The following is a 448535-nucleotide window of genomic DNA, read 5'->3' as shown; positions in this document are numbered from 1 at the left end:
GTCGCGTCATGGGCGTGCGCATGATGGTGATCTACGGCCTGCCGCTCGGGCTGCTCGCCGCCGGCAGCCTGATCGACCTGATCGGCTACACCGCGACCGGCACGCTGCTCGCCGCCGCCGGCTTCATCACCATGCTGGCGATCGCGCTGCACTGGCGCGCCGACCTTTGGCCGACCCACGCCCCGGCGAACGCGCGGTGAGGGGCGCGGCGCGATGCCGCGCCGCGGTCGCCGATGCGCCAAAAGGACGCGACAGCGCGGGCAAGCTGTCGTAGATCATTTTCCACGCTCCCATTCCAGCGCCAAGACCTTTCATACTTTAGTACCGTTATGCTCCGTCTTTTGACCCGCCTTGGACTGCGCTTCGACGACATCGTCGAGGAGCGCCGATTTGTCGACCAGTACGTGCGGGGCAATATCGGCTGGACGCAGGTCGCGATGCTGCTCGGCGCCTTCACCTATGCCGGATATGCGTTCTGGGATTGGGTGCTCTATCCCGAGGTCGTGGCGACCACGCTGGCAATCCGCGGCGGGGTCGCCGTGCTGGTCCTGCTGCCGCTCACTGCCTTGCTCGCGCTGCCCGCGATGAAGCCGTGGGCCGAGACGATCTTCCTCGTCTATTGCGTCATTCCAGGCTGCGTGCTGCCGAGCGTCTACCTCGTGCTGCCCTCGGGATTCACCTATGCGGCGCCGGGCATGATCATGGTGATCCTGTTCGTCTCGACCATGCTGCCGCTGCGGATCGGGCCGCTGGCGGTGTTCTGTCTCACGACATGGATTGCGCTGTGCACCGCTGAATCGCTCGGGCCTGCGTTGCCGCCGGGCTTGCGCTTCATCAATCATTCGCTCGTCATCAACGCCTATGCGCTGTCGCTCTACGCCGTCGCCGCCCGCGAGTTCCGCGCGCGCCAGCAGTTCCGGACGGCGCAGGCGCTGAAGCAGGAAAAGGAGCGCTCGGAAGCCTCGTTGCGCGATTTGCACGCGACGCAATCGCACCTCGTGCAGGCCGAGAAGCTGGCCTCGCTCGGGCAGCTCGTCGCCGGTGTCGCACACGAGGTCAGCACGCCGCTTGGTCTCGCGCTGACCACGTCAACCACCATGGAGGCGGACCTTCGCGCGATGAGCGAGGCGCTCAACGGCACCGCCGTCCGCCGCTCCGACCTGACGCGGGGCATTGCACGGATCGGGAACGGCCTTCGACTGACCTCGGAAAACCTGCATCGGGCATCCGAGATGGTGCACAGCTTCAAGCAGGTCGCCATCCATCACGCCGACGAGGAGCGTCACACGTTCGAGCTCGGCGGCTGGCTCTCTGATCTGATCTCAAAGCTCGGGCCGCTGCTGTCCCGTCAGGGATTGGTCGTCGAAGTCACGTGCCCGCAAGGCATCATCCTCAACAGCTATCCCGGCGCGCTGGCGCAGGTGATCAGCAACCTGGCGTTCAACGCGGCGGCGCACGCCTATCCCGACGGCGGCGGCGGACGCTTCACCATGACGGTGACGCAGCCGGATCAGGCGCTTGCCCGGATCGCCTGCGCCGACCAGGGTGTCGGCATCCGCGAGGATTTGCAGGCCCGCGTGTTCGATCCGTTCTTCACCACCGGGCGGGAGCGGGGCAATATCGGCCTCGGTTTGCACATCGCCTTCAACACCGTGGTGTCGTCGTTGAGCGGCCGGATCGCGCTGGAGAGCGAGCCGGGCCGCGGCACGCTGGTGTTGATCGAGATCCCCGTCTCGAGCTGAGCGGGCCGCTACCGCTTTCGATCCAGGAATCCCTGCAGCAGCCGCTGCGGCTCGCCGGTCTGGAACGATTTTCCGAACACGCCGACGCTGAGGTTCACCGACTCGGTCAGCGGCAGCTCTTCCCATTGCCGCAGCAGGTCCTTCTGGATCCGCAGCGCCTCGGGGCCGCATTCCAGCAGCGCCTTGACGGTGTGCTCGACGGCGTCGTCAAGGCCGCCGGGCTTTGCCACGGTGTCGACCAGGCCCCAGGCGAGCGCGGTTTGGGCGTCGATGTTCTCCGCGGTCATCATCAGCCAGCGGGCGCGGCCCCAGCCGATCAGGCGCGGCAGCAGCGCGGCGTGGATCACCGAGGGGATGCCGACGCGCACCTCGGGCATGCCGAACATCGCGTCATGCGCGGCGACGCGGACGTCGCAGGCGGCCGCCACCTCGAGGCCGCCGCCGAGGCACCAGCCGGGCAAGCGGGCGATCACCGGCGCCGGGAATTTGCGCACCGCCTCGCAGAGGTCGCGCAGCCGGCTGATGAATGCTTCAGCGGATTTTTGGTCGAGCGTCGCCATTTCCTTGATGTCGGCGCCGCCGATCATGCTGCGCTCGCTTTCGCCGGCGAGGATCACGACGCGGATGTCGCGGTCGGCGGCCAGGTGCTCAAAGCCTTCGCGCACGCCGTTGGTGACGGCTGAACTCACAATGTTCAGCTTGCCGGCGTTGCAGATCGTGAGGCGGAAGACGCCTCTGGAGTCGCGGTCGATGCCGCAGTGGGGATTGAGCATGTCCATGGAAAAAGTCCCGGCGCAGGAATGGATGCGCCATGTCCCGGACAAAGCGTGGCTCTGTCAAGGGACCGGCGCGGCGGTTGCGCCGAGGGATGCGGATCTATAGAATTATGTTCATCATATAAATGGAGCCGTCATGACCGCTGCCGAAAGCATCGACCTTCATTCGCCCGATCTAACGCGCACCCGCGTGGTGGAATGGCAGGCGCCGGGACCGGTGGCCAAGGCGGCGGCGCCGATGTCCGGGATCGAGGCGATGCGCGCGATCCGCGACGGCCGGTTGCCGCCGCCGCCGATGGCCAAACTGATCGGCTTCCGCATGGCGGTGGTCGAGGAGGGCCGCATCGTAATGGAACTCGAGCCGCATGAGAGCCTCGAGAACACCATCGGCCTGATGCACGGCGCGACCGCCGCGGCGCTGCTCGATACCTCGATGGGCTGCGCGATCTCGACCATGCTGCCGGCGGGGCAGACCTCGGTCACGCTCGATCTCAAGCTGACCTATCTGCGGCCGCTGTCGGCACGTTCGGGCACCATCAGCGCCGAAGGCAAGGTGATCAAGCTCGGCCGCCAGACCAGCTACACCGAGGGCTTCGTCCGCGACGGCAGGGGCAATCTTGCGGTGCACGCGACCGCGACATTCTCGATGCTCGGCGGGGAACCCAAAATGGCTGGCAAGGCGAAATAACTGCAGCATTCCGGCCGCAAATCTGCTATTATATGATTAGAAACATTCCATGAGACTGGCATGCGCTACTCGAAAGAACACAAGCAGGAGACCCACGCGCGGATCGTCAAGAAGGCCGCGACGCGGCTGCGCGAGCGGGGCGCCCACGGCATCGGCGTCGCCGACCTGATGAAGGACGCCGGCCTGACCCATGGCGGCTTCTACGCGCATTTCGATTCGCGCGAGGCGCTGGTGATCGAGGCCTTCAGCTACGCGATGGACCGCGCCATCGAGCGCTGGCGCAAGGTCGCCGCGGACACGCCGCCGGAGAAGCGGCTTTCAACCATCATCGACGGCTATCTTTCGGCGGTGCACCGCGACGATCCCGGCCAGGGCTGCGCGATCCCGGCGCTCGGCGCCGAGATCGCCCGCGAGAGCCCGAAGACCCGCAAGGCGTTCGCCCTCAAGCTCGACCAGATGATCGACATGATGGCCGACCAGATCCTCGACGTGCCGCGCAAGGCCGCCCGCAAGCAGGCGACGGCGACGCTGGCGACCATGATGGGCACCATCGTGATGTCGCGCATCGCCGGCAGCGGCGAAATGTCCGACGAGATCCTGTCGGCGGGCCGCGAGGCGGTGCTGGGCGCGCCGCGGCGGCCAAGGCGCCGGCGAAGAAGAAGGTGAATTAGCGCTTTAAGCGCCAACTGGCGCAGCGCGCCTGATACTCGATCCGTCACCCTGAGGAGCGCGCATCGCGCGCGTCTCGAAGGGTGGACGGCCACGAGCCGGGCCGTGCATTCTTCGAGACGCGCTACGCGCTCCTCAGGATGACGGGAATAAGCGGGTGTCCAGCTCACACCCCGCTGAACAGAGCGCGCTCGGCTTCCACGGTCTCGTAGATGTAATCCGCCACCGCGCGGATGCGGGCGAGGTCCTTGCTGTCGGCGTGCATCAAGAGCCAGAAGGTGCGGGAGATCCGCACCTCGTCCGGCAGCACCGGCTGCAATTCGGGGTGGGCGGTCGCCATGAAGTGCGGCAGCACTGCGATGCCGAAACCGGCGATGGTGGCGTTGAGCTGCGCGATCAGATTGGCGCTGCGGAATTTCGCGGAGATCTTTGGCGAGACCTGCGGCAGGTAGTCGAGCTCCGGCGTGAACAAAAGCTCCTCGATGTAGCCGACGAAGCGGTGCCGCGGCAGGTCGGCGCGCGCAATAATTGCCGGCGCCTGGGCGAGATAGGCGGGTGCGGCATAAAGCCCGAGTGTGTAGTCCAGGAGCTTGCGGCCGACGATGCGGCCTTCCTTCGGCATGGTCAGGCTGATCGCGATGTCGGCCTCGCGCTTGGAGAGCGAGAACAGCCGCGCGGTGGCGACGAGTTGCAGATCGAGATCGGGATACCGTTCGGCGAACTTGACCAGCCGCGAGGCCAGAAAGTGGCTGCCGAAGCCGTCGGGCGCGCCGATCCGCACCGTGCCGGTGAGATGGGCGCGCGAGCCGCCGACCGCCTCCTGGTTGGCGACGATGGTGGATTCCATCGCCTCCGCGCTGTCGGCGACGCGCTGGCCGGCCTCGGTCAGCAGATAGCCGGTCTTGCGGCGATCAAACAGTTTTGCGGAAAGGTGGCGCTCCAGCCGGTCGACACGGCGGATCACTGTGGCATGATCGACGCCGAGCTGCTTGGCGGCAGCCGAAACCGACCCGCCGCGCACGATGGCAAGCACGAAACGGAAGTCGTCCCAGTCGATTGTGCCGCCGCCTTGATCCAGCATTTCCGCACATCTATGGTGCAATTTATCGGACTTGAATCCCATAAAATGCAGGGTCAATAGGGTTTGTAAAGCGATCACGCCGCGAGGAGCGGCGATTCAGGTGCTTCAGGGAGGTTTTTCCATGCGCTCAATCGGACATTTCATCGGTGGCAAGGAGGTCAAGGGCACGTCGGGCCGCACGGCTGACGTCTTCGAGCCGATGACCGGCGAGGTCCAGGCCAAGGTGGCGCTGGCCTCCAAGGTCGAGCTCCGCGCCGCGGTCGAGAACGCCAAGGCCGCGCAGCCGGAATGGGCCGCCACCAACCCGCAGCGCCGCGCCCGCGTCATGATGCGGTTCCTCGAGCTGGTGCAGCGCGACTACGACAAGCTCGCCGAGCTGCTGGCGCGCGAGCACGGCAAGACCGTTCCCGACGCCAAGGGCGACATCCAGCGCGGCCTTGAGGTCGCCGAGTTTGCCTGCGGCATTCCGCATCTGATGAAGGGCGAGTACACCGAGGGCGCCGGCCCCGGCATCGACATCTATTCGATGCGCCAGCCGCTCGGCGTGGTCGCCGGCATCACGCCGTTCAACTTCCCGGCGATGATCCCGATGTGGAAGTTCGCGCCGGCGATCGCCTGCGGCAACGCCTTCATCCTGAAGCCGTCGGAGCGCGATCCCGGCGTGCCGATGGCGCTCGCCGAGCTGATGATCGAGGCGGGCCTGCCGGCCGGCATCCTCAACGTCGTCAACGGCGACAAGGAGGCGGTCGACGCCATCCTCGACGATCCCGATATCAAGGCGATCGGCTTCGTCGGCTCGACCCCGATCGCGCAGTATATCTACGAGCGCGCCGCGCAGACCGGCAAGCGCTGCCAGTGCTTCGGCGGCGCCAAGAACCACGCCATCGTGATGCCGGATGCCGACATGGACCAGACCGTCGATGCGCTGATCGGCGCCGGCTACGGCTCCGCCGGCGAGCGCTGCATGGCGGTGTCGGTCGCGGTGCCGGTCGGCAAGACCACCGCCGACCGCCTGATGGAGAAGCTGATCCCGCGCGTCGAGTCGCTCAAGATCGGCACCTCGGTCGATCCGTCGGCCGACTACGGCCCGCTGGTGACCCGCGAGGCGGTCGAGAAGGTCAAGAGCTACATCGACATCGGCATCAAGGAAGGCGCGACGCTCGCGGTCGACGGCCGCGGCTTCAAGATGCAGGGCTACGAGAAGGGCTTCTATCTCGGCGGTTCGCTGTTCGACAACGTCACCAAGGACATGCGGATCTACAAGGAAGAGATCTTCGGCCCGGTGCTCTCGGTGGTGCGCGCCCACGATTATCACGAGGCGCTGGCGCTGCCGTCCGACCATGACTACGGCAACGGTGTCGCGATCTTCACCCGCGACGGCGACGCCGCGCGCGACTTCGCCGCCAAGGTCAATGTCGGCATGGTCGGCATCAACGTGCCGATCCCGGTGCCGATCGCCTATTACACCTTCGGCGGCTGGAAGAAGTCCGGCTTCGGCGACCTCAACCAGCACGGTCCGGACTCGGTCCGCTTCTACACCAAGACCAAGACGGTGACCTCGCGTTGGCCGTCCGGCGTCAAGGAAGGCGCGGAGTTCTCGATCCCGACGATGAAGTAAACTCGTCCCGAGAGGCGAAGCATGCAGTTCGCTCTCAACGAGGACCAGATCGCGGTTCGCGACATGGCGCGGGCGTTTGCGGCGGAGAAGATCGCGCCGCACGCGCTCGAATGGGACGAGACAAAGCACTTTCCGGTGGACGTGATGCGCGAGGCCGCAGGCCTCGGCATCGGCGGCATCTATATCAGGGACGATGTCGGCGGCTCGGCGATGACGCGGTTCGACGCCGCGCTGATCTTCGAGGCGCTGGCGACGGGGTGCCCGACCACGTCGGCCTTCATCTCGATCCACAACATGGCGTCCTGGATGATCGATGCCTACGGCAACGACACCCAGCGCCAGACATGGCTCCCGAAGCTCTGCACCATGGAGCTGATCGCCAGCTACTGCCTGACCGAGCCGGGCGCCGGCTCCGACGCCGCTGCGCTGCGCACCCGCGCGGCGCGCGACGGCGATCATTACGTGCTCAACGGCCAGAAGCAGTTCATCTCCGGCGCCGGCAGCACCGACCTGCTGGTCGCGATGGTGCGCACCGGCGGCGAGGGTCCCGGCGGCGTCTCGACGCTGGTCGTCGACGGCAACACGCCTGGCGTGTCGTTCGGCAATAACGAGCGCAAGATGGGCTGGAATGCGCAGCCGACCCGCGCTGTCATGTTCGAGAACGCGCGCGTGCCGGTCGCGAACCGGCTCGGCGAGGAGGGCATCGGCTTCAAGATCGCGATGGCCGGGCTCGACGGCGGCCGTCTCAACATCGCGGCGTGCTCGCTCGGCGGCGCGCAGGCGGCGCTCGACAAGGCGCTGGCCTACATGAAGGACCGCAAGGCGTTCGGCAAGCGCCTCGACGAATTCCAGGCGCTGCAGTTCAAGATCGCCGACATGGCGACCGAACTGGAAGCCGCGCGCACCTTCCTGTGGCGCGCGGCCGCGGCGCTCGACCGCAAGGATCCGGACGCTTCCATGCTGTGCGCGATGGCCAAGCGGTTCGGCACCGACGTCGGCTTCGAGGTCGCCAACCAGGCGCTGCAACTGCATGGCGGCTACGGCTACCTCAGCGAATACGGCGTCGAGAAGATCGTGCGCGATCTGCGCGTGCACCAGATCCTCGAAGGCACCAATGAAATCATGCGGCTGATCGTGTCGCGCAAGTTGATCGAGGGCGCGCGATGAATGATGCGGCAGCGGCCGAGGGCGATCTGATCGCGCGCAAGGAAGGTTCTGCCGGCATCATCCGGCTGAACCGGCCGAAGGCGATCAATGCCGTCACGCTGGAGATGTTCCACGACATCGACAGGGCGCTCGACGTGTTCGAGGCCGATGGCGATGTCGCTGTCGTCGTGCTGGAAGGCGCCGGCGACCGCGGCCTGTGCGCCGGCGGCGATATCCGCGCGCTCTGGGAAAGCTCCAAGGTCAAGGGCGATCTCGGCAAGATCCTGTGGCGCGACGAATACATCCTCAACGCGCGGATCAAGAAATTCCCAAAACCCTATGTCGCCTTCATGGACGGCATCGTGATGGGCGGCGGCGTCGGGCTGTCTGCGCATAGCCGCCACCGCGTGGTGACGGAGCGGACGAAACTCGCGATGCCTGAGGTCGGGCTCGGCTTCTTCCCCGATGTCGGCGGCACCTATCTGCTGTCGCGTTCGCCCGGCGAGATAGGCACCTATTTTGGGCTGACCGGCACCACGATGAACGGTCCCGATGCGATCTACGCCAAATTCGCCGACGCCGTGGTGCCGAGCGCAAAGCTGCCGGCGCTGCGCGAGGCGCTGACCAAGGTTGCGCCGGGCACGGGTTCGGCCGAGATCGACCGGCTGATCGGAGGCTTTGCCACCGGCGAGAAATCCGGCCCTGTCGCCGCGATGCAGGCGAAAATCGACGGCTGGTTCGCGCGCGGCCGGATGGAGGACGTCGTCGCCGCGCTGACGGCCGACGGATCCGACATGGCACGGGACACGCTGAAGACGCTCGGCGAGAAGTCGCCGCGCGGCATGGTGGTGACGCTGAAACTGCTGCGGCTGGCGCGCGCGACCGCGACGCTGGAGGAGTGCCTGGTGCGCGAATATCGCGCCGCGCTCGAAGTGTTCGCGAGCGAGGATTTCCGCGAGGGCGTGCGCGCCGCCGTGATCGACAAGGATCGCAATCCGACATGGTCGCCGGCCCGGATCGAACAGGTGACGCCGGAGATGCTCGCGCCTTACTTCGCCGAGATCGGCGCCGACGAATTGAAATTTCCAGACAGCAAATAGAAACGTCGCAAGCGGAGGACTTCCCATGACAAACGTCGCATTCATTGGGCTCGGCAATATGGGCGGGCCGATGGCGGCCAATCTGGTCAAGGCCGGCCACAAGGTGACCGCGTTCGATCTGGTCGCAGCATCCCGCGATCAGGCCAAGAGCGACGGTGCCGCGATCGCCGAGAGCGGCGTCGGCGCGGTGAAGGGCGCCGATGTCGTCATCACCATGCTGCCGGCCGGCAAGCATGTGCTCGGCGTCTGGAACGAGGTGCTTCCGGCGATGGCCAAGGGCGCGCTGATCATCGACTGCTCGACCATCGACGTCGAAAGCGCCAAGCAGGCGCATGCGCTGGCCGCCAAGCACGGCATGGCCTCGGTCGATGCGCCGGTCTCCGGCGGCACCGGCGGCGCAAAGGGCGCGACGCTGACCTTCATGTGCGGCGGCGAGCCGAAGGCATTCGCGGCGGCCCAGCCGATGCTCGCCAACATGGGCAAGAAGATCGTGCATTGTGGCGCCGGCGGTGCAGGGCAGGCAGCCAAGATCTGCAACAACATGATCCTCGGTATTTCCATGATCGCGGTCGGCGAGGCTTTCGTGCTCGCCGAAAAGCTCGGCCTGTCACACCAGGCGCTGTTCGACGTCGCCTCGACCTCGTCGGGACAGTGCTGGTCGCTGACCACCTATTGCCCGGTTCCTGGCCCGGTGCCGACCTCGCCGGCCAACAACGACTACAAGCCGGGCTTTGCTTCCAACCTGATGGTCAAGGACCTGACCTTGGCGCAAGACGCCGCCAATGCCGCCGGCGCGGTCACGCCGCTCGGCAAGCACGCGCAGGAGATCTATAAGACCTTCGACGCGTCGGGCCACGGCGGGGTCGACTTTTCCGGAATTATCCAGCACGTTAGGGCTCTTGCCCCGAAGTAAATCGCCGTCATCCTGAGGTGAGCGGAGCGAGCCTCGAAGGATGGAAAGACGGTGTCTGTGGCCATCCTTCGAGACGCCGCGCTTCGCGCGGCTCCTCAGGATGACGTCAGAATACGTGGTGAAGCCGGATGACCACATTTCAGGACGCACGCGCCTTTCTGCTGAAACACCGCACCGACTACGATGCCGCGGTGAAGGGATTTCGCTGGCCGGATCCAGTGCCGTTCAACTGGGCGCTCGACTGGTTCGATGCCGAACTGGCTGATAATGCCGACAGCCGCGACCGGCCGGCGCTGTGGATCGTCGATGCCGCCAGCGGCAACGAGACCAAGCTTTCCTTCGCCGAGTTGTCGCGCCGCTCAAACCAGGTTGCGAACTTCCTGCGCGCGCAGGGGCTGAAGCGCGGCGATCATCTGTTGTTGCTGCTCGGCAATGTCGTGCCGCTGTGGGAGACCATGCTGGCCGCGATGAAGCTCGACGTCGTCGTGATCCCCGCGACCACGCTCTTGACCGCGGATGAATTGCGCGACCGGCTCGACCGCGGCAAGGCGAGGGCGGTGGTTGCCACGCAGGATCAGGTTGCGAAGTTCGCAGGCCTCGGCAGCGACAAGCTCGCCCGCATCGTGGTCGGCGCGACGCAGGCGCAGGACGGCTGGCTGTCGTTTGAGGATGCAGCCAAGCAGTCCGACGCATTCACGCCTGATGGCCCCACCAAGGCCGATGACCCGATGCTGCTCTATTTCACCTCGGGCACCACGGCAAAGCCGAAGCTGGTGCGGCACAGCCAGCGCAGCTACCCGGTCGGCCATCTCTCGACCATGTACTGGATCGGCCTGCAGCCCGGCGACATCCATCTCAACATCTCGTCGCCCGGCTGGGCCAAGCATGCCTGGAGCTGCTTCTTCGCGCCGTGGAATGCCGGCGCAACGATCTTTATCGCGAACCAGCCGCGCTTCGAGGCGAAAGGACTGCTCTCGATCATCGGCCGCTGCGGCGTCACCACGCTGTGCGCGCCGCCGACGGTGTGGCGGATGTTCATCCAGGAGGACCTCGCGAGCTTCAAGGTCTCGCTGCGCGAAGTCTGCGGCGCCGGCGAACCGCTTAATCCTGAGATCATCGACCAGGTCAAATCGGCCTGGGGGCTGACCATCCGCGACGGCTACGGCCAGACCGAAACCACCGCGCTGGCCGGCAACTCGCCGGGGCAGAAGGTCAAGGTCGGCTCGATGGGCCGGCCGCTGCCGGGCTATCGCGTCCAGGTCACCGACAATGACGGCCACGCCGCGAAGGAGGGCGAGGTGACCTTGCTGCTCGGCGACGATCGGCCGGCGGGCCTGATGCAGGGCTATCAGGGCGACGACGGCAAGCTCATCGGCACCGACGGCGAGATCTATCGCAGCGGCGACGTCGTGTTCACCGACGACGAGGGCTATCTCACCTTCGTCGGCCGCACCGACGACGTGTTCAAATCCTCCGACTACCGCATCTCGCCGTTCGAGCTGGAAAGCGTGCTGCTGGAGCATGACGCGGTGGCGGAAGCCGCCGTGGTGCCGAGCCCGGATCCGATCCGGCTCGCGGTTCCCAAGGCCTATGTACTGCTGGTATCAGGCGTCGAACGAACGCCGGAGACCGCGCTGTCGATCTTCAAACATTTGCACACGCGGCTCGCACCGTTTAAACGCATCCGCAAGCTCGAACTGGTCACCGAACTGCCGAAGACGATTTCTGGAAAAATCCGTCGCGTGCAGTTGCGCCGGCTCGAACATGACGATGTCAGAAGCGATGCGTTGCGCGGGGTCGAGTTCCGCGAGGAAGAATTTCCGGAGCTGCAGAAGGTGCGGACCTCCGGTTAGCAGAGGTTAGCCAATGAACGAAGTCTGGAAGAAGCCGCCGGTGTCGCTGGAAACCTACCAGGGCATGGTCGGCAAGGAGATCGGCGTGTCCTCGTGGCACCTGCTCGATCAGGGCCGCATCGACACCTATGCCGACGTGATCGAGGATCACCAGTTCATCCATGTCGATCCCGAGCGCGCCAGGAAGGAGACCGCCTTCGGCACCACGATCGCCCATGGCTTCCTCACGATGTCGCTGATGTCGATCATGTCCTACGAGGTGATGCCGGTGCTCGAGGGCACCGCGATGGGCGTCAATTACGGCTTCGACAAGCTGCGCTTCATCTCGCCGGTGCGCTCCGGAAAACGCGTTCGCGGCCGCTTTGTGCTGGCCGAAGCCACGCTGCGCAAGCCGAAGGAGTTGTTGTCGCGCACCAACGTCACGGTCGAGATCGAAGGCGAGGAAAAGCCCGCGCTGGTCGCCGACTGGCTCGGCCTGATCTATTTCAGCTGAGGGTCACAAGACGCGGTTGTGTTGCAACCGCGAAGGGGTGTGCCACCTCTCCCGCAAGCCAAGCGGGGGAGGTGAAGCGAGCCGTCCGATCGGTTTTTTATGCGGTGCGCTGCTCCGGCCTATGTAGCGCATTGACGGCTGTGTTCCCTGGTGTCCATGATGCCCGCTTTAGGCGGTGCGGTCCCGGGAGTGGCAGCCATGGTGCAAAACATCGTCGCCGGAATTGTCGTAGTCGCTTTGATTGTGATCGGTGCGATTAGCTACGCTCAAGAGCATCACGAGTGCTGGAGCGGGCATCTGCTCAAGAGCCTGAAACCCTGCGGGTCGATGACCCCTTCGGTCTAGCGCGCCCGGTGGCCGTGCCTCGCTGCCCCGGCCGGGCTTGACCCGGCCATCCATCGCTGCTCAAAAGTCCCCAACCTTTTCATGCCGCTCGAGCATGTACCCTCTCCCCTTGTGGGAGGGGGCGAAATCGAGCGGAGCGAGATGAAGCCGGGTGAGGGGTCTCTCTCCGCGTGCTCATCCGTGGAGGGAACCCCTCATCCGGCGCGCTCGCGCGCGCCACCTTCTCCCACAAGGGGAGCAGGGAAGTCAGAGCAGGAATGACAAGCATGGCAATCAGGTTTGACGGACGCGTCGCTATCGTCACCGGCGCGGGCAATGGTCTCGGACGGGCGCATGCGCTGGGACTCGCCAGCCGCGGCGCCAAGGTCGTGGTCAACGATTTCGGCGGCGCGCGCGACGGCACCGGCGGCTCGCTGTCGCCGGCCGAGACCGTGGTCGAGGAGATCCGGAAAGCCGGCGGCACCGCGATGGCCGACGGTGCCGACGTCTCGAATTTCGAGCAGGTCACCGCGATGGTCGAGCGCGCCACCAAGGAGTGGGGCAGCGTCGATCTGTTGTGCGCCAATGCCGGCATCCTGCGCGACAAGTCGTTCGCCAAGCTCGAGGTCGCCGACTGGGCCAAGGTGCTCGACGTGCATCTCACCGGCAGCTTCTACTGCTGCAAGGCGGTGTGGGCCGGCATGCGCGAGCGCAATTACGGCCGCATCGTGCTGACCACCTCGTCGTCCGGCCTGTTCGGCAATTTCGGCCAGGCCAATTACGGCGCGGCGAAGGCCGGTATGGTCGGCCTGATGAACGTGCTCGCCGAAGAGGGCCGCAAGAACAACATCAAGGTCAACACCATCTCGCCGACGGCTGCGACCCGCATGACCGAGGAACTGCTGCCGCCGCAGGCGCTGGCGCTGATGAAGCCGGAAGCGATCACGCCCGCGGTCGAATTCCTGCTGTCAGAGGACGCACCGACCCGCACCATCATGGGCGCCGGCGCCGGCTCGTTTGCCGTGATCCGCGTGCTGGAGACCGAAGGCGTCAACCTACCGCAGTCCGAATGGACGCCGGACGGCGTCGCCGCGCACTTCAATGCGATCAGCGACATGTCGACCGCGAAGGCGCTGCAGGGCGCGTTCGAGCAGACGCAGAAGTATGTCGCCCAGGCCGCTGCGCGGGCCGGGATCAAGCTCTGAGTATGACCGTCGCCGTCATCGGAGCCGGACCTGCCGGCCTGATGGCGGCGGAGGTGCTCGCGCAAGGTGGCGCACAGGTCACCGTCTACGACGCGATGCCGTCGGCCGGCCGCAAGTTCCTGATGGCCGGCCGTGGCGGGCTCAATCTCACCCACTCCGAGCCGCTGCCGGATTTCCTCGCGCGCTATCGCGAGGCGGTGCTGCGTCTGAAGGCTGCGGTCGAGGCATTTCCACCCGACGCGTTGCGCGCCTGGAGCGACGTGCTGGGGCAGCCGACTTTTGTCGGCAGCAGCGGCCGGGTGTTTCCAAAAGCGTTCAAGGCATCGCCATTGCTGCGCGCCTGGCTACGGCGGCTCGATGCCGCGGGCGTCGCGTTCGCACTCCGGCATCGCTGGGTTGGATGGGACGCGCGGGGGGGACTGCTGTTCGAGACGCAGGACGGCCAGCGCACAGTCAATGCCGATGCGACCGTGCTGGCACTCGGCGGCGCGAGCTGGCCCCGGCTCGGCTCCGACGGCGCCTGGGCGGATATCCTTGCCGCGAAGGGCATTGCGGTGACGCCGATCAAGCCAGCCAATTCCGGCTTCACGGTTGCGTGGTCGAATATCTTCCGCGACCGGTTCGAGGGCCAGCCGCTCAAGGGCGTCGACCTCACGATCGGTTCGCATACGATGCGCGGCGAGGCCATCGTCACCCGCTCCGGCATCGAAGGCGGCGCGATCTACGCATTGTCGGCGGAATTGCGCGAGGCGGTGCTCGCCAACGGCACGGCTATGCTCAGCGTGGCGTTGCGGCCCGATGTTGCGGGCGACGAACTGGTCGCGCGGCTGTCGGCGCCGAAGGGCAAGCAATCCTTTTCCAATTTCCTGCGCAAGGCCGCGCAGCTCTCACCGGTCGGCATCGGTTTGTTGCAGGAGGCGGCAGTCGCCTCCGGCCGGTCGCTGGCCGCGCTGCCGCCGGCCGAATTGGCCGAACTGATCAATGCGGTGCCGATCAAGGTGTCAGGCGTGGCGCCGATCGCACGCGCGATCTCGAGCGCCGGCGGGATCAGGTTCGACGAACTCGACGCGCATTTCATGCTGCGGCGGCTGCCCGGCGTCTTCGCGGCCGGCGAGATGCTCGATTGGGAAGCGCCGACCGGCGGCTATCTGTTGCAGGCGTCGTTTGCAACGGGCGTCGCCGCCGGGAAGGGTGTGTTGAATTGGCTTAATTCGCAGGATGGGTAGAGCGAAGCGAAACCCATCATGTCTCCTCGCGGAAACAAGTTGATGGGTTTCGCTGCGCTCTACCCATCCTGCGCGATGCCACTCACTCCGATCCCGTCTTCGTGGCGATGTCCGTGATCAGGCCGAGCACACCGAACGTCGCGGCCACTGCGCATACCGCGGTCCAGCCACCAAAGCTCCACGCCGCGGATGCCGCTGCCGCGCCGACCGCGCCGCCGATGAAGAACAGCGCCACGAACAGGCCGTTGATCCGGCCGCGCGCCTCGGGGCGCAGCAGGTTGACGGCGCGGCGGCCGAGCGTCTGGTCGGTGGTGATGCCGAGATCGAGCAGGATGGTGCCGAGGCTCAGCACGACCAGCGCCCCGATTCGGGATTCGATCACGCCGGCCCAAGCGCATAGCGCGAGCGATGCCGATATCAGCAGGTGCGAGCCGATCAGCATCGGCCGCGCCAGGCCGCGGTCGCCCCAGCGGCCGGCCAGCGGTGTCGCGACAGCGCCGGCGACGCCGATCAGTGCGAACAGCGCGATGCCCCCGGCGTCGAGCTGGAACGGCGCATCCGGCAGGCGCAGCGCCACGGCGGCCCAGAACGCGGTGAACGAGGCCATCACCAGCGCCGCGGTCCAGGACCGAACGCGCAGCACCGGCTCCTCGCGCAGCAGTTTTGGGAACGAACGCAGCAACGCGCCGTAGCTGACCTTCGCCGCCGGCTGCAGCGTCGGCAGCGTGCGCGCCAGTGCTGCGGCGAGCACCGTCATCAGCACCGCCGAGGTGACATAGTAGCCGCGCCAGTTCCAGCTGTCCGCGATCAGGCTCGCCATCGGCCGCGACAGCAGGATGCCGATCATCAGGCCGCTCATCACATCGCCGATCGCCTGTCCCCGGCGCTCCGGCGGCACCATCGATGCCACCAGCGGTACCACCATCTGGATCGCGGCGCACGACGCGCCGAGGACGAAGGTGGCGGCGAGCAGGATCAGCGGCGTCGGCGCCATCGCGGTGCCGATCGCCGCGACGATGGCGCAGGCCAGCGTCCGCAGGATCAGCCGCTTGTTCTCGACGAGGTCGACCAGCGGCACCAGCAGCAGCAGTCCGAGCGCGTAGCCGAGCAGGGTCAGCGTCGAGATCAGGCCGGCTTGCAGCGCGGTCATGCCGAGCGAGCGGCCCATCAGACCGACGAGGATTTGTGGCGCAAAGAGATTGGTGACGACGGTGCCGGTCGTGATGGCGCCGATCCAGATCAGGGGACGCACGGCGACGGTGCGCGCCGGGGAGAGTTTGGTGGCTTCGGAGATGGTCATGGGGCCTCGCGATGGAGTGGCGAGGCCCCCTTTAGGGGATCGGCATAATATGCTACAATTCAAATAAGATGATGAAGAATATGCGAGAATGTTTATGAACACCCATGACCTCGTCGCGTTCGTCGCCGTGGTGGAGACCGGATCGATCGTCGCGGCCTCGGCGCGGCTGAACCTGACCCAGCCCGGCGTGACGCGGCGGATCCAGAATCTCGAGGAGATGCTCGGCGCGCAGCTGCTCGACCGGCTCTCCAAGCCGCTGAAGCCGACTGCGGCCGGAATCGAGGCCTATGAGCAGGGCCGCCGGCTGCTGCGCATGCTCGACGACCTCAAGTCAGGCGTCGCCAATGACGGCGCGGTGCGCGGCGAGTTCAGGCTCGGCCTGACGCCGTTTCTGTCGGAGGCGGGGCTGACCGGTCCGCTCGACGCGGTGCGCGGCGAATTTCCGGCGCTGGCGGTGCGCGTCGTCTCGGGCTGGTCGCCCAACCACATGGAGCGGGTCAGCCGCAACGAGCTCGACGCGGCGGCGATCTGCCTTCCTGACGGCACCGCACCGCCCGACGATCTCGAGGCCTCCGATCTCGGCGCGCAGCCGGTGGTGTTCGTCGTCGCGCGCGACATGAAGACGCCGAAGTCAGTCGACCTCGAATGGCTGTCGCGGACCGGATGGGTGATCAACCAGGACGGCTGCGGCTTCCGCCAGACGTTGAAGCGCCATTTCGATGCGGCGCATCTGCCGTTCAACATCGCCGTCGAGGCGCTCGACAGCGAGCTGCGCCTGTCGCTGGTGGCGCGCGGGCTCGGCATCGGCCTCGTGACGCCGGTTGCGCTGAAGCGGAGCCCGATCCGCAGCCGGCTCAAGGCCGTGAAGATCGCGGATTTCAATCCCGCGGTGCGTGCCTGGATCGTGCATCGCCCGCCGGCCGGCCGCCTGGCGCGGCCGATCGAGGTGTTTCGCGCGGCGCTGGACCGCGAGCTGCAGGCGCTGATGCATGGGTAGCGAGGCTCCTGTGCTTCGCGACCTTTAGCCCGCCGCCGCCCTTCGAGGCTCGCTCCGCTCGCACCTCGGGGTGACGGCTCAGAGAGAGCGTGATCGGGCAGTCGAGAGAGCGTCATCCCCACGCAAAGGCTTCGCCTTTGTCGCTGGAGGTGCGAGCCGAGCGGCGCAATTGCGCTGCTCGGGGAGCCTCGAAGGATGCGCGGGCGCTAGCGCAGCTTGCCCCGCGCCGTCACCGGCAACGCACCGATGATCTCGTCGCCGCGCACCATCACGACCTCGTCCATCATGTTGACGACGACGCAGACATGATTGGGCACGACCCGCACCACGTCGCCGACATTGGGCCGCGTGTTGCTGCGGGACAGATCGAGAAAGCCGTGCTCCTCGGCGAAGCGCGCGATCCTGGCCTCGGGATGTTCGAGGATCAGGCCGTGGCCTTCGAGGCCGCCGGTGTCCGAGGTCAGCGTCTTGGAGCCGGCATCGAGGATGCCGCGCTCGGGGCCGGCGCGGCTGACGACGGTGGAATAGACGTGCAGCGCGCAATCGTCCCAGGTCGCGACGCCGGCCGCGACCTGCATGCGGTCGTTGTAGATGTAGGTGCCGAAGCGGTGCTCGGTGCCGCCCTTCAGCTTACCGAGGTTCTTCAGGTTCGGCGTGCCGCCGGTGGAGACGATTGTCGCATCGAGGCCGTAAGCGCGAACGCCGGCCAGCGCCTCGTCGTAGAATTTCTGCGCATCGGCCCAGCCGGTCTCGGTCGGGTACAGCATGAAGCCCGCGAAGGCGAGGCCCTTGGAGGCAGCGATCTCGCGCGCCAGCGCGATCGCCTCGGCCGGGGTCTCGACGCCGGCGCGCTTGCGGCCGGTGTCGCATTCGACCACAACCGTGAGCGGGCGGCCGGAGGCGGCTGCGGCCTTCGGCAGGTCGCCGACGACGACGGAATTGTCGGCGGCGACGGTGACGTTGGCCTTGCCTTGCAGCGCGCCGAGCCGCGCCATCTTCTCGTCACCGAGCAGATTGTAGCTGATCAGGATGTTGTCGATGCCGGCATCCGCCATGATCTCGGCCTCGCCGAGCTTCTGGCAGGTGACGCCTTTGGCGCCGGCCTTGATCTGCAGCTGCGCCAGCATCGGGTTCTTGTGCGTCTTGATGTGCGGACGGTTGGCGACGCCGGCCTCGTCGCAGGCCTTCTGGATGCGCGCGATGTTGCGCTCGACCCGGTCCATGTCGATCACGGCGCAGGGCGTGCCGTATTCCTTGGCGATCTTGGCGGCGAGGGGCGTGGTCATGGTCTGTCCTTCTTACCGATCCTACAAATTATGCCTGTTCGATCTCTTCGCGCAGCACTTCGAGCTCGAGCCAGCGGTCCTCGGCGGCGGCGAGCTCTTGCTGCGCCTTTGCGATCGCGGCCGAGGCAGCGTCGAATGTCTTGCGATCCTTTGTATAGAGATCGGGATCGTCGAGCAGCTTCTGCTGCTTGGCGATTTCGGCATGCAGCTTGTCGATGGTCTTCGGCAAGGTTTCCAGCGCGTGCTTCTCGTTGAAGCTCAGCCGGCGCCTCGGTGCTGCTTCGGGCGCCGCGGCCCTGGCTTCTGTCTTTTCTTCGGTCGGGGCTTCGGCCTTCACCGTCTCGCGCTTCACGTCGGCGCCGCGCTGCGCCAGCATGTCGGAGTAGCCGCCGGCATATTCGATCCAGCGTCCCTGGCCTTCGGGCACGATCACCGACGTCACCACGCGGTCGAGGAAGTCGCGGTCGTGGCTGATCAGGATCACCGTGCCCTCGTAGTCGCCGAGCATGTCCTCGAGCACGTCGAGGGTTTCGAGGTCGAGGTCGTTGGTCGGCTCGTCCAGGATCAAAAGGTTCGACGGCTTGGCGAGCGCGCGCGCCAGCATCAGGCGGCCGCGCTCGCCGCCGGAGAGCGCTTCCAGCGGCGTGCCGCGCTGCTCCTGCGCGAACAGGAAATCCTTCATGTAGCCGATCACGTGCTTCGACTTGTCGCCGACCATGACGTGATCGCCGCGGCCGCCGGTCAGCGCCTCGGCCAGCGTCAGCTTCGGGTCGAGGCTTTCGCGATGCTGGTCGAGGGTTGCCATCTCGATATTGGCCCCGAGCCGCACCGAACCGGAGTCGGGCGGATCGTTGCCGATCAGCAGATGCACCAGCGTGGTCTTGCCGGCGCCGTTGGGACCTACGATGCCGAGCCGGTCGCCGCGCTGGATCCGGGTCGAGAAGCCGTCGACGATCCTGCGCTCGCCATAGGCCTTGGTGATGTTCTTGGCCTCGATCACCAGGCGGCCGGATTTCTCGGCCTCGGCAGCGGCGAGCGTGGCATTGCCGGTGGCGCCGCGATAGTTGCGGCGCTGGTCGCGCAGCGCGAAGAGATTGCCGAGCCGCTTGACGTTGCGCTTGCGGCGGCCGGAGACGCCGTAGCGCAGCCAGTGCTCCTCGTTGACGATCTTGCGGTCGAGCTTGTGCTGCTCGCGCTCTTCCTCCGCCAGCACCTCGTCGCGCCACGCCTCGAAGGCGCCGAAGCCGCGCTCGATCTGCCGGATCTGGCCGCGGTCGAGCCAGGCGGTGGTGCGCGACAAATTGGTGAGGAAGCGGCGGTCGTGGCTGATCAGCACCAGCGCGCAGCGGCGGCTTTCCAATTCGCCCTCGAGCCATTCGATGGTCGGCAGGTCGAGATGGTTGGTCGGCTCGTCCAGCAGCAGGATATCGGGCGAGGGCGCCAGCACGCGGGCCAGCGCCGCGCGGCGCGCCTCACCGCCGGAGACATGCGCGGGATCTTCCTCGCCGCTGAGGCCGAGCTGCTGGAGCAGATAGCGCGCCTGGTAGTGGTCGTCGCCGGGGCCGAGCCCGGCCTCGACATAGGCCAGCGTCGTCTTGTGGTCGCCGAAATCCGGCTCCTGCGGCAGATAGCGGATGGTGGCGCCGGGCTGCACGAAGCGGCTGCCGGCATCGGGCTCGACCAGGCCGGCCGCGATGCGCAGCAGTGTCGACTTGCCGGAGCCGTTGCGGCCGATCAGGCAGACGCGTTCGCCCGCGGAGACCGACAGCTCGACGCCGGTGAGCAGCGGCGTGCCGCCGAAGGTCAGGCTGATGTCCTTGAGCTGGATGAGAGGAGGCGGAGCCATCGCGCTAACCCTGCTGGCTCGCCGGCGCCTGCTCGGCGCGGCGGCGCTGGATGCGGCGGATGGTCTGGTCGAGCGTCGACAGGAAGGTCGAGCGGTCGCGCGGCGAGTATGATTTCGGCCCGCCGGTGATCTCGCCCGACGAGCGCAGATCGGTCATCAGGTTGCGCACCGCGAGCGTCATGCCGATCGACTGTTCGGTGAACGGCTTGCCGTTCGGCGCGATCACGTCGGCGCCGGCCTTGACGCAGCGGCTCGCCAGCGGAATGTCCGCCGTGATCACGATGTCGCCCTCACGCGCGCGTTCCGCGATCCAGTCGTCGGCCGCATCCATGCCGGAACCGGCGGCGATGCGCTCGATCAGCGGATCCTGCGGCACGCGGATGAAATTGCCCGCGACCACGCTGACGGGCACGCCGTGCCGGATCGCGACGCGATAGATCTCGTCCTTCACCGGGCAGGCGTCGGCGTCGACATAGATGCGGGTGGGAGCAGGGGTTTCAGTCATCGATTCCAGGGTTGGCAGGCGCGGCCTGCGTGTACTCCATCGGGCGGAAAATTGCGAGCAAAACGAGAGGCTTGTCACGATGCCCGGTTCGACTACGATTGCCCGACAAAAACAACGGAAATAAGGGGAAACCCCATGGATTCGAAGACGGCTTCGCTGACCTACCGCGTCTCGGCCTACAACACGTCAAAGCTCTCGGAGAACAAGATCCACGACGACACGGTGGCGCGGAAGTTCGGCTTTTCCGGCGGGCTGGTGCCCGGCGTCGACGTGATGGCCTACATGATGCACCTGCCGGTCGAGAAATGGGGCCGCGATTTTCTCGCGCGCGGCCTGATCGAGGCGCGCTTCGTCAAGCCGGTCTATGACGGCGAGATCGCGGAATTGACCGGCCAGGAGACCGGCAACGGGCTCACGATCGAGCTCCACAGCCGCGGCGAGCTCTGCGCCACCGGCACCGCCTCGCTGCCGACTTCAGCGCCGAAATTCGTGCTCGACGACTACAAACAGGTTGCCGCGGTCGCCGAGCGCAAGCCGGTCAGCGCGTCGTCCTATGAAGAGGGCAAGTGGCTCGGCACCATCCCGCGCGACTGGTCCGGCGATGCCGCGAAGGAATATCTCGCCGACATCAGGGAGACCGACCCGATCTACCTGCGCGAAGGGCTCGGCCATCCCGGCCTGCTGCCGCGGGTGATGAACAAGGTCCTGGTCGACAATGCGATCCTCGGGCCCTGGATCCATGTCGGCACCCGCATGCAGCTGTTGTCGGCCGGCAAGATCGGCGACGAGCTGACCGCGCGCGCCAAGGTGACCGGCAATTACGACAAGAAGGGCCACCGCTTCGTCGAGCTCGACGCGCTGGTGCTCGGCAACGGTGTGCCGCTCGCGCATTGCTGGCACATCGCGATCACCCAGCCGCGCGAGCAGGCCGCGGCGTAGGTCGACGACGCTGCCGGCATTAACCGGGCAGTCCATCGACGCGCGCAACTGTCATCCCCCGCGAAAGCGGGGGATCCAGTACGCCGCGGCTCCTCGGTTCTATCGCTGACGTCTCTGGAATACTGGATCGCCCGCTTTCGCGGGCGATGACACCTGTGTTTGTGGTTACGGCAAGGCAGCCCCTACGCCGCCTTCGCCTTGGCGTCCTGGATCGCGCGCCAGACGCGTTCCGGCGTCAGCGGCATGTTGATGTGCTTGATGCCGTAGTCCGACAGCGCGTCGACCACGGCGTTGACGATGCAGACGAGGCTGCCGGCGCAGCCGGCTTCGCCGCAGCCCTTGGTGCCGAGCGGGTTGGATTTCGCCGGCGAGGGATGATCGCCGACCAGCATCGACGGCACGTCGCCGGCACGCGGCAGCGCGTAGTCCATGAACGAGCCGGTGATCGGCTGGCCGGAGGCGTCGTAGCTGACTTCCTCCATTAGCGCCTGGCCGATGCCCTGCGCGACGCCGCCGTGCAGCTGGCCGGCGACGATCATCGGATTGACCACGACGCCGAAATCATTGACCGCGGAGTAGCGCACGATCCGCGTCACGCCCGTGTCGGGATCGATCTCGACCTCGGCGACGTGGCAGCCGTTCGGGAACGTCGACGCCGTCTCCTTGGTGGCGTGATCGACGTCGAGCGTCTCCGGCGTGCCCTCGGGCATCTTGCCGGCGCGCATCCGCTCGGCGAGCTCCATGATGCCGATCGAGCGGTCGGTGCCGGCGATGGTGAAGCGGCCGGCGCCGAATTCGATGTCGGCCTCGGAGGCCTCCAGCATGTGCGCGGCGGCCTTCTTGCCCTTCTCGACCACGAGCGCGGAAGCCTCGACGATCGCCTGGCCAGTTGCGGTGATCGAGCGCGAGCCGCCGGTGCCGTTGCCGAAGCGGACGAGATCGCTGTCGCCCTGTTCGAGCGTGATCTTCTCGAAGGGCACCCCGAGCTGGTCGGACAGCACCTGCGCGAACGGGGTGGCGTGGCCCTGGCCGTAATCCAGCGTGCCGGTGGTGAGCTTCACCGAGCCGTCGGGCTCGAAGCTGATCTTGCCGAGCTCGCCAGACGGCGGCGCGGTGACCTCGAGATAGGAGCCGACGGCGATGCCGCGCAGCTTGCCGCTCTTTTTGCTCTCCTTCTTGCGTTTGGCGAAATTGTCGTAGTCGGAGATCTCCAGCGCCTTCTGGAACACGGCGGCGAAATCGCCGCTGTCATAGGTGACGCCGGAGGCCGCCGGGAAGGGCAGCTGCGACGGCTTGATGAAGTTGCGCTTGCGCAGCGTGAAGCGGTTGATGCCCATCTCGTCGGCGGCAGCATCGATCAGCCGCTCCATGTAGTAGTTGGCCTCCGGCCGGCCGGCGCCGCGATAGGCGCCCATCAGCGTGGTGTTGGTCAGGACCGTCTTGATGTCGACGCCGAGCAGCGGCGTGCGATAGACGCTGGCGAGGTTCTTGCCGGTGTTGAGCGACAGCGGGCCCGGCGCGACGCCGGTGATGTAGGCGCCGAGATTGCCGTAGCCGGACAGCCGCACCGCGAGGAACTTGCCGTCGGCATCGAGCGCGAGCTCGGCATGGATCAGCTGTGCGCGGCCCTGGCTGTCCGAGAGGAAGCTGGTCGAGCGCTCGTCCAGCCACTTCACCGGGCGGCCGAGCTCGCGCGCCGCATGCGCGATGCAGGTGTATTCGGGATAGTTGAGGTTCTTCATCCCGAACGAGCCGCCGACATTGCCGGTGAGGATGCGGACCTTGTCGGCGGGCACGTTGAGCAGGCGGGCCAGGATCGCCTTGTTGCCGGAGACGCCCTGGGTCGGCACCTGCAGCGTGAAGCGCTCGGTTTTCTTGTCGTAGTGGGCGAGGGCGACGCGCGGCTCCATCGAGACCACGGCGACGCGGGTGTTGACGATGTCGAGCTTGGTGACGTGCGCCGCGCCGGCGAACGCCGCCTCGATCTTGGCGGTGTCGCCATAATGATAGTCGAGCGCGACGTTATCGGGGATGTCGTCATAGAGCTGCGGTGCGCCGGGCTTGGCGGCTTCGGCCGCGTCCGTCACCGCCGGCAGCGGCTCGATATCGACCTCGACGGCCTCGGCGGCATCGCGCGCCTGCGCCGCGGTCTCCGCGACCACGAAGGCGACGGGATCGCCGACGAAGCGCACCTTGTCGGTCACCAGCGCCGGTCGGTTGGTCTGCTTGAGCGGCGAGCCGTCACGGTTCTTCAGCGGCAGGCCGCAGGTGAAGGGGTTGTAGCCGGCGGCCGCAAGGTCGGCGCCGGTCCAGACCCCGAGCACGCCCGGCATCGCCTTGGCGGCCGCGGTATCGATCCCCTTGATGAGTCCATGGGCATGCGAGGAGCGAACCATCCAGCAGTACGCCTGGCCGGGCAGCGAGAAATCGTCGGTGTATTTGCCCTTGCCGCGCACCAGGGTGTCGTCCTCCTTTCGTCGAACAGGCTGTCCGACACCGTATTTTTGCAGTGCGATAGCGTTTTCGAGGGAGGCAGGCGGCGTGTGATCTTGCATCGAAAATGACCTGAAATGCCCGGATTTGCTGGAGTTTGGGGGCGGTGAGGAGATAACGCACACCCCCCTTAACGACAACGCCCGATTGGGCATGGACCCAATGTGAACGGAGTTTGCGTAGGGCTTTGACGCTGCTAAAGTTTCCGTGAACGATAATTATTCGGCGGGCCTTCTGGTCCCGCGGAAAGACAGTTTTGATGAACGACCATGTGCGGCTTTGCGACGGCCCCCCGGCCAGCGAAGCCCCGCCAGGGTTGGTTGCGGCAGCGGCGGAAAGTGGCGTCTACGCCGCGCTCGACCTTGGCACCAACAATTGCCGGCTGTTGATCGCCTGTCCCACCGGCGACGGGTTCCGCGTGGTCGATTCCTTCTCGCGAATCATCCGGCTCGGCGAGGGCATCGCCGCCACCGGCTCGATCAGCGAGGCCGCGATCGAGCGCGCGATTGCCGCGCTCGCCATCTGCAGCGACAAGATCCGCTATCGCAAGGCGCGCCGGCTGCGGCTCATCGCCACCGAGGCCTGCCGCGCCGCTGGCAACGCCGAGAGCTTTCGCGCGCGGGTGGCGGCCGAGACCGGCATCAAGCTCGAGGTGATCGATCGCGAGACCGAGGCGACGCTCGCTGTGATCGGCTGCTCGCCGCTGCTCGATCCGAAGGGACGGGGCGCCATCCTGTTCGATATCGGCGGCGGCTCGACCGAGCTGGTGCGGATCGAGCGCGACCCCAACGCACCCGACGCGCCGCCACGCATCAAGGCGTGGATGTCGATCCCGCTCGGCGTCGTCACGCTGGCCGAACATTTCGGCGGCAAGAACGTCACCAGGGATCTGTATGCGCAGATGATCGATGAGGTCGCGCGGCACGTCGCGCCGTTCGCGGCCGAGCACGGCAAGAATCTGCGCGACATGCACATGCTCGGCACCTCGGGCACCGTGACCACGCTCGCCGGCGTGTTCCTCAACCTGTCGCGCTATGACCGTCGCCGCATCGACGGCATCTGGATGAACGATTGCGACGTTACCGCGACGATCCAGAGGCTGCTCGGCATGAGCTATGAAGCGCGCGTCAACAACAACTGCATCAGCGTCGAGCGCGCCGATCTGGTGCTCGCCGGCTGCGCGATCCTCGATGCGATCCGCAACGCGTTCCCGATGCCGCGGCTCCGCGTCGCCGATCGCGGCCTGCGCGAGGGCATGCTGGTCGAGATGATGCGCGAGGACGGCGCGCTGCGGGCGTGCTAGAGCTTCTCTTGCCTCGCCCCGCTAGCGGGGAGAGGCCGGATTGCATGTCAATGCAATCCGGGTGAGGGGGACTCTCCAGGAGCGCATCTCTCACCTTTATTGCGGAAACAGCCCGTCACCCCAACCCTCTCCTCGCAAGAGCGAGGCGAGGGAGCAGAGAAGCAGTATGGCGAAAGACACCACCGGGCGGCTGCACGTCACGGTCAAGAGCGGCGGCAAGCGCAAGCTGTCGTCAAAACTCTGGCTCGAGCGCCAGCTCAACGATCCCTATGTCGCCAAGGCCAAGGCGATGGGCTACCGCTCCCGCGCAGCGTTCAAGCTGCTCGAGATCGACGACAAATACCGCCTGCTCAAGCCGGGCATGACCGTGGTCGACCTTGGCGCGGCGCCCGGCGGCTGGAGCCAGATCGCGGCAAAACGCACAGGAGCAGCCGACGGCAAGGGCAAGGTGGTCGCGATCGATCTCTTGGAGATGGGCGAGATTCCCGGCGTCACCTTCGCGCAGCTCGACTTCCTCGACCATGACGCGCCGGAAAAACTGATCGCGATGATGGGCGGCCGCGCCGACATCGTGATGTCCGACATGGCTGCCAACACCACCGGCCATCGCAAGACCGATCAGCTGCGCATCATCGGCCTGGTCGAGACCGCCGCGCATTTCGCCGGCGAGGTGCTCAATCCCGGCGGCACGTTCCTGGCAAAAGTGTTCCAGAGCGGCGCCGACGCCGAGCTGGTGGCGCAGCTGAAGCGCGATTTCGCCACCGTCCGCCACGTCAAGCCGGCCGCCAGCCGGCAGGATTCGTCGGAGCGTTACGTGCTGGCGACGGGATTTCGCGGGCAGCAGCAGCCGTCATCGCGCGGGGAGTAGCGACGAAGCGATCCATGGCCCTGTATCGGCGGACGACTGGATTGCTTCGCTCCGCTCGCAACGACGAAGGAGCGCAGAAACCACATTTCAGCGCAACCGGCGGGAACCTTGGCGCGCGGCTGGAGTCGACTCCTTTGCTCCCGGCCAATGCCCCCCAAGCCCACCGGGAGAAAACCCCAACCGGGTTGGCGGCCTTGGTGCAGCGTCAGGTTTCGCGCACTGGGGCCGTTTCTTGCAGGACTGGAAAATCGGGCGACGCAAGCGCATATTTCCCAGCTGGCGACCATTGTTCAATGCAATTGCGGCGCCGAGTACAGACGCACCGAAGAGAAGTTCTTGGTGCCGCATACGGGTGATGCGATCTGCACGGTCTGCGGAGCAGCGCTGGAATCGTGGCTGGAAGCGACCCACGTTCCCACATACGAACTTATTGAACGTCCGGATCGAGGACAGCCAGGCGGAATGACCGGCCACCCCTGATGGCCTGGTCGTGACCTGACGGCGGCTCGCGGTGTACGCGCCTCGGGAACGGCTGGTTCGATCGACTAGCCGAGCCGCTGATCGCGCGCGTTCTGGGTGTCCTCGGTGGCGACCTTGACGGCTTCGGCGGCGGCGCGTTTCTCGGCGCCCTTGCGGCTCGAGATGTCGATCGCCTTGCGGCCGGCGATCTCGTTGCCGGCCTCAGCCGGCATCTGCCAGAAGAACCAGGCCGAGGCCGCCGAGATCAGCGACACCACGATGAAGGCCGGCGCGAACACGTCGGCGGAGAGCTCGGTCTGGTGATGCAGCGCCAGCGTGGTTTCGACCGAGAACGCGCCGACCGCGACGCCCGCGGACACCGCGAGCTGCTGGTTGACGCTGACGAGGGTGGTGGCCCGGCTCATTTGCGGCGCCTCGACCTCGGCATAGGCCACGGTGTTGATCGCGGTGAATTGCAGCGAGCGGAAGAAGCCGCCGACCACCAGGATCGTGAAGATCAGCATCAGCGGCGTCGAGATCGTGAACAGCGCGCAGGCGGCGAGGAAGGCCGAACTGACCACCGCGTTGACGGTCATCATGTTGCGGAAGCCGAAGGCGCGGATGATGCGCGCCGCCAGCGTCTTCATGCCCATGGCGCCGACCGCCGACGCAAAGGTGACGAGACCGGACTGGAACGGCGACAGGCCGAAGCCGACCTGCATCAACAGCGGCAGCAGAAACGGTAGCGCGCCGATGCCGAGCCGGAACATGAAGCCGCCGACGATCGACGCGCGCATGGTCGGCAGCCGCAGCAAGCCGAAATCGAGCACCGGCGAACCGGTCCGCCGCGCGTGGATGACGTAAAGCGTCATCGATACCGTGCCGACCCCGACCAGCGCGGCGACGATCGGCCACGGCAGCAAATTGAGCCCGGCCACCGACAGCCCGAAGGCGATGCCGGCGAGGCCGATACCGGCCAGCACCAGTCCCACGAGATCGAAGCGCTCGGGATCCTCGCTCTTGATCGGGTCGATGTATTTCAAAGCCAGGAAGATGCCGAGCAGCCCGATCGGGATGTTGATCAGGAAGATCCAGTGCCAGGAGAAATAGGTGGTGATGAAGCCGCCGAGCGGCGGCCCGATCACCGGGCCGATCAGCGCCGGGACCGTCACCCAGGCCATCGCGTTGACCAGCGCGCTCTTGTCGACCGAGCGCAGCAGCACCAGCCGCCCGACCGGGGTCATCATCGCCCCGCCGAGGCCCTGCAGGATGCGGGCGAACACGAAATCGGTCACCGAGGACGACAGTGCGCAGCCTATCGAGCCCAGCATGAACACGCCGACGGCGCCGGCAAACACGATGCGGGCGCCGAAGCGGTCCGCGGTCCAGCCGCTCGCCGGGATGAACACCGCGAGCGACAGCAGGTAGGAGGTGATCGCCAGCTTCAGCGTCAGCGGGCTGGTGCCGATATCGGCGGCGATCGCGGGCAGCGAGGTCGCGATCACCGTGGAGTCCATGTTCTCCATGAACAGGGCGGTGGCCACGATGAGCGGAATCAGGCGTTGTTTGTTCATCAAACAGGACAGCTGTGCTGAAAAAGGCGGGCGAGGGGGCCATATCATCCTGCCCAGGGCCACGCTATTGCGGAACCGGCCAAACGCCCTAAATCCTGCGTGACGCTGGTATGCATCCGCCCGTGTCAGAGCCTTTCCGTTCCGATAGGATCGGAACGGAGGCCCTGGATTGATGTTTTCACGCGTTTTCTTCAGGCGAACCGGTATCCACTTCGCTCGAAAACGCTCTGGAAGGTGTGCCGTGATCTACGTCCTTGCCGCTCTCCTGCCGCCGATCGGGCTGCTCCTGAACGGACAGCCGTTTTCGGCCATCTTCAATCTGGTCCTGATCGTGTTTTGCGCGGTTTTCGGGCTGTTTTTCCACGTGTTGCTGCTGGTGCCGTCGGCCCATGCCGTGATCGCGGTCCACATGAAGCGCGAGGACCGGCGCCATCGCGAAATGGTCGAGGCGATCCGCCGCCACGGCCCGCCGCCGGGCTACCGGGCACCCTGAACCGGCCCCTAAAAAGGCCTGTGCATGGCTGGCAAACGCTTTGATTCGTCATGCCGCCATGCTATCGACCAGCGTCAACCCCACCGATGGGCGCCGATTCGACGGTGACGCAGCAGCGTCGCCGCAGGCAGCGTTCATCCGTAAGTTTATCGCGGCTGCGGCCGCCGAAAGGAGTTGGCAATGGCCACGGGACTTCAGGCTATCCGCGAAGCCTTCACGTTCGACGATGTGCTGCTGAAGCCCGGTCTGTCGGACGTCCTTCCCTCGGAAGTCGATATCCGCTCGCGCGTCACCCGCGCGATCGCGCTCAACATCCCGATCATCGCGTCGGCGATGGACACCGTCACCGAGGCGCGCATGGCGATCGCGATGGCGCAAGCCGGCGGCCTCGGCGTCATCCACCGCAACTTCGATCCCGACGGTCAGGCCGCGCAGGTGCGGCAGGTCAAGAAGTTCGAATCCGGCATGGTGGTCAATCCGCTGACCATCGGCCCGGATGCCACGCTGGCCGACGCGCTGGCGCTGATGAAGGATCACGGCATCTCTGGCATCCCGGTGGTGACCGGCGCGGCCAAGAACGTGCCGGGCAAGCTGGTCGGCATCCTCACCAACCGCGACGTGCGCTTTGCCAGCGATCCCCGGCAGAAGGTCTCGGAGCTGATGACGCACGAGAACCTGGTCACGGTGCGCGAGGGCGTCAGCCAGGACGAGGCGAAGCGGATGCTGCACAAGCATCGCATCGAGAAGCTCTTGGTCGTTGACGATCAATATCGCTGCGTCGGCCTGATCACCGTCAAGGACATCGAGAAGGCGGTGGCGCATCCGCTCGCCTGCAAGGACGAGCACGGCCGGCTTCGCGTCGCCGCCGCCACCACGGTCGGCGAGACCGGCTATGAACGCACCGAGCGGCTGATCGATGCCGGCGTCGACGTCGTCGTGGTCGACACCGCGCACGGCCATTCGCGCCACGTGCTCAATGCCGTCAACCGCATCAAGCGGCTCTCCAACGCGGTGCAGGTGGTGGCCGGCAACGTCGCGACCGAGGGCGGCGCGCAGGCGCTGATCGATGCCGGCGCGGACTGCATCAAGGTCGGCATCGGCCCGGGCTCGATCTGCACCACGCGCATCGTCGCCGGCGTCGGCGTGCCGCAGCTCACCGCGATCATGGATGCGGTCGCGGCCGCGAAGAAGGCCGACGTGCCCGTGATCGCCGACGGCGGCATCAAATATTCCGGCGATCTCGCCAAGGCGCTCGCCGCCGGCGCCGACATCGCCATGGTCGGCTCGCTGCTCGCCGGCACCGACGAGACGCCCGGCGAAGTCTTCCTGTGGCAGGGCCGCTCCTACAAGGCCTATCGCGGCATGGGCTCGGTCGGCGCAATGGCGCGCGGCTCGGCCGACCGCTACTTCCAGCAGGACATCAAGGACACGCTGAAGCTCGTTCCTGAAGGCATCGAGGGCCAGGTGCCGTACAAGGGGCCGGTCGGCCACGTGATGCACCAGCTCGCCGGCGGCCTGCGCGCCGCGATGGGCTATGTCGGCGCCAAGGACATCAGGGATTTCCACGACAAGGCCGAGTTCGTCCGCATCACCGGCGCCGGCCTGCGCGAGAGCCACGTCCACGACGTGACCATCACGCGCGAATCCCCGAACTATCCGGGCGGGGTGTAAGCCCAAGCACCGTCATTCCGGGACGGTCCGAAGGACCGAACCCGGAGTCTCGGAATTTCGGGACGCCATCATCTGCTAGGCAAGCCAGCGCTTGCGTCGCTTGTAGTGCTTCACGTCGCGGTATGATTTTCGCTTCTCTCCGGCGACGCCAAGATAGAACTCCTTGACGTCCTCATTTGCGGCGAGTGCGTGCGCTTCGCCGTCCATCACCACGCGGCCATTTTCGAGGATGTAGCCGTGGCTTGCATATCTGAGCGCCATATTGGTGTTCTGCTCGGCGAGAAGAAACGACACGCCTTCCTTGGCGTTGAGATCCTTCACGATCTCGAAGATCTCTTCGACGATCTGCGGCGCGAGGCCCATCGATGGTTCGTCGAGCAGGATCATCTTCGGGCGCGACATCAGCGCGCGACCAATCACGCACATCTGCTGTTCGCCGCCGGACGTATAGCCGGCGGTGGAACTGCGTCGTTCCTTGAGACGCGGGAAATAAGCGTAGACCCGTTCAAGGTCCTGTGCGATCGCGAGCTTGCCGTCCGTCCGCGTAAAGGCGCCGGTCAGGATGTTCTCCTCGACTGTCAGATGAGGGAAAGCACGCCGCCCCTCCATCACCTGGATGCAGCCGCGTCGCACCACGTCGTTTGGCGACAGGGACTTCACCTCGACGCCGTTGAACAGGATCGAGCCCTTGGTGACCTCGCCGCGCTCTGCGTGCAGCAGATTGGAGACCGCCTTCAGCGTCGTCGTCTTGCCGGCGCCGTTGGCGCCGAGCAGCGCGACAATGCCGCCTCGCGGCACTTCCAGCGAGACGCCCTTCAACACGAGGATGACGTGATCGTAGACAACTTCGATGTTGTTGACCGATAAGATCAGAGCTGTCGCTTCCGTCGTAGCGGCGACGACCACCTTGGCGATTGACACGCGCAGACCTCCAAACTGTAGCAGGGGCCGTGATCCGGGAGCAGGCAAACCTGCGTCCCGGATCACTCACACGGTCTCAGGTTTCCTTTGCGCAGTCGCGCGGCTTGATCTTCTTCTCCGCGGCATACTTCGCAGACACATCGGTGACGAGCGGTTCGATGAGCGATTCGTCAGCCGTGGACCAGTCGGAGATCACTTTCCAGGCCTTGCCATCCCACTGCTGGACCCGCCCGTAGCGCGCGCCCTCGTGGTCGGAGCAGGAAATGCTGACCGGCTTCAACATCCCCTCAAAGCCGAGTTCCTTGATACGCGTATCGGTGAGGACGAGATTCTCAAGCCCCCAACGGACCTGCTCGCCCGTCAGCGGTTTCTTGCCGAACTTTTCCTGCGCCTTGCGGATCGCCTCAACGCCGAGCATGGCATTCACCATACCTCGGTTGTAGAGAACCTCGCCGATCTTGACGGGTTCTGTCGAACCCTTGCCCTTGGCGTAGATGTGCTTCTCTATGTCGGCATGCACGGGAAACTTGCCGGCGCCGTGCTGAAGCATCAGCGCCTTGTAGCCAGTGGCTTGATCGCCTGCCGGCGTCACGTCAGGCTCTGCGCCCGACCACCAAACGCCGATCATCTTGTCGCGCGGATAGGCGACGGCGGCCGCCTCCTTGATTGCCGTGCTGTTCATGACGCCCCAGCCCCAGACCAGGACATAGTCCGGCCGGTTCTGGCGGATCGCCAGCCATTGCGACTTCTGCTCGACGCCGGGATGCGTGACCGGGATCGGCGTGAACTCAAAGCCGTACTTCTGCGCCAGCACCTGCAGCATCGGAATCGGCTCCTTGCCATAGGGGCTGTCATGATACAGCAGCGAAATCTTCCTGCCTTTCAGCTTGTCGAAGCCGCCGAGTTCCTTGGCGACCTGCTGGATGGCGAGATCGGCCGCGGACCAGTAAGTGCCGAGCAACGGGAAATTATACGCGAACACCGCGCCGTTCTTGGAATCGGCCCGGCCGTACCCCATTGTGATGATCGGGATCTTGTCGGTCGCGGTCTTTTCGGTGAGTGCGAAGGTGATGCCGGTCGACAGTGGATTGATGAAGGCCGCGCCGGTTGGTCCTTTGCTTTTGAGACGCTCGTAACACTCCACTCCCTTGTCGGTCGCGTAGCCCGTCTCGCATTCCTCGGTCAGAATTTTGACGCCGTTGATGCCGCCGTCGCGTTCATTGATCAGGTTGTAATAGTCCACGACGCCGTTTGCGTAGGGCGCGCCGTTCACGGCGTATGGTCCGGTCCGGTACGATAAAATCGGGATGAACTGCTCGTTTTGCGCTGCGGCCGGTGTGCTAAACGCCGCGCCGGCCAAGGCGGTCGCCAGTATCAGTACACTGCGTGCTATACTTGCCATATTGATATCCTCCTCCTTGAAGTCCTTCTTTTTCCGTCCGTGGTGCTTCCTTCCTCTCCAGCGTCCGCCCGCGTTGCGATCGCTCCTTCAATATGGAAACGGCCAAAGCCTGAGCTTCTCCTTGCCGATCGATATCAGCCGGGCGAAGCCATGGGGTTCCTTGATGAGCAGATAGCAGATCAAGGATCCGAAGATGATGAACTGGAGGTGAGTGATCGCTTGCGTCGACAGTGGCAGGCCGAGCTTGGTCGGGATCACATTCAGCATGATTGGCACGATGAGGATGAACGCTGCTCCGATGAACGAACCCATGATCGAGCCGAGCCCGCCGATGATGACCATGAACAGAAGCTCAAGCGAGCGGTCGATCGAGAACGCAAGTGGCTCCCATGAACCGAGGTAGACGAACGCCCAGAGCGCACCCGCCACCCCGATGACGAACGAAGAGACCGCGAAAGCCGTGAGTTTTGCGTAGAGCGGCCTGATGCCGATCAGCTCGGCGGCGATATCCATGTCGCGGATCGCCATCCACTGCCTGCCGAGATTGCCGCGCACGAGATTTTTCGCCAACACCGCCATGACAGTCGCGAAGGTCAGGCAAAGCAGGTAACGCTCGACCGGCGTGCGTACGACCATGCCGAAGAAATCCAGTTCCGGCGCATTCACTGATCCCGACGGGGCGTAGTTGGTGAACCACGGGAGCCGCAGGAACGCCCAATCGAAGAAGAACTGCGCGGCGAGCGTTGCGACCGCCAGGTAGAGGCCCTTGATCCGCAGACTGGGAATGCCGAACAGGATTCCGGCACCCGCCGCCATGAATCCGCCAAGCAGAATGGATGCCAAGACGGGCAACGGTGGGATCGCGATCGCGAAGCCAAGCCAGGCAAGCGGGATATGAATGCCGGTCGCCAGCTTGTAGGCGGAATAGGCGCCGATGGCCATGAACGCGCCGCTGCCGAGCGAAATCTGGCCGCAATAGCCGACGAGAATGTTCGTCCCGATGGCCGCGAGCGCCAGGATGAGGAATGGCAGCAGGATGGCCCACAACAGATAATCGGTGCTGAACGGCCAGATCCGGAAGCTGGCCAACAGCGGCACGCCAATGAAGGCAATTCCGAGCAAGACGGCGAGGGCAATACGATCCTGCCGGATCGGGAAGATCGCCATATCCTCCGCATAGGTCGCCTTGAACTGGCCAGCTTCGCGATAGAGCACAACGACCTCCTTGCCTCAGACACGTTCGATGATGCGCTCGCCGAACAAACCCTGTGGCCGCAACAGCAGCACCGCCAACGCCAGCACGTAGGCAAACCAATATTCGATGCCGCCGCCGATGGATGGCCCGAGATACACCTCTGCGAGCTTCTCACCCGCACCGACAATGAGCCCGCCGACGATGGCTCCGGGAATGGAGGTAAGGCCGCCGATGATCAGCACCGGCAAAGCCTTCAGCGCGAGAAACGTGATGGAGAACTGAACGCCAAGCTTGGTCCCCCACACGGTCGCCGCGACCAGCGCAACGAGACCGGCAACGAGCCAGACCACGAACCAGATCCAGCTGATCGGAATTCCGACCGAATGGGCGGCCAAATGGTCGTCGGCCACGGCTCTGAGAGCGCGACCGGTCTTGGTACGCTGAAAGAAGACGGCGAGGCCGGCGACCAGGACGCCCGCGATCAATGCGCCCCAGACATCCAGCTTGTTGACCAGAATCCCGCCCGGGAACAGGCCTTCAAACAAGAACCAGGCGTCGGTCGGGAACAGCCGCAACGGGTAGACATCCGATCCGAAGATCATCTCCGCGGCGCCCTCGATGACGAATGTCACGCCGATCGTCGACATGAACAGCGTCAAGCCGTCCTGATTGACGAGAGGTCCGATCACGAACCGCTCGATGAGCCAGGCGGTTGCCGCCATGATCACGGCGGCAAAGCCGATAGCGAGGATGACCGCGACCCAAAGCGGAAGTCCGTTGGCGACCAGCAGATCGAGGGCGCGAACCAGCGCCAATCCCGCGAGCAATACCATGGCTCCCTGCGCGTAGTTGAATACGCCCGATGCCTTGAAGATCAGCACGAAGCCGAGGGCGACCAGCGAATAGAGCACGCCGGACATCAATCCGCCGATAAGGACCTCGAGAAACTGACCCAGTGCGATCATGGACGCACCTCAATGCGCGACGCCAAGATATGCGTCGATGACGGCTTGACTCTTCTTCACTTCATCAGGCGTGCCGTCGGCGATCTTTACGCCGTGATCAAGCACCGCTACGCGATCCGACAGATCCATGACCACGGCCATGTCGTGCTCGATCAGGGCGATGGTCGTGCCGTAATGATTGTTCACATCAACGATGAATCGCGACATGTCCTCCTTCTCCTCGACGTTCATGCCAGCCATCGGCTCGTCGAGGAGGAGTAGGTCGGGCTCCATCGCCAGAGCGCGACCGAGTTCGACACGCTTTTGCAAGCCGTATGGCAAGCGCCCAACCGGTACCTTGCGGATTGTCTCGATCTCCAGAAAGTCGATGATCTCCTCGACCTTACGCCGATGTTCGACCTCCTCTGCGAGAGCAGGGCCATAACGCAGCGCCTGCCACAACAGTCCCCGGCGGACCTTCAAGGTGCGGCCTGCCATGATGTTGTCGAGCGCGCTCATGCCCTTGAACAGGGCGACATTCTGAAAGGTGCGCGCGATGCCGCCGCGCGCCGCTTCGAAGGGCTGCATTTTGGACCGGGTGCTTCCCTTGAAGGTGATGGCGCCATGGTTGGGGTGATAGAAACCGTTGACGACGTTCAGCATTGAGGTTTTGCCGGCGCCGTTGGGGCCGATGATGGCGCGAATTTCGCCTTTTTTGACGTTGAACGAGACGTCCCGCAGCGCCCTGACGCCGCCGAAGGCCAGTGCCACGCCCTCGACCTGCAGCAGGATCTCGTTGGCGTTTGGCGCTCTCATGCCGCTCTTCCCAGCGATTCTGCCGGACCGACGATTTGCATGTCGCGAATCTTGACTCGTGCCGCGATCGTGCCTTTCCGGCCATCCTCGAACGTCACTTCCGTGGAAATGTCGGCGTCATGCGCTCCGTTGTAGAGTGCCGTGACCAACGACGCATAGCGTTCGGCAATGAAGCGGCGGCGCACTTTCTGCGTGCGGGTCAGCTCGCCGTCATCCGCGTCGAGCTCCTTGTGCAGAATGAGGAAGCGGCGAATCTGGGCGCCCGCAAGCACCGTTTCCCCGGCCAGGGAGCGGTTCACCGCGGCAACGTCTTTGGCGACCATGTCGTAGACCAGCGGATGCCCGGCAAGCTCCTGATAGGACCCGTAGGCGACGTTGTTGCGTTCCGCCCAATTCGCGACCGCGACCGGGTCGATGTTGAGCATGGCGCATACGAACTCTCTGGAGTCACCGAACGTGATCGCTTCCTTGATATTGGGATAGAACTTCAGCTTGTTCTCAAGGTACTTGGGACCAAACATCGTGCCGTCAGCCAATCGGCCGACGTCTTTCGCGCGATCGATGATCTTCAGATGCCCGGTTTTCTCGTCGAAGAAGCCCGCGTCGCCGGTCCTGACGTATCCATCGGACGTCATCGCTTCCGCGGTCTTTGCCTGATCCTTGAAATATCCGAGGAACATGCCGGGCGAGCGAAACTGCACTTCGCCTGATTCCGCGATGCGGATGTCGACGTTGGGCGCCGGCGGACCAACCGTATCCGGGTAGATCTCGCCATCGGGCTGACACGTTACATAGAGGAACGCTTCGGTCTGGCCGTAGAGCTGCTTCAGGTTCAGTCCGATCGCGCGGTAGAACGCGAACAGATCCGGACCGATAGCTTCGCCTCCGGTGTATGCGACGCGCACCTGAGACAGGCCGAGAACGTTCTTGAGAGGCTCGTAGACCAGCCAGCCTCCCAGCGCATAGAGCAATCGGCCTGACAGCGGCACCGGACGTCCCGTCAAGACTTGCTCGCCATACCGCCGCGCGACGTCCAGAAAGTAGCTGAACAATCGTCGCTTGATCGGCGCTGCGTCCTCCATCCGGACCATCAGCCGCGTCAGCATGGCCTCGAAACCGCGTGGCGGGGCCAGGTAGAAGGTTGGTCCTATCTCATGCCGATCCTGCTCGATTGTGTTGCTGCTCTCCGGGCACGCCATGCAGAATCCGGCCACCATGCCTTGCGCATAGCTGACGTAATGATCGCCCGCCCAAGCCAGCGGCAGATAGGCCAGCACCACGTCCTTGTCGGTCAACTTGTCGAACCGCGTGGTGTCGGTTGCAGCATCGATGCAGCCTCGCGCCGACAGCATGACGCCCTTGGGCGCGCCGGTCGTTCCCGAGGTGTAGAGGATGACAGCGATGTCCGAACCGTTGCCGGCCCGAATGGATTCATCGATCCGTTCGCCAAGCGCTGGGTCGGCTGCAAGCGCGGTGCGGCCGTCATTGATGATATCGCCGATTGCGATCAGTCGACCGCGATCGTAGCCGTCGATTCCGCGCGGTTCGTCGTAGATAATCCTGTTGAGTTGCGGCAGTCGGTCGGACACCGACAGGACCTTGTCGACCTGCTCCTGGTCCTGCGCTGCGACCACCGTCGCCTCGGCGTGAGCGAGAACAAAAGCAAGCTCATCAGCCACAGCATCGGAGTAGACCGGAACGGGGATTGCGCGCAGCGTCTGCGCTGCCATCATGGTCCAGTAAAGCTTGGGCCGATTGGAGCCGACTACCGCAATTGTCTCGCCCGGCCGCAAGCCAAGGCGATGCAAGCCGGCGGCGTAGCTACGTATGATCTCGGCAACCTCAGCCCAGGTCCAGCTCTGCCAGATGCCAAGATCCTTATGCCGGAACGCTGGCCGCGTGCCAAATTGTGCCGTGTTTCGCAGCAGCAATTTGGGAAACGTGTCATACGATCCGCCGCGGGCCATGTCGGTCTCGATCCAAAAACCGAAGCGTTGGTTCGCTCCTGTTATGGTGATGCCTGCTCCATTTTTGGGTAGCAGACATGCGAGTGCCGCATGGTGCGAGATTACAGCGAATCGCAAGTCCGACAAGTGCCAGATTGATAGGTCGCGTTTTTGCCGCGGGCGCGCGCGGCAGAAATAAGTCTGCCGGCTGCCAATTCGCCGAAGGTGAATTCGGCTGCCACCAGACCGACATTGCGGCGCGAGGACGCTGATCGGCTCTCAAGAGGTAACCCCAATGCTTCGGAGAGCCTCACGTCCATCGGACGGTCCCGCGAAGCCGACCGAAGTCCTGCGCCATTCAGGTTTCGAGGGCGACCGGAAACCGGTTGCCGATTTGCTGCGCGGCCGCCCTCGTTGCGACCCATGGAGGGCCGCCTGACCGCTTTGGCTCCGCCGTGCCGGATGGCGAGGTCGGATCAGCCGACTTGACTATGGCCGCTTCGTTTGCCGGTGGCGCGCCGTGACAAACTGCCGCCACCAGGGGCCCCTGCGAACCGCCGCGACATGACGGTATCGCGTTGGCGCCAATGTGCCTGGCATGACAGTCGTCATTTCAAACAACATTTCAAACAGTGCTGCGCGAAAGAGCAAATCCATCTCCCTTGCGGGAAGCTGGATTGCATGACTACGTGTCCGCCACGAACCAATCACCTCAAGAGGAAATCAACATGTCCCAAGGAAAGCGCATCGTCCTGGCTTCGCGCCCGCACGGCGAGCCCAAGTCGGCCAATTTCAGGCTCGAGGACTACACGCCGCCGACGCCGGGCGCGGGCGAAGTGCTGCTGCGCACCATCTGGCTGTCGCTCGATCCCTATATGCGCGGCCGCATGGCCGACGGTCCGTCCTATGCCGCGCCGGTGCCGGTCGGCGGCGTGATGGAAGGCGGTACGGTGAGCGAGGTGATCGCGTCCAACAATCCCGCCTTTGCCAAGGGCGATATTGTGCTGTCGCGCGCGGGCTGGCAGACGCACGTGCTGTCCGACGGCAAGGGCCTCGCCAAGATCGATCCGAAGATCGCGCCGATCTCGACCGCGGTCGGTGTGCTCGGCATGCCCGGCATGACCGCCTATACGGGACTGCTCGAAATCGGCAAGCCGCAGGCGGGCGAGACGGTGGTGGTGGCGGCCGCGTCCGGTGCAGTCGGCTCGGCGGTCGGCCAGATCGCCAAGATCAAGGGCGCGCGGGCGATCGGCATTGCCGGCGGCAAGGACAAGTGCGCCTACGTCAAGAACGAGCTCGGCTTCGACGAGTGCCTCGATCACCGCGATCCCAATCTCGCGGCGAAGCTGAAGGAAGCCTGCCCGAAGGGCATCGACGTCTATTTCGAGAATGTCGGCGGCGCGGTGTTCGACGCGGTGTTTCCGCTGCTCAACGCGTTCGCGCGCATCCCGGTCTGCGGCCTGATCGCGCATTACAACGACACCGAAGCGCACGCACCGAAATGGGCCGGCGCGATGATGCGCAACATCCTGACCAAGCGGCTGACCTTCCGCGGCTTCATCGTCAGCGACTTCGCCGCCATGCATGGCGACTTCCTCCGCGACATGTCGCAGTGGGTGCGTGACGGCAAGGTCAAGTACAAGGAGTTCGTGACCGAGGGCCTGGACAGCGCGCCGGAGGCCTTCATGGGACTGCTCAAGGGCGCCAATTTCGGCAAGCAGCTGGTCCGGGTCGGGCCGGACAAGGCCTGAGTTACAGGCCCCGGAAGCTCCCATTCCGCGCAACAAAGTATCAAAAGCGCCACAATGGCGGGGATTTGGGGGCCTTTTGGCCCCCATTTGCTTGACGGAGACCCGCAGCAGTTGATTCAATATGGCTATATTTCAGGTGTAGCCATGATTTTTGAACTTATTGTTTTCGGGGTCATTCTCCTCTCCGTCGGCTATTGGGCGACGATGTTCGTCATGGGCCGCCGCGACGACGTCTTGCATGGAAAATTCGTCGAGGAGCAGCCGGACACGGAGCCGGTCCGCTTCATGCCGCAGGTGCCTCGCGTGCGGCGCCCGCCGCCGGCGCCGCAGCCGAACAAGGACTCGCTGCAGGCGCTGCTCACCGTGATCAAGCGCGACCTGAACGACGCGGCGCGGAGCTGACGCGGTTCAGGCCGCCGTCTCTTTGCCGAGCAGCATGTCCAGGTCGACATCGACCTGGCCCTTCGCCCTGACGTGGCGGACCTCGAAACTGTCGGGCTGGAAGCGGTATTCGACGAGACCAACTTCCTTGATGCCGATCACCTCCTGCCGCGCGTCCGAGATGATGAAGCCCGCCGAGGGCGCCCAGATGTGTCTGACATGCTCGAACGTGTAGTCGCGGCGCTGGTGCACATGGCCGCTGCCGACCAGACGCCAATCGACCTTGCCGAGCATCTCGATCAGGCGGCGGCGCGCCGGCTGCGGGACGAAGCGGATCGCGGTCTCGGCGCGCTCGGCATCATAGGGCAGGTCGAGATAGAGCGGCTTGTGCAGGAACAGCGCGACCGGCCTGCCGACGGCCTTGTCGAGCGCGCCTGCGAGCCAGTCGAACTGCTCGACCTCGCTGTCGAGGCCGGTGTTCATGATCAGCGAATTCAGCCCGATGAAGCACCAGCCGGCAGCGTCGAAATGCCAGCGGTCCTCGCCGAGCACCGAGGTGAAGGCGCCGCGCGTCTCCTCGGTCGGCAGTTGTGAAGGCGTGGGGCCGACCGCGGTCGGATTGTCACCGATGTCGTGATTGCCCGGCAGATAGAGGCAATCGACCGGCAGCGCGTTGTGCAGCTCCTTGGCGAACGCGAGGTCGTCGCGGCTGGTCGGCCCGTCGAACGAGACGTCGCCGGAGTTGAGCACGAGATCGGGACGCGCAGCGTCGATGTGCTCGCTGACGCGATGAAAGTTGTCGATGAGCGGCTTGAAGCGGCGCGCGAGATGGGTGTCGGAGATTTGTGTCAGGCGAAATTGGGGCATGCATCGCTCCTTTCGGCCGGAGCATAGGTCGGCGCGAAGTCGGAACGATGACGATTTTGTCGTCTTGTTCGATGCCTCGTTTGAAGTCCTGTTTGATGTGATGTTTGGTTTTGCGCCTTTTTGGGCGGCCGCTGATCGCCAGTTGCCGCACCGACGCCGGCGAGCCCCGCCGTCACCATGCCGGGCACGTCGCTGCCCCGGGGCTGCGCTGTCGAGGATCGGGGTGATGATGCTGATCGCGTCATCCGTGAGGGGCTGAAACCGCTATTGGTCCTGGGAGTTGGTCATCCGGGCTCGGGTGATGTTTCAACGGGTTACCCAGGCGCCTTATTGGGCCGCTTCATTGGGCGCTCATTGTCTTGTGGGCGAGCGGCGGCTAAGAGGGCGGCAGGGCGCCCGCGGCTGAGGGAGATTTTTGATGTCGGTTCAAATGGTTCTGCTGCCGGTCTTCATCCAGATCGGGCTCGCCTTCGCGCTGTTGTTCGCCATGGCGACAACGCGTACAAGGGCGCTGACGAGCGGCGAGACCAAGATCGGAGACATCGCGCTGCGCGAGCCGAACTGGCCGGCCCAGGCCACCAAGTTCGGCAACTGCTTCGCCAACCAGTTCGAGCTGCCGATCCTGTTCTATGTCCTGATCGCGATTGCGCTGCCGCTGCGCCGTGCCGATCTGTTCATCGTGCTGATGTCCTGGGTGTTCGTGGTGACGCGGTTTGCCCATGCCAGCGTGTTCGTCACCTCCAACGACGTGCGGCCGCGCTCGCTCGCCTGGTTCGCCGGCGCGCTGGTGCTGGCGGCCATGTGGCTGTATTTCGCGCTCAGACTGCTGCTGCTGATCTGATGCGCCCAACCGAAAGAGATCAATGACCCCCGCTGCCCGGCTTTCCGCCGCGATCGAACTGATCGCCACCATCGACGCACAGCGCGTTCCCGCGGCGAAAGCGCTGAAGGAATGGGGCACCGCGCACCGTTATGCCGGCTCCGGCGATCGCGCCGCGATCTCCGGCCTGATCTGGGACGTGCTGCGCCGGCAATCCTCCGCGGCCTATTTGATGGATGACGCCAGCGCCCGGTCGCGCGTGCTCGGCATGCTCAAGCTCGAACGCGGCATGGATATCGCCACGATCCAGGCGCTGTGCGACGGCGGCCGGTTCGCGCCGGATCCGCTGACCGCGACCGAGGAGGCCGCATTGGCCTCGCGCTCGCTCAAGGAGGCGCCGGCGCATGTCGCGGGCGACTATCCGGACTGGCTCGACCCGCATCTGGCAAAGGTGTTCGGCGACGACCGCGCGGCGGAAGCGACCGCGATGGCGAGCCGCGCGCCGCTCGATCTGCGCGTCAACACGCTGCGCGGCAAGCGCGAGAAGGTGCTGCCGCGGCTGTCGCATCTCGGCGCCAGGGAAACGCCGTGGTCGCCGCTCGGCCTGCGCATCGAGCTCGGCGCCGACGCGCGCAATCCCGGCATCCATGCCGAGGAGGATTTCATCAAGGGCGCCATCGAGGTCCAGGACGAGGGCTCGCAGCTCGCCGCCTTGTTCTCGGCGGCCAAGCCGGGCGAGCAGGTGATCGATCTCTGCGCCGGCGCCGGCGGCAAGACGCTGGCGGTGGCGGCGATGATGCAAGGCAAGGGCCGGCTGATCGCGACCGACAGCGACAAGCGCCAGCTCGCGCCGATCCATGAGCGGCTGTCGCGCGCCGGCGTGCACAATTGCGACGTGCGCACGCCGCGCGGCGAGGAGGAGGTACTGTCCGACATCAAGGCGTCCGCCGACCTCGTGCTGATCGACGCGCCGTGCACCGGCACCGGGACCTGGCGCCGCAATCCCGACGCCAAATGGCGCATGCGCCCCGGCGCGCTCGAGGTGCGGCTGAAGGATCAGGCCGAGGTGCTGGAGCGCGCCGCGCCGCTGGTGAAGGGCGGCGGCCGGATCGCCTACATCACCTGCTCGGTGCTGGCGGAGGAGAACGGTGAGCAGGTCAGGGCCTTCACCGCGCGGCATCCGGAGTTCTCCGTGCAGCCGCCGGAGCAGACCGCAGCGGTGCTGTGGGACAAGGCCGAGGCGTTTGCCGAGGCCGCGCTGCTGTCGGCGGAAGGCCTGCTGATGACGCCGCGCCGCACCGGTACGGATGGGTTTTTCGTCAGCATCCTCAAGCGCCGAGCGTGACGCCGGCGCAACGCCCTGGCGTTGTCGCCGGCGCAACGGCGTCGCTGTTGTCGCCGGAGGTGTGCGCCGAGCGATGGGCCAGCAACGCTTGGCGAGCCTCGAAGGATGGGGATGGACGCGGGCCGTCGCCCTTCGAGACGCGCGCAAGCGCGCGCTCCTCAGGGTGACGGGACGGTGCAAACGCTCTGCGCCGCCGGCGTCCTGCTCACCACGATCACCCAGTACAGCAGCGCGCAGGCGCTGATCGCGGCGCCCAGGACGCACACGCCGGGCCAGCCGGCGGCCGCATAGGCCATCGTCGAGCTTATCGCGCCAAAACCCGTTCCGATCGAATAGAACACCATGTAGCCGCCGACCAGCCGGCTCGCCGCGTCAGGGCGCGCGGCGACGATCAGGCTCTGGTTGGTGACATGGATCGCCTGCACCGCGAAGTCGATCATCAGCACGCCGGCCACGACCAGCCATGGCGAGGTGTTGAGGCAGGCGATCGGCACCCAGCCGGCGAGCATCAAGAGCAACGACAAGCCGGTGGTGCGCTGCCCCCAGCCGCGGTCGGCGAGCTGGCCGGAATTGCGCGCCGCCAGCGCGCCGGCGAGGCCTGCGATCCCGAGCATCCCGATCGTGGTATGCGACAACGAGAGCGGGGGTGCCGCGAGCGGCAGCACGACCGAGCTCCAGAACACGCTGAAGCTCGCGAAGATCAAAAGCGCGAACACCGCGCGTTCGCGCAGGACCTGCTCCTCGACGAACAGCGTGACCGTCGAGCGCAGCAGCTTTGCGTAGGACGATCCGGCCATCGGCTGCGGTGCATGCCGCGGCAGCGCGCGTGCCAATAGCGCCGCCAGCACCAGCGTCAGCGCGGCCGAGGTGAGGTAGACCACGCGCCAGCCGCCGAGATCGGCCAGCGCGCCGGCGGCGAAACGTGCCAGCAGAATGCCTGAAACCACGCCGCTGGTGACGGTGCCGATGGTGCGGCCGCGATCGGCCGGCGCCGCCAGCGTCGCGGCGTAGGCGACCAGCACCTGGATCACGACGGCGAGCAGCCCGACCAGCACCATGCCGACAAGCAGCACCGCGGCGTTCGGCGCGGTGCCGACGATGGTGAGCGCGATCGCCGACAGCACGGTCTGGCCGACGATCAGCCTGCGGCGGTCCCAAAGGTCGCCAAGCGGCACGATCAGCATCAGGCCGAAGGCGTAGCCGACCTGGGTCAGCGTCACGACGCCGCCGATCACCGCCGGCGTGATGGAGAGATCCTGCGCCATGGTGTCGAGCAGCGGCTGCGCGAAATAGATGTTGGCGACGCTCAGCCCGCAGGCGGCGGCGAACAGCAGCACGACGGCGGGCGACAGAGCGCGAGCCGTGGTGTCGCCGGACTTGTCGTGCGTCTTGTGAACGGCCTCGGCCGGCCGGGCCTCAGCCATGGTCTGGTTCGTCATCTTGCCTCCGCTGCAATTCGCAATCTGGTCTCATCATGAGACCAGTTGCGCCGGACGCTGTCTAGTCCTATTTTAAGACCGGTTCGGAATCGTGATCGAGGGAGGCGGAGCGCGATGAAGCGGACCGCATTTGCAAAAGCGGAATGCCCGGTGGCGCGCGCGCTGGACGCGATCGGCGACTGGTGGTCGCTGCTGATCGTGCGCGACGCATTCGACGGCCTGCGCCGGTTCGGCGACTTCCAGAAGAATCTCGGCATTGCCAAGGGCATGCTGACGACGCGGCTGCGCACGCTGGTCGCAACAGGCGTGCTCGAGCAGGTCGCGGCCTCCGACGGCAGCGCCTATCAGGAATATGTGCTGACCAGGCGAGGCCACGATCTGTTCCCGATCGTGGTTGGTCTCAGGCAATGGGGCGAGGCGCATCTCTTTGCGCGCGGCGAGCCGCATTCGGTGCTGCTCGACCAGGCCGGGCAGGCGGTTGGGCAGCTCATGCTGCCGTCGAAGAGCGGCAAGCCGCTGAGCTGGGCGGACACCAAGGTGAGCAAGGTGGCGGCGCGTCGGCGGTGAGCGAAGGGCGGACTCTCTCCACGTCATTGCGAGGAGCGAAGCGACGAAGCAATCCATGTCTCGGCAAGCGGCGCGATGGATTGCTTCGCTACGCTCGCAATGACGGGGATGGAGCCGGGCCGTCGCCCTTCGAGACGCGCTACTCGCTCCTCCAGCGACAAAGGCGAAGCCTTTGCGCGGGGGTGACGGACGACGTGTATTCAATCCACAATAAACAGCGTCGCACCTGTCTTGGTCGACGAACGGTGCGCGGCGTCGCCGAAGTCGGAGACCTGGTAGCTCATGCCCGGCTTCAGCGTGAATTTGCGGCCGTCGCGCAGCTCGGTGTCGAGCTCGCCCGTGACGACGTAGAGCACATGGCCGCGATCGCACCAGTGATCGGCGAGGTAGCCGGGCGAATATTCCACCATCCGGACCCGCAGCTCGCCGATGTTGAGCGTGCGCCACAGCGCCTGTCCGGTCTCGCCGGGATGCACTGAAGGCTCGAGCTTGTTCCAGTCGGTGACGGTGAAGGGCAGGGTCGGGATTTTCATGCGCGTGGTTCCTGACGTCGCGTCTTTCGCTTCTGTATCCTATCCACCGGCGTCATCCTGAGGTGCGCGCCGGGCGGTGCGTCAGCAGCGCGCGGCGAGCCTCGAAGGATGGTTGGAGCCGGGCCGTCGCCCTTCGAGACGCGCGCAAGAGCGCGCTCCTCAGGGTGACGGATGACTGGATGCCGCAGCGCCTCATCCCACCAGATGGTTCGCCGAGCCCTGCCGGATCTTCCTCTCGGCATCCAGCCGCAGATACTCGCAGATCTTCTTGCCGCGTTCGTTCTGGTAGAACACGACGACGCTGTCGGGCGAGACATAGAGGTCGATCAGCTCGAAATGCAGCTCGGGCAATTTCGCCAGCGCCGCGCTCCAATAGGCGCGCAAGCTCGCCTTGCCGCGTACGGTGCCCGACGCGCCGAAGCCGAGCGGCGGGATCCGGTCCGAGGTCATCTCGGCATCCTCGGCATACATCGCCAGCACCCGCTCGAGGTCGCGCGCGTTCCAGGCGGCGATCCAGTCGCGGCCGAGCGCGGCAAGGCGGGACGGCTCGTGAAAATCCGGCATTGGTTTCCTCCATGTGGTTTATGGCCAAATTAGGTCAATAATACTGACCTATATGGATTTGTCCATGCCCAAAGAAGAATGTGGGCGCCCCTTCGAGCGCGGTTGCGGGGGCGGGCGCCGTCGCGTATCTGCTTGCCATGACAGCCCAGCACACAGCCCAAGACACAGTTCAAGAACCGTCGACGCCCTCCGTGGCCTCGGCGCATGACAAGATTCTGATTGTCGATTTCGGCAGCCAGGTGACGCAACTGATCGCCCGCCGCGTCCGCGAGATGGGCGTCTATTCCGAGATCGTGCCGTTCCAGAAGGCGGAGGCCGCCTTCAAGGAGATGAAGCCGAAGGCGGTGATCCTCTCCGGCGGTCCGGAATCGGTGCACGAGACCGGCTCGCCGCGCGCGCCGCAGCTGATCTTCGAGTCGGGCGTTCCCGTGCTCGGCATCTGCTATGGCCAGATGACCTTGGCGGCCCAACTCGGCGGCGAGGTCCAGGGCGGGCACCACCGCGAGTTCGGCCGTGCCGATGTCGAGGTGAAGACCGACAGCCAGCTGTTCGACGGCATCTGGGACCACGGCGAGAAGCACCAGGTGTGGATGAGCCATGGCGACCGCATCACCAAAATGCCGCCCGGCTTCTCCGTCGCCGGCACCTCGCCGAATGCGCCGTTCGCGATCATCCAGGATGAGAAGCGGAAGTATTACGGCCTGATGTTCCATCCCGAGGTGGTGCACACGCCGGATGGCGCCAAGCTGCTGCGCAATTTCGTGCGCAAGGTCGCGGGGCTGACCGGCGACTGGACCATGCGGGCGTTCCGCGAGGAGGCGATCGAGAAGATCCGCGCCCAGGTCGGCAAGGGCAAAGTGATCTGCGGCCTGTCCGGCGGCGTCGATTCCGCCGTCGCGGCGGTCTTGATCCACGAGGCGATCGGCGACCAGCTCACCTGCGTGTTCGTCGATCACGGCCTGCTGCGGCTCGACGAGGCCAAGACCGTCGTCGACCTGTTCCGCAACCACTACAACATCCCGCTGGTGCATGTGGACGCGTCGAAGGAGTTTCTGGGCGAGCTCGAGGGCGTCACCGATCCCGAGGTGAAGCGCAAGACCATCGGCCGTTTGTTCATCGACGTGTTCGAGGCGGAGGCCAAGAAGATCGGCGGCGCCGAGTTCCTGGCGCAGGGCACGCTCTATCCCGATGTGATCGAGAGCGTCTCCTTCACCGGCGGCCCGTCGGTGACCATCAAGTCGCACCACAATGTCGGCGGCCTGCCGGCACGGATGAACATGAAGCTGGTCGAGCCGCTGCGCGAGCTGTTCAAGGACGAGGTGCGCGTGCTCGGCCGCGAGCTCGGCCTGCCCGAGGTATTCGTCGGCCGCCACCCGTTCCCGGGCCCCGGCCTCGCCATCCGCTGCCCCGGCGACATCACCAAAGAAAAGCTCGACATCCTGCGCAACGCCGATGCGGTCTATATCGACCAGATCCGCAAGCACGGCCTCTATGATGCGATCTGGCAGGCCTTCGCGGTGCTGCTGCCGGTCAAGACCGTCGGCGTGATGGGCGACGGCCGCACCTACGAATACGTCGTCGGCCTGCGCGCCGTCACCTCGACCGACGGCATGACCGCGGACTTCTATCAGTTCGACATGAAGTTTCTGGCCGAGACCGCGACGCGCATCATCAACGAGGTGAAGGGCGTGAACCGGGTGGTGTACGACGTGACGTCGAAGCCGCCGGGGACGATTGAGTGGGAGTAGGCAACCCAGCAATTTGGATACGCAACGTCCGGAGAAGAAGCGCCTGCTACAACCAAGTCGGATGAACGAGAAATGCCGCCGGGTGATCAAGGCCGCAAGCTGCGAAGGACGCGATTGCTTCGTCAGATGAAGCAAAGCCATTTCGCTGAATTGATGGGTGTGAACCAAGCGACCGTGTCGCGCTGGGAGCGGGGAGTTCTCGATCTATCCGAAGCGCAGTGGGCTACGGCACAGCGGTTGTTCATGGGCCGATTCGAATCGGCTCAGGATGCCGGCCTGAAGCGTCTTGTCGAATCCTCCTCCCACAAGGTCCATCTGGTTTGCGACCTGACGCATCGCCTGCTTGCCGCATCAGCCTCTAGACAAGCCGAATGGCGAACCGACGTTTCCGAATTTCTCGGCAAATCGTTGCTGGTCTATGCATCTCCGGAAATCCTCGCGGCTGATACCACTCTCGATGATCTCGGCTGGTATGACGGACAAATCGGCTCGCTCGAGGTCGAGACCGGGCCGAATTTTGACGCGAACCTTGTGATCGCCCCAGGACGGCTGCTGTGGGAACGCATCACGCTTGCCGATGGAACTCCCGCACGGCTGGTCACCACCATCGCTTGAGGCGCAGTTGGAGCTCACCTTGGCGAGGTGATCCCGGCATATTTTATGCGTGGCCACTTTTCGCCAAAAGCTGCTAGCTCGGGGCCACACGCCAGGTGTGAGTTTTGGCATCGCACATCCGTTCGGATGCGCGGAAGCGCTGAAACGAACACAGCCAAGACCCGAGATCGCGTTCGATGAATCCCGTTCAGTCATTTGACATCCAGGCCGTTCCAAAGGCCGAGCTTCACGTGCATGTCGAGGGGACACTGGAGCCGGGCATGCTGCTCGATTTCGCCCGCCGCAACGATGTTGCGATCCCGTACCGGTCGATGGCGGATATCCTCGCCGCGTATCGCTTCTCTGATCTCCAGTCATTTCTGGAGGTCTACTGGGTCGGCCTGACCGTTCTCCGGACCGAGCGCGACTTTTATGAGCTGACGTTCGCATACCTGTCCCGCGCCAGAGAGGACGGTGTCGTTCATGCGGAAGTCTACATCACGCCGGCGGACCATACCGAGCGCGGAGTGCCGTTCGCGGCGGTCATGGATGGTATCAGCGCCGCCTATGCCGATGCACGATCGCAACTCGATATCACCGGAGGCATGATCCTCTGCGTTCGCCGGCATAAGCCTGTTGAAGAGGCTTTCGCCGCTATCGAGATGGCGAGTCCCTGGCGGGACAGGGTGATGGCCCTCGGGCTCGGCGGACCGGAAAAGTGCTATCCGCCGGGACAATTCGCCGAGGTCTTCGCCCGTGCCCGCGCGCTTGACTGGAAGGCGACGGCGCATGCTGGCGAAGAGGGACCGCCGCGCTATGTTACTGAGGCGATCGACAGGCTGCGCGTCGATCGCATTGATCATGGCGTCCAATGTGAGGCCGATCCGGCATTGATGCGACGCCTTGCCGACGAAGGGATACCGCTGACGGTGTGCCCGCTCTCGAATGTCGCGTTGAAGGTTTTTCCCGCTCTCGAACAGCACAATCTGCGCCGGCTCCTCCACGCCGGCCTCTGCGTCACGGTCAACTCAGACGACCCAGCGTATTTCGGCGGGCACGTGAACGAAAACTTCATCCGCGCGGCCGGTGCGCTGGGGCTGACCGCGGAGGAGCAATTGAGCCTGGCCGACAACAGCCTCAAGGCCGCGTTCATGGATGAAGACAGGCGTAAACGCGCACGGCGCGTCATCGCGGAGATGGGCAAGAGGGGCGGTGTACCGGTCAGTTGCAATGAGAGTTGACGTGACCGGTTCCGCACTCCGTGTCTGGCTCGCCGTCATCGTGCTCGGCGTTGCTTCCTTTACGATGGTCACGACCGAATTCGCGCCGATCGGGCTGTTGTCACAGATCGCGTTCGATCTGGGCCAAGACCAGGCCGCCGTCGGGCTCGCGGTAACGCTCTATGCCTGGATCGGCGCTGCGAGCGGCCTGTTGTCTGCCGTCCTGCTTCAGCGATGTCCCCGCAAGCCGTTGCTCGTCGTCCTGATGCTCGTGCTTTCCGCAACCAATCTGGCCGCGATGCACTCCCATAGTCTGGAAGCGCTGATGCTGGCGCGGGCGGTGGGCGCCGTCGTTCACGGCTTCTTCTGGGCCATGGCAGCGGCGATCGCCGCGCAGATCGCGCCGTTGGATCGTATGGGTGTTGCGACCGCGATCGTGTTCGGCGGAATTTCGATGGCAACGGTCATCGGCGTGCCGCTCGTCAACCTCATTGGACAGACCAGCGGGTGGCGCACGGCGTTTGGTGTGATCGGCGCGGTCGGATTATTCGCCTCCGGCCTGATGGCCGGCCTTCTTCCGCAAATTCAGGCGGGATCGCCGACCGGATGGAGAGCGCTGGCAGCGGTGTTGCGCAGGCGGGACCTGCGGAGAATCTATGCCGTAACGGCGTTCATGGCGGCAGCGAATTTCGCGGCATACACCTTCATCGAACCGTTCCTTGGGCAGATTCCGGATGTGCCGCCCGTCATGATCGGTGTGATGCTGTTCGGTTTCGGCGGAGCGGGATTCCTTGGCAACGTTCTGACCGGCTTTCTGATCGATCGCTTCATGAAATCCGTTATCACGTGGGGACTGCTTGCGCTCTCGGGAGCGCTGGTCGGCCTTGGATGGTTTGGCCCTCAACTGGAGATCTCTTTGGTCGTGGCCTTGCTCGTCATCTGGGGCACCGCGGTCGCAGCGTTGTTCGCGGGCCTCCAGACCTGGATCTTGCGCGCGGCCGGTAGCGCGGCCATGCCCGCGGCCGCGATCCATTCGGCCGTGATCAACTCGGCTATCGGTACAGGGGCCACCCTTGGCGCCCGGATCCTGAATGTCTCGGATGTATCCGGAGTGATGCTGGTGGCCGGCGAGATCGTCATCGTGCCGCTTCTGATCATGCTACTGCACGCGAGATCGCCGAAGCGTTCGGACGGCGTGGTGAGCTCCATTGGTTCGTAGCGTAATTCACTGCATCGTCGCTCGCGAGGGCAGATTACGCCCTGCTGACCGCCTTATGTGCGACCGGCATTGACCGCCAATTGAGCCAGGCCGCCGGGGACAATTGAGTGGGAGCGGGGCTTGAGCGAGCGTAAACCGGATGAGCGAAACGATATCCGGGGCACTTTCTGTCCGCGTGTCGTTGTGGCGTCCCGCATATCGCTGCGCTCATGCGGGTTACTCGCTGCCTGCGCAAATCAAATCTCGTTTCCCCGCCTGCGACAAATCACCCCGACGGGCAACTCACCAAAACCCTGTCAATCCTGCGATAAGAAAATATTCCGATTGGCGTTTGACCCAACTCAGATGTTCAATCTGCGCGTCTCACCCGACACGAGGGGCGGATCGCGATCGTCACGAACGTGGTGTGGGATGCGGTGGACGCTGAGTGCGCAGTTGACGAACGCGCATGAGGCGGACGGTGAAGTCGTGTGGTCCTGACGCCCTAGTGGTAGGTGTCTTCCGCGAGATGCGAAGCATCTTCGCGAAACGGTGACAAAAAAGCCCAGTCTCGCCGGGGAGAGCACGAAGTAAGCCGCACAACCATCGCGCAGGGAAGGCCGGATGTTTCCGGTTACACCTGTGGTCCTACCCCCGAGCTCTCTACCCATTGCTCGGGGCCCATGGGTGCGATCGGCACCCGGTCTTCCCTGCGCCCTCTGATCGAAGAGGGTGAAACCAAACAGCAAGGCTCGGACGATTTTCGTCGCGAGAACGCTTTGTCATATCTGACGCTGTTTGAAACCGTTGAACCGAACTGCGCGCTGTTCATCCGGCGCGGCCAGGGTGTCTCCCCACTGTTCGAACGGCGCCCGCGCGATCACTGCTCCTTCTTTAGCAGATCCTGGAAGATGAGCTGGCCCCAAAACGCGGCCGCGTGCGTGCACCGGTGAGCGTAGCCCGGATGAGCCAACGGGGCGCGCGAACGCGCGCCCGATGACGGGCTCCGCGATATCCGGGGCACTTCCTGTAGCGCGTCGCGTGGTGTCCCGCATATCGCTTCGCTCATGCGGGCTACTCGCTACCATGGCTTGGAACGATCGAGTGGGAGTAGGGCGTCCCCGCCTCGCCTCGATCTGACATTCGGGCGATCTATGCCGGCAGGAGACCCGCGGCGCGATAGCTGTCGATCATGGAGTCGTAGAGCGAAATATCGGCGCGGCTTCTGGCGATGAGCTGCGCGCCGGCGACGGCGGCGAAGATGGCGCGGGCCCGCTGCTCGCTCTTTCTCGAACTGACCAGGCCCGCCGCCACCAACAGCTTGCTCAGCCACGCCACGTTGACGTCGGCAAAGGTCTGGACCTCCTGCTTCACTGCGTCCGGCAGGTGGTCGACTTCCGCGGACATGAAGCTGCAGAGGCACATGCGATTGTTGTTCTCGAGCGCCTTGCGAAACACCTCGGGATATCGACGCAGGCAGCGGACAGGATCGGCCGTTTCCGCCAGCATCGCCTCGAGCTGGGCGGCGGTGTCTTCCCAATAGCGCCGCGCGACGGCGACGCCGAGATCGGCCTTGCTCGGGAAATGGTGATAGATGCTGGCGGCCTTGATCCCGACCTCGTCGGCAAGATCGCGGAAATTCAAGCCGATATAGCCGCGCGCCTGCGCGGTCCGCTTTGCTGCCGCCAGGATGGCCTCCCGAGAGCTCGAACTCACTTCGTCGCCTCACTGCTTCGTTATCTACCAAGTGACAGATAGGCGTTGACCGGCCGGATTTGAAGGCTAGTTTGACCCTACCAAGTGACAGGTAGACAGGAGTCATGATGAAGATTTACGATTGGCCAACTGGCCCATATCCGGCCCGCGTTCGCATCGCTTTGGCCGAGAAGAACCTGCGGTCGCAAGTGGAGTTCGTATTGGTCGATCTCTACAAGGGCGAGCACAAGAAGCCCGAATTCCTTGCCAAGAACTACTCCGGCACGCTGCCGGTGCTCGAACTCGACGACGGGACCTTCATTGGCGAGTGCACAGCCATCACCGAGTACCTGGACGCGCTCGATGGACCGCCGACGCTGACCGGCAGGACGCCGCGCGAAAAGGGCGTGATCCACATGATGAGCAAGCGCGCCGAACTGGAACTGCTCGACGCCATCAGCGTCTATTTCCACCACGCCACGCCGGGTCTCGGGCCTCATGTCGAGATCTATCAGAACCCCGAATGGGGATTCCGTCAGCGCGACAAGGCCCTCAGGGGGATGCACTACTTTGACGGCATTCTGAAAGGACAGCCGTTCGTCGCCGGCGACGCATTCACGATGGCCGATATCACCCTCATAGGCGGCTTGATCTTCGCGGGGCTGGTGAAGGTGCCGGTGCCGATGGAGTGCGAGGCTCTTCTGGCATGGTATGCAGCGATGCAGGCGCGTCCCAGCGTCAAGAACCGGATAACGATGTCCGAGCCGATCGAGGCATCTTGATCGAGATCGTAGTCTGCGAACGCCGCTCTCGTGAGACTTACGCGAGAGCGGATCGCCGAGATCGCAAGCGTAGCCCGGATGAGCGCAGCGACATCCGGGGTTTTCCGATCGGCGCTCCGCGTCTCGTCCCGCATGTCGCTCCGCTCATGCGGGCTACGGGTCGCAAATCCGTTACGGCTCCTTCTTGAACAAATCCTGGAAGATGAGCGGGCCCCAAGTGCGGCCGCGTGCGTGCACCAGCGCGCCACCCTCGTTGAACTTTCCCAGCTTGACGGGTGCGAACCCGAGTTGCTTCGCCAAAGCCGCCACGGGAGCGGTCGCGTCCTCGTCGTCACCAGCCAGAAAGACCACCCGGTGGCCGCCCTCGACGATCGGATCGGCGGCCAGCTTGGCCGCAACCAGGTGATTGAAGCCTTTGACGAGCTTGGCGCCGGTGAACGCCTTCGCGACGAAGGCGGAGGACAGCAGACCGTCCAGCTCTTCGGGGACTGGAAACGCGTTCATCGCGTCGATGACCGTCTTGCCTTTCCAGCTCGGCAGGGCCTTCGCGACCTCGCGATGCTCCCCGAACGGGACCGCCAGGATGATTGTGTCGGCCTCGAGTGCTTCCCGCAGCGACCTGGCGACGACCGCGGGTCCAATCGCCCGAGCCTGCGGCGCCAGCGCCTCGGGCGGCCGGCGGCTCGCGACGGCTACCTCGATGTTCTTACGGGCGAAGGCGTGGGCGAGGGCCTGGCCCACCTTACCGAATCCTACAATCGCATAGCTCATGATGCTTCTCCGATCCGTGTTGATATTGATTCCCCGGCCGCTCAGATCGCCGAGAAGCCGCCGTCGACAGACAACTCCACCCCGTTCACGAAGCTCGAATCGTCTGAAGCTAGAAACAGCGCGGCCGCCGCAATTTCCTCGGGACGCCCCATCTTTCCGCGCGGGATCAGGGATTCGAACATCCGCTTCGCCTCCTCGGTGAGAACGTGGTCCTGCATCGGTGTGGCGATCGGCCCCGGGCTCAACACGTTCACCCGGATATTCCTGCCCTTCAGTTCGTTGAGCCAGGTGCGTGCGAATGAGCGCAACGCCGCCTTGCTCGCCGCATACACGCCGTAACCAGGAAAGCCTTTCACCGACGCGACCGACCCGGTCATGAAGATCGAGCCGCCATCGCTGAACAGCGGCAACGCCTTCTGAACCGTAAACAGCGTGCCGCGCGTATTCAGGTCGAAGGTCGCATCGAAATGCCGCTCGGTAATCTCGCCGAGCGGGATGGCTTCGCCGATGCCGGCGCTTGCGTACAGGACGTCGATCTTGCCCTTTTGCCGCCTGACCGTATCGAACAGGCGGTCGAGGTCGTCGAGATTGGCCGCGTCGCCGCGCACGCCGGTCACGTTGCGGGCGATCAGCCTGACGGCCTCGTCGAGCGCTTCCTGCCTTCGGCCCGTGATGAAAACATAGGCGCCTTCTTCAACGAACCGCCGGGCGCTCGCCAGCGCCATGCCGCTCGATCCACCCGTGACGACTGCAACCTTACCCTCAAGCTTTCCCATGACTTCTCCTTTCGTCGTGTCGGACAGCGTCTCTGGTCCCATTTGCGAGATGGCCCCCGAGAACCTCGACGTAGCTCCGCCGGCGTCAGGCGTTGAGTGCGGAAGCGTGCACATCGGTGGTGCGAAATCGATCCGGCCGGACGACTGACGCCAGCCGCAACGATCGGTGTCCGCCGCTCGGAATTGGGCCGCGCTTGTCGGCATGGGCTATTCGGCTTGGGCTATGATGATCGCCCGTGCTACCCACATCCGAGATGCTGTCCGACGTATTGGACACGGGCTTTGGAAGGCGCACCCCAGCGGTGCCGGATTGCACCATGATCGACTGGGATGACGTTCGCTACTTTCTTGCCGTCGCGCGCGGAGGCTCGGTACGGGCTGCCGCCGAGCGCCTCGGAGTGAACCACTCGACCGTGCTGCGACGCGTCGCCCAACTGGAGGAACGGCTCGGGGCGCAGATGTTCGAGAGGCTGCCTTCGGGCTACCGCCTGACGGCTGCGGGGGAGGAGGTCCTCGAGCTCGCGGAACAGATGGAAGCGTCGTCGCACCAGCTGGAGACGCGCGTCTTCGGCCGCGACCAGGGCGTGCGCGGGCGTCTGCGGGTGACGCTGGCACCGCCCCTCGCGACACACCTGCTCATGCCGGACTTCGCCGATTTCGCGCGTCTGCATCCGGACATCGAAATGGAAATCATGTCGTCCGGCGAGCTGGCAAATCTGACCAACCGGGAGGCCGACGTCGCGATCCGCGTCGTCTACGACCGCAAGACCCTGCCGCTCAATCTTCACGGCCTGAAGGGACCGGAGCTGTTCGGAGGCATCTACATATCCCGCGATCGACTGGCCGCGTGGCGTGCGGGCGCGCCCGATCCCGTCAGGTGGATCGTCATAAGCATTCACGGAATCCCGGACTGGGCCCACGAGGGCGAGGTTCGCGCCGCCGAGGTTCCGTTCAGGGCCACAGATGCCGAGGCGCAGATCGTCGCGGTGCGGCAGGGGCTCGGCATGACGACGCTGCCGTGCTTCGTCGGAGATGCCGACCCTCTGCTCGTGAGGGTGCCGGGCACCGACCTGCACATGTACGGGACGCTCTGGCTTCTCACACAGGGGGAGACACGCAAGACGAAGCGCGTGCGGCTCTTCACCGAGTTCGTATCCCGCAGGCTCACCGCGTACGCGCCGCTTCTCGCGGGACTGTCCGTATCGCGCGACTGACGCGCGGGCAGGTCGCCGATGGCGCTTGCCGTACTCCGGTCGGAAGCCGAGCCGCGATTGCTCCAAGCGAAATCCCGGTCAACCCCTTGGGCCGCTGACGGTAGCGAGCGTAGCCCGGATGAGCGAAGCGATATCCGGGACATTGCCTATCAGCGAGTCGCGTGGTATCCCGCATATCGCTGCGCTCATGCGGGCTACTCGCTGTTTCAGCGTCGCGATGGCGCAGCGCGCCGGTCAAGCGGCGAGGAGGCCGCTCGACCGATTGATGCGCACCGATCAATATGGACCCGGCTCACAGGGGACGTTGTTGCCGGTCCAGGGCGCAGTGGCGAATGAACCGACGCGCGGCGCCGGAATGCAGGCGCGACCGTCGACATAGACGGGCTCGGTCGGCGCGGCGGCGCTCGCCTCCGCGACGTGGCGGGACACGGCGTGGGTTTCACGCGCCATTGCCGGCGACGCGATCATGGCAACCGCGATCAAAGCAGCCGACAGGAGTTTGACGTTCGTCATTGAGTTTCTCCGTTTTGTTTATGGGGCCAAGGAGTCTGGCCTCGTCGGATATTTGTGCGCAGCAACGGCGGACTTAAATGCAATCATCACTCACGCCGGCTCAACGCTGCGTGAGCAATGCGATCCTCGCCGTTGTGTCGCGCAATGCAGGCCATCACTGACAGGCTGGATGAACGAAGCGTAATCCATCACGTCCTCGCGTGATGATCGTGAGGGCGCGTTACGTCCGCCAAAATTTCGTCACGGCGCGAGCTCGGGTCGGACCTCGCCGAGCAGCGCCATGCCGCCGAGCCGGCCGAGTTCGTCCGAACATTTTGCGCTCTTGCCGTAGCAGCAGAAGGCGACCGTGACGCGCTCCGAAAGCGGTCCGATGCAGGGCAGGCCGCTGTCGCCGAAGGTGGTCATGCAAGGCACGACGCGGCGTTCCTCGAAAGCGAGGTCGCGAATGCGGTCTAGGATCTGTCCTTGAAGCCGATCGGCAACTTCAATCGATCCGCCCGAGCGGAACCAGTCCTTGATATCGGCCTCGCTGTCGAGCGGAAGATCGACCGGATCGCCGCCGAGCTTCAGCCAGGTCTGGCCGTCCGGATAGGAGATCGGCGGCAGGATGTAGGGATTGTCGCCCTTGGGCCCGAGACAACGCATCGACGGCATTTCGGCCAGACGTTGGGTCTCCGCCGCACCGAGCCGGAACAGCGCTGCGGTCCGCCCATAGACCGTAAAGCCCAGGGAGCGGCCGAGCAGCGATTGGGTGTGCCCGCCCGCCGCAACCAGAACACGCTCGGCCTCGATGCTGCCCGATCGCGTCCGGATCGTCACGCCGGAGCCGCTTTCCGAAATCCCCAGCGCGGGCTCGTCGATGATCCGGGTGCCGGCGCGCTCCGCCGCGATCGTCTGCGCGCGGACCAGGCGGCGCGGGCTGATGTATCCGGCATTGCGCGGCTCGAAGTAGCCCTGCATTCCCGCCGTCGATTTCAGAAACGGAAAGCGCTCCGCGAGCCCCGCATCGTGATAGGCTTCACACAGGATCCCGTCTTCGGCACAGATGCTGCCGATCGAGGCAACATCGGTGGTTTCGCTATTGCCAATGTGAAGCGCACCGGCTTCCCGGTAGAACTCCACGCCGCTCTCCGCTGAAATCTCGCCATAGCGCGAAATCGCAGCGCGGTTCGCTTGCCGCCAGAACGCCCCGGGATCGTAACTCCGCGTGATGCGGCCCTCGTCATAGTGGCTGCCGAAGACGCTGCCATGGCGCGAAAGATCCGCCGGCTCATCGGGCCCGATCAGCGCAACATCGTGGCCCATCTTGCTCAGATGCCGCGCAGCCGCCGACCCGATCAGGCCACGTCCGATCACCGCAAGTCTGATCGCTTGATTGGTGCTCACGAATAAGTCCTGCGCTCTGCCTGCATCGGCGGTGTGAAATCAACCATGTCATTTCCGATGCTCTGGCAGCAAGCATAATCCGGCTGAGCGCGCAGCAGGACTGGCGAAGCGTGATCCGCCACATCTTGAAGCCACGCGCGAGGCAGCGGGTTGCGCGGCGCTAACCCGCCCTGCGATATCAGCCAGACTTTTCGCGGCCGTCGGGACGTCGGCGCAAGCCCGCGTCTGATGACGCTGCTTTCCGCACGAACGTTCCACCGACCGAACTTGAAACAGACAGTCACGGCGATTTCACTCGCGCTGAACGACGTTATATGAGATGATGCAACCAAAGGTCAACATCGTGCATTGTCACGGGCAGGAGGGCGAAATGAGTGACCAGATGATCGATGCGACGACAAGTCCGGCACAGATCGTTCAGGAGGCGGCCAAGAAATATCTCGGCATCAGCAACGCACCTGGCTGCTGCATCGCGGTCTATGACGAAAAGTCGTTCGGCACCAAGGGCTACGTCTACCCCAAGGGACTGTCAGGCGTGGCCGGCTCTTCGCCCGCGCCGTTCAGTGTCACGACCGACACGGTGTTCGAGATCGGATCGGTGACCAAGGTGTTCACCAGCACATTGCTGGCGGTGGCGGTCAAGGCGGGTGGGCCTTCACTTGACGACACCATCGGCCCCTATCTGAACCTCTTCAGCGCGAAGGCGGTGGGCACGCCGGTGCTGGACGCCATCCAGCTCGTCCAATTCGCCACCCATACCTCCGGCATGCCGGAGCAGCCGGGGGACGGCTTGACTGGCTACAGCGAGCAGCTGTTTGCGGACGAGCCGCCTTCCAGTGAACTCATCAACTGGTGGAATCAATATGATACGCCGCCGCAGGGCTGCTGGCAGTATTCCAATATCGGTTTCGTGACGCTGGGCTTTGCGGTCACGCAGATGTTCGCGAAAGACAAGGGCCATAACTACAACGAAATTCTGGCCGAATACGTCACCGGTCCGCTCGGCATGAAGCAAACGGGAGCCGTCGTCAATTCATCATGGAAGATTGCGCAGGGATGTATCGGGCATTGGAGCAAGAGTGCTGAGCCGCGATACCAGATCGTTTTCGACCGCAACACGCCGACCGGCGGCACAGCCTTTGATCTGAAAACCACCGGCGACGATATGATCAGATTTCTCGCGGCGCAGATTGCGGCCCCGAACGGGGTGCTCGGGTCGCAAATCGCGCTCACGCAGCAGAACCAGGGGACATTCCCCGTTTGCGGGGAGAAGACCAGCGTCACCATGGGCCTCGCCTGGCAGATCACCACGGACACGCAGGGCCATACCGTTTTCACAAAGAACGGCGCTACGAGCAGGGGCGGATTCGAAGCGATCGTGATCGTCGTGCCGGAATTGCAATGCGGTGTCGCGGTGCTGAGCAACCAGTATTTCGATGCGTCGGGCGTGCACCCCGCGGGGATCGGACCCGGCCGCACCGCACTAGAGATTATTTCGCAGCTCCATCCAGGATTCGAGCTGACCGAACCGCTGTCAGAACACGATCCTTTCGACTAGCAAACCTTGCCTGGATGGGCGCAGCGATGTCAGGGGCTTTGCCATCTGCGCGAGGCCTGTCCCTGATGTCGCCAACCTCATCCGGGCAGTTGCTTCCCCGTGTTAACCGCCAGCTGCGCGGCGAAAGCACGCTGGTAAGCCGGCCGGGCTTCCCCGCGGGCGACATAGGCGGACAGGCTCGGAAATTCGTCGAGAATGCCCGATGCTCTCAGCCTGAGCAGCACCGACACCATCATCAGGTCGCCCGCACTGAACGCGCCGTCGAGCCAGTGGGCGTTGCCGAGGTGCGCGGACAGTTGCTTCAGCCGGTCGCGGATGCGATCCATGACCAACGGCAGGCGCTCTTTGATCCAGGGCTTGTCGCTCTCCAGAATCCTGGCGGTCATGAATTCGAGGATCGGCGGTTCCACCGTGTTGACCGCGGCAAACATCCAGGTGATTGCGCGGGCGCGGGCATTGGCATCGCCCGGCAGCAGGCCGGCATGACGTTCGGCGATATGCAGCACGATCGAGCCTGTCTCGAACAGCGCGAGATCACCTTCCTCATAGGTCGGAATCTGGCCGAAGGGATGCAGCGCCAGATGCGCCGGCTCCTTCATCGCCTGGAACGAAACAAGGCGAACCTCGTAGGGCTGGCCAGCTTCTTCCAGCGCCCAGCGAACGCGCGTATCGCGCGCCAGCCCCTTGCCGCCATCGGGCGACCGTTCGAAGGCGGTAATGATGGGGGTCATCGTTTGCTCCATGTCCTTGCGTCCCGAGGACGAGCGGGCCGCGCGCGCCCCGACAGCCGATCCCGGAATCTTTTGGCCAAACGTAGCCCGGATGAAGCGAAGCGAAATCCGGGACCGGTCCTGCCAAAGGCGAGAACCCCGGACTGTGCTGCGCTCCATCCGGGCTACAGGCTCGCGCATGCGCGTCACGCGGTCGAGACCACAAGCAGCGCAACACACTCAGCGTCGTCCCGGCGCAGGCCGACGGTGGTATTTGTGGAGGCGGTGTTGTGACAAATGCGGTTCCGCAGATATTTTTCATCAGCCTGCTGCCGCGATGTCGGCTGCCGCCTTCGCCAATCGTCCTTTGCGCGCAAACCGCGCAAACAAGGAGACTTGCAAATGACCGATCTCGTCACATGCCTCTGGTTCGATCAGGGAAAGGCGCGTGAAGCCGCGGAATTTTATGCCGCGACGTTTCCCGACAGCCATGTCGGCGCGGGCCATCAATCGCCGATACCGGGCATCGGGCAGGGCGAGGAGCTGACGGTCGAGTTCACCGTGCTCGGCCGGCGCTTCGTGGGGCTGAACGGAGGCTCCAACTACACGCCGAACGAGGCGGTCAGCTTCATGGTGCTCACCGACAGCCAGGAGGAGACCGACCGCTACTGGAATGTGGTCACTTCCAACGGCGGCAAGGAATTGCCGTGCGGCTGGTGCCGGGATCGCTGGGGCTTTGCCTGGCAGATCACGCCGCGGCGGCTGCTCGAACTCGTCAACAACGCCGACCGCGCCGTCGGCAAGCGCGCGATGGAGGCGATGATGACGATGAAGAACATCGACATCGCCGCGATCGAGCGCGCGGCGGCGGGGTAATCCGCGTGCCGGAATGACCTGGCCCGGGCTCGATAGTCGGGTGTCCGATCGAGCTGGTATATGCGGCGCGCGGCCCTTCGCGTTGCGGCGTGCGCTCGCCGCGACGGTCACCCCGGCGCAAACGCGGGATGTGCCTGGTGCTATCGCGTGATACGAAATTCACATTCGCAGCTCTGGAGCCAGCCCTGATGTCCGTCGCAGCCGCCGCCGCCAATCAACAGCAAAATCTCACCGCCGCCGAATCCGATCCGCGAACGCTTGGCTGGATGCAGGGCTTTCCGCCGCCGCAGGACCGGACCATCACCTTCCAGAACGGCTCGTTCCGCAGCTTCCCCGAATTGCGCTGGGCCTGGAGCAACATCCGCCAGCTGGTGCCGACCGTGAATGTCTGGCGCGGGGCAGGGCCGGCGTCGGTGCTGCCGCGCGAAGACCATGATATCGGCGCGTCGGCATCGGTGACGATGGACGGCCGTCCGATGACCTTCGCGCGCATGCTCGAGGAAACCTATGCCGACGGCATTGCCGTGCTGCACCGGGGCAAGCTGATCTACGAGCGCTATTTCGGCGCGTTGAAGCCGCACAAGCCGCACATCGCGATGTCGGTGACCAAATCGTTCACCGGCACGCTCGCCGGCATCCTGATCGCCGAGGGCAAGATCGATCCGCAGGCGCCGATCACCGATTACGTGCCGGAGCTGAAGGCAAGCGCGTTCGGCGATGCCCGCGTGCACGAGGCCATGGATATGACCACCGGCCTCAAATACACCGAGGTCTACACCGACAAGAATTCCGACGTGTGGGGGCTTCGGCGCGCCAACGGCATGGCGCCGATCGAGCCGGGCTATGAGGGCGCGACCAATATCTTCGATTTCCTCTGCGCGCAGCAGAAGCAGGGCGAGCACGGCAAGGCGTTCGCCTACAAGACCGTCAACACCGACGTGCTGGCCTGGATCTGCCGCCGTGCCAGCGGCATGACCTTGTCGGACCTGCTCTCCGAGCGGATCTGGGCGCCGATGGGTGCCGAGGAGGATGCGCATTATCACGTCGATCGCATCGGCACCGAAAGCGGCGGCGGCGGATTGTCGACGACGCTGCGCGACCTTGCCCGCTTCGGCGAGACGATCCGCAACCACGGCCGCTTCAACGGCCGCCAGATCGTGCCGTCTCAAGTGGTCGAGGACATCGCGCGCGGCGGCGATCCCGGGAAATTCAAGCCGGCTGGCTACATCACACTGCCGGGCGCCTCCTACCGCAATCAATGGTGGGTGACGCACAATGCGCACGGCGCCTTCATGGCACGCGGCGTATATGGCCAGGGCCTCTATATCGATCCGAAGGCCGAGATGGTGATCGCGCGCTACGCCTCGCACCCGGGTGCCGGCAACGCGGCCAACGACCCTGTGACGCTGCCGGCTTACATGGCGCTGGCCAAGGATTTGATGGCGGGAGGGTAGAACAAAGGCAGGTCGGTCCGCCCGCGCAAGACGCGTAGCCCGGATGAGCGCAGCGATATCCGGGGCCTTTCCGTCTGCTGATCGCGGCTTGTCCCGCATGTCGCTTCGCTCATGCGGGCTACGATCACGTCCGCGAGATTTTGTCGTATCGCTTGATCAGGCGCTCCCGCTTGATGCGGGACAACCGCCTGATCCAGAACATGCCGTCGAGCTGATCGATCTCGTGCTGATGGCACACCGCGCGCAGGCCGTCGGATTCCTCGGTCTGCATGTTGCCGTCGAGATCCTGATAGCGGATGCGGACCCGCGCATGGCGTTCGACCTCGTCATTGACCCCGGGCATCGAGACGCTGCCCTCCTTGTGCAGGATCATCTCGGGCGAGGTCTGGATGATCTCCGGATTGACATAGGTCCGCGGCCCCTCGCGGGCATCGAGCTCGAGCACCACGACGCGCAGGGATACGCCGATATGCGGCGCGGTGATGCCGATGCCCGGCGCCGCATGCATGGTCTCGAGCAGGTCCTGCGTCAGTTCGCGTAGCGCGTCGTCGAACATGGTCACCGGCTCGGCGGGCAGTGCAAGGCGCGGATCGGGATAGCGCACGATGGGGCGAATGGTCATGCCCGAGTCTTAGGCCAGTGCATCGCGCCGGACAACATGCCGATGCGGGCGCCGCATGCGGCGCGCCGTTCAGAGATGCTTTTCGAAGAACAGATCGGGATAGGGGTCGTCGTTGAAGCGCGGGATCTCGGTCCAGCCCGTCCTGCGATAGAGCTGGCCGGCTTCCGGCAGCGCGCTGTTGGTGTCGAGCCGCAACACCGCGATGCCGAGTTCGCGCGCGGCGCGTTCAGCCGCGTCCATCAGGCGGCGGCCGAGGCCGAGGCCGCGCGCGCCAGGTGCGACCCAGAGCCGCTTGATCTCGGCGAACCCGCTGCTGCTGCCCTTCAGCCCGACGCAGCCGATCGGCAGCCCGTCCGACATCGCCACGATGAAGCTGCCGCGTGGGCGCACCATGTCCTTGGCCTCGGGGTCGCGCGACAGCTTGACGTCAAAGCCCTTCTCGAACCGCCGCGCGAGCTCGGCGTAATATTCGCCGAGGCAATAGCGCGCCTCGTCGCTGCGCGGATCCATCTCGTCGAGGGCGGTGCCGTCGCGGCCGAGCGCCGAGGCGATCAGGTCCATCGCTGCCAGCAGCGCCTCGCGTTGGGTGTGGTGGGCGAGAAAGTCCTTGGCCTGCCGGTTGGAGATCGCCTCATAGGCGTTGAACTCGCGCTTGCCCGCCGCCGTCAGCCGTGCGATGCGGCGGCGCGCATCCTCGCCATGCGCCGTGGTCTCGATCAGTTCCTCGTCCTCGAGGCTGCGCAGCAGGCGGCTCATCAGGCCGGAATCGAGGCCGAGATAATCCCTGATCTCGCCGACATCGGCGCGGCCATGCCCGATCGCGTTCAGCACGCGCGCCGCGCCGAGCGGCCGGCCGCGCCCGAGGAACGAGGTGTCGAGCGCGCCGACCGCGGAGGTCACGGCACGGTTGAAGCGGCGGACGCGGGAAACGGGGTCGAGCATATATCTGACTTTAGTCAGATATCGTCGCCGCGTCAATCGGCCGGCGTTCCGGACCGAATGGAGCCCTGCCGCCTGGTGCAGATACCATGCGACAGGCGACGCACATCAGCCCGGGACGCAGCGGCGCGAAGTCGGCCGCTGCATCGTCTCGCGCCATTTCCGCGGTCACGCGGCGGCCATCCTGGCCTTGATCACTTGCGGATCGACGAAGCCGCCAAAGCCGACCGCGATCCGGTTCCAACCGTTGATGATGTTGATCAGCAGGGTCACCTTGACCTGCTCCTCCGGCGTGAAATGCCCCTTCAGCGTCTCGTAGGCCGCGACATGGGTATGCTGCTCGCAGATCCGCGTCAGGGCCTCGGTCCAGCCGAGCGCCGCGCGCTCGCGATCGGTGTAGCAGGGCGCTTCGCGCCAGGCCGACAGCAGGTAGATGCGCTGCTCGGTCTCACCCTCATCGCGGGCGAATGTCGTGTGCAAATTGATGCAATTGGCGCAGCCGTTGATCTGCGAGGCACGGATCTTCACGAGCTCGGCGAGCTTCGGCTCGAGGCTGGAGGCGATCGCGACCGACGCCTCGAACCAGATCTTCATGATCTTGGGCGCGGCGGCGAGGGGATCAAGTCTGACAGTCATGGTCGGTTTCCTTGCGTTAGTTGACGACATCATGACGAACGAGGAACGGCGAATGTGACATGCCGGGCCGATATTTTTATCTGCCGCGCAGGGGCTGCCATTGCAGGCAGCCGGCGATCAGGCGGATGGTCTCGTCGGCCAGCGTTCTGACCTTCTTGGCCGGAAGGCCGGTGGGCACGCGCGGTCATCCTGCGCGTTGTTGCGAGTGGAATGACGCGATGATCGCGATCATCCGCGGTGCTACTGGGGCGCGAGATCGCTCGCCGCTTGCCGGAGCTCTTGCAGCAGGTCTGTTTCCCATTGCGAAGGATCCGGCAGGGGTGACAGGCCGCGTTGCGATGGGCATCGGCCAGGTCTTCCTGTTTTCCGGCGGCACCGCCTGGGCGGTGATCCTCGCTGGACCGGCGCAGCGGGGCAGGGCGATGTCATGGGTCGGGCTGTTGTTCTTCGCCGGCATTTCGGCCGGTGCGCTGCTGGGAGGGCTTGCGGGAGACATCGCGCATCTCCTCACCACGCGGTTGCCGCCGCAGCTTCCTCTGGACAGCTTCCTGGTCGCGGCCGCCATCACGATGCTCGTGCCGCTCGGCGGGCTTCCGCTCGTGCTGATCGCGCAACGGAGCGCACCATCGCCGCACGGTGCGGCGACCGTGCCGCTGACGGCGATCCTCGGGGCAATCTGGCGACCGACGCTGGCCTTCGGCCTCGCCGTGATGAGCTACATCGGCACAACCAGCTTTGTCGTCCTCGCGTTCCTGCATCGCGGCTGGCAGGGCGGCTCGATCGCGCTGTTCGCATTCTTGGCGGCGTTTGCGCTGGCCCGACCCGTGTTCAGCGGCGTGTGCGATCGCGCCACGGGGCCGCGTCCGATACTGCTTGCGCTCGCGGCCCTGGCGGGCGGCATGCTGATCCTGGGCCTCGCCCCCGACGAGCAGACCGCCATTGCGGGTGTGATCGTCGCGGGCTGCGGCATGTCGATGACGTATCCGCTGCTGGCGCTTCCGGTGGTGCGCGCCGTTCCCGTAACGCAGATTGCGTCCGGCATCGGACTGTTCGATGCCGCCTACGATGTCGCGACGCTGATCACACCAGCCGCTGGCTGGCTTGATCGCTGCGACCGTCGGCTACTTCGCAGTGTTCCTGGTCCTCGCGGGCATTAGTCTGCTCGCCCGGCGGCTGCGGCATGGCGCCGTCGGCCAGCCGTTTGCACCCGCGAGCTGCGCGCCGACCGCGGAATGGTCTAGGCGCGCGCCAGCACCAGCACGTTGCCGGCAAGGATCGTGGCGGCGCCGGCGAGCACCGGCCAGCCCAGCGCAAGGTGCTCGAACAGCGCGGACAGCACCAGCGCGACGAGCGGCACCAGCGCGAGCGTATAGGCCGCGCGCCCGGGACCGAGCCGGCGCACCAGCTCGAAATAGAGCATGAAGGTGATGCAGGAGGCGGCAATCGCAAGATAGAGGAAGCTCGCCACGTAGGAGAGCGAGATGTCGGCGGCAAACGGCGTGCCGGTCGCGACGGCCCAGAGCGCGCTCGCGGCGGCGCCGACGAACGCCCCCCAGCCGAGCACCGAGACGACAGGCAGTCCGGCGCGCTGGTTGCGCGCACCGACCGTTGTCCCGGCGCCGGTTGCGATGGCCGCAGTGAGCGCCCAGGCGAAACCCGCAAGCGGCACGGCGCCGTGCGCGGCGGCGCCGGGCAGGAAGATGATCGCGAGGCCAAGGATGCCGCACAGCGCGCCCGATACGAAGCCGGAGGAGATCGGAACGCCGAGTGCGGCGCGCGCGATCACGGCCGCGAACAGCGACGATGTCGACAGGACGAGTGCCGCAAGCCCGCTCGGCATCCGTGCGGTCGCCTCATAAAAGGCGATGAAGGCAATGGCGAAGAACAGCAGGCCCTGCAACGCGACCGCCGGCCGGTCCTTTCGCGGGATCGCGAACGGCACGCCGCGCAGCCGGCCGTAGCCGAGCAGGATGACGCCCGCGAGCACCATGCGCAGCGCGACCGACCACGGCGCGGGCGTCGCGCCGGCCTGCATCGCCGTTGCCAGCGCGCCGCCGCCCCAGAGCAGCGCGGTCAGCACGAACAGGAGGACTGTCATGGCGTGCCGGCGTCATCGCGCAGTGCGCGCCAGCCGTCGGCATCGATCCGCGCGCTTTCTCCCTCAAGCCGGGCGAGGGCGGAATCGAGCGTGACGCGTTCGGTCTCTGACAGCCGCGCCAGCAACCGCGCCTCGATCGCGCTGCCGAGTGTGGCGATCCGGTTGAACGCGGCCCGGCCGCTGCGGGTAATGCTGACGGCGGCGAAGCGCCGGTCGGTCCTGCCCGAGCGCCGCACCGCGAAGCCGAGCTCGACGAGTTGGCCGATGCCGCGACTGACCGCAAACGGGTCGAGCGCGCAGGCGCGGCCGATCTCGGAGGCGTTAGCGGCGTCGCGCTCGGCGATGACGGCGAGGATGCGCCAGCCGGCCTGGCTCAATCCGAACGTCTCGCCGTAGAAGCGCTCGAGCGGTCGGGCGACCTGTGCCGCGACCACGAACAGTCGGTAGGGCAGCCAGGCACTGAGCTTCAGCCCATCGTCGGACGCAGGCGCGGTCTGTTTCATGGGGTGAGAGGTTCGCACAGATAATTGCAAAGTGCAAGCATATCGCAAAGACAGGTTGCGTGCCGGATCGCATGCGTGAAAATCCCGACACACTTGTCACTCCCGCTCACTGCTGCCGCGGCGCCAGATTGGGGCATGACCAACGGCGAACGGCGGGCGGCGATGGAACCGCGCTGGGGTCCCGGAGTTCGTCCAAATCGGAGATGGAGAGACCATCATGAATAAATCAGCTGAAAACGATCGCGGCGGACTGGCGGCGATGCAGACAGCGCCGGTGGTGTCGCGGGAGGCGTGGGAGGCGGCACGCCTGGAGATGCTGGTGAAGGAAAAGGCCCAGGTGCGGGCACGCGACGCGCTAGCGGCAGAGCGGCGGCGAATGCCCTGGATGGCGGTCGAGAAGCCGTATGTCTTCGAAGGACCGAACGGCAAGGCGACCTTGCTCGACCTGTTCGAGGGGCGCCGGCAGCTGATCGTCTACCGCGCCTTCTTCGAGCCCGGCGTGTTCGGCTGGCCGGATCACGGCTGCCGCGGCTGTTCGCTCGGCGCCGATCAGGTCAGTCATCTCTCCCATCTGAACCAGCGCGACACCACGCTCGCTTACGCTTCGCGCGCGCCGCAGGCCGACATCGCGCGTCTGAAGGCGCGGATGGAGTGGGACATGCCATGGTACACGATCACCGACAGTTTTGACGCCGACTTCGGCGTCGCCGAGTGGCACGGCCACAACGTGTTCATCCGCGACGGCGAGCGGATCTTCCGCACCTATCTCGTCAACAGCCGCGGCGACGAAGCGATGGGTACGGTGTGGAGCTATCTCGACATCACGCCGCTCGGTCGCCAGGAACTCTGGGAGGACTCGCCGAAGGGTTATCCGCAGGGCCCGACCTACAAATGGTGGAACTGGCACGACAATTACGACGCCGAGGCCACGCCGAACGCAAAATGGGCGGCGGTGACCGATGCCGGCGAGGCCGCGTTCCGCAAGATCGCGGAGCAGGAGCGCAAGGCGACGTAAGGGGTGGAGCAGGGCGAACGCGCGGCGTGCTCCGAGAGCTTCGGTTTTGATTGAATCAGAACCGAAGCTTTCGCTTCTTGTCTTGCCTGCTTTCCCGACGCGAACCGACGTCCGCTTCGCTCGACGCTCTAGCGGCCATTGTCCTTGGCCGAGAGCCCCTTCAGCGCCGACAAGGTCTGCCGCAGCCCCCGATCGAGGCGCTTGTCGCGGCGGATCACCACCGCGAGCCGGCGGTAGAGCTTTGGTGACAGCGACCGGACGATCAGGTCGCGCTGCTTGGTGCTGGCGGGAACGGCCATGCCGGGCAGCACCGCGCAGCCTAGCCCGGCGCGCACCATCTCCTTGATCGCCTCGACGCTGCCGAGCGACATCAGCGGCTTCAGCGACACGCCGCCGCGCGCCAGCCACTCGTCCGCGGTGCGCCGGGTGTTGCCGCCCGGCTCGAACAGCAGCACGGGCCTCGTCGCCAGCACTTCCGGGGTGATCCGCGCCGGCAGTTTCATGTCGCGGGGCGCGATCAGCACGAACTCGTCGTTCACGACTGGCGTGATCTCGAAGCTGCGCCCCGACACCGGCAGCGTGACAAGCGCGATGTCGATGGTGTTGTCCTCGACCGCCCGGGCGATCTCCGCGGTGTTGCCGGTCGTGACCGTGATCTCCAGCGAGGGCAGCGCGGCGCGCAGCTCCTTCAGGATCGGCGGCAGCAGGAAGATGCAGGCGGTCGCACCGGTGCCGAGGCGCACGCGGCCTGCCGTTCCGGTCGTCTGCTGTGCAACGGCGTCGACCGCCGATGCCACCGCCGCATTGATCTGATGCGCGTGCGAGAGCAGCGCGACGCCGGCGGCGGTCGGTCTGGCCTTGCGTCCGACCCGCTCGATCAAGGTCGCATTCAGGCTGCGCTCGAGCTGGCGCACCTGCAGGCTCACCGCGGGCTGCGTGAGTTGCAGCCGCTCGGCCGCCGCCGAGAAGCTGCCGCAGTCGATCACGACAGCGAAGCTTTCGAGATAATCGAGGTTGAGGTTCTTCATCAAAGTATCTCTTATGCCGCGCATAAGCTTTCAAAGCTTCACTTATATAACGCCGCGGCGCATAGTCCGGCAAGCGACGGCTTCGGCAGACCGGGAGCAGGCATTGTCCGGCCTCAAGTCCATTGGCGGTGTCATCGTCGAGTTGGGGCGCTATCTTGCGGTCTCGCCAGATTCGCGCATCCGCCGCCGGCAGGCGCTGCGCGAGCTCGACGATCGCCTGCTGGCGGATATCGGACTGTCGCGCAGCGATGTCGAGATGAGCCCGTGGTGCCTGCAGCATGCACCGACGCGCCGTCGAAGCACAGCCATGATGCCGCAACACGAGGGAAGGATGAGCGACAACGAAGATACCGTGATCCGCGACGCCACAGAGGTCGACATGGCGGAGGTGCAGCGCATCTACGCGCACCACGTGCTCAACGGGCTGGCGACCTTCGAGGAAGTGCCGCCGACACTCGACGAGATGCTCGGGCGCCGTGCCGCCGTGCTGGCCGCGGGGCTGCCGTATCTCGTGGCCGATATCGACGGACGAGTGGCTGGCTATTCCTACGCGACAGCGTACCGGCCGCGGCCGGCCTATCGCAACACCATTGAAGACTCGGTCTACGTGTCGGAAGCCCTGCGCGGCCGTCGCGTCGGGGCGGCGCTGCTGCGGGCGCTGATCGAACGGTCGGAGGCGGGACCCTGGCGGCAAATGATCGCCGTGATCGGTAACAGCGGCAACGCCGGATCGATCGCGCTGCACCGTCGCATGGGCTTCGAAATGGTCGGGACGCTGAGGTCGGTGGGCTTCAAGCTCGGGCAATGGGTCGACACCGTGCTGATGCAGCGGCCGCTCGGGCCGGGCGCTTCCACGCTGCCGTCAGACAAGGAAACGGCCCGGTGATCGCACGCCGGGTCGTGATTGCCCTCGGGCTGGCTCAACTGATCTCGTGGGGCGCGACCTACTATCTGATCGGCGGCTTCGGCGAGCAGATCGCCGCGGATCTTGGCTGGAGCCGCGACATCGTCTACGGCGGATTTGCCGCGGCGCTGTTGGTGATGGGGGTGGCGTCGCCCCTTGCGGGCAGGTGGGTGGACAGAAGCGGTGGCCGGCAGGTCATGGTCGCGGGCGCCGTCATCAACGCGCTCGGCTGCGCCGGTCTCGCGGTCTCGCACCAGATCGGTAGCTATTTCGTGTCCTGGATCGTTCTTGGCCTCGGCATGCGGCTGACGCTGTACGATGCCGCCTTCGCGGCGCTGGCCCGGATCGGCGGGCCGGAGGCGCGCCGCGCGATGTCCGGGATCACCTTGCTTGGTGGCTTGGCCGCCACCGTGTTCTGGCCGTTCGGCCATATGCTCTCGGACCATTTCGGCTGGCGCATCGCCGTGCTGACCTATGCCGGCATCGCGCTATTGACGATCCCGCTGCATCTGCTGATTCCGAACCAGCGATTTGCCGGCGCGCCGGGCTCTGCTGCGGCAGCATCAAGGCAACCGCGCGCGGTGGGGCGGCGGCAGCTTGCGGCGGCCAGCGGGCTCTATGCCGTGATCATGACCGGCGCGAACTTCCTGAACGCCGGCATGTCCGCGCACATGATCGCGGTGCTCACCGGCCTCGGGCTCACCATCACCGTTGCGGTGTGGATCGCAACGCTGCGGGGGATCGGACAATCCGCCGCGCGTCTCTGCGAAGTCCTGTTCGGCGGACGGATCGATCCGCTCGGGCTCAACCTGATGGCCTGCCTGATCATGCCGCTCTCCTTCGTCGCCGGCCTGTTCAGCGGATCAGCGCGGGAGATGGGGATCGCGTTCGCGCTGCTCTACGGCGCCTGCAACGGCATTCTGACCATCACCAGGGGAACGCTGCCGTTGATCCTGTTCGATCACCGCAGCTATGGTACGCTGGTCGGCCGGCTCATTGTCCCGAGCTTCATCCTGCCGGCGGGGGCGCCGCTGATCTATGCCATCGTGATCGACCGGTTCGGCGATGCGAGCGCGCTTTATCTCTCGATCGGGCTTGCCCTGATGACACTGCTTGCCGCCATCCTGCTCAAGCTGCTGTTTCCGCCGCCGCTCGCGGCCGCAAAGCAATAGCCGTGTCGGCGGTGTCGATCTCAACCCGCCGCCGGCTCGCGCGGCAGCCACAGCGACAGCCAGCCGCCGAGCGCCAGCAGCGCGACGTTGCAGCCGAGCGCGATCGTGAAGGCGTGCGCGTAATCGTCGGCCCGCGGATGCGGCCCGAGCAGGCTGTAGAAGACGCCGCCGATCACCGCGACGCCGAGCGCCGCGCCGATCTGGAAGGTCGAGATCATCATGCCCGATGCCAGCCCGGCATGGCGCGGATCGATGCTGCCGATCACGGCCTTGATCACCGAGGGCATCACGGTGCCGAAGCCGAGCCCGCCGCAGATCAGGCCGAATTCCAGGCTTTGCGGAAGCGCGCCGCCGACCGACAGCATCACGACACCGAAGCCTGTGACCTGGAGCGCAAAGCCCAGCGTCAGCGTGCGCGGACCGAGCCATTGCATCACCAGCGACGACACCAGCGAACTGACGAAGAAGCCGGCGGCAAAGGGCAGGGTGGCGAGGCCGGCTTCCAGCGGAGATTGGTGCAGGCCACTTTGCAGGTAGACCGCAAAGGTCAAATAGAACGACGACAGCATGTAGAAGGCCAGCGCCATCAGCAGCCCGATCACGAAATCGCTGTTGCGCAGCAGATGCAGCGCGACCAGCGGATCGCCGCCACGTGCTTCGAGGCGAGCCTCGAAGCGGACGAAGCCGGCGAGCATCAGAGGAGAGGCCAGCAGCATCGCGACGATCCAGACAGGCCAGCCGGATTCCCGGCCCTCGATCAGCGGATAGACCAGAAGGCCGAGCGTGAGCGACAGCAGAATGACGCCGCCGACGTCGAGCCGCTGCGCGTGCGCAGCGCGCGAGTCGGCGAGGTACAGCAGGCCGCCGACGAAGGCGGCGAGGCCGATCGGCAGGTTGATCAGGAAGATCGCCTGCCAGGCCAGTCCGAACGGATGCGCCGACACGAGCACGCCGCCCAGCAGCTGGCCGCAGATATTGGCAAGGCCGAAGGTCGCGCCATAGAAGCCGAGTGCGCGGCCCTGTTCGGCCGCCGGAAACAGCACGCGGATCGAGGCGAGCACCTGCGGCGCCATCACGGTGGCGGTGAGGCCCTGCAGGATCCGCCCGGCGACCAGCATGGCCGGTGACCACGCTATGCCGCACAGCACGGATGCGATCGTGAAGCCGGCGACGCCGGTCAGGAACATCTGCCGCCGCCCCAAGAGGTCGCCGAGCCGGCCGCCGGTGATCAGGAACACGGCGTAGGTCGCGGCATAGGCCGAGATCACGAACTGCACCTCGCTTGGGCTGGCGCCGAGATTGTCGCGAATGGCGGGGAGCGCGAGGTTGACGACATTGAAATCGAGGATCGGCAGGAAGGCGCCGGTGAGCAGCACCGGCAGCGCCAGCCATCGCCGCGGGTCGACCGTCGCCGGCCGCGCGGCGTGCAATTGCAACGTCTCGGTGGTCTCGCTCGTCACCTGCCGGCTCCCCTGCGTTTGCCGGCGCGGCACACGAGGTGCGCCCGTCGGCCGAACTTTTCGGAAAGATGGCCTGTTTGTCCGTGATAAGGTATTCGCCAACTCTGCCAATTGAGTTTGCAAAAATGAACAGCCCGCTTGACTGGAATGACCTTCGCCTTGTCCTCGCGGTCGCGCGGGAAGGCAGCCTCTCGGGGGCGGCGCGCCAGCTCGGCGTCACGCATTCCACCGTGTTTCGCCGCCTCGGCACGATCGAGGACGCGATCGGAACCCGCCTGTTCGAGCGCTTCCGCGACGGTTACGCGCCGACACCGGCCGGCGAGATCGCGGCGGCGTCGGCGGCCCGGCTCGAGGACGAAGTGCTTGCGCTCGAGCGCAAGCTGGCGGGACGGGACCTCAGGCCGTCGGGGCCGGTGCGGATCACGACGACGGACACGCTCGGCGCGGTGCTGATGCGGCATCTGCCGGCGATGCGCGCCGCGCATCCGGAGATCCAGCCGGAGATCATCATCTCGAATGCGATGGCGAACCTGACGCGCCGCGAGGCCGAGATCGCGATCCGCCCGACACCGGCACCATCCGAACTGCTGGTCGGGCGACGCGTTGCCGATATTGCCCATGCGGTCTACGGATCGCGCGCTTATCTCGCCCGCCGCAGTGACAGGGATCTGTCTGTGCACGACTGGATCGGGCTCGACGATGCGCTGGCGGGGACCGTCGTCGCCGGCTGGATGCGCGAGAACCTGCGTTCGGCGCGGATCACCTGCCGGGTCGACGCGCTTCCGGCGCTGCGCGATGCTGCGGCAGCGGGACTGGGGCTTGCCCTGCTGCCGTGCTATGTGGGCGATCTCGCGCCCACGCTGCGCCGCCTGACGCCGAAAGCCCTCGCGGAGCCGCGCTCGGCGCTGTGGCTATTGACCCATGACGATCTCAAGCGCACCGCGCGCATCCGCGCGACACTCGATTTTCTCGCCAACGCGCTCACCTCGGAGCGTGCGCTGTTCGAGGGAAAGCGTGCCGGAGGCACGCGCCGCTAGGCGGGCCGGCGCGCAGATCGCTCAGGAGCCGACAACTTCCGTGACGGTATGGATTTCCTCTGCCGCGCGGCTCGCAGGCATCCGATGGTGCTCGCGAAAGGCGCCAACGATCGTCTTCAGGACCGCGCGTGACTTTGCATCTGACAGCGCCGACAGCAGCATGATCTCGGACGGCGGTAGCGCAGGCAGGCCGAGCCGCCGGCTGACCTCGATCGTCCCGGCCGGGGCGAGCCGGCGGGAGAACACCGAAGTCGCGAGGCCTGCGGCGACCGCATCGGCGACGGCAAAGGACCCGCAGCCAAGGAGGCTTTCCGTCCACGGGATGCCCGCCGCCGCCAGCGCGCGCGTCGCGATGTTGAGCACGCCGCAGGACGGCGAGGAGGCGGCGAGCCGCAGTGGCTCGCCCGCGCGATGGACGAAGTCCGGCGTGGCGAACCAGCCATAGTGATCCGTCGCCAGCATCTCGCCGTCGCGGCGGTCGTCCTCGCGGCGGACGATGGCGGCGTCGATCTCGCCGCGATCGAAGGCATCGAGCAGGTCGCGGGAGTCCTCGAGCCGGACTTCGATGGTGAGCGTCGGGTCGTGCGCATGCAGCCGCGCCAGCAAGGTCGGGACCTCCGCGCCTCCGACATGGGTGGCGATGCCGAGCGAGAAGCGACGCGGACGCACCGGCGACAACGCCGCGATGGCGCGATCATGCGCGGCGAGCAATTCCTGCGCAGGGGCGAGGAAAGCCGCGCCCTGCGCCGACAGGCGCACCAGGCGCGGTGTCCGTTCGATCAGCCTGTGGCCGAGCTGGCGTTCCAGCCGCTTCAGCTTGACGCTGATCGCGCCCTGCGTGGTGCCGAGCGTTTCGGCGGCGCGGGTAAAGCTCTTGAGATCGGCGATGGTCACGAATGTCTTCACGGCGTCGACGTCGAGCGTGGTCATGTCAGTCATCCGGATTTGTTGTCTCTGAAATATCTAGTCATCCAATTCACCAATGCTCAAGCCATGACTAGCTTTGCGCTGTGAAGCGCTGCGGCCACCCGATTCCTGCCGCTGCTGCCTCAATACATCGTGAGTCGATCGACCGACGCTGCTGCCAGCACCCTGGCAACAGCGTGCGGTACTCCGTTGGCTTGCCACAACAAAAGGCTTGATCATGTCTACTGAACTGAGCCGCCGCGGCGCTGTCGTGCTGTCCGCCGTATGCCTTGCCTGCCTGATGTTCGGATTGGAGATTTCCAGCATCCCCGCGATCCTGCCGACGCTGGAGCGGGTGCTGCATGCCGACTTCAAGGCGCTGCAATGGATCATGAACGCCTACACGATCGCGGTCACCACGGTGCTGATGGCGATCGGGACGGTGGCGGACCGCTATGGACGCAAGCGCATCTTCCTGGTCGCGATCGCGGCGTTCGGCGTCACCTCGCTGATCTGCGGCGTCGCCTCGAGCGTGGAAATGCTGATTGTCGCCCGGTTCCTGCAGGGCCTGAGCGGCGGCGCGCTCCTGATCTGCCAGATCGCCGTGCTCTCGCACGAGTTCCAGGGCGGCCGGGTGCGCGCCGTCGCCTGGGGCTGGTGGGGCGTCATCTTCGGCATCGGTCTCGGCTTCGGCCCGATCATCGGCGGCGCCGTCGTCGCGGCGCTGAGCTGGGAGTGGGTGTTCCTCGTCCACGTGCTGTTCGCGGCCGTTGCGTTCGTGCTCACGATTGGCGGCGTGCATGAATCGAAGGATCCGAAGGCGAGCAGCCTCGACGTCGCCGGTATCGTGACGATGTCGCTCGCCGTGTTCTGCCTCGCCTTCTACATCACGCAGGGTCCGGATCTCGGCTTCGTCAGTCCGAAGGGGCTTGCGATCCTCGGCGTCTCCGCCGGGAGCTTCATCGCGTTCCTGGTTGCCGAGAAGATCAGCCGGCGGCCGATGTTCGACTTTTCAGTGTTTCGGATTCCAGCTTTCTCCGGCTCGATCGTCGGCTCGGCGGCGATGAACCTCAGCTACTGGCCGTTCATGATCTACCTGCCGATCTGGTTTCATGCCGGCCTCGGCTATGACAGCGTGTCCGCGGGTCTTGCGCTGCTTGCCTACACGCTGCCGACGCTGGTGATGCCGCCGTTCGCCGAACGCTTGTCGCTGCGCTATCAGCCGGGCCTGATCATTCCGGTGGGGCTGTTCACGATCGGCGCCGGATTCATGCTGATGAAATTCGGCAGCGCCGCCGCGCAGCCGGACTGGGTGACGATGCTGCCGGGCTGCCTGCTCGCCGGAATTGGTCTTGGCATCACCAACACTCCGGTCACCAACACGACGACCGGCTCGGTCTCGAGCGACCGCGCCGGCATGGCCTCGGGCATCGACATGAGCGCGCGAATGGTTTCGCTGTCAGTCAACATCGCGCTGATGGGCTTTATCCTGGCAAGCGGTGTGCTGGCGCATTTGAAGGCGGTGCTGCCCGCGCTGGACGGCGTGCAACTCCGGGCAATCGCCGAGCGGATCGCGGCCGGCGACATCGCATCCGCGCCGGAGCTGACCGGCCCGGTCGTGCATCAGGCACTGGCGAGCGGCTTCGGCTGGGTGATGCTCTATGGCGGCATCGGGGTGTGGATTATGGCCGCGCTCAGCTTCCTGATCTTCAACGCGCGGCCGGTGCGGCAGGCCGAGGCTCACGGCACGAAGTGAGCACGATGTCGCCGTGCCTGCCCAGACGCAGGGGCGGGCAGGCGGGATCGGTCACTTTACGAGGGTCAGCAGCGGCTTGTCCTTCTCGACGATGTAGGTCGCAAGCTCGCTGGCAGTGACGTCGCCGACATTCCTCGCCGCATGGACCGTGCCGGCGGGAATGAACAGCACGTCGCCGGCCTTCAGCCTCGCCGGCGGCCTGCCGTCGACGTCGTATTCGAGCGTGCCGGCGAGCACATAGATGATTTCTTCACCCGGATGCGTATGGCGGCCGAATGCCTTGCCCGGCGCGATGTCGACACGCACCTGCACGGCTTCACGCCCGGAGGTGCTGAGGTCGTGGCGCTGCAGGTCGGTTCGCGCGAAGCCGGCCGGCTGCTGCGCCTGTGCGCTCGGAATTGTCAGGAGGCTTGCGGTGAACAAGGCCGTCCTTGCGAGGAGGCGCGTCGCCTTCATCAGCTTGCTGGTCATCTTGAACTCCAGGATTTGCTTGCTGACCTTGTCCGATCGCGAGCCGGCAAGCGGCCGGCCCGCGTCGGAGATCGTCATGCGTTCGTTTCAGACGAGGGTGGTCGTGACGGCGATGTTGCCGTGAACCGCCTTGGAGTAGGGGCAGATGCCGTGCGCGGCTTCGATCAGCTCCTGCGCAATCTCGCGCTCGACGCCGGGGACGTGGACGTTGAGGCGGGCGCTCAGGAAGTAGTCGCTGCCGGCCTGGTTCAGATCGATCTCGGCGTCGACCTCGGGCTCGCTCGCGAGCTTGACCTTGCGCTGACCGGCGGCGAGCTGGATCGCGCCGATGTAGCAGGCCGACCAGGCGGCCGCGAACAGGTTTTCCGCGGCGGGGTGCGGCTGCGGCAGCTTGACGTCGAGAAAGCCGTCGCGCGAGCGGGCGGCGCCGTTCGGGCCGGCGGTGACGTGGGTCTTTCCGGTGACGAGAACCTGTGCATTGGCGGTCATGGCGAGCTCCTTTTGGATGAATGTAGATCGTATCCGATCTAATCGTGTACGCCTCGAAATAGGTCTCGGGCTTGATCGTGTCAAGCACTTCCGATTTAATCGGATACGATTTATATGCACCGGGACATCACAAACTCCGGAGACGCCCGTGACCCGCTCTTCCAAAGCCGAGACCAGAGGCCGAAAACTCTCGAATTTTCTGTGCTTTGCGGTCTATTCGGCCAATCTGGCCTTCGGCCGCGCCTACAAGCCGATCCTGGATGCGATCGGCCTGACCTACACCCAGTACATCGCCATGGTGGCGCTGTCGGAGGCGGACGAGCAGACCGTCAGCGCGCTCGGCGAGAAGCTGTTTCTGGAATCCAACACGCTGACTCCGATCCTTAAGAAGCTGGAGCAGAGCGGCTACATCAGCCGCGTCAGAGATCCCGCCGACGAGCGGCAGGTTCGCGTGAGCCTGACGCCGGCCGGCCGACGCCTGCTCGACAAGGACATCAATGTGTCCCTGGTCGAAGCCACCGGGCTCGGCGACGAATTTCCCGTCGTGCAGAAGACCGTTGCGAGGCTGCGCGACAATCTGCTGCGCAACACGCGCGCCGATCCGAAGAAGGGCTGATCCTGCCGGCCAAAGCGGCCGGGTGGCAGGGGCAAGCGCTTCTGAATCTTGCTCTAGCCGGACACGAGTTCAGGAAGCACGGATCGAGACGCGCTCGCCCCGCTTCGATCCGATCCGAGGTGCACGGGCCCTGGCAATTTGATGCGGACAAGAAGGCCGTGCGGCGTGTTGTCGTGCAGCGACAGCTCGCCGCCATGTCCGCACACCATGGCCTGCGCGATCGAAAGGCCAAGCCCGAAGCCGCTTGTCTCGTCCATGGTGCGGGCTTCGTCGCCGCGGACGAACGGCTTCAGCATTTCGGCCCGGCAGTGCTCTGGAATCCCCGGACCGTCGTCCGAGACATCGATCGTGACCTGATCGGCTGACGCGGTAAGCAGGATATCGACTTCGCTGCCGAACCTCAGGGCGTTCTCCACCAAATTGGTCACGGTGCGGCTGATCTCGCTCGGGCGGATCAGGAACGAAGCCCTGACCGGGCCCTGGTAGCGCACGACGTGACCGCAATCGGAGAATTGCTCGCAGATCGTCTGCAGCAGCGCGGCGACGTTCACGAGCGTCGGCTTCGCCGCGCTGCCGCCGCTCAGGAATGACAGCACGGATTCCAGCATGGCCTGCATCTGGTCGAGGTCATGCAGGGTCTCCGCGCGCTGGGCATCGTTTTCGATGTATTCGGACCTGAGCCGCAGCCGGGTGATCGGCGTGCGCAAGTCGTGACTGATGGCGGCGAGCATGCGCGTGCGGTCATTCATCAACGTGGTGATGCGTTCGCGCATGCGATTGAGCGCGACCGCTGCGGCCCGGATTTCCTCCGGGCCGGTCTCCGGCAGCGGCGCAGCGGCCTGGCTGATGCTGAAATTCTCGGCGGCGCGGGCAAACGCGGAGAGTGGCGCACTGAGCGCGCGGCCGGCCCACACGCCGAGCAGCGTGACGCTGACGAACAGGAACAGGAACGTGCTGACCCAGAACCCGCCGAAGAACGGCGGCATTTTCGTCGGGCCGATCGTCGCTTCGAACAGGGCTCCGTCCGGCAACCGAACCGCCGCCGGCGCGGTCTTCGAGGAAAACTCGTCGATATCGTCGACGCCAGGTACCTCGGACGAAGCATCGTCAGACGAGCCCAGATCTGCGTCGCGCAATGTGAGGTGCAGCCGGGGAAAGGCGCGATCGGCAGCGCGCAACAGCGTTGCGCGATCGGCCGCAGGGGCCTCGCTCAGAAGCCTGGCAACCAGCTGGAACTGATGGACCGGCCTGTCCGCAAACGATCTCGGCTTCTGGCTGACGAAATAGAGCCCGATCAGCGCATGGATAAGCACCAGCGAAAGCAGGATCAGCGCGGCGATCTGGCCACTGATCCGGTGGAAGCTGAAAAGCGCGGCGATCCTGCGGGTCCAGCTCATGCGTCCTCCACATGCGGCGTGAAGATGTAGCCGCCGGTGCGCACCGTCCGGATCACCGACGATCCTTCGCTCGTATCGAGCTTGCGGCGAAGCCGGCTGACCAGCACGTCGATGCTGCGCCCGAACGGACTGGCCGGCCGGCTGCGCGTCATGGTCAGGAGGCCATCCCGCGTCAGAATCCGGCCGGGACGCTCGCAGAACACCTGGAGCAGGTCGAACTCCGCGCTCGTCAACGGGACCTGGGCGCCGTCGGGATCGCGCAATTCGCGCAGGCGAAGATCGATGGTCCAGTCCTGGAAGCGCAGGCGCGCGGCGCTCTGGCCCGAGCGCCCGGCAAGGCCGGCCTGGGCCTGGCGGCGCAGCACGGCGTTGATCCGCGCCAGCAGCTCGCGCGGATTGAACGGCTTGGCGAGATAGTCATCCGCGCCCATCTCGAGCCCGAGGATCCGGTCGAGGTCCTCGCCCTTTGCCGTGAGCATGATGATCGGGATCGTCGAGTCGCCGCGCAGGCGGCGACACAGGGTCAGTCCATCCTCTCCGGGCAGCATCAGGTCGAGGACGACGAGATCGAGCGAATGCCCGGCAAGGTAACGATCCATTTCCCTGCCGTTCGAGGCGGTGGCCACCAGGCAGGATTGGTCGCGCAGGTAGCGGGCAATCAAGTCTCTGGTCTGCAGATCGTCTTCGACGATCAGGATCTTCGGAGTGTTTGCAAGCATGATCCGCGACTGGGTCCTCATCATAACGTCATCGGGCGCGTTCCAGCGCGCTCAGCCACCAATTGACCAGCATACGCGTCGCTTGTGGGCGGCATTGCGCCTTTTCGTAAGCATAGTGTTTCTGAACTGTAAGCGTCGCGCGCAGCCCGAACCAATCGGCGATGCCGGCCGCGTCGCGTCGCGCTAACAGTCCCAAACCACTGGAAATAATTCCGCAATCCTGCAGCCACACCGCAGCCATCACCATCCCGTCACAACGGGCTTCTTGTTCGCGAGGTGTGGAATGAAGACGTGGCGGAGCTTTGTCGCGGCGATCGTGCTGTCGGGCTTTTCGATCCCGGGGACGCCGGTGACGTGGCCATTGTTGGCTCCTGCGGCGGCCCGATCGGTTGATGCGATCACGGTCGAAGGCAACCGGAGGGTAGAGGCGGAGACCATCCGCTCCTATTTCAGGCCCGGGCCCGGCGGCCATCTCGATCAGGCTGCCGTCGACGACGGCCTCAAGGAGCTGGTCGGAACGGGGTTGTTCCAGGACGTCAAGATCAATCACGCGGGCGGCCGGATCGTCGTTTCGGTGATCGAGAATCCGGTGATCGACCGCGTCGCGTTCGAGGGCAACAAGAAGATCAAGGACGAGCAGCTCGCTGCCGAAATGCAGTCCAAGCCGCGGGGTACCCTGTCGCGGCCGATGGTGCAGTCGGATGCACTGCGGATCGCCGAGATCTATCGGCGCTCAGGCCGCTACGACGTGCACGTCACGCCGGAGATCATCGAACGCTCGAACAACCGCGTCGATCTCATCTTCACCGTCGACGAGGGAGCGAAGACCGGCATCAAGACCATCGAGTTCATGGGCAACAACAGTTTTTCGGCGGCGCGCCTGAAGGACGTAATCAAGACCCATGAGACGAACTTCCTGAGCTTTCTCGGCAATGCCGATATCTACGACCCGGATCGGGTCGAGGCCGACCGTGACCTGATCCGCCGCTTCTACCTGAAGCACGGCTACGCGGACGTCCAGGTCGTAGCTGCACTCGCCGAGTATGATCCGGAGCGCAAGGGCTTTCAGGTGACGTTCAAGATCGATGAGGGGCAGCAGTACCGCGTTGCGACGGTCAGTTTCCGCTCGAGTATAGCGGGCTTCGATCCGACGACGCTGCGTTCATTGTCGCGCGTCGGCGAAGGCTCGCTCTACAATGTCGAGGCGGTCGAGAAGTCGGTCGAGGACATGCAGATCGAAGCGTCGCGCCGCGGCTACGCCTTCGCGGTGATCCGTCCGGACGGTGCCCGGAATTTCGAGGCCCACACGGTGGGGATCGTGTTTCGCGTGGAGGAGGGGCCGCGCACCTATATCGAGCGGATCGACATTCGCGGCAACGGCCGCACCCGCGACTACGTGATCCGGCGCGAGTTCGATCTCTCCGAGGGCGATGCGTATAACCGCGCGCTGGTCGATCGCGCCGAGCGGCGGCTGAAGAATCTGGACTACTTCAAGACCGTCAAGATCACCACCGAGCCCGGATCAACGAGCGATCGCGTGGTGTTGGTCGTCGATCTGGAGGAAAAGTCGACCGGCGACTTCTCCGTCTCGGGCGGTTATTCCACGACGGACGGCGCGCTTGCCGAGGTCAGCATCTCCGAGCGAAATCTGCTCGGTCGTGGCCTGTTCGCCAAGGCAACGGTCAGCTACGGCCAGTACTCGCGCGGCCTGTCGCTGTCCTTTGTCGAGCCGTATTTGCTCGACTATCGCGTCGCGCTCGGGCTCGATGCGTATTACAAGGAGCAATTGCCGACGGACTACACGACCTATGGCGTGAAGACGATCGGGTTCTCGCCGCGGCTGGGCCTGGCCTTGCGCGAAGACCTGACCCTGCAGCTGCGCTATTCGCTCTATCAGCAGGAAATCTCGCTCGATAGCGCCTATGCGAACTGCAACAACAATCCGGCCAACCCGTCGCTCGCGTTCAATCCAACACCCGCCTACATCCAGAGTGTGCTCGGCGGTGTCGATCCCACGAACTCGGTCTCGTCAGGGCTTTATGGATATGGCTGCTACGGCGACGGCGAATCCACCTTGCCGGTGCGCAAGGAGCTCGCCGCAGGGGCGACCTGGACCTCGCAGATCGGCTACACGCTGACCTACAACACCCTCGACAACAACAAGAACCCGACCGACGGCCTGCTGATCGACTTCAAGCAGGATTTTGCCGGCGTCGGCGGCGACGTGACATATCTGAAGAGCGCGGTCGACGCGAAATACTACACGCCGCTGGTGTCCGACCTGATCGGACTGATCCACCTGCAGGGCGGCCTGCTCACCAAGGTCGGCGACAACGATCTGCGCATGCTGGACCATTTCCAGATGGGGCCGAATCTCGTGCGCGGCTTTGCCACCAACGGCATCGGCCCGCGCGACATCACCTATGCGAGCTTAGGCGCGGTCGGGGATGCGCTCGGCGGCACCAAATACTGGGGGGCGTCGATGGAGCTGCAGATGCCGTTCTGGTTCCTGCCCTCCGAGGTTGGGTTGAAGGGGGCTGTCTATGCGGACGCCGGCTCGCTCTGGGGTTATGAAGGCCCGACGTCGTGGGCCGCAACCGGCGAGGTGAATACGGCTGCTTGCAAATGCGGCCTCCAATACGACGATGGGAACGTGGTGCGAACCTCGGTCGGTGTCGGCCTGATCTGGGCCTCGCCGTTCGGCCCGCTGCGCTTCGATTACGCCGTGCCGATCACGAAGGGTAAATACGACATCGTGCAGGAGTTCCGGTTCGGAGGAGGCACGTCGTTCTGAGCCGACAGCCGGACTGCGTCGCGGGTGGCGGTAAGTTCCTGGCGTGACGCCTGCCATGCCGGCCTGCGGCTTGCGGTATCAGGCGAAGCGGGGCAGGCTGCATCGGTACAATTCCGATCCGAGGCAATCCATGTCACGCGTGTCAATCAAGACCAGGAACGACCTGCCGGCCGAGCTCAAGCCGCTGTGGGACAAGATGACCACCTATGGCGCGTTCGAGAACCAGGCCGGCGTCATGGCGCAGCGCCCGCCGATCTTCAAGCACATGTGGTCGCTGCTGGTCGATCTCGCCGACGAGGCGGTGGTCTCGAAGCGCCATCTCGAGCTCGCGCTGGTCACGGTCTCGCTGCTCAACAAGTGCGACTATTGCGTGTCGCACCATGCGCCCAAGCTCGCGGTCCAGGGCGTGTCGCAGGAGGGCGCCGAGCGGCTGCTCGACTATCAGGATCATCCCGAGCTCGATGCGCTCGACAAGCTCGTGGTCGAATATGCGATCGCCGTCACCAACAACTGGAACAAGACCCGCGACGAGATTTTCGCACGCCTGCGCGAACACTTCTCGGAACCGCAGATCGTCGAGCTGACCTGGCGGATCGCGCTCTGCGGCGCCTTCAACCGCTTCAACGACATCTTGCAGCTCGACGTCGAGCAGGGCGTCCCGCAGCGTGAGGCCGCGGAGTGACGGCCTGATCAGGCCGTCGATGTGAGGCAGCCGCCGAGCGTCGTGAGCACGAAATCGGCCCGCACGGATGGCGATAGCTTCGGCAAGCCGATGACGTCGTAGCCAAGCGCCGGAAGCGTCTCCATCAGACGCTGATATTCCGCCGTCGCTGCCTCGAAGCCGTGCCGACGCTCGGAATCGGTGACGTAGATTTCAGGCCACGGCGGCGTCACGAACACGCGCCGGTGGTAGCGATGTACGGAACAGATCTTGTGCAGCACCGGTTCGCCTGTCAACGCCTCAAGCGCCGACGCCGCGTCGATGAGGCCGCGATCGAAGAACACCCATCCCGAATGGGCCTTTGCCATCTCGATATCTTGCAGTGCGACGTCAACGGCGCGCCGCAGGAAGGGCGCCGGATCGACCCAGGGCAGGGCGTTGCCGCCGGATGCGAGCTCATCGGTGACGATGCGGCGGCCGGGCTCCTCGACGACCGGATAGCCGCGAGCGGCTAGTTCAGCAAGCAGCGTCGATTTTCCGCCGCCGGAGCAGCCGGAGATCAGGACGAAGCGGTCTTGCAAGAGGTGTCCTTTCATTGGTTAGGGCAAGGCGCGAGTCGGCATTCCGCGGATGCGGGTTGCCTAGCCAGAAGTCTTGGGGAAGGTGGCCCGGAGATGTCTCGACGGGCGCGGTGAGCATCGCCTCGATTGTGACGCAAGCACGGCGCGTTTGACGAATTCTTCAATATCCCGCGCCGATACTATCGAGCAAGCATGGTCCTGCTCGAAGGAATGACGCACATGGCATCACGCTCGATCATCTGCACGACGCTCGCGCTTCTGCTTTGCGGTGCGATGCTTCAGCCGGCGCGCGCCGCTGGACCCGGCGAACCGATCCGCGTCGGCGCGGTGCTGCCGTTTTCCGGCGGGGTCGAGCTCTACGGCCAGCAGGCGAAACTTGGGCTCGATCTCGCCGCCAGGGACATCAACGCGGCCGGCGGCATTCTCGGCCGGCCGGTCGAGGTGATCTATGCCGACGACAAGACGCGGCCGGAGGAGGCCGCTGAGGCGATGCGCTCGCTGGTCGAGAAGCAGGGCGTGTTTGCCGTTGTTGGTCCGATCACCTCGCGTAATCTGAATGCACTGATGCCGATTGCCGAGAGCTCGAAGACGCCGCTGTTCTATGCCACCAATTACGAGGGCGGCAAATGCAGCCGCTATCTGTTCTCGTTCGGCGCGGTGCCGAACCAGGAGCTCGGCCAGCTGCTGCCCTACATGACCCGGACGTTCGGCAACACCTACTTCCTGCTCGGCGCCGACCGGGTCTGGCCCCATCGGATGTTCGGCATCGCGCAGCCCCTGATCGAGAAGCTCGGCGGCAAGGTGGTCGCGACGAAATACACGCTGGGGACCGAGACCGACTTCTCACCGCTGATCAAGGAGATCGCGGCGAGCAAGGCCAAGGTGCTGCTGTTTGCGTTGAAGGGCGACGGGATGGATTTCATCCGGCAGGCCGACGAGGCCGGGCTGTTGAAGGACATCACCGTCGCGTTCCTCGGATTGTCGGAAGTCGACCTCGGCATCTTCCGCGGCAAGGGCCAGAACGTGGTGACCGTGGTGCCGGCAGTCGCGACGAGCGAGGATCCTGCCGTCAAGGCGTTCGTCGCGAAGGCCCGCGCCGCTGCAGGCGCCGGTGTCGCGGTGTCGAACTATGTGATGACGCACTACAACACGCTGATCGCGCTGAAGGCGGCGGCCGAGAAGGCCGGCAAGCTCGACAAGGAGGCGATCATCGACGCGATGGCGGGCCTCGCCATTCCGTCGCCGACCGGCCCTGTCACGCTCGGTCGGGATCATCACGCGGCGATGAGCATGTTCATTGTCAGGACGCAGGGTTTGGAACTCGTGCAGGTGCGACCACTCGGCGAGATCGCGCCGGAGCCGGGGTGCAGTCCAGCCGGCCGCTGACCAGGAGGAATATTCGGTAGCGACGCTCGAGGCCACCATGCTCGCAAAAAAGTGAGCTGGCGCGCGCGTTGGTTGTCGGTTCCAGTCCGGTCCGTTCGTCTTCCAGCCAGATCGAGCTGAATGGGAGTTCCGGAATGAGCAATTCGACCTATCGCTGGGTGATCGTCGCGGCCGGTGGCCTGCTCGGCTGCGTCGCGATCGGCGGCATGTTTTCGCTGCCGGTGTTCCTCCAGCCCATGGCGCGCGAGACCGGCTGGTCGGTGACCGGCATCTCCAGCGCGATGACGATCGGCTTCCTCGCGATGGCCTTCACCAGCATGATCTGGGGCACGCTGTCCGACCGTTTCGGGCCGCTGCCGGTGGTGCTGACCGGATCGGTCGTGCTGGCGGCGAGCCTCGCGCTGGCCAGCCAGGTGACGTCGCTGCTGGCCTTTCAGTTCGTGTTCGGCGCGCTGGTCGGCGCGGCCACGGCGGCGATCTTTGCCCCGATGATGGCCTGCGTCACCGGCTGGTTCGACACCCATCGAAGCCTCGCCGTCTCGCTGGTGTCGGCCGGCATGGGCATGGCGCCGATGACGATGTCGCCGCTCGCGGCCTGGCTGATCTCCCACCACGACTGGCGCACCGCGATGCTGATCGTCTCGGGCGTGGTCGGCGCGATCATGATTCCGGTCTCGTTCCTGGTGCGCCGCCCGCCGGCGCTGCAGGGCGACCACGCTGAAGCGGTCTCGGAGAACGGCGAGCCGCCGATGTCGCTGGCGCAGGCGCTGCGCTCGCCGCAATTCATCATCCTGATCGCGACCAATTTCTTCTGCTGCGCCACCCATTCGGGCCCGATCATCCATACCGTGAGTTACGCGGTCACCTGCGGCATTCCGATGGTCGCCGCGGTGACGATCTACAGCGTCGAAGGGCTCGCCGGCATGGGCGGCCGCATCGCCTTCGGTCTGCTCGGCGACCGTTTTGGCGCCAAGCGCGTGCTGGTGCTTGGCCTGCTGGCGCAGGCGTTCGGCGCGCTCGGCTACGTCTTCGTGCGCGAGCTTGCCGCATTCTACGCGGTCGCGGCGATCTTCGGCTTCATCTATGCCGGCACCATGCCGCTGTATTCCGTGCTGATCCGCGAGAATTTTCCGCTGCGGATGATGGGCACCGTGATCGGCGGCACCGCGATGGCCGGCAGCCTCGGCATGGCGACCGGGCCTTTGGCCGGCGGCCTGATCTACGACACCTTTGCGAGCTACACGTGGCTCTATGTCGGCTCCTGGGCGGTCGGCATCGGCGCGTTCCTGATCATGATGACCTTCCGCCCGATGCCGGCGGTGCGGCCCACCGCGGTGCCGGCGCCGGCGTGAAGTTTGAACTCCGTCATGCAGCGCGCCGCTCGGACAGACGAATTGGTCTTGCCGAGCGGTGGGCAAAGGGGCAACGTTATGGCGTCATTGCATCGGTCGGGCGTCCACGGCTGAATGCCATGATTGTTGGCACGACGCCAGGCGCATGAGAGCCCACTATGTACCGTGATCTCCAATGGTCCCCAGCCGAAAAGAAGATTGCGCGCAAGGCCTATGATTCGGCGGTGGAATGCGCGCTCGCCAAGGTGATGGTCGAATTCAAGAGCAGGGCCGTTGCGGCAGCGACGCCGTCGGAGATGTGGGAAGTTGGCGAGTATCTGCACCAGCAAAGGAGGGAGCTCGATGAGATGTTCGACTATCGATACTCACAGCTCCCGCTTGTCTTCGCACGGCTCATCCGAGAACAGCATCTCGACGAGGCGCTGCTCGCGGGTTTGTCGGACGAGAAGCGCCAGGTGATCCGCTCTATTCTTTCCCTAGCCGAAAGGTGATCGCAAATCGCTTCACGCGCGGCTGCGCTTCGGTCGCCGGATGGCACGCACCTTGTTGTTGGCGGAGCCGCTACCGCAGAAGAAGCGGTCGGCGCCGTCGGACTCGAGGCCAGAGACGAACACGCCCTGCGGCATCTCCAGCTTTTCCATGACTTCGCCAGTCTGCGGGTCAATGCGCCGCACGTCGCTTTCATCGCCTTCCCAGGTGCCGTGCCAGAGTTCGCCATCGACCCAGGAGACGCCGGTGACGAACCGGTTGCTTTCGATGGTGCGCAGAACCTTGCCGGTTTCCGGATCGATCTGAACGATGGTGCGATCGCGATACTGGCCGACCCACAGCGAGCCCTCCGCCCAGGCGAGGCCCGAGTCGCGGCCGCCGCCGGGCGAGGGGATGGTGGATATCACGCGCGCGCTCTGCGGCTCGATCTTCAGAATGCGGTCCTCGGCGATCTGGTAGAGGTGCTTGCCGTCGAAGGCGGTGCCGGCATGGGCCGCGATATCGAGGGTGCGGGTGGTGTTGCCGCTGTCGGGATCGAAGGCCACCAGGCGATCGCCGGCCGCGAACCAGACCTGCTCGCCGTCGAAGCTGACGCCGCCGACGTTCTCGACGCCGTCGAAGGGGCCGTATTCCCGGATGATCTCGGCCGTGGCCTTTTTCATGCTGCGCTCCTGTCGCCTGGAGCTTCGGTTCTGATTGAATCAGAATCGAGGCTCCAGATTTCCTGTTTTGACGCATTTTCTTCGCACGAAGCGATATCCGCTTCGCTCGAAAACGCTCCAATTGCGCCCCGATGCTAGCCGTTCGGCAGCGGGGCAGGGAGTAACAAGGTCGTCGTGAATCCCGGTACCGGCGGCGTCATCCAGCGCCGGGCGCGGGCACGGCCGACTGACTGCACCTTGCCGGTGGCGGCCAATGTGTCGAGCGCACGCTGCACGGTGCGCTGGCTCGCCCCCAGCGCGACCGACAGCGCGGAGCTCGACCAGGCCTCGCCGTCGGCGAGAAAGGCCAGCACCGCGGCATGCTCCTCCTCGACCGGCAGCGCCAAAACGCTCACCTCGCGCCGGCCATGCGGCTCCAGCACAAAGCCGTCCGGCGTGGCGCTGAGATCGGCCAGCGGCCGCAGCGCGCGGCGCAGCCGTCCGATCTCGACACGTAGCCGCGCACGGTGCGATTCATCGGCGTGCTTGCCGCGAAAGGCCCGCGCGATCAGCGCGCCGCGCGACACGTCCTGCGGCCACGCCTCGCCCAGCGCGCGCGCGAGCGCGAACAGCACCGGCCGCCGGGTCAGCGAGACCGTGGTGCTGATATCGCGCACGACATAGCGGCAGGCATCGACGACGAGCGCCTTCGACGCCATCAGGGCTTCGACCTCCTCGAGCAAGAGCGGCCGCTCGCTGCCGCGCGCGATCAGACGCGCCGCGGGTGTCGCGAGCAGGCGCGCGGTGCTTTCGACCTCGGCCGCGAGTTCGGCGATGCCGGCGCGGCGCGCGGCTTCCCTTGCGCGGGCCAGCGCTTCGCGTGCCGGCTTGGTCCGCAATCGCCGCATCGCGATTCCGGCGACCACCAGTTCATGGCCGACCCGCAGCGCCGGCGGGAACGGCGCCGGGTCGAGACCATCAAGCATGCGCTCGGCCGCATCGAGGCTCCCGATCAGCAGCAGGCGGCGAATTTCGAGATAGCCGGCATGGGCGGCATTGAGCGCATCGCCTCGCGCCGCGAGCGTTGCGCGTGCCGCGGCGAGGCTCTTCCCGGGAAAGGAAAGGTCGCGCGACACCAGCGCGATCTCGGCCTCCGCCACCACGCAGCGCGCCCGCGCGACGGCTTCGCGCGGGCCGAAGGCGCGGCCTGCGCGCCGCAGCAGCTCCTTGGCGCGGGCGAATTCGCCGAGCCGGGCCATCGCGATGCCGCGCAGCGCCAGCGCCGGCGCATCGTCACGCAGGGCCACCCGTTTCAGTGCGCCGAGGGGATCACCCGCCGCGAGCGCGCGCGCCGCAGCCGTAATCAGCGAGTCCATTCGAATCCCGACACACTTGTCACTCTCACCCTCCGAGGCCCGGTCCTAACCTAGCACATGACGACATGGATCATCTCCAGAGAGATCGAACGATGACCGAAATCGAAACACGCGAGGTCTGGTTGAGGGGCAGGTTTGGCGGACGGGGCCAGGCTTTGGCGCGCCTGCTGTCGCTGGCGGCGGCGCCGACCTTTGCCGTGATGGCGCTGATTGCCGCGATGGCGCCGGCCGACATGATCTGCGGCGCGATGCAGGGGCCGCTGTCATTGCAGGGCATGGTCCCGATGTACGCGCTGATGAGCGCATTTCATCTGGCGCCATGGCTGCGCCTGTTCAGATGACTGGCTCACCCCTCCGGCAAAGTGAAGACCGCGCATGGCCGCGCAATGCCGCGCAATTCATGACTGCCGAGCGCGACCAGCGGCGTCTCGGTCTCGGCGGCGAGGGCGCCCGAAACCAGCACGGTCTGCTCGAGCGGCTTGCAGAGCCCTTCGAGCCGGCTCACCAGATTGACCGCGGCGCCGATCGCGGTGAAGTCGAGGCGGTCGGCGGCGCCGATATTGCCCCAGTGCACCTCGCCGAGATGCAGCGCCGCGCCGAATGGCAGGGGCGGCAAGCCCTGCTTGCGTCGCTCTACGTCGAGATGCGCCATGCCGACGCGCGCCGCCGACACCGCGCGCAATGCCGCCTCGGATGCGTTGCGCGCGCTGGTCGTGACCGGAAAGATCGCGAGCAGGCCGTCGCCGATGAATTTCAGCACCTCGCCGCCGAAGGCGTGGATGGCGCCCGCGATGCGGTCGAACCAGGCATCGAGCGCCGCGATCACCTCGGCAGGCGGATGGCTTTCCGACAGCGCGGTGAAGCCGCGAAGGTCCGCAAACAGCAGTGCCGCCCGGATGGTTTCGCCGGTATTGCGCCGCAATGGCGATGCCAGCACGCGCGCCGCGCTGCGTCGGCCGAGATAAGCCTCCAGTGCCGCCGTCAGTGTCGCGCGTGCCGCGAGCGCGGCGAGCGGCGCAGCCATGAACCGCGCCGCCTCGCGCAATTGATCCGCCTCGGCAGGTGTGAAGGCGCGTGTCCCGATCCAGCCGAGGGTCGGGCCATCCGGCCGCGTTCCAATCGTGCCCTCGTGGATCGGGCCGGGCGCGAGGGTTCCGAGCCAGCGCCGGCCGGCGTCGCCGGACCCCACCATGTCGGGCATCGCAAACGGTTGTTCCGGCGCGAATCCGAGCGCTTCGATAACCTCGCCATTGTCGGCACGCCACAGCCAGGTTCGTCTTGCAATCAGGGGGTGCGGAACCTCGAGCGTCAGAGCGCCGCCGGCAAGCGGCAGGCCATCCGTGATAAGGTGGCTACCGAGGTCCGCCAACAACCGGTTGGCGCCCGCGGTCTCGGCGGCGGCGTCGACCAGCCAGCTCAGCGTCGATGACAATTGCATCACACCATCATGGGGTTGACGCACCGCCCTTGTCACGAATTATCCCTGAGCACCGACCGTCAATGGAGCATGGATCGATGACTGAAGCCTTCATCGTTCAACGCGAGATCCAGATCGCAGCCCCGGCTGCAACCGTGTTCGCCTTCCTGACCGATCCGCAGAAGATCGTGAGCTGGATGGGGCTCGAAGCCGCGACCGAGACGCATCCCGGGGGCCTCTACTTCCTCAAGGGGCTCGGCAGCGATCGCAGCCGCGCCGCGCGCGGTGCGTTCCGCGAGGTCGTGCCGGTGCATCGTCTCGCCTACAGCTTCGGCTGGGAGGGCAGCGAGGAAGTTCCGCCGGGATCGAGCCTGATCGAGATCGACCTGATGGAGCAGGACAACGGCACGCTGCTCCGCATGACCCATAGCGGCCTCCCGAACGCCGCGCAGTGCGAGAGCCATGACAAGGGTTGGGCGCACTATATGGGCCGGCTCTCGCTGGCGGCCGTCGGTCGGGATCCTGGTCCGGACCGCGGTCCGGCGTGAGGCAGCTAGGCCTTCTGCAGGAGTTTGTCGGCCACTATGTGTCACGGCCGACAACAAGGAAGGTGTGGAAGCAGGGCGGGCGCTGGTCGATGCCGTTTGGCCGACATATTCCGTCTGCTAATAGTGGATTGATCCGGGACCGCCGCTCCTGTGGAAACCGCAATCCGTGATGCCTGACGTTCCGAATCTTTCCGAGCGACTGAGACAGAAGGACTTTCTCGGTTTCTTCAGCCGGTCGGCCGTGGACAAGGCCCTTGTTTACCGTGCCCAGGGCCGCGTCTCGGAAGTGGAGATCAGTGAGGATCTCACCCGCGTGCATGCGCGGGTGAGTGGAACCGAACGCAAGCCTTATCGGGTCGATATCGTGCTGGAGTTTGACGGCGATCGACTGGTCGACGTTGACGGCGATTGCAGCTGTCCAATGGCCGTGAACTGCAAGCATGTTGCCGCGACGCTCTTTGAAGCCTTGCACCGGCGGGCACGTTCGGCCGGTACGCCAATGCTGGCGTCGCGAGGCGCCGCGGGAAATGGGCAGCTGCGACCTGACGCGGCGCTGCCCTACCAAATCACGGAATGGATCGAGACGGTCGGCCGGTCGGTGCGGGAATCAGACTATCCGCCCGATGTCACGCAGCGATTGCTCTACTATCTGCAGCCCGCGTTGTCGGCAGGCTGCGTTCCCTGCATGGACGTGTCGCTGGTATCCGTGAAAATCCTGAAGACAGGCGAGTTCGGCAGCAAGGTGTCGCAGCCATCTTTGGCCGATTTTTCGGTCGATCGCGCTCCGAAATATTATCTCGGCTCCGACATTGACGTCCTCGTCAGGCTGTCCAGCGAGTTTCGGTCCGGCTACACGCTGGGCCGACGCGCGTATTCGGCCGATGTCCTGAAACGGATCGTCGCGACGGGGCGGGCGTTCTGGCGTGATCACAGTGGCGTGGCGCTGCAATGGAGCGATGCGCGCGACGGTCGCATCGCGTGGCGTCAGGTCAGCAAGGACGGGATCGGTCCGCTGTTGACCGTTGAAGATGCAACGGCGCTCAACGCCGAGCCGCCGGTCTATGTCGACGCGGCTGCCGGATTGATCGGGCCGATCGGGTTGAATCTTCCGGAACGGCTGAGCTGCCGGCTTTTGTTGGCGCCTGCGATCCCGTATGCCCATGTCGCGCAAGTCGTGCAACATCTAGGCCAGAAATTGCCCGGCCTCGATCCTGGCTGGTTGCCGGAGCCTCCCGCCGCAGCGGTGAAGATCAACGTGGATCCGGAGCCGGTGCTTCGCCTCATGCTGGGGCGCAAGATGACCCATGGCTATTACTATGGCGGCGACCGTACGCCCGACCGCGTACCGGTGGCCCGCGTCAGCTTCCGATACGGCCCGGTCGAAATCGAACAGTCGGAATCCGCGCATCGCGTGGAGTCGTTCAGCGACGGAAGCATTCACGTCGTTACGCGACGCAAGGCCAAAGAGAAGGAGATGGCTGCACGACTGACCAGTCTCGGCCTGGTCGACGCGAGATCGGCTTTCCCCCTGCTCGATGCCGTGCATACGAAGGACCTGGCCTTCGCGCAGCCGGCGGAATGGCTCGACTTCCTCAACGTCGAGGCCGCCGGTTTGCAAGCGGCTGGTTTCGAGATCCGCATCGACGACGATTTCCCGTACCGCCTGGCGACGTCATCCGGGGTGTTCGATGCCGATTTCGAAAGCAGCGGCATCGACTGGTTCGAGCTAGCGCTCGGGATCGAGATTGATGGCGAACGCCGCGATCTTGCCCCGCTACTGGCCACGCTAATATCGCAACCCGGATTTGCGCCAGAGACGGTCAAGCGGCTCGCGGACGATGGCGGCAGCGTCTACCTGCCGCTGGCCGACGGCCGCTATCTGGCGATGGCGGCCGATCGCTTCCTTCCGCTTGTACTGGCGCTCCATAGCCTGGCCTTGCGCGAAGCCTTCGTTGATGCGTCAGGGAAGATCCGCCTCTCGCGCGCCCAGATCGTGCCGCTGTTCGGTCTCGAAGCCGATCATTTCGTCTTCAGGGGAGCGGAAAATCTTCGTCGTATGGCGGGACTGCTCAGTGCCCGCGGATTGCCTTGTCCCGTCCTGCCATCCGATTTCAACGCGGCCTTGAGACCCTACCAGACGCAAGGCGTGGCCTGGCTCGACCTGCTCAGGGAGAGCGGCCTGGGCGGCGTACTGGCCGACGACATGGGACTGGGCAAGACCGTTCAGATCCTGGCGTTGTTGGCGCTGGAGAAGGCGCGCGGTCATCTGACGGATCCCGCGATCGTCATCGCTCCCACAAGCCTGATGACCAACTGGTTCAACGAGGCGCGCAAGTTCACGCCAGGCTTAAGGGTTCTCGTTCTGCATGGTCCTGACCGCAGGCAGAGTTTCGAAGCGATCGCCGATCACGATCTGGTTCTTACGACCTATCCGCTGATCGCGCGCGACCACGAGGTGCTGCTCGCGCGCGAATGGCACGTCGCAGTGCTTGACGAGGCTCAGACCATCAAGAATTCCAACACGGCGACGACGCGTCGGCTCCAGGGCATCCGCGCGCGGCATCGCTTCTGCTTGACCGGCACGCCGATGGAGAATCATCTCGGCGAACTCTGGTCGATCATGAGCTTTGCCAATCCAGGGTATCTCGGCGATCGGGCGACGTTCGTGCGCGACTGGCGGACGCCGATCGAGAAGCGCGCTGACCTCGGACGCGCCCGGGTGCTGACGCACCGCATCAAGCCATTCTTGTTGCGGCGGACCAAGCAGGAGGTGGCCGCCGAGTTGCCGCCGAAAAGCGAGTTTACAGAGGGTGTCGTCCTCGAAGGCAGCCAGCGGGAGCTCTACGACGCCATCCGTCTGTCGATGTCGGAAAAGGTCCGCAAGGCGATCCGGGAACGCGGCCTGGCCAAGAGCCATATCGTCGTGCTCGAAGCCCTTCTCAGGATGCGTCAGGCCTGCTGCGATCCCGCGCTGCTGAACCTCGGCGACGGCGTCCAGCGTCCGTCGGCAAAACTCGATCGGCTGATGGAGATGGTCGAAGAACTCCTGAGCGAGAAGCGCAAGATCATCGTATTCTCGCAGTTTACCTCCATGCTGGCGCTGATCCGCAAGCGCTGCGACGCGCTCGCGATCCGGTACAGCGTGCTAACCGGTGAAACGAAGGACCGCAGGAGCGCGATCGACGGGTTTCAGAACGGTGCCAGCGACCTCTTCCTGATCAGCCTGAAGGCCGGCGGTGTCGGACTCAACCTGACGGCCGCGGATACCGTGATCATTTTCGATCCCTGGTGGAATCCCGCGGTCGAGGAGCAGGCCATCGATCGTGCTCATCGCATCGGTCAGGACAAGGCCGTTTTTGTCTATCGGCTGGTGGCTGCCGGTACGATCGAAGAGAAAATGGACGAACTCAAGGCCCGCAAGCGCGCGCTGGCCGACAGCATTTTCGATTCCCAAGGACGCATCGGCGCTGCGCTCACGGAAGAGGACGTGCAGGCACTGTTTGTGGATTGAACATTGCCTGGTCCAGATTTGGTGACGGCTTTTGCCGAACTGGCCGCGTCATGTCGGCCATTTCGAGCCGAGGATGATCGAGCAGAAGTTCACCCTGGCGTAGTTCATGTCCTTCAGCGCCAGCACGTCGGCCTTGACGTTGCCGAAGGTGGTCAGCGGCTTCCTGATGGTGCCGGCGGCGAAATGATCGATGATGTTCTCCTTGAAGTTCGCCTCGCGCGGATGGTGCGCGCAGACATGATCGCGGTGCTCGTGCGAGAAATCGTCGTAGGCGATGCCGAGCACGTCCATCTCGACGCCGGCGGTGACCAGCGCAATGGTCGGACGCATATGCTCGGGGACGCCAGGCGTGGTGTGCAGGGCGATTGAGGTCCAGACGTCCTCGATGTCGCGCTCCGGAACGCCATAGCCCTTGAGAAAGTCGCGCGCGGCGTTGGCGCCGTCGACCTCGAAGCGCAGATCGGGGCTCGCGTGAGCAGCGGTGAGGCCCATGTCATGAAACATGGCGCCGATATAGAGCAGCTCGGGATCGAATTTCAGCTTGCGGCGGTTGCCGGTCAGCGCGCCCCAGAAGAACACGCGGCGGCTGTGATTGTAGAGCAGGTCGTCCTCGGTATCGCGCACCAGCTGGGTGGCGGCGCGGGCCATCGCGCTGTCGGGTACGCGGATGCCGGCGATGATCTCGGTCATTTCAAGACGCTCCTCGATGTGGCAAGACGATGCCGTGGCGTGCGAACACGCGAGCCCGGCGCTCGTCTCTGCGGTGTGTGCGGATCGCCGGGTGGCGCGATCCGTGGCGTGCTTGTCGCCGTTTGGGCCCGGTCCCGCAACGATCGCGCGCCGCCGGATCGGGCCAACCAGACGTCGTTTCGCGCCAGCGGGCAGGGAGAAGGCATGGCGGTTCAGAGAGTCGCGATCGCGATTCACGAAGGGGTTCAGGCGCTCGATGTCGCGGGTCCCGTCGATGTGTTCGCGGAGACGAACGGCTTTGTGCCGGCGGGCGATGGCTATGAGACCGTGCTAGTCGGTGCCGGCTGCGAACCGCTCCGCGCGTCGAACGGCATGAAGATATCGGCCGATCTCAGCTTCGCCGAGGCACAGCAGAAGTTCGATATCCTGCTCGTGGCGGGCGGGCCGGCATTGCCCGACGCCGCGCCGGATCCCGAACTGACACAGTGGCTGCGTGGGGCGCCAGCGCGCGCCGAGCTCTATGGTTCGATCTGCACTGGCGCCTTCGCGCTCGGCCATGCCGGGCTGCTCGACGGCCACAAGGTGACGACGCATTGGCAGAACGCGCAGCTGCTGGCGGCGCGCTTTCCCGCGGCCGAGGTGATCTTCGACCGCATCTACATTCGCGACGGACATCTGATGACCTCAGCCGGCGTGACCGCAGGGATCGATCTCGGGCTCGCGCTGGTCGCCGAACGGCACGGGCCGCAGGTTGCGGTCGCGGTGGCCAAGCGGCTGGTCGTGGTGGCGCAGCGCCAGGGTGGGCAGTCGCAATTCAGTCCCTATCTCACCGCGCCGGTCGATGAGGATTCGCCGATTGCGCGCGCGCAGGCGCATGTCATGCAGCACGTCGGCGAGCGCCACACGCTGCAGTCGCTGGCGGAAGCCGTCGGCATGAGCGTGCGCAATTTCGGCCGCGCCTTTGCGCAGGAGACCGGAATCACGCCGCATGAATTCGTCGAGCGGGCGCGGGTCGACGCCGCGCGCCGGCTGCTCGAGGGCTCGGACCGGCCGCTGAAGGCGGTTGCGTTCGACTGCGGCTTCGGCTCGGCCGACCGGATGCGGATCGTGTTCAGCGAGCGGCTCGGCGTGTCGCCGGCGCAGTACCGCGCGAGTTTTCGCAAACTGTGATGCGGTTCATCAACCGGAGGCTGTATCGGGGATAGGATCGACGTCGCCGACGCCGGATCCTGCCACACATCTTCTCCCGAGAGGCCGCCATGGACGCGCTCACGCTCTTCATCATCCGTCATGCCGAGAAGCCGGGCGATTCCTGGCCGGGACCCGGTTTCACCGCGGATGGCGTCTCCGACACCGAGTCGCTTGTGCTCCGTGGGTGGGAGCGTGCGGGCGCGTGGACCGCGTTGTTCGGCACCGATCTCACCGGCGGTGACTATGCCAAGCCCGATGCAATCTATGCCGCGACACCGGGCACCACGGCCAATCAGCCGCCGTCGAGCCGTCCGGCCGAGACGATCTCGGCGCTTGCCGCACGGCGCGGCCTGACCCCGAACGAAAGCTTTGGCAAGGGCGATGAGCCGAGGCTGGTGCCTGCGGTGCTGGCGCTGAAGGGCGTCGTGCTGCTGTGCTGGGAGCACAAGGCGATCATCTCCGATATCCTTCCGCTGATCCCGGTCAGCAAGGGCACCCCGCCGACCAAATGGGAGGGCAGCCGGTTCGACGTCGTGCTGCGCTTCGACCGCGCCAAGGGCGACGACAAGTTCGCCTTCAAGGAGCTGTTTCCGAAATTGCTGTCGGGCGATTCCGACAAGCCGCTGGGTGGCTGAATAGCGTCGCAGCTTGGCCGATCAGTCGAGCCCGAGCGCCTTGCGCGACTTCCGCGTCAACTTTTCGACGATGAGCGCATGCGCCTGGTCGAGATAGGCCTTGAGCTCAGCGTCGGGCAGGGAGTCGTTCGCCATCAACTGCACCCATTTGGCGCGCGCCAGATACGGCGCCGGCCGCGCCAGGCCCTGCTCGATCAGCAGCTGATAGGCCATGTTCGAGGTCTTGAACATGAAGCCGCCGGTGCTCTCGATGTAGCCGCCGGCCAGCGCGAACATCTTGCCGCCGACCTTGAACACCGACGTGCCTTCCCATTGCACCACCTTGGTGGCGGCGGGCAGGCGCAGACAATGGGCTTCGAAGGTCTTGGGGCGCATGGATCGCAAGGCTGGAAGGCGTTCCAAGCCATAGGCCAGCCGCATGAAGGTCGACAAGCCCGGACTGAGCCCGGCCAGCCCTCGGCCAGCACCAGCCGCCGCTTCGTCCCCGACGTCTCACGAAAATGTGGGTTGTCGTCCTTCCATCTGTAGATATATCGTAAGATATATTTTCAGTAAGGGATGCGCAAATGAGACGATCGATGTTTCGCGACCGGGACGATGACGGCTTCCGGTTCGGGTTCTTCGCCATGGGCCGGCATGGCAGGGGCGGTCACCGCTTTGGCCGCGGCGGCCATGGCTTCTTCGGGCGGGGTGGCGGCGGTGATTTTCCGGGATCGCGGCGGCTCTCGTCGCAGGATCTGCAACTCGTGATCCTCGCGCTGCTCGGCGAGCAGCCGGCTCACGGCTACGAGCTGATCAAGCGGATCGAGGAGCGGTCGGACGGCTTCTACAGCCCGAGCCCGGGCGTGATCTATCCGGCGCTGACATTCCTCGAGGAGATTGGCCATGCCAGCGTCACCCAGGACGCGGCACGCAAGCTCTACAGCATCACCGAGCAGGGCAGGGCGTATCTCGGCGAGAACCGTACGACCGCGGATGCCATTCTCGAGGCGCTGTCGCGGATCGGCCGCCGCATGGAAGAGGTGCGCGAAGCCTTCGCCGGCGTGAGCGATCTCGATGGCGAAGCGTCCGACGAGGTGCACCGTGCCCGTCACGCGCTGAAGAGCGCGCTGCGCCAGAAGCGCGGCTGCGATGTCGCCGAGGCGCGGCGGATCGCAAAGATTCTGGACCGCGCGGCCGCTGAGATCCTGCAGCAATGACGCAGTCGCAAAGGAGCCCCTTCATGTACAACGCCGAACCGCACAGCGCGATCCGTGATGCCCGCGTCACCGCCGTCATCGAGCGCCTGCAGGCCACCCGCCGGGCGCCCGTGCGCGGCAACCCGATGCAGAGCGGCAGCCGCGACCCGCACGACTATGCCGAGCAGGGATTCTCGATCCACCCGGAGCAGGGCGAGCTGATCTATCTGTTGTGCCGCGGCCTGCGCGCCAAGCGCGTCGCCGAGTTCGCGACCTCGGTCGGAATGTCGACGCTCTATTTCGCCGCCGCGATACGCGACAATGGCGGCGGCACCGTGATCGGGTCGGAGATCGTGCCGGCCAAGGTCGCAGCGGCGAAGCGCAATCTTGCGGAGGCCGGCCTTGCCGACTACGCCGACATCCGCGAGGGCGATGCGCGCAAGACGCTGCGCGATCTCGGTGGTCCCGTCGACTTCATCCTGATCGACGGCTGGCCGGGCGACAAGGGGCCGACGCTGGCGCGCCAGGTGATCGAGATCGTCGCGCCGCAGCTTCGCGTCGGCGGCTATGTCATGAACGACAATGCCGAGGCGGATTTCCTGGAGTTCGTGCGCGATCCCAACAATGGCTTCGTGTCGATCACGCTGCCGCTCAAGGGTGGCACCGAGCTCTGCCTGAAGGTGGCGTAGCGGGGTTTTCACCTGCTTGCGTGATTGTGAGCCACAACCACAACACGCCATGCTGGATTTTGCCGGCGCTTCTTGCTCTGTTCGAGGAAAATCAGGAGCGAAGCGCCGCATGTCCGAAGTCCCGCCCAATCATCCGCTCGATCGCCCGATCTGGAGCGCGCTGACCACGAGACAACGCGCGCTGGCGGAAGGCGGCGCCGACGCGCGCCGCTTTCCGCTCGCGATCGCACCCTTCGCCGACATGGTCGACATGTCGCCAAAGAGCTTTGCCGCGCTCGGTGCGCTGCTGTCGGGACCTGAGATCGCGGTGCTGTTCACGCTCGATCCTGTCCCGGTGCCGCCGGAGTTCAAGGTGCTGCTGGCCGAAACCGGCGAGCAGATGATCGGCACGCCCGCTGACCATTCTGTGCCCGGCGTCGAGATCGTCACGCTCGGCGCTGCCGACGTTTCTGCAATGATGACGTTGACGGAGCTGACGAAGCCCGGACCGTTCAGTGCGCGGACGCATGAGCTCGGCAGCTTTTTCGGCATCCGCATCAATGGCGAACTGGTCGCGATGACCGGCGAACGGATGAAGCCGGGGAACTACACCGAGATGACCGCTGTCTGCGTGCATCCCGAGCATCGCGGCCGGGGCTATGCGCAGGCGCTGCTGTCGGCGGTCGCCCGCCAGATCGTGGCGCGCGGCGAAATTCCATTCCTGCACGTCTTCACCAGCAACGTCTCGGCGATCGCGCTTTATCGCCGCCAGGGCATGGAGATCCGCCGCCGGCTGCACATCACGGTGTTGCAGAAACAGGGATAGGGATGCGCGGCAAAGCGGGTTGAGGGAAATCCCTCATTCCTCATCGCCGATCTCGTGCTTACCTTTGCCGGATCGCAACACGATGAGAGAGGATATCTCAATGTCCGAGCAATCCCAGGACAAGCGTCCCGTACCCGATCCGGCGGAGAACAACGCTTTCTTTCCGTCGCCTTACTCGCTTGGGCAATTCACCTCGGCCAAGTCGGATCTCTCCGGCGCGGACTATCCCAACGCCTACAGGGGTGGCCGCTGGAAAATTCTGATGATCGCCGCGGACGAGCGCTATCTGCTGTTGCAGAACGGCACGATGTTCTCGACCGGCAACCATCCCGTCGAGACCTTGTTGCCGATGTATCACCTCGACAAGGCGGGCTTCGAATTTGACATCGCGACCGTGTCAGGCAATCGGGTCAAATTCGAGCTCTGGGCATTTCCGAAGGAGGACGACGCGGTCAAGAGCATCTACCAGAAGTATCTCGCCAGGCTGAAGCAGCCGCTGAAGCTCTCCGACGTGATCGAAAGCAAGCTCGGCAAGGATTCCGACTATATCGCGGTGTTCATTCCCGGCGGCCATGGTGCGCTGATCGGCTTGCCCGAAAGCACCGACGTGAAGGCCGCCCTGAAATGGGCGCTCGACAACGACAAGCACATCATCTCGCTTTGCCATGGCCCGGCGGCGCTGCTGGCGTCCGCGGTCGGCGAAGCCAAGGGCGACTATCCCTTCAAGGGCTACAAGATCTGCGCATTTCCCGACGCCATCGATCGGACCACGCCCGATATCGGCTACATGCCCGGCGCGCTGACCTGGGCTTTCGGCGAACAGTTGCAGGCGCTCGGCGTCGAGATCCTGAACAAGGACATCACCGGCAAGACCCATCAGGATCGCAAGCTGATCACCGGTGATAGCCCGTTCGCCGCCAACAATGTCGGCAAGGCGGCCGCAAAGGCTCTGCTCGATACGCTCGGCGAGCGCTGAGCGGTCGGCGGCTCAACCTCCGGGCGGCGCGAATCTCGCCGCGCCGCCGGCGGCGGGCCAATGTCGTGCGCCTTGCAGGCCGATCTCGCTTGAGGGAAAATCCTCAACGCGCTGGGCCGCGCGCGAACGGCCTTCCGCAAGACACGATGGCACCGCATGGACCGCTACATCGAAGCCGTGGTTGCGATCGAGGGCAGCGAGAGCTTGGCCGCGATCCAGGCGGCGGTGCGGTCTGCGAGCGTGCCGCTCGGCTACGACCGGTTCGTGATGTTCTCGGCATCGCCGGCACGAGAGGACCTGGTTGACCGGATCTACTGGGTCGAAGGCGACTGGTTCGGCACAGGCGTGACCGTCGATGCCGAAACCTATGTCCGGCATTGCCCGGTGACGCGCAATTTCCTCAATGTGGACGAGGCGTTTTTCTGGACCAAGGTGATGTCGGCGCGCGGCGAGAAGTACCGCGTGGTGCGCACGCCGCGCGGGCCCGGTTTCCATGGACTGCAGGTTCCCGTGTTCGGGCGCACCGGCCTTGAAGGCGCGATGAGCTTCGCCGGGACGCGGATCGATGCGTCGCCGCGGACCCGTGCGGCGCTGGCGATGATCGGCGCCGCGGCCTTCCGCGCCGCTCGCGGGCTGATGGAAGCGCACGAGCCGAACGGTGCGTCGAGCCTGTCGCCGCGCGAGCGCGAGGTGTTGCGCTGGATCTCCGCCGGACGACGCCAGGCCGACATCGCGGCATCGCTCGGCCTGTCCGAACGCACGGTCGAGAACCATTTGCGGCGCGCGCGGCTTCGGCTCGGCGTCGCCACGACAGCGCAAGCCATCCGGCTCGCGATCCGCAGCGGCGAGATCGAGGACTGAGGCGGTTGCGGACGGCCGCCACGGAGCCGGGCGGGCGATAGCTGAGCTCAGTGTTTCTTCGACGTCTTTGCCCTGATCTTCGCCGTATGCGTGCCCGCAGCGATCCGCGTCAATGCATCGGTAAATGCACGTGCCGCAGGTCCCAGCGGTTCATCGAGCCGGTGGGCGAGATAGGCCTCCATCGCAAGCGCGGCGTTGCGGCCGAGCGCGCCGGTTTCGACCCGCACCAGGCGGCGCTCCTTGAGGTCGCGCGCCACCTGCCAGAGCGGCAGCCGGCCCCAGCCGAGCCCGGCCAGGATCATGGCGTGCTTGGTGTCCTGATTGCTCACCCTGCAAATCTGCGGCGAGAGCACGCCGAAGCTGCGGCCCTCCGACAGCGGGGTCGGATCCGACAGCACGATCTGCAGATGATCGGCGAGATCAGCCACGCTCTTGCGGCCGCGGCGGCCGAGTGGATGGCCGGCGGAGGGGACGGCGACAATCTGCACCGCGCAGATCGCATCCAGCGCGAGGCGGGGATCGCGAAAATCCTCACCGACCGTGACCGCGAGCGCGCTGCGCCGTTCGGTCAAGCCGGTGATCGGACCGCCCATCGGTTCGACCGCGAGCCGCACGCTGATGGACGGATAGGCCGCCCGCATTTCCGTCAGCGCCGCGCCGACCGCGGCGATCGGAAACAGCGTATCGACGACGAGCGAGAGTTCCGATTCCACCCCGTCGCCCAGGCCGCGCGCCCGCGCCCGCATCGCGTCGACACGGAGCAGCAGGTCGCGCGCGTTGCCCAGCAGCGCCTTGCCCTCGGCCGTCAGCGCCGGGCGATGGCTGGAGCGGTCGAACAGCGTGAGCCCGAGCTCGGCCTCGAGGTTGGCGATGGCATGGCTGACCGCGGATTGCACCCGCGCCAGTTTGGTCGCGGCGGCGCGAAAGCTGCCGCTCTCGGCGATGGCGACAAAGGTGCGGATCTGGTCGAGCGTGAGGTTATCGAGCATGATCTATGAAATCGATCAATCGGATGCAAAACATATCACTCCTGTCGATGGTCGGGAAACGCTATCTCTGTGTCGTGAGCCGGGGGCGGAGTGGACGCATGACGATCGAGACGGCCGTGATGCAGCAGAGCGAGGCGAAGCGATGGGCCACGGTCGCGATCGTGATCGGTTGCGGGATCGGCGCGGCGCTGCAGGTCGGCAAGGTTCCGATTGCCGCCTCGATGCTGCAACAGAGCCTCGGCATCGACCTTGCCGCGGTCGGAACGATCGCCGGCATCTTTGCGGTCCTGGGGCTTGTCGGCAGCGTCCCGGCGGGCGTGGTGATTGCCGCGGTTGGCACGCGCAGGGTGCTGCTGTGCGGTCTCGCGGCGATCACGCTGGGGGCAGGCTCGGGCGCGCTCGCGCCACAGCTCGCGGTGCTGCTCGCATCGCGCCTGCTGGAGGGGCTCGGCTTCCTGCTGGTGATGGTCGCGGCTCCTGCACTTCTGGATCGTGTCGTCGATGTCAGCGCACGCGATGTCACCATGGCGGTGTGGAGCTGCGTGATGCCGTTCGGGATCGCGCTGGCGCTGGTCGCCGGCCCGATCTTCGATGGCTGGCGTACGATCTGGTGGGCCAGTGCTGCCTTTGCCGGTGTGCTGTTCATCCTTGCGAGCCTCATCGCGCCTGAAGTGGCATCGCGGACCGGTCCCGCGCGGGCCGGGCTGATGCAGGAAGCCACCGCGCTGGCGCGGCGCCGCACCCCGGCGCTTCTGATGGTGCTGTTTGCGCTCTACAGCCTGATGTTCTTTGCATTGTTCAGCTTCCTGCCGATCCTGCTGACCGAGCGGCTCGGCGTGTCCAGCCAAGGCGCCGGCGCGCTCAGTGCGTTGGCTGCGGCCGGCAATGTTGTCGGCAATCTTGCCGCCGGTCATCTGCTTGCGCGCGGCGTCAGCCGCAACCTGCTGATCGCCGTGGCGGCATTCGCGATGGGCGCGTCCGCGCTCGGAATCTTCCTGCCGGTGCTCGGCGGGTGGGGGGCATTCTGGCTGTGCCTTTTGTTCTCCGCGATCGGCGGCCTGATCCCGGCCACCTTGCTTGCAACCGCGCCCGCGGCAGCGCGATCGGCGGCGATGGTGCCTGTCATGATGGGCCTGTTGATGACGGGCAGCAATTTCGGCCAAGTCACCGGTCCGATCGCGGTCGGCGCTGTGGTCTCGGCATCGGGCTGGGGCGCGGCCTGCGTCATGGTGGTGGCCGCGGCGATCCTTGCCGGCCTCGCGGCATGGATGCTGGCGCGCTGCGATCACAAGCGCGTAAGCGAGGCGACGGACCCGGCTTGACGCCGCGCGCGCAGGGGCCGAAGGAGTGAAGGTCTCTCACGCCAACGACAACAGGAACCTTCATGACACGCGTGCGCTGTATCACCGAAATGGGCATGGGCGTCGACGTCCACGGCCGCGACGCCACCAAGGCCGCCAAGCGGGCCGTCTCGGACGCGATCCGCCATTCCAGCCTCGGCTTCTTCCGCATGCTCGGCAAGACCGCCAACGACATGTTCGTCGACGTCACGATCGCCGTGCCGAATCCCGAAGACGTCGATACCGCAGCGGTCGCGAAGGAATTGCCCTATGGCACCAAGACCGTGAAGGCGATCGCGGGCGGGCTCGAGATTCCGTCCGATCTCGGCAACGACCCGATCCTGATCGCGAACGCCGCCGTCATCGTCAGCTTCGACGACGGCAAGTGACGGAAGCGCGTCAGGCGACCGGCATGCGTGCGCTATTCGCCGCCTCTGAAATAGTCGGGCTTGCCGGTCGTCCACGTCTCGCCCCAATGCTGGCCGCCGCCGTCGACGGTCAGCGTCTCGCCGGTGATGAACTTGCCGGAGGGCGCGGCGAGGTAGACGGCGGCCTCCGCAATGTCCCAGGGCGTGCCCGGGCGCATCATCGGATTGGAGCGCGGATAGGCCGCGCGCGCCGCCTCGCTGTAAACGTTCCAGCCCTCGGTCTCGATCGCGCCGGGCGCGATGCAGTTGATGCGGACGTTCAGCGGCGCCCATTCGACCGCGAGCGCGCGCGACAGGCCGATCACACCGGAACGTGCCGCGATCGAGTGCGCAATGCCGTAGAGGCCGTGCGTCGTGACCACGACGATATTGACGATGCTGCCGGGATGCTTGCGGTCGCGCCAGCGCTGCGCCGCGGCCTGCATCATGTACCAGGTGCCGTTGAGGTTGGTGTTGATGACCGCATTCCAGCCCTTGATGGAGACGTCGATCGCGGGTTGCGGGAACTGGCCGCCGGCGCTGTTGACGAGATGATCGACACGGCCATGCTCGGTCCACAGCGCCTCGAACATCGCGTTGACTGCATCCGGATCCTTGATGTCGGCGACATGCGCGGACGCCTTGAGCCCGCGATGGACGAGATGATCGACCAGTGCGTCGAGCCTGTCGGCATTGCGGCCGGCGACCACGACATGCGCGCCGAGCCGGGCGAACAGCCATGCGATGGCGCGGCCGATGCCGCCGGCGCCGCCGGACACCACGACCACCTGACCGCCGAGCGCATCGGCCGCGAACACGGTCGGGTGCGTTGCGAGCTCGTCGTCGGAGAGGCCGAGCGTTGCGCCCGTTGTTGCGCCTGTCTGTTGATCGTCCATGGCCGGTTGCAGACCTTGCGGCTTTCACTGAGCTCCGTACATTAGCCGTCCAACAACAACCCTGCAAAGCAACAACCCTTGCAAAGAATGTCGACATGACCGACTTGTCTGCCTTTTCCATCACAAAGCGCTGGCCCGCCCGGCATCCGGACCGCCTGCAGCTCTATTCGCTGCCGACGCCGAACGGCGTGAAGGTCTCGATCATGCTCGAGGAGATCGGGCTGCCCTACGAGGTCCATCTCGTCGACTTCAACAAGGATGACCAGAAGACGCCGGAGTTCCTGTCGCTGAACCCGAACGGCAAGATCCCGGCGATCCTCGATCCCAACGGTCCGGGCGGCAAGCCGCTGCCGTTGTTCGAATCCGGCGCCATCCTGCAATATCTCGCCGACAAGACCGGCAAGCTGTTGCCGGCGGACGCGGCGCGCCGCTATCAGGCCATCCAGTGGGTGCATTTCCAGATGGGCGGCATCGGACCGATGTTCGGCCAGGTCGGGTTCTTCCACAAATTCGCCGGCAAGGATTACGAGGACAAGCGGCCGCTGCAGCGCTACGTCGCCGAGTCCAGGCGCCTGCTCGGCGTGATGGAGACGCATCTCGCCGGACGGCTGTGGTTCATGGACGATGAATACAGCATCGCCGACATCTCGATGCTCGGCTGGGTGCGCAATCTGACCGGCTTCTACGGCGCGCGCGAGCTCGTCGAATTCGACCAGTTCACGCAGGTCGCCGCCTGGCTGGAGCGCGGTCTCAAGCGGCCGGCGGTGGAGCGCGGATTGAATATTCCGAAGCGTCCCTAACGCGCCGACTTCAGCAGCTCATAGACGACGGGATTGTCGGCACAGGCGGCAAAGCCGCACTCGAGCAGGGTGGAGAGCACATTCAGTGCCGTCAGCCCGATCACCAGCCACACCGCGCCCTGCGCGCACCTGCCGGGCGAGCTGCCCGGCGCCGCGCGGTGCTCGAACTGGCGGTCGAACAGCAGCATCGCCGCGAGCAGCAGGATCGCGGCGACGAAGCCGATCAGCGCCCACGTATAATAGTGATAGCCGAGCAGCGCCGAGCCGTAACCGGCATCGCCGGGGAGGATGTGCAGCAGCACCTGCCGGGTCGAGACCGTCGCGCCGAGGACGGCCGTCAGCAGCGACAACGCATAATGACTCGGCCGCGGCCCGAAGCGGATATTGAGGATCGGCCCGATCGCCAGCAGGGCGAACAGGAGGCGCTGCAACAGACAGAGCGGGCAGGGCAGCTCGTGGAGCAGCAGCTGCGCGGCAAAGGCGGCGGCCAGCACCAACGCCAGCCCATAGAGCGCGACGGCATTGAGGGTGACGGCCTGCGTGTCGTTCATGGCCGGCCTCAGAACGACAAGGTGAGACGGTCGGTAGCGTGGTGCAGCAAGGTCGCGACGCAGGCGATCAGGATCACCGCGAACAGGCCGATCGCGACGGGGCGCGGGCCACGCCAGGCCACCAGCATGGCGATGGTGATGGCGAGAAACAATGCCGTGAAGTCCATTCCCAGCCTCCCGATGCGATCCGCACGCAGTCTATGACAGATTCGTGTGCGCTCGCGACGGCGCGAAGCGGCATTGTCGCTTGCGCGCGGCTCCGCCAAGATGGCATCACCAGTTGAGTTCATCCTAGCCGGGGCGCCTCATGACTACAGCCGCGATCAAGCCCGTTGCCCGTCCCCATCATCAGCCCTGGTACAAGATCCTCTACGTCCAGGTGCTGATCGCGATCGTGGCTGGTGTCCTGATCGGATATTTCTATCCGAATCTCGGCAAGGAATTGAAGCCGCTGGGCGACGGCTTCATCGCGCTGATCAAGATGATGATCGCGCCGGTCATCTTCTGCACCGTGGTGCACGGCATCTCCTCGATGGGCGATCTCAAGCGCGTCGGCCGGGTCGGGTTGAAGACGCTGATCTATTTCGAGGCGGTGTCGACGGTGGCGCTTGCGGTCGGTCTTCTGGTCGGCGAGCTGCTGCAGCCCGGCCACGGCTTCAATATCGATCCTTCCACGATCGATCCGAAATCGGTCTCCAACTACGTCACGCAGGCCAAGGAGCAGGGCATCGTCGCCCATCTGATGGCGATCATTCCGGACAGCTATCTCGGTGCGGTCGCGCGCGGCGACCTGTTGCAGGTGCTGCTGATCTCGATCCTCTCGGGCTTCGCCATCGCTCTCATGGGCAAGGTCGGCGAGCCGATTGCTTCCGCGATCGACATGGCCGCCAAGATGTTCTTCGGCATCATCCGGATCATCGTCCGCGCCGCGCCGCTCGGCGCATTCGGCGCGATGGCCTTCACGGTCGGCGCCTACGGCCTCGGCTCGCTGCTGAATCTGGCGGCGCTGATCGCGACCTTCTATCTCACCAGCATCCTGTTCGTGCTGATCGTGCTGGGCGCCATCGCACGGCTCGCCGGCTTCTCGATCATCCGCTTCATCGCCTATATCAAGGACGAGCTCCTGATCGTGCTCGGCACGTCGTCGTCTGAGACGGTGCTGCCGCAGATGATCCAGAAGATGGAGCATCTCGGCGCCTCGCGCTCGGTGGTCGGCCTCGTGGTGCCGACCGGCTACAGCTTCAATCTCGACGGCACCAACATCTACATGACGCTGGCGACGCTGTTCCTGGCGCAGGCCACCAACACGCATCTGACGATCTGGCAGGAGCTCGGCATTCTGGGCATTGCCATGATCACCTCGAAGGGCGCCTCCGGCGTCACCGGCGCGGGCTTCATCACGCTGGCCGCGACGCTGTCGATCGTGCCCGACATTCCGATCCAGTCGATCGCGATCTTGGTCGGCATCGACAAGTTCATGAGCGAGTGCCGCGCGCTCACCAACCTGATCGGCAACGGCGTCGCCTGCGTCGTGATCAGTCTGTCGGAAGGCGAGCTCGACAAGCAGGCGCTGCACGAGACGATGGCGCATCCGCTCGAGCTCGGCGAGGCGCTGGAGCCGGGCGGCTCCGGCTAGAGCAATATGAAGTGATGGGGCCGTCGCAGGGGGCGCCGCCAAAATATCGAAAACAACCCCATGCAAAGGAGCCGGCGGCGGCCGGCGTTCGACCAGGCAACTTGACATGTCGGGCAACTCAGGGGTATTCTTCTAATATTCCGAAATTGCGCAGAGGGCCGCTCCAAGGCATTTCGCACATATGCGCGAAGCCTTGAGCGCATGATGCGCATCGCTGGTCCGTTGGCGACGGGCTTGGCTCTGCGAGTTAGGTCATCCAGCCCAATCCAGGAGCGCTCAACCATGCTCACCGTCTATGGCGAAGGTCGCGGCTTCCGTGTTGTCTGGCTGCTCGAGGAATTGGGATTGGCCTATCGGCTGCGCCCGGTCGATCTGCTCGCAGCCGAGAAGGATCGCGATTTCCTCGCAATCAACCCCGCCGGCTTCATTCCCGCGCTGCAGGACGGCGAGACGATCATGGTCGAATCGATTGCGATCCTCGAGTACCTGCTCGCCCGCCACGGCTCGGGTTCGCTTGCCGTCGCCCCTGACGATCCCGCCTTCGCTTCCTATCTGCAGTTTCTCCACTTGGGCGAGGCCGGGCTCGCCGGGCCGATGAACGCCGTCATTGTCGGTCGCCAACTGGCACCCGAAGCCGAGCGAGATGCCCAGGTTACCTGCTGGGCTCTCGAGACCTTCGAAAGCCGGCTGGGGTTGGTTATCCGCCGCCTCGCGGATTGCCCCTATGTCGCCGGCGACCGATTCACTGCTGCCGATATCTCGGTGAGCTACGCCCTCCTGCTCGGCATGCGAACCGGCAACTACGTCCCCGGTTTGACCGAGCGGGACTATCTCGCCCGCACGACGGCACGCGCTGCCTACGTCCGAGCGATGGAAAGCTGCAAGGCCACCAAGGCTTGGGCGGCGAGGTCACCGGGATTGTAGTGCTCGAACTGAGTCTCGACGTTCTTTCCGACGTTAAGGTGATGGAGTTCGCGCCAACTGCAATGCAGCCTCAACGCCGCCATCCAAGATCTTCTGCGCTTCGTTAGCGTCGGGCACGGCCCGCGCAAACTGCAGGGTGCCCACCATGAGCCCGAAGATGGCGGTTGCGCGCCGTTGTTTTTCTACAGAATCTGTGCCGGGAAGTAGCGCGGCCAAAGTGGCAATGTAGCTTCGCAGCGCTTTCTCGTAATCTTGCCTGATGGACAGGGGCTGGCGCGCGATTTCCGGAAGCAACGCCGCGGAGGGGCAACCGTCCGCAGGGGCTTCGAGGTGAGCGCGGTTCAGGTATCCACGAACTGCGCTTTCAAGGTCGAGGCCCTTGAGCTGATCTTCATCAAGGCGATGCTGCTGACCGTCCAGTGCCAGTGCCAGCGCCTCGCGAACAAGCACCCGCTTGGACTCGAAGTGCGGCGAGAAAGCCCCTTTGGTCAGGCCAGCCTCGCCCATAATCGCCGTAATTCCTGTCGCGGAGATGCCGTCCCGGCGCATGCACTTCGATGCCACATCGACAATGTGCCGTCTTGTCGACAACTTGTGACCTTTCTCGAAACGCATCTTCTGCCAACTCCATCAATGTCCCGCAGCCAGCACGGCTCAGAGCGCTAGGTCGCGGTCGACGCGGTACCCAAAACGCGTTCGATCTTACGAGCGAGGACCAAAAGCGTCCGGTCGCTACCTACCGAAGCGTCAAGTTCAAGGCCAAGCGGCAGCCCAGCGCGAGAGCGGCCAACGGGAAGACTGATACCCGGCAGCCCCACGCTGCTCGCCGACACGGTGTGGTTCGCCAAGGCGAGGTAGCTGACGTCCTGTCCCGCAACACGGACGGTCGCCTGCTCTTCGATCAAGGGCGCGGGGCATGGTGTGGTCGGTTGCAGAATGATCTGCGCTCCTTCAGCGACGAACGCCTTGTCGAGACGGCGCCGGATTTCAGGCCGGCTCACGTTGAGCGCAGTCTGATAGGCCTCAGCTGAGACAGCGCCCGCACCGCCCGGCAGGACGATGTGCCCCCATGCTTGCCGAAGTTGGGGCTTAAGCCCGTCGTAGATCGCCTCGAACGTGGTCGGAACGTCGTGACGACGAAGGAAATCCGAGATCGCACCCATCGTCTCGTGCGCGAAGATGCCCCATGTCGCGGTTTGGATGAGGGCGTTGAAATCGTCACCAAGGTCGACCTCAATAACCTCGGCGCCTGCGTCCCGTAGCTGCCGAACCGCCTCGCGGAACCGGATCTCGACCTCCGAGTCCACCAGATGGAGGAATTGTCGAGGCGCGAAGGCCAGTCGAACTCCCCTCAGATCGTTGCCGTCGTCGGAGAACTCGGCCGTTTGTTCACCCGTCACGACCTGATCCAGCAAGATGCAGTCCTCGACGCTTCGGGCGAATGCACCCGTCGTGTCGAGCGTGTGGGAGATCGGAGCAACGCCGTTGCGTGGCCAACGTCCGGTCGTTGGCTTGAATCCCACGACCCCACAAAAGGATGCGGGCACCCGGATCGACCCGACGGTGTCACCGCCCAACGACGCGGGAACAAGGTTTGCAGCCACCGATGCGGCGGAGCCGCTCGAGGAGCCGCCCGCAACGCGATCTCGTGCGTGCGGATTCTTCACTTGGCCGTAACGTTCGTTGTGACCGGTCAAGCCGTAAGACATCTCGACGAGGTTGTTCTTCCCGAAGACCAGGGCACCCGCACCCTTGATGGCGCGGACAGCGTCCGCATCTTCGCGCGGCACGAAGCGAGCAAGGCTATCGAGACCCAGGCTCGTAGGCAGCCCCTTCGTCAAATAACTGTCTTTCACCCCAAGCGGCACACCCAGTAGCAGAGCCGCCGATCCGGCGGCTCGTGCCTTGTCCGCGTCCCTCGCGGCCGCCAACACGGCCGTCTCGTCGATGGTGATGAAGGCGTTGAGCTCGGCAAGCGTTCGGGCGCGAAGCAGCAGCGCCGCAGTGTACGCTTCGGACGTGATATGGCCTGCACGAATGGCTACCGCAGCCGCTGCGAGCCCCAGCGAGGAAGGATCCAAGAATTCTCGCGGTTCGCTACGACCTGAAATGGTGCTGGTGTCGCCCATGGAGTCCTCGCAAGGAGCCTGTTTGCGGCATTCCGCAGCCGCTCAACAGCGGCTCAGCTCGATGCCATTACGGTCATAATATTAAATTACGATCGTAATTCAATAAGGGCGTCTACTTGTTCTGGACACATGAGCGTGAGGTGTTGACGCGGTGGTGAGCCGTCAATCATCGGAAGAAGACGTCTGCTTTGGGTCAAACTGACAGAACTCAAGGTCAGTATAATGCGTCCGCGTCCGGGCACATCGCGACCGTCCCCCTTCGGCGCTGACCATCACGCCGAAGCCGCCAGGCACGTCGTGCGACGTACCGGGTGAATGAACGTCGCGTCCTTCGAGCGGCGTCAGTCCGGGACACCGGCCGCCTTCAGCGTCTCACGATAGGTCGCGGACATCGATTGCACCGGAAACGGGACCCGCGACAGGAAGCCGGAGATCGTGAACTCCGGGTCGATCTTGAGCAGCTCGCGCGCGATCTGGGCCGCGCGTGCGTTGTCGCCGGTCTTGACCAGCGCCACGATCAGGACGCGCAGCGCCACCGCGAAGCGGCGGTTCTGCGCCAGCGCCTTGTCGGCCCACATCACCGCCTCGGCAAAATTCCGGTCGAGCACCGCGCAGATCGCCAGCGCCGCGGCGGCAAACCAGCCGCGCGGGTCGCGCGGGTTCAGCCGTTGCGCGCGCTCGATCATGGCGCGGCCGGCTTTCTGATTGCCGCGCATCGCCTCGATCCAGCCGCCGAGCACGAGCGCCATCGCCGAGTTCGGGTTGATCGCAAGCGAACGCTCGAACAGGTCGCGCGCGGGCTCGATCTCGTCGGCCATGTTCCAGATCGCGAACGCCGCCATCCACAACACCTGCGGGTCACCGGGCGCGAGCTCGACCGCGCGCCAGGCCTGCGCGACCGCGCGTTCGCGGTAGGCGTCGTTCGGCTTCAGCCAGCCCTGGACATGGCGCATCGCATGACAATAGGCGGAGGCCGCCAGCGCCGGTGCATAAGCGGGGTCGAGCGCCAGCGCCTGGTCGAGGCAATCGAGCGCCGCTTCCATGCTCTCGGGCGTGAACTCGTATCGCAGGCTATAGGCGCGCAGCAGCAGATCGTAGGCGTCGAGCCTGTCGGGCGGCGTGGCCCGCACCCGCTCGGCTTCCGCAACGAGCAGGGTCGGCTCGATCGCGCCGACCACGTTCTCGGTGATGCGGTCCTGCAGGTCGAACACATCAGTCGCGGCGCCATCGAACCGGTCGGCCCACAGATGCGCGCCGGAGACGGCGTCGATCAGCTGCCCGGTGATCCGCAGCCGATCGCCGCCGCGGCGGACGCTGCCTTCGAGAACATAGCCGACGCCGAGATCGCGGCCGACCTGGCGGATGTCGACCGCCTTGCCCTTGTAGGTGAAGGCGGAGTTGCGCGCGATCACCGTAAGCCGGCTGCAACGCGCGAGCGCGGTGGTGATGTCCTCGGCGATGCCGTCGGCGAAATAATCCTGCTCGGGGTCGCCGCTCATATTGGTGAAGGGCAGCACCGCGATCGACGGGCCTTCGCTCGGCCGTGGCGGGCCGGCATTGTCTGCAACCGGGCGATCGTGCGCGGTGTCCTCCCTGACATCGCCGACAAAGCGGAGGCCTTTGCGGGGCAGGGTGCGGATCAGCCGCTGCTCCTCGCCATTGTCGCCGATCGCGGTCCGCGCGGCGTTGATCCGGCTGCTCAGTGTCGCTTCCGAGACGATCCGGCCGTGCCAGACGGCGGCCAGCACCTCGTCGCGGCTGACCACCCGATCGCGGGCGCGGATCAGGAACTCGATGAGGTCGAAGACCTGCGGCTCGACGGCCACCAGAGCATCGCCACGGCGCAGCTCACGGCGTTCGGAATCGAGCGTCAAGTCGTTGAAATGGTAAGTCAAATCGAAGAGTCCGGCGGCCGGCGGCTGAATCGGTGGCGGAACCTAGCACAGGCCGCCCGGAGCAAAAATCACGACGGCCTGAAGGACAAATCCACGTCCTCTGAAAGCGGACGGGGGCGGTCTCTGCAATATTCGATCCCGACACCAGATGCAGGAGATCGCCATGTCCCAATCCATCAATCAGCAACGCCGCCGCTTCCTCGGCATCGCCGGCGGGATCCTTGCCGCTTCCAGGCTCGGCGTCATCGGCTCGGCTCAGGCCCAGTCCAAGCCGGCGCTGCCTGCGATCAAGGCCGGCGCCCACACCTCGATCGGTCCCGGCAAGCAGATCAATGCCGGCGTGCTTGATACCGGTTATGTCGAGATGGGTCCTGCGTCCGGTCCCGCGGTGATCCTGCTGCACGGCTGGCCCTACGACATCCACAGCTATGCCGACGTCGCGCCGGCGCTGGCCGAGGCCGGCTACCGCGTGATCGTGCCGCATCTGCGCGGCTACGGCACGACGCGCTTCCTCTCCAGCGACACCATGCGCAGCGGCCAGCCGGTCGCGGTCGCCGCCGACATCATCGCGCTGATGGATGCTTTGAAGATCGAGAAGGCTGTGCTCGGTGGCTATGATTGGGGCGCGCGCACCGCCAACATCATGGCGGTGCTCTGGCCCGAGCGCTGCAAGGCGATGGTGTCGGTGAGCGGCTATCTGATCGGCAGCCAGGCGGCCGGCAAGATGCCGCTGCCGCCGAAGGCCGAGCTGCAATGGTGGTACCAGTTTTATTTCGCGACCGAGCGCGGCCGTGAGGGCTATGCCAAGAACCGGCACGACTTCAACAAGCTGATCTGGCAGCTCGCCTCGCCGCAGTGGAAGTTCGACGACGCCACCTACGACCGCAGCGCGGCTGCGTTCGAGAATCCCGACCACGTCGACATCGTGATCCACAATTATCGCTGGCGGCTCGGGCTCGCCGAGGGCGAGGCGAAGTACGACGCGTTCGAGAAGACGCTGGCTCAGGCGCCGGTCATCGCGATCCCGACCATCACGATGGAGGGCGATGCCAACGGCGCGCCGCATCCCGAGCCCGCGGCCTATGCCAAGAAGTTCTCCGGCCATTATGAGCATCGGCTCCTGACCGGCGGCATCGGCCACAATCTGCCGCAGGAAGCGCCGCAGGCCTTCGTCCAGGCCATCATCGACGTCAGCAAGGTCTGAGACGGAGCGGATCGAGGATCATGAGCCAGGTTGTGAAATGGGCAGCTGCCGCGATCGCGGCAGCCTGCATCAGTGCGTCATTGCCGTTCGCCGTCGGAAAGGCCGACGATGCGGCACCGGCATCGCCGATCTTCGGCGTGAAAATCCCTGACGGCTATCGCGACTGGAAACTGATCGCGGTCGGCGAGGAGACCGGGCTGAATGAGCTTCGCAGCGTGCTCGGCAACGCGACCGCCGTGAAGGCCTATCAGGACGGCGCCGCGCGCTTCCCCGACGGCACCGTGCTGGTCAAGCTCGCCTGGAAGCGCAAGCCGGTTGCAGGCCTCGACGGCGCCTTCATCACGGGGCCGGCGACCACCGTCCAGGTCATGGTCAAGGACTCCGCCAGATATGCCTCGACCGGAGGCTGGGGTTTTGGCCGCTTCGTCGACGGCAAGCCGGTCGACGCCGCCCAGCACGAGACGTGTTTCGCCTGTCATGAGGCACACGCCAGCGATCACGATTTCGTCTTTACGCATTACGCGCATTGAGTGCGATCAACCGCCCTCATCGTCGTCCTGGCGAAAGCCAGGACCCATTACCCCAAATCTCAGTCATTGCGCGACGCTGGGGCCGCGATCCCATTCACAATCAACTGCGGTGGTTATGGGTCCTGGCTTTCGCCAGGACGACGGCGGTGTTTCTGACGAGCGCCATGCACCGATCACGGAGATGCCGCGGCGTACTGGGTCCCCCGGTCGAGCCGGGGGACGACACCGAGCATGGCACTACGCCTTCTTCACGTCCTTGCGGCGCGGTCTGATCTGGCGTTGCCGTTGCAGTGAGGCTAGTTTCCCCGCCGCAATCGCATGCGGGGAACGGCTTTGACCATCACCATCTATGGCATCAAGAACTGCGACACCATGAGGAAGGCGCGGGCCTGGCTCGACGATCACGGCGTCGCCTACGACTTCCACGACTACAAGACCGCCGGGATCGCCAAGGACAAGCTCAAGCAGTGGAGCGACGAGGTTGGCTGGGAGACGCTGCTCAACCGCGCCGGCACGACCTTCAAGAAGCTGCCCGATGCCGACAAGGAGGGGTTGAACGAGCGCAAGGCGCTGGCGCTGATGGCCGAGCAGCCGTCGATGATCAAGCGTCCGGTGCTCGATCTCGGGGGCAAGCGCGTCGTCGGCTTCAAGCCGGATATCTATGCCAAGGAAGTGCCGGCAAAGGCGGGCAAGAAGGGCTGATGCTTTCTGCAAAACTGATGAGACGCTGATCATGGACTTCGATAAAGCGGCAGCGCTTGCAATCGCTTGGGTGGATATCCTTTGCGAGGGAGCGGCGCGCATTGTGCGTGAGGCCACAATCGCGAAACCATATGGCTGGATATTCTTCTACCAATCCAAAGAATTCCTCGATGATGGCAACCCCTTAGCCCAGCTCGCCGGGAATGCTCCGATCATCGTGAACAGAAGCACGTGTGAATTGCGCGTAACGGGAACGGCAAAGCCGCTTGAACACTATTTGGCTGAGTACGAGAAGACGCTCCCGCCAACCGCACTTCAACGAACGCCGCAGCTTCCAACTTGGTAAGCACATCCATTGCCGCGGTTACAAATGGGCGGTCGGTGTCGCGGCGCGCCGGACATCAGCGAGCGTCTATGCGTGTGTGTCCTGGAACTAGATCAACTCGACTGAATCATGGCCCAGGGGACGATCCACCGGCACGAACCTGCGGTCGATCACGGCACGCTCCGTGACCACCGGAGCCGACTTCGCAGCCACCCCCATCAGGTTGTGCAGCCGGAAGCCGCCCTCGATGCTGATCGCCTTGTAGGAGCCGACGATGTGCTCGACGGCATCGCCACGTCCGAACGGCAAGAGCAGCCGTTCATAGGAAACCTCCTTGCCCTCGGCGTCGGTGACCTCCGCAACCGTGTAGGTCGGGCGCTTGCGCGCCAGGCAGGCACGATAGGACAGGACGACCCCCGCGTAGCGCTCCGGGCCGATCGCGTCATCGAGATAACGGTTGGTGCGCAGCTGCGGTTCGACGTGCTCGTTGCCATAGACTGTCGTCAGCCTCGCGCCTTGCTGCGTAATCAGGAAACGCGCGGCCTCGCCACTGCCGACCACGTCAAAGCCCATCATGTCGGCGCGCTCGTCGGCGCTGCCCTCGGTATGGAAGTCGCACAACGGGGGAAGCGCGTCCGGCATGTGCAGCGCGCGCAGCCAGGCGTTCAGCAGCACCCGCTGCGTGATCGACTTGACCACCGATGGATCGGCACTTCTGAATTGCATCGGCTAGCCGAATTCAGGCACATCCCCGAACGGGATGCGGCCAGGGACAAGTTCATCGATCTGCGGGATGGTTTGGCTGCGGGCATAAAGTCGCAGCCACGTGCCGAGGACATCACGTTGCGGGATCGACTTGACGACCGAAGAACTGGCGCGCTCGAAATGCAAGGCTCTAGCCATTCATCATGCAATGGCCGGAGCTTCGCCGAGGCGCGGAAATATTCTATGAAAGTGGGAGTCCGGAGCAAAACACCGTTAACGACCGCTTTCCCGAGGCGTAAAGCGCGCCGAAATGCCATTCGACTAAGGATCAACCGGAACCGGTCACGCGGATGCCGCACTGCACAGCTTTCCACCTTGCGTAACCGCCGCAGATGACGGCATATTCCGGCCCGGAGGCGACGGGCCCCGGACGGTTTCCAAGACGGATCGGACGCCTGTCGGACACGAAAAAAGCTGGCCACGCAGGCGAGGGGCCTCGCAGCGATGGCGTATGGGGGAATCTATTTGGCCGATGAGTTCATCCTCGAAACCAGCGGATTGACCAAGGAATTCGCGGGTTTCTTTGCCGTTCGCGACGTCGCGTTGAAAGTGCGTCGGGGCAGTATCCATGCGTTGATCGGGCCGAACGGCGCCGGCAAGACGACCTGTTTCAATCTGCTGACCAAATTCCTGAAGCCGTCGGCAGGCCAGATTCGCTACAAGGGCCACGACATCACCGCGATGCCGCCGGCCGACGTGGCGCGCCTCGGGCTGGTCCGTTCGTTTCAGATTTCGGCGGTATTTCCGCATCTGACCGCGCTCGAGAACGTTCGCGTGGCGCTGCAGCGGCAGCACGGTTCGTCGTTCGATTTCTGGCGTTCGAAAAGCGTGCTCGACCGCTTCAATCCGCGCGCCCATGAGCTCCTGAACGACGTCGGTTTGAGCGAATTCGCCAACACGCCGGCGGTCGAGATGCCGTACGGCCGCAAGCGCGCACTTGAAATTGCAACGACGCTCGCGCTCGACCCCGAGATGATGCTGCTCGACGAGCCGATGGCCGGCATGGGCCACGAGGACATCGACAAGATCGCGGCGCTGATCAAGCGGATCTCCGCGAAATACACCATCCTGATGGTCGAACATAACCTCTCGGTGGTGGCCAACCTCTCCGACATCATCACCGTGCTGACGCGCGGGCAGGTGCTGGCGGAGGGCAACTACGCCGACCTCTCCAAGGACGAGCGCGTGAAGGAAGCCTATCTGGGAGCGGGTCATGGCTGAGGCAAAACTGGCGGAGAAGCCCGTGGCTGCGGCCGGCGCCGACGTGCTGACGGTCAAGGATCTGCAGGCCTGGTACGGCGAATCCCACATCCTTCACGGCATCAATTTCAACGTGAAGGCCGGCGAGGTGGTGACGCTGCTCGGCCGCAACGGCGCCGGCAAGACCACCACGTTGAAGTCGGTGATGGGCGTGATCGGCAAGCGCTCCGGCTCGATCCGCTTCGACAATCAGGAAATCATCCGCGCCACCTCGGACAGGATCGCGCGGCTCGGCATCGCATTCTGTCCCGAGGAGCGCGGCATTTTCGCCAGCCTCGACGTGCGCGAGAACCTGCTGCTGCCGCCGGTGGTGCGCCCGGGCGGCCTGCCGCTCGACCAGATCTTCACGCTGTTTCCCAACCTGAAGGAGCGCCTCACCAGCCAGGGCACCAAGCTCTCGGGCGGCGAGCAGCAGATGCTGGCGATTGCGCGCATCCTGCGGACCGGCGCGCGCTTCCTGATGCTGGACGAGCCGACCGAAGGGTTGGCGCCGGTCATCATTCAGCAGATCGGGCACACCATTGCGCGCCTGAAGTCGCAGGGATTCACCATACTGTTGGTCGAACAGAATTTCCGTTTCGCCTCGACCGTTGCGGACCGCTACTACATTGTCGAGCACGGCAAGGTGATCGACGGCTTCGCCAATTCCGAGCTGTCGGCCAACATGGACAAGCTCCATACCTATCTCGGCGTCTGATATCGCCAGAACCAGAAAATTTAAGACGAGGGAATACGACATGAAGAACAAGATTTCGGCGCTCCTGCTCGGCACCGCGATGGTGCTCTCGGCTGCAAGCGTCGCCTCCGCCCAGGAAAAGCTCGACAAGACGGTCAAGATCGGCGCGCTGTCGGACCAGTCCGGCCTCTACGCCGATCTCGCCGGCCCCGGCTCGACGCTGGCGGCGCAGATGGCGATCGAGGACTCCGGCCTCAAGGCCAAGGGCTGGACCATCGACCTGATCTCCGGCGATCACCAGAACAAGCCGGATATCGGCACCACCATCGCCCGCCAGTGGTTCGACGTCGACAAGGTCGACACCATCGTCGACGTGCCGAATTCCGGCGTCGCGCTCGCGGTCAACAACGTGGTGAAGGAAAAGAACGGCGTCTACATCAATTCGGGCGCCGCCACTTCCGATCTCACCAACGCGCAGTGCTCGCCGAATACGGTGCACTGGACCTACGACACCTACATGCTCGCCCACGCCACCGGCCAGGCGCTGGTGAAGGCGGGCGGGGACACCTGGTTCTTCCTCACCGCGGATTACGCGTTCGGCGCCGCGCTCGAGCGCGACACCACGTCCGTCGTCACCGCCAATGGCGGCAAGGTGGTCGGCGGCGTCAAGCATCCGCTCAACACCGCCGACTTCTCCTCCTTCCTGCTGCAGGCGCAGGCCTCCAAGGCCAAGATCATCGGCCTCGCCAATGCCGGCGGCGACACCACCAACTCGATCAAGCAGGCGGCCGAGTTCGGCATCGTCAAGGGCGGCCAGAAGCTCGCGGCGCTGCTGCTGTTCCTCACCGACGTCAAGGCGATCGGGCTCGAGACCGCGCAGGGCCTCAACTTCACCGAGACGTTCTACTGGGACCTCAACGACAAGACCCGCGCCTTCTCCAAGCGCTTCTCGGAGCGGATGAAGAACAGCGCGCCCCCGACCATGGTGCAGGCCGGCGTCTATGCGGGCCTCATCCATTACTTCAAGGCGCTGGAAGCGCTCGGCGGCAATCCGCATGACGGCGCCAAGGTGGTCGCGAAGATGAAGACGATCCCGACCGACGATCCGCTGTTCGGCAAGGGCGAGGTCGAGGCCAACGGCCGCGTCACCCACGACGCCTATCTGTTCGAAGTGAAGAAGCCCTCGGAGTCCAAGGGACCGTGGGACTTCTACAAGCTGGTCGGCACCGTGCCGGGCAACCAGGCCTTCACGCCGCTCGACAAGAGCACCTGCCCGCTTCTGAAGAAGTGACGATCATGCCCGCCGGCCATGGGCGTGGCCGGCGGGCTTCATCTATCTAGCGAAAGCTCATTCGATGCAGGCTCTCTACGCACAGCTTCTGGTGGGACTGATCAACGGCTCGTTCTACGCGCTGCTCAGTCTGGGGCTCGCCGTCATCTTCGGCATGCTCAACATCATCAATTTCGCGCATGGCGCGCTCTACATGATGGGCGCCTTCGTGGCGTATTTCCTGCTCAACCTGGGCGGCATCAATTACTGGTGGGCGCTGATCATCGCACCCGTCGTGGTCGGCATCTTCGGCATGATCCTCGAGCGGACCATGCTGCAATGGCTGACCGGCCTCGACCATCTCTACGGACTGCTGCTGACCTTCGGCATCGCGCTGATCGTGCAGGGCGTGTTCCAGAACTATTTCGGCTCCTCGGGCCTGCCTTACTCGATCCCGGATCAGCTCAAGGGCGGCGTCAATCTCGGCTTCATGTTCTTGCCGATCTATCGCGGCTGGGTCGTCATCTTCTCGCTCGTGGTGTGCCTTGCGACCTGGTTCCTGATCGAGAAGACGCAGCTCGGCGCCTACCTGCGCGCCGCCACCGAGAACCCGACGCTGGTGCGCGCATTCGGCATCAACGTGCCGCGCATGATCACGCTGACCTACGGGCTCGGCGTCGGTCTTGCCGCGCTCGCCGGCGTGCTGTCGGCGCCGATCAACCAGGTCCGCCCGCTGATGGGCGCCGATCTCATCATCGTGGTGTTCGCGGTGGTCGTGATCGGCGGCATGGGCTCGATCATGGGCTCGATCATCACCGGCTTCGCGCTCGGCGTGATCGAGGGACTGACCAAGTATTTTTATCCCGAGGCCTCCAACACCGTGGTGTTTGTCCTGATGGTGGTGGTGTTGCTGGTGAAGCCAACGGGACTGACGGGACGGGCGGCTTGATATGTCAGCATTGACCGACGATACACTTCCGATCACGCCGCGCGCGATGCGCGACGAGATGATCGTATTCGCCGCGATGGCGCTGCTGCTGGCGATCGTGCCGTGGACGGGGATCTATCCGTTCTTCGTCATGCAGGCGCTGTGCTTCGCGCTGCTCGCCTGCGCCTTCAACCTCCTGATCGGCTATGGCGGCCTGCTGTCGTTCGGCCACGCGATGTTCCTCGGCACCGCCGGTTACGTCTCGGCGCACGCGCTGAAGGTGTGGGGGCTGTCGCCGGAGCTCGGCATCCTGGTCGGCACCGCGGCCGCGGCCTTGCTCGGCCTCGTCACCGGCTTCATCTCGATCCGCCGCCAGGGCATCTATTTCTCGATGATCACGCTGGCGCTGTCGCAGCTGCTCTACTTCATCTACCTGCAGGCGCCGTTCACCCATGGTGAGGACGGCATCCAGGGCATCCCGCAGGGCCACCTGCTTGGCATCTTCGACCTGTCGAAGCCGATGGTGCTCTACTACGTCGTGCTGGTCGGCTTCCTCGCCGGCTTCCTGCTGATCTACCGCACCATCAACTCGCCGTTCGGCGAGGTGCTGAAGTCGATCCGCGAGAACGAGCCGCGGGCGATCTCGCTCGGCTACAAGACCGACCAGTACAAGATGCTGGCCTACATCCTGTCGGGCACGCTGGCGGGCTTTGCCGGTTCGCTGAAGGTGTTCGTGGCGCAGAATGCCTCGCTCACCGACGTGCACTGGTCGATGTCAGGTGAAATCGTGCTGATGACGCTGGTCGGCGGTCTCGGCACCATCTTCGGTCCGGTGGTCGGCGCCTTCGTGATCATCGCCATGCAGCAATATCTCGCCGGTTTCGGCCAGTGGGTGACGGTGATCCAGGGCGTGATCTTCGTGGCCTGCGTGCTGCTGTTCCGGCGTGGCCTGGTCGGTGAACTGGCCCATTTGCTGCGGCGGTCGCTGTAGGGCAGGTCTCGGCGATTTTCGTCCACATAGCGGTGGACGACCGCCCGTTTGGGCGGTCGATCCCGATGTTTTCCCCGCCAGATGCTCTATGACAGTTCTGTGACAGCCGCTAAAAGGGCTGTCCCGGAACGATGGAACTGAGACATGCTGCGGTGGTTTCGCGCCTTCCTGCCCAAGGAAGAGCGCTTTTTCGACCTGTTCGCCCGCCACGCCCAGACCTCGGTGCAGTGCGCGTTGGCGTTGCAGGACATGCTGAAGGGCGGGGAGGAGACACCTGTCTTTTGCCAGCGCGTCAATCAGTTCGAGAACGACGCCGATAGCGTTACCCGCGAGGTGCTGACCGCGGTTCGCCGCACCTTCATCACCCCGTTCGATCGCGGCGATATCAAGAACCTGATCACCTCGATGGACGACGCGGTCGACCAGATGCAGGCGACCGCGAAGGCGGTGATGCTGTTCGAGGTGCGCGAGTTCGAGCCGCCGATGCGCGAGATCGGCACGCTGATCGTGGAATGCGCCAATCTGGTCGTCCGCGCGCTACCCTTGTTGCAGGGCATCGGCCAGAACGTCTCGATGCTGACCCAGATCACCGAGGAGCTGACCAAGCTCGAGGGCCGGGTCGACGATCTCCATGATATCGGGCTCAAGGAATTGTTCCTGAAGCACCGCGACGCCAACACCATGGACTTCATCGTCGGCGCCGAGATCTACGATCACCTCGAGAAGGTCGCCGACCGCTTCGACGACGTCGCCAACGAGATCAACTCCATCGTGATCGAGCAAGTCTGAGCATGATCCGGAAAAGTGTGATGAGGTTTTCCCCGCGACGAACGCGAAGCGTTTGCGCGGAGATCATGCTCAACAAAGCACAATAGAGCGGGGCCATCACGTGGACGCCACGCTAGGTCTTCCCGTTCTGACCATCCTGATCGCGGTCGCGCTGCTGTTCGACTTCCTGAACGGCCTGCACGATGCCGCCAACTCGATCGCGACCATCGTCTCGACCCGCGTGCTGCGGCCGCAATATGCGGTGTTCTGGGCGGCCTTCTTCAACTTCGTCGCCTTCGCAGTCTTCGGCCTGCACGTTGCCAATACGATCGGTACCGGGATCATCGACCCGTCGGTGGTGGACGCGACCGTGATCTTCGCAGCATTGGTCGGCGCGATCGTCTGGAACGTGATCACCTGGGGGCTCGGGATTCCCTCGTCGAGCTCGCACGCGCTGATCGGCGGCCTGGTCGGCGCCGGCATGGCGAAGGCGGGCGTTTCGGCGGCGGTGTGGAGCGGGCTCTCCAAGACCCTGCTCGCGATCGTGCTGTCGCCGCTGGTCGGCTTCCTGCTCGCGCTGGTGCTGGTCGCGATCGTGTCCTGGCTTTCGGTGCGCTCGACGCCGTTCGCGGTCGATCGCGCTTTCCGCATCCTGCAATTCGCCTCGGCCTCGCTCTATTCGCTCGGCCATGGCGGCAATGACGCGCAAAAGACCATGGGCATCATTGCCGTGCTGCTCTATTCGCAGGGCCATCTCGGCGACAAATTCGAAATTCCGTTCTGGGTCGTGCTGGCCTGCCAGAGCGCGATGGCGCTGGGCACGCTGATGGGCGGCTGGCGGATCGTCCGCACCATGGGGCTGCGGATCACCAAGCTGACGCCGATGCAGGGCTTTTGCGCCGAAACCGGCGGCGCTGCGACACTGTTCATGGCGACCTATCTCGGGGTTCCCGTATCGACCACGCACACCATCACCGGCGCCATCGTCGGCGTCGGCGCGGCACGGCGGCTCTCCGCCGTGCGCTGGAATGTGGCGAGCTCGATCGTCTACGCCTGGGTGATCACGATCCCGGCGTCGGCCGCGGTCGCAGCCGCGACCTATTGGGCGGTGCAGATTCTGAAGTAGCGTTTTCGAGCGACGTGGAAGCCGGTTCGCGTTAGCAAAACGCGTCCGAAAGAAGTCATCAGCCGACCAGCTTCAGCCCGGCGATGCCGGCAACGATCAGCCCGATGCTGGCCAGCCGCATCGCGGTCGCGGGTTCACCGAGCAGGATGATGCCGAGCGCCGCGGTGCCGACCGCGCCGATCCCGGTCCAGACCGCATAGGCGGTTCCAATCGGCAGCGTCTTGAGCGCGAGGCCGAGCAGGATCACGCTGCCGGCCATCGCCGCCAGCGTCAGCACCGACGGCACCAGCCGCGAGAAACCTTCGGTATATTTCAGCCCGATCGCCCAGCCGATCTCGAGCAGGCCAGCGGTGAACAGAATGGTCCAAGCCATCACGAACCCTCCAGATAAGGCAGGGTCGTCCCCGCGAATGGTATGGTGAGCAGAAGGTCGTCCTTCCGGTGCCTATATGGGGACGGTGCGGCCGTTCCGCATTGCGACAAAACGCCCTTGATTGCGCCCGTTTTCCCTGCCAAATGCCCCGCCATGTCCGACATTTCAGTTTCAGCCGAATCGCCGTCCCGCTCGCCGCTTTCAGAGGAAGTGGCGCGACGGCGCACCTTTGCGATCATCTCGCACCCGGACGCTGGCAAGACCACGCTGACGGAAAAGCTGCTGCTGTTCGGCGGCGCCATCAATCTCGCGGGCCAGGTCAAGGCCAAGGGCGAGCGGCGCAACACGCGCTCGGACTGGATGAAGATCGAGCGTGAGCGCGGCATCTCGGTCGTCACCTCGGTGATGACCTTCGAGTTCAACGACCTCGTGTTCAACCTCTTGGACACGCCGGGCCACGAGGACTTTTCGGAAGATACCTACCGCACGCTGACCGCGGTCGATTCCGCGGTCATGGTGATCGACGCCGCGAAAGGCATCGAGGCGCGCACCCGAAAGCTGTTCGAGGTGTGCCGGCTGCGCGACATCCCGATCATCACCTTCATCAACAAGATGGACCGCGAGAGCCGCGACACGTTCGAGCTTCTGGACGAGATCGAGAAGACTCTGGCGCTCGACACCACGCCGATGACCTGGCCGGTCGGCCGCGGCCGCGACTTCCTCGGCACCTATGACGTCGTCAATGGCGGCGTGCGGCTGCTCGAGGGCGGCGGCGCCAAGACCGGCGCCACCGAGCAGATCGACATCGCCGATCTCGGCAAGCGCAACCCCAATCTCGACGTCGCCGAGGTCAAGGACGAACTCGCGCTGGCCTCGGAGGCCTGCAAGCCGTTCGAGCTCGCGGCGTTCCGCGAGGGCCATCTGACGCCGGTCTATTTCGGCAGCGCGCTGCGCAATTTCGGCGTCGGCGACTTGCTGGAGGGCCTCGGCAAGTTCGCGCCGGCGCCGCGTGCGCAGGACTCGGATTTGCGCAAGGTCGAGGCATCGGAGCCGCGCATGAGCGCATTCGTGTTCAAGATCCAGGCCAACATGGATCCGAACCACCGCGATCGCATCGCGTTCGCCCGGCTGTGCTCCGGAAAACTCAGCCGCGGCATGAAGGCCAAGCTGGTGCGCACTGGCAAGAACATGAGCCTGTCGAGCCCGCAGTTCTTTTTCGCGCAGGACCGCTCGGTCGCCGACGAGGCCTTTGCCGGCGACGTCGTCGGCATTCCCAACCACGGCACGCTGCGGATCGGCGACACCCTGACCGAGGGCGAGGATCTGACCTTCGTCGGCGTGCCGAGCTTCGCGCCGGAAATCGTCCGCCGCGTCCGGCTGACCGATGCGATGAAGGCAAAAAAGCTGAAGGAAGCCTTGCAGCAGATGTCGGAGGAGGGCGTCGTGCAGGTGTTCCGTCCGCGCGACGGCGCGCCGGCGCTGGTCGGGGTGGTCGGCCCGCTGCAGCTCGACGTGCTGAAGGCGCGGCTCGACGCGGAATATTCGCTGCCGGTCGAGTTCGAGATCTCTGAATTCTCGTTGGCGCGCTGGATCTCGTCCGACGACCGCAAGCAGCTTGATGCGTTCATCGCCGCCAACAATTCCGGCATCGCCGACGACGTCGACGGTGATCCCGTGTTCATGGCCAAGAACGAGTTCTATCTCGGCTACACCCGCGAGCGCGCAGAGGGCATCACCTTCTCCAACGTCAAGGACGTGAAGAAGAAGGCGTAGCCTCCGCATACTCGGTGTCGTCCCCCGGCTCGACCCGGGGGATCCAGTTCGCCGAGGCTTATCCGTTCAATCACCGCCGTCTCTGGAATACTGGGTCGCCCGGTCGAGCCGGGCGATGACAGCGGGGGTTGTGGAGCGAAAAGCGCGAGGACGTGAACGCCGCCCCGCTTGATGCGCTCCGGCCGCGGCACCATTTGCCCCGAAAGCGCAATCCGGGTCCATCTGCATGCTCCGACGCGTCGCCATCTGCCTCGCTTTTGCCGTGCTGGCCCTTGGCCTCGCGGGCGCTGCCTCTGCGCGGCAGCGGCATCAGACCAACCCGGTGCCGTTCGCGCACACACCCTGCAGCGTGCTCGACAGCGGGCCCTGCATCCCATCCTATTGCAGCGTGTTCAACCACGGGCCATGCCTCCCCGAGATCGATTATCCGTACGGCGAAAATCTCCAGCTCACGATCCTGACCGTGCCACCGCAGGATCAGGCCGAGAAGTACCGCAAGCCGGATCATGATCTCAATACCATCGGCGATCTGTTCGCCGCGCTGCGCGCCTGCTGGGCGCCGCCACCGCCGGACGACGCGCGCGCGGGCATGCAGATGTCGGTGCGATTCAGCTTCAAACGATCGGGCGAGATGATCGGCGCGCCGCGCCTGACGTTTTCGACGCGGGGCATCCCGGCCGACACCCGCACCACCTACCTCAATGCGATCAACGCCTCGCTGGATGCCTGCCTGCCCCTGAAATTCACCGGCGGATTGGGCGGCGCGCTGGCCGGCCGGCCGATCATGATCCGCTATGTCGACAACCGGGAGCTGGCCAAATCGGCCAACAAGCCGTGAAGCTGACGCATTGCCACCCGCCCGGCGAAGGTGATACGCGAAGGCATTGATCGATCAGAGGAGGAACATCGTGGGACTGCTCGTCATGATCCTGGGTCTCGTGCTGTTCCTCGGCGTCCATGTGCTGTCCAGCCTGCGCGAGATACGCGCCGACCTGATCAAGGCGATGGGCGAGGGCATCTACAAGATCGCCTATTCGCTCGCCTCCGCGGCCGGGCTCGTGCTGATCATCTGGGGCTTTGCGCATTATCGCGCGACCGGATGGATCGACGTCTGGACGCCGCCGACAGCGTTCAAGCACATCGCGGTGGCGCTGATGCTGCCTGCCGTCATCCTGGTCGTCGCCTCCTATCTCCGCGGCCGCATCTACACCACGCTGAAGCATCCGATGCTCGCCGGCGTGAAGCTGTGGGCGTTCGCGCATCTGCTCGCCAATGGCGATCTCGGCTCGATCATCCTGTTCGGCTCGTTTCTCGGCTGGGCGGTCTATGACCGCATCTCGCTGAAGCGCCGCACGGATGCCGGCGCGCCGCCGATTCCGGTGGGCGGCCCAACCAACGACCTGATCGCGATTGCGGTCGGTGTCATCGTCTATCTGGCGCTGGCGTTTGCGTTCCACCCGGTCGTGATCGGCGTGCCTGTCATGGGAGCCTGACTATGTCTGTTCAATCCGCCATCAAGCGCAAGACCGCGCCTGATCTCCGCGCCCGCAAGAACGGCGAGCCGATCGTGATGCTGACGTCCTATCATGCGCACACCGCGGCGTTGGTCGACCGTCATTGCGACGCCATCCTGGTCGGCGACTCCCTCGGCAACGTCATGCATGGCTTCGAGACCACGGTGCCGGTGACCCTCGACATGATGATCCTGCAGGGCCGCGCGGTGATGCGCGGCTCGCAAGCCGCGCTCGTCGTGGTGGATATGCCGTTCGGCTCCTATGAGGGCTCGAAGGAGCAGGCGTTCCAGTCCGCGGTGCGGATCATGAAGGAGACGCTGTGCGGCGCGGTCAAGCTCGAGGGCGGTGCGCGGATGGCGGAGACGGTGGCGTTCCTGTCCGAGCGCGGCATTCCGGTGATGGGGCATATCGGTCTGACTCCGCAGTCGATCAACACGCTCGGCTCGTTCCGCGCGCAGGGCCGCGAGGAGGAGAACTGGGCGCCGATCGAGAACGACGCCAGGGCGATTGCAGAAGCGGGCGCGTTCTCGATCGTCGTCGAGGCGGTCGCCGAGCCGCTGGCGCGCAAGATCACACAGTCGATCGCCGTGCCCACCATCGGCATCGGCGCCAGCGCGGCCTGTGACGGCCAGGTGCTGGTGCTGGAGGACATGCTCGGCCTGTCGCCGCGGGCGCCGAAATTCGTGCGCCGCTACGGCAATCTCGGGCCGATGATCGAGGAGGCGATCGCGGGCTATGCGCGCGACGTGAAGAGCCGCGCATTCCCGGGGCCGGAGCACGTCTACGGCATGAAGAAGAGCTGACGGGGCAGACATGGACTGGTCGCAGCACGCAATTCCGCCGATGCGGCTCGAGCCGCGCTTCGGCGACCGCGTCGTGCCGGCTTTTCCGGAACGGCCCGGCAGCCTGTGGGCGATGATCGCGGACGCCGTTGCGCAGAACGGCGACGGCGAGGCGCTGGTCTGTGGCGGGACGCGCCTGAGCTGGCGCGAGGTCGCGGAGAAATCGGCCAAGGTCGCGGCGGGCTTTGTAAAACTCGGCCTTGCGCCCGGCGACCGCGTCGCGATCCTGCTCGGCAACCGGATCGAATTCGTGCTGACGATGTTCGCCGCCGCGCATGCCGGGCTGGTCACGGTGCTGCTCTCGACGCGCCAGCAGAAGCCCGAGATCGCCTATGTGCTGAATGATTGCGGTGCGACGCTGCTGGTCCATGAAGCCGCGCTCGCGGATCGCATCCCCGATGCGGCCGACATTCCCGGCCTCAAGCATCGGATTTCCGTCAGCGACGACGACACATCGCAATTCGCTGGCCTCGCCGACAACGCGCAGGCCCAGGCGCCGGCACAGGTGAGGGAAGAGGACACCGCGATGATCCTCTACACCTCGGGCACCACGGGCCGGCCGAAGGGCGCCATGCTCGCCCATTGCAACATCGTCCACTCCTCGATGGTGTTCGCCTCGTGCCTGAAGCTGACCAGGGCCGATCGCTCGATCGCCGCGGTGCCGCTCGCGCATGTCACCGGCGCGGTCGCCAACATCACCACGATGGCACGCTGCGCCGGCGCGCTGATCATCATGCCGGAGTTCAAGGCCTCGGAATATCTGAAGGTCGCGGCGCGCGAGCGCGTCACCTACACGGTGATGGTGCCGGCGATGTACAATCTCTGCCTGATGCAGCCGGATTTCGACAGCTACGACCTGTCGAGCTGGCGGATCGGCGGCTTCGGCGGCGCGCCGATGCCGGTCGCGACCATCGAAAAACTCGACGCCAAGATTCCCGGGCTGAAGCTTGCGAATTGCTACGGCGCAACCGAGACCACGTCGCCCTCGACGCTGATGCCGGGCGAACTGACCGCCGCCCATATCGACAGCGTCGGCCTGCCGTGCCCCGGCGCCGAGATCGTCGTGATGGGCGCCGACGGCCGCGAACTGCCGCGCGGCGAGATCGGCGAGCTCTGGATCCGCAGCGCCTCGGTCATCAAGGGCTACTGGAACAATCCGAAGGCGACCGCCGAGAGTTTTACGGCCGGCTTCTGGCATTCCGGCGATCTCGGTTCGATCGATGCGGCGAACTTCGTCCGCGTGTTCGACCGCCAAAAGGACATGATCAACCGCGGCGGCCTGAAGATCTATTCCGCCGAGGTCGAGTCCGTTCTGGCCGGCCATCCCGCTGTGGTCGAGAGCGCGATCATCGCCAAACCGTGCCCGGTGCTCGGCGAGCGCGTGCACGCCGTGATCGTGACCCGCACGGATGTGAATGCGGAGAACCTGCGCGCCTGGTGCGCCGAGCGGCTCTCGGACTACAAGGTGCCGGAGACCATGGCGCTGACATCAGAGCCGCTGCCGCGCAATGCCAATGGCAAGGTGATCAAGCGCCAGATCAGGGAGAGCTTGTCGTCGGTAGGCGCGTAGCGAGGGCGTGGACGTACCATCCGCAAGTTCGGTGCACCTCTCCCGCTTGCGGGCAGGGCAATCGCATATGGCCGTTTGAGGTAATCGGAGTTCCCACAAACTCGTCATGCCCGGGCTTGTCCCGGGCATCCAAGTCTTCGTTTCCACGCGAAGACAAGACGTGGATGGCCGGGACAAGCCCGGCCATGACGGCGCGGAAGAATCGGTTCATTCCATATGCGATTGCCCTGCCCGCAAGCGGGAGAGGGAGGCCACGCAGTCCCGTTGCGGCCCGCTGCAAACGTCCCCCGTTAACGCTTTGATCCGCCTCGCTTTGCCTTGCCTCCGCCACACCATTAGGGTAACGCCGCCGCGATGTGGGGATCGGGTAGGGGCTGGGCCTCACCGATGGCAGCGGTCCCGAGGGGATGGGATAGCCTTAAGTGTCTGAATTATTTGACGAAGTCGACGAGGAAGTCCGTCGCGACCAGCTCAAGAAGCTGTGGGACAAGTACTCGCTCTTTATTATCGCCCTGGCGATCCTGATCGTTGCGGGCGTCGGTGGCTGGCGCGGTTACCAGTATCTCGAGGCCAGGAAGGCCGCCGAGGCCGGCGCGGCGTTCGACCGCGCGGTCGAACTGTCCGATCAGAACAAGCACGCCGAGGCGGAGGCCGCCTTTGCCGCCCTCATCACCAAGGCGCCGTCGGGTTACCGCAACCTGGCGCGGCTGCGCATGGCCGCCGAGGTCGCAACCCGCGATCAGCCGGCTGCCGCGAAGCTCTATGACGAGATCGCAGCCGACCGCAGCGTCGGCGGTCCCGAGCAGGACCTGGCGCGGATCCGCGCCGCGCAGATCCTGATGGAGACCACCACCTATCCGAACATGCTGCAACGGCTCGAGGCGACGGCAACGGCGAAGGACTCGACGTTCCGCCATTCCGCGCGCGAGCTGCTGGCGCTGTCGGCCTGGCGCGCCAACGATGCCACCGCCGCGCGGCAGTGGCTCGACCAGATTGCCAATGACGGCGAGACGCCGCCGAGCATGCGCTCGCGCGCCGAGGCGCTGCAGGCACTGTTGCCGCCGGTCGCGAAAAGCTGACCTGAGGCATGATCCGGAAAAGTGGGAACCGGTTTTCCGATCGGATCATGCCCCGACAAAACCCGAGTTTGAGTGAGAGATCGACCATGCGCCGCTCGCAACGCCTGATCGCAGCCGCAGTTCTGACAGCGCTTTGCAGCGTGCTGGCGGGTTGCGGCGGTGGCGGCATGTCCAATTTCGATCCGAGCGACCTGCTCGACTTCCTCGATAGCAAGAAGAAGCTGCAGGGCGACCGCAAGCCGGTATTCCCCGAAGGCGTGCCCGGCCTGGAGCAGGGCGTGCCGAAGGAACTGTACAAGGGCTCGCAGCAGGAACAGATCGATCAGCAGAACGCCGCGGCAGCCGCTGCCGCCCAGCCGGCCCCGCCGCCGGAGCCGCCGAAGGGCGCCAAGAAGCACGCCAAGGGCAGGGCAGCGCCGGCCGCGGATCAGGCGGCTGCGCCCGATGCCGCAGCCGAGGAGGGCGCGCCCGCCGCGCTGCCGCCGGAGCCGAAGCCGAAGAAGATCGTCCGCCGCCGCACCACCGCGCCACCCGCCGACGACCAGCAGGCGCAGCCCGCGGCGCCGGCCCAGCAGACCCAGACCACGCAACAATCCGGCGGCGCCTTCCCCGCACCGCTACCGAGCGGCGGATTTAGCCGCTAGGCTCCTGCTTCAATTCATTGACGCGCGCCGCGACGCGGCGCCTGGATGATCCATGTCTTTTACCATCGCCATTATCGGCCGGCCCAATGTCGGAAAGTCGACGCTGTTCAACCGGCTGGTCGGCCAGAAGCTCGCGCTGGTCGACGACGAGCCCGGCGTGACGCGTGACCGCCGCGAGGGCCAGGCCAGGCTCTACGACCTCGACTTCACCATCATCGACACCGCGGGCCTGGACGAAGGCGCCAAGGGTTCGCTGACGGCGCGGATGCAGGAGCAGACCGAAACCGCGATCGAGCTCGCCGACGCCCTGATGTTCGTGATCGACGCCCGCGTCGGCCTGACGCCGACCGACCGTGCCTTCGCCGACTTCGCGCGAAAGGCCAACAAGCCGGTGGTGCTGGTCGCCAACAAGGCCGAGGGCAAGCATGGCGAGATCGGCGCGATGGAATCCTACGCGCTCGGGCTCGGCGATCCCGTCCAGATCTCGGCCGAGCATGGCGAGGGCATGGGTGACCTCCACGAGGCGCTGAGCGCGCTGGTGCCGGAGACACCGGAGGAAGACGACGAGCTCGAGGATGACGAGGACATCTCGGAGGAGGAGGCCGCGCAGCGCCCGATCCGCGTCGCCATCGTCGGCCGGCCGAATGCCGGCAAGTCGACGCTGATCAACCATCTGCTCGGCGAGGAGCGGCTGCTGACCAGTCCCGAGGCCGGCACCACGCGCGATTCCATCGCGGTCGAGATCACCTGGCAAGGCCGCCAGTTCCGGGTGTTCGACACCGCCGGCCTGCGCCGCCGCTCGCGGATCGAGGAGAAGCTGGAGAAGCTCTCGGTCGCCGACGCGTTGCGCGCGGTGCGCTTTGCCGAAGTCGTCGTGATGATGATGGACGCGCAGAACAAATTCGAGGAGCAGGACCTGCGCATCGCCGACCTGATCGAGCGCGAAGGCCGCGCCATCGTGCTCGCGGTCAACAAGTGGGACCTCGTCGAGCGCAAGCCCAACCAGATCTCTCAGCTGCGCACCGATGCCGATCACTGGCTGCCGCAGGTCAAGGGCGCGCCGATCGTCGCCGTCTCCGGCCTGATGGGCGAGGGCATCGACCGCCTGATGACGGCGATCCAGGAGGCCTATGCGGTCTGGAACCGGCGCTTGCCGACCTCGGCGCTCAATCGCTGGTTCGAGCAGGCGATCCAGGCCAACCCGCCGCCGGCGGTCTCGGGCCGCAGGCTGAAGCTGAACTACATCACGCAAGTGAAGGCGCGCCCGCCGAGCTTCGTGCTGTTCTGCTCGCGCGCCGACGCGATCCCGCGATCCTATCTGCGCTACCTCATCAACTCGCTGCGCGAGACCTTCGATCTGCCGGGCACGCCGATCCGGATCACGCTGCGCGAGAAGGCCAATCCGTTCGCCCACAAGCGCAAACGGCCGTCGTGAGCGGGCATAGCGTTTTCGAGCGAAGTGGGTACCGGTTCGCGTGAAGAAAACGCGTCAAAACGAGAATGATGCGACGGCGACGTCGCAACCGCGCAGCGGCGCGGCGGTCTTCATCTTCATCACCCTGCTGCTTGACATGCTCGCGCTCGGGATCATCGTCCCGATCCTGCCCAAGTTGATCGAGGGCTTCGTCGACAACGACACCGCCAACGCGGCGCGCATCTTCGGCGTGTTCGGCTCGATCTGGGCCTTGATGCAGTTCGTCTGCTCGCCGATCCTGGGTGCGCTGTCCGATCACTTCGGCCGCCGGCCGGTGGTGCTGCTGTCGAATTTCGGTCTCGCCGCCGACTATGTGCTGATGGCGCTGGCGCCGAACCTGATCTGGCTGTTCATCGGGCGGGCGATCTCGGGCATCACCTCGTCGAGCATCTCGACCGTGTTCGCCTATATCGCCGACGTCACCGCGCCGGAGCAGCGCGCCGCGATGTTCGGCAAGATCGGCGTCGCCTTCGGCGCCGGCTTCATCCTCGGACCGGCGCTGGGCGGCCTGCTCGGCGAGATCGATCCGCGGCTGCCGTTCTGGGCGGCGGCGGGATTGAGCTTCGTCAACGGGCTCTATGGCCTGTTCATCCTGCCGGAATCGCTGCCCGTGGAGCGGCGCGCGCCGTTCAAATGGAAGAGCGCCAATCCGATCGGCGCGCTGCATTTCCTGCGCTCGAACCGGACGCTCGCCGGCCTGTCGCTGGCGACGTTCTTCGGCCAGCTCGCGCATGTCGTGCTGCCCTCGGTGTTCGTGCTCTACGCCACCTATCGCTATGGCTGGGACACCGGCACCGTCGGCGCGACGCTGGCGCTGGTCGGCGTCTGCGGCATGATCGTGCAGGGCGCGGCAATCGGCCCGATCGTGCTGCGCCTCGGCGAGCGCAACGCGCTGTTCCTCGGCCTCGTCTGCGGCGCCCTGGGCTTCGTGATCTTCGGCGCCGCGCCATCAGGCCAGCTGTTCTGGATCGGCATTCCCGTGATGGCGCTGTGGGGCCTCTCGGGCGCTGCGACGCAGGCGCTGACGACGCAGCTCGTCGCCGCCGACCAGCAGGGCCAGTTGCAGGGCGCGACATCGAGCGTGCAGAGCATGTCGGAATTGATCGGCCCGTTCCTGTTCACGCTGACCTTCGCCTATTTCATCGGCGACAACGTGCCGGCGAAGATGCCCGGCGCGCCGTTCTATCTGGCCGGCGCGCTGCTGCTGCTCGCGCTCGCCATCGCCTGGCGCGCGACGGCGGCGAAGAAGGCCTAGGGCGGGCAAAGCCGCTCGCCGAACGGATCCACCACGAGACGCTCTATTCCGTCGCCGGCACCGAATGGTGTTCGTGCGTGACGCGCCACTCGCCGGCGACCTTGCGCAATCCGATCGTCAGCCTGAACTGGAACGTGGCATCAGGTGGCCCGCACCGCATCACCGCGACCGCGAAGGCGACATCATCGCCGGCCGTGATCGCGATCTCCTCGATATCGAAGGCGTAGGAGGGGCGGTGATACCTGAAGAACAGGTCCCACGTCTTGCTGTACGCGTCCAATCCGCGCGACTGCAATGGCGGAGGAACGTCGAACATCACGATGTCCGGATCGTGATGGGCGAAGATGCCTGGATAGTCGCGTCTGCGGACGGCGTCCGTCCAGGTATCGATGAGCGCCCTGATTTCGGTTTCCGCCGTGTGTTTCTGCTCTGTCATCGCTCGCGTGCTCCGCATGCTGGCTGATGCTTCGAGGACGAATGTGCGCGCGCCGATCCGACACGATGATGCGTCCGGCCGCACCTGCCGGATTGCGTCATCTCGTCTGTTTACAAACCATCCGGTTGGTTTGTATAGGAGTGATACCGGATGAAGAGGCGCGCCTCGCTCCGGGGGCGCGCTGCCAGGAGCAGCACGGTGACCGACGAGACCGTTGATATCTGCGATGAATTGAGCCGCTTCAGCGACGCGCAGGCGGCGCTGCTGACGTCGCGCGGCCTTGTCTATCTGACCGACCTGAAACTCGATGGCGGCAGGCACGGGACGATCGTCGCCGCCAGCTATGCCGACGCGCAGTCCGTCGCCCGCGCGCGGTCGAGGGGAAAGGGTCGTCGGCCGAATGGCCCACGGTTTCCTTCAGGGCCTGCTGCAGAAGGTTCGCTTGTGCGCGTGAGCGATCGGATAGCTCGATGACCGGTGCCTGAAATTGATGCGTCTTTCGAGGCGGGCACCGCCATTTCGCGGATGCCGTTCGCGCTGCCTTGCAGATCGATGCGGCGCTTGAGATTGACCGAAGCCGCTGAGATACTGTGATCTCAAACGACTCCTTCCTGAGTACACCATGGATAATCCTTCCCGCTCGGAACGCTCCCGCAACGCCGCACTCGACGCCGCGATCACCATCGTGACGCGCGATGGTCCAGGGCGCCTGACGCTGGACGCGATTGCGCGCGAGAGCGGTCTCAGCAAGGGCGGCGTGATGCACCAGTTCCGCACCAAGGAAGCGGTGCTGCGCGCCTTGCTCGAGCAGCAGATGGCGCATTTCGAGGAATTCTCGAACCGCTACATCGAAAAGGTACGCGGGACCACGGACCAGCCCGAACTGTCGGCGCAGATCGCGACGCTGCGGGAGGCGATCTCAACGCCGCGGGCAGGGGCGTTCGCACTGCTGGCGGCGATGAACGAGAATCCCGAATTGATGGCGATGCCGCGCGATGTCGACATCAAGAAGGTCGCGCTGATGAAGGCCGAGGCGAGGGATCCCGATCTCGCGCTGCTGCGCTGGGCGGCGGCGCGGGGGCTGCTGCTGAGCTCGTTGTTCGGCATGTTGTCGCTGACCGAGGCGGAGCGCGACCGCCTGTTCGAACGATTGCTCGACGACAGCAAATGGACCGCGATGGAGCAGGGTGCGACCGAGGCAACAAAGCCGTCCAGGACGACGGCGGCACGCGCGGCATCGCCGCGGCCTGCCGGCGCACCGGCCACAAAGCCGGCATCCGCGCGCAAGCGCGGCTGAATTTTCGGCGCTGCCGAAAGCACAACGCCGCCCAAGCGGAATATGGATCGCTTGGCGGCGTTGGATCGGCACCGGGCCCCTGAAATCCCCCGGCGATTTCTGCCGTACCACACGAGATATCTCGGGTTTGTGACAACGCTCGGCCGCCATTCGCGAAGCGGCCTCGCCAGCTCACACGACATCTCGACCGCCGCATTTTTCCGACGCGCTTCCTGCGATTGCAACTTTACAAACCAACTGGTCGGTTTTATAGTTGGTCGCACTGAGGCAAGGTCTGGCGGCGCCGCGACGGTGAGCCAGGTCGGCAGTGACGGCCGCAGCCGTACTTTCAGCCCCGGACGCGGCTGCGGCCGAGCTGCTCTTCCGCTTCAGGGTCGGATGAGGAGATTGGAATGGAGAGCTCGATCGCCGCGCGCGGTCTGGGAGCGATGGCGCTTTGCGTCCTCGCGGGAGGATGTGCCGCCGTCACGCCGGTGGCCTATTCGGAGGTGGCATCGTCGGCCTACATGACGCCGGACACGTCCGATTCTTCGGGGCGTGTGCCGTATCGCTATGCGCCGCCAGTCGACTGGCGGAGCTACAACAAGGTGATGATCGATCCGGTCGTGATCTATCGCGGCGCGGATCATCAGTTCGGCGACATGTCCGAGGAGGACAAGCGGACGCTCGCCGCCTACATGCAGACCCGCTTCGCCGACAAGCTGCGCGGCCACTTCACGCTGGTGAACACGCGCGGGCCGAACACGTTCCGCCTGCGGCTGACGCTGACCGGCGCGGTCGCCAACACGCCGGTGCTCGGCACGCTGTCGCGTTTCGATCTGGCAGGCGCGGTCTACAACGGCGTGCAGGCCGCGCGCGACGGCGAGGGCACGATGACGGGCTCCGTCATCTATGCCGTCGAGATGTTCGACAGCTCGACCTCGCGCCTGCTCGGCGCCTATGTCAGCAAGCAATATCCCAACGCCTACGACATCAAGGCCAGCGTCGGCGATCTCGCAGCGGCCACGGCCGGCATCGACAAGGGCGCCGATGCGTTCATGGCGCAATTGAAATGAGGCGTGTCTCCCGCGTCCGAAAAACCATCCCGACACTGAAAGGTCCTTGACCATGAACTTTCTGGTTCGCATGTTTCTGCGCAGCCTTGTCGCTGCCTTGCTGATGAGCTCGACCGGCCGCGCCGAGACGATCGCCCCGGCCGATCCCAGCGGCACCTAGCTGACCGAAGACGGCCGCGCGCGCATCCGTCTCGAGCGCTGCGGCCCTGCGCATGAGCGCATCTGCGGTTTCATCGTGTGGATGAAGGATCCGCTCGATTCACACGGCCAGCCGTTCCGCGACAGCTTCAATCCCGACCCCGACAAACGGACGCGTGCGCTGCTCGGCCATCAGCTGATCCTCGGATTGAAGCTGACGCCGGAGGGCAGGTTCGACGGCGACATCTACAACGCCGAGGACGGCAAGTCCTATGCGGTCTCGCTGTGGCGCGACAAATCCGACCGGCTGAAGCTCAAGGGATGTCTGCTCACGCTGCTGTGCCAGACCCAGACCTGGACGCAGACGCTGGACGTGCAGCCGGGCCAGCTCGTCGGCCTCACCGGCGATGTCGGCGGCCCGCGCGCCGACAGGGAATGGGCATCGTTGCCGGAGCCGGCGCGGAAGTCGGCCGCGAAGTGATGCGTGCAGGGTGGGTTGCGCTTCGCCAACCCACCCTACGGACACAGCTTACTTCTTCACCAGCGGACAGTCGCTGGCCTCAAGCGGCTTCGCGGCGTCTTCCGGCGCGATGGTGGCGATCAGCTTGTAATAGTCCCAGGGGTATTTGGACTCTTCGGGCTTCTTCACCTCGAACAGATAGGCCGGGATCAGGCGCCGGCCGTCGGCGCGCAGCGGGCCCTTGCCGAACAGCGGATCGTCGGTCGGCAATTCCTTCATCTTGGCGACGACCTTGGCACCGTCATGCGGATTGCCGCCGAGCGCTTCCATCGCCTTGAGATAGTGCAGCACCATCGCGTAGTTGCCGGCCTGGGTCATCGACGGCATCGCGTTCTTGCTGGCCAAGGCGGAGAACCGCTTCGACCAGGCGCGGGTCTGGTCATTCATGTCCCAATAGAAGGATTCCGTGAACGTCAGGCCTTGCGCGGTCTTCAACCCGAGCGAATGCACGTCGTTGATGAACAGCAGCAGCGCCGCGAGCTTTTGGCCGCCGGAAACGATGCCGAATTCGGCCGCCTGCTTGATCGCGTTGGTGGTGTCGCCGCCGGCATTGGCGAGGCCGACCACCTTGGCCTTGGACGATTGTGCCTGCAGCAGGAACGACGAGAAATCGGCGGTGTTGATCGGATGCTTGACGCTTCCGAGCACCTTGCCGCCATTGCCGTTGACGACCGCGGTGGTGTCGCGCTCAAGCGCGTGGCCGAATGCATAGTCGGCCGTCAGGAAGAACCAGGTGTCGCCGCCGGCCTTCGTCAGTGCCTTGCCGGTGCCGTTGGCCAGCATGTAGGTGTCGTAGGTATATGAAATCGTGTTCGGCGTGCAGGCCTTGCCGGTGAGGTCGGCGGTCGCCGCGCCCGAGTTCAGCAGGACGATGTTCTTCTCCTTGGCGAGATTGTTGACCGCAAGCGCCACGCCGGAGTTCGGCGTGTCGGCGATCGCATCGACCTTCTCGTTGTCGACCCACTGCCGCGCGATGTTGACGCCGACGTCGGGCTTGTTCTGGTGGTCGCCGCTGAGGACGTCGATCTTCCAGCCCTTCTTGAGCAGGCCGGAATCCTCGACGGCCATCTTGATCGCGACCACCGAGTTCGGGCCGCCGATGTCGGCATAGAGGCTCGACATATCGTTCAGCACGCCGATCTTGACGGTCTTGTCCTGCGCGAACGCAGAGGTTGAAAGGCCGAGTGCGGCGCAAGCAAGAAGCGCGGCGCAGCGCCGCGCAAACGTCGTTGTCATGAAATTCCCTCCACTGTCTAAAGCCCGGGCAGCCCTCTTGCGGAGCCTTTTTGCCGGTCGCTCAAGTTCCCGCTTACCCTTTCCCGGGCGAGGCGGCAATCCGCCTAAAGCCGGGTGGGCCTGCGTCGAAGCGTCATCCGGTGAAACCCTTACTTGAGCGCATCGGAGGTCAGCTTGAATTTCTGGATCCTTTTTCCGGTGTCGACCTCGGCGGTATAGACGTTGCCCCTGGCGTCGACCGCGAGCGCGTGCACCCAGTGGAATTGCCCGGCGTTGCGGCCGTTGCGGCCGAAGCTGCCGACCACCGCGCCGTCGTCACGCCTGATGATGCGGATCTCGTTGTTCTCGCCGTCGGCGGAGAGCAGGTAGGTCTGCTTGGGATCGGGCCACAGCGCGATGTCCCACACCGCGCCGTTGCCGAGCGTGCTCTTCTCGAAGAAGAACTCCTTCACGAAGCTGCCGTCCTTCCTGAACACCTGGATGCGGTTGTTGATGCGGTCGCAGACATAGACCAGTCCGTCATTGGCGATCTTCACGCAGTGCACGGGATTGCCGAACTGCTGCGCGACCTGCGCCTTCGGATCGTAGGGCGGCTGCTTGGCGTCGTCGGGCTTGTTGCCATAGGCGCCCCAGTGCCGCTTGTAGGCGCCGGTGGTGGCATCGAACACGATGACGCGCCGGTTGCCGTAACCGTCGGCGACGTAGATCTCGTTGGCCTCCTTGTCGATCGCGGTCTCGGCGGGCTTGCCGAGCTGGGTGGTGTCGTTACTGCCCTTGCTCTGAGCGATCGAGCCGATCTGCGCGACGAACTTGCCGTCGAGGGTGAACTTGAGGATCGCATTGTCATTGTCGGCGTTGCCGCCGATCCAGACGAAGCTGCGCTCGTCGACCTCGATGCCGTGCTCGCGGCCAACCCACTCATAGCCGTCACCCGGACCGCCCCAGGACCGCAGCAGATTGCCGTCAGCGTCGAATTCGAGCACCGGCGGCGCCGAGACGCAGCATTTCGAGCGCGGCGGATTGAGGCTCGCGCCCTTTTCGTCGTCGGTCAGCGAGCGCGGCCGGTGGATCATCCAGATATGGTCCTGCCGATCCACCGTGATGCCGCCGACCTGGCCGAGGATCCAGTTGTTCGGCAGCGGCTTTGGCCAGGACGCATCGACCGCGAAGGTCGGGACATCGCCGGCCCTGGCGGGCGCGTGCAGAGCGAGAAGGGCCGATGATGCGATGCAGGCGGAGAGAAACAATCCGGACAGAATGGAGCGCGCGCGATTGAACGTCGGCGTCATTGGTTGCCTCCCGAGATTTTTCTTGGCGGTGGTCCCGCTGGGAGCGCAGTCAATCGTGAGGCGGGGAGCGAGTCAATCGCAAGGGAAACGCAAGCCGACGCGTCATAAGAGGTGTCATCGCCCGGCTTGACCGGGCGATCCAGTACGCCGCGGCGTCTCGATTCAAAAGCAATCGCCTCTGGAATACTGGATCCCCGCATTCGCGGGGATGACAATCGAAGGCGCGGCCCGCCTGTAACTCCTCACGCCGGCGGCTGGAAGGTCCGCAGCGTGCGCGCCTTGTAGTCGTAGAGCTTGCCGGTCTCGGTCCAATCAGGCGAACACATCGGCACGATGAATTCGGCGGCCATGTCGGGCGTATCCAGCGTCATCGGGTCTTCGCCGGGAAACACCTGCGCGCGCATCCGGGTGCGGATCGGGCCGGGGCTGAACAGGTTGACGCGCAGCCCCGTGTTGGCGGTCTCGTTGGCCCAGGAGCGCACCAGTGCCTCCAGCGCGGCCTTCGAGGCCGCATAGGGGCCGAGATAGGCGTTGGCCTTGTGGGCCACGCCCGACGTCACGAACACCGCGCGGCCGGCGTCGGACTGGCGCAGCAGCGGGTCCATGCAGCGGATCAGCTGGAAATTGGCGTTGACGTTGATCGCGAATACGTCGTTCCACGGCTTCAGCTCGATATGGCCGAGCGGCGAGGAGGGACCGGCGGTGCCGGCATTGCCGACCAGGATATCGAGCTTGCCGTGGCGCTCATGCAGCGCGAGGCCGAGCCGCGCAATGCCGTCGTAATCGGTGAGGGAGAGCGGCACCAGGGTGGCGCTGCCGCCGGCCTTGCGGATCTCGTCGTCGAGCTCTTCCAGCCCGCCCTGCGTGCGTGCCACCGCCACGACATGCGCGCCGGCCTTGGCGAGAGCGACCGCGGTCGCATAGCCGATGCCGCGTGAGGCGCCGGTCACGAGGGCGATACGGGAGGCGAGGGGTTTTGTCATGGAAGGGACTCTAACAAATCGTCGTCCCTGCGAAAGCAGGGACCCATACGCCGTGACGGCGATATGGAAGAAGGTGTTCGTGTCTAATACTGCCCCAGCCATATAGGCCGGTGGTTATGGGTCCTGGCCTTCGCCAGGACGACACCGCCAATGTGGCTAACTGGCCTCCGCCAGCAGCGAGAGCTGGCGCGGCGGGACCTCGGTTTCGCTCTGGTCGGTCAGGTGGGTCGGATAGGCGCCGGTGAAGCAATGGTCGGCGAATCTCGGATTTGCCGGGTCGCGCCCCTCATAGCCCATCGCGCGGTACATGCCGTCGATCGACAGGAAGGCGAGCGAGTCGGCGCCGATGATGTCGCGCATCTCCTCGAGCGAATGGGTGGCGGCGAGCAGGCCGCCGCGATCCGGCAGGTCGATGCCGTAATAGTCGGGATAGAGGATCGGCGGCGAGGCGAGGCGGAAATGCACCTCGCGGGCGCCGGCATCGCGCATCATGCGCACGATCTTCTTCGAGGTGGTGCCGCGCACCAGGCTGTCGTCGATCAGGATGATGCGCTTGCCCTCGATCGCGGCGCGGTTGGCCGAATGCTTCATGCGCACGCCGAGCTCGCGCACGCTCTGGGTCGGTTGGATGAAGGTGCGGCCGACATAGTGGTTGCGGATGATGCCGAGCTCGAACGGCACGCCGGAATACTGGCTGTAGCCGACCGCGGCGGGCACGCCGGAATCCGGCACCGGCACCACGACGTCGATCTCGGGATGGCTCTCGCGCGCGAGCTGCGCACCGAATGCCTTGCGCACGTCGTAGACCGAGCGGCCGCCGACGATCGAGTCCGGCCGGGCGAAATAGATGTATTCGAAGATGCAGGGCCGGGCCGGCTTCGGCGGAAACGGCTTGTGGCTGTGCGCGCCGGCCTCGTCGAACACGATGATCTCGCCGGGCTCGATGTCGCGGACGTATTTCGCGCCGATCATGTCGAGCGCGCAGGTCTCCGAGGTCAGGATCGGACAGCCGTCGAGATCGCCGAGCACCAGCGGGCGGATGCCGAGCGGGTCGCGCGCGCCGACCAGCTTCTTGTTGGTCAGCGCGACCAGCGCATAGGCGCCCTCGATGGTGCGCAGCGCCTCGATGAAGCGGTCGATGAAGCGGGTGCGCTTGGACTGCGCCACGAGATGCAGGATCACCTCGGTGTCGGTGGTCGACTGCATCATGGCGCCGCCCTTGACCAGCTCGCGGCGCAGGGTCAGGCCATTGGTGAGGTTGCCGTTGTGGCCGACCGCAAACCCGCCGGCGCTGAGCTCGGCAAACAGCGGCTGCACGTTGCGCAGGATGGTGCCGCCGGTGGTGGAGTAGCGGACATGGCCGACCGCGGCGTTGCCGGGCAGGCGCTCGATCACCTCGCGGCGGGAGAAGGCGTCGCCGACCAGGCCGAGGCGGCGTTCACTGTGGAAGCGGCTGCCGTCGAAGGAGACGATGCCGGCAGCTTCCTGGCCGCGGTGTTGCAGGGCGTGCAGGCCAAGTGCGGTGATCGCGGCGGCCTCGGGATGGCCGAAGATGCCGAACACGCCGCATTCCTCGCGGAGCGTGTCGCCATCGAGATCGGGGTGATATCTGAGAGGGTCCTGCAGTTCGATCGGGCCGAGGTCGAGATCCATTTGGTCGGTATGATCCGAAGGAGTCTGCATCTCGTTCATCGCCTCTCGTAAGGGCCCAAATAGTTTATCGGCCCGCGGGTTTCTCGATCAGCTTCTTCAAGCTGTCACGCGCAGGTTTGCTATAGCCATCACCCGACGCCGGCGTCGCCTGATCATTGGTATCGGCCGCAGAATCGTCGTCTGGCTTATTCTTCTTGAACTTCTTTAAGATGGTGTTCTCGGGGTCGTCAGGCAAGAGCGACATCAGCCAATCCCCGGTTCCCTGCAGCACCACTCGGGACTTCGCCCCAGTCACCCAATCAGGCCGCTGCTTGTCCGGAACCAGCCAGGTGAAGAACATGAACGCCACGACCACGATCAGGAGGCCGCGGGCGAGCCCGAACAGGAAGCCGAGGGTGCGGTCGAGCGCGCCGATCCGGGAATCCAGGATCATGTCCGAGATCCGCACCGTGACGATCGAGACCACGATCAGCGTGCCGATGAAGACGCCGGCCACCACGACCACGGCGGCGACCGTGTCGTTGTTGAAATAGGTCTTGGCGGTCGGCAAAAGCTTCGAGAACGCATACAGCGTGACCAGGGCGGCGGCGCCCCACGCCGCGATCGACAGGATCTCGCGCATGAAGCCGCGCACCATCGCGAGCAGGCCCGAAATCAGCATCACGCCGAGCAGGACGAGATCAAGTATCGTTATGGGCATCGGCTGGTCAGGTCCGCTGGTACGTTTCGGTACGCTGTTAAGGGCTTACGTTGTTAAGGGCTTACGCTGCTAAGGGCTCTCGCGAATCGGCAAAGTCGGTGCCGTCCTAACTGAGGCGCATTGGGGGCATCCGGCAAGGCCAGAGCGCCGCCTGTCCCGCGCGGCGGATGTATAGCGGCGGGGGGCTGATACGTCACGCCCGCTTTAGCTGGTCTCGCGACGGAATCGGGCCGGTGTGGCATTTTTCTCAGCCGCATCAGGGCCTCCGGAGCCGCCCGGGTCGCGCCGGTCGCCTCGCGGTGTTCCCCGGTCGCCTCTTGGCGTACCGCGTGCCGCAATTTCGGCGACCAGCGTGGTGAGATTGCCGACGCTGTTGAGGGTGAGCCCTGAATCGCCGCCGCTCTCGCCGCGGGCCGATTCGGGCAGGATGGCGCGGGCGAAGCCGAGCTTGAGGGCCTCCTTGAGCCGCGCCGGGGTCTGCGCCACCGGGCGGATCGCGCCCGACAGCGAAATCTCGCCGAAATAGACCGCATCCGTCGGCAGCGGCGCATTCACCAGCGAGGAGACCAGCGCCGCAGCCGCGGCAAGATCCGCGGCCGGCTCCTGGATGCGCAGGCCGCCGGCGACATTGAGATAGACGTCATGTCCGGACAATTTGACGCCGCAATGCGCTTCCAGCACCGCGAGCACCATCGACAGCCGGCTCGGATCCCAGCCGACCACGGCGCGGCGCGGCGTGCCCAGCGAGGTCGGTGCCACCAGCGCCTGCAATTCGACCAGCACCGGACGGGTGCCCTCGATGCCGGCAAACACCGCCGTGCCGGGACTGCCGAGCTCGCGCTCGGAGAGGAACAATTCGGAGGGGTTGGTGACCTCGCGCAGGCCGAGGCCGGTCATCTCGAACACGCCGATCTCGTCGGTCGCACCAAAACGGTTCTTCACCGAGCGCAGGATGCGGAACTGCTGCGAGCCTTCGCCCTCGAACGACAGCACCGCATCGACCATGTGCTCGACCACGCGGGGACCGGCGATCTGGCCGTCCTTTGTCACATGGCCGACCAGGATGATCGCGGCGCCGGTTTTCTTGGCAAAGCGAATGAGGGCCTGCGCCGAGGCGCGGACCTGGGTCACCGTGCCGGGCGCGGATTCCACCGTGTCGGTCCACATGGTCTGGATCGAGTCGATCACGATCAGCCGCGGCACCGCGCCTTCCGACAGCGTCGCGACGATGTCCTCGACCGACGTTTCCGAAGCCAGCTGCACCGGTGCGTCCGCGAGCCCGAGCCGTTCGGCGCGCAGCCGCACCTGGGCGACCGCCTCTTCGCCGGAGATATAGACGGCGCGGTGGCCGGCACGCGCCATCATGCTGGTCGCCTGGGTCAGCAGCGTGGATTTTCCGATGCCGGGATCGCCGCCGACCAAAAGCACCGAGCCGCGGACGAAGCCGCCGCCGGTGACGCGGTCGAGTTCGGCCATGCCGGAGGACAGCCGCGGCGCGTCCTGGGTCTTGCCGGACAGCGATTCCAGCGCAAACGTCCGGCCCTTGCGCTTGCTGCGGATCGAGACCGGCACCGAGCCTGTGGTGTCTTCCTCGGCCAGCGTGTTCCACTCGCCGCAGGAGTCGCACTTGCCCTGCCAGCGATTATACGCCGCGCCGCAGTTCTGGCAGACGAAGGAGAGGGTGGATTTGGCCATGGAGCAGGTGAGTCGCGCTATCGCGCACGATGCATAACACGGTTCGGCCGCCGCGCACGATCCATCGAAGACGGTGCGCCCGATGGCGGGGCCGGCTCAGCGCGAGAACACCCGTGTTCCGCCCGGCCAGCGCGGCTTGTCTCCGACCGGGCTTGCGCCGATTTCCCAGCCGACGCCGCCCCACAGCACGTCGACGGCACCAAGCTCTCCGGCACTGTCGCGGACGTAAAACACGTTCGGCTTGGCGTTGACTTCCAGCGGGCCGTTGCTGCCGCTGGGCTGTCGCCTCAACGCGCACCAGACGTCGGCCAGCCTGCTCTCGTGACTCTGACCCAGTTTGGCGAGGATCTCCTTGTCGCTCGAGGCTGCGCTCAGGATGAAGGTCTGCAACGTTGCGCCGCCGCTATCGTCCTCGATCTTGTTGGTGAAGCGCTGCGCGAAGGTCGCGCCTAGCCAAGAAATCCTGACCGGCGCGCTCGAGGCGATGTCCTCCTTGAAATGTTCCCGCGCGACGAATTTTTCGGCGTGGGGAATTGCCGAGGTCGACGACGGATCGGACGGTTCCTCGCTTTTCGGCTGCAGGGAACACGCAACGCGGTCAGCGGCGGCAACGGCACCCGGTTGTCCCGATCTCGTATCGTCTGCCGCGACGCTCAATCCCTGTGTCGCCAGAACAACGGTCAACCACAGGGTGAGGCTTGGCTGGCGCATGTTGTTGTTGTCCCTGAATCCGCTGTGCTCGCGGAGACAAGGTAAACCGCATCTTGCAGATGTAAATCAAAGATCAGGTTTCTGGTTAAGGATAAAAAGTAAGTTCAACTACAGCGCGAATTTGAATCAAATGCGCTTTCGCGCAAGGGAACTGCTCTCGATTGTACGAGCGGTCAAACGCGGAGGTCCTGCCTCGACAGCAGCAGCGGCGGATTCTCGCGCGGCGTCAGACTCGTCGGCAGAGCGCGGCAGCATCTCGCCTGCGCACGCAACGGATCGCTCCAGCTCCAGCGAACCCGCCACGACGGATTGTTCGCGTAGGTCGGAATTCGCCAGACCCAGATCGTCTCGTAAACGCTGTCGCCGAACTGTTCGACGTCGGGCTTTGCCGTCGGCCAGAACGCCGAGCCGGCAACAGCGAACGTTAGAATCGCCGCAGTCGTGATCATCATCTTGCGCATCGCGCGCCTGCCTTTCCCGCCTGTCGTGGGCTTTGACAACCCGCGACTCCCAATGCTTCGACTTGCGATCCCGTATTCGTCAGGCCGACATCGATGACATCAGGCGCCGGGCTCTGCGCCCGATCTGCACGCCATGTGTCGCTGAACTCGTGTCGCCCTGAACTCTCGGGACTCGCATCCGGGTCGTCGATCAACCCTGTGATGCCTGCTGGAGCAAAGTTCTTTTCCGCAAACGATCAAGTGCAAGTAATGAGATTGTCATAAACGCAGTGGCCGGACGGTGGCAATCCGGATAACAACGGAAGCCGAGGGCTCAACAAAACTCTTTCGGGGTACACGCCATCCGATGCGCAAAGCCCCGTAGAATTACGACATCATCGGCAGGATGTTGGTGTTCGTCACGGTGAAATCCGTTTGCCCAAGGCCCGGTCTCACGCAGCCGATGTCGGAATGTTACTGCGTCATTGCCGACCACAGCAACGCCGTGCCCGCCGCCAGCATGATGCCGTCCATGATCAGGCGGAACGATTCCGGCTTCATCTGCAGCACGAAGCGCTTTGCGATGAAGGCGCCGGCCATCAGCGAGGCGCCGGCGATCAGGCCCTTCAGCGCGATGTCAGGTGTCAGCGCGCCGAACCGCTCGAAGGTCACCGACTTGCTGACATAGAGCCCGAGCGAGCTTGCCGCTTCGGTGGCGAGGAACGCGCCCTTGCTGAGGCCGTAGAACAAAAACAGCGGCACGCTGAGCGGACCGGTCGAGGCCACGATGCCGGTGAGATAGCCGATCAGCGCGCCGCCGATTGCGAGATGCCAGAGATTGGCTTTCAGTCTGTGCTGCGCCAGCCAATGCCGCACCGGCACCATCGCGATCAGGAACACGCCGATCGCGATATCGACCGCGCGGGAGGGCAGCGCGAGCAGGGTGCGCGCGCCGAGCGCTGCGGCCGGAATCCCCGTGATCGAATAGGCGGCGCAGGCGCGCCAGTCGACCTCGCGCCACCAGGCGAGAATCCGCGACAGATTGGCCATCACGGCGGCGACGGCCATGATCGGCACCGCCTGCTTCGGCCCGTACTGATAGACCAGCACCGGCATCAGCATGATCGACGAGCCGGTGCCGACGATGCCGGAAATGGTGCCGGCCACCAGGCCGACGATGAGGACGAAGAGGAAGCCCACCTGCGCGCTCCGGTGAGGTGTGATCGCCCCATACCTCCGAGTTGCCCGACGGCGCAAGCCCCCGCAGCTCGCGCAACAACCTCGATGTCGTCCCGGGGCAGGCCGGAACCATAGCCACCGACGGCGGTGTGTGCGGCATCATCCGATCCGCGTCGCGACCACCATCATGCTGATTGTCGCGAGGCGTGATGCCGGCGCGTCACCTCAGCACAACCCACGCCGGTGCATGATCGCTGGCACCGTCCTCGCCGCGGACGGTGCGGTCGACGCCGGCTTTCACGAGCCGCGGCGCCACTGCGGGGCTGAGCAGGAGATGATCGAGCCGGAGGCCTGCATCGCGTGGCCAGCGCTGGCGCTTGTAGTCCCAGAAGGTGAACATCGGCGCGTCCGGATGCAGGGTGCGGATCGCATCGCACCAGCCCTGATCGACCAGCGCCTTGAAGGCGGCGCGGCTCTTCGGCTGGATCAGCGCATCCTTGTCCCAGGAGCGCGTCGGGTAGATGTCGAAGGGCGTCGGCGCGACATTGTAGTCGCCGGCGAGCACCACCGGGACGTCCTGCTTGAGCAGCTTGGCGGCATGGGCGCGCAGCCGCTTGAACCAGGCGAGCTTGTAATCGAATTTCGGCCCGGGCTGCGGATTGCCGTTCGGCAGATAGAGGCTGGTGACGACGATGCCGCGCACCGCGGCCTCGATGTAGCGCGCTTCGTGATCGCCGGCATCGCCGGGCAGGGCGGTGCGGATCAGCACCGGCTCGGCCTTGCGCGCGAGGATGGCGACGCCGTTCCAGGTCTTCTGTCCCTGCCACACCGCGCCGTAGCCGGCGTGCTCGAGCGCGGCCGCGGGAAACTCGGCGTCGCTTGCCTTCAGCTCCTGCAGGCCGACGATGTCGGGCTTGGCGGTCTTGAGCCAGCGCAACAGGTTGGGCAGGCGGCGGTTGACGTTGTTGATGTTGAAGGTCGCGATCTTCATGCGCACTGGCAATCGCGAACCTTGATCATGTCAGGTGGACATCGCCGTTGGCTCGGCGGCCGGCAAAGGCGGCGGCGCAGCGGGCGCTGCCGTCGGCAAGGCCGGCGGCGCAGCGGACGTGGCGGCCGGCTCGCTGGTCTCGGCGACCGTATCGCTTCTCGCGGCGACGGCATCGCCGCCCTTGTAGATGCGAACGAAGCGGCGGCCGAGGCTGGTCAGCACCTCATAGCCGATGGTGCCGAAATGATGCGCGACCTCGTCGACCGTGATGCCTTCGCCGATCAGCGTCACCATGTGGCCGCGCCGCACGGCATTCTTGTCGAGGTCGGTGACATCGACCGCGATCAGGTCCATCGAGACGCGGCCGGCGATCGGGCAGCGCTTGCCGGCGACCACGACCTCGGCGCCACGGGTGCCGTCATTGGCGCTGGCGGCGCGGAAGTAGCCGTCGGCATAGCCGGCGGAGACGATCGCAAGCCGGGTTGGCCGGCGCGCGGTCCAGGTGCCGCCATAGCCGACGGTCTCGCCGCGGTCGATGTTGCGGATCTGCACGATGCGCGCCTTGAGATCGACCACCTGCTGCATCGGGTTGTCGGCCTCCGGCGTCGGATTGACGCCGTAGAGCGCGCAGCCCGGCCGCACCATCTCGAACTGGAATTGCGCGCCGAGAAACACGCCGGAAGAATTCGCCAGCGAGGCCGGCACGCCGGTGAACAGGCTCGCGATCTCGCGGAAGCTCGCAAGCTGCCTTGCGTTGGCGGGATTGTTGAGCAATTCGGCGGAGGCGAGGTGGCTCATCACCAGCGTGATGCCGTGGTCGCCGGCATTGATCCGCGGGATGATGCCCTGCGCCTCGCTGACCGTGAGCCCCAGCCGGTTCATGCCGGTGTCGATATGGATGGCGGCGCCGCCGGACCAGCCGGAGCGGCGGCAGAACACGTCCCATTCGGCGAGCTCGTTGAGGTCGCCGATCACCGGCTTGCAGTCGATCCTGGCATAGGCGTCGCCGGTGTTCTGGAAGAAACCGCCGAGCGAATACACCGTCGCCTCGGGAGCGGCCGCGCGCACCGCGGCGGCCTCCTCGACGCTGGCGACGAAGAAGGTCTTGCAGCCGGCCTTGGCCAGCGCCCGCGAAACCTGCTCGGCGCCGCAGCCATAGGCGTTGGCCTTGACCACGGCGGCGCATTCGGCCGGCACCGCGGTCTTCTCGAGCTTGCGCCAGTTGGCGATGATGGCATCGAGGTCGATGGTGAGGATACCGCTGGCGGTCGGGTGGGCCGCCAGCAAACTGGCCTCGGGTGTCAGCTGCGATTTCGCGTCAGTCACGATGTTCATGGCTCAGTTGTACGCGGGTGCCTTGCGTCGTTCAACCGAGTCCGGATCTCAGTGGCCGTGATCCGGAACCTGACCGTCGGGTGCGAGGTCGCCGAAGCGCGTCACGCTGGCCTCGAAGTGCAGATCGACCGTGCCGGTCGGACCATGGCGCTGCTTGCCGATGATGACTTCGGCCTTGCCGTGGGCAAGGTCCATGTCCATCTGCCACTTCTCATATTCCGGCGTGCCTGCGCGCGGCTCCTTGTTGGCGAGGTAGTATTCCTCGCGATAGACGAAGATCACGACGTCGGCGTCCTGCTCGATCGAGCCGGATTCACGCAGGTCGGACAACTGCGGCCGCTTGTCGTCGCGGTTTTCGACCTGACGCGACAGCTGCGACAGCGCGATGATCGGAACGTTCAGTTCCTTGGCCAGCGCCTTCAGGTTGGTGGTGATCTCGGTGATTTCCTGCACGCGGTTGTCGGTGCCGCGTTTGCCCGAGCCCTGCAGCAGCTGGATGTAGTCGATCACGATCAGGTCGAGGCCCTTCTGGCGCTTGAGCCGTCGCGCCCGCGCGGTGAGCTGCGAGATCGAGAGACCGCCGGTTTCGTCGACGTAGAAGGGCAGCGATTGCAGCTCGATCGAACAGTCGCGGATCTTCTCGAAATCGAGTTCGGAGATGCCGCCGCGACGGATCGAGCTCGAGGGGATGCCGGTGCGCTCGGCGAGAATACGGGTGGCGAGCTGTTCGCCGCTCATTTCGCAGGAGAAGAAGCCGACACAGCCGCCATTGACTGCCTTGGTGGTGCCGTCCGCCTGGACTTCGGGCACATAGGCTCTGGCGATGTTGTAGGCGATGTTGGTGGCGAGCGATGTCTTGCCCATGCCGGGACGGCCGGCGAGGATGATGAGGTCGGACGGCTGCAGGCCGCCCATCTTGGCGTCGAGGTCGCGCAGACCGGTCGAAATACCCGACAGCTTGCCGTCGCGCTGGAACGCCTTCGCCGCCATGTCGACGGCGATCGTCAGTGCCTGTGCGAAGCGCTGGAAGCCGCCGTCATAGCGGCCGGTTTCAGCAAGGCTGTAGAGCTGCCGCTCGGCGTCCTCGATCTGGGCGCGCGGCGCGAAGTCGACCGGCGCGTCGTAGGCGACGTTGACGATGTCCTCGCCGATCTGGATCAGGTTGCGGCGCAGGCTGAGATCGTAAACGGTGCGTCCGTAGTCCTGGGCGTTGATGATGGTGGTCGCTTCGGCGGCAAGCCGGGCGAGGTATTGGCCGACCGTCATGCCGCCGATGTCGAGCTCGGCCGGCAGGAACGTCTTCAAGGTCACGGGGTTTGCGACCTTGCCCATCCGGATCAGGCTTCCGGCGGTCTCATAGATTTGCTGGTGGATGGTCTCGAAGAAGTGCTTCGGCTCCAGGAAATCGGAGACCCGGTAGAAGGCGTCGTTATTGACCAGGATCGCGCCCAGCAGGCCCTGTTCCGCTTCGATGTTGTGCGGCGCACTCCGGTAGGCCGGGGATGCGGCGTCGGGCGCGAGCTTGTGGACGTTCGAATCAATCAAGGCCATGGACGAGCTTATTCTTCTGATTTCGTCGTTACTGAGATTTTCGGATGTGGGGCCGCGATGAAGCGCCAGCCCGGCACGAAGCGAAAGGACGGATGTTTCTTATGCACGATTCACACAACGCGAGGTGTGAATCCGAAACAGTCGGACGCATTCCGCTTGACGGGGGGTTTTGTCCGAAACCGGGCGGGACCCGGCCGATCAGTGCTGTCGTTGGCAAAAATTGGACGCCGCCTGAACCTTTTGCCAGGCGAGCGGACCCATGGAGAGGCGAGGCGGCTGTTGGCGTCGATTTCTCAGACCAGGATGAGGAAGGCCAGCGCGATCACGGCAGCCACCACGCCAGTGGCGATCAGGGCGTAGTCGGTCGCGATATCGCGCTGCGGGTCCAACATCGTCTGATGTGTTTCTCGGGTCATTCCGGACCACTACGACAGCCCGGGGCAGACCTCTGTGAAGCAGATCACATGCGCCGCACTTTTTTTGCGGCAGGTTCGCGGGAACGACCCGGCGGATTCCGGGTTGTCTTGGCTCAGGGAAGATACGGCGGCGATGGCTCGGGAGTTTCAGACAGCGCGATCAGGGCTCGGCCGGGCAGGTGGCATGGACCGCCGCTGGCTGGCGGCGCTTGTCGATGCCATGGAGCAGGCGGCGCGTCCGGAGGTCCGCAATGTTCCCTGCGATGCCCGGTTGATTTCCGCCGCGGCGGCCCATCTGGCCCGTCCCGCACCGACCTTCGTCCATTGCAGGTCGGTCTACAGCCTGCGCAACTAGCAGCATCCGTTCCTTCAGGCCTATTCGCCGGCGAGTTGCAGCCGGGGCTTGGCCGCGCCGGCCTCCTTCAGCCGCAGACGGGCTTCTTCGCCACCGATGTAGTCGCGGGTGATCGGGACGATGCCCTGGCGCTTGGTGAGCTGCAGCTGGAAGTTCATCATGTTCTGCACGCGGAACGACATCTCCGAGGCTGCCAGATAGAATTCCCACATCCGGGCAAAGGTCTCGTCGTAGAGCCGCACGGCCTCCTCGCGCCGCGCCATGAAGCGCTCGCGCCACGCCTTCAGCGTCTCGGCATAGTGGAGGCGCAGGATCTCCATGTCGCAGATCAGCAAACCGGCCTTCTCGATCGCCGGCATGACCTCGGATAGCGCCGGAATGTAGCCGCCGGGGAAGATGTATTTCCGGATCCAGGGGCTGGTGACGTCGGGGCCGGTCGAGCGGCCGATCGAATGTAGCACCATGACACCGTCGTCGCTCAAGAGTTCGGCGCAGCGCGCAAAGAAGGTTTCATAGTAGGCGACCCCAACATGCTCGAACATGCCGACCGAGACGATGCGGTCGAACGGGCCGGGGATGTCGCGGTAGTCCTGCATCAGGAAGCGCGCGGAGTGCGCCAGGTTCCGCTCCGCCGCGCGCGCGTTGGAAATCTGCAGCTGCTCGGTCGACAGCGTGACGCCGGTGACGTCGGCGCCGCTCATCTCGGCGAGATAGAGCCCAAGGCCGCCCCAGCCGGAACCGATGTCGAGGATGCGGTGACCGGGCTTGATCAGGAGTTTTGCGGCGAGGTGGCGCTTTTTGGCGAGCTGGGCATCGTCCAGCGTCGCGTCCGGCGTCTCGAAATAGGCGCAGCTGTATTGCTTGTCCGCGTCGAGGAACAGGGAATAGAGGCGGCCGTCGAGATCGTAATGACGGGCGACATTGCTCCTGGATCGGCCGCGCACATTGATCTGCTGGGCGCGGCGTCCGAGGAAGCGCACCCAGGCCTGCAGCCTGGCAAAGTTCGGCAGCATGGCTGCCTGACCCATCAGGACCGCCAGCACGTCGGCGATGGTGCCTTGCTCCACCACGAACGTGCCGTCCATGAAGGCTTCGCCGAAATAAAGTTCGGGATCGACCAGGACGCGGAGTTCGGCCGCTCGCGTCATGAAGCGCGCGGCGACCGGTACGCCCGTGCCGTCACCGCAGGTGAATTGAGCGCCGCTCGCGGTCGTGAACGTGATCGAACCGCGGCGGATGAAGCGCCCCAAGAAGTATCGCAACAATCGGTCCATCGAAACACCAACGGAACGGCAAGCTGCACACCGACAACACCGGAGTTGATCACTCCAATGTGTCCCCAGTCTCAAGATAGGCAGGGAATTAGATCGCGCTATTGCGTTGTGGTCAAAGCCGATATTCCAAAATGTGACAATTGCGTGGATGCGTCATGGGTGCGCTTCCATTCGCGCGATAATCGGCTAAAAGGTGACCGCCGCGGCCGATCCATCAGGCGCTGGCGGCGATTTTTCCGGAATCTGGAGACTTAAGGAATGTTGAGCCGAGCCCTCAGTCTGGCGACGGTGGCGCTTCTGATTGGCTGCCTGTCAGCCGTATCGGCGCAAGCGCAAAACCTCGAGGCCGGCAAGAGCCCCTCCCAGATCTTCGCAAGCACCTGCACAGCTTGCCACAAGAGCCCGCGCGGCCTGCTGAAGTCGGTGCCGGCCGGTTCGCTGCCGGGCTTCCTGCGCCAGCACTACACGACCTCCAGCGACATGGCCGGCGTGCTTGCGTCCTATCTGATTTCGAACGGCGCCAACGACCCGCGCTATCAGGCCAAGGATCAGCCCAAGGGGACCAAGGAGGGCGCCAAGGGCCGGGACCGCCGGCAGGAAGCCAACCAGTCGCCGGATCAGCCGTCCGAGCGTCCGGCCCGCCGACGGCACCAGGATGCAGCGCCGCAGGAAGGAGCCAAACCCGACGCCGATGGCTTGAATCCCGAGGGACGTCCAGGTCGCCACGGCAAGCGGATGGCCCGCCCGAGCGAGGCGCCGGAGGGCGCGAAGCCGGATGACGGTCAGACGCCGCAGGCCGCCGGCGAGGGCAAGCCGTCGCGGCAGAAGCATGGCCGTCGCGGCAAGCCGGTCGAGGAGCCGAAGTCCGAGGAGACGCCCAAGGGCGCGGCGACCAGCGACGAGCCCAAGACCGAGCCCAAGACCGAGCCCAAGGCAGCTACCAAGCGCGAGGACAAGGGTGAGGTCGAGAAGCCGGCGAAGCCCGCCGCCGAGCCCGACACCGCAAAGGTCGACGCGCCGAAGAGCAATGGCGGCGAGCCGGCTGCCGTGCGATCCGATCCGGTTCCGCAGGTCACACCGGCGCCTGCGGCGGCTGCGCCTGCCGCGTCCGAGCCGGCCGCAGCTGCAACGCCCGCTCCGGCGCCAGCCGCGCCGCCGGTGACTGCGACCGCGCCGCCGCCACCTCCGCCGACGACGCCGGGCTCCGGCCCACCGGAAGCTCCGACCTCGAAGTAGTCGCCAACGCCGGGCCGCAAGGTCCCGGCGTATTCGTTTGACCGTCATTAGAGCAATACTCTAGAGTGTTAGTCTAACGAGGGGAGGACGACTTGAGCACGGCGCGCGAAGATCTTCTGGCGGCGGGACTGGCAGTGTTCGACCGCGACGGGTTTGAGGGCGCGACGGTGGCCGAGATCCGCTCCCGCGCCCGCGCGTCCAACGGCAGCTTCTTCCACTTCTTCACCTCGAAGAAGGAGCTCGCCGGGACCCTGTTCCTGGAAATCCTGCAGGCCTATCACGCCGCGATCATCACCTCGGTCGATGACAGCTGCGGTGCCGGCGAGGGCGTCGCGCGGCTGATCCACGCCCACCTCGATTGGGTCGTGAGCAACCGGCGCGAGGCGCGCTTCCTGTTCGAGATTTCGCGCAGCGAGTGGGGCGAGGAGGTGCGCGGCGCGCAGCGCAGCGAGAATTCGCGGCTCACCGATGGCATCGAGCGCTGGCGCGCACCGCTGCTCGCGCGTGGCGAATTGCTGCCGATGAGCGCCGTGCTGTTCTTCAGCCAGATCATCGGGCCGGCGCAGATCTTCTGCCGCGCCTGGCTGTCGCGCCGCCATACCGGCGATCCGCGCGAACAAGTCGAGACGCTGATCGCCTGCGCGATCCGCGCAGTGGTGGCGCCGGGTGCGCCGGAGCGAGCAGGAGGAACGTCATGAGCGAGACCGATCCGGACTTTGCACCGATCGCGACACGAATTCGCGACAATGTCGGCCGGCAGGGCTTCATGGGTCTTGTCGGTGCCGAGGTGGCCGAGCTGGCGCGCGGCACGTGCACGCTCGCGGTCGACCGCCGTCCGGAGCTGTTGCAGCAGCACGGGCTGTTTCACGGCGGGGTGACGGCGTTTCTGGTCGACAACGCCACCACGATCGCGGCGGCGACGTCGCGCGGCCAGCCGGCGCTGACGGCGGAGTACAAGTTGAACCTGCTGTCGCCGGCGTCGGGCGATCGCCTGATCTGCCGGGCGCGCGTGATCAAGCCGGGACGTCAGGTCGCCGTCGTTGCGGCCGACGTGTTCTGCGTCATCGACGGCAAGGAGAAGCACACCGCGACCGCATTGGCGTCGATTGCGATGCTCGACGATCAGGCGGCGGCACGAATCCAAAGCCCGGCCTGATCGAGGCCGGGCTTCGTAGTTTTCGAGCGAAGTGGATATCGGTTCGCGCGAAGAAAACGCGTCAAAACCAGAATCGAGAGCATCGGTTCAGCACCGATGCTCTCGTCGGTTGGACGATGCCGAGAAGCTTACTTCTCTTCGACGGCCGGAGCCGGCGCGGCTTCCTCGTCGTGCTGGGCTTCCGGATCGAAGAATTCGCCGGCGGCGGCGAGCGCCTCGGCGGCAGCGTCCTGATCTTCCTGGCGGGTCGAGATGTCCTCGCCGCGCTTGATCCGCTCGGCCTCTTCGGCGGAGCGGGCGACCGTCACGGTGACGCTGGTCTCGACCTCGGGGTGAACGGCGATCGTCACCTTCTGCGCGCCGATCACCTTGATCGGCGAGTCGAGCCAGACCTGCGGGCGCGACACCGTCACGCCGTCGGTCGCCAGCGCGGCGACGATGTCGCGCACCGTGACCGAGCCGAACAGCTGGCCGGATTCGGAAGCCTGGCGGATGATGACGATGTCGCGGCCGTCGATCTTCTCGGCGACCTTGGCGGCTTCGCCCTTGGCCTTGATGTTGTTGGCCTCGAGCTCGGCCTTCATGCCGTCATACTTGGCGCGGTTCGCCTCGGTGGCGCGCAGCGCCTTGCCGCGCTTCAGCAAGAAGTTGCGGGCGAACCCGTCCTTGACGCGCACGACTTCGCCCATCTGGCCAAGCTTGGCAACGCGTTCGAGCAGAATGACTTCCATTTTCGTTCTCCTTTAGATGCTAAGTACGGGTTTAAGTGGTTGGATCGAATCTCAGGCCGCGGGCAAAGGCGGCGGTCTTGTTCGCAGATAGCGCTGGCGCAGCCCGAACACGGCGTCGGCGATGCCGAGCGCGAACATCGCCACGATCGGCCAGCCGAACATGGCGACGACAGCGTAGATGCCGCCGAGCCAGAAGCCGCGATTGGTGAGCGACAGCGTCAGGGTGTGCAGCACCGCGAAGCCGACCAGCGCGTAGGCGATCACCAGCGCCGTGGTGACGATCTGCGCCAGCAGCGCAAGCATGCCGCCGACGAAGCTGGCGCCGACCGCCACGATCAGCGCGAGCAGCGTCATGGCGGGGAGCGCGGTGCTACGGAACTCCGGCCACGGTCGGTTAAGTCGCCCGGAGGTTCGCGTGATCTTGCCGGCGAGCCAAAGGTTCAGCGTCAGCGTCACCATGGAGATGACCGTCGCCGCGAGCGGCGCGAAGATCACCAACGCGTCGACGAGCCGTTCGATGTCACCGCTGGGCTGCGCTTCGCCGGCACTGAGCATCTTGAGCAGGCCGCGCCGCAGCGTGCCGGTGATCGTTTCGGTATCGGTGCCGAGCGTGAGCAGCGCGACAATCGTGGTGATGATGGCGAAGGCTGCAATCCAGAGCAGGATGCGGCCGACGGGGTACCATTCAAGCGCAGGCGGCTGCTGCTTGGCGCTGTCGCCGGCTACGCCCGCGATCGGCCGTCCGAGCAGGGCGAGGTGGCCGAGCCACCAGCCGGGCACGGCGACCATCATGGCAAACGCAATGCTGTAGGGAAGGCCGAAGATCGTGCCGAGCACGGATGCCGCACCCACTCCACCAATAGCGGCGGCGAGGGGACCCCAGCCGAGCGCCGCCACCATGATCGGCAGCGATGCGAGATAGAACAGCAATATCGAGATCAGCGCGCCCGAACTGATCGAGGCGAACATCAGCGCCGACGCGGCGCCGGCTGCGAGTGCAACGGTGAATATTCCGATCATCAGCTGTCCCGCCCCCTTTGAGCGGTTAGGGGTCCTGCATCGAGAACCCCAACCATCGGCGACCGGACGACCCGGAAGCCTTATGAGAATGAGCGGCCGGCGGCGCGTGCCGCCGGCCGTCGTCAATTAGCGAATGACGTAAGGCAGCAGGCCGAGGAAGCGCGCGCGCTTGATGGCGCGGGCGAGCTCACGCTGCTTCTTGGCGGACACGGCCGTGATGCGGCTCGGCACGATCTTGCCGCGCTCGGAGACGTAACGCATCAGCAGCTTGGAATCCTTGTAGTCGATCTTCGGCGCATTCGCGCCCGTGAACGGGCAGGACTTGCGACGACGGAAAAACGGACGGCGGGCACCAGCATCAGCCATGATTCATTACTCCTCGGTCGCAGCTTCTTCTTCGCGCGGACGGCGCGGGCCACGGTCGCCACGGAAACCACCACCATCGCGGTCACCACGGAAGCCGCCTTCGCGGTCGCCACGGAAGCCGCCACCACGGTCATCACGCTCGCGGTCACGGTCGGCCTTGCGCATCATCGCGGACGGGCCTTCCTCGTGCTCTTCGACGCGCACGGTGAGATAGCGGATGACGTCTTCGTTGATCCGCTCCTGACGCTCGATCTCGGTGACGACAGCCGACGGTGCGTCGATGTTCATCAGCACGAAATGCGCCTTGCGGTTCTTGTTCATGCGGTAGGTGAGGGAGCGCACGCCCCAGCTCTCGGTCTTGGTGACCTTGCCGCCGCCCTGTTCGACGATCCCCGTCATCTGGGCCGTCAGTTCATCCACCTGCTGGGTGCTCGCATCCTGACGCGCGAGAAAAACATGCTCGTAAAGAGGCATGGTTGTCCTTTCCTGTGTTGGCGCGGTTTCCGGCGACAAGCCCTTCGAGACCTTCGGAAAGGACTCGAGCTGCTCAGAAGGCGGGAGCACGGGACGACGGGCCGACTGGCCCTGCCACATCAAAATCAACGGGTGAATTTGCTGAGACCGTCCGTTCAGCTCCCGGCCGGAGCCCACGAATGGCGCGCTTATACGGATTTTGGCCGCGAAAGCAAGGGTTCTCGGCCTCTGGATGCGCGAGGCGTCGTAGCCCTCCAGGCCGTTTGACGCAACCTCAGGCGTTTTCCCGTTGATTTCTTTGTTTGTATGTCATACAAATTTCTGACGGAGGACGAAATATGGGTTCGGAGACCGCCAGCGGCATGTCTGCGCCCGATCCGAAGCACGCGGTCCGCGCGACGCGGTCGGCGGGGCGCAAGATGCGCTCGCTGCTGCTCGATGCCGCCAGCCGCCTGTTCAAGGAGCGCGGGCTCTCGGGCACCTCGATCTCCGATATCGCCGCGGCAGCCGACGCCTTTCCGAGCCAGATCACCTATTACTTCCGCACCAAGGAAGCGCTGTTCGTCGAGGCGGCCAGCCGCGACATGCTCTATCTCGCGCGCGCGACCGAACAGGCCGCCCTGAATGCCCACACCCCGCGGGACTACACCCACGCCCTGGCCGAGACCGTGACCGCGACCGACACGGTCGCCTTTTTCGCGGAGGCATTGACCCTCACGCGGCGCCGGCAGGACCTCGCGCCCCTCGTCGAGCGCACCATCGAACGCCTGCACAGCGAGGGCGCGCGCGCCTATGCGGGCCAGGTCGAGCGCCATGGCTGGCGGTCGCTGCGCGCGCCCGAGGAAAGCTCGCGGCGGTTCTGGGCTATTGCGATCGGTGTGATCGTCGAAGGTTTCGCCATGGGTCGTGGCTCCGAGGAAATGTGCCGCGAATTGCTGCGCGCGCTCGGCGAGCAGGCGACATCAACTTCGACGTCGGCCAATGACGGGACGCGTCTGCGGCTGGTCGGCGATCACAGCACTTCATCCTCAACGGACGGGGAGACAAGCACATGACCGCGCTTCGCATGCGAGCCCGCGATTTCCTGACCGAGGACGAACTGGTCGCGGTGCGCGAGCGCACGACGTGGAAGGGCGCAGCCCTGATCGTGCACGCCTGGGCGCTGATCCTGGGCGCGATCGCGCTGGTCGCGTGGTGGCCCAATCCGCTGACCTATCTGCTCGCGGTTGCGATCATCGGATCGCGCCAACTCGGGCTCGCGATCCTGATGCATGACGGGGCGCACGGCTGTCTGTCGGCGGACGAGAGGACCAACCTGACGCTGAGCCAGTGGTTCTGCGCCTATCCGATCTTCGCGGAGACCCGCGGCTATCGCCGCTATCATCTGCAGCACCATGCGCGGACGCAGCAGGAGGATGATCCCGACCTCGTGCTGTCGGCGCCGTTTCCGATCACGAGGATGAGCTACCGCCGGAAGTTCTTCCGCGATATCACCGGGCAGACCGGCTACCAGCAGCGCAAGGCGCAATTGCTCAATGCGATCGGGCCGAAGGAGTGGCCGTTGTCGCGGCGCGCCGCCAACTTCTGGCAGAAGCTCGGGCCGCAATGCGTCACCAACGCGCTGCTGTTCGCGGGGCTCGCCGCCGCGGGCGCGTGGTGGGCCTATCCGCTGTTGTGGCTGGTGCCGCTGCTGACCTGGATGATGGTGATCACGCGCATCCGCAACATCGCCGAACACGCCGTCGTGCCTGACAGCTCCGATCCCCTGCGCAACACCCGCACCACGCGGGCCAACGTCCTCGAGCGTCTGTTCATCGCGCCGTATTACGTGAACTATCACCTCGAGCATCATCTGCTGTTCTACGTGCCCTGCTACAACCTGCCGCGCGTCCACCGCATCCTGAGCGAAAGCCGCTATGCCGGCCGGATGGAAGTGCAGCCGGGCTACGCCGCCGTGCTGCGGCTTGCGACCGCCAGGCCCGCCAACGAGGATCGTCCGGGGCAGTTGGTCAACAGCGCACGCCGGGCGAGGGCCGGCGCCAAGGTTAACGCCGACCAGAATGCCGGCGGGTTCTAGCCCGAAGCCGGACCGGCATCCCCAGGGTTCCTCCGGCGCGGCTTGACAGCACCGCCTCCGTCAGTGTCTTACGGCCCGGTCCGAGGCCGGTTGCAAGGCTTGGTTGCAAGGGATTGGCCCGGACCCGCTGTGGCGCGTTTTTGCGCGACGCGGATACCGTTTTCCCCTGCGGCAGGCCTAAAGCGCCTGCGCGGAGATCACGCTCAACAAGGTAGGGATCGCCGATGACGGCAGCATTTACGTTTCCCGGGCAGGGCTCGCAGGCGGTTGGCATGGGCAAGGCCCTGGCCGACGCCTTTCCGGCCGCCAAGGCGGTGTTCGACGAGGTCGATTCCGCGCTGGGCGAGAAGCTGACCGCGATCATCTGGGATGGTCCCGGCGAGACATTGCAACTCACCGAAAACGCCCAGCCGGCCCTGATGGCGGTGTCGATTGCCACATTGCGCGTGCTCGAGAGCGAAGCCGGCTTCTCGGTCGGCCGCAACGCGGCCTTCGTTGCCGGGCACTCGCTCGGCGAGTATTCGGCGCTGGCCGCCGCCGGGAGCCTCTCCGTCAGCGACACCGCGCGGCTGCTCCGCACCCGCGGGCTCGCGATGCAGAAGGCGGTGCCGGTCGGCGTCGGTGCAATGGCCGCGCTGCTCGGTCTCGACTACGAAACCGCCGTGGCGGTCGCCAACGAGGCGGCGCAGGGACAAGTCTGCCAGGCCGCCAACGACAATGGCGGCGGCCAGGTGGTGGTCTCCGGCGACAAGGCCGCCGTCGATCGTGCGGTCGAAATCGCCAAGACCAAGGGCGCCAAGCGCGCCATGCTGCTGCCGGTGTCGGCGCCGTTCCATTGCAAGCTGATGCAGCCGGCGGCCGATGCGATGGCAGAGGCGCTGGCCGGCGTGACCATCAAGGCGCCCGCGGCGCCGCTCGTCTGCAATGTGCTGGCCTCCGCCATCACCGATCCCGACGAGATCCGCCGCCGCCTGATCGAACAGGTCACGGGGACGGTGCGCTGGCGCGAGTCGGTTGCCTATATGGCAGGAAAGGGCGTGACGCGGTTCTTCGAGATCGGCGCCGGCAAGGTGCTGAGCGGCCTCGTCAAGCGCATTGCCGACGGCGCGGTCGGCGTGTCCGTCGGCGGTCCGAACGATATCGCTGCGGCCAAGGACGCGCTCGCAGCTTCGGCTTGAAGCAGCCGGAAGGAGAATTCGATGTTTGATCTGACTGGCAAGACGGCGCTCGTCACGGGCGCAACCGGCGGCATCGGCGGCGCGATCGCGCAGGCGCTGCATGCGCAGGGCGCGACGGTAGCGATCTCGGGGACGCGGCGCGAGGTGCTGGACGGCTTTGCGGCCAAGCTCGGCGAGCGCGTGCATGTGCTGCCCTGCAATCTCTCCAGCAAGGATGACGTCGAGGCGCTGGTGCCGGCAGCGGAAGCTGCGATGGGACAGGTCGACATCCTGATCGCCAACGCCGGCATCACCCGCGACAACCTGTTCGTGCAGCTGCGCGACGAGGATTGGGACGACGTGATCGCGGTCAACCTGACCGCGACGTTCCGCTTGGCGCGCGCCGCGACCAAGCTGATGATGCGCAAGCGCTTCGGCCGCATCATCGCGATCACCTCGATCGTCGGAGTCACCGGCAATCCGGGGCAGGGCAACTACACCGCGTCGAAGGCCGGCATCATCGGCCTGATCAAGACGCTGGGCGCCGAATACGCCAAGCGCGGCGTGACCGCCAATTGCATCGCGCCGGGCTTCATCAAGACGCCGATGACCGATGCGCTGAACGACAAGCAGCGCGAGGCCATCCTGGCGAAGGTTCCTGCGGCGCGGCTCGGAACGCCCGAGGACATCGCCGCTGCGGCGGTCTATCTGGCCTCGAACGAGGCCGCGTACGTCACCGGGCAGACGATTCACGTCAACGGCGGGATGGCTATGATTTGAGCTGCTTGCTGGCTCTCGCAATGCGGCGAAAAGCCGTTTTCGGGAGCCGGTTCAGGCGTGTAGTCAAGGCTTTGGAAGTATGGTAGCTGAACCCCCCATGGATGGGCAAAGAACGCCATTGCAGGATTTTGAAACCCTGTATATTGGCGTGGCGACGCCTGCCGTTCGCCGGGGCTTTAATCGGCTACGACCGGGCCGAATCAAGACTATGCGCGACTGAGTAATCGAGACGACCACGATGGCTCGTATCGTCTTGGGGTCGGGTCCAATGGAACAACGAGGTTGAACGATGAGTGAGATTGGCGAGCGGGTTAAGAAGATTGTGGTCGAGCACCTTGGTGTCGAGCCCGAGAAGGTGGTCGATAGCGCGAGCTTCATCGATGACCTCGGCGCCGACAGCCTCGACACGGTCGAGCTCGTGATGGCATTCGAAGAAGAATTCGGTTGCGAGATTCCCGACGACGCGGCGGAGACGATTCTGACCGTCGGCGACGCGACCAAGTTTCTTGAGAAGAACGCGAAGAGCTGACGCCGATCGCGAATTTGACGGGGCCGGACGGACCGCGATCGAGCGGTCCCCCGGCTTCTTATTATCAGCCGCGCATTGCTGGCCGGAGACGTGGAAATGAGACGAGTTGTCGTCACGGGGCTGGGCATGCTTACACCGCTCGGCTGCGGCGTTGACGCAACTTGGGCGCGCATCCTCGCCGGAGACAGCGGCGGCAAGAAGATCGACACGTTCGACGTGTCCGACCTGCCGAGCCAGGTCGCCTGCTACATTCCGCGCGGCGACGGCTCCAACGGCACCTTCAATCCCGACCAGTGGATGGAGCCGAAGGACCAGCGCAAGGTCGACGACTTCATCCTCTATGCGATGTGCGCGGCCAAGCAGGCGCTGGACGATGCCAACTGGCATCCGAAGTCGGATGAGGACCAGTTCGCCACCGGCACGATGATCGGCTCCGGCATCGGCGGCCTCACCGGCATTGCCGAGACCGCGGTGCTGCTGAAGGAGCGCGGGCCGCGTAGGGTCTCTCCCTTCTTCATTCCGGGCCGCCTGATCAATCTGGCCTCGGGCTACGTCTCGATCGAGCACGGCCTGAAGGGGCCCAATCATGCGGTGGTCACGGCGTGCTCGACCGGCGCGCATGCGGTCGGCGACGCAGCGCGGCTGATCGCGCTCGGCGACGCCGAGGTGATGGTCGCGGGCGGCGCCGAATCGCCGATCTCGCGGATCGGCATCGCCGGCTTCTGCGCGGCGCGTGCGCTGTCCACCGGCTTCAACGAGACCCCGCAAAAGGCATCGCGGCCTTATGACAAGGATCGCGACGGCTTCGTGATGGGCGAGGGCGCCGGCGTCCTCGTGCTCGAGGAATACGAGCACGCCAAGCGCCGCGGCGCGAAGATCTATGCCGAGGTCACCGGCTATGGCCTGTCGGGCGATGCCTTCCACATCACCTCGCCGCCGCCGGACGGCAATGGCGGCTTCCGCAGCATGAGCATGGCGCTGAAGCGCGCCGGCCTCGCGGCATCCGACCTCGACTACATCAATGCGCACGGCACCTCGACGCAGGTCGGCGACGAGATCGAGCTCGGCGCGGTCGAGCGCCTGCTCGGCAACGCGGCCTCGAAGGTTTCGATGTCGTCGACCAAGTCCGCGACCGGGCATCTGCTCGGTGCGGCCGGCGCGATCGAGGCGATCTTCGCGATCCTGGCGATTCGCGATAACGTGGTGCCGCCGACCATCAATCTCGACAATCCGTCGGTGCAAACGGCGATCGATCTTGTGCCGCATACGTCGCGCAAGCGTGACGTCAATGTGGCGCTGTCCAATTCCTTCGGTTTCGGCGGCACAAACGCTTCCGTGATCGTGCAGCGCGTGACCAATTAGTAGGTCGTTAGAGCGTTTTCGAGCGAAGTGGGTACCGGTTCGCGTGAAGAAAATGCGTCAAAAACGAGAATCCAAAGTCCCGTTCCGATTCGATCGGGACTTTCGAACTAGTCCACCGTTTTGCCGTATTCCGCGGTGACTCCTAATAGCGGGCGCATGCTATTGGCAGGGCAGGGGTTTGTCCGGCCACGATTCAACCGGCAGGATATTGGTTTGCATCGATGAGTGAGAGGCCGCCCATTTCACCGAGGAGTCCACGCGCCGCGCTGGAGCCCGAACAGCTTCCGCCGCCGCCCAAGCGCTCGGATCGCGCCCGCAATCCCTTCGTGATCGTCGGCAATGCCATCTTCACCATCCTGATCATCCTGATGATCGGCGCGGGAGCGACGTATTACTACGGCAAGCAGGCGCTGGAATCGCCGGGACCGCTGCAGGAAGACAAGATCGTCAACATCCCGGCGCGCGCCGGCAAGCGTGACATCGCCGACGTGCTCTCGCGTGAGGGCGTGATCAACGTCAATCCGTGGGTCTTCATCGGCGGCGTGTTCGCGCTGAAGGCAAGCTCCGATCTCAAGCCCGGCGAATATTCGTTCCAGAAGAATGCCAGCCTGCGCGACGTCATCGCCACCATCGTCGACGGCAAGGTGGTGCAGCACGCCATCACGATCCCGGAAGGCCTGACTTCGGAGCAGATCGTGACGCGGCTGTCCGACAACGACATCTTCACCGGCTCGGTGCGCGAGATCCCGCGCGAGGGCACGCTGCTGCCGGAGACCTACAAATTCCCGCGCGGCACCACGCGCGACCAGGTGATCCAGCGCCTGCAGCAGGCGCAGAAGCGCGTGCTTGCCGAAATCTGGGAACGCCGCAACACCGACACGCCGCTGAAATCGCCGGACCAGCTGGTGACGCTGGCCTCGATCGTCGAGAAGGAAACCGGCCGCGCCGACGAGCGCAGCCGCGTGGCCGCCGTGTTCGTCAACCGCCTGCGCCAGCGGATGAAGCTGCAGTCCGATCCGACCATCATCTACGGACTGGTGGGCGGCAAGGGAACGCTGGGCCGTCCGATCAAGCGCAGCGAGATCACGCAGCCGTCGCCCTACAACACCTATGTGATCGACGGCCTGCCGCCCGGACCGATCGCCAATCCCGGACGCGCCTCGCTGGAGGCGACCGCCAACCCGGCGCGTACCCGCGACCTGTTCTTCGTCGCCGATGGAACCGGCGGCCACGCCTTCACCGAAACCTACGACCAGCACGCGAAGAACGTCGCCAAGCTGCGCGCGTCGGAGAAGCAGATCCAGAACGACACGGTCGAGCCCGCGGATGATCCGGCGCCTGCCGCAGCGGCGCCCGGCGCCGACACCAATCCCACGGCGACGACGCCGAAGCCCACCAATCAAAAGAAGCCGCCGCGCGGTCGGCAGGGTGCAGCCCAGCAGACCAATTCGCCGCCGGTGGTGCAGCGCTAAAGCGCGATCGTCATCGCGCTCTAGCTTCTTGTTTGAGCATGATCGCCGCGCAAACGCTACGCGTTTGTCGCGAGGGAAAACCGCTACACACTTTTCCGGATCATGCTGTAGCTCTGCGTTTCCGGAGGTGGAACGTAATTCCACTTTCACGGAATCCGTTTTAAGGTCGCACCGGCTCCCCACGAGTCTCGCAGGCTCCGGGTGAGTCCCATATCCTTCTGTTGGAGAGTTTCACGCGATGGCGCTGTCGAGCATGACTGGCTTTGCCCGAAGCCATGGCGCAAGCGGTCCCTATACGTTCGAGTGGGAGCTGAAATCGGTCAATGCCAAGGGCTTTGACCTGCGGTTGCGGCTGCCGCCGGGCTGGGACGAACTGGAAGCGCTTGCCAAGAAGCGGGCCGGCGAGCTGCTGTCGCGCGGCACGGTCTACGCCAATCTCAGCGTCAAGCGCAGCGACGCGGCGCAGACGATCCGGATCAATGAGGACGTGCTCGCCGCCGTGGTGAAGGTCGCCGGCACGCTCGCGCAGCGGATCGACGCGGTGGCACCGAGCATTGACGGACTGCTCGGCATCAAGGGCGTCATCGAGGTGGTCGAGCCTGAGAGCAACGAGGACGAGGACAAGGCGGCGCGCGAGGCGGCAGCGATGGCCTTCGAGCAGGCGCTCGGCAGCCTTGTCGAGATGCGCCGCCGCGAGGGCGATGCGCTGGGGCAGATCCTGATGCAGCGGATGGACGAGATCGAGCGGCTCGCCAAGCGCGCCGAGACTGCTCCCGGCCGCAAGCCCGAGGCGATCAAGGCGCGGCTTGCCGAGCAGATCGCAGCACTGCTCGAGACGTCCGACCGCTTCGATGCCGACCGCCTGAACCAGGAGGCGATCCTGATCGCCACCAAGGCCGACATCCGCGAGGAGCTCGACCGCATCGCCTCGCATATCGCCCAAGCGCGCGAGATGATCGGCAAGGGCGGTCCGGTCGGGCGCCGGCTCGACTTCCTCGCCCAGGAATTCAATCGCGAGGTGAACACCTGCTGCTCGAAGTCGAACGACGTCGAGCTGACCAACACCGGGCTTGAAATGAAGAACGTGGTCGAGCAGTTCCGCGAACAGGTCCAGAATCTGGAGTGAATGATGACGGCGCAGGGTTTTGACGGCGTTGAGCGGCGCGGACTGATGTTCGTCCTGTCGTCGCCCTCGGGCGCCGGCAAGACCACGCTGTCGCGCATGCTGCTGGAGCGCGAGCCGGGCCTGAAGATGTCGGTGTCGGCGACGACGCGGCCGATGCGGCCGGGCGAGGTCGAGGGCCGCGACTATTTCTTCGTCGACAAGAAGAAGTTCGAGACGATGGTCGAGCATGGTGAACTGCTCGAATGGGCCACCGTATTCGACAACCGCTACGGCACGCCGCGTGCGCCGGTCGAGGCCGCATTATCGGTGGGGCAGGATGTTCTGTTCGATATCGACTGGCAGGGCACGCAACAGCTCCACCAGAAAGCCAGCGCCGATGTGGTGCGGGTGTTCATCCTGCCGCCGTCGGCCGCCGATCTCGAGAAGCGGCTGCATACCCGGGCGCAAGATTCGGAAGAGGTCATCCGCGGACGGATGAGCCGCGCCAGTCATGAGCTGAGCCATTGGGCGGAATACGACTACATCGTCGTCAACCACAACGTCGACGACGCCTTTGCCGAGGTGCAGTCGATCCTGAAGGCCGAGCGCCTCAAGCGCGAGCGCCGCACCGGCCTCACCGAATTCGTGCGCGGCCTGCAGCGTCAGCTCGAGAAGTAGCGCGTTGCGGACGTGATGCGACCGCATCACGTCCGTTTGCATTTTTTTCTAAGCGGACCTTAATTCGTCGCGCTGCGCGCAAGCCGCTGCAGCATTGCGGCGATCTGCTTGTTGTCTTGCTCCCTTTGATCCCGATCACGCGTAGTCTCGCGACGTGGAGCTGGCTTTTCGGCGCGGCGTGGAGCGGGCGTCTCCGCACGGCGCGGAACGGGAGTCTCGGCGCGGCGCGGCGCAGCCTCGGACAGACGCAGCGGACGGTCCCGGCTGACAACCGCCATCGGCGGCGCCGGCTCGGTGTGCAGCGAATCCCACGGCGCGTGCCACTCGTCCTCGGTTTGGTAGGGCGCCGAGCGCCTGCGGGTCAGCCCGAACACCAGCGCGCTGACCATGCCGGCCAGCGCCAGCGCTCCAACCATCACGATCAGCAACATCTGCGTCGAGGAGGATGATTTCTCCACGGACGCCTCGGCCGTGGCGGGGGCGGCAGGCGCCGGCGCGGCCGCCTGTTGCGGTGTCGCGTCGGCCTGCGCGACCGCGGTCGGCGGGTCCGCGGCGCGCCGGGTTCCGTTGGTTCCGGCCATGCTCGATGCATCCAGCCATCTGGCGTTCACGTCAGACGGCTGGGCGTTGGCACCCGGTCCCGCCGGATCGGTCGTTGCTGCTGCCGTTCCGCCGGCCTGGCCGGCGTCGGCGCTTGGCGCAGGCACGGTTGCGGCCTGCACCGAGGGCCACTCGGCATGGGCATCGGCGACTGACTTGCGCATCGCCGGCTGCTGCGGCGCGGGCTGGCTCTGCGGCGCCGGCTGGCTCTGTGGCGGCGTCGCGTCGGCCGTTGTGGTATCGGGCGCGGCCGCCGCCGGCGGCTGCTGTGCGGTCGTGGTCGCCGTCTTGGCCGCCTTGTTCTTGGCCTCGCCGAGATACCAGCACTTCTTCTTGCTGCGATCGAGATGGTAGAACCAGTGGCTTCCCGCAGGCGCGGTTCCCTTGGGGGCGGACAGACAGCTGTCCGCCGTGTTGGCGCTATTGGCCGTATTGGCGGCGGTCTGGGCCATGGCGCCGAAACTGGCACCGGCCAGCATGCTGGCGGCAAGCGCCGCAGCGAATTTCGCTGAACGATTTGACATACGCGTCCCCGGTATCTCTTTTTTAACGCAAACGCTGGAGATCCCAATCTCGGCAAAGAGTTGGGTCGCAATGCGCCGCAAATCCGGAACGGGTAGGGCTTAATTGGGGCTCGCGGCGTGCCGCAATTGCGGCGAGCCCGAGGCCGCGGAACATGAACCGAACGATGGCTTGGTTCGACTGTCAGGTTCCATCGGAGCGGCCGCGTCCCGCCGGCGGTAGCAGCACGGGCGGGACGTCATGTCTCAGCATGACCTTTCGGAAAACCGCGTCACACTGTTTCGGATCATGCTCTAGTTCTTCAGGACGATGCGTCCGACGACCTTGCCGGCGCGCAGCTCGTCGATCCATTTCTGGACGTCGGCCATCGGCTCTTCCTTCATCGGCGTCGGCTTGATCTTGCCGGCGCGGGCGAGCGTCATCAATTCCTGACCTTCGGCCAGCGTGCCCACCATGAAGCCTTCGATGGTCATGCGCTTGTACACCCACTGCACCATCGGCAGCGTGAACTGGCCGCCCATCAGGCCGGACACCACGATCTTGCCGCCGCGCGCGACCGTCGACACCGCAAACGCCATCGACTTCTCGTTGCCGGCAAAGTCGACGACGCCGTCGAAGCCGCCGTCGCTCTCCTTCAGCATGCGCTTGACGACATCGGGCTCTGCCGGGTCATAGGCGGCCGCCGCGCCGTTCTTCAGCGCGGTCTCGCGCGCCGCGGGGCTGAGATCGGCAACCGTGATCGGCTGCTTGAACATCGCCTGCGCGAATGACAGGCCCATCATGCCGACGCCGCCGAGGCCGATCAGCAGCAGATTGCGCTGGCGCGGACGATCGACCAGGCGCTTCAGCGCGCCATAGGCGGTGACGCCGGAGCACATCAGGGTGGCGGCCTGGTTGACCGGCAGCGGGTCGTAATCGAGCAGGTATTTTGCGTCGGGCACCAGCACGTGGGTGGCGAAGCCGCCGTCGATCGAGACGCCGAGGAAGCGCTGCTTGACGCAGAGATTCTCGTCGCCGGCGAGGCAGTCGCGGCACTGGCCGCAGCCGATCCAGGGGAAGACGGCCTTCTTCGTCCCGATCAGATCCTTCGGCGCATCGGGGCCGACCTCGTCGACCACGCCCGCGATCTCGTGGCCGAGCGTGAAGGGCAGGGTCATGCCGCGGGTGGTGTCGAGCTTCTTGCCGCCGCCGAGATCGGCGTAGCCGTCCTGGATGTGGAGATCGGAATGGCACAGGCCGCAGCGCTCGATGCGCACCAGCACTTCGCGTCCCTGGGGCTTCGGCGTGTCGACGATGGTTTCGCACAGCGGTGCATCGAATTTGACGAGGGATTGGCGAACCATGCGCGCCATTACGTTTTCTCCTGCTGTTCTATTTTGTGGCCCGTATATCGGCCAATTCCCTCGCCATGGCAACAAAGCCCGCGACCGGAATGGTTTCGGCGCGCCGTGTCGCGTCGATACCGGCTGCGGCAGCAAGCCGCGCCGGATCGACCGACAGCGATTTCAGGCTCTGGCGCAACATCTTGCGGCGCTGGCCGAAGGCGGCGGCCGCGACCTGCTCGAGCATGCGGCGGTCACACGGCTCGGGCGCGGCGCGCGGTATCAATCGTACCACCGAGGACGTGACCTTCGGTTGCGGCACGAAGGCCGCGGGCGAGATGTCGAACAGGATCTTGGTCTCGGCGCGCCAGTTGGCGAGCACCGCGAGCCGGCCAAACGCTTCCTCGTCCTCATGGGCGACGATGCGCTCGGCGACCTCGCGCTGGAACATCAGGACCATCATATCGTACCAGGGCGGCCACGGCTCGATCGACAGCCAGTCGACCAAGAGCTGGGTTGCGATGTTGTAGGGCAGGTTGGCGACGATCTTGGCCTTGGCGCCATCGAGCAAGGGACGCGGGTCAAAGCGCTGCGCGTCGCCATGCACGATCTCGATGCGGCCGGGATAGCGTTTGGCGATGTAGTCGAGCGCGGCCAGCGCCCGCTCGTCGCGCTCGATGGCGATCACGCGCCTGGCACCCAGCGCAAGCAGCGCACGCGTCAAGCCGCCGGGACCGGGCCCGACCTCGATCACGGTGGAGTCTTCCAGCGGGCCCGCGGCGCGGGCGATGCGCGCGGTGAGGTTGAGATCGAGCAGAAAATTCTGGCCCAGCGATTTACGCGCCGACAGCGAATGCTCGCGAATGATGTCGCGCAGCGGCGGCAGATCGTCGATCGCGCTCACTTAGCTTGATGCCGCGGCCATGCGCGCGGCGAGCCGGAGGGCGGCGATCAGGCTTGACGGATTGGCCTTGCCGGTGCCGGCGATGTCGAATGCGGTGCCGTGATCGGGCGACGTCCGGATGAAGGGCAGTCCCAGGGTGACATTGACGGCGTCCTCGAACGCGACGGTCTTGATCGGGATCAGCGCCTGGTCGTGATACATGCAGATCGCACAGTCATAGGTCTTGCGCGCGGCTGCGTGGAACATGGTGTCGGCCGGCAGCGGGCCCCGGACGGCAATGCCATCGCGGCGCAGGATCTCGACCGCGGGCGCGACGATCTCGACGTCTTCCATGCCGAGCGTGCCGTCTTCGCCGGCATGCGGATTGAGGCCGGCAATGGCGAGCCGCGGCGCCGCGAGGCCGAACCGCGCCTTCATGTCCGCGACCACGATCCGCGCGGTCGACACGATCAAGTCGGTCGTCAATTGCGCCAGCGCCTCGCGGACCGACACATGGATCGTCACCGGGACGACGGCGAGCGCCGGCGACCACAGCATCATCACCGGCTGCGGCGCGTGCCCGCCGCTTGCGGCAAGCTCGGCCAAGAACTCTGTGTGGCCGGGATGCCGGAAGCCGGCGCGGTACAGCACGTTCTTGGCGATCGGATTGGTGACGACGGCGCTGGCCTTGCCGGCGGCGACATCGGCGACGGCCTGCCGGATCGATGCTAGCGCCGCATCCGCGCTCGTGCCGTCGGGCTGGCCCGGCCGCGCCGTCGCCGCCTTGCCGGTCGCAACCACGGGGAGGGCGCGTGCGAACGCCGCGGATGCCTCCTCGGCGCTGACCTCGGCCAATTCGACGGCTAGCCCGAGCGCCTTGGCGCGCTCGGCAAGCGCGGCACGGTCGCCGAGCAGATAGAACGGCGGGAGATCGAGTTCGTGGCGTCGCAGCCATGCGGCGAGCGTGATGTCGGGGCCGATGCCTGCGGGCTCGCCGGATGTCAGTGCGAGAGGTTGAGCCATGCGTCAACGATAGTCGATCATCGCCCGCCTGGATATTCGATCATCGCGGCTTTCCGGACTTCCTGCAGGTAGGCCTTCGACTTCGCCTCGTACTTCTGCACGTACATCTTGTCGCGCATCTCACGCTTCTTCGGTGTGTCGACGGTGGTCGCCTTCCTGCCGCAGAGGGCGACCATTTCGATGCCCTGCTTGGTAACCTCGGGAGGGGTGAGGTGGCCGACCGGGGTCTTGTCCAGGATGTCGCGCAGCGACTGCGGCAGGTCGGCCGAGGTCTTCACGACGATCTCGCGGATCGCGGCGTTGCGCATCGACTTGAAGAAGGTGTTGGCTTCCTCGCAACTGGTGACGCGCTCGCGCAGGCTGTCCGCTTCCTTGCGGCGCCCCTCGAACTCCGACTGCGGCGCGCCGCGGGGCACGATCAGAACGACCGGCTGCATCCTGTATTCGAACGCCTCGGCCTCAACCGCCCCTCCGGTCTCCTTGACCGCGTTGGCCACGTCCTTTTCGCCAACCTGCAGGCTTTCCTTGAAGCGGCCGCGGACCAGGCTGGTCCAGACCATGTCGGCCCTGATGCGTTGCTTCAGCGTGTCCGGGCGGATGCCCTTGCCCTCGAGCACCTTGGTGAGCTGGTCGCCGGAAAGCCGCATCCGCTGCGCCATACCGCCGAAGGACTGGTCGATATCGCCGGCCGACGGATCCACGCCGAATTTCTTGGCTTCCTTGATCTTCAGCTTCTCGTCGATCAGTTCGTCGAGGACGGTCTTCCGATCGGGCGTCTTGCCGCCGGTCAGGGCGTTCAGCTTGGCGCGCTGCTCGATGTCGTAATTGGTGATGGGCTCGCCATTGACCATCACGGCGATGGTCTGGGCATGCAGTCGCGCACCGCCTCCGAGCAGGAAGAAAAGAGCCAGCAGGAAACTCAACACTAGCTGATAGCGGCGCGTTGGCAGGCTAGCGGTCGTCATTATCGTCATGTCAGCCGTTTAAACCAATTCAAACCGGAGCCACAGGCCCGCAGGCAATCCACGCCCTCCGCCAGACCGCTCGCTCGCTACTGCATGCCAGCCGAACTGCTGGTCGTGGAGGTTTGGGCGATCGTCCGCAGCCCGATCTGGAACATGAACGCGTGGCTGAGGACGGGCGGCGTCGAGCCGGCCTGATAGGTATAGGACGTGACATAGTTGGCGGCCAGCACGAAGCAGTCGTCCACATAGCCCGCGCCGAACGCGTACTGGTTGATCTTGTTCGCTTCAAGGTCCCAGCGCGCCGCGCCCTGAACCACCCAGTTCGCCGCCACCTTGACCGATCCGCTGGCGAGGATGCCCTCGCGGCGCGTCAAATAGCCAAGTTCCGGCTGCGCGGCATAGTCGCCGTACATCAGGCTGACCGACCAGCGGTCGAAGTTCGCGCTGGCCTGGGCCTCGAACCGATTGATGTTCCAGGTCGCCTCGTCCATCCGCGAGCGGACGCTGAACGTGTAGGTGCGGTTGGGCGAGTAGGCGAGGCTCGCGACATAGTCCGAGCGCGGATTCTGCAGGCCGGAGTCGATGCCGGTGTTGGTGACGTCCGCGACCGCGAACGAGTTCAACCCGAACATCTGGTAGGACTGTCCGAACATCGCCTTGACGCTGCCGCCGCGATCGAACTGCGTGGTGGCCTGCACGCCGACATTGGCGCGACTGCCGCCTTCGACGCGGTCGTAGCCGGAGAACTTGTCGACCGCGAACAGGTTCGAGGTGTCGAACACCAGGCTCTGCGCGTCCTCGTTCGGAAGCTTGCCGGCGTCGGGCTCGTTGGGCCGGATGATGACCTGCGCGATCGGCTCGACGGTCGTCGTGCCCCACGGCTGCACGTTGATGAAGGGGTAGCGGTATTCGAAGCCGACGGTCGGCATCAGGCGGACCGTCTGGGTGTCGCCGACCGGCAGGAAGTTGGAAACGCCCGGCTGGTTCGAGATGTCGGCGTTGATGGCATCGGCGCGGACGCCGACGAACGGCGTCCAGATCTGGCCGAGCGGGTCGGTATAGGATTTGCGCCACTGCGCTTCGGCGGTCAGCCTTGTGTAGGTGCCCGGCATGCCGCGCAGCAGGCACTGCGACGGCGTCCGCGCCATCGGGTCGGCGGACGTGGTTGTGCACAACGGGTTAAGGGGGTTGGCGGCCTGTGCCGTGATCGGGTCGAACACCGCGGTTTCGCGGGTCAGGTTGGTGAAGTTCACCTTGTAGCTGAACTCGCCACCGAAGATCGGGCTGTTGATCACGTTGTTGTAGTCGATCACAGGCGCGACCACCGGAACCTGGTTCTGGTTGCCCGAGTAGCTGAGATAATAGATCGCGCGTGCGTCGAAGAAGCTGCGGTTGCCGACGCCGGTCAGATAGAGTTGCGAGATCGCCTCGGTCGGCAGCGACAGGAACGATCCGAACGGGTCCTTGTACTGGGCCAGCCGATAATCGGACATGAAGTAGTAGTCGGACAGCAGCACGCCGTCCCAGCCCCAGGTCCATTTGTCGTTCAGCGCGAACTGACCCTTGGTCTCGACGCCGCCGCGGAATTGGCGGTCGCCGGGCTGGCCGGCGAAGGCGCCCTGATCGAGCTGGTCGATGCCGTAGAGCCGGATCTGATAGGCGCCGTTCGACAGGCGCTGGCGGAATTCGCCCTGGAACAGCACGCCCTGCTTCGACGTGATGCGCGGATTGAAGGTCGCGTCGAAGTCCGGCGCGAGCGCGAAGTAATAGGGGATTTCGACGCCGACGCCGAACGCCGAATACGTGGTGAAGCCCGGCATCAGGAAGCCGCTCTTGCGCTTCACGGTCGGATCGGGCGTCGAGAAGTAGGGCAGATACGCCATCGGAACGCCGAAGAATTCGAGCTGGGCGTTCTCGAAATAGAGCATCTTCTCGGTCTGGTTATGGATGATGCGCGCGCCCTTGACCTGCCAGAGCGGCGGCTTCTTCGGATCATCCTTACAGGGCGCGCAGGCGGTATAAACGCCGTTGTCGAACACCGTGTAATTGCCGCTGGACCGATCGGCACGGGTCGCCGCCATGCGGGTCTGGTCTTCAGTGTCGACGCGCAGCGAATCGACGAAACCGTCGCGGTAGTCGTCGCTGAGATCCACGATGTTGGCGTAGGTGATCTTGCCTTCCGCATCGGTCATGCGGATGTTGCCTTCGGCATGAAGACGCTTGGTCTTCTGGTCGTAGATGACCTTGTCGGCCTCGACGCTGGTGCCGTTGTAGAACATCTGGACGTTGCCGACGGCCGAGATGCGCTGGTTGTTGTAGTCGTAATCGACCTCGGTCGCCTGAACGAGCATCTGCCCGTCATTCTTGGCCGGCGGGCGGGGCGGCTTCGGCGGACGCGGATTGTAGGTGAACGCCTGCGCGGCAGCCGGCGTCGACGCGACCACGTCGAGCGCGCTGACCACGACGAACGCGGCGAGGAGAGCTGAGATCGAAACGCCAAACGCGGCCATGCGGCTCCGTTGACGGCGCAGGGCACTGCGCCGCCCGAGAGCAGGCGACCTCAACTGGCGGGCGGCGACGATAGCCACTACCCGTCCTCCTGGTACAGCAAGGCTAAGAAACCGGTGAGGCTGCCCACAACGACAGGCAACCACGCCGCAGCGATGGGATGCATCAACTCAGCCTTGCTCAAATCTTCAGTTACTTTCGACAGCACGTAGAGCAGAAAGCCTGCGCCCACGCCACTCAAAACCATCTTCTGCACGCCGCCCATCCGAAAGAAGCGGAGGCTCACAGAAGCCGCCAACATCACCATCGCAGCCAGCAAAAACGGCTGTGCGATGAGCTTGTGATACTGCAAGCGATAGCCAGCCGTCGCGAACCCTGAACTCTCCGACGAACGGATGTAGTTCGGCAGTTGCCAAAAGGACACAGTTTCCGGGGTGGAGAAACTGTTGCGCACCTGTGCCGGGGTAAGGGTGGTGGTCAGGTAGAAGGTGTCCTGGTCCACCGGAGGCTTATCGAGGGTGAATCGGCGCACGCTTTTGAACACCCAACGGCCGTCTTCGAGCGCCGCTTCGCGCGCTTCGATTCGCTCCTTGAACTGGAGCGTCGTATCGAATCGGAACACGGTGAGGCCGGTCAGCCGGACGCCCTGCTGCTCGCTGCGGGCCGCATTGATGATCGCCTGCCCCTCGTCGTTGATCTGGTTCAGCCAGAAGCCGGACGCGTCCTGAATGCCGCCGCCGGGCGCCGAGCCGAACAGCTCGGCTTCCATGCGCTTGGAGAGCTCGCGCAGATTGGCCGACACCGGATTGTAGGCGGTGGTCGCGAAGATGCCGAGCAAGATCGCGCTGGCCAGCGCCGGCGAGATGAATTGCCAGGCCGAGACGCCGGCGGCGCGTGCCACGACGAGCTCCAGCCGCCGCGACAAGGCGAGGTAGCAGGTCATGGCGCCGATCAGCACGCAGAACGGCATCAGCTTCTCAAGCAACTGCGGCACCCGGAATAGCGAAGTCTCCGCGACCGTGATCGCGGAGGCCGAGACGAGGCCCGACGTCTTGCGCACCATCTCGATGTAGTCGACCAGCACGAGCAGCACGAAGATGCCCGCGAACACACCCACTGCCGCGACCACGAAGCGGCCGGCGAAATAACGCCCGAGCGTGTTTGTCACCATGCTCATGCGGTTGCCGGCCTCCGGAAGAGGCGCACAATGCGCTCGTTGTTCCTGTTGATCGCTTCCATCAGCCGCGGCGGCGGTTCGACGACCACGCCGCCGACGATCATCCAGATGCCGACGCCGATGCCGCCGAACAGCATCAGATACTGCACCAGCGCCGCGAGCGGCGTCTTCACTGCCATGACGGAGCAGGCGAATCCGACCATCCGCAGGCCGAACACCGCGAATACCGAGCCGCCGATCGAGAAATTGCGGCTTTGGCGCGTGGTGCGCGGCGCGCCGAGGAAGGCGAAGGTGAGGGCCGCGAACGCAAACGGATAGATCGGCGCCATGAAGCGATCATGCAGCTCCGCGAAGAACTGGCCCGACAGCTGCTGATAGGTCTTGTCTTCCTCGTCCGGCCACATCAGCTCCCAGAGATAGCGCTCGCGAATCCCGAGCGTGACGTCGCGGCCCTGCGAGAATTTCGACATGTCAAAGGCGTAGCGGGCGAACGCGACCAGCGCCGGATCGCGCTTGCCAACCTCGAACCGTTGGAGATTGCCGTCATAGAGCACGAGGTACGAACCTCGATCGGTCTTCTGCACGGTGCCGTGGTCGGCGATGATGGTGACGCGCTCCTGCGGATCGCGGCGATCGTCGACGAAGACGCCACCGAGCACGCCGCCGGGCAGGCGCTCGCGGATGCGAATCGTCAAGTTCTGGTCGAGCTGGGCGAAGCGGCCGGGCTGCAGGATGTTGGTCAGTACGTCGGCGGTGATCTCAGCGTCCCACTGCTTGATTCGGCGCATGCCGTCGGGGGCGAGATAGGCGCCGATGAAGGCGACCAGTGCCGCCACCACGCAGGTGGCGAGGAAGAACGGCCGGAACAGCCGGATCGGCGAGAAGCCCGCCGCGTTCATGACGATGATTTCGGAATCGGTCGCGAGCTTGTTCAGCGTATGGGAGATCGCGATCATCAGCGCGATCGGGGCGATGATCAGCACCAGGGCGGGAATCACGAGACCGGTGATGCCAAGGAAGGTGAGGATGGTCTGACCCTGGCTGGTCATCAGGTCGATGCCGCGCAGCGCCTGCGTAATCCAGATCACGCCGGTGAGGCTGACCAGGACAAGCGCAAACGACGCCAGCGTCGTTTTAAAGATGTACTTGTCGATCGACCCCATCGCTACCGCACGACCCCCAAAGACCCCTGCACGCAACCAAACGCACGGCTTTCGACCATCCCCGTCAACCCGGGTTCCCCTATGGTCGAGCCGCGGACCCGTCCGGCTCACTCTCTAGTCGCTCTCTCACTACCATCCCTTTGATCCGTCAACAAAATGGCCGGGCCAAGGCACGCTTAATTTATGGTTAATTAATCGCTTTTGTGGCCTTCCGGCCACTCCGGCGCTTGGCAGCGACGCAGCCGACAGTTCATAGTGCGTGACAAGCCCGGTTCGGGCTGGTTCCGGACCGCTATCGCAATGCTCACCCCGCGTGCCGGAAGGACCGCCTCAGGTCCGAGCAACACCCTGAGTTCTGGAGGATTTTCCTATGTCCGACGCCGTCAAGGTCGGCTTTGTCCCATTCTCCGCGGCCGCTCGCGGTATTCTGGTCGCCTTTTGCGACGACCAATTGAAGCTGGGAGCCGCCACCCGGAAGGCGCTGGGAGCCGCCGCCGAGACGGTCAAGCGGGCCGCGGCCGCCAACCAGTTCAAGGGTAAGAGCGGGGCGATCCTCGACATCCTGGCGCCGGAGGGAATCAAGGTCGAGCGGCTGATCGTGATCGGCACCGGCAAGGCGGCCGACCTCAAGGACAAGGATTTTCTCAAGTTTGGCGGCGCGGTGGCCGGCAAGCTCAATGCCGGCAGCGGTTCGATGACCGTGATCGCGGAACTGCCCGATGCCGCGATGGCCGCCGGCCAGGCCGCCGCGATCGCCACCGGCATCCGTCTGCGCGCCTACAAGTTCGACCGCTACAAGACCAAGAAGAAGGACGGCGAGGACGGCACACTGCGGGCCGACGTCTCGATCGCCGTCGACGATGTTGCCGCCGCCAGGAAGGCCTACGCGCCTGAAGCCTCGGTCGTTGACGGTGTGAATTTGGCGCGTGAGCTCGTCAACGAGCCGCCGAACGTGCTGTACCCCGAGGAATTCGCACGCCGCGCCAGCCAGCTTCGCAAGCTCGGCGTCAGCGTCGAGGTGCTCGACGTCAAGGCGATGACCAAGCTCGGCATGGGCGCGCTGCTCGGCGTCGCGCAGGGATCGGCACGGCCCGGCCGCACCGTGATCATGCGCTGGAACGGCGGCAAGAAGAGCGAGGCGCCGGTCGCGTTCGTCGGCAAGGGCGTCTGCTTCGACACCGGCGGCATCTCCATCAAGTCGGCCGGCGGCATGGAGGACATGAAGGGTGATATGGGCGGTGCGGCCTGCGTGGTCGGGCTGATGCATGCGCTCGCGGCGCGCAAGGCCCGCGTCAATGTGGTCGGCGCCATCGGCCTTGTCGAGAACATGCCCGACGGCAATGCGCAGCGTCCGGGCGACATCGTCACCTCGATGTCCGGCCAGACCATCGAAATCATCAACACCGACGCCGAGGGACGCCTCGTGCTCGCCGACGTGCTCTGGTACGTCGCCAAGAAGTTCAAGCCGAAATTCATGGTCGATCTGGCCACGCTGACCGGCGCGATCATGGTCGCGCTCGGCACCGATCACGCCGGCATGTTCTCCAACAATGACGAACTCGCCGAGCGCCTCGCCAAGGTCGGCCTCGAGACCGGCGAGAAGGTATGGCGCATGCCGCTCGGTCCCGAATACGACAAGCAGATCGATTCGCAATTCGCCGACATGAAGAACACCGGCGGGCGCAACGGCGGCTCGATCACGGCAGCGCAATTCCTGCAGCGTTTCGTCGACGGCACGCCGTGGGCGCATCTCGACATCGCCGGCACCGCGATGGGCGCGCCGAAGACCGAGATCAATCAGAGCTGGGGTTCGGGTTATGGCGTCCGCCTGCTCGAGCGGCTGGTGTCCGACTATTATGAAGCCAGGAAATAGAGTGTCGGCCGGCGCATGACCGAGGTTCTGTTCTACCACCTGCAGAACATGACGCTGGAGAGCGTGCTGCCGCCGCTGCTCGAGAAGTCGCTCGAGCGCGGCTGGCGCGCGGTCGTGCAATCGACGTCGCAGGAGCGCGCCGAAACGCTCGACGCGCATCTGTGGACCTACAGCGACGATTCATTCCTGCCGCACGCGACCTCGCGCGTCGCCGACGCGCAGGACCAGCCGATCATCCTGTCGATCGAGGAGGGCAATCCGAATCGGGCCAATGTCCGCTTCCTGGTCGACAATGCGGCGCTGCCGGCCGACTGCGACAGCTACGAGCGGGTGGTCCTCGTGTTCAACGGCGACGACCCCGACGCGGTGGCCTCGGCCAGGGAAAGCTGGACGGCTTGCAAGGCGCGCGGCTTCGAGGTCACCTATTGGCAGACCGACGAGCGGGGACGCTGGCAACGGCGCCAATAGCGATAGCTACTAATTAATGATAATTCGACGTTTCTTGGGGCGGGCCACGGTCATGCCGCAAAGTGATGTTCGGACAAGCCCTTAGGTGAAGGGGTAGGAGCTTTGTCGATCGTGCGGGACGGAACATTCAGTCGGAAGTCGCTGCTGGCCTTGCTGGTGCTTGCGCCGGGACTTGCCGGCTGTTCTGGCGCCGGATCCGACTTGTTTTCGCGCGATGCGGAATGGTTCTCGCGTCCCGGGCGGGTGTTCATCCGCAACATCTCGATCGAATCGCCGCCGCTGACGCCCGACAAGCCGGTAACGAACGATGATCTCGTCAGTGCCGACGGCAGTTGTCCAGGCATGGCACCGCCGCCGGGCGCCGCCGATGCCAACGCGCAGGCCGGCGGTGCACCGCCGCCGCAACCAACGGGCGGCAGCGTTGCACTCGGCCACACTGAATGCGACGTCGTGCGCGGCATCGGTGCTCCCGACAGCGTGAACCTGTCCAGTGGGCCGGGCGGCGAGCGTGTTGCGGTCGTGACCTGGTCGCGTGGCGCGCGCGCCGGCATCTACACGTTCTCCTCGGGGCGCCTGTCGTCCGTCGAGCGCGGTCCGGACCCTGTGCCGGAGCCGAAGCAGGCAAAGCCGAAGAAGAAAAAGACCTCGCACGGCTAGCGCGTTTTCGCCGGCGGCAGGTCATGCCCGCACGCGCGGGCATGATACCGGAAGGAGCCCTGGCGCTCCCTCCACCGTCGTCCCTGCGAAAGCAGGGACCCATATTCCGCGGCCCGTGTTGTGAACGGGGCTCGTCGTTCCACCATCGTGCAACAATAACTAGCTGTGGTTATGGGTCCTTGCTTTCGCATGGACGACATCGAATATGCGGCTCCGTCCGGTCTAATTCGCCGCTTCGTCGAGTTCGGCGCTGGCTTCCAGCCAGTCTTCCTCGGCGCGCTGGAGCGCGCTCTCGGCGCCGGCGCGCGCCTTGGTCAGTTGCGCGGCCTGCTTGGGGTCGCGCGTAAAAATATCCGGCAATGCGAGCGCGGTATCGATCTTGGCGATGATGCCGTTGATGCGCTCGATCTCGGCCTCGGCTTGCGTGACCCGCTGCCTGGGTGAAGCACGCTTTTCATTGCGGGCGCGCTCCGGTTTGGCGGGCTCCTTGACGCGCTCGCGCGAGGCCGGCCGGCCGTCATTGGCCGACAGGATCATCCGTCGATATTCGTCGAGATCGCCGTCATAGGCCGTCACGGTCTGGTTCGCCACGACCCACAGGCGGTCGGCGCAGGCCTCGATCAGATAACGATCGTGCGAGACCATCATGACGGCGCCGGGGAATTCGTTGATCGCCTCCGCCAGCGCCGCACGGCTGTCGATATCGAGATGGTTGGTCGGCTCGTCCAGGATGATCATGTTCGGGCCGTAGAACGTGGCAAGCCCCAGCAGCAGCCGCGCCTTCTCGCCGCCCGAAAGGCTCCTCGCCAGCGTGTCGCCGGCCTTGCCGGAGAAACCGATCGCGCCGACGCGGCCACGCACCTTGCTCTCCGGCGCTTCCGGCATCAGCTTGCGGATATGATCATAGGGCGAGCCGTCGAGATTGAGCTCGTCGACCTGGTGTTGGGCGAAATAGCCGACCGACAGCTTGTCGGCCCTCGTGATCCTGCCGGCAAACGGCGCGAGCTTGCCCGCCAGCAGCTTGACCAGCGTCGACTTGCCGTTGCCGTTGGCCCCGAGCAGCGCGATGCGGTCGTCGGTATCGACGCGCAGCGTCACGCGATTGAGCACCGGCTTGCCGGGCTCGTAGCCGACCGAGACGTCATCGACCGCGATGATCGGCGGCGACAGCAGCTTCTCCGGTGCCGGGAACGAGATCTCATGAACATCCTGGGTCACCAGCGCGGTGATCGGCTTCATCCGCTCCAGCATCTTCACGCGCGACTGCGCCTGCCGTGCCTTCGAGGCCTTGGCCTTGAAGCGGTCGACGAAATCCTGCAGGCGCTTGCGCTCATCGGCCTGCCGCTTGGCGTGCTTGGCGTCGAGCAATTCGCGCGCAGCGCGCTGTTCCTCGAACGAGGAATAGGTGCCCTTGTAGAGCGTCAGCTTGCCGCGATCGAGGTGCAGGATCTGATCGACCGAGGTATCCAGGAGATCGCGGTCGTGGCTGATCACGATCACCGTGCGCGGATAGTTGGCAAGGTGGTTCTCGAGCCACAACGTGCCTTCGAGATCGAGATAGTTGGTCGGCTCGTCCAGCAGCAGAAGGTCGGGCGCGGAGAACAGCGTCGCCGCCAGCGCGACGCGCATGCGCCAGCCGCCGGAAAATTCCGCGCACGGCCGCGCCTGGTCTGATGTCGAGAAGCCGAGGCCGGAGAGGATCGCCGCGGCGCGGGCGGGCGCGGAATGGGCGTCGATGTCGACCAGCCGGGTCTGGATTTCGGCAATCCGGTGCGGATCGTGCGCCGTTTCCGCCTCGCGCAGCAGCGCGTCGCGCTCGAGATCGGCCTTCAGCACGACGTTGATCAGGCTTTCGGGCCCGTCGGGCGCTTCCTGTGCGAGGCTGCCGATACGCCAGCGCGGCGGAAGCGCGATGCTGCCGCTCTCGGTCGGGATGTCGCCCCGGATGGCATGAAACAGCGTCGATTTGCCGACGCCGTTGCGGCCGACAAATCCGACGCGGGCTCCGGGCACAATTTGTACCGAACTGTGATCGATCAACAGCCGTCCGGCGATCCGGACCGAGATGTCAGTGATGGAGAGCATGCAGCGTTGTCACCGGACCCGCCGCCAAACGCAACCCGTCTGTTTGTAAAATCTCTCCCGGGGTTGTTGCAAAAAACGCAATTGGGCTGCTGGTCAGCCCTCAACATCTATTGGCGATCGCCTTCCCGTCGTTGCATCTCGTCGAGGAGTTGCTGGAGGCGAGACGAAAGTGCGGGCTCTGGCCGCATGCTTTGCTGAAGCCGTTCGCCTACGGCATCGCAGATGTAACGGCAGGTCTTGTGATCAATCTGATCGGCGTCCTTGTCGATCTTGCTCATTGTCATCGTCATGGCATGTCTCTCGGCGAGTTCCACCTCGCATGTTCGAGTAGCTCCTCGCCATGACAAGTCGCGACCCCGAATTTGGTTTCCGCGCCTTGCTCTCGCCTTGAGGTAGTGGGTCCCATCATGTGCCCGGGTTCCCCAACGGATCTGAAAAAAGCCCCGGCGCGAGGGCCGGGGCGAGAAGCAAGTCAGGGGAGCAGTCGTAGATTCGATGGATCAGTAGCAGCGGTTGACCAGGCGCCAGCGGGGGCCCCACGGGGTCGGCACCACGCGGCGCACGTAGCAGCCGCCGCCGTAGCCATAACCGCCGTAATAGGCCGGACCGCCGACGATGACGCGCGGGCCGCCCCACCAGCCGTGATGCCATCCACCGTGCCAGCCGCCATGCCAACCACCCCAAGCCGAGGCGGAGGTCGGGGCGAGCGCGGCGGCACCGAGCGAAACTGCGGCGACGGCGGCAAGCGAGAGTTTGCGTAACATGATCGTCTCCTCGAGCTATGGGCGCGCGCGACGCGCCCGCGGTGACATTTCCCGAGACGTCCTGTGAGGCTTGCGGATGGGGGGCCAGCAAGGCGTCCGATCGCTGCAGAGCCTATGTGGCTGGAGCTGAACGGCAGCGGCACGGCGCTGACAGGATGGGTTCACCTAGGTGAACTCGCGGTAAGTTGGCCGAGCCGGCCGCAGTCCGGAGGACGCCCTAACGACGGTTTTCGTCGTGAAAATGCGTCAAAACTAAAGGCTAACGCGTCACAGGGTCGCTTGCCGTTACCCCATCGCGCCGATATAAGCCCCGGCAACTCCCAGCCACGTTTACAAGGACGAAATCATGGCGATTGAACGCACCTTTTCGATCATCAAGCCCGACGCCACCGAGCGCAACCTGACCGGCGCGGTCAACGCGGTGATCGAGAAGGCGGGCCTGCGGGTCGTGGCGCAGAAGCGCATCCGCATGACCCGCGGCCAGGCCGAGACCTTCTACGCCGTCCACAAGGCGCGTCCGTTCTTCGGCGAGCTGGTCGACTTCATGACCTCGGGCCCGGTCGTGGTCCAGGTGCTGGAAGGCGAGGGCGCCATCCTGAAATATCGCGACGTGATGGGCGCGACCGATCCGTCGAAAGCCGCCGAAGGCACCATCCGCAAGCTCTATGCGAAGTCGATCGGCGAGAATTCGGTGCACGGTTCGGATGCGCCGGAGACCGCGGTGATCGAGATCGCGCAGTTCTTCGCAGGCAACGAGATCGTCGGCTGACGCCGTAGTATTGCTGAAAGTGACGCGGTCTCCCGAGGAGACCGCGTCGAAACAAACGGGGGAGCGGCGGACGACCGCCGTCAGGGGCGGCCGCAAGGCCGAATAGGACTCGCTGTGGACTGGCTGTGGCAGATCTTTGATCCGGCGTACATCGGCGCGTTCTTCACCGAGTTCAGGAACGAGATGGCGACGCCGACCTTCTGGGTCGCTGTCGGCAAGATCATCTGGATCAACGTCCTGCTTTCGGGCGACAACGCGCTCGTGATCGCGCTCGCCTGCCGCGGGCTCGCGCCGCGCCAGCGCCTGTGGGGCATGATTCTCGGCGCCGCCGCGGCGGTGCTGCTGCGCGTCATCTTCACCGGCATCGTCGCCAGCCTGATGGAGCTTCCCTATTTGAAGCTGGTCGGCGGACTGGCGCTGATCGTGATTGCCGCCAAGCTGCTGGTGCCGGAGCAGGAGGACGAGGACAGCGTGCACGCGGCCTCGCATCTGTGGGCCGCGGTTCAGATCGTCGTCGTCGCCGACATCGTGATGAGCCTCGACAATGTGATCGCGGTGGCTGCCGCCGCCAACGGCAGCGTGCCGCTGCTGGTGCTCGGTCTTGCGATCAGCGTTCCCCTGATCGTTGCCGGCGCGGCGCTGATCATGGCGCTGCTCACCAAGCTGCCGGTCCTGGTCTGGGCCGGTGCCGCGCTGCTGGGCTGGATCGCGGGCGATGTCATCGCGACCGATCCGGCCGTGCATCCGAAGCTGGACGCGCTGTTCGCCGGACCGCTCGGTGCCAAGCTCGATTCCTGGCTGACGTCGGTCGGGATGTCGCCGCAATTCGCCCATGGCGGCAATGGCGGCGAGATCACGCTCGCGGTGCTCGGCATCATCGTGGTGCTGGTCGTAGGGTCGATCTGGCGCCGCCACGCACTCCGCAAGGCCAAGCACGCCGCCAAGGCGGCGTGAGGCTTAAAGCGCGATGAGATAGGGTCGAGCTTGTTGTTTGAGCATGATCTCCGCGCAAACGCATTCCGCGTTTGTCGCGAGGGAAAACCGCTTCGCACTTTTCCGGATCATGCTCAGCGCCGCACGATCGAGCCGACGCGCCCGACCAGCCGCGCCAATTGCTTGAAGCGGCTGCCGACGCGGTCGGCGACCAGATCCACCATCCGGTGCTCGAACACGAGCATCAGCTTGCGGCCCTGGGTACGGAAATGGGTAGCCGGCAGCACGCCGGTGCGCGCCGCCGTGATCAGATGCGCGACGCGGAAGGCGGCGCCGAGCACGCGGGCGCGCTCGTCCATCGCCGGCGTCACCAGCGCGCGGATCTGCGGCGGCGGCTCGTTCTCCTCGCTGAGCCCGGCGTAGCGATAGAACACCGAGAGCGCGACGAAGGCGCGCCCCTGATGCGTGATCGAGCCGAAATTGCCGTTCATGATCAGGCTGAGGGTTTCCTCGCCGCGATGATCGGGATGCACCCGCCAGCCGATATCGGAGAGCAGGCAGGCGACATGCCGCAGCCTGCGGTCTTCCTCGGTCTCGCGCAGCCTGACGACACGCACCAGCCGATCGGTCCACGCCGTCAGCTCCTGGGCGTGGCGGGCCGAGCGCGACAGCAATTCATTGAGGTTCTGCGCGGCACAGAGCAGCCCGTCCTTGGCGCGTTCGGCCGGCGGCAGCATCTCGTAGAGCAGGCCCTCGCGCACGCCGAAGGTCGAGAACACGATGGTCTTCGGCTGGGCCACGCGGATGATGTATTCGAGCACGAGCGCGGCGTAGGCCAATAGCGGCCGCCGCGCATCGGCGACCGACTCGATATTGGCCAGCATGTTGGTGGCCGCCAGCCGCCGCAGCCGCTGCGCGAAATCGAGCGCGTCGGCCGCCGGGATCGAATAGCCGTGCATCACCTTGAGCGGATAGCCGCTCTGGATGATGTGAATGCGCGCCAGCGCACGCCAGGTGCCGCCGACCGCATAGAAGGTGCGGCCGCGGCCGGTCTTGAGCTGGGCGACGCCGAGCAGCTCGTTCTTGACGATGCGTTCGGCGCGCTTGAGCGATTTGTTCGAGAGGTCCTGCAGCGCGAGGCTGCCGAGCGGCAACGTCACGCCGCTGCGCACGCGGTTGCCCTTGACGTCGATCAGTTCGAGCGAGCCGCCGCCGAGATCGCCGACGATGCCGTTCGGATTGTGCACGCCCGAGACGACGCCGAGCGCGGACAGCTTCGCTTCACGCGGCCCGGTGAGAATCTCGATCTTGGCGCCGCAGATGCGCTCGGCCTTGGCGATGAAGTCCGGACCGTTCTTGGCGTCGCGGCAGGCCGCGGTCGCGATCGCGTAGACGCGGCCGACCTGCTGGATTTTGCACAGCGCGCGAAAACGGCGCAGCGCGGTCAGCGCCTTGTTGACGGCATCGGTTGCGAGCAGGCCGGTGCTCTGCACCTCGCGCCCGAGCCCGCACAGCGCCTTCTCGTTGAAGATGGTAATGAGGCTGCGCGCCATCGCCTCGTAAACCACGAGACGAACCGAGTTCGAGCCGATATCGATGACAGCGACGCTGGAAGCGCGCTTCCGCGGTCGCTTCACCGTAAGGCCCCCTTAAGACGATGGCTGCTGTCGCTCGTTGCGACGCGTGAGACGGCGCGGTGAAGATTCCTTGAGAGACTTACCACGGCCGGACAGACTCGGATTTGTCATGAAGTAGTCATGCAGATTGAAGGGCTCTTCGCCTTTCGCGGCCTTCATACGCGTTGACGACCCATCCGGCAACAATTGCCAGCTTTGCTCGGTGTCCTTCAGGTTTGCGACCATGATCTGTTCGAGAACCTGCTGATGCACCGTGGGATTTTGCAGCGGACAGAGAACCTCGACGCGGCGGTCGAGGTTCCGCGGCATCATGTCGGCGGACGAGATATACACAGCAGCTTTTGTGCTCGGCAGGCCCTGGCCCATGCCGAAGCAATAGATTCGGCCGTGTTCCAGGAACCGGCCGATCACCGATTTGACGCGGATGTTCTCGGACAGTCCCGGCAGCCCCGGCCGCAGGCAGCAGATGCCGCGCACCACGAGCTCGACCGAGACGCCGGCCTGCGAGGCCTCGTACAGCGCGTCGATGATATCAGGGTCGACCAGCGCGTTCATCTTCATCCAGACCGCGCCGGGCCGGCCGTGCTTGACGTGGGCGATCTCGCCGTGGATGTGCTCGATGATCCGCTTGCGCAGCGTCAGCGGCGACACCGCCATCTTCTCGATGTCGCTCGGCTCGGCATAGCCGGTGATGTAGTTGAAGACCCGCGCGACGTCGCGGCCGATGATCGGATCCGAGGTGAAGTAGGAGAGGTCGGTGTAGATGCGCGCGGTGACCGGATGGTAGTTGCCGGTGCCGGTGTGCACATAGGTGGTGAGATTGCCGCCCTCGCGGCGCACCACCATCGACAGCTTGGCATGCGTCTTCAATTCGATGAAGCCGTAGACCACCTGTACGCCGGCGCGTTCGAGGTCGCGGGCCCAGCGGATATTGGCTTCCTCGTCGAAGCGTGCCTTCAGCTCGATCAGCGCGGTCACCGACTTGCCGGCTTCGGCGGCCTCCGCCAGCGCGCGCACGATCGGCGAATTGTTCGAGGTGCGATAGAGCGTCTGCTTGATCGCGACCACGTCGGGATCGCGTGCCGCTTGTTGCAGGAACTGCACCACGACGTCGAAGGATTCGTAGGGGTGATGGACCACGAGGTCCTTCTGGCGGATGGCGGCGAAGATATCGCCGCCATGATCGCGCACCCGCTCGGGATGACGCGGCACATAGGGCGGGAATTCGAGGTCCGGGCGATTGAGGCGGGTGAGCTGCGACAGCTCGTTCATCGCCAGCACGCCGTCGACCAGGATCACTTCGTCGTCGGCCGCCGACAAGGCGTGCTGCACGAAGATGCGCAGCTCTTCGGGCATCGTGGCCTCGATCTCGAGCCGGATCACCGACCCGCGGCGGCGGCGCTTGAGCGCGGTCTCGAACAGGCGAACGAGGTCTTCGGCCTCTTCCTCGATTTCGAGTTCGGAGTCCCTGATGATGCGGAATGCGCCTTGGCCCTTGACGGTGTAGCCGGGGAACAGGCGGCCGATGAACAGACCGGTTGCCTGCTCCAGCGTGATCAGCCGCGCCGGAGCGCCTTCCTTGGTGGAGGGGATGCGGATGAAGCGGTCGATCTTGCCGGGCATGCGGATCAGCGCGTTCATCGCCTTGCCGTCGGAGATCCGCGACAATTGCAGCGCCACCGTGAAGCCGAGATTCGGGATGAACGGGAAGGGATGCGCCGGGTCGATCGCCAGCGGCGTCAGCAGCGGGAAGATGTTGTGGAGGAAGTGATCCTCGATCCAGCTCCGCTCGGACCTGGTGACGTCGCGGCCATCGACCAGCTGGATGCCGACCTTGGCCAGGATATCCCGCAGGTCGCTCCAGATCGCCTGCTGGTCGGAGGCGAGCTGCGAGACGGTCTTGTTGATCATCACGAGCTGCTCGGCCGGCAGCAGGCCGTCCGGGCTGCGCTCGGTAATGCCCTCGCGGACCTGCGCCTTGATGCCGGCGACACGGACCATGAAGAACTCGTCGAGGTTATTCGCCGAAATCGACAGGAAGCGGACCCGCTCCAGCACGGGATGGCCGAGATTGACCGATTCCTCGAGCACCCGCCGGTTGAAATGCAGCCAGGAGAGCTCCCGGTTGATGAAGCGCTCGGGGCTGGTCGCGATTGCGGGAATGGCGGGAAATTCCGCCTCTTTTTCTTTGATTTCAGTAGCTTGTGCCGAGTCCATCAAGTGCTGGTCCAATTCAGGGCAGGGGCTGGGGCGGTCTAGCCGAGAGCCGCTGAAACCATGTGATATTGCGATGACGTTTCGATGACATTGATGTTCCGCTCGCCTGCGCCGTCAAGCCGCGGGGATGGATCAGGCATCGCGCAACAGCTCCGCCGCCAGCGCCCGTGTAACGGGACGGCCGAGCCGGAGTGCCTCGGTATCCAGCAGCTCGACCGCCTGCCGGACGGCAACGTAGGAACGCTCGATCCGGTTGCTCAGATAGCTGACGAGCGGTTCGTCCACGCTCATCTGGCGGTCGGCGCAGAACTTGACGATCAGGCCGCGGAACAGCTGGTCGTCCGGCGGCAGCAGCGTCACGGTCGGCACCGCGCGGAGCCGCGACCGCAGGTCGCGCAATTCGATCTCGAACGCCGACGGCGGAACGCGCGCCGTGATCAGCACATAGGCATCGTCCTGGCGCGCCAGATTCATCAGATGAAACATGGCGCGCTCGTCGAAATCCGCCGGCCTCAGGTCTTCGACGACGAGCGCACCGGTCGCAAGCGCGGTCGGCACCGCCTCGGCGGTCAGCGCATGCGCCGCGGTCGCGCGCGCGCCGGCGGTCTCGGCCCAGATCGCGGCGAGGTGGCTTTTGCCGGAGCCGTCAGGCCCGACCAGCAGCATGATTCGGTTCGGCCAGTCCGGCCAGCCGTCGATCAGCGCCAGCGCGGCCTCATTGGCAGGGCCCTCGAGGAAATCGTCGCGGGTCAGCTTCTCCTCGTGCGGCAGGGCCAAGGCCAATTGACGAGGTTGAACGCTACTGGCCACACAAGTCTCCAAACCACCTTATTTTAGCTCTGCGCAAACGCGTCGCGTTTGCCGCGGGAAAACCGGCTTCGACTTTTCCGGATCCCGCCTACCGAGCTTCGATCGTGCTCATGTGCCGCACCCATTCCACGAGATAGAGGGACACCGAACCCAAAGTAAAGATCGTGACCAGGCCCATCAGGATCCAGTCGTAAGGATGCGGCTCGAAGCCGAAGCCGAGCGAGGCCAGCACCAGCGCCGCGAACGCGACCTGCGCCACCGTGTTCAGCTTCGACACCATCAGCGGCTTCATCTCGACCGGCTTGTCGAACAACCATGACACAATCACGGCGGAGACGATCATGATGTCGCGCGACACCACGAGAATCACGATCCAGCGCGGCACCGCGCCCCAGATTCCGAGCGCGACATAGATCGACACCAGGAGCGCCTTGTCGGCGAGCGGATCGAGCAGGGCGCCGAGCTCGCTCGTCATGTTGAAGCGCTTGGCGAGGAAACCGTCGACCGCGTCCGAGACGCCGGCGATCACGAAGATCGCGAACGCAATCTCCATCTGGCTGGACACGATGGCCCAGACGATCACCGGCACCAGGATGATGCGGCCGAGGGTGATGATGTTCGGAATGCTCAACTTGAATCGCTTCCCGGCTAGAAGCCTGATTTTACTCGATATCCGGCTCTTTTGCGCAGCCGCCTTGTGTTATCTACATAGTATCGCGGCGGCAGCGCCGCGAGCCATTGCGCGGGGGCGGAATTCCTCGTAACCAGCCCCTGATCATCTGGAATTGGGCATGACCGAGCGCAAAAACGGGCTCACTTACGCGGATTCGGGTGTCGATATCGACGCCGGCAATCGACTGGTCGATCTGATCAAGCCGATGGTGCGGGCCACCGCGCGGCCTGGCGCGGACGCCGAGATTGGCGGTTTCGGCGGGCTGTTCGACCTCAAGGCCGCCGGCTTCAAGGATCCGGTCCTGGTGGCCGCGACCGATGGCGTCGGCACCAAGCTGAAGATCGCGATCGAGACCGGCATTCACGGCGGCATCGGCATCGATCTGGTCGCGATGTCGGTCAACGACCTCGTCGTGCAGGGCGCGGAACCGCTGTTCTTCCTCGACTATTTCGCCTGCGGCAAGCTGCACCCGGAGGCCACCGCGCAGATCGTTGCCGGCATCGCCGAAGGTTGCCGCGAGTCCGGCTGCGCCCTGATCGGCGGCGAAACCGCGGAGATGCCCGGCCTCTACAAGGATGGCGACTACGACCTCGGCGGCTTTGCGGTCGGCGCGGCCGAGCGCGGCACGCTGCTGCCGACCGCGGATATCGCGGCGGGCGATGCCGTGATCGGGCTGGCTTCCTCCGGCGTGCACTCCAACGGCTATTCGCTGGTGCGCAAGATCGTCGAGCAGTCCGGCGTTGCCTATGACGCGCCGGCGCCGTTCGCGCCGGTCATGACGCTCGGCGCGGCGCTGCTGACGCCGACCAGGCTCTATGTGAAATCCTGCCTGCGCGCGATCCGCGACACCGGCGCCGTGAAGGGCCTCGCCCACATCACCGGCGGCGGGTTCACCGACAACATTCCGCGCGTGCTGCCGAAGCATCTCGGCGTCGGCATCGATCTGGCGCGGCTGCCGGTGCTGCCGGTGTTCAAATGGCTGGCCGAGCAGGGCGGCATCGCCGAGCTCGAGCTGCTGCGCACCTTCAACTGCGGCATCGGCATGATCGCGATCGTCAGGGCTGATGCGGTCGACGCCGTGACCGAGGCGTTCACCGCCGGCGGCGAGACCGTGACGCTGCTCGGCGAGGTGATCGAGGCCAAGGGGGCGCATGAGGGCGAGCATCGCGTGGTCTATAACGGTCATCTCGATCTCTCGCGATGAAGCGCCGCGTCGCCATCCTGATCTCCGGCCGCGGCTCCAACATGGCCGCGCTGATCGAGGCTGCGAGGGCTCAGGATTTCCCGGCCGAGATCGTGGCTGTGATTTCGAACCGCGCCGATGCTGCCGGGCTCGAAAAGGCGGCCGCGAGCGGCATTGCGACCATCGTCATCGAGAGCAAGCCGTTCGGCAAGGACCGCGCCGGCTTCGAGGCCGTGCTGCAGCGCGCGCTCGACGACAGGCAGGTCGAGCTGATCTGCCTCGGCGGCTTCATGCGGCTGTTCACCGCCGAGTTCGTACGGCACTGGTACGGGCGGATGCTCAACATCCATCCCTCCCTGCTGCCCTGTTTTCCCGGCCTCGATCCGCACGGTCAGGCGTTGCGCGCAGGGGTCAAGCTGTCCGGAGCGACGGTGCATTTCGTGATCCCGGAGACCGACGCCGGACCGATCGTGATGCAGGGCGCGGTCACGGTCGCTGACGACGACACGGCCGAGACGCTCGCCGCGCGCGTGATCACCATCGAGCATCGCATCTATCCGGAGGCGCTGCGGCTTCTGGCAAGCGGCCGGCTCAAGCTCGAAGGCGACCTCTGCAAGACGCTTGGGAGCGCGCCGACGGGCGGCACGCTGATCGCGCCGGCGCCTTAGCGCGCGGTAGCACGAGAGGTCCCCCGGGGTGATGCAGCCGGGGGAAGCATCCGGATGAATTCCGCTGGCAGCGGCGTTCAGTGAACCTTGAGGTTCTCGGCTGACGCCTTGCCGCGGTTCTCCACCAGCTCGTACTCGACGGACTGGTTCTCGTTCAATGTGCTGAGGCCCGCGCGCTCGACCGCCGAGATGTGGACGAACACATCCTTGTCGCCGACGGCTGGCTTGATGAACCCGTAACCTTTGGTCGGGTTGAACCATTTGACGGTACCCTTCGGCATCGTCTCTCTCCCAGTTTAGACATAAAAAAGACGCGGCCACGTTTTCCACGTGCCACGCCACAAGCGGACTTTGCGCTGTCTGTTCACTTCCCGGGTCGTCAGATCCAAAGTCTTCAAGTCCGAAGTTTCGCCTCTCGAAGCCCTGTACATCGAAGCCTTGGATAGCAACGTCGCGAAACGCACAGTCGAACGGCCGCAATCCGATTGTGAAGGGATTGCAACACGAAAATTGCGCCTTAGCAAGCGCGGTGGTTTTGCGCGACGCAACCTCAGCCTGTGCCGGTCGAACTCCGGCGCAACGCGTTCGGCCACTGGCCGACTGCCGGTGGAACCTGGCGCGCTCCGGGCGAACGGCGCGTGCTAGCCCCGGTCCACCCGCACCACGCGGCCCTTGTCGATGGCGAGCGCGAGCTGGCCGTGCTTGAGCTTGAGCGCGGCCTCGCCGAACAGTTCGCGGCGCCAGCCGTGCAGGGCGCCGACCTCGGCCTGATCGCTGGCCGCGATCTGCTCGAGATCGTCGACGGTGGCGATCACCTTGCTGGCGACGCCGTGGCGCTCCGAGGTCATGCGCAGCAGCACCTTCAACAGTTCGACGGTCGCCGCACCGTTGGAATTGTTTCTCGGCTTTTCCAGCTTCGGCAGCGTCGCCTGATCGCGGGCGAGGCCGCGCTGCACGGCAGCAATGATGTCGGCGCCCCATTTGGAGCGCTCGAAGCCCTTCGGCAGCGAACGCAGATTGCCGAGCTTCTCCAGCGAGGTCGGCGCGTGGGTGGCGATATCGCCGACCGCATCGTCCTTGAGCACGCGCGAGCGCGGCACGTCGCGGCTCTGCGCCTCCTGCTCGCGCCAGGCCGCGACCTCGATCAGCACCGCGAGCTCGCGCGGCTTGCGCACGCGGGTCTTGAGCCGCTCCCAGGCGCGCTCGGGATGGAAGTCGTAGGTCTTCGGCGAGGTCAGGACCTCCATCTCCTCGCTGACCCAGTCGCTGCGGTCGCGCTTCTTCAGATCAGCGTCGAGCGCCGCGAACACCTCGCGCAGATGGGTGACGTCGGAGACGGCGTAATGCAGCTGCTCGTCGCTCAGCGGCCGGCGCGACCAGTCGGTGAAGCGGTGGGTCTTGTCGGGGCGGTGGCCGGTGACGCGGTCGACGAGCTGGTCATAGGCGATGCTGTCGCCATAGCCGAGCACCATGGCGGCGACCTGGGTATCGAAGATCGGATGCGGGATCGTGCCGGAGAGGTGCCAGACGATTTCGATGTCCTGCCGCGCGGCGTGGAATACCTTGAGCACGGCCTCGTTCGACATCAGGTCGAAGAACGGCTTGAGGTCGATGCCGGGTGCCAGCGCGTCGACCACGACGGCTTCTTCCGCGCTCGCCATCTGCACGACGCAGAGCAGCGGATAGTAGGTCGTCTCCCGCAGGAACTCGGTGTCGACAGTGATGACCTTGTGTTTGGCGAGCCGGTCGCAGGCGGCGGCGAGGTCGGAGGTCGTGCTAATCAAATCCATGAAGTGTCCATAACGGCTTGACCACACGCGTTCTGCCGAAAGGGCAGCTATGTCAAGGGTCTTGCAGGGATTTTGGCCCTGCACGGGGTGAGGGACGGGCTATTTTTGAATTGATTGGGCGTGATTCGAGGGGGTTTTCGGCCTGATCGTGCCGCGAATTCGGCGGTCGTGCGGGCGAGCCTCATCTTCGGTGTCATCGCCCGGCCTTGACCGGGCAGGACGAACGTGGGCTGAGCGCCATAGGCGATAGCCCGCTGTCGCCGGGGCGCTCGACCAAAATATCGAAAACAACCCCATGCACAGTGGCCGACAGCCAGCCGCGTTCGACACGGCAACTTGACACGTCGGGCAAATCAGCGATATTTTTCCATTATTCCGAAGTCATGCGCCGCCACGCTTGGGGCTGTGACATTTGCGGACTTCTGCAACCGACCCTCATGGTGACGAGGCGCACCGCGCCGTCATTGCGTCCCCACTTGCAGCTTTCATCGCCCGGCTCGACCGGTTGAATCCGCCCAGTATTCCGGAGACAGTTGTGCTCGGACCGAGAGGCCGCGGCGTACTGGACCGCCCGCTTTCGCGGACGATGACACTCGTAGTTGGGGGGGCGCCGCTGCGGAAGCTTGCGCCGTCGGGATGGCGATTTGGGTCAACCGGAGCGCTGAGCTTTCTCGGGGCCGGCTTGCGTGCGCTATCTCGAATATCTGAGCGACCGATGCAGAGTGCGTCTTCGATCGGCCTGCTTGCTTGTTTTCGCACTTTGTGAGCGCGTCCAGTCTGCGGTAAACAAGTCACTTGGCATCGTCGAACGAGACCCATTGTCGCCAATGGCCCGCAGTCGGACGGATCACAATGCCGGAGAAACGGCCAAGCGCCGATATGGAGGCTGCTCTCAAGCACTGGCTCGAAACCGTTGATCTCGGCCAGTACAGCGACCTCTTTGTCCTGCATCGCATCGGTTTGGACATCCTGCCCGATCTGACCGAGCAGGATCTGGTCGAACTTGGACTTCCGCTGGGAGATCGCAAGCGCTTGCAGCGCGCGGTTGCTTCCCTGACCCGCTCGGCAAAAGGTCGCGCCGGCGGCAGGAGTGTCGCAGAAGGCGCGGCGGTGAACGCCGAGCGGCGCCAGTTGACCGTGATGTTTTGTGACATGGTCGGTTCGACCTCGCTGTCCGAACAGTTCGATCCCGAAGACGTCCGCGACATCATCGCGAGCTTCAGGGAAAAGTGCGTCAGCGTGGTCAAGCGGTACGAAGGCTTCGCGGCCCGCTACCTCGGGGACGGCATTCTGGTCTATTTTGGCTATCCGAATGCCCATGAGGATGACCCCGAGCGGTCGGTGCGCGCGGCGCTCGAAATCGTACGGACCCTGTCGTCGGCGAGAACGAGTGACGCCCGCGACGTTGCAAGTCGTGGGCCCAGTGTGCGCATCGGGATTGCGACCGGCCTTGTTGTCGTCGGAGACCTGGTTGGACAGGACACCGAGGAGCACGATTCCGCTGTCGGCGAGACGCCAAATCTGGCTGCCCGTCTGCAGGCCTTGGCGCCTCCGGACGGCGTCGTCATTGCGTCTTCGACGCAATCCCTGCTCAAAGGAAAGTTCGACTACCAGGACTTCGGATTTCACGCGCTGAAGGGGATATCCGCGAAGGCCCAGGCCTGGCTCGTGGTTCGGCCCTGCCGCGCCGAGACGCGATTTGCCGCAGCCATGGGCTCCAGATTGACGCCGCTGGTCAACCGCACCGAAGAGGTGGCGCTGCTGCTCACGCGTTGGCAGCAAGCGAAAGCCCGTGAGGGGCAGGTCGTGCTGCTGACGGGCGAGCCGGGAATTGGAAAGTCCAGGATCGTTCAGGAATTGCGCGAGCGGATCGCAGGTGATCAGCACGGACAAGTTTCGTTCCAGTGCTCTCCCTATTACAGCAGCACCGCTTTTCACCCCTTCATCGAGCATCTCAAATTCGCACTCGGCCTTGACGGCGAGAACGCGTCTGCGCTTTGGCTGACAAAGCTTGAAGCTGGCGTCGCCGCCTCGAACGGCGAGAGGGACACAGTGGTGCCGATCCTTGCGGCGTTGCTTTCAATTCCGACCGGGGACCGCTACGCGGACCTGGATCTCTCGCCGCAACAGCTGAAGGATGCGACGATCGCCGCGCTCGTCAACCATCTGCTCGCGCAAGCGCGCGGGCAGACCCTCCTGATCGATTTTGAGGACGCACATTGGATCGATCCCACCTCGCGGGCCGTGCTTGATCTGCTGGTGGAGAACGTTCGCAACGCGTCGATCCTTGTCGTGATCACCTGTCGTCCGGAGTTTCAGCCGGGCTGGAAGGATCATGCGCACACCATCAGTGCGAACCTCAAGCGTCTCGGCCGACAGGTCCGCACGATATTGGTCGAACGTGTGGCTGGAGAAAAGGAGCTTCCCAGAGAGGTGATTGAGGACATCATTGTCAAAACCGATGGCGTGCCGCTCTTCCTTGAAGAGCTGACCAAGGCCGTTCTCGAATCCGACGTCTTGACTGAGCAACATGGACGTTACGTCTTGTCCGGTCCGTGGCATCAGTTCGCTATTCCCGCGACATTGAACGATTCCCTGATGGCCCGCCTTGACCGGATGGGATCGTTCAAGAAAATCGCGCAGATCGGCGCCACCATCGGTCGCGAGTTCTCTTATGAGATCCTTCGCGAGGTTGCCGAGGCGCCGGCGGACCAGATCGAAGCCGCCCTGAACCATCTGGAGGCAGCCGGATTGATCGTCCGCTTCGGCTTTCTGCCGGAGGCGCTGTACTCGTTCAAGCACGTGATGATCCAGAATGCGGCGCATGAAAGCTTGCTGCACAGGGAAAGAAGAACGCTGCACGCCAAGATCGCACGCGTGCTGGCCGAAAAATATCCGGAAAAGATCGAGCGCGAACCGGAGCTTCTCGCCTACCACCTGACCGAGTCTGGCCAAAGCGAGCCGGCTGCGGGTTTCTGGCTCAAGGCCGGAAAGCAGGCCGCAATGAAGGGTGCGACTCTGGAGGCGATCGGTCATTTGCGTCGTGGGCTCGGGGTTCTGCAAGCCTCACCCGGCATGCAGGGCCGAAACGAGTCCGAGCTTGAGCTTCGCATCGCCCTGGGCACCGCCCTGATCGCGGCAAAGGGATACGCCGTCCAGGAAGTCGAGGAGAACTATGTTCGCGCGCTCGAACTCGGCCGAAATCTTGACAACATGGCGAAGGTCTTTGCGGCGACGCGCGGACTTTGGGTGTGCCACTTCATCCGCGGCGATCTCGCGCGGGCGCATGAGCTGAGCGCGGAGCTCCTGCAGTTCGCAAGGCGCGAGGCATCGAACCAAAGTTCGTCCGCGACGCAACAGACGGGATATCTGATCGAGGCGCATCGGGCGATCGCGATGACCATGCTGTACCGCGGGCGGTTTGTCGCCGCCGAACATCACCTTCATCGCTTCAGGAACCTGTACAGCCCTGATCTACACGGCGCCCTGACGGCGACGCATGGCATCCATCCTGGCATCGTCTCGCTCTCGTATCTCGGGTACGTGTCGTGGTTTCTGGGCCGTCCCGACGCGGCGCGCCGATACAGCCAGCAGGCTATTTCGGAAGCGGAAGACCTTCGGCACCCCTTCACGCTGTCGTTTGCGCTGACATTCGGTGCTTACGTTTGCCAGCATCTCCGCGATGTCGAAGGGACCCACGACTACACCAACAGGGCACTGGCTCTCTCATCGGAACACGGCTTCCTGCATTGGAAGCATCAGACAACCATCCTGCGAGGATGGGCGATGACCGAGCTTGGGAATGTCGATGAGGGATTGAACCAGATGCGAATGGCTATCGACGGCTACGAGGGCATGAGCGCCCGGCTCGCCAGTTGTTGGTTCAGGAGTTTGCTCGCGAAGGCGTATGCAAGTGCCGGCTTGCCGGATGCTGCCTTGCGCGAACTCGACAGCGCATTGGCGATCGGGAGAAGAACGGGAGAGCATTTTTACGAAGCCGAGATCTATCGTCTGCAAGGTGAGATGACGCTCAATTACGCGAGATCATCGTCCGTTGAATCCGCCGAGCGAATGTTCCTCGCCTCGATCGAGCTGGCGCGCAGGCAAAGCGCGCGGTCGTTTGAATTACGGTCAGCTGTCAGCCTGGCGCGCCTATGGCGACATTCCGGCAAACAGGCGCGAGCAGCCGAGCTGCTGCTACCCGTCGTTCGAACGTTCACGGAAGGTCTGTCTACGCCTGACGTCAAGGAAGCGCTCGAGCTGGCGAATGAACTGGCAATGGAAATGCCCGGAGATCATGAATGGAGCGGGCGGGTCTGAGGATACCGAGGTGCCCCGGGCGCCATCCGCCCGCTTACGCCTGAGCGTCGTCACTACGCATCGCAGATGAATGACGGTGTTCGCTTCCGCCCAAGGTTCGCGGCGGCGACAACGTTGGGTGGACGCTGTTCCGGCTATGTGCGCCGGACTGATCAGCGGTTGGCGATGCTCCTGGCCTCGATTGGCGAGGCAACGTCGTCCCGATCGATCCGCGCTTCGTTCGCGCGAATGCGTGACGGCCATCCGTGCCGCGAGGCCAGCGTCGTCAGCCTGTCCCTGACGAGATAATGCGCGGGGCCTTCGAGGAAGCGCCAGACGAACCATGCCAGCAGCACCATGCCCGTCACGACCAGCGCGGTCGACAGCGCGTCCGGCGTTGGTGTGATCAGGAGCAGGATGACGTAACCGAGCTGCAGATGCAGCAGATAGAGCGGATAGGTGATGCCGCCGACGGCCCTGACGAGGCCTGCAGGCAGGGTTACCGACTTGATGCGGGTGGCGGCGAACACGATGCCGAGCGAGACGATGCAGATCGCCGTCACCACCATGGGATCGAAGCTGCCATGGGTGTGGACGCCGAGCCGCTCCAGCTTGTGCACGGCCTGGAACGTCGCGGTGCCCATCGCGAGCGACAGCAGGCTGTACAGCCTGTTGTCGCGCCGTCCGCGGTAATGCTCATAGATCAGGAGGCCGACGGCGAAGAAGCCGCTGTCGTCGGCCATGAACAGTTTCTCGAACAGCGGAATGTCGAAGGTCAGCTCGTTGGCGAAGGTGATGGCGATCCATGCCACGATGATCGTGTCGATCCGCCGCGGGAAGATGCCCCAGGCCAGGAATAGCGCGACCCAGGCGTAGAACACCACCTCGATCACCAGCGACCAATAGGCGTCGTCCATGTAGGGCTGACCGAGCATCGGGGCTGCGATGAACAGGTTTGCCAGCCATTGCCCCCACGTCACGTGGAAGTACGCGTGGCCCAACAGCAGCGTCGCGAGGAAGGTCAGCGTCATGCAGATGACGAAGGTCGGATAGATGCGGCTGAAGCGGGCGATTGCAAAGCCGATCGGCGTGCGGCCTTCGGCGGAATAGGCAATGACGAAGCCGGAGATCGCGAAGAACACGGGAACGCCGAGGAAGCCGTATTGCGCGATCGGGGCGAGGTACGGCAACGCCACTTGCTGAACGCCGTGCGACGCGGTGCCCCAGAAGCCGTAGTGATACAGGATCACGGCCCCGACCGCGGCGAGTCGCAGCAGGTCCAGCATGGGAACCCGGGTCGGATCCGGTTGTTTAGAAACGCTCGGCATATATCCGCTATCGTGGCGGCGAGGCATGAAGGCGTTCTTAATTCGCCCGGCGAAACGACCGCGCGATCGTTCACGATTGCAGGAGCCCCGAGGCGATGCCGGCGGCCGCGCTGAGCACGACCACCACGAGCGGCGGCGCACGCCACGCCGTGAGCAGGACGAAGCCGGCCAGCGCGATGCCGAAATCGAGCGGACGGTGGACGCTGCTGGTCCACACCGGATTGTAGAGCGCGGCCCCCAGAATGCCGACGACGGCGGCGTTGACGCCGCGCATCATCGCCTGCGCCGCCGGCCGTTTGCGAAAGCCATCCCAGAACGGCAGCGCCCCGAGCAGGACGAGAATTCCCGGCAGGAAGATGCCGACGAGGCCGACGATCGCCCCCGGCACGCCGCCGATCACGGCGCCGAGATAGGCGGCAAAGGTGAACAGCGGGCCCGGCACGGCCTGCGCGGCGCCGTAGCCGGTCAGGAACGCATCGTCGCCGATCCAGCCCGGCGTCACCACGGCTTCGCGCAGCAGCGGCAACACGACGTGGCCGCCGCCGAACACCAGCGCGCCCGAGCGGTAGAAGGCTTCGAACAGGCCGAGGGCGGGCCATGTCCGCGACAGCAGCGGCAGTCCGGCCAACAGCGAGATGAACAGGATCAGCGCTGCGACGCCAACGCGGCGCGATACCGGCATCGCGATATGGGTGACGCCGTTGGGCTGTTGCGCCCGGCAGAACCAGAGCCCGGCGATGGCGCCGAGAACGATGGCGCCGATCTGCGCGATCGACGACGAACTGGCGAGGATGACGAGTGCCGCGACGGTCGCGATCGAGGCGCGTTCGCGGTCGGGGCAGAGCGAGCGCGCCATGCCCCAGACGGCCTGGGCCACGATCGCCACCGCGACCAGCTTGAGGCCATGCACCAGGCCGGTACCCGCAGGGCCGCTCAATCCGCTGGCGCCGAAGGCAAACAGCACCAGCGCGATCGCCGAGGGCAGCGTGAATCCGGTCCAGGCCGCCAGCGCCCCCAAATACCCGGCGCGCATCAGGCCGAGCGAAAAGCCGACCTGGCTGCTTGCGGGGCCCGGCAGGAACTGGCAGAGCGCGACCAGATCCGCATAGGCCTGCTCGTCAAGCCAGCGGCGGCGGGTGACGAACTCGTCGCGGAAATAGCCGATATGGGCGATCGGGCCGCCGAAGCAGCTGACGCCGAGCTTGAAGAAGATGAGCAACACCTCGAGCGGCGAGTGCGTCGAGCTCGCGGTGGCGGGCGGTGTGCCGGGCTGCGGGACGTCGGTGTCGTTCAAGCGTCGTCAATTCCCTGACTGCGTCCCAGGTCAGGACTCATTAGGGCAACCATATCGCCATTCGATGACTTTGAGGGCGCTATTTTCTCGCGGTCCTCAACTGGTCCAGCCAAGCAGCCGATGTGAGCGGCTCACTCGTAGCGGATATTCTTCGACGGCCGGCGCGCGGCGGGCATCGCCAGCACGATGAGACAGAGCGCGATCATCGCCAATCCCATAAATTCGAATGCAAATGCGTCCACGGGCCATTCTCCCCATCAGAAACAGTTAGACTTGTTGGGGGAGCGTTGACGCGCTGTTAAGCCTTATGGTTACCGCAGCCGACCTCGGCGCATGGTGGAGGGTGAGTTAACGCTCACATCGCGAAGCTAGGCCGCCGCGCTGAGCGGCCCGGTGCGCAGCTTCAGATCCACCGGCGTCGGATTGCGCAGGATGTCCAGCACAGGGCAGTGACGGTCGACGGTTTCCTTCAGCCGGGCGATGTCGGCCGCGGAGGCCGGGCTGTCGATGGCGACCTCGGCCTCGATCTGCTGGAAACCGGCTCGCACGTTTGGATCGACGCTGAAGAAGCCGCGCAGATCGATCGCCCCGGATAGTTTGACGGAGACGCCGTTGAGGGGGATGCCGAGCGCGTCGGCATAGAGTCGATAGGTGATCTCCTGGCATGAGCCGAGCGCGGCGAGGATGTACTCGACCGGGTTCGGTGCGGTGTCCTCGCCGCCCAGCGCCGGCGGCTCGTCGACGCTGACGTTGAATTGCCGGACCGTGACGCTGCTATTGACGCCGTCGCCGAGTTGCGAATGCGCCTGGAACACGGCCTGCGCCTGCGCAGGATCAGCGCCGAGCGCCTGTTGGGTGTCTGCGAAAACCTGCTTGAACCTGAAGCTCATCGTTCGTCTTCCCCATGGCATCGATCATGAGAGGCTGATCGAACGGCCCATGCAGGGCAATAGTCGCGAGATAAAAACGACAGCAGCCCCGCGAAGCGCGAAATTTGCAGCAGCATTTTTCCCGCCCGCGTCGATGCGTAGGATGAGTAGAGCCAACGGGGCCGCGCAAGGCGCGGCCCGATGCTAACTACCGTGTCACGCGGCGAGGGCGTCCTGGTTGATCTCGCCCTTGGCGAGCGCCGTCAGCAGCGTGTCGACGTGCCGCTCTTCGTCGAGACTGTCGTGCAGCAGCCGCTGGTCGTCGCGCAGATTGAGCTGGCCGGCGAGGGCGGCCGCGCTGCCATAGGCGGCGATCTCGTAATGCGCGAGCTTCTGCGCCGACGCGACGAGGCCGGCATCACGCAGATTGTCGTCGGGCAGCAGCGAAACCATCTTGGCGGTCTCGTGGATCAGCGCCTGCATGGCCTGGTCGGTGTGCTCAAGCGGATCGGCGCCATGCATCCGCAGCAGCGACTTCAACCGCTCGCCCTGCACGATGGTCTCGCGGTGATGGCGGCTGAACGCATCCTTGAGCGACGGATGCGAGGCGATCTCCGCCATCCGCGCCAGCGCCACGGCGAGCTGCTCCTCGACGTTTGCGAGTTCCTGAAGCTCGGCGACATACATGTCCTTGAAGCTGGTGATCTTCATGGTGAAACCCTTCTTGTTTCCTCGTTGTTTCGGCGTTCAGGCGGTATGGCCGCCGGAACCGGCATCGATCGGCGTCTTCTTGGCGCGTTGTGGCGTCATCTTCGCCGGGTCGGGTTGCCCGGGCACACCGCGCGTTGCCCGGGCACGCCGCGCGGCCCTAGTTGCTGTCGCTGCAGATCGTCCTCGGAGAAGGGCGGCTCGACGCCGTTCGGGTTGCTGCGCTCGATCGCGGTTTTCAGGTCGTCATCGCGCTGGTTCATGCTCGCGCTCCATCATCTCGCCGGCACGGAACCTGGATCGGACGAGGCCGCACATTCCGCGCTGCCCGGCCAACGATGCGCGCGCAAAATCGTTGCAAACAAATCAGGGGCGCGGCGCTAGGCCACGAGCTTCGGCAACGTGGCCGCGAGTGCATCCACCGCAAGCCGGACCTTGAGTGGCAATCGCGGCGTCGGCAGCCACAGCGCGTGGCAATCGTAGGGAAATTCGCCGTTGTCGCCGAGAACGCGGACCAGTGCGCCGGTGTCGAGGCGTTCGCGCACCAGCCAGGAGGGCAGCCACGCCAGCCCCAAGCCGCGCGCTGCGGCATCCGCGATGGCTTCGAGGTCGTCGAACCTGAGCCGCCCGGCCGGCCAGACCTCGTGCGGCGCAAGACCGTCGCGCGGGAACAGCCAGGGGCGAACGCGACCCGAGCGGCGGTAGACGATCAGCTGGTGCCGGCCGAGCTCGTCGAGCGTGCGCGGCCTTCCATGTGCCTTCAGATAGGCGCGCGAGCCGCACACCACCATGCGCTGGCGCGCGATGCGCCGCGCGATCACGCCGGATTGCGCATTGAGCTCGCCGGTCCTGATCGCAAGGTCGTAACCGCCCTCCATCAGATCGGCGATCGGATCGCCGAACGCGAGATCGAGCTCGATCGCGGGATATTTCTGCGCGAGCTTCAGCAGCGTGGGGACGATGCAGTAGCGGCCGAGCAGCGCCGGCATCGTCACCCGCAGCCGGCCACGCGGCTGCGACGATTGATCGGAGGCGAGCGCGTCGGCGGCCTCGGCCTCGCCGAGCACGATGCGGCAGCGCTCGTAATAGGCTTGCCCTGAATCGGTCAGGCTCTGCCGCCGCGTGGTGCGATGGAGCAGGCGGACGCCGAGCCGTTGTTCGAGGAAGCGCACATGCTTGCCGACCATCGGGGCCGACATCTCGAGCGCATCGGCGGCGGCCGCAAACGAGCCGAGATCGACCGCCCTAATGAAGACGGCCATGCTGGTGAGGCGATCCAATTCAAAACTCCTGGTTTCGATTGTCGGAGCTACCGGGTGATTTATCCGGCCATCGCCGCCGGGCATAGCGGCATTCCATTCAATTGTTTTGGAGTTCGCCCATGGCCCGCGTCGTCCGCTTTCACCAGCATGGTGGTCCCGAGGTGCTGCGTATCGAGGAGATCGCGATTGCGCCGCCGGCGCGCGGCGAGGTTCAGATCCGCGTCAAGGCGCTCGGGCTCAACCGCGCCGAGGCCTCGCTGCGCCGAGGCAGCTATATCGAGACCGCGACGCTGCCGTCCGGCCTCGGGCTGGAAGCCGCCGGGATTGTCGCGGCGATCGGCGAAGGCGTCGAAGAATTTGCGCCGGGCGATGCCGTGAGCGTCGTGCCGCCGGTCTCGATGGTGCGCTGGCCGGCCCATGCCGAGCTCGCGACCTTTCCGGCGGAGCTTGTCGTCAAGCATCCACCCGCGCTCGGCTTTGAAACGGCCGCTGCGGTATGGATGCAGTATCTCACCGCGTTCGGTGCGCTGTTCGATCTTGCAAGGCTCGGGCGAGGCGAGTTCGTCGTCATCACAGCGGCGTCGAGCAGCGTCGGGCTCGCGGCGATCCAGATCGCCAACCGTATCGGCGCGGTCCCGATTGCGGTGACGCGGACATCGGCCAAGGCGGAGGCGCTGCGTGAGGCCGGCGCGGCGCACGTGATCGCGTCGGCGCAGCAGGATCTGCAATCAAGGCTGGAGCAGCTCGCGGGACCGAACGGCGTGCGCGTGGTGCTCGATGCCGTCGGCGGCCCGGCCTTCGTGCCGCTGACGGCGGCGATGGCAACCGGCGGCATCCTGATCGAATATGGTGGACTCAGTCCTGAGCCGACGCCGTTCCCGCTCGCCAACGTGCTCGGCAAGAGCCTGACCCTGCGCGGCTACCTCGTGCACGAGATCGTGCGCGACCCCGTGCGGCTTGCGGCGGCGAAGGCGTTCATCCTCGACGGGCTTGCGGACGGCGCCTTGAAGCCGATCATCGCCAGGACGTTTCCGTTCGAGGAGATCGTCGAGGCGCACCGGTACCTGGAGTCGAACACGCAGTTCGGCAAGATCGTGGTGACGGTGTGAATGCGCAGGATGAGCTCACGTCCCGCAGAATGTCTGCGTCACGCGCTGCTCGGGGAGCGGCGGATCGGCGTAGGCCGCGAACTGCGGCTGGTCCTCAAAGGGCCTGGCCAGCACCGTCAGCAATTCCTCGAACGGCGCGTAGTCATCCGAGTTCACCGCAGCCGCAATCACCGCCTCGATCCGGTGGTTGCGCGGGATGAAGGCCGGATTGACCGCCTGCATCGCGGCCTTGCGCTCGGCCGGCGCTTGCGGCTCCAGCGCGAGGCGGGCGCGCCAGCGGGCGGCCCATTCGTCGAACGCCGCGGGATCGGTGAACTGCGCGCGGACGTCCGCGGCGTCATCGCTTGCGGCCTCGCCGAGATGGCGGAAGGCCAGCGTGAAGTCGGCCGCGTTCTTGGCCATCGCGTCCAGCAGATCCTGGATCAGCGCCTCGTCACCGTCGCGCGCGGTGAACAGGCCGACCTTGGCGCGCAGCCCGGCATTATAGGCCGCGGTGAACTTTTCGGGGAATTCGCCGAGGATCACTTGCGCCTGTTCGATGGCCTTCTCCTGCTCGTCCGCGAACAGCGGCAGCAGGCATTCGGCGAGCCGGGTCAGATTCCACAACGCGATGCGCGGCTGGTTGGCATAGGCATAACGGCCCATCTCGTCGATCGAGGAGAACACCTGCGCCGGGTTGTAGGCATCAAGGAAGGCGCAGGGGCCGTAATCGATGGTCTCGCCCGAGATCGAGGTGTTGTCGGTGTTCATCACGCCGTGAATGAAGCCGACCAGGAGCCAGCGCGCGACCAGCGCGGCCTGCCGTGCCACGACGCCGGCGAGCAGGGCGTGATAGGGCTGGGCGGCGTCCTTCAGCTCGGGATAGTGCCTGGCGATGACATGGTCGGCGAGCGCACGCACGCCCTCGGTGTCGCCGCGGGCGGCGAAGAACTGGAAGGTGCCGACGCGGATGTGGCTCGCGGCGACGCGGGTCAGCACCGCACCGGGTAGCGCCGTCTCGCGCATCACGGGCTCGCCGGTGACGACCGCTGCAAGTGATCTGGTGGTCGGGATGCCCAAAGCGAACATCGCCTCGCTGACGATGTATTCGCGCAGCACAGGACCGAGCGCGGCGCGGCCGTCGCCGCGGCGGGAGAACGGGGTCGGGCCGGATCCCTTGAGCTGGATGTCACGGCGGACGCCGTCTCTGTCGATGACCTCGCCGAGCAGGATGGCGCGGCCGTCGCCGAGCTGCGGAACAAAGTGCCCGAACTGGTGGCCGGCATAGGCCATGGCGATCGGGTCGGCGCCGTCAGGCAGCCGCTTGCCGGCAAGGATTTCGGCGCCCTCCGCCGTCGAGAGCAGGTTCGGGTCCAGCCCGAGCTGGACCGCGAGCGGCCGGTTCAGCTTGATCAGCCGGGGGGAGGCGACCGGGGTCGGCGCGACGCGGGCGAAAAAGTTCGCCGGCAGCGCCGAATAGGTGTTCTGGAACGGGAAATGGATGGTCATATCCGCAAGATAGGCCTGCGGGCCGAATAGGCAAATGATTGGCGGCCACCTGGCCCGGATCGCCGGAAAATGTGCGGTTTCGGGCCAAAAGCGGGCGTTCCCTTGGTTGCCGCCCCGAGCGGGCTCGGGTAAACCCAGCGCCTTCGGATAGGAAGTTTCCTATCGCGATTCTCCTCCGACATCAGTTTTTGGAACGACTATGCATCGCTACCGGTCACACACATGCGGCGCGCTCCGAGAGGGCGATATCGACCAGACGGTCCGGCTTTCGGGTTGGGTTCACCGGGTCCGCGACCATGGCGGCGTGCTGTTCGTCGATCTGCGCGACCATTACGGCATCACCCAATGCGTGGCCGATCCGGACTCGCCGGCGTTCGCCGAGGTCGAGAAGTTCCGCTCCGAATGGGTGGTGCGGATCGACGGCAAGGTGCGCCGCCGTCCCGGCGGCACCGACAATCCCGAACTGCCGACCGGCATGGTCGAGGTCTACATCAAGGAGATCGAGGTGCTGGGCCCGGCGGCCGAGCTGCCGCTGCCGGTGTTCGGCGAACAGGAATATCCTGAAGATATCAGGCTGAAGTACCGCTTCCTCGACCTGCGGCGCGAGAAGCTGCACCAGAACATCATGACCCGCGGCGCGGTGGTCGATTCCATGCGCAAGCGGATGAAGGAGCAGGGCTTCTTCGAATTCCAGACCCCGATCCTGACGGCGTCATCGCCGGAAGGCGCGCGCGACTTCCTGGTGCCCTCGCGCATCCATCCCGGCAAGTTCTACGCGCTGCCGCAAGCGCCGCAGCAGTACAAGCAGCTCTTGATGATGTCGGGCTTCGACCGCTACTTCCAGATCGCGCCGTGCTTCCGCGACGAGGACCCGCGCGCCGACCGCCTGCCGGGCGAGTTCTATCAGCTCGACGTCGAGATGAGCTTTGTCACCCAGGACGACGTGTTCGCGGCGATGGAGCCTGTGATTACAGGCGTGTTCGAGGACTTTGCCAAGGGCAAGCCGGTCACGAAGAACTGGCCGCGGATTCCGTTCGCGGAGGCCGTGCGCAAATACGGCTCCGACAAGCCCGACCTGCGCAACAAGATCGTGATGCAGGAAGTCTCCGAGCACTTCCGCGGCTCCGGCTTCAAGGTGTTCGCGCGGATGCTGGAAGACCCGAAGAACCAGGTCTGGGCGATTCCCGGCACCGGCGGCGGCAGCCGTGCGTTCTGCGACCGCATGAACTCGTGGGGGCAGGGCGAAGGCCAGCCCGGCCTCGGCTACATCATGTGGCGCGAGGGCGGCGAGGGCGCAGGTCCCTTGGCGAACAACATCGGCCCCGAGCGCACGGCTGCGATCCGCGACCAGCTCGGCCTCAAGGAAGGCGATGCGGCGTTCTTCGTCGCCGGCGATCCCGAGAAGTTCTGGAAGTTCGCAGGCCTCGCGCGCACCAAGCTCGGCGAGGAATTGAACCTGATCGACAAGGACCGGTTCGAGCTCGCCTGGATCGTCGACTTCCCGATGTACGAGTATGACGAGGAGAACAAGAAGGTCGACTTCTCGCACAACCCGTTCTCGATGCCGCAGGGCGGCCTCGACGCCCTGAAGACGCAGGACCCGCTGACCATCAAGGCGTTCCAGTACGACATCGCCTGCAACGGCTATGAGATCGCCTCCGGCGGCATCCGCAACCACAAGCCGGAAGCGATGGTGAAGGCGTTCGAGATCGCGGGCTATGGCGAGCAGGAGGTCATCGACCGCTTCGGCGGCATGTACCGTGCGTTCCAGTACGGCGCGCCGCCGCACGGCGGCATGGCGGCCGGCCTCGACCGCATCGTGATGCTGCTCTGCGGCACCAACAATCTGCGCGAGATCTCGCTGTTCCCGATGAACCAGCAGGCCATGGACCTGCTGATGGGCGCGCCGTCGGAAGCAACGCCGAAGCAGCTCAAGGAACTGCACATCCGCACCAACCTGCCGGCGAAGGGGTAGGCGGGCCTTCACCTCGCCCCGCCTGCGGGGAGAGGTCGGATTGCATCGTTAGATGCCATCCGGGTGAGGGGTTTCCGCGAGTCCGTCCGACAGCAATTTTTCAAAAGCAGCCCCTCACCCTGACCCTCTCCCCGTAAGAACGGGGAGAGGAAAAAGCAGTTAAGGGCCCAGCGATTACAGCCCCGTCGAGGCCTCGATCCGGAACTGCGCCAGCGCCGACTGCGGATCGGTCTTGAGCAGCTGCATCAATTGAAGCGCCGGCGCCTTCGCGCGCGGGGTCAGCTTGATGACCAGCGTCTGTCCCGGCGTCTCGACGAACTGGCTGATCGCGGTGAGGAGGGCGGTGGCGTCGGGATTGCCGCCGCCGATCTCGCCGCCCTGCGCCTTGATGGCGTCGAGGATGACCTTGCGCGCCTCGTCGCGGCTGATGTTCCGGGTGCGCGCAAATTGAGCGATCGCGAGATCGATGACGCCGAGGTCATGGACAGTGAGCTCGATCGTGCCGGTTTCGATCTGCGCGGCCGCGCCCATGGCTTCCGCGGCGCTGGTCGAGAATGCCTCGCGCGGCACGTTGCCGAGCGAGAGCCTTGCCGACGCATTCAGCAGGCCCGCCATGTCGAGCTTGACCGGCTCGAGCGCGAACGCGCGTGAGGCCTCGGTCCAAATGGCGCCGAGATCGGCGTCGACGGCCATCCGGTCGATCCCGGCGGCGACGAGCGGTTGCTGCCGCGGATCGGCGGCATCCAGCGGTGCCGCCAGCTTCGCGGTCAGCCGCAGCTTGCTCGGGATCGATCCGACGAACTGACCCCAGTCGAGGCTGACGACGTCGATGTTGACCGGCTTGCCGGTGGCCTTGTAGGGCGACGCGACGCCCTTGATCTCGACGCCTTCGATCAGCGGGAATAGCGCCAGCGCCTGTTCGGCCGATGGCTTCTGCGCGGCGAACTGCGCCGACAGCCGCATGAAGTTGGCGACGTCGAGCGACTTCAGCGCAAAGCGTCCGACCTTGATGGGACCGTTCGGCGCACGGGTATCGAGTCCCTCGACCGCAAGCTCGCCGATCTTGCCGTGTTCGAAGTTGAACCGCATCGAGGCGAGCTTGAGCGGGCCCTGCGGCGTCTCGACCGAGAGCCCATGCATCTCGGCATTTGCAATTCCGATGCCCGAATAGAGGCCGGCGATCTTGTCCAGCAGGTCGCGTGCCTGGGCGGCAGACGGCGGCGGACTCCCTTGCGGCGGGATCATTGCCAGCAGCGCCGGCAGTTGCATCCGTGACGGATTGATCCTGGTGTCGTCGACGGTCACTCCCTCGATCCGCATGTTCACACCGGGCGCGGCGGTAATGACATAAGGACCGGCCGAAACGTGTCCCTGGACCCGATACTCCCTGTCATCGCTGGCCTTGCCTGGATCGAATATCGCTGCCATCGCGCCAACGTCGATATCGGTCGCGGCGATATTGGCGAGCTCGCCGGTCATTTTGATCGGCTTGCCTGCCGTCTGCTGGTTGATCGTGAACACAACCTTGTCAGTTTTGCTGGACGCGATCTTTCCGTCCTTGATGTTTTCAATGGCGATGCCCGAATAGGCGAATTCGCCGCCGGCGCCGTCGCCGGCTTTTGCGGCGGCGCTGAAGGTCATCGTTCCGGTCAGGCTGGGCGCAGCGACCGACGATGCGTTGATGCTCGCGAGCAGTCCAAATGCGGACCGGTACAGCTCCAAGATCGACGACGCCGCCGGAAGCTGGGGTAAGCTGGTGGGGCCGGAATAATCCTTCACCGTGATCCGCGGCGCCTTGTAGGTCAGTGAGGTGATCGTCGGGGTAGGTCCTGCCACGCCGATCTCGACATCGCTGAACTCGACATTGCCGGCGGAGACCCGTGCCGCGTCGGTTTGACCGAGGCCGGTCATCGTGAGATTGGCAATCTTGACGCTGACCGGAGATTGCGTCCCCGACTCGGTGGCGACGTCCGCGATCGTCAGGGTGCGGCTCTTGACGTCGAACGTGATCTTGCCGTGGCTCGCCTTGGCGCCGGTGGCACGAACCTGCTCGAAGGCGGCCTCGACGTCGCGGGTGACCCGGCGTTGGGCATAGAAGTCGAAACCGAAGTAGCTGCCGGCCGCGAGGACTGCGACGGCGATCAGGCCGAGCAGAATTTTCTTCATTCGGTCAACTCCGGATCATCAAGGGAAAAAAATTGCCAATCCCCGGCGGAATGGCGCGGGGAGGGGCAGGCGTCGATGAACGGCCGGCCCGGGCCTGTTGACGGAGACATTATCGGATGTTGCATCCAAGCGGCTGGACATGCTTCACATCCGGCTCGATTTGCCGGACAAATGACTTTCGCCTGGATTAGCACAGAAACAAGAAATTTGGGCCGGAAACGCGGGGAGCACGCATGTCGTCATCGTCTGAAGAACTCCACAACGCGGCGCTCGCCTATCACCGGCTGCCGCGGCCGGGCAAGCTCGAGATCCAGGCGATCAAGCCGCTTGCCAACCAGCGTGACCTGGCGCTGGCCTATTCGCCGGGCGTGGCCGCCGCCTGCACCGAGATCGCCAAGAACCCGGCCGAGGCGGCGACGCTGACCGCCCGGGCCAATCTGGTCGCCGTGGTCTCGAACGGCACCGCGGTGCTCGGTCTCGGCAATATCGGTCCGCTGGCCTCCAAGCCCGTCATGGAAGGCAAGGCGGTGCTGTTCAAGAAATTCGCCGGCATCGACGTGTTCGACATCGAGATCAAGGCCGACACGATCGAGCGCGTGGTCGAGACCGTCGCCGCGCTGGAGCCGACCTTCGGCGGCATCAACCTCGAGGACATCCGCGGACCGGAATGCTTCGAGATCGAGGCGCAGCTCAAGGAGCGCATGAAGATCCCGGTCTTCCATGACGACCAGCACGGCACCGCGATCATCGTCGCCGCCGCGATCGTCAACGGGCTGTTGCTGAACGGCAAGCAACTGTCCGATGTGAAGATCGTCTGTTCGGGCGCGGGCGCGGCTGCGATCGCAACCCTCAATCTGCTGGTCTCGATGGGCGCACAGCGCAAGAACATCTGGGTCTGCGACATCGACGGCGTGGTCTATGAGGGCCGCAACACCACGATGGATCGCTGGAAGGCGGTCTATACCCAGAAGACCGACGCACGCGTGCTCGCCGACGTCATTCCGGGCGCGGACATTTTCATCGGCCTGTCGGCGCCGGGCGTGCTGAAGCCCGAAATGGTCAAGCAGATGGGCGACAAGCCGCTGGTGATGGCGCTTGCCAATCCGGTGCCGGAGATCATGCCGGATGAGGCGCGTCTGGCGCGTCCCGACGCGATGATCTGCACGGGACGGTCGGACTTTCCGAACCAGGTCAACAACGTGCTCTGCTTCCCCTTCATCTTCCGCGGCGCGCTCGACGCCGGCGCCACCGCGATCAACGAGGCGATGAAGCACGCCGCGGTGGACGCGATCGCGCAGCTCGCGCGCGATCCGCCGTCGGATGCGGTGGCCCATGGTTTCGAGAGCGGCGAGACCCAGGGGTTCGGCCCGGGCTCGCTGATCCCGAGCCCGTTCGATCCGCGCCTGATCCTGCGCATCGCGCCGGCGGTGGCCAAGGCCGCGATCGAGTCCGGCGTCGCGACCCGGCCGATCACCAATTTCGACGAATACGCTGCCAATCTCGAACGCTTCGCGTTCCGCTCCGGCCTCACCATGAAGCCGGTGTTCGCCAAGGCGAAGACCCAACCGGTGCGCGTGATCTACGCCGAAGGAGAGGACGAGCGCGTGCTGCGCGCGACGCAGGTGGTGCTCGAGGAAAAGCTGGCGCGGCCGATCCTGGTCGGCCGGCCCTCGGTGGTCGAGACCAGGATCAAGCGCTTCGGCCTGTCGATCAAGGCCGGCCGCGATTTCGACCTGATCAATCCCGAGGACGATCCGCGCTACCGTTCCTATGTGCAGTCCTATATCGATGTCGCCGGTCGGCGCGGCGTGACGCCGGAGGCCGCGCGCACCGTGGTCCGCACCAACAATACGGTGATCGCGGCGCTTGCGGTTTCGCGTGGCGAGGCCGACGCCATGCTGTGCGGCGTCGAGGGCCGCTACATGAGCCATCTGCGGCATGTCCGCGAGATCATCGGCTTCCTGCCGGGGGTCAGCGACTATGCCGCGCTGGCGCTGATGATCACCTCCACCGGCGCCCATTTCCTCGCCGATACCCAGGTGCGGCCGAACCCGAGCGCGGAGGAACTCGCCGAAGTGGCGTCGCTCGCGGCGATCCACGTCCAGCGCTTCGCCTTCAAGCCGAGGGTCGCCTTCGTGTCACATTCCGACTTCGGCAGTTATGACACGGATTCCTCGCGCAAGATGCGGCGGGCGACCCAGCTCCTGAAGGACAAGCATCCGGAGATCGAGGCCGACGGCGAGATGCAGGGCGACACCGCGCTGTCGGCGGCGGCGCGGCGCCTGGTGCTGCCGCAGTCGCGGCTGGAAGGCGAGGCCAACATCCTGATCATGCCGAACCTCGATGCCGCCAACATCGCCTACCAGATGATCAAATCGCTGGCCAACGCGTTGCCGGTGGGGCCGATCCTGATCGGTCCGGCGCGCCCGGCGCACATCCTCACCCCCGGCGTGACGGCGCGCGGCATCCTCAACATGACGGCGGTGGCCGCCGTCGAAGCCCAGGAGCGCGCCGGCCGCGCGCAGCCGACGCTGTTCGGCTGACGGCCGTTGTTTGAGCACGTTATGTTCGGAAAACCGCAGCGTGGTTTTCCGCATCGTGTTTGAGCCGAGATGGATTCGATTTGATCGAGGCAGGCGGAGCGACCATAATCGCTGGGCCTGCTTCGTCCGATTTCTGCCATCCAGTGAGGCCGACCCATGCCAGCGTTCATCACCTTCGGGCGGATCCTGTTCGCCGTGCTGTTCCTCTATTCGGGCGCGAGCAAGCTGTTCGGCATCCAGGCGACGGCGGATCTGCTGGCGGCCAAGGTGACGATCCCGGCCGTGGTCGCGCCCTATACGCAGCAGATCGAAGCCTCCGTCGGGATGCCCTTCATGCAGCTGCTGGCGATCACGATCGGCGGCTTCGAGATCGTCGCCGGGCTGATGATCGCGGTGAACGTGCTGGCGCGGTTCTTCGCGATCCTCCTGATCATCTTCGTGTGCTTCGCCACCTTCTACTTCCATGATTTCTGGAATCAGCCGGCGCCCGACAACGTCAGGACGCTGATCGATGCGCTGAAGAACCTGTCGCTGATCGGCGCGCTGTTCATCATCGCCGGCTACGGCCGCGGCCCGCGCCGCGACGACCCGGCCTACGGGGACGTGTAGGGCGCAGTGGCGCAGGATGGGTAGAGCCAACGGGTCCACACGACGCGCGGCCCCGCTTTCAACCCACCCGCCGCCACGGCGTCACGCTGACATCATGCGCAGCGTCGATCAGCTGCGGCGCGGCGGCGTGAAGGCCGTGCGCTGACAGCACCTGCTGCGGGGTGCGGGCGGGGACGCCGGGAAAGCATGGCTCGCCGTCGGGGATGTGCACATTCGGGGCGACCGAGAGCCAGAACGTGTCGTAGCGGTCCATGAACATGCCGAACACGCCCGGGCCGCCGATGATCGCGGCCATGCCCGAGGTCACGCCGGCCTCGCGGCTCGCCGTCTCGAACGGGCAGCCGGCGGGATTCCACAACAGCGCTTTCGGATTATCGGGGTCGGGTGCGGTGGCCGCGACCTTGCGGGTCAGGATCAGGCGCCGCCGCCTTGGCGCGTTCGGCTGCTCTTCCTCTGAGTGACGGCCATGCACGATGAGGTCGGCGCGGTCGAGGGCTGCGGTGAAGAACCGCTTGTCGCCCTCGATCTTGAGATCGTCGGGCATCACATTCCGCGCATTCGCCAGCCGGCCATCGGCGGAGACGATGACGAAGCCTTCGATACGTAGCTCGGGCACCAGGATTGTCGCCGGCGCTATTGCTGATCGACGGTCGTGACGACGCTGTTCACCGGGCGCGAGCTTACGGTCGGCAGCTTGACGTCCTTGGCGAGCTCCTGCTCGTATTGCGGCAGCACCGTCACCGGGAACTTGGCGCGCATCGCGACCACCTTGTAGCCACCGGCCTTGAGCTGCGTCAGCAGCGTCGGCAAGGCTTCCGCGGTGTGCTTCTGGAAGTCGTGCATCAGGATGATGCCCTTGCCGAGCTTGTTCAGCTTCCTCATCACGGTGTCGATCACCTGCTGCGGCTTGCTCGCCTTGAAGTCGAAGGAGTCGAGGTCGCAGGAGAAGATCGCGATGTTGCGGTTGCCGAGATAGGTCACCATCTCCGGCGGATGCTGCAGCGCCGGGAAGCGGAAGAACGGCGAGGGTGAGGTCTCGAGCGCCCACTTGACCGCGGCGTAGCCGCGCTCGATCTCGTCCTTCTTCTGATCCTCGGTCAGCTTCTTGTTGTTCAGATTGGCGTGCGACCAAGTGTGGGCGCCGACCGTGTGGCCGGCGGCATAGACCTGCCGCAGGATTTCGGGGTGATAGGTCGCATGCTTGCCGATCGGGAAGAAGATGCCCGTGGTGCATTCATCCGCGAGCGCCTTCAGCACTGCCGGCGTGTTGCCCGGCCACGGGCCGTCGTCGAAGGTCAGCACCACCTCATGGTCGCGCAGGAAGTCGAGCTGCTTGAAATGCTCGAAGCCGAAGCCGGGACCGCCAGTGGTGTCGATCTCGACCGTGCGGCCGACGCCGAGCGCGTTCGGATTGTTGCAGGCGGCGCGCGCCGGCTGTGGCGGTTGCTTCGGCGGAACCGGGGCTGCCGTTGCGGTTGCTGGTGCCGGGGCTGCGGCGGCCGGCGCGGGAGCCGCGGCCGCTGGTGCTGCCGGTGCCGCGGTGGCGCCCTTGGCGGGCGGCGTCTGCGACCAAGCTGCGCTCGACGCGAGCAACGATACGGTCCCTGCGAAAATCAGACCTGTCGCAATGCGCATGGCGTGTTCCCTGCTGATCGCGCTCCGGGCGCCGGCAATGCCGCGACCGGGTCGCTTCGCCCCCAACCGATCGTACCCTAGTCGCAGTGGCGACGCCAACGCAATGAACGTGGCGAGCGCGTGTCCAAAATCCTCGTCGGATCAGTTAATTCCGGGGATTATCGCGATATCTCAGGCGGCCGCCAATGCCCGTGCGATTCCGGTCTTGATGCGCGTGTCGTCGGGCGCAACCGACTCAGCGAAAACGTCGGCGATGTAGCCGTCGCGGCCGATCAGGTATTTGTGAAAATTCCAGCGCGGCACGTCCTTCGGCCGAGCCTCCGCCGCCCAGCGGTAGAACGGATGCGCGCTCGCGCCGCGCACGATTGCTTTCGCTGCGATCGGGAAGGTGACGCCATATTGATGCTGCGCAGTCTCGGCGATCTCGGTCGGGCCGCCGGGCTCCTGGCCGCCGAAATCATTGGAGGGGACGCCGATGATGACGAAGCCGCGCTCACGGAATTCGGTCCAGAGTTGCTGCAGGCCGGCATATTGCGGCGTGAAGCCACAAAGCGAGGCCGTGTTCACGATCATCAGGGGACGGCCGGCATAGTCGGCAAGTCTGATATCGCCGCCGCCGAGCGCCGGAAATGAGAAGGCGTAGGCGGTGATCCGGCTCATCGCGGGCTGTTCGGCATGCGACGGGCGGGATGCTGCGGCTGCGGCGAACGCCGCCACGATCAGTGTCCTGCGGTCCATCATGGTCTCGTCCCCGAACAGATGTCGTGACATCATAATCCAGCGGGCTTGGCTCAGGCTTTCAAGAAGGCGTTATAGCCCGCAGATCGGTGGCCCGGACGCTGCGAGACGCAATCCGGGCATCGCGCGCGACCATCCCCCTAGCGCAGCGGCAGGATGAAGTCGGTGCCTTCGCCGGTCTCGCCCTGGTTCACGCCGAGGTCGGAGACGATGATCGATCCGCCGGTGCCGAGCGCTTCGCTGATCCGCGCCATCACGTCGGCCGGAATGGAGATGCGGTCGAGCGCCTCGGCCGGGCTGTTGGTCACCGGCTGCGGCTTGGCCTCGGCGACCGCCGCGGCCGCGACCTTGCGGCGATGCGAGGCGCGCTCCTCGACGTTGATGCGGGCGGTGTTGCGGGTCGGCAGCGTCACCACCGACCAGCGCAGCAGGTTCGCATCGGTCTTGTCGACTTGCGCGGTGAACACATGCGTGCCGAGTGGCCGGTCGCTCGCCGCAATCGTCACCGGCACCTCGAACAGCGGGGCAAAATTCTGCCGCACATAGAGCTTGGAATCCTTGCGGCTGATGAACACTGCGATCTGGCCGGCGCGCTTCGGCACGTCGATCCTGGCGGTGCCCGGCAGCCGCGCCGGATCCTTCTTGGCGTCGGGCGCATCGGCGGCGGTGGCTGCCTCGGCGGGCTTGGCGGCGTCCTCTTTGGGCTCGTCGGCTTTGGCCTCCGCCTTCACCGGATCGCTTGCGGAGACCTCGGTCTTTGGCGTGTCGGTGCTGGCGGTGGTCTCGCCGACAGTCCTGTCATCCGTGGTCCTGTTGCTGTCGCGGACGGCGGAATTGGCCTCGGCCGGCTTGTCGGCGGCGGCTGTCTCGGCCTTCACCGTCTCGGACTTGTCAGCGGCGATCTTCTCCGCGATGGCGTCGCGCGCTGTGGAAGAGGACGCATCGGACATCGTCACCGACGCACTCGCTGCCGGCATCGCGCTGCTGGCGTCGGCGGTGTGGGTGTTGTCGCGCAGCGACGCGGCGGCATGGCCGACGCTCGTGCGCAAATCGAGACCGGTCTGCGGCTTGTCGGCGCCCTTGTCGCTCTTCACGCCGAGCGGCGCATCCATCGTCAGGATATCGTCGGCGACCGGCTGTTGCGGCGCCACCTTCTGCGTCACCAGCAGCGGGTGGGAGAAACTCTCCGGAGAGATCGTGCCGGGCGTGACGAACACGCGGGCGCCCATCCGTGTCCAGTTGTACATCTTGACCGCGAACGACATCGGCATGCGGATGCAGCCATGGGAGGCCGGATAGCCGGGCAGCACGCCGGCGTGCATGGCGATGCCCGACCAGGTGATGCGCTGCATATACGGCATCGGCGCGCCGCTGTAGATGTTGGACTGATGGTACTTCTGCTTCTGGATGACGCTGAAGACACCCATCGGGGTCGAGTGCCCCTTCATGCCCGTTGACACCGGGCTCTCGGCGTAGAGGCCGTTGGCATCGTAGAGGCTGACCCGCTGCTGGTCGATCGAGACCGAGATGATCAGGGGACCTTGCGGCTTGCTGCCGGCCTCCTTCTCAAGCGCCGGATTCTTCTTGGCCGCGTTGCGCTTCGGCTTCTGCCGGTGCGGCTGTGGCAGCGGCTCATAGTCGCCGTAGAAGGCGGAGTCGCGGTTCCAGTAATAGAGCGCTGCATCGGCCTGTGTGGAGGCGGCGACGGTGCCGGCGGTCGTCAGAATTGCAAGCTGCCAGAACCGCTCATTCGCAAGATCAAAAATCGAAATCCGCCGTCCACCTGCGCGCATATTCCGAATCCCAGTCCAAACTACCTGTTGGTTGTCGCAGACGCACAACGCGTTCACCAGCGCAAGCGATCTAACCCTTCCGTGAGGGGCGGATTTTCGACGAAAGAGTAGCAAAAAAGCCTCACAAGAGGTTAAAGCGCCCGGGCCGATCACCGAACTGTCAGCGCCTTCCTGTGCGGCGTTTGCGCACTACATAGGCGGGACCCACCCCGCGGAGACCTCAATGACATCGAGATATGTGAGCTTGTGTGACCTGCGACGGTTGTCTCGCTGGGGATGCGCGGTGCTGCTGATGTTGCTGGCTTTGGGGCAGGCAGGTCCTGCGGCCGCGGCCGACGAGCCGGACCTGATCTTCCGCCGCTCCACCGTGTTCAAATGGGTGAGCCCCAACGACAAGCTCGCGACCTATGGCGTCGACGATCCCGAGGTCGAGGGCGTCGCCTGTCACTTCACGGTACCGGAAAAGGGCGGCTTCAAGGGATGGCTTGGCCTTGCCGAGGAAGTCTCCGATATCTCGCTGGCGTGCCGGCAGATCGGGCCGATCCGCTTCAAGACCAAGCTCGGGCAGGGCGACGACATGTTCAGCAAGCGCCGGTCGCTGTTCTTCAAGAAGATGCAGATCGTGCGCGGCTGCGACGCCAAGCGCAATGTGCTGGTCTACATGGTCTATTCGGACCGGCTGATCGAGGGCTCGCCAAAGAACTCGACGTCGTCGGTGCCGATCATGCCGTGGGGCGCAGCCGATGCTGCCGTGCAGAAGTGCGGCGAGTTCATTCAATAGCTGGAGCAGCGACTTGGCGCAGGCGGCTGAGGCGGTGGGCGAGCTAGCGCTCGGTTTGCCCGAACTGCTTCGCGCGGATGCCAAGGCCCGGTTTGACCTTCGAGTCGCGGCAGCCAACGAGGCGGACCAGCTTCTGCGGCGCGCACTCATTGTCGCCCATGACGTAGGCGCCTTGCTGCGGCATCGCGGCCGTCATCTGCTGCTGGCCGGATTTGCTCGCCGCGGATTCATTGCCAACACCTATGTTGCCATTGCCCACGACTGACATCCTTCGTTGGATCGGGAGAGATTACCACAACGTGCCACCGCGAAGATGGTTGCACGGCGCCCAGATGAGTCGGCCGAACCGCCGCCCGGTTCACCGCCGTCCTTGCCGTGCTGCTTCCTCTCTCAGCAGAGGAAAGTTAACAAAGCGCGCTAGCTCGTTCAGTTTGCACGCGTAATTGGCCGCGGCTCCGGCAGCGGCCGGGGTCGGCGTTGGTCGCGCGAAGTTTTCAACAGCCTTTCAGCCACGCTTCTGCCGCTGAAATCATTGGGGTTTTCGGCCGAATGTTTCGTGGACCGCTGGTCGACGAAACAATTCCAGTTCCGACGAAACCATTTTCGGCTTGTTCCGCAGAACTCCCGAAACGGCAGATCGTTATCAGACCGTCACACAACGGCGCCGGACGCCGACGAGCGGAATAACGGAGACTGTCAGATGCGAACCATGAGCCTGATCCTCGCCTTCGCCTTTGTGATGGCCGGCTCGTCGATGGCAGGCTCGCCGGACAGCGGTTTGCCCGGGATCGGCACCTTCTCCTATAACGGCTCGCCGGTAGTCACCCCGGTCCCGATGGTGATGGCACAGGCCAACTGAGCGCGACGCAAAAAATAGAACTGCCGGTAAAGGCTCTCCCAATGGTGCTCCGTATCTGTTCCGCCGCGATGTTGGCATCGCTTGTCCTGATGGGGCCCTTGGCGGGCGCCGCGCAGGCCCAATCCCAGCTCCCCCTCGAATCGATGCAGATCCGCTCGCTGTACCGCGTGCCTGAACCGCGCGACGAGTTCGTGCGGCAATGCGCGCCGCATATGCTCGGCCGCTGGGCACATCCCGAGGCCGTGTGCGGCTGCCTGCACGACCACGCCGCCGCGACGGTGGACGATCCCGACCTGCGCCAGGCGCTGCTGCGCGGGATCAGCGAGACCGGTGTGCCGACCATCGAGACCGATTGGGTGCCGCCGTCCAAGCAGGGCGAGATCGGCCCAACCTTCACCAAGATCGCCAAGCCGACCCTGCAATGCATGTTCGAGCCGGTCTCGAACTGAGCCGCGCATCAAAGTAATGAGGAACCAAGCGCCTCGCGACAGCGGGGCGTTTTACTTTTTGGCGAGGCGCGGCACGCAGCTGCTGGTCCGCACCACGCCGTTCTGGCTCAGCCTGGAGCCGACGACCTGCTTGATCTGCCCAGCCGGGCACGAGCCGTCATCGACAAGGACGCGCTGGCCGACCCGCAGATCGACGATGTCGCCCTCACGCATGTAGGACTGCTCTGCTGCGGCAGATTGCGCCATCGCGCCAAGAGCTGCGACGCTGACCAGCGCGACGAATCCCAAGCGCAGCATCGCAGCCTCCTTCACTTGTTCTGGATCTTGAGCCCGTCGGGCCCGACATTGATCTGAAGGCCTTCGGGCTGCTTCTTCGCCTGGTAAAGATTGTAGCCGAGCATGCCTGCGATCACGACCAGCGCGGCGATCACGAGATACAGGACGTTGCGATTTGGCATCCGGTATCTCCGTAAGCGGACACTGGAGCGTTTTCAAGCGAAGTGGATACCGGTTCGCGTGAAGAAAACGCGTCAAAACAACAATCAAGAGCCGGGTTCCGATTCCATCGGAACGGAAGGCTCTGACTGAACGCGCGCGACCTTAGTCAGGTGGCTGCGATTCTCCTAGAGCGCTGCGGCTTGGCGGATGGTTTGACCGATATCTTGCGCGTCGCGCGCAGCGCGGCGAGCGTTGTCTTCGCCAGTCGTTCCGCCGACGCGACGAGTTGCGGAACCGGGTGACCGGAAAATCCCAGCACGAAGCCGGGCAATGGGCGCGCGCGATGATAGGTCTCGGCGAGCAGCCAGCCGCCGACGCCGGCGGCCGCCTTTGCCTGAGCGGCAATCAGCGGATCGGTCGCGGGATCGAGCCGCGCCACGAGGTGCAGGCCCTGCGAGGGCACGGGAACCGTGAGCTCGCCCTCCGAGGCATTGGCAAGCGTCGACGCCAGGACGTCGCGCGCCTCACGGTAGAGCTTGCGCGATTTGCGCAAGTTCGCCGCGAAGGCGCCGGAGTTCAGCATGTCGGCGACCGCGCCTTCCATCAACGTGGCGGGAAAGCGGTCGAGCGCGGCGCGCGCCGCCGTCACCGGACCGATCAAGGCTTCGGGCAGGGCGCAATAGCCGATCCGCAATCCCGGAAACAGCGTCTTGGCGAACGTGCCCATGTAGATCACGCGGCGGAGATGATCGATGCCGGCGAGCGACAGAAGCGGCGCGCCGTCGTAGCGGAACTCGCTGTCGTAATCGTCTTCGAACACGAAGGCGCCGGCGTCCCGTGCCCAGTCGAGCAGCTCGAGCCGGCGCGGCATCGACATCTGCACGCCGAGCGGAAACTGGTGCGAGGGCGTGACATAGGCGGCGCGCGCTTGCGGCGCGGATGCGCGGCCCTTGTCGATGCGCATGCCCGACATGTCGACCGGCACCGACACCGGACGATAGCCGCAATGCTCGATCGCGCGCCGCGCCGCCGGATAGCCGGGGTCTTCGCACCAGACCTGGTCGCCGGGCTTGAGGATCGCCCCGAGCACGATGCGCAGGGCATGCAGCGTGCCCGAGGCCAGCATGATCTGGTCGGGGTCGCAGCGCAGCCCGCGCGCCGACAGCAGATGGTCCGATATCGCCGCGCGCAATTCGCTGCTGCCGCGGGGATCGCCGTAATGCAGATGCTCGGACCCGAAGGCGCGCAGCCTGCGGCCGGCAAAGGCCCGGAAGCGCTGCAGCGCGCGCTCATCGATATGCGTGCAGCCGAGCGACAGCGCGTTGTGCTGTGGCGGCTCGATCGCGATCCTTGCGCGGCGCGGCGCGGCGGCCCGGGCCGGAATGCGCGCCGCGACGAAGGTGCCGGAGCCCGTGGTTGCCACCGCAAAGCCGTCGGCGATCAGCCGCTCATAGGCCGTGGTGACGGCGTTGCGGCGGAAGCCGGTCTGCCTGGCGAGCGCGCGCGACGGCGGCAGCGGCTCGCCCGGCTTGACGAGGCCGCCGACGATCGCGTGGCACAGCGCCTGATACAGCCGCTGCTGCGAGGCCGCGCCGGGCGTCACGTGCGGACCGCCGAGGTCAAGCGGCAGCTCGGCCTTGCGCGCCGCGGGCTCCCGGGAATTGGTCGGAATTTTTCGCATGGAATTGGCACTATCGCAGACCAAATGAGCCGCTACAACTCTGGACAGATTCCAGATTTCGAAAGGCTCACCGTGACCGAAGGCGCATCCGCTCCGTCCTACCCCATGTCGTCCCGCAACCGGGTGAAGCGCCGCCACGACCGCGGCTTCTACGACCACGTCACCGTGCACAAGATCCTCGACGCCTCGATGCTGTGCCACGTCTCCTACGTGATCGACGGCCAGCCCTATTGCACGCCGACGTTCTTCTGGCGCGAGGGCACCAGGCTCTACTGGCACGGCTCGAGCGCGAGCCGCATGCTGGAGAACCAGTCCGAAGGGCAACGCGTGTGCCTGACGGTCGCCCATCTCGACAGCCTGGTGCTGGCGCGCTGCGGCTTCAACCACTCGGCCGACTATCGCGCGGTGATGGCGTTCGGGTCAGCCTATCTCGTCACCGACCCGGCAGAGAAGGAACGCGCGATCGTCGCGATGGTCGACCGCTTCTTTCCCGAGCGCACCGCGAGCCTGCGTGCCAGCAACAAGCAGGAGATCAAGGCGACCTCGTTCATCGCGATGGAGATCGAGGAGGCTTCGGCAAAAATTCGCGCCAAGGGCGTCGCCGACGATGACGAGGATTACGAGTTGCCGATCTATGCCGAGCGCATTCCGGTGCGCACCGTGCTCGGCGCGCCCGAGCCGTGTCCGCGGCTGCTCGACGGCGTGACGCGGCCGAAGACGCTCGATGGCTATTCGGAAGGCCGGCTGCTCGAAGATGCATTGCGGGATGCCTATTTTGCGCAATACAAGGCGGAGTGAAATCGGGCTACGTTGCGGCTCCCGCCTGATCTGTTTTCCCGATGGAGCCAAAGCATGACTGCCGAGACGCAACAACGAATCCTGAGCGCCGTTGACGAGGGATTCGATGCGCAGCTTGCGACGACGCAGGCCTTTGTCGCGATCCCCTCGACCCGCGGCGCCGAGGGGCCGTGCCAGGACATGATCGGCGATCTCCTGCGCGAGCGCGGCTACGAGGTCGACGACTGGCACATCAATCCCGACGAGCTCAGGGATTTGCGCGGCTTCGGCCCGATCGAGCATGATTTTTCGAAGGCGCGCACGGTGGTCGGCACCTACCGCCCGGACACCAATGCCGGCAAATCGCTGATCCTGCAGGGCCACTGCGACGTGGTGCCAACCGGTCCGCTCGAGATGTGGGAGACGCCGCCGTTCTCGCCCGTCATCAAGGACGGCAGGATGTATGGCCGCGGCGCCTGCGACATGAAGTCCGGCACCATCGCCGCGCTCTATGCGCTGGATGCGATCGGGAAGGCCGGGTTGAAGCCGACGGCACGGATTCACTTCCAGTCCGTGATCGAGGAGGAGAGCACCGGCGTCGGCGCGCTTTCGACCTTGCAGCGCGGCTATCGCGCCGATGCCTGCTTCATCCCGGAGCCCACCAACGGCAAGATGATCCGCTCGCAGGTCGGCGTGATCTGGTTCCGCCTGAAGGTGCGCGGTTTCCCGGTGCATGTGTTCGAGGCCGGCGCGGGCTCGAACGCGATCATGGCGGCGTATCATCTGGTGCATGCGCTGGAGAAGCTCGAGATCGCCTGGAACGAGCGCGCCAAGGCCGACCGCCATTTCAAGGACGTCAATCACCCGATCAATTTCAATCCGGGCATCATCAAGGGCGGCGACTGGGCCTCCAGCGTGCCCGCCTGGTGCGACGTCGACTGCCGCATCGCGGTCTTGCCGGGCTGGTCGATCGCCGAGTGCCAGAAGGAGATTCTGGCGTGCGTGTCGGCGGCGGCGCGCGATCATCGCTTCCTCTCCAACAATCCGCCGCAGGTCGAATGGTCGGGCTTCCTGTCGGAAGGCTACGAACTGGTGAACTCCGAGGCACCGGAAGCTGCCTTCGCCAAGGCGCACGGGGTCGTGTATGGCGGCGCGGTGGAAGACCGCGCCTTCACCGCGCTGACCGACACGCGCTTCTACGGCTTGAACCACGACATCCCGAGCCTTTGCTTCGGCGCCACCGGCGCCGCGATGCACGGCTTCAACGAATATGTCGAGCTGGAGTCGCTGCGGAAAGCGACCAAGGCGATGGCGCTGTTCATCGCGGAATGGTGCGGCGTGGAGAAGGCGTAGCTTCGTTCTCCCTATGCCATTGCAATCATAGTCTTGTGCGTGATTGCGCAACAAATTCGCTGTCGTCCCGGCGAAAGCCGGGATCCATAACCACGAATCTCGGTTGATGAGCAGCGCTGCTACGACGAGTCCCGATCACAACATTAGCCGCGGAGTATGGGTCCCGGCCTTCGCCGGGACGACGCTGGAAGGGTCAATGCCCCGGCCACAACGCCTTCACGATCGCATCGAGCCCATCGGTCAACGCCGCGGGGCCGGGCTGCAAAATGATCGGCGACTTGATCTCGACGATGCGGTCGTTGCGCACCGCCGGGATGTCGCTCCAGCCCTCACGCTTGCGGATGCGGTCGGGCACGACCTTCTTGCCGCACCAGGACGCGAGGATCACGTCGGGCATCGCCGCACGCACTGCGTCAGGCGTGACGATGCGATCCTTGGCCGCCTTGTGCGCACGCAGATGCGGCAGCGCATCGGTGCCGCCGGCGATCTCGATCAGTTCGGACACCCAGCCGATGCCGCTGATCAGCGGATCGTCCCATTCCTCGAAATAGACTTTTGGCTGCGGTGCCGGACGCGGCGTTGCGGCGACCGCGGCCAGCCGTTGCGCGAGGCTTTGTGCGAGCTGCCCGGCGCGATCGGTTGCGCCGACCATCGCGCCCAAAGTGCGGATCATCGCAAGGATGCCTGCGACATCGCGCTGATTGAAGACATGGACGGCAACGCCGGCGCGCACGAGATCGCCGACGATATCGGCCTGCAGATCGGAGAAGGCGAGCACCAGATCCGGGTCAAGCGCCAGGATTTTTGGAATGTCGGCTGAGATGAACGCCGACACCCGCGGCTTCTCGCGGCGGACCTGCGGCGGCCGCACCGCGTAGCCGGAGACGCCGACGATGCGGTCCTGCTCGCCAAGCAGGTACAGCGTCTCGACCGTCTCTTCGGTCAGGCAGACGATCCGACGGGGAGGGAAGTCGCGCATCGCTGACGGTAGGCAGACTCGCCAGGGATTGTCACGGCGGCCATGACGTCATCCGTACCATTACCTCGGAGGTCATTGCCCGGTCCCGTCAGGCATTCCATCATGCCCGCACCAATCTTGAAAAAGACCGCGCGAAGCAGGGAGTGACCATGACGCCGCTCGAGAAGATCCAGTCGATGAAGATGCCGTTTGCGGAACTAAAGGGCGTCACCTTCACCGAGGCCGGCCAGGACCGCGTGGTCGCGACAATGCTGGTGCGGCCGGACCTCTGCACCCTCCGAAACACCATCCACGGCGGCGCGGTGATGGCCTTCGCCGACTCGGTCGGCGCCGCAGCCACCGTGATCAACCTGCCTGAGGGCGCCAAGGGCACCACGACGCTGGAGAGCAAGACCAACTTCATTGGCGGGGCCAAGGAGGGGACGACCGTGATTGCGACCGCGACACCGGTTCACCGGGGGCGGCGGACCCAGGTTTGGCAGACCAGGCTGGAGACCGAAGACGGCAAGCTGGTCGCGGTGGTGACCCAGACGCAACTGGTATTATAATGGGGTGATGCTGTGATTTTCCAATCACAGCATTGTTTACTTAAATGAATCTGAGTACTTGAATTTTATGGTGCGGCGCACAATATAGCAGCTGCTAGGGACTCGACGCCTCCTCGAGGGCTACCAAGAGGAGTTATGAAATGAACTATGATTCCATTCGCTCGACGTCCGCCAAGGGCACCGTGCGGACGTTGAGCCAGCAGGAAGAGCTTCCGCTGCTGCGCGATCACCTGCTGCGGCTGGATCGCACCAGCCGTCATGATCGTTTTCATGGCTTCATCGACGACAGTTTCATCCGCCGCTACGCCGAGCGCTGCGCCAATGACGGCACCGTCATCATCGCCTATTTCGAGGACGGCGTGGTCCGCGGCGCGGCCGAATTGCATCCCCCGGAGCAGTCTCCGGATGTCCAGCCCGAGATCGCCTTCAGCGTCGAGCGGTCGGCGCGGCGGAAGGGCGTCGGCAGCACCCTGTTCCGCAAGCTGATCGCCGAGGCGCATGCCAAGGGCTACGGCAGCCTGCGCATCACCACCGGCGCGCAGAACGATGCGATGCGGGCGCTCGCTACCAAGTTCGGTGCCCAGCTGACCTTCCGTCATGGGGAGTCGACCGGCAGCATCGACCTGACCGAGCAGCAGCAGCCCGAACCGGTGCCGGCTGTCGCCGCGGTGACGCCGGTTGAGGCTGCACGCGCGATCGTCGACATGAACCGGGCCTATTGGCGCATGGTGATGCAGATCTCCGGCTGGGGTCGGGCGGCCTGAGCCGGTAGCGTCTCCAAGCGAAGCGGAAACCGGTTCGCGTCAAGGAAACGCGTCCAACAAAAATCTCACGTCAAACCAAGAAGGGCAATCCATTCAATGGATTGCCCTTCTTCTTTCAGCAATTGGATGGTGTTTCTCAGGTGCCGGTGCGCTTGTCGGTCGCAAAGCGGCGAACCACGCGGCGCTCGACCACGACGGAACGCTGCGCGCCCTGTTCGCCGGCGATGACGCGGGTTGCCGTGCCGGTGCGGGCACTGACGCGCGCGGTTTTCTTCACCTCGGCGAGCACATCGTCATAGGGCAGCCCCATCAGGGCCGACGCGATTTCGGCCTGGGCCTCCACGTCATCGGTGATGCCGATGGCAGCGAAGATTGCTTCTTCCAACGTCGGCGGATCATGCCGCACGCGCCGGGTGCCATACTTGGTATTCCAGTCTCCGCTCATCGCCGCCTCATCATTGAATCGCGGGAGATACGTAAGGTCCCCAATGTTGCATTGCAATATGAATGTGAGATGGCAATCCAGCCATGCAGCTAGAGTCTCTCAATCTTGTGAGCGTCATAAAGTTCGATGGTGGTCGCCGCGGCCGCGAGAGATTGCAGCGAGCGGACGAAGTCGCGTGACGCAGGGACCGCGAAATGCGCGGCCAGCGCGGCGCGGTCGGCCCATTGCTCGAAGAACATCAGCCTGAGCGGATTCTCGCAGTCGACATGGACCGCATGCGAGATGCAGCCGGGCTCGGTGCGCGAGCGATGGACATGCTCGAGGCTCAAGCGCCGCACCTCGTCGAACGAGTCGGGGCGGGCAGTGACGCTGCCGGTGACGACGATCATGATATCCCCTCCAATGCGCGATGAAGCCAAGTCATCATCGCGCTTTAGGTTCTTGTTTGGGCATGATCTTCTCGGAAAGCCGCTTCGCACTTCTCCGGATCATGCTCTACGGGGTGGCTTCTGCCCCGGATGCACTCATCTGTTGCTGCGGCCAGCGCTTCAGCGCGGCGCGGCCGGCATCGGTCAGCACATAGATGCCGCGCTCGGCGCGATCGAACCAGCCATAGACATTATGCAGCAGGATCTTGCCGGCGTCGGGAATGTCGGCCCGCAGGTCGCGCACCCGCCGCGGCCCAACCGACAGCGCCGAGGCGCAGGCCAGCGCCTGCTGCCGGTAGGCGGTCATGATCGGCGCCCGCGTCGATCCGCCCATCGCGGGATCGCCCTTGCGTTTCCGGTGCTCGGTGATCAGCCGTGAACGTTTCTTCGGATTGCGGCGGGGCGCCGCGGTCGGCGGCGGCACCAGCACCTCGACGTCGCCGCGATCGGTCACGCCGAGCATGCCAAAGCCGAGCCGCCGGCACAGATTGCGATAGCGCGCGTCGCTCTCGCGGCCCTTGCCTCGGGCCGACACCTTGGCCGCGATCCACACCTCGTCGGCGGCGCCGGCGCGATCGACCGCCTGCAGGATCAGTTCGAGATTGAAGGCGAGCTTGAGCTCGCCGATCACGACGACCGGTGGATCGTCGCCGCTCAGCGCCACGAGATCGCAGCCGCCAATCTCGCCCTTCACGGTGAAGCCGAGCTTTTCCAGGAAGCTTTTGACGGGCAGATAAAGCGCGGTTTCCAACAGGCAGGCTCCTGCGGCATCCGGCCGCGACTCGGTGCGTCAGCATAGCGCGGAATTGCGCTCGCCGAGGCGGATGAAATTTGCCCAAGGCGCGGCCGAACGGCTATTGTCGGAACCGGGACCAGGCGCAGCTCATGATCCGGAACGGGCTCTATCACATCACCGTCGAATTTCTCGACGGCGTCTCTGGCGGCAACCAGGGCGTCATGGTGCTGCGCGACGGACAGATGCGCGGCGGCGACTCGTTTTTCTTTGCCTACGGCAGCTACACCGCAGCCGATGGCAAGTGGAAGGGCGAGGTCACCAACGAGGAGCATTCGCCGACCTATGGCGAGCGCCCGGTATGGGAACGCAAGGTGGTCACGATCGGATTTACCGGCACCTACACCGACCAGACCGCCGAGGGTGACGGCATGGCGCTCGCCGGCAAGCAGAGCATCCGTTTCCGGTCGAAGCTGCGGCTACTGGTTGCGGACTAAACCCGCCCGTTCACCGGCAGCAGCGCGCCGGTGACGGCGCTCGCGGCATCGCTGGCGAGGAACAGGATCACGTCGGCGAGCTCCTTCGGCGTCACCCATTTGGAGATGTCGGCTTTCGGCATCGCGGCGCGGTTGGCGGCGGTGTCGATGATCGAGGGCAGCACCGCGTTGACCGTGACCTTGCCCTTCAGTTCCGCGGCGAGCGACTCCGTCAGGCGGTGCACGCCGGCCTTCGAGGCGGCGTAGGGACCCATGCCGGAGGCGGCCTGCAAGGCGCCGAGTGCGCCGATATTGATGATCCGCCCGGCGCCCGACTTGGTGAGATGCGGGATGGCGGCGCGCGAGGTGTTGAGCGCCGTCATCACGTTCATCGCATACATGCGCTGCCAGGTCGCCGGGTCGCCGTCGCTGACCGCCTCGAAGGTAAAGCCGCCGGCGATGTTGATCAGCCCGTCGAGCCGGCCGAAATGCCCGGCCGCCTTGTCGATCGCGGCGGTCGCCTGCGCGGTGTCGGTAAGGTCGACACCGCCCAGCTCGATATGGTCGGCCGTCGCCGCAAGCGTGGATGCAGCGTGATCGATGCCGGCGACGCGCGCGCCGCGCGCCAGCGCCTCTGTGGCGACCACCTTGCCAAGCGCGCCGAGGGCGCCCGTGATGACGATGGCTTTTCCGTGCATGGCGGTCTCCGCATTCGCGAGCAAACGACTGCCCACTATGATCAGGCGGAATTCATTTGCAATGCCGCCAATTTCGCCGCCTACTGCGCGCATTCATCAATTCATTCGCCTCAAGGATGTTTGCGATGCCGACACCCAGACCGTGCGAAGCCCATCTCGATCTCGTCAGGTTCGGACATAAGCTGCCGCACTTCGCGGATGCGCTGCGGCATCAGCGCAAGGTCAAACTGGTGGCGCTGGGATCGTCGTCGACCGCGGGCGCCGACAACATCCTGCCGTTCCCGCCGCGGCTCGAGATGCTGCTGCGGCAACGCTTCTTCGGCCGGATGATCGACGTGATCAACCGGGGGATCGGCGGCCAGGAAGCGCCGGAGGAGTATTCGCGCATCGAGTCCGACGTGACGGCTGAGGCGCCGGTGCTGGTGATCTGGCAGGTCGGCACCAACGCCGTCTACAAGAGCTACAATCCCGCCGAGGTGCACGCCGCGCTGGAGGCCGGGCTCGACGTGCTCGCAGCGCTTCCGCTTGACGTCGTCGTGATGGATTCCCAGTACACCCAGGCGATCGTCGGGACGGAAGCTGCGCTCAATCTCGCCAATGTGATCATGCCGATGATCGCCGAAGTGACTTCAAGCAAGAAGGTGAATCTGTTCAGCCGCTTCGCGCTGATGAAGCGCTGGACCGATGACGGGATTCCGCTTGGCGAGCTCGACGATGGCGGACAGCTTCACACCAGCGAGTGGGCGACCAATTGCGTGACCCAGTCGCTGTTCGGCGCGATCGACGACGCATTGAAGCCGGAGGCCATCACGTGACGCCGACTACGTAAGACTACGGGGTAAGGCTGGTTGGATAAAATTTGCAGCACTTCCGTAAGTCGTTTGCAGAACCCTTTCCTTAGAAGCTGAGCTCCAGCCAAGGTAGGGGTTATGCGAATGGGAAATCTTCCGGATCACGGTTTACCGCTCGTTCAGCTTAAGGAGCAGCGGCGCGATCTCGTGGTGGCACTGCAAAACCGCAACGGACCAGTGGGCAGCTGGGAATTGATGCAGATCGCGGCCATCCAGCAGGCGATCTCGGCGTTCGAGGATGTGATTGCCGACCTCGACGCGGAGCTCGAGCTCGAGGCCGCAGCGGCCTGAGCTTTTCGGCTTGGTCGCGTTTCTTCAAGCGAACCGATATCCACTTCGCTCGAAAACGCTGTCGCGCGAACGGATCAGGCCTGCAGGTAGCGGCCTTCAAGCGCCTTGCGCTCGGCCTGGCCGAGCCCGAGGCCTTCACGGAAGTAACCGTCGAGGCTGCCGTAATCGGCATCGATCGCCTCGAATGCAGCCTCCAGAAACGCCGCGCGCACCGTGCCGAGCACCTGCTTGACATCATCGGGCAACTCGGTGCTGTGGGCCGGGTCGCGCTTGTAGAACTGGTTGGTCAGGAGATAGTCGTCCGCGATCACCTGCTCGGACACGCCGAGCGCGTGCAGGATCAGCGCGCAGGCAAAGCCGGTGCGGTCCTTGCCGGCGGTGCAGTGGATCACGAGCGGCGCGCGGTCCTCCAATAGATGGGCAAACAGCGTGCGGTAGCGCGCGGTGTTGTCGTGCACATAGCCCCGGTAGGAATCCCGCATCACATCGATTGCATCGGCTTCCGAGAGCTGACGGCTGCTGGCGATCGCGCGCAGCGACGCCACCACGGTCGGCTCGACGGGGAGCGAATGCACGGTGACGTCGCTCATGCCGCACAGCGCCTCGGCGCGCTCGGCGACGCCGCGAAAATCGAACGCGCTTTTAACCCCGAGCGAGCGCACCACGGCGACGTCCTGCTCGGTGAGATGCGCAAGATGGTTGGAGCGGAAGATCTGGCGCCAGCGCACCGTCCGCCCGTCGCGCGTCTGGTAGCCGCCAAGGTCGCGAAAATTGCTGGCGCCGGCGAGATTGAGGTGACGGGCAGGGGCTTCGGACATCGGGCGGGCCTGTTGCGGCTGATGAGGTCTTGGCGCAGGAATAGTGGCGCAGACAGGTCTATAACCGGCCGGTCAGGGGGAGAATATGGCTTATCGCGGGGGCGCCATTGTCATCGGCGCAATTCTTTTCGAGCTCTTTGGTTCCTCGAACGTGTCGGCGCAGTCCGCCTTCCGGAATTATCATTGCGCTGACGGCACGCAGTTCATTGCCGGGTTCTTCAACGGAGATACGCGCGCGCATCTGCAACTCGACGGCAAGGCGGTGACGCTGAAGAAGCGCCTGTCGCTGACGGGCACACGCTACAGGGGTGGCGGGGTCACGCTTGAGATCAGCCGGACCGGGCTTGCCAGGCTCCGGCATGCGAGGCGGCCGGCGACGGCCTGCGAGCTGGCATGAAAAAAGGGCCGAAACGCTCGCGTTCCGACCCTTGTTATTGTTCTGCTGTCTGACGTTTTTGCGTCGCGCCCCTCGATCGCGTCGACATCAGTGATCGCGGCCCGGCTTGGCGTCGTCGATCGCCGCCTGATGGTACCAGCTCTCGCTGCAGGCCGCGGTCTCGACTTCAGCGGCGAGTTCGAGCGCGGCCCGCGTCTCGCCGTAGCGGCGTCCGCCGAGAGCCGCGCGGCCCCCTGCCGGGAATTGATAGATCGTTGCCGATCCTTGGATCGGTCCTTGGTGTTGGCCCGTGGTGATCATGTCAAAGTCTCCTTTGGCCGGAGCGAGCCTCCATGGTGCGCCCGACTCATTCGCGTGTGGTTACCGTGCTTTCGATATCGGCCCGGGCTTGGCGGGGTGCAAGTGACCAAGAAATAGTCATGATTTGACCAATTCATAGGCAAGTTCGGGTTTGCTTTCTGTGAGGCAGGATGCAGCTGACCAACGCTTGAGCCGTCGCGGTGGTTGCAGGGCGCCCGACCGTTGGACACGAACTGTCACATAGTGCTGCCGCCGCATTAAGCGGCAGGCGATGCCGTAGCCGAATTTGCTGCAGAAACGGGCGGCGGAGGGCGCTGGGAGAAGATTTTGACTGACCGCGGCGCATGCCAGCCGCGCTGCTATGTCGCAGAAAAAAATGCGATGTCCGCTGTGGACATCCGCGACCGGGCGGGCGCCGCAGTGCAGCGACTGGCATTTTAATTGCTTAGTATGAGCCGGCCGATGGTGGCCGGGTACGCGTGCGGCGGCCGACTGGCTTTCGGTTCCTCACGGTTTTGCATCATCAACAGAGAGGTTCAATGACCAAGTACAAGCTCGAGTATATCTGGCTCGACGGATATACGCCGACGCCGAGCCTGCGCGGTAAGACGCAGATCAAGGAATTCGCGTCGTTCCCGACCCTCGAACAGCTTCCGCTGTGGGGCTTTGACGGTTCGTCCACCCAGCAGGCTGAAGGCCACAGCTCTGACTGCGTGCTGAAGCCGGTCGCCTGCTATCCCGACGCCGCGCGCGAGAACGGCGTGCTGGTGATGTGCGAAGTCATGATGCCCGACGGCAAGACCCCGCATCCGTCCAACAAGCGCGCCACCATCCTGGACGACGACGGCGCCTGGTTCGGCTTCGAGCAGGAATACTTCTTCTACAAGGACGGCCGCCCGCTCGGCTTCCCGGAAGAGGGTTATCCGGCGCCGCAGGGCCCGTACTACACCGGCGTCGGTTACAAGAACGTCGGCAGCGTTGCCCGCAAGATCGTGGAGGAGCATCTCAATCTCTGCCTCGCCGCCGGCATCAACCACGAAGGCATCAACGCCGAAGTGGCGAAGGGCCAGTGGGAATTCCAGATCTTCGGCAAGGGCTCCAAGACCGCCGCTGACCAGATGTGGATGGCTCGCTACCTGATGCTGCGTCTCACCGAGAGCTACGGCATCGACATCGAATTCCATTGCAAGCCGCTCGGCGACACCGACTGGAACGGCTCGGGCATGCACGCCAACTTCTCGACCAAGTACATGCGCGAAGTCGGCGGCAAGGAATACTTCGAGAAGCTGATGGGAGCCTTCGAGAAGAACCTGATGGATCACATCGCCGTCTACGGCCCGGACAACGACAAGCGCCTGACCGGCAAGCACGAGACCGCGCCCTGGAACAAGTTCAGCTACGGCGTGGCTGACCGTGGCGCCTCGATCCGTGTGCCGCACTCGTTCGTCAACAACGGCTACAAGGGCTATCTGGAAGACCGCCGCCCGAACTCGCAAGGCGACCCCTACCAGATCGCTTCGCAGATCCTGAAGACGATCTCCGAGGTTCCGACCGGAGCGAAGGCTGCGGCTTAAGCTGCTATCGGACCCGGATGGAGTCATCCGGTACCGCAAATCGGGTCCGCCACGGCGACAGCCTTGGCGGACCTTCGCTATTTAGCGATACCCTTTGCAGGCCGCCTCCCGCCGAAACCGGTTTCGCTGCGTTATGAACCGCGCTAGACAACGGGTACATCTTGGCTGCCGGGGACACGGCGCTTGTTTGAGGGATTTTACAAGGTCCGGTTCGAACTCGGCGGCGCCGTCGGCCGCAGCGTGATGTATGTCGGCGACGGCAAGATGCTCGGCGGCAATTCGGCGTTCGCCCATATCGGCACCTACCAGAAAGCCGGCGACGAGGTCGCAGTCGAGATCCAGACCGTCCGCCACAACCCGGATCCGAATTACCGCGCGATGGCCGGTACCGATGACGCCACGCTGATTGCCAAAGGCCGGCCGGACGGTGAACTCTATCGCTTCAAGGGCGAACTGAAGGAGTTGCCCGGCGTGCCGTTCCAGTCGGTGATGACGCCGATCACCAAGGAGGACATCCCGATCGCCGGCGGGGTCGGCGAGGGCGGTGTTATCAACGGTCTCTATTCGATCCACATCCGCGTGCTCGACGGGGTCGACGGTGGCCTCACCGGCGTGATGCTGCTGAACAACGGCCGCATCCTCGGCGGCGACGCGTTCTTCTACTATCTCGGCACCTACACCTCCGAGAAAGGCCGCTGGAAGGGCCAGATCCTCAATCAGGAGCACACATCGGCGATGGGCGAGAATCCGATCTTTGGCGGCCACGAGGTCGGTATCGGCTTTGCCGGCACCTGCGACGCCGAGGGCGCCGTGCTGGAGGCGACCGCGCTTGCCGGCAAGCGCAGCCTGCGGCTCACGGCCGCGCTCAAGCTGATGCGCCGGGCATAGGCATATGGGCAATTCGGTTCGCGTGCTTTCGACGCTGGCGCTGAAGGGCGCGGTCGCGCGGCTTGCCGCCGCCTATCAGGCGGCGAGCGGCGTTGCGATCGACGCCGATTTCGCCCCGACGCTGGCACTGCTCGAACGCCTGCGCGGCGGCGAGGGCGCCGACCTCGTGATCCTGACCCGCGAGGGCCTCGACCAGATGATCGGCGAGGGCCGCGTTGCGCGCCAAAGTGCTGTCGATCTTGCGCGCTCCTATGTCGGCGTCGCGGTGAAGGCGGGGGCCGCGCATCCCGACATCGCAACCGAAGCCGCGCTGCGTGCGGCGCTGCTCGGTGCGCGGGCGGTGGCCTATTCGCGGCTCGGCGCCAGCGGCATCCTGTTCGCCCAGTTGATCGAGCGTCTCGGCATTGTGGAGGCGATCAACGCGCGGGCGGTGATCATTCCGAGCGGCTTCACCGCGGAGAAGCTCGTCAGCGGCGACGCCGATCTGGCGATCCAGCAGATCAGCGAGTTGAAGCAGATCGAGGGCATCGAGGTCGTCGGGCCGATTCCGCTGGATTTGCAGACCCCGGCGGTGTTCTCCGCCGGCCGCGTGGCAGCGTCGCAGCGCGCAGCGGCCGCTGATCATCTGCTGCGCTATCTGTCGTCGGCTGAAGTCGCGCCGGTGCTGCGCGAGACCGGGCTCGAGCCTTGAATTCGCCCGCACCGCGACGCACTCTGCTGGTCATGTGCAAACCACTTCACGCGATTGTCTTTGCTGTGGCGCTGGCCGCGCCCGTGCTTGCCCACGCTCAATCGGCCGACCTCGTGCTGTGCGACCGGCTTGCCGCCGATCCCACCGATCCCGACAAGCCGGCCGACGTGAAGGGCGTGCCCGACATCGCGTCGGCCGACATCGCGACCGCGATCAAGTACTGCGCGGTGGCCGCAAGATCGTCGCGCCGCGCGATGTACGAGCTCGGCCGGGCCTATGCCGCCAATCGGCAGACGGCGGAAGCCGCAAGCGCGTGGCGCAAGGCGGCCGACAAGGGCTCGACATCGGCGATGGTCGAGCTCGGGGTGCTCTACGGTAACGGCACCGGCTTCGCCAGGGACGAGGCGCAGGCGCGCAAATTGTTCGAGCGCGCGGCGCAGGCCGGCAACGCGCGCGGCGTCAGCAATCTCGCCGCGCTCGGCGGCGGCGCAGCGGCTGATCCGGCACGCGCGCGCGAATTGCTTGGCAAGTCCGCCGAGACCAATGCCGAAGCGCAGTACCAGCTCGGCATGATGCTGGCCGAAGGCAAGGGCGGCGCGCAGGACGATGCCGCCGCGCGGGCGCTGTTCGAGAAGGCCGCCGCGCAGAACCATCCCGGCGCGCTGGAGCGGATGGGCGCCTTCGCGCAAGCCGGCCGCGGCGGGCCGAAGGATAGCGATGCCGCAAAGGCCTATTACGAGCGGGCGGCCGCGCTCGGCGACGAGGATGCCAAGAAGGCGCTGGAGCGGGCCCGCTGTCCCTATGTCATCAAGGACAAGCGCGGCAATCCCGTGACCAATCTCTGCTTCTAATCAAACTGGAACGCTCGCCGCGGCATGTCGTTGACATGCGAAAGGCATTGGCGAGGCGATGTCATGATCCGCAAACTGCGTTCCGGCGAGTACCGCCTCTATTCCCGCAAGGTCAATCCGAAGACCGGCAAGCGCCGCAATCTCGGCACTTTCAAGTCGCGCGCGGCGGCGGAGAAGCACGAGCGCGACGTGCAGTATTTCAAGCGCCACTAAAGCGCGATGAGATTTGGGTAAATCGTCATCGCGCTTTAGCTCTTTGTTTGAGCAGGATCACTTTTCCGGATCATGCTTTAGTTCGGACGCTGCGTCGTTACGGAGGCGGGCAGGCCGCGCCGGTTTTCACCCAGGCCTCGACCAGTGCGCCGGCCTGCGCTTGCGTGCCCGGTGCCGGTGCGCGGCCGAAGCCGGGATGCCAGGCCCAGCCCACCAGCGTGTCCTTGCCGATATGCTCGACCAGCTCCTCGACCTTGCGGCCGCCATTGCGCGCGGGGTCGCGGATCTGTGCGCAAATCTCGCCGACGGTCTTGCCGGCCCATGCCATCTCGCGCGGCGCAAGGTGCCATTCCGGGTGGCCCGGCACGCGACCGGGATCGAAATTGGCGTGCTGGTGACAGATCGAGCAGCGCATGGCGTCCTTGCCGTGGCCGTCCGCACCGCGCGTCACCGGCGGCTGATGCATGCGGCTGACATCGCCCTGCCGCGGGCTGTCGCCGGCTGGATGGCAGTTGGTGCAGCGCGGATGCGTCAGGACCTTGCCGAGCTCGGTGAAGATCGCCGCCGAGCGCTGCTCGACGTTCCCGATGCCGGCAAAGCTTTCCGGCGAGGCGAGGGCGTGGTCCGCGCTCTCCGACGCCGCGTAGCCGGCGCACAGGCTGGTCGCGAGCGCCGTCAGCACTGCAACGATCCGAAACCGCGTGTCCGATGGCATTGCTTGCGCGCTCACTTGCTGGCGGTCAGGTAGCGTTTGGAATCGGCGAGGATCACGTCGCGCACCGCCTGGTGATACTTGATGTAGCCGGTGCAACGGCACAGATGGCCGTCGAGCGCATCCGCAATGACGCTCTCGAGCTGGTCCCGCGTCACCGGCGTCTTCGCCAGCCGTTCGAGCAGCACCTGGCCCTCGTTGAGGAAACCGGCGGTGCAATAGCCGCACTGGAACGCGAAGTGGTCGATGAAGGCGCGCTGCAACGCCGAGAGTTCGCCGTCCCTGGCGTGGCCCTCGACGGTGCGGATCGCCTTGCCGTCGAAATTCGCGGCCGGCACCACGCAGGTCGGGGTGGTGTAGCTCGTGCCGTCGGGATTATCGATGATGACGGCACAGCTCAGGCATTGCGCGGCGCCGCAGCCGAACTTGGTGCCGGTCATCCCGAGCATTTCCCGAAGGAAATCGTTCATCGAGAGGTCGTCGCGGACCTCGATCGGGCCGTGCTTCTGGCCGTTGATGGTAAGGTTGAGCGTCGTCACGCCAGCGCTCCCTTGAGCAGGCTTGTTGTCACCGGCAGCGAGCGGAAGCGGTGGCCGGTCGCATCGTTGATGGCGTTGAGCAGCGCCGGCACGATCGGGATCATCACCACCTCGGCCATGCCCTTCGGCGGCTCGTCCGGCGTCATTGGCGGCAGCATCTCGATCTCGAGATCGTGCAGCGGCAGGTCGGAGCCGCGCGCGATCAGGTACTGGCCGAGATTCCACTGCCCGTTGCCGGGCCCGCCTTCGAACGGGGGCAGGGTTTCCAGCAGCGCGTAGCCGACGCCCATCGCGAACCCGCCATGCGACTGGCCGAGCACCACTTCAGGCACCAGCGCCCGGCCGCATTCGAACACGCTGTAGGCCTTGGCGATGCGCAAGCTGCCGGTCGCGCGCTCGATCTCGACGCGGACCAGCGTGCCGCACATCGAGGTGTAGGCGGTGCCGATCCGGTTGTTGTCGGTTGGCGGGAATTTCACGCTTGTTCGGTCGATCCGCTCGAATTGGTTCCGGCCACGACGAACAGCGAGCGTGTCGATCTCGGCGCGGTACTGTTCGCCGAACAGAGGGAAGCGCGCGCGCGACCAGGCCCAGCGCGAGAAGCTGTGCGCGATGGCGCCGGTGACGAAGCCGCGCGCATGCGCGGTCGCGGCAAGCTTTGGCAAGGGCAGCGGTGCGAGATCGTCGAGCACCAACTGGCCATCCTTCCAGTGCGCCTTGTCCCACCGGCGGGCGCGGGGATCGGCCTTGGCGATGTGCCAGAGCTCGAGCGCCGCCGGCCACAGGCCGAAGCGGAAGATGACGCGCGCCGCCTCGGCCGACGAGTGCGTGCCGACATGGGCGCCGATCGACGCACTGGTCGCCGAGCTGATCGCGGGCACCCAGCGCGGGTTCCTCTCGGCGAGATCCTGGGTCTTCTGATCCATCGTGTAGGGATCGCCCGAGGTGACGAGGCCGAGTGCGTCATAGCTGTCGACCCGAGAGACCGCGACCTCATCGGCGACGGCGCCGAGATGGCTCGCGACCCGGTTGGCGAGCGCGGTGCCGACGCCATTGCCCATCTCGACGTGGTCGCAGTGGATCGCGATCCGTCCCTCGGCATTGATCTCGACCCGGCCGAGCGAGCAATCCGCGCCCGAGCCGTAATCCTTGGTGACGCAGGCGACGCCGGTGCCGACCAGGCGTCCCTCCGGCGCCTTTCGCCTGAAGTCGGCGCGCTGCCGCCAGATCGGATGCGTCTCGAGCTTGTCGAGGATGTCGGGCGTGCGCACCGATACGATGTAGGGATTGCCGGTCATGGTCCGGCCGTTCTGCTTCAGCGCATTGTTGCGCCGGAACGCGATCGGATCGACCTTGAGCTCGCTCGCCGCCTCGTCGATCAGGACTTCGAGCGCGGTCATGGTCTGCAGCGTGCCGTAGCCGCGCATCGAGCCTGCGGGGACGCCGCGCGAATGCAGCGCCACGGTGGTGACGTCGACCTTGGGGATGTCGTAGATGCCGATCGCGGCGGTCGCGGCAACGACCGCGACATTGGCCGAGAAGTTGGCGAGCCCGCCGCCGTCGAGCACATGGTCGGCGACGAATGCGGTGATCTTGCCGCTCGCGCGATCGATGCCGATCCGCGAGCGCATCTTGATCGGGTGGCGTTTGATGCCGCCCTGGAACTGCTGGTAGCGGTCCTGCGCCAGCCGCACCGGCCGGCCCGGGAAGAACATCGCCGCCAGCGCCACGTAAAGCACGAACGGGGTATGGTCGCGGCCGCCGAAGCCGCCGCCGACATGGGCGAATTGCGCGTTGATGTGCGAGGGCCGGAACGGCGGGCGGGCCTTGCCGAGCATGAAGGCGATCGACTCGGTCGCCTCATAGGGCGACTGCACGCCGAGCACAAGTTCGAGATTGCCGCTGTTGTCGCTGTACCAGGCGAGCCCGCTCTCCGGCTCGAGGAACATCGGATCGACCGACTGGGTCTCGAACTCGCGGTCGAGCACGAGCTGTGTCGGATCGTCCTTGGCGAGCTGGGCGCGGATCGCTTCGCCATGGGTCGCGGCCTTGGCGTAGTCGGCCTTGGTTTCCTTGGCGAGCGGCAACCAGACCGGCAGCGCCGCGTTCTGGATGCGACTCGGCGAAACCCAGCCGGCCTGGATCGGCGAATAGACGTCGGGCGCGTCAGGCGTGGCGCCCGCCACGCGCGTGAAGCGATACGCGCCGTAGTTCGGCAGGACGACCGGCCCGGTCTCGTCGCCGAATTTGACGAAGCCGCCATCGCGCAGCGCGAGGCGCGCGCGGTCGAAAGCGTCGAACTGCTCGAAGATCAACAGCGCGACCGGCTGCCCGAGATAGAGCGGCGTCTTGCCGACCGGGCAGAACAGGTCGCCGGTGTAGAATTCCGGAACCCGCGTGCCGATCCGGTCGAGATCGGCAGCGGTCACGATAACCGACGGCTTTGCCGGACCATCGAGTCGGACGAGGTCCATGCCGGCATAGACGTGCATCGCGTCATCGGCGCGCACCAGGATGGCGTGCGCGGTGGTCGCGGGCCAGCCCGGCATGTCGGCGGCGCGAAAATCAGAGGCGTAGAGCTTTGCGCCGGTGACCTTGGCCACGCCGTCGACACGGCCGGCGCCGTTTTCCGCCGGATTGAAATGGCCGCGCCCGGGCAGCGTCTCGCGGCTCGCGAAAGCTGGTTCCTTCGCCAGCGCCAGATGCGACAGGCTGACCGAGATGCCGCCTGCCGACAACCACTTCACGAATTCGCGTCGCGAAGGCCGCATGGTCTGATCTTTCATCGACACCTCGACGACGGCATATCGCGCCGGGGTTTAACAATTGGTGCAATACACGCGGACGTATTGCGGCAAAGCAAGCGCAACCGCAACGCCGCATAAGGTCGTAAGGGGGGCCTCACTTCAGGTCGGCGATGGTGGCCGGTCCCGGACCCGGCGTGATCAGCGTCGGCCACTGCTTGGAACCGAACGGCACCAGCGGCGGCAGGAAGGCCGTCATGCCGCGCTTCTTGGTCTCGGCGATGATCGACTCGCGCGCATCGCCCCCCATCAGCTCATAGTCCATCAGATGGTAGCTGCCGAAGAACAGCGCGCCGACCGAGCGGTCCGCGATGATCCGGGTCAGCGACTCCAGCATGTCCGACGGCGTCGTGGTGAAGGAGATCGTCTCGATCAGCATCAGGCGGCTGTTGATGGCGTCGGGCCCGAAGAACTGCGCCAGCACGCTGAAGATCACGTTGTTCTGCCGTGCCACATAGATCGTGTTGCTCGCGCCGTAGGTCTTGTCCCAGTCGGCGCCGAGCTGGCTCTTCCAGTCGGCCATGACCGTCATCCAGTGCGCGACCTGGGTCTGCGCAGCCCAGGCGACGTTCTTGGCGAGCAGCGGCGCCTGCTTCTTGCCGAACGCCTCGAGCGTCGCGAAGGGGATGGCGCCGGCGGTGAGGCATTCATCCATGAAGGCGATGTTGTTCTTGAGGATGGCGCGGTTGTTGTCGCGCCAGTCCGCCTGCATCGGCGTGGCATCGAGCCCGTCGAGCGCCGACTGCATCCGGCTGCGATAGGCCTGCATCGACCCGCGCCATGCCTTGTCGTCGGGATTGTTGACATAGGGACCGACCACCTCGGCCAGCGCCATCGTGCTGTGGCCGACCGACTTGAGCAGCTGATAGACGATCGGCACCTGCGGCGCTTCGGTCGGCGGCTTGCCCGGCCGGTACAGGATCAGACGGCCGCCGGCGCCGGAGAACAGGCCGAGGATCACCGGATGCTTGTCGAGGATGTTCTTCTGGAAGATCCGCGCCGCATCGCCATAGAGCTCGAACATGCCGGTGTTGAGCGCGAGCACGTCCTTGGTCGCGACGTCGGCCGGCGTTGATGAGGTCTTACCGGAGATCGGCCCCATATAGTCGGGCAGCGACTGGGCCGGGGCTGTGCTGCTGCTGCCGAGCAGCAGCGCCAGCGCGACGGCCAGCCCAAAGCGATTGATCATGTGATGCTCCTCGAAGCCTCGCCTGTGTCGAGGCCGGGTGCGGCCGCGCGACCATTGGCGGAATGCGCAAATGCTTGGACACAATGAACTGGGAGAGTAGAGAACCGGCAGACCGGATCCCGCGTGACGCAGCACGACGCGGACGGTGCCTACAGCTAAGCGACGAATCGGCTGCTGTCCACACCCGGACATTGCGGGGTTGCCTGCGCCAAAAGACGCAATGGTGCGGCGTCCGGCCCGGTGCTATGTGGCGAACAGAATCAATTTTAATTTTTGGATTTTTGCGTGCTCAACGGACTTTACAAGGTCGAGTACGGCATCAACGGCGCATTCGGCCGCAGCATCATGTGCATGCATGACGGCAAGATGCTGGGCGGCAATTCGGCCTTTGCCCATCTCGGCACCTATCAGGTGACGGAAGGCGAGATCGCCGCCGAGGTGATCACCGAGCGCCACAATGACGATCCGAACTTCAAGCCGCTGATGGGCGCCGACGTCACCGTCATCAAGGTGCGCGGCAGGCGCGAGGGTTCCACCATCCTGCTCGAGGGCAAGGCCGACGCCATGCCGGACGGCGTGTTCTGGGCGAATTTGGCGCCGCTCGACGACGAGGCCTTGCCGCCGCGCGGGGCGGTCGGTCCCGGCGGCATCGTCAACGGACTGTACTCTATCCATCTCCGCGCGCTCGACGGTGTCGACGCCGGGCTCACCGGGGTCATGTTGCTGATGGACGGCCGCATCCTCGGCGGCGACGCGTTCTTCTACTATCTCGGCTCGTATTCGTCCGCGGATGGCCGCTGGCGGGGCGAGATCGTCAACCAGGAGCATACGCCGGCGAAGGGCGAGTACCCGGTGTTCGGCGGTTATGAAGTCGGCATCGGCTTCGCCGGTTCGTGCCGTGCGGACGGTGCCGAGCTCGAAGGCATCGCGCTGGCCGGCAAGCGCAGCCTTCGCCTGTCCGCCGAACTGCGGCTGATGCGCCGGGCGTAACTAGAGCCCGTCAATCCTTGATCAGAAGCACGCCGCCGATGATCAGCGCGATGCCGGCCAGCCGTGAAACCGACACAGGGTGCTGCGCCAGCCCGAACAGGCCAAAATGGTCCATCGCGATGCCCGCGAGCATTTGACCCGCAACCACCAGTGCCAGCAGGGTCGCGGCGCCGAGCGGCGGCAGCAGCAGGATCATCAGCAGGATGAAGATGCCGCCGAGGACGCCGCCGCTCCAGGCCCACCACGGCACCGCCGTCACCAGCTTCCAGGACGGCACCGGCTCGCGCGTCGCGACCAGCACGACCGCCATCGTCACGAGCCCGCCGAGATAGCTGACGAGCCCGGCCCAGGCCGGCGAGTTGAGGGCGGACCTGAGATTGCCGTTCAGGACCTGCTGAACGGCGACGCAGATGCCGGCGCCGAGCGCGAGCAGATAGAGAAACCAGACTTGCATAAGATGCCCCAAAACCGATCATCGAACCGCTTCATGTCATATTCGATCGGCAAGGATCGTGGCATGCACGAAACGCGGCACGAACCTGCGGAATGGGCTTCCACCCACGTCCCAGATCGAATAAGAGGCCGCAAACCCTCAGTTCCCCAGTATTAGAGCATGATCCGCCTCGATAACGTCTCCAAGCAAGTCGGTCACCAGATCCTCTTCATCGAAGCCTCCGCGGCGCTCCAGAAGGGCGAGAAGATCGGCCTCGTCGGGCCGAACGGCGCCGGCAAGACCACGCTGTTCCGGATGATCTCGGGCCGGGAAATCCCGGACGAGGGCCAGGTCTCGCTCGATCGCGGCATTTCGGTCGGCTATTTCAGCCAGGACGTCGGCGAGATGTCCGGCCGCAGCGCGGTCGCCGAGGTGATGGATGGGGCAGGGCCCGTCAGCGTGGTCGCGGCCGAGCTCAGGGAACTCGAGGCTGCGATGGCCGACCCCGACAAGGCCGACGAGATGGACGACATCATCGCGCGCTATGGCGAGGTGCAGCATCAATTCGAGGAGCTCGACGGCTACGCGCTCGACGGCCGCGCACGCGAAGCGCTGGCGGGTCTCGGCTTCAGCCAGGAGATGATGGACGGCGACGTCGGCAAACTCTCCGGCGGCTGGAAGATGCGGGTGGCGCTGGCGCGCATCCTCTTGATGCGTCCGGACGTCATGCTGCTCGACGAACCGAGCAACCATCTCGATCTCGAAAGCCTGATCTGGCTCGAGCAGTTCCTGAAGGGTTATGAAGGCGCGCTGCTGATGACCTCGCATGACCGCGAGTTCATCAACCGGATCATCAACAAGGTGGTCGAGATCGACGCCGGCCAGCTCACCACCTATTCCGGCAATTACGAGTTCTACGAACAGCAGCGCGCGCTCTCCGACAAGCAGCAGCAGGCGCAGTTCGAGCGGCAGCAGGCGATGCTCGCCAAGGAGATCAAGTTCATCGAGCGCTTCAAGGCGCGCGCCTCGCACGCCGCCCAGGTGCAGAGCCGGGTGAAGAAGCTCGACAAGATCGAGCGGGTCGAACCGCCGCGGCGGCGGCAGACCGTGGCGTTCGAATTCCAGCCGGCGCCGCGCTCCGGCGAGGACGTCGTCAGCCTGAAGAACGTCCACAAGGCCTATGGCAGCAAGCGCATCTATGACGGCCTCGACTTCATGATCCGTCGCAAGGAGCGTTGGTGCGTGATGGGCATCAACGGTGCCGGCAAGTCGACGCTCCTGAAGCTGGTCGCCGGTTCAACCGAGCCCGATGACGGCGCGGTCGCGGTCGGCGGCAGCGTCAAGATGGGCTATTTCGCCCAGCATGCGATGGACCTGCTCGCCGGCGAGCGCACCGTGTTCCAGTCGCTGGAGGACGCGTTTCCGCAGGCCGGACAGGGCAGCCTTCGCGCGCTCGCCGGCTGCTTCGGCTTCTCCGGTGACGATGTCGAAAAGAAGTGCCGGGTGCTGTCGGGCGGCGAGAAGGCGCGGCTGGTGATGGCCAAGATGCTGTTCGATCCGCCGAACTTCCTGGTGCTGGACGAGCCGACCAACCATCTCGATCTCGCCACCAAGGCAATGCTGATATCAGCGCTCGCCGAGTTCGAGGGCACGATGCTGTTCGTCTCGCACGACCGGCACTTCCTCGCCGCGCTCTCCAACCGCGTGCTGGAGCTGACGCCTGACGGCATCCACCAATATGGCGGCGGCTACACTGAGTATGTCGCGCGCACCGGCCAGGAAGCGCCGGGACTGCGGAGCTAGCTCAAGCTCGCCACCGCGCGCAAAACGCCTCGACATCACCTGACTGGAACTCGGGCAGGCGCTCCCAGATGGTCTCGGCCGGCCAGTTCCACCAGGCGATCTGCGACAGCTCGGCCGCGATCTTGCGGTTGAACCGCTCCTTGATCGGCCGGGCCGGCACGCCGCCGACGATGGTGTATGGGGCGACGTCGCGCGAGACCACCGCGCCGGCCGCCAGCACCGCGCCGTCTCCGACGGTGACGCCGGGCAGCACGATCACGCCATGGCCGATCCAGACGTCGTTTCCGATCACGACACGGTCCGCGCGCCGATCGCTGAAGAAGCCGTGATCGCGCTCGGCAGAGGCCGAGTAATATTCGGGGCAGTAGGTGAAGCGGTGCTGGGAGGGACGCTCGACCGGGTGATTGGGCGCACCGATGCGGACCTGCGCCGCGATCGCGCAGAAGCGGCCGATCACGGCGTCGGCGACCATGCAGCCGCTGCCGAGGTAGGAGTAATCGCCGAGCTCGGTGTATTCGATCGCGGTGTCGCCGAGCACCTCGCAGCAACGTCCGACCTCGACCTCGCGCAGCTTGACCGTCGGTTCGATGACGGTCTCGGCAAGCTTGGGGCGGGTCAGGTTCGGTGCGTTCATAGCGTTGTCCTCGATGCGACGAGCCGCTTCAGTCGCATGATTTCTATGACGACGAGATGACAAGAGGAGCGGGCCTCGTCTAACGGCCGGTGAGCCGGGCGATGGTCTCGATTTCGTTGGTCCAGATTCCGCCGGAATAATTTTTCGGCAGGCGCCGGAATTGCTCGGCATCGTCGACCCCGGTCGAGAATTCGCCGCCCTGATAAGGCCCGAGCACGAAGACCGCGCTGTTGGCCGCGGCCATCCGGTTGAGGAAACGGTCCGGCCAGCCCCAGAGCCACGGCGCGTAGTTGATCGGCACCAGCACGATGGCGTTGCGGCAGGCGTCAGGCACGATGCCGGTCCAGCCATAGCCGAGGTAGCCCACGAGGCAGCTCTTGATCGTCGCGCGCGAGATCGTCCGCGTCTCCGGCGCAAGACGCCGGATCGCTTCGATGGGCTCGTCGCCGCCATAGACCATGATCAGCTTGCGCCGTGAGGTGGGCAGCCGGTTCAAGACCGTTGCGAGCTTCTCGCCCTCGGCGGGATCGCGGCTCTTGACGTTGATCAGGAGCCGGCGATCCGGAAAGGTCTTCAGCACCTCGTCGAGCGACGGCATCAGGCCGATGCCCTTGCCGCGGAACGGAAAGGTCTTGCCGCCATCGGCGGTGTAGCCAAAGCCGATATCGAGCATCTTCAGCCGCGCCATCGGCTGTTCGCGGGTGACGCCCTGGCCGTCGGTGCGGCAATCGACGGTCCAGTCGTGAAACACGGCGAACTCGCCGTCGGTCGTCGGATGGACGTCGAGCTCGACGATATCGGCGCCGCGATCGAAGCTCGCCCGCATCGAGCGGATCGTGTTCTCGAGATAGTCATGGCTTGGCGGCAGCATGCGCGCCGCGGTGCAGGTGTCGTTCCTGAGGTCGCGCTCGTCGAAACGCTGCGCCATGCCGCGATGGGCGAGCAGCACCGGCTTGCCGCCGGCATGCGTTGCGAGAAGGCTGGTGTTGTTGAGGTAGATTGCGGCGGCGACGGCAACGATCGCCGCTGCCGCGTATTTCAGTTTCCTGCCCAAGCGACTCGGTTCCTTGCTGGATCGCCGGCCCGGGTAGGGGTGCTTTCTGGTCGATTTGCGGCAACCCAACGTTTCAGTCACGTCAGCATCGGGATACGTCAGCCTCGCGGCAGGAGCGGCATTTCGGATGAATGGACGATGCCAGCAATGCAAAGCCGCATGGCGTGTTGCGCGGCGCTCGGCTTGTGGGGTCAGGCACCGCCCGCTACGCTTCGCAAAAAGTGGGAGCGAAACAGCCATGAAGCAGATAAGGATCGGCGACATCACGATCGACGCGGTGATCGAGCGTGAAGGACCGTGGCGGCGGCCGCAGGATTTCTTCCCGACCTACAACGACGATGTGTTCAAGCATCATCTGAAGACGATGGAGCCGGAGGTCTTCGATGCCGCCCGCGGCATGATGGTGATCACCTATCAGACCTTCGTGGTGCGGACGCCGCGCTACACCATCCTGGTCGATACCTGCACCGGCGAGGACAAGGGACACCCGCCGCCGTTCGACTTCCCGGGCAAGGAGCGCTGGCGCAACGAGCTGTTTGCGCTCGGCATCTCCTATGAGCAGATCGACTATGTGTTCTGCACCCATCTGCATATCGACCACACCGGCTGGAATACGACGCTGCGTGACGGGCGCTGGGTGCCGACCTTCCCGAATGCGAAATACGTCTTCCACAAGGGCGAGTATGCGGCGTGGGAGGCCGAGAACGCCAAGGGTGCCAATCCGCCCGGCACGGTGTTCCGCGACAATTGCCTGCCGATCGTCGAGGCCGGTCAGGCGCTGCTGGTCGACGACGACTACGCGCTCGACGACACCGTCACGCTGACGCCGACGCCCGGCCATTCGCCCTGCCATTGCTGCGTCAATATCTTCTCGAAGGGCCAGCGCGCGGTGGTCGCGGGCGATCTGATGCACCATGCGATCCAGTGCCGCGAGCCGGAGTGGTCGGCCAAGCCCGACTGGGACCCGAAGCAATCGGCACTATCGCGGCGGAAGTTCTTTGCCTCCGTCGCCGAAACCGACACGCTGATCCTGCCGATCCATTTTCCGGCTCCGACGGTCGGCCTGATCAGGGCGGACGGCGATCGCTTCGACTATCGCTTCAAGCGGGAGTAGGCGCGGCGCGGTCGTCCGCAGGTCAAGGTCGGCGTGCTGCGCGGGTCTTGTGCTGAGCCTGGGTCAGAAACCGTTCCAGATCGGCGCACAAGCGATGCGCCATTTCCTCGTCGATCGCAAACGTCGCGACGGTGCCGGCGCAGTCGATCTCGATGGTCCCGCGCAACGGTGCGGTGGAGGCGGTCGACACCGCGATGTTGGTCGATCTCTGCACGCTCATGTCGTCAACTTCCTCTCGGGCCTGATGCCGCCAATCCTCATTTCGGCAATTCCTATTTCGGAACGACGGGACGTCCCTTTCGCCTTCGCTCTTCGATGAATCGCACGCCGATCTCGGCGCCGTCGACGCGAACCAGCTCGCAGCGGCGGAAGGCCAGTCCACGCGAGGACAGCACCAGGAAGAACTCCTGGGCCTTCAGCACATCGAGCGTTCCGTCGACCTCGAGCCGGGCCCCGCTCTGCGAGACGTCGAGCAGGATGCAACTCCGCCGCCACGTGCCGTCGACACCCATGAGATTGACGGGATAGCGCGTCTCGAGCCTGACGCGTTCCGCCCTGCGGTCACCATACGTCATTGCATCACTCACACGACCTGAGAGCGCTTCCAGCGTGAGAGCGCTGCGTCGTCACCGTGGCCCGCGCCTCCGCATCGTCGATTGTGGCTGGTGGGATTGCGGAGGCGCGGGCTGCGCCGGCATTGATGGCGGCGCGGATCGTGTCCTGAAGGTCGGGCCGCGCAAGCTTGAGCAGCCGGGCCTGCTGGCGCGGCGTGGACCGCATCACGAGGTCGGCGAGGACGCGGCGAGGCAGCTCCTTGCGCGAGATCAATCCCTCGGCGATGTCGTCGTCGCGCTCGGCGGCATCGACCATCATGGCGAGGCCCGCGCTGGTCAGATCAGCGCCGGGATTGCGCGCGAGGACCCGAAGCACGCTGCTGTCGCCCCGCAGCAAGAGAATGTCCGTGAGCTCCGCATTGACGGCCTTGCGTCCTGCGATCGCGCAGAGGTGTCCCTCGGCCCGCATCCAGGCGATGTCGGTCAGGTCGGCATCGGGAAGGCATTCGCATTTGCGCAGGATCGGAGCGGCGACATCGGCGTCGTCATGGTTGGCCAGACGGCGCGCGAGTTCCCGCGGCACCAGGCGCACATCGGCAAGCGAGCGGCTGAGCGTGGTCAGGGTCCGCAGCTCGACGCTCTCGATCAGTCGGACCAGGATGCCGTCGAACATCTCGACGTGGTGCGCGCTGAGGCGGTGAGCGTCTTCGAGAAACAGCCCAGCCACCTCCTGCAGCATGCGCGTGTGGAGGTCTGGGGAACCGGCTCTCAAGACATGGTCGAGCTTGGCAATAAGATCGGGCGAGGCAATAACTATCATTGCGGTCTCTAAAATGGTCCGCGACGAGGAACATCATCGTTCCCAATGCCAATCTGCTCCTCGAATCTTTAATAGGGGTATAGAAATTGATGGGGAGGGCCGATCTCGGCGGTGGATATCCCGCTAAAGACTATCGAAATTCGGCAGCCGCGTTACATTGCCGGATTGTCCGGTTCGACGAACGGACCGCATTTTTCCTGATTGAACCTATTGGACGATTCGCATTTTGTGCATGGAAGTTATTGATGGGGCCGGCGCGCAAGGCGCCGCGTCGCGCGCAATTTTTCAAGAGCATTTCACAGGAGCGGTCATTTGACGGCGCCATTGCCGGTGCCGAGAGTCTTTCGTTTTGACGATGTTGATGCATTCCGGAGTTCGATCCGAAATCTGGATGTTGATTTCACGCCACTTGCGCGGAAGATTTCGGCCGAGCAGGTCATCCTGAGTTTGCCGGGATGCGAGCTCAACTACACGCAGTCCTTTCCGCGGATCGTCGACGCGCAGCTTGCGCCGCAGACCACCGCGGTCGGCTTCACGATGGATGACGGGGTCCCGATCCGCTTCAACGGCGTCGAGCGCGATCGCGCGGTCATCGTGCTCGGTGGCGGCGGCGCGTTCTACTCGTCGGTGGAGGAGACGCCCCGCCAATATGCCTCGGTGATGTTTACGCCGGCGATTGTCGACCGCGGCTGGCCGCAGGCGGGTCTTCATTTCAGCATTCACGAGATTTCTCAACGCGCGCAGGATCGGCTGCGTGAAGTGGTAAGGCACATCCTGCTCGTGACGTCGCAGCCGAGCGACGATGCCCAGTTCGCTAGCGGCGAGTCGATCAAGGAGACGCTGCTTGCGGCGATCGACAACGCCTTCGCCGAGATCGTGCCGGCCAAGTGGACGACGCGGGCCAACACGACGCGCCAGTTCAAGGTCTTCAACGACGCGCGCGCAATTCTGGCAGGCGACGTGGCGCATCCGATCTACAGCGGCGAACTCGCCAGGCAGATCGGCGTGTCGGTGCGCACGCTGCATGACGCCGTCCAGCGCTACCGGGGCGTCAGCCTGCATCGCTATTTGCGGTTGCGTCGCCTCTGGCTGGTGCGCCAGCAACTGCTTGCCGGGGCACCCAGCGTCAAGACGTGCGCGCTGGCCTACGGATTCTGGCACTTAAGCGATTTTTCGCGCAGCTATCGGTCGCAGTTCGGGGAAGCGCCATCGGAGACGCTGGCCGCCTCGCGCCGTCCGGGCGCCACCCGCGCCGATCCGTCCGGCAGCCACGGTTCGTAACCATCGATCTGAACGGAATCTTAACGACCGCCGACGAGCCTGTGGGTACGATTTCACCTGAGGCGGCCTGATGCATCCCCGGAGATTTGCGCGTGTTCGTCCGAGCGGATGCGTGTCCAGCGTGGTCAAGCTCCAGCTTGAACCGAAGGCGCCGCTGATCGAATGCCGGCTGGTGGACTATTCCGCCGGCGGGGCCTGCCTGGAATTTGCCAAGCCGATCCAGCTGCCAGAACGTTTCGAAATGTTTCACGGCAACACCCGGAAGCGTTGCCGGCGGGTCTGGAGCAGGGGCGTGCGGGTCGGCGTCTCGTTCTGAGGGCTTGAAGCGTACGGATCAATAGCCGTTCGGGCCGCGCCCTGCGCGACCCGATGATCTGTCCGAATTGAGGGGGATGTTAGCGCCGTCGAGGGCTCAGGCGCCGCTCTGGCACTTCTTCATGAACGAGGTTTTGGCCGCGCCGGCGAGCTTCTTGCCGTCGGAGCCGACTGCCTTGCTCTCGCAGGCATCCGTGGTGCACTTCTTCATGAACGAGGTCTTGGCCGCGCCGGCCAGCGGCTTGCCGTCCTTGCCGACCGCTTTCGTCTCGCAGGAGGCGTCCTGTGCAAATGCCGAACTGGCGGCAAAGGTCGCGATCACCACCGCCAAGAAAATCCGCTTCATCTGGGTTCTCCCTAAACCAAACCAGTGGCCGGATTGGATACGGGATTCTTGGCCCGATCAAGTTCCCATGGCCGATTTTGTCGATAAAATACCCCGATCAGATCAAGGAAATTCCGCGTGCAGCGCGGAACAAAATCGGGGAAGCGCGGAATGGAATTCGAGACGCTGGTACAGTCACGCAAAAGCGTGCGCGGGTTCAAGAAGCAGCCGGTGTCCCGGGCGACCGTCGAAGAGATCATCGAGGTGGCCAAGCGCGCGCCGTCCTCGATGAACACCCAGCCCTGGCATGTCCACGTCCTGACCGGGGCGCCGCTGGAGGAAGTGCGCCGCCGCAACATGGACGAGATGGTCGCCGGCGCCAAGGTGAAGCGCGACATCGTCAGCCATGGCGAGTACCAGGGCGTGCACCGCGGCCGCCAGGTCGACATCGCCAAGAAGCTGTTCGGCGCGATGGGGATCGCCCGCGACGACAAGCCGATGCGGCAGGATTGGGTGCTGCGCGGCTTCCGTCAGTTCGATGCTCCGGTGTCGCTGGTCCTGACTTACGACCGCATCCTCGATCCCGGCGCGGTCTGCCATTTCGATCTCGGTGCGCTCTGCTACGGCATCGTGCTGGCGGCCTGGGATCGCGGCCTTGGCAGCGTGATCAACGGCCAGGGCATCATGCGCTCCGACATCGTGCGCGAGGTCGCCGACATCCCGGAAGACGAGGTGATCATGACCTGCGTCGCGATGGGCTATCCCGACGACAGCTTTGCCGCCAATGCGGTGCGCTCCGACCGCGAGGCCAACAACGATTTTGTCCGCTATGTCGGCTTCGCCGACTAGCGCCGCGTCGATCGCTTGCTCAGGGGCAACAACCTCGTGCGGCGCGATCGGCTGCGCGATGCACGGGCGCGTCCCGCGCATTTGCGTAGGCATCGACCACGCCGCGGGATATTGAATTCCGCGCCGTGAAACCATCGCGCGAGCGTGAGCGCGGCTGCGCGTTTCCGCTATTCCCGCCGACAAAAAATGCGCTACTGGTTCTTGAAATCCAACAGCGTTAGGCGAGGAATCTCAGATGAGCGATGACGAACAGACAGCCATGATCCGCGAGACCGTCGCGAGATTCGTCGACCGCGAACTGATCCCGCTCGAGCCGCATTATCTGAAATCGAAGCTGCCCGGCAGCGATCATCCCGAGCTCACGTCGGAACAGCGCAAGCGGCTGCGCGACGTCTCGAAAGAGCTCGGCCTCTGGGGCCTCGATGCGCCCGAGGATCTCGGTGGCCACGACCTGCCGACGCGCACGATGGCTGCGGTGCACGAAGAACTCGGCCGCAGCTGCGTGCCGTTCGTGCTGCCGCCGGACTCGCCGAACCTGCGCATGCTGCAGGCGGTCGGTACCGATGCGCAGAAGAAGAAGTATCTGCAGCCCTATATCGAGGGCCGGATGGCATCGGCGATCGCGATCTCCGAGCCCGGCGCCGGCGGCGATCCCGCGGGCATGAAGACGCGCGCGGTGCTCGAAGGCGAACAGTGGGTGCTCAACGGCCGCAAGATCTGGATCAGCAATGCGCGCGCCGCCGACTTCATCATCGTGATGGCGCGGGTCGGCAACGATCAGCGCCAGGGCGGCATCACCTCCTTCATCGTCGAGAAGGGCACGGCGGGCTTCATTATCGAGCGCGAGATCCCGATGGTCGGCGGCGGCTCGACCTACGAGATCGTGTTCGAGGACTGCCGCATCCCGAAGGATTCCGTGCTGGGCGAGGTCGGCAAGGGCTACGCGCCGATGCAGCTGCGGCTGCGCACGCGGCGGCTCGAGATGGGGTCGACCTGCGTCGGCATCACCAAGCGTGCGCTCGACATGATGTGCGAGCACGCCAGGCAGCGCGAGACGTTCGGCGTCAAGCTCGCCGAGCGCCAGGCGATCCAGTGGTGGATCGCCGATGTTTCCACGCGCATGCATGCGTGCCGGCTGATGGTGCGCGAGGCCGCCGACAAGACCGACCGCGGCGAGGACATCCGCCACGAGGCTTCGATGATCAAGGTGTTCGCGACCGAGATGGCCTATGACGCCTGCGACCACGCCATGCAGACGCTCGGCGCGCTCGGCGTGACCCTGGAATTGCCGCTCAACGCGCTGTGGCAGAAGGCGCGCCTGATGCGGGTCTACGAAGGCCCGAGCGAGGTGCATCGCCAGGCGATCGCCCGCCGCGTGCTCGGGTTGCGCGGCGGCTAGACGGTTCGCCAGCCGTGACGGGCGGGGCCGTGCCCGGCCATCACCTCAGGCCGCCCGCACGTCGGACAGGAAGCGGTTGACCTGGCCGGCAAGGTCCTTGGACTGCGTCGAGAGCTGTTCGGCCGCGCCCAGCACCTGGTTCGCAGCGCCGCCGGTGTCGTCGGCGGCGCGCTGCACGCCGGAGATGTTGGAATTGACCTCCTGCGTGCCGCGCGCGGCTTCCTGAACGCTGCGCGAGATCTCCTTGGTCGCCGAGCCCTGTTCCTCGATCGCGGCGGCAATCGCGGTGCCGATCTGGTCGATCTCGGTGATGACGTCGATGACGCTGCGGATCGCCGTCACGGTCTCGTCGCTCGCGGTCTGGATCGCGGTGATCTGCTCGGAGATCTCGGTGGTTGCCTTCGCGGTCTGGCCGGCCAGCGACTTCACCTCGGACGCGACCACGGCAAAGCCGCGGCCGGCCTCGCCGGCGCGGGCCGCCTCGATGGTGGCGTTGAGCGCGAGCAGGTTGGTCTGTGCCGCGATGCTCTGGATCAGCGTCACGACGTCGCCGATCTTCTGCGCGCCCTCGGCCAGCGAGCGCGCGGTGTCGCCGGTGCGCCGGGCATGGTCGACCGCGCGCGCGGCGATCTCGGTCGAGGTCGCGACCTGACGGGCGATCTCCGAGATCGAGGAGGTCAGCTCCTCGGTGGCGCTCGCCACCGTCTGCACGTTCGTCGAGGTCTGATCGGATGCCGCGGCCACGACGGCGGCCTGGCGGTTGGTGGCGGCGGCGGTGTCCGACATCGATTGCGCCGTCTCCTCCATCACCGAGGATGCCGCGGACAATCCGCCGACCAGCTCGGTGACCTTGGCTTCGAAGGTGCGGGTCAGGTCGTCGAGCACGCGGGCGCGGCGCATCTTGACGTCGTTCTCGGCTTCCTTCTCGGCAGCGAGGCGATCGGCCTCGATCTTGTTGTCCTTGAACACCTGCACGGCGGCGGCCATCGCGCCGATCTCGTCCTTGCGCGCGGCGCCCGGGATCGTCTCGGCGACTTCACCCGCGGCAAGGCGCGACATCCGGCCGGTGAGGGCGGCGATCGGGTTGAGGATGCGGCGGCGGACCATGACGATCAGGCCGGCGCTGACGGCCACGACCGCGAGCAGCCCGATCAGCGCCACCACGAAGCTGAAGCGCGCCGACGAATAGGCGCTCGCAAGGCCTTGCTCGGCATTCTCGTAGAACGCGTCGCGCACGGTGATGATGGAGGCGAGGCCGATCTGGGATTCGGCATAATAGGTCTCGACGTCCTGCTCATACTTGCCGGAGATCGCGCCTTCCTTGGCGAGCTTCAGGGCCTTGCCGAAACGCTCGACATAGTCGGCCTGCATCTTGCCCAGCGCCGTCAGGACATTGGCCGATGTCGCCGGATTGTTGCGCAACTCCTGCAGCGTCGAGAGGATCTGCTCGGTGCGGCCGGTGCTGCGGAACAGCTCCAGCTTTTCCTGTTCGGTCGCGACGCGCTTGGCGCCGACCAGCGCCTTGTGCAGGCTGGCATTAAGGCCGCCGGTGTCGCGCAGCGTCCAGGCCACATTGGCGTAGCTGGCCTGGCGGTAGGCGTTGCCGTCAAGGCCGGCGAGGCGGCGCACCTGCTCGTCGAGCAGCACGGTGACGCCGGCGTTGAAAACGGAGTTGTCGGCGACGATCTTGGTTGCCGCCGGACGGCGGGCGTCGACCGGACCTGCGATCGCCTTCTCGATCGCGTCGCGGAGCGCGGCGAACTTGGCCTTCAGCGCATCGATCGCGCTCGCAACCGCCTCGCCGTCGTCGAGCGAGCCGGGCAGCATGGTGCGGACCTGATTGACCTTGGCGAGCGCGTCGTCGGTCAGCTTGCGCAGCTTGTCGAGATCGGCGATCTGCTTCTGGTCGATCGCGCCGGTGCTGAACAAGAGGTTGGTGGACATGCCGCGCTCGGAGTTCATGTAGCGCGGGATGTCGCCGACGGCGCGGACGATTTCGAGCCGGCTCTGCGCGGTCGAGACCTTGTCCATGGTCTGGTACTTGGTCACCGCGACATAGGCCGCCAGTCCGCCGCCGACCGCGGACAGTGAGACGATCGCGGCCGTCAGGAGAGTACCGATTTTCATGGGATGCGCGCCATTCTTGACGAGAGAGGGGAGGCCTCAACCGTAGCGGGCGTGCATTAAGCTTGGGTTTATGATGCGGGAGCCGCCGCAACGGTCCCGGCCGTTTGGTCCGAAAGTCGAAGGTGCCACTTCGCCCGGCCGCGCGTGGCGGCAGGGCGTGACACGTCAGTGCTCGTCGTCGTCAGCGCCCTTGGCCGCGGGGCGGTGTTGGGTGGCGCCGTTCGAGCCCGCTTCGCCGCAGGGGAGCTGGTTCCAGGTGCCGTCGGCGGCTTGCTGGTAGGCCTGGCAGCCGGACGAAGTGGTGGTGGTGGTGGATTTTTCGTCGGCCTTCTGGCGCTCGGTGCTCTTCGCCAGCGCAGGCGTGGCAACGGCAGCGATGGCTGCGAGCGAGCCTGCGAAAACCAGCTTTGCGATCCGCATGTCGGTTCCTCCTTCTCGAAGCGAAAACATATCCAGAAAAGAAATCTGGCGATTTTTGGCCACGGCGAAGGGCCTGCGACGAATTGCTTAATGCCGGCGAAACGAGCCGGAAGGCCGGTTAACACTTGTGCGCGGCGGCTCGCCGCGCGCCGCGCCGCAGGACGCTGTTGCCGCACCGTGCTAGGATCGGCCTATCATGACCCACCGCATTCTCGTGTTCTACGGCTCCTATCGCTCGGATCGCATGGGCATCCGGCTGGCACACTTCGTCGTCGACGGCCTTCGTGCGCGGGGCAACGATGTCGAGTTGATCGATGCCAAGGAGGTCGGCCTGCCGATGCTCGACCGGATGTACAAGGAACATCCCAAGGGGCAGGCACCGGCCGTGCTCGAAACGCTCGCCGGAAAAATCCGCGACGCCGACGGCTTCCTGTTCGTCACCGGCGAGTACAATTGGGGCATCCAGCCCGGGCTGAAGAACCTGACCGACCATTTCCTCGAGGAATGGTTCTGGCGTCCCGCGGCGATCGCAAGCTATTCGGCCGGGCGGTTCGCCGGCGTCCGCGCCGCGACCGCCTGGCACGGCACGCTGTCCGAGATGGGCATGGTGGTGATATCGAGCACGATCGGTGCGGGGCCGATCGCGCAGACGCTGTCGGCCGAGGGCAAGCCGATCGGCGAGGCCGGCAAGGCACTCGAACGCGCCTTTCCGCGTTTTGCCGACGATTTTTCCTGGTGGATCGAAGCCGCCAAGGCACAGCGGGCGCGCAAGGCGCCGCCATACTGAGCGCAGGTCTGCCAATCCCGGGAGTTTCGCGATCATGAGTCAGTTCACATCGCCGTTCGATCCCGCGCGCGAGACAGCCCTGGTGACCGGCGCGGGCAACGGCATCGGCCGCGCCATCGCGCAGGCGCTGGTCGGCGAAGGTGTGCGGACGGTGTTTGCCGATCTGCATGAGGACAGGGTTCTGGCGGCGATCAAGGCCGCGCCGCGTCCCGAGCTCGCGGTCGCGTGGGCCGGCGATCTCGCACAGCGCGCGGCGTGCGACGCCCTGCTGGCGCATGCGCAAGCCACGCTCGGGCAGGTGACCCATTTCGTCCACAGTGCTTCGCCGCCGCGCCGCGAAGCCGATCATGCGATGGCCGTCGATGAAGGGACCTGGCGGCAGATGCATGCGGTCAATCTCGATGCCGGCTTTCATTTGTCGCGCGAACTGGCACGCAGGCTGATCGCATCGAAGACGCCGGGATCGTTCCTGCTGCTCACCTCGCTGCATGCCGGCACGCCGCGCAACCTGCCGCATTACTCGACCGCGAAGGCCGGCATGGCGATGCTGGTGAAGGAGCTTGCCAAGAGCTGGGGCCGCCATGGCATCCGCGTCAATGCGCTGGTGCCCGGCGCGATCGCGGCCGGCGGCTTCGTCGCCGATCCCGCGCTGGCAAAGCACATTCCGCTCGGACGGCTTGGCCAGGCGGACGATCTCGCGCCGATGGCGCTCGCCGTGCTCTCGCAAAAGCTCTCCGGTTACGTCACCGGGGCGTCGATCGTGGTCGACGGCGGCCTGTCGCTGACCAACTGGTTCGCGCCGCCGGAGCTCGATTGAAAGTTGGAGTTTACTCCTTCGTCCTGATGTAACCCGCAAGCCGAGTCTTCTGGTCCTGGCACCAGGTTGTCATGCTGCCGGCACGGCGCTGATCGAGGTCGGTGGTCTGGGTCGCGATCGCGACTTCCGTCATCAGGTCGTCGGCCTGCTTCTCGCCCATCTTGCCGCCGGTATGCATGAAGGCGATCGCCTTGCGCACCTTCTCGGTGGTGCCGTCGGGCAGATGCATGTCCTGCGCCCGCTGCACGAGGTCCTGATAGACCAGATCGGTGCCGGGGCACTCGACCTTGGCGGCAAAGGCCTGCAGCACCATCGTGACATAGGCCGCGCGCGGATCGGCATGGGCAGGGGTTGCTGCGACAATCAGGCCGCCGATCAGCAGAGCGTAACGCATGAATTTCCTCCGAAGGTTTTGGACGTTTTTTGTGAGGCTAGCGTCCAGGGGAACCGAGTGCAACCGACAGGACACACTCACGGAAAGAACCGATCAAACAGACGTGTTCCAACCTGCGCTGCCACGATTTAAGCACGATTTCGGCAGCATGTGGCACAAGTTGACGCAGGGGAGAATGATCGTGTCAAAGTTGGGGCTTGCTGCGGTCCTTGTGGGATCGCTTGCGCTTGGCGGGTGCATGCAGGCGACGCTGTCGCCGGCGACGGATGTCGCGATGACGTCGCGCGATCGGCAATTGCTGGCGCATCCGCCCTATGCGGACGCCAAGATCCCGCAGCAGTTCCAGCGGCACATTGTCGAGTACACCCGTCGGGAGCAGCCGGGTTCGATCCTGGTCGATACCGACGCGCGCTACCTCTATTACGTGCTGCCCGGCGGCAAGGCGATCCGTTACGGCGTCGCCGTTGGCGAGGAGGCGATGGCCTTCTCCGGTGTCGCCACCGTCGGCCGCCTGGCCGAATGGCCGGATTGGGTTCCGACCCAGGATATCCAGGAGCGGCTCGGGCCGTATCCGAAGCGAGTCGCCGGTGGACCGGCCAATCCGCTCGGCGCCCGCGGCATTTATCTCTACCAGGGCAACAAGGACACGCTGTATCGCATCCATGGCACCAATCAGCCCGAATATATCGGGCAGGCGATCTCGTCGGGCTGCATTCGCATGACCAATGGCGACGTGATCGACCTCTATCAGCGGGTCAAGCCGGGCGCGACCGTGGTGGTGTTGCCGCCGGGACAGAGCGCGTAATTCAGATACGAAGCGCAGGGCGGCCGATCGCGTCATCGCGATCGGCCGCACGCTTTTTTACCGGTCAGTCAGACTTCAGCGCAGCGGCATCGGCGGCCGAACCACCGGGCCGCCATCATCCGCGTCAACAACCGAGGACTGCTGCTGCACCGGCCGCGGTGCCGCAACCGCCTGGGGGGCGGCGGCGGGAGCCGGCAGCGGCGCTGCTGATGCAGGCGGCGGAGGCGGCGGGATGTAGGCCTGCGCCGGCCGGCGCACCGGTGGCGGCGCAACGGCGGCATGCGGCGCCGCCTGTGGCGTGACCGCGGCGCGCGGGCGCGGCGGAGCGACCGGCCGCGGCTCGACGGCCCTGGTGTCGGTCTTCGCGACGCGCTGTGCCAACTGATCCTGGCTGGCCTTGAGCTGATCGATGCTGGTCTTCAGCTGCTCGATCTGCTGTCCCATCGACGTGAGATCGCGCGCCATCGATTGCAGCAACTGCGTCTGGTCGGGTGCCGCTGCAGGCGCCGCCGGGACACTAGCTGCGACCGGCGCGGCCGCTGCGACCGGAGCGGCCGCGGCAGCCGGTGCTGCTGCGGGGGCGGGCGCCGCTGCGGCGGGCGCGGCCGTGGCGACGTCCTGTGGCGGGGCGGCTGGTGCGGCTTCAGCTGCCGGCTGATCGGTGGTCGCCGCCTGCGCGGCCGGCGCGCTCGCCTGGTCGGATGCGGACACGGACTTGCCCGGGATCAGCGAGGTCAGTTGTGCGATCTGGGGCGCCCACTCGGCGGCGATCTGCTTGGCCCGATCGCCGTAGTGCTGCCACGCCGCGGTGCCCATGGCGCCAGCGATCGCGAAGCAGAACCAGAAGGCGCGGATCGCCCATTTGCTGGTGGGGCGCGGCGCGCGGTCCAATCTGATGTCGTCCAGTCGGCCGTTATGGCTTGGCGCGCTATAGGCCGGCTCGGCCGGCGGCTCCGGCGCCACTGACATTGGCGTGACCGGCGGCACCGAGGCGACGGCTGCGGCCGGGGGCGCGGACGAAGGCGCGAGGCTCGGGCCGAAATAGGGCTCGCGCTGCCCCGGCGCTGCCCTTCCGGCAGGCGCAGCGGCGTTGTCCGGGCGTACCGGAGCGAAGCTGGGCTCGATCGCGAAAATATCGTGTGGATCTGCGTCTTTCAGTGTCGATTGCATGGCGGTCCCCGTTTCATTCCAAGGTCAACCGCAAATGGGCGGCCGGCAAATTTACGCTCTGTATTGACCCCTGACCCTGTCCCCACGACTCCAGTCCGGTTTGACCAAAGCAAGGCGAGAGGGTGGAGAGGTTGGGGAGTTTGGGGAACCCAAGCCGGGGGCGAGGGGCGTGGCATCCGCGGCACGAGTGGGGAGCTTCGAGCCGGCATTTCCGGGTGAGGCGCCTGGGTTGTGTGGCGCATCCACCACAGCCGAGGGCAAATCGCATTGCGTGCGGCACGTCTGACCGCGCTCCGCCACCGTTCCGCCCCGATTGGATTCGGCTGATAGGGCGTTGGATTTTCGGCTTGGGCTGGGGCGCAAGTTGGGGGTGCAACAATGTCACGCGACGATGCAGTCATCTCGTACGTCGGCGTCAAATGCAGCGCGGATGGTGCTGCGGCCCCGATCCCGTTTGCGCATGCCCGAAAGCCGCTCCGGCTGCTTGCCGTGATGATCGGCGCAGCGTCGCTCGCGGCGTGCGCGCAGTCCTCCGTTGTCAGCCAGCGCTCACAGGCGCTCGCGAGCCGGCCGGCATCGATCGAGCCGACACGGGCTGCGTCATCTGCCACGCGCACACGTGTCGCCACAACGCGCAGGCATACGCCTTATGCCTCGCGCAGGACCGGCGACAGCAAGATCGCCTCGCACGGCGTCGCGAGCTTCTACAGCGAGGAGCAGCCGACCGCGAGCGGCGAGAAGTTCGACGGGCGCGAGCTGACCGCCGCGCATCCGACATTGCCGTTCGGCACCAAGCTGCGCGTCACCGACGTCAAGAGCGGCCGTTCGGTCACGGTGCGCGTCAATGACCGCGGACCCTACGTTCCCGGGCGCATCGTCGACGTCTCGCATTCTGCCGCGCAATCGCTCGGCATGATCGGCAAGGGCATCACGAATGTCAGGCTCGACGTGGTGCAGTGAATGGCGTGGCGCAAGCCAGGTTCGGGATTTTTGCCGGCTCGATCGGGAAAAAGTCCCGGCGTTGCGCGCGCTTTAATCCTGTTGTCCGAACGACGGCGGCAAATAGAATTGTTGCCGCTACTTCCCCGCGCTCTCCAATTCCAGGCGCGTGGATTTCTACCCAATGAACCTTCCCCGCCCTGGTGTCCCTCCAGGGCGGGGTTTTTCTTGTGGCGGCCATGCGCGCCGCATGCGTTGACAGCTTGAGCCGGCACCATAACCTCCGTTCTGCTTCTGGAAGGCGGCCATTGCCAAACAACAATCGAGAAACGGACGGCGTCGCATTGGGTCGGCCGTCACGGCGCGCGGCATTGCAGCTGTTGCTGGGCGGCGCTGCCGTCATGCTAACGCATGATGGGCGGCTCGGCATGATGGAGGCGCGGGCAGAGGCCGCTTCTAACAAAGAGCTAAAGCGCGATGACGATTCAACCTGATCACATCGCGCGTTAGGCGCGACCGCAAATTGCGCGCTGGCATATCCTGCGCCGGCGCTTCCACCAAATTGTCACAGTCCCAGCGAAATCCGGCCCAAAGCCGCTGCCAACAAACGCCGGATCGACCAAGTCGGCGAGGGACAAGCGTTGACCTACAAGATGATCGCAGAACGCGAGAACGAAACGGTCAGGATCGAGCGCGAGAGCACCTTCATCATCATCGCCAAGGCCAAGGTCTGGGCGAGCGAGGGATGGCAGGTGGTGATCACCGACAAGGACGGGAAATCATACCCGCCCGAGGAGTTCGACAAGCTGCTCGCAGCCTGACGCCAAAGCGCGATGCGTTCGGGTTGAAGCTTCATCGCGCTTTGGCTCTTGGTTTGAGCATGATCTCCGCGCAAACGCGTCCCGTGTTTGTCGCGAGGGAAAACCGCTTCGCACTTTTCCGGATCATGCTTCAGCGTTGCGCTGACACCAGCAGCATCATCGGGCGTTCGAGCTCGTCGGCCAGTTCGGGCATCGCCTTGACCTGCTCACGTGTCGGGGAGAATTCCTCGACATGGCGCAGCGTGAAGCCGGCGCCGATCAACGCGTTGAGCGTGGTGCCGATGGTGCGGTGATATTTCAGCACGCCCTTCACATACCAGTCCGTGCGGCGTTCGCCTTCGATGAAGTAGCGGTTGACCGGCCAGGTCTTGCGGCCGTCTTCGTCCTGCCCCCAGTCCGGATGGGCGGCCGCCATGTAGATCGGATGCTCGATGGTGAAGACCAGGTGCCCCTCCGGGACCAGCGCGCGATGCAGCATGCGCGCCAGGCGATCGAAGTCCCTGATGTAGTGGAAGGTGAGGGCGCTGTAGGCGAGATCGAAGGTCGACTTCGGCAGCTCCAGCGTCTCGAGGTCGGCGATCTCGTAGGTGATCGCCGCATCCTGCGTCATGGCGGTGGCGCGGGCGATCATGTTCTGCGAGAGGTCGACGCCGAGCACGTCGGACGCGCCTTGCTCGCGCATCCAGCGCGACACCCAGCCGAAGCCGCAGCCGAGATCGACCGCGCGCTTGCCCGCGATATCGGGCAGCATGGCGCGGATCGCCGGCCATTCGGGCGCGCCGAGCAGTCCGCGGACCTGCCGCGGCAGTTGGCTGTAGCCGGCAAAGAACCCGGGATCGTCATAGATGTTCTGCGCCATGGCCCCTCTGTAACCGCCGCCGCGCCGTGTGGGAACCGCCGATTGTGGTGCGCACGGCGCGCTGCTGGAACCAGACGCGGCGCTCGGTGGTTTCTGATGTCAGCAGTCGACAGCCGAGGAGAGCGCCATGTTAGCCGAGATGCAAATCCACACCATCGCCCGGCAGATGCTGCTGAAGCACGGCCCCGAGGCGATCGCCCAGGCCGCGCAGAACGCCGTGGCCTGCGAGAGCAAGGGCGAGACCGACGACGCGCGCGACTGGCGCCATATCGAGGACGCGCTGAAGATGATGCGCGGACCGCATCAGAGCTGACGGCGGGCAGAGCAGACGTCCCCGCCGTCGCGCAACAACACTAGGATCGCGCGAGCGCGATCGCCGCAGATCTAACCGACGGACGCTAGCCCGCCCTGCGCCACCGCGGCACGGGATCGAGCGGCGTGCGGTAGAGTTCGCGCCGGTCGATGTCGGTGACGCGCACCGCACAGCCACGCGCCTTAAGCTCCGGCTTGACCTGCGACAGCTCGTTGGCGAGCTGGTCGGCGCGGTCGGAGGCGAGGCTGATGTCTTCGAGGATGATGGTTCCTTGATTACGGAACTCGTCCCCCACCACGAGATCGAAGGTGTAGTACGGCATTCCGAAGTCTCCGTTTCGGTTTGCATCACAGGGTAACACTGAGTCGAGCATTCCCTAAGATGCGTGGCGCACAATCAACGTGCGATTGGCGCAAAAACGATGTGCAGCGCATCAAGCACGATGAACGAACAAACCACGCCGCACGGCGAAGGAGTCCTTTGAAACCAGCTCACCGCCATGCCGTTAAGATTTGATTAAAACAGTCGTCGCAAGCTCAAGACCAAGTGGAATCGCAGCGGAACCGGACTCCGGGAACCGGCAGCTGCAGGAGAAGGCCGGTGGCGTAACGCCCGCCGGCCTTTTCTCGTTGCGGATGCCGCGAAGCCAGAGCGTTTTCGAGCGAAGTGGATACCGGTTCGCGTGAAGAAAACGCGTCAAAACAAGAATCTAGAGCCCCGTTCCGATTCAATCGGAACGGGATAGGCTCTAGTCGCGCAGTGCGGCTTGCCGCCGGGCGCGGCATTTCGGGCCTGGTCCGCGCATGTAGTACAGTTCGGGGCGATAGGGATTGATGACGCCATCGATCAGCGCGACGCAGCGCGCGATGAGGCGGGCGAGGTGGCGCCGCAACGGCCGCAGGGCAAGTTCCATCGAGTTCATGGCATGCCCTCAGTGCAGCTCGCCGAGGATGGCGGTGAACGGCAGCTCGAAGATCTCGGTTCCGATGTCGTCGGTGACGTGGACCGCCCAGTTGCGCCAGTCTTCCACGCTTGGTGTCATGACATAGCTGCGCGCCAGCTGCTCCGCATACAGGCGCGCCTCCGCCAGATCCATCGCGGCGCCGGTGCGATCCAGGATGACGTGCTTGTCGTCGGAGCAGTGAAAGAAAACTGCAGACATCTTCCGATTCCCATGCCGAAGCGATTCTCGTGCGCTGGAATAACAGCGCGCGCGGGCACTGAGAATCCGGGTGATCCCCCATCGGTAAACTACGGGGAATCCAGACGATTTGAATCACGCGGCCGTGATCGGGGCGACCTCAGAAGATCGGCTCGTGGCTTGCGGCCTGAGCGGGGACATCAGCGCTCCTGGAAGGCGAGGCGGACGCCGAGCGCGATGTAGATCGTGCCGACCACGCGGCCCTGCCACTGCCCGATGCGGCGATGCCGGCGGATCCACGGGCTGATCCGGCCGGCGGCGAGCGCGAGCAGCGAGGTGTAGACCGCGCTCATCACGACGAAGATCAGGCCGAGGGTCGCGAACTGCGCCACCGCCGAGCCGTGGCCGGGGTGCACGAACTGCGGCAGGAAGGCGAGGAAGAACAGCGCGGTCTTCGGATTGAGCATTTCCGCCCAGATCGCCTGCCGGAACGCACGGCGCGGATCGACCGGCTGCGCCGCCGGCAAATTCAGGTCGTCGTTCTTCTCCAACAGGGCGCGGACGCCGAGCACGATCAGGTAGATCACACCGGCATATTTCACGACCGAGAACGCCAGCGCCGAGGTCATCAGCACGGCAGACAGGCCGAACGTCGCCATCGCGGTGTGGACGAGATCGCCGAGCGCGATCCCGAACCCGGTCGCGACGCCGACGCGCGCGCCGCCGGTGACCGAACGCGCGAGCACCAGCAGCACCGCCGGCCCGGGGATCAGGAACAGGCCGAGCACGACGGCGGCGTAGGTGAGGAGGGTGGTGATGTCGATCATGAAGACCTGTCCCGGATGTCAGGATGCGGCGATGGCGACCGCCGCGAAGCGCGGCTTCGGATCAAGCATGACGCCGGCGCTTTCGATAATGCGCATTTCCTCGGTTCCTCTCTGCGCGGTGCGCTCCAGCACGCCGTAGATGCCTGACGCGGCGTGGCTGAGCGCATCCGGCGTCGCCAGGCCGCGCGCGCGGGCGGCAACGAACAGCGCGGCGAACAGGTCGCCGGTGCCGGACGGGCTGATCGGAACCCGCGGCGTGCGCACGCGCCAGGCATATATCTTGTCGGATTGAGTGCGCTCGATCGCCAGCGTCTCGATCTCGCTCTGCGGCGTGCCGGCCAACTCGGCGCTGGTGATGACGATGGTCTGAGGTCCCCGCGCCATCAGCGCGCTCGCCTGCGCGACGACGTCATCGATCGTCGTCACGCGCGCGCCGCAGAGGAATTCGAACTCGAAATGATTGGGCGTGATGATGTCGGCGAGCGGGCAGAGCTCGTCGCGCACCAGCGGCGGAATGTCCGATCGCACGAACATGCCGCGGTCGCGGTCGCCGAGCACGGGATCGCAGCAATAGAGCAGCGCCGGGTTCGCCGCTTTCGCGCGGGCGACGAAGTCGGCAACGTCCATCGCGATGTCGGCCGAGCCGAGATAGCCCGACAGGATCAGCCGCGCGGCCTCGACCGCGCCGCGCTCCTCGATGCCGCGCAGCAGGTCGGCGACCAGCTGCACGTCGAGCACCCGGCCGCGAATGGTCGGATAGCCGGGCCGGTTGCTGAGCAGCGTGGTCGGCACCGCGACAACGTCGATGCCGTGCAGCTGGATCGGAAAGCTGGCGGCGCTGTTGCCGACATGGCCCCAGGCGACCTGTGACTGAATCGAGATGACCGTCATCTTGTGCGCTTCACCCGAACAGCGCGGCGTAGATCACGTAGAGCCAGCCCAGGATACCGTGGATGATCGCCCACAGGATCGAATGGTTCTTGGTGTAGGAGATCGCGATCGCCAGCGCCGAGCCGAACCCCACGCCGTATTTCGCGCCCTCGACGCGGACGCCATAATATCGATTGCCGTTCATGGTGATCCTTCCAGCGGGAGGGCGTGAGGTTGGAGGCAGCGTAACCCGTCCGTTGCCCCCAGTTCAACGGTGGACACGGCTGCTGCGCGGCTTCCTCAGCATGGCGGTGATAGTCCGGGCTCGCGTTCTTCCACATCGTCGTCGCGGCGAAGGCCGGGACCCATACGCCACAGCAGGTGTAGTGAATGGGACTCGTCGTTCCAGCGATGCTCGACAACATCCTTTTGTGGTTATGGATCCCGGCCTTCGCCGGGACGACATCGAATGTGTGGTTCGCTGCGAGTCATACATCCGCATTCTCGCGACATGTTTTGTCTGATCGCACCCATGGGCCGCGAGCAAAGGGCAGTAAGCGGAATATTTTCTTATTCTGATATCGACAGGTTTTGCTGAGTTGCCGTCGGGCTGTTTTGTCGCAGGCGGCGCAGCCCGGTTTGATTTGCGGGTTCGCGTCGGGACCTCGTCTGTCACGCTGCGATCAACCGAACGTGTCGGATCGACGTGGAAGAAGATGCGCGGGTGCACTGTCCTGCATCCAAACGCTTGCCTCATGGCGTCGGAATAAGACGGCAGAGCGATCGATCATGATGTGAGCGCGAACCGATCGGCGTGCGGCGAACAATGCGCCGGCGTGCCGAATCCAACAGGAGCAACTGATGTCAGGGATCAAACAGGTTGCGGCCGCGCTGACCGCGCTCGCCATGCTGACGGGGGCGGCCATGGCACACGAGGTGCCGGCGGCGGGCCCATCTGCGCTCGTGAAGAGCCATGCCGCCGCCGGCCGCTGGAGCGGTGGTCCGCCGCGCATGGCGGTTTCGCGTTTCGGCGAGTCGGAGGCGTTGCCGCGGGACCAGCCCGGCGGCGTCTGCGATCACGGCGACAATGCCATGATCTGCTGAGCCGGATCGTGCATGGCGGTGATCTCCGGCGAAAGTTGCGCTAGCCTTGCTGGTCGTCTCCCTCCAGCTTGCGAGCGCCGCCGCCATGCACATCCTCCGTCCCCAGTTTCGCATCGAGCAAGACCGCGCGCTCGCCTTTGCGGCGGCGCGCGGCTTCGGCGCTATCGTCGCCGCCGATGCGCGCGGCCCGCGCGCGTCCCATGTGCCGTTCGTGATCGAGCGCCGCGACGAGCGCGTGATCGTGCAGATCCATCTCACCGCGAAGAATCCGCTGGTCGAGCTCGCCGACGGCACGCGGCGCTTCCTCCTGATCGTCTCCGGCGACGACGCCTACATCTCGAACGACTGGTATGTCTCACCCGACAACGTCTCGACCTGGCTCTACGAGGCGGTGCATTTGTCGGGCGTCGCGCATCTGCGCGATCACGGCGAGAACCGCGGCCACGGCGACGCGCTGCTCGCGGCCTCCGAGGCGCGGCTGCCGAAGCAGCCCTGGGACCTGACGCAGATGGAGCCCGGCAAGCGCGAAGCGATGCTGGCGGGTATCAGGGTGATCGACATCGTCGTCGACGAGATCGAGGGCCAGTCAAAGCTGAACCAGCACAAGAGCGATGCGGACTATGTCGCGCTGGTCAACCGGCTGGCGCATGCGGAGGAGACGTCAAGCCACAGGCTGGCGGAGAAGATGCGCGCGCTGCGGCCGGAGCTCAAATATGACGTTGGACGTTGCGTAGGGCGGGTCAGCCAAGCGTAACCCGGTGTTAGTCCGCCCTACAGAGTCGACCGGAATCAAATCTGCAACGCGTTGTTAAGAATCGATTCGCGCCGATTTTTTCGATTCCGATTCGTTCTTTGCGAACAAAATGGAGTCGGATGGAGAACGATTATGGTGCGTGATCCCTGTAGCCCGCATGAGCGAAGCGATATGCGGGGCCCGATCGCGTACTCTGAGAGCGGTCCCGGATGTCGCTTCGCTCATCCGGGCTACGCAGTCATGTGGCCGAGAGCGCCAGGAAACGCGCGACCTCTCGGTTAAATCGATCCGGCAGCTCAACATTGAGGATGTGAACGCCGGGCAGCAGAACGAGCTTGGCATCGGTGATTGTCGCGGCGATATCAGCGCTGTGGCGGGCCCGCGTGACGGTGTCGCTCTCGCCGCCGATGACGAGCGTTGGCGCCGCAATCAGCGAGATGACGCGGCGGAGATCGACGTCGCGCAGGGCCGCGTAGCATCCGGCGAGACCGCGCGGCGGCGTGGTCAGCACCATGTTGCGGAATTCGTCGACAATGTCGTTCGGTGCAGCCAGCATCGCCGCCGGAAACCAGTTGCGCATGAAGCCGTCCGCGATTCCATTCATATCCGGGGCAGCCAGCGCCGCGCGGATCTGGTCGTCGAACGGCAGCTCGGACGCCAGATAGGGCGCGGTGTTCGAGAGGATCAGGCGATCGATGCGGTCAGGCGCGAAGATGGCGAGCCATTGCCCGATAAAGCCGCCTAGCGACAGACCGAGGAAATGGGCGCGATCGATCGCGAGGTGGTCGAGCAGTTCGACCACGTCGCGGCCGAGCCGATCCATCGAGTATGCGCCGACCGGCGCGTCTGAACCGCCATGACCGCGGGTGTCGTAGCGGAGCACGCGAAACGAGCGGGTGAGGGCGGGCATTGAGCGATCCCACATGTGCAGGTTGGTGGCTATCGAGTTCGACAGCGCGAGCACCGGCCGATCGTCGGGACCGTCGATACGGTACGCAATCCGGCAGCCATCCGCCGTGGTGAAGTGTCGATCGCCGCTCATCTCGTCAGTCCCTTGTGCTGGAGGAAGCCGCCAGGCTTCGCGTCGAGCCAGGCTAGGACTCGCGCCTTCGAAGAAAAATTACTAAGATTGATCGATCTCTGTAGGTTTTATGGACAATGGATCGGATCAAGCTGCACGATTTGCGCTGCTTTGACGCTGTCGCGACCAAGGGAAGCTTTCAGGCCGCCGGCACCGCTCTGAACCGGTCGCACCCGTCGGTGTTCGCGGCGGTCGCCCGGCTCGAGCAGCAGCTCGGCCTCACGCTGTTCGATCGCAGCGGATACCGCATCGGGCTGACGGACGCCGGCCGGACGTTTCACGCACGCGCGCAGGTGACGCTGCGCGAGTTCGAGCTGCTGCAGAGCTATGCGGAGCAGCTTGCCGGCGGAGAAGAGGTCGTCCTGCGCATCGTCATCGGCGACCTGTGCCCACGGCCGCCGGTGCTGCAGATGCTCTCCGGGTTCTTTGCCCGCTATCCCAACACGCGCCTGCACCTGGAATATGAGGCGGTCGGCGGACCGCTCGAGCGCCTGATCGATGATAACGCTGATCTGGTGTTTCATCGCGCGGAGCCGTCAGATCCGCGCTTCGAACAGATCAAGCTCTCGACCACCGCCATGGTGCCGGTTGTCGCTCCCGGCTTTCTGCCATTTGCGTGGACGAAGAAGGTCACGCCGGAGCACATGCGCCCCTTCACGCAGTGCGTGATCCGCGACACGGCGCGGCGACCGTCGTCGGAAAACTTCTTCCTGATCGACGGTGCGCATCAGTGCAGCGTGCCAGACCAGATGATGAAGAAGGAGTTGATCCTGCATCGTCTCGCCTGGGGCCATCTGCCTGCGTGGCTGATCGAGGACGAGCTGCGGGACGGCAGGCTGATCAGTATCGCCGGACCGAACTTTCCGGGCCGCGAGGAAAATCTTGCGGCCGTCCGTCGACGTCAACATTTGCAAGGACCGGTCGCCGAAGCGCTCTGGCTTCACCTCAAGAGCTGGCGGCTGACCCGCGCAAGGCGCGGCCGAATAATTGGCGCGCAGTAACCCGACGCAGTGACGTCGTCGATGGATGTCCGGTTACGCGTGCGCTCATCCGCCGAACAAAGTGCCGCGGCATCGAAGTCGCGCAATGTCTTGTTAAGAATCGCTTCGCGCCGATTTTTCGATTCCGATTCGTTCCTCGCGAACAAACTGGAGTCGGATCGGGAACGTGGCCGTGGTGCGGTTCATCGCTCGATCAGTGATGCGGGAGAACGCAGTGCACCTGAAATGCGCCGCGATGTTCCGCGCCGAGAGCAATAATCTCATCATGATACAACATCGATTGTTCGGATGCGGCCGGTGTATATGCGTTGTTAACGTCTGGATCGCGCCGATTTTCCTGATTCCGATTCGTTCCCCGCGAACAAATTGGAGTCGGATCGCGAACCCAGTTGTGGTGCGGCCCACAGGAGCAATGTGCAGTCTGTGCCATTGCTCGTGCGGCAAAGCGGAGAGCTTGGCGCCGATCGCGCGACGTTGTTAGGGAACGATCGTATAAGTTGTAATGAATAGTTGCTGCCTGGCAACATTGGAAAACGATTTAAGGTAGCAATTCATCGCACCGCAATTATGTGACTGAATGTTTCATCCCGGAGCGCTAGCGTGGGGTGGGGCTGATTTGTGGAGACCGCGGATGGATGCACCGCGAACTCGATCGGCCTTGATTCCATCGACGAAGCCAGCCGAAGCCGCGGTCGGATCCAATCGACAGCGCGCATGTTCCGCTTCGACGGAGCGACATTGGCAGACGCGGGTCCGCCCTTTTTTGTTGGGGACCGCGGCGTCGCTCGTTTCCGGCAACGTCGCGATCGGCGCGGACAGAATCCATCTGGGCTTCGATGGCTATCGTTCCGCGACCAATGACTATTGCATTAACGCGAGCAGCGTGCAGGGCGATCCGCAGACTGGTTTCATGTGGCGCTTCAGCAAGAGCGGAACGCTCAGCGGCGGACCCACCTTCCTCGATTTGCGAACAGACACTGCAACCGAGGTGTTTCCGCCGTCGTTCGATGACCATGAGAAGTTCAGGGCCTATGGCGGCGTCCTGGGACCGCTGGTCGGCGAGAAGTCGGTCTCGAATGAGGTGAATGCATTCACCAACCAGCTATGTTCGATATCGCCACCGCCGCCGCCGGGGCCGCCGGGGCCAATTCCGCGGCTTCCGCGGCACTGGAACGGCTTCATACCATTTCCACATCCCGGACCGTTCCCGCCGCCACCGCCGCCACCACCACCGCCGCCTCCACCGCCTCCACCGCCTCCACCGCCGCCGCCGCCACCACCACCACCACCACCTGGGCCGCCACCACCCATGCCGGTGCCGCACGCGAATCTCGCACGCGCGCTCGGGACCGACTTTGCGCGCAGTTACTTCATCTCGGACGCGATTCTCGCCGGGTTCAACCAGTACGCAAGCGTCGCCACCAGTCCGACCTCGGCATCGATGGGCCACGGCTGGCATGCCTGGATGACACCGCGCCAGGTCAACTACACCGACCGGGTTGTCGGGCTCACGTCGCAAGGCACGCTACAGGAACTTACATACGGGCTCGACTATCGTGTCAGCCCGGACCTCGTTGTGGGCTTTGCGTTCAATCCGGAAAGCACCAAAGTCACGTACGACGGACTGAATGCGTCGATCTACCAGTCGGGAATCGGCGGAGGGCCCTATCTGGGGTGGCTCATCAGCCCAACGACGCTGTTCGATGCCTGGCTCGGCTACGTGCGGCTCGACCGTGCCTTCGACGTGTTCGGGCACGGCGCCAACATGCCAGTCGACCGCGCCTTCCTGTCCACGAGCATCACCCAGATCATCGATACGCCGTGGATGCGTGTCCTGCCCCGGTTCACGCTTTTTCATGCGCACGACGAGGTCTCGGGTGTTACAAGCAGTCAGGGATTTCCGATCCCCGGCCAAGGTTATAGCTGGGGTCACGTCGAAGGTTCCGTGGAGGTCAATCGAGACTTTGTGCTCGACCAGCGACTTCTGCTGCAGCCGTTCGTCCAGGCCACGTTGCGGTACGACACTCAGCAGTTGGTCGATACTGTCACCACGATCGACGGCACCGACGTCGGGCTCACACGCTGGCATGGACAATTGCGCGGCGGCGTCCGCGCCCAGCTCGGGTCACAAGCCGAACTGTGGCTGTCGGGCGGCTATCTGTCATTCTTCACGCCTGGCATCGATGCCTGGGAGGCGAAAGCGCATTTCCGGATGCGGTTCGACGAGGCGAGTTCCGCCTTTGCCGCGTATATGCCAGTCAAGGCGCCGCCGCTACCGGTCGTCCCCTTTGGCTGGACCGGCTGCAGCGTCGGCGTGAATGCCGGTTATGGTTCGGCCAAGGCTCGCTTCGATTCCGCTCCAAACGACGTCATCGTTGATTTTGCGCAAATCGCCGGAGCCGTCCCGCAACTTGCCGCCCAGCAGGCGACTTCGGCCGCTTCACAACGCGCTGGAGGGATTACGGCGGGCGCTGGCGTCTCCTGCAATGTGCAATACGACAAGACAGTCATTGGGCTCGAAACGGATATCAACTACACCGATCTACGATCATCCGAGTTGCGGGGACCGTTCCCGCTCGCGGCCGGGGTATCCAACACCTGGGAAAACAGTTTCCGATCGAATTACCTCGGCACCGTCCGCGGACGCCTGGGGTTGCTCGTAAACCCATCGAATATGCTGTACGCGACTGCAGGATTGGCCTATGCGGACTATGCCTTTTCGACTGCAATTGATTTTCCCGGATCCACGGGCTTTAGATTCGCGGGCTCCGACTCCCGCGTGAAACCTGGCTGGACGGCGGGCCTCGGCTGGGAGACTGTTGTGAGCGGCCCGTGGACGGCCAAGTTCGAGTATCTCCATGTCGATCTCGGTGATCGGACGGCTCCGGCACCACAAAACGTGGGCGCGCTAAGCCCATTCGCATGGACGCACTCGGCCAAATTGACTGAGGAAATCGTTCGCGTAGGGTTGAGCTACAAATTTGCCGGTCCGCCAAACAGCGGTCGGGGCTGGTTTTCGCAATGAGGCCCGATGCCGAAGCTCATCGCCTACACATTGGACGGCCATGCGGTTCGGATCCGCCCTGCATCGCCCGACCGCGACTGGATGGATGCGACCGACCAACGTTATGCGTACCGTTGCCTGCCGCTCAACATTGCAAACGCCCATGGCTGGGAGCTGCTCTGTCCGTCGGGCTTCTCGGCTCGCTGGGACGGGCTCAATCACAAGGAAACCATTCGGATCAAGCCTGATCTCGGCACCGACGCGCCGGCTGTGAGCCACTTCGGACATGGCGTGTTGACCTTCCACGTCCCGTGCCTGTTCCGCACCGATCCCGGTTTCGACCTCTTTGTCACCGGACCCATCAACAGGCCGAAAGATGCCATTGCGCCGTTGAGCGGGATCATCGAGACGGATTGGTCGCCGTACACCTTCACGATGAATTGGCGATTCACGCGCTCGAATACAAAGATACGATTTGAGCAGGGCGAGCCATATTGCCATCTTTTTCCGATTGAGCGTGGCAGCCTCGAGCGGATCGAGCCGGAGACGTTGCCATTGTCGAAAGCACCCGACATCGAGCGCGAGCACAGGCTGTGGTCCGAAGGTCGCAACGCCTTCAATACCGATCTGCAGGATCCGGGATCGGGAGCAACGCAGCAGCGCTGGCAAAAAACATATTTTCGTGGCCTCAATCCGTCGGGCGAGGAAGCGCATGCGGACCACCGAAGCCGGCTTCGCCTGAAGGATTTCGTGTCAAAGGATTAGGCCGGCCGACGCGCAGAATTATGCCGACAGCGCAGGGCCGACATCGGGCCGAACGAAGCGCAATCGCAGCGCCCCGATCTGCTCAGCCCTTGTCTCTACCGCGTCTGCACCCGGGTCGAAGGGTTGTTCGATCGGATCCGTTGGGCCGCGACGTGATCCGGCAAGCTTGCTGTAAACGACGTCGCCTGCGTTCAGCTTGCCTCCATTCGGTCGCTCTGATGCGGCAGACGTGCACGCCTTGTTAAGGTTTTGGCGGCGCCGATTTGCGCGATTCCGATTCGTTCTTTGCGAACAAATTGGAGTCAGATGCAGAACATCGCCGTGGCGCGCGCAGCGTTTCTCTGTTCCACTCGGTGCGCACGAGAGAGAGCGGATCGATGGCCAGGAAAGCAAGGAAGAAAGCAAGGAAGAAAGCAAGCAGGACAACAAGCACGAAAGCGCGAGCGCCCGCATCGGAGCGCACCGTGCTGGCGATCGACGTCGGCGGCACGCATGTGAAGGTTATGACCGACAAGGAGCGCATCAAGCGCGAATTCGAGTCAGGTCCAACGCTGTCCGCGACCGAGATGGTGCGGCAGGTCAAGCTGCTCACCAAGGACTGGTCATATGATGTGATCTCGGTCGGCTATCCGGGACCCGTCGTTCACAACCGTCCGCTGACCGAGCCTCACAATCTCGGACGCGGCTGGGCCGGCTTCGATTTTCACCGGGCGTTCGGCCGCCCGACCAGGGTCGTCAACGATGCGCTGATGCAGGCGATCGGCAGCTATCAGGGCGGCCGGATGCTGTTTCTCGGCCTCGGCACCGGCCTCGGCTCCGCGATGATCGTGGATGGTGTTTACGAGCCGATGGAGCTTGGTCATTTGCCGTACCGCAAGGGCGCGACGTTCGAGGATTATGTCGGCGTCGCGGGTTTCGAGCGCCGCGGCCGGAAGAAATGGCGCAAGAGCGTCGACGACGTCATCGCGCGGCTGTCCGCCGCGCTGGAGCCCGAGTACATCGTGCTCGGCGGCGGCAATGCCGACAAGGTCGACAACCCGCCGCCCAAGGTGAGGTTCGGCGACAACGCCAACGCATTCGAGGGCGGATTTCGGATGTGGAAGAAGAGAGCGCGCAAGGCGAACGGCGCGCGTCGATGAAACCGGAACCGCCACCAAATCGCCGCAACTGCCGAAGTTTCGCGCTGCTTCGTCACCCCTGTTGTCGGAACTGATGGGTGCGCCGCTCGTTTTATGCGGCATAACATCCCGTTCCATGAGGAGTGAGCCATGCGAAGTTTCATTATTCCCGCGATCGCGGCCCTGGCGATCGGCGCAGCGACGCCGGCGATGGCCTACGATTCCGGCAGCCAGATCTCGATGGAAGCCGCGCTCGATGTCGCGACCAATCTCGGCATCGTGACGGTGTCCAACACCCAGTTCCTCGGCGACGAGTGGGAGGTCGAGGGGCGTGATCGCCTCGGCCGCTGGATGCAGGTCGATGTCGATGCGCGGACCGGCGAGGTGCGCAACGTGGATCGCGGCTGGTAGCCCGCGTCTTCACCACTGCGTGACAATTCGGAACGGCCGGCGGAGCAGGGCGCACGCCGGCCGTTCGTTATCCAGAACTGTCTGATGCCGTGCTTTGGCTGAATGGCATAAAGCTGGGGTATGCTGGTCCCATCATTCCGGGAATCGCCGTCAGCGCGGCGGCCCGTGAACAGGAGACCGGCCATGACAAAACCGTTTCCGTCCAAAACCCATATCGGCAATCACCTGCTGCATCCGGAAACCCAGATGCTGAACTACGGCTACGATCCGCAGCTGTCGGAGGGCGCCGTCAAACCGCCCGTGTTCCTGACCTCGACCTTCGTGTTCCGCACCGCCGAGGACGGCAAGGACTTTTTCGACTTTGTCGCGGGCCGGCGCGAGCCTCCGGAAGGCATGGGAGCGGGGCTGGTCTATTCGCGCTTCAATCATCCGAACAGCGAGATCGTCGAGGACCGGCTTGCGATCTACGAGCGCACCGAGAGCTGCGCGCTGTTCTCCTCCGGCATGTCGGCGATCTCGACCACGGTGCTGGCCTTCGCGCGGCCCGGCGACGTGATCCTGCATTCGCAGCCGCTCTATGGCGGCACCGAGACGCTGTTCACCAGGACGCTGGCGGGCTTCTCGATTCACGCCGTGGGCTTTGCCGACGGCCTCGACGAGAGTGTCATCCGCGCCGCTGCCGACGAGGCGATGAAGAAGGGCCGCGTCGCGATGATCTTCATCGAGACGCCGGCCAATCCGACCAACGGCCTGGTCGATATCGCGCTGACGCGGCGCATCGCCGACGCGATCGGCAAGGCACAGGGCCATACGCCGATCATCGCCTGCGACAACACGCTGCTCGGGCCCGTGTTTCAGCGGCCGATCGAGCACGGCGCCGATCTGTCGCTGTACTCGCTGACGAAATATGTCGGCGGCCATTCCGACCTGATTGCGGGCGCGGCGCTCGGCTCGAAGAAGCTGATGAAGGACGTCAAGGCGCTGCGCGGCGCGATCGGCACCCAGCTCGATCCGCATTCCTGCTGGATGATCAGCCGTTCGCTGGAAACGCTCAGCCTGCGCATGGAAAAGGCCGACCGCAACGCGCGGATCGTCGCCGACTATCTGCGCGATCACCCCAAGGTGGCGCAGGTGCATTATCTCGGCCATCACGATCCGGCGTCCCCCGCGGGGCGTGTGTTCGCGAGCCAAAGCAGCGGCGCCGGTTCGACCTTCTCGTTCGACATCGTCGGCGGGCAGCAGGCGGCGGAGAAATTCCTCAACGCGCTGCAGATATTCAAGCTCGCGGTCAGTCTCGGCGGCACCGAGTCGCTCGCGAGCCTGCCGGCCACCATGACGCATTCCGGCGTACCGGCCGATATCCGCAAGCGGATCGGCGTGCTGGATTCGACGATCCGGCTCTCGATCGGGATCGAGCATCCATCCGACCTGGTGGCCGACATCGCGCAGGCGTTGAGCAGGGTGTGAGCTAGTCAAAAGCGTGTAGGATGGGTCGAGCGAACGGGCTACCAATTCCGGAGAGAGTGCATGCTAGCGATTACGGCGATCATCCGCGCGAAGAAGGGCCATGAGGCGGCGATGCGTCAGGCATTGCTCGATGTCGTCGAGCATGTCCGCGCCAACGAGCCGTCCACCCTCGGCTACTACGTCTCGCAGGATGTCGACAGTCCCCGGATATTTTCGACGTATGAGCGATACCCGGATCAGGCAGCCATGGACCGGCACAACAATTCGCCGGCCGTGGCGCGGTTCTTTGAGGTCGCGAAGCCGATCCTCGACGGCGAGGTGATCCTGGTCTTGGCGAACGAGATTGCGAGCAAGCGGGAGTAGGGCGTTCGCCGCCGGGTCACAAATAATAGCCTGCTCCGGAAAGGCTTCGCCGCAGCGCATTCATTCTCCGATTTGGGCGGCGCGGAGCATTGCAGACCGGCGCGGTCGGCAATTTCAGGACAAACCGATCGCGATGGTGCTGCGCTCGAAGCGAGCGTACACCCGGACAACGTTGACGCGGAGGCGGCGCGCCGTTATTGGCGGCGCGGAAAATTCCGACGCAACGATACGGGATGGTCTCGATGCAAGTGACTTTGATGAAGGGCAAGATTCATCGCGCGCACGTCACGGAAGCGGACTTGCATTACGAGGGATCGATTTCGATCGACCGCAATTTGATCGAGGCCGCCGGTTTCCTCATCAATGAACGCGTCGACATCTATAATGTCGACACCGGCGCGCGCTTCTCGACCTACGTGATCGAGGCGCCGGCGGGATCGGGCACCATCGGCCTCAACGGCGCGGCCGCGCGGCTCGCCATGGCCGGCGACAAGGTCATCATCGTCGCCTATGCCAGCTTCGACGCCGACGAGGCGCGCAAGTTTCATCCGCGGGTCGTGCTGGTCGACGACGAGAACCGGCCCATCGCGAAGGCCGCCGCCTCACCGGCGAAAGCATTGGCGGATGCGTAAGCCCGGCTGCGTCAGGCCTTCTTGACGAACTCCGATTTCAGATTCATCGCGCCGATGCCGTCGATCTTGCAGGCGATGTTGTGTCCGTCGCTGCCCTCGGTGAGGCGGATGTTCCTGACCTTGGTGCCACCCTTGACCACCGACGACGAGCCCTTGACCTTGAGGTCCTTGATCACGATCACGCTGTCGCCGTCGGTCAGCGGGTTGCCGTGCGCATCGCGCACGCCAGCTTCCGGCGCGGTCTCGGCGGCCGCGGCCGCGTCGGTGCTCCACTCATGGGCACATTCCGGGCAGACCCAGAGAACGCCGTCCTGATAGGCATGCTCGGAATTGCATTTCGGGCAGTTCATTGCGGCGTCCATGGTCGAGATCGTCTCCGTCGTTGCGGGCGCACCGTAGGGGCGCAGGCGGGCAAAGCAAGCGAAAATCCGGCGATTTAATGCGCAAAAGGGCGCAAAGGTGGCAAGCCGCCCGTCTACCGCGAATGCCGATGGAACGGTCTGTCGCTCTATCCGTTGCCGTTCGTCGCTCGGCATTGCGCCCCTGTGCTGCAGGGAACGGTTCACTGATCGTCGCGTCCGGGCCGGCAACTCATCCAAAGCAATCGGCTGATCCCAAACATGGACGCGGAAGATGAATCACAGAGACCCGGCTTTCGGCAGCCTTCGCACGTCGCTCGTCACCAGTGCCTTCACGTCGGCGTTGCTGGTGAGCGCAAGCCTTGTAAGCGCAAGCCTTGTGAGCGCAAGCCTTGCCCACGCACAGCCGGCAGCTTCGCGCGCGGATCATGGCAATGGTGGTCCCGGCGAGTTCGCCGACCTTGCGGAGAAGGTTGGGCCGGCCGTGATTGGCGTCAACGCCAAGGTCGCTGCGGCGGATGACGACGATTCTTCTCCCGGCCAGTCTCCCGGCGACTCTTCTGGGCCGGATGACTTGCCCGATCAGGACACGCCGGGGAGGGCCGTTCCGAATCCCGGCAGGCGCGGACCGGGCAATCTGCCGAAGCTGGGTGAGATGACATCGATCGGTTCGGGCTTCTTCATCTCGGCGGACGGCTATGCGGTGACGAACAATCACGTCCTCGGCGGCAGCGACCGCGCCGACGTTCGCACCAGCGACAACAAGGTCTACAAGGCGAAAGTGCTGGGCAAGGATCCGGTCAGCGACCTGGCTCTGCTCAAGGTCGATGGGCGGACCGACTTCAGCTATGTCAAGCTCGCCGATCAACCGCCGCGCACCGGCGATTGGGTGCTCGCGGCCGGCAATTCATTCGGCCTCGGAAACACCGTCACCGCAGGGATCGTCTCGGCGCGTGCGCGCGACCTGGAGACGGGATCTTCGGAAGATTTCGTCCAGATCGACGCGCGGATCAACCGCGGCGATTCCGGCGGGCCGAGCTTCAACACGCATGGCGAGGTGATCGGCGTGAACAGCCTGATCTTCTCGCCCTCCGGCGGCTCGGTCGGTGTCGCGTTCGCGATACCCGCCGATACCGTGAAGACGGTGATCCCGCAGCTGAAGGACAAGGGCACGGTCACGCGCGGCTGGATGGGCGCCCAGATTCAATCGATCACCCCCGGCATTGCCGAAAGCTTAGGTGCGGACAATCTGCACGGCGCGGTCGTGGTCGGCGTGCAGACCGGCGGCCCGGCCGCGAAGGCCGGATTGAAGCGGGGGGACGTGATCACCTCGGTCAATGACGAGCCGATCAAGAGCGCCAACGAGCTGACCAAGAAGGTTTATGCGGGAGCGCCGGGCAGTTCGGTCAAGCTTTCGATGCTGCGGGACCATGCGCCGAATTCGCTGAGCGTCACGCTCGGCCAGCTCGCGCAGTCGCAGGCGCCTGCCGGCGCGCCGAAGTGATCCCGCCCGTCCAGGGCAAGGCCATCGCATATGAGCTCGATCGCTCCACAAACTCGTCATGCCCGGGCTTGTCCCGGGCATCCACGTCTTTGTTTCCAGGCGAAGAAAGACGTGGATGGCCGGGACAAGCCCGGCCATGACGGTGCGGACAAGTCCATCTCCTCCCATATGCGATAGCCCTGCCGTTCAGGGCTAGGTCTGCGGCGTGATCCCGCCGGCCTTGGCGATCAGCTCGAACGATCGCAGCCGCTTCTGGTGATCGTAGACGTCGGACACGATCATCAGCTCGTCGGCGCCGGTCTCCGCGACCAGCGCGTCGATGCCGGCGCGCACCGTCGCGGGCGAGCCGATGATGGAGCGCGCGAGCATCCGCATCGCCTGCACCTTCTCCGCCGGCGACCAGTAGCTCTCGATGTCGTCGATCGGCGGCTGGCTGAGGCCGCGCGCACCGCGGAAGATGTTGGTGAACGACATCTGCTGCGTGGTCGCCAGCCGCCGCGCCTCCTCGTCGGTGTCGGCGGCGATGATGTTGACGCCGACCATGGTGTAGGGATGCGCGAGCTGCTCCGACGGCTTGAAGCGGGCGCGATAGATCTGCAGCGCCTGGATCAGCAGTTCGGGGGCGAAGTGCGAGGCGAAGGCGTAGGGCAGGCCGAGCTCGCCGGCCAGCATCGCGCCGAAATTGCTCGAGCCGAGAATCCACAGCGGCACGTCGGTGCCCGCGGCCGGCACCGCCTGGATGCGCTGGTTGGGACCGGCCGCGGCGAGGAAGGCCTGCACCTCGAGCACGTCCTGCGGAAAGTTCTCGGCGGATTCCGGCGTGCGGCGCAGCGCGCGCAGCGTGAGCTGGTCGGTGCCCGGCGCGCGGCCGAGGCCGAGGTCGATACGGTCCGGAAACAGCCGCGCCAGCGTGCCGAACTGCTCGGCGATGACGTAGGGCGCGTGGTTCGGCAGCATGATGCCGCCGGCGCCGACGCGGATGGTCTTGGTTCCCGCCGCGATGTGCCCGATCACGACCGACGTCGCGGCGCTGGCGATGCCCGCCATGTTGTGGTGCTCCGCCACCCAGATGCGGCGATAGCCGAGCGCCTCCGCATGCACGGCGACATCGCGCGCGTTATAGAGCGCGCCGCGCGCGTCGGTTTCCTCGGTGACGCGGACGAGATCGAGAATGGAGAGGGCGGCCACGGCGACTCCGGAACGTTAGGGACGGGAGCCGATGGTATTTGGCTGTGTCCAGGTGGATGCGAAACGGCAGGCGACGGCCGGTTCATGCAGATGCATATGGATGCGGTCGCCATGCCGGTCAATCCGCCAGATGCGATCGACGAAGCAGAGCTGCCCGTCCCAAAATATCGAAAACAACCCCATGCAAAGGGGCAGGTTGCCGCCGGCACTCGGAAGAGCGACTTGACGCGTCGGGCAAATCAGCGGTACGTTTCCATTATTCCGAAATTGTCGAAGTGCCCGCCGTTCGACGGCCGCCGGCCGAGAATCGTCGCGTCAGCCCCCAGACGATGGCGGCCGTGGCTGAAGTCGCGAGCAGGTGCTTCAAGGTGTGTCCGCTGACGAACCCGAGCGAGTTCGCGATCTGATGGTCGAGCACCTCGGCGATCTTGGCCAGAACGTACAGCGCCATCGCGGCGGCGAACGCTGCGCGATCGGCGCGCGGCGCATGATAGATCGACTGCCAGAGCGGGATCAGGATGAGCGGGAGCACCTGCAGCAGATACGGTCGCAGATCGCCCGCACCGCGCCTGTTGGTGATGACCCCGTTCGGACCCGGTCAATCCGTCCATCCGGAAGGTCGTTTGCATCATCGGTTCCAACAAAAAATGAACAATATTCAATAGTTGGCATGAAAATGAGCGGCGTTCAGGTTCATTTTTCAGGAGGGGCGATAATGCTGATGGAAGGTGCCAGGAGACCTCCGGCTTGCGCTCCACAGCAACGCGCGCAGTCTGTAGCCCGTAGCCCGCATGAGCGAAGCGATATGCGGGGGCCGGTGGCGTGTTCTTGCGAGGCGGATCCCGGATGTCGCTTCGCTCATCCGGGCTACTGGGACAGCGCGCAGGGCGCTTCAGCGACGCCCAACTTGCCGAAAATGTGCAGACGATGGCGGCTTACGCGCGCGGCCGATCCACCCTGCCTTCGCTGGGCGCCGACCCCGCAGCCTTCACCGATCCGATCCGGAGCGAGACCTATTCCCCAACTCATCTTCGGCCTGACCAGCCTATTGATCCTGGCCCGCTTCATCTGGCCGCTCGACTGGCCGCTCCCGGCAAAGATCGTCGCCGCGCTGCTGGTGCTGGTCGCCTTGCAGTTTCACCGCTGGAACAGGCTGTCGTCGGGATCGGAATTCTCGCCGGAGTTTCCGCGTCCGGTGGTCGTGCTGTTCAACTGGGCGTTCGGCGCGATCATGCTGCTGGCGCTGCTGCAACTGGCGCTCGATGCCGGGCTGCTGGTCACAGCGCTGTTCCACGGCGGCTTCGTCGGCGCGCCTGACGGCGTCCGCTACGCACTTGCTGGCGTGGCGGCCGCCGCCGCCGCGATCGGCGTGCATCAGGCGATGCGCATTCCGCCGCTCAGGGATGTCGAGGTCGGCATAAGCGGACTTCCGCGGCAGTTCGACGGCTACACCATCCTGCAACTGACCGATCTGCACATCAGCCGGCTGTTTCCCGCGCCATGGGCGCGCGCCGTGGTCGAGCGGTCGAACAAGCTCGGCGCCGACCTGATCGCGATCACCGGCGACCTGATCGACGGCACCATCGATGCGCGGCGGGGCGACATCGCGCCGCTGCGCGACCTGATGGCCGCCGACGGCGTCTACGTGATCTCGGGCAATCACGAATATATCTTCGGCTATGACGGCTGGATGGCGCACTACGAAGCGCTCGGCCTGCGCTCGCTCGAGAACCGGCACATCGTGCTCGAACGCGGCGCCGGCCGCCTGGTGATCGCAGGGATTACCGACCGCGCCTCGCGCCACCGGGGGCATTCGATCCGCGATCTTGCCGCGGTTCTCGATGGTGCCCCCAAGGGCGCGCCCGTCGTCCTGCTCGATCACCAGCCGAGCGACGCACGAAAGGCAGCCCGGCTCGGCGTGGCGCTGCAGCTCTCCGGACACACCCATGGCGGATTGATCCTGGGGATCGATCGCCTCGCCGCGCGCGCCAACGCCGGCTTCGTCTCGGGCCGCTACGATGTCGACGGGATGACGCTCTACGTCAACAACGGCACCGCGCTCTGGCCCGGCTTTGCCTTGCGGCTCGGCCGGCCGTCGGAATTGACGCGGATCACGTTGCGCGTGGCACCTGAGTGATTTGCTTCGCGTGCGATGATGCAAACGCATCGCCGTCACAAGAATACCTGAGGCATGAACGCGCCGCGGCAGCAGTAGCCCGCATGAGCGAAGCGATATGCGGGGCCGGTCGTGCATCCGGTGATGCTGGTCCCGGATATCGCTTCGCTCATCCGGGCTACGCTTGCTGTCAAACGGCTAGGTCGGTGTCATCACCCGCGAAAGCGGGTGATCCAGTATTCCAGAGACGCCGGTGCTGGAGCCGGGAGGCCGCGGCGTACTGGATCGCCCGGTCGAGCCGGGCGATGACGGGGTCGGTGAGGGCAGAGCGGGGCTGGTCGTGCGTCTGGTGACGTTGGTCCCGGATATCGCGGAGCCTGTCATCGGGCGCGCGTTCGCGCGACCCGTTGGCTCATCCGGGCTACGCTTGCCGGCTTTTGTTTCGGGCACTCCTGTGCAACGATGGTTGTCCGGAGATGCGGGTGGGGTGATTTGGACGTGGTCATGCTTTCGCGAACGCTTGTATTGGTTGCAGCTGCGCTCGTGCTCGGGACCTTGTCGGCGCGCGCGCAGCAAAGCACCGCGTATGATGCGTGCATGGACAAAGCCGAAGGGACGTCAACGAAGATGCTCGCATGCGGCAAGGCCGCAATCGGGCAGTGGGACGTCAGGCTCAACACCGCCTATCAAGCGCTTCTCGCAAGGTCGAAGGGCGAGGCGCACGCGCAATTGCAGACCGAGCAGCGGGCCTGGCTGAAGCATCATCTGGGCGAAACCCATCGCCTCGCCGCGGACCCCAACAACGGGTCCGTCGCGTTCCTCGACTCCCAGGCGTTCGAATTGAAGGATATCGCCGACCGCACGCTGCTTCTTGAAAAGCGTGCCAGCCAGTAGCCCGCATGAGCGAAGCGACATGCGGGATTGATCTTGTGAGTTGCGTCGCGGAGCCTGTCGTCGGGCGCGCATTTCGCGCGACCCGTTGGCTCTCATCCGGGCTACGCTTGCTGCGCGCTCATCGTTTCGGGGTGCGCCCGCGGATCCGGTCAAAGCCTTGCTTGATTGCGGCGAAGCGCGCGTCGACAATCGGTTCAAACTCGAGGTCGGTGAAGATATATGGCCAGTCGTTTTCGACCCCTTCGCGGACGAGTTCACCGACATAGTTGGGATCGATGCCCTGAGAGACGCGTTGGCGGATCAGATTGATCTGCTCGGCAATTGGGCCCGACGTCGGCAAGGCACGGACCGCCCCCTCGAAGCGCTTGGGAAGGTTGCGCCTTGAGTTCGCGATTTGCGTCCGGATGAACCCGGGACACAGCACCGATACGCCAATCCCGCGGGGCGCAAGTTCAAGGCGCAGGCCCTCGGACAGCGCGACAACGCCGTATTTCGAAACATTGTATGCATTGCTCGCCCCTGAAATAAGACCGGCGATCGAGGCAGTGGAGACAATGTGTCCACCCTCGCCATGCTGCTCTATCAACGGTCCGAAAATCTCGATTCCCCAAATGGTCGCCATCAGGTTGACGCCCAGAGTCCAATCCCACGACGCGTCGGTCCAGGTGCCATAGGGCCCACCGCCACCAACGCCCGCGTTGTTGACGAGGATATGCACCTTGCCGTAGCGGGCAGTCGTGGCTTCGGCGGCCGCCGCGAGTTCGGATTTGATCGAGATGTCCGCTTTCACGCCGTCGACATCGACGTTGGTGCGCCTCAATTGCTCGAGCGCCGCGGATAGAGCCGCTTCTTCAATATCGCAAAGCATGACTTTAGCCCCCGCCTGAGCCAAAGCGGTCGCGATCCCCAATCCAATGCCTGACGCTGCGCCGGTCACGAACGCGGTCTTTCCAGCAAGTTCTTTCACGCGCATTCTCCTCCCGCAAGCCGAGACCCTTGCCCCAAACGCCTAGTGTCTCCGGACGGCATATGACCGCACTTTCAAGCGATTGGGAAGCGCGCGGATGTCTGCGTCTGCGTCATGGTGATCTAGCGCGCAGGATGGGGGCAGGCAGTAGCCCGCATGAGCGAAGCGATATGCGGGATTGATCTTGCGAGGTGCGTGTTGGTCCCGGATGTCGCTTCGCTCATCCGAGCTATGCTTGCTGCAGCGCATTGACCGGATGATTGCGCTTCGATCGAGTCCATCGCCGATGGACGAGGAGGTGACACCGTCGGCCATCTTCGCTCAGCTCAAGATCAAGACCTCAGATGAATTACTGGCCATGAAGAAACTCTCGCAAGATCAAATCAGCCGCTATGAGCGGGTGCAACGGACGGCGACGCCCATTATCAACGAGCGGACGCAATAGGCTGCCCTGCGGGAGCTCGGATAGAGGCGCCGATCGATCGACGTTCGTCCTCGGGCCGCGACATCCCAAACGAAGAGCCCCGCCGTGGCGGCGGGGCTTTTTGTGTTAGGGTGGGTTAGGGAACGGTAACCCACCGAGATTGTTGCGAGCGAAATGGCGGATTGCGCCTAATCGGCCTTGCGTCTTGCGGACTAGAATTGAAACCCCAACTGCCGAGATTGATTTGCGTTAAAGCTGGTACCATCAATCAATTGGCGCAAATCTTCTCTTGCCTTAACGGATCTAAAGAGGCGGTACGCGGCTATTCGGCCCGCGCGCAATAGTCCGCCCCTTGGCGGCGCCGATACGTTGGTGAGCCATGCAGGCATCGGACATGGGCTTACTCAGGGCGCTTGTTCATTTGTTTGTAGGCCTCGCTAAGGACTTCGACTACCTGCTCGCCCTTGTGTATCGCGCCTAGTCGATGCCTTGGTCCGCTGAAGACCATGGACATCGACATGATTGGCGAGAAATTTCCCTTGATGAGATCACTGTATTGTCCGTCAACGACTCTGGAATCGGTGACGGTCTCGAACAGACCATTGGCGATGGGATACTTCGCTGTTGGATTGTGGAAGAGGTTGGCTTCCTGCCCCCAAGTTTCAACCGGTGTCTCCGGATCTCCGACAATGTAGGCAAAAGGAAGAGGAGCGTGCGCGTTTGGATCAAAGTCAAACATCACTCCCGCGCGTAGGGCAGTTACGTCTTCGTCCGGATAAGGCCCGGCGAGGGCCATTCGCGTAAACTTTGCAACCGTTCCTGCATTGGTCCAGAGAACTGCTGAGATGTTCTCCGACCCCGGCTGATTGAAGAAGCCTGAGGGAATCGTGCGACCGTTATATGCGTGTTCAAGAACGGGAAAGGATTTGATTATCAGATTACCTGCCTCGTCCCACGACGGCCTCTGCTCAAGTCCGTAGAGATATCGAATGATTCCCGCATTGGAAAACCCAAGAGAGCCGTGCTCATGGAAGGTTTGAACAGCCAGTACGAACGGCGCGCCAGCAACGTGCGGCAATTCCCAGTAGGCCTTCGGATCTTTCTTTCTATTCACGCGGTGAAGCATCTTACTTCTTAGTGCGCCGGCAACCCTTATCGGGACTTCGTTCTCTTGGCGCGCACGAATTCCATCAGGATCGCGATCCTTCTCGTTGACGGGTTGATAAACGTGAAGTTCGCCTTTACCTGCATCGGTTGGGTTCGCGGTCGTGCATTCGATCGCAAGTCGCACTCCGTTCTTCACCACGCAGAAATCTGGCTGAGGTTCCTTCCCTTCGAAGACGAACCCCTCCGAATGAAGCAACTCACTGACATACAGTTCGAACGTGCGTGTGTTGAAACCCGTCGTTTGAAATTGTTCGACGAAATTGCCGTCCTTTTCGACAAATCCAGCGAACGCGTCATTCATTAAGCGACGCGTCGACTTGTTTCTCGGTGATGTCTTCAAGAATTGGAATGACGGATGGAGGCTCTTGATCGGTCGAGTCCCACCGAACAACCCTTGCACTTCTGGCATTCCGCCTCCTTATCGAAACGAGGTATTTCTGTGCGAGTGAGGAGGCGTCCATATCCATGGCCTCCAAGAATACTCGTATTAGTTGCGTGGTATCTCAAAGAAAAGGGCGGCCATTGGCCGCCCTTTTTAAATCCCAAGCCGTCCGCCTCACGAACACCCCGTCGTGCTGCCGCAAGTATCGCACTTCATGCAGGTGCCATTCCGGACCAGCGTGAAGTTGCCGCACTCCGAGCACATCTCGCCTTCATAGCCCTTGGCCTTGGCTTCGGCGCGACGCTCGGCCTTGGACGGGGCGGCGGCTGCGGCGGTGCCGGGCTTGCTCCAGTTCAATGCCTCGAGCTTCTCGGTCGGCGAGAGGTCGTGGCTGACCTCCTGCTTCAGGGCGACCGCGCCTTCGACGGTGTCGGAGGCGCCGCGCGAGGTTGCGCCGTGGGAGGCGAGCGCGGTGACGCGACTGCCGGCGGGCGCGTTGTCGGCGCCCTGGCTCACCGCGGCCGAGCCGCCACGCATGACGACGAGATTGTCGGTGCGCGACCGGGTCAGGCCCTTCGACAGGTATTTCGTCGCCTGGTGCTGGGCGGGGGCCTCATCCGGCTCCTTGCCTTCCTCGACGCCCTTGCCGAGCGCGTCGAAGCCAGACTCGTTCGGATCGACATGGGCGAGGTCGAAGCGCGCCATGTAGCTCACCGCGAGCTCGCGGAAGACATAGTCGAGGATCGAGGTCGCGTACTTGATCGAGTCGTTGCCCTGCACGGGGCCCGCCGGCTCGAAGCGGGTGAAGGTGAAGGCGTCGACATACTCTTCCAGCGGCACGCCGTATTGCAGACCCAGGGATACTGCGATCGCAAAATTGTTGATGAAGGAGCGCAGCGCCGCGCCCTCCTTGTGCATGTCGATGAAGATCTCGCCGAGCCTTCCGTCGTCATATTCGCCGGTGCGCAGGTACACCTTGTGGCCGCCGACCACAGCCTTCTGGGTGTAGCCCTTGCGGCGATCAGGCATCTTCTCGCGCTCGCGCATCACGACGATGCGCTCGACCAGCTTCTCGACGATCTTCTCCGAGACCTGGGCGGCACGCGCGGCCATCGGCTTCTCGTACAGCGCTTCCACCGCATCGTCCTCGTCCTCATCGTCGGCGATGAGCTGCGAGTTCAGCGGCTGCGACAGTTTCGAGCCGTCGCGGTACAGCGCGTTGGCCTTCAGCGCCAGCTTCCACGACAACAGGTAGGCGGACTTGCAGTCCTCCACCGTGGCGTCGTTCGGCATGTTGATGGTCTTGGAGATCGCGCCCGAGATGAACGGCTGGGAGGCCGCCATCATCCTGATGTGGCTCTCGACCGAGAGATAGCGTTTTCCAATTTTGCCGCAGGGATTGGCGCAGTCGAACACGGGATAGTGCTCGGCCTTCAGATGCGGGGCGCCTTCCACCGTCATCGCGCCGCAGATGTGCACGTTGGCGGCCTCGATCTCGCGCTTGGTGAAGCCGACGGCCTGGAGCAGGTCGAAGCCCGGAGCAGCAATGGCTTCGGCACCGATGCCGAGCTGGTCGCGGATGAAGTCTTCGCCAAAGGTCCACTTGTTGAAGGCGAACTTGATGTCGAACGCGGTCGGCAGCGCCTTTTCCACCTTGGCGATGGCTTCATCGGTGAAGCCTTTTGCCTTCAGCGTCGAGGCGTTGATGCCCGGCGCATTCGACAGCGAGCCGTGGCCGACGGCGTAGGCCTCGATCTCCGCGATCTCGCTCTCGCGATAGCCGAGCGCGCGCAGCGCCGAGGGCACCGCCTGGTTGATGATCTTGAAGTAGCCGCCGCCGGCGAGCTTCTTGAACTTCACCAGCGCGAAGTCGGGCTCGATGCCGGTGGTGTCGCAATCCATCACGAGGCCGATGGTGCCGGTCGGCGCCACCACCGTGGTCTGGGCGTTGCGATAGCCGTTGACCTCGCCGAGCGCCAGCGCGTCGTCCCAGGCCAGCCTGGCGTGGGTGACGATGTCCTCCTGCGGGCAGGAAGCGTGATCGAGCGGCACCGGGTTGACCGAGAGCGCCTCGTAGCCGGCCGCGTTGCCGTGGGCGGCGCGGCGGTGGTTGCGGATGACGCGCAGCATGTGCGCCGCGTTCTTCTTGTAGCCCGGGAAGGTACCGAGCTCGGCCGCCATCTCGGCCGAAGTCTTGTAGGCGATGCCGGTCATCACAGCGGTCAGCGCGCCGCACAGCGAGCGGCCTTCCTTCGAGTCATAGGGCAGGCCCATGGTCATCAAGAGGCCGCCGATGTTTGCAAAGCCGAGGCCGAGCGTGCGGAACTCGTAGGACAGCTCGGCGATCGCCTTCGACGGGAACTGGGCCATCATGACGGAGATTTCGAGCACGATGGTCCAGAGCCGGCAGAGATGCTCGTAGGACTCGATGTCGAAGCGGCCCCCACCCAACCCTCCCCCGCCTGCGGGGGAGGGAAGGGAGGGGGTGTAGAACGTCAGCAGGTTCGCGGAGGCGAGGTTGCACGCCGTGTCGTCCAGGAACATGTATTCCGAGCACGGATTGGACGCGCGGATGTCGCCGGACGCCTTGCAGGTGTGCCAGTCGTTCATCGTGGTGTTGAAGTGCAGGCCGGGGTCGGCGCTCGCCCAGGCGGCGTAACCGATCTTCTCCCAGAGGTCGCGCGCCTTCAGCGTTTTTGTGACTTTCTTGGTGGTGCGGCCGACCAGATTCCAGTCACCGTCCGTTTCCACCGCGCGCAGAAAATCGTCCTTCAGCGACACCGAGTTGTTGGAGTTCTGGCCGGAGACGGTGAGGTAGGCCTCGGAATCCCAGTCGGTGTCGTAGGTGTCGAACTGGATGTCCTTGTAGCCCTGTTTTGCAAACTGGATGACGCGCTTGATGTAGTTGTCCGGCACGAGGTTGCGGCGGGCGAGCTTGATCTCGCGGCGCAGCGCCGGGTTCTTCTCCGGATCGAAGCAATCGTCGCCGCTGCCTTCGCAGTTCACGCAGGCCTTCATCACGGCCTTGAGGTGCTTCTGGTTGATCTTGGAGCCGGTGACGAGAGCGGCGACCTTCTGCTCCTCCTTCACCTTCCAGTCGATATAGGTCTCGATGTCCGGATGGTCGGCGTCGACCACGACCATCTTGGCGGCGCGGCGCGTGGTGCCGCCCGACTTGATCGCGCCCGCGGCGCGGTCGCCGATCTTGAGGAAGCTCATCAGGCCGCTTGAGCGGCCGCCGCCGGAGAGCTTTTCGCCTTCGCCGCGCAGGCTCGAGAAGTTGGAGCCGGTGCCGGAGCCGTATTTGAACAGGCGCGCCTCGCGCACCCAGAGGTCCATGATGCCGCCCTCGTTGACGAGGTCGTCGCCGACGCCCTGGATGAAGCAGGCATGCGGCTGCGGATGCTCATAGGCCGACTTCGACTTGGTCAGCTTGCCGGTCTTCCAGTCGACGTAATAGTGGCCCTGGCCGGGGCCATCGACGCCATAGGCCCAGTGCAGCCCGGTGTTGAACCATTGCGGCGAGTTCGGCGCGACCATCTGTTTTGCGAGCTGGAAGCGCAGCTCGTCGAAGAAGGCGAGGGCGTCTTCTTCCGTGGAGAAGTAGCCGCCCTTCCAGCCCCAATAGGTCCAGCAGCCGGCGAGGCGATCGAACACCTGTTTTGCGCTGGTCTCGCCGACGATGCGCTCGTTCTCGGGCAGCGCTGCGAGGGCCTCGGTGTCGGGCACCGAACGCCACAGCCACGACGGCACGGTCTCTTCCTCGACCTTCTTCAGGCGCGCGGCAACGCCGGCCTTGCGGAAATACTTCTGCGCCAGCACGTCGGAGGCGACCTGCGACCAGAACTCCGGAACCTCGACGTTCTCGGCGCGGAACACGACCGAGCCGTCCGGATTGCGGATCTCTGATGTGGTCAGGCGGAAATTGATCCCGGCATAGGGAGATTGTCCGCTGGTGGTGTTGCGTCGTTCGATTCGCATGGTCGAGCCCCGTCTCTTCTTCTGCCCGGCCCCACGTTTCCCCGCAGGTGCCGGAATGTTGTCTGTTCGCGGACTTCGGAACACGTGTCAGCACGCCTCCCGTCATCCGCAGCTCAGCCGGTGGATCCGGCCTGTTTTCTCTCATCCGCTGGGCACCGGTATGACCGGTCCTGCGGCGGCATCGTCCCGGCGCCCGACTGGTCGGGTGCTCCGGGTCATGCATTCAACGCCCCAAAACGCTTCACGCGACACGTCACGCGTACGCTTCTTGCGGGCCGGTTACGGCCTCTGTTTCCGGGTCCTTCGCGGCCCGTTCCGTCGTCCCCGGACTCGAAAGACCTCGGGCCCAAAATCAGGGCAGAGAAACCCTTCACCCGCGGCCCGAAGGCCTGGCGGAGTGGTCATTTTGGAACCCTTGTGGGAGCGACCGGCGGGGACCCAAACACACTCGCGCCGAACAGGTTGAAAGCTAGGCCATGTCCGTCACGCCCGTCAAGGACTAGTACGAGTTTCTGAATCAAACACTAAATATGGTGGAAAGAGGGGGATAACAGGGGTCGGTGCCGCGCCTGTGATCGAGCCAACTATCGGTGAGTCCTCAGGGATTCCCAAGCCAAAAATATTCCTATCGCCTGTGGATCGGAGCTTCGCCCCGCTGTTCACAGGCGAAGTTTTTATTCGCGGTCCCGGATTGAATTTTGGGGACTCACGTAGGCCTACGGGCAAACTACGGACCAGGCATGTCAGAGCCGTGATGGTCGGGCGACAAAATCGCGGGCAAGGTGAGGCCGACTCACATCCCCGCCGGGTTCCATGACAGTCCAGAAGCCTTCCGCGCGGCCGCGCCTTGCGCCCGCCGGCCTGATGTTCCTCGCCATCACCTCAGTGGGCTGGGGGTTCAACTGGCCGTCCACCAAGTTCCTGCTCGGCGAGCTGCCGCCGCTGACCTTGCGCGGCACCACCGGGGTGATCGGCGCCGTGCTGCTGGCGGCGCTGGCGCTGATCCGCGCCCAGAGCCTACATGTCGAGAAACGGCTGTGGCCGCGGCTCGTGCTGTATGCGGCGCTCAACGTCACCGGCTGGATGGTGCTGATGGGGCTGGCGCTGCTCTGGCTGCCGGCGAGCGAGGCGGCGCTGATCGCCTACACCATGCCGGTATGGGCCTCGCTGCTGGCCTGGCCGGTGCTCGGCGAGCGGCCGACGCTGCTGCGGACCATCGCGCTGGTGATGGCCTTTGCAGGGCTCGCCGCGATCATGGGCGGCAGCGGCATCAGCGCGAGCAAGGAGAAGCTGCCGGGCATCATCATGGCGCTCGGCGGCGCCTTCGGCTTTGCGCTCGGCACCGTGCTGGCCAAGAAATATCCGCTGGTGATGCCGCCGATCCCGGCCGCGGCCTGGCAGATCGGCCTCGGCTGCGTGCCGATCGCGATCGTCGGCCTGCTGATCGAGACCACGCATCTCGACCGCATCACCACGGTCGGCTGGTGGCTGCTGGTCTATTCGACGCTGATCCAGTTCTGCGTCGCCTATGTCGCGTGGTTTGCCGCGCTCGCCCGCCTGCCGGCCTCGGTCGCCGCGATCGGCACCATGGCGGTGCCCGTGATCGGCGTGGTGGCCTCCGCAATCGCGCTGCACGAGCCGCTGGGGCCGAGCCAGATCGTCGCGCTGCTGTTCACGCTCGCCGGCGTCGCGCTGGCGACGAGGTAGCTCACATCACTCGCCGAGCGCCTGCTGCAGCATGCCGGCGAGCTGCGCCTTGCGGTAGGGCTTGGCCAGCAGCAGCACGCCTTCGTCGAGGCGGCCGTGATGCACGATCGCGTTCTCGGTGTAGCCCGAGGTGTAGAGCACCTTGATGCCGGGGCGGCGTTTTTGCACCTCGTCGGCGAGCTGGCGGCCGTTCATGCCGCCGGGCATGATCACGTCGGTGAACAGGAGGTCGAACTTCTCGCCCTTGTCGACCAGCGCCAGCGCGGCGCGGGCGTCGGGCACGGCGATGGTCTTGTAGCCGAGGCTGCCCAGCTGCGTGACGACGTAGTTGCGCACCAGCTGGTCGTCTTCGACCACCAGGATGACTTCGCTGCCGCGCCGCACCGGCTCCGGCGCAGGCGCCTCCACCTCGACCTGGCCGCGGGCAGGCGGCAGATAGAGCTTGATCGTGGTGCCGTGGCCTTCCTCGCTGTAGATCTTGATGTGGCCGCCGGACTGCTTGACGAAGCCGTAGACCATGCTCATGCCGAGGCCGGAGCCCTTGCCGACCTCCTTGGTGGTGAAGAACGGCTCGAACACCTTGTCCTGCACCGCATGCGACATGCCGGTGCCGGTGTCGCTGACCGCGAGCAGCACGTAGCGGCCCGGCGTGATGTCGGGATTGACAGCCGCATAGGCGTCGTCGAGCACGATGTTGCTGGTCTCGAACAGCAGCTTGCCGCCGTTCGGCATCGCGTCGCGGGCGTTGATCGCCATGTTGAGCAGCGAGTTGGCAAGCTGCGACGGATCGATATGGACGCTGGCGACGTCGGGCGCCAGCACCGAATTGATCTCGATCTGCTCGCCGAGCGTCGGCCGCAGCAGCTTGGCGATGTCGACCACGGTGCCGTTGATGTCGACGGTGCGCGGCTCCAGCGGCTGGCGGCGCGCGAAGGCGAGCAGATGCTGGATCAGCTCGCGGCAGCGCTCGGCGGCGCGGTCGATCAGCTCGGCGGTTTTCGCGAGCTGCGGCTGGGCGCGCAGGCTGTCGACCAGCGTCTCGGTGGTGCCGGTGATGACCGTCAGCATGTTGTTGAAGTCGTGCGCGACGCCGCCGGTCAGCTTGCCGATGGCGTCGAGCTTCTGCGCCTGCTGCAGCTTGTGCTCGGTTTCGCGCGAGGCGGTGATGTCGTGATAGATCAGCGCCGCGCCGGTGATGGTGTCGTCGCCATCGCGCAGCGGCCGGCCCGACACCACGAGGTGAATCTCCGGCGCGCCGCGCACCGGCTTGGCGACGAATTCCAGCCCGTCGAATTCCTCGCCGCGCAGCGCCCGGGCCGACGGCATGTCGTCGGCCTGCATCGGCGTGACGCCGTCGGACTGGAACACGTTGCTCATGGCGCGCAGCTGCCGGACCGTCATGCCCGGCTTGTAGCGCAGCATCTTCTCGGCGGCCGGGTTCGACAGCAGCACGGTGCCGGCGCCGTCGATCACCAGCACCGCCTCCGCCATGGTGCGGAAGGTGGTTTCCATCACCGAGGTGGAACGGCGGAGCTCCTCGAGGGCGGCGCCGAGATCCTTGGTGCGTTCGGCGACCTTGCCCTCGAGCGACAGATTGGTCGCCTTGGTCGCGCTGAGCGCGCCCTGCAGTTCGCGGCTGGCGCGCCGCGCCGCCAGCGTCAGCGCGATCGCGAGCAGCAGGATCATCGCGACGCCGGCGAGGTCGATCGCCAGCAGCAGGCGTCCGTAGGTCTTCGACTGGTCGGTGCGAAGCCCGAGCACGCGGCGCTCTTCGGTGACGAGCCGCTCGAGCGCCGCGCCGACCTTGTCCATCAGCGCGCGGCTCTCGCCCGCGGACATCAGCGCCGCGGCGCCGGCCGTGTCGCCCGCGCTGCGCAATCTGATCAGCTCGGCGCCGAGCGCAATGCCGCGGTCGACCTGAGTCTTGGCGCCCGCGAGCAGCTGCGCCTCCTCGGGCGCCGTCTTCACCGCCGCCATCAGGCTGTCGAAAGCCGAGGTGAGGGCGGCGCTCTGCTCACGGAATTCGTCGGCGAAGGAGGCGTCGCCGGTCAGCGCGAATGCGCGCGCCGCGCTTTCCACACCCCGCGGCAACGGCCGGGTGTCGGAAATCCGCTTGAGGATCCCGAGCGTGCGATCTGCCGAATCAATCTCGCTGCGCGATTTGACGTCCAACCCGATCGACGCCGCGCTGATGACGAGGAGGATCGCAAGGCCGCTGCCGAGAATGAGACGCTGGGAAGCCATCGACGATTAGTACGAGCAATTATTTCGAAAGACGAGCGGAAGGTGCATACTTCGCAAGACATTCGTTAACGGCGGCAATCAGCGCCTGCGGGGTGAAGGGCTTGCGCAGGCAGGCGGACGCGCCGAGCTCGATCGTCATCCGCAGGAAGTCCGGCGCGCGGTCGGCATTGGCGAAGGCATAGCCGGACATCGCGATCACGGGAATATCGGGCGCGCGTTCGTGGAAGACGCGGATCGCCTCGAACCCGCGCATATGCGGCATGAAGACGTCGACCAGCATGACGTCGAAGGTGGCCTGCTCCAGCGCGCGCATGCCGGCTTCACCGCCATCGGCGACGGTGACCTCGAAGCCCTGGCGTTGCAAGCACACCTCGATGGCAACGCACACCATCGGATCGTCATCAACCACGAGAACGCTCGGCACGATGCATCCTCTTTTTCTAACGGCCTTGCGTGCCGGCGACTCGCTTGGCCTGTTCGTCAATTAAGGCGGAACCTAGACGGAAAGTCTGTATCATAGAATGCATATGCTGTTTGCTGACAAGCGGATTTCCAGCTAGCCGTGACACATCACCTGTATTTGTCCATCCCCTTTACGACAGGTCCATGACCGCAGTTCCCGTCGCCGGCCGCGCCCCGCTGTCACCGCTCGGCCTCGCATTCCTGGTGGTCGCCTCGACCGGCTGGGGACTCAACTTCCCGATCATGAAGTTCCTGCTCACGGAGTGGCCGCCGCTGTCGTCGCGCGGGCTGTGCGGCGTGGTCGGCGCGGTTGCGCTCGGCCTGATCGCGCTGGTGCGGGGACAGACGCTGCGCGTGCCCGACGGCATGTGGTTGCGGCTTGCCTTGGTGTCGACGCTGGCGATCGGCGGCTGGGTCGCGTCCATGGGCCTCGCGCTGATCTGGCTGCGCGCCAGCGAGGCGGCCGTGCTCGGGATAACGATTCCGGTGTGGGTCGCGCTGGTCGCCTGGCCGGTGCTCGGCGAACGCGTGTCGCTGCCGCGTGCGCTTGCGCTTGCGGTGGCGCTCGCCGGGATCGCGGCGCTGATCGGCGGCGGCGGCATCGATGCGAGCCTCGGCAAGCTGCCGGGGATTCTGTTCGCGCTCGCCGGCGCGATCTGCGTCGGGCTCGGCACGGTGCTGACCAAATCGTTCAAGCTCGCGATGCCGCCGCTGTCGCTCGCGGCGTGGCAGCTTGCGATCGGCTGCGTGCCGATCGCGATCATCGGCGTTTTGATCGAGCAGCCGCAGCTTGCCGCGCTGTCGCAGTTCGGCTGGGCGTCGATGATCTACATGACGCTGATCCAGTTCTGCCTTTGCTATGTCTGCTGGTTTGCGGCACTCGAGCGATTGCCGGCGGCGACCGCGTCGATCGGCACGCTGCTGGTCCCCGTCGTCGGCGTGCTTGCGGCAGCGGCGATGCTGCGCGAGCCGCTCAGCGCGAGCGACATCGCAGCGCTCGTGGTGACCTTCGCGGCCGTCGCGGTTGCCTTGCGTACATGAGACGACTTGCGCACAAGAAGGACTTGCGGACATGAAAAAGGGCGGCGCTGGCGCCGCCCTTTGCAACCAGGAATTCAGGCCTTCATTACGGGCAGGGGTGCCGCCGGCCGTCATAGCCGAGATAGGTGCCCGAGGCCGGGTCGTAGGACTTGTAGCGCTGCGCGCAGTAGCTGGCGCCGCCGCCACTCGGCACCTCCACGGCGACAGACGGTTCATCGTAGTAGCCGTAGCTGTCGTCATAGTAGCCGGGGCCGTAGCCATAATAGCCGGAGCCGTAATACGCGCCCGAGGCGAGGGCGCCGCCGACGACCGCACCGGCCACCGCGCCGGGCCAGAAGCCGCCGCCACGATGGTAACCGCCGTGCCAGCCGCCACCGCCGCGCCAACCGCCGCCGCCACCACCGGCCCAGTGACCGCCGCCACCGCCGCCGTGCCAGCCGCCGCCTCCGCCGCCCATGGCACCTCCGCCTCCGCGGCCGCCGCCGCCAAAGCCACCACCGCCGCCACCACCAACGTGGCCGCCGCCACCGCCCATCGCGCCCATCTGTGCGGCAGACTGGGCGAACGAAACGGTCGGCGCCACAGCCAACGGCAGCGCAAGCGCCAGAGCCGCGGCGGTGCTCAGAACCTTCATATTGATCATTTTGGACTCCATCAAAACGGTGAATGTCTAACCATCTCTGCGGTCGGACGTTCCCGTGCTCCACATTGATTGTGGGTCATCTTCGCGTAGCCGGCGGCTCATGTATGGCAGCTGAACAAAACTCCTCGTGAGCGCGTCATTTGGTCGCCAAACGGGCGCATAAACCCGGGGCTGTCCGAGGGGTGCGGGGCTACCTTGGCGGTGGCTGGACATTTGGGGAATGAGGTGGCATCAGAGCCGCATAGCCTCGAACCGACGACCGGCCACGCATGAAACAATTCCTGCTGAAATTCTTCACCTGGTGGAATGGCCAGACCTTTGGCACGCAATTGTGGACCTCGCGATTCGGCGAACTGGTCGGCGAGGACGAGCAGGGCAACCGCTATTACCGCACCAAGGGTGGTGAGGTCGATCCGACGCTGCATTTCGAGCGCCGCTGGGTGGTCTACAACGGCTACGCCGAAGCCTCGCGCATTCCGGCCGGCTGGCACGGCTGGTTGCATCACACCGTCGATGTGCCCCCGACCGAGCAGAACTACCAGGCGCGGGAATGGGAGAAGCCGCATCTGCCGAACCTGACCGGCACCGCGCAGGCCTACCGTCCGTCCGGCTCGACGCTGGCGAGCGGCCGCCGCCCCAAGGCAACCGGCGACTATCACGCCTGGACGCCGGGAAGCTGACTTTCACGCATTGTTGTTCTGACGTGGTTGTTCTGACGTGCACGCGCGCAACGCCGCGCGTGCAGCGCACGCGCCCGATAGCGCAAGCGCGCGCCTGTGAACAACGGTAACAGCGGGGACAGATGGGCCGCAGCAGACGCTGTCCGCTTGCGCCGAGCGCGGGTTCGCGGCTCAATAGGGTCATCTTACGGAGATGGGAAACCATCGCGTCGGATCGGGCTCCAGATCGCGACTGTCCCGATGAGCAGCGGCCTCCGAGTGGGATGCGGCCGGGAGATAGGCCCCCGGTACAGATGTCCTGAAATCGCCCGCAAATGTGAGGCTACCGTGAGACAGGAAGGGCCGCTCGGGAAACCGGGCGGCCTTTTTCTTTGCGGCGATCAGGTCAGGACAGCCGCGCCGCTGCACGGCCCATCAAGTCGGCACGGCGCGCCTGCGACGGCGCGATCCGCTCTTTCATGAAGGCGAGGATCTCGGCCGGTGCGGTATCCGGCGAGCCCGCGTTGAACGGCGGGGCCGGGTTGTATTCGAGCCTGAGCTGGATCGCTTCCGCGGTCTTGCGGTCGACGAGCTCCGACACCAGCGTCAGCGCGAAGTCGATGCCCGCGGTGACGCCGCCGCCGGTGAAGCGGTTGCGGTCGACGCAGACGCGCGTCCTGGTCGGAATGGCCCCGAAGCCCGACAGGAAATCAATCGCGCTCCAATGCGTGGTCGCGCGATAGCCCTTGAGCAGGCCGGCCGCGCCGAGCACCAGCGATCCCGTGCAGACCGACGTGACGTATTTCGCACCCTCGGCCTGCCTGCGCAGGAAGGCCAGCATGTCCTGGTCACCGACCATGTCGTCGGTGCCCAGGCCGCCCGGCACGCAGATCACGTCGAGCTGCGGGCAATCGGCAAAGGTCGTGGTCGGCGTCAGGACCATGACGGAATCGGTCGGAACGGGTTCGATGCGTTTCCAGATCAGGTGCACCTTGGCGCCGGGGACCGAGGAGAACACCTGCAGCGGACCGGTCAGGTCGAGCTGGGTCACCTTCGGGAAGACGAGCAATCCAATCTGCAGGGGTTCGGTCATCGGGGCCTCCAAATAGCGCTTGACGGAACCACGATGTCATGATGGCCTCTCGTCCAAAATGGCGTATTTCCCTCATTTTCGGACGCAGAGCTTCCGAGAGACGCAAGGCTCCTGAGAGACGCAAGGCTCCCGAGAGAGAGCCGCCAAGAAGGTAACGTCACCTGCGAGGATTTGGCGATGATCGGCATCCTGATCTTTCCCGACTTCCAGCTGCTCGACGCGGCCGGCCCGATCGCGGCCTTCGAGATCGCGGCGCGCTTCGCCAACAACGCGCCGGCGATCAGGACGATTGCGGCGAAGGCCGGGCCGGTGCGCTCTTCGTCCGGTGTCGAGATGCTTGCGCGCGGCTTCAAGCCGTCGGCGGCGATCACGACGCTGATCATTGCGGGCGGCAACGGCGTGCGCACGCCGGCGACCTGTCCAGCCACGCTGTCATTCGTGCGGCGGATGGCGGGCCGCGGCATTCGCGTCGCCAGCGTGTGCTCGGGTGCCTATGTGCTGGCCGAGGCGGGCCTGCTCGACGGCCGCCGCGCCACCACGCATTGGCAGCGCACGCCGCATTTCGTGAAGACCTATCCGAAGATCAAGCTCGAGCCGGACCAGATCTTCGTCCGCGATGGCAATATCTGGAGTTCGGCCGGCATCACCGCCGGCATCGACCTCGCGCTCGCGATGATCACCGAGGACTATGGCGACGAGGTCGCGCAGAACACCGCGCGGCAACTCGTGCTGTACCATCGGCGCAGCGGCGGGCAGTCGCAGTTTTCCTCGCTGCTGGAATTGAAGACGCCGAACGGAAGGTTCGGGCCGCTGCTCGCCTGGGCGCGCGAGCATCTCGATGCGCCGCTGACGGTCGAGGACCTCGCCGACAAGGCCGGGATGAGTTCGCGGCATTTCACCCGCGCCTTCATCGCGGAGACCGGCACGACGCCTTCGAAAGCGGTCGAGCGGCTCAGGATCGAAGTCGCGCGGCAGCGCGTGCAGTCGTCGGGCGAGGCGATCGAGCGCGTCGCCGAGATCACCGGCTTCCGCGATCCCGAGCGGATGCGCCGCGCCTTCATCCGCGCCTTCGGCCAGCCGCCGCAATCGCTGCGGCGGGCCGCGCGGGCAGGGTAGGCGCGTTTGGGACAAGCTCGTTGTCCGATTTCACGCGATCCATGTCGTCGTTGCAGCGATGAACCTGACGAGGGTTCCCGTGACCCACGTTAAGTGGGCATTGGGGACCCGAGGAGGTTCTAATGACAAAGCATCGAACGATTACCGGGTTCGTGGCTGTCGCCCTGCTGGCTGTCACCGCAACCGCCGCGACCATCAAGTCGCACGCGCCCCGGACCGACGGCATTGCCGTCGCCGGCACGGACGCGCTCCCGGCCAACGATTTCAGCGACCGCTGGTCTGCGTTATCCGACTTGTCTCCGGCGACGGACACGGCCGGGCGTGCAGCTGACGCGCGCTAAGGTCATGGACGGAGGCCCGGCCCGGTCGAGGACGCGACCCGCGCAGAGATTGCTCGTCTCGCAATAAAAAAGCCCCGCCGAAGCGGGGCAAGATGTTGAGCGACTTAATCTTGAGTGACTTGGTCTTGAATAGAACTAACGGTTCTGCCGCGCCGGAATAGCGCAGTCATTCACCAATACAGGATCAGCCCACGATCGTAGAGATCCACGGATGCGCTGATCACGAAACGCGCTTCAACCGAAAAATCACTGGCTCAATGTATCGGTTGCGATCTTCTTCTTGAGTGCTTCGCAGGTATCCCTGACCTCCGCAGTCATCAACGAGACGGCTTCGATCTGCAGGAAGAAACGCTTGCCCTGATCGCGGTAACCGGCAGCGAACTCCTTGATCTCGGCGATCATGTCATGGACGCCTGCGACCATGACCTCGCAGTTCTTGGCGGCCAGTTGCAGTTCCGATCCAAGGGCCTCGATTTCCTTCACCGCCGCTTCGTATTCGCGCACGACCGCCTCGGCCGACAGCTTGCCCACCTCGTTGACGCCGTTGCGATGCTCGACATAGTCCGGCATCGGCGAGAGGGGCCGGATGTTGCTGCGTGGTCGATGCGAAGTCACCGTGTTGATTTCGTCCTCCATCTGCTCCGACGGAGCGCGGGCGAGGACTTCTGCACTAACACTCATGCGAACTCTCCATAAGTTGTTACGGCGAATGGAGTTTAGCAATGTCAACGGATTTGTCTCGATTTTCCACAGTTTTGAGGCGAGCGCAATTGTGCATTGCAGCATTGTGTTGCGTCAATGTGGCGCGTCGGGGTGCCAGCCAAGCAGGGCGAGCATCACGAAGAAGCCGACGACATAGGCCGCCATGATCGGCCAGCCCTGGGTGATCCAGCGGACCACCGATTTGGCTTCCGGATACATGTTGGACACCGCAACGCCCGCCGACGAGCCGAACCAGACCATCGATCCGCCAAATCCGACCGCATAGGCGAGAAAGCCCCAGTCATAGCCGCCTTGCTTCAGAGCCAGCGCGGTCAGGGGAATGTTGTCGAACACCGCCGAGACGAAGCCGAGCCCGAGCGCGGTCTGCCACGACGCGGCGGGCAATTTCTCCACCGGCATCATCGAGGCCGCCGTCACCAGCGCGAGCAGGAAGACGGTGCCCTTCAGCGTCTCGGGCATCACCGACCAGTCCGGCCGCCGCAGCGCTGAGGTGACCAGGATCGCGGCCCAGACCGCGAGCCCGAGCACGGGCAGCGCTTCGAGCAGCGCGGGGAACTTCAGATTGGCCGTCACATTGGCCGTCAGCGCGGCGAGCAGGATCACGGCCACGATCCCCACCCGCGCCCAGTCGATTCTGAGGCCGGACGGTGCATCCTTCACGATCGGGGAAAAGCGGTGCTGTTGCAGCGAGGCCGGCACCGCAAATACCAGCATCGCGACGATGGCTGCGACATAGGCCTCCACCACCGTGAGCGGGCTGATGCCGTCGATCCACATCATCGTCGTCGTGGTGTCGCCGACGACGCTGCCGGCGCCGCCGGCATTCGATGCGGCGACGATGGCCGCGAGATAGCCGATATGCACACGGCCTCGGAACACGTGGCGGGCCACGGTGGCGCCGATCAGCGCAGCCGCGATATTGTCGAGGAAGCCCGACAGTACGAACACGATGACCAGCAGGATCAGTCCGCCCTTCCAGTCATCGGGCAGCAGCGCCGGCATCTCGTCGGGAATGCGGCTCTCCTCGAAGTGGCGCGACAGCAGCGCAAAGCCCATCAGGAGCAGGAACAGGTTGGCGAGCGTGACCCACTCATGCTCCATGTGATGCGCGAGACCGGGCAGGCCCGCGCCGAATTTCGCAAAGCCCGCGAACAGCAGCTTGTAGGCGACGATCGCGGCAAGGCCCGTCAGCGCCACCGCGAGCGTGTGGTGATGGAAGATCGCGACGCCGAGCAGCGTCAGCGCGAACAGGATGAAATCGAGCGGGATACCGTAGACGAGGAGTGGCGTGAGCAAGACGATCTCGATGGCTGGAGTGCCCGGCGGCGTGAAAGCGCTGACGGCCGCACTATCGCGCGGCGTGCGGAACTTCAAGGCGCGCTAACGCCGCAAGCTGGGCACGCCATGTGCTCCGAGCCGCGATCGAGGGGGACGACACTGCAAGCGCGTCGCCCCCGATCGGATCGCTAGAGCACGATGAGATTAGGTTTGATCTGGAGCGGCGGCAGAAGTTCACCTCTCCCTTGGGAGAGGTCGGCGCGTAGCGCCGGGTGAGGGGTTACGCTCTCTCGTTGGAGCCGCGGCCCCTCACCCGATTTGCTGCGCAAATCGACCTCTCCCCAATGGGGAGAGGTAAGCCAAGCCTGCGGTCCCGATTCAACCCAAACTCATCCTGCTTTAGCCCAACGTCTTCAGCCAGGCGCTGATCTCGGTCACCGCGATATTGGCCTGATTGAGGAGCTTGCCCATGGTGAAGAAGCCGTGGAACTGGCCGGGAAAATGCCGGTAGGTCACCGGCACGCCGGCATCCTCAAGGAATTTCGCGTACTCGTCGCCTTCGTCGCGCAACGGATCGGCGCCGGCGGTCAGCACATAGGCCGGCGGCAATCCGGCAAAGTCCTTTGCGCGCGCCGGCGAGGCGCGCCAGTCGTTGCTGTCGGCGTCGCCGAGATAATGGTTGGCGAACCAGCCGATCACCGAATGCGTCAGGAGGATGCTGGTCTCGGGCTCGCTGTGCGAGGGATGCTTCCGCGAGAAATCAGTCGCGGGATAGATCAGCAACTGGGCAGCGAGCTTCGGTCCGCCGGCGCGGGCGGTGAGGGCAACCACCGCCGCGAGGTTGCCGCCGGCGCTGTCGCCGCCGACGGTCAGGCGCGCGGCGTCGATGCCGAAATCCCTGGCATTGGCGGCGACCCATCGGGTCGCAGTGACGGCGTCGTCCACCGCGGCAGGGAAACGATGCTCGGGCGCCAGGCGATAGTCGATCGAGATCACGATCAGCTCGCCCTCATGGGCAAGCTTCTGGCAAACCACCTCATGGGTATCGAGATCGCCGATCACCCAGCCGCCGCCGTGGAAGAACACCAGGCATGGTGCGAGCCCGTCTTTCTTGCGCAGCGTGTTCGGCGTGTAGATGCGGGCAGGGATCGCGCCGTGCGGCGCCGGGATCGCCAGCGGCTTGCTCGATTCCAGCGCGGGCGGCTCGGGATTGGAGACGACGCGGGCGGCCCGATAATAGTCGCGCGCTTCCGGCGCAGTCAGCGTCTCATAGGCGGGACGGCCGGCCTCCTGGAACGCCTTGTAGACGGCGGCGGCATCGGGATCGAGAACGACGGGCATAGACAACAAACCTTCCTATGATGCTGGACTGAAATGTCAGGCGGCGGTGCGGCCGCCATCGACGGTGTAGGCGGAGCCGGAGACGTAGCTCGCCTCGTCGGAGGCAAGAAAAGCGACGATGGAGGCGACCTCGCTTGCGAGGCCAAGCCGGCGCGCCGGGATGCGATCGACGATCTTCTCGATCGGCGGCGGCGCGTTGCCGCCGGAGCGGCCCTGCAGGATCGTGCTCAGCATCCGGCTCTCGATCATGCCGGGGCAGACGCAATTGACCCGCACGCCGGTGCCGGTGCATTCCCAGGCCGCGCTCTTGGTCAGCCCGATCACCGCATGCTTGCTCGCGCTGTAGACCGCGATCATCGGCGATCCCACGAGGCCGGCGATCGAGGCGGTGTTGATGATGCTGCCCTTGTTCTGCTTCAGCATGACCGGCAGCACATGCTTCATGCCGAGGAAGACGCCGACGACATTGACGTCGAGCACCCGGCGGAAGCTCTCCAGCGAATATTCAGGGATCGGCTTGATGTCGCCCTCGACGCCGGCGTTGTTGTAGAAGGCATCGATGGTGCCGAAGCGGTCGACGGCGGCGCGGACATAGTCCTTGACCTCGTCCTCGTCGGTGACGTCGGCTTCGATAGCAAGGGCCTCGGCCGAGGCGGGCAGGTCCTTGGTGGCGGCGTTGAGATCGGCGCCCTTGCGGTCGACTGCGACAATCCGCGCCCCCCGTTCGGCGAGCAGTTGGAGCGTGGCGGTTCCGATGACGCCGGCAGCCCCGGTGACGACGGCGACCCGGCCGTCGAGCCTGATGCGATCGGGCATGGTGAGTTTCCTCTGGCTGGTCCGGTTCGATCCGGATTTTCCTGGTTTTCACGCGTGGCCGCGTGCCTTCAGCGTGAGGACTATCACACGTGTTCCCAGCAGTGACCAGAGGCTGGCCAGGGGCTGACCAGTGGGCCGGGGAGAGGTGGCCGGGTGCCCTTTCCCCGCCGTATTCGGCGTGTTAACCGGTGGCCTGCGAGCGGCCGATATCAAGGTAGACTGTCGCGAGCCCGATTCGCCCTTTAAAGCCGCGCGAGATGCTTCGAACCGTTGCCCTGACTGGCTTTGCGGCCCTGGTTGCCGCCTCAACCATCTCGCTTGCGCCGCCCGCGCGCGCGCAGATCGGAACGATTTTCTCCGATCCCGCGCCGCGTCCGCCCGGCTCGATCCCGCGTGGTCAGGCGGCCCCTCCCAGCGACGACGACGAGGAAGTGCCGGAATTGCCGCGCGGCCGCCTGCTGCCGACACAGCCGCGGGCGCTGCCGCCAGGCCAGGCGGTGCCGCCGCCCGGCAGCGTGCAGTCGCAGCCGCTGGCGCCGCCGCCCGGCTCGACGGTGGCTCCGCAGGGCACCCAGCCTGGTGTCGCCGTGCAGCCGCCGCAACCCGGCGGTCCCGCCGTTGCCAATACACCGCCCGGCGCCAACCCGCTGCCGCCGGGGCAGCGTCCCAAGGGCACGCCCCCAGGCACCGCGCCGCAGACGCCTGCCACGTTGCAGCCGGGCGACGAGGTCGTGCAGGAGCCGCCGTCGACCAAGATCACCAACAAGAAGGCGAGCTTCTCCGGTCTCGACAAGATCACCGGACGCATCATCAATTTCGACGAGGATATCGGCGAGACCGTGCAGTTCGGTGCGCTGCGGGTGAAGACCGATGCCTGTTACACGAGGCCGTCGACGGAAGCCGCCAACACCGACGCCTTTGTCGAGGTCGACGAGATCACGCTGCAGGGCGAGGTGAAGCGGATCTTCTCGGGCTGGATGTTCGCGGCGAGCCCCGGCCTGCACGGCGTCGAGCATCCGATCTACGACATCTGGCTGACCGACTGCAAAGGACCGGACCAGACCATCGTGACCGCCGCGCCCGATCCGCCGAAGGCGCCGACGCCGCCTCCGCCGCCGGCCCAGAAGCGCGCGCCGCAGAAGCAGGCCGCGCCGCGTCCGCCGCCGCTGCCGCAATACCAGCAGCAGCAGCCGCCGCCACCTCCGCCGCCCCAACAACAGCAGCGGCCGGGCGGGTTGTTCGGCGGATTGTTCGGAAACTGATTGGCACTTCGTAGCCCGGATGGAGCGTAGCGAAATCCGGGTTCCTGTCCGCACGGACAGTCTGCCCCGGATTGCGCTTCGCTTCATCCGGGCTACGTGATCAACGCGTCATTTCAATTGCGCTCGGCGATGATCGCCAGCGCGTCGGCGCCCTTGACCGGCTGGGTGGCGTCGAGTTTGCGGAAATCCGCCGGTGCGCCCGTGATCGCCTTGTCGAGCAGCGTGCGATAGCGGCGCCGCGAGATCTCGATCGCGCCGAACGTCCGCAGATGCTCCGTCACATATTGCGTGTCGAGCAGCTCGAACCCGCCCGCGATCAGCCGCGCCACCAGATGCACCAGCGCGACCTTCGATGCGTCGCGCATGGTGTGAAACATGCTTTCGCCGAAGAAGGCCCGGCCGAGGCTGACGCCGTAGAGCCCGCCGACCAGATTGTCGTCCTGCCAGACCTCGACGCTGTGGCAATGGCCCGACGCGTACAGCCCGACATAGAGATCGCGGATGCGCTTGTTGATCCAGGTGTCGTCGCGGCCGGGCTGCGGCGCCGCGCAACCGGCGATCACGGCCTTGAACGCGGTATCGACGGTGACGGTGAAGGCATCCGAGCGCACGGTGCGCGCCAGGCGGGAGGCGACACGGAAGCCGTCGAACGGAATCACGCCGCGCAATTCCGGCTCGACCCAGAACAGGGTCGGATCGTCGGCGCTCTCCGCCATCGGGAAGATGCCGCAGGCATAGGCGCGCAACAGCACCTCGGGCGTGATCTCGGAGGAGGCGGAGTCGCGTGAGGTCATAGCGCCAAGGATAGCAAAGCGCGGGCGGTCTTGCGATGGGGGCTGCCACCGGGACGCTACGTGTTGACGAAACGCGCCGGTTCCTCCACAAGCCGCGCCGTTCCGACGCAGTTTCCCGAGACGGACTGCGCGGTCGTGCTAGATTGCAACAAAAAGATGGCGGCGCTGCCGGGACACGGTGGCTTGCGCGCCCGACAATCGACACAGGTGAGGGGGACGCTGCATGAAATGGTCATGGCGGACGTTTGCGCCGTTGCTGGTCTGGCTGGTGATCTATCTGGTCCCGGTGCCGTCGGGGCTGAACGCCAATCAGTGGCACTATTTCGCGGTGTTCGCCGCCGTGATCACCGGGCTGATCCTTGAATCGATGCCGGTCGGCGCGGTCGGTCTGATCGGCCTGACGGTCGCCGGCATCGGCGGCTATGTCGAGCACGACCCGAACAAGTCGCTGCGCTGGATGCTCGGCGGCTTTTCCGAGAGCACGGTGTGGCTGATCGTCGGCGCCTTCGTGTTCTCGATCGGCTATCGCAAGAGCGGGCTCGGCCGCCGGCTGGCGCTGCTCTTGGTGCGCGGTCTCGGCCGCCGCACCATCGGGCTCGGCTACGCGGTGGCGTTCTCCGATCTCGTGCTGGCGCCGGCGACGCCGTCCAACACCGCGCGCTCGGGCGGCACCATCTATCCGATCGTCAGCAACATCCCGCGCATCTACGGCTCGGAGCCCGGCCCGACCGCGGGCAAGATCGGCACCTTCGTGATGTGGACCGCGTTCGCGACCACGGCCGTCACCAGCTCGCTGTTCCTGACCGCGCTGGCGCCGAACGCCGCCGCGCTCTCGATCGCCAAGAAGCTCGTCAACATCGAGGTCGGCTGGTCGCAATGGTTCATCGGCTTCGCGCCGCTCGGCATCCTCTTGCTGCTGCTGGTGCCGCTGCTCAGCTATCTGGTCTGCCGGCCCGAGATCAAGGAGAGCCCGGAGATCGTGACCTGGAGCGAGGGCGAGCTCGCCAAGATGGGGCCGCCGTCGCGGCACGAATGGATCATGGCGGTGCTGGTGGTGCTCGCGATGTTCCTGTGGATCTGCGGCTCCAATCCCAATATCAGCGTGCCGCTGCTCGGCTCGAACTTCATCAACGCGACCACCGTCGTGTTCGTCGTGATCTCGCTGATGCTGCTGACCGGCGTGATCGCGTTCGAGGACATCGTCGCGGAGAAGAGCGCGTGGGAGGTATTTTTCTATTTCACCTCGCTGCTCACGCTGTCGTCGGGCCTCAACGAGATCGGCTTCATCAAATGGGTGGCCGAGGGCTATGCCAAGCCGCTCTCCGGCACGTCGCCGCTGGTCGGGATGATCCTGCTCGTCACCTTCTTCTTCTGGATCCACTATTTCTTCTCGAGCATCACCTCGCATACCGCCGCCGTGCTGCCGGTGGTGCTCGCCGTCGGCTCCAGTATTCCCGGCCTGTCGGTGCAGACCCTGATGCTGCTCTGCGTCTATTCGCTGGGCCTGATGGGCGTGATCTCGCCCTATGCCACGGGACCGGCGCCGATGTATTACGGCAGCGGCTATATCGGCAAAGGCGACTTCTGGAAATTCGGGCTGATTTTCGGCCTGATCTACTTTGCCGGATTGTTGCTGATCGTGTTGCCCTGGTTACAAATGATCGGGTAAAATAGCCACAATCCAGCGAGAAACAGCGGCCGACCGGGAAGCGCCGCTATCCTTTACAATTCTTAACGCGCTTTGTCCGGCAGAAGCCTTCAAAATGCTTCGTCGGATGTGGCGCGCGCGGAGTTCAGGGGACACATAGAGCCGCGCGAGCTCATTCGTGTTTCTTCGTGGGCAGGTTATGGACCAGCAGATCAAAGACCCGTCGATTGTGGCGCCCGAGCGAACCAGGCGAGGGTCGCGTTGGCGAGGGTTTCTGACGGGATGTCTCGTATTGGCGGTGCTTGCAGGCATCGTCTGGTGGACGCGGCAGCAGGCCGCCCCGCCGCAGGCCGGTGGCGGCCGCACCGCCGGGCCGATGTCGATCGTGCCGGAGACGATCGGCAAGGGCGATATCGGCGTCAGCCTGAATGCGCTCGGCACCGTGACGTCGCTCGCGACCGTGACGATCAGGAGCCAGATCAGCGGCTATCTGATGAAGATCGATTTCAAGGAGGGCGATGAGGTCAAGAAGGGCGACCTGATCGCCGAGATCGATTCGCGCCCCTATGAGGCGACGCTGGCGCAGGCCAAGGGACAGCTCGCCCGCGACGAGGCGCAGCTGAAGGGCGCCCAGGTCGATCTCACCCGCTACCAGAACCTCGCCGCGCAGAATGCGGTGCCGCATCAGACGCTCGACACCCAGGTGGCGCTGGTTGCGCAGTACCAGGGCACGGTGGAAGCCGATCGCGCCTCGGTGAAGTCGGCCGAGGTGAATTTGCAATATTGTCACATTGTGTCGCCGATCAACGGACGCGTCGGACTGCGTCTGGTCGATCTCGGCAACTATGTGACGCCGGGCGACACCAACGGCCTGGTCGTGATCACGCAGCTCGAGCCGATCAGCGTGCTGTTCACGCTGCCGGAGGACAATCTGCAGGCGGTCGCGAAGCGGTTGAAGGAGGGCGCGGTGCTGCCGGCGGTGGCCTATGACCGCAGTGGTGCCAACAAGCTCGCCGAGGGATCGTTGCAGACCTTCGACAGCCAGATCGATGCGACCACCGGCACCATCAAACTGCGCGCGCAGTTCGAGAACGACAAGCGCACGCTCTATCCGAACCAGTTCGTCAACGTCCGCCTGCTGCTCGATACCCACAAGGATGCGACGACGATGTCGACCGCCGGCATCCAGCGCGGCGTGCCCGGCACCTTCGTCTATCTCGTCAACGCCGACAGCACGGTCTCGGTACGGCCGGTCAAGCTCGGCGTCACCGACGGCGACCGGGTCGAGGTGCTGTCCGGGCTTGTGCCCGGCGATCGCATCGTGATCGACGGCGCCGACAAGCTGCGCGAGGGCGCCAAGGTGGTCGTGCGCTCCGCCGCCGATGCCGCCAACCCGGCGGCTGCGGCCAAGGGGACGGCGAGTGGCGCGGCGAACGGGGCCGCGAAGGGCGACGGCAAGGGAGATAGTAAGGACGGCGCTGATCCCGGAGGCGGCCACCACAAGCGGTCCGAGGACGGGCAGAAGAAATGAACCCGTCGCGGCCATTCATCCTGCGGCCGGTGGCGACGACCCTGATGATGATCGCCATCATGTTGTCGGGCATGCTCGCGTTCCGATTTCTCCCGGTCGCGGCGCTGCCGGAGGTCGACTATCCGACCATCCAGGTGCAGACCTTCTATCCGGGCGCGAGCCCCGACGTGATGACCTCGTCGGTGACGGCGCCGCTCGAGGTGCAGTTCGGCCAGATGCCGAATCTGACCCAGATGAGCTCGGTGAGCTCGGCGGGCTCGTCCGTGATCACGCTGCAGTTCGGCCTGTCGATCTCGCTCGACGTCGCCGAGCAGGAGGTGCAGGCCGCGATCAATGCCGCGGGCAATCTCTTGCCGTCGGACCTGCCGGCGCCGCCGATCTACGCCAAGGTCAATCCGGCCGACGCGCCGATCCTGACCCTCGGCCTGACCTCGAAGACCATGCCCCTGACCCAGGTGCAGGATTTCGTCGACACGCGGCTGGCGCAGAAGATCTCGCAGCTGCCCGGCGTCGGCCTCGTCAGCATCAGCGGCGGCCAGCGGCCGGCCGTGCGCATCCAGGCCGACATCCGCAAGCTCGCGGCCTATGGCCTCAACATCGACGATCTCCGCACCACGCTCGGCAATGCCAACATCAACACGCCGAAGGGCAATTTCGACGGCGCGATGCGCGCCTACACCATCAATGCCAACGACCAGATCCGCAATGCCAGCGACTACCGCTCGCTGATCATCGCCTACAAGAACGGCTCGCCGGTCCGCCTCAGCGACGTCGGCAACGTCGTCGACGGCGCGCAGAACGACAAGCTCGGCGCCTGGATGAACGAGACGCCGGCGATCATCCTCAACATCCAGCGCCAGCCCGGCGCCAACGTGATCTCGGTGGTGCAGGGCATCAAGGACCTGCTGCCGCAGCTGCAGGCGACGCTGCCGGCCGCGATCGACCTCAATATCCTGACCGACCGCACCGTCACGATCCGGGCCTCGGTCCGCGACGTCGAATATGAGCTGTCGCTTGCCGTGATTCTGGTCGTGCTTGTGATCTTCGTGTTCCTGCGCTCGACCCGCGCCACGCTGATCCCGAGCCTGTCGGTGCCGCTCTCGCTGGTCGGCACGCTCGGCGCGATGTACCTGTTCGGCTTCAGCCTGAACAACCTGTCGCTGATGGCGCTGACGATCGCGACCGGCTTCGTGGTCGACGACGCCATCGTCGTGATCGAGAACATCTCGCGCTACATCGAGGAGGGCGAGTCGCCGCTCGAGGCGGCGTTGCGCGGGTCCGAGCAGATCGGCTTCACCATCATCTCGCTGACGGTGTCGCTGATCGCGGTGCTGATCCCGCTGCTCTTCATGGGCGACGTCGTCGGCCGCCTGTTCCGCGAATTCGCCATCACGCTGTCGGTCACGATCCTGATCTCCGCCGTGGTGTCGCTGACCCTGGTGCCGATGGCCTGCGCGAAGCTGCTGAAGCCGGAGGCCATGGCGCGCGAGAACACCTTCCAGCGGCTCAGCCGCGAAGCCTTCGATGCCGTCATCGCGATCTACGCCCGGATGCTCAACTGGGTGCTGGATCGCCAGACCTTCGTGCTGCTGATCGCGCTAACCACCTTTGGCCTGACGGCGCTGCTCTACGTCGTCATCCCCAAGGGCTTCTTTCCGGTGCAGGACACCGGCGTGATCCAGGCGATCTCCGAGGCGCCGCAATCGGTGTCCTATGCGGCGATGGCCGAGCGGCAGCAGCGGCTCGCCAGCGCGATCCTGAAGGATCCGGACGTGCAGAGCCTGTCGTCGTTCATCGGCGTCGACGGCACCAACACGACGCTGAACAGCGGCCGCATCCTGATCAATCTGAAGCCGCATGAGCAGCGCAAGGCCAATGTCTCGACGATCATGGACCGGATCAAGGCGAGCACGGCTGATCTGACCGGGATCACGCTCTACATGCAGCCGGTCCAGGACCTCACCATCGAAGGCACCGTGAGCCGGACGCAGTACCAGTTCATCCTGCAGGATGCCGATCCGAACGAGCTTGCGGAATGGACGCCGAAGCTGGTCGACAAGCTCCGGGAATTGCCCGAGCTCAGCGACGTCACCAGCGACATCTCGGCGCAGGGGCTTTCGGTGTTCGTCGACATCGACCGCGACCAGGCGGCGCGGTTCGGCATCACGCCGGCGACGATCGACAACGCGCTGTACGATTCCTACGGCCAGCGCATCGTCTCGACCGTCTTCACCAATTCGAACCAGTACCGCGTGATTCTGGAAGCCGATCCGTCGCTGCAGAATTCGCTGGATTCGCTGTCGTCGATCTATTTGCCGTCATCGGTGGGCTCGACGCCGGTGCCGCTGTCTGTGATGGCCAAGATGCGGGTGGAGACCGCGCCGCTGCAGATCTCCCATCTCGGCCAGTTCCCGTCGGCGACCGTCTCGTTCAATCTCGCCCCGGGCGCTTCCCTCGGCGGGGCGGTGACGGCGATCAAGCAGGCGCAGGCCGACATCAACCAGCCGCTCGGCATGATCACGAGCTTCCAGGGCGCGGCGCTGGCGTTCCAGTCCTCGCTTTCCAACCAGCTGTTCCTGATCCTGGCCGCGATCATCACGGTTTATATCGTGCTCGGCGTGCTCTATGAGAGCTTCATCCATCCCTTGACCATCCTCTCGACGCTGCCTTCGGCCGGGATCGGCGCGCTGCTGGCGCTGATGATGGCCGGCCAGGATCTCACCATCATCGCGATCATCGGCATCATCCTCCTGATCGGCATCGTGAAGAAGAATGCGATCATGATGATCGACTTCGCGCTCGATGCCGAGCGCAACGAGGGCAAGCCGCCGCGGGAGGCGATCTACCAGGCCTGCCTGCTGCGGTTCCGGCCGATCATCATGACGACGATGGCAGCTGTCCTCGGCGCGCTGCCGTTGATGCTCGGCAGCGGCGCGGGCTCCGAGCTGCGGAATCCGCTCGGCATTTCGATCGTCGGCGGCCTCCTGGTGAGCCAGCTGCTGACCCTGTTCACGACACCGGTGATCTACCTCTGGTTCGATCGCCTCGCGCTGCGGTTTGCCGGGCGGGCGGACGAGATCGGCGAGGCGAGCGGGTCGCGTTGAGCCATGGATCCGTCAACGCCCTTCATCCGTAGGCCGGTCGCAACCACGCTGTTGACGTTCGGGCTCGCGGCGGCCGGCATCGTCGCGTTCTTCAAGCTGCCGGTGTCGCCGCTGCCGCAGGTGGACTTCCCGACGATCTCGGTGCAGGCGACGCTGCCCGGCGCCAGCCCGCAAGATGTCGCGACCACGGTCGCCAGTCCCCTCGAGCGCCATCTCGGCCAGATCGCCGATGTCACCGAGATGACGTCGTCGAGCTCGGTCGGCTCGACCCGCATCACGCTGCAGTTCGGGCTGAACCGCGATATCAACGGCGCGGCGCGCGACGTGCAGGCCGCGATCAATGCCGCGCGGGCCGACCTGCCGACCAGCCTGCGCAGCAATCCGACCTATCGCAAGGTCAATCCGGCCGACGCGCCGATCCTGATCCTGACGCTGACGTCGGATACGCTGACGCGCGGCGATCTCTACGACGCCGCCTCCACCGTGCTGGCGCAGAAGCTGTCGCAGGTCGAGGGCATCGGCGAGGTCGTGGTCGGCGGCAGCTCGCTGCCGGCCGTGCGCGTCGATCTGATCCCGCAGGCGCTCTACAAATACGGCATCGGTCTGGAAGACGTCCGCGCGGCGCTGTCGAGCGCCAACGCCCACAGCCCCAAGGGCGGCATCGACGTCGGCGACCAGCGCTACCAGATCTACGCCAACGACCAGGCCAACAAGGCCGATGACTACAAATCGCTGATCGTGGCCTACCGCAATGGCGCGCCGGTTCATCTCTCCGACGTCGGCGAGGTGGCCGATGGCGTCGAGAACCTGCGCAATGCCGGGCTCGCCAACGGCAAGCCGGCGGTTCTGATCATCCTCTACCGGCAGCCGAACGCCAACATCATCAGTACCGTCGACCTCGTGAAGGGGCTGATGCCGCAGCTGCAGGCATCGGTCTCGCCGGCGATCGACATCGGCTTTGCGGTTGACCGTTCGACCACCATCCGCACCTCGCTCCGGGACGTCGAGCGAACCCTCGTTCTGGCGGTGCTGCTGGTCATCATCGTGGTGTTCGCGTTCCTGCGCAATGCGCGCGCCACCTTCATCCCGGTGGTGGCGGTCTCGGTGTCGCTGGTCGCGACCTTCGGGGCGATGTACCTGTTCGGCTACAGCCTGGACAACCTCTCCCTGATGGCGCTGACGGTCGCGACCGGCTTCGTGGTCGACGACGCCATCGTCGTGCTGGAGAACGTCATCCGCTACATCGAGCAGGGGCTGAGCCCGCTCGAGGCCGCGCTGAAGGGCGCCAACGAGGTCGGCTTCACCGTGCTGTCGATGAGCATCTCGCTGATCGCGGTGTTCATCCCGATCCTGCTGATGGCCGGCATCGTCGGGCGGCTGTTCCGCGAGTTCGCGATGGTGATCTCGATCTCGATCCTGATCTCGCTCGCGGTCTCGCTGGCGACCACGCCGATGATGTGCGCCGTGCTGCTCAAGCCGGACGCCGGCGGCCATGGCCGGCTCTATTGGGCGAGCGAGCGCTTCTTCGAGTCGATGCTCAATTTCTACCGCAGGACGCTGACCGCGGCGCTGGCGCATCCGCTGTCGGTGATGCTGATCCTGGCGGCGGTGTTCGGCCTCAACTTCTATCTCTACGACGTGATCCCGAAGGGCTTCTTCCCGCAGCAGGACACCGGCCGGCTGGTCGGCTCGATCCAGGCCGACCAGAGCGTGTCGTTCCAGCTGATGCAGCAGAAGCTCGCGCAGTTCGTCGGCATCATCAAGCGCGATCCGGCGGTGGAGACGGCGGTCGGCTTCACCGGCGGCGGGCAGACCAATTCCGGCTTCGTGTTCGTCTCGCTGCGTCCGCTCGATGAGCGCAAGATCGGCGCCGACGGCGTGATCGCGCGGCTGCGCCGCGAGTTGTCGGTGGTGCCGGGCGCGAGCCTGTTCCTGCAGGCGGTGCAGGACATCCGGGTCGGGGGCAGGGCCTCGAACGCGCAGTATCAGTACACGCTGCAGGGTTCGACGCTGGAGGAGCTCAATGAATGGACGCCGAAGATCGCCGCGGCCCTGCAGCGCGATCCTGATCTCGCCGACGTCAACAGCGACCAGCAGAACAAGGGCCTGGAATCCGATCTCGTGATCGACCGCGACGCCGCGGCCCGGCTCGGCATCACGGTGAGCCAGATCGACAACACCCTCTACGATGCCTTCGGCCAGCGGCAGGTGTCGACGATCTATGTCGCGCGCAACCAGTATCACGTCATCATGGAGGTCGCGCCACGCTACTGGCAGAATCCGGAGACGCTGAAGGACGTCTATATCAGCACGTCCGGCGGATCGGTCGGCGGCTCGCAATCGACCAACGCGGTGGCGGGCACGGTCGTTGCGCCAGGCACCTCGAGCGCGGCCAGTGCGGCCAACGCTCAGGCCGCGCGCAACCAGGCCACCAATTCGATCGGTTCGACCGGGAAGGGCGTGGCCTCGACCGGATCGGCCGTCTCCACCAGCAGCGAGACCATGATCCCGCTGTCGGAGGTTGCGGCGTTCAAGCAGGGCGCGACGCCGCTTGCGGTCAATCACCAGGGCCTGCTGGTCGCCAACACCATCTCGTTCAACCTGCCGCCGAACGTGTCGCTGAGCACGGCGGTCGGCAGCATCGAGGCGACCATGAACCGGATCGGGGTCCCGGCCACGATCCGCGGCACCTTCCAGGGTACCGCCAAGGCGTTCCAGGACTCGCTGAGCAACCAGCCGTTCCTGATCCTTGCCGCGCTGGTCGCGATCTACATCGTGCTGGGCGTGCTCTACGAAAGCTACATCCATCCGCTGACCATCTTGTCCACATTGCCCTCGGCGGGTGTGGGCGCCTTGCTGGCGCTGATGGCATTCAAGACCGAGTTCAGTATCATGGCGCTGATCGGCGTCATCCTGCTGATCGGCATTGTGAAGAAGAACGCCATCATGATGATCGACTTTGCGCTGGAGGCGGAACGCAGGCGCGGGCTGGAGCCGCTCGAGGCGATCCGGGAGGCCTGCCTGCTGCGCTTCCGCCCCATCATGATGACGACGATGGCCGCGCTGCTCGGGGCGGTGCCGCTGGCGATCGGCATGGGCGACGGCGGCGAGCTGCGGCAGCCGCTCGGAATCGCCATCGTCGGTGGCCTGATCCTGAGCCAGGTCCTCACGCTGTACACGACGCCGGTCATCTACCTCTATCTCGACCGGTTCCGCCTGTGGGCCCAGCGCGTGCGCCGCGGCGGCGCGATGCGGATGCCGGGCTCCTCACTTCAACCGGGCGAGTAAATGCCGACAGGTGCAGCGTTGCGAAATCTTCAGTTGGTGCGCAAGCCGATCCGGTTTCTGCGCGTGGCGGCGTTCGGCGGCCTCAGCCTCGGCCTGTCCGGCTGCATCCTCGGGGCGGAGAAGCCCGAGCTCAGCCTCGAAGTGCCGGCGAGCTACAAGACTGCGGCCAAGGGCGATGCCGACGCGGCCGTTCCGGCGCTCGCCTGGTGGCGCGGCTTCCGCTCGCCCGAATTGACCGGGCTGATGGAATCCGCGCAGCTCTACAATCTCGACATCGCGGTGGCGATCGCCCAGATCGTGCAGGCCGATGCCCAGGTCGGCGTGTCCGGCGCCGCGCTGCTGCCGTCCATCTCCGGATCGGCGAATGCCGAGCGTCAGCGTGTGGCAACGGGATCCAGTTCGTCGTTCGGCACCAGCGGCACTTTCTCGCAGTACAGCCTCGGGCTGAGCGCAAGCTACATCGTCGATTTCTGGGGCAAGAACCGCGCGACGCTGTCGGCCTCGGAGGAGAGTGCGACCGTCGCGCGCTACAATCGCGAGGTGGTCGCGCTGACCACGATGGCGACGGTCGCCAATACCTATTTCCAGCTGCTGGCGGCGCAGGACCAGATCAAGGTCACCCGCCGCAACCTCGCGGCGGCCGAGCGCATCCTTGCGCTGATCAAGTCGCAATTCGCCGGCGGCACCGCCTCGCAGCTCGATCTGTCGCAGCAGGAGGCGCTGGTCGCCACGCAGCGCGCGGCGATCCCGCCGCTCGAGGTAACGGTCGGGCAGAACACCGCGGCGCTCGCCGTGCTGGTGGCGCGCGCGCCGGCCGATTTCAAGGTGCGCGGCGGGTCCACCACGCAGATCGCGGTGCCGCGCGTCACGCCGGGACTGCCGTCGGAATTGCTCTACCAGCGGCCTGACGTCCGCGAGGCCGAGGCGCAGCTGGCGTCGTCCAATTTCAGCGTCGACGCGGCGCGCGCGGCATTCTTTCCGCAGATCCAGCTGACCGGCACCACCGGCTTCCAGAGCGCGGCGCTGGCCGCGCTGTTTGCGCCGGGCGCCTGGTACTACACGCTCGCCGCCGGGCTGACCCAGCCGCTGTTCGACGGCTTCCTGCTGGAGAGCCAGCTCAAGCTCGCCAAGGGCCAGCAACTGCAAAACCTGCAGGCCTATCGCAAGGCGGTGCTGTCGGCCTTCGCCGATGTCGAGAAGGCGCTGATCGCGTTGCAGAAGTACACATTGCAGGAGCGCCTGCAGTCCGACGTCGTCGCCGCCTCGCGCAAGGCGTTCGAGGTCGCCGAGACGCAGTTGCGCGGCGGCACGGTCAACCTGATCACGGTGCTGCAGGCCCAGCAGACGCTGTTCACAGCCGAAAACAATCTGGTCACGGTTCGGCTCAACAAGCTGCTGGCGGCGAGCAGCCTGTTCCAGGCGCTCGGCGGCGGCTGGACGCCCGCCGGTACGCTGGCGGCGGCGGTGCCATGAGGTCAGCCATGCAGCGTTTCGCGACACTCCTCGTTGTCCTCGTCATCGCGCTGGGCGTATTGACCGACGCGTCCCGCGCGCAGCAACGGCCGCCCAACAGCGTTCCGCTCGCCTTCGGCATGAGCGCCGCGAAGGCCAGCCAGTCGCTCGGCGTTCCCCTGAATTACGTGCGCGGCACGCCGGGCAATGAATTGTTCGTCGCGCTGCCGAATGTCAGGGGCAGCGTGCTGTCGAGGCGCAGCGACGGGCTCTATCTGCAATTCGGCAAGGGACGCTTGATCGCCTGGAAGGGCGACTGGGGCACCCTTCCGCAATGAGGGTTTCGGCCATGATTGCCATGAGAGGACTGATCGTCTGCACCGCCATCGCGCTGAGCGTAGCCGCGGCGTCGGCCCAGCAGCGGCCGATGCGCTACGGCAGCACCGGCGGCGCGTATTTCGACGGCAGGGACGACGACCGCGATTTTCGCAGCAACGGCTATTTCCCCGGCAATTTCGCCGCCGATCCCTTCAGCGCAGGCTTCGGTGCGGCCGGCCTGTTCGGCTCGACGCCGTGGCATTCTGCGCGGCCCTATCCGTCGCAGGTGGTGTTTGGCGCACGGTGTCAGGATTGCCGTCCGCAGCGCGCACCGCGGCACCGCGGCAGGCACGAGTGAGGCGCTTCGGAGAGGCTTGATGCCTCTAGGCCTTGCGCAAGAGCTCCTCGATGATGCGCGGCTTCATCCAGCCGGCCTTGTCGATGATTTCGTTGCGCAGGGTGTCCTTTTCCATCTCGTATTGTTCATGCGAGGTATCCCGGCCACCGGTCGCGGTGATCCCGAACGTCTCGAGCAGGGCGTTGTGCCTCGCCTTCCACGCGATCACATGCTCGGTCATGACTTGCGTCACGGATGGCAGGAAGCCGGGATGGCCTGCCAGGCCGCATGACGCCGTGGTCTGCGGGTCTCCTGCCAGCATGATCACGTTCCACTCGTCGTAGCCGATCAGCCCCATCTGCGCGTAGAGAAACGCGCCATGCGGTCCATCCCAGATCTTCTGGTCGATGACCAGGAACGGCACCGCGTGGCAATGGCCGTGCCGCGCCGTCATGTCGCGATTGAAGGTCTCGGTACGATCCTGCAATCGCTTGCTGGCCGCGGCGAACACGGCAAGGCGATTGTCGGCCGTCGGCACGATGCCGGCTTCGTCGTCAGGCGCGAAGCCCGCATCGCGCAGCATCGAGCCGATCAGCGGGTGATCCCACTGCTGCTTGTGAAAAGCGGGCGTCGCGCATTCGGCGCCCGGCACTGGACGCGCGGTCTCCTTGAGCTCGCCCAAGGTCGTCTCTTGCTTCTTTCCAAAAACTGGCCTGCGTCCGAACATCGCGTGCCGCTCCTGCCAAGCAGTTGGCACAAGCATCGCGAAGGACGCCCAGAACTTTCTTAACCGGTCAGGCTCGGCGGGCCGCGATCCATCAGCAGCATGACGTAGTCGTTAAAGCGAACCGGACAAATCAATCGAATTTGCCGAAATTTGCGGCATTAGCTGGCGGCGGCGCTTGTCGATTTGTCGAGCGCCGGGCTGACGCGGGCGAACCGCACCACGAAGCGGGTGCCCTTGTGGCCGGGGTCGCGCTCGACGCTGGCATCGAGCTTGGCGGCCATCGCGCTGACGATGCGCTGGCCCATGCCGGTGCCGCGCGGATCGGCCTTGTCGGAAAAACCGACGCCGTCGTCGCTGATCGCGAGTTGCAGATCGTCGCCCTGCGGCTTCAGCTCGACATGGATCGGGCCGGCGCCATCGGGATAGGCGTACTTCACGGCGTTCATCACCAGCTCGTTGACGATGATGCCGATCGCGACCGCGCGGTCGGGATCGATCTCGATCGGGTCGGCCTTCAGGGTCAGCCGCGACATCTTGTTGCCTTCGGCCGATCGCCGGAGATCCTCGAGCAGCGCCTCGAGATACTGGTTGAGCATCACCGTCTTGAAGTCGTGCGAGGTGTAGAGGCGGCGGTGCACCTGTGCGACGGCCGCGACGCGCCCCATCGCGTTGGTGAGCGCGGCCTTCACATCCTGCTGGGTCGCGGAGTTGGCCTGCAGATGCAGCAGCGAGGCGATGATCTGCAGCGAATTGCCGACGCGATGGTTGACCTCGCGGAGCAGAACCTCACGCTCTGCGGCGAGCGCGGCATAGCGGTCGCGCGAAGCGTGCACCTCGGCCTCGGCTTCATCGCGCGCCTTCTGGAGTGCGGCCTGCCGGATCGCGCCGTTCACCGCGACCTGGAGCAGGGGGATGAATTCGCCCCTGACGTCCTTGACCAGATAGTCCGCCGCACCGGCCTTCAGCGCGGTGACGGCGATCGCCGAATCCTGCGACGCCGTGACGAACACCACCGGCGGGGCGTCCGGTATCTTGAGGATCTGCTCCAGCGTCTCCAGCCCGTCGAGGCCGGGCATGTACTGGTCGAGCGCGACGACGTCGATGCCGCCCTGGCCGAGCCGGTCGAGGCCTTCCTGGCCGCTTGCGGCGTGCACGACCTTGTAGCCCGCGCGCGTCAGCCCGCGTTCGACGAGGCGCGCCAGCGCCGCGTCGTCGTCGATGTAGAGCAGTGTCGGCGTTGCGTTGGTCATAAGGCAGCCGGCGGCACCTGAATCACCGAAAAGAACAGGCCAAGCTGGCGAATGGCGTTGGCAAAGCTTTCGTAGTTCACCGGCTTGGTGATGTAGACGTTGCAACCGAGCTCGTAGCAACGCTTGATCTCCTGGGAGTCGTCGGTCGTGGTCAGCACGACCACCGGCGTCGACTTGAGATACTTGTTCTCCTTGACCCGCTTCAGAATATCGATGCCGGTCATGTCGGGCAGATTGAGATCGAGCAGGATCAGCAGGGCCTGGCCCTTGCGCTCGACGGCGCTGCCATCCTTGCCGAACAGGTAGTTGACGGCCTCTGTACCGTTGGTGAACGGGATGATCTCATTGTTGACACCTGAGCGCCGGATATTCCGCTCAATCAGGCGGGCATGGCCCTCGTCGTCCTCGATCATGATGATGGTGACTGGATCACTCATGTCACTTTGTCCCGATTCTTGCCTGACCAATTGATAGGCAGCGTGATCGTGAAGGTGCTGCCGTTGTGAAGTTCCGATGCTACCGACATGGTGCCGCCCAGTCTGCGCACAAGTGCGCGGACATGGGCAAGCCCGATGCCCTGACCGGGCTTGTCCTGGGTTCCGGCGCGACGGAACAAATCGAAGATGCGCTGATGGTCCTTCGGATCGATGCCGCGGCCGTTGTCGGTGACCTCGAAGATCGCGAAGCCGAGCTTGGTGCGGCCCTCGATCGAAATCTCGCCGGGAACGCCGTTCCTGAGGTACTTGAGTGCATTGTCGATCAGATTGGAGAAAATCTGCTCCAGCGCGAGGCGGTCGCTGACGATATTGGGCAACGCGCCGACCTCGACCGTCGCATTGGCCTCGACGGCCTGGTGAGCCACCGTCTTGACGATGCCGTCGATCAGCTCGCGCAGATCGATCCGTTCGGGCTTGAACTCGCGGCGGCCCTCTCGGGTCAGATTGAGGATCGCACTGATCAGGCGGTCCATCTTGGCGATCGACGATTTGATGAAGCCGAGCGATTCGTTGAAATCGTCGGATAGCTGCTTGTCGGAGCCTTCGAGCTCGGGCTCGGCCACATCGGTCGCGTCTTCCGGCATCGCAGGTGCCAGCGACGCGGCGCGATTGAGCGTGGCGATCCGCTTGAAGATGTCGCCGCGCAGTTCCTCGAGCTCGCTGGTGAAGCCCATGATGTTGACCAGTGGCGAGCGCAGATCGTGGCTGACGATATAGGCGAAGCGCTGGATTTCCTCGTTGGCCTCGCGCAGGTCGGAGGTGCGTTCGTCGACGATGGTCTCGAGATTGATGTTGCTGTCGCGCAGCCTCGCCTCGGCCTCGTCGCGCGCCCGCGACGATCGCCGCAGCAGCACCACCGAGAGAGCGGCGAGCGCCAGCACCATGCAGGAGCCGGCGATCGTGACTGAGGAGGCCAGCACCTGGGTCTTGTCGGCCGTCGCGGTGCGTACCGCCAGCAGGCGATCCTCCTCGGTACGGATGTCGCGGCCGATCCGGGCGATTGCCTCCAACGCATCGGTCGACGTGCCCTTGCGCAAGATGTCGATGCTGGTCGCGGTGTCGTTGTTCTTGACGCGCTCGATGCTGAGCGCGAACTCGGCCAGCCGTTGCTCGACCGCGGCTTTGAGCTTCGCGGCATTGGCGACCTGCGCCGGATTGTCCGCGGTCATCATCTGGAGATGGTTGAGCGCGGCCGGGACTCCCGCTGCCGCGGACTGGTACTCGGACAGGTATTGTGGTGCTGATGTCAGCAGATACGCCCGGGTGGCGCTTTCGGCGCGCCTGATGTCGAGCAGCAGATTGGCAATCTGGCTGTCGGTCTCGACGGTGTGAATCACCCAGGCGTTGTCCTCGCGCGCCTTGTTGACTAGCAGGACCGACGCCACGCTGACCGCGACCAGCACGAAAAATCCCGCCGACAGCAGGAGGATCTGTAACGTCGACCGGCGTCGTGAAACGAGCGTCACGACGATCTCGCTATGGGAGTGGGATTCAACGCGTCCCCGTGGAAAGCCAATAACCCTATAATACGTTTGAGGAAGGGCCGGGTTCCACGGAGTTCCGAACTATTTTGCGGCGTCGGACGGCTGACCGGCGAGGTACTGCTCCAGCCAGTGAATGTGGTAGTCGCCCTCGATGATGTCGGGCTCCCGCACCAGCGCACGGAACAGCGGCAGCGTCGTCTCGATCCCGTCGACCACCATCTCGTCCAGCGCCCGGCGCAGCCGCATCAGGCATTCGCCGCGGGTCTTGCCGTGCACGATCAGCTTGCCGACCAGCGAGTCGTAATAGGGCGGGATCACGTAGCCCTGATAGACGGCGGAATCGATCCGCACGCCGAGGCCGCCAGGCGGATGGAATTGCGTGATCCGTCCGGGCGAGGGACGGAAGGTCTGCGGGTTCTCCGCATTGATGCGGCACTCGATGGCGTGGCCGATGATCGCGATGTCGTTCTGCTTGGCCGGAAGGTCGCCGCCGGCGGCGATCCGGATCTGCTCCAGCACCAGATCGATATCGGTGATGCTTTCGGTGACGGGATGCTCGACCTGGATGCGCGTGTTCATTTCGATGAAATAGAACTCGCCGTCCTCGTAGAGGAATTCAATGGTGCCGACGCCGAGATATTTCATGTCCCGCATCGCCTTGGCGCAGGTCTCGCCGATCGTGGCGCGCGCCGCCGCCGCGAGCACGGGCGAGGGGCCTTCCTCCCAGACCTTCTGGTGGCGGCGCTGCAGCGAGCAGTCGCGCTCGCCGAGATGGATGGCGCCGCCGCGGCCGTCGCCGAGAATCTGGATCTCAATGTGGCGCGGCTTCTGCAGGTATTTTTCCAGGTAGACCGAGGCGTCGCCGAATGCCGACTTGGCCTCGTTGGCCGCGGTCGAGAGCGCCAGCGCGAGGTCAGCCTCGGTGTGGGCGACCTTCATGCCGCGGCCGCCGCCGCCGGCCGCCGCCTTCACCAGCACCGGGAAGCCGATCTCCCTGCCGATCGCGAGTGCGTCGGCCTCCGAGGTCACCGCACCGTCCGAGCCGGGCACCACGGGAATGCCGAGGCGCTTGGCGGTCTTCTTGGCTTCGATCTTGTCGCCCATCAGGCGGATGTGCTCGGCCTTCGGTCCGATGAAGCCCAGATTGTGGTCGGCGAGGATCTCGGCGAAGCGCGCGTTCTCGGACAGGAAGCCGTAGCCGGGATGCACGGCGTCGGCGCCGGTGATCTCGCACGCCGCGAGCAGCGCCGGCACGTTGAGATAGGAATCCTTCGACGGCGGCGGGCCGATGCACACGCTCTCGTCGGCGAGCCGCACATGCATGGCGTCGGCGTCGGCGGTGGAATGCACCGCGACGGTCGAGATGCCGAGCTCCTTGCAGGCGCGCAGCACGCGAAGCGCGATCTCGCCGCGATTGGCTATGAGGATCTTGTCGAACATCGCAGCGCCTGGTGTTGACGGAAGCTATTCAATGATGACGAGCGGCTCGCCGAATTCGACCGGCTGGCCGTCCTCGACGAGAATCTGCGTCACGGTGCCCGCGCGCGGCGACGGAATCTGGTTCATCGTCTTCATCGCCTCGATGATCAGAAGCGTCTGGCCGGCGCTGACCTTGGTGCCGACTTCAATGAACGGCTTGGCGCCCGGCTCGGGCGCCCAATAGGCGGTGCCGACCATCGGCGAGGGCACGGCGCCCGGGTGCTTGGCGAGATCGGTCGCAGCCGCAGCCACCGGGACGGCCACCGCGGCCGGTGCGGCAACGCTCGCCACGGTTGGCACCGAGGCCGCGATGCTGATGTTGCGTGCGACACGGACACGCAGGCCGGCACGCTCGATCTCGATCTCGGTCAGATTGGTTTCCGCGAGCAGCAGCGCGAGCTCGCGAATGAGGACGCTGTCGTCGCTCTTGGAGTCGTTCTTGGATTTTGCGGCTGATTTGTCGTCTGGCTGGCGCGCCATGCTCTGTGATCCAAAATCTCTGTCTGGTGACGGGGAACGTCAGGATTGACGATTAAGTCTTTGGCTTGGCGTCGATCTTGGCATCGATCTTGGCGCCGATCCTGGTGGCGAGGCCGATGATGGCAAGCCGGTAGCCGTCGATACCGAAGCCGCAAAGTGACGCGAAGGCGGCTTTAGCAGTGAACGAGTGATGCCGGAAGCTTTCGCGGGCATGGATGTTGCTGACATGAACTTCGACCGCGGGAATCTTGACCGCGACCAGCGCGTCATGCAGCGCGATCGAGGTATGAGAGTAGCCACCGGCGTTGATGATGATGCCGACCGCCTTCTTGGCGTGAGCCTCATGGATGAAATCGATCAGTTCACCCTCGCGGTTGGACTGCCGGCAGTCGGCGGTCAACCCGAACTGGCGCGCGGTGTCCGCACACAGCTTCTCGACATCGGCGAGGGTGGCATGGCCGTAGGTCTCCGGCTCGCGCGTCCCCAGCAGATTGAGGTTCGGGCCGTTCAGCACATAGATCGTTCCGGCAGCAGCCATTCCAAAATTTCCTGCCAGGGGTTCCGGCCAAGGGTTCCGGCCAAGGGTTCCGACGGGGGGCCGACAAGGGGTGGAGTGGGCCGGGTTATAGGTAACAACCGGCCGAAGGGGAAGTCTTTAGGTGAAATCGGAACGTCTTCAACAACTTCCTCCGCCCTGTTAGATGGCGGCCCTAACCTACGGAAAATGCTGATTAACCAAATCTTGCGGAAGCTGCCTCCGGCGGGCGCTCCGGCCGGCGTGATGGGGGGGGTGCGGCCGAAAGCAAGACCCCGCCCCGAAAGGGGGCGGGGTCGAGATGAAGGCGAGGGCCCGTTTTCGAAGGCCCGTCTTGGCGCCCTCGCACCGAGGCCGGTCTAGCCCTCGATGATGTAGACGATCTCATGGGTCTCAGGCTGCACGATCACGTAGCGGCCCTTGACCAGGATGAACTGATAGCCGCGCCACTGCGGGTAGATCGTCACGACCCGCTCCGGCACCGGGTAGAAGTGAATGTCGGCCGGAACGCGGGTGCCGACCGCCACGTTGAAGTTGACGTTGGTGGCTTCGGTCACGTGCTCCGACTTGATCGCGGTCGTGATCTGGGTGCGCTTCTCGGCCGGCGGAGCCGCGGTGGCCGACGTTGCCGCGTTACCGGTCGTGGTCTGCGTGCGGCTCGTGTCGTTGGTCTGCGCGCGGTTGGGGTCGGCCGGGCTCTTGGTCTGAGCGTTCTGGTTGGTCGTGGCACCGGCACCGCTCTTGTCGCGGCTTTCGGCGTTCATCTTGCCGCTCTTGTCACGCTCCTCGGCTTTCATGTTGCCGCTCTTGTCGCGACCCTCGGCCTTCATGTCCTTCGAGCCCTCCTTGGAGCCCTTGGCCGCATCGTTCTCCGAACTCATGCCCTTCGACTTTTGGGTACTGTCCTGCGCACCCTTGGTGGCCGCGCCGGACTTGTCGGACTCTGCACCCTTCGTGCTCGGGGACTCACCGGTGGTGGAATGCTCGGAACCCTTCATGCCGCCCGTATCGCGTTGCATCGTGCCTGACGATGCACCACCGGACGGTGCGCTGTGCTGTGTGGTTGCGCCACCGCCGGCCCCGGACTCCTTGTTAGCGCCGCCCGCGCCCTGCGCATTCGCAAGGCCGGTGCCGGCGAGCAGAGCCGCAGCCGCGACCGAAATCAGAAAGCGGTTAGACATCGTAATTCCTCCTCGTTTTTCAGCATTGCCCGCGCCGACAACGAGAGAGCCTGTGCGATGTTCCTGTTGATTTGCGGTTCCTTGCGGTTTGTTCTTTAGGTGTGAATGCGCGATGAACGCGCGAGATGAATGCGCGGCTGCTTCAACCGCAGGCCCAGTCGAACTCGATGCTCGCATGATCGAGCTGGCCGTTGCCGCCGCCGAAATTGAATCCGCCAAATGCTCTTCGATCTCGAGATGGGTCGCGCTGTATTTCGGCTTCCCGCGACTTCCGTCGTTGGTGACGGCCCTTGGTTGCGGCCCGCGCGAATCGGTTCGGTGACGACAATAAAAAAATCCGGCTGCCTGGCAGCCGGATTTTCGAGATGATGCGCGCTGTCGTGCGGCGATCAGCAGGTCGCCTTGCCGCAGCGGGCGATGCCGATCTTTTCCTTGAGGTTGTCGACGCCGACGGCGCCGATCACGACCTGCTTGCCGATCACGTAGCTCGGCGTGCCGTTCATGCCCATGGATTCGGCGAGGCGGAAATTCTCCTCGATGGTCGCCTTCACCTCGGGGCTCGCCATGTCCTTCTCGAGTTTCGCCATGTCGAGACCGACCTCCTTGGCGACCGCCAGCGCGCGCGCCTTGTCGGCGGCGCCGCGGCCGCCGAGCAGCTTCTGGTGGAAATCGAGATACTTCTTGCCGGTCGGATCCTGCATGCGCACGGCGACCGCGACCTGCGCGGCCTCGACCGAGCCCTGGCTCAGCACCGGGAATTCCTTCAGCACGACCTTCAGCTTCGGATCCGCCTTCATCAGGTCAAGCATGTCGGACATCGCGCGCTTGCAGTAGCCGCAATTGTAATCGAAGAACTCGACGAAGGTGACGTCGCCGTCCTTGTTGCCGAGCATGACGCCGCGCGGCGAATTGAAGATGGTGTCGGCGTTCTTGGCGACGCTCTGTTCATGCTTCTCGGCTTCGGCGGCGGCCTGCCGCTTGCTCAGTTCGTTCATCGCCTCCTCGAGCACCTCCGGATGCGCGATCAGATAGTTGCGCACGATGGTCTCGATGTCGCTGCGCTGGGTGTCGGTGAAGCTCTGCGCGGACGCCGGAAGCGGCGCGGCGCAAACGCCGAGCGCGAGCAGGGCAGGGGCAAGAAAACGAAGCGCTGGCATGACAAAATCCTTGTTCGCGGTGGCCCAAAAAATCGGCGAGGCCGTGAGCCGGTTTCGGTGATCGTTGTATGGAACTACGGTTTATTTCTAGTTGTTTTTCTGACCCGGCATGGGCTTGGCGCTCACAATGTCGTCAGCTTTGACCCAGCCGGGCGTGCCGATCGCGAACCGCGTCTTGGCGCGTGACGCAAGGTCGCGGGCGGTCTTGGTGTCGCCGCGGAGATAGGCGGCCTGCGCCGAGGCGAGGTCGGCCTGGGCATAGTCGCCCTTGCGGCCATAGGCCATCGCGAGCTGGGTATAGCCGAGCGGCGCCTCGGGCTCGCGCGCCACGGCGGCGCGCAGCATGTTGATCGCCTCGTCGGTGTAGGCCTTGTTGTCGGAGGCGACCAGCGCCTGGCCGAGCAGCATCTCGATCAAGGGCGAATTGCTGGAGAGCTGCACCGCGCGGCGCAGCGGCGCGACGGCTTCCGCGGGCCGGCCGCCTTCGAGCAGCGCCTGGCCGCGCAATTCGTAGAAATAGGGATTGTTGGGCTGCACCTGGATCAAGCCGTCGATCTGCGCGATCGCCGATCGCAGATCGCCGTGCAGATAGGTCGTGATCGCGCGTGCATAGCGTGCCGGCAGGCTGGTGTTGGACAGCGGATAGCGGCGGTAGACCGTGTCCTGCCGCTCCATGAAGCCCGAGATCTTGGCGCGCATCATGTCGTGGCGCAGCTGCAGCGCCGGATCGTCCTTCTTGTCCCAATAGGGGCTGGAGCGCGCCAGTTCCTGCAGCGCGGAGACGCGATCGACCGGCATCGGGTGCGACTGCAGATAGGGGTCGGCCCCGCGGGCGGCGAACAGGCTCTCGTCGGTGAATCGCTTGAACGTCTCGTACATGCCCTTGGCGGATTGTCCGGTCGCGTTCAGGAACTTGACGCCGGCGCGGTCGGCGTTCTCTTCCTGCTGGCGCTGATAGGACAACAGCGTGCGCTGAATGACCGCTTGCGGCGCCGAGATCGCCGCGGCGCCTGCGCTGGAGAGACCGTTGCCGCCACCGCGGCCGCCCGCACCCGCGGCAAGCGCGCCGACGCCGAGCAGCATCGCGATGATCATCTGGGTCTGGGCCTGCGCCAGCTGCTCGCGCATCTTGGCGAGATGGCCGCCGGCGAGGTGGCCGGTCTCGTGCGCCAGCACGCCGATGATCTGGTTCGGCGTCTCCGATTGCAGCAGCGCGCCGTAATTGACGAAGATGCGCCGGCCGTCGGCAACGAAGGCGTTGAACGAGCCGTCGTTGATGATCACGATCTGGATGTTCTGCTTCTCGAGACCTGCGGCGCGCAGGATCGGCCTGGTGTATTCGCGCAGCAGCTGCTCGGACTCGGTGTCGCGCAGCACCGGCGGGCCTTTTTGCTGGGCTCGCGCAGGGACGACGGGTCCGACCGCGAGCGCGACCGCAGTCATGAACGCGGTCAGCTTGAAGGTCCTGGTGCGAAGCGCGAGGCGGAACAGCATGGGCGATCTATCGGCAATGACTGGCCGCGCCGGCACAAGTCCGGGGTCCGGGCCCGACCGGATTTGCCGCGTGGCGCAGTCTGTTGTTTTTGCAGTTCTTCGTCACGCGAACCGGGTATTCACTTGGCCTGAAAGGGTTATAAGGAGCCACCGAATGCGGCCAGTCTGGGGCGGCAGCCGGCAACGGGAACCCGAATTCGGCAATGGCCGTGCAATAGCAGAAATCCATGCGTGAAGCGACACCGAGAGACCGTGTAAGCAGCCTGTTGACAGCGTCCGGACGGAGCGATGTTCCGCCGTTCATGGTGATGGACGTGATGGCGGCGGCCGCGCGAATCGAAGCCGCCGGCGGCCATGTCATCCATATGGAGGTAGGGCAGCCTGCCGCAGGCGCGCCGAAGCCGGCGATCGCGGCCGCGCAGGCCGCGCTTGCGGACGGGCGGATCGACTACACCTCGGCGCTCGGCATTGCCTCGCTGCGCGCGCGCATCGCCCGGCACTATCGCGACACGTATGATTGCGCGATTGACGCGGAGCGCATCATCGTCACGACCGGCTCGTCGGGTGGGTTCATTCTGGCGTTCCTTGCGATGTTCGAGCCGGGCGACCGGGTCGCCGTCACCGTGCCGGGCTATCCGCCGTACCGGCATATCCTGACCGCGCTGGGCTGCGAGCCGGTGCTGATCGAAACCTCCGGCGACACCCGCCATGCCCTGACCGGCGAGGCGCTGCTCGCCGCCCATCGCAAGGCGCCGCTGAAGGGCGTGCTGGTCGGCAGCCCCGCCAACCCGACCGGCACCATGATGTCGCGCGAGGCGCTGTCGAGCCTGATGGCGGCCGCCGACGGCGCAGGCATCCGCTTCATCTCCGACGAGATCTATCACGGACTCGACTATGCATTTCCTGCGGTGACGGCCGCCGAACTGTCGCCGAACGCACTCGTGATCAACTCGTTCTCGAAGTACTTCTGCATGACCGGCTGGCGTGTCGGCTGGATGGTTGTTCCCGACGTGCTGGTACGGCCGATCGAGCGGCTGCAGCAGAATCTGTCGATCTCGGTGCCGACCCTGTCGCAGATCGCGGCCGAAGCGGCGTTCGAAGGCCGCGAGGAGATGGAGGCGATCAAGCGCGGCTATCAGGAGAACCGCCGCATCCTGATCGAAGGACTGCCGAAGGCCGGCCTGACCAAATTCCTCCCCGCAGACGGCGCGTTCTACCTGTATGCCGACGTCTCCGATTTCACCGCCGACAGCTTCGCCTTCGCCAGCGAGATGCTCGAGAAGGCGCATGTCGCGGCGACCCCCGGCGTCGATTTCGATCCGATCCACGGCCGGGCCTTCATCCGTTTTTCCTATGCACGCTCGGCCGCGGAGATGCAGGAAGCAGTTGCGCGGATCGCGCATTGGCTTAAATAGCCCGCGAACTCCAAGCGCCTTAAGAGCCTTCAAGAGCCGTCCGGAGTTCGCTTTGCCTTTCGGATCGGTTTCGCAGCGCAGCGTCGTGGTTTCACCGGCGCTGTGGCAGGCGGATCGTCGCGGATAAGCGGCAGGGCCCACACAGTTCCATTTGACTTGAACCGCAAAGTTGATCTTGGCTGTTTCCGCCATTTCTGAGGGGGAGTGACACATGGCAACGGCAACCGTTGTCACGGCTGCGCCGGCAAGCGCCGGCAGCAAGCCGTGGTATAAAGTTCTTTATGTCCAGGTCCTGATCGCGATCGTGCTCGGCGCATTGGTCGGCTGGCTGTGGCCCGGCCTTGCCACCAACGAGTGGATCAAGGCGCTCGGCGACGGCTTTATCAAGCTGATCAAGATGGTGATCGCGCCGATCATCTTCTGCACCGTGGTGTCGGGCATTGCCCATATACAAGATGCCAAGAAGGTCGGCCGCATCGGCGTCAAGGCGCTGGTGTATTTCGAGGTCGTCTCGACCTTCGCGCTGGTGATCGGATTGCTCGTCGGCAATCTGGTCAGGCCCGGCGCCGGCTTCGGCAATGCGGCGGCGAACGCGCAGGCGGTCGCCGGTTATGCCAAGCAGGCGGAGGCGCAGAAGAGCGTCGACTTCGTGCTGCACATCATACCCGACACCGTGGTCGGCGCATTCGCGCAGGGCGAGATCCTGCAGGTGCTGCTGTTCTCGGTGCTGTTCGGCTTCGCGATCATGGGCCTTGGCGAGCGCGGCCACACCATCCGCTCGTTCATCGACGACGCCGCGCATGCGGTGTTCGGCGTCATCTCGATCGTGATGCGGGCGGCGCCGATCGGCGCGTTCGGCGCGATGGCCTTCACCATCGGCAAGTTCGGCACCGGCGCGATCCTGAACCTGATGGGGCTGATCGCGACGTTCTATCTGACCGCCGCGCTGTTCGTGTTCGGAGTGCTCGGCATCATCGCGCGGGTCGCCGGGTTCTCGATCTTCAAGTTCCTGGCCTACATCAAGGATGAGCTCCTGATCGTGCTCGGCACCTCGTCGTCCGAGAGCGCGCTGCCGTCATTGATGGAGAAGCTCGAACGGCTCGGCTGCTCGAAATCCGTGGTCGGCCTCGTGGTGCCCACGGGCTATTCGTTCAACCTCGACGGCACCAACATCTACATGACGCTGGCGACCCTGTTCATCGCGCAGGCGCTGGGCTTCGATCTCACCTTCAGCCAGCAGATCACGATCCTGATCGTGGCGATGCTGACCTCGAAGGGCGCCTCCGGCATCACCGGTGCCGGCTTCATCACGCTGGCAGCGACGCTTGCGGTGGTCGATCCGCGGCTGGTGCCGGGCATGGCGATCGTGCTCGGCATCGACAAGTTCATGAGCGAGTGCCGCGCGCTGACCAATCTGTGCGGCAACGGCGTCGCCTGCGTGATCGTCGCCTGGTGGGAGGGCGAGCTCGATCGCGACAAGCTCAACGCCAATCTCGCCCGGCAGATTGACCCGACTGACATGGAGACCGCGTTGACGACGGACTGAAGCGGGGTGAGTTCTTGCTGAATCGGCTTGGCGCGGTCTCGGTTCACCTCTCCCCGTTGGGGAGAGGTCGGATTGCGGAGCAATCCGGGTGAGGGCCCTTGCTCTCTCGATAGACCGTAACCCCTCACCCGATTTGCTGCGCAAATCGACCTCTCCCAAGGGAGAGGTGAACTTTCGACGCCGTTCCAGCTCGACCTAGTCTCACCAGGCCTTAGTTTTCCTTCAGCGTCAGAAGCGATCCAGCCGATACGGCGAGGTGTCCACGGAGGATGCCTCGCCGTTCATCGTTTCGGCCAGCACCCGCGCAGTCGCGGGGCCGAGCGTGAAGCCCTGATGGCCGTGGCCGAAATTGACCCACAGTCCGCGATGGCGCGGCACCGGCCCGAGCACCGGCAGCATGTCGGTCGTGCAGGGGCGGGTGCCGAACCACGGCTCGGGCTCGACGCGGCTGCCGATCTCGATCAGCTCGCGCGCCGCTGCTTCGGCGTAGCCGAGCTGGATCGGCGTCGCCGGCGCGTCGGGGCTGGTGAGCTCCGCGCCGGTGGTGATGCGGATGCCCTTGGCCATTGGCGCCATGGCGTAGCCGTTCGCGGTGTCGACCAGCGGCAGGTCGAGCGAGCGGCCGCCCTGGTAGTGCATGTGGTAGCCGCGCTTGCGCACCAGCGGGATCCGGTAGCCGAACTTGCGCAGCAATTGCGGTGACCACGGCCCGAGCGTGACCACGACATGGGCGGCATCGATCCGGCCGCTGGCGGTGTCGACCGACCAGCCGGACGTCGTCTCCGTCAGCGTCTGCGCATCGCCGCGCAGCAGCGTGCCGCCGAGACGCTCGAACAGTCCGGCATAGGCCGAAACCAGTCCGCCGGGGTCCGACACGGTCCAGGGCCCAAGCCAGTGAATGGCGCCGGGCAGGTCGTCGCGCAGCAGCGGCTCCGCCTTGGCGAGCTCGCGGCCATCGAGCACGCGAAACGTCACGCCGAAGTCACGCTGGTTCTCTTCGGCGACGGCGATCGCCTGTTCGAGCGCGGCCGGGTCGCGATGCAGCAGGCGATAGCCGGCGCGGCGGATCAGATTGTCGGCGTGGGCATCGCGGATCAGCGTGTCGTGCTCGGCGGTGGCGTAGGCGATCAGGCGCGCCCAGGCGAGGGTGGCTTCGCGATGTCGCTCGGGCGTCGAGTTCCACCAGTAGCGCAGCAGCGGGCCGGCGTGCTGCGGCAGCGACGCCAGGCGATAGCGCACGTCGTTGGTGCGCCCCATCGCGATCCTGGCGAGCGTGGCGGGATCGCGCGGCATCGGGTAGGGCCGCACCGCCTCGCTCTGAATGATGCCGGCATTGCCGTAGCTGGTTTCGCGGCCCGGTTCCTTGCGGTCGACCAGCGTCACCGACCAGCCGCGACGCTGCAGATGCAGCGCCGTGCTGACGCCCACCATGCCGCCGCCAAGAACGATCGCGCTTTGCATTGGGATCCGTCTCCGTCAGGCTCCGTTACGCCGGCGTCTGACGAACGGATTGCCTGTTCAATAAAAACGCCCGGCGTGAACCGGGCGTTTTGACTTCCAGGTGGTGCTAGTTGCCGCCGCCGAAGCGGCGCGACCACCAGCCCTTGCGGGCCGGAGCCTCGGCCGCAGCGGCCGGTGCCGGCTCTGGAGCCGTCGCGGCCGGCTCGGGGGCAGCTTCCTCCGCCGGGCTCTGAACCAGTGCCGCTGATGCCTCGGGCAGTGGGCTCGACGCGAAGTTGACCTTTTCGCGCACCGTCGAGCGGCGGCGCTGCGCGCGGTCGCCTTCGGCAGCCGTGTCCTCGGCGGCAGACGCCGCGGCAGTTTCGGGCTCGGGTGCCGCGACCGGCTCAACAGGCGCGGCCTCGGTCGGCTGCCACTCCGGCGGCTCGGCGACCAGCTCGGGCTGCGCCAGCCAGGGAGCCGGCTCCGCATCATGGCTGTCGAAATCGGCCACTGCGTCGGAGGCCTCCGAAGCAGTCGCCGGGCTCAACTCATCGGAGATCGATCCGGCGAGACCGTCGTCCGGTCCGCCGCTGCCGCGCCGGCGGCGGCCGCCACGACGTCCGCGGCGCCGCGGACGGCGATCGCCATTGCCGGCCTGGTCGTCGCGGGCAGCGCCCTGCTGCTCGTCGCCTTCGTCCTCATCAGCTTCGGCATCGGCGGCGGCAACCGCCTCGGTGCCTTCGGGCAGGACATGCATGAGATCGCCGTCCTCGCGCGGCTGCTGGGCGCCTTCACGCGCCTCGCTGCCGCCACCGCGGCCGCGGCGCCGGCGGCGACGCTTGCGGCGCTGACCGTCGCCTTCGCCCTCGGCGGAGCCCGATTCATCACCGGCCGCCCGCTCGTCGGCGAGGCCCTCGGTCTCGTCGGTCTCGATCTCGGCCTCGTATTCGAACAGCTCTTCCTCGTCATCGGCCTCTTCGGCCTGGGCCGGCGCAGCGGCAGCCTGCGCAGCGAGCAGCGCCTTGGCGGCTTCGAGCGTATGCACCTGCTCGCCGCGGTCGATGATGTAGGACTGCTGGCCATGCACCGTGGCATCCGCGACGATCGACAGCGAAACCCGGAAGGAGTCTTCGAGATCGCGCAGATGGCCGCGCTTGTGATTGAGCACGTAGAGCGCGACGTCGGTCCGGGTGCGGACCACCAGATTGTGGGTCGCGCCCTTCATCAGGATTTCCTCGATGCCGCGCAACAGCTGCAGCGCCACCGACGAGACCGAACGAACGTGACCGCTTCCGCCGCATTGCGGGCAGGGCTCCGTCGAGCTTTCGAGCACGCTGGCGCGGATGCGCTGGCGCGACATCTCCAAGAGGCCGAAATGCGAGATGCGGCCGACCTGGATCCGCGCACGGTCCTGGCGCAGGCAGTCGGACAGCTTGCGCTCGACCGCGCGGTTGTTGCGCTTCTCGTCCATGTCGATGAAGTCGATAACGATCAGGCCGGCGAGGTCACGCAGGCGCAGTTGGCGCGCGACTTCTTCCGCCGCTTCCAGATTGGTCTTGAGCGCGGTGTCCTCGATATGGTGCTCGCGCGTGGCGCGGCCGGAGTTGACATCGATCGAGACCAGCGCCTCGGTCTGGTTGATCACGATGTAGCCGCCGGAGCGCAACTGCACGGTCGGCGAGAACATCGCGTCGAGCTGGCTTTCGACGCCCATGCGCGAGAACAGCGGCTGGCCGTCGCGATACTGCTTCACCGCGCGCACATTGGCCGGCATCAGCATCTTCATGAAGTCGCGCGCTTCGCGGTAGCCGGCTTCGCCCGCCACCTGGATCTCGTCGATCTCCTTGTTGTAGAGGTCGCGCAGCGAGCGCTTGATCAGCGAGCCTTCCTCGTAGACCAGCGTCGGCGCCTGCGACTTCAGCGTCAGGTCGCGCACCGTTTCCCACATCCGGATCAGATACTCGAAGTCGCGCTTGATCTCCGGCTTGCTGCGGGAGGCGCCGGCGGTGCGCAGGATGATCCCCATGCCCTCGGGCACGTCGAGATCCTGCACCACTTCCTTCAGCCGCGAACGGTCCTGGGCGGAGGTGATCTTGCGGCTGATGCCGCCGCCGCGCGCGGTGTTGGGCATCAGCACGGCGTAGCGGCCGGCGAGCGACAGATAGGTGGTCAGCGCGGCGCCCTTGTTGCCGCGCTCTTCCTTGACGACCTGCACCAGCATCACCTGCCGGCGCTTGATCACTTCCTGGATCTTGTACTGGCGGCGCGGGCGGAACGGGCGCTCCGGAACCTCCTCGAGCACGTCGTCGCCGCCGACCGACTCGACCACGTCCTCTTCCTCGCCTTCCTCGCCGTCATCCTCTTCGTCGTCTTCGCCGGCCTCATCGCCAGGCCCGGTCTCGGGCGCGACCACCTCGGCGAGCGCGCCATATTCGCCGACCGCCTGTTCATCGGCGGCGACGTGAACGTCGTCGGACGCCACATGCGGCGCATCGTCGGCATGCGCGGCGTTTTCCTCGATCTGCTCCTCATGGGCGCGCTCGGGCTCATGATTGACCTCGACCGCCTCGACGGTCTCGGGCGCGGCCGACGCGGCGGAGGCTTCGACCACAGCAACGACGGGGTCGGACGGGGCGTCGGCAACCGCCGCCTCGCTCACCTCGGCGGCGTGGTCGTGATCATGGGCATGATCGTGATCGTGATGGTCGTCGTGACCATGATCGTGGTGGCCATGATCGTCGTGGTCACGATCATCTTGCCCATGATCATGGTGATGCTCATGGTCCTCGTGATGCGCATGATCATGCGCCTCATGCTCGTGGCCTTCGTGGGCAACCACGCCGTGATCGTAGTGCCCGGCATCATGTTCGTGATGCTCGGCATCGACGGGATGTTCGTGGGCCTCGATGGTGGGCAGCGCCTGGGTGTCGTTCGCGCCCTCGATCACCTCGCTCTGGACGCGCTCGCCATGGCCGCGGCGACGGGCGTTGCGATGGCGCGACCGGCGGCGATGGCCGCGGTTCTCGTGCTCTTCCTCGGCCTCGCGGTGGGCGCGCTCGTCGGCTTCGATCAGCGCCTGACGGTCGGCGACCGGGATCTGGTAGTAGTCGGGATGGATTTCGCTGAAGGCCAGGAAGCCGTGCCGGTTGCCGCCATACTCGATGAAGGCGGCCTGCAGCGACGGCTCTACGCGCGTAACCTTGGCGAGATAAATGTTGCCGCGCAGCTGTTTGCGCTGGGCGGTCTCGAAATCAAACTCTTCGACGCGATTGCCACGGACCACGACGACCCGGGTCTCTTCCGGGTGGGTGGCATCGATCAACATCTTGTTGGGCATTTTGGAGCTCTTGACGGCGGCGGGCGCGGATCATGGCGCGCGCAAACTGCGCCGCCCGGTGACGCGACGGTCCACCTGATTCGGGGGTGAGGGGAAGGCCGAAACGCATCTCGCGGCGCAGCGCCGGACGGGAACTCACCGGGATGATGCGACGGGCGAAGCTTTCACCTCGCGTCAGCGCGATCATTCGGGGGATCCTGGTCGGCAATGCAGTCTGGCGCATTAAGCGTCGGCCCGTCTAAACATGTTGGCGGCGACAAATACCGCCGTATCTTTTGCTGAAAGCCCCGTCTGGCGCCGAAGCGCCTGCCGGCCATCGCATATCGAGGCCCCAAGGGACCGGATAATCGGTTATGCCGTGTCTCAAACCGTCCCTCTGGCGAGGGAGTGTGCCTGGGACCGGACGCCGCTCGGGCTTGAATCCGCCACTCCGTGTCAGCCGCGCGCGGCGCTGGCTGGGGAGGGACCGGAAAAACACGGCGGGATCTTCGATCAGGAAGGTTCCACCGCTGCACCGGGAGGCTGAACGCGACACAACCGGGAGTACTAGCCGTCAGCACCTCGTACATACGTGGATTGACCGCCGCGTGCAAGGGAAGCGTCACGCCGCCGCAACACTCGGTTCTTTTCGCTGGAGCGTCATTAGGGGGCGATTAACCGTGTGGTTCTAATGCGGTAAGAAGCAGCTGGGAGGCTACGAATCGGGTGGCGAACCGCGCAAAACACCTTGTTTTTCTGGGATGCGGGCTGTTGTGCGCCGCAACATCGGTGTTTGCCATTGCCGGCGCCCCGAGCGCCGCCGAGGGACCGCAGAACGCCCCGCCCGCGCTGGCCGCGAGCGCCCCGAATTTCCCGATCGCATCCGGCGCCAGGCTCGCCGGCGACGCCAAGCAGACCCGATTCATCCTCGACCTCGACCAGAAGATCGAATTTCGCGCCTTTCCGCTGGCCGACCCCTACCGCGTCGTGGTCGATATCCCGCAGGTCGATTTCCAGCTCGCGACCGGCACCGGCTCGGCGGGGCGGGGCCTGGTGAAGGCGTTCCGCTATGGCCTCGTGATGCCCGGCGGCTCGCGGATCGTGTTCGATCTGACCGGACCGGTGAAGATTGCCAACTCCTACGTGCTCGACGCCGCCAACGGCCAGCCGCCGCGGCTGGTGCTGGACTTCGAGGAGGTCGACCGCACCAGCTTCGTGCAGTCGCTGGCGCCCGCGAGCCGGCCCGAATCGAAGCCGGCGATTTCCGAATCCACCACCGCGACCATTCCGGCCGTCACCTCGGCGGCGCTGCCGCCGGTCGCGGTCACCGACGCGCGTCCGCTGATCGTGATCGATCCCGGTCACGGCGGCATCGACAACGGCACCCAATCCGGCGACCAGACCGAGAAGAACCTGGTGCTGGGCTTTGGCCTTGCCCTGCGCGACCGGATCGAGAAGTCGGGAAAGTATCGGGTGGTCATGACGAGGTCCGACGACACCTTCATCCCGCTCAATGATCGGGTGAAGATCGCGCGCTCCCAATCGGCGGCGCTGTTCGTCTCGATCCACGCCGACGCCCTGCCGCGCCGCGAGGGCGATGCCCAGGGCGCCACGATCTACACGGTGTCGGACAAGGCCTCCGACGCCGAGGCCGAACGGCTGGCGGAGGCGGAAAACAAGGCCGACGCCATCGCCGGTGTGAACCTGACCGACGAGCCGACCGAGGTCGCCGACATCCTGATCGACCTCGCGCAGCGTGAAACCAAGACGTTCTCCAATCGCTTCGCCCGTCTTCTGATGGACGAGATGAGGACCACGGTGCGGATGCACAAGCATCCGCTCAAGTCGGCCGGCTTCCGGGTGCTGAAGGCGCCCGACGTGCCGTCCGTGCTGGTCGAGATCGGCTACGTCTCCAACAAGGGCGACCTCGAGCACCTCGTCTCCGAGAGCTGGCGGAACAAGGCGGTCGGCTCGATGGTGCAGGCGATCGACACCTTCTTCGCCAAACGGCTGGCAACTGCCGGGTCGGCAAAGTGAAACCGGCCCGCTGAAAAGCCGGGGCCGTTGCGCCGAAGCCCTAGTTTGGCCACAGCCGCGACGGTATAGACAATGGACCGCAGGTCCCCAGAATCGACCATATTGTCCGGCGGCTCTTGTATATTCGCGTGCGCAAGGTGGCTCGCTGGGCCAAAGCTTCGTTGTGTGAGGCTTTCGCACTCTTGGACAGGCGCTTCTGACGACTGAGCGCCGGAGGGTAGGAACGGAACGTCGATAATGCGCCTGCTCGTGCGGTTTATGGGTTTCTTGTTCGCCGCCGGAACCGTCGTGTTCCTGGTCGGTGTCGCCGCCGTCGCTGGCGCCATCTGGCATTTCTCCAAGGACCTGCCCGACTACTCGCAGCTGCAGGACTATGAGCCGCCGGTGATGACCCGCGTGCATGCCGCCGACGGCGCGCTGCTTGGCGAATACTCCAAGGAGCGCCGGCTCTATCTGCCGATCCAGGCGGTGCCGAAGCTCGTGATCAACGCCTTCCTCGCCGCCGAAGACAAGAACTTCTACGAGCACGGCGGCATCGACTATCAGGGCATGGCGCGTGCTGCGATTCTTTATGCGCAGAACTACGGCTCGAACCGTCGCCCGCAAGGCGCCTCGACCATCACCCAGCAGGTCGCGAAAAACTTCCTGCTCACCAACGAGGTCTCGTTCAGCCGCAAGATCAAGGAAGCGTTGCTGGCGATGCGCATCGAGCGCGCCTATTCCAAGGACCGCATCCTCGAGCTCTATTTGAACGAAATCTATCTCGGGCTTGGCGCCTACGGCGTCGCGGCGGCGTCGCTGGTCTACTTCGACAAGTCGGTCAACGAGCTGACGATCGCGGAAGCGTCCTATCTCGCCGCGCTGCCGAAAGCGCCGGCCGCGCTGCATCCGGTGCGCAACCGCGACCGCGCGATCGAGCGCCGCAACTATGTGATCGACCGCCTGCTGGAGAACGGCTGGATCAAGCAGGCCGACGCCGACAAGGCGCGCAAGGACCCGCTCAACGTCACCAGCCGCTCGAACGGCGCGCACATCTTCGCCGGCGAATATTTCGCCGAGGAGGTCCGCCGCGACATCTTCGAGCGTTACGGCGAAAAGAAGCTCTACGAGGGCGGCCTGTCGGTGCGCACCACGCTCGATCCCAAGATCCAGGTGATGGCGCGCAAGACCATGGTCGCGGGTCTCGTCAACTACGACGAGGCGCAGGGTTGGCGCGGGGCGCTGCACAAGCTCGACATTTCCGGTGACTGGGGCGTCAAGCTTGCCGACGTGAAGTCGCTGTCCGACATCTCGCCGTGGCGGATGGCCGTCGTGCTCGAGACCAGCGATCAGTCGGCGCGGATCGGCTTCCAGCCGGGCCGCGAACTCGGCGGCGCGGTCAGCAAGGAGCGGCAGACCGGCATCATCACGATGGACGGCGTGCGCTGGGCCAAGACCAAGGGCAAGGCGCCGACCGCCGTTTCGCAGGTGCTGCAGCCGGGTGACGTGATCTACGCTGACCCGCTGGTGACCAAGGACGGCAACGCGGTCGAAGGCCAGTATCGCCTGCGGCAATTGCCTGAAGTGTCCGGCGCCATGGTGGCGATGGATCCGTGGACCGGCCGCGTCCTCGCGATGGTCGGCGGCTTCTCGTTCGACCAGAGCCAGTTCAACCGCGCGACGCAGGCCTACCGGCAGCCGGGTTCGTCGTTCAAGCCGATCGTGTACTCGTCGGCGCTGGACAACGGCTATACGCCGTCGACCACCGTGATCGACGCGCCGATCGAGATCGATCAGGGGCAGGGCGCCGGCGTGTGGCGGCCGGAAAACTATTCGACCGGCAAGTATTACGGCCCGACCACGCTGCGCAACGCGTTGCAGCGCTCGCTCAACACCGTGACGGTGCGCCTCGCGCAGGATATCGGCATGCCGCTGGTCGGCGAATACGCCAAGCGCTTCGGCGTCTATGACGAATTGCCGAACTATCTGTCGTATGCGCTGGGTGCCGGCGAGACCACCGTGATGCGCATGGTCACGGCCTATTCGATGTTCGCCAATGGCGGCCGCCGGGTGAAGCCGACGCTGATCGATCGCATCCAGGATCGCTACGGCCATACCATTTTCAAGCACGACACCCGCGAATGCCGCGGCTGCGACGCGCCCGGTGGCTGGAAGAGCCAGCCGGAGCCGCAGCTCGTCGACCGCCGCGAGCAGGTGCTCGATCCGATGACCGCCTACCAGATCACCGAGATGATGGAAGGTGTGGTCCAGCGCGGCACCGCGACCGTTGTGAAGGAGGTCGGCAAGCCGATTGCCGGCAAGACCGGCACCACCAACGACGAGAAGGACGTCTGGTTCGTCGGCTTCTCGCCCGATCTCGCGGTCGGCGTCTACATGGGCTACGACAAGCCGCGCAATCTCGGCCGTGCCGCCACCGGCGGCCACGTCGCAGCGCCGATCGCCCGCGACTTCCTCAAGCTTGCGCTCGCCGACAAGCCGCCGACGCCGTTCAAGGTTCCGGCCGGCATCAAGCTGATCCGCGTCGACGCCAAGAGCGGCATGCGCGCCGGTCCCGGCGACGGCGGCAACACCATCCTCGAAGCCTTCAAGCCGGGCACCGCGCCGCCGGAGAACTACTCGGTCATCGGCGTCGCCGATGCCGATGGGCGCAGCCCGGCGCCTGGCCCCCAGCCGTCGCAGAATGGGGCCCAGCCGGATGGCGGCTTCTTCATGCGCCCGGGAACCGGGGGGCTTTACTAGCGGCCGATCCGGCCAAATCGCCGGGATAGTGCGGCCAAGCCGATTGCGCTTTGCCGCGCCGGTCGCTACATCCCCCGGAACCTTTTTAGCCAACACCTGAAAGACCATGCGCGCGGAAATCGAACGCCTTGTTGAAGAGATCAAGCAGTCAGTCGGGCTGCTGAGGAGGCATCTTTGACGTCGAACAATCGACGGCACGCCTCGCTGAGCTGAACAAGCTCGCAGAAGACTCCAACCTCTGGAACGATCCCCAGAAGGCCCAGCGGCTGATGCAGGAGCGCACCTCACTGGAGGACGCGCTCTCGGGCATCGGCAAGGTCGAGCGCGAGCTCGAGGACAATATCGGCATGATCGAGCTCGGCGAGGCCGAGAACGACGAAGGCGTGGTCACTGAGGCCGAGAAGGCGCTCAAGGACCTCAAGAAGGAGGTTGCCCGGCGCGAGCTGGAGGCGCTGCTGTCGGGCGAGGCCGATAAGTTCGATTCCTATCTCGAAGTCCATGCCGGCGCCGGCGGCACCGAGAGCCAGGACTGGGCGCAGATGCTGCTGCGCATGTACACGCGCTGGGCGGAGAAGCACGGCTTCAAGATCGAGTTCCTCGAAGAGTCCCAGGGTGAAGAAGCCGGCATCAAGTCCGCCACCATCCAGATCTCCGGCCACAATGCCTATGGCTGGCTGAAGACCGAGGCCGGCGTGCATCGCCTGGTGCGCATCTCGCCGTTCGATTCCAACGCGCGGCGGCACACCTCGTTCTCGTCGGTGCAGATCTTCCCCGTGATCGACGACTCTATCAAGATCGAGATCAAGGAGTCCGATGTCCGCACCGACACCATGCGGTCGGGCGGCGCCGGCGGTCAGCACGTCAACAAGACCGAGTCGGCGGTGCGCCTGACGCACATCCCGACCGGCATCGCGGTGGTCTGCCAGGCCGGCCGCTCCCAGCACAAGAACCGGGCGCAGGCCTGGGACATGCTGCGCGCGCGGCTCTATGAGATCGAGCTGAAGAAGCGCGAGGAGCAGGCGGCAGCCGATCAGGCCGCCAAGACCGATATCGGCTGGGGTCACCAGATCCGCTCCTATGTGCTGCAGCCCTATCAAATGGTGAAGGACCTGCGCACCGGTGTGCAGACCTCCGACACGTCGGGGGTGCTCGATGGCGACCTCGATGAATTCATGGCGGCGACCTTGGCGCAGCGTGCCTTCGGCACCGGGCCCGGCTCCGTCGAGGATGTGGATTAGCCCATGCCGCGCGTCGCATTCATCGGATTGGGACGCATGGGCCACGGCATGGCCGGCCGTTACCTCGATGCCGGCTTCACGGTCGCGGTGTGGAACCGGAGCAAGGCCAAGGCCGCGGACCTGATTGCCCGTGGCGCGCTGTGGGCAACCTCGCCGGAGGATGCCGCGATCGACGCCGATGCTGTCGTGACCATGGTCGCCGACGACGAGGCCTCACGCGCGGTCTGGCTGACCAAGGACGGCGCTGCCGCCAACATGAAAGCCGGCACGCTCGCGATCGAATGCTCCACGGTCTCGTACCAGCATACGCTCGAGATGGCGCGCGAGCTCAACAGCCGCGGCCTGATCTACATCGATTGTCCGGTCACCGGCCTGCCGGAGGCGGCGGCCGCCGGCAAGCTGACGCTGCTGGTGGGAGCTGATCCAGCCGATCTCGAACGCGCGCAACCTTATCTCGCGCCGATCGGCAGCACGATCCGGCATTTCGGCCCGGTCGGCACCGGCACCGTGTTCAAGCTGATCAACAACCTGATCGGCGCGGTGCAGATCGCAAGCCTCGCCGAGGGCGTGGCGATCGCCGAGCAGGCGGGCCTCGACATGCAATTGGTGGCCGAGGCGCTGGCGACCGGCGCGGTGGCAAGCCCGCAGGTGATCCGCCACAGCAAGCGGATGATCGACCGCAACTTCTCCGGTGCATCGTTCACCGCGGCGCTGCGCCACAAGGATGCCGACTACGCCGTGCGGCTCGCCGAGACCTTGCTGCCCGGCGTGCCCGTCAGCCGCGCCGCGCTCGCCGCCTACGACAAGGCGAAGGCCCATGCGCCCGACGCCGACGAGGGCCAGATGATCGAGATCGTGTCGCGGCCGAAATAGGCGGGGCCGCCATTCACGGAAATCGGGTGGGAATATTCGCGGCGCCGCGCTAGTCACCTGTCCGACTGCAGGTGAGTGCCAGATATGCCTTCCGCCGACAACCGCATCGATCGTCGCGACTGGGGGCTGCTTGTCCTGCTGTCGGTGCTGTGGGGCGGCTCGTTCTTCTTCAACGGCGTGATCCTGCGCGAACTGCCGCCGCTGACCCTGGTGCTGCTGCGCGTCGTGCTCGGCACGATCATCTTGCTGCCGCTGCTGCGGGCCGCCGGAATCGAATTCCCACGCGGCCTGTCCGGCTGGGCGCCGTTTGCGGCGATGGGGCTGTTCAACAATGTGCTGCCGTTTGCGCTGATCGTGTTCGGGCAGACCTATATTCCGAGCGGGCTGGCCTCGATCCTCAACGCGACGACGCCGCTGTTCACGGTGATCGTGATGGCGGTGGCCGGCGAGGAGCGGCTGCAGGCGCGCCGCGTGGCGGGCGTCCTGGTCGGGCTGATCGGGGTTGCGATCCTGCATGGCGATGCGCTCGGTTTCGAGAGCCGGCAGGGCATCGGCATCCTGCTGTGTCTCGCGGGCGCTTTCAGCTACGGCCTCGCGGCGCTGGTCGGGCGGCGGCTGCCGCAGCGGCTGCCGCCGCTTGGGACGGCGACGTTCCAGATGATCGCCTCGGCGGTGCTGATGGCGCCCATCGCCGCCGTCGTCGATCGGCCGTGGCTGCTGCCGATGCCCCACGCAACGACGTGGCTCGCCGTGCTCGGGCTCGCGGCGTTGTCGACGGCGCTGGCCTATATCGTGTTCTTTCAGATCCTGCAGCGTTCCGGCGCGACCAATGTGATGCTGGTGACGCTGCTGATTCCGGTCACCGCGATGCTGCTCGGATATCTCGTGCTCGGCGAGCCGATCGCGCTGCGCGAGGTGCTCGGCGCGCTGGTGATCGCGAGCGCGCTGCTCTTGATCGACGGCCGCGTGCTGGCCTGGTTCAGCCGCGGGCCTGCTTCCACGCCGCATACCATCCGCTGAAGCGTCCGCTGTCGCGCTCGCCGCCGTGCCAGGCGGCATAGGCGGTACCGTCGTCGGCGACCAGCACCACGGCATCGAGTCCCTTGGAGCGGCGCAGCGTGTCCATCGCCTGCGCCGGCGTCTGCGCGATCGGACCTGCGACGTTGAACGAGGTGTTGACCGACATCTCGACGCCGATATGGCGGCCGAGCGCCTTCAGATAGGCATGGGTGAGGGGATCGTCGGTCTCGCGCACGATCTGGATGCGGCCGGTGCCGTCGGCATGCACCACCGCCGGAATCTTCGCGCGCGCCTCGGGCTTCGAATGCGCCGTGAGCACCATGTAGTTATAGGCGTTGTAGTCGGCGTCGGACGCGCCGTCTTCGAGCTCGAAATAGTCGCGCGCGGCCTCTAGCGTCGCCATCGGCGCCAGCGGCCGGATCGCCTCGCGATACTTGACGCGCTCGTTGAGCCGCTCGCGCACCTCGGGATCGCAGGGATTGGCGAGGATCGAGCGGTGGCCGAGCGCGCGCGGGCCGGTTTCGGCCGCGCCCTGGTAGATCGCGATCACGCCGCCTTGCGCGACCATGGACGCCATCAGGTCGGCAACCGCGTCGCGCCCTTCTGAAGTCGCCACATTGCCGATCTCGGTCGAGGCGACGTCGTCGGCCTGCAGCGCCGTCGCGATGTCGGCGTTCGAGGGCGGCAGGCCGCAATAGAATGCGTGCGACAGCGGCGCGCCGCGCGGCGCGCCCGCCATGTGCGCGAACAGCCAGGCCGCGCCGATCGGCACGCCGGGATCGCCAGGCACCGGCGGCACCCACATATGCAGCCGCGTCTTGCGCTGCTGCGCCCGCTCGAACCACGCCTCGTCGAAATGCTCGAGCAGCCGCATGTTGCCGAGCGCGTTCAGCGCGACGCCCCCGGTCAGCACCAGGCGGTCGGTGCCGGTGGTGCGCAAGAGATGGTCGATGACATGGATCATCGCGTCCTCGAACACCAATTGCGTCGCGGCCGCCTTGTCGACGCGGTCCTTGGTGCCGGGGCGGTGATTGATGTCCTCGACGCGCAGCACGGCGTCGGGATTCCAGAGCTGGTCCGGCCGCAGCGGCGGGCCGAGAATGTCGATCAGCGGCTGATGATAGGGATTGTCGGCGGGATCGGCGTACCAATTGGCCATCGCGCGATTGAGCTGCACGCTGCCGTTGGGCCCGAGCTGCAGCACCGCCTTCAGGCGCTGATAATACGGATTGGTGGCGCGGTTCATGTCGCCCCAGGCGGCGGCGCCCATGTAGCGGCCCTCGCTGGAGAGCCAGGTCCAGCCGCCCTGGCTGGATGAGATCACCGTGTAGAAAGCACCGAGCGAGTCGAACAGGCTCTCATTGCAATAAAGCTGCTTCATCTCGCCGTTCTCGGCGACATAGAGCGAGATCGAGCCGACGTCGCCGGTGCCGTCGAGCACCGCGATCGCAACACGCTCGCGCGTATCGGCGAACGGCGAGGCGGTGAATGAGTACCAGGCGTGATTGTCGTGATGCGGCATGCAGATCAGCGGCAATTGCTTGTCGAGCCCGTACATCCTGCCGAGCCGGCGCGACAGCCGCCGCACCTGATCCAGCTGGCGCAGATTGATCGCCGGTGCGATCGGGGCGCGCAGCAATTTGAGGCTGGCCGGCGCTTCCTCGAGCGAGGTGCGGATCAGCATCGCCAGCAGCGCCGGATAGTCCCACGTCGTGACGAAGGCGGCGATATCGCCGACGTCGCGGCCCATCCGCTGCAACACCCTGCGCATGTCGTCGAGCGCGTGTTGCGGGAACTCGTTGGTGTGCTTGTTGCCGGAGAAGCGCTCTTCCTCGTTGTTGACGATCAGGCGCGGTCCGTCCTTCTGGGTGATCTCGACCAGCGCGACGCCGGTATTGTGCGTGCCGGGGCAGGCGAGGCCGGCGATGTAGACGGTCTCGCCGCGTTGCAGCTTTTCGCGGATCGACGCGATCGTGCGCTGCGCGAACTCGCCATTGGCCTTGTGCAGGCCACGCTTCGCCAGCGCGGACTCGCTGAGGCGGCGCGTGATCCCATAGCCCGCGGCCGCAAGATGCGGATGCCGCGGACCGGTACGGATGTCCGGTTTACGCAATCAGAACGCCTCGACTCGTGATCCCCAGATCGACCTTCAATCATAAATAGCGCCAGGCAACAATGCCGTTTCGCCCAACGGAAAAACCCAGCGCTTGCCAGCAAATGCGTCTCTTGCGAGACTTGCCGCCAAAACCAACGACAAAAATCGGGAGAAAACGATGCCGGCTCGTTTCGGATATATTGGCGCAATCGCGGCATTCGCAAGTGCCGCGCTGATCGCGACCTCGGTCGCACTGACCGCGACCGCGGCCACCGCGCAGAAGAAATACGATCCCGGCGCGAGTGATGGCGAAATCAAGATCGGCAACATCATGCCATATAGCGGCCCGGCGTCGTCCTACGGCGTGATCGGCAAGACCGAGGCCGCCTTCTTCAGGATGATCAACGATCAGGGCGGCATCAACGGCCGCAAGATCAACTTCATCAGCTATGACGACGCCTATTCGCCGCCGAAGGCGATCGAGCAGGCGCGCAAGCTGGTCGAGAGCGACGAGGTGCTGTTGATCTTCCAGCCGCTCGGCACGCCGTCCAATTCGGCAATCATAAAATACATGAATGCCAAGAAGGTGCCGCAATTGTTCGTCGCCTCCGGCGGCACCAAATTCGGCGACCCCAAGAACTTCCCCTGGACGATGGGCTTTCAGCCCAACTACCAGAGCGAGGGACGCATCTACGCCAAGTACATTCGCGACAAATTCCCCGACAGCAAGATCGCGGTGTTCTGGCAGAATGACGATGCCGGCAAGGATCAGTTCAAGGGCCTGAAGGACGGGCTCGGCGACAAGGTCGGCATGATCATCGCCGACAAGTCGTACGAGGTCTCCGATCCCTCGATCGATTCGCAGATCGTCGCGCTGCACGATTCCGGCGCCGACATCTTCTTCTCCTGGGCGGCGCCGAAGGGCTCGGCGCAGGCGATCCGGAAAGTGGGTGAGCTCGGCTGGAGGCCGAAATTCTTCCTCGCCAACACCGCGACCTCGGTCGCCTCGGTGCTGAAGCCGGCCGGCCTCGAGTTCTCCAAGGGCATCATCTCGACCGCCTATCTGAAGGATCCGACCGATCCGACCTGGGACAAGGATCCGGCGGTGCAAAGCTGGCGCGCCTTCATGGACAAATATTACCCCGACGGCGACAAGGCCAACGCCAACAACCTCTATGGCTATGTCCAGGCCGAGGCGATGATGCAGGTCTTGAGGCAGTGCGGCGACAATCTCACGCGCGAGAACGTGATGAAGCAGGCCGCCAGCCTGAAGAACTTCCACTCCGACCTGATGCTGCCGGGCGTCATGGTCAACACCTCCCCCGACGACTACTTCCCGATCGAGCAGATGCAGCTGATGCGCTTCAACGGCGAGGCGTGGGAGCTGTTCGGCGACGTCATCACCGGCGAGGTCGGGCACGAGGCGTCGCGGTAGGCGAGTGGTCGTTATGAAGGCGTTGCTAGCGCTACAAACACCGCTGTCGTCCCGGCGCAGGCCGGGACCCATACGCCGCAGCGGATGTTGTTGAAGGGACTCGTCGTTCCAGCATCGCGCAACAATCAGCATTTGTGGTTATGGGTCCCGGCTTGCGCCGGGACGACACCGAATATGCTGCGCGTATTATCGCGGGGGTGCACCGCAGGCGTCCGCCAAAATCCTCTCCGGCCGGCGGGCGCGGAGCGCCATGCCGCCGGCGACGCCGACGCCGATCACGTACATCCAGCCTTCGTGAAAATCGGACAGGTGCGAATTGAGCAGCGAGCTCGTGATGTTCTGCACGACCACGGTGAGTCCGATCCAGCTCACGGGATCGCGGCCGGCGAACAACCTGACGTGGCTGGTCCACATCGCGTAGAGCAGCACGATGCCGATCAGTCCCCACTGGATAGCGACGTTGAGGGTCTGGTTGTGCGGGTTGTTGATCACCTCGGCCTGAAGGCCGGTTTGTCCGACGGCATCCTGCGTGAACATCTGCCTGATCGCGCCGGTGCCGTGGCCGAGCCACGGTGCGCCGGCGATGAACTTCACCGACTTCCGCCAATAGGTCAGGCGCTGCGCGGTCGAGGCGATGCCGGAGGTGTCGTGGGCGCGATACTCGATGCCGACGTCGGCGATGCGTTGGCGCAGGTAAGGGGACGTGGTCCAGACCACGAGGCTGGTGACCGCGACGCCTGCGAACAGCAGCCGCGTGGCGCGCCGCGACAGATGCAGCGAGGCGAACAGGATCAGCAGCACCGGCATGTAGACCAGCGCGGTCCGCGCCGAGACGACATAGAGCATGTTGGCGATGAACAGCAGCATCAGCGCGATGGCGCCGCCTGCAATGCGCCATTGCCGGGCCCGCAGCGCCGTCAATGCCGGCAGCGCCAGCGCGAAGGCGCAGAGCGCGAACTCCTGGCTCTGGTCGAGGTAGTTCTTGACCGGCACGCCGTCGGAGGCGGTGTGCGCGAGCTTGAGCTGCGGCAGCGCCAGCACGATCCAGGACAGGATCATCAGCACCGTGCACGACACCAGGAAGGCCAGGAACACCCAGAGCCCGCGCTGCGAGCGCTGGAAATAGCCGAGCAGGAACGGCAGCAGCAGCAGCTTGCCGAGCGGCTTGATGCCCTGCAGCCGCTCGGCCCAACTCGTCTCCGACCACGCCACGCCGATCACGGCAAGTGCGACCAGCGCGATCGGCAACGCAAAGGCCGGCTCCGCGAGGTCGAGCATGAACTGCTCCCAGTCGATGGTCGGGATCTCGGCGACAAGCCACAGCAGCATGAAGACGGCGAGTGCCGTTGTCGACCAGGGTAGCGCCGCCGCGGCCAGGGCGATCACGACATCGGTGGCGCGGACATAGGCGACTGAGCCGGACCAGGCGCGGACGCGATCGCGCCATCGTGCTGGCGGTTCGATTGCGAGACCGATGGCGTCGGAATCGGTACTCATGACCGGTCACACGCCGTGCGCGGTTGCGCCGTTGAAGGTCGCCATCGCGGCGGTGAGCGCCGCGGCGGCGGCCGCGACGTCCGAGGCAGCCCGATGCGACAGCAGGTCGCGCGCCTGGGTGTGATGGCCGAACCGCTCGGCCAGCTCGGTCCGTCGCGCGCGGATCCGGTCGCGCCATTGCTCCTGCTGCGCCAGCACGCGCCGCACCGATGCGCAAATCGAGTCGGTCGAGAACGGATCGAAATAGTCCGCAAGCTCGCCCGCGACCTCGCGGAACACCGGAATGTCCGAGCACAGCACGGGAGTATTGGCCGCGAATGCCTCGATGATCGGGACGCCAAAGCCTTCGGCGAGGCTCGGCATGATCAGGCCGTGCGCGCCCGCGATCAGTGCCGCCTTCTCGTGCTCGTCGACATAGCCGGAGAAGCGGACGTTGTTCGGCAGGTTGCGCGCCTGGTTGGCGCCGCCGGCATAGCCGATCACGACGAGATCGGCCTCCGGCAGCTTGCGGAAGGCGCGGATGACGGCCGCGAGGTTCTTGCGGGGCTCGTTCGAGACGATGACGACGAAGCCCGGCCGTGCCGGGACCGCTGTCGGCACTGGCGCAAGCGGCGCTTCCGCGACGCCGAAACGGGTCCGCGGATAGACCACTCGCGCCGGAATATGCGCATATTGCGGGAGCAGGGCGCGGAAGCGGTTCATGCTGTAGTTCGAGACGAAGGCGAGCTCGTCGGCCTGATTCACGCTGGTGAAAAGGCGCGACAGGAACAGGCGGGTTGCGATGTCATCCAGCTTGAGATCGGTGATCGGCAACAGGTCATGCACGACGCAAATCACCTTTGCGTCCGGGCGGCGCTGGATCGCCACCCGGGTCGGGGTGTCGATGAGAATGACGTCGTAGTCGCGCGCATCGACCCGTGGCGGCGGCAACCGGGTCAGGGCCGACGTATCCTGATAGCTGTAGAAGCCGGGCTCGAGCAGGAAATCGCCGAACAACTCGAGATGGCGCAAATCGGTCGGAATGTATTCGAGGCCCTCGGTCCGGTTCTCGATCAGCTTGACGCTGGTCGGCAGCAGATGAATCGAGCGCAGGAAGGCGATGATGAATTCGAGCGAGGTCGCCGCGTTGATCTTGTGCTTGAACCAGTTGACGGTGCGGCGCAGGCCGCCGCGCATGATCGGCGAGTTCATGTCGGTTTCATCGAGGTAGCGATAGAGCGCGAGCAGTTCGATCAGCCGTGAGTCCTCGGGCAGCAAGCGCGTCCGCCGCTGCCTGCGGCGCAGCTTCCGGTACCGGCGCGTGGTCTCCACGACGAGGGTCAGGGCATGGCCGTCGCCGGCCAGCGAGCGGATCAATTCACGGGTGAAATGGAAGATGCCGCGCTTGTGGTTGGGCTCGCCAAGCGCCTCGCTGACGACCAGGATCTTTGTCATGCGCTGATTTCTCTGAGCTCGAGGTGATGCGGGGCGGGCGCATCCAGCGCGGCGGTGCTGGCGATGCGGCCGTGATCGAGATTGATGATGCTGTTGCAGGTCCGGCGCAGCAGGGCGTGGTCGTGCGAGGCGATGATCACGATCGCCGCGGTCTCGACCATCTTGCGCAGCCGCTGCTCGGCCTTGGCCGAGAAATTCTCGTCGACCACGCTGAGCCATTCGTCGAGCAGCAGGATGTCGGCGGGAAACGCGGTCGCGGTCGCGAACAGCACGCGCATCAGCATGCCCGACGAGAACATGCGCAGCGGCAGTCGCCGCATGCGCTCCTCGAGTTCCGTGAACGCCCAGATCTCGTCCAGGATCGCGGGCGTCGGCTTGCGTCCCGCGATCCGCAGCAGCAGGCTGATATTGTCGGCGGCGACGAAATCGAGATTGACGCCGGCCCCTAAGCCGAGCAGCGGCACGATGTTGCCGGAGATCTCGACGCGGCCGCTGGTCGCCGGGAACACGCCGGCGATGAGCCGCAGCAGGGTGGACTTGCCGGAGCCGTTCGGGCCGGCGAGGCCGATGCGTGCGCCGGCCTTCGCCTCGATCGAAATGCCGTCGACCGCGCGGATGGTCCGCATCTCGCTGGTCTGGCGGAACAGGCGGCCGAGCAGGCGGCGCTTCAGCGAGAAGTCGTAGGCGCCGTACAGCGGATAATCGAGGCAGACGTCGCGGAGGTGGATGCTTGCCATGCCCTAGATCCAGAATGCCGCTTTGCGCAGATGGGTCATGGTCACGATCGCGGCGACCGCGAGCGCAGCGAGACAGGCCAGCACGTAGATCACGCTTGCCGTTGCGACATGACCGGTCGCCAGCGGGTCGCGCCAGATCGCAAACAGATGCGTCAGCGGATTGAGCCGCATCACGGTCGAGCCGCGATCGATCATCTCGGATGTCCAGATGATCGGCGAGGCCAGGAAGGCCAGCGTCAGCGAGGACTCGATGATCGGCTTGATGTCGCGGTAACGCGTCGCCAGTGCGCCGAGCGCGAGGCTCAGGCCCAGCGTGCAGACCACGAACAGAACGAGGCCGGGAAGGGCGGCGACGGCGCCGCCGACATCGCGCGGCGTCAGCACGAGCCAGAGCAGCAGCGGCACGACCGCGTTATGGGCGGCGAACAGCGCCTGCCGGAAGGTACATTGCAGCAGGAAGATCACCGGCGGCAGCGCGCGATCCTTGATCAGGCTGGCCGAGCCCTGCAGCGCAGTGGTGGCGTCGAGCACCACGCTGTTGAGGAAGGTCCATGCGGTGAGGCTCGCCGCCAGCATCGGCAGCCGCGCCACCGCGCTGGCGTTGGACAGATGGCCGATCACCGAGCCGAGCACGGCCACCATGATCGCCATCTGGATCGACATCCAGAAGGGTCCAAGGAGGGAGCGGACGTAGCGATGGCGCACGTCGGACCAGGCCAGTGTTGCCGCGATCTGGATCGCGCCGACGAAACCTGCCGTTCGGGAACGCGGGGCTGGGGCTGACGACCCCGCGTCCTTTGCGGCTGCCTCCTCGGTAACGACCTTGCGATACACCGTCTCGACTCCCTCCTTGAAGGCTGCGGTTGAGTATGTCGTCATCGCGCGATGGCGCGCGGCCTGCCCCATGCGGCGGCGCCGCTCGGGATCGTTGATCAGCGTCTCGATGGCGTCGGCAAGCGCGGTGGGATCGCCGGGCGGCACCGTGATGGCCTCTAGGCCGTCGCGGGCGACATGTGGAACGCCGGTGTCGAGCGCGGTGTTGACGACCGGCCGGCCTGCGGCCATCGCCTCGAGCTGCGCCAGCCCGAAAGTCTCCGCATTGGTCACCGACGGCATCACGAACACGTCGGCGATGCGCATCAGCTTGACGCGCTCGCTCTCGGACACCGAGCCGAGCAGGCGGACGCGGTCCTGCAGGCCGTAGTCGCGGATCAGCCGCTCGAGATTGTCGCGCTCGCGGCCCTCGCCGACGATCCAGACCTCGAAATTGCGGGCATGGGCGGCGCGCACCAGCACGTCAAATCCCTTGTAGGGCACGAGGCGTCCGCAGGCGAGCACGAGGCGGCCGCGGGCGTTGACGTCGTCGGCCTGGGCGGCCGGCCGGTCATATTTCGCGACATCGACGCCGAACGGAACGGCGTGGCACTTGCCGGAAAATTCCTGCAGCAGCGGCGTGGTTTCGATCAGCACCGGATCGGAGACGATGATCGCGGCGGCCCGGCGCAGCGTTCGCCGCATCATCGGCTCGACCAGGAAGCGCAAGGCCGCGTGCGAGACGATGTCGGCGTGCCAGTGCACGACCAGCGGGCGGGTGCGGCCGAGCCCGAATGCGAAGACGAGGTCGGCGAGCGGGAAGGGGGCGTGCAGCGCCAGCAGATCGTGCTCGGCGATGCGGCGCCACAGCCGCCACGGATAGGTCGGCGCCGCCGGCAGCGATAGCACGTCGCCGAACGAGTGCACGCGCTCGACTGCAACGTCGTTGACCACGATCTGCCGCTCGCCGCCGGAGCGCGAGCAGACCAGCACGGCGGCGTCGAAGGTGTCCTTCAGTCCGGCGCAGATGTCGCGGATCACCGTCAGCGTGCCGCCGAACAGGTCGGGATAGTAGACCTTGAAGATGTGGAGCACCGACGGACGCCGGGCCGGCTCGTTGACGACGATCATGGGTGGCTCGATCCGGATCATGCGACGAACAGGGCGACGATGAACGGCAGCGCCAGCGCGGCGGCGAACACCAGCGCGCGCAGCAGCGCCGGAAGCACCGGCTCGATCGGGCCGCAGGGGACCTGCGGCGTGAAGCGGAATGTGGTGGCGGCGAACCGACCGGATTCGTGAAACGAATCGGATTCGTGAAACGAACCGGTTTCGCGGGCCGAACGAAGAGACATTGCGTCGGATTCCCTGCTGAATGGATTCTGGATACGTGGGAAAATTTCACACGTCAATGGTGCCCGGGGACTAAAATGTGGGATTATGTCCCACGTATGGCGGTGGGGACAAACTTTTCTGGGAGGAAGGATTGGAACGCATGACGGTGCGATCGCGCCGCGATGGCGCGGGGCGGCGAGCAAATGCGCGCGTTGCTAGCGGAGCGTCAGGCCGGCTCGGCGGCGCTGCGGTCGGCCGGTTGCTGCAGCTGGCGCCTGATCGCGGCGATGTCGAAATGAATGCGCTCGGGCAGCATCGCCGCTGCCGGGCGCTGCAGATCCTGCTCGATCACGACGCGCTTGCCGCCGTCGGACGTCAGCGCAATCGAGATCGATTGCGCGCGTGGCTCGGCGCGGAGGCCGGCATGCGCGCGGCAGGCATATTCGCCGGCGCGCAGACCGCCGAAACCGAAGGCGAGCAGGCGCCCGTAGATGTAGAGTGCGAGCAGGTCGGTTTCGTCGAAGCGGCGCGGCGATCCGGGCGCAACGCCCGGCAGGCAGGGATAGCCGCCCGCCATCACCGTCGACACGAACTCCTCAAAGGGAACCTGGGCGATCCGGCAGGCTTCCGCGATCGCAAGGTCGAATCGGGCAGACGTCATGGAGCGGTCCGTGGCGATGGCGGCAATGCCGGACATCGCGGCACCCGCTGGCGAGCGCGCGGACTGTGTCCGGAGGTGATTTTGTTTCCCATAAGTGGGAAAATATCACACGTCAAGTGAGGTGGGATTGTGTCCCACGGCGCGGACAGCTAAAAGTTAGGCATGAATGCCAAGGCCCCGAAGTCGAAGGTGGGATCGTCCGCACCGATCGCCGCAGCGAAGCTGCACGCGCCGCTGGCGCGCATGCTGCGCCCGCTGGTGCGGCTCTGCATCCGCGGCGGGATGACGTTCCCGGCGCTGACCCAGCTGCTGCGCGAGCTCTATGTCAACGTCGCCGAGCACGACTTCGCGCTCGAGGGCAAGGAGCAGACCGACAGCCGCGTCAGCCTGCTGACCGGCATCCACCGCAAGGAGGTGGCGCGGCTGCGCGGCGCCGGCGCGCCGGTCAATGCGGTGCCGGCGACGCTGTCGCGCACCAGCGCGATCGTCGCGCGCTGGCTGGCCGCGCCCGAGTTCACCGATGCCAAGGGCGATCCGCTGCCGCTGCCGCGCACCGCCGAAGGCGGCGCGCCGTCGTTCGAGACGCTGGTCGAATCGATCACCAAGGACGTGCGGCCGCGCGCGGTGCTGGACGAATGGCTCGACCGCAAGCTCGTCACCATCAATGACGACGACGAGATCATGCTGGTCGAGGAGGCCTTCGTGCCGCATGGCGACGACGATCGCAAATGGCACTATCTCGGCCGCAACCTGCACGACCATGTCGCGGCCGCCGAGCTCAACGTGTCATCGGCCACGCCGCGCTTCCTCGAGCGCGCGGTGCATTACGATGGGCTGTCGGCGAAGCTCGCGAAACGGCTCGAGGGTCGCTCGCGCGAGCTGGCGATGGAGGCGCTGAAGGTCGCCAACCGCGAGGCCAACCGCGCGCTGGCAAAAGACAAGGGCGGCGACTATCGCTGGAATTTCGGCATCTACATCTATCGCGAGGGTCCGGACGGCCCGGTCGACGACGATGCCGACGAAGGCGGTGCGGCGTGAAGCGCCCGCCGGTCATTTCGCGCCGCGTGCTGCTTGTCGGCTTCTGGCTTGCCGGAACGTCGCTCGCGGGCGCGCAGGTCAAGAAGCGCGGCAACGATCAGGGTATCGGCGGCACCGGCATCACCGGTTCCGATCAGGGCATCGGTGGCACCGGCATCGTCGGGGTGATCCAGCGGTTCGGCTCGATCTATGTCAATGGCGAGCGCGTCGCCTATGCACCCGACGTGCCGGTCCGAATCGACGGCGAGGCGACGAGCGCCAAGGCGCTGCGGATCGGACAGCTCGCGCGTGTGGTGGCGCAGCGCGATGCCGGCGGCACGCTGTCGACCAAACGCATCGATGTGACCAGCGAGGTGACCGGGCCGGTCGAGCAAATGAAGCCGGGCGGGCTGACGGTGCTCGGCCAGACGGTCGCCTGGACCGGACGCGAGAGCTGGCTGAAGGTGGGCGCGCATGTCGCCGTGTTCGGGCTGCGCCGCACCGATGGCGTCGTGGTCGCAAGTCTGGTGCAGGAGCGCCATGACGCCGCTGCACGCGTCGCGGGACCGCTCGAGCGCGACCGTGCCGGCGCCTTGCGGATCGGCGAGCTCAAGCTCGCCGGCGTCGATGCGGCGCTGGTCGGTCAGCGCGTGCAGGCCGAGGGACATCTCGCGCAGGGCGTGATGCAGGTGTCGCGCAGCCGCGCCGACGATTTCTCCGATCTCGCCGGCGCGAACCGGCTGTTGATCGAGGCCTATGTGCGGCGGGTCGGCAATGACCTGCAGTTCGGCTCCGGCTTTGTCGCGCGCGACCATTCGCGGTTCTCGCCGGTGGCCGATACGCGCGTCGTCGTCAACGCGCAGCTGTCGGGCCCGCGCGAGCTACGCGTCGAATCGGTGCAGTCGGTCGGCAAGTTCCCGGGCTCGTCGGTGAAGAGCCCGGGCACGCCGGGCCGTGGCCCCGGCGGCGGCGGATCCGGGCCGGGTCACGGATCGGGACCTGGCGGACCGGGCGGCCGCGGCGCGCCTGGTGGCGGCGGTCCGGGAGGCGGCCCCGGTGGGGCGCCGTCCGGCATGCCGGGCGGCAGCCCGCCAGGCGGCGCGCCTGCGCCGGATCCGCTGAGTGGTGGACCGACCGGCCCCGGTCCCGGCGGCTTCGGCCCGTCCGGCGGACCGTTTGGTCCTGGCGGCGGTGGTGGTCCGTTCGGGCCCGGCGGTGGGTTCGGTGGCGGCGGACCGCCCGGCGGCATGGGCGGCGGCGGCCGCCGCTGAGGCCACAAACGCGATTGGCGCAAGCGAGACCGCTTGCGCCGATATTCAGATCGATCATTGTGCGATTGGCTAGCCCGCGCTGAGCCGGACGCCGGCGCGGAGGAATTTCTGCGGATCGACCGCTTCGCCGTCGATGCGGGTCTCGTAATGCAGATGCGGACCGGTGGAGCGGCCGGTCGAACCGACGGCGCCGATCACCTGGCCGATCTTGACGTATTCACCGACCTTGACGCCGATCTCGGAGAGATGGCCGTAGCGCGTCGACAGGCCGTTGCCGTGATCGACCTCGACCATGCGGCCATAGCCGCCGGCCCAGCCCGCCGACACCACCTTGCCGTTGGCGGTGACACGCACCGGATCGCCTTGCGCCGCGCGGAAGTCGAGGCCGGTATGCATCGCCGGCCGGCCGAGGAAGGGATCGGTGCGCACGCCGAAGCCGCTGGTGAATTCGACTTCACCGACCACGGGCTTGCGGTAAGGCACCAGCGCCAGCGTCTGGTTCAGTCGCTGCATCTGTGCGCGGTTGATATTGATGCGATAGAGCTGGCGTTCGAACGCGCCGGCGTCGGCAGAGAGTTTCACCGGGACAAAGGGCCCGCCCATGCCGGAACGCGGCGTCGCCGCCTCCAGCTGCGCCATGTTGAGACCGAGATCGGAGATCACGCCGCGCATCCGGCGCACCTTGGAATCGATGCTGTCCTCGACCGAGGCGAGCGCGGCAACCTGGCGCCGCTCGACCTGGTCAAGCGAGGTCTGCAGGCGGACCAGCACGTTGTCGACACCCTGGGCCTTGGCGAACTGGTTCGGTTGCGTCTTGGCGATCAGTGGCGCGCGCGATTCGAGCCGTGCCTCGCGATCCGGCGGCGCCACGAAGATCACGGTGTCGCTGATCGGGGAGGGCTTCAGCGGGCCGGAGGTCGGCGCAGCCTCGGCGCGGCCCTGCGGCTTGATCGATCCGGTGCTGGTGACGTCGGGCATCGCGCCGAGCGCGGTGGCGCGCGATTCCAGCGTCGACTGCCGCCTCATGATCTGGTCGAGCTTCTGGTCGAACTGCTCCTGGTCGAGCAGCTGGCGGCTGGTGGTGCGGTCGACCTTGGCACGCAGCTCCGAGATACGGTCCTCATAGGCGTATTGCATCTCGGCTTGGCGCGCGATCAGCCGGGTCAGCACGTCGTCGCGGAACGCGAAATAGGTCGCGGTCGCCGCCGACCACATGCCGAGCAGCACCACGGTGCCGACGATGATCCAGAACACCACCGGCCCGAACCGGACCTGCTTGCCGGCATGGACCAGGGTATAGCCCTCGCCGGAGGCCGCCACCGCCGCAGGCGCGGGGTGATGGGCTGCCGGACGGCGCGCAGGCGTCCGGCCATGGTCCTGCGGATGATGGTGTTTGTGATGTTCCTGGTGGTGACCGGACCGGCTCGACATCGGTACTCCCGCGGCCGGTCGGACCAAGCTCCGTACGGCTAATTTGCGGGGCCGATTTGAGCCCGTCATGGTTAATTTTCAGGAAACGGAACTCGTCCCGTCAGAGCGAGCGGGCAGCCTCCAATACCGCCTCGGCGTGGCCGTCGACTTTCACATGGCGCCAGATGCGGGCGACTTTTCCGCTGGAATCGACCAGAACCGTCGTGCGAATAATTCCCATGAAGGTCCTGCCATACATGGATTTTTCGCCCCAGGCGCCATACGCCTCCAGCATCTCGTGGGCCGGATCGGAGACGAGCGGCACCGACAGCTGGTGTTTGTTTCGAAATGACTCCTGCGCCTTAACCGTGTCGGCGGAAATGCCGACCACTTCGGTCCCCGCAGCTACGAACTCGCTTTTGAGCCGGGTGAAATCGATCGCCTCCCTGGTGCAGCCGGGGGTGTCGGCGCGGGGGTAGAAGAACAGCACCAGCTTCTTGCCGGCAAAATCCTTCAGCGAAACGCTGTCCCCGCCGTCGCGCGGCAGGTTGAAGCCAGGCGCGGTGGCGCCCTCGGCAAGTGGGATGGCGGACGAGTTGGTCACGGTCGCGGCCGGCTCTCGCCTTAACGGTTTCGATGCCGCCTTGTGCGAAGCTTTGCTTCGAACACCCGCTGCGGTCTTTGCTTTCGTTGCCTTGGTCGTTTTCTTAGTTGTTTTCTTGGCCGCTGCCTTCTTCGCAACCGCTGTGCGGGTTTTCGTCGCGGACTTCCCGGTGCTTGCGCTTGCGGCGCGCGCAACCTTTGTTGCGACCCGCTTTCCGGTTGTGTTGGAGGATTTCTTGCGCGTTTTCTTGGACATACGCCTTCCTTTCGTCGCTTTCCGAAGCTCAACCATTGGGGTATTGCGGGTCTTATTGGCGGAGGCCGGATTCGCGCCGGCCGCTGGGCAAGTTTGATGGCCACGGAGTATGGTGACAAGGAATTCGACGCGTGACCCGTCCGCTTGCTGAATTGGCTTTTGATTGGTTGGTTTGGTCCGTTCTGGGGGCCATCGGCGAGTAACATGATTAGGCGAGGATAGGCGGCGATGCCGGCACAGGAGCGCTCGATACGCATCGACGGGCGCCCCGATGGCGGCGATCAGCTTCGCCGTCAGCACCGAGAGGCAATGGCAAGGAACACGTCGCCGCAGGGTCCAAATCCGCGCGCCGGGGCTGACTTCTCGCAATGGGAAGACGACGCTGCGTGGGACGAGCAGGATGAGGCGGCGGGCAACCGTGCGCGGCAATTGCTGGCGCGTTCCAACACCAACCTGCATCGCTTCACCGATTTCTGCTCCGGCATGCAGCGCTCGCTGAACGGCGAGCGCTGGATCCGTCGCATCGGCCTCGTCCTCGTGGTGCTGGTCGCGATGTTCGCGACCTGCTTCGGCGCGCTGTGGTGGCGGCTCGGCGCCGGCCCGATCAATCTCGACATGGCGACGCCGTGGCTTGCCGCGGCGATCGAGGAGAATATCGGCCACGGCAACACGGTCGAGGTCGGCGGAACGCAGATCGAGCGCGCCGGCCGCGTCAGGATCGCGGTGCGCATCCGCGACATCATCGTCCGCGACCGCGACCATGCGGTGGTTGCGAGCGCGCCCAAGGCCGAAGTGCGCCTGTCGGGCACCGCGCTCCTGATGGGCCAGTTGCGGGCGGAGAGCCTCAATCTGGTCGATGCGGAACTGTCGGTGCGCATCACGCCCGACGGCAATGTCACCGTGTCCGCCGGCGACACCGCAAAACCGCTGGCCACCGGCGTTGCCTCCAAGCGGGAGGCGGGGATGCCGCCGACATTCCCGCGGCCGACACCCGCAGCACCGCCGCCGCCGGTTGCCTCGCCGCCGGCTGCCGCCGAGCCCTCGGCGTCGCCCGATGCGGCCCAGAGCGGGCTGCTCGCCGGTCTCGACTGGCTCGACAGCCTCAGCATGACCGGGCTCGATGGGCAGAACCTCAACGAGATCGGCCTGAAGAACGGCAATCTTGTCGTCGACGATCAGCAGCGCGGCAACAAATGGAGCTTTGAGAACATCAGCCTCAGCCTGCGGCGCCCGAGCGGCGGCGGCGTTGCGCTCAGCTTCGGCGAGGAGGGCGCAAAACCCTGGTCGGTGCGCGTGCTGGTCGGGCCGCAGCAGAACGGCGTGCGCTCGGTCGACATCAAGGCCGACAAGGTTTCGACCCGGAACATCCTGCTCGCGATGCGGACCAAGGATCTGACCTACACCGCCGACCTGCCGCTGTCGGGCGAAATGAAGGGCGAGCTCGGCCGCGACGGCCTGCCGACCTACTTCCGCGGCAAGATCAATGTCGGTGCCGGCAACATCATCGACACCGACACGCCCGACTACCCGATGCCGGTCGATTCGGCCGAGATGAGCGTTGAATGGGATTCGGGCCGGCGCGTGCTGCTGGCGCCGATCAAGGTCATCTCGGGCGCCAACCGCATCACGCTGCTTGGCCATCTCGAGCCGCCGAACGACAACGTCACCGACTGGCAGGCCGGCCTGTCGGGCGGCACCATCGTGCTGGCCGGCGCCGACAAGAACGAACCGCCGCTGATCTTCAATCGCATCAACATCGGCTTCCGCTTCGACACCGACAAGAAGCGCGTGCTGCTGACCCAGGCCGACATCTCCAATGGCGAGATCGGCGTCGCCGGAACCGGCAGCATCGACTATTCCGGCGAGCCGCGGCTGCAGCTCGGATTCGCCGGCACGCCGATGTCGGCCTCGGCCCTGAAACGGATGTGGCCGGTCATCATCGTGCCGGAGGTGCGCGAATGGGTGCTCGAGCGGATCGACCGCGGCACGCTCCAGCGCATCGATGTCGGCGTCAATTCGCCGGTGCACAACCTGTCGCGCAAGGGACCGCCGATCCCGGACGACGGCCTCTCGGTCAACATTGTCGCCTCGGGTGTCACGGTGCGTCCGGTGGATCAGATGCCCGCGGTGCATGACGCGGATCTGAAGGCGAGGGTGACCGGCCGCACCGCGACCGTGACCATCAACCAGGGCATTGCCGACACGCCGGCGGGCCGCAAGATCACGCTGTCGGACTTCAGCTTCGAGGTGCCGGACATGGCGCCGAAGCCGTCGCCGTCGAAGGTCAGGTTCCGGGTCGACTGTCCGGTGCCGGCTGCTGCCGAAATCCTCGCGTCCGACCGGCTCAGCGATCTCTCCGGTCCGCCGATCGATCCAAACGCCAGCAAGGGCAACGTCACCGCGACGATCAATCTCGGCATGCCGGTGAAGGGCGAACTGACCAAGGCCGATACGCTCTACTCGGTCACCGCCGACATCTCCGGCGTTGCCGTCGACAAGCTGGTGATGAACCAGAAGCTCGAAGCCAACGCGCTGAAGGTGATCGCCAGCAACGCCGGCTTCCAGGTCAAGGGCGACGTCAAGATCAATGGGCAGGCGGCCTCGCTCGACTACCGCAAGCCGGCCGAGGGCGATGCCGACGTCAAGCTGCAGGCGACGCTGGACGATGCGAGCCGCGCGCGCCTCGGGCTCGATCTCGGTCCCGCGGTCTCGGGCGCGATCCCGATCAAGCTGAGCGGCAAGATCGGCAGCGGCGACAATCCCACCACCAAGATGGGCGTCGAGGCCGACCTGACCCAGCTCAAGCTCGACAACATCCTGCCGGGCTGGGTCAAGGCGCAGGGCCGGGCCGGCAAGGCGACCTTCAACGTGGTGCCGAAGGGGCAATCGACCCGGTTCGAGGATATCTCGATCGACGGCGCCGGCGTTTCGATCAAGGGGGCGCTTGAGGTCGACCAGAACGGCGACCTCATGAATGCGTACTTCCCGACCTATGCGCCGTCGGAAGGCGACAAGACATCGCTGCGGGCCGATCGCGGTCCCGACGGCGTGATCAAGGTGACGATGCGCGGCGACGTGTTCGACGGCCGCGGCTTCCTGAAGTCGGCGATCTCCGGCCGCGACAGCGATCCCAAGAGCAGGACCAGAACCACCGATTTCGATGTCGATCTGAAACTCGGCGCGGTCGCAGGATTCAACGGCGAAGCGCTGCGCAGCGTCGACGCCAAGGTCTCGCGCCGCAACGGGTTCTTCAAGGCGTTCACGCTGAGCGGCAAGGTCGGTCGCGACACCCCCGTCACGGTCGATATGCGCGGACGCCAGCAGGGCCGCGAGGTGATCTATCTGCAGACCAGCGACGCCGGTGCGTTCCTGCGCTTCATCGACACCTATTCGAAGGTCGTCGGCGGCCAGCTTACGCTCGCGATGGAGCCGCCGATCCCTGAGCCGAGCCCCAGGGAAGGGCTCATCAATATCACCGGTTTCTCGGTGAAGGGCGAAACCCAGCTCGATCGCGCCGTTGCCGGCGGGCCGGTCAGCACCCAGAACGGCATCGGGTTCGACGCGCTGCGCGCCGAATTCACCCGCCAGAGCGGCCAGCTTTCGATCCGCAATGGTGTGGTCAAGGGACCGACCATCGGCGCGACCATCGAAGGCAGCATCGACTATATCGGCAACCAGGTGCGGATGAACGGCACCTTCATTCCGATGTACGGGTTGAACAACATGTTCGGCCAGATCCCGTTCTTCGGGATTTTCCTCGGCGCCGGCAGCAATGAAGGCTTGATCGGCGTGACCTATGAAGTGGTGGGAACGCCGAGCGCGCCGGTGCTGCGCGTCAATCCGATTTCCGCGCTGGCCCCCGGGCTGACGCGCAAGATCTTCGAGTTCAAGCAGTACGGCCCGAACGATCTGCCGACGACGAATAACTAGGGCGTGCACTCATAAGCCGCCGCCTAACGACAGTCTGCATTATCGTCAGAAGCGGACCAAAGGGACAGGGTTCGCGATGTCGGCTACGGGCCCAGGCCGTGTGAAAACTCCGCCTCTGCTATTAGTATTCTCCGATGAATCGGCGGGGACGAGCGATGGCGGGATTCGTGGAAGGGGTTGATCGCGCACAGAGCACGTTGTTCCCTGCACTGCTCGACGACTACGTGTCCGAGGACAATCCGGTGCGTGCGGTTGATGTGTTCGTCGACGGGCTCGATCTGGATAAGCTCGGCTTCGTTGGCGTCCAGTCACTCGACACGGGGCGACCCGGCTACCATCCCGGCATGATGCTCAAGCTCTACATCTACGGCTACCTCAATCGCGTGCCGTCGAGCCGACGCCTGGAGCGAGAATGCCAGCGCAATATCGAGATGATCTGGCTGACCGGGCAGTTGGCGCCGGACTTCAAGACCATCGCGGATTTCCGCAAGGACAATGGCAAGGCCATTTGTGAGGTCTGCCGCGAGTTTGTCGCGCTGTGCCGCAAGCTTGATCTGCTTGTTGCAGCGAGCGTCGCCATCGATGGATCGAAGTTCAAGGCCGTCAATGCGCGGGACAAGAACTTCACTGAGGCGAAGATGAAGCGGCGCCTTGAGCGGATCGACGAGAGCATCGCCCGCTATCTCTCGCAGCTCGAGACCGCCGATCGGCACGGCGATGCGGTGCCAGAGGCGAAGGTTGAGCGGTTGAAAGGTAAAATCGAGAAGCTCAAAGAGGAGACCGTCCGGCTCAATGCGATCAATGCGGAGATGATGAAGAGCGAGGACAAGCAGATCTCGCTGACCGATCCTGACGCGCGCTCGATGGCGACAAGTGGCAAGGACACCGGGATCGTTGGCTACAACGTTCAGATTGCAGTTGATACGCAGCATCATCTCATCGTGGCTCACGAGGTGACCAACGTGGGCACCGACCGCCACCAACTCGCCAACATGGCCGGGCGGGCGCGCGACGAGATGGCTGTCGAGACGCTCGAAGCCGTGGCAGACCGCGGCTATTACGATGGAGAGGAGATCAAGGCCTGCGAGGAAGCCGACATCACGGTGACGTTGCCGAAGCCGATGACTTCGGGCGCCAAAGCTGCTGGCCGCTTCGGCAAACAGGACTTCGTCTATGTCGCTGCCGACGATGTCTATCGCTGTCCCGCCGGCGAGCGGCTAACTTATCACTATACGAACATAGAGGACGGAAAGACACTGCGCCGCTATTGGACAAGCGCCTGCAAAACCTGCGCGCTAAAAGCTCAGTGCACGACAGGCCCCGAGCGCCGCATCTCACGCTGGGAGCACGAAGCTGTTCTGGAGAGAGTTCAGAATCGGCTCGACCACAACCCCAATGCAATGGGTGTCCGCCGTCAGACAGCGGAGCATCCGTTCGGCACAATGAAGTGTTGGATGGGAGCAACACACTTTCTCACGAAAAATCTGCCAAAGGTGGCCACCGAGATGGCGCTCAACGTCCTCGCCTACAATATGAAGCGCGTGATGATGATCGTGGGCGTGGGCGGATTGCTGGAGGCGATGCGGGCGTGAGGCCGGCCCTCTGAGCGACCTAATCAGCGCCCCGAGTTGCGCGATTTTCACACGGCCTGGGCCATCAGGCGACATTAGCAGTGTGGCCCGGTCTCCCGATCCGTCGTACAATATTTCATCGGTTGGGTTGAGAGCCATGGTGCAGGAGCGGCCATTCCCTGTCGAGCGCAGGTTGTCGGCGATATTGGCCGCCGATGTGGCTGGCTATTCGCGGCTCATGCACGATGACGAGGAGGCGACACACGCCAAATTGACCGCGCTCTTTGCGGACGCTGTTGTGCCAGCAATCGCTGAACACGGTGGCCGTATCGTGAAGAACACCGGCGATGGGTTCTTGGCGGAGTTTACAAGCTCAGTTGAGGCTGTCCGAGCCGCCGTACAGTTTCAGGCCCGCATCAAGGAATTAACAATCCAAGAGAAGGAAGAAAGGTGCGTTGCCTTCCGCGTGGGAGTTAACATCGGCGACGTAATCGTCGAGGCCCATGACATATTCGGGGACGGCGTCAACATCGCAGCGCGGCTTGAAGGCATCGCAGAGCCTGGCGGCATCTGCATCTCGTCTTCTGCCTACGATCAAGTGCGAGGCAAGGTCGGCGTTGAGTTCGTCGATTTGGGCGATCAGAACTTCAAAAACATCACCCGCCCGGTCCGGACATATGCTGCGATCTGGGATGAACCCGGCCCAGCGACACGGTCTCACCGCACCGGATCGAGCGCCCTTTCACCGCCTCGTCTTTCCATCGTTGTGCTGCCATTCGCCAACCTCAGCGGCGATCCCGAACAGGACTATTTCATCGATGGTGTAGCCGAGAACTTAACAACAGACTTGTCGCGCATCGGTGGCTTGTTCGTAATCGCCCGGAATAGCGCGTTCTCGTACAAGGGCAAAGCAATCGACGTACGGCAAGTCGGCCGCGAGCTGAACGTCCGGTACGTGCTAGGAGGTTCCATGCAGCTCAGCGGCAAGCGGCTTCGAGTGAACGTGCAGCTCATCGATGCCGAAAGCCGCAAACATCTTTGGGCTGAGCGCTTCGAAAAACCTGTCGCCGATCTTTTCGATATGCAGGACGAAATCGTATCGAGGCTCGCCAACTCGTTTGGTGCCCAACTCTTTGTAGTCGAGGCACGAAAAGCGGAGCGGTTGCGGCATCCCGACGCGATAGACCTGTTCTTTCAGGGTACTGCCTGCTTCTACAAGGGGCCGACCCTTGAGCATGCGACCCGGGCGCGCGGCTTTTTTGAGCGTGCTTTGGCGATCGATCCCCAAGGGGTCGGAGCGGCTTGGGCGTTGATCGGCATGGCAAACGTCGATCTGACAGTGGGAGCCGACCTGCTAACGGACGAACGAGCCGCGCTTCTTTCGGCAGCCGAAGCGAACGCGATCAAAGCACGCTCACTAGCTCCCAACATTGCCGCGGCTCGCCTGATACTGGCACTCGTCTACGTCAATACAAACCGCGCCGCGCAGGGAATTACCGAATGCGAGCAGGCATTAGCACTTGATCGCAATTTGGCTTATGCTCATGGCGTTATCGGTTTAGCCAAATTCTATATGGGTCGTGCTACCGAGACTGAAGGCCATGTACTCGAGGCTCTCCGTCTGTCCCCTCGCGATCTCGTTGCCAACCGGCTTATGCGCTTTGTGGGCATGGCAAAGCTACAGCTCGGTGCGGATGCCGAAGCCGTCAGTTGGCTGCGACGAAGCATTGAGGCCAACGGCACTCATCCTCTCGCCCATTTTTCGCTTGCCGCTGCCTTGGGCTTGCTCGGCGCGCTGGATGAGGCGCGAACTGCTGCGAAAGCGGGATTTGCGCTCAACCCAAGCTTTACGATCCGCCGCTTGCGCGCCGCCAAGATAAGCGACAATCCTATTTATCTCGCGGGACAAGAGCGTCTTTGCGAGGGCATGCGCGTAGCCGGAGTGCCGGAGGGGTGATGTCGGAGATGGGCACGAGGCGACATCCCAGACTTTAGGTCGCGTGTCTGGGTGCGACGAGGCTGCTAACGTTCATCAGCGTCGCAGCGCCGGGACCACCAGGAACGGGATCAGGCCGAGCACCACATTGACCAGCGCGAAGGCGATCAGCGGATTGTAGCTGTGGGTCCAGTCGTGGATCAGGCCGCCGCCCCATGAGCCAAGGCCGGAGCCGAGGCCGCTGCCGATCATGATCGTGCCGTAGATCGTGCCGACGCGCTCGCCGCGGAAGATCTTCAGCGCGGTCGCCGTGATCAGCGGACCGCGCGAGCCGATCATGCTGCCGAAGCAGATGATGAAGCCGGTCAGCAGCCAGTAGTTCGGATACCACTGCAGCAGCCAGAGCAGAATGATGCCGAGGATCGAAACGCCATAGCTGAACAATACGCTCGGACGGCGGCCGATGATGCCGTCGAGGGTGGACACGCCGAGCATGCCGACGAACAGCGCGACGCCGGAGAAGCCCCAGGCGGTTGCCGCCTGCAGCGGCGGGAAGCCGACATCGATCAGATAGGCGACGATCTGCGCGGTCAGCGCATACATCGCGATCGCGGTGAAGAAGAAGGTCGAGAACAGCGCCCAGAAGGCATGGTGGCGCATCGCGCTGAGCAGCGTCCAGCCTTCGTCGGCCAAGCTGCTTTCCGACTTCCGGACGATATGTGGCGATCCGCCGGCGAGCAGCCGCCACGGCAGAAAGACCAGCGGAACAAGCAGGCAGAGCGCGCCGATGCCGAACACCTGATAGGCCTCGCGCCAGCCGATCCGGTCGATCAGAACCTGCGACAGCGGCAACAGCAGCAACAGGCCCGCGCCGGTCGCCGAATACATCACGGCCATCGCGGTCGGCAGGCGTGGTCCGAACCAGCGGCCGAGCAGGATCGAATTCGACACATTGCCGATCAGCGCGGTGCCGAAACCGACGCAGAGTCCGACGCTGAGCTGGAATTGCCAGAGCTCTCGCGCGCGTGAAGCAACGAGGAATGCACAACCGAGCAGCGACAGGCCCAGCGCATAGACCACGCGCGGACCCGAGCGGTCGAACAGGCGCCCGACCAGCGGCGCGGTCAGGCCGCTGGCGAGCCAGGTCAGCGAGTAGACCGACACCACAGAGGCACGGTCCCAGCCGAAATTTTCCGAGATCGGTTTCAGGAAAACGGTGAAGCTGTCGCTAAGGCCGCGCCCGAGCACCGACAGCACGAAGCAGAGCGCGAGTACGTTCAGCGCGACGCGGGACTGCTTCGCCGGCGTTGCAAGCGTGTCGTTCGGAGGCGTGGTCTGCTGGTCCATCGCATTCTTTTCGAGCGCGACCGGACGCAAAACCGGAAGTCCACTTTTGCTGATCGCGCTCGGGCAGGGAGCGCGCTTTCCGCACTCCCTGCAACCGACAAATGCGAATGCGCCTATGCAGGCTTCAGCAGGACGTGGCGCTTCTTGCCGAGCGACAGTTTCACCACGCCTTCCGGCGTGAGATCGGCCGAACTCAGCAGCATCTTCTCGTCGGTCACGGCAGCGTCGTTGACGCGCAGGCCGCCGCCCTTGATCTGCCGGCGCGCTTCGCCGTTGGAAGCGACGAGCTCGGCCTTGACGAAGGCGACGAGCACGCCGACGCCGGCTTCAAATTCGCCGCGCGGAATTTCCACCGTCGGCAAGGTTTCGGCCAGCGCACCTTCCTCGAAGGTGCGGCGCGCGGTCTCGGCGGCTTCGTTCGCTGCATCGCGGCCATGGAGCAGGGCGGTCGCCTCGGTCGCCAGCACCTTCTTGGCCTCGTTGATCTCGCCGCCGGCCAGCGTCGCAAGCTTGCTGATCTCGCTCATCGGCAGGATGGTGAACAGCTTGAGGAACTTGACGACGTCGGCGTCCTCGACATTGCGCCAGTACTGCCAGAAATCGTAGGGCGAGAACTGGTCGGCGTTGAGCCACACCGCGCCCTTGGCGGTCTTGCCCATCTTGTCGCCGGAGGCGGTGGTGAGCAGCGGCGTGGTCAGCGCGAACAGTTGCGGCGTGCCCATGCGGCGGCCGAGATCGACGCCGTTGACGATATTGCCCCACTGGTCGGAGCCGCCCATCTGCAGCCGGCAGCCGGCGCGGCGCGACAGCTCGACGAAGTCGTAGGCCTGGCAGACCATGTAGTTGAACTCGATGAAGCTCATCTCCTGCTCGCGCTCGAGCCGGAGCCGCACCGAGTCCATGGTCAGCATGCGGTTGACCGAGAAGTGCCGGCCGATGTCGCGCAGCATCTCGATCCAGTTCAATCTGGTCAGCCACTCGGCGTTGTCGAGCATGATGGCGTCGGAGTGTCCGTCGCCATAGCGCAGCACCTTGGCGAACACGCCGCGGATCGAGGCCTTGTTGGCCTCGATCTCCGCAACCGTGCGCATTGCGCGCGTCTCGTCCTTGCCGGAGGGGTCGCCGACCATCGTGGTACCGCCGCCCATCAGAGTGATCGGCTTGTTGCCGCTCTGCTGCAGCCAGTACAGCATCATCATGGTCAGGAAGTTGCCGATGTGCAGCGACGGCGCGGTGCAGTCATAGCCGACATAGGCGGTCGCCTGGCCCTTCGCGGCAAGCGCGTCGAGGCCCTCGAAATCGGAGCACTGGTGGACGAAGCCGCGTTCCTGTAAAGTGTTCAGGAAATCCGATTTAAATGCAGTCATTTGTCGGCCAGCCAGCTCATTCTGTTTTTACGGTTTTTGCATCAATTTGCGGAACCTTGGCGCTGAGGCTGCCGCAGGCGGACGCGCAGTGGCATTATAGGATGTACTTGTTTGAGACAAGCCGGGGGTTCCCGGCTGGGGCGCTTCCAACATGATGTTAACGGCACTCGGTCTGATGAGCGGTACCTCGCTCGACGGGGTCGACGTGGCATTGATCGAGACCGATGGCCGTCAGATCAAGTCTTTCGGACCCTCGGGCTATCGGCCTTATACCGAAGGCGAGCGCAGTCTGCTGCGCCAGGCGCTGACGGAGGCGGTTCATCTGTCGCAGCGCGACGCCCGGCCGGGGATTTTGCGGCAGGCCGAGCAGGCCGTCACCACGGCCCATGCCGAGGCGGTCGCCAGCTTCACGGCGCAGCACCGGATCTCCGCCCAGGACATCGACATCGTCGGGTTCCATGGCCAGACCGTGCTGCATCGCCCCGAGCGCAGGCTCACGGTGCAGATCGGCGATGCCCTGGCGCTCGCCAAGGTGATCCACATTCCGGTGATGCACGATTTCCGCGCCGCCGACGTCGAGGCCGGCGGGCAGGGCGCGCCGTTCGTGCCGGTCTACCACCGGGCGCTGGTGCAATCGCTGAACCGCGAGGGGCCGATCGTCGTCGTCAATATCGGCGGCGTCTCCAACATCACCTATATCGACGGCACGGACACGCTGATCGCCTGCGACACCGGGCCGGGCAATGCGCTGCTCGACGACTTCATGTTCCGCCAGATGCACCAGCCGTTCGACACCGCCGGCAAGTTCGCCGCGCTCGGCAAACCGGACGAGGCCTGGATCGCACAGGCGTTGAAGCTGCCGTTCTTTGCGCTGCCGCCGCCGAAATCGCTCGACCGCAACGACTTCGCCAGCCTCAAGCTCGGCGCCGTGGCGCCGGCCGATGGCGCCGCGACGCTGACCGCCTTCACTGCCGCCGCCATCGCTCGCATCGTGCCGCTGCTGCCGAAACGGCCGAAAAGCTGGATCATCTGCGGCGGCGGCGCCTCCAACCTCACGATGCTGCGGATGCTGCGCGAGCGGCTGGCGCCGGCGACCGTCGAGCCGGCCGAGGCGCTCGGCTGGGCGGCGGATGCGATCGAGGCGCAGGCGTTCGGCTTCCTCGCCGCGCGCGGCATGAAGGGCCTGCCGCTGAGCTACCCTGCCACCACGGGGGTGCCGATCCCGATGACCGGGGGCATTATCGCGCGACCGTGATTTAGATGCAAATGCATCTACCTTGACAGTTCCATGCCGTTGCATTTAATTCGATGCAGTTGCATTGAACGCGAGGTTCGTCATGGCCGCCCTGAAACTGATCAGCCACAAGCTCTGCCCCTATGTACAACGCGCGGTGATTGCGCTGCGTGAGAAGGGCGTGCCGTTCGAGCGGATCGACATCGATCTCGCCAACAAGCCGGACTGGTTCCTGAAGATCTCGCCGCTCGGCAAGGTGCCGGTGCTGGTGGTGACGCGCGACGACGGCAAAGAGGTCGCGCTGTTCGAGAGCAACGTGATCTGCGAGTACATCGAGGAGACGCAGGCGGGGGCGAAGCTGCACCTACAGGATCCTCTTGTCCGCGCCGAGCATCGCGCCTGGATGGAGTTCGGCTCGGCCATTCTCGGCGACCTCTGGGGGCTCGAGACCGCCACCGATGCCGCGGCCTTCGAGAGCAAGCGGCAGGCGGTCGCGGCAAAATTCGCGCGCGTCGAGGCTGCGCTCGGCGCCGGTCCGTTCTTCGCCGGCCAGAATTTCAGTCTGGTGGATGCGGTATTCGCGCCGATCTTCCGCTATTTCGATTTGTTCGACCAGCTGACCGATCTCGCGGTGTTCACGCACACGCCAAAACTTCGCGCCTGGCGCAGCGCGCTGGCACAGCGGCCGAGCGTACGCAGTGCGGTGTCGCCTGACTATCCGGCGCTGCTGCACGCGTTCCTGGTCGGCCACCGCGCGCATATGCTGAAGCTTGCCGCGTAAGCCATGTCGCACTCGGTTGCCTGGATCGCGCTCGTCGTCGCCGGCCTGCTGGACGTCGGCTGGGCGATTTCGATGAAATATGCCGAAGGCTATACGCGACTCGGCTGGACGCTGGTCTCGCTGCTGCTGCTCGCCGCCTTCGTGTTCCTGCTCGGACGCGCGCTGCAGGTGCTCGGCGTCGGCGTCGCCTACACGGTGTGGACCGGCATCGGCGCGGCGGGCACGCTGGCCATGGGCGTGCTGCTGTTCAACGAGGCGCTCAACCCGATGAAAGTCGCGGGAATCGTGTTCGTGCTGATCGGCATCGCCGCACTGAAGCTGGCACCGGAATGAATCCGTAGCCCGGATGAGCGCAGCGATATCCGGGTTCTTTTCGACCGCGCCCCGCATGTCGCTTCGCTCATGCGGGCTACGAGGTCAGCAGTCGCGGCTCAGCGCACGTTGGCGAGACGCATGTCGAGATAGCCGGTCACCGTCTCCATCAGCGGCTCGAGCTTGCCGTCGAAGAAGTGGTTGGCGCCGGGGATGACCTGCTGGTCGATCACGATGCCCTTCTGCGTCTTCAGCTTCTCGACCAGCGTGTTGACGTCCTTGGGCGGCACCACGGCATCCTTGTCGCCGTGCACGATCAGGCCCGACGACGGGCAGGGCGCGAGGAACGAGAAGTCGTAGAGATTGGCGGGCGGCGCGATCGAGATGAATCCCTCGACCTCCGGCCGGCGCATCAGAAGCTGCATGCCGATCCAAGCGCCGAACGAGAAGCCCGCAACCCAGCAGGCGCGCGCTTCCGGATTGATCGCCTGCGCCCAGTCGAGCGCGCTCGCGGCATCGGACAATTCGCCGGTGCCGTGATCGAACGAGCCCTGGCTGCGGCCGACGCCACGGAAGTTGAAGCGCAGCACCGAGAAGCCGCGATGCGCGAACGCGTAGTAGCACTGATAGACGATCTGGTGGTTCATCGTGCCGTGGAACTGCGGATGCGGATGCAGGATCATCGCAATCGGCGCGTTCTTCTGCTTGGCCGGGTGGTAGCGGCCCTCGAGGCGGCCAGCAGGGCCGGTGAAAATGACTTCAGGCATTGTGTTCCCTTGATTGACGCGTTCCCTTGATTGACGTCGATCAATCAACCGGTTGGAGCCATCTTCAGCGACGGTTCGCGAACAGAGCAGCTCGTGATGAAATCGGCGCAGGCACCGCCGCGCGGCACGCTGGAGGCCTTCTAGCATGACGCAAGGGGCAAAAATCAAGGAAATTGTGCCGCTTGGCGGTCGCGAATCCGCGTCGCGTTGCGCGCGTTGCCGACGCGGCGGCGGCGATCCGGATCGACACGCCGGATTGCTTCGAAGGCTACCTGAAGTTTCAGTCCGTCATAATGCTATCGCGCGCAAGGGGACCGCGAACGCCGCGTCTGGCGGCAGCACGGCTCCCGCCGCGCGTGAAAAATCTCCCGTGCCGGGGACGTCTGATCTGGTCTCGGTCGTCAACTGTCGTTATGTCGCGGTGAAGGCCGCAACCACGGTGGTTGCCGCGGACAGCTCCATGGCCGATCGCGTCTATCTCGACTGGAATGCCACCACGCCGCTTCGCCAGGAGGCGAAGGCGGCGATGGCTGCGGCGTGGGAATTGATCGGCAACCCGTCCTCGGTGCACAGCGAGGGACGGCGGGCGCGACGGCTGCTTGAGGATGCCCGCAATGCCGTGGCGAAGGCGGTCGGCGGCCGGCCGCAGGACGTGGTGTTTCTGTCCGGTGGGACCGAGGCCAATGCGCTCGCACTGACGCCGGGATTGCACCGCGCTGCGGGCGCACCGGTGCAGCGGCTGCTGGTGTCGGCGATCGAGCACGCGTCCGTGCTCGCGGGCGGTCGGTTTGCGACGGAGGCGACCGCCGCGATCCATGTCACGCATGCCGGTGTGATCGACCTCAACCATCTGCGCGCGCTGCTGGCCGACGGGCCGCCGGCGCTGGTCTCGGTGATGCTGGCGAACAACGAGACCGGTGCCATTCAGCCGGTGGCGGACGTTGCCGCAATCGTCCATGCGGCTGGCGGGCTGCTGCATGTCGATGCGATCCAGGCGTTCGGCAAGATCCCGTTCGATCTGGCCTCGACGCAGGCCGACCTGGTGACGCTGTCGGCACACAAGATCGGCGGACCGAAGGGCGCAGGCGCACTGGTCCTCGCCGAGGGTGTCGAGGGTTTGGAGGCGTTCCTGCGCGGCGGCGGGCAGGAGCTCGGGCGGCGGGCAGGGACCGAGAACATCGCTGGCATTGCCGGGTTCGGTGCGGCCGCCAAGGCCGCGATGGCGGCGCTGAAGCCTGATGCGGCCCGCGTCAGGGGCCTGCGCGACCGGCTCGAGCACGGGCTGCGACAGACGCCGGACGTGCTGGTGTTCTCCGATGACGTCAAGCGGTTGCCAAATACCGTTCTGTTCACGGCGCCCGGAATGAAGGCCGAGACGGCGGTCATCGGGTTCGACCTTGGGGGAATCGCGGTCTCGTCCGGTTCTGCCTGCTCGTCGGGCAAGGTCCAGCCATCCCACGTGCTAGAGGCAATGGGATACCGTTCGGAGGTGTCCCAGGGAGCGGTGCGGCTTAGTCTTGGCTGGTCTACCACGGAGACAGACGTGGATTTGACCCTCAAGGCTTGGCGAAAGCTCGCCGATACCTTAGTTAAGGGGGAACGACGAAACACAGCTTGAACTGTTCTAAGCGGATTTCGTCATCAAAGCATCGTAAGAGATTTTCGGAACTTGATATCCACCGCGGTCCTTGAAACCGCGAGCGGAGGATTGAATGCCTGCTGTACAAGAGACGGTCGAGCGCGTCCGGCGCATCGACGTCGACCAGTATCGATATGGGTTTGAGACGCTGATCGAGTCCGACAAGGCCCCGAAGGGGCTGTCGGAAGACACCGTCCGCTTCATCTCCGCAAAGAAGAATGAACCGGCCTGGATGCTGGAATGGCGCCTGGAGGCGTATCGCCGCTGGCTGACCATGACCGAGCCGACCTGGGCGCGCGTCGACTATCCGAAGATCGACTACCAGGACATCTACTACTACGCGGCGCCGAAGCCGAAGAAGACGCTGTCCTCGATCGACGAGATCGATCCGGAAATCCTTAAGACCTACGAGAAGCTCGGCATCCCCCTGCGCGAGGTCGCGATCCTCGAGGGCGTCGAGCCGCCGCCCGGCGGTGAGCAGACGCCGAACCGCAAGATCGCGGTCGATGCCGTGTTCGATTCGGTTTCGGTCGCGACCACCTTCCAGAAGGAGCTGAAGGCGGCCGGCGTGATCTTCATGCCGATCTCGGAGGCGATCCGCGAGCATCCCGAGCTGGTGCAGAAATATCTCGGCACCGTGGTGCCGACCTCGGACAATTACTTCGCGACATTGAATTCGGCTGTGTTCTCCGACGGCTCGTTCGTCTACGTGCCGCCGGGCGTGCGCTGTCCGATGGAGCTGTCGACCTATTTCCGCATCAACGAGCGCAACACCGGCCAGTTCGAGCGCACGCTGATCATCGCCGACAAGGGCTCCTACGTCTCCTATCTCGAGGGCTGCACCGCGCCGCAGCGCGACGAGAACCAGCTGCACGCCGCCGTGGTCGAGCTCGTCACGCTCGACGACGCCGAGATCAAGTATTCGACGGTGCAGAACTGGTACCCGGGCAACTCGGAAGGCAAGGGCGGCATCTACAATTTCGTCACCAAGCGTGGCGACTGCCGCGGCAAGAACTCCAAGATCTCCTGGACCCAGGTCGAGACCGGCTCGGCGATCACCTGGAAATATCCGAGCTGCATCCTGCGCGGCGACAATTCGAGCGGCGAGTTCTACTCGATCGCGATCTCGAACGGTTTCCAGCAGGTCGATAGCGGAACCAAGATGATCCATCTCGGCAAGAACACGTCGAGCCGGATCATCTCCAAGGGCATCGCCGCCGGCAAGTCGCAGAACACCTATCGCGGTCTCGTCAGCGCCCATCGCAAGGCCACCGGCGCGCGCAACTACACCGCCTGCGACTCGCTTCTGATCGGCGACAAATGCGGCGCGCACACCGTGCCCTATGTCGAGGCCAAGAATTCCTCGGCGACGTTCGAGCATGAGGCGACGACGTCGAAGATTTCCGAGGACGTGCTGTTCTACTGCATCCAGCGCGGGCTCTCGCAGGAAGAGGCCGTCGGCCTCGTCGTCAATGGCTTCGTGAAGGACGTGCTGCAGCAACTGCCGATGGAGTTCGCGGTGGAAGCGCAGAAGCTGATCTCGATCAGCCTTGAAGGTTCGGTTGGCTAATCCATCCCGCCAACGGCGCGGCCGACGCGCCTTTCGGGTGATGCTCAGGAAAAATCAGATGTCTCTGCTTGAAGTGAAAGATCTCAAGGTTCGTGTCGAGGAGCGTGAGATCCTCCACGGGCTGTCGCTCACGGTGAACCCGGGCGAGGTGCACGCGATCATGGGGCCGAACGGCTCGGGCAAGTCGACGCTGTCCCACGTCATCGCCGGCAAGCCGGGCTATGAAGTGACCGGCGGCCAGATCCTGTTCCGTGGCGAGGACCTCCTGGAGATGGAGCCGAACGAGCGCGCCGCCAAGGGCGTGTTCCTGGCGTTCCAGTATCCGGTCGAGATTCCCGGCGTCACCACCTGGAATTTCCTGCACGCGGCGCTCAACGCCCAGCGCAAGGCGCGCGGCGAGGACGAGATCTCGTCGCCGGCCTTCCTCAAGAAGGTCCGCGAAGTCGCCAAGTCGCTGAACATCCCGCAGGACATGCTGAAGCGCGGCGTCAATGTCGGCTTTTCCGGCGGCGAAAAGAAGCGCAACGAGATTCTGCAGATGGCGCTGTTCGAGCCGGCCGTCTGCATTCTCGACGAAATGGATTCCGGCCTCGACATCGACGCGCTGCGGATCGCGGCCGACGGCGTCAACGCACTGCGCTCGCCGGAGCGCGCGATGGTCGTGATCACCCACTATCAGCGGCTGCTCAATTACATCGTGCCCGACTTCGTGCACGTGATGTCGAAGGGCCGGGTGGTGAAAAGCGGCGGCAAGGAGCTGGCGCTGGAGCTGGAAGAGTGCGGTTACACGCAGTTCGAAGACGCTGCCTGACAAACACGGGTTTTGTGATGAACGTTGTTGCAAAGACCGAGACCGGGCGCGCGCTGGGCGATGCATTCGCCGTGGTGCGCGACCGTTTGCCCGGCGAGGGCAAGATCGCCGATCAGCGGCGCCAGGCCTTCGAGGCTTATGAACGATCAGGCCTGCCGCATCGCCGGATCGAGGACTGGAAATACACCGACCTGCGCGCGCTGATGCGCGAAGTGCTGCCGCTCGCGGCGTCGCCGGATGATGCCGCGCTGAGCCGCGCCAGGGCCGTCGTACAGGCCCGCGCGATCGAAGGCGTCCGGCGCCTGGTGCTGGTCGACGGCGCGTTCGCGTCTGATCTCTCCGATTGGCGGGATCTGGAGAAAGGGCTCTCGATCAATCCGCTGCGCCTCGCGCTGGAAGCCGGCGACGAGATCGTCGCGACGCAGGCTCTCGCGTCCGATATCGCCAACCCCATGGTCGCGCTGAACGGCGCGATGGCGACCGACGGGGTCGTCATCGACGTCGCCGACGGCACGGTGCTGACCCAGCCACTGCACATCGTGCATGTCGCATCCGGCACGGCCCCGGCCTCGACGTTCACGCGCTCGCTGCTCCGGCTCGGCCGCGATGCCGGCGTGACGCTGGTGGAGAGCTATCTCGCCGCCGACGGCGCCAGGGCCTACCAGACCCATGACGGACTGGTCGTTGCGATCGGCGACAATGCACGGCTCGATCACGTGCGCCTGGTCGAGGACAGCGTCGATGCCTTCAACATTTCCTCGGCGACGGTGTCGCTTGGCGCGCATGCCCATTTCAACACCTTCGGCCTGACCTCGGGCGGGCACGTCAGCCGTTACCAGCTGACGGTGACCTGCAGCGGCGAGGGCTCGAAGGTCGAGACCAACGGCGTCAATCTGATCAACGGCAAGCAGCACGCCGACACCACGCTGTTCTTGGATCACGCGGTGCCGCACTGTGCGAGCCGCGAGATCTTCCGCGCCGTGGTCGACGACCGCGCCCATTCGGTGTTCCAGGGCCGCATCATCGTCCGCCCCGACGCGCAGAAGACCGACGCCAAGATGATGACCCGTGCGCTGCTGCTGTCCGACGACGCGGAGGCCGACAACAAGCCCGAGCTCGAGATCTTCGCCGACGACGTCACCTGCGGTCACGGTGCGACCACCGGCGCGCTCGACGAGAGCCTGCTGTTCTACATGCGCGCCCGCGGACTGCCCGAGAAGGAAGCGCAGGCGCTCCTGATCCAGGCCTTCGTCGGCGAGGCGATCGAGTCCATCGCCAGCGACACGTTGCGCGAGGTCGCAATCGCCACCGCGCAGCGCTGGCTTCAGGCGAGGGCGTGAGCATGCACAAGGCGGTCGCCAACGGCAGTTACGACGTCGCTTTGGTGCGGCAGGATTTCCCGGCGCTCGCCATGCAGATCTACGGCAAGCCGCTGGTCTATCTCGACAACGCGGCCTCGGCGCAGAAGCCGAATGCGGTGCTCGACCGCATGACCGAGGCCTACAAGAGCGAATACGCCAACGTGCATCGCGGCCTGCATTACCTCGCCAATGCCGCGACGGAGGCCTATGAGGGCGCCCGCGGCAAGGTCGCGAAGTTCATCAATGCCCGTCGCAGTGAAGAGATCGTCTTCACCCGCAACGTCACCGAGGCGATCAATCTGGTGGCGTCGTCCTGGGGCGGGATGAACATCAAGGAGGGCGACGAGATCGTCCTTTCGATCATGGAGCACCACTCCAACATCGTGCCGTGGCACTTCCTCAGGGAACGCCATGGTGCCGTGATCAAGTGGGCGCCGGTCGACGACGAGGGCAACTTCCTGATCGAGGAGTTCGAAAAGCTCCTGACGCCGCGCACCAAGATCGTCGCGATCACCCAGATGTCGAACGCGCTCGGCACGCTGGTTCCGGTCAAGGACGTGATCCGGCTGGCGCACGCCCGCGGCATCCCGGTGCTGGTCGACGGCGCACAGGGCGCGGTGCACCTGCCGATCGACGTCCAGGACCTCGATTGCGATTTCTACGCCTTCACCGGCCACAAGGTGTACGGACCGACCGGCATCGGCGCGCTCTATGCCAAGCACGAGCATCTGGTGGCGATGCGGCCGTTCAACGGCGGCGGCGAGATGATCCGTGAGGTGGCCAAGGACTGGGTCACCTATGGCGATCCGCCGCACAAGTTCGAGGCCGGCACGCCGCCGATCGTCGAGGCGATCGGGCTCGGCGCTGCGATCGACTACGTCAATTCGATCGGCAAGGAGCGCATCGCCGCGCATGAGCATGAGCTGCTCACCTATGCGCAGGAGCGCCTGCGCGAGATCAACTCGCTGCGCGTGATCGGAACCGCCCGCAACAAGGGACCGGTGATCTCGTTCGAGATGAAGGGCGCGCATCCCCACGATGTCGCGACCGTGATCGATCGTCAGGGCATTGCGGTGCGCGCCGGCACGCATTGCGTGATGCCGCTTTTAGAGCGGTTCAACGTCACGGCCACCTGCCGCGCATCCTTCGGGATGTATAATACTAGGGAAGAAGTCGACCATCTGGCGCAGGCGCTGATCAAGGCGCGGGAATTGTTCGCATGACCGATACAGCCGAAGTCAAGACGGCCACCATGGAAACCACCTCGGCACTGCCGGCGGAGGAGACCGAGCGCATGAGCGGCGAGATCGTCGCGGCGCTGAAGACGGTGTTCGACCCGGAGATCCCGGCTGACATCTACGAGCTCGGCCTGATCTACAAGGTCGATCTCAAGGATGATCGCTCGGTCGACATCATGATGACGTTGACCACGCCGAACTGCCCGGCCGCGGGCGAGCTGCCGCAGATGGTGGAGAACGCCGTTGCCAGCGTTCCCGGCGTCGGCGTCGTCAACGTCAACCTGGTCTGGGATCCGGCCTGGACGCCGGACCGGATGTCGGACGAGGCGCGCCTCGTCCTCAATATGTGGTGATGCGTTAGGGGATTAGATTAGGCTTAGGCTCGACAAGATCGGCAATTGATTTGCCGCTGGGACTGACCACATGAGTGACATGACGCAAGCTTCACCAACCCCAGCCAAGCCGAAGCGGCCGCGCCCGCAGGTCATGCGACTGACCGATGCCGCGGCGGAGCGGATCACCGAGCTGACCAAGCGCGCCGACTCTGAGATCGTCGGGCTGCGCGTCGGCATCAAGAATGGCGGCTGCGCCGGGCAGTCCTATACCGTCGAATATGCCCACGAGATCCGCCCGACCGACGAAGTGGTCGAGGACAAGGGCGTGAAGATCCTGGTCGATCCGAAGGCCGTGCTGTTCCTGCTCGGCACCGAGATGGACTATGTGGCCGACAGGATGCAGGCCCAGTTCGTGTTCAATAACCCGAACCAGGTCTCCGCCTGCGGTTGCGGCGAATCGGTGCAGCTCAAGCCGGCCACGGTTTAGCTTTCGGCCTCCGCGCGCTCCGCCGTCATCCTGAGGAGCCGCGCGTTGGCGCGGCGTCTCGAAGGATGTGCGAGGGCACGAGAGTGGCCTCATAGGGTTCGAGACGCGCTGGCGCGCTCTTCACTATGAGCGGCAAGGGGGCGACGGCACATGGACCGCGAATTCCTCACCGACCTGTTCGCCGACTTCGGCCCGGTGACGCTGCGCCGGATGTTCTCCGGCTACGGCATCTCGGCTGACGGCACCAATTTCGCGCTCGCGCTGCGAGCCGGGCTTTACTTCCGTGCCGACGATCAGACCATTCCGCAATTCGAGGCGGAAGGCTGCGGGCCGTTCCAGTATCAGACGCGTTCCAGGACGGTGACGGTGAACTCCTACTGGCAGCTGCCGGCAAGGCTGTTCGATGATTCGGAAGACCTCGCGGTCTGGGCACGGTCGGCGCTCGGCGCCGCCCAGCGCGCCGCGCTGCGCAAGCGGCCGAGGAAACGAGCGGCTGCGCGAAAGTCGAAGGCGCCAGCGAAGAAGGTCGCCGCAAGGAAGGCCGCAGGGAAGAAGGTGGCGTCGAGCAAGGCGACTGCGAAGCAATCTTCGGCTCGGAAGAAGCGCACAGGAAAGAATCGGTCCCGATCCTGAGAGACCGTGAATGTATGCCTCTCGATGACGCAACATGCTCGATGTCGTCCCGGCTTTCGCCGGAACGACGAGGGGAGAGATTGCGCTCCCTGAAAGGATGAGCGAATTTGTCCATGTCATTGCGAGGAGCATGGGCGACGAAGCAATCCGCAGAGCCGCATATGCGGCTCACGCCACGCGGGTCTGGATCTCGGTGCTGTATTCCGGATCGGCCTCGCAGATCACACGGTTGCGGCCGGCGCGCTTGGCGGCATAGAGGCAGGCGTCGGCGCGCTCGATCAGCGAGTCCGTATCGTCGGACGGCTTCAGCATGGAGACGCCGACCGAGATCGTGACACGGCCGAGGATCTCGCCGGTCGACTTCTTCTTCAGCTCCTTGGCCATCACGGCGCGGCGGATGTGGTCGGCGACCGTCAGCGCCTGCCGCAGCGCCGTGTTGGGCAGCACCACGGCGAATTCCTCGCCGCCATAGCGGGCGGTGATGTCCTGGCCCTTGATGTTCTGCTTCAGCGACTGCGCCACCAGCCGCAGCACCTGATCGCCGGTGAGATGGCCGTAGGAGTCGTTGAACGACTTGAAGTGGTCGATGTCGAACATCAGGAGCGACAGCGGCTCGCCGCTGGCGAGCGCGGCCTGCACCGCCATGTCGATCGAGCGGTCGAAATATTTCCGGTTGCCGAGGCCGGTGAGCGGATCGGTCAGGCTCTCGGCGCGGATCGCCTCGAGGCTGTGTTGCAGGTCGCTGATCTCCGACTTCGACAGCGCGAGCCGGTTCTCCAGCGCCTGATTGGTCTCGCGCATCTCGCGCGTCGATTTTACCAGGCTATCGACGATTGCCTTGATGTGATCGCGGGTGGTCGCGCTCGCAAGCTTGTCGCTGGCGCCGACGAGGCTGGCGTCATAGGTCGCGGACACGCCGAGCGCGTCGGTGATCAGCTTCATGACGGCGTCGATCTCGCCGATGACGCGGGCGCCGACCTTGTCGATGCGGTCCGAGGTCTTGATGTGCGAAAGGTAGGTTTCGTAGATCTGCTCGAGATCGGATTCAGAGAGCTTGCCGCTGCGCGCCAGCGTCTCGTTGATGACCTTGTTGAGCGGCGCGTTGTATCCGGTCGCGTAGACGTACCAGATTTCATAGTTGCGGGGGACGGCGGTCTGGCGAAGCGAGCGGATCTGGCCAAGTGCGACTTCGGCAAAGGCCAACGTACGTTCGTGCTCGTCCAGCAGCTTGACCACTGTCACGTCCTCAATGCACGCAATGCCGATTAAGCCCGGCAGCAATGACTAAACTATTGGGGCGAGGGTACGGGACGAGAGTGAAGGCAAGGTAAACAGTGGAACTACGGGGAAGCCGGCTGCGACGACCATGCGGCGCGCCCGATCTTTATCCGCCTTGAGCGCCACTTTCGAACGCTTTTCGTTTGCTCGCAACTGCGATGCGCGACTGCACGCATTTGCTTCAAACGCTGCGGATCAGCGCGTGCGCCGGTCGCGGGTGGCAACAGAGCTTGCCTGGACTACCGCCGCCGCTGGCGCGGCGGCATCGGAGCAGGCCTTACGCGCGTGCGCGCACAGGTCGCAGCAGGAAGGCGGGCAGGTGCGAATGATCGGCGGGCTCGTGGTCCACCTCGCGCTGCGGCCGCCGTGGCTCGGCACGTCCGATCGACGGCACGTGCGACGGCGCGGCCTGCGGAGCCGAATTGCGGCCGTGGCGCGGTTCACGCTCCGGCTTCGCCGCACGCTCCTCGCGGGGCTCCCGCTCGTGACGCGTTTCGCGTTCACCGTGGCGCGGCTCGCGCTCACCGTGGCGCGCCTCGCGCTCACCGTGGCGCGCCTCGCGCTCACCGTGGCGCGCCTCGCGCTCACGGCGCGGCTTGCGGCCGCCGCGGGCACCATCGCGCGAACCTTCGCGGCCACGCGAGCGGCGCGGCGCGGCGTCCTCGTCGGAGGCTTCGCTGTGAACGGAGTAGTCGCCCTCGGTGCGCGGAATCTGCTGGCCGATCAGCTTCTCGATCGCGGCTATCGACTTGCTGTCGAGCGGCGTGACGATGGAGATCGCGGTACCGGTACGACCGGCGCGGCCGGTGCGGCCGATGCGATGGACGTAGTCGTCGGGGTGATGCGGCACATCGAAGTTGAAGACGTGGCTGACGGCGGGAATATCGAGGCCGCGGGCGGCGACGTCGGAGGCCACCAAGAGAGGCAGTTCGCCCTTGCGGAATTGATCAAGCGCGGCCATGCGGGCGCTCTGGTCCATGTCGCCATGCAGGGCGCCGACGCTGAAGCCGTGCTTCTGCAGTGACTTGTGAAGGACGGCGACTTCGCGCTTGCGATTGCAGAAGATAATCGCGTTGTTGAGGTCCTTGGCATCGCGCAGCAGGCGGCGGAGGATCTCGCGCTTCTCGTGCGGCTCGCGGCCCGCGGGCACCTGGGATTGGGTCACGGTCACCGCGGTCGTCGCGGGCTTGGAGACCTCGATCCGGGCCGGGTTGTGCAGGAAGGTCTCGGTGATGCGGCTGATTTCCGGCGGCATCGTCGCGGTGAAGAACAGGGTCTGCCGCGTGAACGGGACGAGCTTGCAGATGCGCTCGATGTCGGGGATGAAGCCCATGTCGAGCATGCGGTCGGCTTCGTCGATCACCAGCAACTCGACGCCGGTGAGCAGCAGTCCGCCGCGTTCGGTGTGGTCGAGCAGGCGGCCGGGTGTTGCGATCAGGACGTCGACGCCACGCATCAGCTTGGAGTCCTGGTCGCCGAACGAGACGCCGCCGATCAGCAGGGCGACGTTGAGCTTCTGGCCGGCGCCGTATTTGTCGAAGTTCTCCTTCACCTGCGCGGCGAGCTCGCGGGTCGGCTCGAGGATCAGGGTGCGCGGCATCCGTGCCCGGGCGCGGCCCTTCTCGAGGATCGTGAGCATCGGGAGAACGAAGGCAGCGGTCTTGCCGGTGCCGGTCTGGGCAATGCCGAGGACGTCGCGCCGCGCGAGAACGTGCGGGATTGCCTGTTCCTGGATGGGAGTGGGGGTGGTGTAACCGGTAGCCGCAACAGCGGCGAGGACCTTATCGGACAGGCCTAGATTGGAAAAAGACATTGAGCCTCTGGTCGAAACCGCCGTTCGGAATCGAAGGTAAAAGGCTGTCGCGTTCGGCCCCGAAACGGCTCGCTTTTCTATAAAGCTCGGGGGCTCTGACTAACGCTGACGGACGGCAAACCTGACGAATCGCGTTTCGATCCGAGGGCCGCGTTGCCTCGCAACATAGGGGCGAAACCGGTAAAGTCAATCTTGGAACCGGCCGGATAGCCCAAAAAGCTTAACGTTTTGGCTGAAGTATGCGTCTTTTTCGTCATTTGGCGGTCAAATGAATCACGACCCCCGCCCCGGACGGCGAGGCCGCCGCGGGGGCTTCCGCGCTGTTTTTCATCCTGAATTCGCCGGGCGTCAGGCCTTCGGATGCGCTGAAGATCCGGTAGAAGGTGGCGAGGCTGCCGAACCCGCAAGTGAATGCGATATCAGCGATCGGCCGCGCCGGCTTCTCGCAAAGCAGCCGTCGGCTCTCGTTGAGGCGCTGGGCGGTGACGGTCTGCGAAAAGCTCGCTCCGGTCGCTTCGAACAGGACGTGCAGGTAGCGCACCGAGACGCCGAGCATCTCGGCGACCATCCCCGGCGACAGCGCTGGCTTTGCCAGGTGGCGCGTGATCAGGCGGCGCGCGAGGCTGAGCCGGCCGACGCGTAGCGCCTGCTGCGCGCGGCGGCTGCCCGGCCTGATCGCGCCGCGCTCGATCAGCGCAAGGTCCGCCACGATCTTGACCAGCGCAGGAATGCTCGCGGTATCACCGGCCTCGGTGGCCTCCTTGAAGTCGGCGAGACAGGCTTCGAGCAGCGGCGCCCAGCCGCGATTGCCGGTCGCCGGTGAGCCCTGACGGGCAGGCTCAGATGCCGGGATTTGATCCGCCCGCAGGTCCGCGGCATCGAGAGGAATGCGCGTCGCGCCTGGCGTTTCCTGGCTGTGATCCCCTTGCTTACCGCGCATCGTGACTGATCCCTCGCTCCGCATGAGAGCGCGCGTCGCCGGTAAGGAAATTTGCTGTGCCGAACCCGGACGAAGCGCCGCAATGGTTCTGGCGAAACGGCCGGAAAATATCTTCTCAACGCACGCAGGCTGATCACTTCGGTACAGCGAAGGTCGGATCGCGCGGCGGTGTGAAATTCAAGGCGGTGAAGGGCGCGCGGCCGAGCTACGCAAATTGCGAGCGCGGTGTCCCGGCCAGTTGGGACGGGCGCTCAGGCCGTTTGCGCGCGGTAGTCGCCCGGCGTCATGGACTCGGATGCATTGAAGAGGCGGTAGAACGTCGCAAGGCTCTCGAAGCCGCAGGCAAAGGCGACCTCGGCGATCGTTTGCCTCGGCTGCTCGCGGAGCAGGCGGCGGCTCTGCTCGAGCCGGAGCGCGGTGACGGTCTCCGAGAAGCTCATCTCGGTCCCCTCGAACAGGATGTGCAGGTGACGCACCGAGATGCCGAGCAGGCCGGCAATCAGGGTTGGCGACAGCGCCGCACGCGCTAGATGGCGCCGGATCAGGCGGCGGGCCAGCGACAAATGGGCGGTTCGCAAGGCCTGCTGCGCGAGTCGGCTCTTCGGCCGCATGATGCCGCGCTCGATCAGCGCGATATGGGCCAGCGCGTGCACCGTCGGAGCCGTGCCCGCCGCAGCGATGGCATCGCTGCTTTCGATGAGGTCGCGGAAGCATGACTCCAGCAGGGTCCGCAGCGCGGTCTCATCCTGCACGGGCCTGGGGACGAGTTCGCCGAGCTCGGCGCCCGGCGGGACGATGTTCGCCACCGGGACCTTGATGATGCGCAGGTGGAAGCCGTCGTCGTGCAGGGGGACCGTGCGATAGGGCAGGTCCGAATAGCTGGTCGCGAACATGCCATCGCGGACCGCGAATTCATCGAGCCGCGCGCCGCCGAACCAGCCGCCGCCGCCAAGCTGCTGGTAGATGCACAGGCTGTCGCTGGCCGCGTCGGCGATGTCGCCCGTGCGCCGCTCGACGCGGTACGGCGAGGCGCGCAGCTCGACCAGCCCGGCATCGCCGAGCTTGCGCAGCGAGAACTCGCCGAAGAAGTCGCGGCGCCGGTCGGCTTCCAGCTCGGCGGTGACGCCGAACAGCCCCTTGGCGCGGACCTCGCGCCAATAGTCGAAGCGATCCTTGGGATCGACCTGATCAGTAGACCATGTGTGCACGGAAAAGCCGTTGCGACGTGCGGAGAGCTCGAGCCGGATGGAAACACGAATCTATCACGCGGGCCGTAAAAAGAAACTTGACCTAAGACGGATCGGCCCCCTCATTTCGGCCTGGCGTGGCCGGCCGCAACGGCCGTCCGCGGCCGGCCTTGAACCGGCCAAGCGGCTGGTCCGACTATCAGGCGGCGGTCGTACGGGCGGCGCATTTGTCGTGCAGGCGGGAAAACGGGATGAAGAGCTGGCTTTCGAGACTTTCGGCGATCCTTTGGGCAGTTGCATTTGTCGCATCGGCCGCACCCGCCCAGGCCGAAAAGCGCGTCGCGCTGGTGATCGGCAACAATGACTACAGGAACGTGCCCAGGCTGCAGAAGGCGGTCAACGACGCCCGCACCATGGGCGACACGCTGAAGCAGCTCGGCTTCAGCGTCATGGTGGCCGAGAACCTCAATCGGCAGGCGTTCTCCGAAACGCTGCTCGCGTTCGACCGTGCCGTGGAACCCGGCGATACCGCGTTCTTCTTCTATGCCGGTCACGGCTTCGAGATCGCCGGCCAGAATTTCCTGCTGCCGACCGACGTCCCGGCCGCCACCGAAGGGCAGGAGGAATTGGTGCGCGACGCCTCTGTTCTCGCCGACCGCATCGTCGAGCGCTTGCAGAACAAGAAGGCGCGGAGCTCGATCCTGGTGTTCGACGCCTGCCGCAACAATCCGTTCGAGCGCGCCGGCACACGCGCGGTCGCCGGCGGCGGCGGCCTCGCGCCGATGACGCAGCTGCCGGAGGGCGTGTTCTCGGTGTTCTCGGCGGGGCCGCGCCAGACCGCGCTCGACCGTCTTTCGAACGATGACGCCAATCCCAATTCGGTATTCACGCGGACCTTCGCCAGGGAGCTGCTGCAGCCCGGCGAGAATCTCGTGCAGGTCGCGCAGCGCACGCGGCGCCTGGTCAGCGAGATGGCCGAGACCGTGAAGCACAAGCAGATCCCGGTCTATTTCGACCAGATGGTCGACGACGTCTTCCTGAACGGGATCGCCAAGGGGCAGGCCGAGGCGGCCAAGCCGTCCGCGCCGCCGCAGCAGGTGGCCGCGCTGCCGCCGGTCGCGGTGCCGAAGTTGCCGAAGGAGGATTCGATCAACGCGCCGATCGCGAGCTTCTCGCGGCACAATGGCGGCTGGACCGTGGTGTTCTCGATCGCCGATCCGACGCTCGGGATTTCCTGGCGGATCGGCGACAGCGGCGATTTCCGCGAAACCGGCTTCATCGACACGCTCGATCCGCGCACGCGCAAGCGGATGCCCAATCCGTCGGTCGAACTGCCGGCCGATGCGCCGGCCGCCACGATCGAGATTCGCTATGTCGATACGCAAGGCACGATGCAGGGGCCGTTCCCGATCAAGTTCGATCCCGACGCCGCGCTGATCCGCGACCAGCGCAAGATCCTCGACATGACCGCGACCAGCTGGCTGTCGTTCCGCGAGTTCAACGGGCTGCTGGTCTACTATACGCACCTGATGTCGTATCGCTGCGCGATCCGCGAGGTGCGCATCGGCATCGACACCGCGGTGCCGGACAAGGCCCTGAAGATGCCACCCTGCAATTCGCGCGATCCCAGCGCGATCCCGTCCGACGCGCAGCCCTATCTGAAGCTGGCGCCGCAGACCAAGGCGGTCTCGGTCGAGCTGACCTATCGCGACGGCAGCGTGTCGGAAATCAAGACCTTCAGGCGATAGCCTTGCATCCTTGCCGCCAGATCCGCGTTACAATCGGGTCCTGAAGGGCGAGGCAGCGGTGAGGACGGCATCATGGATGCAGGCAATCCGGCAGAGCCGGACACGCGTCAGATCAGGGTCCGCTGCTGCGTGGTCGGCGGCGGGCCGGCCGGCATGATGCTTGGCTATCTGCTCGGACGCGCCGGGGTCGATGTCGTGGTGCTGGAGAAGCACGCCGACTTCTTCCGCGACTTCCGCGGCGACACCGTGCATCCGTCGACCCTGCAGGTGATGGACGAGCTCGGCCTGATCGACGGCTTCCTGAAGCTGCCGCATCGGGACATTCAGACGCTCGACGGCATGTTCGGCGGCACCTCGGTGCGGATCGCCGACCTCCGTCGCCTCAGCGTCAAATATCCCTTCATCGCGATGATGCCGCAGTGGGACTTCCTCAATTTCCTGCGCGAGAGCGGCAGTCGCTTCCCTTCGCTGAAGGTGCTGATGAAGGCCGAGGCGACCGATCTGATCCGGCGGGGCGATGCTGTCGCGGGCGTGCGCGCGAACACGCCCGATGGCCCGGTCGAGATAGAAGCGGATCTCACCATCGGCTGCGACGGACGTCATTCGATCGTGCGCGAGCGCGCCGGCCTCGACGTCGAGGAGATCGGCGCGCCGATGGACGTGTTGTGGTTTCGCGTCGGGCGGCGTCCGGATGAGACCGAGAATTTGTTCGCCCGCGTCGAGCACGGCAAGATGATGGTGACGTTCGATCGCGGCGACTACTGGCAATGTGCCTATGTGATCGCCAAGGGCCAATACAAGGCCGTGAAGGCGAGGGGATTGCCGGCGCTGCTCGACGACGTGCTGCACCTGGCGCCGATCCTCAAGGCCGGCATTGCCGACGTGAAGAGCTTTGACGACGTCAAGCTGCTCACGGTTGCGATCAATCGCCTGACACGCTGGACCCGTCCCGGCCTGCTCTGCATCGGCGACGCCGCGCATGCGATGTCGCCGATCGGCGGCGTCGGCGTCAACCTCGCGGTGCAGGATGCCGTCGCGACCGCCAACATCCTGGCGGCGAAGCTCGTTCACGGCGTGCCGTCGGAAGACGAGCTCGATGCGGTGCGGCGACGCCGCGAATTCCCGGTGCGCGTGACGCAGCGCATGCAGGTGATTGCGCAGAACAACATCATCAGCGCGGCGCTGAAGGCGGGCGATCAGCCGGTGCCGTTGGCGCTGCGGTTGATCACGGCAATGCCCTGGCTGCAGGGTCTCACCGCACGTCTGGTCGCCATCGGCGTGCGCCCGGAGCACGTGCATTCGCCGGCCGCGGGCTGAACTGCGCGTCGCGCGACCGGAAGAGCGCGCGTGTTTTCAGGCCATCACCGAATAGCCGCCGTCGACGGGGATCGCGGTGCCGGTGACGAAGTCCGACGCCGGTGAGGCCAGGAACACGGCGATGCCTGCGAAGTCGTCGATCGCCCCCCAGCGTGCCGCCGGCGTGCGCGCAAGCACACGCTCGTGCAGCCCGGCGACCTGCTGGCGCGCGCCTTTGGTCAGGTCGGTATCGATCCAGCCGGGCAGGATGGCGTTGACCTGGATGTTGTCGGGAGCCCAGGCGTTGGCGCAGGCGCGGGTGTACTGCACGATGCCGCCCTTGCTCGCGGCATAGGCCGCAGCGAAGCTCGCACCGAAGATCGACATCATCGAGCCGATGTTGATGATCTTGCCGTGGCCCGACGCCTTGAGCGCGGGATAGGCCGCCTTCGAGCACATGAACGCGCTGGTGAGGTTGGTGTCGATCACCTTGCTCCATTCCTCCAGCTCGAGCTCGTGCGGAGGCTTGCGGATGCTCATGCCGGCGTTGTTGACGAGAATGTCGATCCGGCCGAGCTCGCGAACGACCCGTTCGACCATGGCCGCAACGGCGGCCTTGTCGGTCACGTCGGTTGCCACCGCGATCGCCTTGGCGCCGCGCTTGCCGAGATCCTCGACGGCGTCCTTCGACTTCGCCTCGTTGCGGCCGACCACGGCAACCGCCGCGCCGGCGTCCGCCAGGCCGCGCGCCATGCCAAGCCCGATGCCGCCATTGCCGCCGGTGACGATGGCGACCCGGCCCGAGAGATCAAACTGTCCGTTTTTCATTGTTGTTGTCCGCTGAGGTTTGAACCGGGCGCGAGAGTGCCTGATCGTCACGGCGCTGACCAGATCGGCCACAGCCGGTCCGCCCTGCGCCGGCGGGCGCGCAGGCCTGTTCGCGAAGCTGTTCGGGCAACAAAAAAGCCCCGGACAATGCCGGGGCTTTTGCTCTGCTATTTCAGCAGGGATCAGTGCGCAGCTCAGTACTTGGCGACAACCGGACCGGTCCAGTTGAAGCGGTAGACCAGCGAGGTGCTGATGGTCTGGACAAGCGGCTTGAAGGTGATGTCGCGGCCGTTCGAGATGTTGGTGCCGTCGACCAGCTCCGAGATGTTCTTGTTGTCGTAGTAAGCGGCGCGATACTCGGTCTTCATGAACCAGCCCGGCGCGGTGATGCCGAAGATGTTCAGGTTGTTCTCGACGCCGCCGCCGACGAACCAGCCGCCGCGATCGAAGTCGTTGGTGTGCAGACCCGAGGGAAGCGCGGTCGCGGTGTTGAACAGCGTGGTGCCCTTCCAGTGCGAGCTGGAGTAACCGGCGTTGACGTAGGACAGGACGTTCGGCGCGATCAGGTAGCCGAGGCGCGCACCAGCCGCCCAGCTGTAGTCGTTCTTGATGTTGCCGGCGACGAACGGACCCTGATCCTGGATGGTGCCCTTCAGGCTGCCGAACTGACCGTCGGCGAACACGCCGATGACCCAACTGTTGGCGGTCTGCCAGTCGTAACCGGCACCGACGGTGCCGTACCAGCCATCGCCGCCCTGGCGCTGGTTGAAGCCGAGGATCGGCGCACCCGTGACGGTCGACTGGACGCCCGTGTCAGCATCCCAGACGCCGCCGCCGCCACCGCCGAAGATGTAGGAGCCGGTCCAGCTCGGAGCGACCGGAACCGGGGCAGGCGCCTTGGTGTAGGGGCGGGCGGCCAGATCAGCAGCCGACGCCGATGCCGTCATCGCAGCAACCGCGGTCAGAGCGAGCAAAATCTTCTTCATATCCAAATCCTCGACTTAGCGTTCGATCAGGTCGCTCAGGGGTGTGCGCTGGCACCGATTCCCGAAACTCATGGTCGAACTATACGTGGTTCCGCCGGAAATGCTGTTGCTGGTGAGACACAACGGGCCGAAAACGAAGCCGCCGGGGCTCTCCGAAAGGGCGAATGACAACGGTCGCCCCCAATCTGGAGGCGGCCGGAAACTCATTTCAGATCAATCGGTTGGGCCTAGACGTCGAGCAGGTCGTCGCTGGCGAATTCGGCCTTGTCGGAGATGAAGGCAAAGCGGGCTTCGGCCTTGGTTCCCATCAGCCGTTCGACCGAGTCGGCGGTGCCCTCGCGATCGTCGGCCAGCAGCACCACGCGCAGCAGCGTGCGCTTGGCCGGATCCATCGTGGTTTCCTTCAGCTGGGCCGGCATCATCTCGCCGAGGCCTTTGAAGCGATTCACCTCGACCTTGGCGTTGGCGTTGAACTCGCTCTTCAGCAGCTCATCCTTGTGCGCGTCGTCGCGGGCGTAGATCGACTTGGTGCCGTGCTTCAGCTTGTAGAGCGGCGGAACCGCCAGGTAGAGATGCCCTTCGTCGATCAGCCGCGGCATCTGCCGGTAGAAGAAGGTGATCAGGAGCGATGCGATGTGCGCGCCGTCGACGTCGGCGTCGGTCATGATGATGATGCGCTGGTAGCGCAGATCCTCTTCGCGGTAATGCGCGAGCGTGCCGCAGCCGATCGCCTGCACGAGGTCGGAGAGCTGCGCGTTGGCGGTCAGCTTGTCCTTGCCGGCGGAGGCAACGTTGAGGATTTTTCCGCGCAGCGGAAGCACGGCCTGCGTCTTGCGGTCGCGCGCCTGCTTGGCGCTGCCGCCGGCCGAGTCACCTTCGACGATGAAGAGCTCGGAACCTTCGGTGCCGGCGTCGGAGCAGTCGGCGAGTTTGCCGGGCAGACGCAGTTTCTTGCCGGCGGTCTTGCGCGCGGTCTCCTTTTCCTGGCGGCGGCGAAGCCGCTCCTCGGCACGATCGATCACGAAGTCGAGCAGCCGGTTGGCCTGGTTCGGATTGCCTGACAACCAGTGGTCGAACGGGTCCTTCATCGCCTGTTCGACGATGCGCTGCGCTTCGGCGGTGGCGAGCCGGTCTTTGGTTTGGCCTTGGAATTCAGGCTCGCGCACGAACACCGAGAGCATCACGGCCGCGCCCACCATCACGTCTTCCGAGGTGATGGAGGCTGCGCGCTTGCCCTGGCCGGCGCGTTCGGCGTGATCCTTCAGGCCGCGCAGCAGTGCACTGCGCAGGCCGGATTCATGCGTGCCGCCGTCGGGCGTCGGCACCGTGTTGGTGTAGGACGACAGGAAGCCGTCGGCATCGGCAGTCCAGGCCACCGCCCATTCGCAGGCGCCATGGGCGCCGCTGCGGCCGGATTTGCCGGAGAAGATATCCTGATGCACCAGCGTGTCGGCGTGGATCGCCGCGGCGAGATAATCCTTCAGGCCGCCGGGGAAGTGGAATTTGGCTTCCGCCGGGACGTCTTCGACGCCCTTCAATAGCTCCTGGTCGCAGTGCCAGCGAATCTCGACTCCGCCGAACAGATAGGCCTTCGAGCGCGTCATCTTGAACAGACGCTGCGGCTTGAAAGCCGCCTTGGCGCCGAAAATGTCGGTGTCCGGCTTGAAGCGGATGCGCGTGCCGCGGCGGTTGTTGACCTTGCCGAGGTCTTCGAGCTTGCCCTTGGGATGGCCGCGCTCGAAGGTCATGCGATGCAACTGCCCGCTGCGCGCAACCTCGACCTCGAGCCGCGAGGAGAGAGCGTTGACCACGGAGACACCGACACCGTGCAGGCCGCCCGAGGTCTCATAGACCTTGGAGTCGAACTTGCCGCCCGAGTGCAGCGTGCACATGATGACTTCGAGCGCCGACTTCTTCGGGAATTTCGGATGCGGGTCGACCGGAATGCCGCGGCCATTGTCGGTCACGGTCAGGAAGCCGTCGGCGGTCAGCTCCACGTCGATGAAGGTGGCGTGGCCGGCCAGCGCCTCGTCCATGCAGTTGTCGATGACCTCGGCGAACAGGTGGTGCAGGGCCTTCTCGTCGGTGCCGCCGATATACATGCCGGGGCGCCGGCGGACCGGTTCCAGCCCCTCCAGCACCTCGATGTCAGCCGCCGTATAGCCGGCTTCGGCGCTTCCAGCGGATCGCGAAGCGGCCTTCGCCGGGGCGCGTCCCTTCGGTTCCGGGGCTCCGAACAGATCGTCGGCAGATTTACTTTTGACGTTCGACTTCAATGACTTGGCCATGGTTCTTCAAGTGGCGCGCCGGTCACGGCGCGGCGAATCGGTTGCTCTGACTATGCCACGGATGGGCTGCCTATGGGGACGGCCGCACCCTGGAGCCCGGCCATCCCCATAGATAGGAAACCGCGATTACGCCTGCGAGGTGCGGAATACAACGACCGTGAACAGGGCCATGGCGGCGACCACCAGCAGTGACCCGACGATCGGCGCTGCCTCGAACGACGGTCCCTTCAGCAGCACGGCGGCCACGCCGGCCGGAAACAGGACGCCGCCGACGATGTGCAGCCAGCCCTGGATCCTGGCGAGCAGCATGCTGCCCGCTTCCGGCACCAGCCGGTAGTAGAGGCCGAACAGGAACAGCAGCACGCCGCCGACCAGATTGAGATGCGCATGCGCCGGTCCCAACGTGAAGTCGTGCTGGATACCCATGGCGATGCCCGCGAGCATTCCGAACAGCAGGACGAGAACGCTCACGCACATCATCAGCGATCCGATCATCCAGTAATTCCTTTTTCTTGTGAGGGAGATGCCAACCTGGACCTCAGGGGCCTTACGGGAAATCACGCTCGATCCCCGCCTTTGTGACTTGATGTCACGCAATCGGCTGGCTTACCTGTTCTTAGGCTGCGTGCCGCTAGAAAGGTTCATTCGAGGTTCAACGGAGCGGGAAGGCACACGACGAGATGGAAGACCTTGCGCGGGCCCTGGCCGAATTCGTGCGGCACCATCAGGCCTGGGCCGCTCCGATCGTCATGCTGCTGGCGTTCGCTGAATCGCTCGCCTTCATTTCATTGCTGGTTCCAGCCTGGGGCGCGCTGGTCGCGATCGGCGCCCTGATCGGCGTCAGCGGGATCAGCTTCTGGCCGATCTGGATCGCGGGCGGCGTCGGCGCCGCACTCGGCGACTGGCTCTCATACTGGTTCGGCTATCGCTACAAGGAGCAGGTCGCGCAGATGTGGCCGCTGTCGCGCTACCCGGAGATCCTGCCGCGCGGGGAGGCCTTCGTGAAGAGTTGGGGCGTGCCCAGCATCTTCATCGGCCGCTTCTTCGGTCCACTGCGCGCCTCGGTGCCGCTTGCGGCCGGCATTTTCGAGATGTCGTACTGGCAATTCCAGATCGCCAATTTCGTCTCCGCCCTGGTCTGGTCGGCGGCGCTGCTGCTGTTCGGCGACGTCATTGCGCATGCCATCGAGTGGGTGTGGCGGGTGGTGTAGCAAGCTCCGGAATAAGGCCGTCGGGCAGGGGTTAAGCGGGAGGACAACCGCTCGCGCCGCCGTCATCGCGCGAGCATCGAAACGCTGATACAACCGCGCTCACCAAGCGCGAATTCACCGGGCGCCGTTTCACTGGGAGGACAACACATGGAATTGACACGACGTCACGCTCTCGCCGGCGCTGCCGGCATCGCCGCTGCACCGTTGCTATCGGCCGTTCCTGCGGCTGCCGCAGCGCCCGCGGCCGACAAGCAGGCACCGAGCTTCTACCGCTACAAGGTCGGTGACATCCTCGTCACCGTGGTGTCCGACGGCAAGAACGTCTTCAAGCTCGAAGACTCCTTCATCCCCAATGCGAAGCGGGACGACGTCAACGCGGCGCTGGAGAAGGCGTTCATGCCGCGCGACATGATGACGATCTGGTTCGCGCCGCTGGTGCTCAACACCGGCGGCAAGCTGGTGGTGATCGACACCGGCAATGGCGCGCTGGCGAAGGCCAGCACGAAGGGCGCCAATGGCCTGTTCGCCGACAATTTCGTCGCCGCCGGCTTCGATCCCAAGAATGTCGACATGGTCGTGATCTCGCACTTCCACGGCGACCACGTAAACGGCCTCTTGACCGCCGAAGGCACGCCGGCATTCCCGAATGCCGAGGTGCTGGTGCCGGCGACCGAGTGGAAGTTCTGGATGGACGACGGCGAGATGAGCCGGGCGCCGGCCGGCCGCATGCAGGGCCTGTTCAAGAACAACCGCAATATCTTCGAGGCCGGCCTGAAGAAGAAGGTCACGCCCTACGAGTGGGGCAAGGAGATCGCGCCGGGCCTGACCTCGGTCGAGACCGTCGGCCACACGCCGGGCCACACCTCCTACGTGCTGGCCTCGGGCCCGGACAAGGTCTTCATCCAGTCCGACGTCACCAACAATCCGAACCTGTTCGCGACCAACCCCGGCTGGCATGCGTTCTTCGACCAGGACGGCGACGTGGCGGAGAAGACCCGCCGCCGCATCTACGACATGGTGGTTGCCGAGCGGCTCCAGGTGCAGGGCTTCCACTATCCGTTCCCGGGCCTCGGCCATGTGGTGAAGGACGGCAGCGGCTATCGCGTCGTGCCGGCACCGTGGAATCCGGCGATCTGAACGGTTTTTCTTGACGTCAGGGGGGCGCGGCCTTATAGCCGCGCCCATGATCAACGCCGCGACCATCATCATTGCCCGCCGCCGCCGCATTATCGCGGTATGGGCGGTCGCTCGCGTTTAAGACCATCGCCTCTGCCGCCGGACCTGATCCCGCGGCGCTCTCCTGAAAAAGACACGCGGTTCGATCTGGCGGCTCCTTCGTCATGCAGGAGCATCGATCATGTATACGCCACCGCCCTTCAGGCCTGACCGCGCCGCGAGCCTTGCCTTCGCGGAAGCGCGCGGTTTCGGCATCGCCTGCGCGTGGGACGGCGGCAAGCCGATCGCCTCAGCACTGCCGTTCTATCTGACCTATGCCGCTGACGGCACACCGCGGGCGTTGTTTCATGTCGCCCGTCACAATCCGCTGATAAAGCTGGCGGGTGCCACGTCCTGGCTGCTGGCCGTCAACGGCGCCGACGCCTATGTTTCGCCGGACTGGTACGTGTCACCCGATCAGGTGCCGACCTGGCTCTATCAGGCGGTGCATCTGACCGGGCCGGTGCGGAGGTTGTCGGATGAGGAGCTTGCCGTTCAGATCGACGCACTGAGCGCCAAGTTCGAGGACCGGCTGCTGCCGAAAAAGCCGTGGGTGTCGGGCAAGATGACCGCCGCGCGGCTGGAAGCAATGAAGAAGGCCATCGTGGGCCTCGAGATGATGGTGGAAGAGGTGGAGGGCAGCTTCAAGCTGAACCAGCACAAGTCCGAAACCGATTTCGCGGCGGTCGGCAACACGCTCGCATTGCAGGCCGAAGCCGGCGCCCGGCGCATCGCGGCTTTGATGCGCGAGGTGCGCCCGCAGGCTTTCGCGATGATACAGGCCGAGACGACTGCGCTTCCGAGGAGCGAGTAATGACGAAGAAGAAAATCGGCATCTTGGGCGCGTCCGGCTACACTGGCGCCGACGCGGTGCGCCTGTTGGCGCGGCACCCGAACGCCGAAATCACCGCGCTTACCGCCAACACCCATGCCGGCAAGGCGATGAGCGAGGTGTTTCCTCACTTCTTCATGCTCCACCTGCCAAAACTCGTGGAATGGGAAAAGGTCGACTGGACTCGGCTCGATGCCGTGTTCTGCGGACTGCCGCACGGGACGACGCAAGAGATCATCGCCGCGGTGCTGAAGACCAATCCCGGAATCAAGATCCTCGATATGTCCGCGGATTTCCGGCTGCGCGACAAGGACAGCTACGCGCAATGGTACGGCCATGAGCACCGGGCGCTCGAATTGCAGGACGAGGCTGTCTATGGGCTGACCGAGCTCTACCGGGAGAAGGTCACGGCCGCGCGGCTGGTGGCCTGTCCCGGCTGCTATCCGACGGCTGTGCTGCTGGCGCTTGTTCCGCTGGCGAAGGCAAAGCTGATTGACGTCGACGACATTATCATCGACGCAAAGTCGGGCGTCACCGGCGCCGGACGCGGACTGAAGCAGAACACGCTGTTCAGCGAGGCCGGCGAGGGGTTGTCGCCCTATTCGATCGGAAGCCATCGACACTCGGCGGAGATCGAGCAGGAGATCGGCGCGGCCGCTGGCTCGGCTGTGACCGTGAACTTCACCCCGCATCTCATTCCGATGGCGCGGGGTGAGTTCTGCACATCCTATGTCAGGCTCAATGGGGCTACGCCGGACGATTTGCGCGCCGAGCTGGAAAGGGCCTACGCCAACGAGCCGTTCGTATATGTGACGAAGAAGGGTGTGCTGCCACAGACGCAGAACGTGCGTGGCTCGAATTACGTTCAGATCGGCGTCGTCGCCGACCGGATCAAGAACCGCGCCATTGTGCTCTCGACGCTCGATAACCTTGTGAAGGGTTCGGCCGGACAGGCGATCCAGAACATGAACCTGATGTTCGGCTTGCCTGAAACCACCGGACTGGAGCAGATCGCGCTGTTTCCATGAGCAGGGGTTGTTGTCGTGGGCGGGGTGCGCTCAATCTAAGGACAACTGCCCATCCCCGTTTGCGGCGCAGGCGCGGCCAGATGTGTTAAACGAAACGAACGAGCTCGAAAGGACCATGCCATGACCGTCACCGACACCAACCAGCCGAAAACCAGGAGCGGTGCGACCAAGGCCACCGTGTTCGTCGATGGCGCGTCCGGCACGACCGGCCTCGGCATCCAGGAGCGGCTGCTCTCGATCGGCGACGTTGCGGTGAAGCACATCGCCGAGGACAAGCGGAAGGACGCCGGCGCCAAGCGCGCGCTGATGGAGGAGGTGGATCTCGTGATCCTCTGCCTGCCTGACGAGGCCGCCAAGGAGACCGTGGCGCTGATCGACACCATGGGCAATGCCGCGCCGAAAGTGCTCGACGCCTCGACGGCCTATCGCGTTGCGCCCGACTGGGCCTACGGTTTCCCCGAGCTCGCGCCCGACCAGGCCGACAAGATCCGCAACGCAAAGAAGGTCTCCAATCCGGGCTGCTATCCGACCGGCGCGATCGCGCTGCTGCGGCCGATCGTCGATGCCGGCCTGCTGCCGGCGGCTTATCCCGTCACCGTCAACGCGGTGAGCGGCTATTCGGGCGGCGGCAAGTCGATGATCGCCAGCTTCGAGGACGGCTCGGCGCCGGCCTTCGAGCTCTACGGCCTCGGCTTCGAGCACAAGCACGTGCCGGAGATGCAGCTCTACTCGCATCTGACGCGAAGGCCGATCTTCATCCCGTCGGTCGGCAACTACCGGCAGGGCATGCTGGTCTCGGTGCCGCTGCAACTCGACGCGCTGCCGGGCAAGCCTGATGGGGCCGATCTGCAGGCGGTTCTGGCGAAGTGGTACGCCGGCAGCAAATATGTCTCGGTGATGCCGCTGCAGAACGAGGCCGCCAAGGGCGGGCGGCTCGAGCCCGAGGCGCTCAACGAGACCAACCAGCTCGAGCTCTATGTCTTCGCCAGCGACAAGCACCACCAGGCGGTGCTGGTCGCGCGGCTCGACAATCTGGGCAAGGGCGCCTCGGGTGCCGCGGTCCAGAACATGCGGCTGATGCTCGGGCTGTCCGACAGCTGACGGCGGCGCGGATCGTGGACGACGCCACGCTGCAATTCTATCGGCGCAATGCCGAGGCCTATGCCGGGTGGGCGAAAGCCCCGTCCACCCGGCTGATCGGCTTTCTGAAGCTGCTGCCGCCGGGCGGCGCGATCCTCGAACTCGGCTGCGGCGCCGGCAATCATGCCGCTGTCATGCTCGCCGAAGGCTTTGTGCTGCGTGCGACCGACGGGTCGCCCGAGATGGCCGAGGTCGCGGCGCGCCGCATCAATCATCCCGTCGAGGCGATGCTGTTCGATGAGCTCGAGGACCGCGAAGCCTATGACGGCGTCTGGGCCAGCGCGTGCCTGCTGCACGTGCCGCGCGACGAATTGGCCGGTATCATCGGCCGCATCCATCGGGCGCTGAAACCCGGCGGCGTTTTCTATGCAAGCTACAAGATCGGCCATGGCGATGGCCGCGACAGCATCGGCCGCTACTACAATTATCCCGCGGCGGACTGGCTCGCTGCGACCTACGCCGCGTCAGGGGCGTGGACGCAAGTCTCGTCCGACACCAGCGAGATCAAGAGCTTTGACGAGGCGCCCGCGACGATGCTGCACATCGTGGTGCGGAGGAGCGGGTAGTTGATGCCGCGCCGGCGCGGCTGTCGCCGCAACCGGCGGGAATATCTGGATCAGAGAACCTTGAAGATCGCGAGCGCCAGTACGGCCTGGGCAAGGAAGCCGACCGTGAAAGCCAGGGTGCGGAACACCGGCAGGCCGAGCGTGTAGACGACAACATGCGCGACGCGGGCCCAGAAGTAGACGGCGCAGGCCAGCACGGTCCATTTGGTGGAATAGTCGGCGGCGTTGAGGATCAACACCAGCGGCGCGAAGATCACGAGGTTCTCGACCGCGTTGTCGTGGGCAAACATCAGCCGGTTGGCCCATTCGGCGTGCGGCTTGTCGCCACGCGAGGGATTGCCCATGGCGCCGGACAGGCCGCGCACCTGGCAGCGGTTGATGATGTAGGGGATCCACAACAGCCCGGTCAGGATCACCGTCAGCGACAGCCAGAACAGTTCGCGCGTCATCGTCTCCCCCTCACGTGAATTCGATTCCCGACCGTCGGGACCGCCTGTTTATAGCTGAGCGGAAGAACTCGCGCTACGCGCGGACGCGGACATAGCTGCCTGGAGCGTCCTCGAGCACCGACGCCCCGTTCGCGCCCACAATGCGCGCCGGGACCGTCTCCGGATCATGGCTCTCCAGCCAGCCGCGCCAGTCGGGCCACCACGATCCCTTGTGTTCCTCGGCGCCCTTCAGCCAATCGGCGAGCTTGATGTCCTTGATGTTGTCGTTGGTCCAGTACTGGTACTTCTTCGAGGCGGGCGGATTGACCACGCCGGCGATGTGGCCGGAGCCGGACAGCACATATTTCACCGGGCCGCCGAAGAACTGCGAGCCGTAGAGCACCGATTCCGCCGGCGCGATGTGGTCCTCGCGTGCCGCGAGGTTGTAGACCGGCACCTTCACCTTCGACAGATCGAGCAGCGTGTTGTCGAGCACCATCGTGCCGGTCGACAGCCGGTTCTCCAGATAGCAGTTGCGCAGGTAGTAGGAGTGGTTCGACGACGGCATCCGCGTCGCGTCCGAATTCCAGTGCAGCAGGTCGAACGAGGAGGGCGGCTGGCCCTTCAGATAGTTGTTCACGACATACGACCAGATCAGGTCGTTGGAGCGCAGCATGTTGAAGGCCATCGCCATCTTGCTGCCTTCGAGCACGCCGGATTCCTGCATGTCGCGTTCCAGCGCCGAGATCTGGTCCTCGTCGACGAACACCAGCAGGTCGCCGGCGTGGGTGAAGTCGACCTGCGCGGCAAAGAACGTCGCCGACATCACGCGCTGGCGGCGCTTTTCGGCGAGATAGGCGAGCGTCGAGGCGAGGAGGGTGCCGCCGACGCAGTAGCCGGCGGTGTGCACCTTCATCTCGCCGGTGACCTTCTCGATCACGTCCATCGCCGTCAGCGGGCCTTCGGTCATGTAGTCGGCCCAGGTCTTCTTGCCGAGCTCCTTGTCCGGATTGACCCAGGAGATCACGAACACCGTGATGCCCTGGTCGACGCACCATTTGACGTAGGATTTCTCGGGGCGCAGATCGAGGATGTAGAACTTGTTGATCCATGGCGGCACGATCAGGAGCGGCGTGCGCAGCACCTTTTCGGTCGACGGCGAATACTGGATCAGCTGCATCAGCTCGTTCTGGAAGATCACCTTGCCCGGCGTCGTCGCCATGTTGACGCCGACTTCGAGATTGCTCGAATCGGACTGGCGGATCCGCAAGGTGCCGCGGCCGGCCTCGATGTCCTCGGCCAGCATCTTCATGCCGCGGACCAGATTGTCGCCATTGGTCTCGACCGTGGCGCGCAGCACTTCCGGATTGGTCAGCACGAAATTCGACGGCGCCAGCGCGTTGGTGATCTGCTGGACGTAGAATTCGGCCTTCTTGCGGGTGTGCGGATCGATTCCGTCGGCGTCGTGGACCAGCTGCTGCGCCCATTTCGCGGTCAGCAGATAGAGCTGGAGGATGAAGTCGAAGAACTGATTCGACTTCCACTCCGGATCCTGGAAGCGCTTGTCGCGCGGGGCCGGCGCGATCGCGGGCTTGGCATCGGCCTCGCCGGCCATGCGGCGCACGGCCGATCCCCAGAGATCGAGGTAATCCTTGCCGAGCTGCATCTGCAGCGAGGAGGCGCGTTCCTTGTCGGCCAGCCAATATTCGGCGATCACGCTGAAGGTCTTGATGACCTCACCGAGCTCGTTCGGCGGCTTGTCGCGGACTTCCCCGGTCTGGCGCGGCTTGAGATAGGCTGCCAGCGCCTGGCCGCTGCTCTCCATCGCTCGCGCGATGTTCATCGCGAAGGCTTCGGCGTTGAATTTCGGGGCGGCCGGGGTGTCGGTACTAACGTTGCTCATCTGAGGTACAATATCGCGTCGTTTGGAGGGCGTCATCGCGCGGTGCGGCAATGAAAATCAGTCAAAATCCGATGTTTCGCCCTGTTGCGGTGCGTCAAAAAATCTTTGTTCTGACATATTGAAGCCTCAGGGGTCGCTTTTGGTGTTCTCGCTTTAAGCGTTTCGGGCGACAATGGTTTGAAACGCTAAAGTCGGAATTAACGCAGCGGGGACGCTGCAAGGCTCGTACCAGTGCGACCCGTGTCGGCAACGTGCGACGTGCGCGCTAGCTTGTTGGGGACAATTCGGCGCATGCCGATCGATCGAATGAACAGGGGGCTCGCGGCCGCAGTGCTGCTCGCGTCGTTGGTGGCGCTGAGCGGGTGCTCGAGCACGATCGCCGATATGACGATGCCGGCCGATGCGCCGGCGCGCGAAAAGGACGCCGGCGGCTACCTGCCGGTCCATGATCTTCCGCCCGACCGCGCCGATCCGACGATCAAGCCGGCGGACCAGGCCAAGATCGAGCAGGAGCTGATTGCCGCGCGCGCGCGCCAGGCCTCAACGGCCGCCCAAAGCGGCAAGTAGCGCCCACAAACGGCCGATCAGCGCTGGCGCCGCCCGGTGTCCGTGCTAAAAGAAATCCAGTTCAACCGCAGATCCGGCCGCAGCCCCCAGATCGTGCGCCCGAATTCGCTCTAAGTCACTGATTCAGTGCGATTTCTGTCAGAGGCCGAGCCGGCTTCCGCAAACTGGACCAAGGGGGCCGATTCTGGCATCGCGGTTGTCGGAGCAAGGGTCCCATGGAAGATTTTTACCGCATTCGCCGTCTGCCGCCTTACGTCTTTGAGAAGGTCAACCAGGCCAAGGCGGCCGCGCGCAACGCCGGGGCCGACATCATCGACATGGGCATGGGGAACCCGGACCTGCCGACCCCGCCGCATGTGATCGAGAAGCTCAAGGAGACGCTGGGCAAGCCGCGGACCGACCGCTACTCGGCTTCGCGCGGCATCAACGGCCTGCGCAAGGCCCAGGCCGCCTATTATGCGCGCCGCTTCGGCGTCAAGCTCAACCCCGACACCCAGGTGGTTGCGACGCTCGGCTCCAAGGAGGGCTTTGCCAACGTCGCGCAGGCGATCACGGCGCCCGGCGACGTCGTGCTGTGCCCCAATCCGAGCTACCCGATCCATGCGTTCGGCTTCCTGATGGCGGGCGGCGTGATCCGTTCGGTGCCCTCGGAGCCGACGCCGCAGTTCTTCGAGGCGGTCGAGCGGGCGATCATCCATTCGATCCCGAAGCCGATCGCGCTGATCGTCTGCTATCCGTCGAACCCGACCGCCTATGTCGCGGACCTCGATTTCTACAAGGACCTCGTCGCGTTCGCGAAGAAGCACGACATCTTCATCCTGTCCGATCTCGCCTACGCCGAGGTCTATTTCGACGAGAACAATCCGCCCCCATCGGTGCTGCAGGTGCCCGGTGCGATCGACGTCACCGTCGAGTTCACCTCGATGTCGAAGACGTTCTCGATGGCCGGCTGGCGCATGGGCTTTGCGGTCGGCAATGAGCGGATCATCGCGGCGCTGGCGCGCGTCAAATCCTATCTCGATTACGGTGCGTTCACGCCGGTCCAGGTGGCGGCGACCGCGGCGCTGAACGGTCCCGACGACTGCATCCGCGAGATGCGCGACACCTACCGCAAGCGCCGCGATGCGCTGGTCGAGTCATTCGGCCGCGCCGGCTGGGACATTCCGCCGCCGCAGGCCTCGATGTTCGCCTGGGCTCCGCTGCCCAAGGCGTTCGAGGCGGTCGGCAGCATGCAGTTCGCGACCCTGATGGTGGAGAAATCCGGCGTCGTGGTGTCGCCCGGCGTGGCGTTCGGCGAGCATGGCGAGGGCTATGTCCGCATTGCGATGGTGGAGAACGAGCAGCGGATCCGGCAGGCCGCGCGCGGCGTGCGCCGCTTCCTTGAAAGCGGCATCGAAACGTTGCACAACGTCGTTCCTCTCGCCAACCGACGCTAATCCTTCCAGGTTACTTGATCTCCAGGTCCCTTAAATCCATGGTCGCACCCCTGAACGTGGGCATAGCGGGGCTCGGCACCGTCGGTGCCGATGTCGTCCGCCTCATCGAAACACAAGGACGGGCGCTGGCCGAGCGCAGCGGCCGCGGCGTTCGCGTCGTCGCGGTCACGGCGCGCTCGAAAGCCAAGAAGCGCGGCCTCGACCTGCGCGGCATCGCCTGGGCGAAGAGCCCCGAGGCGCTCGCCGAAGATCCCAATATCGACTGCTTCGTCGAATTGATGGGCGGCGCCGGCGATCCTGCGCTGTCCGCGATCGAGACCGCGCTGAAGGCCGGCAAGTCGGTCGTCACCGCCAACAAGGCGCTGATCGCCAAGCATGGACTGCGTCTCGCCGCGGTCGCCGAGAAGCATGGCGGCGCGCTGAATTTCGAGGCGGCGGTCGGTGCGGCGATCCCGGTGATCAAGACGCTGCGCGAGGGCCTCGCGGGCACCAGCGTCAACCGCGTCTACGGCATCCTCAACGGCACCTGCAATTACATCCTGACCCGGATGGAGCAGGAGGGCCTGTCGTTCGAGGAATGCCTGAAGGACGCCCAGCGCCTCGGCTATGCCGAAGCCAACCCGTCGTTCGACGTCGATGGTCACGACACCGCCCAGAAGCTCGCGATCCTGGCGAGCCTTGCCTTCGGAACCAAGGTCGCGGAAAGCGCGGTTTATGTCGAAGGCATCTCCTCGATCACGCCGGAAGACCTCAAGGCCGCCGCGGAACTCGGTTACCGGGTCAAGCTGCTCGGCGTCGCGGTGCGCACGGCAAAGGGCATTGAGCAGCGCGTGCACCCGACCATGGTGCCGAAATCATCCTCGATTGCGCAGGTGATGGGCGTCACCAATGCGGTCGCGATCGACGGCGAGGGGATTCCGCCGATCACGCTGGTGGGACCCGGCGCCGGCGGCGGCGCGACGGCTTCGGCCGTGGTCGCCGACATCGCCGACGTCGCCCGCGGCATCCGTGCCAAGCCGTTCGGGCGCCCGGTGGAGCGGTTGCGCGACACCACCAAGGCGCCGATGGAACGCCATGAGGGTGGCTATTATATCCGCCTGATGGCGCGCGATCTTGCAGGCACTGCCGCAACAATCGCCACCCGGCTGGCGGAACAGAAGATATCTCTGGAATCCATCGTGCAACGGCACCCCGATGGCGTCGATGTGAACGGTGCGGCCAAAAAACCTTCACCGGTCCCGGTCATTCTGATTACCTATGCGACCAGCGAGGATGCCGTGCATCGTGCGCTGGCCGCAGTGCAGCGCGATAAGGTCATCAGCGGCCGGCCGCAGGTGATCCGGATCGAGAAAAACTAGCGCGTGGCCTGAACGGGTCGGGCGTGAGACGATTGATGCGGGCAGGCTGGCCTGTCCCAGAGGCTTAAGGAGTACGCCGATGTCGACCCATATTTCCGTTCCGCCGCAGATGCTGCTCGAGCGCATCCTGACGCTCGAAATCGTGCGCGTGACGGAGCGCGCGGCGGTGTCGGCCGCGCGGCTGCGCGGCCACGGCCAGGAGAAGGCCGCCGACAAGGCCGCGGTCGACGCGATGCGGCGCGAGCTCAACAAGCTGCCGATCGAGGGCACCATCGTGATCGGCGAGGGCGAGCGCGACGAGGCGCCGATGCTGTTCATCGGCGAGAAGGTCGGCCTCAATGCCGGCCCCAAGGTCGACATCGCGGTCGACCCGCTCGAAGGCACCACGCTGTGTGCCAAGAACATGCCGGGCTCGATCGCCACGATGGCGATGGCCGACGGCGGCACGCTGCTGCACGCGCCCGACGTCTACATGCAGAAGATCGCGATCGGTCCGGGCTTCGCCAAGAACGTGATCGAGCTCGACGCGCCGCCGGCCGACAACGTCCGCCGGCTCGCCAAGGCCAAGGGCGTCGACCCCAGCGCCATCAACGTGCTGGTGCTCGACCGTCCGCGCCATGCCGACATCATCAACAGCGTGCGTTCGACCGGCGCTGCCGTGCAGCTCATCACCGACGGCGACGTCGCCGGCGTCATTCACTGTGCCAAACCCGATGAGACCGGCGTCGACATGTATATCGGCACCGGCGGCGCGCCCGAGGGCGTGCTGGCCGCGGTCGCGCTGCGTTGCATCGGCGGCCAGATGCAGTGCCGCCTGATCCTCGACACCGAGGAAAAGCGCGAGCGCGCGCACAAGATGGGCGTCACCGATCCGAAGATGATCTACGGCATCGAGGACATGGCCAAGGGCGACTGCCTGTTCGCCGCCACTGGCGTCACCACCGGCTCGCTGCTGACCGGCGTGAAGTTCAAGAAGGACGTGATCGAGACCGAGACGGTCGTGATGCGCTCGGTCACCGGCACCGTGCGCTACATCAAGGCCGAGCATCGGCAGCTCGAGAAATTCCACCTCGACTAAGACATGCGGTCATTCCAGGGGCGTCCTTCGAACGCCCCTGAAACTCGAGATTCCGGGTTCGCGCTCACGCGCGCCCCGGAATGACAAGCCAACAAGAACAACAAAGGGAGACGCGCATGTCCGATCTGTCCGGGGTCAAGGCGCTGGTGTTCGACGTGTTCGGCACCGTGGTCGATTGGCGCACCAGCCTGATCAACGACTTCACCAGATGGGGCGAAACGCGCGGTATCAAGGCCGACTGGACCGCGCTGGTCGACGGCTGGCGCGCGGTCTATGCGGCCTCGATGGACGAGGTGCGCAAGAACCCGCAGAACGGCTACGTCATCCTGGACGTCTTGCACCGCCGCTCGCTGGAAAAACTCGTCGCGCAGTTCGACATCAAGGGGCTGAGCGAGGCCGACCTGCAGCATCTGACGCTGGGCTGGCATCGCCTGCACGCCTGGCCCGACAGCGTCGCCGGTCTGACCCGGCTGAAGACCAAATACATCATCTCGCCGCTGTCCAACGGCAACGTCGCGCTGCTCACCAATATGGCGAAGTTCGCGGGGCTCCCGTGGGATCTCGTGATGTCGGCCGAGCTGTTCGAGCACTACAAGCCCGATCCGGAAACCTATCTCGGCGCCGCCAAGCTGCTCTGCCTGCCGCCGGAGCAGGTGATGATGGTCGCCGCGCACAATTACGACCTGAAGCACGCGCAGAAGCTCGGCCTGAAGACCGCCTTCGTGGCGCGTCCCACCGAATACGGCCCGCTGCAGAAGGTCGATTTCGAGGCCACCGGCGAGTGGGACATCGTGGCCAAGGATTTCGGGGAAATCGCCAGCCGGATGGGCTGCTAGCTCGACGCTCGCCGAACCGGGAGAGCGAAGCGTACTGCCGACCAACGCCGAAAGGGGCCGCGTTCTCGCGCGGCCCCTTCGTCCATATCTGTCGCGTTGCGATCAGAAGCGGTAGTTCACGCCAGCCTTGATGGTGTGAAACTTGGTGTCGACGTCCATTCCAGCATTCGCTGTGAAGCCGTTCGCGACGTCGTTGATCGCGCTGGAAAGCAGTGTCCGGCTCCCGAGATCGATATAGAGATACTCGGTCTTGAAGGACCACTGCGGAGCAAGGGCGTATTCCAGGCCCGCGCCTGCGGTCCAGCCCCATTGCGTGCCACCCGATGCAACTGACGTCGTCTGAGCCACGCCGTTCGGTCCGGCAAAGCTGAAGGTTCCATGGGTATCGACCTTGCCATAGGCCGCGCCGCCGGTGGCGTAGAGGAACAGCCGATCCCAGGCGTAGCCGAGCCGGCCACGCACGGTGCCGAACCACGCAATCTCGGAGCCGGTGCCGAATGTGGTTGCGACGCTCGTTCCGTTGACGGTGAGGATCTGATTGCCCTCGAACCTGCCTTCGATGCCCGACCACTGGAAGTCGGCTTCGAGACCGAGCACCACATTGTTGTTGTATTGGTGGTTGTATCCGATCTGCCCACCGCCGAAGAAGCCGCTTGATGTCAGGCTGAATTTGCCGCTGGTGCTTGACGTGAGCGGGGGTGCCTCGGCCTGCAACTGTTGGGCCGAAGCGTGAAAGGGATACTCGAACCTGTCGCCGCCGAAGCCGACATTGGCACCGACGTAGAAGCCGGTCCAGGAGAAGGCCTGAACCGGTGTGATCACCGGCGCCTTGACTGGATAGGACATGTCGGCTGCAAGCGCGGGAACGAACGACGCACCTAGAAACAAGCCAGCGCCGAGGAGAGATTTTTGCATTGATAGGCCCCTGAAAGTGTCGCGCTGAGCGCAGATGCCCTGAGGCATTGCGGTTGCGAACAGCTGCTGATCCGGACCCGGTGAGCGCCGACGTCAGATTGCGACGTCGTTTCCCGCGGCATCCTGCGCGCAAACTGGCAGGGCTCGCAGCGGCGGTCTTGTTCACCTGCGCAATGGAATTTAGCTCCTGCGCACCCGCGCCAAACTTCGGAGCAATGTTGTAGCTTCGCAACAGGACTGATGCTTGGTGTGCATGTACTGCGACAAATCGGGCGGTCGTTGCGGCGAAATTACGCATAGCCTGAGGAGATGCGCTTCATATGATGAATGCACCCAAAGGTTGCCTCTGTGAATCGCGCCAGTATTTCGTCGGAATGCCTTGATCCTGAACTGGCGGACCACCAGAAGTTCTCGCTCTGGAGCGAGCAGATGGAGACGCTCACCTGTTGCGTCGACATCACGCGATCCGACGATCGGCCGTTCTCCGCATCGATGCAGTGGGCTGATTTGTCGGACGTGCAAGTCTCCCGCTTTGCCGGCTCCTTCCATCGAATAAGACGGTCGCGGACAGCAATTTCACGCGGCCCTAACGATGATTTCTGTCTGCTCTTCCATCGCGGGCGTGGCACCTTTCGCGTGAATCAGGCGGGACGCGAAGCTGCTCTCGCCCCGTCAGGCGCATTTCTCGGCAGCAACGGCATGCCCGCGGACATGGTGTCCGACGCTCCGTTTTCCTGCACGACATTGACGGTCAGCAGGGATCGCCTCCTGTCTCTCGTCGGAGCGGCCGACGACGTGCTGGTCAAGCCGTTTGACGAACGAAGCCCCGCTATCGGTCTTCTGCAAAGATACATTGAACTCGTGGTCGATCTCCCTGGAGAGCCGCATGATCCGCTGCTCCAGAACCATGTCGGCACCACGCTGCTCGACCTGACTGCGCTGGCGTTGGGTGCGCGAGGGGATGCGGCGCAGAACGCGACGATGCGAGGCCTGCGGGCCTCCCGCACGCAGGAGGTCATCGCCGAGATCAACCGCAGTTTTGCCAGTGCAGGGTTTTCAGTCGAGCAGGTCGCGAAACGCATGGGTGTCTCGGCCAGATATGTGCAGGATCTGCTGCAGGACACCGGTTCGAGTTTTACCGAGCGGCTCCTTGAGCGACGACTCCAGCACGCCATGCGCCTGCTCACGAGTGAGCAGGGGGACCGGATGAAGGTCAGCGACATTGCGCTCGCCTGCGGCTTCAACGAGATCGCTTACTTCAATCAGCGATTTCGGCGGCGCTTCGGCCAAACCCCGACGCAATCGCGGCGCTAGCAAAATTCCCGCGAGTCCCTTCAAATTGCGTTGGTTTTCGGCCCGGGCCGGCTTGGTTCCCGGCGCGCAAAAAAGCATCTATCCACAGCTCTGGCCGGTATTTGGGCTTGGAAGTCAGCTGTTTCTTTGCAACGCGTAAAGGATCATGACGCTGCACGCATCCGCACTGCCCGTCGAGGCGCCACAGGCGTTCCTCGGCGTGACGCGGTCGCTGACCGGAAAGCTCTGGCGCGACCGGCTGGATGCGCGCGGGGCGGCGCGGGCGCTCGCGATCGTGCAGCGTCACAACCTGCCGGAAATGCTGGCGCGCGTGCTGGCCGGCCGCGACGTCGCGATCGACGAGGTCGCCGATTTCCTCGACCCGACCATCCGCAAGCTGATGCCGGATCCTCACACGGTCACCGAGATGGAGCATGCCGCCAGGCGCATTGCGGATGCCGCGGTGCGCGGCGAGAAGGTTGCGATCTTCGGCGATTATGACGTCGACGGTGCGACCTCGGCGGCACTGCTGACCTGGCATCTGCGTCATTGCGGGCTGGATCCGCTGATCCACATTCCCGACCGTATTTTCGAAGGCTATGGGCCGAACGTCGACGCTGTGCGTTCGCTGGCGGCGAAGGGCGCGACGCTGCTCGTCACGGTCGATTGCGGCACCACCAGCATCGAGCCGCTGGCGGAAGCCAGGAAGCTCGGGATGTCGGTCGTCGTGATCGATCATCACCAGGCCGGCGATGTGTTGCCTGAGGTCGACGCACTGGTGAATCCGAACCGGCCCGACGATATCTCGGGGCTTGGCCATCTCGCAGCGGTCGGCCTCGTGCTGGTGACCTTGGTCGCGGTGAATCGCGAACTGCGCCAGCGCGGCTTCTGGACCGGCGAGATGCCGGAGCCGGACCTGCTCAGCGTGCTGCATCACGTCGCGCTCGGCACCGTGGCCGACGTCGCGCCGCTGATCGGGCTCAACCGGGCCTTCGTCGCCAAGGGCCTGATCGCGATGCGCCGCCGCGACCATGTCGGCCACACTGCGCTGATGGACGTGGCGCGGCTGAACGGCCCGCCGGAGGCCTGGCATCTCGGCTTCATGCTGGGACCGCGCATCAACGCCGGCGGTCGGATCGGGCGCGCCGATCTCGGCGTGCGCTTGTTGCTCGAAGGCGACGTCTCCGAAGCTGCGCGGATCGCGGCCGAGCTCGATCGCCTCAATGCCGAGCGGCGCGTGATCGAGCAGGCGGCCGAGGCACAGGCCGAGGCCGAGGCGCTGGCTTCGCTCGGGCTCGAGGACAAGGGCGCTGTCATCGTCACCGCGGCGGAAGGCTGGCATCCGGGCGTGGTCGGGCTGGTCGCGGCGCGGCTGAAGGAGAAGTTCGCGCGTCCCGCGTTTGCGATCGCGCTGGAGCCGGGCGGCATCGGCACCGGATCGGGCCGCTCGATCGGCGGCGTCGATCTCGGCAAGGCGGTGCGGCAGGCGGTGCATGACGGCCTTTTGATGAAGGGCGGCGGGCACGCGATGGCGGCCGGCGTCACGCTGCGCAAGGAGAAACTTGCCGAATTCCGCGCCTACATGGAGAGCGCGCTGGCGGCCGACGTCGCCAATTCGCGGCACGAGAACGAGCTGTTCATCGATGGCGCCGTCACCGCGCGCGCGGTAACGCCGGAATTCGCCGCGACGCTCAATCGCGCGGGCCCGTTCGGTGCCGCCAATCCAGAGCCGGTGATCGCGCTGCCGTCGCATCAGCTGGTCTATGCCGACGAGGTCGGGCAGGCGCATCTGCGGCTGCGCTTCAAGTCAGGCGACGGCTCGATCGTCAACGGTATCGCATTCCGCTCCGTCGGACAGAAGCTCGGCAGCGCCTTGACGCAAAATCGCGGGCAGCAATTGCACGTGGCGGGCTCTCTTGCGGTCGACCGTTGGCAAGGCACCGAACGTGTGCAATTCCGTGTGCTCGACGTCGCGGTGCCGGATCAGGGCCCGACGGTGATCCGATAAGAAACGTTGGGAGAGGACATGGCAGGACAGGTTGAAGGCAAGGTCGCGCTGGTGACCGGCGGCGCATCGGGTATCGGCGAGGCCATCGTCGAACTGTTCGCGCAGGAAGGCGCGACGGTCGTGGCGACCGATATCGACGAGTTGAGGGGACCCGAGCTCGCAGCGCGGCTCAAGAAGGCCGGTCGCGAGGTGGTCTTCCTGCCGCAGGACGTCACCAGCGAGGAGCGCTGGATCGAGGTCATCGCTGACATCGGCAAGCGCTACGGCCGCCTCGACATCATGGTCTCGAATGCCGGCATCGGCATCGGGGCGCCTTCGATCGTCGAGATGTCGCTCGCGGACTGGCGGCGGCAGACCGCCATCAATATCGACGGCGTGTTTCTGTCGGTGAAGCACTCCCTGCCGCTGATGCGCAAGCATGGCGGCGGCTCCATCATCATGATGTCGTCGCTGGCCGGCCTGCGTGGCGCGGCGACGCTCTCCGGCTACAGCGCCACCAAGGGCGCGGTGCGGCTGTTCGCCAAGTCGATCGCGATGGAATGCGCGCAGGTGAACGACGGCATCCGCGTCAACTCGGTGCATCCCGGCATCATCGACACGCCGATCTGGGGCAAGATCCCGACCGGCGCGACCGGTGCCGGCCAGAACGCACCGATCGATCCGGAGGAGCGCGCAAGGTTCGCCACGCCGCTCGGCCGCGCCGGACAGGCCATCGAGATCGCCCAGGGCGTGCTCTATCTCGCCTCCGACGCATCACGCTATGTGACCGGCACCGAGCTCGTGATCGACGGCGGCATGAACGCCGGCGGCGTCGTGCGGCAGCCTGCGAGCCGGTAGGAGCGAACCGTCGTAAGCCCGCATGAGCGGAGCGACATGCGGGAAATGCGTCCCCGGGTATCGCTTTCGCTCACCCGGGCTACGCAGATCGCATGACGGTTAGCCGCCTTGCCGTAACCGCGCCAGCACCTTGAGCCCGCCGTAACCGTCGGCGGGCAACAGGCCCATCTTGATCTGATAATCCTTGATCGCCTTCATGGTGTCGTTGCCGACGCGGCCGTCGGTGCCGCCGGTGTCGAAGCCGGCCTTGGTCAGCCGCGTCTGCATCTCCTGCACCTCGGCGAGCGTCAGCGCGCGCTCCGAGCCCGGGAAGGGCTGGATGAAGGGTGGCCCGCCGAGACAGCGATCGCCGAGATGGCAGATCGCCAGCGCGTAGTTCATCGACGGGTTGTAACTCTTCACCGAATTGAAGTTCGGACCGAGCAGGAACGCCGGGCCACCCGCGACCGGGATCCAGAGCTGCGCTGATGCGTTCGGCTGCGGAAACGGCTGGCCGTCGGCGCGCGTTACGCCGGCGCTCGCCCAGGCCGCATAGGTGCGGCTGCCGCTGGCGCCGCCGCCGGGCGCGCGGACCTCGTAGCCCCAATGCTCGCCGCGGTGCCACTTGCCGCGATTGACGAGATATTTCGCGGTCGAGCCCAGCGCGTCGTCGGGCCGGCCGAACGGCGAGACCTTGCCGTCGCCGTCATAGTCGAAGCCGACATTGAGCCAGACTTCCGGCATCCACTGCGAATGACCCATCGCGCCGGCCCAGGAGCCGTTCATCTCCTGAGGCGTGCTCCAGCCGCGCTGCACGATCTTCATCGCGTTGATCAGCTCGGTCTCCCAATAGGCCTTGCGGCGTGGCTCGTTCCAGGCGAGCGCCGCCAGCGAGGGAAATACCGGCGTCATGTGGTTCTGCTGCACCAGCGGATCGCCATAAGCGGACTCGACGCCCCACAGCGCGAGCAGCGTGCCGCGCTCGACGCCGAAGTCGCGCTCGATCCGGCCGAACAGGGCGTCGTTCTTCTTCAGCGCCTCGCGGCCATGGATGATGCGCCAGTCCGAGACGCGGCGGTTGATATACTGCCAGATCTGCTCGTGGAACTCCGGCTGGTTGCGCATCTGCTTGAACACGCTCATGTCGGGCTCGACCCGTCCCATGCAGCGAGTCCAGGTCGCCTCCGAAATGCCCTTTGCCAGCGCACGGGCGCGAAAATTGTCGCGCCACTGGTCGAAGCCGGGAGGGGCTGCGGCAAGGGCGATGAGCGGATTGACAAGCACCGCGCCGGCCGCGAGCCCGGCCTTCAGGACGGCGCGGCGGGCGGGGGATTGCGGAGAATCAGGCTGTTTCATCGGGCCAGTGTAGCGGCGCCGATCGGGTGAGCCAAAAGCCACGCCGCCGCAGGAGCTATAGTTTTGAGCATGACCTCATCGGAAAACCGGTTCCCACTTTTCCGGGTCATGCTCTAGGTATCCTGCAAATCTGTGGCGATTTTTGACAGCCACCGGCGCACCACCTGTTCCGACCTGGGGTCGAGGCCGGCGGCGAGCCGGCGCTCCTGGGCCTGCGCGATATGGCGGCATTTCTCCAGCAGCGCGGTTCCATGGCCGGTCAGGGTCCATTGCAGCACCCGGCCGTGGACGGGGTGAGGCGTCTTGCGGATCGCGCCGTCGCGCTCGAGGTTGCGGATGATCACGCTGACGGTCTGCGGCGTCAGCAGTGCCACCCGCGCCAGATCGGCGCCTGACAGGCCCGGATAGGCCTTCAGCATGGTGAGCACTACGAATTGCGGCGAGGTGACGCCGAGCTCGGCGAGCGCGCGCTCCATCGACAGCCGCGAGGCCGCATGGGCCTGGCGCAGCAGATAGGCGAGATAGCCCTGCTCGCCGCGCTTGCCTTCGCCGGGCGCCGGAACGGAAGGAGCGAGCAGGACGTCGCCTGCGGTCGATCCTGCATTCGCTGCGGCCCTTCGGCCGGCGGCTTTTCCGACCGGACGCCGCCCGGCGGTGCCGGATTTGCCTCGTTTCTGCATTGCCGCCATGTTGCCTGCTGTCGCGGTTGCCGATGTCCGCATCTTGCCGATGATATCAGAGCTCTGATAATGTCTCAGTACACTGATAACATGAGGCCAGGCCAATGTCACATGCCCGCAAGGAATACACCGACTTCGAGAAGCTCGCGCCCGACGTCTTCGCCGCGGTGCGCGCGCTCGGCCAGTTCGCGGCGAAGGCCGGCCTCGACAAGCAGCTGCTCGAACTGGTCAAGCTGCGCGCCTCGCAGATCAACGGCTGTGCGTTCTGCGTGCAGTATCACATCCTGCAGGGCGAGAGCCTCGGCGTGCCCGCCGACAAGCTGAACCTCGTCGTGGTGTGGCGCGAGGCGCCGCAGTTCACGCCGCGCGAGCGCGCTGCGCTGGCCTGGACCGAAGCGTTGACGACCTTGCCGAACGGCGTCAGCGACGAGGTCTATGCGCTGGCCGCCGCCGAATTCTCCGAGCAGGAGCTGACTTACCTGACCTCGGCGATCGCATCGATCAATGTCTGGAACCGGTTCGGCGCGGCCTATCGCTGGACGCCGCCGCCGCGCCGGCAGCGTGCGGACGCGGCGGCTTCGTAACGTCGAGACCGATCAAAACGGCAGCTGACAGGGAGAAAAACAATGACCTCGATGGCAATGACTCCATCTCTTCCATTCCCGCGGCCGGTCGCGCTGGCCGTGATCGCGGGACTGGCCTGCGCCTTCGTGATCGGCAAGGCACTGCCGACCCCGATGGACGCGATCTCCTCCGTCATCGCGCCGCTGTGCGCCAGCGCCAATGCAGCGTCGCCGCTCGACAAGGTCGAGGTCATCAGCTCGCACGCGCTGCCCAATGTCGCGGGCAAGCGCGTCACGGTGGTGCGCGTGTTCTATGGTCCCGGCGGCTTCACGCCGCCGCACCGCCATTCCGGTTCGGTGACGGCCTACATCACCAAGGGAGAAATCCGCTCCCAGCTCGGCGGCGGGCCGGTCGAGACCTTCAAGGTCGGCCAGTCCTTCTTCGAGCCGCCGGGGTCGACCCACATGGTCTCGGCCAATGCGAGCACCACGGAGCCGGCGGAGCTGATCGCGGTGTTCGTGGCGGACGAGGGCGCGCAGCTGACCACGATGCTCGAATAACGACCGGCGGGAAGCTCGTCCTGCAGGACGCGCACTGGACCAGTTTGCTGCCCAGTTCGCGTGAAACTGGACCTTGCGCGCGACGGGGCGGGTCGATTGATTGCGCGGCAGCTTACGGCGACAGTCGCCGACGAGGGACGAACCGATGATCAGTCTGAAGGGGCTCTCTGCCTTCCCGATAACGCCTTCGAACCGGGATGGGCGGGTCGATGTGGGTGCGCTCCGCGCCTTGCTCGACCCCTTGATTGCGGCGAAGGTGGATTCGGTCGGGCTGCTCGGCAGTACCGGCTCATATCCGTATTTCAGCCGCGATGAGCGGCGGCGCGCCGTGCAGGCGGCCACCGCCTTGGCAGACGGCAACACACCAATACTGGTCGGCATCGGCGCACTGCGCACCGACGATGCGGTGCGGCTGGCCCAGGATGCGCGTGATGCCGGCGCGACGGCAGGCCTGCTGGCGGCGGTTTCCTATACGCCGCTGACCGATGACGAGGTCTTTGAGCATTTTCAAACCGTGGCCCGCGAGAGCGGATTGCCGATCTGCATCTATGACAATCCCGGAACGACGCATTTTCAATTCACGCCGGCGCTCATCGGCCGGTTGGGTCGTGTGGACGGAATCGTCGCGGTAAAAAGTCCGGCGCTGGATGCTTCAACGGTCGCGGGCCATCTCAGGGAATTGCGGGCTGTCGTTCCGGACGGCGTTGCGTTGGGTTACAGCGCCGACTGGAATTGCACCGAGGCGCTGCTGGCGGGCGCAGATACCTGGTACAGCGTTGTCGCAGGAATCTTCCCGAAGGTCTGCGTCGACATCGTTCGCGCCGCGACCGGCGGCGATGCGGCCCGGGCGCGAGAGCTCAACGCGCGTCTGCAGCCGATTTGGGATCTGTTCAGGACATATTCCAGTCTGCGTGTCGTCTACGCACTTGCCAATCTCAGAGGGATCTGTGTGGCCGAGCCTCCGCGTCCGATATTGCCGCTCCCTGCGGACGCTCAGATGCGGGTCAAGGAGACGCTGGCGGCGATCGAGATCGACTGATCGCAACCACGGCGCAGGGCGCTAGATGCCGGCGCGCGCCAGCGGGTCGCGGCCGAACCGGTTGTCACCCTTCGATCCCGGCAGCACGCTCAGCGTTGCGACGAGCGCCAGATAGGGGATCCAGTATTTGACGTGCAGCGCGGCGGCGAGGTGGGGAATGGCGAGGATCGTCAGCGCCCACCAGCCCGAGACGTTGAGGTCGTGCAGCCGCTTCACCAGCATCGCGGCGAACGGCCACAATGACAGCATGAGCAGCAAGCGCAGGACGGACAGGTCGTCGGCGGGCGGGCTGTTGTCGTAATACCGTGGGCCAGGGTCGAGCCTTGCGCCGATGCGAATGACGAGCATGTCGACCAGGACGAGACCGAAAAATCCCAGGCCGAATTCCTGCCGGCTGATGCGGCCTTTCACCGAAAGAAAGAACCAGCTGAAGGTCGAGAGCATGCTTGGTTATCGTCCAGCCTGAATGGGCATCTGATAGATACTTGCGTCCGATGGTCAAAGCGGGACAGGTTCCCGCGGATTGCTGCGTCCATCATGATCATTCAAGCTGGCAATTGTCGCCGCGACATGGCGCGCATCGATGCGATTCCGAATGGAACCTGCGGCCGTCCCGTCAGCGGCATGGCTTCCATCGGCGCGCAAAATCGGCATAACGATCGCAAGGCGTGCTCGGCACTTTGGGAGGCGTTCGATGCGATTGCCGGTGTTTCTGTCGATGCTTCTGATTCCTGCCGTGGCATGCGCCGAGGAACCTGCGACGAACGCGCCGGCGCTGTGGGGCAGCCCCACGGTCGACAACGGCGCCTGCTGCAAGACGCTTGGCGAGGTGCGCAGCAATATCGACCGGCTCGACCGCGAGATCGTGCGCCTGATGGCCGAGCGCGGCCGCTACGTCCATGAAGCCGCCCGCTTCAAGGCCAACCCGGCGCAAGTCGAGGCGCCCGAGCGCGCCGAGGCGGTGGTGAAAAAGGCAATGACGCTGGCCGAACAGGACGGGCTGTCGCCCAAGGTCGCGGAGGCCGCCTATCGCGCGATGGTGCGCGCCTTCATCGATTATGAGCAGGGCATCTTCGCGGCCGCCGCGGGCGCGGCGATGCGCCCTGGAAGAAATAGGCGGACGCGCCGGCCATGCAGTACTCACTCCGGCGCATGCTCGCGGGCGCGGCGTTCGCCCTGATCGGCTGCGTGGCCGCTTCGATCCCGGCGTTTGCCGAGCGGCGTGTTGCGCTCGTGATCGGCAATTCGGCCTATCGCAACACGGTGCAGCTTCCCAACCCGCGCAACGACGCGACCGACGTGGCGCGGATGCCCCGGAGCTGCGCAAGGCCGTCGAACAGCGGCTGGCGCGGGCCGGCCTGCTCAAGCGCGCACCCGACGGCCGCTACGGGCCGGATACGCTCGCGGCACTGCAAGGCGCGGTGCTGGCGAAATAGCAGTCGGATGCTCCGTCATTACTCATGACACGCGATCTGGGATTCAGATCGCAACGATCTCAGATCGCCATTACTCTTTTCCCGTGCGGCGTGCTTAAGCAAGCTGACAGAGCGCGGTTCAATTCGCTCGGATAATTTGAAGACGTCGAACGTGCTGGAGAACGGAACGCTTCCGCTGCAGTTGGTTCGCTACGCGTAGCGCAACTGATCGCCGGCAGTTGCACCGAAGCTTCATTCCTCGGCAGATCGAGCAAGGAGCCACTAACATGCCGTTTCTGCGTTTTGATTTGATCGAGGGGCGGAGCGATGCAGATGTCCAGCGGCTGCTCGATGTCACGCACGAAGTGCTGGTGGAAACGCTCCACGTGCCGCCGCGCGACCGCTACCAGGTCGTGCATGTTCACCCGCGGTCGCGGGTCGTCGCACTCGATACCGGGCTCGGTATCGGCCGGACGGACAGGCTGGTGATGCTGCAATTGACGAGCCGTCCGCGTGAGAAGGCCTTGAAGCTGGATTTCTATCGCGTTCTTGCCGAGACGCTGTGGTCGGCCTGCGGGATCGCGCCGAGCGACCTTGTCATCAATTTCGTGATCAACGACGACGAGGATTGGTCGTTCGGCATGGGGCGGGCGCAGTTCATCACCGGCGAGCTGAAATAGCCCTCGAACACCAGCGTGGTGTGGGGGTTGGTCCACAGCCAGCCTTCGCGCGTGAATACCTCAGTCAGAAGTCGGCAAACGCCATATGCGATGGCCTTGGGGCGAGGATCGCTGTGCGATTTCGGAATAATGGAATTATGCCGCTGATTTGCCCGACGTGTCAAGTCGTCGTGTCGACCGACGGCAGCCGCCGGCTACTTTGCATGGGGTTGTTTTCGATATTTTGAGAGTGCGCCCCGAACGCGGTCCATCCCGCATCAAGTGCGGGAGAGGCTTCGCTCGACAACGCGCTAATTGCCGCCGCCTTCCTGGGTGTCGATCCGATGCACGACGTCGTCGGGCAGCGCATGGGCCACGGCGGCCGCAGGTCCGGGCTCCGGTCCGATCTCGCGGCCACGGCCGCGGATCAGTCGCTCATAGGCCGACACCAGCGTGGTGTAGGGATTGCCCCACAGCCAGCCGTCGCGCGTGAACAGCTGGACGTCGAAATGCAGATGCCGCGAGGTGCCGTTGGGGTGGTCGAGATAGTTCGAGACCACGCCGATCTTCTCGCCCTCGCTGACGCGGCGTCCGTTGAGCAGGCCGTCGGCATCCATCACCGACGGGTTCATGTGCATGTAGCGGAAGCGGACGTGCTCGGTGCGGGTGTTGACCTGCAATGTCGCGGCCTGCTGCTCCGCCGAGCGGATCACGATGCTGTCGCGCACCGCAACGACCGCCTGCTGCTTGGGATCGCAGCCATCCTTGCTGTCGACCGGACATGCGCCAGGCCGGATGTCCTGGCCCTGATGGCCGTAGCCGCTGGCGCATTGGCCGACCTCGAAGCTGCGCGCCTCGCAGAAATTGTCCTGCCAGGGATACGCGTCGACGGCCGCGCCGGGCTTGCGCCTGGCGAAGGATTGCGAGTGCGCGAAGGCCGGCGCCTTCTCGAGCGGAAAGCGGATCTGCGAATAGACGGTGAAGTCGGCGTGGCCGCCTTGTTGCCTGCGGCCGCCGCTGCCCGCGACGATGTCGCCGCTCGGGTGGTAGGCGAAGTCGGCGGATTGCGCGGCGGGCCGCTCGGCGATGTCGGAGGCGACGTCGCTGCGCGGCCGCGACGGCTGGCCGCCGGCGATGCGCAAGGCCTTCAGAAAGCGCTCGGCGACCGGATAGGCCTCGCGGCAGGCCAGCCGCTTCGGCCGCGGCGCGCTGTCGAGGCACTGGATCGACACGACATAGGGAATCCCGAAGCGGGTGAAGGCGTAGCGGACATAGCCCTCGCGAATGAAGCGGCGCAGGTCCGGAAACTGCGCGGCCAGCGTCTTGACCGGCTCGCCCTTGCCGCCAAGCCGGTCGGCGAGGTCGTAGACCAGGATCGAGCCGGAAATCTGCACCTCGACCGGCTTGGCAAATGTCCGCGGCGGCAGGCCGTCGCCGGCACCGGGGTCGAGCGAGAACACGGCATCGTAGCCCGACGCACCGGCATGGAAGAAATCGACCGCGCGGAAGTCGGCCTGATAGCGCGCGATCGACAGGCTGTCCGGCGCACCGTTTTGCCGCGCGTCGAGATAGCTGGCGGGGTCGAACGGCAGCAGCACCGGGATCGGGCTCTGCGCGATGCCGGGAAACAGCGGCGCTGTCACGGCGTTCAACTGCACCAGCGCAGGCGTCGCCCGCGGATCGGTGGCGGGAACGCGGCGTTGTCCGGCGAAAGTGAAGCCGGCGGCGACGGCCGGGCGGCTGCCGATCTCCTGCCGCAACTGGTCGAGCACGGCGCGCCATTCGACCCGCATGGCCGAGATCGATGGCGTTCGGAATTCGTCGGCATGGGCGCCGAGAAGAGGCGAGAGCAGGGCTGCCAGCCAGCAACTGACGAAGCTGACCACCTTCCTGTTCACTACACTCCCCGGGCTCATGTCTGATCGCCCGAGAGACTAAAGCAAGTTCCGGAAAAGTGTGTAGCGGTTTTCGGTAAAGTTGATGCTTAACCAACAAGTTGAGGCGCGGTGACGATTCATTTCAAATCCCACCGCGCCTCAAGCGCTCAGTCCTTTGCGCGTTCGACGTAGGAACCGTCCTCGGTCATGACCACGATGCGGGTGCCCGTGGTGATGTGCGGCGGCACGCCGGTGCGCAGTCCGTTGGACAGCATGGCCGGCTTGTAGGACGAGGAGGCGGTCTGGCCCTTGGTCACCGGCTCGGTCTCGACCACTTCCAGCGTCACGCGCTGCGGCAGCTGAATCGCGACCGGGTTGCCCTCGTGCATCGAGAGCTTCACGGTCATGTTCTCCTGCAGATACGGCGCAGACGAGCCGACGATCTCCTTGGAGACCTGGACCTGGTCGTAGTTGTCGTTGTTCATGAAGTGGAAGCCGTCGCCATCTTCATAGAGGTAGTTGTAGTTGTGGTCCTCGACGGTGGCCTTCTCGACCTGGTCGGTGGTCTTGTAGCGCTCCGAGACCTTCACGCCGTCGCCGATGCGGCGCATTTCGATCTGGCTGACCGGGGTGCCTTTGCCGGGATGAATGTTCTCGGCGGAAAGGACCACATAGAGCTTGCCGTCCTGCTCGATGACATTGCCCTTGCGGATGGAACTGGCGATAACTTTCAAAGGTGTTTTCCTGAATTTGAGAGCCTAAGGGCGCCAACCGGATCGGCTGCCCCTCGGCCATGGCGGCGATTTCGGGCTGCAACATACTGATTTGTCCCTGAGATGCCAGTCTTTTGCGGCCGAATTCGCAAGGTTGCCAACCGTCCCGGCCGCGCCGAGCGGCCCCTATTTTCGGGCCGGATCGGGCGTTTTCAGCGCCGTCCGGTTGTGCTCGGCAAAGCTCGCAGGAACCGAAAATGTGCCGGTCTTCAGATCGTAGAGGCAGCGCCAGTCCTCGAGCCAGGGGAAAGGCGTTTCCTCTCCTTGGATGTCGAGCGGTCGTTCAGGTTCAGCCGGGCGCGCATGGACAAGCTGCGCGTCTTTCGACAAGAAGGGACCAGCCTTGCCGCGTGCCGCGGAGGCCGGGGTTGTGCGGGCTTATGAACTTGTGTGGAATCAATCGGTTGTGCAGGACTCTTGAGTGCGGATGGCGGCTCGTTGATGTTGAATCCATGAGGATGCTCTGGCGATGACAGCTCATGACCGGCCGTCGCCCTGGTGGTCGCCGCAGCGCTATGCCGACCGCAGGCCGTTCCTGCAGGCGCGGACCGCGATCACGCGAGCGGTGCGCGCCTGGTTCGAGGAGCAGGGATTTGCCGAGGTCGAGACCGCGATCCTGCAGGTCTCGCCGGGCAACGAGACCCATCTGCACGCTCCCCGCACCGAGCTCAGGCAGGCCGATGGCTCACTTGCGCCGCGCTATCTGCGCACCTCGCCGGAGTTCGCCTGCAAGAAGCTGCTCGCGGCCGGCGAGCCGAAGATTTACGAGTTCGCGCGGGTGTTCCGCGACCGCGAGCGCGGCGACCTGCATCTGCCCGAATTCACCATGCTGGAATGGTACCGCGCCAATGCCGGCTATGACGCCATCATGGCGGACACGATCGTCGTGATCGCCCATGCGGCGCAGGCGACCGGGATCGGGCGGTTCTCCTTCCGCGGCCGGACGGCCGATCCCTTTGCCGAGCCGGAGTTGCTGACGGTCGCGGCAGCTTTCGAGCGCTTCGCCGGCATCGATCTGTTGGCGACGATCACGGGCGGCGCGGGCGATCGCGAGGCGCTTGCGGCGGCTGCAGCAGCGCGGGTGCGGGTTGCAGATGACGACACCTGGTCCGATATCTTCAGCAAAGTGCTGGTCGAGCATGTCGAGCCCCAACTGGGGCAGGGCCGTCTGACGGTGCTGTTCGAATATCCCTCGCCAGAGGCCGCGCTGGCGCGCACCAAGGCCGGCGATCCTGATGTCGCCGAGCGTTTCGAGGTCTATGCCTGCGGCGTCGAGCTCGCCAACGGCTTTGGCGAGCTGACCGACGCGGCCGAGCAGCGCCATCGTTTCACCGCAGCGATGGACGAGAAGGCCCGCCGTTATGGCGAGCGCTATCCGCTCGACGACGACTTCCTTGCCGCGGTCGGCCAGATGCCGGAAGCCAGCGGCGTCGCGCTCGGCTTCGACCGGCTGGTGATGCTGGCGAGTGGCGCGCCACGAATTGATCAGGTGGTCTGGACGCCGCCTGCGGGAGAGACATGAACAGGATCGATCCAAAACTGGCGGCGACGCTGCGACAGCCGCGCGAGCTGGTTGATGCCGGGCTCGCGCCGGTCGCAGCACTTGCCGGGCTCGAGCGGGTCGCTGCGCGCTACGCGGTCGCGGTGACGCCGGAGCTCGCCGCGCTGATTGATCCGGCCGATCCCGCCGACCCGATCGCGCGGCAGTTCATCCCGAGCGCCGACGAACTCGTCGAGCAGCCGGGCGAGAGCGCCGATCCGATCGGCGACGATGCGCATTCGCCGGTCGCCGGAATCGTGCATCGCTATCCCGATAGGGTGTTGTTCAAGCTCGTCCATGTCTGCGCGGTGTATTGCCGGTTCTGTTTCCGGCGCGAAATGGTCGGGCCGGGAAAGGCCTCGGCCTTGTCCGATGACGCCTACCGTGCGGGGCTGGATTACATCCGCAGCCATCCGGAGATCTGGGAAGTCATCCTGACCGGCGGCGATCCCTTGATGCTGTCGCCGCGCAGGCTGACCGAGATCATGGCCGATCTCGCCGGGATCGATCATGTGAAGATCGTTCGCCTCCACACCCGGGTTCCGATCGCCGATCCGGGCCGTATCAATCCCGAGATGATCGCGGCATTGCGGGTCGAAGGCGCGACGACCTGGATTGCGATCCACGCCAACCATCCGCGTGAGCTGAGCAACAATGCCCGCGCAGCGTGCGCGCGCCTTGCCGACGCCGGCATTCCCTTGGTGAGCCAGTCCGTCCTGCTGCGCGGCGTCAATGACGATGCTGCGACGCTCGAGGCGTTGATGCGCGGCTTCGTGGAGTGCCGGATCAAGCCCTATTATCTGCATCACGGCGACCTTGCGCCTGGCACCGCGCATTTGCGCACCACGATCGAAGCCGGGCAGGAATTGATGCGGGCGTTGCGAGGGCGTGTCTCCGGACTTTGTCAGCCGGATTATGTGCTCGACATTCCCGGCGGCCACGGCAAGGCGCCGATCGGCCCGAGCTATTTGTCGCAGCCGGTTTCCCGCGAACGTGAAGATCCGGTGGAACGGCGCTACCGTATCGTCGATTATTGCGGCGACGTTCATCTTTACCCGCCGCAATCCTGAGGCGGCGATGAGCGGGCCCGGGGACGGACGGCAGGAACCGCCCGAGGACGAGGGCAACCGCAGCATCGAAAATGCTGTGATGTTCGGCTTCTTTGTGGTGCTGGCCGCCGCGGGAATCTGGCTCCTTGGCACGATGGCCGATATACGGAAGGTACAGGATTGCGCAGCGCAGGGGCGACGCAACTGTGCTACCGTCGAGGTCCCGGAACGGGCGCGATAGGGTTGAGAAGCGGAGACGCGAGATGCGGAAGACAGTTTTGTTGATGGCTCTGATGATGGTTGCGGCCGGAGCGCCCCAGCTTGGCATCTCCCAAGCCTGGGCGCAGCAGCAGGGCGGATCGTCCTCCATGCAGAAGGGGGCGGGGGTGCCGGAGGCGCCGATCGGACATCGTCAGCCACGCCGCGGCGACGTCCCCAGCGAAAAGAACATCAGCGATCCGAACAGTCAGGCCAATAAGGAAGACGCGGCGCTCGACAAGAAGATCAAGAGCATCTGCCGTGGCTGCTAACCCACGCAGCTGACCGGCGAGGCGCGATATCCGCCCCGCCGGCAACGCTCAATCCGTTCGGCCGCGTCAGGCCGAACGCTCCTGCAGGCCGTCGCGCCGCACGCTGCGCCTTGCGTCGACGGCATCGGCCAGCTGCTTCAACACGTCTGCCGTCGTGCCGAGATCGATGCAGCCATCCGTGATGCTCTGGCCGTAGGTCAGCGGCTTGCCCGGCACGACGTCCTGGCGTCCCGCAACAAGATTGCTCTCGATCATCACGCCGATGATGCGCTGTTCGCCGCCTGCGACCTGGCGCGCGATGTCGGCGGCAACCGCCGGTTGGTTCTCCGGCTTCTTGCTGCTGTTGGCGTGGCTGGTGTCGATCATCAGCCGCGCTGCGACACCGGCGCGGCCGAGCTCGGCGGCGGCAGCATCGACGCTTGCGGCATCATAATTCGGCGCCCGGCCGCCACGCAGGATGACGTGGCAGTCTTCGTTGCCGCTGGTGGCGGCGATCGCCGAACGGCCGCCCTTGGTGACCGCCATGAAGTGATGTGGGTGCGAGGCCGACTTCACCGCGTCCGCCGCGATCCGCACGCCGCCGTCGGTGCTGTTTTTGAAGCCGACCGGGCACGACAGCCCGGAAGCCAGCTCGCGATGGATCTGGCTCTCGGTGGTGCGCGCGCCGATCGCGGCCCAGGAGACCAGATCGGCGATGTATTGCGGCGTCGTCATGTCGAGGAATTCGGTGCCGGCCGGCAGGCCGAGATTGTTCACCGCCGACAGCACGTTGCGGGCGAGCCGCAGGCCCTTGTTGATGTCGAAGCTGCCGTCGAGATCGGGATCGTTGATCAGCCCCTTCCAGCCGACGGTGGTACGCGGCTTCTCGAAATAGACCCGCATCACGATCTCGAGGCGGTCGGCGAGCTGTTCGCGCAGGCTGGCGAGGCGCTCGGCGTAATCGACGGCCGCCGCGGGATCGTGGATGGAGCAGGGCCCGACGACGACCAGCAGACGGTCATCGGTGCCGTTCAGGATCGCGTGGACGGCGTTGCGGGCGCCCATCACCACCCGGGTCGCCGTCAGGGTGCGCGGGACCTCCCGCATCACCTCTTCGGGTGTACTGAGCTCTTTCAATTCCTTGATGCGAAGATCGTCTGTCGTACTCAACACGGCTGGCTCCTTTGGAGTTCGGGACCTGCCGGCACACAAAAAAGCCGCCAGGTCTGGCGGCTTGTTTTGGACGTTTGCTGCAATTCTTCAGATTGAGCGCGATCCTCCTGCCGCCAGCGAGCTGTCGTAGCTAAAGTACCAAAAATAGCTGGTGGCTGATGTGATCATGGGGCGGGTCTATAGCGCAGGGATTTGGGGCTGTCACCCCCCAAATGCAAGCCCCCCGCGGTTCGGCGTCAGGTGTTGCGCGCCGCCAACGCCATGCCGATCAGGGTCGCACCGCCGAACATCAGATTGAGGCCGACGAGGAGGCCGATCGCCCATCCCGCGGATTCCGGCAAGCCGGCGATGATGAAGAAGGCGATCACGATGTCCATCAGGCCGGCGATCAGCAGCCAGGACCAGCGTCCCGACAATTCGCGGCGGTGCTCCAGCGCGTACATGATGGTGGCGACGCCCTCGGCGAGGAAATAGGCACCGACCACGATGGTCAGGGTCAGCACGCCCTGCATCGGACGGGCGAGCAGCACCATGCCGGCCAGCACGGCGAGCGCGGCCGAAATCAGCGACCACCAGAAGCCCGGCATGTTGCGCGCCCAGAACGTCACGATCAGCCCGCCGATGCCTGAGATCAGGAACATCCAGCCGAGGAAGATGGTGACGGCGAGGCTCGCGAATGTCGGCACGATCATCGCGGCGATGCCGAGGATCACGAGCAGGATGCCTTCGAACAGGAACGCCTTCCAGTGCGCCTTCACCGCGGCCTGCATTTCCGATCGCAGCTTGTCGAGGTCGTTGGACAGGGTCATCGCGGCTCTCCGGATCAGCGAACGTAAAGGCTTCGCGCGTGCGGGCGTTATCCTAACTCTGGCTCGGTGCGGACGGAAAGCCCTCCGAGACGGTCCGCATCCGGTTGCGGCCGAGGAAGTAGACCGCGGTGGTCGCGATCAGCAGCGCCAGTCCGATCAGGATCGAGGTGAAGCCGATCGGGACCAGGATGAACGACGCATTGCGCTCGGGATTGACGTACCAATGATGCAGCGAGGTGAGCAGGAAGGAGACGCCGGCAAAGCCGGCGCCGCCGCCGATCAGCAGCAGCGCCCACATCCGCCGCAGCTGGCTCAGCCGTTCGCGCGCAATGTCGGTGCGCGGGGCATGATGCTTGCCGAGGCGGTGCACCAGACGGATTGCAAAACCGATCGAGGAGAAGCCGATCAGCACGCTGGCCGAGCCGAGCAGCAGCCGCGTGGTCGAGCCGAGGTCGGGGATGCGCTGGAGCGCGAGCAGCGGAAAATCGAACGCCGCGTGCAGCGCGACCGGTGCGACCAGCACCAGCGCCCAGTTCGTGATGCGCGCCCAGTCGCGGTGACCCCGGTAGGCGCCGAGCGCGCCCCCGGAGCGCGCGATCGCAAGATAGGCGCCGGCGATGATACCAAGCGCGCCGTGGAACGGCACCGTGAGCACGCTGCGCAACGCCGCGAGCGCGCGCCACATGTCCTTGTGCTGGACCAGATAGGCGAGGTTCTCATAGGCGGCAAATCCAAGTCCGGCGGCCGCGCCATAGACCACCGTATCCATCGGATCGGCGAAGGCGCGGCGCCGCGTCGAGATCGCGACGATGACGAGAACCTTGACGATCTCCTCCGGTGCGGCGACGCCGAAAGCTGCACGCACCGCCTGCGTCGCCCAGGGATTGTCGGGAATGGCGAGCAGCGCGTTGAAGGGAATTCGCGCGAGGCCGAGCAGCGAGATGCTGGCCGCGCCGAGCACGAAGGCGAGCCACACCTGAACCGGCGGTCCGGGGCGCTCGTCGGCGGCGATGACGAGCCACAACACCAGCAATGCGGGGGCAATGGCGGCGGCGCCGATAACGGTTGGAAGCGACTCAAGCAACAACATGAGCCGGACGGGCCCCTTTGATGGCACCAAAGCGATGCGTGCCGAAGAAATGGCAGCAAGTTCAGCGGATTGCAAACCGGTCTGATGCCGTTCTCGTGACCAATATGCCACGGTGCCTTACGAAAGCGGGTTGGAACGGTGCCGTTGCGGGCCTTGATCAGCTCAAGGCCGAGGGCGGCACCCGGACAGGTTCCTGACCGGCGGCAGGTCCGTGGCGTTCCAGGCGCAGGAGCTTTGTTGGCCCGACGAATGGATGGGATCGCGACCTGTGGGGCCGATCAGCTTTCGGCACCGCGTCCCCTTCGTTGGGTTATAATGCCGTGGGCAAGGCGACTGATCCGGTAAAAGCCAGAGATGCTTTCGATTGATTCTGCTGTGATCGTTCTTGCCGTGATCGCGCTGTTTGCGGCGTTTGTAAACGGCGCGCTTGGTTACGGGTTTTCCTCGCTCACGGTGCCGGTCGCGCTCGTCTTCTACACCAACCGCGTCCTCAATCCCGCGGTGGTGATCGTCGAAGTCTTCGTCAATCTGTATGTTCTGTGCATCAACCTGAGTGGTGTTCCGGCCGTGTGGCGGCGCGTGCTGCCTATTCTCATCGGCATGCTGCCCGGCATCGCGGTCGGAGCCTTTGCGCTGACGTCGCTTCAGCCTGGCTGGACCAAGTTCGCCACCTACTCGATCATTCTGCCGCTCATTCTGCTGCAGGCGGCCGGTTGGCGGAGGCCGATCCAGTTGCAATGGCTGGTCGGTTTGCCTTTTGGAACGATGCTCGGGGTCTTGTACTCGGTCACGACCATTTCGGGCCCGCCGCTGGCGATCCTTTTCAACAATCAGGGCCTCGTCAAAGATGAGTTCCGGGCCGGCCTCGCACTGGTTCGGGTGACGGAGTCCAGCCTGACTGCAATCGCGTACTACAAGCTCGGTCTGTTCATCGACGAGAGCCGGAGCCTCCTGTTCGTGCTCGTTCCCTGCGTTGTCCTCGGCATACCGCTCGGTGCCTGGCTGATCCGGCGGCTGGACGCCGAGACGTTTCGCCGGATCTGCATGAGCTTCGATGCGTGGGTCGTGGGATTCGGCCTGTCGCGCGTGTTGATCGAAGTGAAGCTGATGGAAAGCCCGTGGGCCTACAGCGTCATGGCCGGCACGATCCTGATCGACGTCTGCTTGCTGTACGTCTTCTTCACCGCGAGGAGAGGCAGCGTGCAGAGCTCGCACGCCCTGGCTTCGCTGAAATCCGGCAACCGGGGCGGTCCGACCTGAAGGTGCTCTAACCTGCGAGCAGGCGCCGGCAGGTTTCGACAAACACCTCGGCCCCCGTGACGATATCGGCCTCGTCGGTGTTCTCGCTCCAGTGATGGCTGATGCCGCCGATCGACGGCACGAACAACATCGCCGCCGGCATGATGGTGGCGAGGACCTGGGCGTCATGGCCGGCGCCGCTCGGCATGCGGATCGATTTGCCGCCGGCGCAGGCTGCGCTCGCGGCTTCGATCGCATCCTGGAATGCGGGCGTCATCATCGCGGGCACCCCGGTGCGGATGCGCTCAACCTTCACGCCGCAGCGGCCCTGAGCGGTGGCCTCGGTCGCCAGGCGATGCAGCTGTTGTTCGAGGCGAGCAATCACCTCGGAATTGTCGTCGCGGATCTGGAACAGCATGTCGGCGTGGCCGGGGATGATGCTCGGCGCGCCCGGGTCCAGCGTGATGCGGCCGGTGGTCCACACCGTGCGTGGTCCCGACAGGGCAGGGAAGCTGTCGTCGATCGCGACGCAGAACCGCGCCAGCGCCAGGCCGGCGTCCCTGCGCACCGCCATCCGCGTGGTGCCGGCATGGTTCTGCTCGCCGGTGAACGTAATGCGATACTGCCAGATGCCGACGATCGAGGTGACGACGCCGATCTTGAGCCCGCTGCTTTCCAACGTGTCGCCTTGCTCGATATGCGCTTCGAGATAGCCGACGTGGCGGCCGGCCTCGGCGTTGAGGCGCGGGCGGCCGGCGAAGCCTGCGTCGCGCAGTGCATCGCGCATGGTGCGATCGCTGGAGCGGTCGCGGGCTGCATCGATGTCGGCTTCGGTCACCGCGCCGACAAACGACCGGCTGCCGAGGAAACTGCCGAAATGTCCTTCCTCGTCGCACCACGCGGCGACCTCTACCGCGCCGTTTGCGTCCGGATCGGTATTGATGACGCGCGCCGCCTCCAGCGCATAGATCACGCCGAGCGGCCCATCGAGCCAGCCCGCATGGTTCTGGCTTTCCAGATGCGAGCCGGCGAGCAGCTTTGGTCCCGCCTTTGCGCTGGAGCCGAGCACATTGCCGATGCCGTCGATCGTCGCGGTGAGATCGGCGTCGGGCAAACGCGCCGCGAGCCAGTCGAGCGAGCGCAGATGCGGTTCGGAGAATGTCGGCTTGTGCACGCCGGTCTTGTAGGCGCCGATCGCGCGCAGCGCATTGAGATCGGCGAGCACGCGCTTGCCGTCGAAGCGACCGTTGATGCCTGGCATGATTGGACTCCGGATTGCCGTCTTGATTTACGCCTTGATCTACGCCTTGGCGCCTCAATCCCGTCTTGATGCCGTCGTGGTTGGGTGCGACGGAACAATCAGGGCAAACGATTTCTTAGCGGTTCTGCTCTTAGGTCGCAGTACGAATAGCGTGAGAGTGTGATCATGTCTGCATTCCGGAACTGGGCTCGCAAGGCCGCTGTGCTGTTTCTTCCGATCGCGCTCGGCGCCTGCGCGCAGGTTTCGCAGCAATACAGCATGACCACGCCGCCGCCGGGGACAGGTCCGCTGGCCTGGGACGGTGCCGGACAGGACCCCAATCTTCCGCAGCCGCGGCGCCATTCGCGGAATGCGTCGCCCGCGGTAGCGGACACATCGCCTGCGCAACTGTCTGAAGCGGACGCCGACGAGCGGCTGGCGCGCAAGCTCGTGATCTGCAGCACCTGCATCAAGCGGACGCCCGTGGCGGCGCAGCCGAATAATCGTCAGGACGTCGCCAGCAATCACTAGCGGCCGGCGCTGAGCGCGTTGCCGGACATCCAGCCGGCCCGCAGGCCCTAGTTACGCCACGATGTCGGTCGATGCGCAGGACCATGTCGATCCGCAGATTCATTGTTCCCGTCGCCGTCGTCGCGCTTGCCGCCGCAATCCTGATTCACGTCGGCGGTTCGCGGGCGCATGCGCATGTGCCGCCGCACTGCGGCTTCTGGACCTCGATCGAGGCCGGATTGTCCTGCAGGTGATCTCCAGCATGACCTGCAATCCGGGAAAAGCGTTCTGAACGCTTGCCCGCCCGGCCAATCGCCACTATACGTTCGCCCGTCGCGGCTTGAGGGCTGTGGCCAGTCCGGCGCATCTCACGTCTAACGCATTGATTTGCCGGGAGTTTTGCTCCCTTCGTCTATCGGTTAGGACGCCACCCTTTCACGGTGGAGAGAGCGGTTCGATTCCGCTAGGGAGCGCCATCACGGCCAAAGTGAAGACCCCGCAAAATCAGACGTTTAAGCGTCTGGATTGACGTTTTCGGCGCATCACCCAGTCGATCTCGCGACAGTTCAGCACCTACGGGGAGTGCCCCCAAGCGCGGCGATCGCCGCACCTGGGGGCCGGAACGGTCTTGGTGAACCGGCGGCGCTCGTCTCCGCCGTGCGGTCAGGCCAGCAACTGCCGCAAGCTGCTTCTTGATCGGGGCTTACGATTGCGATTGGCGCTGCTCGGAGCATGACGTCAGGCCAGACCGATGACTTTTTCGGGCTGCTGCGCGACTGTGCGAATTGCTGGATCAATTTCGCCTGGAAATAATCCACACGACGATCGGCCAGCTCGGCTCATTTCGTAATGCCAATTGGTAAATTGGGTTGGCCGGGTCGTCCGGGATGGGTTTCATCCGAAGCGGGGATGCCATCAACCCGATCACCTCGCGGTTGCCCCATCCCCCACAAGCGATCGTCTCGGCGTTCGCGTTATCAGATATCAGCCTTAGCGATTCCGGAGTGAAGCGCCAAAAGTCCTTCGGCGCCGCGTGAATGCCATTGACGAAACAGGTCGTGTGACAGACGTAGCCGCCCGGCTTCACAACTCTGATTGATTCAGAGAATGCTTTTTGGGGATCTCCCTCGACGTGTTCGAGAACCTGGTCCGAGACGCAGAAGTCAAAAGTGCCGCTCTCGAATGGCAAATCTATGAAGTTGGCATCAGGATAGCTGACCTCTGTGTATTTCGTTTTGGTCAGTCCCAGCTCAACACCGAGTCCTTTCGATCCGGATATCGAGAGGCACGTTTTTTCGTTTCCGTCATATTCCGATAGAGCGCGATGGAGCGCTTTGTACATCGCGAGGCGCGTGATCCACCACGTCTTTGGACCAGGCGCATCGAGAGCGTGTTCGTAAAGTTGCCGAATGGTGGTTGGCGAGAGACCGTCCATTGTTTTTCCTTTGAAGGTGGCACACTACCGTATTGCAAATATCGAACTGAGCCCCAGCAAATGGAAATGAGATGTGCGGCAGTCTCCCGCTCCCTTCAATTAAAGAGAAGAGCATATGCACCACGATCAATTCGATCAAGTGCGGCGTCTAGCGTTTCGAGATTTGCATCAATTGAGTTCGGTGCCAGGACCGCTTTCTTGATGAGCGACGATGTGAGTATCGCGCGAACGCTGGCGGGCATTTACGGCAACAACGACACTGACTTTGAAACCCGGATTTGCAACGGCGCTTCCGCCATGGACGCGCCCAAGACTCCCAAGACTGCAGACCCAAACGCGCTCGGTAAGATTGCCGACAAACTTGCGCAGACGGCTGCCGACAATCTCCGGTAGGCGTCCGGTGGCTCGTCTGGTCATGACTTGCTGAGGTTCCTTGGCATTGGGAACTGCCTGGAGCAACGGGCACGCTTTGCTGTGCCGCGCTGGCAGATGCAGATGTGAACAATCCCGAGATCGCTGCAATCCGCCCTTCTTTGGCAACCCTTTGTAAAGCCAACGGCGATACGGCTGGGCCCGGGATGATGTGATGGCTCCAGGGACCAGGAAGCGCGAAACGCGCAAATCGCTGCGGCAATCTGGCTGGATCACGCTCGACGGCGGATTCGCCGCGCGGCCCTGCGTGGTCGAGGACATGTCCTCGTCGGGCGCCAAGATCACGGTCCAGGACAACAACACGCTGCCGGCCAAGCTGCGGCTGGCGTTCTCGCGCGACGCCCGCACCGGGCGCGCCTGCGAAGTGGTGTGGCGCGAGGGCAGGACGTTCGGCGTCAAGTTCGTGCGGTAGTGAATGATCCGGAAAAGTGGGATCCGGTTTCCGAACAGATCATGCTCAAGAAAGAAGCTAGCTCATGCTGCGTTCGTCCCGATCGCATCATGAGCTGGCCTCATCCGGTGGCGCAGGATAAAAGGCCGGATGCGCAAGACCTGCATCGCCATCATCGCCATCCTGCTACCCGCCGCCGCGCTCGCGCAGCAGGGCGACCGCCGCAATTTCCAGACGCCCCCCGACGCCAGCAAAACCTTGCCGTCGAAATCCGCGACGCGGAGCAATCCTTGCGCGTCGTACGGGCCTGGCTTCGTCAAGGTCGAGGGCTCCGACACCTGCGTGAAGCTCGGTGGCGGCATCAGCGTCGATCGTGGGATATCCGGCCGCGGACGGTGAGCGGCTCGCCGCCCGCGCTCACGACATCGGCGGCGCGATGAAGCGCACGAAGGCCGGCCGCCCCGCGATCTCACCGAACCAGCGCTCGAGATTGGGCAGCTTCGGCTTGGTGACGCCCTCGACGCCGAGCCAGCGCCGCGCAAAGGCGCCGAGCGCGATGTCGGCGATGGTGAAATGGTCGCCCTCGATGAAGCGGCGCCCCGCGAGCTGCGCCTCGACGACGCGCCACACCGCGCCCTCGGCATCGGCGTCCTTCTGGAGCTGGACCATGTCGCGCTTGTCCGGCGGCGTGCGCACCAGGCCCCAGAACACCGGACGGTCGACCGGCTGCAGCGTCGACAGCGTCCAGTCGAGCCAGCGGTCGACGGCGGCGCGCGCCTTCGGCGCTTGCGGATAGAGCGGCGCGCCCTGGCCATAGGCCATGCAGAGATAGCGCATCACTGAATTGGATTCCCACAGCACATAGTCGCCGTCGACCAGCGTCGGGACGCGGCCATTCGGATTCATCGCGAGATAGTCGGGCTGATCGTTCTTGCCGAACTGCATGCCGGCATCGATGCGCTGATAGGGAAGGTCGAGCTCGGCGAGACACCAGAGCACCTTCTGCACGTTGACCGAATTGGCCCGGCCCCAGATCGTCAATTGCGGCTTGCTGTCCATCACGCGATTCTTCCCGCTGTTGTGCTTTGCGCGCGTTCATAGCCGAAGCGTCAGGGAAAAGCGCGGGGTGGATTGTACCGAGAGCAAAAAAAGAGGCCCCGCCGCATTGCGGCAGAGCCTTGCTGATAGCTATGCATCAAATCGCGGTCAGTGACCGAACAGCAACCACAGCACGATGATCACCGGAATCGGCACGCCCAACAGCCAAAGCAAAATTCCTTTTCCCATCTCGTTGCCTCCTCGCATACTTGTAAGGAGGCAACGTCAACGATCGTGTCGCGTTCCTCGCGTTCGCTCCGCGCTTCAGCAAGGGCGAAACACCGACAGGAACGCGGATGCGGGCGCGGTGTTTACCAGTGGCCGGTGTTCGGCATCGACGCCCACGGCTCGGCCGGGGCCTTCGGCTCGCCCTTTTGCAGGATCTCGATCGAGTGCAGGTCGGGCGAGCGCACGAACGCCATGTTGCCGTCGCGCGGCGGACGATTGATGGTGACGCCCATCTTCATCAGCTTCTCGCAGGTCGCGTAGATGTCGTCGACCTCGTAGGCGAGATGGCCGAAATGGCGGTCTTCGCCGTATTTCTCCTCGTCCCAATTGTAGGTCAGCTCGACCAGCGGCGCGCCGCGGGTCTGCGGCAGGGACTTGAGCAGATGGAGGTCTTCCTCCGCGCAGAGAAACACCAGCGTGAAGCGGCCCTTTTCATTGTCGATGCGGCGCACTTCCTTCAGCCCCAGCGCGTCCTGATAGAATTTCATCGCGACATCGAGATTGCGGACGCGCAGCATGGTGTGCAGATAGCGCATTTTCTTATCCTCCTGCGGATTCAGAGATTTTGTTTGAGACGGGGCAAGAAATAGCAGCAAAACGCGGTGCGGGGCAGGGGTTAGCGCGACTTTTGCCGACCGCATTTCGCCTTTGCATGCTCACACCCTTGCGAGCGCTGGCTCCCGTTGCGCCGCGCGATCACGCAGCCAGATATGGACGGCACGCGCCGCGCTTGCGCAGCAGCGGATACGAGAAAGCCCCGCCCGGGAAATATCCGGGACAGGGCTTTCGTGGTCGAGCCTTGGAGGCACCGCGCCTCTATCTCACCGATTGCCGATCACGGCCAATCAAGGACACGCGAGGTTGGACGTCCTCTAAAGCGCGAAACCCCGCGAGCGGGCTCGCGAGGTCTGATGCCGACCGGCCTTGGGGAGATCGTGCCGGCAACCGCGCATACAATGTCGCTGCGCGCGGAAGGTTCCTGGGGTCCGGAAAATAGAAAGCCCCGCAGGCTGGATGCGGGGCTTTCCCAGCTGACGGACTGGGGATCTCTCAGGGCGTGAGCCGTCAACTGTCGGAGACCAAACTTAAGGTTGAATTTGTAAAATGCAACAGCGCCGCGTAGACGGAGTATGTTCGTCCCACAGCGCTGCGCCGGATGCTGGGCCCTGAAATCCCCAGCGCCCTTTATGTCTTCGCGCCGTGCAAAAGGTTCAAGGAAGGACCCCGCGAGGGGGATTCGCGGGGTCCTTCCAAAGCCGACAGGGCGGTGAGCTGTCGGCACCAGGCGTGTTTGCGGTTGCGCTGTTCAATGCGGTTTCGGCCGACCGGCTTCGGGAACGTCCGGGTTTCCAATCGGGCTGCGGCTCGTACGATCTTCCAGGCCGCGTCTTGCCGCGGAACAGGGCGCACATGGGCGCCTCCAGAAACCAAAACCCCGCCAGTTACCGAAGTAAGCTGACGGGGCTTGTTGAGCTGATATTTCCGGTGGATTTCTCCCTCGTTGTACCGCTCGCGAAACCAACGGCGGAACGAGAGACTCGTTCCTTTTTTTTAGCGGGCGCCTCTTTTTTTAAGGTCGCTCTTTTCAAGGTCGCAGCTCCCGGGACGTTGGTCGTGGGAACCTGACGCCGCTCACACCTTGATGTCGAGGATGGTCTCGACCGCTTCACGGTCGGCCTGGTTCTTCGCGGCGAAGACGTCCAGCACATCCTCATTGATGATGCGCGGCTGCTCCTTCGCCGTCTGGTCGACGACGAGCTGCACTCTGGCCTGCGTCACTTCGACAGGTACGGGGTATACGAGCATGGCTCTCTCCCTCCGGAGGATCGAACCTTGTCAGGGCTTTCTTAACGATTTGTAAGCGCTCGGGGAGCCGCCTTTTGCGCCGATTCGGACGGGCCCGGACGGTATCGGCCTGCTCGCACGCCGGCCGGATTGGAGCCATACTGCGGGCTGCCAGGACCGGGCGGCGCGATCGATGAAGAACGGGCTCTATTCGATCCATATCCACATGACCGACGGCGTGAGGGGCCGCGACAGCGGCATCCTGATCCTGCGCGACGGTCTCTTGATCGGCGGCGGGCCATATTTCTGGTCGATCGGGGCCTACACCGCCGGCGAGGGGACCTGGAAGGGACATCTCAGCACCAACCAGCATTCGCCGTTCGCCGACCCGTTCACCCGTCCGCTGTTCGCCGGGCAGGAAGTGACGAGCGGGTTCTCCGGCACGTTCAGCGGTGACGAGGCCGAAGTGTTCGGGACCGTGCTGGTTGGAACCCGCAGCCTGGGTTTCCGGGCCACCCTGAAACGGCTGGCGGATGCCTGATTGCGCGCACGCGGCGCGAGGCTGTGGACGAGGGTGCAGCAAGACCCGTATTTTGTTGGATAATTGGACCCGCTGGCGCTGTGAATTTGCTGCGGACAAGCAGGGGATATCGCTGTGAATCGGGCTGCGGCGGACTGTCGGAACTTGCCTGACGAGGCATTGCCCGGGCACCGCTAACCCTACCTGGTTAGGTTAAGGGCAGCATCGTGTTGTCACCACCTGCGATTGCGGTTGGGATGGCTGCGGGTGACAGCCATGATGCCAACGTTCCACAGTGCTGATCGACCGACCCACCGACGCGTGATGGTGGTGGGCCTGCTGTTCTGTTCGCTCTTTGTCGCGATCAGCTTCTGGTTTCGGCCGCAGCCGGAGAACGGCAAGGCACTTGTGAAGGCGGACCGGCTGGTGCGGACGGCGGGAGAGGCTCGGAAGGCAAACTGAACACGGCGAGCCGGGACAGCGGCAAGTTGAGACGAGCCGTCGGCGCTCAGTCCGGCAGCTTCCCGTTCGGATGCTTGTGATACATCGCGATGCCGATGAAACCGGCAAAGCCCATCACGTTAAGCAGCAGTTCCATCCATGCCGGCATCGATGCGAACCTCGTTCACCGTCAAGCTAATCATTGAGGTTGTATTTTTGTTCCGGCGCTAACCGATGGTAGCTTTGCGCTATCGCATGGCTGGCGCGTTTTCGAGCGATCCGATCGGAACGTAACGCTCCCGGGAACCGGAACCCGCGTGGCGGCAACCATCGCACAGCGGCACCGGTAACAGCCATAAGCCCGGAGCACACCGCTCCGGGCTTTCTCACTTGCGCCTCATGGCGCAATCGCGGGTGCCCCGACCATGAGCGCGGTCGCCCGGCAGGGCATCAAGCAAGCGGTCTTGCGTTAAGCGGTCTTGCGTTGAAATCCGCTCCAGGCATTGCCGAGCGTGTTGTCGTAATATTCCTGGCGATCGCGCTCGAACTTCTGCTGCGTCGCCCTGAAGCTGGCAACGCGTGCGACGATCTCCTCGCGCTCGCGCGCGATGCGGTCTTCCTGATCGGTCATTGCCCATCCTCCTGGCCGTGGTCCTGTCCCGGGCGCATTGGCGTCAGCGAATTGGGCGTCAATGCGGAGCAGCCCGTGCAGGAATGTGATGATGCTGAGGCGGCGGAGGAGCGACGAAGCGGATGCGCCGAGGCGGGTGGTCGCAAGCCGATCGATCAAGGCACCCTGATCTCAGCCGATCGCTCGCGCAACGGTTGAGCCCGCAACGGGGCGGGCCGTGCTATAATTGGTGCGGCCAACCGGATTGTTTTCAATGATCGCAAAAGATTTGCGCAGCGGCGTCGAGCTGCTCGGCAACATGATTGCCGAGGCGTCGTCCATCGTGCCGTTCACCGGGGCGGGCATCTCCACCGAATGCGGCATTCCCGATTTCCGCTCGCCCGGCGGGCTGTGGACCCGCAACCGGCCGATTCCGTTCGACGAGTTCGTCGCCAGCCAGGACGCGCGCGACGAGTCCTGGCGGCGCCGCTTTGCGATGGAACAGACCTTTGCGGCGGCCAAACCCGGTCGCGGCCATCGCGCGCTTGCGTCGCTCTACCGGGCCGGCAAGGTTCCCGGCATCATCACGCAAAACATCGACAACCTGCATCAGGCGTCGGGCTTCAAGGCCGAGGACGTGATCGAGCTGCACGGCAACACGACCTATGGCCGCTGCATCGGCTGCGGCAAGGACTACGAGCTGTCGTGGGTGAGGCAGCAGTTCGACAAGGCGGGCAGCGCACCCGACTGCGCGGACTGCGGCGATCCGGTGAAGACCGCGACGATCTCGTTCGGGCAATCGATGCCTGAGGATGCGATGCGCCGCGCGGCGGAACTCTCCAGGCACTGCGACCTGTTTCTGGCGATCGGCTCATCGCTTGTGGTGTGGCCCGCCGCGGGCTTTCCGATGATGGCGAAGGAGAGCGGCGCGCGGCTCGTGATCATCGACAACGAGCCGACCGATCAGGACGACATCGCCGATCTGGTGATCCGCCACGACATCGGCGACACGCTTGGTCCTTTCGTAGGCAATTGATGCCCGATTGATTCGCGGCCGTGCAAGCCTGTTCATAGTTCCCGCAAGAATCGTTTTTTAGCTATGCCCCGCAAGCGGGAGTGTTATCTTTTGGTTGAGAGATTCGCGCCGCGTCCAAAATCAGTCCGAGTGAGTTGGTCATGGAGAGCAGCGTGTACAGGGTGCGCCGCAACGACGGCGATCTGCATTTGATGTGTGGGGTCCGGGGTCATGGGGTCGGACGGATTTGAGTCCAAGAAGCTCGGCGGACCGCCGATGGGCGGAGTTGGGCAAAGCAGGATTGGTCAAGGCGAGTATGGAAGCGCGCCGCGCGATCCGGCGATCGATGCCTTCTCCGGTCTCGGCGACACCGCGGCCAACCTCGTCGAGGTTTCCGGCGTCATCAAATGGTTCGACGCCTCGAAGGGATACGGCTTCATCGTCCCCGACAATGGCTGGCCCGACATCCTGCTGCATGTGACCGTGCTGCGGCGCGACGGCTATCAGACCGCCTATGAGGGCGCGCGGCTGGTCGTCGAATGCGTGCAGCGCGCGAAGGGCTACCAGGCTTTCCGCATCGTCTCGATGGACGAATCGACCGCGATCCATCCGGCGCAGATGCTGCCGCCGCGCACCCATGTTACGGTGACCGCAACCAGCGGGCTCGAGCGCGCGCAGGTCAAGTGGTTCAACCGGCTGCGCGGCTTCGGCTTCGTGACTTGCGGCGAGGGCACGCCCGACATCTTCGTGCACATGGAGACGCTGCGCCGCTTCGGCATGACCGAACTGCGCCCCGGCCAGTATGTGCTGGTGCGCTTTGGGCCCGGCTCCAAGGGTATGATGGCCGCCGAGATCCACCCGGAGACCGGTCCGTCGGCGCTGTCGTCGCATTAGCGCCTGAACGGACTCCCTGACGGAAACGTGAGCCGCCGGCGAGCCGTCTCGGCTCTGGCATTCGCCGCAATCGTCGGGTTAGGGTCCGCCGGAAAATCTTCCCCGGTGGTGAGTATTTGTCGATGAATTTCGTTCGCAGTGTTGGGCGCCATCGTTCGTGGCTGATGGTCTGCCTCGTGATCATGTTCGGTGCACTGCTGGCTCCGGCCGCGCAGGCTGCGAGCGTCCAGCCGCTCGAGATCGTCACCAAATCGGGCGTGCACGTCTTCTCGGTCGAAATGGCGACCACCGAGCAGGAGAAGGAAACCGGCCTGATGTACCGGAAGGAGCTCGCGGACGGCAAAGGCATGCTGTTCGACTTCTCGCCGGAGCAGGAAGTATCGATGTGGATGAAGAACACCTACATCTCGCTCGACATGATCTTCATCCGCGCCGACGGGCGCATCCTGCGGATCGCCGAAAACACCGAGCCGCTCTCGACCAGGATCATTCCCTCGCGCGGGCTCGCCAAGGGCGTGCTCGAGGTGATTGCCGGGACCGCGCAGAAATACGGCATCCAGCCCGGCGACCGGGTGGCCCATCCGCTGTTCGGCGGCCGTTAGCATCCGGCTTTGACGCGATTTCCGGACGGAAACCGGTGCCGGATTCGTCGCACGAGGCCCCCATCCGTGCCTTGCTGGCGCTGACTGAAGCGTGTATCCACAGGGCTTCTCGGAAATGTCGGGGTATAGCGCAGCCTGGTAGCGCGGCAGTTTTGGGTACTGCAGGTCGTTGGTTCGAATCCAGCTGCCCCGACCATCCAAATCAAAGACTTAACAGAGACGCTCCGTCGGTAGATGAGCCGGACGCGATGTTTATGATCGGCGCGTGCTCGGCATTCGTATCTGACTTGATCCACAAATCGCGGTCGGTTGGCACCCTGAACTAGCAAGCGCGGGACCGAAGCCGCCCGCGCTCCACTGCTCGCAACTTCAGCCGCCCGGGCGCTGACCAGATCAACGGGCCGGCGGGTTGTAGCGATCCAGGATCACGGTTCTTGAGCCACTCTCCGGCGGTCGCGAGATGGGGTCGTCGAATTTGTGATAGCGGTCGAACTGCTGCTGCTCATCGCGCAGATGCGGCGCTTCGGCGGACGAGTAAGCTCTATTTGCACCGTTCCAGTGATCAAATCCCGACACGACGCAACCCCGTCTTGATTCAGATGCAGGTTGGTTAGCATCGTTGTGGGGGTATCTCTGTATCGTCGTGGCAACACCACCAGCAATCCGCCCGACATGAGCACACGGATTGTTTCTGTGGCACTCTGTGCGTGAACAGCGTTCTGGGACGGGTGACCAAGCTTCGGCCGAGATTGTCTCGCCTGAGGCAACAACGCCGTCTGGACGGAATATGCTCGTCCAGACGGCGCCGTCGAAATACTGGGCCCTGAAATCCCCAGTGCCAATGGGTCGTGCGGGCGGGGGATAGGTTCAACGTTGCGCCGCCTTGCTGCAGTCCAAGCCACGACATCGTGAGCTGCGATCTCGAGCGGATGTGGCTTGCCGATAACGCGCACGCGCTGGCAGGGTAGTCCGGCCCGACAAGACCAATCCGCGAGAAAGCACCATGGCGCGCAGACTGATCGATATCTCCGTCCCCCTGCAGAACGACGTTCCGGCCGATCCGCCCGGCAATCATCCGACCATCCAGTATATCGATCATCAGCAGGGGCTGCCGCGCATGCTGCAGTTCTTCGATGGACTGAAGGCCGAGGACCTGCCCGACGGACAGGGCTGGGCCGTCGAGCAGGTCTCGCTCTCCACCCACAACGGCACGCATCTCGATGCGCCCTGGCATTTCCATCCGACCATGAACCGCGGCGAGCGGTCCTGGACCATCGACGAGGTGCCGCTGGAATGGTGCTTCCAGCCGGGCGTGAAGCTCGACTTCCGCCATCTGCCTGACGGCTATGTCGCGACCGCCAAGGATGTCGAAGCCGAGCTGAAGCGCATCCGCCACACGCTGTCGCCGCTCGAGATCGTCGTCGTCAACACCAGCGCGGGCGCGAAATACGGCCGGCCCGACTACGTCAATTCGGGCTGCGGCATGGGCTACGAGGCGACGATGTATCTGCTCGAGCGCGGCGTGCGGCTGACCGGCATCGACGGCTGGAGCTGGGACGCGCCGTTCGTCTTCACCGCGAAGAGATACGCCGAGACCAAGGACGCCAGCCTGATCTGGGAAGGGCACAAGGCCGGGCGGCACATCGGCTACTGCCACATCGAGAAGCTGCACAATCTCGAGCAGCTGCCGTCGACCGGGTTCATGGTGTCGTGCTTCCCGGTGAAGATCGAGCGCGCGTCGGCGGGGTGGACGAGGGCGGTCGCGATCCTCGACGGCTAGGCGCGCCCCGGGGTTGTGTCCGGCCAGCTTCGGGAACCGGTGGACAGGCTGTGCATTACGGCCGGTTGTTGCGGCACGGCTACAGCTTGAGGCAGCCAAATCTGTTCTTATGCACGCAGTAGATGCATTGAGTGATCGGGCCGCCGGCTCGTCCTCGCGTCCCGATTTCGGAAGCGTTCTCTCCCGTGACTAGAGCCCCGGCGTCTTCCGGGGCTCTTTCTTGCGTGCCGCAGCCGAACCAAGCCCGGCAGGTGAACCAACCCCCAAAAGCAAATCAGGTGCGTCGGGACCGACGCACCTGATTTCATGTCTTCAATATCGCTTGTGTCGGCCGGGCGGTTGTTACCACCGGCAAACGCGAACACCACGCGGGGTCCACCAGCAACGGGGACCGACGTAACCGCCGTAGTAGCCATAGCCACGGCCATATCCATATCCGCGGCCATAGCCCCACCCGCGACCGCGGCCCCAGCCGCCGCCGCGATAGCCCCAGCCACCGCCGCGTCCGCGCCAGGCTTGCGCAGGCGCTGTCGTGACGCCGACCAGGATGGCGGAGGTGCTTGCGACATAGACGAACAACAAAGCGACTGCTGCTAGGCAACGAGTCAGGATATTGTAGCGTTTAGTCATTCTGAAGATCTCCAGTCCACTTCCAAACATCTGAACTGATGCTGGCTGTCTCGCTTAGACGCGCGACACCGGCATTCGGTTCGAGCATGCTAAGACAATATTTTCACTAAGGTTCTTGCGAGCTTTAAGGACTCTATTGAGACCAACAGGTAAGGTCAAGTTACAGTCCCGCCTGCAAAGGATGCTGTCGTTGCTGCGCTCATCTTGTCGTTCATCCGCCGTTCATTCTGTTCATCTTGCGTTGCGCCGATTTGATTTGTGCATCGCAGAAGCAGAGATTTGAGAACCTCGGAAAATGCCGGCGAGAACTTGAAGTCGACACGATCCTGTTCTCTGAGCGTTGCAGTATCCTCCCAAAGAGTGCCCATGCCGAAACAACACACTTACGTCCTCGGTCTCAACGTCTACGACCATGACGTCAGCGCCTGCCTGCTGCGTGACGGCGCGATCGCCTACGCGATCTCCAAGGAGCGCATCACCCGCGAGAAGCACGCCTCCGGCTTCTACAAGGAAGTCGTCGACTACTGCCTGTCGGCCGAGGGCATCACCCTCGACGACGTCGATCTCGTGGTGCGCAACAGCTACATCCTGCCGGTGCCCGAGATGGAGGAGCGGATGCTCCACCAGGATATGCCGGGCTTCCTGCCGATCACCGAACGGAACGAGGCAATCAAGCATCCGCTGTTTCGTTCCAAATCCGACAAGGTGGTGTCGATCTCGCACCACCTCGCGCATGCCTACAGCGCGTTCGCGGTGTCGCCATTCAGGGACGGCGTCGTGATGATCGTCGACGGCGTCGGCAATTATCGGGCCGACGCGATGGAGTCCTACTCCGAGGATGCGGCATCGCCGCTGGCCCGCGAGTCCGAGAGCTACTACAGGTTCGACGACACCAGGCTCGAATGCCTGAAGAAGGTCTGGATGGAGCCGGCGCGCGGGCTGTTGTCGGACGAGTTCTACAACATGCCGGGGCTGGGGGCGCTGTACAGCCGGGTCTCGACCTATGTGTTCGGCGACTGGAACAAGTGCGGCGAGCTGATGGGGCTTGCTCCCTATGGCCGCCATGAGCAGGTCGGCCATCTGCTCGAGATGAAGGACGGCAAGCTGCACGTGCCGTTCTGGGGCGCCGAGAACCAGCAGCCGTTCGTGCTCGACAGCGGCAGCTGGGACAAGAGCCCGGCGATGCGGCACTGGGAGGACATCGCCTGGCGGGTGCAGGACGACACCGAGAACGTGCTGCTCGCGCGGGCGCGCTGGCTGCGCGAGACCACGGGTGCGAAAAATCTCTGCATCGCCGGCGGCGTCGCGCTGAACTGCGTGGCCAACGGCCGCATCGCGCGCGAGTCAGGTTTCGACAACATCTGGATCCAGCCCGCGGCCGGCGACGACGGCATCGCCATCGGCTGTGCCTATTACGGCTGGCTCGAGGTGCTCAAGCAGCGCCGCTCGTTCGTGATGGACCACGCCTATGTCGGGCGGCGCTACAGCGACGCCGAGGTGGCCGCCGCGCTGCAAAGCTTCCTGGTGCGCATCCAGATCGACGCGAAGCGCAGCGACAATATCTGCCGCGACACCGCAAAGCTGCTCGCCGACCAGCGCGTGATCGGCTGGTTTCAGGACCGTTCCGAGTTCGGTCCGCGCGCGCTCGGCAACCGCAGCCTGATCGCCGATCCGCGCAAGGCCGAGATGAAGGACATCCTCAACAGCCGCGTGAAGCACCGCCAGGCCTTCCGGCCGTTCGCGCCGATCGTGCTGGCCGAGCGCATGAAGGAGATCTTCGAAGGCGAGGAGGACTCGCCCTACATGCTGATCGCAAAGCCGGTGCGGCCGGAATGGCGCGACAGGATCCCGGCGATCGTGCATGTCGACGGTTCGGCACGGGTGCAGAGCGTGCGGGAAGAGACCAACCCGATGCTCTATCGCCTGCTGAAGGAGTTCGAGGCGCTGACCGGCGTGCCGGTCCTGATCAACACCTCGTTCAACGTCAAGGGCGAGCCGATCATCGAGACGCCGCAGGACGCGGTCAGCTGCTTCCTCACCACCGGGATCGACAACCTCGTGATGCACGACACGCTGGTGTCGAAGACCGCCATGCACAAGGTGGTTACGCCTATCATGACGACGTTCGGCGACGTCGCCACCATCGTCTCCTCGGCGACGCAGGACGGCAGCCGCGGCGGCGGCTGACGTCTGTTACGCCGCCGTCGCCGGCGCCGAGGGTTTTGCCGCCGGCGGTTTGACCGGCTTGTCCTGCCGCTTCGACCACGAGATGTAATAGGCCACGATCGTCATGATCGCGATGCCGGAGATGCTGACGAAGATCTGCGCGAACAGCGAGCCCGAGCTCATCGAGAGCTCGAAATGTCCGACAAAGGACAGGAACACGCCGACGCAGAACACCGCCAGCGACTGCTGGCCGCAGACGATCAAGGGATCGAACACCTTCCACTCCAGCGCCGCCCAGTCCTTCGGGATGAAGCGGATCACCAGCACCGTGATCACCACGAAGTGCAGGAAGCGATACGGCGCAAGGTTGGTCTTGTCGTTCGGGTTGAAGGCCGAATAGAGCCAGTCCGGAAACATGGCGCCGAAGTCCGGGAAGCGTCCGGCCATCGTCATGATCAGCGCGAAGATCATATAGGCGATGCAGAACCACAGCGTGTAGCGCGAGTTGATGATGCGCATGTTGTTGCGCGCGCCGCCCATCGCGCACCACGAGCCGAACACGAACAGCACCTGCCAGGCGAATGGATTGAAGTACCAGCTGCCGGCCGGGTAGGCCGGCAGGTTCCAGCCCTGGTGGCGCGACACCAGCCACAGCACGAGCGAGGCCGCCATGGTCCAGTTCGGCCGCCGCAGCATGAACCACAGCACCGGCGGGAACAGGCCCATCAGCACGATATAGAGCGGCAGCACGTCGAGATTGACCGGCTTGAATTTCAGGAACAGGCCCTGGCGCAGCGTCTCGGTGGCGTTGTCGACGAGGCCGGCGACGTTGAACTCGTTGATGATCTCGGAATCGCCGAAGCGCAGCGCCAGATAGCTGATCGAGGCGATGTAGATCACGAACAGGATGATGTGGGCGACGTAGAGCTGCCAGACCCGCTTGGTCAGCCGGGTGGCGCCGACGATGAAGCCGCGCTCCAGCATCATGCGGGCATAGACGAAGGAGGCGGTGTAGCCGGAGATGAAGACGAACAGGTCCGCGGCGTCGCTGAAGCCGTAATTCCGCGTCGTGATCCAGTTCACGACGTTGTCGGGGATGTGATCGAGATAGATCGCCCAGTTCGCGACCCCGCGGAACAGGTCGAGCCGGAGGTCACGTCCTTTTTCGGGCAGGGTAGCGTGGATTTCCATGGGGCGCCGCTTCCTCGAGGTGATGCTTGTCGAGAAGATCGCGCCGCGAGCCCAGCGGGCTCCAAAGGAAGCCTCCCGAGGCCAGATTGTCACAGCGCGGTAGAATGACTATACCGGTCCGGCGAAGGCTGCCTCCGAGATCGAGGAATCACCGATCAGATCGTTGATAGGTGTCTCTATACTATCCCGGCGGTTTCCTTCAAATCGCTTCCATGTCGCACATCCCACGGGGCCGACCATCCATGACCGCACGCATTTTTAAGCCCGCCAAAAACGCGATGCAATCGGGACGTGCCAAGACCAAAGAGTGGCAACTGGACTACGAGCCGGAGCAGCCGCGCTCCGTTGAGCCCTTGATGGGCTGGACCTCGTCCACCGACATGAAGCAGCAGCTGACGCTGCAGTTCGAGACCAAGGAAGAGGCGGTCGCCTATTGCGAGCGCAAGGGCATCGCCTACCAGGTGATCGAGCCGAAGGATTCGGCGCACCGCCAGATCGCCTATGCCGACAATTTCGCGTTCCGCCGCTGGGAGCCTTGGACCCACTAAGATTGGACCCACTAAGGTTCGACGCGCTGGTCCGGACTGGCGCCCCGATCAGCTTGCCGCGGGCGCGGCGAGGGCGCCCGGGATCGGCAGCGGCGCGTCCTTGGAGACGCCGAGCACCGGAAAGCTTCTGATCTTGCGCACATTGGGCAGGCCGGCGAATTGCAGCAGCTGTTGGCGCATGTCGTCGACGCTGGGCGCGACGCATCGGAGCATGAAGTCGGCATCGCCCGAGATCCGCCAGCATTGCAGGAAGCGCGGCACGGCTGCCACCGCCGCTTCGAACGCCTCAATCGCGCTCAGCGTCTGGCTGTCGAGCTGGATCAGCACGAAAGTCGTCACCTCATAGCCGAGCAGCCGTTCGTCCAGCGTGGCGCGGATCGCCTGGATCACGCCGCGGCCGCGCAGGGCGCGGACCCGGCGCAGGCAGGGCGGGGCAGTGATGCCGACCCGCTCGGCGAGCTCGTTGATCCTGATCCGGCCGTCCCGCTGCAACTCGGACAGGATCCGCAGATCGATGTCATCGAGTTGTGGGCGCTCGGTCACGGTCACGAGCCCGCCGCGGCGGCGCGCCGGCTGTCGCTGCCGTGGCTCGCCTGGCCGATCGCGGCTTGCGGCGCGACGCCCGACAGCACCAGCTTCTCATGCGCCGCGATGATGGCGTCGCGGGTCAGCCGGCCGCCGGGGCGGTACCAGGTGCAGAGCCCGGTGAGCAACGCCAGGATCGCGAAGGTCGCGACCTGGATGTCGACCACCTCGAACACGCCGTCCGACACCCCGTCGGTCAGGATCTGCGCCAGCCGCTGCTCATAGGCGCCGCGCAGCGCCACCACGGCGTCGTAGTTCTTCGCATCGAGGCTGCGCAGCTCGGAATTGGCGATGAAGACCTCGCGCTTGCGGGTCATGTGATAGGTGACATGGAACGCGACAAAGGCGCGCAGCTTCTCGGCCGGATCGGCCTTGCCCTCCAGCGCAAGATCAAGCTCGCGCAGCAAATCGTTGATATGGTCCTGCACCAGATCGAACAGCAGGTCCTGCTTGGTTGAGATATGGTTGTAGAGTGAGCCCGCCTGAATGCCGACCTCGGCGGCAAGCTGGCGCAGGCTCATGGCCTCGTAGCCGTGCTCGAAGATCAGGCGCACACCGGCCTTGCGGATCGCCTCCAGCGTGGTGGGACCGTGTGAGCCGATCGTGCGTGCCATCGGGGCGCCTCGGAGGGTGTTGGCTTGCCAAGGATAACGGGGAAACAAGCGAACGACCGTATGTATATCGCATGAAATCCCAGTGAATTCAACGAACTGCGGATTTCGCGCCCAAACCATAGCACGGTTGCTTGCGAAGCCAAGAAAAAAACGTATGATCGTTTAATTGCAAGATGAATCTCACGGGAGGGGATCATGGCCTCGAACCAGGCGGCAATCTTCAATTTCGACCTTGGCGAGACCGCGGATGCGATCCGCGAGACGGTGCATGATTTCTCAACCAACGAGATCGCGCCGCGCGCCGCCGAGATCGACCGCAGCAACCAGTTTCCGCGCGACCTCTGGCCGAGGATCGGCGCGCTCGGCCTGCACGGCATCACCGTCGAGGAGGAGTATGGCGGCTCGGGCCTCGGCTATCTCGAGCACTGCATCGCGGTCGAGGAGATCTCGCGGGCGTCGGCCGCGGTCGGCCTGTCCTACGGCGCGCATTCCAACCTCTGCGTCAACCAGATCCGCCGCAACGGCAATGAGGCGCAGAAGCGCAAATACCTGCCGAAGCTGATCTCGGGCGAGCATGTCGGCTCGCTCGCGATGTCGGAGCCGCAGGCCGGCTCGGACGTGGTCTCGATGAAGACCCGCGCCGACAAGAAGGGCGACCGCTTCGTCCTCAACGGCAACAAGATGTGGATCACCAACGGCCCGGTCGCCGATACGCTGGTGATCTACGCCAAGACCGATCCGAACGCCGGCCCGCGTGGCATCACCGCCTTCATCATCGAAAAGGGCATGAAGGGATTTTCCACCGCGCAGAAGCTCGACAAGCTCGGCATGCGCGGCTCCGACACCTGCGAACTGGTGTTCGAGGATTGCGAGGTGCCGGAGGAGAACGTGCTGTCCGAGGTCGGCCGCGGCGTCAACGTGCTGATGAGTGGTCTCGACTATGAGCGCGCGGTGCTGGCGGCGGGGCCGATCGGCATCATGCAGGCCTGCATGGACGTCGTGCTGCCTTACGTCCACGAGCGCAAGCAGTTCGGCGAGCCGATCGGCTCGTTCCAACTGGTGCAGGGCAAGGTCGCCGACATGTACACCACGATGAACGCCTCGCGCGCCTATGTTTACGCGGTGGCGAAGGCCTGCGACCGCGGCGAGACCACGCGCGAGGACGCCGCCGGCGCCATCCTCTATGCCGCCGAGAAGGCCACCCAATGCGCGCTGGATGCGATCCAGCTGCTCGGCGGCAACGGCTACATCAACGATTATCCCACCGGCCGCTTGCTGCGCGACGCAAAGCTCTACGAGATCGGCGCCGGCACCAGCGAGATCCGCCGCATGCTGATCGGCCGCGAACTGTTCGCCAAGACGGCCTGATGTCCTCTCCCTCTCCGCGCGCTTGCGGGAGAGGGGCGGGGTGAGGGGCTGTCACCGCATCAGTGGTGGCAGTTGTGCTCGCCCCGGCATGATGATTGACCTTGAACCCCACCGATACTCCAACGAAACGTGCAACACCGATGCCGCTTCATTCGACGATCGATCCCACATCTTCTGAATTTGCCCGCAACGCCGAGGTGATGCGCGGCCTGGTCGCGGAGCTCCGCGGAAAACTCAACCAGGTGGCCGGCGGCGGCGGCGAGACATCGCGCAAGCGGCACACCTCGCGCGGCAAGATGCTGGCGCGCGATCGCGTCGATCTGTTGGTCGACCCCGGCACCGCGTTCCTCGAACTGTCGCCGCTCGCCGCCTACGGGCTCTATGGTGGTGACGTGCATTCCGCCAGCGTCATCACCGGCGTCGGGCGCATCGCGGGGCGCGAGTGCATCATCGTCGCCAACGACGCCACCATCAAGGGCGGCACCTATTACCCGATGACGGTGAAGAAGCATCTGCGCGCCCAGGACATCGCGCGGCAGAACAATCTGCCCTGCGTGTACATGGTGGATTCCGGCGGCGCCTTCCTGCCGTTGCAGGACGAGATATTTCCCGACGAGCGGCATTTCGGCCGCATCTTCTACAACCAGGCTCAGATGTCGTCGCAGGGCATCCCGCAGATCGCGATCGTGATGGGCTCCTGCACCGCGGGCGGCGCCTATGTGCCGGCGATGTCCGACGAGAGCATCATCGTGCGGAATCAAGGCACGATCTTCCTCGGTGGTCCGCCGCTGGTGAAGGCCGCGACCGGCGAGGTCGTCACCGCCGAAGAGCTCGGCGGCGCCGATGTCCACTCCCGGCAGTCGGGCGTGACCGATCACTATGCGCAGAACGACGCCCACGCGATCGGGATCGCGCGCCGCATCGTCGGCACGCTGAAGCAGCCGGTGAAGGCTCGGCTCAACATGCGCCCTCCGCAGGAGCCGCTGTTTCCGGCCGAGGAGATCTATGGCGTGGTCTCCGCCGATGGCAGAAAACCGTTCGACGTGCACGACATCATCGCGCGGATCGTCGACGGCTCCGAATTCGACGAGTTCAAGAAGCTCTACGGCACTACGCTGATCTGCGGCTTCGCCCATATCTTTGGCTATCCGGTCGGCATCATCGCCAATAACGGCATCCTGTTCAGCGAAAGCTCGCTGAAGGGCGCGCATTTCATCGAGCTGTGCTGCCAGCGCGGCATTCCCCTGGTGTTCCTGCAGAACATCACCGGCTTCATGGTCGGCAAGAAATACGAGGCGGGCGGCATCGCGCGCGACGGCGCCAAGCTGGTGACGGCGGTTGCCACCGCCGGCGTGCCGAAATTCACCGTCGTCATCGGCGGCTCCTACGGCGCCGGCAATTACGGCATGTGCGGCCGCGCCT

Annotated in this window: 437 protein-coding genes, 2 tRNA genes and 1 pseudogene (2 of these 440 cut by a window edge); 237 read left to right on the top strand and 203 right to left on the bottom strand. The window is 65.1% G+C overall.

Annotated elements, in window-relative coordinates:
* Both JEY66_RS26915 and JEY66_RS26910 read left to right on the top strand, forming a co-directional pair.
* Positions 1 to 200 carry the final stretch of an MFS transporter gene (locus JEY66_RS26915; protein ID WP_018271155.1) on the top strand. It extends 1057 nt beyond the left edge of the window, so only the last 200 of its 1257 coding nucleotides appear in the window; its start codon lies off the left edge, out of view; it ends in the stop codon at positions 198 to 200.
* 141 nt (positions 201 to 341) lie between these two features.
* Positions 342 to 1742: a sensor histidine kinase gene (locus JEY66_RS26910; protein WP_307724553.1), complete on the top strand. Its 1401-nt coding sequence runs from the start codon at positions 342 to 344 to the stop codon at positions 1740 to 1742.
* An 8-nt stretch (positions 1743 to 1750) separates the two neighbouring features.
* Here JEY66_RS26910 and JEY66_RS26905 read toward each other — a convergent pair whose 3' ends face one another.
* Entirely contained in the window at positions 1751 to 2521 is a 771-nt protein-coding gene (locus tag JEY66_RS26905; protein ID WP_018271157.1) for an enoyl-CoA hydratase, read from the bottom strand.
* Positions 2522 to 2654: 133 nt separating this feature from the next.
* Between JEY66_RS26905 and JEY66_RS26900 the strand changes: the two genes are divergently transcribed.
* Together JEY66_RS26900 and JEY66_RS26895 are read left to right on the top strand one after the other, a co-directional pair.
* Positions 2655 to 3206 carry a PaaI family thioesterase gene (locus JEY66_RS26900; RefSeq protein WP_018271158.1) on the top strand — a complete coding sequence of 184 codons (552 nt, stop codon included), beginning with the start codon at positions 2655 to 2657 and terminating at the stop codon, positions 3204 to 3206.
* 60 nt (positions 3207 to 3266) lie between these two features.
* Positions 3267 to 3872 (top strand): TetR/AcrR family transcriptional regulator, encoded by a 606-nt coding sequence (locus JEY66_RS26895; protein ID WP_018271159.1) that lies wholly within the window; start codon positions 3267 to 3269, stop codon positions 3870 to 3872.
* 169 nt (positions 3873 to 4041) lie between these two features.
* Here JEY66_RS26895 and JEY66_RS26890 read toward each other — a convergent pair whose 3' ends face one another.
* Complete coding sequence (locus JEY66_RS26890) at positions 4042 to 4956, bottom strand: LysR family transcriptional regulator (protein ID WP_018271160.1); 915 nt, start codon at positions 4954 to 4956, stop codon at positions 4042 to 4044.
* Between the two features lie 121 nt (positions 4957 to 5077).
* Between JEY66_RS26890 and JEY66_RS26885 the strand changes: the two genes are divergently transcribed.
* From JEY66_RS26885 to JEY66_RS26845, 9 genes are all read left to right on the top strand, one after another.
* On the top strand, positions 5078 to 6574 hold the full coding sequence (locus JEY66_RS26885; RefSeq protein ID WP_018271161.1) for a CoA-acylating methylmalonate-semialdehyde dehydrogenase: 1497 nt from the start codon (positions 5078 to 5080) through the stop codon (positions 6572 to 6574).
* A 21-nt stretch (positions 6575 to 6595) separates the two neighbouring features.
* On the top strand, positions 6596 to 7741 hold the full coding sequence (locus JEY66_RS26880) for an acyl-CoA dehydrogenase family protein (RefSeq protein ID WP_018271162.1): 1146 nt from the start codon (positions 6596 to 6598) through the stop codon (positions 7739 to 7741).
* Positions 7738 to 8820, top strand: coding sequence for an enoyl-CoA hydratase/isomerase family protein (locus JEY66_RS26875; protein WP_018271163.1), 1083 nt, complete (start codon positions 7738 to 7740; stop codon positions 8818 to 8820). Before JEY66_RS26880 ends, JEY66_RS26875 begins: the two co-directional genes overlap by 4 nt.
* Positions 8821 to 8845: 25 nt before the next feature.
* Entirely contained in the window at positions 8846 to 9733 is an 888-nt protein-coding gene (gene mmsB / locus JEY66_RS26870; RefSeq protein ID WP_018271164.1) for a 3-hydroxyisobutyrate dehydrogenase, read from the top strand.
* 128 nt (positions 9734 to 9861) lie between these two features.
* Positions 9862 to 11586, top strand: a complete 1725-nt coding sequence (locus JEY66_RS26865; protein ID WP_018271165.1) for an AMP-binding protein — start codon at positions 9862 to 9864, stop codon at positions 11584 to 11586.
* Between the two features lie 13 nt (positions 11587 to 11599).
* Positions 11600 to 12079 carry a MaoC family dehydratase gene (locus JEY66_RS26860; protein ID WP_016846543.1) on the top strand — a complete coding sequence of 160 codons (480 nt, stop codon included), beginning with the start codon at positions 11600 to 11602 and terminating at the stop codon, positions 12077 to 12079.
* A 198-nt stretch (positions 12080 to 12277) separates the two neighbouring features.
* Positions 12278 to 12424 carry a hypothetical protein gene (locus JEY66_RS26855; protein ID WP_225159189.1) on the top strand — a complete coding sequence of 49 codons (147 nt, stop codon included), beginning with the start codon at positions 12278 to 12280 and terminating at the stop codon, positions 12422 to 12424.
* A 266-nt stretch (positions 12425 to 12690) separates the two neighbouring features.
* The gene (locus JEY66_RS26850; protein ID WP_026192649.1) at positions 12691 to 13608 is read left to right on the top strand and encodes an SDR family NAD(P)-dependent oxidoreductase; all 918 of its coding nucleotides are present in this window, start codon (positions 12691 to 12693) and stop codon (positions 13606 to 13608) included.
* A 2-nt stretch (positions 13609 to 13610) separates the two neighbouring features.
* Positions 13611 to 14834: a TIGR03862 family flavoprotein gene (locus JEY66_RS26845; RefSeq protein WP_018271166.1), complete on the top strand. Its 1224-nt coding sequence runs from the start codon at positions 13611 to 13613 to the stop codon at positions 14832 to 14834.
* Between the two features lie 82 nt (positions 14835 to 14916).
* Here the strand turns inward: JEY66_RS26845 and JEY66_RS26840 are convergent, their stop codons facing one another.
* Positions 14917 to 16134: an MFS transporter gene (locus JEY66_RS26840; protein WP_018271167.1), complete on the bottom strand. Its 1218-nt coding sequence runs from the start codon at positions 16132 to 16134 to the stop codon at positions 14917 to 14919.
* Positions 16135 to 16228: 94 nt separating this feature from the next.
* On the opposite strand from JEY66_RS26840, the gene JEY66_RS26835 reads away from it, so the two are divergent.
* Positions 16229 to 17131, top strand: a complete 903-nt coding sequence (locus tag JEY66_RS26835; protein WP_018271168.1) for a LysR family transcriptional regulator — start codon at positions 16229 to 16231, stop codon at positions 17129 to 17131.
* A 206-nt stretch (positions 17132 to 17337) separates the two neighbouring features.
* Here the strand turns inward: JEY66_RS26835 and JEY66_RS26830 are convergent, their stop codons facing one another.
* Genes JEY66_RS26830 through JEY66_RS26820 form a run of 3 tightly spaced genes read right to left on the bottom strand, consistent with a single transcriptional unit; the run spans position 17338 to position 20768 of the window.
* Positions 17338 to 18417 (bottom strand): alanine racemase, encoded by a 1080-nt coding sequence (locus tag JEY66_RS26830; RefSeq protein WP_018271169.1) that lies wholly within the window; start codon positions 18415 to 18417, stop codon positions 17338 to 17340.
* 28 nt (positions 18418 to 18445) lie between these two features.
* Positions 18446 to 20263 carry an ABC-F family ATP-binding cassette domain-containing protein gene (locus JEY66_RS26825; protein WP_018271170.1) on the bottom strand — a complete coding sequence of 606 codons (1818 nt, stop codon included), beginning with the start codon at positions 20261 to 20263 and terminating at the stop codon, positions 18446 to 18448.
* 4 nt (positions 20264 to 20267) lie between these two features.
* Positions 20268 to 20768, bottom strand: a complete 501-nt coding sequence (locus JEY66_RS26820; RefSeq protein WP_018271171.1) for a YaiI/YqxD family protein — start codon at positions 20766 to 20768, stop codon at positions 20268 to 20270.
* Between the two features lie 135 nt (positions 20769 to 20903).
* Between JEY66_RS26820 and JEY66_RS26815 the strand changes: the two genes are divergently transcribed.
* Complete coding sequence (locus JEY66_RS26815; protein WP_018271172.1) at positions 20904 to 21707, top strand: hotdog family protein; 804 nt, start codon at positions 20904 to 20906, stop codon at positions 21705 to 21707.
* Between the two features lie 182 nt (positions 21708 to 21889).
* On the opposite strand, the gene JEY66_RS26810 is transcribed toward JEY66_RS26815, so the two are convergent.
* Complete coding sequence (locus JEY66_RS26810; RefSeq protein ID WP_018271173.1) at positions 21890 to 24262, bottom strand: xanthine dehydrogenase family protein molybdopterin-binding subunit; 2373 nt, start codon at positions 24260 to 24262, stop codon at positions 21890 to 21892.
* A gap of 197 nt (positions 24263 to 24459) precedes the next feature.
* Between JEY66_RS26810 and JEY66_RS26805 the strand changes: the two genes are divergently transcribed.
* A complete protein-coding gene (locus JEY66_RS26805; protein WP_026192650.1) occupies positions 24460 to 25503 on the top strand; it encodes a Ppx/GppA phosphatase family protein in 1044 nt (347 codons plus the stop codon).
* 166 nt (positions 25504 to 25669) lie between these two features.
* Positions 25670 to 26371: an RlmE family RNA methyltransferase gene (locus JEY66_RS26800; protein WP_018271175.1), complete on the top strand. Its 702-nt coding sequence runs from the start codon at positions 25670 to 25672 to the stop codon at positions 26369 to 26371.
* 545 nt (positions 26372 to 26916) lie between these two features.
* On the opposite strand, the gene JEY66_RS26795 is transcribed toward JEY66_RS26800, so the two are convergent.
* Positions 26917 to 28404 (bottom strand): DHA2 family efflux MFS transporter permease subunit, encoded by a 1488-nt coding sequence (locus tag JEY66_RS26795; protein WP_018271176.1) that lies wholly within the window; start codon positions 28402 to 28404, stop codon positions 26917 to 26919.
* 241 nt (positions 28405 to 28645) lie between these two features.
* Between JEY66_RS26795 and JEY66_RS26790 the strand changes: the two genes are divergently transcribed.
* Together JEY66_RS26790 and guaB are read left to right on the top strand one after the other, a co-directional pair.
* Positions 28646 to 28897: a hypothetical protein gene (locus JEY66_RS26790; RefSeq protein WP_018271177.1), complete on the top strand. Its 252-nt coding sequence runs from the start codon at positions 28646 to 28648 to the stop codon at positions 28895 to 28897.
* 180 nt (positions 28898 to 29077) lie between these two features.
* On the top strand, positions 29078 to 30568 hold the full coding sequence (guaB, locus tag JEY66_RS26785) for an IMP dehydrogenase (protein ID WP_018271178.1): 1491 nt from the start codon (positions 29078 to 29080) through the stop codon (positions 30566 to 30568).
* Between the two features lie 75 nt (positions 30569 to 30643).
* On the opposite strand, the gene JEY66_RS26780 is transcribed toward guaB, so the two are convergent.
* The 6 genes from JEY66_RS26780 to JEY66_RS26755 all read right to left on the bottom strand — a co-directional run bounded on the left by JEY66_RS26780 (position 30644) and on the right by JEY66_RS26755 (position 37813).
* Positions 30644 to 31489, bottom strand: a complete 846-nt coding sequence (locus tag JEY66_RS26780) for an ABC transporter ATP-binding protein (protein ID WP_018271179.1) — start codon at positions 31487 to 31489, stop codon at positions 30644 to 30646.
* 76 nt (positions 31490 to 31565) lie between these two features.
* Positions 31566 to 32891 carry an ABC transporter substrate-binding protein gene (locus JEY66_RS26775; protein ID WP_038372943.1) on the bottom strand — a complete coding sequence of 442 codons (1326 nt, stop codon included), beginning with the start codon at positions 32889 to 32891 and terminating at the stop codon, positions 31566 to 31568.
* Positions 32892 to 32978: 87 nt separating this feature from the next.
* Complete coding sequence (locus JEY66_RS26770) at positions 32979 to 34106, bottom strand: branched-chain amino acid ABC transporter permease (protein WP_016840290.1); 1128 nt, start codon at positions 34104 to 34106, stop codon at positions 32979 to 32981.
* A 15-nt stretch (positions 34107 to 34121) separates the two neighbouring features.
* Positions 34122 to 35051: a branched-chain amino acid ABC transporter permease gene (locus JEY66_RS26765; protein ID WP_018271180.1), complete on the bottom strand. Its 930-nt coding sequence runs from the start codon at positions 35049 to 35051 to the stop codon at positions 34122 to 34124.
* Positions 35052 to 35060: 9 nt separating this feature from the next.
* Complete coding sequence (locus tag JEY66_RS26760) at positions 35061 to 35846, bottom strand: ABC transporter ATP-binding protein (RefSeq protein WP_016840292.1); 786 nt, start codon at positions 35844 to 35846, stop codon at positions 35061 to 35063.
* Positions 35843 to 37813, bottom strand: a complete 1971-nt coding sequence (locus JEY66_RS26755) for an AMP-binding protein (protein WP_018271181.1) — start codon at positions 37811 to 37813, stop codon at positions 35843 to 35845. The genes JEY66_RS26760 and JEY66_RS26755 overlap by 4 nt, the downstream gene beginning before the upstream one ends.
* 707 nt (positions 37814 to 38520) lie before the next feature.
* Here JEY66_RS26755 and JEY66_RS26750 point away from each other — a divergent pair.
* Complete coding sequence (locus tag JEY66_RS26750; RefSeq protein WP_018271182.1) at positions 38521 to 39543, top strand: NADP-dependent oxidoreductase; 1023 nt, start codon at positions 38521 to 38523, stop codon at positions 39541 to 39543.
* Between the two features lie 54 nt (positions 39544 to 39597).
* Positions 39598 to 39945 (top strand): hypothetical protein, encoded by a 348-nt coding sequence (locus JEY66_RS26745; RefSeq protein WP_370143625.1) that lies wholly within the window; start codon positions 39598 to 39600, stop codon positions 39943 to 39945.
* 6 nt (positions 39946 to 39951) lie between these two features.
* On the opposite strand, the gene JEY66_RS26740 is transcribed toward JEY66_RS26745, so the two are convergent.
* The gene (locus tag JEY66_RS26740; protein WP_018271183.1) at positions 39952 to 40791 is read right to left on the bottom strand and encodes a metallophosphoesterase family protein; all 840 of its coding nucleotides are present in this window, start codon (positions 40789 to 40791) and stop codon (positions 39952 to 39954) included.
* Positions 40792 to 41209: 418 nt separating this feature from the next.
* Here JEY66_RS26740 and JEY66_RS26735 point away from each other — a divergent pair, with 418 nt between their 5' ends.
* Both JEY66_RS26735 and JEY66_RS26730 read left to right on the top strand, forming a co-directional pair.
* Entirely contained in the window at positions 41210 to 41632 is a 423-nt protein-coding gene (locus tag JEY66_RS26735; RefSeq protein WP_026192653.1) for an MAPEG family protein, read from the top strand.
* A gap of 22 nt (positions 41633 to 41654) precedes the next feature.
* The gene (locus tag JEY66_RS26730; RefSeq protein WP_018271184.1) at positions 41655 to 42956 is read left to right on the top strand and encodes an RsmB/NOP family class I SAM-dependent RNA methyltransferase; all 1302 of its coding nucleotides are present in this window, start codon (positions 41655 to 41657) and stop codon (positions 42954 to 42956) included.
* A gap of 158 nt (positions 42957 to 43114) precedes the next feature.
* Here the strand turns inward: JEY66_RS26730 and JEY66_RS26725 are convergent, their stop codons facing one another.
* Entirely contained in the window at positions 43115 to 44395 is a 1281-nt protein-coding gene (locus JEY66_RS26725; protein ID WP_018271185.1) for an MFS transporter, read from the bottom strand.
* A 114-nt stretch (positions 44396 to 44509) separates the two neighbouring features.
* Between JEY66_RS26725 and JEY66_RS26720 the strand changes: the two genes are divergently transcribed.
* Complete coding sequence (locus tag JEY66_RS26720) at positions 44510 to 44962, top strand: winged helix-turn-helix transcriptional regulator (protein ID WP_018271186.1); 453 nt, start codon at positions 44510 to 44512, stop codon at positions 44960 to 44962.
* A 200-nt stretch (positions 44963 to 45162) separates the two neighbouring features.
* On the opposite strand, the gene JEY66_RS26715 is transcribed toward JEY66_RS26720, so the two are convergent.
* Both JEY66_RS26715 and JEY66_RS26710 read right to left on the bottom strand, forming a co-directional pair.
* Positions 45163 to 45495, bottom strand: coding sequence for a DHCW motif cupin fold protein (locus tag JEY66_RS26715; RefSeq protein WP_018271187.1), 333 nt, complete (start codon positions 45493 to 45495; stop codon positions 45163 to 45165).
* Positions 45496 to 45687: 192 nt separating this feature from the next.
* Positions 45688 to 46059 carry a nuclear transport factor 2 family protein gene (locus JEY66_RS26710; RefSeq protein ID WP_016840304.1) on the bottom strand — a complete coding sequence of 124 codons (372 nt, stop codon included), beginning with the start codon at positions 46057 to 46059 and terminating at the stop codon, positions 45688 to 45690.
* A gap of 137 nt (positions 46060 to 46196) precedes the next feature.
* Here JEY66_RS26710 and guaA point away from each other — a divergent pair, with 137 nt between their 5' ends.
* From guaA to JEY66_RS26685, 5 genes are all read left to right on the top strand, one after another.
* A complete protein-coding gene (gene guaA / locus JEY66_RS26705) occupies positions 46197 to 47807 on the top strand; it encodes a glutamine-hydrolyzing GMP synthase (protein WP_026192654.1) in 1611 nt (536 codons plus the stop codon).
* Between the two features lie 72 nt (positions 47808 to 47879).
* Positions 47880 to 48422: a helix-turn-helix domain-containing protein gene (locus JEY66_RS26700; protein ID WP_041482641.1), complete on the top strand. Its 543-nt coding sequence runs from the start codon at positions 47880 to 47882 to the stop codon at positions 48420 to 48422.
* Between the two features lie 176 nt (positions 48423 to 48598).
* Entirely contained in the window at positions 48599 to 49642 is a 1044-nt protein-coding gene (locus JEY66_RS26695) for an adenosine deaminase (protein ID WP_016845571.1), read from the top strand.
* Position 49643: 1 nt separating this feature from the next.
* A complete protein-coding gene (locus JEY66_RS26690; RefSeq protein ID WP_018271190.1) occupies positions 49644 to 50840 on the top strand; it encodes an MFS transporter in 1197 nt (398 codons plus the stop codon).
* 662 nt (positions 50841 to 51502) lie between these two features.
* Entirely contained in the window at positions 51503 to 51772 is a 270-nt protein-coding gene (locus tag JEY66_RS26685) for a hypothetical protein (protein WP_018271191.1), read from the top strand.
* 199 nt (positions 51773 to 51971) lie between these two features.
* Here the strand turns inward: JEY66_RS26685 and JEY66_RS26680 are convergent, their stop codons facing one another.
* Positions 51972 to 52535 carry a TetR/AcrR family transcriptional regulator gene (locus JEY66_RS26680; protein ID WP_018271192.1) on the bottom strand — a complete coding sequence of 188 codons (564 nt, stop codon included), beginning with the start codon at positions 52533 to 52535 and terminating at the stop codon, positions 51972 to 51974.
* 107 nt (positions 52536 to 52642) lie between these two features.
* Here JEY66_RS26680 and JEY66_RS26675 point away from each other — a divergent pair, with 107 nt between their 5' ends.
* The gene (locus JEY66_RS26675; protein WP_026192657.1) at positions 52643 to 53296 is read left to right on the top strand and encodes a glutathione S-transferase; all 654 of its coding nucleotides are present in this window, start codon (positions 52643 to 52645) and stop codon (positions 53294 to 53296) included.
* 171 nt (positions 53297 to 53467) lie between these two features.
* Here the strand turns inward: JEY66_RS26675 and JEY66_RS26670 are convergent, their stop codons facing one another.
* Both JEY66_RS26670 and JEY66_RS26665 read right to left on the bottom strand, forming a co-directional pair.
* Positions 53468 to 54067, bottom strand: coding sequence for an NADPH-dependent F420 reductase (locus JEY66_RS26670; RefSeq protein ID WP_018271194.1), 600 nt, complete (start codon positions 54065 to 54067; stop codon positions 53468 to 53470).
* Between the two features lie 41 nt (positions 54068 to 54108).
* The gene (locus JEY66_RS26665; protein WP_026192658.1) at positions 54109 to 54843 is read right to left on the bottom strand and encodes an SDR family NAD(P)-dependent oxidoreductase; all 735 of its coding nucleotides are present in this window, start codon (positions 54841 to 54843) and stop codon (positions 54109 to 54111) included.
* Between the two features lie 317 nt (positions 54844 to 55160).
* On the opposite strand from JEY66_RS26665, the gene JEY66_RS26660 reads away from it, so the two are divergent.
* Positions 55161 to 56057 (top strand): LysR family transcriptional regulator, encoded by an 897-nt coding sequence (locus JEY66_RS26660; RefSeq protein ID WP_018271196.1) that lies wholly within the window; start codon positions 55161 to 55163, stop codon positions 56055 to 56057.
* A 276-nt stretch (positions 56058 to 56333) separates the two neighbouring features.
* On the opposite strand, the gene JEY66_RS26655 is transcribed toward JEY66_RS26660, so the two are convergent.
* Positions 56334 to 56570, bottom strand: coding sequence for a hypothetical protein (locus JEY66_RS26655; protein WP_018271197.1), 237 nt, complete (start codon positions 56568 to 56570; stop codon positions 56334 to 56336).
* A 240-nt stretch (positions 56571 to 56810) separates the two neighbouring features.
* Entirely contained in the window at positions 56811 to 57956 is a 1146-nt protein-coding gene (locus JEY66_RS26650) for an NAD(P)/FAD-dependent oxidoreductase (protein ID WP_018271198.1), read from the bottom strand.
* Between the two features lie 370 nt (positions 57957 to 58326).
* Here JEY66_RS26650 and JEY66_RS26645 point away from each other — a divergent pair, with 370 nt between their 5' ends.
* Entirely contained in the window at positions 58327 to 59514 is a 1188-nt protein-coding gene (locus tag JEY66_RS26645; protein ID WP_157183450.1) for a serine hydrolase domain-containing protein, read from the top strand.
* Between the two features lie 77 nt (positions 59515 to 59591).
* Here JEY66_RS26645 and JEY66_RS26640 read toward each other — a convergent pair whose 3' ends face one another.
* Positions 59592 to 60245, bottom strand: coding sequence for a glutathione S-transferase family protein (locus JEY66_RS26640; RefSeq protein WP_026192660.1), 654 nt, complete (start codon positions 60243 to 60245; stop codon positions 59592 to 59594).
* Between the two features lie 381 nt (positions 60246 to 60626).
* Here JEY66_RS26640 and JEY66_RS26635 point away from each other — a divergent pair, with 381 nt between their 5' ends.
* Together JEY66_RS26635 and JEY66_RS26630 are read left to right on the top strand one after the other, a co-directional pair.
* Positions 60627 to 61100 (top strand): VOC family protein, encoded by a 474-nt coding sequence (locus JEY66_RS26635; RefSeq protein ID WP_018271201.1) that lies wholly within the window; start codon positions 60627 to 60629, stop codon positions 61098 to 61100.
* Positions 61101 to 61288: 188 nt separating this feature from the next.
* Positions 61289 to 62554, top strand: coding sequence for a serine hydrolase domain-containing protein (locus JEY66_RS26630; protein ID WP_018271202.1), 1266 nt, complete (start codon positions 61289 to 61291; stop codon positions 62552 to 62554).
* 124 nt (positions 62555 to 62678) lie between these two features.
* Here JEY66_RS26630 and JEY66_RS26625 read toward each other — a convergent pair whose 3' ends face one another.
* The 3 genes from JEY66_RS26625 to JEY66_RS26615 all read right to left on the bottom strand — a co-directional run bounded on the left by JEY66_RS26625 (position 62679) and on the right by JEY66_RS26615 (position 64751).
* Positions 62679 to 63176, bottom strand: coding sequence for a peptide deformylase (locus JEY66_RS26625; RefSeq protein ID WP_016845557.1), 498 nt, complete (start codon positions 63174 to 63176; stop codon positions 62679 to 62681).
* 69 nt (positions 63177 to 63245) lie between these two features.
* Positions 63246 to 64118, bottom strand: coding sequence for a bifunctional helix-turn-helix transcriptional regulator/GNAT family N-acetyltransferase (locus tag JEY66_RS26620; RefSeq protein ID WP_016845556.1), 873 nt, complete (start codon positions 64116 to 64118; stop codon positions 63246 to 63248).
* 165 nt (positions 64119 to 64283) lie between these two features.
* Positions 64284 to 64751, bottom strand: coding sequence for a carboxymuconolactone decarboxylase family protein (locus tag JEY66_RS26615; RefSeq protein ID WP_026192661.1), 468 nt, complete (start codon positions 64749 to 64751; stop codon positions 64284 to 64286).
* Between the two features lie 218 nt (positions 64752 to 64969).
* Here JEY66_RS26615 and JEY66_RS26610 point away from each other — a divergent pair, with 218 nt between their 5' ends.
* On the top strand, positions 64970 to 65908 hold the full coding sequence (locus tag JEY66_RS26610) for an MFS transporter (RefSeq protein ID WP_157183451.1): 939 nt from the start codon (positions 64970 to 64972) through the stop codon (positions 65906 to 65908).
* Positions 65909 to 65988: 80 nt separating this feature from the next.
* On the opposite strand, the gene JEY66_RS26605 is transcribed toward JEY66_RS26610, so the two are convergent.
* Together JEY66_RS26605 and JEY66_RS26600 are read right to left on the bottom strand one after the other, a co-directional pair.
* A complete protein-coding gene (locus JEY66_RS26605; protein WP_018271203.1) occupies positions 65989 to 66849 on the bottom strand; it encodes a DMT family transporter in 861 nt (286 codons plus the stop codon).
* Positions 66846 to 67352, bottom strand: a complete 507-nt coding sequence (locus JEY66_RS26600) for a MarR family winged helix-turn-helix transcriptional regulator (RefSeq protein ID WP_018271204.1) — start codon at positions 67350 to 67352, stop codon at positions 66846 to 66848. The genes JEY66_RS26605 and JEY66_RS26600 overlap by 4 nt, the downstream gene beginning before the upstream one ends.
* 217 nt (positions 67353 to 67569) lie before the next feature.
* On the opposite strand from JEY66_RS26600, the gene JEY66_RS26595 reads away from it, so the two are divergent.
* Complete coding sequence (locus tag JEY66_RS26595) at positions 67570 to 68367, top strand: DUF899 domain-containing protein (protein WP_018271205.1); 798 nt, start codon at positions 67570 to 67572, stop codon at positions 68365 to 68367.
* A gap of 128 nt (positions 68368 to 68495) precedes the next feature.
* Here the strand turns inward: JEY66_RS26595 and JEY66_RS26590 are convergent, their stop codons facing one another.
* Positions 68496 to 69395 carry a LysR family transcriptional regulator gene (locus JEY66_RS26590; protein WP_018271206.1) on the bottom strand — a complete coding sequence of 300 codons (900 nt, stop codon included), beginning with the start codon at positions 69393 to 69395 and terminating at the stop codon, positions 68496 to 68498.
* Between JEY66_RS26590 and JEY66_RS26585 the strand changes: the two genes are divergently transcribed.
* The gene (locus tag JEY66_RS26585; protein ID WP_244620792.1) at positions 69382 to 70281 is read left to right on the top strand and encodes a GNAT family N-acetyltransferase; all 900 of its coding nucleotides are present in this window, start codon (positions 69382 to 69384) and stop codon (positions 70279 to 70281) included. The two genes, JEY66_RS26590 and JEY66_RS26585, sit on opposite strands and share 14 nt — an antisense overlap.
* A complete protein-coding gene (locus JEY66_RS26580; protein WP_018271207.1) occupies positions 70278 to 71471 on the top strand; it encodes an MFS transporter in 1194 nt (397 codons plus the stop codon). The genes JEY66_RS26585 and JEY66_RS26580 overlap by 4 nt, the downstream gene beginning before the upstream one ends.
* Positions 71472 to 71491: 20 nt before the next feature.
* Here the strand turns inward: JEY66_RS26580 and JEY66_RS26575 are convergent, their stop codons facing one another.
* Positions 71492 to 72931 (bottom strand): MFS transporter, encoded by a 1440-nt coding sequence (locus JEY66_RS26575; protein ID WP_198390631.1) that lies wholly within the window; start codon positions 72929 to 72931, stop codon positions 71492 to 71494.
* A gap of 125 nt (positions 72932 to 73056) precedes the next feature.
* Here JEY66_RS26575 and JEY66_RS26570 point away from each other — a divergent pair, with 125 nt between their 5' ends.
* Positions 73057 to 73968, top strand: a complete 912-nt coding sequence (locus tag JEY66_RS26570; protein WP_018271209.1) for a LysR family transcriptional regulator — start codon at positions 73057 to 73059, stop codon at positions 73966 to 73968.
* A 21-nt stretch (positions 73969 to 73989) separates the two neighbouring features.
* Here JEY66_RS26570 and JEY66_RS26565 read toward each other — a convergent pair whose 3' ends face one another.
* Positions 73990 to 74898: a LysR family transcriptional regulator gene (locus JEY66_RS26565; protein WP_041482645.1), complete on the bottom strand. Its 909-nt coding sequence runs from the start codon at positions 74896 to 74898 to the stop codon at positions 73990 to 73992.
* A 214-nt stretch (positions 74899 to 75112) separates the two neighbouring features.
* Here JEY66_RS26565 and JEY66_RS26560 point away from each other — a divergent pair, with 214 nt between their 5' ends.
* Positions 75113 to 76630, top strand: a complete 1518-nt coding sequence (locus JEY66_RS26560) for an MFS transporter (RefSeq protein WP_026192665.1) — start codon at positions 75113 to 75115, stop codon at positions 76628 to 76630.
* 51 nt (positions 76631 to 76681) lie between these two features.
* Here JEY66_RS26560 and JEY66_RS26555 read toward each other — a convergent pair whose 3' ends face one another.
* Positions 76682 to 77086, bottom strand: coding sequence for a cupin domain-containing protein (locus JEY66_RS26555; protein WP_041482817.1), 405 nt, complete (start codon positions 77084 to 77086; stop codon positions 76682 to 76684).
* A 102-nt stretch (positions 77087 to 77188) separates the two neighbouring features.
* Positions 77189 to 77590 carry an Ohr family peroxiredoxin gene (locus JEY66_RS26550; protein WP_018271213.1) on the bottom strand — a complete coding sequence of 134 codons (402 nt, stop codon included), beginning with the start codon at positions 77588 to 77590 and terminating at the stop codon, positions 77189 to 77191.
* A 148-nt stretch (positions 77591 to 77738) separates the two neighbouring features.
* Between JEY66_RS26550 and JEY66_RS26545 the strand changes: the two genes are divergently transcribed.
* Positions 77739 to 78206: a MarR family winged helix-turn-helix transcriptional regulator gene (locus tag JEY66_RS26545; protein ID WP_018271214.1), complete on the top strand. Its 468-nt coding sequence runs from the start codon at positions 77739 to 77741 to the stop codon at positions 78204 to 78206.
* A gap of 53 nt (positions 78207 to 78259) precedes the next feature.
* Here the strand turns inward: JEY66_RS26545 and JEY66_RS26540 are convergent, their stop codons facing one another.
* The 3 genes from JEY66_RS26540 to JEY66_RS26530 are packed head-to-tail and all read right to left on the bottom strand — an operon-like array spanning position 78260 to position 80563.
* The gene (locus JEY66_RS26540) at positions 78260 to 79603 is read right to left on the bottom strand and encodes an ATP-binding protein (RefSeq protein WP_018271215.1); all 1344 of its coding nucleotides are present in this window, start codon (positions 79601 to 79603) and stop codon (positions 78260 to 78262) included.
* Positions 79600 to 80322, bottom strand: a complete 723-nt coding sequence (locus JEY66_RS26535) for a response regulator (RefSeq protein ID WP_026192667.1) — start codon at positions 80320 to 80322, stop codon at positions 79600 to 79602. Before JEY66_RS26535 ends, JEY66_RS26540 begins: the two co-directional genes overlap by 4 nt.
* Positions 80323 to 80350: 28 nt before the next feature.
* Entirely contained in the window at positions 80351 to 80563 is a 213-nt protein-coding gene (locus tag JEY66_RS26530) for a hypothetical protein (protein ID WP_129964980.1), read from the bottom strand.
* A 42-nt stretch (positions 80564 to 80605) separates the two neighbouring features.
* Between JEY66_RS26530 and bamA the strand changes: the two genes are divergently transcribed.
* Complete coding sequence (gene bamA / locus JEY66_RS26525) at positions 80606 to 83116, top strand: outer membrane protein assembly factor BamA (RefSeq protein ID WP_018271217.1); 2511 nt, start codon at positions 80606 to 80608, stop codon at positions 83114 to 83116.
* Positions 83117 to 83246: 130 nt separating this feature from the next.
* Entirely contained in the window at positions 83247 to 83798 is a 552-nt protein-coding gene (locus JEY66_RS26520) for a carboxymuconolactone decarboxylase family protein (RefSeq protein WP_026192668.1), read from the top strand.
* A gap of 8 nt (positions 83799 to 83806) precedes the next feature.
* On the opposite strand, the gene JEY66_RS26515 is transcribed toward JEY66_RS26520, so the two are convergent.
* Positions 83807 to 84373 (bottom strand): AAA family ATPase, encoded by a 567-nt coding sequence (locus JEY66_RS26515; RefSeq protein WP_018271219.1) that lies wholly within the window; start codon positions 84371 to 84373, stop codon positions 83807 to 83809.
* Positions 84374 to 84577: 204 nt separating this feature from the next.
* On the opposite strand from JEY66_RS26515, the gene JEY66_RS26510 reads away from it, so the two are divergent.
* The 3 genes from JEY66_RS26510 (at position 84578) to JEY66_RS26500 (ending at position 87587) form a co-directional block, all read left to right on the top strand.
* Positions 84578 to 85744 (top strand): ABC transporter substrate-binding protein, encoded by a 1167-nt coding sequence (locus tag JEY66_RS26510; protein ID WP_157183452.1) that lies wholly within the window; start codon positions 84578 to 84580, stop codon positions 85742 to 85744.
* 134 nt (positions 85745 to 85878) lie between these two features.
* Complete coding sequence (locus JEY66_RS26505; RefSeq protein ID WP_016842814.1) at positions 85879 to 87096, top strand: MFS transporter; 1218 nt, start codon at positions 85879 to 85881, stop codon at positions 87094 to 87096.
* A 158-nt stretch (positions 87097 to 87254) separates the two neighbouring features.
* Positions 87255 to 87587 (top strand): hypothetical protein, encoded by a 333-nt coding sequence (locus JEY66_RS26500; protein WP_018271221.1) that lies wholly within the window; start codon positions 87255 to 87257, stop codon positions 87585 to 87587.
* A 12-nt stretch (positions 87588 to 87599) separates the two neighbouring features.
* Here the strand turns inward: JEY66_RS26500 and JEY66_RS26495 are convergent, their stop codons facing one another.
* Both JEY66_RS26495 and JEY66_RS26490 read right to left on the bottom strand, forming a co-directional pair.
* Positions 87600 to 88247: a Vgb family protein gene (locus JEY66_RS26495; protein ID WP_018271222.1), complete on the bottom strand. Its 648-nt coding sequence runs from the start codon at positions 88245 to 88247 to the stop codon at positions 87600 to 87602.
* Positions 88248 to 88381: 134 nt separating this feature from the next.
* On the bottom strand, positions 88382 to 89602 hold the full coding sequence (locus JEY66_RS26490) for a hypothetical protein (RefSeq protein ID WP_018271223.1): 1221 nt from the start codon (positions 89600 to 89602) through the stop codon (positions 88382 to 88384).
* 92 nt (positions 89603 to 89694) lie between these two features.
* Here JEY66_RS26490 and JEY66_RS26485 point away from each other — a divergent pair, with 92 nt between their 5' ends.
* The gene (locus tag JEY66_RS26485) at positions 89695 to 89943 is read left to right on the top strand and encodes a hypothetical protein (protein WP_018271224.1); all 249 of its coding nucleotides are present in this window, start codon (positions 89695 to 89697) and stop codon (positions 89941 to 89943) included.
* Between the two features lie 5 nt (positions 89944 to 89948).
* Here JEY66_RS26485 and JEY66_RS26480 read toward each other — a convergent pair whose 3' ends face one another.
* Positions 89949 to 91040, bottom strand: coding sequence for an adenylate/guanylate cyclase domain-containing protein (locus JEY66_RS26480; protein WP_018271225.1), 1092 nt, complete (start codon positions 91038 to 91040; stop codon positions 89949 to 89951).
* Positions 91041 to 91117: 77 nt separating this feature from the next.
* On the opposite strand from JEY66_RS26480, the gene JEY66_RS26475 reads away from it, so the two are divergent.
* Together JEY66_RS26475 and JEY66_RS26470 are read left to right on the top strand one after the other, a co-directional pair.
* The gene (locus JEY66_RS26475; RefSeq protein ID WP_026192669.1) at positions 91118 to 91567 is read left to right on the top strand and encodes an SRPBCC family protein; all 450 of its coding nucleotides are present in this window, start codon (positions 91118 to 91120) and stop codon (positions 91565 to 91567) included.
* A 169-nt stretch (positions 91568 to 91736) separates the two neighbouring features.
* On the top strand, positions 91737 to 95078 hold the full coding sequence (locus tag JEY66_RS26470; RefSeq protein WP_018271227.1) for a DEAD/DEAH box helicase: 3342 nt from the start codon (positions 91737 to 91739) through the stop codon (positions 95076 to 95078).
* 48 nt (positions 95079 to 95126) lie between these two features.
* Here the strand turns inward: JEY66_RS26470 and JEY66_RS26465 are convergent, their stop codons facing one another.
* Complete coding sequence (locus tag JEY66_RS26465) at positions 95127 to 95768, bottom strand: HD domain-containing protein (protein ID WP_018271228.1); 642 nt, start codon at positions 95766 to 95768, stop codon at positions 95127 to 95129.
* 204 nt (positions 95769 to 95972) lie between these two features.
* On the opposite strand from JEY66_RS26465, the gene JEY66_RS26460 reads away from it, so the two are divergent.
* Together JEY66_RS26460 and JEY66_RS26455 are read left to right on the top strand one after the other, a co-directional pair.
* Entirely contained in the window at positions 95973 to 96938 is a 966-nt protein-coding gene (locus tag JEY66_RS26460) for a GlxA family transcriptional regulator (protein WP_026192670.1), read from the top strand.
* A gap of 89 nt (positions 96939 to 97027) precedes the next feature.
* The gene (locus JEY66_RS26455) at positions 97028 to 97594 is read left to right on the top strand and encodes a hypothetical protein (RefSeq protein ID WP_018271230.1); all 567 of its coding nucleotides are present in this window, start codon (positions 97028 to 97030) and stop codon (positions 97592 to 97594) included.
* A 21-nt stretch (positions 97595 to 97615) separates the two neighbouring features.
* Here JEY66_RS26455 and JEY66_RS26450 read toward each other — a convergent pair whose 3' ends face one another.
* Positions 97616 to 97969 (bottom strand): MmcQ/YjbR family DNA-binding protein, encoded by a 354-nt coding sequence (locus JEY66_RS26450; RefSeq protein ID WP_018271231.1) that lies wholly within the window; start codon positions 97967 to 97969, stop codon positions 97616 to 97618.
* A gap of 191 nt (positions 97970 to 98160) precedes the next feature.
* Between JEY66_RS26450 and JEY66_RS26445 the strand changes: the two genes are divergently transcribed.
* The 5 genes from JEY66_RS26445 to JEY66_RS26425 all read left to right on the top strand — a co-directional run bounded on the left by JEY66_RS26445 (position 98161) and on the right by JEY66_RS26425 (position 102103).
* On the top strand, positions 98161 to 98793 hold the full coding sequence (locus tag JEY66_RS26445) for a PadR family transcriptional regulator (RefSeq protein WP_244620793.1): 633 nt from the start codon (positions 98161 to 98163) through the stop codon (positions 98791 to 98793).
* Between the two features lie 23 nt (positions 98794 to 98816).
* Positions 98817 to 99461 (top strand): O-methyltransferase, encoded by a 645-nt coding sequence (locus tag JEY66_RS26440; RefSeq protein ID WP_018271233.1) that lies wholly within the window; start codon positions 98817 to 98819, stop codon positions 99459 to 99461.
* A 109-nt stretch (positions 99462 to 99570) separates the two neighbouring features.
* Positions 99571 to 100266 carry a GNAT family N-acetyltransferase gene (locus JEY66_RS26435; RefSeq protein WP_018271234.1) on the top strand — a complete coding sequence of 232 codons (696 nt, stop codon included), beginning with the start codon at positions 99571 to 99573 and terminating at the stop codon, positions 100264 to 100266.
* 100 nt (positions 100267 to 100366) lie between these two features.
* On the top strand, positions 100367 to 101242 hold the full coding sequence (hchA, locus tag JEY66_RS26430) for a glyoxalase III HchA (protein WP_018271235.1): 876 nt from the start codon (positions 100367 to 100369) through the stop codon (positions 101240 to 101242).
* 156 nt (positions 101243 to 101398) lie between these two features.
* The gene (locus JEY66_RS26425) at positions 101399 to 102103 is read left to right on the top strand and encodes a PA1136 family autoinducer-binding transcriptional regulator (protein ID WP_018271236.1); all 705 of its coding nucleotides are present in this window, start codon (positions 101399 to 101401) and stop codon (positions 102101 to 102103) included.
* A 47-nt stretch (positions 102104 to 102150) separates the two neighbouring features.
* Here JEY66_RS26425 and JEY66_RS26420 read toward each other — a convergent pair whose 3' ends face one another.
* On the bottom strand, positions 102151 to 103092 hold the full coding sequence (locus JEY66_RS26420; protein ID WP_018271237.1) for a LysR family transcriptional regulator: 942 nt from the start codon (positions 103090 to 103092) through the stop codon (positions 102151 to 102153).
* A gap of 98 nt (positions 103093 to 103190) precedes the next feature.
* Between JEY66_RS26420 and JEY66_RS26415 the strand changes: the two genes are divergently transcribed.
* Positions 103191 to 104414, top strand: a complete 1224-nt coding sequence (locus tag JEY66_RS26415) for an MFS transporter (RefSeq protein WP_018271238.1) — start codon at positions 103191 to 103193, stop codon at positions 104412 to 104414.
* Between the two features lie 62 nt (positions 104415 to 104476).
* On the top strand, positions 104477 to 104821 hold the full coding sequence (locus JEY66_RS26410; protein WP_026192671.1) for a Lin0512 family protein: 345 nt from the start codon (positions 104477 to 104479) through the stop codon (positions 104819 to 104821).
* Between the two features lie 32 nt (positions 104822 to 104853).
* Here JEY66_RS26410 and JEY66_RS26405 read toward each other — a convergent pair whose 3' ends face one another.
* A complete protein-coding gene (locus tag JEY66_RS26405) occupies positions 104854 to 105735 on the bottom strand; it encodes an SDR family oxidoreductase (RefSeq protein ID WP_018271240.1) in 882 nt (293 codons plus the stop codon).
* A gap of 95 nt (positions 105736 to 105830) precedes the next feature.
* Here JEY66_RS26405 and JEY66_RS26400 point away from each other — a divergent pair, with 95 nt between their 5' ends.
* Positions 105831 to 106535, top strand: coding sequence for a glutathione S-transferase family protein (locus JEY66_RS26400; RefSeq protein ID WP_018271241.1), 705 nt, complete (start codon positions 105831 to 105833; stop codon positions 106533 to 106535).
* Here the strand turns inward: JEY66_RS26400 and JEY66_RS26395 are convergent.
* Positions 106532 to 107086: a disulfide bond formation protein B gene (locus JEY66_RS26395; protein WP_018271242.1), complete on the bottom strand. Its 555-nt coding sequence runs from the start codon at positions 107084 to 107086 to the stop codon at positions 106532 to 106534. The genes JEY66_RS26400 and JEY66_RS26395 overlap by 4 nt on opposite strands.
* Before the next feature lie 8 nt (positions 107087 to 107094).
* Positions 107095 to 107253 (bottom strand): DUF5993 family protein, encoded by a 159-nt coding sequence (locus JEY66_RS26390; RefSeq protein WP_018271243.1) that lies wholly within the window; start codon positions 107251 to 107253, stop codon positions 107095 to 107097.
* A gap of 140 nt (positions 107254 to 107393) precedes the next feature.
* Here JEY66_RS26390 and JEY66_RS26385 point away from each other — a divergent pair, with 140 nt between their 5' ends.
* Both JEY66_RS26385 and JEY66_RS26380 read left to right on the top strand, forming a co-directional pair.
* Positions 107394 to 108722 (top strand): dicarboxylate/amino acid:cation symporter, encoded by a 1329-nt coding sequence (locus JEY66_RS26385; RefSeq protein WP_018271244.1) that lies wholly within the window; start codon positions 107394 to 107396, stop codon positions 108720 to 108722.
* Positions 108723 to 109004: 282 nt separating this feature from the next.
* On the top strand, positions 109005 to 109646 hold the full coding sequence (locus tag JEY66_RS26380; protein ID WP_018271245.1) for a glutathione S-transferase family protein: 642 nt from the start codon (positions 109005 to 109007) through the stop codon (positions 109644 to 109646).
* Between the two features lie 33 nt (positions 109647 to 109679).
* On the opposite strand, the gene JEY66_RS26375 is transcribed toward JEY66_RS26380, so the two are convergent.
* The 3 genes from JEY66_RS26375 to JEY66_RS26365 form a co-directional block, all read right to left on the bottom strand.
* Positions 109680 to 110261, bottom strand: coding sequence for a TetR/AcrR family transcriptional regulator (locus tag JEY66_RS26375; RefSeq protein ID WP_018271246.1), 582 nt, complete (start codon positions 110259 to 110261; stop codon positions 109680 to 109682).
* A gap of 47 nt (positions 110262 to 110308) precedes the next feature.
* Positions 110309 to 111775, bottom strand: coding sequence for an amidase family protein (locus tag JEY66_RS26370; protein ID WP_026192672.1), 1467 nt, complete (start codon positions 111773 to 111775; stop codon positions 110309 to 110311).
* Between the two features lie 341 nt (positions 111776 to 112116).
* Positions 112117 to 113670, bottom strand: coding sequence for a winged helix-turn-helix domain-containing protein (locus JEY66_RS26365; protein ID WP_018271248.1), 1554 nt, complete (start codon positions 113668 to 113670; stop codon positions 112117 to 112119).
* A 163-nt stretch (positions 113671 to 113833) separates the two neighbouring features.
* Here JEY66_RS26365 and JEY66_RS26360 point away from each other — a divergent pair, with 163 nt between their 5' ends.
* The 4 genes from JEY66_RS26360 to JEY66_RS26345 all read left to right on the top strand — a co-directional run bounded on the left by JEY66_RS26360 (position 113834) and on the right by JEY66_RS26345 (position 116452).
* Positions 113834 to 114874 carry an alpha/beta fold hydrolase gene (locus JEY66_RS26360; protein WP_026192673.1) on the top strand — a complete coding sequence of 347 codons (1041 nt, stop codon included), beginning with the start codon at positions 113834 to 113836 and terminating at the stop codon, positions 114872 to 114874.
* A gap of 20 nt (positions 114875 to 114894) precedes the next feature.
* Entirely contained in the window at positions 114895 to 115404 is a 510-nt protein-coding gene (locus JEY66_RS26355; RefSeq protein ID WP_018271250.1) for a cytochrome P460 family protein, read from the top strand.
* 333 nt (positions 115405 to 115737) lie between these two features.
* Positions 115738 to 116106 carry an ArsC family reductase gene (locus JEY66_RS26350; RefSeq protein ID WP_018271251.1) on the top strand — a complete coding sequence of 123 codons (369 nt, stop codon included), beginning with the start codon at positions 115738 to 115740 and terminating at the stop codon, positions 116104 to 116106.
* Positions 116107 to 116137: 31 nt separating this feature from the next.
* Positions 116138 to 116452 carry a YrhB domain-containing protein gene (locus tag JEY66_RS26345; RefSeq protein WP_018271252.1) on the top strand — a complete coding sequence of 105 codons (315 nt, stop codon included), beginning with the start codon at positions 116138 to 116140 and terminating at the stop codon, positions 116450 to 116452.
* Positions 116453 to 116539: 87 nt separating this feature from the next.
* Here JEY66_RS26345 and JEY66_RS26340 read toward each other — a convergent pair whose 3' ends face one another.
* Together JEY66_RS26340 and JEY66_RS26335 are read right to left on the bottom strand one after the other, a co-directional pair.
* Positions 116540 to 117157 carry a hypothetical protein gene (locus JEY66_RS26340; protein WP_018271253.1) on the bottom strand — a complete coding sequence of 206 codons (618 nt, stop codon included), beginning with the start codon at positions 117155 to 117157 and terminating at the stop codon, positions 116540 to 116542.
* Positions 117158 to 117160: 3 nt separating this feature from the next.
* Positions 117161 to 117322 (bottom strand): hypothetical protein, encoded by a 162-nt coding sequence (locus JEY66_RS26335; RefSeq protein WP_018271254.1) that lies wholly within the window; start codon positions 117320 to 117322, stop codon positions 117161 to 117163.
* Between the two features lie 339 nt (positions 117323 to 117661).
* Between JEY66_RS26335 and JEY66_RS26330 the strand changes: the two genes are divergently transcribed.
* From JEY66_RS26330 to JEY66_RS26300, 7 genes are all read left to right on the top strand, one after another.
* Positions 117662 to 118417, top strand: a complete 756-nt coding sequence (locus JEY66_RS26330; protein ID WP_016839877.1) for an ABC transporter ATP-binding protein — start codon at positions 117662 to 117664, stop codon at positions 118415 to 118417.
* Positions 118410 to 119153: an ABC transporter ATP-binding protein gene (locus tag JEY66_RS26325; protein ID WP_018271255.1), complete on the top strand. Its 744-nt coding sequence runs from the start codon at positions 118410 to 118412 to the stop codon at positions 119151 to 119153. Before JEY66_RS26330 ends, JEY66_RS26325 begins: the two co-directional genes overlap by 8 nt.
* A gap of 40 nt (positions 119154 to 119193) precedes the next feature.
* Positions 119194 to 120423: an ABC transporter substrate-binding protein gene (locus JEY66_RS26320; protein ID WP_016839879.1), complete on the top strand. Its 1230-nt coding sequence runs from the start codon at positions 119194 to 119196 to the stop codon at positions 120421 to 120423.
* A gap of 64 nt (positions 120424 to 120487) precedes the next feature.
* The gene (locus JEY66_RS26315) at positions 120488 to 121351 is read left to right on the top strand and encodes a branched-chain amino acid ABC transporter permease (protein ID WP_016839880.1); all 864 of its coding nucleotides are present in this window, start codon (positions 120488 to 120490) and stop codon (positions 121349 to 121351) included.
* A gap of 1 nt (position 121352) precedes the next feature.
* Positions 121353 to 122321, top strand: coding sequence for a branched-chain amino acid ABC transporter permease (locus JEY66_RS26310; RefSeq protein ID WP_026192674.1), 969 nt, complete (start codon positions 121353 to 121355; stop codon positions 122319 to 122321).
* 144 nt (positions 122322 to 122465) lie between these two features.
* Positions 122466 to 123110, top strand: a complete 645-nt coding sequence (locus JEY66_RS26305; RefSeq protein ID WP_016839882.1) for a DUF47 domain-containing protein — start codon at positions 122466 to 122468, stop codon at positions 123108 to 123110.
* A 100-nt stretch (positions 123111 to 123210) separates the two neighbouring features.
* Positions 123211 to 124215 carry an inorganic phosphate transporter gene (locus JEY66_RS26300; RefSeq protein WP_016839883.1) on the top strand — a complete coding sequence of 335 codons (1005 nt, stop codon included), beginning with the start codon at positions 123211 to 123213 and terminating at the stop codon, positions 124213 to 124215.
* 58 nt (positions 124216 to 124273) lie between these two features.
* Here JEY66_RS26300 and sugE read toward each other — a convergent pair whose 3' ends face one another.
* Complete coding sequence (gene sugE / locus JEY66_RS26295) at positions 124274 to 124588, bottom strand: quaternary ammonium compound efflux SMR transporter SugE (protein WP_018271256.1); 315 nt, start codon at positions 124586 to 124588, stop codon at positions 124274 to 124276.
* A gap of 153 nt (positions 124589 to 124741) precedes the next feature.
* Here sugE and JEY66_RS26290 point away from each other — a divergent pair, with 153 nt between their 5' ends.
* The 9 genes from JEY66_RS26290 to JEY66_RS26250 all read left to right on the top strand — a co-directional run bounded on the left by JEY66_RS26290 (position 124742) and on the right by JEY66_RS26250 (position 134739).
* Positions 124742 to 126361 carry a peptide chain release factor 3 gene (locus tag JEY66_RS26290; protein WP_018271257.1) on the top strand — a complete coding sequence of 540 codons (1620 nt, stop codon included), beginning with the start codon at positions 124742 to 124744 and terminating at the stop codon, positions 126359 to 126361.
* Positions 126362 to 126587: 226 nt separating this feature from the next.
* On the top strand, positions 126588 to 127199 hold the full coding sequence (locus tag JEY66_RS26285) for a hypothetical protein (RefSeq protein WP_018271258.1): 612 nt from the start codon (positions 126588 to 126590) through the stop codon (positions 127197 to 127199).
* A 70-nt stretch (positions 127200 to 127269) separates the two neighbouring features.
* The gene (locus tag JEY66_RS26280) at positions 127270 to 127854 is read left to right on the top strand and encodes an NnrU family protein (RefSeq protein ID WP_026192675.1); all 585 of its coding nucleotides are present in this window, start codon (positions 127270 to 127272) and stop codon (positions 127852 to 127854) included.
* A gap of 2 nt (positions 127855 to 127856) precedes the next feature.
* Entirely contained in the window at positions 127857 to 128678 is an 822-nt protein-coding gene (panB, locus tag JEY66_RS26275; RefSeq protein ID WP_018271260.1) for a 3-methyl-2-oxobutanoate hydroxymethyltransferase, read from the top strand.
* A 10-nt stretch (positions 128679 to 128688) separates the two neighbouring features.
* Complete coding sequence (locus JEY66_RS26270; protein ID WP_018271261.1) at positions 128689 to 130287, top strand: class I adenylate-forming enzyme family protein; 1599 nt, start codon at positions 128689 to 128691, stop codon at positions 130285 to 130287.
* Positions 130288 to 130709: 422 nt separating this feature from the next.
* Positions 130710 to 131366 (top strand): tetratricopeptide repeat protein, encoded by a 657-nt coding sequence (locus tag JEY66_RS26265; RefSeq protein WP_016839891.1) that lies wholly within the window; start codon positions 130710 to 130712, stop codon positions 131364 to 131366.
* 86 nt (positions 131367 to 131452) lie between these two features.
* Positions 131453 to 132010, top strand: a complete 558-nt coding sequence (locus JEY66_RS26260) for a hypothetical protein (protein WP_018271262.1) — start codon at positions 131453 to 131455, stop codon at positions 132008 to 132010.
* 52 nt (positions 132011 to 132062) lie between these two features.
* Positions 132063 to 133445, top strand: a complete 1383-nt coding sequence (gene der, locus JEY66_RS26255) for a ribosome biogenesis GTPase Der (RefSeq protein WP_018271263.1) — start codon at positions 132063 to 132065, stop codon at positions 133443 to 133445.
* Between the two features lie 40 nt (positions 133446 to 133485).
* On the top strand, positions 133486 to 134739 hold the full coding sequence (locus JEY66_RS26250; RefSeq protein ID WP_018271264.1) for a TCR/Tet family MFS transporter: 1254 nt from the start codon (positions 133486 to 133488) through the stop codon (positions 134737 to 134739).
* A 43-nt stretch (positions 134740 to 134782) separates the two neighbouring features.
* On the opposite strand, the gene JEY66_RS26245 is transcribed toward JEY66_RS26250, so the two are convergent.
* Positions 134783 to 135175: a YybH family protein gene (locus JEY66_RS26245; RefSeq protein WP_018271265.1), complete on the bottom strand. Its 393-nt coding sequence runs from the start codon at positions 135173 to 135175 to the stop codon at positions 134783 to 134785.
* 198 nt (positions 135176 to 135373) lie between these two features.
* Between JEY66_RS26245 and JEY66_RS26240 the strand changes: the two genes are divergently transcribed.
* The 4 genes from JEY66_RS26240 (at position 135374) to JEY66_RS26225 (ending at position 138146) form a co-directional block, all read left to right on the top strand.
* Positions 135374 to 135649, top strand: a complete 276-nt coding sequence (locus JEY66_RS26240) for a hypothetical protein (protein ID WP_129964981.1) — start codon at positions 135374 to 135376, stop codon at positions 135647 to 135649.
* A 148-nt stretch (positions 135650 to 135797) separates the two neighbouring features.
* Positions 135798 to 136472, top strand: a complete 675-nt coding sequence (locus JEY66_RS26235) for a TetR/AcrR family transcriptional regulator (protein ID WP_018271267.1) — start codon at positions 135798 to 135800, stop codon at positions 136470 to 136472.
* 392 nt (positions 136473 to 136864) lie between these two features.
* Positions 136865 to 137527 (top strand): DUF3313 domain-containing protein, encoded by a 663-nt coding sequence (locus JEY66_RS26230; RefSeq protein ID WP_018271268.1) that lies wholly within the window; start codon positions 136865 to 136867, stop codon positions 137525 to 137527.
* A 160-nt stretch (positions 137528 to 137687) separates the two neighbouring features.
* Positions 137688 to 138146 carry a DUF2147 domain-containing protein gene (locus JEY66_RS26225; RefSeq protein WP_259171328.1) on the top strand — a complete coding sequence of 153 codons (459 nt, stop codon included), beginning with the start codon at positions 137688 to 137690 and terminating at the stop codon, positions 138144 to 138146.
* 48 nt (positions 138147 to 138194) lie between these two features.
* On the opposite strand, the gene JEY66_RS26220 is transcribed toward JEY66_RS26225, so the two are convergent.
* The 12 genes from JEY66_RS26220 to JEY66_RS26165 all read right to left on the bottom strand — a co-directional run bounded on the left by JEY66_RS26220 (position 138195) and on the right by JEY66_RS26165 (position 151948).
* A complete protein-coding gene (locus JEY66_RS26220; protein ID WP_016839895.1) occupies positions 138195 to 139421 on the bottom strand; it encodes an ABC transporter substrate-binding protein in 1227 nt (408 codons plus the stop codon).
* 149 nt (positions 139422 to 139570) lie between these two features.
* Entirely contained in the window at positions 139571 to 140710 is a 1140-nt protein-coding gene (locus JEY66_RS26215; RefSeq protein WP_018271271.1) for an NHL repeat-containing protein, read from the bottom strand.
* A 242-nt stretch (positions 140711 to 140952) separates the two neighbouring features.
* On the bottom strand, positions 140953 to 141693 hold the full coding sequence (locus JEY66_RS26210; protein ID WP_018271272.1) for an SDR family NAD(P)-dependent oxidoreductase: 741 nt from the start codon (positions 141691 to 141693) through the stop codon (positions 140953 to 140955).
* Positions 141694 to 141849: 156 nt separating this feature from the next.
* Entirely contained in the window at positions 141850 to 143376 is a 1527-nt protein-coding gene (gene purF, locus JEY66_RS26205; RefSeq protein ID WP_026192676.1) for an amidophosphoribosyltransferase, read from the bottom strand.
* Between the two features lie 34 nt (positions 143377 to 143410).
* Positions 143411 to 144046, bottom strand: coding sequence for a CvpA family protein (locus JEY66_RS26200; protein ID WP_026192677.1), 636 nt, complete (start codon positions 144044 to 144046; stop codon positions 143411 to 143413).
* Positions 144047 to 144250: 204 nt separating this feature from the next.
* Complete coding sequence (gene radA / locus JEY66_RS26195; RefSeq protein WP_018271275.1) at positions 144251 to 145741, bottom strand: DNA repair protein RadA; 1491 nt, start codon at positions 145739 to 145741, stop codon at positions 144251 to 144253.
* 96 nt (positions 145742 to 145837) lie between these two features.
* Positions 145838 to 146452, bottom strand: a complete 615-nt coding sequence (locus tag JEY66_RS26190) for a hypothetical protein (RefSeq protein WP_018271276.1) — start codon at positions 146450 to 146452, stop codon at positions 145838 to 145840.
* 173 nt (positions 146453 to 146625) lie between these two features.
* Positions 146626 to 146913, bottom strand: coding sequence for a hypothetical protein (locus JEY66_RS26185; protein ID WP_018271277.1), 288 nt, complete (start codon positions 146911 to 146913; stop codon positions 146626 to 146628).
* A 453-nt stretch (positions 146914 to 147366) separates the two neighbouring features.
* Positions 147367 to 148092: a sulfite exporter TauE/SafE family protein gene (locus JEY66_RS26180; protein ID WP_018271278.1), complete on the bottom strand. Its 726-nt coding sequence runs from the start codon at positions 148090 to 148092 to the stop codon at positions 147367 to 147369.
* Between the two features lie 199 nt (positions 148093 to 148291).
* On the bottom strand, positions 148292 to 149062 hold the full coding sequence (locus tag JEY66_RS26175; protein ID WP_018271279.1) for an exodeoxyribonuclease III: 771 nt from the start codon (positions 149060 to 149062) through the stop codon (positions 148292 to 148294).
* Between the two features lie 30 nt (positions 149063 to 149092).
* Positions 149093 to 150397: an alanine racemase gene (gene alr / locus JEY66_RS26170; RefSeq protein WP_018271280.1), complete on the bottom strand. Its 1305-nt coding sequence runs from the start codon at positions 150395 to 150397 to the stop codon at positions 149093 to 149095.
* Positions 150398 to 150445: 48 nt separating this feature from the next.
* Entirely contained in the window at positions 150446 to 151948 is a 1503-nt protein-coding gene (locus JEY66_RS26165) for a replicative DNA helicase (protein WP_018271281.1), read from the bottom strand.
* 450 nt (positions 151949 to 152398) lie between these two features.
* On the opposite strand from JEY66_RS26165, the gene JEY66_RS26160 reads away from it, so the two are divergent.
* Positions 152399 to 152719: a hypothetical protein gene (locus tag JEY66_RS26160; RefSeq protein WP_141381934.1), complete on the top strand. Its 321-nt coding sequence runs from the start codon at positions 152399 to 152401 to the stop codon at positions 152717 to 152719.
* Positions 152720 to 152739: 20 nt separating this feature from the next.
* Here the strand turns inward: JEY66_RS26160 and JEY66_RS26155 are convergent, their stop codons facing one another.
* Entirely contained in the window at positions 152740 to 153993 is a 1254-nt protein-coding gene (locus JEY66_RS26155) for an SAM-dependent methyltransferase (RefSeq protein ID WP_026192678.1), read from the bottom strand.
* Positions 153994 to 154251: 258 nt separating this feature from the next.
* On the opposite strand from JEY66_RS26155, the gene JEY66_RS26150 reads away from it, so the two are divergent.
* From JEY66_RS26150 to JEY66_RS26140, 3 genes are all read left to right on the top strand, one after another.
* Positions 154252 to 155229 carry a hypothetical protein gene (locus JEY66_RS26150; protein ID WP_018271285.1) on the top strand — a complete coding sequence of 326 codons (978 nt, stop codon included), beginning with the start codon at positions 154252 to 154254 and terminating at the stop codon, positions 155227 to 155229.
* A gap of 92 nt (positions 155230 to 155321) precedes the next feature.
* Positions 155322 to 155927, top strand: a complete 606-nt coding sequence (locus JEY66_RS26145; RefSeq protein WP_018271286.1) for a TetR/AcrR family transcriptional regulator — start codon at positions 155322 to 155324, stop codon at positions 155925 to 155927.
* Positions 155924 to 156385: a PaaI family thioesterase gene (locus JEY66_RS26140; RefSeq protein WP_016844290.1), complete on the top strand. Its 462-nt coding sequence runs from the start codon at positions 155924 to 155926 to the stop codon at positions 156383 to 156385. The genes JEY66_RS26145 and JEY66_RS26140 overlap by 4 nt, the downstream gene beginning before the upstream one ends.
* A 128-nt stretch (positions 156386 to 156513) precedes the next feature.
* Here the strand turns inward: JEY66_RS26140 and rplI are convergent, their stop codons facing one another.
* From rplI to rpsF, 4 genes are all read right to left on the bottom strand, one after another.
* Complete coding sequence (rplI, locus tag JEY66_RS26135) at positions 156514 to 157116, bottom strand: 50S ribosomal protein L9 (RefSeq protein ID WP_018271287.1); 603 nt, start codon at positions 157114 to 157116, stop codon at positions 156514 to 156516.
* 51 nt (positions 157117 to 157167) lie between these two features.
* The gene (locus JEY66_RS26130) at positions 157168 to 158136 is read right to left on the bottom strand and encodes a DUF2232 domain-containing protein (protein ID WP_018271288.1); all 969 of its coding nucleotides are present in this window, start codon (positions 158134 to 158136) and stop codon (positions 157168 to 157170) included.
* 126 nt (positions 158137 to 158262) lie between these two features.
* Positions 158263 to 158502, bottom strand: a complete 240-nt coding sequence (rpsR, locus tag JEY66_RS26125; RefSeq protein WP_016844287.1) for a 30S ribosomal protein S18 — start codon at positions 158500 to 158502, stop codon at positions 158263 to 158265.
* Positions 158503 to 158508: 6 nt separating this feature from the next.
* Positions 158509 to 158976 (bottom strand): 30S ribosomal protein S6, encoded by a 468-nt coding sequence (gene rpsF / locus JEY66_RS26120; protein WP_026192679.1) that lies wholly within the window; start codon positions 158974 to 158976, stop codon positions 158509 to 158511.
* Between the two features lie 338 nt (positions 158977 to 159314).
* On the opposite strand from rpsF, the gene JEY66_RS26115 reads away from it, so the two are divergent.
* From JEY66_RS26115 to gmk, 9 genes are all read left to right on the top strand, one after another.
* Positions 159315 to 160031, top strand: a complete 717-nt coding sequence (locus JEY66_RS26115) for a TetR/AcrR family transcriptional regulator C-terminal domain-containing protein (protein WP_018271290.1) — start codon at positions 159315 to 159317, stop codon at positions 160029 to 160031.
* Positions 160028 to 161053, top strand: a complete 1026-nt coding sequence (locus tag JEY66_RS26110; RefSeq protein WP_018271291.1) for a fatty acid desaturase family protein — start codon at positions 160028 to 160030, stop codon at positions 161051 to 161053. Before JEY66_RS26115 ends, JEY66_RS26110 begins: the two co-directional genes overlap by 4 nt.
* Positions 161054 to 161277: 224 nt before the next feature.
* A complete protein-coding gene (gene fabD / locus JEY66_RS26105) occupies positions 161278 to 162231 on the top strand; it encodes an ACP S-malonyltransferase (RefSeq protein WP_026192680.1) in 954 nt (317 codons plus the stop codon).
* Positions 162232 to 162252: 21 nt separating this feature from the next.
* Positions 162253 to 162990, top strand: a complete 738-nt coding sequence (gene fabG, locus JEY66_RS26100; protein WP_018271293.1) for a 3-oxoacyl-[acyl-carrier-protein] reductase — start codon at positions 162253 to 162255, stop codon at positions 162988 to 162990.
* A 289-nt stretch (positions 162991 to 163279) separates the two neighbouring features.
* Positions 163280 to 163519 (top strand): acyl carrier protein, encoded by a 240-nt coding sequence (locus JEY66_RS26095; RefSeq protein ID WP_002716125.1) that lies wholly within the window; start codon positions 163280 to 163282, stop codon positions 163517 to 163519.
* A 96-nt stretch (positions 163520 to 163615) separates the two neighbouring features.
* Entirely contained in the window at positions 163616 to 164881 is a 1266-nt protein-coding gene (gene fabF / locus JEY66_RS26090) for a beta-ketoacyl-ACP synthase II (RefSeq protein WP_026192681.1), read from the top strand.
* Positions 164882 to 165102: 221 nt separating this feature from the next.
* Positions 165103 to 166353 (top strand): endolytic transglycosylase MltG, encoded by a 1251-nt coding sequence (gene mltG / locus JEY66_RS26085; protein ID WP_016844279.1) that lies wholly within the window; start codon positions 165103 to 165105, stop codon positions 166351 to 166353.
* A 238-nt stretch (positions 166354 to 166591) separates the two neighbouring features.
* A complete protein-coding gene (locus tag JEY66_RS26080) occupies positions 166592 to 167479 on the top strand; it encodes a YicC/YloC family endoribonuclease (protein ID WP_016844278.1) in 888 nt (295 codons plus the stop codon).
* A gap of 3 nt (positions 167480 to 167482) precedes the next feature.
* Positions 167483 to 168136 (top strand): guanylate kinase, encoded by a 654-nt coding sequence (gene gmk, locus JEY66_RS26075; protein ID WP_026192682.1) that lies wholly within the window; start codon positions 167483 to 167485, stop codon positions 168134 to 168136.
* A 59-nt stretch (positions 168137 to 168195) separates the two neighbouring features.
* On the opposite strand, the gene JEY66_RS26070 is transcribed toward gmk, so the two are convergent.
* From JEY66_RS26070 to lptF, 8 genes are all read right to left on the bottom strand, one after another.
* Positions 168196 to 169260, bottom strand: a complete 1065-nt coding sequence (locus JEY66_RS26070; RefSeq protein WP_018271295.1) for a hypothetical protein — start codon at positions 169258 to 169260, stop codon at positions 168196 to 168198.
* Between the two features lie 291 nt (positions 169261 to 169551).
* Complete coding sequence (locus JEY66_RS26065; protein ID WP_018271296.1) at positions 169552 to 170610, bottom strand: alcohol dehydrogenase; 1059 nt, start codon at positions 170608 to 170610, stop codon at positions 169552 to 169554.
* 19 nt (positions 170611 to 170629) lie between these two features.
* Positions 170630 to 171484, bottom strand: a complete 855-nt coding sequence (rsmA, locus tag JEY66_RS26060) for a 16S rRNA (adenine(1518)-N(6)/adenine(1519)-N(6))-dimethyltransferase RsmA (RefSeq protein WP_018271297.1) — start codon at positions 171482 to 171484, stop codon at positions 170630 to 170632.
* Positions 171485 to 172486, bottom strand: coding sequence for a 4-hydroxythreonine-4-phosphate dehydrogenase PdxA (gene pdxA / locus JEY66_RS26055; RefSeq protein WP_018271298.1), 1002 nt, complete (start codon positions 172484 to 172486; stop codon positions 171485 to 171487).
* A gap of 17 nt (positions 172487 to 172503) precedes the next feature.
* The gene (locus tag JEY66_RS26050) at positions 172504 to 173451 is read right to left on the bottom strand and encodes a SurA N-terminal domain-containing protein (protein ID WP_018271299.1); all 948 of its coding nucleotides are present in this window, start codon (positions 173449 to 173451) and stop codon (positions 172504 to 172506) included.
* An 86-nt stretch (positions 173452 to 173537) separates the two neighbouring features.
* The gene (locus JEY66_RS26045) at positions 173538 to 175961 is read right to left on the bottom strand and encodes an LPS-assembly protein LptD (protein WP_018271300.1); all 2424 of its coding nucleotides are present in this window, start codon (positions 175959 to 175961) and stop codon (positions 173538 to 173540) included.
* Between the two features lie 77 nt (positions 175962 to 176038).
* The gene (gene lptG, locus JEY66_RS26040) at positions 176039 to 177136 is read right to left on the bottom strand and encodes an LPS export ABC transporter permease LptG (RefSeq protein WP_016847430.1); all 1098 of its coding nucleotides are present in this window, start codon (positions 177134 to 177136) and stop codon (positions 176039 to 176041) included.
* Positions 177133 to 178299: an LPS export ABC transporter permease LptF gene (gene lptF, locus JEY66_RS26035; protein ID WP_018271301.1), complete on the bottom strand. Its 1167-nt coding sequence runs from the start codon at positions 178297 to 178299 to the stop codon at positions 177133 to 177135. Before lptF ends, lptG begins: the two co-directional genes overlap by 4 nt.
* 370 nt (positions 178300 to 178669) lie before the next feature.
* Here lptF and JEY66_RS26030 point away from each other — a divergent pair, with 370 nt between their 5' ends.
* From JEY66_RS26030 to JEY66_RS26020, 3 genes are all read left to right on the top strand, one after another.
* Positions 178670 to 180172, top strand: coding sequence for a leucyl aminopeptidase (locus JEY66_RS26030; RefSeq protein ID WP_018271302.1), 1503 nt, complete (start codon positions 178670 to 178672; stop codon positions 180170 to 180172).
* Between the two features lie 15 nt (positions 180173 to 180187).
* Positions 180188 to 180640, top strand: a complete 453-nt coding sequence (locus tag JEY66_RS26025) for a DNA polymerase III subunit chi (RefSeq protein WP_018271303.1) — start codon at positions 180188 to 180190, stop codon at positions 180638 to 180640.
* Between the two features lie 102 nt (positions 180641 to 180742).
* Positions 180743 to 181297 carry a hypothetical protein gene (locus tag JEY66_RS26020; RefSeq protein ID WP_016847426.1) on the top strand — a complete coding sequence of 185 codons (555 nt, stop codon included), beginning with the start codon at positions 180743 to 180745 and terminating at the stop codon, positions 181295 to 181297.
* Positions 181298 to 181519: 222 nt separating this feature from the next.
* Here JEY66_RS26020 and JEY66_RS26015 read toward each other — a convergent pair whose 3' ends face one another.
* The 3 genes from JEY66_RS26015 to JEY66_RS26005 all read right to left on the bottom strand — a co-directional run bounded on the left by JEY66_RS26015 (position 181520) and on the right by JEY66_RS26005 (position 184146).
* A complete protein-coding gene (locus JEY66_RS26015; protein ID WP_018271304.1) occupies positions 181520 to 183382 on the bottom strand; it encodes an ABC-F family ATP-binding cassette domain-containing protein in 1863 nt (620 codons plus the stop codon).
* 107 nt (positions 183383 to 183489) lie between these two features.
* Complete coding sequence (locus tag JEY66_RS26010) at positions 183490 to 183660, bottom strand: hypothetical protein (protein WP_170198504.1); 171 nt, start codon at positions 183658 to 183660, stop codon at positions 183490 to 183492.
* 222 nt (positions 183661 to 183882) lie between these two features.
* On the bottom strand, positions 183883 to 184146 hold the full coding sequence (locus tag JEY66_RS26005) for a hypothetical protein (RefSeq protein WP_018271306.1): 264 nt from the start codon (positions 184144 to 184146) through the stop codon (positions 183883 to 183885).
* Between the two features lie 346 nt (positions 184147 to 184492).
* Between JEY66_RS26005 and ndk the strand changes: the two genes are divergently transcribed.
* Together ndk and JEY66_RS25995 are read left to right on the top strand one after the other, a co-directional pair.
* Positions 184493 to 184915, top strand: coding sequence for a nucleoside-diphosphate kinase (gene ndk / locus JEY66_RS26000; RefSeq protein ID WP_016847423.1), 423 nt, complete (start codon positions 184493 to 184495; stop codon positions 184913 to 184915).
* A gap of 114 nt (positions 184916 to 185029) precedes the next feature.
* On the top strand, positions 185030 to 185869 hold the full coding sequence (locus JEY66_RS25995; protein WP_018271307.1) for a TerC family protein: 840 nt from the start codon (positions 185030 to 185032) through the stop codon (positions 185867 to 185869).
* 113 nt (positions 185870 to 185982) lie between these two features.
* Here JEY66_RS25995 and ppx read toward each other — a convergent pair whose 3' ends face one another.
* The 4 genes from ppx to JEY66_RS25975 form a co-directional block, all read right to left on the bottom strand.
* Positions 185983 to 187485, bottom strand: coding sequence for an exopolyphosphatase (ppx, locus tag JEY66_RS25990; RefSeq protein ID WP_018271308.1), 1503 nt, complete (start codon positions 187483 to 187485; stop codon positions 185983 to 185985).
* Between the two features lie 12 nt (positions 187486 to 187497).
* Entirely contained in the window at positions 187498 to 189702 is a 2205-nt protein-coding gene (locus tag JEY66_RS25985; RefSeq protein ID WP_016847417.1) for an RNA degradosome polyphosphate kinase, read from the bottom strand.
* 132 nt (positions 189703 to 189834) lie between these two features.
* Positions 189835 to 190512, bottom strand: coding sequence for a P-loop NTPase family protein (locus JEY66_RS25980; RefSeq protein WP_026192685.1), 678 nt, complete (start codon positions 190510 to 190512; stop codon positions 189835 to 189837).
* A gap of 88 nt (positions 190513 to 190600) precedes the next feature.
* Complete coding sequence (locus tag JEY66_RS25975) at positions 190601 to 191143, bottom strand: CDP-alcohol phosphatidyltransferase family protein (protein ID WP_016847415.1); 543 nt, start codon at positions 191141 to 191143, stop codon at positions 190601 to 190603.
* A gap of 160 nt (positions 191144 to 191303) precedes the next feature.
* Here JEY66_RS25975 and purM point away from each other — a divergent pair, with 160 nt between their 5' ends.
* Complete coding sequence (purM, locus tag JEY66_RS25970) at positions 191304 to 192389, top strand: phosphoribosylformylglycinamidine cyclo-ligase (protein ID WP_018271310.1); 1086 nt, start codon at positions 191304 to 191306, stop codon at positions 192387 to 192389.
* The gene (gene purN, locus JEY66_RS25965) at positions 192386 to 193036 is read left to right on the top strand and encodes a phosphoribosylglycinamide formyltransferase (protein WP_018271311.1); all 651 of its coding nucleotides are present in this window, start codon (positions 192386 to 192388) and stop codon (positions 193034 to 193036) included. Before purM ends, purN begins: the two co-directional genes overlap by 4 nt.
* A 77-nt stretch (positions 193037 to 193113) precedes the next feature.
* On the opposite strand, the gene JEY66_RS25960 is transcribed toward purN, so the two are convergent.
* Both JEY66_RS25960 and rnd read right to left on the bottom strand, forming a co-directional pair.
* A complete protein-coding gene (locus JEY66_RS25960) occupies positions 193114 to 193317 on the bottom strand; it encodes a cold-shock protein (RefSeq protein ID WP_016847412.1) in 204 nt (67 codons plus the stop codon).
* 360 nt (positions 193318 to 193677) lie between these two features.
* A complete protein-coding gene (rnd, locus tag JEY66_RS25955) occupies positions 193678 to 194826 on the bottom strand; it encodes a ribonuclease D (RefSeq protein ID WP_018271312.1) in 1149 nt (382 codons plus the stop codon).
* A gap of 852 nt (positions 194827 to 195678) precedes the next feature.
* On the opposite strand from rnd, the gene JEY66_RS25950 reads away from it, so the two are divergent.
* Positions 195679 to 199146: an ATP-binding protein gene (locus JEY66_RS25950; RefSeq protein ID WP_026192686.1), complete on the top strand. Its 3468-nt coding sequence runs from the start codon at positions 195679 to 195681 to the stop codon at positions 199144 to 199146.
* 152 nt (positions 199147 to 199298) lie between these two features.
* Here the strand turns inward: JEY66_RS25950 and JEY66_RS25945 are convergent, their stop codons facing one another.
* From JEY66_RS25945 to JEY66_RS25920, 6 genes and pseudogenes are all read right to left on the bottom strand, one after another.
* Positions 199299 to 200411 carry an acyltransferase family protein gene (locus JEY66_RS25945; RefSeq protein ID WP_018271314.1) on the bottom strand — a complete coding sequence of 371 codons (1113 nt, stop codon included), beginning with the start codon at positions 200409 to 200411 and terminating at the stop codon, positions 199299 to 199301.
* Between the two features lie 112 nt (positions 200412 to 200523).
* Positions 200524 to 201747 (bottom strand): chromate efflux transporter, encoded by a 1224-nt coding sequence (chrA, locus tag JEY66_RS25940; RefSeq protein ID WP_018271315.1) that lies wholly within the window; start codon positions 201745 to 201747, stop codon positions 200524 to 200526.
* A gap of 368 nt (positions 201748 to 202115) precedes the next feature.
* The gene (locus tag JEY66_RS25935; RefSeq protein WP_016840356.1) at positions 202116 to 202637 is read right to left on the bottom strand and encodes an OsmC family protein; all 522 of its coding nucleotides are present in this window, start codon (positions 202635 to 202637) and stop codon (positions 202116 to 202118) included.
* Positions 202638 to 202832: 195 nt separating this feature from the next.
* The gene (locus JEY66_RS25930) at positions 202833 to 203327 is read right to left on the bottom strand and encodes a YciE/YciF ferroxidase family protein (RefSeq protein WP_018271316.1); all 495 of its coding nucleotides are present in this window, start codon (positions 203325 to 203327) and stop codon (positions 202833 to 202835) included.
* 36 nt (positions 203328 to 203363) lie between these two features.
* A pseudogene (locus tag JEY66_RS25925) lies at positions 203364 to 203587 on the bottom strand (hypothetical protein).
* Positions 203588 to 203704: 117 nt separating this feature from the next.
* Positions 203705 to 204604 carry a LysR family transcriptional regulator gene (locus JEY66_RS25920; protein WP_026192687.1) on the bottom strand — a complete coding sequence of 300 codons (900 nt, stop codon included), beginning with the start codon at positions 204602 to 204604 and terminating at the stop codon, positions 203705 to 203707.
* Between the two features lie 101 nt (positions 204605 to 204705).
* Here JEY66_RS25920 and JEY66_RS25915 point away from each other — a divergent pair, with 101 nt between their 5' ends.
* Positions 204706 to 205695, top strand: a complete 990-nt coding sequence (locus JEY66_RS25915; protein WP_018271318.1) for a zinc-dependent alcohol dehydrogenase family protein — start codon at positions 204706 to 204708, stop codon at positions 205693 to 205695.
* 15 nt (positions 205696 to 205710) lie between these two features.
* On the opposite strand, the gene JEY66_RS25910 is transcribed toward JEY66_RS25915, so the two are convergent.
* Positions 205711 to 207183 (bottom strand): protein adenylyltransferase SelO, encoded by a 1473-nt coding sequence (locus JEY66_RS25910; RefSeq protein ID WP_016840351.1) that lies wholly within the window; start codon positions 207181 to 207183, stop codon positions 205711 to 205713.
* A gap of 199 nt (positions 207184 to 207382) precedes the next feature.
* On the opposite strand from JEY66_RS25910, the gene aspS reads away from it, so the two are divergent.
* Positions 207383 to 209158 carry an aspartate--tRNA ligase gene (gene aspS, locus JEY66_RS25905; protein WP_018271319.1) on the top strand — a complete coding sequence of 592 codons (1776 nt, stop codon included), beginning with the start codon at positions 207383 to 207385 and terminating at the stop codon, positions 209156 to 209158.
* A gap of 174 nt (positions 209159 to 209332) precedes the next feature.
* Here aspS and JEY66_RS25900 read toward each other — a convergent pair whose 3' ends face one another.
* Positions 209333 to 211324 (bottom strand): hypothetical protein, encoded by a 1992-nt coding sequence (locus JEY66_RS25900; protein WP_018271320.1) that lies wholly within the window; start codon positions 211322 to 211324, stop codon positions 209333 to 209335.
* Between the two features lie 233 nt (positions 211325 to 211557).
* Here JEY66_RS25900 and JEY66_RS25895 point away from each other — a divergent pair, with 233 nt between their 5' ends.
* Together JEY66_RS25895 and JEY66_RS25890 are read left to right on the top strand one after the other, a co-directional pair.
* Entirely contained in the window at positions 211558 to 213867 is a 2310-nt protein-coding gene (locus tag JEY66_RS25895) for an NADP-dependent malic enzyme (RefSeq protein ID WP_016840348.1), read from the top strand.
* A gap of 156 nt (positions 213868 to 214023) precedes the next feature.
* The gene (locus JEY66_RS25890; protein WP_016840347.1) at positions 214024 to 214476 is read left to right on the top strand and encodes a DoxX family protein; all 453 of its coding nucleotides are present in this window, start codon (positions 214024 to 214026) and stop codon (positions 214474 to 214476) included.
* Positions 214477 to 214534: 58 nt separating this feature from the next.
* Here the strand turns inward: JEY66_RS25890 and JEY66_RS25885 are convergent, their stop codons facing one another.
* The 4 genes from JEY66_RS25885 to JEY66_RS25870 form a co-directional block, all read right to left on the bottom strand.
* Positions 214535 to 215092 (bottom strand): dihydrofolate reductase family protein, encoded by a 558-nt coding sequence (locus JEY66_RS25885; RefSeq protein WP_018271321.1) that lies wholly within the window; start codon positions 215090 to 215092, stop codon positions 214535 to 214537.
* Between the two features lie 17 nt (positions 215093 to 215109).
* Complete coding sequence (locus JEY66_RS25880) at positions 215110 to 216111, bottom strand: polysaccharide deacetylase family protein (protein WP_018271322.1); 1002 nt, start codon at positions 216109 to 216111, stop codon at positions 215110 to 215112.
* Positions 216112 to 216282: 171 nt separating this feature from the next.
* Entirely contained in the window at positions 216283 to 216852 is a 570-nt protein-coding gene (locus JEY66_RS25875) for a glutathione peroxidase (protein ID WP_026192688.1), read from the bottom strand.
* A 137-nt stretch (positions 216853 to 216989) separates the two neighbouring features.
* A complete protein-coding gene (locus JEY66_RS25870; protein WP_018271324.1) occupies positions 216990 to 218642 on the bottom strand; it encodes a L,D-transpeptidase in 1653 nt (550 codons plus the stop codon).
* A 223-nt stretch (positions 218643 to 218865) separates the two neighbouring features.
* On the opposite strand from JEY66_RS25870, the gene JEY66_RS25865 reads away from it, so the two are divergent.
* The 4 genes from JEY66_RS25865 (at position 218866) to JEY66_RS25850 (ending at position 220731) form a co-directional block, all read left to right on the top strand.
* Positions 218866 to 219423: a CreA family protein gene (locus JEY66_RS25865; protein ID WP_026192690.1), complete on the top strand. Its 558-nt coding sequence runs from the start codon at positions 218866 to 218868 to the stop codon at positions 219421 to 219423.
* A 13-nt stretch (positions 219424 to 219436) separates the two neighbouring features.
* The gene (locus JEY66_RS25860; RefSeq protein WP_157183453.1) at positions 219437 to 219688 is read left to right on the top strand and encodes a hypothetical protein; all 252 of its coding nucleotides are present in this window, start codon (positions 219437 to 219439) and stop codon (positions 219686 to 219688) included.
* A 435-nt stretch (positions 219689 to 220123) separates the two neighbouring features.
* Positions 220124 to 220282 carry a hypothetical protein gene (locus JEY66_RS25855; protein WP_167350432.1) on the top strand — a complete coding sequence of 53 codons (159 nt, stop codon included), beginning with the start codon at positions 220124 to 220126 and terminating at the stop codon, positions 220280 to 220282.
* A 41-nt stretch (positions 220283 to 220323) separates the two neighbouring features.
* Complete coding sequence (locus JEY66_RS25850) at positions 220324 to 220731, top strand: hypothetical protein (protein ID WP_018271325.1); 408 nt, start codon at positions 220324 to 220326, stop codon at positions 220729 to 220731.
* A 51-nt stretch (positions 220732 to 220782) separates the two neighbouring features.
* On the opposite strand, the gene JEY66_RS25845 is transcribed toward JEY66_RS25850, so the two are convergent.
* From JEY66_RS25845 to pdxR, 3 genes are all read right to left on the bottom strand, one after another.
* Entirely contained in the window at positions 220783 to 221028 is a 246-nt protein-coding gene (locus tag JEY66_RS25845) for a DUF6719 family protein (protein WP_051110164.1), read from the bottom strand.
* Between the two features lie 11 nt (positions 221029 to 221039).
* A complete protein-coding gene (locus tag JEY66_RS25840; RefSeq protein WP_016843044.1) occupies positions 221040 to 221189 on the bottom strand; it encodes a hypothetical protein in 150 nt (49 codons plus the stop codon).
* A 146-nt stretch (positions 221190 to 221335) separates the two neighbouring features.
* The gene (gene pdxR, locus JEY66_RS25835) at positions 221336 to 222850 is read right to left on the bottom strand and encodes a MocR-like pyridoxine biosynthesis transcription factor PdxR (protein ID WP_018271327.1); all 1515 of its coding nucleotides are present in this window, start codon (positions 222848 to 222850) and stop codon (positions 221336 to 221338) included.
* 105 nt (positions 222851 to 222955) lie between these two features.
* Here pdxR and JEY66_RS25830 point away from each other — a divergent pair, with 105 nt between their 5' ends.
* Both JEY66_RS25830 and JEY66_RS25825 read left to right on the top strand, forming a co-directional pair.
* Complete coding sequence (locus JEY66_RS25830; protein WP_370143909.1) at positions 222956 to 223648, top strand: pyridoxamine 5'-phosphate oxidase family protein; 693 nt, start codon at positions 222956 to 222958, stop codon at positions 223646 to 223648.
* A 54-nt stretch (positions 223649 to 223702) separates the two neighbouring features.
* Positions 223703 to 224980, top strand: coding sequence for an ArgE/DapE family deacylase (locus JEY66_RS25825; protein ID WP_018271329.1), 1278 nt, complete (start codon positions 223703 to 223705; stop codon positions 224978 to 224980).
* A 193-nt stretch (positions 224981 to 225173) separates the two neighbouring features.
* Here JEY66_RS25825 and JEY66_RS25820 read toward each other — a convergent pair whose 3' ends face one another.
* Positions 225174 to 225959 (bottom strand): cobalamin-binding protein, encoded by a 786-nt coding sequence (locus JEY66_RS25820; RefSeq protein WP_018271330.1) that lies wholly within the window; start codon positions 225957 to 225959, stop codon positions 225174 to 225176.
* 149 nt (positions 225960 to 226108) lie between these two features.
* On the opposite strand from JEY66_RS25820, the gene JEY66_RS25815 reads away from it, so the two are divergent.
* Both JEY66_RS25815 and JEY66_RS25810 read left to right on the top strand, forming a co-directional pair.
* Positions 226109 to 226507, top strand: coding sequence for a PaaI family thioesterase (locus tag JEY66_RS25815; protein WP_018271331.1), 399 nt, complete (start codon positions 226109 to 226111; stop codon positions 226505 to 226507).
* Between the two features lie 140 nt (positions 226508 to 226647).
* Positions 226648 to 227271 (top strand): GNAT family N-acetyltransferase, encoded by a 624-nt coding sequence (locus JEY66_RS25810; RefSeq protein WP_016843037.1) that lies wholly within the window; start codon positions 226648 to 226650, stop codon positions 227269 to 227271.
* Positions 227272 to 227407: 136 nt separating this feature from the next.
* Here JEY66_RS25810 and JEY66_RS25805 read toward each other — a convergent pair whose 3' ends face one another.
* From JEY66_RS25805 to JEY66_RS25795, 3 genes are all read right to left on the bottom strand, one after another.
* Positions 227408 to 227716, bottom strand: a complete 309-nt coding sequence (locus tag JEY66_RS25805; protein WP_016843036.1) for a hypothetical protein — start codon at positions 227714 to 227716, stop codon at positions 227408 to 227410.
* Positions 227717 to 227805: 89 nt separating this feature from the next.
* The gene (locus tag JEY66_RS25800) at positions 227806 to 228105 is read right to left on the bottom strand and encodes a putative quinol monooxygenase (RefSeq protein ID WP_018271332.1); all 300 of its coding nucleotides are present in this window, start codon (positions 228103 to 228105) and stop codon (positions 227806 to 227808) included.
* Positions 228106 to 228211: 106 nt separating this feature from the next.
* Complete coding sequence (locus JEY66_RS25795; protein ID WP_018271333.1) at positions 228212 to 228895, bottom strand: DUF2161 domain-containing phosphodiesterase; 684 nt, start codon at positions 228893 to 228895, stop codon at positions 228212 to 228214.
* A gap of 134 nt (positions 228896 to 229029) precedes the next feature.
* Between JEY66_RS25795 and JEY66_RS25790 the strand changes: the two genes are divergently transcribed.
* Entirely contained in the window at positions 229030 to 229374 is a 345-nt protein-coding gene (locus tag JEY66_RS25790; RefSeq protein ID WP_035634127.1) for a GrlR family regulatory protein, read from the top strand.
* Here the strand turns inward: JEY66_RS25790 and fabG (JEY66_RS25785) are convergent.
* A complete protein-coding gene (gene fabG, locus JEY66_RS25785; RefSeq protein WP_026192693.1) occupies positions 229371 to 230051 on the bottom strand; it encodes a 3-oxoacyl-ACP reductase FabG in 681 nt (226 codons plus the stop codon). The two genes, JEY66_RS25790 and fabG (JEY66_RS25785), sit on opposite strands and share 4 nt — an antisense overlap.
* Positions 230052 to 230176: 125 nt before the next feature.
* Here fabG (JEY66_RS25785) and JEY66_RS25780 point away from each other — a divergent pair, with 125 nt between their 5' ends.
* Complete coding sequence (locus tag JEY66_RS25780; RefSeq protein WP_026192694.1) at positions 230177 to 230866, top strand: SGNH/GDSL hydrolase family protein; 690 nt, start codon at positions 230177 to 230179, stop codon at positions 230864 to 230866.
* Between the two features lie 120 nt (positions 230867 to 230986).
* Positions 230987 to 231193: a hypothetical protein gene (locus JEY66_RS25775; RefSeq protein WP_038375209.1), complete on the top strand. Its 207-nt coding sequence runs from the start codon at positions 230987 to 230989 to the stop codon at positions 231191 to 231193.
* A gap of 74 nt (positions 231194 to 231267) precedes the next feature.
* On the opposite strand, the gene JEY66_RS25770 is transcribed toward JEY66_RS25775, so the two are convergent.
* Positions 231268 to 232011, bottom strand: a complete 744-nt coding sequence (locus JEY66_RS25770; protein WP_018271337.1) for a tyrosine-protein phosphatase — start codon at positions 232009 to 232011, stop codon at positions 231268 to 231270.
* 85 nt (positions 232012 to 232096) lie between these two features.
* Here JEY66_RS25770 and JEY66_RS25765 point away from each other — a divergent pair, with 85 nt between their 5' ends.
* Complete coding sequence (locus JEY66_RS25765; RefSeq protein ID WP_018271338.1) at positions 232097 to 232408, top strand: MliC family protein; 312 nt, start codon at positions 232097 to 232099, stop codon at positions 232406 to 232408.
* Positions 232409 to 232495: 87 nt separating this feature from the next.
* Here JEY66_RS25765 and JEY66_RS25760 read toward each other — a convergent pair whose 3' ends face one another.
* Entirely contained in the window at positions 232496 to 232708 is a 213-nt protein-coding gene (locus tag JEY66_RS25760) for a DUF2735 domain-containing protein (protein ID WP_018271339.1), read from the bottom strand.
* A 539-nt stretch (positions 232709 to 233247) separates the two neighbouring features.
* Here JEY66_RS25760 and JEY66_RS25755 point away from each other — a divergent pair.
* The 5 genes from JEY66_RS25755 to JEY66_RS25735 all read left to right on the top strand — a co-directional run bounded on the left by JEY66_RS25755 (position 233248) and on the right by JEY66_RS25735 (position 236925).
* Positions 233248 to 234282 carry a glutamine synthetase beta-grasp domain-containing protein gene (locus JEY66_RS25755; protein WP_016843026.1) on the top strand — a complete coding sequence of 345 codons (1035 nt, stop codon included), beginning with the start codon at positions 233248 to 233250 and terminating at the stop codon, positions 234280 to 234282.
* 183 nt (positions 234283 to 234465) lie between these two features.
* Entirely contained in the window at positions 234466 to 235170 is a 705-nt protein-coding gene (locus JEY66_RS25750; RefSeq protein ID WP_018271340.1) for a hypothetical protein, read from the top strand.
* A 4-nt stretch (positions 235171 to 235174) separates the two neighbouring features.
* Positions 235175 to 235861: a substrate-binding domain-containing protein gene (locus tag JEY66_RS25745; RefSeq protein WP_018271341.1), complete on the top strand. Its 687-nt coding sequence runs from the start codon at positions 235175 to 235177 to the stop codon at positions 235859 to 235861.
* A 32-nt stretch (positions 235862 to 235893) separates the two neighbouring features.
* Positions 235894 to 236712 (top strand): tetratricopeptide repeat protein, encoded by an 819-nt coding sequence (locus JEY66_RS25740; protein ID WP_026192697.1) that lies wholly within the window; start codon positions 235894 to 235896, stop codon positions 236710 to 236712.
* Positions 236713 to 236775: 63 nt separating this feature from the next.
* On the top strand, positions 236776 to 236925 hold the full coding sequence (locus JEY66_RS25735) for a hypothetical protein (protein WP_016843021.1): 150 nt from the start codon (positions 236776 to 236778) through the stop codon (positions 236923 to 236925).
* Positions 236926 to 237022: 97 nt separating this feature from the next.
* Here JEY66_RS25735 and JEY66_RS25730 read toward each other — a convergent pair whose 3' ends face one another.
* The 4 genes from JEY66_RS25730 to JEY66_RS25715 all read right to left on the bottom strand — a co-directional run bounded on the left by JEY66_RS25730 (position 237023) and on the right by JEY66_RS25715 (position 242169).
* Entirely contained in the window at positions 237023 to 237640 is a 618-nt protein-coding gene (locus JEY66_RS25730; RefSeq protein ID WP_026192698.1) for a hypothetical protein, read from the bottom strand.
* An 11-nt stretch (positions 237641 to 237651) separates the two neighbouring features.
* Positions 237652 to 238176 (bottom strand): (2Fe-2S)-binding protein, encoded by a 525-nt coding sequence (locus JEY66_RS25725; RefSeq protein WP_018271344.1) that lies wholly within the window; start codon positions 238174 to 238176, stop codon positions 237652 to 237654.
* Positions 238173 to 240947, bottom strand: a complete 2775-nt coding sequence (locus JEY66_RS25720; protein ID WP_026192699.1) for a xanthine dehydrogenase family protein molybdopterin-binding subunit — start codon at positions 240945 to 240947, stop codon at positions 238173 to 238175. Before JEY66_RS25720 ends, JEY66_RS25725 begins: the two co-directional genes overlap by 4 nt.
* 130 nt (positions 240948 to 241077) lie before the next feature.
* A complete protein-coding gene (locus JEY66_RS25715) occupies positions 241078 to 242169 on the bottom strand; it encodes a hypothetical protein (RefSeq protein ID WP_018271346.1) in 1092 nt (363 codons plus the stop codon).
* Between the two features lie 285 nt (positions 242170 to 242454).
* Between JEY66_RS25715 and JEY66_RS25710 the strand changes: the two genes are divergently transcribed.
* Positions 242455 to 243159: a GrlR family regulatory protein gene (locus JEY66_RS25710; protein ID WP_018271347.1), complete on the top strand. Its 705-nt coding sequence runs from the start codon at positions 242455 to 242457 to the stop codon at positions 243157 to 243159.
* A gap of 10 nt (positions 243160 to 243169) precedes the next feature.
* Here JEY66_RS25710 and JEY66_RS25705 read toward each other — a convergent pair whose 3' ends face one another.
* On the bottom strand, positions 243170 to 243613 hold the full coding sequence (locus tag JEY66_RS25705; protein ID WP_016843015.1) for a DMT family transporter: 444 nt from the start codon (positions 243611 to 243613) through the stop codon (positions 243170 to 243172).
* A 159-nt stretch (positions 243614 to 243772) separates the two neighbouring features.
* Here JEY66_RS25705 and JEY66_RS25700 point away from each other — a divergent pair, with 159 nt between their 5' ends.
* Positions 243773 to 245395, top strand: a complete 1623-nt coding sequence (locus JEY66_RS25700) for an ABC-F family ATP-binding cassette domain-containing protein (RefSeq protein WP_018271348.1) — start codon at positions 243773 to 243775, stop codon at positions 245393 to 245395.
* Position 245396: 1 nt separating this feature from the next.
* Here JEY66_RS25700 and JEY66_RS25695 read toward each other — a convergent pair whose 3' ends face one another.
* Both JEY66_RS25695 and JEY66_RS25690 read right to left on the bottom strand, forming a co-directional pair.
* Positions 245397 to 246029, bottom strand: a complete 633-nt coding sequence (locus tag JEY66_RS25695) for a DapH/DapD/GlmU-related protein (protein ID WP_018271349.1) — start codon at positions 246027 to 246029, stop codon at positions 245397 to 245399.
* 79 nt (positions 246030 to 246108) lie between these two features.
* Complete coding sequence (locus tag JEY66_RS25690; RefSeq protein WP_018271350.1) at positions 246109 to 247083, bottom strand: glycerophosphodiester phosphodiesterase family protein; 975 nt, start codon at positions 247081 to 247083, stop codon at positions 246109 to 246111.
* Positions 247084 to 247321: 238 nt separating this feature from the next.
* Here JEY66_RS25690 and JEY66_RS25685 point away from each other — a divergent pair, with 238 nt between their 5' ends.
* A complete protein-coding gene (locus JEY66_RS25685) occupies positions 247322 to 248197 on the top strand; it encodes an MBL fold metallo-hydrolase (protein ID WP_018271351.1) in 876 nt (291 codons plus the stop codon).
* A gap of 22 nt (positions 248198 to 248219) precedes the next feature.
* Here JEY66_RS25685 and JEY66_RS25680 read toward each other — a convergent pair whose 3' ends face one another.
* The 3 genes from JEY66_RS25680 to JEY66_RS25670 are packed head-to-tail and all read right to left on the bottom strand — an operon-like array spanning position 248220 to position 249571.
* Positions 248220 to 248417, bottom strand: a complete 198-nt coding sequence (locus JEY66_RS25680; RefSeq protein WP_016843943.1) for a hypothetical protein — start codon at positions 248415 to 248417, stop codon at positions 248220 to 248222.
* Between the two features lie 52 nt (positions 248418 to 248469).
* The gene (locus JEY66_RS25675) at positions 248470 to 248772 is read right to left on the bottom strand and encodes a PilZ domain-containing protein (RefSeq protein ID WP_016843942.1); all 303 of its coding nucleotides are present in this window, start codon (positions 248770 to 248772) and stop codon (positions 248470 to 248472) included.
* A 4-nt stretch (positions 248773 to 248776) separates the two neighbouring features.
* Positions 248777 to 249571 carry a DUF2336 domain-containing protein gene (locus JEY66_RS25670; RefSeq protein ID WP_080650360.1) on the bottom strand — a complete coding sequence of 265 codons (795 nt, stop codon included), beginning with the start codon at positions 249569 to 249571 and terminating at the stop codon, positions 248777 to 248779.
* A gap of 86 nt (positions 249572 to 249657) precedes the next feature.
* Between JEY66_RS25670 and JEY66_RS25665 the strand changes: the two genes are divergently transcribed.
* The 3 genes from JEY66_RS25665 (at position 249658) to JEY66_RS25655 (ending at position 251168) form a co-directional block, all read left to right on the top strand.
* Entirely contained in the window at positions 249658 to 249924 is a 267-nt protein-coding gene (locus JEY66_RS25665) for a hypothetical protein (RefSeq protein ID WP_141381936.1), read from the top strand.
* A gap of 94 nt (positions 249925 to 250018) precedes the next feature.
* Positions 250019 to 250852 carry an AraC family transcriptional regulator gene (locus JEY66_RS25660; RefSeq protein WP_244620796.1) on the top strand — a complete coding sequence of 278 codons (834 nt, stop codon included), beginning with the start codon at positions 250019 to 250021 and terminating at the stop codon, positions 250850 to 250852.
* A 70-nt stretch (positions 250853 to 250922) separates the two neighbouring features.
* Positions 250923 to 251168, top strand: coding sequence for a PilZ domain-containing protein (locus JEY66_RS25655; RefSeq protein ID WP_026192700.1), 246 nt, complete (start codon positions 250923 to 250925; stop codon positions 251166 to 251168).
* 96 nt (positions 251169 to 251264) lie between these two features.
* On the opposite strand, the gene JEY66_RS25650 is transcribed toward JEY66_RS25655, so the two are convergent.
* Positions 251265 to 251513: a hypothetical protein gene (locus JEY66_RS25650; RefSeq protein ID WP_016843938.1), complete on the bottom strand. Its 249-nt coding sequence runs from the start codon at positions 251511 to 251513 to the stop codon at positions 251265 to 251267.
* Between the two features lie 150 nt (positions 251514 to 251663).
* On the opposite strand from JEY66_RS25650, the gene JEY66_RS25645 reads away from it, so the two are divergent.
* Positions 251664 to 252341: a nitroreductase gene (locus JEY66_RS25645; RefSeq protein WP_016843937.1), complete on the top strand. Its 678-nt coding sequence runs from the start codon at positions 251664 to 251666 to the stop codon at positions 252339 to 252341.
* 235 nt (positions 252342 to 252576) lie between these two features.
* Entirely contained in the window at positions 252577 to 253740 is a 1164-nt protein-coding gene (locus JEY66_RS25640; protein WP_018271354.1) for an acyl-CoA dehydrogenase family protein, read from the top strand.
* Between the two features lie 45 nt (positions 253741 to 253785).
* Here JEY66_RS25640 and JEY66_RS25635 read toward each other — a convergent pair whose 3' ends face one another.
* Complete coding sequence (locus JEY66_RS25635; protein ID WP_018271355.1) at positions 253786 to 255867, bottom strand: methyl-accepting chemotaxis protein; 2082 nt, start codon at positions 255865 to 255867, stop codon at positions 253786 to 253788.
* Positions 255868 to 256032: 165 nt separating this feature from the next.
* Positions 256033 to 256287: a hypothetical protein gene (locus tag JEY66_RS25630; RefSeq protein ID WP_018271356.1), complete on the bottom strand. Its 255-nt coding sequence runs from the start codon at positions 256285 to 256287 to the stop codon at positions 256033 to 256035.
* 196 nt (positions 256288 to 256483) lie between these two features.
* On the opposite strand from JEY66_RS25630, the gene JEY66_RS25625 reads away from it, so the two are divergent.
* Together JEY66_RS25625 and JEY66_RS25620 are read left to right on the top strand one after the other, a co-directional pair.
* Positions 256484 to 257074 (top strand): NADPH-dependent FMN reductase, encoded by a 591-nt coding sequence (locus JEY66_RS25625; protein ID WP_018271357.1) that lies wholly within the window; start codon positions 256484 to 256486, stop codon positions 257072 to 257074.
* Between the two features lie 34 nt (positions 257075 to 257108).
* A complete protein-coding gene (locus tag JEY66_RS25620) occupies positions 257109 to 257891 on the top strand; it encodes an SDR family NAD(P)-dependent oxidoreductase (RefSeq protein WP_018271358.1) in 783 nt (260 codons plus the stop codon).
* Positions 257892 to 257901: 10 nt separating this feature from the next.
* On the opposite strand, the gene JEY66_RS25615 is transcribed toward JEY66_RS25620, so the two are convergent.
* Entirely contained in the window at positions 257902 to 258285 is a 384-nt protein-coding gene (locus JEY66_RS25615; RefSeq protein ID WP_016843931.1) for a hypothetical protein, read from the bottom strand.
* A 175-nt stretch (positions 258286 to 258460) separates the two neighbouring features.
* On the opposite strand from JEY66_RS25615, the gene JEY66_RS25610 reads away from it, so the two are divergent.
* On the top strand, positions 258461 to 259090 hold the full coding sequence (locus JEY66_RS25610; protein ID WP_016843930.1) for a L,D-transpeptidase: 630 nt from the start codon (positions 258461 to 258463) through the stop codon (positions 259088 to 259090).
* A 75-nt stretch (positions 259091 to 259165) separates the two neighbouring features.
* Here JEY66_RS25610 and JEY66_RS25605 read toward each other — a convergent pair whose 3' ends face one another.
* Positions 259166 to 260260, bottom strand: coding sequence for a hypothetical protein (locus JEY66_RS25605; RefSeq protein WP_018271360.1), 1095 nt, complete (start codon positions 260258 to 260260; stop codon positions 259166 to 259168).
* A gap of 378 nt (positions 260261 to 260638) precedes the next feature.
* Between JEY66_RS25605 and JEY66_RS25600 the strand changes: the two genes are divergently transcribed.
* Together JEY66_RS25600 and JEY66_RS25595 are read left to right on the top strand one after the other, a co-directional pair.
* A complete protein-coding gene (locus JEY66_RS25600) occupies positions 260639 to 261220 on the top strand; it encodes a septal ring lytic transglycosylase RlpA family protein (RefSeq protein WP_018271361.1) in 582 nt (193 codons plus the stop codon).
* A 620-nt stretch (positions 261221 to 261840) separates the two neighbouring features.
* Positions 261841 to 262020: a hypothetical protein gene (locus tag JEY66_RS25595; protein ID WP_016840752.1), complete on the top strand. Its 180-nt coding sequence runs from the start codon at positions 261841 to 261843 to the stop codon at positions 262018 to 262020.
* 130 nt (positions 262021 to 262150) lie between these two features.
* Here JEY66_RS25595 and JEY66_RS25590 read toward each other — a convergent pair whose 3' ends face one another.
* On the bottom strand, positions 262151 to 262879 hold the full coding sequence (locus JEY66_RS25590; RefSeq protein ID WP_018271363.1) for a class I SAM-dependent methyltransferase: 729 nt from the start codon (positions 262877 to 262879) through the stop codon (positions 262151 to 262153).
* Positions 262880 to 263006: 127 nt separating this feature from the next.
* Here JEY66_RS25590 and JEY66_RS25585 point away from each other — a divergent pair, with 127 nt between their 5' ends.
* On the top strand, positions 263007 to 263192 hold the full coding sequence (locus tag JEY66_RS25585; RefSeq protein WP_016840754.1) for a hypothetical protein: 186 nt from the start codon (positions 263007 to 263009) through the stop codon (positions 263190 to 263192).
* A gap of 85 nt (positions 263193 to 263277) precedes the next feature.
* On the opposite strand, the gene JEY66_RS25580 is transcribed toward JEY66_RS25585, so the two are convergent.
* From JEY66_RS25580 to JEY66_RS25555, 6 genes are all read right to left on the bottom strand, one after another.
* Positions 263278 to 263514: a hypothetical protein gene (locus tag JEY66_RS25580; RefSeq protein ID WP_016840755.1), complete on the bottom strand. Its 237-nt coding sequence runs from the start codon at positions 263512 to 263514 to the stop codon at positions 263278 to 263280.
* A 426-nt stretch (positions 263515 to 263940) separates the two neighbouring features.
* A complete protein-coding gene (locus tag JEY66_RS25575) occupies positions 263941 to 264114 on the bottom strand; it encodes a hypothetical protein (protein WP_016840756.1) in 174 nt (57 codons plus the stop codon).
* 9 nt (positions 264115 to 264123) lie between these two features.
* Positions 264124 to 264354 (bottom strand): DUF6894 family protein, encoded by a 231-nt coding sequence (locus tag JEY66_RS25570; protein WP_016840757.1) that lies wholly within the window; start codon positions 264352 to 264354, stop codon positions 264124 to 264126.
* Between the two features lie 179 nt (positions 264355 to 264533).
* Entirely contained in the window at positions 264534 to 265160 is a 627-nt protein-coding gene (locus tag JEY66_RS25565) for a LysE family translocator (protein ID WP_018271364.1), read from the bottom strand.
* 18 nt (positions 265161 to 265178) lie between these two features.
* Positions 265179 to 266051 carry a pyridoxal kinase PdxY gene (gene pdxY, locus JEY66_RS25560; RefSeq protein ID WP_018271365.1) on the bottom strand — a complete coding sequence of 291 codons (873 nt, stop codon included), beginning with the start codon at positions 266049 to 266051 and terminating at the stop codon, positions 265179 to 265181.
* Positions 266052 to 266061: 10 nt separating this feature from the next.
* On the bottom strand, positions 266062 to 266235 hold the full coding sequence (locus JEY66_RS25555) for a hypothetical protein (protein ID WP_016840760.1): 174 nt from the start codon (positions 266233 to 266235) through the stop codon (positions 266062 to 266064).
* Positions 266236 to 266891: 656 nt separating this feature from the next.
* Here JEY66_RS25555 and JEY66_RS25550 point away from each other — a divergent pair.
* Together JEY66_RS25550 and JEY66_RS25545 are read left to right on the top strand one after the other, a co-directional pair.
* Positions 266892 to 267134, top strand: coding sequence for a hypothetical protein (locus JEY66_RS25550; protein WP_018271366.1), 243 nt, complete (start codon positions 266892 to 266894; stop codon positions 267132 to 267134).
* An 85-nt stretch (positions 267135 to 267219) separates the two neighbouring features.
* On the top strand, positions 267220 to 267888 hold the full coding sequence (locus JEY66_RS25545; protein WP_038373397.1) for an FMN-binding negative transcriptional regulator: 669 nt from the start codon (positions 267220 to 267222) through the stop codon (positions 267886 to 267888).
* Between the two features lie 238 nt (positions 267889 to 268126).
* Here the strand turns inward: JEY66_RS25545 and JEY66_RS25540 are convergent, their stop codons facing one another.
* Positions 268127 to 268930 (bottom strand): alpha/beta fold hydrolase, encoded by an 804-nt coding sequence (locus JEY66_RS25540; protein ID WP_018271367.1) that lies wholly within the window; start codon positions 268928 to 268930, stop codon positions 268127 to 268129.
* Between the two features lie 116 nt (positions 268931 to 269046).
* Here JEY66_RS25540 and JEY66_RS25535 point away from each other — a divergent pair, with 116 nt between their 5' ends.
* The 8 genes from JEY66_RS25535 to panD all read left to right on the top strand — a co-directional run bounded on the left by JEY66_RS25535 (position 269047) and on the right by panD (position 277730).
* Positions 269047 to 269970 (top strand): LysR family transcriptional regulator, encoded by a 924-nt coding sequence (locus JEY66_RS25535; protein WP_018271368.1) that lies wholly within the window; start codon positions 269047 to 269049, stop codon positions 269968 to 269970.
* A 631-nt stretch (positions 269971 to 270601) separates the two neighbouring features.
* A complete protein-coding gene (locus JEY66_RS25530; protein WP_129964993.1) occupies positions 270602 to 272995 on the top strand; it encodes an autotransporter domain-containing protein in 2394 nt (797 codons plus the stop codon).
* Positions 272996 to 273001: 6 nt separating this feature from the next.
* A complete protein-coding gene (locus JEY66_RS25525; RefSeq protein ID WP_018271372.1) occupies positions 273002 to 273739 on the top strand; it encodes a DUF6065 family protein in 738 nt (245 codons plus the stop codon).
* Between the two features lie 464 nt (positions 273740 to 274203).
* The gene (locus JEY66_RS25520; RefSeq protein WP_018271373.1) at positions 274204 to 274878 is read left to right on the top strand and encodes an ROK family protein; all 675 of its coding nucleotides are present in this window, start codon (positions 274204 to 274206) and stop codon (positions 274876 to 274878) included.
* 129 nt (positions 274879 to 275007) lie between these two features.
* Complete coding sequence (locus JEY66_RS25515; protein WP_016842771.1) at positions 275008 to 275268, top strand: PepSY domain-containing protein; 261 nt, start codon at positions 275008 to 275010, stop codon at positions 275266 to 275268.
* Between the two features lie 183 nt (positions 275269 to 275451).
* Positions 275452 to 276735 (top strand): cystathionine gamma-synthase family protein, encoded by a 1284-nt coding sequence (locus JEY66_RS25510; protein WP_018271374.1) that lies wholly within the window; start codon positions 275452 to 275454, stop codon positions 276733 to 276735.
* Positions 276736 to 276795: 60 nt separating this feature from the next.
* Positions 276796 to 277098, top strand: a complete 303-nt coding sequence (locus tag JEY66_RS25505) for a putative quinol monooxygenase (protein WP_018271375.1) — start codon at positions 276796 to 276798, stop codon at positions 277096 to 277098.
* A 242-nt stretch (positions 277099 to 277340) separates the two neighbouring features.
* Entirely contained in the window at positions 277341 to 277730 is a 390-nt protein-coding gene (gene panD, locus JEY66_RS25500; protein WP_051110167.1) for an aspartate 1-decarboxylase, read from the top strand.
* Positions 277731 to 277741: 11 nt separating this feature from the next.
* On the opposite strand, the gene JEY66_RS25495 is transcribed toward panD, so the two are convergent.
* Positions 277742 to 278092: a zinc ribbon domain-containing protein YjdM gene (locus JEY66_RS25495; RefSeq protein ID WP_018271377.1), complete on the bottom strand. Its 351-nt coding sequence runs from the start codon at positions 278090 to 278092 to the stop codon at positions 277742 to 277744.
* Positions 278093 to 278363: 271 nt separating this feature from the next.
* Here JEY66_RS25495 and JEY66_RS25490 point away from each other — a divergent pair, with 271 nt between their 5' ends.
* On the top strand, positions 278364 to 279593 hold the full coding sequence (locus JEY66_RS25490; protein ID WP_018271378.1) for a S1C family serine protease: 1230 nt from the start codon (positions 278364 to 278366) through the stop codon (positions 279591 to 279593).
* A gap of 192 nt (positions 279594 to 279785) precedes the next feature.
* On the opposite strand, the gene JEY66_RS25485 is transcribed toward JEY66_RS25490, so the two are convergent.
* Positions 279786 to 280781, bottom strand: a complete 996-nt coding sequence (locus JEY66_RS25485; RefSeq protein WP_018271379.1) for an LLM class flavin-dependent oxidoreductase — start codon at positions 280779 to 280781, stop codon at positions 279786 to 279788.
* 256 nt (positions 280782 to 281037) lie between these two features.
* Positions 281038 to 281313 carry a hypothetical protein gene (locus JEY66_RS25480; RefSeq protein WP_018271381.1) on the bottom strand — a complete coding sequence of 92 codons (276 nt, stop codon included), beginning with the start codon at positions 281311 to 281313 and terminating at the stop codon, positions 281038 to 281040.
* A gap of 516 nt (positions 281314 to 281829) precedes the next feature.
* On the opposite strand from JEY66_RS25480, the gene JEY66_RS25475 reads away from it, so the two are divergent.
* A complete protein-coding gene (locus tag JEY66_RS25475; RefSeq protein WP_018271382.1) occupies positions 281830 to 282918 on the top strand; it encodes a metallophosphoesterase in 1089 nt (362 codons plus the stop codon).
* A gap of 477 nt (positions 282919 to 283395) precedes the next feature.
* The gene (locus JEY66_RS25470; RefSeq protein WP_244620887.1) at positions 283396 to 283791 is read left to right on the top strand and encodes a lysozyme inhibitor LprI family protein; all 396 of its coding nucleotides are present in this window, start codon (positions 283396 to 283398) and stop codon (positions 283789 to 283791) included.
* 118 nt (positions 283792 to 283909) lie between these two features.
* On the opposite strand, the gene JEY66_RS25465 is transcribed toward JEY66_RS25470, so the two are convergent.
* On the bottom strand, positions 283910 to 284764 hold the full coding sequence (locus tag JEY66_RS25465) for an SDR family NAD(P)-dependent oxidoreductase (RefSeq protein WP_210291472.1): 855 nt from the start codon (positions 284762 to 284764) through the stop codon (positions 283910 to 283912).
* A gap of 229 nt (positions 284765 to 284993) precedes the next feature.
* Between JEY66_RS25465 and JEY66_RS25460 the strand changes: the two genes are divergently transcribed.
* Positions 284994 to 285203: a hypothetical protein gene (locus JEY66_RS25460; protein ID WP_129964994.1), complete on the top strand. Its 210-nt coding sequence runs from the start codon at positions 284994 to 284996 to the stop codon at positions 285201 to 285203.
* A 379-nt stretch (positions 285204 to 285582) separates the two neighbouring features.
* Here JEY66_RS25460 and JEY66_RS25455 read toward each other — a convergent pair whose 3' ends face one another.
* Together JEY66_RS25455 and JEY66_RS25450 are read right to left on the bottom strand one after the other, a co-directional pair.
* Complete coding sequence (locus tag JEY66_RS25455; protein WP_026192707.1) at positions 285583 to 286758, bottom strand: hypothetical protein; 1176 nt, start codon at positions 286756 to 286758, stop codon at positions 285583 to 285585.
* A gap of 147 nt (positions 286759 to 286905) precedes the next feature.
* On the bottom strand, positions 286906 to 290712 hold the full coding sequence (locus JEY66_RS25450) for a vitamin B12-dependent ribonucleotide reductase (RefSeq protein ID WP_018271387.1): 3807 nt from the start codon (positions 290710 to 290712) through the stop codon (positions 286906 to 286908).
* Positions 290713 to 291525: 813 nt separating this feature from the next.
* On the opposite strand from JEY66_RS25450, the gene JEY66_RS25445 reads away from it, so the two are divergent.
* Positions 291526 to 292419: a DMT family transporter gene (locus tag JEY66_RS25445; RefSeq protein ID WP_018271388.1), complete on the top strand. Its 894-nt coding sequence runs from the start codon at positions 291526 to 291528 to the stop codon at positions 292417 to 292419.
* A gap of 6 nt (positions 292420 to 292425) precedes the next feature.
* Here JEY66_RS25445 and JEY66_RS25440 read toward each other — a convergent pair whose 3' ends face one another.
* Together JEY66_RS25440 and JEY66_RS25435 are read right to left on the bottom strand one after the other, a co-directional pair.
* Entirely contained in the window at positions 292426 to 294663 is a 2238-nt protein-coding gene (locus tag JEY66_RS25440) for a CHASE3 domain-containing protein (RefSeq protein WP_018271389.1), read from the bottom strand.
* Between the two features lie 19 nt (positions 294664 to 294682).
* Positions 294683 to 295087: a response regulator gene (locus tag JEY66_RS25435; protein WP_026192708.1), complete on the bottom strand. Its 405-nt coding sequence runs from the start codon at positions 295085 to 295087 to the stop codon at positions 294683 to 294685.
* Between the two features lie 182 nt (positions 295088 to 295269).
* Between JEY66_RS25435 and JEY66_RS25430 the strand changes: the two genes are divergently transcribed.
* Entirely contained in the window at positions 295270 to 296166 is an 897-nt protein-coding gene (locus JEY66_RS25430) for a DMT family transporter (RefSeq protein WP_018271391.1), read from the top strand.
* Positions 296167 to 296251: 85 nt separating this feature from the next.
* Here the strand turns inward: JEY66_RS25430 and JEY66_RS25425 are convergent, their stop codons facing one another.
* Entirely contained in the window at positions 296252 to 296809 is a 558-nt protein-coding gene (locus tag JEY66_RS25425) for a BA14K family protein (protein WP_026192709.1), read from the bottom strand.
* Between the two features lie 269 nt (positions 296810 to 297078).
* On the opposite strand from JEY66_RS25425, the gene JEY66_RS25420 reads away from it, so the two are divergent.
* The gene (locus tag JEY66_RS25420) at positions 297079 to 297489 is read left to right on the top strand and encodes an NADH:ubiquinone oxidoreductase subunit NDUFA12 (RefSeq protein WP_018271393.1); all 411 of its coding nucleotides are present in this window, start codon (positions 297079 to 297081) and stop codon (positions 297487 to 297489) included.
* Between the two features lie 385 nt (positions 297490 to 297874).
* Here the strand turns inward: JEY66_RS25420 and JEY66_RS25415 are convergent, their stop codons facing one another.
* On the bottom strand, positions 297875 to 298561 hold the full coding sequence (locus JEY66_RS25415; protein ID WP_018271394.1) for a DJ-1/PfpI family protein: 687 nt from the start codon (positions 298559 to 298561) through the stop codon (positions 297875 to 297877).
* 177 nt (positions 298562 to 298738) lie between these two features.
* Here JEY66_RS25415 and JEY66_RS25410 point away from each other — a divergent pair, with 177 nt between their 5' ends.
* Both JEY66_RS25410 and JEY66_RS25405 read left to right on the top strand, forming a co-directional pair.
* Positions 298739 to 299677: a GlxA family transcriptional regulator gene (locus JEY66_RS25410; protein ID WP_018271395.1), complete on the top strand. Its 939-nt coding sequence runs from the start codon at positions 298739 to 298741 to the stop codon at positions 299675 to 299677.
* A 122-nt stretch (positions 299678 to 299799) separates the two neighbouring features.
* Complete coding sequence (locus JEY66_RS25405; protein ID WP_018271396.1) at positions 299800 to 300018, top strand: hypothetical protein; 219 nt, start codon at positions 299800 to 299802, stop codon at positions 300016 to 300018.
* A 246-nt stretch (positions 300019 to 300264) separates the two neighbouring features.
* On the opposite strand, the gene JEY66_RS25400 is transcribed toward JEY66_RS25405, so the two are convergent.
* The 4 genes from JEY66_RS25400 to JEY66_RS25385 all read right to left on the bottom strand — a co-directional run bounded on the left by JEY66_RS25400 (position 300265) and on the right by JEY66_RS25385 (position 304176).
* Positions 300265 to 300804, bottom strand: coding sequence for a hypothetical protein (locus tag JEY66_RS25400; RefSeq protein ID WP_244620884.1), 540 nt, complete (start codon positions 300802 to 300804; stop codon positions 300265 to 300267).
* 9 nt (positions 300805 to 300813) lie between these two features.
* Positions 300814 to 302037: an SLC13 family permease gene (locus JEY66_RS25395; protein WP_026192710.1), complete on the bottom strand. Its 1224-nt coding sequence runs from the start codon at positions 302035 to 302037 to the stop codon at positions 300814 to 300816.
* 381 nt (positions 302038 to 302418) lie between these two features.
* On the bottom strand, positions 302419 to 303360 hold the full coding sequence (locus JEY66_RS25390; protein ID WP_018271399.1) for an alpha/beta hydrolase: 942 nt from the start codon (positions 303358 to 303360) through the stop codon (positions 302419 to 302421).
* A 36-nt stretch (positions 303361 to 303396) separates the two neighbouring features.
* On the bottom strand, positions 303397 to 304176 hold the full coding sequence (locus tag JEY66_RS25385; protein ID WP_018271400.1) for an SDR family NAD(P)-dependent oxidoreductase: 780 nt from the start codon (positions 304174 to 304176) through the stop codon (positions 303397 to 303399).
* Between the two features lie 257 nt (positions 304177 to 304433).
* On the opposite strand from JEY66_RS25385, the gene JEY66_RS25380 reads away from it, so the two are divergent.
* On the top strand, positions 304434 to 305438 hold the full coding sequence (locus JEY66_RS25380) for a DUF2155 domain-containing protein (protein ID WP_018271401.1): 1005 nt from the start codon (positions 304434 to 304436) through the stop codon (positions 305436 to 305438).
* A gap of 113 nt (positions 305439 to 305551) precedes the next feature.
* Here the strand turns inward: JEY66_RS25380 and aat are convergent, their stop codons facing one another.
* On the bottom strand, positions 305552 to 306232 hold the full coding sequence (gene aat, locus JEY66_RS25375; RefSeq protein WP_018271402.1) for a leucyl/phenylalanyl-tRNA--protein transferase: 681 nt from the start codon (positions 306230 to 306232) through the stop codon (positions 305552 to 305554).
* Positions 306233 to 306455: 223 nt separating this feature from the next.
* Here aat and JEY66_RS25370 point away from each other — a divergent pair, with 223 nt between their 5' ends.
* From JEY66_RS25370 to JEY66_RS25340, 7 genes are all read left to right on the top strand, one after another.
* Entirely contained in the window at positions 306456 to 307901 is a 1446-nt protein-coding gene (locus JEY66_RS25370) for a DASS family sodium-coupled anion symporter (RefSeq protein WP_018271403.1), read from the top strand.
* 178 nt (positions 307902 to 308079) lie between these two features.
* Positions 308080 to 309411 carry an MdtA/MuxA family multidrug efflux RND transporter periplasmic adaptor subunit gene (locus JEY66_RS25365; RefSeq protein ID WP_080650362.1) on the top strand — a complete coding sequence of 444 codons (1332 nt, stop codon included), beginning with the start codon at positions 308080 to 308082 and terminating at the stop codon, positions 309409 to 309411.
* On the top strand, positions 309408 to 312515 hold the full coding sequence (locus JEY66_RS25360; RefSeq protein ID WP_018271405.1) for an MdtB/MuxB family multidrug efflux RND transporter permease subunit: 3108 nt from the start codon (positions 309408 to 309410) through the stop codon (positions 312513 to 312515). Before JEY66_RS25365 ends, JEY66_RS25360 begins: the two co-directional genes overlap by 4 nt.
* Positions 312516 to 312518: 3 nt before the next feature.
* Positions 312519 to 315803 carry an efflux RND transporter permease subunit gene (locus JEY66_RS25355; protein WP_018271406.1) on the top strand — a complete coding sequence of 1095 codons (3285 nt, stop codon included), beginning with the start codon at positions 312519 to 312521 and terminating at the stop codon, positions 315801 to 315803.
* Entirely contained in the window at positions 315804 to 317276 is a 1473-nt protein-coding gene (locus JEY66_RS25350) for an efflux transporter outer membrane subunit (RefSeq protein ID WP_041482649.1), read from the top strand.
* An 8-nt stretch (positions 317277 to 317284) separates the two neighbouring features.
* On the top strand, positions 317285 to 317593 hold the full coding sequence (locus tag JEY66_RS25345; RefSeq protein WP_016840055.1) for a hypothetical protein: 309 nt from the start codon (positions 317285 to 317287) through the stop codon (positions 317591 to 317593).
* Positions 317594 to 317604: 11 nt separating this feature from the next.
* Positions 317605 to 317931, top strand: coding sequence for a BA14K family protein (locus JEY66_RS25340; protein ID WP_174771018.1), 327 nt, complete (start codon positions 317605 to 317607; stop codon positions 317929 to 317931).
* A gap of 25 nt (positions 317932 to 317956) precedes the next feature.
* On the opposite strand, the gene JEY66_RS25335 is transcribed toward JEY66_RS25340, so the two are convergent.
* From JEY66_RS25335 to JEY66_RS25300, 8 genes are all read right to left on the bottom strand, one after another.
* Positions 317957 to 318592 carry a hypothetical protein gene (locus tag JEY66_RS25335; protein ID WP_018271409.1) on the bottom strand — a complete coding sequence of 212 codons (636 nt, stop codon included), beginning with the start codon at positions 318590 to 318592 and terminating at the stop codon, positions 317957 to 317959.
* 203 nt (positions 318593 to 318795) lie between these two features.
* Complete coding sequence (locus JEY66_RS25330; protein WP_018271410.1) at positions 318796 to 319887, bottom strand: sensor histidine kinase; 1092 nt, start codon at positions 319885 to 319887, stop codon at positions 318796 to 318798.
* Positions 319884 to 320324 (bottom strand): response regulator, encoded by a 441-nt coding sequence (locus JEY66_RS25325; protein WP_016840088.1) that lies wholly within the window; start codon positions 320322 to 320324, stop codon positions 319884 to 319886. The genes JEY66_RS25330 and JEY66_RS25325 overlap by 4 nt, the downstream gene beginning before the upstream one ends.
* Complete coding sequence (locus JEY66_RS25320) at positions 320321 to 321850, bottom strand: sensor histidine kinase (RefSeq protein ID WP_026192712.1); 1530 nt, start codon at positions 321848 to 321850, stop codon at positions 320321 to 320323. Before JEY66_RS25320 ends, JEY66_RS25325 begins: the two co-directional genes overlap by 4 nt.
* Positions 321851 to 321949: 99 nt before the next feature.
* Positions 321950 to 323308, bottom strand: coding sequence for an acetyl-CoA carboxylase biotin carboxylase subunit (gene accC, locus JEY66_RS25315; protein ID WP_018271412.1), 1359 nt, complete (start codon positions 323306 to 323308; stop codon positions 321950 to 321952).
* A gap of 24 nt (positions 323309 to 323332) precedes the next feature.
* Entirely contained in the window at positions 323333 to 323827 is a 495-nt protein-coding gene (accB, locus tag JEY66_RS25310; RefSeq protein WP_018271413.1) for an acetyl-CoA carboxylase biotin carboxyl carrier protein, read from the bottom strand.
* Between the two features lie 52 nt (positions 323828 to 323879).
* A complete protein-coding gene (aroQ, locus tag JEY66_RS25305) occupies positions 323880 to 324365 on the bottom strand; it encodes a type II 3-dehydroquinate dehydratase (RefSeq protein ID WP_016840093.1) in 486 nt (161 codons plus the stop codon).
* A gap of 356 nt (positions 324366 to 324721) precedes the next feature.
* Positions 324722 to 325543 (bottom strand): DUF1236 domain-containing protein, encoded by an 822-nt coding sequence (locus JEY66_RS25300; protein WP_018271414.1) that lies wholly within the window; start codon positions 325541 to 325543, stop codon positions 324722 to 324724.
* Between the two features lie 175 nt (positions 325544 to 325718).
* On the opposite strand from JEY66_RS25300, the gene JEY66_RS25295 reads away from it, so the two are divergent.
* Complete coding sequence (locus JEY66_RS25295) at positions 325719 to 325865, top strand: hypothetical protein (protein WP_016840096.1); 147 nt, start codon at positions 325719 to 325721, stop codon at positions 325863 to 325865.
* Between the two features lie 67 nt (positions 325866 to 325932).
* Here JEY66_RS25295 and JEY66_RS25290 read toward each other — a convergent pair whose 3' ends face one another.
* Both JEY66_RS25290 and JEY66_RS25285 read right to left on the bottom strand, forming a co-directional pair.
* Positions 325933 to 326700 carry a DsbA family protein gene (locus JEY66_RS25290; protein ID WP_018271415.1) on the bottom strand — a complete coding sequence of 256 codons (768 nt, stop codon included), beginning with the start codon at positions 326698 to 326700 and terminating at the stop codon, positions 325933 to 325935.
* Positions 326701 to 326787: 87 nt separating this feature from the next.
* Positions 326788 to 328194 carry a M48 family metalloprotease gene (locus JEY66_RS25285; protein WP_018271416.1) on the bottom strand — a complete coding sequence of 469 codons (1407 nt, stop codon included), beginning with the start codon at positions 328192 to 328194 and terminating at the stop codon, positions 326788 to 326790.
* A 227-nt stretch (positions 328195 to 328421) separates the two neighbouring features.
* On the opposite strand from JEY66_RS25285, the gene JEY66_RS25280 reads away from it, so the two are divergent.
* Together JEY66_RS25280 and JEY66_RS25275 are read left to right on the top strand one after the other, a co-directional pair.
* Positions 328422 to 329609, top strand: coding sequence for a pyridoxal phosphate-dependent aminotransferase (locus JEY66_RS25280; RefSeq protein ID WP_026192713.1), 1188 nt, complete (start codon positions 328422 to 328424; stop codon positions 329607 to 329609).
* A 211-nt stretch (positions 329610 to 329820) separates the two neighbouring features.
* Positions 329821 to 331155, top strand: coding sequence for a dicarboxylate/amino acid:cation symporter (locus JEY66_RS25275; protein ID WP_016842141.1), 1335 nt, complete (start codon positions 329821 to 329823; stop codon positions 331153 to 331155).
* A 228-nt stretch (positions 331156 to 331383) separates the two neighbouring features.
* Here JEY66_RS25275 and JEY66_RS25270 read toward each other — a convergent pair whose 3' ends face one another.
* Positions 331384 to 332616, bottom strand: coding sequence for an NAD(P)/FAD-dependent oxidoreductase (locus tag JEY66_RS25270; RefSeq protein WP_018271418.1), 1233 nt, complete (start codon positions 332614 to 332616; stop codon positions 331384 to 331386).
* Between the two features lie 106 nt (positions 332617 to 332722).
* Positions 332723 to 335080 carry an Rne/Rng family ribonuclease gene (locus JEY66_RS25265; protein ID WP_276325807.1) on the bottom strand — a complete coding sequence of 786 codons (2358 nt, stop codon included), beginning with the start codon at positions 335078 to 335080 and terminating at the stop codon, positions 332723 to 332725.
* On the opposite strand from JEY66_RS25265, the gene JEY66_RS45175 reads away from it, so the two are divergent.
* The 6 genes from JEY66_RS45175 (at position 335081) to JEY66_RS25240 (ending at position 343821) form a co-directional block, all read left to right on the top strand.
* On the top strand, positions 335081 to 336025 hold the full coding sequence (locus tag JEY66_RS45175) for a hypothetical protein (protein WP_276325808.1): 945 nt from the start codon (positions 335081 to 335083) through the stop codon (positions 336023 to 336025).
* 615 nt (positions 336026 to 336640) lie between these two features.
* The gene (locus JEY66_RS25260) at positions 336641 to 337951 is read left to right on the top strand and encodes an N-acetylmuramoyl-L-alanine amidase (protein ID WP_026192714.1); all 1311 of its coding nucleotides are present in this window, start codon (positions 336641 to 336643) and stop codon (positions 337949 to 337951) included.
* Between the two features lie 237 nt (positions 337952 to 338188).
* Entirely contained in the window at positions 338189 to 340690 is a 2502-nt protein-coding gene (locus JEY66_RS25255; protein WP_018271422.1) for a penicillin-binding protein 1A, read from the top strand.
* Between the two features lie 106 nt (positions 340691 to 340796).
* Positions 340797 to 341928, top strand: a protein-coding gene (gene prfB / locus JEY66_RS25250; protein ID WP_100213632.1) for a peptide chain release factor 2 whose coding sequence is annotated in 2 segments (ribosomal slippage) — positions 340797 to 340865 and positions 340867 to 341928 — 1131 coding nt in all. Because the reading frame shifts where the segments join, the coding sequence is not laid out codon by codon here.
* A 3-nt stretch (positions 341929 to 341931) separates the two neighbouring features.
* Positions 341932 to 342801 carry an NAD(P)-dependent oxidoreductase gene (locus tag JEY66_RS25245; RefSeq protein WP_018271423.1) on the top strand — a complete coding sequence of 290 codons (870 nt, stop codon included), beginning with the start codon at positions 341932 to 341934 and terminating at the stop codon, positions 342799 to 342801.
* A gap of 84 nt (positions 342802 to 342885) precedes the next feature.
* Positions 342886 to 343821 carry a DMT family transporter gene (locus JEY66_RS25240; RefSeq protein ID WP_018271424.1) on the top strand — a complete coding sequence of 312 codons (936 nt, stop codon included), beginning with the start codon at positions 342886 to 342888 and terminating at the stop codon, positions 343819 to 343821.
* On the opposite strand, the gene JEY66_RS25235 is transcribed toward JEY66_RS25240, so the two are convergent.
* Complete coding sequence (locus JEY66_RS25235; RefSeq protein WP_018271425.1) at positions 343781 to 345934, bottom strand: carbamoyltransferase C-terminal domain-containing protein; 2154 nt, start codon at positions 345932 to 345934, stop codon at positions 343781 to 343783. The genes JEY66_RS25240 and JEY66_RS25235 overlap by 41 nt on opposite strands.
* A 160-nt stretch (positions 345935 to 346094) precedes the next feature.
* Between JEY66_RS25235 and JEY66_RS25230 the strand changes: the two genes are divergently transcribed.
* Complete coding sequence (locus JEY66_RS25230; RefSeq protein WP_018271426.1) at positions 346095 to 347351, top strand: ABC transporter substrate-binding protein; 1257 nt, start codon at positions 346095 to 346097, stop codon at positions 347349 to 347351.
* Positions 347352 to 347537: 186 nt separating this feature from the next.
* Here JEY66_RS25230 and JEY66_RS25225 read toward each other — a convergent pair whose 3' ends face one another.
* The 6 genes from JEY66_RS25225 to JEY66_RS25200 form a co-directional block, all read right to left on the bottom strand.
* Positions 347538 to 348848 (bottom strand): O-antigen ligase family protein, encoded by a 1311-nt coding sequence (locus tag JEY66_RS25225; RefSeq protein WP_018271427.1) that lies wholly within the window; start codon positions 348846 to 348848, stop codon positions 347538 to 347540.
* 6 nt (positions 348849 to 348854) lie between these two features.
* Positions 348855 to 350282: a glycosyltransferase family 4 protein gene (locus tag JEY66_RS25220; protein WP_018271428.1), complete on the bottom strand. Its 1428-nt coding sequence runs from the start codon at positions 350280 to 350282 to the stop codon at positions 348855 to 348857.
* Positions 350279 to 351019 carry an ABC transporter ATP-binding protein gene (locus JEY66_RS25215; RefSeq protein WP_018271429.1) on the bottom strand — a complete coding sequence of 247 codons (741 nt, stop codon included), beginning with the start codon at positions 351017 to 351019 and terminating at the stop codon, positions 350279 to 350281. The genes JEY66_RS25220 and JEY66_RS25215 overlap by 4 nt, the downstream gene beginning before the upstream one ends.
* 3 nt (positions 351020 to 351022) lie before the next feature.
* The gene (locus JEY66_RS25210; RefSeq protein ID WP_026192715.1) at positions 351023 to 352963 is read right to left on the bottom strand and encodes a glycosyltransferase; all 1941 of its coding nucleotides are present in this window, start codon (positions 352961 to 352963) and stop codon (positions 351023 to 351025) included.
* A gap of 17 nt (positions 352964 to 352980) precedes the next feature.
* Positions 352981 to 353187 (bottom strand): hypothetical protein, encoded by a 207-nt coding sequence (locus JEY66_RS25205; RefSeq protein ID WP_016847686.1) that lies wholly within the window; start codon positions 353185 to 353187, stop codon positions 352981 to 352983.
* 206 nt (positions 353188 to 353393) lie between these two features.
* Positions 353394 to 353828: a hypothetical protein gene (locus JEY66_RS25200; protein WP_129964995.1), complete on the bottom strand. Its 435-nt coding sequence runs from the start codon at positions 353826 to 353828 to the stop codon at positions 353394 to 353396.
* Positions 353829 to 353990: 162 nt separating this feature from the next.
* Between JEY66_RS25200 and JEY66_RS25195 the strand changes: the two genes are divergently transcribed.
* Together JEY66_RS25195 and JEY66_RS25190 are read left to right on the top strand one after the other, a co-directional pair.
* Complete coding sequence (locus tag JEY66_RS25195; RefSeq protein WP_018271432.1) at positions 353991 to 354866, top strand: DUF6502 family protein; 876 nt, start codon at positions 353991 to 353993, stop codon at positions 354864 to 354866.
* Positions 354863 to 356116, top strand: coding sequence for a DUF5666 domain-containing protein (locus JEY66_RS25190; protein WP_018271433.1), 1254 nt, complete (start codon positions 354863 to 354865; stop codon positions 356114 to 356116). The genes JEY66_RS25195 and JEY66_RS25190 overlap by 4 nt, the downstream gene beginning before the upstream one ends.
* Before the next feature lie 69 nt (positions 356117 to 356185).
* Here the strand turns inward: JEY66_RS25190 and JEY66_RS25185 are convergent, their stop codons facing one another.
* Both JEY66_RS25185 and JEY66_RS25180 read right to left on the bottom strand, forming a co-directional pair.
* Positions 356186 to 357547: a M23 family metallopeptidase gene (locus tag JEY66_RS25185; protein ID WP_026192716.1), complete on the bottom strand. Its 1362-nt coding sequence runs from the start codon at positions 357545 to 357547 to the stop codon at positions 356186 to 356188.
* Between the two features lie 100 nt (positions 357548 to 357647).
* Positions 357648 to 358385 carry a peroxiredoxin gene (locus tag JEY66_RS25180; protein WP_080650363.1) on the bottom strand — a complete coding sequence of 246 codons (738 nt, stop codon included), beginning with the start codon at positions 358383 to 358385 and terminating at the stop codon, positions 357648 to 357650.
* A 228-nt stretch (positions 358386 to 358613) separates the two neighbouring features.
* Here JEY66_RS25180 and JEY66_RS25175 point away from each other — a divergent pair, with 228 nt between their 5' ends.
* From JEY66_RS25175 to JEY66_RS25165, 3 genes are all read left to right on the top strand, one after another.
* The gene (locus JEY66_RS25175; RefSeq protein ID WP_018271437.1) at positions 358614 to 362315 is read left to right on the top strand and encodes a YhdP family protein; all 3702 of its coding nucleotides are present in this window, start codon (positions 358614 to 358616) and stop codon (positions 362313 to 362315) included.
* A 155-nt stretch (positions 362316 to 362470) separates the two neighbouring features.
* Entirely contained in the window at positions 362471 to 363907 is a 1437-nt protein-coding gene (locus tag JEY66_RS25170) for an IS1182 family transposase (RefSeq protein WP_018271438.1), read from the top strand.
* 136 nt (positions 363908 to 364043) lie between these two features.
* Complete coding sequence (locus JEY66_RS25165; protein WP_018271439.1) at positions 364044 to 365843, top strand: adenylate/guanylate cyclase domain-containing protein; 1800 nt, start codon at positions 364044 to 364046, stop codon at positions 365841 to 365843.
* A 75-nt stretch (positions 365844 to 365918) separates the two neighbouring features.
* Here the strand turns inward: JEY66_RS25165 and JEY66_RS25160 are convergent, their stop codons facing one another.
* Both JEY66_RS25160 and tyrS read right to left on the bottom strand, forming a co-directional pair.
* Complete coding sequence (locus JEY66_RS25160) at positions 365919 to 367169, bottom strand: MFS transporter (protein WP_026192717.1); 1251 nt, start codon at positions 367167 to 367169, stop codon at positions 365919 to 365921.
* Between the two features lie 113 nt (positions 367170 to 367282).
* Positions 367283 to 368536 (bottom strand): tyrosine--tRNA ligase, encoded by a 1254-nt coding sequence (tyrS, locus tag JEY66_RS25155; RefSeq protein WP_016843209.1) that lies wholly within the window; start codon positions 368534 to 368536, stop codon positions 367283 to 367285.
* 151 nt (positions 368537 to 368687) lie between these two features.
* Here tyrS and JEY66_RS25150 point away from each other — a divergent pair, with 151 nt between their 5' ends.
* From JEY66_RS25150 to JEY66_RS25140, 3 genes are all read left to right on the top strand, one after another.
* On the top strand, positions 368688 to 369791 hold the full coding sequence (locus JEY66_RS25150; RefSeq protein WP_026192718.1) for an anhydro-N-acetylmuramic acid kinase: 1104 nt from the start codon (positions 368688 to 368690) through the stop codon (positions 369789 to 369791).
* A gap of 82 nt (positions 369792 to 369873) precedes the next feature.
* Positions 369874 to 370551 (top strand): glutathione S-transferase family protein, encoded by a 678-nt coding sequence (locus JEY66_RS25145; RefSeq protein WP_018271442.1) that lies wholly within the window; start codon positions 369874 to 369876, stop codon positions 370549 to 370551.
* Between the two features lie 3 nt (positions 370552 to 370554).
* Positions 370555 to 370884, top strand: a complete 330-nt coding sequence (locus tag JEY66_RS25140; protein ID WP_018271443.1) for a DMT family transporter — start codon at positions 370555 to 370557, stop codon at positions 370882 to 370884.
* A gap of 98 nt (positions 370885 to 370982) precedes the next feature.
* Here JEY66_RS25140 and JEY66_RS25135 read toward each other — a convergent pair whose 3' ends face one another.
* The gene (locus JEY66_RS25135; protein ID WP_016843213.1) at positions 370983 to 371630 is read right to left on the bottom strand and encodes an alpha/beta hydrolase; all 648 of its coding nucleotides are present in this window, start codon (positions 371628 to 371630) and stop codon (positions 370983 to 370985) included.
* 460 nt (positions 371631 to 372090) lie between these two features.
* Between JEY66_RS25135 and JEY66_RS25130 the strand changes: the two genes are divergently transcribed.
* From JEY66_RS25130 to JEY66_RS25095, 8 genes are all read left to right on the top strand, one after another.
* Positions 372091 to 373248, top strand: coding sequence for a cysteine desulfurase family protein (locus JEY66_RS25130; protein WP_026192719.1), 1158 nt, complete (start codon positions 372091 to 372093; stop codon positions 373246 to 373248).
* A gap of 94 nt (positions 373249 to 373342) precedes the next feature.
* On the top strand, positions 373343 to 374839 hold the full coding sequence (gene sufB / locus JEY66_RS25125) for a Fe-S cluster assembly protein SufB (protein WP_018271445.1): 1497 nt from the start codon (positions 373343 to 373345) through the stop codon (positions 374837 to 374839).
* A gap of 58 nt (positions 374840 to 374897) precedes the next feature.
* Positions 374898 to 375650, top strand: coding sequence for a Fe-S cluster assembly ATPase SufC (sufC, locus tag JEY66_RS25120; RefSeq protein ID WP_026192720.1), 753 nt, complete (start codon positions 374898 to 374900; stop codon positions 375648 to 375650).
* A gap of 17 nt (positions 375651 to 375667) precedes the next feature.
* Positions 375668 to 376990 carry a Fe-S cluster assembly protein SufD gene (gene sufD / locus JEY66_RS25115; protein ID WP_018271447.1) on the top strand — a complete coding sequence of 441 codons (1323 nt, stop codon included), beginning with the start codon at positions 375668 to 375670 and terminating at the stop codon, positions 376988 to 376990.
* Positions 376987 to 378234 carry a cysteine desulfurase gene (locus JEY66_RS25110; RefSeq protein ID WP_018271448.1) on the top strand — a complete coding sequence of 416 codons (1248 nt, stop codon included), beginning with the start codon at positions 376987 to 376989 and terminating at the stop codon, positions 378232 to 378234. Before sufD ends, JEY66_RS25110 begins: the two co-directional genes overlap by 4 nt.
* The gene (locus JEY66_RS25105) at positions 378231 to 378602 is read left to right on the top strand and encodes an SUF system Fe-S cluster assembly protein (RefSeq protein WP_016845787.1); all 372 of its coding nucleotides are present in this window, start codon (positions 378231 to 378233) and stop codon (positions 378600 to 378602) included. Before JEY66_RS25110 ends, JEY66_RS25105 begins: the two co-directional genes overlap by 4 nt.
* A gap of 79 nt (positions 378603 to 378681) precedes the next feature.
* Positions 378682 to 379071: a HesB/IscA family protein gene (locus tag JEY66_RS25100; RefSeq protein WP_018271449.1), complete on the top strand. Its 390-nt coding sequence runs from the start codon at positions 378682 to 378684 to the stop codon at positions 379069 to 379071.
* 150 nt (positions 379072 to 379221) lie between these two features.
* The gene (locus tag JEY66_RS25095; RefSeq protein WP_018271450.1) at positions 379222 to 379704 is read left to right on the top strand and encodes a TfoX/Sxy family protein; all 483 of its coding nucleotides are present in this window, start codon (positions 379222 to 379224) and stop codon (positions 379702 to 379704) included.
* A 168-nt stretch (positions 379705 to 379872) separates the two neighbouring features.
* On the opposite strand, the gene JEY66_RS25090 is transcribed toward JEY66_RS25095, so the two are convergent.
* The 4 genes from JEY66_RS25090 to JEY66_RS25075 all read right to left on the bottom strand — a co-directional run bounded on the left by JEY66_RS25090 (position 379873) and on the right by JEY66_RS25075 (position 384943).
* The gene (locus JEY66_RS25090) at positions 379873 to 380940 is read right to left on the bottom strand and encodes a GGDEF domain-containing protein (RefSeq protein WP_018271451.1); all 1068 of its coding nucleotides are present in this window, start codon (positions 380938 to 380940) and stop codon (positions 379873 to 379875) included.
* A gap of 319 nt (positions 380941 to 381259) precedes the next feature.
* On the bottom strand, positions 381260 to 382795 hold the full coding sequence (locus JEY66_RS25085; protein WP_018271452.1) for a DEAD/DEAH box helicase: 1536 nt from the start codon (positions 382793 to 382795) through the stop codon (positions 381260 to 381262).
* 253 nt (positions 382796 to 383048) lie between these two features.
* Positions 383049 to 383735, bottom strand: a complete 687-nt coding sequence (locus JEY66_RS25080) for a helix-turn-helix transcriptional regulator (protein WP_244620860.1) — start codon at positions 383733 to 383735, stop codon at positions 383049 to 383051.
* 251 nt (positions 383736 to 383986) lie between these two features.
* On the bottom strand, positions 383987 to 384943 hold the full coding sequence (locus tag JEY66_RS25075; protein ID WP_018271454.1) for a helix-turn-helix transcriptional regulator: 957 nt from the start codon (positions 384941 to 384943) through the stop codon (positions 383987 to 383989).
* Positions 384944 to 385173: 230 nt separating this feature from the next.
* On the opposite strand from JEY66_RS25075, the gene JEY66_RS25070 reads away from it, so the two are divergent.
* A complete protein-coding gene (locus tag JEY66_RS25070) occupies positions 385174 to 386670 on the top strand; it encodes a caspase family protein (RefSeq protein ID WP_026192721.1) in 1497 nt (498 codons plus the stop codon).
* Between the two features lie 72 nt (positions 386671 to 386742).
* On the top strand, positions 386743 to 387987 hold the full coding sequence (locus JEY66_RS25065) for an FAD-dependent oxidoreductase (RefSeq protein ID WP_018271456.1): 1245 nt from the start codon (positions 386743 to 386745) through the stop codon (positions 387985 to 387987).
* Positions 387988 to 388023: 36 nt separating this feature from the next.
* Here the strand turns inward: JEY66_RS25065 and JEY66_RS25060 are convergent, their stop codons facing one another.
* The 4 genes from JEY66_RS25060 to JEY66_RS25045 form a co-directional block, all read right to left on the bottom strand.
* Positions 388024 to 388794: a glucose 1-dehydrogenase gene (locus tag JEY66_RS25060; RefSeq protein ID WP_018271457.1), complete on the bottom strand. Its 771-nt coding sequence runs from the start codon at positions 388792 to 388794 to the stop codon at positions 388024 to 388026.
* A 194-nt stretch (positions 388795 to 388988) separates the two neighbouring features.
* Complete coding sequence (locus JEY66_RS25055; protein WP_018271458.1) at positions 388989 to 389780, bottom strand: outer membrane protein; 792 nt, start codon at positions 389778 to 389780, stop codon at positions 388989 to 388991.
* 227 nt (positions 389781 to 390007) lie between these two features.
* Entirely contained in the window at positions 390008 to 392068 is a 2061-nt protein-coding gene (gene parE, locus JEY66_RS25050) for a DNA topoisomerase IV subunit B (protein ID WP_018271459.1), read from the bottom strand.
* 126 nt (positions 392069 to 392194) lie between these two features.
* A complete protein-coding gene (locus tag JEY66_RS25045) occupies positions 392195 to 392563 on the bottom strand; it encodes a hypothetical protein (RefSeq protein ID WP_018271460.1) in 369 nt (122 codons plus the stop codon).
* A gap of 185 nt (positions 392564 to 392748) precedes the next feature.
* Here JEY66_RS25045 and JEY66_RS25040 point away from each other — a divergent pair, with 185 nt between their 5' ends.
* From JEY66_RS25040 to JEY66_RS25015, 6 genes are all read left to right on the top strand, one after another.
* Positions 392749 to 393279: a DedA family protein gene (locus JEY66_RS25040; protein ID WP_016842946.1), complete on the top strand. Its 531-nt coding sequence runs from the start codon at positions 392749 to 392751 to the stop codon at positions 393277 to 393279.
* A gap of 147 nt (positions 393280 to 393426) precedes the next feature.
* Positions 393427 to 394416, top strand: coding sequence for an MBL fold metallo-hydrolase (locus tag JEY66_RS25035; RefSeq protein ID WP_018271461.1), 990 nt, complete (start codon positions 393427 to 393429; stop codon positions 394414 to 394416).
* 220 nt (positions 394417 to 394636) lie between these two features.
* Positions 394637 to 395308 carry an FMN-binding negative transcriptional regulator gene (locus JEY66_RS25030; RefSeq protein ID WP_018271462.1) on the top strand — a complete coding sequence of 224 codons (672 nt, stop codon included), beginning with the start codon at positions 394637 to 394639 and terminating at the stop codon, positions 395306 to 395308.
* Positions 395308 to 396354, top strand: a complete 1047-nt coding sequence (gene argC, locus JEY66_RS25025; protein WP_018271463.1) for an N-acetyl-gamma-glutamyl-phosphate reductase — start codon at positions 395308 to 395310, stop codon at positions 396352 to 396354. Before JEY66_RS25030 ends, argC (JEY66_RS25025) begins: the two co-directional genes overlap by 1 nt.
* A 120-nt stretch (positions 396355 to 396474) precedes the next feature.
* Complete coding sequence (argC, locus tag JEY66_RS25020) at positions 396475 to 397455, top strand: N-acetyl-gamma-glutamyl-phosphate reductase (RefSeq protein WP_018271464.1); 981 nt, start codon at positions 396475 to 396477, stop codon at positions 397453 to 397455.
* A 14-nt stretch (positions 397456 to 397469) separates the two neighbouring features.
* Positions 397470 to 398060, top strand: a complete 591-nt coding sequence (locus JEY66_RS25015) for a class I SAM-dependent methyltransferase (protein ID WP_018271465.1) — start codon at positions 397470 to 397472, stop codon at positions 398058 to 398060.
* 50 nt (positions 398061 to 398110) lie between these two features.
* On the opposite strand, the gene JEY66_RS25010 is transcribed toward JEY66_RS25015, so the two are convergent.
* Positions 398111 to 398509, bottom strand: a complete 399-nt coding sequence (locus tag JEY66_RS25010) for an MAPEG family protein (protein ID WP_018271466.1) — start codon at positions 398507 to 398509, stop codon at positions 398111 to 398113.
* Between the two features lie 73 nt (positions 398510 to 398582).
* Positions 398583 to 400391, bottom strand: a complete 1809-nt coding sequence (locus tag JEY66_RS25005) for a PHA/PHB synthase family protein (protein WP_018271467.1) — start codon at positions 400389 to 400391, stop codon at positions 398583 to 398585.
* A gap of 291 nt (positions 400392 to 400682) precedes the next feature.
* Here JEY66_RS25005 and JEY66_RS25000 point away from each other — a divergent pair, with 291 nt between their 5' ends.
* From JEY66_RS25000 to JEY66_RS24980, 5 genes are all read left to right on the top strand, one after another.
* The gene (locus tag JEY66_RS25000; RefSeq protein WP_016842954.1) at positions 400683 to 400958 is read left to right on the top strand and encodes a hypothetical protein; all 276 of its coding nucleotides are present in this window, start codon (positions 400683 to 400685) and stop codon (positions 400956 to 400958) included.
* Positions 400959 to 401173: 215 nt separating this feature from the next.
* The gene (locus JEY66_RS24995; RefSeq protein WP_016842955.1) at positions 401174 to 402394 is read left to right on the top strand and encodes an LL-diaminopimelate aminotransferase; all 1221 of its coding nucleotides are present in this window, start codon (positions 401174 to 401176) and stop codon (positions 402392 to 402394) included.
* Positions 402395 to 402432: 38 nt separating this feature from the next.
* Entirely contained in the window at positions 402433 to 403752 is a 1320-nt protein-coding gene (locus JEY66_RS24990; RefSeq protein WP_018271468.1) for a homoserine dehydrogenase, read from the top strand.
* Between the two features lie 79 nt (positions 403753 to 403831).
* A complete protein-coding gene (gene glpX / locus JEY66_RS24985; RefSeq protein ID WP_026192722.1) occupies positions 403832 to 404830 on the top strand; it encodes a class II fructose-bisphosphatase in 999 nt (332 codons plus the stop codon).
* A gap of 116 nt (positions 404831 to 404946) precedes the next feature.
* Positions 404947 to 405666 (top strand): haloacid dehalogenase type II, encoded by a 720-nt coding sequence (locus JEY66_RS24980; RefSeq protein WP_018271469.1) that lies wholly within the window; start codon positions 404947 to 404949, stop codon positions 405664 to 405666.
* A gap of 102 nt (positions 405667 to 405768) precedes the next feature.
* Here JEY66_RS24980 and JEY66_RS24975 read toward each other — a convergent pair whose 3' ends face one another.
* On the bottom strand, positions 405769 to 406581 hold the full coding sequence (locus tag JEY66_RS24975; RefSeq protein WP_016842959.1) for an outer membrane protein: 813 nt from the start codon (positions 406579 to 406581) through the stop codon (positions 405769 to 405771).
* Between the two features lie 348 nt (positions 406582 to 406929).
* Between JEY66_RS24975 and JEY66_RS24970 the strand changes: the two genes are divergently transcribed.
* The 3 genes from JEY66_RS24970 (at position 406930) to JEY66_RS24960 (ending at position 410719) form a co-directional block, all read left to right on the top strand.
* Positions 406930 to 407895 (top strand): AraC family transcriptional regulator, encoded by a 966-nt coding sequence (locus JEY66_RS24970; protein ID WP_170198515.1) that lies wholly within the window; start codon positions 406930 to 406932, stop codon positions 407893 to 407895.
* Positions 407896 to 408040: 145 nt separating this feature from the next.
* Complete coding sequence (gene recJ, locus JEY66_RS24965) at positions 408041 to 409882, top strand: single-stranded-DNA-specific exonuclease RecJ (protein WP_018271472.1); 1842 nt, start codon at positions 408041 to 408043, stop codon at positions 409880 to 409882.
* Between the two features lie 18 nt (positions 409883 to 409900).
* Complete coding sequence (locus JEY66_RS24960; protein WP_016842963.1) at positions 409901 to 410719, top strand: SDR family NAD(P)-dependent oxidoreductase; 819 nt, start codon at positions 409901 to 409903, stop codon at positions 410717 to 410719.
* A 99-nt stretch (positions 410720 to 410818) separates the two neighbouring features.
* Here JEY66_RS24960 and JEY66_RS24955 read toward each other — a convergent pair whose 3' ends face one another.
* Both JEY66_RS24955 and JEY66_RS24950 read right to left on the bottom strand, forming a co-directional pair.
* Positions 410819 to 412054 (bottom strand): lytic murein transglycosylase, encoded by a 1236-nt coding sequence (locus tag JEY66_RS24955; RefSeq protein WP_018271473.1) that lies wholly within the window; start codon positions 412052 to 412054, stop codon positions 410819 to 410821.
* Positions 412055 to 412167: 113 nt separating this feature from the next.
* The gene (locus tag JEY66_RS24950) at positions 412168 to 412743 is read right to left on the bottom strand and encodes a MarR family winged helix-turn-helix transcriptional regulator (RefSeq protein WP_016842965.1); all 576 of its coding nucleotides are present in this window, start codon (positions 412741 to 412743) and stop codon (positions 412168 to 412170) included.
* 95 nt (positions 412744 to 412838) lie between these two features.
* On the opposite strand from JEY66_RS24950, the gene JEY66_RS24945 reads away from it, so the two are divergent.
* The 3 genes from JEY66_RS24945 to JEY66_RS24935 all read left to right on the top strand — a co-directional run bounded on the left by JEY66_RS24945 (position 412839) and on the right by JEY66_RS24935 (position 414897).
* Entirely contained in the window at positions 412839 to 413318 is a 480-nt protein-coding gene (locus JEY66_RS24945; protein ID WP_018271474.1) for a carboxymuconolactone decarboxylase family protein, read from the top strand.
* A 42-nt stretch (positions 413319 to 413360) separates the two neighbouring features.
* The gene (locus JEY66_RS24940; protein ID WP_016842967.1) at positions 413361 to 413858 is read left to right on the top strand and encodes a cupin domain-containing protein; all 498 of its coding nucleotides are present in this window, start codon (positions 413361 to 413363) and stop codon (positions 413856 to 413858) included.
* 145 nt (positions 413859 to 414003) lie between these two features.
* Positions 414004 to 414897 carry a dihydrodipicolinate synthase family protein gene (locus JEY66_RS24935; RefSeq protein WP_026192723.1) on the top strand — a complete coding sequence of 298 codons (894 nt, stop codon included), beginning with the start codon at positions 414004 to 414006 and terminating at the stop codon, positions 414895 to 414897.
* A 21-nt stretch (positions 414898 to 414918) separates the two neighbouring features.
* On the opposite strand, the gene JEY66_RS24930 is transcribed toward JEY66_RS24935, so the two are convergent.
* Positions 414919 to 415341, bottom strand: coding sequence for a DUF805 domain-containing protein (locus JEY66_RS24930; protein WP_018271476.1), 423 nt, complete (start codon positions 415339 to 415341; stop codon positions 414919 to 414921).
* Between the two features lie 250 nt (positions 415342 to 415591).
* Between JEY66_RS24930 and JEY66_RS24925 the strand changes: the two genes are divergently transcribed.
* The 3 genes from JEY66_RS24925 to JEY66_RS24915 all read left to right on the top strand — a co-directional run bounded on the left by JEY66_RS24925 (position 415592) and on the right by JEY66_RS24915 (position 416992).
* A complete protein-coding gene (locus JEY66_RS24925; RefSeq protein ID WP_018271477.1) occupies positions 415592 to 416077 on the top strand; it encodes a chorismate mutase in 486 nt (161 codons plus the stop codon).
* Positions 416029 to 416361, top strand: coding sequence for a hypothetical protein (locus tag JEY66_RS45485; RefSeq protein WP_370143620.1), 333 nt, complete (start codon positions 416029 to 416031; stop codon positions 416359 to 416361). The genes JEY66_RS24925 and JEY66_RS45485 overlap by 49 nt, the downstream gene beginning before the upstream one ends.
* A gap of 238 nt (positions 416362 to 416599) precedes the next feature.
* On the top strand, positions 416600 to 416992 hold the full coding sequence (locus JEY66_RS24915) for a tautomerase family protein (RefSeq protein ID WP_018271479.1): 393 nt from the start codon (positions 416600 to 416602) through the stop codon (positions 416990 to 416992).
* A gap of 290 nt (positions 416993 to 417282) precedes the next feature.
* Here JEY66_RS24915 and JEY66_RS24910 read toward each other — a convergent pair whose 3' ends face one another.
* The 3 genes from JEY66_RS24910 to JEY66_RS24900 all read right to left on the bottom strand — a co-directional run bounded on the left by JEY66_RS24910 (position 417283) and on the right by JEY66_RS24900 (position 419951).
* Positions 417283 to 418887 carry a peptidoglycan DD-metalloendopeptidase family protein gene (locus JEY66_RS24910; protein WP_026192724.1) on the bottom strand — a complete coding sequence of 535 codons (1605 nt, stop codon included), beginning with the start codon at positions 418885 to 418887 and terminating at the stop codon, positions 417283 to 417285.
* Positions 418888 to 419015: 128 nt separating this feature from the next.
* Positions 419016 to 419582 carry an elongation factor P gene (efp, locus tag JEY66_RS24905; RefSeq protein WP_016844580.1) on the bottom strand — a complete coding sequence of 189 codons (567 nt, stop codon included), beginning with the start codon at positions 419580 to 419582 and terminating at the stop codon, positions 419016 to 419018.
* 165 nt (positions 419583 to 419747) lie between these two features.
* Complete coding sequence (locus JEY66_RS24900; protein ID WP_129964997.1) at positions 419748 to 419951, bottom strand: hypothetical protein; 204 nt, start codon at positions 419949 to 419951, stop codon at positions 419748 to 419750.
* Between the two features lie 139 nt (positions 419952 to 420090).
* Between JEY66_RS24900 and epmA the strand changes: the two genes are divergently transcribed.
* The 3 genes from epmA (at position 420091) to JEY66_RS24885 (ending at position 422740) form a co-directional block, all read left to right on the top strand.
* Positions 420091 to 421143 carry an EF-P lysine aminoacylase EpmA gene (gene epmA, locus JEY66_RS24895; protein WP_018271481.1) on the top strand — a complete coding sequence of 351 codons (1053 nt, stop codon included), beginning with the start codon at positions 420091 to 420093 and terminating at the stop codon, positions 421141 to 421143.
* Complete coding sequence (locus JEY66_RS24890) at positions 421140 to 422231, top strand: lysine-2,3-aminomutase-like protein (protein ID WP_018271482.1); 1092 nt, start codon at positions 421140 to 421142, stop codon at positions 422229 to 422231. Before epmA ends, JEY66_RS24890 begins: the two co-directional genes overlap by 4 nt.
* A 242-nt stretch (positions 422232 to 422473) precedes the next feature.
* Positions 422474 to 422740, top strand: a complete 267-nt coding sequence (locus JEY66_RS24885; protein ID WP_026192725.1) for a hypothetical protein — start codon at positions 422474 to 422476, stop codon at positions 422738 to 422740.
* Positions 422741 to 422806: 66 nt separating this feature from the next.
* Here the strand turns inward: JEY66_RS24885 and JEY66_RS24880 are convergent, their stop codons facing one another.
* The 3 genes from JEY66_RS24880 to JEY66_RS24870 all read right to left on the bottom strand — a co-directional run bounded on the left by JEY66_RS24880 (position 422807) and on the right by JEY66_RS24870 (position 425791).
* The gene (locus tag JEY66_RS24880) at positions 422807 to 423892 is read right to left on the bottom strand and encodes a 3-deoxy-7-phosphoheptulonate synthase (protein ID WP_026192726.1); all 1086 of its coding nucleotides are present in this window, start codon (positions 423890 to 423892) and stop codon (positions 422807 to 422809) included.
* Between the two features lie 236 nt (positions 423893 to 424128).
* The gene (locus JEY66_RS24875; RefSeq protein WP_018271485.1) at positions 424129 to 424701 is read right to left on the bottom strand and encodes an HdeD family acid-resistance protein; all 573 of its coding nucleotides are present in this window, start codon (positions 424699 to 424701) and stop codon (positions 424129 to 424131) included.
* 52 nt (positions 424702 to 424753) lie between these two features.
* Positions 424754 to 425791, bottom strand: coding sequence for a PrsW family glutamic-type intramembrane protease (locus JEY66_RS24870; RefSeq protein ID WP_018271486.1), 1038 nt, complete (start codon positions 425789 to 425791; stop codon positions 424754 to 424756).
* Positions 425792 to 426145: 354 nt separating this feature from the next.
* Between JEY66_RS24870 and JEY66_RS24865 the strand changes: the two genes are divergently transcribed.
* On the top strand, positions 426146 to 427051 hold the full coding sequence (locus tag JEY66_RS24865) for a sulfite exporter TauE/SafE family protein (protein WP_018271487.1): 906 nt from the start codon (positions 426146 to 426148) through the stop codon (positions 427049 to 427051).
* A 7-nt stretch (positions 427052 to 427058) separates the two neighbouring features.
* Here JEY66_RS24865 and JEY66_RS24860 read toward each other — a convergent pair whose 3' ends face one another.
* On the bottom strand, positions 427059 to 428291 hold the full coding sequence (locus JEY66_RS24860) for a Zn-dependent hydrolase (RefSeq protein WP_018271488.1): 1233 nt from the start codon (positions 428289 to 428291) through the stop codon (positions 427059 to 427061).
* Positions 428292 to 428456: 165 nt separating this feature from the next.
* Here JEY66_RS24860 and JEY66_RS24855 point away from each other — a divergent pair, with 165 nt between their 5' ends.
* The 3 genes from JEY66_RS24855 to JEY66_RS24845 all read left to right on the top strand — a co-directional run bounded on the left by JEY66_RS24855 (position 428457) and on the right by JEY66_RS24845 (position 429256).
* On the top strand, positions 428457 to 428801 hold the full coding sequence (locus tag JEY66_RS24855; RefSeq protein WP_129964998.1) for a hypothetical protein: 345 nt from the start codon (positions 428457 to 428459) through the stop codon (positions 428799 to 428801).
* Between the two features lie 71 nt (positions 428802 to 428872).
* Complete coding sequence (locus tag JEY66_RS24850) at positions 428873 to 429034, top strand: hypothetical protein (RefSeq protein ID WP_157183454.1); 162 nt, start codon at positions 428873 to 428875, stop codon at positions 429032 to 429034.
* Between the two features lie 147 nt (positions 429035 to 429181).
* Positions 429182 to 429256 (top strand) — tRNA-Glu (locus JEY66_RS24845).
* Between the two features lie 317 nt (positions 429257 to 429573).
* On the opposite strand, the gene JEY66_RS24840 is transcribed toward JEY66_RS24845, so the two are convergent.
* Positions 429574 to 430215 carry a methyltransferase domain-containing protein gene (locus JEY66_RS24840; RefSeq protein WP_018271491.1) on the bottom strand — a complete coding sequence of 214 codons (642 nt, stop codon included), beginning with the start codon at positions 430213 to 430215 and terminating at the stop codon, positions 429574 to 429576.
* Between the two features lie 201 nt (positions 430216 to 430416).
* Here JEY66_RS24840 and JEY66_RS24835 point away from each other — a divergent pair, with 201 nt between their 5' ends.
* From JEY66_RS24835 to JEY66_RS24825, 3 genes are all read left to right on the top strand, one after another.
* Positions 430417 to 430608 carry a hypothetical protein gene (locus JEY66_RS24835; RefSeq protein ID WP_018271492.1) on the top strand — a complete coding sequence of 64 codons (192 nt, stop codon included), beginning with the start codon at positions 430417 to 430419 and terminating at the stop codon, positions 430606 to 430608.
* Positions 430609 to 430801: 193 nt separating this feature from the next.
* Complete coding sequence (locus tag JEY66_RS24830; RefSeq protein ID WP_018271493.1) at positions 430802 to 431059, top strand: PilZ domain-containing protein; 258 nt, start codon at positions 430802 to 430804, stop codon at positions 431057 to 431059.
* Positions 431060 to 431188: 129 nt separating this feature from the next.
* Positions 431189 to 431437 (top strand): hypothetical protein, encoded by a 249-nt coding sequence (locus tag JEY66_RS24825; RefSeq protein WP_018271494.1) that lies wholly within the window; start codon positions 431189 to 431191, stop codon positions 431435 to 431437.
* Positions 431438 to 431455: 18 nt separating this feature from the next.
* Here the strand turns inward: JEY66_RS24825 and JEY66_RS24820 are convergent, their stop codons facing one another.
* From JEY66_RS24820 to JEY66_RS24810, 3 genes are all read right to left on the bottom strand, one after another.
* Positions 431456 to 432097, bottom strand: coding sequence for a glutathione S-transferase family protein (locus JEY66_RS24820; RefSeq protein ID WP_018271495.1), 642 nt, complete (start codon positions 432095 to 432097; stop codon positions 431456 to 431458).
* 350 nt (positions 432098 to 432447) lie between these two features.
* On the bottom strand, positions 432448 to 432900 hold the full coding sequence (locus tag JEY66_RS24815) for a VOC family protein (protein ID WP_016844600.1): 453 nt from the start codon (positions 432898 to 432900) through the stop codon (positions 432448 to 432450).
* 1096 nt (positions 432901 to 433996) lie between these two features.
* Positions 433997 to 434170 carry a hypothetical protein gene (locus tag JEY66_RS24810; RefSeq protein ID WP_018271496.1) on the bottom strand — a complete coding sequence of 58 codons (174 nt, stop codon included), beginning with the start codon at positions 434168 to 434170 and terminating at the stop codon, positions 433997 to 433999.
* Between the two features lie 172 nt (positions 434171 to 434342).
* Here JEY66_RS24810 and JEY66_RS24805 point away from each other — a divergent pair, with 172 nt between their 5' ends.
* Positions 434343 to 434690: a GrlR family regulatory protein gene (locus JEY66_RS24805; protein ID WP_018271497.1), complete on the top strand. Its 348-nt coding sequence runs from the start codon at positions 434343 to 434345 to the stop codon at positions 434688 to 434690.
* A 255-nt stretch (positions 434691 to 434945) separates the two neighbouring features.
* Positions 434946 to 435131: a hypothetical protein gene (locus JEY66_RS24800; protein WP_038375803.1), complete on the top strand. Its 186-nt coding sequence runs from the start codon at positions 434946 to 434948 to the stop codon at positions 435129 to 435131.
* A 448-nt stretch (positions 435132 to 435579) separates the two neighbouring features.
* Here JEY66_RS24800 and JEY66_RS24795 read toward each other — a convergent pair whose 3' ends face one another.
* On the bottom strand, positions 435580 to 435741 hold the full coding sequence (locus tag JEY66_RS24795) for a hypothetical protein (protein ID WP_016844605.1): 162 nt from the start codon (positions 435739 to 435741) through the stop codon (positions 435580 to 435582).
* A 253-nt stretch (positions 435742 to 435994) separates the two neighbouring features.
* Here JEY66_RS24795 and JEY66_RS24790 point away from each other — a divergent pair, with 253 nt between their 5' ends.
* From JEY66_RS24790 to JEY66_RS24775, 4 genes are all read left to right on the top strand, one after another.
* Complete coding sequence (locus JEY66_RS24790; protein ID WP_018271500.1) at positions 435995 to 436756, top strand: SIR2 family NAD-dependent protein deacylase; 762 nt, start codon at positions 435995 to 435997, stop codon at positions 436754 to 436756.
* Between the two features lie 210 nt (positions 436757 to 436966).
* Positions 436967 to 437629, top strand: a complete 663-nt coding sequence (locus JEY66_RS24785) for a cold-shock protein (RefSeq protein ID WP_018271501.1) — start codon at positions 436967 to 436969, stop codon at positions 437627 to 437629.
* Positions 437630 to 437751: 122 nt separating this feature from the next.
* A complete protein-coding gene (locus JEY66_RS24780) occupies positions 437752 to 438231 on the top strand; it encodes a DUF192 domain-containing protein (protein WP_026192728.1) in 480 nt (159 codons plus the stop codon).
* Between the two features lie 119 nt (positions 438232 to 438350).
* Positions 438351 to 438427 (top strand) — tRNA-Pro (locus JEY66_RS24775).
* A gap of 197 nt (positions 438428 to 438624) precedes the next feature.
* On the opposite strand, the gene JEY66_RS24770 is transcribed toward JEY66_RS24775, so the two are convergent.
* Positions 438625 to 438807 (bottom strand): hypothetical protein, encoded by a 183-nt coding sequence (locus JEY66_RS24770; protein ID WP_129964999.1) that lies wholly within the window; start codon positions 438805 to 438807, stop codon positions 438625 to 438627.
* 427 nt (positions 438808 to 439234) lie between these two features.
* Between JEY66_RS24770 and JEY66_RS24765 the strand changes: the two genes are divergently transcribed.
* The gene (locus tag JEY66_RS24765) at positions 439235 to 440011 is read left to right on the top strand and encodes a cyclase family protein (RefSeq protein ID WP_018271503.1); all 777 of its coding nucleotides are present in this window, start codon (positions 439235 to 439237) and stop codon (positions 440009 to 440011) included.
* 342 nt (positions 440012 to 440353) lie between these two features.
* Here JEY66_RS24765 and JEY66_RS24760 read toward each other — a convergent pair whose 3' ends face one another.
* Positions 440354 to 440641, bottom strand: coding sequence for a hypothetical protein (locus JEY66_RS24760; protein WP_075968712.1), 288 nt, complete (start codon positions 440639 to 440641; stop codon positions 440354 to 440356).
* Between the two features lie 366 nt (positions 440642 to 441007).
* Between JEY66_RS24760 and JEY66_RS24755 the strand changes: the two genes are divergently transcribed.
* Positions 441008 to 442828, top strand: coding sequence for a carbamoyltransferase family protein (locus JEY66_RS24755; RefSeq protein WP_018271504.1), 1821 nt, complete (start codon positions 441008 to 441010; stop codon positions 442826 to 442828).
* A gap of 6 nt (positions 442829 to 442834) precedes the next feature.
* On the opposite strand, the gene JEY66_RS24750 is transcribed toward JEY66_RS24755, so the two are convergent.
* Positions 442835 to 443998 (bottom strand): OpgC domain-containing protein, encoded by a 1164-nt coding sequence (locus JEY66_RS24750; protein WP_018271505.1) that lies wholly within the window; start codon positions 443996 to 443998, stop codon positions 442835 to 442837.
* 242 nt (positions 443999 to 444240) lie between these two features.
* Between JEY66_RS24750 and JEY66_RS24745 the strand changes: the two genes are divergently transcribed.
* Positions 444241 to 444546 (top strand): ETC complex I subunit, encoded by a 306-nt coding sequence (locus tag JEY66_RS24745; protein WP_016846428.1) that lies wholly within the window; start codon positions 444241 to 444243, stop codon positions 444544 to 444546.
* A 48-nt stretch (positions 444547 to 444594) separates the two neighbouring features.
* Here JEY66_RS24745 and JEY66_RS24740 read toward each other — a convergent pair whose 3' ends face one another.
* Complete coding sequence (locus JEY66_RS24740) at positions 444595 to 445089, bottom strand: Lrp/AsnC family transcriptional regulator (protein ID WP_038381079.1); 495 nt, start codon at positions 445087 to 445089, stop codon at positions 444595 to 444597.
* Between the two features lie 2 nt (positions 445090 to 445091).
* The gene (locus JEY66_RS24735; protein ID WP_018271508.1) at positions 445092 to 445745 is read right to left on the bottom strand and encodes a TetR/AcrR family transcriptional regulator; all 654 of its coding nucleotides are present in this window, start codon (positions 445743 to 445745) and stop codon (positions 445092 to 445094) included.
* 195 nt (positions 445746 to 445940) lie between these two features.
* On the opposite strand from JEY66_RS24735, the gene JEY66_RS24730 reads away from it, so the two are divergent.
* Entirely contained in the window at positions 445941 to 447113 is a 1173-nt protein-coding gene (locus JEY66_RS24730; RefSeq protein ID WP_018271509.1) for an isovaleryl-CoA dehydrogenase, read from the top strand.
* 140 nt (positions 447114 to 447253) lie between these two features.
* On the top strand, positions 447254 to 448535 hold the 5' portion of the coding sequence (locus tag JEY66_RS24725) for a carboxyl transferase domain-containing protein (RefSeq protein ID WP_018271510.1). The gene runs 323 nt beyond the window's last position; the window shows 1282 of its 1605 coding nt (coding positions 1-1282); the start codon lies at positions 447254 to 447256; its stop codon lies beyond the right edge, outside the window.

The sequence above is a fragment of the Bradyrhizobium elkanii USDA 76 genome, assembly GCF_023278185.1.
Lineage (GTDB): Bacteria > Pseudomonadota > Alphaproteobacteria > Rhizobiales > Xanthobacteraceae > Bradyrhizobium > Bradyrhizobium elkanii.
This window is presented reverse-complemented; position numbering and strand designations above follow the sequence as displayed.

What these genes read in the sequence shown, in the direction of transcription:
- JEY66_RS24820 (WP_018271495.1), bottom strand. Translation starts at nt 432,097, where the DNA reads ATGGACAGCAAGCCGCAATTGACGATCTGGGGCCGGGCCAATTCGGTC.
- JEY66_RS25195 (WP_018271432.1), top strand. Translation starts at nt 353,991, where the DNA reads ATGAATGCCAAGGCCCCGAAGTCGAAGGTGGGATCGTCCGCACCGATC.
- JEY66_RS24940 (WP_016842967.1), top strand. Translation starts at nt 413,361, where the DNA reads ATGACCTCGATGGCAATGACTCCATCTCTTCCATTCCCGCGGCCGGTC.
- JEY66_RS25840 (WP_016843044.1), bottom strand. Translation starts at nt 221,189, where the DNA reads ATGCCAAATCGCAACGTCCTGTATCTCGTGATCGCCGCGCTGGTCGTG.
- JEY66_RS24730 (WP_018271509.1), top strand. Translation starts at nt 445,941, where the DNA reads ATGGCCTCGAACCAGGCGGCAATCTTCAATTTCGACCTTGGCGAGACC.
- JEY66_RS25365 (WP_080650362.1), top strand. Translation starts at nt 308,080, where the DNA reads ATGGACCAGCAGATCAAAGACCCGTCGATTGTGGCGCCCGAGCGAACC.
- JEY66_RS25820 (WP_018271330.1), bottom strand. Translation starts at nt 225,959, where the DNA reads ATGCGCGACTTCCCTCCCCGTCGGATCGTCTGCCTGACCGAAGAGACG.
- JEY66_RS25360 (WP_018271405.1), top strand. Translation starts at nt 309,408, where the DNA reads ATGAACCCGTCGCGGCCATTCATCCTGCGGCCGGTGGCGACGACCCTG.
- JEY66_RS25355 (WP_018271406.1), top strand. Translation starts at nt 312,519, where the DNA reads ATGGATCCGTCAACGCCCTTCATCCGTAGGCCGGTCGCAACCACGCTG.
- JEY66_RS25085 (WP_018271452.1), bottom strand. Translation starts at nt 382,795, where the DNA reads ATGTCTTTTTCCAATCTAGGCCTGTCCGATAAGGTCCTCGCCGCTGTT.
- aat (WP_018271402.1), bottom strand. Translation starts at nt 306,232, where the DNA reads ATGACCTCACGCGACTCCGCCTCCTCCGAGATCACGCCCGAGGTGCTG.
- JEY66_RS25675 (WP_016843942.1), bottom strand. Translation starts at nt 248,772, where the DNA reads ATGACGTATGGTGACCGCAGGGCGGAACGCGTCAGGCTCGAGACGCGC.
- accC (WP_018271412.1), bottom strand. Translation starts at nt 323,308, where the DNA reads ATGTTCGACAAGATCCTCATAGCCAATCGCGGCGAGATCGCGCTTCGC.
- JEY66_RS26660 (WP_018271196.1), top strand. Translation starts at nt 55,161, where the DNA reads ATGATCGACTGGGATGACGTTCGCTACTTTCTTGCCGTCGCGCGCGGA.
- JEY66_RS26190 (WP_018271276.1), bottom strand. Translation starts at nt 146,452, where the DNA reads ATGCGCCAGCCAAGCCTCACCCTGTGGTTGACCGTTGTTCTGGCGACA.
- JEY66_RS25915 (WP_018271318.1), top strand. Translation starts at nt 204,706, where the DNA reads ATGGCCCGCGTCGTCCGCTTTCACCAGCATGGTGGTCCCGAGGTGCTG.
- rplI (WP_018271287.1), bottom strand. Translation starts at nt 157,116, where the DNA reads ATGGAAGTCATTCTGCTCGAACGCGTTGCCAAGCTTGGCCAGATGGGC.
- JEY66_RS25705 (WP_016843015.1), bottom strand. Translation starts at nt 243,613, where the DNA reads ATGCAAGTCTGGTTTCTCTATCTGCTCGCGCTCGGCGCCGGCATCTGC.
- JEY66_RS26620 (WP_016845556.1), bottom strand. Translation starts at nt 64,118, where the DNA reads ATGCTCGACCCCGTTTCCCGCGTCCGCCGCTTCAACCGTGCCGTGACC.
- JEY66_RS26095 (WP_002716125.1), top strand. Translation starts at nt 163,280, where the DNA reads ATGAGTGAGATTGGCGAGCGGGTTAAGAAGATTGTGGTCGAGCACCTT.
- JEY66_RS24855 (WP_129964998.1), top strand. Translation starts at nt 428,457, where the DNA reads ATGTCTGCATTCCGGAACTGGGCTCGCAAGGCCGCTGTGCTGTTTCTT.
- JEY66_RS26535 (WP_026192667.1), bottom strand. Translation starts at nt 80,322, where the DNA reads ATGCTTGCAAACACTCCGAAGATCCTGATCGTCGAAGACGATCTGCAG.
- JEY66_RS26745 (WP_370143625.1), top strand. Translation starts at nt 39,598, where the DNA reads ATGGCGGGGATTTGGGGGCCTTTTGGCCCCCATTTGCTTGACGGAGAC.
- JEY66_RS26470 (WP_018271227.1), top strand. Translation starts at nt 91,737, where the DNA reads ATGCCTGACGTTCCGAATCTTTCCGAGCGACTGAGACAGAAGGACTTT.
- tyrS (WP_016843209.1), bottom strand. Translation starts at nt 368,536, where the DNA reads ATGACTGCATTTAAATCGGATTTCCTGAACACTTTACAGGAACGCGGC.
- JEY66_RS25220 (WP_018271428.1), bottom strand. Translation starts at nt 350,282, where the DNA reads ATGACAAAGATCCTGGTCGTCAGCGAGGCGCTTGGCGAGCCCAACCAC.
- JEY66_RS26440 (WP_018271233.1), top strand. Translation starts at nt 98,817, where the DNA reads ATGTACAACGCCGAACCGCACAGCGCGATCCGTGATGCCCGCGTCACC.
- JEY66_RS25895 (WP_016840348.1), top strand. Translation starts at nt 211,558, where the DNA reads ATGTCGTCATCGTCTGAAGAACTCCACAACGCGGCGCTCGCCTATCAC.
- JEY66_RS25325 (WP_016840088.1), bottom strand. Translation starts at nt 320,324, where the DNA reads ATGAGTGATCCAGTCACCATCATCATGATCGAGGACGACGAGGGCCAT.
- JEY66_RS26710 (WP_016840304.1), bottom strand. Translation starts at nt 46,059, where the DNA reads ATGCCGGATTTTCACGAGCCGTCCCGCCTTGCCGCGCTCGGCCGCGAC.
- JEY66_RS25095 (WP_018271450.1), top strand. Translation starts at nt 379,222, where the DNA reads ATGGACCGCGAATTCCTCACCGACCTGTTCGCCGACTTCGGCCCGGTG.
- JEY66_RS26750 (WP_018271182.1), top strand. Translation starts at nt 38,521, where the DNA reads ATGTCCCAAGGAAAGCGCATCGTCCTGGCTTCGCGCCCGCACGGCGAG.
- aroQ (WP_016840093.1), bottom strand. Translation starts at nt 324,365, where the DNA reads ATGGCTGCTGCCGGAACGATCTATGTGCTGAACGGCCCGAACCTCAAT.
- JEY66_RS25160 (WP_026192717.1), bottom strand. Translation starts at nt 367,169, where the DNA reads ATGGACCAGCAGACCACGCCTCCGAACGACACGCTTGCAACGCCGGCG.
- JEY66_RS25065 (WP_018271456.1), top strand. Translation starts at nt 386,743, where the DNA reads ATGGATGCAGGCAATCCGGCAGAGCCGGACACGCGTCAGATCAGGGTC.
- JEY66_RS26730 (WP_018271184.1), top strand. Translation starts at nt 41,655, where the DNA reads ATGACCCCCGCTGCCCGGCTTTCCGCCGCGATCGAACTGATCGCCACC.
- JEY66_RS26675 (WP_026192657.1), top strand. Translation starts at nt 52,643, where the DNA reads ATGAAGATTTACGATTGGCCAACTGGCCCATATCCGGCCCGCGTTCGC.
- JEY66_RS24995 (WP_016842955.1), top strand. Translation starts at nt 401,174, where the DNA reads ATGGAAGATTTTTACCGCATTCGCCGTCTGCCGCCTTACGTCTTTGAG.
- JEY66_RS25740 (WP_026192697.1), top strand. Translation starts at nt 235,894, where the DNA reads ATGTGCAAACCACTTCACGCGATTGTCTTTGCTGTGGCGCTGGCCGCG.
- JEY66_RS25830 (WP_370143909.1), top strand. Translation starts at nt 222,956, where the DNA reads ATGTCGTCCCGCAACCGGGTGAAGCGCCGCCACGACCGCGGCTTCTAC.
- JEY66_RS25180 (WP_080650363.1), bottom strand. Translation starts at nt 358,385, where the DNA reads ATGTCCAAGAAAACGCGCAAGAAATCCTCCAACACAACCGGAAAGCGG.
- JEY66_RS26175 (WP_018271279.1), bottom strand. Translation starts at nt 149,062, where the DNA reads ATGAAGATCGCGACCTTCAACATCAACAACGTCAACCGCCGCCTGCCC.
- mmsB (WP_018271164.1), top strand. Translation starts at nt 8,846, where the DNA reads ATGACAAACGTCGCATTCATTGGGCTCGGCAATATGGGCGGGCCGATG.
- JEY66_RS24890 (WP_018271482.1), top strand. Translation starts at nt 421,140, where the DNA reads ATGAACAGGATCGATCCAAAACTGGCGGCGACGCTGCGACAGCCGCGC.
- JEY66_RS26550 (WP_018271213.1), bottom strand. Translation starts at nt 77,590, where the DNA reads ATGACCGCCAATGCACAGGTTCTCGTCACCGGAAAGACCCACGTCACC.
- JEY66_RS24865 (WP_018271487.1), top strand. Translation starts at nt 426,146, where the DNA reads ATGCTTTCGATTGATTCTGCTGTGATCGTTCTTGCCGTGATCGCGCTG.
- mltG (WP_016844279.1), top strand. Translation starts at nt 165,103, where the DNA reads ATGAGTGAGAGGCCGCCCATTTCACCGAGGAGTCCACGCGCCGCGCTG.
- JEY66_RS26410 (WP_026192671.1), top strand. Translation starts at nt 104,477, where the DNA reads ATGACACGCGTGCGCTGTATCACCGAAATGGGCATGGGCGTCGACGTC.
- JEY66_RS25775 (WP_038375209.1), top strand. Translation starts at nt 230,987, where the DNA reads ATGGGAAATCTTCCGGATCACGGTTTACCGCTCGTTCAGCTTAAGGAG.
- JEY66_RS25130 (WP_026192719.1), top strand. Translation starts at nt 372,091, where the DNA reads ATGGCCGATCGCGTCTATCTCGACTGGAATGCCACCACGCCGCTTCGC.
- pdxR (WP_018271327.1), bottom strand. Translation starts at nt 222,850, where the DNA reads ATGCGAAAAATTCCGACCAATTCCCGGGAGCCCGCGGCGCGCAAGGCC.
- JEY66_RS25285 (WP_018271416.1), bottom strand. Translation starts at nt 328,194, where the DNA reads ATGCTGTTCCGCCTCGCGCTTCGCACCAGGACCTTCAAGCTGACCGCG.
- JEY66_RS25735 (WP_016843021.1), top strand. Translation starts at nt 236,776, where the DNA reads ATGATCCGCAAACTGCGTTCCGGCGAGTACCGCCTCTATTCCCGCAAG.
- JEY66_RS26840 (WP_018271167.1), bottom strand. Translation starts at nt 16,134, where the DNA reads ATGACCATCTCCGAAGCCACCAAACTCTCCCCGGCGCGCACCGTCGCC.
- JEY66_RS26880 (WP_018271162.1), top strand. Translation starts at nt 6,596, where the DNA reads ATGCAGTTCGCTCTCAACGAGGACCAGATCGCGGTTCGCGACATGGCG.
- JEY66_RS24780 (WP_026192728.1), top strand. Translation starts at nt 437,752, where the DNA reads ATGAATTTCGTTCGCAGTGTTGGGCGCCATCGTTCGTGGCTGATGGTC.
- JEY66_RS25900 (WP_018271320.1), bottom strand. Translation starts at nt 211,324, where the DNA reads ATGAAGAAAATTCTGCTCGGCCTGATCGCCGTCGCAGTCCTCGCGGCC.
- JEY66_RS25850 (WP_018271325.1), top strand. Translation starts at nt 220,324, where the DNA reads ATGGTGCTCCGTATCTGTTCCGCCGCGATGTTGGCATCGCTTGTCCTG.
- JEY66_RS26760 (WP_016840292.1), bottom strand. Translation starts at nt 35,846, where the DNA reads ATGAGAGCGCCAAACGCCAACGAGATCCTGCTGCAGGTCGAGGGCGTG.
- JEY66_RS25540 (WP_018271367.1), bottom strand. Translation starts at nt 268,930, where the DNA reads ATGAGCGGCGATCGACACTTCACCACGGCGGATGGCTGCCGGATTGCG.
- JEY66_RS25805 (WP_016843036.1), bottom strand. Translation starts at nt 227,716, where the DNA reads ATGAGCGGAGACTGGAATACCAAGTATGGCACCCGGCGCGTGCGGCAT.
- JEY66_RS26025 (WP_018271303.1), top strand. Translation starts at nt 180,188, where the DNA reads ATGACCGAGGTTCTGTTCTACCACCTGCAGAACATGACGCTGGAGAGC.
- JEY66_RS25880 (WP_018271322.1), bottom strand. Translation starts at nt 216,111, where the DNA reads ATGCGCATTGCGACAGGTCTGATTTTCGCAGGGACCGTATCGTTGCTC.
- JEY66_RS24885 (WP_026192725.1), top strand. Translation starts at nt 422,474, where the DNA reads ATGCGGAAGACAGTTTTGTTGATGGCTCTGATGATGGTTGCGGCCGGA.
- JEY66_RS25815 (WP_018271331.1), top strand. Translation starts at nt 226,109, where the DNA reads ATGACGCCGCTCGAGAAGATCCAGTCGATGAAGATGCCGTTTGCGGAA.
- lptF (WP_018271301.1), bottom strand. Translation starts at nt 178,299, where the DNA reads ATGGGGTCGATCGACAAGTACATCTTTAAAACGACGCTGGCGTCGTTT.
- JEY66_RS26235 (WP_018271267.1), top strand. Translation starts at nt 135,798, where the DNA reads ATGGATAATCCTTCCCGCTCGGAACGCTCCCGCAACGCCGCACTCGAC.
- JEY66_RS25720 (WP_026192699.1), bottom strand. Translation starts at nt 240,947, where the DNA reads ATGCGGCCTTCGCGACGCGAATTCGTGAAGTGGTTGTCGGCAGGCGGC.
- hchA (WP_018271235.1), top strand. Translation starts at nt 100,367, where the DNA reads ATGTCCGAGCAATCCCAGGACAAGCGTCCCGTACCCGATCCGGCGGAG.
- JEY66_RS26665 (WP_026192658.1), bottom strand. Translation starts at nt 54,843, where the DNA reads ATGGGAAAGCTTGAGGGTAAGGTTGCAGTCGTCACGGGTGGATCGAGC.
- JEY66_RS25415 (WP_018271394.1), bottom strand. Translation starts at nt 298,561, where the DNA reads ATGACCGAACCCCTGCAGATTGGATTGCTCGTCTTCCCGAAGGTGACC.
- JEY66_RS26645 (WP_157183450.1), top strand. Translation starts at nt 58,327, where the DNA reads ATGAGTGACCAGATGATCGATGCGACGACAAGTCCGGCACAGATCGTT.
- JEY66_RS24800 (WP_038375803.1), top strand. Translation starts at nt 434,946, where the DNA reads ATGATGCCAACGTTCCACAGTGCTGATCGACCGACCCACCGACGCGTG.
- JEY66_RS26395 (WP_018271242.1), bottom strand. Translation starts at nt 107,086, where the DNA reads ATGAACGACACGCAGGCCGTCACCCTCAATGCCGTCGCGCTCTATGGG.
- JEY66_RS25985 (WP_016847417.1), bottom strand. Translation starts at nt 189,702, where the DNA reads ATGGACTCGGCACAAGCTACTGAAATCAAAGAAAAAGAGGCGGAATTT.
- JEY66_RS25505 (WP_018271375.1), top strand. Translation starts at nt 276,796, where the DNA reads ATGCTAGCGATTACGGCGATCATCCGCGCGAAGAAGGGCCATGAGGCG.
- JEY66_RS26700 (WP_041482641.1), top strand. Translation starts at nt 47,880, where the DNA reads ATGCCGCCGGGTGATCAAGGCCGCAAGCTGCGAAGGACGCGATTGCTT.
- JEY66_RS25445 (WP_018271388.1), top strand. Translation starts at nt 291,526, where the DNA reads ATGACAGTCCAGAAGCCTTCCGCGCGGCCGCGCCTTGCGCCCGCCGGC.
- JEY66_RS26385 (WP_018271244.1), top strand. Translation starts at nt 107,394, where the DNA reads ATGACTACAGCCGCGATCAAGCCCGTTGCCCGTCCCCATCATCAGCCC.
- JEY66_RS26775 (WP_038372943.1), bottom strand. Translation starts at nt 32,891, where the DNA reads ATGGCAAGTATAGCACGCAGTGTACTGATACTGGCGACCGCCTTGGCC.
- JEY66_RS26810 (WP_018271173.1), bottom strand. Translation starts at nt 24,262, where the DNA reads ATGCAAGATCACACGCCGCCTGCCTCCCTCGAAAACGCTATCGCACTG.
- JEY66_RS25240 (WP_018271424.1), top strand. Translation starts at nt 342,886, where the DNA reads ATGCCTTCCGCCGACAACCGCATCGATCGTCGCGACTGGGGGCTGCTT.
- JEY66_RS26540 (WP_018271215.1), bottom strand. Translation starts at nt 79,603, where the DNA reads ATGAGCTGGACCCGCAGGATCGCCGCGCTTTTCAGCTTCCACCGGATC.
- JEY66_RS25370 (WP_018271403.1), top strand. Translation starts at nt 306,456, where the DNA reads ATGAAATGGTCATGGCGGACGTTTGCGCCGTTGCTGGTCTGGCTGGTG.
- fabG (WP_018271293.1), top strand. Translation starts at nt 162,253, where the DNA reads ATGTTTGATCTGACTGGCAAGACGGCGCTCGTCACGGGCGCAACCGGC.
- argC (WP_018271464.1), top strand. Translation starts at nt 396,475, where the DNA reads ATGACCGTCACCGACACCAACCAGCCGAAAACCAGGAGCGGTGCGACC.
- JEY66_RS25145 (WP_018271442.1), top strand. Translation starts at nt 369,874, where the DNA reads ATGGCCGCCCTGAAACTGATCAGCCACAAGCTCTGCCCCTATGTACAA.
- JEY66_RS24835 (WP_018271492.1), top strand. Translation starts at nt 430,417, where the DNA reads ATGAGCGACGATGTGAGTATCGCGCGAACGCTGGCGGGCATTTACGGC.
- JEY66_RS25230 (WP_018271426.1), top strand. Translation starts at nt 346,095, where the DNA reads ATGCCGGCTCGTTTCGGATATATTGGCGCAATCGCGGCATTCGCAAGT.
- JEY66_RS25620 (WP_018271358.1), top strand. Translation starts at nt 257,109, where the DNA reads ATGAGTCAGTTCACATCGCCGTTCGATCCCGCGCGCGAGACAGCCCTG.
- JEY66_RS26795 (WP_018271176.1), bottom strand. Translation starts at nt 28,404, where the DNA reads ATGAACAAACAACGCCTGATTCCGCTCATCGTGGCCACCGCCCTGTTC.
- purF (WP_026192676.1), bottom strand. Translation starts at nt 143,376, where the DNA reads ATGCAGACTCCTTCGGATCATACCGACCAAATGGATCTCGACCTCGGC.
- JEY66_RS26400 (WP_018271241.1), top strand. Translation starts at nt 105,831, where the DNA reads ATGACCGACTTGTCTGCCTTTTCCATCACAAAGCGCTGGCCCGCCCGG.
- JEY66_RS26155 (WP_026192678.1), bottom strand. Translation starts at nt 153,993, where the DNA reads ATGGACCGATTGTTGCGATACTTCTTGGGGCGCTTCATCCGCCGCGGT.
- JEY66_RS25535 (WP_018271368.1), top strand. Translation starts at nt 269,047, where the DNA reads ATGGATCGGATCAAGCTGCACGATTTGCGCTGCTTTGACGCTGTCGCG.
- JEY66_RS25515 (WP_016842771.1), top strand. Translation starts at nt 275,008, where the DNA reads ATGCGAAGTTTCATTATTCCCGCGATCGCGGCCCTGGCGATCGGCGCA.
- rpsF (WP_026192679.1), bottom strand. Translation starts at nt 158,976, where the DNA reads ATGCCTCTTTACGAGCATGTTTTTCTCGCGCGTCAGGATGCGAGCACC.
- JEY66_RS25890 (WP_016840347.1), top strand. Translation starts at nt 214,024, where the DNA reads ATGCCAGCGTTCATCACCTTCGGGCGGATCCTGTTCGCCGTGCTGTTC.
- JEY66_RS25810 (WP_016843037.1), top strand. Translation starts at nt 226,648, where the DNA reads ATGAACTATGATTCCATTCGCTCGACGTCCGCCAAGGGCACCGTGCGG.
- JEY66_RS26890 (WP_018271160.1), bottom strand. Translation starts at nt 4,956, where the DNA reads ATGCTGGATCAAGGCGGCGGCACAATCGACTGGGACGACTTCCGTTTC.
- fabF (WP_026192681.1), top strand. Translation starts at nt 163,616, where the DNA reads ATGAGACGAGTTGTCGTCACGGGGCTGGGCATGCTTACACCGCTCGGC.
- JEY66_RS24785 (WP_018271501.1), top strand. Translation starts at nt 436,967, where the DNA reads ATGGGGTCGGACGGATTTGAGTCCAAGAAGCTCGGCGGACCGCCGATG.
- fabG (WP_026192693.1), bottom strand. Translation starts at nt 230,051, where the DNA reads ATGCACGGAAAAGCCATCGTCATCACGGGCGCCCTCGGCGCGCTTGGC.
- JEY66_RS26490 (WP_018271223.1), bottom strand. Translation starts at nt 89,602, where the DNA reads ATGGACTCGCTGATTACGGCTGCGGCGCGCGCGCTCGCGGCGGGTGAT.
- JEY66_RS25715 (WP_018271346.1), bottom strand. Translation starts at nt 242,169, where the DNA reads ATGATCAATCGCTTTGGGCTGGCCGTCGCGCTGGCGCTGCTGCTCGGC.
- JEY66_RS25030 (WP_018271462.1), top strand. Translation starts at nt 394,637, where the DNA reads ATGTATACGCCACCGCCCTTCAGGCCTGACCGCGCCGCGAGCCTTGCC.
- JEY66_RS25640 (WP_018271354.1), top strand. Translation starts at nt 252,577, where the DNA reads ATGAGCGATGACGAACAGACAGCCATGATCCGCGAGACCGTCGCGAGA.
- JEY66_RS24960 (WP_016842963.1), top strand. Translation starts at nt 409,901, where the DNA reads ATGGCAGGACAGGTTGAAGGCAAGGTCGCGCTGGTGACCGGCGGCGCA.
- JEY66_RS25845 (WP_051110164.1), bottom strand. Translation starts at nt 221,028, where the DNA reads ATGCTGCGCTTGGGATTCGTCGCGCTGGTCAGCGTCGCAGCTCTTGGC.
- JEY66_RS26150 (WP_018271285.1), top strand. Translation starts at nt 154,252, where the DNA reads ATGTTGAGCCGAGCCCTCAGTCTGGCGACGGTGGCGCTTCTGATTGGC.
- purN (WP_018271311.1), top strand. Translation starts at nt 192,386, where the DNA reads ATGAAGCGCCGCGTCGCCATCCTGATCTCCGGCCGCGGCTCCAACATG.
- JEY66_RS25585 (WP_016840754.1), top strand. Translation starts at nt 263,007, where the DNA reads ATGTTAGCCGAGATGCAAATCCACACCATCGCCCGGCAGATGCTGCTG.
- JEY66_RS26670 (WP_018271194.1), bottom strand. Translation starts at nt 54,067, where the DNA reads ATGAGCTATGCGATTGTAGGATTCGGTAAGGTGGGCCAGGCCCTCGCC.
- sufB (WP_018271445.1), top strand. Translation starts at nt 373,343, where the DNA reads ATGCCTGCTGTACAAGAGACGGTCGAGCGCGTCCGGCGCATCGACGTC.
- JEY66_RS45175 (WP_276325808.1), top strand. Translation starts at nt 335,081, where the DNA reads ATGCGGCGCATCGTCGGCATGCGCGGCGTTTTCCTCGATCTGCTCCTC.
- JEY66_RS25430 (WP_018271391.1), top strand. Translation starts at nt 295,270, where the DNA reads ATGACCGCAGTTCCCGTCGCCGGCCGCGCCCCGCTGTCACCGCTCGGC.
- JEY66_RS26110 (WP_018271291.1), top strand. Translation starts at nt 160,028, where the DNA reads ATGACCGCGCTTCGCATGCGAGCCCGCGATTTCCTGACCGAGGACGAA.
- JEY66_RS26800 (WP_018271175.1), top strand. Translation starts at nt 25,670, where the DNA reads ATGGCGAAAGACACCACCGGGCGGCTGCACGTCACGGTCAAGAGCGGC.
- JEY66_RS26530 (WP_129964980.1), bottom strand. Translation starts at nt 80,563, where the DNA reads ATGGCTGCGGTGTGGCTGCAGGATTGCGGAATTATTTCCAGTGGTTTG.
- JEY66_RS25290 (WP_018271415.1), bottom strand. Translation starts at nt 326,700, where the DNA reads ATGCCAGCGCTTCGTTTTCTTGCCCCTGCCCTGCTCGCGCTCGGCGTT.
- JEY66_RS26370 (WP_026192672.1), bottom strand. Translation starts at nt 111,775, where the DNA reads ATGGGCGACACCAGCACCATTTCAGGTCGTAGCGAACCGCGAGAATTC.
- JEY66_RS26010 (WP_170198504.1), bottom strand. Translation starts at nt 183,660, where the DNA reads ATGAGCAAGATCGACAAGGACGCCGATCAGATTGATCACAAGACCTGC.
- JEY66_RS26080 (WP_016844278.1), top strand. Translation starts at nt 166,592, where the DNA reads ATGGCGCTGTCGAGCATGACTGGCTTTGCCCGAAGCCATGGCGCAAGC.
- JEY66_RS25045 (WP_018271460.1), bottom strand. Translation starts at nt 392,563, where the DNA reads ATGATCGGATCGCTGATGATGTGCGTGAGCGTTCTCGTCCTGCTGTTC.
- JEY66_RS24875 (WP_018271485.1), bottom strand. Translation starts at nt 424,701, where the DNA reads ATGACCCTGTCCAACGACCTCGACAAGCTGCGATCGGAAATGCAGGCC.
- JEY66_RS26500 (WP_018271221.1), top strand. Translation starts at nt 87,255, where the DNA reads ATGTACCGTGATCTCCAATGGTCCCCAGCCGAAAAGAAGATTGCGCGC.
- JEY66_RS25295 (WP_016840096.1), top strand. Translation starts at nt 325,719, where the DNA reads ATGATCGAGCTGGCCGTTGCCGCCGCCGAAATTGAATCCGCCAAATGC.
- JEY66_RS24745 (WP_016846428.1), top strand. Translation starts at nt 444,241, where the DNA reads ATGACCGCACGCATTTTTAAGCCCGCCAAAAACGCGATGCAATCGGGA.
- JEY66_RS25590 (WP_018271363.1), bottom strand. Translation starts at nt 262,879, where the DNA reads ATGGCGCAGAACATCTATGACGATCCCGGGTTCTTTGCCGGCTACAGC.
- JEY66_RS24935 (WP_026192723.1), top strand. Translation starts at nt 414,004, where the DNA reads ATGATCAGTCTGAAGGGGCTCTCTGCCTTCCCGATAACGCCTTCGAAC.
- JEY66_RS25605 (WP_018271360.1), bottom strand. Translation starts at nt 260,260, where the DNA reads ATGCAATCGACACTGAAAGACGCAGATCCACACGATATTTTCGCGATC.
- JEY66_RS26475 (WP_026192669.1), top strand. Translation starts at nt 91,118, where the DNA reads ATGACTGAAGCCTTCATCGTTCAACGCGAGATCCAGATCGCAGCCCCG.
- JEY66_RS25610 (WP_016843930.1), top strand. Translation starts at nt 258,461, where the DNA reads ATGATCGTGTCAAAGTTGGGGCTTGCTGCGGTCCTTGTGGGATCGCTT.
- JEY66_RS25495 (WP_018271377.1), bottom strand. Translation starts at nt 278,092, where the DNA reads ATGGACGCCGCAATGAACTGCCCGAAATGCAATTCCGAGCATGCCTAT.
- JEY66_RS26285 (WP_018271258.1), top strand. Translation starts at nt 126,588, where the DNA reads ATGCTCCGACGCGTCGCCATCTGCCTCGCTTTTGCCGTGCTGGCCCTT.
- JEY66_RS25200 (WP_129964995.1), bottom strand. Translation starts at nt 353,828, where the DNA reads ATGACGTCTGCCCGATTCGACCTTGCGATCGCGGAAGCCTGCCGGATC.
- JEY66_RS25870 (WP_018271324.1), bottom strand. Translation starts at nt 218,642, where the DNA reads ATGCGCGCAGGTGGACGGCGGATTTCGATTTTTGATCTTGCGAATGAG.
- JEY66_RS26065 (WP_018271296.1), bottom strand. Translation starts at nt 170,610, where the DNA reads ATGGCGCGCATGGTTCGCCAATCCCTCGTCAAATTCGATGCACCGCTG.
- JEY66_RS26390 (WP_018271243.1), bottom strand. Translation starts at nt 107,253, where the DNA reads ATGGACTTCACGGCATTGTTTCTCGCCATCACCATCGCCATGCTGGTG.
- JEY66_RS25950 (WP_026192686.1), top strand. Translation starts at nt 195,679, where the DNA reads ATGCCGGAGAAACGGCCAAGCGCCGATATGGAGGCTGCTCTCAAGCAC.
- JEY66_RS25400 (WP_244620884.1), bottom strand. Translation starts at nt 300,804, where the DNA reads ATGCTGCAATGCACAATTGCGCTCGCCTCAAAACTGTGGAAAATCGAG.
- JEY66_RS25210 (WP_026192715.1), bottom strand. Translation starts at nt 352,963, where the DNA reads ATGATCGTCGTCAACGAGCCGGCCCGGCGTCCGTCGGTGCTCCACATC.
- JEY66_RS26380 (WP_018271245.1), top strand. Translation starts at nt 109,005, where the DNA reads ATGCTCACCGTCTATGGCGAAGGTCGCGGCTTCCGTGTTGTCTGGCTG.
- JEY66_RS26505 (WP_016842814.1), top strand. Translation starts at nt 85,879, where the DNA reads ATGAGCAATTCGACCTATCGCTGGGTGATCGTCGCGGCCGGTGGCCTG.
- JEY66_RS26625 (WP_016845557.1), bottom strand. Translation starts at nt 63,176, where the DNA reads ATGACCATTCGCCCCATCGTGCGCTATCCCGATCCGCGCCTTGCACTG.
- JEY66_RS25635 (WP_018271355.1), bottom strand. Translation starts at nt 255,867, where the DNA reads ATGAAAATCGGTACTCTCCTGACGGCCGCGATCGTCTCACTGTCCGCG.
- accB (WP_018271413.1), bottom strand. Translation starts at nt 323,827, where the DNA reads ATGGCGCGCCAGCCAGACGACAAATCAGCCGCAAAATCCAAGAACGAC.
- JEY66_RS25570 (WP_016840757.1), bottom strand. Translation starts at nt 264,354, where the DNA reads ATGTCTGCAGTTTTCTTTCACTGCTCCGACGACAAGCACGTCATCCTG.
- JEY66_RS26425 (WP_018271236.1), top strand. Translation starts at nt 101,399, where the DNA reads ATGGACCGCTACATCGAAGCCGTGGTTGCGATCGAGGGCAGCGAGAGC.
- JEY66_RS26725 (WP_018271185.1), bottom strand. Translation starts at nt 44,395, where the DNA reads ATGACGAACCAGACCATGGCTGAGGCCCGGCCGGCCGAGGCCGTTCAC.
- JEY66_RS26290 (WP_018271257.1), top strand. Translation starts at nt 124,742, where the DNA reads ATGTCCGACATTTCAGTTTCAGCCGAATCGCCGTCCCGCTCGCCGCTT.
- JEY66_RS26895 (WP_018271159.1), top strand. Translation starts at nt 3,267, where the DNA reads ATGCGCTACTCGAAAGAACACAAGCAGGAGACCCACGCGCGGATCGTC.
- JEY66_RS25440 (WP_018271389.1), bottom strand. Translation starts at nt 294,663, where the DNA reads ATGGCTTCCCAGCGTCTCATTCTCGGCAGCGGCCTTGCGATCCTCCTC.
- JEY66_RS25405 (WP_018271396.1), top strand. Translation starts at nt 299,800, where the DNA reads ATGACAAAGCATCGAACGATTACCGGGTTCGTGGCTGTCGCCCTGCTG.
- JEY66_RS26320 (WP_016839879.1), top strand. Translation starts at nt 119,194, where the DNA reads ATGAAGAACAAGATTTCGGCGCTCCTGCTCGGCACCGCGATGGTGCTC.
- JEY66_RS26360 (WP_026192673.1), top strand. Translation starts at nt 113,834, where the DNA reads ATGTCCCAATCCATCAATCAGCAACGCCGCCGCTTCCTCGGCATCGCC.
- JEY66_RS25280 (WP_026192713.1), top strand. Translation starts at nt 328,422, where the DNA reads ATGCGTGAAGCGACACCGAGAGACCGTGTAAGCAGCCTGTTGACAGCG.
- JEY66_RS26140 (WP_016844290.1), top strand. Translation starts at nt 155,924, where the DNA reads ATGAGCGAGACCGATCCGGACTTTGCACCGATCGCGACACGAATTCGC.
- JEY66_RS26355 (WP_018271250.1), top strand. Translation starts at nt 114,895, where the DNA reads ATGAGCCAGGTTGTGAAATGGGCAGCTGCCGCGATCGCGGCAGCCTGC.
- JEY66_RS26825 (WP_018271170.1), bottom strand. Translation starts at nt 20,263, where the DNA reads ATGGCTCCGCCTCCTCTCATCCAGCTCAAGGACATCAGCCTGACCTTC.
- JEY66_RS25390 (WP_018271399.1), bottom strand. Translation starts at nt 303,360, where the DNA reads ATGCCCGTCGTTCTCGATCCCGATGCCGCCGCCGTCTACAAGGCGTTC.
- epmA (WP_018271481.1), top strand. Translation starts at nt 420,091, where the DNA reads ATGACAGCTCATGACCGGCCGTCGCCCTGGTGGTCGCCGCAGCGCTAT.
- JEY66_RS25140 (WP_018271443.1), top strand. Translation starts at nt 370,555, where the DNA reads ATGTCGCACTCGGTTGCCTGGATCGCGCTCGTCGTCGCCGGCCTGCTG.
- JEY66_RS25825 (WP_018271329.1), top strand. Translation starts at nt 223,703, where the DNA reads ATGACTGCCGAGACGCAACAACGAATCCTGAGCGCCGTTGACGAGGGA.
- JEY66_RS26200 (WP_026192677.1), bottom strand. Translation starts at nt 144,046, where the DNA reads ATGCCCATAACGATACTTGATCTCGTCCTGCTCGGCGTGATGCTGATT.
- JEY66_RS26865 (WP_018271165.1), top strand. Translation starts at nt 9,862, where the DNA reads ATGACCACATTTCAGGACGCACGCGCCTTTCTGCTGAAACACCGCACC.
- rnd (WP_018271312.1), bottom strand. Translation starts at nt 194,826, where the DNA reads ATGGATTTGATTAGCACGACCTCCGACCTCGCCGCCGCCTGCGACCGG.
- JEY66_RS25150 (WP_026192718.1), top strand. Translation starts at nt 368,688, where the DNA reads ATGATGTTAACGGCACTCGGTCTGATGAGCGGTACCTCGCTCGACGGG.
- guaA (WP_026192654.1), top strand. Translation starts at nt 46,197, where the DNA reads ATGACAGCCCAGCACACAGCCCAAGACACAGTTCAAGAACCGTCGACG.
- JEY66_RS26855 (WP_225159189.1), top strand. Translation starts at nt 12,278, where the DNA reads ATGGTGCAAAACATCGTCGCCGGAATTGTCGTAGTCGCTTTGATTGTG.
- JEY66_RS24815 (WP_016844600.1), bottom strand. Translation starts at nt 432,900, where the DNA reads ATGCGCTATCTGCACACCATGCTGCGCGTCCGCAATCTCGATGTCGCG.
- JEY66_RS25035 (WP_018271461.1), top strand. Translation starts at nt 393,427, where the DNA reads ATGGAATTGACACGACGTCACGCTCTCGCCGGCGCTGCCGGCATCGCC.
- JEY66_RS25410 (WP_018271395.1), top strand. Translation starts at nt 298,739, where the DNA reads ATGATCGGCATCCTGATCTTTCCCGACTTCCAGCTGCTCGACGCGGCC.
- aspS (WP_018271319.1), top strand. Translation starts at nt 207,383, where the DNA reads ATGCATCGCTACCGGTCACACACATGCGGCGCGCTCCGAGAGGGCGAT.
- JEY66_RS26510 (WP_157183452.1), top strand. Translation starts at nt 84,578, where the DNA reads ATGGCATCACGCTCGATCATCTGCACGACGCTCGCGCTTCTGCTTTGC.
- JEY66_RS26230 (WP_018271268.1), top strand. Translation starts at nt 136,865, where the DNA reads ATGGAGAGCTCGATCGCCGCGCGCGGTCTGGGAGCGATGGCGCTTTGC.
- JEY66_RS26815 (WP_018271172.1), top strand. Translation starts at nt 20,904, where the DNA reads ATGGATTCGAAGACGGCTTCGCTGACCTACCGCGTCTCGGCCTACAAC.
- JEY66_RS26555 (WP_041482817.1), bottom strand. Translation starts at nt 77,086, where the DNA reads ATGAAGGCGACGCGCCTCCTCGCAAGGACGGCCTTGTTCACCGCAAGC.
- JEY66_RS25275 (WP_016842141.1), top strand. Translation starts at nt 329,821, where the DNA reads ATGGCAACGGCAACCGTTGTCACGGCTGCGCCGGCAAGCGCCGGCAGC.
- JEY66_RS25670 (WP_080650360.1), bottom strand. Translation starts at nt 249,571, where the DNA reads ATGATAGTTATTGCCTCGCCCGATCTTATTGCCAAGCTCGACCATGTC.
- JEY66_RS24735 (WP_018271508.1), bottom strand. Translation starts at nt 445,745, where the DNA reads ATGGCACGCACGATCGGCTCACACGGTCCCACCACGCTGGAGGCGATC.
- JEY66_RS26455 (WP_018271230.1), top strand. Translation starts at nt 97,028, where the DNA reads ATGGACGCGCTCACGCTCTTCATCATCCGTCATGCCGAGAAGCCGGGC.
- JEY66_RS25645 (WP_016843937.1), top strand. Translation starts at nt 251,664, where the DNA reads ATGGAATTCGAGACGCTGGTACAGTCACGCAAAAGCGTGCGCGGGTTC.
- JEY66_RS26310 (WP_026192674.1), top strand. Translation starts at nt 121,353, where the DNA reads ATGTCAGCATTGACCGACGATACACTTCCGATCACGCCGCGCGCGATG.
- JEY66_RS25300 (WP_018271414.1), bottom strand. Translation starts at nt 325,543, where the DNA reads ATGTCTAACCGCTTTCTGATTTCGGTCGCGGCTGCGGCTCTGCTCGCC.
- JEY66_RS26375 (WP_018271246.1), bottom strand. Translation starts at nt 110,261, where the DNA reads ATGCGTTTCGAGAAAGGTCACAAGTTGTCGACAAGACGGCACATTGTC.
- JEY66_RS26885 (WP_018271161.1), top strand. Translation starts at nt 5,078, where the DNA reads ATGCGCTCAATCGGACATTTCATCGGTGGCAAGGAGGTCAAGGGCACG.
- JEY66_RS25600 (WP_018271361.1), top strand. Translation starts at nt 260,639, where the DNA reads ATGTCACGCGACGATGCAGTCATCTCGTACGTCGGCGTCAAATGCAGC.
- JEY66_RS26695 (WP_016845571.1), top strand. Translation starts at nt 48,599, where the DNA reads ATGAATCCCGTTCAGTCATTTGACATCCAGGCCGTTCCAAAGGCCGAG.
- JEY66_RS26720 (WP_018271186.1), top strand. Translation starts at nt 44,510, where the DNA reads ATGAAGCGGACCGCATTTGCAAAAGCGGAATGCCCGGTGGCGCGCGCG.
- JEY66_RS26655 (WP_018271197.1), bottom strand. Translation starts at nt 56,570, where the DNA reads ATGACGAACGTCAAACTCCTGTCGGCTGCTTTGATCGCGGTTGCCATG.
- JEY66_RS26435 (WP_018271234.1), top strand. Translation starts at nt 99,571, where the DNA reads ATGTCCGAAGTCCCGCCCAATCATCCGCTCGATCGCCCGATCTGGAGC.
- JEY66_RS24790 (WP_018271500.1), top strand. Translation starts at nt 435,995, where the DNA reads ATGATCGCAAAAGATTTGCGCAGCGGCGTCGAGCTGCTCGGCAACATG.
- JEY66_RS26460 (WP_026192670.1), top strand. Translation starts at nt 95,973, where the DNA reads ATGGCGGTTCAGAGAGTCGCGATCGCGATTCACGAAGGGGTTCAGGCG.
- JEY66_RS25525 (WP_018271372.1), top strand. Translation starts at nt 273,002, where the DNA reads ATGCCGAAGCTCATCGCCTACACATTGGACGGCCATGCGGTTCGGATC.
- JEY66_RS24840 (WP_018271491.1), bottom strand. Translation starts at nt 430,215, where the DNA reads ATGGACGGTCTCTCGCCAACCACCATTCGGCAACTTTACGAACACGCT.
- JEY66_RS26570 (WP_018271209.1), top strand. Translation starts at nt 73,057, where the DNA reads ATGAACAGCCCGCTTGACTGGAATGACCTTCGCCTTGTCCTCGCGGTC.
- JEY66_RS26480 (WP_018271225.1), bottom strand. Translation starts at nt 91,040, where the DNA reads ATGCAATTGTCATCGACGCTGAGCTGGCTGGTCGACGCCGCCGCCGAG.
- JEY66_RS25565 (WP_018271364.1), bottom strand. Translation starts at nt 265,160, where the DNA reads ATGATCGACATCACCACCCTCCTCACCTACGCCGCCGTCGTGCTCGGC.
- JEY66_RS25215 (WP_018271429.1), bottom strand. Translation starts at nt 351,019, where the DNA reads ATGGCAAGCATCCACCTCCGCGACGTCTGCCTCGATTATCCGCTGTAC.
- pdxY (WP_018271365.1), bottom strand. Translation starts at nt 266,051, where the DNA reads ATGACGGTCATCTCGATTCAGTCACAGGTCGCCTGGGGCCATGTCGGC.
- JEY66_RS24950 (WP_016842965.1), bottom strand. Translation starts at nt 412,743, where the DNA reads ATGGCGGCAATGCAGAAACGAGGCAAATCCGGCACCGCCGGGCGGCGT.
- JEY66_RS24810 (WP_018271496.1), bottom strand. Translation starts at nt 434,170, where the DNA reads ATGCTCGTATACCCCGTACCTGTCGAAGTGACGCAGGCCAGAGTGCAG.
- sufD (WP_018271447.1), top strand. Translation starts at nt 375,668, where the DNA reads ATGAACGTTGTTGCAAAGACCGAGACCGGGCGCGCGCTGGGCGATGCA.
- JEY66_RS25245 (WP_018271423.1), top strand. Translation starts at nt 341,932, where the DNA reads ATGCCGCGCGTCGCATTCATCGGATTGGGACGCATGGGCCACGGCATG.
- JEY66_RS24930 (WP_018271476.1), bottom strand. Translation starts at nt 415,341, where the DNA reads ATGCTCTCGACCTTCAGCTGGTTCTTTCTTTCGGTGAAAGGCCGCATC.
- JEY66_RS25270 (WP_018271418.1), bottom strand. Translation starts at nt 332,616, where the DNA reads ATGCAAAGCGCGATCGTTCTTGGCGGCGGCATGGTGGGCGTCAGCACG.
- JEY66_RS26495 (WP_018271222.1), bottom strand. Translation starts at nt 88,247, where the DNA reads ATGAAAAAGGCCACGGCCGAGATCATCCGGGAATACGGCCCCTTCGAC.
- glpX (WP_026192722.1), top strand. Translation starts at nt 403,832, where the DNA reads ATGTCGACCCATATTTCCGTTCCGCCGCAGATGCTGCTCGAGCGCATC.
- JEY66_RS26715 (WP_018271187.1), bottom strand. Translation starts at nt 45,495, where the DNA reads ATGAAAATCCCGACCCTGCCCTTCACCGTCACCGACTGGAACAAGCTC.
- JEY66_RS25730 (WP_026192698.1), bottom strand. Translation starts at nt 237,640, where the DNA reads ATGCCATCGGACACGCGGTTTCGGATCGTTGCAGTGCTGACGGCGCTC.
- JEY66_RS25800 (WP_018271332.1), bottom strand. Translation starts at nt 228,105, where the DNA reads ATGATCGTCGTCACCGGCAGCGTCACTGCCCGCCCCGACTCGTTCGAC.
- JEY66_RS25450 (WP_018271387.1), bottom strand. Translation starts at nt 290,712, where the DNA reads ATGCGAATCGAACGACGCAACACCACCAGCGGACAATCTCCCTATGCC.
- rpsR (WP_016844287.1), bottom strand. Translation starts at nt 158,502, where the DNA reads ATGGCTGATGCTGGTGCCCGCCGTCCGTTTTTCCGTCGTCGCAAGTCC.
- JEY66_RS26595 (WP_018271205.1), top strand. Translation starts at nt 67,570, where the DNA reads ATGAATAAATCAGCTGAAAACGATCGCGGCGGACTGGCGGCGATGCAG.
- JEY66_RS25765 (WP_018271338.1), top strand. Translation starts at nt 232,097, where the DNA reads ATGGCTTATCGCGGGGGCGCCATTGTCATCGGCGCAATTCTTTTCGAG.
- JEY66_RS25945 (WP_018271314.1), bottom strand. Translation starts at nt 200,411, where the DNA reads ATGCTGGACCTGCTGCGACTCGCCGCGGTCGGGGCCGTGATCCTGTAT.
- JEY66_RS26345 (WP_018271252.1), top strand. Translation starts at nt 116,138, where the DNA reads ATGGACTTCGATAAAGCGGCAGCGCTTGCAATCGCTTGGGTGGATATC.
- JEY66_RS24795 (WP_016844605.1), bottom strand. Translation starts at nt 435,741, where the DNA reads ATGACCGATCAGGAAGACCGCATCGCGCGCGAGCGCGAGGAGATCGTC.
- JEY66_RS26845 (WP_018271166.1), top strand. Translation starts at nt 13,611, where the DNA reads ATGACCGTCGCCGTCATCGGAGCCGGACCTGCCGGCCTGATGGCGGCG.
- JEY66_RS25580 (WP_016840755.1), bottom strand. Translation starts at nt 263,514, where the DNA reads ATGCCGTACTACACCTTCGATCTCGTGGTGGGGGACGAGTTCCGTAAT.
- fabD (WP_026192680.1), top strand. Translation starts at nt 161,278, where the DNA reads ATGACGGCAGCATTTACGTTTCCCGGGCAGGGCTCGCAGGCGGTTGGC.
- lptG (WP_016847430.1), bottom strand. Translation starts at nt 177,136, where the DNA reads ATGAGCATGGTGACAAACACGCTCGGGCGTTATTTCGCCGGCCGCTTC.
- parE (WP_018271459.1), bottom strand. Translation starts at nt 392,068, where the DNA reads ATGGCCAAGTCATTGAAGTCGAACGTCAAAAGTAAATCTGCCGACGAT.
- JEY66_RS24850 (WP_157183454.1), top strand. Translation starts at nt 428,873, where the DNA reads ATGCGCAGGACCATGTCGATCCGCAGATTCATTGTTCCCGTCGCCGTC.
- JEY66_RS26565 (WP_041482645.1), bottom strand. Translation starts at nt 74,898, where the DNA reads ATGACCACGCTCGACGTCGACGCCGTGAAGACATTCGTGACCATCGCC.
- JEY66_RS25695 (WP_018271349.1), bottom strand. Translation starts at nt 246,029, where the DNA reads ATGAACGCACCGAACCTGACCCGCCCCAAGCTTGCCGAGACCGTCATC.
- ndk (WP_016847423.1), top strand. Translation starts at nt 184,493, where the DNA reads ATGGCGATTGAACGCACCTTTTCGATCATCAAGCCCGACGCCACCGAG.
- JEY66_RS25000 (WP_016842954.1), top strand. Translation starts at nt 400,683, where the DNA reads ATGCCGATCGATCGAATGAACAGGGGGCTCGCGGCCGCAGTGCTGCTC.
- argC (WP_018271463.1), top strand. Translation starts at nt 395,308, where the DNA reads ATGACGAAGAAGAAAATCGGCATCTTGGGCGCGTCCGGCTACACTGGC.
- JEY66_RS25205 (WP_016847686.1), bottom strand. Translation starts at nt 353,187, where the DNA reads ATGTCTCTTCGTTCGGCCCGCGAAACCGGTTCGTTTCACGAATCCGAT.
- JEY66_RS25040 (WP_016842946.1), top strand. Translation starts at nt 392,749, where the DNA reads ATGGAAGACCTTGCGCGGGCCCTGGCCGAATTCGTGCGGCACCATCAG.
- JEY66_RS25340 (WP_174771018.1), top strand. Translation starts at nt 317,605, where the DNA reads ATGATTGCCATGAGAGGACTGATCGTCTGCACCGCCATCGCGCTGAGC.
- JEY66_RS25490 (WP_018271378.1), top strand. Translation starts at nt 278,364, where the DNA reads ATGAATCACAGAGACCCGGCTTTCGGCAGCCTTCGCACGTCGCTCGTC.
- JEY66_RS24980 (WP_018271469.1), top strand. Translation starts at nt 404,947, where the DNA reads ATGTCCGATCTGTCCGGGGTCAAGGCGCTGGTGTTCGACGTGTTCGGC.
- JEY66_RS25575 (WP_016840756.1), bottom strand. Translation starts at nt 264,114, where the DNA reads ATGAACTCGATGGAACTTGCCCTGCGGCCGTTGCGGCGCCACCTCGCC.
- JEY66_RS26045 (WP_018271300.1), bottom strand. Translation starts at nt 175,961, where the DNA reads ATGGCCGCGTTTGGCGTTTCGATCTCAGCTCTCCTCGCCGCGTTCGTC.
- JEY66_RS26875 (WP_018271163.1), top strand. Translation starts at nt 7,738, where the DNA reads ATGAATGATGCGGCAGCGGCCGAGGGCGATCTGATCGCGCGCAAGGAA.
- JEY66_RS25170 (WP_018271438.1), top strand. Translation starts at nt 362,471, where the DNA reads ATGGCGGGATTCGTGGAAGGGGTTGATCGCGCACAGAGCACGTTGTTC.
- JEY66_RS26515 (WP_018271219.1), bottom strand. Translation starts at nt 84,373, where the DNA reads ATGAAAGGACACCTCTTGCAAGACCGCTTCGTCCTGATCTCCGGCTGC.
- JEY66_RS26415 (WP_018271238.1), top strand. Translation starts at nt 103,191, where the DNA reads ATGACGATCGAGACGGCCGTGATGCAGCAGAGCGAGGCGAAGCGATGG.
- JEY66_RS25100 (WP_018271449.1), top strand. Translation starts at nt 378,682, where the DNA reads ATGACGCAAGCTTCACCAACCCCAGCCAAGCCGAAGCGGCCGCGCCCG.
- JEY66_RS24805 (WP_018271497.1), top strand. Translation starts at nt 434,343, where the DNA reads ATGAAGAACGGGCTCTATTCGATCCATATCCACATGACCGACGGCGTG.
- JEY66_RS25530 (WP_129964993.1), top strand. Translation starts at nt 270,602, where the DNA reads ATGGATGCACCGCGAACTCGATCGGCCTTGATTCCATCGACGAAGCCA.
- JEY66_RS25700 (WP_018271348.1), top strand. Translation starts at nt 243,773, where the DNA reads ATGATCCGCCTCGATAACGTCTCCAAGCAAGTCGGTCACCAGATCCTC.
- JEY66_RS24915 (WP_018271479.1), top strand. Translation starts at nt 416,600, where the DNA reads ATGCCGTTTCTGCGTTTTGATTTGATCGAGGGGCGGAGCGATGCAGAT.
- JEY66_RS26030 (WP_018271302.1), top strand. Translation starts at nt 178,670, where the DNA reads ATGTCCGACGCCGTCAAGGTCGGCTTTGTCCCATTCTCCGCGGCCGCT.
- pdxA (WP_018271298.1), bottom strand. Translation starts at nt 172,486, where the DNA reads ATGGCTCAACCTCTCGCACTGACATCCGGCGAGCCCGCAGGCATCGGC.
- JEY66_RS25655 (WP_026192700.1), top strand. Translation starts at nt 250,923, where the DNA reads ATGCATCCCCGGAGATTTGCGCGTGTTCGTCCGAGCGGATGCGTGTCC.
- JEY66_RS26245 (WP_018271265.1), bottom strand. Translation starts at nt 135,175, where the DNA reads ATGACAGAGCAGAAACACACGGCGGAAACCGAAATCAGGGCGCTCATC.
- JEY66_RS25425 (WP_026192709.1), bottom strand. Translation starts at nt 296,809, where the DNA reads ATGATCAATATGAAGGTTCTGAGCACCGCCGCGGCTCTGGCGCTTGCG.
- JEY66_RS25760 (WP_018271339.1), bottom strand. Translation starts at nt 232,708, where the DNA reads ATGATCACCACGGGCCAACACCAAGGACCGATCCAAGGATCGGCAACG.
- JEY66_RS26450 (WP_018271231.1), bottom strand. Translation starts at nt 97,969, where the DNA reads ATGCGCCCCAAGACCTTCGAAGCCCATTGTCTGCGCCTGCCCGCCGCC.
- JEY66_RS26340 (WP_018271253.1), bottom strand. Translation starts at nt 117,157, where the DNA reads ATGCAATTCAGAAGTGCCGATCCATCGGTGGTCAAGTCGATCACGCAG.
- JEY66_RS25910 (WP_016840351.1), bottom strand. Translation starts at nt 207,183, where the DNA reads ATGACCATCCATTTCCCGTTCCAGAACACCTATTCGGCGCTGCCGGCG.
- JEY66_RS26485 (WP_018271224.1), top strand. Translation starts at nt 89,695, where the DNA reads ATGACCGAAATCGAAACACGCGAGGTCTGGTTGAGGGGCAGGTTTGGC.
- JEY66_RS25510 (WP_018271374.1), top strand. Translation starts at nt 275,452, where the DNA reads ATGACAAAACCGTTTCCGTCCAAAACCCATATCGGCAATCACCTGCTG.
- JEY66_RS25545 (WP_038373397.1), top strand. Translation starts at nt 267,220, where the DNA reads ATGCACATCCTCCGTCCCCAGTTTCGCATCGAGCAAGACCGCGCGCTC.
- JEY66_RS25185 (WP_026192716.1), bottom strand. Translation starts at nt 357,547, where the DNA reads ATGTCGAGCCGGTCCGGTCACCACCAGGAACATCACAAACACCATCAT.
- sugE (WP_018271256.1), bottom strand. Translation starts at nt 124,588, where the DNA reads ATGGCTTGGACCATTCTGTTCACCGCTGGCCTGCTCGAGATCGGCTGG.
- gmk (WP_026192682.1), top strand. Translation starts at nt 167,483, where the DNA reads ATGACGGCGCAGGGTTTTGACGGCGTTGAGCGGCGCGGACTGATGTTC.
- JEY66_RS26610 (WP_157183451.1), top strand. Translation starts at nt 64,970, where the DNA reads ATGATCGCGATCATCCGCGGTGCTACTGGGGCGCGAGATCGCTCGCCG.
- JEY66_RS26860 (WP_016846543.1), top strand. Translation starts at nt 11,600, where the DNA reads ATGAACGAAGTCTGGAAGAAGCCGCCGGTGTCGCTGGAAACCTACCAG.
- JEY66_RS26215 (WP_018271271.1), bottom strand. Translation starts at nt 140,710, where the DNA reads ATGACGCCGACGTTCAATCGCGCGCGCTCCATTCTGTCCGGATTGTTT.
- JEY66_RS26185 (WP_018271277.1), bottom strand. Translation starts at nt 146,913, where the DNA reads ATGCGCAAGATGATGATCACGACTGCGGCGATTCTAACGTTCGCTGTT.
- JEY66_RS26605 (WP_018271203.1), bottom strand. Translation starts at nt 66,849, where the DNA reads ATGACAGTCCTCCTGTTCGTGCTGACCGCGCTGCTCTGGGGCGGCGGC.
- JEY66_RS25060 (WP_018271457.1), bottom strand. Translation starts at nt 388,794, where the DNA reads ATGAAAAACGGACAGTTTGATCTCTCGGGCCGGGTCGCCATCGTCACC.
- JEY66_RS26165 (WP_018271281.1), bottom strand. Translation starts at nt 151,948, where the DNA reads ATGGCCTTGATTGATTCGAACGTCCACAAGCTCGCGCCCGACGCCGCA.
- JEY66_RS24760 (WP_075968712.1), bottom strand. Translation starts at nt 440,641, where the DNA reads ATGACTAAACGCTACAATATCCTGACTCGTTGCCTAGCAGCAGTCGCT.
- JEY66_RS26130 (WP_018271288.1), bottom strand. Translation starts at nt 158,136, where the DNA reads ATGATCGGAATATTCACCGTTGCACTCGCAGCCGGCGCCGCGTCGGCG.
- JEY66_RS26070 (WP_018271295.1), bottom strand. Translation starts at nt 169,260, where the DNA reads ATGTCAAATCGTTCAGCGAAATTCGCTGCGGCGCTTGCCGCCAGCATG.
- recJ (WP_018271472.1), top strand. Translation starts at nt 408,041, where the DNA reads ATGACGCTGCACGCATCCGCACTGCCCGTCGAGGCGCCACAGGCGTTC.
- JEY66_RS26835 (WP_018271168.1), top strand. Translation starts at nt 16,229, where the DNA reads ATGAACACCCATGACCTCGTCGCGTTCGTCGCCGTGGTGGAGACCGGA.
- JEY66_RS24765 (WP_018271503.1), top strand. Translation starts at nt 439,235, where the DNA reads ATGGCGCGCAGACTGATCGATATCTCCGTCCCCCTGCAGAACGACGTT.
- JEY66_RS26445 (WP_244620793.1), top strand. Translation starts at nt 98,161, where the DNA reads ATGAGACGATCGATGTTTCGCGACCGGGACGATGACGGCTTCCGGTTC.
- JEY66_RS26635 (WP_018271201.1), top strand. Translation starts at nt 60,627, where the DNA reads ATGACCGATCTCGTCACATGCCTCTGGTTCGATCAGGGAAAGGCGCGT.
- JEY66_RS26600 (WP_018271204.1), bottom strand. Translation starts at nt 67,352, where the DNA reads ATGAAACAGACCGCGCCTGCGTCCGACGATGGGCTGAAGCTCAGTGCC.
- JEY66_RS25070 (WP_026192721.1), top strand. Translation starts at nt 385,174, where the DNA reads ATGAAGAGCTGGCTTTCGAGACTTTCGGCGATCCTTTGGGCAGTTGCA.
- JEY66_RS26560 (WP_026192665.1), top strand. Translation starts at nt 75,113, where the DNA reads ATGTCTACTGAACTGAGCCGCCGCGGCGCTGTCGTGCTGTCCGCCGTA.
- JEY66_RS24955 (WP_018271473.1), bottom strand. Translation starts at nt 412,054, where the DNA reads ATGAAACAGCCTGATTCTCCGCAATCCCCCGCCCGCCGCGCCGTCCTG.
- JEY66_RS24755 (WP_018271504.1), top strand. Translation starts at nt 441,008, where the DNA reads ATGCCGAAACAACACACTTACGTCCTCGGTCTCAACGTCTACGACCAT.
- JEY66_RS25255 (WP_018271422.1), top strand. Translation starts at nt 338,189, where the DNA reads ATGCGCCTGCTCGTGCGGTTTATGGGTTTCTTGTTCGCCGCCGGAACC.
- JEY66_RS25135 (WP_016843213.1), bottom strand. Translation starts at nt 371,630, where the DNA reads ATGCCTGAAGTCATTTTCACCGGCCCTGCTGGCCGCCTCGAGGGCCGC.
- JEY66_RS25005 (WP_018271467.1), bottom strand. Translation starts at nt 400,391, where the DNA reads ATGAGCAACGTTAGTACCGACACCCCGGCCGCCCCGAAATTCAACGCC.
- JEY66_RS25855 (WP_167350432.1), top strand. Translation starts at nt 220,124, where the DNA reads ATGCGAACCATGAGCCTGATCCTCGCCTTCGCCTTTGTGATGGCCGGC.
- JEY66_RS25650 (WP_016843938.1), bottom strand. Translation starts at nt 251,513, where the DNA reads ATGAAGCGGATTTTCTTGGCGGTGGTGATCGCGACCTTTGCCGCCAGT.
- JEY66_RS26820 (WP_018271171.1), bottom strand. Translation starts at nt 20,768, where the DNA reads ATGACTGAAACCCCTGCTCCCACCCGCATCTATGTCGACGCCGACGCC.
- JEY66_RS25465 (WP_210291472.1), bottom strand. Translation starts at nt 284,764, where the DNA reads ATGCGCGTGAAAGAACTTGCTGGAAAGACCGCGTTCGTGACCGGCGCA.
- JEY66_RS25790 (WP_035634127.1), top strand. Translation starts at nt 229,030, where the DNA reads ATGATCCGGAACGGGCTCTATCACATCACCGTCGAATTTCTCGACGGC.
- JEY66_RS25010 (WP_018271466.1), bottom strand. Translation starts at nt 398,509, where the DNA reads ATGACGCGCGAACTGTTCTGGCTGTCGCTGACGGTGATCCTGACCGGG.
- JEY66_RS25350 (WP_041482649.1), top strand. Translation starts at nt 315,804, where the DNA reads ATGCCGACAGGTGCAGCGTTGCGAAATCTTCAGTTGGTGCGCAAGCCG.
- JEY66_RS25875 (WP_026192688.1), bottom strand. Translation starts at nt 216,852, where the DNA reads ATGATGGACCGCAGGACACTGATCGTGGCGGCGTTCGCCGCAGCCGCA.
- JEY66_RS26685 (WP_018271191.1), top strand. Translation starts at nt 51,503, where the DNA reads ATGGGTGCGATCGGCACCCGGTCTTCCCTGCGCCCTCTGATCGAAGAG.
- der (WP_018271263.1), top strand. Translation starts at nt 132,063, where the DNA reads ATGTCTTTTACCATCGCCATTATCGGCCGGCCCAATGTCGGAAAGTCG.
- JEY66_RS24870 (WP_018271486.1), bottom strand. Translation starts at nt 425,791, where the DNA reads ATGTTGTTGCTTGAGTCGCTTCCAACCGTTATCGGCGCCGCCGCCATT.
- radA (WP_018271275.1), bottom strand. Translation starts at nt 145,741, where the DNA reads ATGGCCAAATCCACCCTCTCCTTCGTCTGCCAGAACTGCGGCGCGGCG.
- JEY66_RS26405 (WP_018271240.1), bottom strand. Translation starts at nt 105,735, where the DNA reads ATGGACGATCAACAGACAGGCGCAACAACGGGCGCAACGCTCGGCCTC.
- JEY66_RS26830 (WP_018271169.1), bottom strand. Translation starts at nt 18,417, where the DNA reads ATGACCACGCCCCTCGCCGCCAAGATCGCCAAGGAATACGGCACGCCC.
- JEY66_RS24910 (WP_026192724.1), bottom strand. Translation starts at nt 418,887, where the DNA reads ATGAGCCCGGGGAGTGTAGTGAACAGGAAGGTGGTCAGCTTCGTCAGT.
- JEY66_RS24925 (WP_018271477.1), top strand. Translation starts at nt 415,592, where the DNA reads ATGCGATTGCCGGTGTTTCTGTCGATGCTTCTGATTCCTGCCGTGGCA.
- JEY66_RS24750 (WP_018271505.1), bottom strand. Translation starts at nt 443,998, where the DNA reads ATGGAAATCCACGCTACCCTGCCCGAAAAAGGACGTGACCTCCGGCTC.
- JEY66_RS26520 (WP_026192668.1), top strand. Translation starts at nt 83,247, where the DNA reads ATGTCACGCGTGTCAATCAAGACCAGGAACGACCTGCCGGCCGAGCTC.
- JEY66_RS26900 (WP_018271158.1), top strand. Translation starts at nt 2,655, where the DNA reads ATGACCGCTGCCGAAAGCATCGACCTTCATTCGCCCGATCTAACGCGC.
- JEY66_RS25550 (WP_018271366.1), top strand. Translation starts at nt 266,892, where the DNA reads ATGTCAGGGATCAAACAGGTTGCGGCCGCGCTGACCGCGCTCGCCATG.
- sufC (WP_026192720.1), top strand. Translation starts at nt 374,898, where the DNA reads ATGTCTCTGCTTGAAGTGAAAGATCTCAAGGTTCGTGTCGAGGAGCGT.
- JEY66_RS25080 (WP_244620860.1), bottom strand. Translation starts at nt 383,735, where the DNA reads ATGCGCGGTAAGCAAGGGGATCACAGCCAGGAAACGCCAGGCGCGACG.
- JEY66_RS26615 (WP_026192661.1), bottom strand. Translation starts at nt 64,751, where the DNA reads ATGACTGTCAGACTTGATCCCCTCGCCGCCGCGCCCAAGATCATGAAG.
- JEY66_RS45485 (WP_370143620.1), top strand. Translation starts at nt 416,029, where the DNA reads ATGCAGTACTCACTCCGGCGCATGCTCGCGGGCGCGGCGTTCGCCCTG.
- JEY66_RS25555 (WP_016840760.1), bottom strand. Translation starts at nt 266,235, where the DNA reads ATGAACGGCAATCGATATTATGGCGTCCGCGTCGAGGGCGCGAAATAC.
- JEY66_RS26905 (WP_018271157.1), bottom strand. Translation starts at nt 2,521, where the DNA reads ATGGACATGCTCAATCCCCACTGCGGCATCGACCGCGACTCCAGAGGC.
- JEY66_RS25175 (WP_018271437.1), top strand. Translation starts at nt 358,614, where the DNA reads ATGCCGGCACAGGAGCGCTCGATACGCATCGACGGGCGCCCCGATGGC.
- JEY66_RS25935 (WP_016840356.1), bottom strand. Translation starts at nt 202,637, where the DNA reads ATGAGCTTCAGGTTCAAGCAGGTTTTCGCAGACACCCAACAGGCGCTC.
- alr (WP_018271280.1), bottom strand. Translation starts at nt 150,397, where the DNA reads ATGAACATCGTGACTGACGCGAAATCGCAGCTGACACCCGAGGCCAGT.
- JEY66_RS26740 (WP_018271183.1), bottom strand. Translation starts at nt 40,791, where the DNA reads ATGCCCCAATTTCGCCTGACACAAATCTCCGACACCCATCTCGCGCGC.
- JEY66_RS24945 (WP_018271474.1), top strand. Translation starts at nt 412,839, where the DNA reads ATGTCACATGCCCGCAAGGAATACACCGACTTCGAGAAGCTCGCGCCC.
- JEY66_RS26315 (WP_016839880.1), top strand. Translation starts at nt 120,488, where the DNA reads ATGCAGGCTCTCTACGCACAGCTTCTGGTGGGACTGATCAACGGCTCG.
- JEY66_RS25105 (WP_016845787.1), top strand. Translation starts at nt 378,231, where the DNA reads ATGACCGATACAGCCGAAGTCAAGACGGCCACCATGGAAACCACCTCG.
- JEY66_RS25960 (WP_016847412.1), bottom strand. Translation starts at nt 193,317, where the DNA reads ATGCCGAAGGGTACCGTCAAATGGTTCAACCCGACCAAAGGTTACGGG.
- JEY66_RS24830 (WP_018271493.1), top strand. Translation starts at nt 430,802, where the DNA reads ATGGCTCCAGGGACCAGGAAGCGCGAAACGCGCAAATCGCTGCGGCAA.
- JEY66_RS26765 (WP_018271180.1), bottom strand. Translation starts at nt 35,051, where the DNA reads ATGATCGCACTGGGTCAGTTTCTCGAGGTCCTTATCGGCGGATTGATG.
- JEY66_RS25930 (WP_018271316.1), bottom strand. Translation starts at nt 203,327, where the DNA reads ATGAAGATCACCAGCTTCAAGGACATGTATGTCGCCGAGCTTCAGGAA.
- JEY66_RS26755 (WP_018271181.1), bottom strand. Translation starts at nt 37,813, where the DNA reads ATGGCCCGCGGCGGATCGTATGACACGTTTCCCAAATTGCTGCTGCGA.
- JEY66_RS25615 (WP_016843931.1), bottom strand. Translation starts at nt 258,285, where the DNA reads ATGCGTTACGCTCTGCTGATCGGCGGCCTGATTGTCGCAGCAACCCCT.
- JEY66_RS26465 (WP_018271228.1), bottom strand. Translation starts at nt 95,768, where the DNA reads ATGACCGAGATCATCGCCGGCATCCGCGTACCCGACAGCGCGATGGCC.
- JEY66_RS26260 (WP_018271262.1), top strand. Translation starts at nt 131,453, where the DNA reads ATGCGCCGCTCGCAACGCCTGATCGCAGCCGCAGTTCTGACAGCGCTT.
- panD (WP_051110167.1), top strand. Translation starts at nt 277,341, where the DNA reads ATGCAAGTGACTTTGATGAAGGGCAAGATTCATCGCGCGCACGTCACG.
- JEY66_RS26220 (WP_016839895.1), bottom strand. Translation starts at nt 139,421, where the DNA reads ATGACAACGACGTTTGCGCGGCGCTGCGCCGCGCTTCTTGCTTGCGCC.
- JEY66_RS26050 (WP_018271299.1), bottom strand. Translation starts at nt 173,451, where the DNA reads ATGACGACCGCTAGCCTGCCAACGCGCCGCTATCAGCTAGTGTTGAGT.
- JEY66_RS24860 (WP_018271488.1), bottom strand. Translation starts at nt 428,291, where the DNA reads ATGCCAGGCATCAACGGTCGCTTCGACGGCAAGCGCGTGCTCGCCGAT.
- JEY66_RS26640 (WP_026192660.1), bottom strand. Translation starts at nt 60,245, where the DNA reads ATGACCCCCATCATTACCGCCTTCGAACGGTCGCCCGATGGCGGCAAG.
- JEY66_RS25770 (WP_018271337.1), bottom strand. Translation starts at nt 232,011, where the DNA reads ATGTCCGAAGCCCCTGCCCGTCACCTCAATCTCGCCGGCGCCAGCAAT.
- JEY66_RS24825 (WP_018271494.1), top strand. Translation starts at nt 431,189, where the DNA reads ATGCGCAAGACCTGCATCGCCATCATCGCCATCCTGCTACCCGCCGCC.
- JEY66_RS26805 (WP_026192650.1), top strand. Translation starts at nt 24,460, where the DNA reads ATGAACGACCATGTGCGGCTTTGCGACGGCCCCCCGGCCAGCGAAGCC.
- JEY66_RS25330 (WP_018271410.1), bottom strand. Translation starts at nt 319,887, where the DNA reads ATGACCAACGCAACGCCGACACTGCTCTACATCGACGACGACGCGGCG.
- JEY66_RS25865 (WP_026192690.1), top strand. Translation starts at nt 218,866, where the DNA reads ATGACATCGAGATATGTGAGCTTGTGTGACCTGCGACGGTTGTCTCGC.
- JEY66_RS25345 (WP_016840055.1), top strand. Translation starts at nt 317,285, where the DNA reads ATGCAGCGTTTCGCGACACTCCTCGTTGTCCTCGTCATCGCGCTGGGC.
- guaB (WP_018271178.1), top strand. Translation starts at nt 29,078, where the DNA reads ATGGCCACGGGACTTCAGGCTATCCGCGAAGCCTTCACGTTCGACGAT.
- JEY66_RS24990 (WP_018271468.1), top strand. Translation starts at nt 402,433, where the DNA reads ATGGTCGCACCCCTGAACGTGGGCATAGCGGGGCTCGGCACCGTCGGT.
- JEY66_RS25455 (WP_026192707.1), bottom strand. Translation starts at nt 286,758, where the DNA reads ATGCCAGAAGTGCAAGGGTTGTTCGGTGGGACTCGACCGATCAAGAGC.
- JEY66_RS25745 (WP_018271341.1), top strand. Translation starts at nt 235,175, where the DNA reads ATGGGCAATTCGGTTCGCGTGCTTTCGACGCTGGCGCTGAAGGGCGCG.
- JEY66_RS26115 (WP_018271290.1), top strand. Translation starts at nt 159,315, where the DNA reads ATGGGTTCGGAGACCGCCAGCGGCATGTCTGCGCCCGATCCGAAGCAC.
- JEY66_RS26325 (WP_018271255.1), top strand. Translation starts at nt 118,410, where the DNA reads ATGGCTGAGGCAAAACTGGCGGAGAAGCCCGTGGCTGCGGCCGGCGCC.
- JEY66_RS26210 (WP_018271272.1), bottom strand. Translation starts at nt 141,693, where the DNA reads ATGACAAAACCCCTCGCCTCCCGTATCGCCCTCGTGACCGGCGCCTCA.
- bamA (WP_018271217.1), top strand. Translation starts at nt 80,606, where the DNA reads ATGAAGACGTGGCGGAGCTTTGTCGCGGCGATCGTGCTGTCGGGCTTT.
- JEY66_RS26005 (WP_018271306.1), bottom strand. Translation starts at nt 184,146, where the DNA reads ATGTTACGCAAACTCTCGCTTGCCGCCGTCGCCGCAGTTTCGCTCGGT.
- panB (WP_018271260.1), top strand. Translation starts at nt 127,857, where the DNA reads ATGTCTGTTCAATCCGCCATCAAGCGCAAGACCGCGCCTGATCTCCGC.
- JEY66_RS25055 (WP_018271458.1), bottom strand. Translation starts at nt 389,780, where the DNA reads ATGAAGAAGATTTTGCTCGCTCTGACCGCGGTTGCTGCGATGACGGCA.
- JEY66_RS26305 (WP_016839882.1), top strand. Translation starts at nt 122,466, where the DNA reads ATGCTGCGGTGGTTTCGCGCCTTCCTGCCCAAGGAAGAGCGCTTTTTC.
- JEY66_RS26850 (WP_026192649.1), top strand. Translation starts at nt 12,691, where the DNA reads ATGGCAATCAGGTTTGACGGACGCGTCGCTATCGTCACCGGCGCGGGC.
- JEY66_RS25420 (WP_018271393.1), top strand. Translation starts at nt 297,079, where the DNA reads ATGAAACAATTCCTGCTGAAATTCTTCACCTGGTGGAATGGCCAGACC.
- JEY66_RS25380 (WP_018271401.1), top strand. Translation starts at nt 304,434, where the DNA reads ATGCTTCGAACCGTTGCCCTGACTGGCTTTGCGGCCCTGGTTGCCGCC.
- JEY66_RS25685 (WP_018271351.1), top strand. Translation starts at nt 247,322, where the DNA reads ATGAAGCAGATAAGGATCGGCGACATCACGATCGACGCGGTGATCGAG.
- JEY66_RS26630 (WP_018271202.1), top strand. Translation starts at nt 61,289, where the DNA reads ATGTCCGTCGCAGCCGCCGCCGCCAATCAACAGCAAAATCTCACCGCC.
- JEY66_RS25780 (WP_026192694.1), top strand. Translation starts at nt 230,177, where the DNA reads ATGCCGACACCCAGACCGTGCGAAGCCCATCTCGATCTCGTCAGGTTC.
- purM (WP_018271310.1), top strand. Translation starts at nt 191,304, where the DNA reads ATGACCGAGCGCAAAAACGGGCTCACTTACGCGGATTCGGGTGTCGAT.
- JEY66_RS25630 (WP_018271356.1), bottom strand. Translation starts at nt 256,287, where the DNA reads ATGCGGATCGCAAAGCTGGTTTTCGCAGGCTCGCTCGCAGCCATCGCT.
- JEY66_RS25225 (WP_018271427.1), bottom strand. Translation starts at nt 348,848, where the DNA reads ATGAGTACCGATTCCGACGCCATCGGTCTCGCAATCGAACCGCCAGCA.
- JEY66_RS26420 (WP_018271237.1), bottom strand. Translation starts at nt 103,092, where the DNA reads ATGCTCGATAACCTCACGCTCGACCAGATCCGCACCTTTGTCGCCATC.
- JEY66_RS25755 (WP_016843026.1), top strand. Translation starts at nt 233,248, where the DNA reads ATGACCAAGTACAAGCTCGAGTATATCTGGCTCGACGGATATACGCCG.
- JEY66_RS26270 (WP_018271261.1), top strand. Translation starts at nt 128,689, where the DNA reads ATGGACTGGTCGCAGCACGCAATTCCGCCGATGCGGCTCGAGCCGCGC.
- JEY66_RS26590 (WP_018271206.1), bottom strand. Translation starts at nt 69,395, where the DNA reads ATGAAGAACCTCAACCTCGATTATCTCGAAAGCTTCGCTGTCGTGATC.
- JEY66_RS26735 (WP_026192653.1), top strand. Translation starts at nt 41,210, where the DNA reads ATGTCGGTTCAAATGGTTCTGCTGCCGGTCTTCATCCAGATCGGGCTC.
- JEY66_RS25625 (WP_018271357.1), top strand. Translation starts at nt 256,484, where the DNA reads ATGACCCACCGCATTCTCGTGTTCTACGGCTCCTATCGCTCGGATCGC.
- JEY66_RS24975 (WP_016842959.1), bottom strand. Translation starts at nt 406,581, where the DNA reads ATGCAAAAATCTCTCCTCGGCGCTGGCTTGTTTCTAGGTGCGTCGTTC.
- JEY66_RS26015 (WP_018271304.1), bottom strand. Translation starts at nt 183,382, where the DNA reads ATGCTCTCCATCACTGACATCTCGGTCCGGATCGCCGGACGGCTGTTG.
- JEY66_RS25680 (WP_016843943.1), bottom strand. Translation starts at nt 248,417, where the DNA reads ATGAGCGTGCAGAGATCGACCAACATCGCGGTGTCGACCGCCTCCACC.
- JEY66_RS25165 (WP_018271439.1), top strand. Translation starts at nt 364,044, where the DNA reads ATGGTGCAGGAGCGGCCATTCCCTGTCGAGCGCAGGTTGTCGGCGATA.
- JEY66_RS25385 (WP_018271400.1), bottom strand. Translation starts at nt 304,176, where the DNA reads ATGCCCGATCGCATCAGGCTCGACGGCCGGGTCGCCGTCGTCACCGGG.